This window comes from Mesorhizobium sp. YC-39 (assembly GCF_025753795.1).
GTDB lineage: Bacteria > Pseudomonadota > Alphaproteobacteria > Rhizobiales > Rhizobiaceae > Mesorhizobium.
Genome location: NZ_JAOWPS010000003.1, coordinates 1 through 437512 on the forward strand (window position 1 = coordinate 1; position 437512 = coordinate 437512).

478 protein-coding genes, 8 tRNA genes and 1 pseudogene (1 of these 487 cut by a window edge) are annotated in these 437512 nt (G+C 62.1%); 193 read left to right on the forward strand and 294 right to left on the reverse strand.

Annotated features, from left to right (window positions below; all coding sequences use genetic code 11):
• Nucleotides 1-204: 204 nt before the first annotated feature.
• Nucleotides 205-573, forward strand: coding sequence for a YybH family protein (locus OHD62_RS16500; RefSeq protein ID WP_263783907.1), 369 nt, complete (start codon nt 205-207; stop codon nt 571-573).
• A gap of 136 nt (nt 574-709) precedes the next feature.
• On the opposite strand, the gene OHD62_RS16505 is transcribed toward OHD62_RS16500, so the two are convergent.
• Nucleotides 710-1192, reverse strand: a complete 483-nt coding sequence (locus tag OHD62_RS16505; RefSeq protein WP_263783908.1) for a RidA family protein — start codon at nt 1190-1192, stop codon at nt 710-712.
• 191 nt (nt 1193-1383) lie between these two features.
• Here OHD62_RS16505 and OHD62_RS16510 point away from each other — a divergent pair, with 191 nt between their 5' ends.
• Complete coding sequence (locus OHD62_RS16510) at nt 1384-2067, forward strand: TetR/AcrR family transcriptional regulator (RefSeq protein ID WP_263786695.1); 684 nt, start codon at nt 1384-1386, stop codon at nt 2065-2067.
• 202 nt (nt 2068-2269) lie between these two features.
• Here the strand turns inward: OHD62_RS16510 and OHD62_RS16515 are convergent, their stop codons facing one another.
• The 4 genes from OHD62_RS16515 to OHD62_RS16530 are packed head-to-tail and all read right to left on the reverse strand — an operon-like array spanning nt 2270 to nt 6257.
• Complete coding sequence (locus tag OHD62_RS16515; protein ID WP_263783909.1) at nt 2270-3316, reverse strand: ABC transporter substrate-binding protein; 1047 nt, start codon at nt 3314-3316, stop codon at nt 2270-2272.
• A gap of 28 nt (nt 3317-3344) precedes the next feature.
• The gene (locus OHD62_RS16520; RefSeq protein ID WP_263783910.1) at nt 3345-4067 is read right to left on the reverse strand and encodes an ABC transporter ATP-binding protein; all 723 of its coding nucleotides are present in this window, start codon (nt 4065-4067) and stop codon (nt 3345-3347) included.
• A complete protein-coding gene (locus OHD62_RS16525) occupies nt 4043-4891 on the reverse strand; it encodes an ABC transporter permease (protein WP_263783911.1) in 849 nt (282 codons plus the stop codon). The genes OHD62_RS16520 and OHD62_RS16525 overlap by 25 nt, the downstream gene beginning before the upstream one ends.
• A 19-nt stretch (nt 4892-4910) precedes the next feature.
• Entirely contained in the window at nt 4911-6257 is a 1347-nt protein-coding gene (locus OHD62_RS16530) for an LLM class flavin-dependent oxidoreductase (RefSeq protein ID WP_263786696.1), read from the reverse strand.
• 286 nt (nt 6258-6543) lie between these two features.
• Between OHD62_RS16530 and OHD62_RS16535 the strand changes: the two genes are divergently transcribed.
• The gene (locus tag OHD62_RS16535) at nt 6544-7455 is read left to right on the forward strand and encodes an arginase family protein (RefSeq protein WP_263783912.1); all 912 of its coding nucleotides are present in this window, start codon (nt 6544-6546) and stop codon (nt 7453-7455) included.
• A gap of 82 nt (nt 7456-7537) precedes the next feature.
• Here OHD62_RS16535 and OHD62_RS16540 read toward each other — a convergent pair whose 3' ends face one another.
• From OHD62_RS16540 to OHD62_RS16565, 6 genes are all read right to left on the reverse strand, one after another.
• On the reverse strand, nt 7538-7834 hold the full coding sequence (locus OHD62_RS16540; protein WP_263783913.1) for a hypothetical protein: 297 nt from the start codon (nt 7832-7834) through the stop codon (nt 7538-7540).
• Nucleotides 7835-7972: 138 nt separating this feature from the next.
• Nucleotides 7973-8845, reverse strand: coding sequence for an aldose 1-epimerase family protein (locus OHD62_RS16545; protein ID WP_263783914.1), 873 nt, complete (start codon nt 8843-8845; stop codon nt 7973-7975).
• A 219-nt stretch (nt 8846-9064) separates the two neighbouring features.
• The gene (locus OHD62_RS16550) at nt 9065-9781 is read right to left on the reverse strand and encodes a Bax inhibitor-1/YccA family protein (protein WP_263783915.1); all 717 of its coding nucleotides are present in this window, start codon (nt 9779-9781) and stop codon (nt 9065-9067) included.
• 24 nt (nt 9782-9805) lie between these two features.
• The gene (locus tag OHD62_RS16555; RefSeq protein WP_263783916.1) at nt 9806-10579 is read right to left on the reverse strand and encodes an anti-sigma factor family protein; all 774 of its coding nucleotides are present in this window, start codon (nt 10577-10579) and stop codon (nt 9806-9808) included.
• A complete protein-coding gene (locus tag OHD62_RS16560; RefSeq protein WP_263783917.1) occupies nt 10576-11097 on the reverse strand; it encodes a sigma-70 family RNA polymerase sigma factor in 522 nt (173 codons plus the stop codon). The genes OHD62_RS16555 and OHD62_RS16560 overlap by 4 nt, the downstream gene beginning before the upstream one ends.
• 84 nt (nt 11098-11181) lie before the next feature.
• Nucleotides 11182-11781: a TetR/AcrR family transcriptional regulator gene (locus tag OHD62_RS16565; RefSeq protein WP_263783918.1), complete on the reverse strand. Its 600-nt coding sequence runs from the start codon at nt 11779-11781 to the stop codon at nt 11182-11184.
• Nucleotides 11782-11873: 92 nt separating this feature from the next.
• Here OHD62_RS16565 and OHD62_RS16570 point away from each other — a divergent pair, with 92 nt between their 5' ends.
• Nucleotides 11874-12389, forward strand: a complete 516-nt coding sequence (locus tag OHD62_RS16570) for a DUF1772 domain-containing protein (protein WP_263783919.1) — start codon at nt 11874-11876, stop codon at nt 12387-12389.
• 48 nt (nt 12390-12437) lie between these two features.
• On the opposite strand, the gene phnX is transcribed toward OHD62_RS16570, so the two are convergent.
• Together phnX and OHD62_RS16580 are read right to left on the reverse strand one after the other, a co-directional pair.
• A complete protein-coding gene (phnX, locus tag OHD62_RS16575; RefSeq protein WP_263783920.1) occupies nt 12438-13253 on the reverse strand; it encodes a phosphonoacetaldehyde hydrolase in 816 nt (271 codons plus the stop codon).
• Complete coding sequence (locus OHD62_RS16580) at nt 13250-14410, reverse strand: TIGR03364 family FAD-dependent oxidoreductase (protein WP_263783923.1); 1161 nt, start codon at nt 14408-14410, stop codon at nt 13250-13252. The genes phnX and OHD62_RS16580 overlap by 4 nt, the downstream gene beginning before the upstream one ends.
• A gap of 185 nt (nt 14411-14595) precedes the next feature.
• Between OHD62_RS16580 and OHD62_RS16585 the strand changes: the two genes are divergently transcribed.
• Entirely contained in the window at nt 14596-15780 is a 1185-nt protein-coding gene (locus OHD62_RS16585) for an aromatic amino acid transaminase (RefSeq protein WP_263783924.1), read from the forward strand.
• Between the two features lie 133 nt (nt 15781-15913).
• Nucleotides 15914-16738, forward strand: coding sequence for a nucleoside triphosphate pyrophosphohydrolase (mazG, locus tag OHD62_RS16590; protein WP_263783926.1), 825 nt, complete (start codon nt 15914-15916; stop codon nt 16736-16738).
• A 6-nt stretch (nt 16739-16744) separates the two neighbouring features.
• Here the strand turns inward: mazG and hflX are convergent, their stop codons facing one another.
• The 8 genes from hflX to dusB form a co-directional block, all read right to left on the reverse strand.
• On the reverse strand, nt 16745-18136 hold the full coding sequence (gene hflX, locus OHD62_RS16595; protein WP_263783927.1) for a GTPase HflX: 1392 nt from the start codon (nt 18134-18136) through the stop codon (nt 16745-16747).
• Nucleotides 18137-18382, reverse strand: coding sequence for an RNA chaperone Hfq (gene hfq, locus OHD62_RS16600; RefSeq protein ID WP_006202172.1), 246 nt, complete (start codon nt 18380-18382; stop codon nt 18137-18139). It lies immediately after the preceding gene.
• Between the two features lie 145 nt (nt 18383-18527).
• Entirely contained in the window at nt 18528-19391 is an 864-nt protein-coding gene (locus tag OHD62_RS16605; RefSeq protein WP_263783945.1) for a D-amino-acid transaminase, read from the reverse strand.
• Between the two features lie 200 nt (nt 19392-19591).
• Entirely contained in the window at nt 19592-20953 is a 1362-nt protein-coding gene (locus tag OHD62_RS16610) for a sigma-54-dependent transcriptional regulator (protein ID WP_263783946.1), read from the reverse strand.
• Nucleotides 20943-23231: a sensor histidine kinase NtrY-like gene (locus OHD62_RS16615; protein WP_263783947.1), complete on the reverse strand. Its 2289-nt coding sequence runs from the start codon at nt 23229-23231 to the stop codon at nt 20943-20945. The genes OHD62_RS16610 and OHD62_RS16615 overlap by 11 nt, the downstream gene beginning before the upstream one ends.
• A 118-nt stretch (nt 23232-23349) precedes the next feature.
• Nucleotides 23350-24810 (reverse strand): nitrogen regulation protein NR(I), encoded by a 1461-nt coding sequence (ntrC, locus tag OHD62_RS16620; protein ID WP_263783948.1) that lies wholly within the window; start codon nt 24808-24810, stop codon nt 23350-23352.
• The gene (locus tag OHD62_RS16625; RefSeq protein WP_263783949.1) at nt 24807-25949 is read right to left on the reverse strand and encodes a two-component system sensor histidine kinase NtrB; all 1143 of its coding nucleotides are present in this window, start codon (nt 25947-25949) and stop codon (nt 24807-24809) included. The genes ntrC and OHD62_RS16625 overlap by 4 nt, the downstream gene beginning before the upstream one ends.
• Complete coding sequence (gene dusB, locus OHD62_RS16630; RefSeq protein WP_263783950.1) at nt 25946-26989, reverse strand: tRNA dihydrouridine synthase DusB; 1044 nt, start codon at nt 26987-26989, stop codon at nt 25946-25948. Before dusB ends, OHD62_RS16625 begins: the two co-directional genes overlap by 4 nt.
• Nucleotides 26990-27184: 195 nt before the next feature.
• Here dusB and OHD62_RS16635 point away from each other — a divergent pair, with 195 nt between their 5' ends.
• Both OHD62_RS16635 and OHD62_RS16640 read left to right on the forward strand, forming a co-directional pair.
• Complete coding sequence (locus OHD62_RS16635) at nt 27185-28414, forward strand: bifunctional 2-C-methyl-D-erythritol 4-phosphate cytidylyltransferase/2-C-methyl-D-erythritol 2,4-cyclodiphosphate synthase (RefSeq protein WP_263783951.1); 1230 nt, start codon at nt 27185-27187, stop codon at nt 28412-28414.
• The gene (locus tag OHD62_RS16640) at nt 28411-28893 is read left to right on the forward strand and encodes a CinA family protein (protein WP_263783952.1); all 483 of its coding nucleotides are present in this window, start codon (nt 28411-28413) and stop codon (nt 28891-28893) included. The genes OHD62_RS16635 and OHD62_RS16640 overlap by 4 nt, the downstream gene beginning before the upstream one ends.
• Before the next feature lie 3 nt (nt 28894-28896).
• On the opposite strand, the gene OHD62_RS16645 is transcribed toward OHD62_RS16640, so the two are convergent.
• The 17 genes from OHD62_RS16645 to OHD62_RS16725 form a co-directional block, all read right to left on the reverse strand.
• The gene (locus OHD62_RS16645; RefSeq protein ID WP_263783953.1) at nt 28897-29352 is read right to left on the reverse strand and encodes a type II toxin-antitoxin system RatA family toxin; all 456 of its coding nucleotides are present in this window, start codon (nt 29350-29352) and stop codon (nt 28897-28899) included.
• Nucleotides 29353-29364: 12 nt separating this feature from the next.
• Complete coding sequence (lipA, locus tag OHD62_RS16650) at nt 29365-30330, reverse strand: lipoyl synthase (RefSeq protein ID WP_263783954.1); 966 nt, start codon at nt 30328-30330, stop codon at nt 29365-29367.
• A gap of 137 nt (nt 30331-30467) precedes the next feature.
• Nucleotides 30468-30725 carry a GlsB/YeaQ/YmgE family stress response membrane protein gene (locus OHD62_RS16655; RefSeq protein ID WP_263783955.1) on the reverse strand — a complete coding sequence of 86 codons (258 nt, stop codon included), beginning with the start codon at nt 30723-30725 and terminating at the stop codon, nt 30468-30470.
• A gap of 102 nt (nt 30726-30827) precedes the next feature.
• Nucleotides 30828-32273: a dihydrolipoyl dehydrogenase gene (lpdA, locus tag OHD62_RS16660; protein ID WP_263783956.1), complete on the reverse strand. Its 1446-nt coding sequence runs from the start codon at nt 32271-32273 to the stop codon at nt 30828-30830.
• Nucleotides 32274-32292: 19 nt separating this feature from the next.
• Nucleotides 32293-32931, reverse strand: coding sequence for an SGNH/GDSL hydrolase family protein (locus OHD62_RS16665; RefSeq protein WP_263783957.1), 639 nt, complete (start codon nt 32929-32931; stop codon nt 32293-32295).
• Entirely contained in the window at nt 32928-33353 is a 426-nt protein-coding gene (locus OHD62_RS16670; RefSeq protein WP_263783958.1) for a hypothetical protein, read from the reverse strand. Before OHD62_RS16670 ends, OHD62_RS16665 begins: the two co-directional genes overlap by 4 nt.
• Before the next feature lie 15 nt (nt 33354-33368).
• A complete protein-coding gene (locus OHD62_RS16675; protein ID WP_263783959.1) occupies nt 33369-34757 on the reverse strand; it encodes a pyruvate dehydrogenase complex dihydrolipoamide acetyltransferase in 1389 nt (462 codons plus the stop codon).
• Between the two features lie 18 nt (nt 34758-34775).
• Nucleotides 34776-36161, reverse strand: coding sequence for a pyruvate dehydrogenase complex E1 component subunit beta (locus OHD62_RS16680; RefSeq protein WP_263783960.1), 1386 nt, complete (start codon nt 36159-36161; stop codon nt 34776-34778).
• Nucleotides 36162-36176: 15 nt separating this feature from the next.
• On the reverse strand, nt 36177-37217 hold the full coding sequence (gene pdhA / locus OHD62_RS16685; protein WP_263783961.1) for a pyruvate dehydrogenase (acetyl-transferring) E1 component subunit alpha: 1041 nt from the start codon (nt 37215-37217) through the stop codon (nt 36177-36179).
• Between the two features lie 194 nt (nt 37218-37411).
• The gene (locus OHD62_RS16690) at nt 37412-37735 is read right to left on the reverse strand and encodes an FtsB family cell division protein (protein WP_263783962.1); all 324 of its coding nucleotides are present in this window, start codon (nt 37733-37735) and stop codon (nt 37412-37414) included.
• A 133-nt stretch (nt 37736-37868) separates the two neighbouring features.
• Entirely contained in the window at nt 37869-39143 is a 1275-nt protein-coding gene (gene eno / locus OHD62_RS16695; RefSeq protein WP_263783963.1) for a phosphopyruvate hydratase, read from the reverse strand.
• A gap of 398 nt (nt 39144-39541) precedes the next feature.
• Complete coding sequence (locus tag OHD62_RS16700) at nt 39542-39907, reverse strand: PRC-barrel domain-containing protein (RefSeq protein WP_263783964.1); 366 nt, start codon at nt 39905-39907, stop codon at nt 39542-39544.
• Between the two features lie 87 nt (nt 39908-39994).
• On the reverse strand, nt 39995-40198 hold the full coding sequence (locus OHD62_RS16705) for a dodecin family protein (protein ID WP_263783965.1): 204 nt from the start codon (nt 40196-40198) through the stop codon (nt 39995-39997).
• Between the two features lie 75 nt (nt 40199-40273).
• Nucleotides 40274-41113 (reverse strand): 3-deoxy-8-phosphooctulonate synthase, encoded by an 840-nt coding sequence (gene kdsA, locus OHD62_RS16710; RefSeq protein WP_263783966.1) that lies wholly within the window; start codon nt 41111-41113, stop codon nt 40274-40276.
• Nucleotides 41110-41982, reverse strand: coding sequence for a VOC family protein (locus OHD62_RS16715; protein WP_263783967.1), 873 nt, complete (start codon nt 41980-41982; stop codon nt 41110-41112). Before OHD62_RS16715 ends, kdsA begins: the two co-directional genes overlap by 4 nt.
• Nucleotides 41983-42024: 42 nt before the next feature.
• The gene (locus OHD62_RS16720) at nt 42025-42321 is read right to left on the reverse strand and encodes a Dabb family protein (RefSeq protein ID WP_006333509.1); all 297 of its coding nucleotides are present in this window, start codon (nt 42319-42321) and stop codon (nt 42025-42027) included.
• Between the two features lie 101 nt (nt 42322-42422).
• Entirely contained in the window at nt 42423-42557 is a 135-nt protein-coding gene (locus OHD62_RS16725; protein WP_263783968.1) for a hypothetical protein, read from the reverse strand.
• Between the two features lie 242 nt (nt 42558-42799).
• Between OHD62_RS16725 and OHD62_RS16730 the strand changes: the two genes are divergently transcribed.
• Both OHD62_RS16730 and OHD62_RS16735 read left to right on the forward strand, forming a co-directional pair.
• Nucleotides 42800-44056: an SAM-dependent methyltransferase gene (locus OHD62_RS16730; RefSeq protein WP_263783969.1), complete on the forward strand. Its 1257-nt coding sequence runs from the start codon at nt 42800-42802 to the stop codon at nt 44054-44056.
• Nucleotides 44057-44240: 184 nt separating this feature from the next.
• Nucleotides 44241-45233, forward strand: coding sequence for a glycerophosphodiester phosphodiesterase family protein (locus OHD62_RS16735; RefSeq protein ID WP_412177398.1), 993 nt, complete (start codon nt 44241-44243; stop codon nt 45231-45233).
• Nucleotides 45234-45281: 48 nt separating this feature from the next.
• Here the strand turns inward: OHD62_RS16735 and OHD62_RS16740 are convergent, their stop codons facing one another.
• From OHD62_RS16740 to OHD62_RS16750, 3 genes are all read right to left on the reverse strand, one after another.
• Complete coding sequence (locus OHD62_RS16740) at nt 45282-47261, reverse strand: bifunctional 2',3'-cyclic-nucleotide 2'-phosphodiesterase/3'-nucleotidase (protein ID WP_263783971.1); 1980 nt, start codon at nt 47259-47261, stop codon at nt 45282-45284.
• A 155-nt stretch (nt 47262-47416) separates the two neighbouring features.
• The gene (locus OHD62_RS16745; protein WP_263783972.1) at nt 47417-48682 is read right to left on the reverse strand and encodes an NAD(P)/FAD-dependent oxidoreductase; all 1266 of its coding nucleotides are present in this window, start codon (nt 48680-48682) and stop codon (nt 47417-47419) included.
• Nucleotides 48679-48801, reverse strand: coding sequence for a hypothetical protein (locus tag OHD62_RS16750; RefSeq protein WP_263783973.1), 123 nt, complete (start codon nt 48799-48801; stop codon nt 48679-48681). The genes OHD62_RS16745 and OHD62_RS16750 overlap by 4 nt, the downstream gene beginning before the upstream one ends.
• A 55-nt stretch (nt 48802-48856) precedes the next feature.
• Between OHD62_RS16750 and OHD62_RS16755 the strand changes: the two genes are divergently transcribed.
• On the forward strand, nt 48857-49516 hold the full coding sequence (locus tag OHD62_RS16755) for a 5-formyltetrahydrofolate cyclo-ligase (RefSeq protein ID WP_263783974.1): 660 nt from the start codon (nt 48857-48859) through the stop codon (nt 49514-49516).
• A 5-nt stretch (nt 49517-49521) separates the two neighbouring features.
• Here the strand turns inward: OHD62_RS16755 and OHD62_RS16760 are convergent, their stop codons facing one another.
• Complete coding sequence (locus OHD62_RS16760) at nt 49522-49995, reverse strand: Lrp/AsnC family transcriptional regulator (protein ID WP_006333495.1); 474 nt, start codon at nt 49993-49995, stop codon at nt 49522-49524.
• A 158-nt stretch (nt 49996-50153) separates the two neighbouring features.
• Between OHD62_RS16760 and ald the strand changes: the two genes are divergently transcribed.
• The gene (ald, locus tag OHD62_RS16765; protein ID WP_263783975.1) at nt 50154-51269 is read left to right on the forward strand and encodes an alanine dehydrogenase; all 1116 of its coding nucleotides are present in this window, start codon (nt 50154-50156) and stop codon (nt 51267-51269) included.
• 196 nt (nt 51270-51465) lie between these two features.
• Complete coding sequence (locus tag OHD62_RS16770; protein WP_263783976.1) at nt 51466-52764, forward strand: outer membrane protein; 1299 nt, start codon at nt 51466-51468, stop codon at nt 52762-52764.
• A gap of 447 nt (nt 52765-53211) precedes the next feature.
• Here the strand turns inward: OHD62_RS16770 and OHD62_RS16775 are convergent, their stop codons facing one another.
• The 3 genes from OHD62_RS16775 to OHD62_RS16785 all read right to left on the reverse strand — a co-directional run bounded on the left by OHD62_RS16775 (nt 53212) and on the right by OHD62_RS16785 (nt 56163).
• Nucleotides 53212-53679, reverse strand: a complete 468-nt coding sequence (locus OHD62_RS16775) for a DUF1203 domain-containing protein (RefSeq protein WP_263783977.1) — start codon at nt 53677-53679, stop codon at nt 53212-53214.
• Nucleotides 53680-53773: 94 nt separating this feature from the next.
• On the reverse strand, nt 53774-55225 hold the full coding sequence (locus OHD62_RS16780; protein WP_263783978.1) for an ROK family protein: 1452 nt from the start codon (nt 55223-55225) through the stop codon (nt 53774-53776).
• Nucleotides 55226-55254: 29 nt separating this feature from the next.
• Complete coding sequence (locus OHD62_RS16785; RefSeq protein ID WP_263783979.1) at nt 55255-56163, reverse strand: tagatose-bisphosphate aldolase; 909 nt, start codon at nt 56161-56163, stop codon at nt 55255-55257.
• A gap of 284 nt (nt 56164-56447) precedes the next feature.
• Here OHD62_RS16785 and OHD62_RS16790 point away from each other — a divergent pair, with 284 nt between their 5' ends.
• The 4 genes from OHD62_RS16790 to OHD62_RS16805 all read left to right on the forward strand — a co-directional run bounded on the left by OHD62_RS16790 (nt 56448) and on the right by OHD62_RS16805 (nt 60700).
• Nucleotides 56448-57353 (forward strand): sugar-binding transcriptional regulator, encoded by a 906-nt coding sequence (locus OHD62_RS16790; protein ID WP_263783980.1) that lies wholly within the window; start codon nt 56448-56450, stop codon nt 57351-57353.
• A gap of 452 nt (nt 57354-57805) precedes the next feature.
• A complete protein-coding gene (locus OHD62_RS16795; protein WP_263783981.1) occupies nt 57806-58786 on the forward strand; it encodes an ABC transporter substrate-binding protein in 981 nt (326 codons plus the stop codon).
• Between the two features lie 104 nt (nt 58787-58890).
• Nucleotides 58891-59952 (forward strand): ABC transporter permease subunit, encoded by a 1062-nt coding sequence (locus tag OHD62_RS16800; RefSeq protein ID WP_263783982.1) that lies wholly within the window; start codon nt 58891-58893, stop codon nt 59950-59952.
• Nucleotides 59945-60700, forward strand: a complete 756-nt coding sequence (locus OHD62_RS16805) for an ATP-binding cassette domain-containing protein (RefSeq protein ID WP_263783984.1) — start codon at nt 59945-59947, stop codon at nt 60698-60700. The genes OHD62_RS16800 and OHD62_RS16805 overlap by 8 nt, the downstream gene beginning before the upstream one ends.
• Nucleotides 60701-60732: 32 nt before the next feature.
• On the opposite strand, the gene dapB is transcribed toward OHD62_RS16805, so the two are convergent.
• The 6 genes from dapB to OHD62_RS16835 all read right to left on the reverse strand — a co-directional run bounded on the left by dapB (nt 60733) and on the right by OHD62_RS16835 (nt 65567).
• Complete coding sequence (gene dapB, locus OHD62_RS16810) at nt 60733-61539, reverse strand: 4-hydroxy-tetrahydrodipicolinate reductase (protein WP_263783985.1); 807 nt, start codon at nt 61537-61539, stop codon at nt 60733-60735.
• Between the two features lie 129 nt (nt 61540-61668).
• Entirely contained in the window at nt 61669-62226 is a 558-nt protein-coding gene (locus tag OHD62_RS16815; protein ID WP_263783986.1) for an OmpA family protein, read from the reverse strand.
• A gap of 96 nt (nt 62227-62322) precedes the next feature.
• Nucleotides 62323-62886 (reverse strand): GNAT family N-acetyltransferase, encoded by a 564-nt coding sequence (locus OHD62_RS16820; RefSeq protein ID WP_263783987.1) that lies wholly within the window; start codon nt 62884-62886, stop codon nt 62323-62325.
• A 5-nt stretch (nt 62887-62891) separates the two neighbouring features.
• Nucleotides 62892-63758, reverse strand: coding sequence for a 3-mercaptopyruvate sulfurtransferase (sseA, locus tag OHD62_RS16825; protein ID WP_263783988.1), 867 nt, complete (start codon nt 63756-63758; stop codon nt 62892-62894).
• 31 nt (nt 63759-63789) lie between these two features.
• Nucleotides 63790-64533, reverse strand: coding sequence for an alanyl-tRNA editing protein (locus tag OHD62_RS16830; RefSeq protein WP_263786699.1), 744 nt, complete (start codon nt 64531-64533; stop codon nt 63790-63792).
• Nucleotides 64533-65567 (reverse strand): cysteine synthase A, encoded by a 1035-nt coding sequence (locus OHD62_RS16835; protein WP_263783989.1) that lies wholly within the window; start codon nt 65565-65567, stop codon nt 64533-64535. The genes OHD62_RS16830 and OHD62_RS16835 overlap by 1 nt, the downstream gene beginning before the upstream one ends.
• A gap of 209 nt (nt 65568-65776) precedes the next feature.
• Here OHD62_RS16835 and OHD62_RS16840 point away from each other — a divergent pair, with 209 nt between their 5' ends.
• Complete coding sequence (locus OHD62_RS16840) at nt 65777-66598, forward strand: SDR family oxidoreductase (RefSeq protein WP_263783990.1); 822 nt, start codon at nt 65777-65779, stop codon at nt 66596-66598.
• A gap of 72 nt (nt 66599-66670) precedes the next feature.
• Nucleotides 66671-67645: an alpha/beta hydrolase gene (locus OHD62_RS16845; protein WP_263783991.1), complete on the forward strand. Its 975-nt coding sequence runs from the start codon at nt 66671-66673 to the stop codon at nt 67643-67645.
• An 87-nt stretch (nt 67646-67732) separates the two neighbouring features.
• Here the strand turns inward: OHD62_RS16845 and OHD62_RS16850 are convergent, their stop codons facing one another.
• Entirely contained in the window at nt 67733-69160 is a 1428-nt protein-coding gene (locus tag OHD62_RS16850; protein ID WP_263783992.1) for a DEAD/DEAH box helicase, read from the reverse strand.
• 392 nt (nt 69161-69552) lie between these two features.
• Here OHD62_RS16850 and OHD62_RS16855 point away from each other — a divergent pair, with 392 nt between their 5' ends.
• Nucleotides 69553-71085, forward strand: a complete 1533-nt coding sequence (locus tag OHD62_RS16855; RefSeq protein ID WP_263783993.1) for an acyl-CoA carboxylase subunit beta — start codon at nt 69553-69555, stop codon at nt 71083-71085.
• 39 nt (nt 71086-71124) lie between these two features.
• Here OHD62_RS16855 and OHD62_RS16860 read toward each other — a convergent pair whose 3' ends face one another.
• Entirely contained in the window at nt 71125-73131 is a 2007-nt protein-coding gene (locus OHD62_RS16860) for a hypothetical protein (protein ID WP_263783995.1), read from the reverse strand.
• Nucleotides 73128-74666, reverse strand: a complete 1539-nt coding sequence (locus OHD62_RS16865; protein ID WP_263783996.1) for an NAD(P)H-hydrate dehydratase — start codon at nt 74664-74666, stop codon at nt 73128-73130. Before OHD62_RS16865 ends, OHD62_RS16860 begins: the two co-directional genes overlap by 4 nt.
• A gap of 357 nt (nt 74667-75023) precedes the next feature.
• On the opposite strand from OHD62_RS16865, the gene OHD62_RS16870 reads away from it, so the two are divergent.
• Nucleotides 75024-75362 carry a P-II family nitrogen regulator gene (locus OHD62_RS16870; RefSeq protein ID WP_006205430.1) on the forward strand — a complete coding sequence of 113 codons (339 nt, stop codon included), beginning with the start codon at nt 75024-75026 and terminating at the stop codon, nt 75360-75362.
• Nucleotides 75363-75420: 58 nt separating this feature from the next.
• The gene (gene glnA / locus OHD62_RS16875; RefSeq protein WP_263784001.1) at nt 75421-76830 is read left to right on the forward strand and encodes a type I glutamate--ammonia ligase; all 1410 of its coding nucleotides are present in this window, start codon (nt 75421-75423) and stop codon (nt 76828-76830) included.
• A 193-nt stretch (nt 76831-77023) separates the two neighbouring features.
• On the opposite strand, the gene OHD62_RS35750 is transcribed toward glnA, so the two are convergent.
• From OHD62_RS35750 to OHD62_RS16885, 3 genes are all read right to left on the reverse strand, one after another.
• Nucleotides 77024-77197 carry a hypothetical protein gene (locus OHD62_RS35750; protein ID WP_412177390.1) on the reverse strand — a complete coding sequence of 58 codons (174 nt, stop codon included), beginning with the start codon at nt 77195-77197 and terminating at the stop codon, nt 77024-77026.
• Entirely contained in the window at nt 77124-78053 is a 930-nt protein-coding gene (locus OHD62_RS16880) for a YaaC family protein (protein ID WP_263784002.1), read from the reverse strand. The genes OHD62_RS35750 and OHD62_RS16880 overlap by 74 nt, the downstream gene beginning before the upstream one ends.
• 377 nt (nt 78054-78430) lie before the next feature.
• Nucleotides 78431-79468, reverse strand: coding sequence for a glutamine synthetase beta-grasp domain-containing protein (locus OHD62_RS16885; protein WP_263784003.1), 1038 nt, complete (start codon nt 79466-79468; stop codon nt 78431-78433).
• A 12-nt stretch (nt 79469-79480) separates the two neighbouring features.
• Here OHD62_RS16885 and OHD62_RS16890 point away from each other — a divergent pair, with 12 nt between their 5' ends.
• Complete coding sequence (locus OHD62_RS16890; RefSeq protein WP_263784004.1) at nt 79481-79753, forward strand: hypothetical protein; 273 nt, start codon at nt 79481-79483, stop codon at nt 79751-79753.
• 35 nt (nt 79754-79788) lie between these two features.
• Complete coding sequence (locus OHD62_RS16895) at nt 79789-79986, forward strand: DUF2735 domain-containing protein (protein ID WP_263784005.1); 198 nt, start codon at nt 79789-79791, stop codon at nt 79984-79986.
• Between the two features lie 91 nt (nt 79987-80077).
• Here OHD62_RS16895 and OHD62_RS16900 read toward each other — a convergent pair whose 3' ends face one another.
• The 9 genes from OHD62_RS16900 to OHD62_RS16940 form a co-directional block, all read right to left on the reverse strand.
• Nucleotides 80078-81967 carry an MFS transporter gene (locus OHD62_RS16900; protein ID WP_263784006.1) on the reverse strand — a complete coding sequence of 630 codons (1890 nt, stop codon included), beginning with the start codon at nt 81965-81967 and terminating at the stop codon, nt 80078-80080.
• A 195-nt stretch (nt 81968-82162) separates the two neighbouring features.
• Nucleotides 82163-82954 carry an ATP12 family chaperone protein gene (locus OHD62_RS16905; protein ID WP_263784007.1) on the reverse strand — a complete coding sequence of 264 codons (792 nt, stop codon included), beginning with the start codon at nt 82952-82954 and terminating at the stop codon, nt 82163-82165.
• Nucleotides 82955-82966: 12 nt separating this feature from the next.
• Nucleotides 82967-83842 (reverse strand): DMT family transporter, encoded by an 876-nt coding sequence (locus tag OHD62_RS16910; RefSeq protein ID WP_263786701.1) that lies wholly within the window; start codon nt 83840-83842, stop codon nt 82967-82969.
• Between the two features lie 49 nt (nt 83843-83891).
• On the reverse strand, nt 83892-84872 hold the full coding sequence (locus OHD62_RS16915; RefSeq protein WP_263784008.1) for an RluA family pseudouridine synthase: 981 nt from the start codon (nt 84870-84872) through the stop codon (nt 83892-83894).
• Between the two features lie 39 nt (nt 84873-84911).
• The gene (gene crcB, locus OHD62_RS16920; protein WP_263784009.1) at nt 84912-85286 is read right to left on the reverse strand and encodes a fluoride efflux transporter CrcB; all 375 of its coding nucleotides are present in this window, start codon (nt 85284-85286) and stop codon (nt 84912-84914) included.
• A gap of 26 nt (nt 85287-85312) precedes the next feature.
• Complete coding sequence (locus OHD62_RS16925; protein WP_263784010.1) at nt 85313-86143, reverse strand: aspartyl/asparaginyl beta-hydroxylase domain-containing protein; 831 nt, start codon at nt 86141-86143, stop codon at nt 85313-85315.
• 179 nt (nt 86144-86322) lie between these two features.
• Nucleotides 86323-87009, reverse strand: a complete 687-nt coding sequence (locus OHD62_RS16930) for a DUF930 domain-containing protein (protein ID WP_263784011.1) — start codon at nt 87007-87009, stop codon at nt 86323-86325.
• A 2-nt stretch (nt 87010-87011) separates the two neighbouring features.
• Complete coding sequence (locus OHD62_RS16935; protein ID WP_263784012.1) at nt 87012-88322, reverse strand: replication-associated recombination protein A; 1311 nt, start codon at nt 88320-88322, stop codon at nt 87012-87014.
• A gap of 51 nt (nt 88323-88373) precedes the next feature.
• A complete protein-coding gene (locus tag OHD62_RS16940; RefSeq protein ID WP_263784013.1) occupies nt 88374-89861 on the reverse strand; it encodes a DegQ family serine endoprotease in 1488 nt (495 codons plus the stop codon).
• A gap of 141 nt (nt 89862-90002) precedes the next feature.
• On the opposite strand from OHD62_RS16940, the gene OHD62_RS16945 reads away from it, so the two are divergent.
• Nucleotides 90003-90446 carry a hypothetical protein gene (locus tag OHD62_RS16945; protein WP_263784014.1) on the forward strand — a complete coding sequence of 148 codons (444 nt, stop codon included), beginning with the start codon at nt 90003-90005 and terminating at the stop codon, nt 90444-90446.
• A 249-nt stretch (nt 90447-90695) separates the two neighbouring features.
• Here OHD62_RS16945 and rplQ read toward each other — a convergent pair whose 3' ends face one another.
• The 31 genes from rplQ to rpsL form a co-directional block, all read right to left on the reverse strand.
• Nucleotides 90696-91127, reverse strand: a complete 432-nt coding sequence (rplQ, locus tag OHD62_RS16950) for a 50S ribosomal protein L17 (protein ID WP_023682598.1) — start codon at nt 91125-91127, stop codon at nt 90696-90698.
• A gap of 104 nt (nt 91128-91231) precedes the next feature.
• On the reverse strand, nt 91232-92242 hold the full coding sequence (locus tag OHD62_RS16955) for a DNA-directed RNA polymerase subunit alpha (RefSeq protein ID WP_008875677.1): 1011 nt from the start codon (nt 92240-92242) through the stop codon (nt 91232-91234).
• 102 nt (nt 92243-92344) lie between these two features.
• Nucleotides 92345-92734 (reverse strand): 30S ribosomal protein S11, encoded by a 390-nt coding sequence (rpsK, locus tag OHD62_RS16960; protein ID WP_006205444.1) that lies wholly within the window; start codon nt 92732-92734, stop codon nt 92345-92347.
• A gap of 127 nt (nt 92735-92861) precedes the next feature.
• Nucleotides 92862-93230 carry a 30S ribosomal protein S13 gene (gene rpsM, locus OHD62_RS16965; protein WP_006205445.1) on the reverse strand — a complete coding sequence of 123 codons (369 nt, stop codon included), beginning with the start codon at nt 93228-93230 and terminating at the stop codon, nt 92862-92864.
• A 201-nt stretch (nt 93231-93431) separates the two neighbouring features.
• Nucleotides 93432-94031 carry an adenylate kinase gene (locus OHD62_RS16970; protein ID WP_263784022.1) on the reverse strand — a complete coding sequence of 200 codons (600 nt, stop codon included), beginning with the start codon at nt 94029-94031 and terminating at the stop codon, nt 93432-93434.
• The gene (gene secY / locus OHD62_RS16975) at nt 94028-95368 is read right to left on the reverse strand and encodes a preprotein translocase subunit SecY (RefSeq protein ID WP_107648177.1); all 1341 of its coding nucleotides are present in this window, start codon (nt 95366-95368) and stop codon (nt 94028-94030) included. Before secY ends, OHD62_RS16970 begins: the two co-directional genes overlap by 4 nt.
• A gap of 192 nt (nt 95369-95560) precedes the next feature.
• Complete coding sequence (rplO, locus tag OHD62_RS16980; protein ID WP_263784023.1) at nt 95561-96034, reverse strand: 50S ribosomal protein L15; 474 nt, start codon at nt 96032-96034, stop codon at nt 95561-95563.
• A gap of 22 nt (nt 96035-96056) precedes the next feature.
• A complete protein-coding gene (gene rpmD / locus OHD62_RS16985; RefSeq protein ID WP_006205449.1) occupies nt 96057-96254 on the reverse strand; it encodes a 50S ribosomal protein L30 in 198 nt (65 codons plus the stop codon).
• A gap of 25 nt (nt 96255-96279) precedes the next feature.
• Nucleotides 96280-96843 carry a 30S ribosomal protein S5 gene (gene rpsE / locus OHD62_RS16990; protein ID WP_006333394.1) on the reverse strand — a complete coding sequence of 188 codons (564 nt, stop codon included), beginning with the start codon at nt 96841-96843 and terminating at the stop codon, nt 96280-96282.
• 76 nt (nt 96844-96919) lie between these two features.
• Nucleotides 96920-97279, reverse strand: a complete 360-nt coding sequence (gene rplR, locus OHD62_RS16995; protein WP_097577173.1) for a 50S ribosomal protein L18 — start codon at nt 97277-97279, stop codon at nt 96920-96922.
• 138 nt (nt 97280-97417) lie between these two features.
• Nucleotides 97418-97951 carry a 50S ribosomal protein L6 gene (gene rplF / locus OHD62_RS17000; protein WP_263784026.1) on the reverse strand — a complete coding sequence of 178 codons (534 nt, stop codon included), beginning with the start codon at nt 97949-97951 and terminating at the stop codon, nt 97418-97420.
• 47 nt (nt 97952-97998) lie between these two features.
• Entirely contained in the window at nt 97999-98397 is a 399-nt protein-coding gene (gene rpsH / locus OHD62_RS17005; RefSeq protein WP_006205453.1) for a 30S ribosomal protein S8, read from the reverse strand.
• Nucleotides 98398-98409: 12 nt separating this feature from the next.
• Nucleotides 98410-98715 (reverse strand): 30S ribosomal protein S14, encoded by a 306-nt coding sequence (rpsN, locus tag OHD62_RS17010; RefSeq protein WP_008875671.1) that lies wholly within the window; start codon nt 98713-98715, stop codon nt 98410-98412.
• Between the two features lie 27 nt (nt 98716-98742).
• Nucleotides 98743-99342, reverse strand: a complete 600-nt coding sequence (gene rplE / locus OHD62_RS17015) for a 50S ribosomal protein L5 (protein ID WP_263784029.1) — start codon at nt 99340-99342, stop codon at nt 98743-98745.
• Nucleotides 99335-99649: a 50S ribosomal protein L24 gene (rplX, locus tag OHD62_RS17020; protein ID WP_013531428.1), complete on the reverse strand. Its 315-nt coding sequence runs from the start codon at nt 99647-99649 to the stop codon at nt 99335-99337. Before rplX ends, rplE begins: the two co-directional genes overlap by 8 nt.
• A gap of 12 nt (nt 99650-99661) precedes the next feature.
• Complete coding sequence (gene rplN / locus OHD62_RS17025; RefSeq protein WP_006205457.1) at nt 99662-100030, reverse strand: 50S ribosomal protein L14; 369 nt, start codon at nt 100028-100030, stop codon at nt 99662-99664.
• A gap of 72 nt (nt 100031-100102) precedes the next feature.
• Nucleotides 100103-100342: a 30S ribosomal protein S17 gene (gene rpsQ / locus OHD62_RS17030; RefSeq protein ID WP_006205458.1), complete on the reverse strand. Its 240-nt coding sequence runs from the start codon at nt 100340-100342 to the stop codon at nt 100103-100105.
• An 11-nt stretch (nt 100343-100353) separates the two neighbouring features.
• Nucleotides 100354-100554 carry a 50S ribosomal protein L29 gene (gene rpmC, locus OHD62_RS17035; RefSeq protein WP_263784033.1) on the reverse strand — a complete coding sequence of 67 codons (201 nt, stop codon included), beginning with the start codon at nt 100552-100554 and terminating at the stop codon, nt 100354-100356.
• A gap of 13 nt (nt 100555-100567) precedes the next feature.
• Nucleotides 100568-100981, reverse strand: coding sequence for a 50S ribosomal protein L16 (gene rplP / locus OHD62_RS17040; protein ID WP_006205460.1), 414 nt, complete (start codon nt 100979-100981; stop codon nt 100568-100570).
• 27 nt (nt 100982-101008) lie between these two features.
• Nucleotides 101009-101731, reverse strand: a complete 723-nt coding sequence (gene rpsC, locus OHD62_RS17045) for a 30S ribosomal protein S3 (RefSeq protein WP_107648179.1) — start codon at nt 101729-101731, stop codon at nt 101009-101011.
• Complete coding sequence (gene rplV / locus OHD62_RS17050) at nt 101731-102120, reverse strand: 50S ribosomal protein L22 (RefSeq protein WP_006205462.1); 390 nt, start codon at nt 102118-102120, stop codon at nt 101731-101733. Before rplV ends, rpsC begins: the two co-directional genes overlap by 1 nt.
• A gap of 2 nt (nt 102121-102122) precedes the next feature.
• Nucleotides 102123-102401: a 30S ribosomal protein S19 gene (gene rpsS / locus OHD62_RS17055; protein WP_006205463.1), complete on the reverse strand. Its 279-nt coding sequence runs from the start codon at nt 102399-102401 to the stop codon at nt 102123-102125.
• A gap of 16 nt (nt 102402-102417) precedes the next feature.
• On the reverse strand, nt 102418-103251 hold the full coding sequence (rplB, locus tag OHD62_RS17060) for a 50S ribosomal protein L2 (protein ID WP_195174889.1): 834 nt from the start codon (nt 103249-103251) through the stop codon (nt 102418-102420).
• 22 nt (nt 103252-103273) lie between these two features.
• Complete coding sequence (locus OHD62_RS17065; protein ID WP_263784036.1) at nt 103274-103567, reverse strand: 50S ribosomal protein L23; 294 nt, start codon at nt 103565-103567, stop codon at nt 103274-103276.
• Entirely contained in the window at nt 103564-104184 is a 621-nt protein-coding gene (gene rplD / locus OHD62_RS17070; protein ID WP_263784037.1) for a 50S ribosomal protein L4, read from the reverse strand. Before rplD ends, OHD62_RS17065 begins: the two co-directional genes overlap by 4 nt.
• Nucleotides 104184-104933: a 50S ribosomal protein L3 gene (gene rplC / locus OHD62_RS17075; RefSeq protein ID WP_097577176.1), complete on the reverse strand. Its 750-nt coding sequence runs from the start codon at nt 104931-104933 to the stop codon at nt 104184-104186. The genes rplD and rplC overlap by 1 nt, the downstream gene beginning before the upstream one ends.
• A 59-nt stretch (nt 104934-104992) precedes the next feature.
• The gene (rpsJ, locus tag OHD62_RS17080; protein ID WP_006205468.1) at nt 104993-105301 is read right to left on the reverse strand and encodes a 30S ribosomal protein S10; all 309 of its coding nucleotides are present in this window, start codon (nt 105299-105301) and stop codon (nt 104993-104995) included.
• 66 nt (nt 105302-105367) lie between these two features.
• The gene (tuf, locus tag OHD62_RS17085; protein WP_263784038.1) at nt 105368-106543 is read right to left on the reverse strand and encodes an elongation factor Tu; all 1176 of its coding nucleotides are present in this window, start codon (nt 106541-106543) and stop codon (nt 105368-105370) included.
• A 67-nt stretch (nt 106544-106610) separates the two neighbouring features.
• Nucleotides 106611-108701: an elongation factor G gene (fusA, locus tag OHD62_RS17090; RefSeq protein WP_263784040.1), complete on the reverse strand. Its 2091-nt coding sequence runs from the start codon at nt 108699-108701 to the stop codon at nt 106611-106613.
• A gap of 29 nt (nt 108702-108730) precedes the next feature.
• Nucleotides 108731-109201, reverse strand: coding sequence for a 30S ribosomal protein S7 (gene rpsG / locus OHD62_RS17095; RefSeq protein ID WP_008875664.1), 471 nt, complete (start codon nt 109199-109201; stop codon nt 108731-108733).
• A 63-nt stretch (nt 109202-109264) separates the two neighbouring features.
• Nucleotides 109265-109636: a 30S ribosomal protein S12 gene (gene rpsL, locus OHD62_RS17100; RefSeq protein ID WP_006333356.1), complete on the reverse strand. Its 372-nt coding sequence runs from the start codon at nt 109634-109636 to the stop codon at nt 109265-109267.
• A gap of 473 nt (nt 109637-110109) precedes the next feature.
• On the opposite strand from rpsL, the gene OHD62_RS17105 reads away from it, so the two are divergent.
• Together OHD62_RS17105 and OHD62_RS17110 are read left to right on the forward strand one after the other, a co-directional pair.
• Nucleotides 110110-110391 carry a transcriptional regulator gene (locus tag OHD62_RS17105; protein WP_097577466.1) on the forward strand — a complete coding sequence of 94 codons (282 nt, stop codon included), beginning with the start codon at nt 110110-110112 and terminating at the stop codon, nt 110389-110391.
• A 133-nt stretch (nt 110392-110524) separates the two neighbouring features.
• On the forward strand, nt 110525-111460 hold the full coding sequence (locus OHD62_RS17110; RefSeq protein WP_263784045.1) for a Gfo/Idh/MocA family protein: 936 nt from the start codon (nt 110525-110527) through the stop codon (nt 111458-111460).
• Nucleotides 111461-111508: 48 nt separating this feature from the next.
• Here the strand turns inward: OHD62_RS17110 and OHD62_RS17115 are convergent, their stop codons facing one another.
• The 13 genes from OHD62_RS17115 to tuf (OHD62_RS17175) form a co-directional block, all read right to left on the reverse strand.
• Nucleotides 111509-112174 carry an O-methyltransferase gene (locus tag OHD62_RS17115; RefSeq protein WP_263784047.1) on the reverse strand — a complete coding sequence of 222 codons (666 nt, stop codon included), beginning with the start codon at nt 112172-112174 and terminating at the stop codon, nt 111509-111511.
• Between the two features lie 80 nt (nt 112175-112254).
• Entirely contained in the window at nt 112255-116451 is a 4197-nt protein-coding gene (gene rpoC / locus OHD62_RS17120) for a DNA-directed RNA polymerase subunit beta' (RefSeq protein WP_263784048.1), read from the reverse strand.
• Nucleotides 116452-116587: 136 nt separating this feature from the next.
• Complete coding sequence (gene rpoB / locus OHD62_RS17125) at nt 116588-120724, reverse strand: DNA-directed RNA polymerase subunit beta (protein ID WP_263784049.1); 4137 nt, start codon at nt 120722-120724, stop codon at nt 116588-116590.
• A 256-nt stretch (nt 120725-120980) separates the two neighbouring features.
• Nucleotides 120981-121358 carry a 50S ribosomal protein L7/L12 gene (gene rplL, locus OHD62_RS17130; RefSeq protein WP_008875658.1) on the reverse strand — a complete coding sequence of 126 codons (378 nt, stop codon included), beginning with the start codon at nt 121356-121358 and terminating at the stop codon, nt 120981-120983.
• Between the two features lie 54 nt (nt 121359-121412).
• Nucleotides 121413-121931, reverse strand: a complete 519-nt coding sequence (rplJ, locus tag OHD62_RS17135) for a 50S ribosomal protein L10 (protein WP_263784050.1) — start codon at nt 121929-121931, stop codon at nt 121413-121415.
• 377 nt (nt 121932-122308) lie between these two features.
• Entirely contained in the window at nt 122309-123007 is a 699-nt protein-coding gene (gene rplA / locus OHD62_RS17140) for a 50S ribosomal protein L1 (protein ID WP_263784051.1), read from the reverse strand.
• A gap of 4 nt (nt 123008-123011) precedes the next feature.
• Nucleotides 123012-123440: a 50S ribosomal protein L11 gene (gene rplK / locus OHD62_RS17145; RefSeq protein ID WP_006202140.1), complete on the reverse strand. Its 429-nt coding sequence runs from the start codon at nt 123438-123440 to the stop codon at nt 123012-123014.
• Nucleotides 123441-123612: 172 nt separating this feature from the next.
• Complete coding sequence (nusG, locus tag OHD62_RS17150; RefSeq protein WP_006333333.1) at nt 123613-124140, reverse strand: transcription termination/antitermination protein NusG; 528 nt, start codon at nt 124138-124140, stop codon at nt 123613-123615.
• Between the two features lie 27 nt (nt 124141-124167).
• Nucleotides 124168-124371 carry a preprotein translocase subunit SecE gene (gene secE / locus OHD62_RS17155; protein ID WP_107653084.1) on the reverse strand — a complete coding sequence of 68 codons (204 nt, stop codon included), beginning with the start codon at nt 124369-124371 and terminating at the stop codon, nt 124168-124170.
• Nucleotides 124372-124744: 373 nt separating this feature from the next.
• Nucleotides 124745-124820: transfer RNA gene (locus OHD62_RS17160), tRNA-Trp, on the reverse strand.
• Between the two features lie 113 nt (nt 124821-124933).
• A complete protein-coding gene (locus tag OHD62_RS17165) occupies nt 124934-125413 on the reverse strand; it encodes a group II truncated hemoglobin (RefSeq protein ID WP_263784052.1) in 480 nt (159 codons plus the stop codon).
• A 92-nt stretch (nt 125414-125505) separates the two neighbouring features.
• Nucleotides 125506-127218 carry a hypothetical protein gene (locus OHD62_RS17170; RefSeq protein ID WP_263784053.1) on the reverse strand — a complete coding sequence of 571 codons (1713 nt, stop codon included), beginning with the start codon at nt 127216-127218 and terminating at the stop codon, nt 125506-125508.
• A 160-nt stretch (nt 127219-127378) separates the two neighbouring features.
• Nucleotides 127379-128554: an elongation factor Tu gene (gene tuf / locus OHD62_RS17175; protein ID WP_263784038.1), complete on the reverse strand. Its 1176-nt coding sequence runs from the start codon at nt 128552-128554 to the stop codon at nt 127379-127381.
• A gap of 287 nt (nt 128555-128841) precedes the next feature.
• Between tuf (OHD62_RS17175) and OHD62_RS17180 the strand changes: the two genes are divergently transcribed.
• The 3 genes from OHD62_RS17180 (at nt 128842) to OHD62_RS17190 (ending at nt 131035) form a co-directional block, all read left to right on the forward strand.
• Nucleotides 128842-129729, forward strand: a complete 888-nt coding sequence (locus OHD62_RS17180) for a DMT family transporter (RefSeq protein WP_263784054.1) — start codon at nt 128842-128844, stop codon at nt 129727-129729.
• 32 nt (nt 129730-129761) lie between these two features.
• On the forward strand, nt 129762-130202 hold the full coding sequence (locus OHD62_RS17185) for a GFA family protein (protein ID WP_263784055.1): 441 nt from the start codon (nt 129762-129764) through the stop codon (nt 130200-130202).
• A 161-nt stretch (nt 130203-130363) separates the two neighbouring features.
• Nucleotides 130364-131035, forward strand: coding sequence for an N-acetylmuramoyl-L-alanine amidase (locus OHD62_RS17190; protein ID WP_263784056.1), 672 nt, complete (start codon nt 130364-130366; stop codon nt 131033-131035).
• A gap of 45 nt (nt 131036-131080) precedes the next feature.
• Here the strand turns inward: OHD62_RS17190 and OHD62_RS17195 are convergent, their stop codons facing one another.
• Entirely contained in the window at nt 131081-131338 is a 258-nt protein-coding gene (locus OHD62_RS17195) for a GlsB/YeaQ/YmgE family stress response membrane protein (RefSeq protein WP_263784057.1), read from the reverse strand.
• 160 nt (nt 131339-131498) lie between these two features.
• On the opposite strand from OHD62_RS17195, the gene OHD62_RS17200 reads away from it, so the two are divergent.
• On the forward strand, nt 131499-131957 hold the full coding sequence (locus OHD62_RS17200) for a YidB family protein (RefSeq protein WP_263784058.1): 459 nt from the start codon (nt 131499-131501) through the stop codon (nt 131955-131957).
• A gap of 415 nt (nt 131958-132372) precedes the next feature.
• Here OHD62_RS17200 and OHD62_RS17205 read toward each other — a convergent pair whose 3' ends face one another.
• Nucleotides 132373-132747, reverse strand: coding sequence for a hypothetical protein (locus OHD62_RS17205; protein WP_263784059.1), 375 nt, complete (start codon nt 132745-132747; stop codon nt 132373-132375).
• Complete coding sequence (locus OHD62_RS17210; RefSeq protein ID WP_263784060.1) at nt 132744-133037, reverse strand: hypothetical protein; 294 nt, start codon at nt 133035-133037, stop codon at nt 132744-132746. The genes OHD62_RS17205 and OHD62_RS17210 overlap by 4 nt, the downstream gene beginning before the upstream one ends.
• A gap of 93 nt (nt 133038-133130) precedes the next feature.
• On the opposite strand from OHD62_RS17210, the gene OHD62_RS17215 reads away from it, so the two are divergent.
• From OHD62_RS17215 to OHD62_RS17230, 4 genes are all read left to right on the forward strand, one after another.
• Nucleotides 133131-133403, forward strand: a complete 273-nt coding sequence (locus tag OHD62_RS17215) for a hypothetical protein (RefSeq protein WP_263784061.1) — start codon at nt 133131-133133, stop codon at nt 133401-133403.
• Nucleotides 133403-133780 carry a hypothetical protein gene (locus OHD62_RS17220; RefSeq protein WP_263784062.1) on the forward strand — a complete coding sequence of 126 codons (378 nt, stop codon included), beginning with the start codon at nt 133403-133405 and terminating at the stop codon, nt 133778-133780. The genes OHD62_RS17215 and OHD62_RS17220 overlap by 1 nt, the downstream gene beginning before the upstream one ends.
• Nucleotides 133781-133789: 9 nt before the next feature.
• Nucleotides 133790-134482 carry an SOS response-associated peptidase gene (locus OHD62_RS17225; protein WP_263784063.1) on the forward strand — a complete coding sequence of 231 codons (693 nt, stop codon included), beginning with the start codon at nt 133790-133792 and terminating at the stop codon, nt 134480-134482.
• 877 nt (nt 134483-135359) lie between these two features.
• Nucleotides 135360-136184, forward strand: a complete 825-nt coding sequence (locus OHD62_RS17230) for an NYN domain-containing protein (RefSeq protein WP_263784064.1) — start codon at nt 135360-135362, stop codon at nt 136182-136184.
• 25 nt (nt 136185-136209) lie between these two features.
• Here the strand turns inward: OHD62_RS17230 and OHD62_RS17235 are convergent, their stop codons facing one another.
• Entirely contained in the window at nt 136210-137082 is an 873-nt protein-coding gene (locus tag OHD62_RS17235) for an ATP-dependent DNA ligase (RefSeq protein WP_263784065.1), read from the reverse strand.
• Between the two features lie 84 nt (nt 137083-137166).
• Here OHD62_RS17235 and OHD62_RS17240 point away from each other — a divergent pair, with 84 nt between their 5' ends.
• A complete protein-coding gene (locus tag OHD62_RS17240) occupies nt 137167-137361 on the forward strand; it encodes a hypothetical protein (protein ID WP_263784066.1) in 195 nt (64 codons plus the stop codon).
• 52 nt (nt 137362-137413) lie between these two features.
• Here OHD62_RS17240 and OHD62_RS17245 read toward each other — a convergent pair whose 3' ends face one another.
• From OHD62_RS17245 to OHD62_RS17265, 5 genes are all read right to left on the reverse strand, one after another.
• A complete protein-coding gene (locus OHD62_RS17245; protein ID WP_263784067.1) occupies nt 137414-138088 on the reverse strand; it encodes a hypothetical protein in 675 nt (224 codons plus the stop codon).
• Between the two features lie 126 nt (nt 138089-138214).
• Nucleotides 138215-138514 carry a hypothetical protein gene (locus tag OHD62_RS17250; RefSeq protein WP_263784068.1) on the reverse strand — a complete coding sequence of 100 codons (300 nt, stop codon included), beginning with the start codon at nt 138512-138514 and terminating at the stop codon, nt 138215-138217.
• A 115-nt stretch (nt 138515-138629) separates the two neighbouring features.
• On the reverse strand, nt 138630-139844 hold the full coding sequence (locus OHD62_RS17255) for an N-acetylmuramidase family protein (RefSeq protein WP_263784069.1): 1215 nt from the start codon (nt 139842-139844) through the stop codon (nt 138630-138632).
• A 351-nt stretch (nt 139845-140195) separates the two neighbouring features.
• On the reverse strand, nt 140196-140321 hold the full coding sequence (locus OHD62_RS17260; protein WP_263784070.1) for a hypothetical protein: 126 nt from the start codon (nt 140319-140321) through the stop codon (nt 140196-140198).
• A 12-nt stretch (nt 140322-140333) separates the two neighbouring features.
• A complete protein-coding gene (locus OHD62_RS17265) occupies nt 140334-141098 on the reverse strand; it encodes a class I SAM-dependent methyltransferase (protein WP_263784071.1) in 765 nt (254 codons plus the stop codon).
• 107 nt (nt 141099-141205) lie between these two features.
• Here OHD62_RS17265 and OHD62_RS17270 point away from each other — a divergent pair, with 107 nt between their 5' ends.
• Nucleotides 141206-141934, forward strand: a complete 729-nt coding sequence (locus OHD62_RS17270; protein ID WP_263784072.1) for a hypothetical protein — start codon at nt 141206-141208, stop codon at nt 141932-141934.
• Here OHD62_RS17270 and OHD62_RS17275 read toward each other — a convergent pair.
• The 29 genes from OHD62_RS17275 to OHD62_RS17415 form a co-directional block, all read right to left on the reverse strand.
• On the reverse strand, nt 141906-142556 hold the full coding sequence (locus tag OHD62_RS17275; protein ID WP_263784073.1) for an SGNH/GDSL hydrolase family protein: 651 nt from the start codon (nt 142554-142556) through the stop codon (nt 141906-141908). The two genes, OHD62_RS17270 and OHD62_RS17275, sit on opposite strands and share 29 nt — an antisense overlap.
• A gap of 101 nt (nt 142557-142657) precedes the next feature.
• Nucleotides 142658-145015, reverse strand: a complete 2358-nt coding sequence (locus tag OHD62_RS17280) for an SGNH/GDSL hydrolase family protein (protein ID WP_263784074.1) — start codon at nt 145013-145015, stop codon at nt 142658-142660.
• A gap of 31 nt (nt 145016-145046) precedes the next feature.
• The gene (locus OHD62_RS17285; RefSeq protein ID WP_263784075.1) at nt 145047-147092 is read right to left on the reverse strand and encodes a hypothetical protein; all 2046 of its coding nucleotides are present in this window, start codon (nt 147090-147092) and stop codon (nt 145047-145049) included.
• Complete coding sequence (locus OHD62_RS17290) at nt 147092-147499, reverse strand: DUF6950 family protein (RefSeq protein ID WP_263784076.1); 408 nt, start codon at nt 147497-147499, stop codon at nt 147092-147094. The genes OHD62_RS17285 and OHD62_RS17290 overlap by 1 nt, the downstream gene beginning before the upstream one ends.
• Nucleotides 147481-148050 carry a hypothetical protein gene (locus OHD62_RS17295; RefSeq protein ID WP_263784077.1) on the reverse strand — a complete coding sequence of 190 codons (570 nt, stop codon included), beginning with the start codon at nt 148048-148050 and terminating at the stop codon, nt 147481-147483. Before OHD62_RS17295 ends, OHD62_RS17290 begins: the two co-directional genes overlap by 19 nt.
• Nucleotides 148047-148754, reverse strand: a complete 708-nt coding sequence (locus OHD62_RS17300) for a hypothetical protein (protein ID WP_263784078.1) — start codon at nt 148752-148754, stop codon at nt 148047-148049. The genes OHD62_RS17295 and OHD62_RS17300 overlap by 4 nt, the downstream gene beginning before the upstream one ends.
• A gap of 6 nt (nt 148755-148760) precedes the next feature.
• Nucleotides 148761-151040, reverse strand: a complete 2280-nt coding sequence (locus tag OHD62_RS17305) for a phage tail tape measure protein (RefSeq protein ID WP_263784079.1) — start codon at nt 151038-151040, stop codon at nt 148761-148763.
• Between the two features lie 4 nt (nt 151041-151044).
• Nucleotides 151045-151302, reverse strand: coding sequence for a hypothetical protein (locus OHD62_RS17310; RefSeq protein WP_263784080.1), 258 nt, complete (start codon nt 151300-151302; stop codon nt 151045-151047).
• Nucleotides 151303-151349: 47 nt separating this feature from the next.
• Nucleotides 151350-151715, reverse strand: a complete 366-nt coding sequence (locus OHD62_RS17315) for a gene transfer agent family protein (RefSeq protein ID WP_263784081.1) — start codon at nt 151713-151715, stop codon at nt 151350-151352.
• Nucleotides 151716-151725: 10 nt separating this feature from the next.
• The gene (locus tag OHD62_RS17320) at nt 151726-152418 is read right to left on the reverse strand and encodes a phage tail tube protein (protein ID WP_263784082.1); all 693 of its coding nucleotides are present in this window, start codon (nt 152416-152418) and stop codon (nt 151726-151728) included.
• 9 nt (nt 152419-152427) lie between these two features.
• Nucleotides 152428-152814: a DUF3168 domain-containing protein gene (locus tag OHD62_RS17325; protein WP_263784083.1), complete on the reverse strand. Its 387-nt coding sequence runs from the start codon at nt 152812-152814 to the stop codon at nt 152428-152430.
• The gene (locus OHD62_RS17330; protein ID WP_263784084.1) at nt 152814-153263 is read right to left on the reverse strand and encodes an HK97-gp10 family putative phage morphogenesis protein; all 450 of its coding nucleotides are present in this window, start codon (nt 153261-153263) and stop codon (nt 152814-152816) included. The genes OHD62_RS17325 and OHD62_RS17330 overlap by 1 nt, the downstream gene beginning before the upstream one ends.
• Nucleotides 153263-153625 (reverse strand): head-tail adaptor protein, encoded by a 363-nt coding sequence (locus OHD62_RS17335; RefSeq protein WP_263784085.1) that lies wholly within the window; start codon nt 153623-153625, stop codon nt 153263-153265. The genes OHD62_RS17330 and OHD62_RS17335 overlap by 1 nt, the downstream gene beginning before the upstream one ends.
• The gene (locus OHD62_RS17340) at nt 153625-154254 is read right to left on the reverse strand and encodes a head-tail connector protein (protein ID WP_263784086.1); all 630 of its coding nucleotides are present in this window, start codon (nt 154252-154254) and stop codon (nt 153625-153627) included. Before OHD62_RS17340 ends, OHD62_RS17335 begins: the two co-directional genes overlap by 1 nt.
• A 6-nt stretch (nt 154255-154260) precedes the next feature.
• Nucleotides 154261-154587 (reverse strand): hypothetical protein, encoded by a 327-nt coding sequence (locus tag OHD62_RS17345; RefSeq protein ID WP_263784087.1) that lies wholly within the window; start codon nt 154585-154587, stop codon nt 154261-154263.
• 62 nt (nt 154588-154649) lie between these two features.
• The gene (locus OHD62_RS17350) at nt 154650-155111 is read right to left on the reverse strand and encodes a hypothetical protein (RefSeq protein WP_263784088.1); all 462 of its coding nucleotides are present in this window, start codon (nt 155109-155111) and stop codon (nt 154650-154652) included.
• 68 nt (nt 155112-155179) lie between these two features.
• Nucleotides 155180-156463: a phage major capsid protein gene (locus tag OHD62_RS17355; protein WP_263784089.1), complete on the reverse strand. Its 1284-nt coding sequence runs from the start codon at nt 156461-156463 to the stop codon at nt 155180-155182.
• Between the two features lie 20 nt (nt 156464-156483).
• Complete coding sequence (locus tag OHD62_RS17360; protein ID WP_263784090.1) at nt 156484-157341, reverse strand: head maturation protease, ClpP-related; 858 nt, start codon at nt 157339-157341, stop codon at nt 156484-156486.
• Nucleotides 157319-158602, reverse strand: coding sequence for a phage portal protein (locus OHD62_RS17365; RefSeq protein ID WP_263784091.1), 1284 nt, complete (start codon nt 158600-158602; stop codon nt 157319-157321). The genes OHD62_RS17360 and OHD62_RS17365 overlap by 23 nt, the downstream gene beginning before the upstream one ends.
• Before the next feature lie 9 nt (nt 158603-158611).
• Nucleotides 158612-160360 (reverse strand): terminase large subunit, encoded by a 1749-nt coding sequence (locus tag OHD62_RS17370; RefSeq protein ID WP_263784092.1) that lies wholly within the window; start codon nt 160358-160360, stop codon nt 158612-158614.
• Nucleotides 160361-160363: 3 nt separating this feature from the next.
• Nucleotides 160364-160936 carry a phage terminase small subunit P27 family gene (locus tag OHD62_RS17375; protein WP_263784093.1) on the reverse strand — a complete coding sequence of 191 codons (573 nt, stop codon included), beginning with the start codon at nt 160934-160936 and terminating at the stop codon, nt 160364-160366.
• A 79-nt stretch (nt 160937-161015) separates the two neighbouring features.
• Nucleotides 161016-161855 carry an ATP-binding protein gene (locus OHD62_RS17380; protein WP_263784094.1) on the reverse strand — a complete coding sequence of 280 codons (840 nt, stop codon included), beginning with the start codon at nt 161853-161855 and terminating at the stop codon, nt 161016-161018.
• Between the two features lie 127 nt (nt 161856-161982).
• Nucleotides 161983-162639, reverse strand: coding sequence for a transcription termination/antitermination protein NusG (gene nusG, locus OHD62_RS17385; RefSeq protein ID WP_263784095.1), 657 nt, complete (start codon nt 162637-162639; stop codon nt 161983-161985).
• Nucleotides 162608-163786, reverse strand: a complete 1179-nt coding sequence (locus tag OHD62_RS17390) for a helix-turn-helix domain-containing protein (protein WP_263784096.1) — start codon at nt 163784-163786, stop codon at nt 162608-162610. The genes nusG (OHD62_RS17385) and OHD62_RS17390 overlap by 32 nt, the downstream gene beginning before the upstream one ends.
• Entirely contained in the window at nt 163783-164559 is a 777-nt protein-coding gene (locus OHD62_RS17395) for a hypothetical protein (RefSeq protein ID WP_263784097.1), read from the reverse strand. The genes OHD62_RS17390 and OHD62_RS17395 overlap by 4 nt, the downstream gene beginning before the upstream one ends.
• Before the next feature lie 118 nt (nt 164560-164677).
• Nucleotides 164678-165238: a hypothetical protein gene (locus OHD62_RS17400; RefSeq protein WP_263784098.1), complete on the reverse strand. Its 561-nt coding sequence runs from the start codon at nt 165236-165238 to the stop codon at nt 164678-164680.
• The gene (locus tag OHD62_RS17405) at nt 165235-165762 is read right to left on the reverse strand and encodes a hypothetical protein (protein WP_263784099.1); all 528 of its coding nucleotides are present in this window, start codon (nt 165760-165762) and stop codon (nt 165235-165237) included. The genes OHD62_RS17400 and OHD62_RS17405 overlap by 4 nt, the downstream gene beginning before the upstream one ends.
• Complete coding sequence (locus OHD62_RS17410) at nt 165759-166055, reverse strand: hypothetical protein (RefSeq protein ID WP_263784100.1); 297 nt, start codon at nt 166053-166055, stop codon at nt 165759-165761. Before OHD62_RS17410 ends, OHD62_RS17405 begins: the two co-directional genes overlap by 4 nt.
• Complete coding sequence (locus tag OHD62_RS17415; RefSeq protein WP_263784101.1) at nt 166052-166489, reverse strand: hypothetical protein; 438 nt, start codon at nt 166487-166489, stop codon at nt 166052-166054. The genes OHD62_RS17410 and OHD62_RS17415 overlap by 4 nt, the downstream gene beginning before the upstream one ends.
• A gap of 71 nt (nt 166490-166560) precedes the next feature.
• Between OHD62_RS17415 and OHD62_RS17420 the strand changes: the two genes are divergently transcribed.
• Nucleotides 166561-167550, forward strand: coding sequence for a hypothetical protein (locus OHD62_RS17420; RefSeq protein WP_263784102.1), 990 nt, complete (start codon nt 166561-166563; stop codon nt 167548-167550).
• A gap of 5 nt (nt 167551-167555) precedes the next feature.
• Here the strand turns inward: OHD62_RS17420 and OHD62_RS17425 are convergent, their stop codons facing one another.
• The 7 genes from OHD62_RS17425 to OHD62_RS17455 all read right to left on the reverse strand — a co-directional run bounded on the left by OHD62_RS17425 (nt 167556) and on the right by OHD62_RS17455 (nt 171236).
• Nucleotides 167556-168797: an MT-A70 family methyltransferase gene (locus OHD62_RS17425; protein WP_412177399.1), complete on the reverse strand. Its 1242-nt coding sequence runs from the start codon at nt 168795-168797 to the stop codon at nt 167556-167558.
• 38 nt (nt 168798-168835) lie between these two features.
• The gene (locus OHD62_RS17430; protein WP_263786703.1) at nt 168836-169195 is read right to left on the reverse strand and encodes an HNH endonuclease signature motif containing protein; all 360 of its coding nucleotides are present in this window, start codon (nt 169193-169195) and stop codon (nt 168836-168838) included.
• 8 nt (nt 169196-169203) lie between these two features.
• Entirely contained in the window at nt 169204-169467 is a 264-nt protein-coding gene (locus OHD62_RS17435; protein ID WP_263784104.1) for a hypothetical protein, read from the reverse strand.
• Nucleotides 169464-170027 (reverse strand): GcrA family cell cycle regulator, encoded by a 564-nt coding sequence (locus OHD62_RS17440; RefSeq protein WP_263784105.1) that lies wholly within the window; start codon nt 170025-170027, stop codon nt 169464-169466. Before OHD62_RS17440 ends, OHD62_RS17435 begins: the two co-directional genes overlap by 4 nt.
• Complete coding sequence (locus tag OHD62_RS17445) at nt 170027-170509, reverse strand: hypothetical protein (protein ID WP_263784106.1); 483 nt, start codon at nt 170507-170509, stop codon at nt 170027-170029. The genes OHD62_RS17440 and OHD62_RS17445 overlap by 1 nt, the downstream gene beginning before the upstream one ends.
• Nucleotides 170510-170637: 128 nt before the next feature.
• Nucleotides 170638-171048, reverse strand: a complete 411-nt coding sequence (locus OHD62_RS17450; protein WP_263784107.1) for a hypothetical protein — start codon at nt 171046-171048, stop codon at nt 170638-170640.
• On the reverse strand, nt 171045-171236 hold the full coding sequence (locus tag OHD62_RS17455; RefSeq protein ID WP_263784108.1) for a helix-turn-helix domain-containing protein: 192 nt from the start codon (nt 171234-171236) through the stop codon (nt 171045-171047). Before OHD62_RS17455 ends, OHD62_RS17450 begins: the two co-directional genes overlap by 4 nt.
• Nucleotides 171237-171312: 76 nt before the next feature.
• Here OHD62_RS17455 and OHD62_RS17460 point away from each other — a divergent pair, with 76 nt between their 5' ends.
• The 16 genes from OHD62_RS17460 (at nt 171313) to OHD62_RS17535 (ending at nt 177261) form a co-directional block, all read left to right on the forward strand.
• The gene (locus OHD62_RS17460) at nt 171313-171762 is read left to right on the forward strand and encodes a helix-turn-helix domain-containing protein (protein WP_263784109.1); all 450 of its coding nucleotides are present in this window, start codon (nt 171313-171315) and stop codon (nt 171760-171762) included.
• Nucleotides 171763-172123: 361 nt separating this feature from the next.
• On the forward strand, nt 172124-172390 hold the full coding sequence (locus OHD62_RS17465) for a hypothetical protein (RefSeq protein ID WP_263784110.1): 267 nt from the start codon (nt 172124-172126) through the stop codon (nt 172388-172390).
• 105 nt (nt 172391-172495) lie between these two features.
• Complete coding sequence (locus OHD62_RS17470; protein ID WP_263784111.1) at nt 172496-172729, forward strand: hypothetical protein; 234 nt, start codon at nt 172496-172498, stop codon at nt 172727-172729.
• A gap of 5 nt (nt 172730-172734) precedes the next feature.
• On the forward strand, nt 172735-172866 hold the full coding sequence (locus tag OHD62_RS17475) for a hypothetical protein (RefSeq protein ID WP_263784112.1): 132 nt from the start codon (nt 172735-172737) through the stop codon (nt 172864-172866).
• Nucleotides 172866-173087 (forward strand): hypothetical protein, encoded by a 222-nt coding sequence (locus OHD62_RS17480; protein WP_263784113.1) that lies wholly within the window; start codon nt 172866-172868, stop codon nt 173085-173087. Before OHD62_RS17475 ends, OHD62_RS17480 begins: the two co-directional genes overlap by 1 nt.
• Nucleotides 173084-173248: a hypothetical protein gene (locus OHD62_RS17485; RefSeq protein WP_263784114.1), complete on the forward strand. Its 165-nt coding sequence runs from the start codon at nt 173084-173086 to the stop codon at nt 173246-173248. The genes OHD62_RS17480 and OHD62_RS17485 overlap by 4 nt, the downstream gene beginning before the upstream one ends.
• Nucleotides 173248-173583, forward strand: a complete 336-nt coding sequence (locus tag OHD62_RS17490) for a hypothetical protein (RefSeq protein ID WP_263784115.1) — start codon at nt 173248-173250, stop codon at nt 173581-173583. Before OHD62_RS17485 ends, OHD62_RS17490 begins: the two co-directional genes overlap by 1 nt.
• Complete coding sequence (locus OHD62_RS17495; protein ID WP_263784116.1) at nt 173580-173837, forward strand: hypothetical protein; 258 nt, start codon at nt 173580-173582, stop codon at nt 173835-173837. The genes OHD62_RS17490 and OHD62_RS17495 overlap by 4 nt, the downstream gene beginning before the upstream one ends.
• Nucleotides 173830-174159, forward strand: a complete 330-nt coding sequence (locus tag OHD62_RS17500) for a hypothetical protein (RefSeq protein ID WP_263784117.1) — start codon at nt 173830-173832, stop codon at nt 174157-174159. The genes OHD62_RS17495 and OHD62_RS17500 overlap by 8 nt, the downstream gene beginning before the upstream one ends.
• Nucleotides 174159-174461 (forward strand): hypothetical protein, encoded by a 303-nt coding sequence (locus OHD62_RS17505; RefSeq protein WP_263784118.1) that lies wholly within the window; start codon nt 174159-174161, stop codon nt 174459-174461. The genes OHD62_RS17500 and OHD62_RS17505 overlap by 1 nt, the downstream gene beginning before the upstream one ends.
• Nucleotides 174454-174834 (forward strand): hypothetical protein, encoded by a 381-nt coding sequence (locus OHD62_RS17510; protein WP_263784119.1) that lies wholly within the window; start codon nt 174454-174456, stop codon nt 174832-174834. The genes OHD62_RS17505 and OHD62_RS17510 overlap by 8 nt, the downstream gene beginning before the upstream one ends.
• Nucleotides 174831-175220: a hypothetical protein gene (locus tag OHD62_RS17515; protein ID WP_263784120.1), complete on the forward strand. Its 390-nt coding sequence runs from the start codon at nt 174831-174833 to the stop codon at nt 175218-175220. Before OHD62_RS17510 ends, OHD62_RS17515 begins: the two co-directional genes overlap by 4 nt.
• Nucleotides 175217-175420, forward strand: coding sequence for a hypothetical protein (locus OHD62_RS17520; RefSeq protein WP_263784121.1), 204 nt, complete (start codon nt 175217-175219; stop codon nt 175418-175420). Before OHD62_RS17515 ends, OHD62_RS17520 begins: the two co-directional genes overlap by 4 nt.
• Entirely contained in the window at nt 175360-175806 is a 447-nt protein-coding gene (locus OHD62_RS17525; protein ID WP_263784122.1) for a DUF4326 domain-containing protein, read from the forward strand. Before OHD62_RS17520 ends, OHD62_RS17525 begins: the two co-directional genes overlap by 61 nt.
• Nucleotides 175803-176054: a hypothetical protein gene (locus OHD62_RS17530; RefSeq protein WP_263784123.1), complete on the forward strand. Its 252-nt coding sequence runs from the start codon at nt 175803-175805 to the stop codon at nt 176052-176054. Before OHD62_RS17525 ends, OHD62_RS17530 begins: the two co-directional genes overlap by 4 nt.
• Complete coding sequence (locus tag OHD62_RS17535; RefSeq protein ID WP_263784124.1) at nt 176047-177261, forward strand: integrase; 1215 nt, start codon at nt 176047-176049, stop codon at nt 177259-177261. Before OHD62_RS17530 ends, OHD62_RS17535 begins: the two co-directional genes overlap by 8 nt.
• A 72-nt stretch (nt 177262-177333) precedes the next feature.
• Here the strand turns inward: OHD62_RS17535 and OHD62_RS17540 are convergent.
• Together OHD62_RS17540 and OHD62_RS17545 are read right to left on the reverse strand one after the other, a co-directional pair.
• A tRNA-Gly gene (locus tag OHD62_RS17540) sits at nt 177334-177407 on the reverse strand.
• Between the two features lie 27 nt (nt 177408-177434).
• A tRNA-Tyr gene (locus OHD62_RS17545) sits at nt 177435-177519 on the reverse strand.
• A 200-nt stretch (nt 177520-177719) separates the two neighbouring features.
• Between OHD62_RS17545 and OHD62_RS17550 the strand changes: the two genes are divergently transcribed.
• Nucleotides 177720-178562: a TrmH family RNA methyltransferase gene (locus OHD62_RS17550; protein ID WP_263784125.1), complete on the forward strand. Its 843-nt coding sequence runs from the start codon at nt 177720-177722 to the stop codon at nt 178560-178562.
• 49 nt (nt 178563-178611) lie between these two features.
• Here OHD62_RS17550 and OHD62_RS17555 read toward each other — a convergent pair whose 3' ends face one another.
• From OHD62_RS17555 to gcl, 3 genes are read right to left on the reverse strand one after another with little or no spacing between them, the layout of a single operon-like run.
• Nucleotides 178612-179505, reverse strand: coding sequence for a 2-hydroxy-3-oxopropionate reductase (locus OHD62_RS17555; RefSeq protein WP_263784126.1), 894 nt, complete (start codon nt 179503-179505; stop codon nt 178612-178614).
• A gap of 40 nt (nt 179506-179545) precedes the next feature.
• The gene (gene otnI, locus OHD62_RS17560) at nt 179546-180343 is read right to left on the reverse strand and encodes a 2-oxo-tetronate isomerase (protein WP_263784127.1); all 798 of its coding nucleotides are present in this window, start codon (nt 180341-180343) and stop codon (nt 179546-179548) included.
• A gap of 26 nt (nt 180344-180369) precedes the next feature.
• A complete protein-coding gene (gene gcl / locus OHD62_RS17565; RefSeq protein ID WP_263784128.1) occupies nt 180370-182151 on the reverse strand; it encodes a glyoxylate carboligase in 1782 nt (593 codons plus the stop codon).
• 203 nt (nt 182152-182354) lie between these two features.
• On the opposite strand from gcl, the gene bhcR reads away from it, so the two are divergent.
• The gene (bhcR, locus tag OHD62_RS17570) at nt 182355-183239 is read left to right on the forward strand and encodes an HTH-type transcriptional regulator BhcR (protein ID WP_263784129.1); all 885 of its coding nucleotides are present in this window, start codon (nt 182355-182357) and stop codon (nt 183237-183239) included.
• 55 nt (nt 183240-183294) lie between these two features.
• Nucleotides 183295-183765 (forward strand): YbaK/EbsC family protein, encoded by a 471-nt coding sequence (locus OHD62_RS17575; protein ID WP_263784130.1) that lies wholly within the window; start codon nt 183295-183297, stop codon nt 183763-183765.
• Between the two features lie 102 nt (nt 183766-183867).
• Here the strand turns inward: OHD62_RS17575 and OHD62_RS17580 are convergent, their stop codons facing one another.
• The 4 genes from OHD62_RS17580 to OHD62_RS17595 form a co-directional block, all read right to left on the reverse strand.
• The gene (locus tag OHD62_RS17580) at nt 183868-184224 is read right to left on the reverse strand and encodes a hypothetical protein (RefSeq protein WP_263784131.1); all 357 of its coding nucleotides are present in this window, start codon (nt 184222-184224) and stop codon (nt 183868-183870) included.
• Nucleotides 184225-184392: 168 nt separating this feature from the next.
• Entirely contained in the window at nt 184393-184695 is a 303-nt protein-coding gene (locus tag OHD62_RS17585; RefSeq protein ID WP_263784132.1) for a BA14K family protein, read from the reverse strand.
• 210 nt (nt 184696-184905) lie between these two features.
• Entirely contained in the window at nt 184906-185115 is a 210-nt protein-coding gene (locus OHD62_RS17590; RefSeq protein WP_263784133.1) for a hypothetical protein, read from the reverse strand.
• A gap of 179 nt (nt 185116-185294) precedes the next feature.
• Entirely contained in the window at nt 185295-185462 is a 168-nt protein-coding gene (locus OHD62_RS17595; protein WP_263784135.1) for a hypothetical protein, read from the reverse strand.
• Between the two features lie 157 nt (nt 185463-185619).
• Here OHD62_RS17595 and OHD62_RS17600 point away from each other — a divergent pair.
• The 3 genes from OHD62_RS17600 (at nt 185620) to OHD62_RS17610 (ending at nt 186914) form a co-directional block, all read left to right on the forward strand.
• A tRNA-Thr gene (locus OHD62_RS17600) sits at nt 185620-185695 on the forward strand.
• A gap of 210 nt (nt 185696-185905) precedes the next feature.
• Nucleotides 185906-186115: a hypothetical protein gene (locus OHD62_RS17605; protein WP_318528635.1), complete on the forward strand. Its 210-nt coding sequence runs from the start codon at nt 185906-185908 to the stop codon at nt 186113-186115.
• Nucleotides 186116-186275: 160 nt separating this feature from the next.
• On the forward strand, nt 186276-186914 hold the full coding sequence (locus OHD62_RS17610; protein ID WP_263784136.1) for a cupin domain-containing protein: 639 nt from the start codon (nt 186276-186278) through the stop codon (nt 186912-186914).
• A gap of 73 nt (nt 186915-186987) precedes the next feature.
• On the opposite strand, the gene OHD62_RS17615 is transcribed toward OHD62_RS17610, so the two are convergent.
• Both OHD62_RS17615 and OHD62_RS17620 read right to left on the reverse strand, forming a co-directional pair.
• On the reverse strand, nt 186988-188856 hold the full coding sequence (locus OHD62_RS17615; protein WP_263784137.1) for a diguanylate cyclase domain-containing protein: 1869 nt from the start codon (nt 188854-188856) through the stop codon (nt 186988-186990).
• 116 nt (nt 188857-188972) lie between these two features.
• Entirely contained in the window at nt 188973-189587 is a 615-nt protein-coding gene (locus OHD62_RS17620; RefSeq protein ID WP_263784138.1) for a TetR/AcrR family transcriptional regulator, read from the reverse strand.
• A 91-nt stretch (nt 189588-189678) separates the two neighbouring features.
• Between OHD62_RS17620 and OHD62_RS17625 the strand changes: the two genes are divergently transcribed.
• Genes OHD62_RS17625 through OHD62_RS17645 form a run of 5 tightly spaced genes read left to right on the forward strand, consistent with a single transcriptional unit; the run spans nt 189679 to nt 194248 of the window.
• Nucleotides 189679-190749: a spermidine/putrescine ABC transporter substrate-binding protein gene (locus tag OHD62_RS17625; RefSeq protein WP_263784139.1), complete on the forward strand. Its 1071-nt coding sequence runs from the start codon at nt 189679-189681 to the stop codon at nt 190747-190749.
• Between the two features lie 7 nt (nt 190750-190756).
• Complete coding sequence (locus OHD62_RS17630) at nt 190757-191638, forward strand: ABC transporter permease (RefSeq protein ID WP_263784140.1); 882 nt, start codon at nt 190757-190759, stop codon at nt 191636-191638.
• A gap of 1 nt (nt 191639) precedes the next feature.
• A complete protein-coding gene (locus OHD62_RS17635) occupies nt 191640-192422 on the forward strand; it encodes an ABC transporter permease (RefSeq protein WP_263784141.1) in 783 nt (260 codons plus the stop codon).
• On the forward strand, nt 192419-193483 hold the full coding sequence (locus OHD62_RS17640; protein WP_263784142.1) for an ABC transporter ATP-binding protein: 1065 nt from the start codon (nt 192419-192421) through the stop codon (nt 193481-193483). Before OHD62_RS17635 ends, OHD62_RS17640 begins: the two co-directional genes overlap by 4 nt.
• Before the next feature lie 3 nt (nt 193484-193486).
• Complete coding sequence (locus tag OHD62_RS17645) at nt 193487-194248, forward strand: MBL fold metallo-hydrolase (protein ID WP_263784143.1); 762 nt, start codon at nt 193487-193489, stop codon at nt 194246-194248.
• A 30-nt stretch (nt 194249-194278) separates the two neighbouring features.
• Here the strand turns inward: OHD62_RS17645 and OHD62_RS17650 are convergent, their stop codons facing one another.
• Complete coding sequence (locus OHD62_RS17650) at nt 194279-195250, reverse strand: NAD-dependent epimerase/dehydratase family protein (protein ID WP_263784144.1); 972 nt, start codon at nt 195248-195250, stop codon at nt 194279-194281.
• 588 nt (nt 195251-195838) lie between these two features.
• On the opposite strand from OHD62_RS17650, the gene OHD62_RS17655 reads away from it, so the two are divergent.
• Together OHD62_RS17655 and OHD62_RS17660 are read left to right on the forward strand one after the other, a co-directional pair.
• Nucleotides 195839-196612 carry an NAD kinase gene (locus OHD62_RS17655; protein ID WP_263784145.1) on the forward strand — a complete coding sequence of 258 codons (774 nt, stop codon included), beginning with the start codon at nt 195839-195841 and terminating at the stop codon, nt 196610-196612.
• 188 nt (nt 196613-196800) lie between these two features.
• Nucleotides 196801-198414, forward strand: coding sequence for a DEAD/DEAH box helicase (locus OHD62_RS17660; RefSeq protein ID WP_263784146.1), 1614 nt, complete (start codon nt 196801-196803; stop codon nt 198412-198414).
• A gap of 62 nt (nt 198415-198476) precedes the next feature.
• On the opposite strand, the gene OHD62_RS17665 is transcribed toward OHD62_RS17660, so the two are convergent.
• The 7 genes from OHD62_RS17665 to OHD62_RS17695 form a co-directional block, all read right to left on the reverse strand.
• Entirely contained in the window at nt 198477-199085 is a 609-nt protein-coding gene (locus OHD62_RS17665) for a hypothetical protein (protein ID WP_263784147.1), read from the reverse strand.
• Between the two features lie 329 nt (nt 199086-199414).
• Nucleotides 199415-200065: an OmpA family protein gene (locus tag OHD62_RS17670; RefSeq protein ID WP_263784148.1), complete on the reverse strand. Its 651-nt coding sequence runs from the start codon at nt 200063-200065 to the stop codon at nt 199415-199417.
• A gap of 159 nt (nt 200066-200224) precedes the next feature.
• Entirely contained in the window at nt 200225-200593 is a 369-nt protein-coding gene (locus tag OHD62_RS17675) for a GFA family protein (protein ID WP_263784149.1), read from the reverse strand.
• Nucleotides 200594-200830: 237 nt separating this feature from the next.
• Nucleotides 200831-201208, reverse strand: a complete 378-nt coding sequence (locus tag OHD62_RS17680) for a hypothetical protein (RefSeq protein ID WP_263784150.1) — start codon at nt 201206-201208, stop codon at nt 200831-200833.
• Nucleotides 201209-201563: 355 nt separating this feature from the next.
• Nucleotides 201564-202695 (reverse strand): peptide chain release factor 2 gene (gene prfB, locus OHD62_RS17685; protein ID WP_263784151.1). Its coding sequence is split into 2 segments (ribosomal slippage): nt 201564-202628 and nt 202630-202695, totalling 1131 coding nucleotides; the frame shifts between segments, so codons are not numbered across the junction.
• Nucleotides 202696-202806: 111 nt separating this feature from the next.
• Nucleotides 202807-205263, reverse strand: coding sequence for a penicillin-binding protein 1A (locus OHD62_RS17690; protein ID WP_263784152.1), 2457 nt, complete (start codon nt 205261-205263; stop codon nt 202807-202809).
• 213 nt (nt 205264-205476) lie between these two features.
• Complete coding sequence (locus OHD62_RS17695) at nt 205477-206739, reverse strand: N-acetylmuramoyl-L-alanine amidase (protein WP_263784153.1); 1263 nt, start codon at nt 206737-206739, stop codon at nt 205477-205479.
• A gap of 651 nt (nt 206740-207390) precedes the next feature.
• On the opposite strand from OHD62_RS17695, the gene OHD62_RS17700 reads away from it, so the two are divergent.
• Nucleotides 207391-210366 carry a ribonuclease E/G gene (locus tag OHD62_RS17700; protein ID WP_263784154.1) on the forward strand — a complete coding sequence of 992 codons (2976 nt, stop codon included), beginning with the start codon at nt 207391-207393 and terminating at the stop codon, nt 210364-210366.
• A 97-nt stretch (nt 210367-210463) separates the two neighbouring features.
• On the opposite strand, the gene OHD62_RS17705 is transcribed toward OHD62_RS17700, so the two are convergent.
• Together OHD62_RS17705 and OHD62_RS17710 are read right to left on the reverse strand one after the other, a co-directional pair.
• On the reverse strand, nt 210464-211393 hold the full coding sequence (locus OHD62_RS17705) for a glutaminase (RefSeq protein WP_263784155.1): 930 nt from the start codon (nt 211391-211393) through the stop codon (nt 210464-210466).
• 11 nt (nt 211394-211404) lie between these two features.
• Nucleotides 211405-212553 (reverse strand): pyridoxal phosphate-dependent aminotransferase, encoded by a 1149-nt coding sequence (locus OHD62_RS17710; RefSeq protein WP_263784156.1) that lies wholly within the window; start codon nt 212551-212553, stop codon nt 211405-211407.
• 144 nt (nt 212554-212697) lie between these two features.
• On the opposite strand from OHD62_RS17710, the gene OHD62_RS17715 reads away from it, so the two are divergent.
• The 6 genes from OHD62_RS17715 (at nt 212698) to aat (ending at nt 218040) form a co-directional block, all read left to right on the forward strand.
• Nucleotides 212698-214092 carry a M48 family metalloprotease gene (locus OHD62_RS17715; protein WP_263784157.1) on the forward strand — a complete coding sequence of 465 codons (1395 nt, stop codon included), beginning with the start codon at nt 212698-212700 and terminating at the stop codon, nt 214090-214092.
• Between the two features lie 87 nt (nt 214093-214179).
• A complete protein-coding gene (locus OHD62_RS17720) occupies nt 214180-214983 on the forward strand; it encodes a DsbA family protein (protein WP_263784158.1) in 804 nt (267 codons plus the stop codon).
• Between the two features lie 142 nt (nt 214984-215125).
• Complete coding sequence (gene aroQ / locus OHD62_RS17725; RefSeq protein ID WP_263784159.1) at nt 215126-215560, forward strand: type II 3-dehydroquinate dehydratase; 435 nt, start codon at nt 215126-215128, stop codon at nt 215558-215560.
• A gap of 26 nt (nt 215561-215586) precedes the next feature.
• The gene (accB, locus tag OHD62_RS17730) at nt 215587-216045 is read left to right on the forward strand and encodes an acetyl-CoA carboxylase biotin carboxyl carrier protein (RefSeq protein ID WP_263784160.1); all 459 of its coding nucleotides are present in this window, start codon (nt 215587-215589) and stop codon (nt 216043-216045) included.
• Between the two features lie 16 nt (nt 216046-216061).
• Nucleotides 216062-217405, forward strand: a complete 1344-nt coding sequence (accC, locus tag OHD62_RS17735) for an acetyl-CoA carboxylase biotin carboxylase subunit (protein ID WP_263784161.1) — start codon at nt 216062-216064, stop codon at nt 217403-217405.
• A 17-nt stretch (nt 217406-217422) separates the two neighbouring features.
• A complete protein-coding gene (gene aat / locus OHD62_RS17740; RefSeq protein ID WP_263784162.1) occupies nt 217423-218040 on the forward strand; it encodes a leucyl/phenylalanyl-tRNA--protein transferase in 618 nt (205 codons plus the stop codon).
• A gap of 12 nt (nt 218041-218052) precedes the next feature.
• Here aat and OHD62_RS17745 read toward each other — a convergent pair whose 3' ends face one another.
• The 3 genes from OHD62_RS17745 to OHD62_RS17755 form a co-directional block, all read right to left on the reverse strand.
• Nucleotides 218053-218439 carry a hypothetical protein gene (locus OHD62_RS17745; protein ID WP_263784163.1) on the reverse strand — a complete coding sequence of 129 codons (387 nt, stop codon included), beginning with the start codon at nt 218437-218439 and terminating at the stop codon, nt 218053-218055.
• A gap of 72 nt (nt 218440-218511) precedes the next feature.
• Entirely contained in the window at nt 218512-219054 is a 543-nt protein-coding gene (locus OHD62_RS17750; RefSeq protein WP_263784164.1) for a DUF2155 domain-containing protein, read from the reverse strand.
• A gap of 126 nt (nt 219055-219180) precedes the next feature.
• On the reverse strand, nt 219181-219579 hold the full coding sequence (locus OHD62_RS17755; protein WP_263784165.1) for an NADH:ubiquinone oxidoreductase subunit NDUFA12: 399 nt from the start codon (nt 219577-219579) through the stop codon (nt 219181-219183).
• Between the two features lie 211 nt (nt 219580-219790).
• Between OHD62_RS17755 and panB the strand changes: the two genes are divergently transcribed.
• From panB to OHD62_RS17770, 3 genes are all read left to right on the forward strand, one after another.
• The gene (gene panB / locus OHD62_RS17760; RefSeq protein WP_263784166.1) at nt 219791-220645 is read left to right on the forward strand and encodes a 3-methyl-2-oxobutanoate hydroxymethyltransferase; all 855 of its coding nucleotides are present in this window, start codon (nt 219791-219793) and stop codon (nt 220643-220645) included.
• Nucleotides 220642-221493, forward strand: coding sequence for a pantoate--beta-alanine ligase (gene panC / locus OHD62_RS17765; RefSeq protein WP_263784167.1), 852 nt, complete (start codon nt 220642-220644; stop codon nt 221491-221493). Before panB ends, panC begins: the two co-directional genes overlap by 4 nt.
• 262 nt (nt 221494-221755) lie before the next feature.
• On the forward strand, nt 221756-223156 hold the full coding sequence (locus OHD62_RS17770) for an ArnT family glycosyltransferase (RefSeq protein ID WP_263784168.1): 1401 nt from the start codon (nt 221756-221758) through the stop codon (nt 223154-223156).
• A gap of 61 nt (nt 223157-223217) precedes the next feature.
• Here the strand turns inward: OHD62_RS17770 and OHD62_RS17775 are convergent, their stop codons facing one another.
• Both OHD62_RS17775 and gatB read right to left on the reverse strand, forming a co-directional pair.
• Complete coding sequence (locus OHD62_RS17775; RefSeq protein WP_263784169.1) at nt 223218-223706, reverse strand: GNAT family N-acetyltransferase; 489 nt, start codon at nt 223704-223706, stop codon at nt 223218-223220.
• A gap of 4 nt (nt 223707-223710) precedes the next feature.
• On the reverse strand, nt 223711-225210 hold the full coding sequence (gene gatB / locus OHD62_RS17780; RefSeq protein WP_263784170.1) for an Asp-tRNA(Asn)/Glu-tRNA(Gln) amidotransferase subunit GatB: 1500 nt from the start codon (nt 225208-225210) through the stop codon (nt 223711-223713).
• Between the two features lie 289 nt (nt 225211-225499).
• On the opposite strand from gatB, the gene OHD62_RS17785 reads away from it, so the two are divergent.
• On the forward strand, nt 225500-225757 hold the full coding sequence (locus tag OHD62_RS17785) for a YjhX family toxin (protein WP_263784171.1): 258 nt from the start codon (nt 225500-225502) through the stop codon (nt 225755-225757).
• A 48-nt stretch (nt 225758-225805) separates the two neighbouring features.
• Here the strand turns inward: OHD62_RS17785 and OHD62_RS17790 are convergent, their stop codons facing one another.
• Both OHD62_RS17790 and OHD62_RS17795 read right to left on the reverse strand, forming a co-directional pair.
• A complete protein-coding gene (locus OHD62_RS17790; protein WP_263784172.1) occupies nt 225806-226237 on the reverse strand; it encodes a CBS domain-containing protein in 432 nt (143 codons plus the stop codon).
• 104 nt (nt 226238-226341) lie between these two features.
• Nucleotides 226342-227088 carry a rhomboid family intramembrane serine protease gene (locus OHD62_RS17795; protein WP_263784173.1) on the reverse strand — a complete coding sequence of 249 codons (747 nt, stop codon included), beginning with the start codon at nt 227086-227088 and terminating at the stop codon, nt 226342-226344.
• 418 nt (nt 227089-227506) lie between these two features.
• On the opposite strand from OHD62_RS17795, the gene OHD62_RS17800 reads away from it, so the two are divergent.
• The 3 genes from OHD62_RS17800 (at nt 227507) to OHD62_RS17810 (ending at nt 229787) form a co-directional block, all read left to right on the forward strand.
• Nucleotides 227507-228145, forward strand: a complete 639-nt coding sequence (locus tag OHD62_RS17800) for a PAS domain-containing protein (RefSeq protein ID WP_263784174.1) — start codon at nt 227507-227509, stop codon at nt 228143-228145.
• A 107-nt stretch (nt 228146-228252) separates the two neighbouring features.
• Nucleotides 228253-228870 (forward strand): PilZ domain-containing protein, encoded by a 618-nt coding sequence (locus OHD62_RS17805; RefSeq protein ID WP_263784175.1) that lies wholly within the window; start codon nt 228253-228255, stop codon nt 228868-228870.
• Nucleotides 228871-229178: 308 nt separating this feature from the next.
• A complete protein-coding gene (locus OHD62_RS17810; protein WP_263784176.1) occupies nt 229179-229787 on the forward strand; it encodes a transglutaminase-like cysteine peptidase in 609 nt (202 codons plus the stop codon).
• A 120-nt stretch (nt 229788-229907) separates the two neighbouring features.
• Here the strand turns inward: OHD62_RS17810 and OHD62_RS17815 are convergent, their stop codons facing one another.
• Nucleotides 229908-230435 (reverse strand): gamma carbonic anhydrase family protein, encoded by a 528-nt coding sequence (locus OHD62_RS17815; RefSeq protein WP_263784177.1) that lies wholly within the window; start codon nt 230433-230435, stop codon nt 229908-229910.
• Between the two features lie 105 nt (nt 230436-230540).
• The gene (locus OHD62_RS17820) at nt 230541-230942 is read right to left on the reverse strand and encodes a DUF6949 family protein (protein ID WP_412177391.1); all 402 of its coding nucleotides are present in this window, start codon (nt 230940-230942) and stop codon (nt 230541-230543) included.
• A gap of 73 nt (nt 230943-231015) precedes the next feature.
• On the opposite strand from OHD62_RS17820, the gene OHD62_RS17825 reads away from it, so the two are divergent.
• A complete protein-coding gene (locus OHD62_RS17825) occupies nt 231016-231747 on the forward strand; it encodes a hypothetical protein (RefSeq protein WP_263784178.1) in 732 nt (243 codons plus the stop codon).
• A 52-nt stretch (nt 231748-231799) separates the two neighbouring features.
• Here the strand turns inward: OHD62_RS17825 and OHD62_RS17830 are convergent, their stop codons facing one another.
• Together OHD62_RS17830 and cysE are read right to left on the reverse strand one after the other, a co-directional pair.
• Nucleotides 231800-232003 (reverse strand): DUF3126 family protein, encoded by a 204-nt coding sequence (locus OHD62_RS17830; RefSeq protein WP_263784179.1) that lies wholly within the window; start codon nt 232001-232003, stop codon nt 231800-231802.
• A gap of 239 nt (nt 232004-232242) precedes the next feature.
• Nucleotides 232243-233091: a serine O-acetyltransferase gene (gene cysE / locus OHD62_RS17835; RefSeq protein WP_263784180.1), complete on the reverse strand. Its 849-nt coding sequence runs from the start codon at nt 233089-233091 to the stop codon at nt 232243-232245.
• A 128-nt stretch (nt 233092-233219) separates the two neighbouring features.
• On the opposite strand from cysE, the gene OHD62_RS17840 reads away from it, so the two are divergent.
• Nucleotides 233220-233834, forward strand: coding sequence for a hypothetical protein (locus OHD62_RS17840; protein ID WP_263784182.1), 615 nt, complete (start codon nt 233220-233222; stop codon nt 233832-233834).
• Nucleotides 233835-233933: 99 nt separating this feature from the next.
• On the opposite strand, the gene OHD62_RS17845 is transcribed toward OHD62_RS17840, so the two are convergent.
• The 4 genes from OHD62_RS17845 to OHD62_RS17860 form a co-directional block, all read right to left on the reverse strand.
• Nucleotides 233934-234434: a GNAT family N-acetyltransferase gene (locus OHD62_RS17845; RefSeq protein ID WP_263784183.1), complete on the reverse strand. Its 501-nt coding sequence runs from the start codon at nt 234432-234434 to the stop codon at nt 233934-233936.
• Nucleotides 234435-234510: 76 nt separating this feature from the next.
• Complete coding sequence (locus tag OHD62_RS17850; protein WP_263784184.1) at nt 234511-235278, reverse strand: alpha/beta fold hydrolase; 768 nt, start codon at nt 235276-235278, stop codon at nt 234511-234513.
• Between the two features lie 11 nt (nt 235279-235289).
• Nucleotides 235290-235853 (reverse strand): DUF192 domain-containing protein, encoded by a 564-nt coding sequence (locus tag OHD62_RS17855; protein ID WP_263784185.1) that lies wholly within the window; start codon nt 235851-235853, stop codon nt 235290-235292.
• A gap of 25 nt (nt 235854-235878) precedes the next feature.
• On the reverse strand, nt 235879-236475 hold the full coding sequence (locus OHD62_RS17860; RefSeq protein ID WP_412177392.1) for a cold-shock protein: 597 nt from the start codon (nt 236473-236475) through the stop codon (nt 235879-235881).
• A 195-nt stretch (nt 236476-236670) separates the two neighbouring features.
• Between OHD62_RS17860 and gloA the strand changes: the two genes are divergently transcribed.
• Together gloA and OHD62_RS17870 are read left to right on the forward strand one after the other, a co-directional pair.
• Entirely contained in the window at nt 236671-237111 is a 441-nt protein-coding gene (gene gloA, locus OHD62_RS17865) for a lactoylglutathione lyase (protein WP_263784187.1), read from the forward strand.
• A 126-nt stretch (nt 237112-237237) separates the two neighbouring features.
• Nucleotides 237238-237531, forward strand: a complete 294-nt coding sequence (locus tag OHD62_RS17870) for a DUF2218 domain-containing protein (RefSeq protein ID WP_263784188.1) — start codon at nt 237238-237240, stop codon at nt 237529-237531.
• 10 nt (nt 237532-237541) lie between these two features.
• On the opposite strand, the gene OHD62_RS17875 is transcribed toward OHD62_RS17870, so the two are convergent.
• Together OHD62_RS17875 and ilvA are read right to left on the reverse strand one after the other, a co-directional pair.
• The gene (locus OHD62_RS17875) at nt 237542-238102 is read right to left on the reverse strand and encodes a DUF1697 domain-containing protein (RefSeq protein ID WP_263784189.1); all 561 of its coding nucleotides are present in this window, start codon (nt 238100-238102) and stop codon (nt 237542-237544) included.
• Nucleotides 238099-239355 carry a threonine ammonia-lyase IlvA gene (gene ilvA, locus OHD62_RS17880; RefSeq protein WP_263784190.1) on the reverse strand — a complete coding sequence of 419 codons (1257 nt, stop codon included), beginning with the start codon at nt 239353-239355 and terminating at the stop codon, nt 238099-238101. The genes OHD62_RS17875 and ilvA overlap by 4 nt, the downstream gene beginning before the upstream one ends.
• 403 nt (nt 239356-239758) lie before the next feature.
• On the opposite strand from ilvA, the gene OHD62_RS17885 reads away from it, so the two are divergent.
• The 3 genes from OHD62_RS17885 (at nt 239759) to OHD62_RS17895 (ending at nt 242510) form a co-directional block, all read left to right on the forward strand.
• Nucleotides 239759-240832 carry an alpha/beta hydrolase gene (locus tag OHD62_RS17885; protein WP_263784191.1) on the forward strand — a complete coding sequence of 358 codons (1074 nt, stop codon included), beginning with the start codon at nt 239759-239761 and terminating at the stop codon, nt 240830-240832.
• A 126-nt stretch (nt 240833-240958) separates the two neighbouring features.
• Nucleotides 240959-242122 carry an alpha/beta hydrolase gene (locus OHD62_RS17890; RefSeq protein WP_263786709.1) on the forward strand — a complete coding sequence of 388 codons (1164 nt, stop codon included), beginning with the start codon at nt 240959-240961 and terminating at the stop codon, nt 242120-242122.
• Between the two features lie 16 nt (nt 242123-242138).
• On the forward strand, nt 242139-242510 hold the full coding sequence (locus OHD62_RS17895; protein WP_263784192.1) for a bleomycin resistance family protein: 372 nt from the start codon (nt 242139-242141) through the stop codon (nt 242508-242510).
• 18 nt (nt 242511-242528) lie between these two features.
• Here the strand turns inward: OHD62_RS17895 and ade are convergent, their stop codons facing one another.
• Nucleotides 242529-244346 carry an adenine deaminase gene (gene ade / locus OHD62_RS17900; protein WP_263784193.1) on the reverse strand — a complete coding sequence of 606 codons (1818 nt, stop codon included), beginning with the start codon at nt 244344-244346 and terminating at the stop codon, nt 242529-242531.
• A 234-nt stretch (nt 244347-244580) separates the two neighbouring features.
• Here ade and OHD62_RS17905 point away from each other — a divergent pair, with 234 nt between their 5' ends.
• Together OHD62_RS17905 and OHD62_RS17910 are read left to right on the forward strand one after the other, a co-directional pair.
• Nucleotides 244581-245432 (forward strand): alpha/beta fold hydrolase, encoded by an 852-nt coding sequence (locus OHD62_RS17905; RefSeq protein ID WP_263784194.1) that lies wholly within the window; start codon nt 244581-244583, stop codon nt 245430-245432.
• A gap of 126 nt (nt 245433-245558) precedes the next feature.
• Complete coding sequence (locus OHD62_RS17910) at nt 245559-246224, forward strand: outer membrane protein (protein WP_263784195.1); 666 nt, start codon at nt 245559-245561, stop codon at nt 246222-246224.
• Nucleotides 246225-246280: 56 nt separating this feature from the next.
• On the opposite strand, the gene OHD62_RS17915 is transcribed toward OHD62_RS17910, so the two are convergent.
• Complete coding sequence (locus tag OHD62_RS17915; protein ID WP_263784196.1) at nt 246281-246601, reverse strand: hypothetical protein; 321 nt, start codon at nt 246599-246601, stop codon at nt 246281-246283.
• Between the two features lie 473 nt (nt 246602-247074).
• Here OHD62_RS17915 and OHD62_RS17920 point away from each other — a divergent pair.
• Nucleotides 247075-247160: transfer RNA gene (locus OHD62_RS17920), tRNA-Leu, on the forward strand.
• A 145-nt stretch (nt 247161-247305) separates the two neighbouring features.
• On the opposite strand, the gene OHD62_RS17925 is transcribed toward OHD62_RS17920, so the two are convergent.
• The 3 genes from OHD62_RS17925 to OHD62_RS17935 form a co-directional block, all read right to left on the reverse strand.
• Nucleotides 247306-247560 (reverse strand): hypothetical protein, encoded by a 255-nt coding sequence (locus OHD62_RS17925; RefSeq protein ID WP_263784197.1) that lies wholly within the window; start codon nt 247558-247560, stop codon nt 247306-247308.
• 158 nt (nt 247561-247718) lie between these two features.
• Nucleotides 247719-248708, reverse strand: a complete 990-nt coding sequence (locus tag OHD62_RS17930; RefSeq protein ID WP_263784198.1) for an ATP-grasp fold amidoligase family protein — start codon at nt 248706-248708, stop codon at nt 247719-247721.
• Nucleotides 248709-248711: 3 nt separating this feature from the next.
• A complete protein-coding gene (locus tag OHD62_RS17935; RefSeq protein ID WP_263784199.1) occupies nt 248712-249290 on the reverse strand; it encodes an NUDIX domain-containing protein in 579 nt (192 codons plus the stop codon).
• A gap of 239 nt (nt 249291-249529) precedes the next feature.
• Here OHD62_RS17935 and OHD62_RS17940 point away from each other — a divergent pair, with 239 nt between their 5' ends.
• The 8 genes from OHD62_RS17940 to OHD62_RS17975 all read left to right on the forward strand — a co-directional run bounded on the left by OHD62_RS17940 (nt 249530) and on the right by OHD62_RS17975 (nt 256483).
• Nucleotides 249530-250633 (forward strand): NADH:flavin oxidoreductase/NADH oxidase, encoded by a 1104-nt coding sequence (locus OHD62_RS17940; protein ID WP_263784200.1) that lies wholly within the window; start codon nt 249530-249532, stop codon nt 250631-250633.
• 144 nt (nt 250634-250777) lie between these two features.
• Nucleotides 250778-251092, forward strand: a complete 315-nt coding sequence (locus tag OHD62_RS17945) for an SH3 domain-containing protein (protein WP_263784201.1) — start codon at nt 250778-250780, stop codon at nt 251090-251092.
• A gap of 74 nt (nt 251093-251166) precedes the next feature.
• Nucleotides 251167-251445 (forward strand): DUF982 domain-containing protein, encoded by a 279-nt coding sequence (locus tag OHD62_RS17950; protein ID WP_263784202.1) that lies wholly within the window; start codon nt 251167-251169, stop codon nt 251443-251445.
• A gap of 30 nt (nt 251446-251475) precedes the next feature.
• Entirely contained in the window at nt 251476-251715 is a 240-nt protein-coding gene (locus OHD62_RS17955; RefSeq protein ID WP_263784203.1) for a hypothetical protein, read from the forward strand.
• A 283-nt stretch (nt 251716-251998) separates the two neighbouring features.
• Nucleotides 251999-253084, forward strand: coding sequence for an ABC transporter ATP-binding protein (locus tag OHD62_RS17960; RefSeq protein WP_263784204.1), 1086 nt, complete (start codon nt 251999-252001; stop codon nt 253082-253084).
• Nucleotides 253085-253120: 36 nt separating this feature from the next.
• Complete coding sequence (locus OHD62_RS17965; protein ID WP_263784205.1) at nt 253121-254446, forward strand: ABC transporter substrate-binding protein; 1326 nt, start codon at nt 253121-253123, stop codon at nt 254444-254446.
• Between the two features lie 242 nt (nt 254447-254688).
• Entirely contained in the window at nt 254689-255588 is a 900-nt protein-coding gene (locus tag OHD62_RS17970) for a carbohydrate ABC transporter permease (RefSeq protein WP_412177400.1), read from the forward strand.
• 1 nt (nt 255589) lies between these two features.
• On the forward strand, nt 255590-256483 hold the full coding sequence (locus OHD62_RS17975) for a carbohydrate ABC transporter permease (RefSeq protein WP_263784207.1): 894 nt from the start codon (nt 255590-255592) through the stop codon (nt 256481-256483).
• 102 nt (nt 256484-256585) lie between these two features.
• Here the strand turns inward: OHD62_RS17975 and OHD62_RS17980 are convergent, their stop codons facing one another.
• The gene (locus tag OHD62_RS17980) at nt 256586-256864 is read right to left on the reverse strand and encodes a hypothetical protein (protein ID WP_263784208.1); all 279 of its coding nucleotides are present in this window, start codon (nt 256862-256864) and stop codon (nt 256586-256588) included.
• 299 nt (nt 256865-257163) lie between these two features.
• Between OHD62_RS17980 and OHD62_RS17985 the strand changes: the two genes are divergently transcribed.
• Nucleotides 257164-257907, forward strand: a complete 744-nt coding sequence (locus OHD62_RS17985) for a competence/damage-inducible protein A (RefSeq protein ID WP_263784209.1) — start codon at nt 257164-257166, stop codon at nt 257905-257907.
• 81 nt (nt 257908-257988) lie between these two features.
• Nucleotides 257989-258822, forward strand: a complete 834-nt coding sequence (locus OHD62_RS17990) for a universal stress protein (RefSeq protein ID WP_263784210.1) — start codon at nt 257989-257991, stop codon at nt 258820-258822.
• 10 nt (nt 258823-258832) lie between these two features.
• Here OHD62_RS17990 and OHD62_RS17995 read toward each other — a convergent pair whose 3' ends face one another.
• Entirely contained in the window at nt 258833-259744 is a 912-nt protein-coding gene (locus OHD62_RS17995) for a LysR family transcriptional regulator (protein ID WP_263784211.1), read from the reverse strand.
• Nucleotides 259745-259912: 168 nt separating this feature from the next.
• On the opposite strand from OHD62_RS17995, the gene OHD62_RS18000 reads away from it, so the two are divergent.
• From OHD62_RS18000 to OHD62_RS18020, 5 genes are all read left to right on the forward strand, one after another.
• Nucleotides 259913-261316 (forward strand): pyridoxal phosphate-dependent decarboxylase family protein, encoded by a 1404-nt coding sequence (locus tag OHD62_RS18000; protein WP_263784212.1) that lies wholly within the window; start codon nt 259913-259915, stop codon nt 261314-261316.
• Nucleotides 261317-261420: 104 nt separating this feature from the next.
• The gene (gene gpt / locus OHD62_RS18005) at nt 261421-261921 is read left to right on the forward strand and encodes a xanthine phosphoribosyltransferase (protein WP_263784213.1); all 501 of its coding nucleotides are present in this window, start codon (nt 261421-261423) and stop codon (nt 261919-261921) included.
• 196 nt (nt 261922-262117) lie between these two features.
• Nucleotides 262118-262606 (forward strand): NUDIX hydrolase, encoded by a 489-nt coding sequence (locus tag OHD62_RS18010; protein ID WP_263784214.1) that lies wholly within the window; start codon nt 262118-262120, stop codon nt 262604-262606.
• Between the two features lie 625 nt (nt 262607-263231).
• On the forward strand, nt 263232-266999 hold the full coding sequence (locus OHD62_RS18015; protein ID WP_263784215.1) for a vitamin B12-dependent ribonucleotide reductase: 3768 nt from the start codon (nt 263232-263234) through the stop codon (nt 266997-266999).
• Nucleotides 267000-267068: 69 nt separating this feature from the next.
• A complete protein-coding gene (locus OHD62_RS18020) occupies nt 267069-268388 on the forward strand; it encodes an SIR2 family protein (RefSeq protein ID WP_263784216.1) in 1320 nt (439 codons plus the stop codon).
• A 145-nt stretch (nt 268389-268533) separates the two neighbouring features.
• Here OHD62_RS18020 and OHD62_RS18025 read toward each other — a convergent pair whose 3' ends face one another.
• From OHD62_RS18025 to OHD62_RS18035, 3 genes are all read right to left on the reverse strand, one after another.
• Nucleotides 268534-269595 (reverse strand): glycoside hydrolase family 25 protein, encoded by a 1062-nt coding sequence (locus OHD62_RS18025; protein ID WP_263784217.1) that lies wholly within the window; start codon nt 269593-269595, stop codon nt 268534-268536.
• Nucleotides 269596-269764: 169 nt separating this feature from the next.
• On the reverse strand, nt 269765-269977 hold the full coding sequence (locus tag OHD62_RS18030) for a hypothetical protein (protein WP_263784218.1): 213 nt from the start codon (nt 269975-269977) through the stop codon (nt 269765-269767).
• 109 nt (nt 269978-270086) lie between these two features.
• On the reverse strand, nt 270087-270485 hold the full coding sequence (locus tag OHD62_RS18035) for a GFA family protein (RefSeq protein ID WP_263784220.1): 399 nt from the start codon (nt 270483-270485) through the stop codon (nt 270087-270089).
• Nucleotides 270486-270672: 187 nt separating this feature from the next.
• Here OHD62_RS18035 and OHD62_RS18040 point away from each other — a divergent pair, with 187 nt between their 5' ends.
• On the forward strand, nt 270673-271707 hold the full coding sequence (locus tag OHD62_RS18040) for an isopenicillin N synthase family dioxygenase (RefSeq protein ID WP_263784221.1): 1035 nt from the start codon (nt 270673-270675) through the stop codon (nt 271705-271707).
• A gap of 51 nt (nt 271708-271758) precedes the next feature.
• Here OHD62_RS18040 and OHD62_RS18045 read toward each other — a convergent pair whose 3' ends face one another.
• Nucleotides 271759-272709, reverse strand: a complete 951-nt coding sequence (locus tag OHD62_RS18045; RefSeq protein WP_263784223.1) for an alpha/beta fold hydrolase — start codon at nt 272707-272709, stop codon at nt 271759-271761.
• 130 nt (nt 272710-272839) lie between these two features.
• Complete coding sequence (locus tag OHD62_RS18050) at nt 272840-273088, reverse strand: ParB N-terminal domain-containing protein (RefSeq protein ID WP_127320334.1); 249 nt, start codon at nt 273086-273088, stop codon at nt 272840-272842.
• Nucleotides 273089-273243: 155 nt separating this feature from the next.
• Between OHD62_RS18050 and OHD62_RS18055 the strand changes: the two genes are divergently transcribed.
• The 4 genes from OHD62_RS18055 to OHD62_RS18070 are packed head-to-tail and all read left to right on the forward strand — an operon-like array spanning nt 273244 to nt 277815.
• Nucleotides 273244-274884 (forward strand): N,N-dimethylformamidase beta subunit family domain-containing protein, encoded by a 1641-nt coding sequence (locus OHD62_RS18055; protein ID WP_263784231.1) that lies wholly within the window; start codon nt 273244-273246, stop codon nt 274882-274884.
• A gap of 1 nt (nt 274885) precedes the next feature.
• Nucleotides 274886-276265, forward strand: coding sequence for an aspartate aminotransferase family protein (locus OHD62_RS18060; protein ID WP_263784232.1), 1380 nt, complete (start codon nt 274886-274888; stop codon nt 276263-276265).
• 9 nt (nt 276266-276274) lie between these two features.
• Entirely contained in the window at nt 276275-276796 is a 522-nt protein-coding gene (locus OHD62_RS18065; protein WP_263784233.1) for a GNAT family N-acetyltransferase, read from the forward strand.
• On the forward strand, nt 276793-277815 hold the full coding sequence (locus OHD62_RS18070) for a histone deacetylase family protein (RefSeq protein WP_263784234.1): 1023 nt from the start codon (nt 276793-276795) through the stop codon (nt 277813-277815). Before OHD62_RS18065 ends, OHD62_RS18070 begins: the two co-directional genes overlap by 4 nt.
• A 12-nt stretch (nt 277816-277827) precedes the next feature.
• On the opposite strand, the gene OHD62_RS18075 is transcribed toward OHD62_RS18070, so the two are convergent.
• Nucleotides 277828-279093: a cysteine desulfurase-like protein gene (locus tag OHD62_RS18075; protein WP_263784235.1), complete on the reverse strand. Its 1266-nt coding sequence runs from the start codon at nt 279091-279093 to the stop codon at nt 277828-277830.
• A gap of 49 nt (nt 279094-279142) precedes the next feature.
• On the reverse strand, nt 279143-280210 hold the full coding sequence (locus OHD62_RS18080) for an aldo/keto reductase (RefSeq protein WP_263784236.1): 1068 nt from the start codon (nt 280208-280210) through the stop codon (nt 279143-279145).
• Between the two features lie 351 nt (nt 280211-280561).
• On the opposite strand from OHD62_RS18080, the gene OHD62_RS18085 reads away from it, so the two are divergent.
• Nucleotides 280562-280726, forward strand: coding sequence for a hypothetical protein (locus OHD62_RS18085; RefSeq protein ID WP_006332943.1), 165 nt, complete (start codon nt 280562-280564; stop codon nt 280724-280726).
• A gap of 49 nt (nt 280727-280775) precedes the next feature.
• Here the strand turns inward: OHD62_RS18085 and OHD62_RS18090 are convergent, their stop codons facing one another.
• Nucleotides 280776-281282: a DUF1993 family protein gene (locus OHD62_RS18090; RefSeq protein WP_263784237.1), complete on the reverse strand. Its 507-nt coding sequence runs from the start codon at nt 281280-281282 to the stop codon at nt 280776-280778.
• Nucleotides 281283-281407: 125 nt separating this feature from the next.
• On the opposite strand from OHD62_RS18090, the gene OHD62_RS18095 reads away from it, so the two are divergent.
• Entirely contained in the window at nt 281408-282457 is a 1050-nt protein-coding gene (locus tag OHD62_RS18095) for a DUF1176 domain-containing protein (protein ID WP_263784238.1), read from the forward strand.
• A 4-nt stretch (nt 282458-282461) separates the two neighbouring features.
• Here OHD62_RS18095 and OHD62_RS18100 read toward each other — a convergent pair whose 3' ends face one another.
• Genes OHD62_RS18100 through OHD62_RS18130 form a run of 7 tightly spaced genes read right to left on the reverse strand, consistent with a single transcriptional unit; the run spans nt 282462 to nt 288809 of the window.
• Nucleotides 282462-283349, reverse strand: coding sequence for an alpha/beta hydrolase (locus tag OHD62_RS18100; protein ID WP_263784239.1), 888 nt, complete (start codon nt 283347-283349; stop codon nt 282462-282464).
• Between the two features lie 32 nt (nt 283350-283381).
• Nucleotides 283382-285004 carry a molybdopterin-binding/glycosyltransferase family 2 protein gene (locus OHD62_RS18105; protein WP_263784240.1) on the reverse strand — a complete coding sequence of 541 codons (1623 nt, stop codon included), beginning with the start codon at nt 285002-285004 and terminating at the stop codon, nt 283382-283384.
• Entirely contained in the window at nt 285001-285705 is a 705-nt protein-coding gene (locus OHD62_RS18110) for an XdhC family protein (RefSeq protein WP_263784241.1), read from the reverse strand. The genes OHD62_RS18105 and OHD62_RS18110 overlap by 4 nt, the downstream gene beginning before the upstream one ends.
• 6 nt (nt 285706-285711) lie before the next feature.
• Nucleotides 285712-286050, reverse strand: coding sequence for an XdhC family protein (locus tag OHD62_RS18115; protein ID WP_263786710.1), 339 nt, complete (start codon nt 286048-286050; stop codon nt 285712-285714).
• Nucleotides 286051-286105: 55 nt separating this feature from the next.
• Nucleotides 286106-287353 (reverse strand): vWA domain-containing protein, encoded by a 1248-nt coding sequence (locus OHD62_RS18120; protein WP_263784242.1) that lies wholly within the window; start codon nt 287351-287353, stop codon nt 286106-286108.
• Nucleotides 287354-287357: 4 nt separating this feature from the next.
• The gene (locus tag OHD62_RS18125; RefSeq protein ID WP_263784243.1) at nt 287358-288287 is read right to left on the reverse strand and encodes an AAA family ATPase; all 930 of its coding nucleotides are present in this window, start codon (nt 288285-288287) and stop codon (nt 287358-287360) included.
• 27 nt (nt 288288-288314) lie between these two features.
• Nucleotides 288315-288809: a flavin reductase gene (locus tag OHD62_RS18130; protein WP_263784244.1), complete on the reverse strand. Its 495-nt coding sequence runs from the start codon at nt 288807-288809 to the stop codon at nt 288315-288317.
• A 177-nt stretch (nt 288810-288986) separates the two neighbouring features.
• On the opposite strand from OHD62_RS18130, the gene OHD62_RS18135 reads away from it, so the two are divergent.
• On the forward strand, nt 288987-290060 hold the full coding sequence (locus OHD62_RS18135) for a branched-chain amino acid ABC transporter substrate-binding protein (protein WP_263784245.1): 1074 nt from the start codon (nt 288987-288989) through the stop codon (nt 290058-290060).
• Complete coding sequence (locus tag OHD62_RS18140) at nt 290060-291067, forward strand: P1 family peptidase (RefSeq protein ID WP_263784246.1); 1008 nt, start codon at nt 290060-290062, stop codon at nt 291065-291067. The genes OHD62_RS18135 and OHD62_RS18140 overlap by 1 nt, the downstream gene beginning before the upstream one ends.
• Nucleotides 291068-291097: 30 nt before the next feature.
• On the opposite strand, the gene OHD62_RS18145 is transcribed toward OHD62_RS18140, so the two are convergent.
• Complete coding sequence (locus OHD62_RS18145) at nt 291098-291352, reverse strand: DUF2171 domain-containing protein (RefSeq protein WP_263784247.1); 255 nt, start codon at nt 291350-291352, stop codon at nt 291098-291100.
• Nucleotides 291353-291488: 136 nt separating this feature from the next.
• On the opposite strand from OHD62_RS18145, the gene OHD62_RS18150 reads away from it, so the two are divergent.
• From OHD62_RS18150 to OHD62_RS18165, 4 genes are read left to right on the forward strand one after another with little or no spacing between them, the layout of a single operon-like run.
• Nucleotides 291489-292214, forward strand: coding sequence for a DUF2259 domain-containing protein (locus OHD62_RS18150; RefSeq protein WP_263784248.1), 726 nt, complete (start codon nt 291489-291491; stop codon nt 292212-292214).
• Nucleotides 292211-292729 (forward strand): hypothetical protein, encoded by a 519-nt coding sequence (locus OHD62_RS18155; RefSeq protein ID WP_263784249.1) that lies wholly within the window; start codon nt 292211-292213, stop codon nt 292727-292729. Before OHD62_RS18150 ends, OHD62_RS18155 begins: the two co-directional genes overlap by 4 nt.
• A 59-nt stretch (nt 292730-292788) precedes the next feature.
• A complete protein-coding gene (gene purB, locus OHD62_RS18160; RefSeq protein ID WP_263784250.1) occupies nt 292789-294096 on the forward strand; it encodes an adenylosuccinate lyase in 1308 nt (435 codons plus the stop codon).
• On the forward strand, nt 294096-294668 hold the full coding sequence (locus OHD62_RS18165; RefSeq protein WP_263784251.1) for an RBBP9/YdeN family alpha/beta hydrolase: 573 nt from the start codon (nt 294096-294098) through the stop codon (nt 294666-294668). Before purB ends, OHD62_RS18165 begins: the two co-directional genes overlap by 1 nt.
• 11 nt (nt 294669-294679) lie before the next feature.
• Here OHD62_RS18165 and OHD62_RS18170 read toward each other — a convergent pair whose 3' ends face one another.
• The gene (locus tag OHD62_RS18170) at nt 294680-295492 is read right to left on the reverse strand and encodes a VOC family protein (RefSeq protein ID WP_263784252.1); all 813 of its coding nucleotides are present in this window, start codon (nt 295490-295492) and stop codon (nt 294680-294682) included.
• Between the two features lie 299 nt (nt 295493-295791).
• Between OHD62_RS18170 and OHD62_RS18175 the strand changes: the two genes are divergently transcribed.
• Nucleotides 295792-296340 carry an RBBP9/YdeN family alpha/beta hydrolase gene (locus OHD62_RS18175; protein WP_263786714.1) on the forward strand — a complete coding sequence of 183 codons (549 nt, stop codon included), beginning with the start codon at nt 295792-295794 and terminating at the stop codon, nt 296338-296340.
• Here the strand turns inward: OHD62_RS18175 and OHD62_RS18180 are convergent.
• Together OHD62_RS18180 and OHD62_RS18185 are read right to left on the reverse strand one after the other, a co-directional pair.
• Nucleotides 296337-297110, reverse strand: coding sequence for an HpcH/HpaI aldolase family protein (locus tag OHD62_RS18180; protein ID WP_263784253.1), 774 nt, complete (start codon nt 297108-297110; stop codon nt 296337-296339). The two genes, OHD62_RS18175 and OHD62_RS18180, sit on opposite strands and share 4 nt — an antisense overlap.
• 123 nt (nt 297111-297233) lie before the next feature.
• Nucleotides 297234-297554 (reverse strand): DUF1476 domain-containing protein, encoded by a 321-nt coding sequence (locus tag OHD62_RS18185; RefSeq protein WP_263784254.1) that lies wholly within the window; start codon nt 297552-297554, stop codon nt 297234-297236.
• 275 nt (nt 297555-297829) lie between these two features.
• Between OHD62_RS18185 and purC the strand changes: the two genes are divergently transcribed.
• Entirely contained in the window at nt 297830-298624 is a 795-nt protein-coding gene (purC, locus tag OHD62_RS18190) for a phosphoribosylaminoimidazolesuccinocarboxamide synthase (protein WP_263784255.1), read from the forward strand.
• 41 nt (nt 298625-298665) lie between these two features.
• Nucleotides 298666-298908 carry a phosphoribosylformylglycinamidine synthase subunit PurS gene (gene purS / locus OHD62_RS18195; RefSeq protein WP_263786716.1) on the forward strand — a complete coding sequence of 81 codons (243 nt, stop codon included), beginning with the start codon at nt 298666-298668 and terminating at the stop codon, nt 298906-298908.
• Nucleotides 298909-298970: 62 nt separating this feature from the next.
• On the opposite strand, the gene OHD62_RS18200 is transcribed toward purS, so the two are convergent.
• On the reverse strand, nt 298971-300140 hold the full coding sequence (locus OHD62_RS18200; RefSeq protein ID WP_263784256.1) for a hypothetical protein: 1170 nt from the start codon (nt 300138-300140) through the stop codon (nt 298971-298973).
• A 393-nt stretch (nt 300141-300533) separates the two neighbouring features.
• Between OHD62_RS18200 and purQ the strand changes: the two genes are divergently transcribed.
• Genes purQ through OHD62_RS18215 form a run of 3 tightly spaced genes read left to right on the forward strand, consistent with a single transcriptional unit; the run spans nt 300534 to nt 302305 of the window.
• On the forward strand, nt 300534-301202 hold the full coding sequence (purQ, locus tag OHD62_RS18205; protein WP_263784257.1) for a phosphoribosylformylglycinamidine synthase subunit PurQ: 669 nt from the start codon (nt 300534-300536) through the stop codon (nt 301200-301202).
• Nucleotides 301203-301248: 46 nt separating this feature from the next.
• Nucleotides 301249-301659 carry a hypothetical protein gene (locus OHD62_RS18210; RefSeq protein ID WP_263784258.1) on the forward strand — a complete coding sequence of 137 codons (411 nt, stop codon included), beginning with the start codon at nt 301249-301251 and terminating at the stop codon, nt 301657-301659.
• Between the two features lie 4 nt (nt 301660-301663).
• A complete protein-coding gene (locus OHD62_RS18215; RefSeq protein ID WP_263784277.1) occupies nt 301664-302305 on the forward strand; it encodes a Pr6Pr family membrane protein in 642 nt (213 codons plus the stop codon).
• 32 nt (nt 302306-302337) lie between these two features.
• Here OHD62_RS18215 and OHD62_RS18220 read toward each other — a convergent pair whose 3' ends face one another.
• On the reverse strand, nt 302338-302508 hold the full coding sequence (locus OHD62_RS18220) for a DUF1127 domain-containing protein (protein ID WP_412177393.1): 171 nt from the start codon (nt 302506-302508) through the stop codon (nt 302338-302340).
• 173 nt (nt 302509-302681) lie between these two features.
• On the opposite strand from OHD62_RS18220, the gene OHD62_RS18225 reads away from it, so the two are divergent.
• The 4 genes from OHD62_RS18225 (at nt 302682) to OHD62_RS18240 (ending at nt 307335) form a co-directional block, all read left to right on the forward strand.
• Complete coding sequence (locus OHD62_RS18225) at nt 302682-304088, forward strand: PLP-dependent aminotransferase family protein (RefSeq protein WP_263784281.1); 1407 nt, start codon at nt 302682-302684, stop codon at nt 304086-304088.
• A gap of 143 nt (nt 304089-304231) precedes the next feature.
• Nucleotides 304232-306463, forward strand: a complete 2232-nt coding sequence (gene purL / locus OHD62_RS18230; RefSeq protein WP_263784282.1) for a phosphoribosylformylglycinamidine synthase subunit PurL — start codon at nt 304232-304234, stop codon at nt 306461-306463.
• Nucleotides 306460-306984, forward strand: coding sequence for a hypothetical protein (locus OHD62_RS18235; protein ID WP_263784284.1), 525 nt, complete (start codon nt 306460-306462; stop codon nt 306982-306984). The genes purL and OHD62_RS18235 overlap by 4 nt, the downstream gene beginning before the upstream one ends.
• A 117-nt stretch (nt 306985-307101) precedes the next feature.
• A complete protein-coding gene (locus OHD62_RS18240) occupies nt 307102-307335 on the forward strand; it encodes a BolA/IbaG family iron-sulfur metabolism protein (RefSeq protein WP_006206026.1) in 234 nt (77 codons plus the stop codon).
• 19 nt (nt 307336-307354) lie between these two features.
• Here the strand turns inward: OHD62_RS18240 and OHD62_RS18245 are convergent, their stop codons facing one another.
• The 3 genes from OHD62_RS18245 to OHD62_RS18255 all read right to left on the reverse strand — a co-directional run bounded on the left by OHD62_RS18245 (nt 307355) and on the right by OHD62_RS18255 (nt 310605).
• Entirely contained in the window at nt 307355-308554 is a 1200-nt protein-coding gene (locus OHD62_RS18245) for a ZIP family metal transporter (protein WP_263784350.1), read from the reverse strand.
• On the reverse strand, nt 308551-309681 hold the full coding sequence (locus tag OHD62_RS18250) for a multicopper oxidase domain-containing protein (protein ID WP_263784352.1): 1131 nt from the start codon (nt 309679-309681) through the stop codon (nt 308551-308553). Before OHD62_RS18250 ends, OHD62_RS18245 begins: the two co-directional genes overlap by 4 nt.
• A 117-nt stretch (nt 309682-309798) precedes the next feature.
• Nucleotides 309799-310605: a phosphodiester glycosidase family protein gene (locus OHD62_RS18255; RefSeq protein WP_263784354.1), complete on the reverse strand. Its 807-nt coding sequence runs from the start codon at nt 310603-310605 to the stop codon at nt 309799-309801.
• 161 nt (nt 310606-310766) lie between these two features.
• Here OHD62_RS18255 and grxD point away from each other — a divergent pair, with 161 nt between their 5' ends.
• Nucleotides 310767-311102 (forward strand): Grx4 family monothiol glutaredoxin, encoded by a 336-nt coding sequence (grxD, locus tag OHD62_RS18260; protein ID WP_263784355.1) that lies wholly within the window; start codon nt 310767-310769, stop codon nt 311100-311102.
• 174 nt (nt 311103-311276) lie between these two features.
• On the forward strand, nt 311277-312521 hold the full coding sequence (locus OHD62_RS18265) for a multidrug effflux MFS transporter (protein ID WP_263784357.1): 1245 nt from the start codon (nt 311277-311279) through the stop codon (nt 312519-312521).
• 11 nt (nt 312522-312532) lie between these two features.
• Here OHD62_RS18265 and OHD62_RS18270 read toward each other — a convergent pair whose 3' ends face one another.
• The 4 genes from OHD62_RS18270 to rpsD all read right to left on the reverse strand — a co-directional run bounded on the left by OHD62_RS18270 (nt 312533) and on the right by rpsD (nt 315457).
• Nucleotides 312533-312940 (reverse strand): TonB C-terminal domain-containing protein, encoded by a 408-nt coding sequence (locus OHD62_RS18270; RefSeq protein WP_263784359.1) that lies wholly within the window; start codon nt 312938-312940, stop codon nt 312533-312535.
• Nucleotides 312941-313019: 79 nt separating this feature from the next.
• Nucleotides 313020-313847: an inositol monophosphatase family protein gene (locus tag OHD62_RS18275; protein WP_263784361.1), complete on the reverse strand. Its 828-nt coding sequence runs from the start codon at nt 313845-313847 to the stop codon at nt 313020-313022.
• Nucleotides 313837-314730, reverse strand: a complete 894-nt coding sequence (ttcA, locus tag OHD62_RS18280) for a tRNA 2-thiocytidine(32) synthetase TtcA (protein ID WP_263784363.1) — start codon at nt 314728-314730, stop codon at nt 313837-313839. Before ttcA ends, OHD62_RS18275 begins: the two co-directional genes overlap by 11 nt.
• Before the next feature lie 109 nt (nt 314731-314839).
• Nucleotides 314840-315457 (reverse strand): 30S ribosomal protein S4, encoded by a 618-nt coding sequence (gene rpsD, locus OHD62_RS18285; protein ID WP_097575658.1) that lies wholly within the window; start codon nt 315455-315457, stop codon nt 314840-314842.
• Between the two features lie 366 nt (nt 315458-315823).
• Here rpsD and OHD62_RS18290 point away from each other — a divergent pair, with 366 nt between their 5' ends.
• Nucleotides 315824-316030: a hypothetical protein gene (locus OHD62_RS18290; protein WP_263784370.1), complete on the forward strand. Its 207-nt coding sequence runs from the start codon at nt 315824-315826 to the stop codon at nt 316028-316030.
• A gap of 121 nt (nt 316031-316151) precedes the next feature.
• On the opposite strand, the gene OHD62_RS18295 is transcribed toward OHD62_RS18290, so the two are convergent.
• From OHD62_RS18295 to OHD62_RS18305, 3 genes are all read right to left on the reverse strand, one after another.
• Nucleotides 316152-316337 carry a DUF3008 family protein gene (locus tag OHD62_RS18295; protein ID WP_263784372.1) on the reverse strand — a complete coding sequence of 62 codons (186 nt, stop codon included), beginning with the start codon at nt 316335-316337 and terminating at the stop codon, nt 316152-316154.
• Nucleotides 316338-316471: 134 nt separating this feature from the next.
• Nucleotides 316472-317284, reverse strand: a complete 813-nt coding sequence (gene murI, locus OHD62_RS18300) for a glutamate racemase (protein ID WP_263784374.1) — start codon at nt 317282-317284, stop codon at nt 316472-316474.
• Nucleotides 317285-317458: 174 nt separating this feature from the next.
• Nucleotides 317459-318307: an RNA methyltransferase gene (locus OHD62_RS18305; protein ID WP_263784376.1), complete on the reverse strand. Its 849-nt coding sequence runs from the start codon at nt 318305-318307 to the stop codon at nt 317459-317461.
• Nucleotides 318308-318667: 360 nt separating this feature from the next.
• On the opposite strand from OHD62_RS18305, the gene OHD62_RS18310 reads away from it, so the two are divergent.
• From OHD62_RS18310 to OHD62_RS18330, 5 genes are all read left to right on the forward strand, one after another.
• Entirely contained in the window at nt 318668-319687 is a 1020-nt protein-coding gene (locus OHD62_RS18310; RefSeq protein ID WP_263784379.1) for a hypothetical protein, read from the forward strand.
• Nucleotides 319647-319979, forward strand: coding sequence for a hypothetical protein (locus tag OHD62_RS18315; RefSeq protein ID WP_263784381.1), 333 nt, complete (start codon nt 319647-319649; stop codon nt 319977-319979). Before OHD62_RS18310 ends, OHD62_RS18315 begins: the two co-directional genes overlap by 41 nt.
• Nucleotides 319976-320506 carry a hypothetical protein gene (locus tag OHD62_RS18320; RefSeq protein WP_263784383.1) on the forward strand — a complete coding sequence of 177 codons (531 nt, stop codon included), beginning with the start codon at nt 319976-319978 and terminating at the stop codon, nt 320504-320506. Before OHD62_RS18315 ends, OHD62_RS18320 begins: the two co-directional genes overlap by 4 nt.
• 207 nt (nt 320507-320713) lie before the next feature.
• The gene (locus OHD62_RS18325) at nt 320714-321925 is read left to right on the forward strand and encodes an NADP-dependent isocitrate dehydrogenase (protein ID WP_263784385.1); all 1212 of its coding nucleotides are present in this window, start codon (nt 320714-320716) and stop codon (nt 321923-321925) included.
• A 13-nt stretch (nt 321926-321938) separates the two neighbouring features.
• The gene (locus OHD62_RS18330) at nt 321939-322565 is read left to right on the forward strand and encodes a glutathione S-transferase family protein (protein WP_263784387.1); all 627 of its coding nucleotides are present in this window, start codon (nt 321939-321941) and stop codon (nt 322563-322565) included.
• A gap of 93 nt (nt 322566-322658) precedes the next feature.
• Here OHD62_RS18330 and alaS read toward each other — a convergent pair whose 3' ends face one another.
• Nucleotides 322659-325325 (reverse strand): alanine--tRNA ligase, encoded by a 2667-nt coding sequence (alaS, locus tag OHD62_RS18335; RefSeq protein ID WP_263784388.1) that lies wholly within the window; start codon nt 325323-325325, stop codon nt 322659-322661.
• 259 nt (nt 325326-325584) lie between these two features.
• Nucleotides 325585-326682 carry a recombinase RecA gene (gene recA, locus OHD62_RS18340; protein ID WP_008875470.1) on the reverse strand — a complete coding sequence of 366 codons (1098 nt, stop codon included), beginning with the start codon at nt 326680-326682 and terminating at the stop codon, nt 325585-325587.
• Between the two features lie 280 nt (nt 326683-326962).
• Between recA and OHD62_RS18345 the strand changes: the two genes are divergently transcribed.
• Nucleotides 326963-327898, forward strand: a complete 936-nt coding sequence (locus OHD62_RS18345; RefSeq protein ID WP_263784449.1) for a carbohydrate kinase family protein — start codon at nt 326963-326965, stop codon at nt 327896-327898.
• 60 nt (nt 327899-327958) lie between these two features.
• On the opposite strand, the gene OHD62_RS18350 is transcribed toward OHD62_RS18345, so the two are convergent.
• Nucleotides 327959-328282 (reverse strand): TfoX/Sxy family protein, encoded by a 324-nt coding sequence (locus OHD62_RS18350; RefSeq protein ID WP_263784451.1) that lies wholly within the window; start codon nt 328280-328282, stop codon nt 327959-327961.
• 90 nt (nt 328283-328372) lie between these two features.
• Between OHD62_RS18350 and OHD62_RS18355 the strand changes: the two genes are divergently transcribed.
• Nucleotides 328373-328870 (forward strand): GFA family protein, encoded by a 498-nt coding sequence (locus OHD62_RS18355; RefSeq protein ID WP_263784453.1) that lies wholly within the window; start codon nt 328373-328375, stop codon nt 328868-328870.
• Nucleotides 328871-328904: 34 nt separating this feature from the next.
• Here OHD62_RS18355 and sufA read toward each other — a convergent pair whose 3' ends face one another.
• From sufA to OHD62_RS18390, 7 genes are all read right to left on the reverse strand, one after another.
• Complete coding sequence (gene sufA, locus OHD62_RS18360; RefSeq protein WP_006206001.1) at nt 328905-329285, reverse strand: Fe-S cluster assembly scaffold SufA; 381 nt, start codon at nt 329283-329285, stop codon at nt 328905-328907.
• Nucleotides 329286-329377: 92 nt separating this feature from the next.
• Nucleotides 329378-329770: an SUF system Fe-S cluster assembly protein gene (locus OHD62_RS18365; protein WP_263784516.1), complete on the reverse strand. Its 393-nt coding sequence runs from the start codon at nt 329768-329770 to the stop codon at nt 329378-329380.
• A gap of 5 nt (nt 329771-329775) precedes the next feature.
• Nucleotides 329776-331017 (reverse strand): cysteine desulfurase, encoded by a 1242-nt coding sequence (locus OHD62_RS18370; RefSeq protein WP_263786718.1) that lies wholly within the window; start codon nt 331015-331017, stop codon nt 329776-329778.
• Nucleotides 331018-331156: 139 nt separating this feature from the next.
• Nucleotides 331157-332425 carry a Fe-S cluster assembly protein SufD gene (gene sufD / locus OHD62_RS18375; RefSeq protein WP_263784518.1) on the reverse strand — a complete coding sequence of 423 codons (1269 nt, stop codon included), beginning with the start codon at nt 332423-332425 and terminating at the stop codon, nt 331157-331159.
• Nucleotides 332426-332459: 34 nt separating this feature from the next.
• A complete protein-coding gene (sufC, locus tag OHD62_RS18380; RefSeq protein ID WP_263784520.1) occupies nt 332460-333215 on the reverse strand; it encodes a Fe-S cluster assembly ATPase SufC in 756 nt (251 codons plus the stop codon).
• A gap of 27 nt (nt 333216-333242) precedes the next feature.
• Complete coding sequence (gene sufB, locus OHD62_RS18385; RefSeq protein WP_263784522.1) at nt 333243-334760, reverse strand: Fe-S cluster assembly protein SufB; 1518 nt, start codon at nt 334758-334760, stop codon at nt 333243-333245.
• 242 nt (nt 334761-335002) lie between these two features.
• Nucleotides 335003-336166, reverse strand: coding sequence for a cysteine desulfurase family protein (locus tag OHD62_RS18390; RefSeq protein WP_263784524.1), 1164 nt, complete (start codon nt 336164-336166; stop codon nt 335003-335005).
• A gap of 257 nt (nt 336167-336423) precedes the next feature.
• Between OHD62_RS18390 and OHD62_RS18395 the strand changes: the two genes are divergently transcribed.
• Both OHD62_RS18395 and OHD62_RS18400 read left to right on the forward strand, forming a co-directional pair.
• Complete coding sequence (locus OHD62_RS18395) at nt 336424-337098, forward strand: alpha/beta hydrolase (RefSeq protein WP_263784526.1); 675 nt, start codon at nt 336424-336426, stop codon at nt 337096-337098.
• Between the two features lie 11 nt (nt 337099-337109).
• The gene (locus OHD62_RS18400; RefSeq protein WP_263784529.1) at nt 337110-337796 is read left to right on the forward strand and encodes an FMN-binding negative transcriptional regulator; all 687 of its coding nucleotides are present in this window, start codon (nt 337110-337112) and stop codon (nt 337794-337796) included.
• A 6-nt stretch (nt 337797-337802) separates the two neighbouring features.
• Here the strand turns inward: OHD62_RS18400 and OHD62_RS18405 are convergent, their stop codons facing one another.
• The 5 genes from OHD62_RS18405 to OHD62_RS18425 all read right to left on the reverse strand — a co-directional run bounded on the left by OHD62_RS18405 (nt 337803) and on the right by OHD62_RS18425 (nt 342360).
• The gene (locus OHD62_RS18405; RefSeq protein ID WP_263784531.1) at nt 337803-338519 is read right to left on the reverse strand and encodes a phosphatase PAP2 family protein; all 717 of its coding nucleotides are present in this window, start codon (nt 338517-338519) and stop codon (nt 337803-337805) included.
• Between the two features lie 214 nt (nt 338520-338733).
• Nucleotides 338734-339600: a phosphatase PAP2 family protein gene (locus OHD62_RS18410; RefSeq protein WP_263784533.1), complete on the reverse strand. Its 867-nt coding sequence runs from the start codon at nt 339598-339600 to the stop codon at nt 338734-338736.
• Between the two features lie 30 nt (nt 339601-339630).
• A complete protein-coding gene (locus OHD62_RS18415; RefSeq protein WP_263784534.1) occupies nt 339631-341268 on the reverse strand; it encodes an ArnT family glycosyltransferase in 1638 nt (545 codons plus the stop codon).
• Nucleotides 341269-341306: 38 nt separating this feature from the next.
• On the reverse strand, nt 341307-341639 hold the full coding sequence (locus tag OHD62_RS18420) for a lipid-A-disaccharide synthase N-terminal domain-containing protein (RefSeq protein WP_263784536.1): 333 nt from the start codon (nt 341637-341639) through the stop codon (nt 341307-341309).
• Nucleotides 341632-342360: a glycosyltransferase family 2 protein gene (locus OHD62_RS18425; protein WP_263784538.1), complete on the reverse strand. Its 729-nt coding sequence runs from the start codon at nt 342358-342360 to the stop codon at nt 341632-341634. Before OHD62_RS18425 ends, OHD62_RS18420 begins: the two co-directional genes overlap by 8 nt.
• 337 nt (nt 342361-342697) lie before the next feature.
• Here OHD62_RS18425 and tyrS point away from each other — a divergent pair, with 337 nt between their 5' ends.
• Nucleotides 342698-343951, forward strand: coding sequence for a tyrosine--tRNA ligase (gene tyrS / locus OHD62_RS18430; RefSeq protein WP_263784540.1), 1254 nt, complete (start codon nt 342698-342700; stop codon nt 343949-343951).
• Between the two features lie 77 nt (nt 343952-344028).
• Here the strand turns inward: tyrS and OHD62_RS18435 are convergent, their stop codons facing one another.
• Entirely contained in the window at nt 344029-344907 is an 879-nt protein-coding gene (locus tag OHD62_RS18435) for an SDR family oxidoreductase (RefSeq protein WP_263784542.1), read from the reverse strand.
• Nucleotides 344908-345141: 234 nt separating this feature from the next.
• Between OHD62_RS18435 and OHD62_RS18440 the strand changes: the two genes are divergently transcribed.
• The 5 genes from OHD62_RS18440 (at nt 345142) to OHD62_RS18460 (ending at nt 349973) form a co-directional block, all read left to right on the forward strand.
• The gene (locus OHD62_RS18440) at nt 345142-345717 is read left to right on the forward strand and encodes a TetR/AcrR family transcriptional regulator (protein ID WP_263784544.1); all 576 of its coding nucleotides are present in this window, start codon (nt 345142-345144) and stop codon (nt 345715-345717) included.
• 231 nt (nt 345718-345948) lie between these two features.
• Nucleotides 345949-346503, forward strand: coding sequence for a winged helix-turn-helix transcriptional regulator (locus tag OHD62_RS18445; RefSeq protein ID WP_263786720.1), 555 nt, complete (start codon nt 345949-345951; stop codon nt 346501-346503).
• The gene (locus OHD62_RS18450) at nt 346500-347594 is read left to right on the forward strand and encodes an HlyD family secretion protein (protein ID WP_263784546.1); all 1095 of its coding nucleotides are present in this window, start codon (nt 346500-346502) and stop codon (nt 347592-347594) included. The genes OHD62_RS18445 and OHD62_RS18450 overlap by 4 nt, the downstream gene beginning before the upstream one ends.
• Before the next feature lie 7 nt (nt 347595-347601).
• Nucleotides 347602-349164, forward strand: coding sequence for a DHA2 family efflux MFS transporter permease subunit (locus OHD62_RS18455; RefSeq protein ID WP_263784548.1), 1563 nt, complete (start codon nt 347602-347604; stop codon nt 349162-349164).
• 149 nt (nt 349165-349313) lie between these two features.
• Entirely contained in the window at nt 349314-349973 is a 660-nt protein-coding gene (locus OHD62_RS18460; protein ID WP_263784550.1) for a GNAT family N-acetyltransferase, read from the forward strand.
• Here OHD62_RS18460 and OHD62_RS18465 read toward each other — a convergent pair.
• The gene (locus OHD62_RS18465; RefSeq protein ID WP_263784553.1) at nt 349874-353257 is read right to left on the reverse strand and encodes a DUF3971 domain-containing protein; all 3384 of its coding nucleotides are present in this window, start codon (nt 353255-353257) and stop codon (nt 349874-349876) included. The genes OHD62_RS18460 and OHD62_RS18465 overlap by 100 nt on opposite strands.
• A gap of 95 nt (nt 353258-353352) precedes the next feature.
• Between OHD62_RS18465 and OHD62_RS18470 the strand changes: the two genes are divergently transcribed.
• The 16 genes from OHD62_RS18470 (at nt 353353) to OHD62_RS18545 (ending at nt 368060) form a co-directional block, all read left to right on the forward strand.
• Nucleotides 353353-353820: a peroxiredoxin gene (locus tag OHD62_RS18470; protein WP_263784555.1), complete on the forward strand. Its 468-nt coding sequence runs from the start codon at nt 353353-353355 to the stop codon at nt 353818-353820.
• A gap of 190 nt (nt 353821-354010) precedes the next feature.
• Nucleotides 354011-355288: a M23 family metallopeptidase gene (locus OHD62_RS18475; RefSeq protein WP_263784557.1), complete on the forward strand. Its 1278-nt coding sequence runs from the start codon at nt 354011-354013 to the stop codon at nt 355286-355288.
• 323 nt (nt 355289-355611) lie between these two features.
• A complete protein-coding gene (locus tag OHD62_RS18480) occupies nt 355612-357048 on the forward strand; it encodes an FAD-binding oxidoreductase (protein WP_263784559.1) in 1437 nt (478 codons plus the stop codon).
• A complete protein-coding gene (locus OHD62_RS18485) occupies nt 357045-357785 on the forward strand; it encodes a FadR/GntR family transcriptional regulator (RefSeq protein ID WP_263784560.1) in 741 nt (246 codons plus the stop codon). Before OHD62_RS18480 ends, OHD62_RS18485 begins: the two co-directional genes overlap by 4 nt.
• Nucleotides 357786-357787: 2 nt before the next feature.
• Nucleotides 357788-358225, forward strand: coding sequence for a VOC family protein (locus OHD62_RS18490; protein ID WP_263784562.1), 438 nt, complete (start codon nt 357788-357790; stop codon nt 358223-358225).
• Nucleotides 358226-358318: 93 nt separating this feature from the next.
• Complete coding sequence (locus tag OHD62_RS18495; RefSeq protein ID WP_263786721.1) at nt 358319-359347, forward strand: ABC transporter substrate-binding protein; 1029 nt, start codon at nt 358319-358321, stop codon at nt 359345-359347.
• Nucleotides 359347-360120, forward strand: coding sequence for an ABC transporter ATP-binding protein (locus tag OHD62_RS18500; RefSeq protein ID WP_263784564.1), 774 nt, complete (start codon nt 359347-359349; stop codon nt 360118-360120). The genes OHD62_RS18495 and OHD62_RS18500 overlap by 1 nt, the downstream gene beginning before the upstream one ends.
• Nucleotides 360117-360872 (forward strand): ABC transporter permease, encoded by a 756-nt coding sequence (locus OHD62_RS18505; RefSeq protein ID WP_263784566.1) that lies wholly within the window; start codon nt 360117-360119, stop codon nt 360870-360872. The genes OHD62_RS18500 and OHD62_RS18505 overlap by 4 nt, the downstream gene beginning before the upstream one ends.
• A 121-nt stretch (nt 360873-360993) precedes the next feature.
• Nucleotides 360994-362160: an ROK family transcriptional regulator gene (locus OHD62_RS18510; RefSeq protein ID WP_263784568.1), complete on the forward strand. Its 1167-nt coding sequence runs from the start codon at nt 360994-360996 to the stop codon at nt 362158-362160.
• Entirely contained in the window at nt 362157-362921 is a 765-nt protein-coding gene (locus OHD62_RS18515) for an ATP-binding cassette domain-containing protein (RefSeq protein WP_263784570.1), read from the forward strand. The genes OHD62_RS18510 and OHD62_RS18515 overlap by 4 nt, the downstream gene beginning before the upstream one ends.
• Nucleotides 362922-362960: 39 nt before the next feature.
• Entirely contained in the window at nt 362961-364001 is a 1041-nt protein-coding gene (locus OHD62_RS18520; RefSeq protein WP_263784572.1) for a sugar ABC transporter substrate-binding protein, read from the forward strand.
• Nucleotides 364002-364119: 118 nt separating this feature from the next.
• Nucleotides 364120-365115, forward strand: coding sequence for an ABC transporter permease (locus tag OHD62_RS18525; protein ID WP_263784574.1), 996 nt, complete (start codon nt 364120-364122; stop codon nt 365113-365115).
• Nucleotides 365116-365128: 13 nt separating this feature from the next.
• The gene (locus tag OHD62_RS18530) at nt 365129-365899 is read left to right on the forward strand and encodes an SDR family oxidoreductase (protein ID WP_263784576.1); all 771 of its coding nucleotides are present in this window, start codon (nt 365129-365131) and stop codon (nt 365897-365899) included.
• Nucleotides 365896-366078: a hypothetical protein gene (locus OHD62_RS18535; protein ID WP_263784578.1), complete on the forward strand. Its 183-nt coding sequence runs from the start codon at nt 365896-365898 to the stop codon at nt 366076-366078. Before OHD62_RS18530 ends, OHD62_RS18535 begins: the two co-directional genes overlap by 4 nt.
• A complete protein-coding gene (locus OHD62_RS18540; RefSeq protein WP_263784580.1) occupies nt 366071-366298 on the forward strand; it encodes a hypothetical protein in 228 nt (75 codons plus the stop codon). The genes OHD62_RS18535 and OHD62_RS18540 overlap by 8 nt, the downstream gene beginning before the upstream one ends.
• Nucleotides 366299-366662: 364 nt before the next feature.
• Nucleotides 366663-368060, forward strand: a complete 1398-nt coding sequence (locus OHD62_RS18545; RefSeq protein ID WP_263784582.1) for a carbohydrate porin — start codon at nt 366663-366665, stop codon at nt 368058-368060.
• Between the two features lie 216 nt (nt 368061-368276).
• On the opposite strand, the gene OHD62_RS18550 is transcribed toward OHD62_RS18545, so the two are convergent.
• A tRNA-Val gene (locus OHD62_RS18550) sits at nt 368277-368352 on the reverse strand.
• A gap of 217 nt (nt 368353-368569) precedes the next feature.
• Here OHD62_RS18550 and OHD62_RS18555 point away from each other — a divergent pair.
• Together OHD62_RS18555 and OHD62_RS18560 are read left to right on the forward strand one after the other, a co-directional pair.
• Nucleotides 368570-368646 (forward strand) — tRNA-Asp (locus tag OHD62_RS18555).
• A gap of 239 nt (nt 368647-368885) precedes the next feature.
• The gene (locus OHD62_RS18560; protein WP_263784584.1) at nt 368886-369671 is read left to right on the forward strand and encodes an ion transporter; all 786 of its coding nucleotides are present in this window, start codon (nt 368886-368888) and stop codon (nt 369669-369671) included.
• 14 nt (nt 369672-369685) lie between these two features.
• Here the strand turns inward: OHD62_RS18560 and rbsK are convergent, their stop codons facing one another.
• Genes rbsK through OHD62_RS18575 form a run of 3 tightly spaced genes read right to left on the reverse strand, consistent with a single transcriptional unit; the run spans nt 369686 to nt 372159 of the window.
• Nucleotides 369686-370609, reverse strand: coding sequence for a ribokinase (rbsK, locus tag OHD62_RS18565; protein ID WP_263784586.1), 924 nt, complete (start codon nt 370607-370609; stop codon nt 369686-369688).
• 4 nt (nt 370610-370613) lie between these two features.
• Nucleotides 370614-371066, reverse strand: coding sequence for an RbsD/FucU family protein (locus tag OHD62_RS18570; protein ID WP_263784588.1), 453 nt, complete (start codon nt 371064-371066; stop codon nt 370614-370616).
• A gap of 34 nt (nt 371067-371100) precedes the next feature.
• Nucleotides 371101-372159 (reverse strand): ABC transporter ATP-binding protein, encoded by a 1059-nt coding sequence (locus OHD62_RS18575; protein ID WP_263784589.1) that lies wholly within the window; start codon nt 372157-372159, stop codon nt 371101-371103.
• Nucleotides 372160-372473: 314 nt separating this feature from the next.
• Between OHD62_RS18575 and OHD62_RS18580 the strand changes: the two genes are divergently transcribed.
• The 4 genes from OHD62_RS18580 (at nt 372474) to OHD62_RS18595 (ending at nt 376609) form a co-directional block, all read left to right on the forward strand.
• A complete protein-coding gene (locus tag OHD62_RS18580) occupies nt 372474-374138 on the forward strand; it encodes an ABC transporter substrate-binding protein (protein ID WP_263784591.1) in 1665 nt (554 codons plus the stop codon).
• A 97-nt stretch (nt 374139-374235) separates the two neighbouring features.
• On the forward strand, nt 374236-375357 hold the full coding sequence (locus tag OHD62_RS18585) for a carbohydrate ABC transporter permease (RefSeq protein WP_263784593.1): 1122 nt from the start codon (nt 374236-374238) through the stop codon (nt 375355-375357).
• A gap of 9 nt (nt 375358-375366) precedes the next feature.
• The gene (locus OHD62_RS18590) at nt 375367-376284 is read left to right on the forward strand and encodes a carbohydrate ABC transporter permease (protein ID WP_263784595.1); all 918 of its coding nucleotides are present in this window, start codon (nt 375367-375369) and stop codon (nt 376282-376284) included.
• A gap of 1 nt (nt 376285) precedes the next feature.
• On the forward strand, nt 376286-376609 hold the full coding sequence (locus OHD62_RS18595) for a hypothetical protein (RefSeq protein WP_263784597.1): 324 nt from the start codon (nt 376286-376288) through the stop codon (nt 376607-376609).
• Nucleotides 376610-376615: 6 nt separating this feature from the next.
• Here OHD62_RS18595 and OHD62_RS18600 read toward each other — a convergent pair whose 3' ends face one another.
• Complete coding sequence (locus tag OHD62_RS18600; RefSeq protein WP_263784599.1) at nt 376616-377359, reverse strand: creatininase family protein; 744 nt, start codon at nt 377357-377359, stop codon at nt 376616-376618.
• 6 nt (nt 377360-377365) lie between these two features.
• Complete coding sequence (gene hxlB, locus OHD62_RS18605) at nt 377366-377932, reverse strand: 6-phospho-3-hexuloisomerase (RefSeq protein WP_263786723.1); 567 nt, start codon at nt 377930-377932, stop codon at nt 377366-377368.
• Between the two features lie 188 nt (nt 377933-378120).
• On the opposite strand from hxlB, the gene OHD62_RS18610 reads away from it, so the two are divergent.
• Nucleotides 378121-379143: an aldo/keto reductase gene (locus OHD62_RS18610; protein WP_263784601.1), complete on the forward strand. Its 1023-nt coding sequence runs from the start codon at nt 378121-378123 to the stop codon at nt 379141-379143.
• A gap of 79 nt (nt 379144-379222) precedes the next feature.
• On the opposite strand, the gene OHD62_RS18615 is transcribed toward OHD62_RS18610, so the two are convergent.
• From OHD62_RS18615 to OHD62_RS18630, 4 genes are all read right to left on the reverse strand, one after another.
• Entirely contained in the window at nt 379223-379495 is a 273-nt protein-coding gene (locus OHD62_RS18615) for an HU family DNA-binding protein (RefSeq protein WP_006201846.1), read from the reverse strand.
• Between the two features lie 217 nt (nt 379496-379712).
• Nucleotides 379713-382124 carry an endopeptidase La gene (gene lon, locus OHD62_RS18620; RefSeq protein WP_263784603.1) on the reverse strand — a complete coding sequence of 804 codons (2412 nt, stop codon included), beginning with the start codon at nt 382122-382124 and terminating at the stop codon, nt 379713-379715.
• Between the two features lie 260 nt (nt 382125-382384).
• Complete coding sequence (gene clpX / locus OHD62_RS18625) at nt 382385-383659, reverse strand: ATP-dependent Clp protease ATP-binding subunit ClpX (RefSeq protein WP_006332719.1); 1275 nt, start codon at nt 383657-383659, stop codon at nt 382385-382387.
• Between the two features lie 295 nt (nt 383660-383954).
• The gene (locus OHD62_RS18630; RefSeq protein ID WP_008875424.1) at nt 383955-384584 is read right to left on the reverse strand and encodes an ATP-dependent Clp protease proteolytic subunit; all 630 of its coding nucleotides are present in this window, start codon (nt 384582-384584) and stop codon (nt 383955-383957) included.
• Between the two features lie 377 nt (nt 384585-384961).
• Between OHD62_RS18630 and OHD62_RS18635 the strand changes: the two genes are divergently transcribed.
• From OHD62_RS18635 to OHD62_RS18650, 4 genes are all read left to right on the forward strand, one after another.
• Nucleotides 384962-385510 (forward strand): hypothetical protein, encoded by a 549-nt coding sequence (locus OHD62_RS18635; RefSeq protein WP_412177401.1) that lies wholly within the window; start codon nt 384962-384964, stop codon nt 385508-385510.
• 93 nt (nt 385511-385603) lie between these two features.
• Nucleotides 385604-386983: a pyridoxal phosphate-dependent decarboxylase family protein gene (locus tag OHD62_RS18640; RefSeq protein ID WP_263784609.1), complete on the forward strand. Its 1380-nt coding sequence runs from the start codon at nt 385604-385606 to the stop codon at nt 386981-386983.
• Between the two features lie 93 nt (nt 386984-387076).
• A complete protein-coding gene (locus OHD62_RS18645) occupies nt 387077-388315 on the forward strand; it encodes a cytochrome P450 (RefSeq protein ID WP_263786797.1) in 1239 nt (412 codons plus the stop codon).
• 25 nt (nt 388316-388340) lie between these two features.
• The gene (locus OHD62_RS18650; RefSeq protein WP_263784611.1) at nt 388341-389060 is read left to right on the forward strand and encodes a transporter substrate-binding domain-containing protein; all 720 of its coding nucleotides are present in this window, start codon (nt 388341-388343) and stop codon (nt 389058-389060) included.
• Nucleotides 389061-389083: 23 nt separating this feature from the next.
• Here OHD62_RS18650 and OHD62_RS18655 read toward each other — a convergent pair whose 3' ends face one another.
• The 7 genes from OHD62_RS18655 to OHD62_RS18685 form a co-directional block, all read right to left on the reverse strand.
• Entirely contained in the window at nt 389084-389431 is a 348-nt protein-coding gene (locus OHD62_RS18655) for a cupin domain-containing protein (protein ID WP_263784614.1), read from the reverse strand.
• A 4-nt stretch (nt 389432-389435) separates the two neighbouring features.
• The gene (locus OHD62_RS18660; protein WP_263784616.1) at nt 389436-390716 is read right to left on the reverse strand and encodes an O-acetylhomoserine aminocarboxypropyltransferase; all 1281 of its coding nucleotides are present in this window, start codon (nt 390714-390716) and stop codon (nt 389436-389438) included.
• 147 nt (nt 390717-390863) lie between these two features.
• Complete coding sequence (locus tag OHD62_RS18665; RefSeq protein WP_263784617.1) at nt 390864-391385, reverse strand: CoA-binding protein; 522 nt, start codon at nt 391383-391385, stop codon at nt 390864-390866.
• Nucleotides 391382-392143: a GNAT family N-acetyltransferase gene (locus OHD62_RS18670; RefSeq protein WP_263784619.1), complete on the reverse strand. Its 762-nt coding sequence runs from the start codon at nt 392141-392143 to the stop codon at nt 391382-391384. The genes OHD62_RS18665 and OHD62_RS18670 overlap by 4 nt, the downstream gene beginning before the upstream one ends.
• On the reverse strand, nt 392140-392916 hold the full coding sequence (locus OHD62_RS18675) for an AAA family ATPase (RefSeq protein ID WP_263784620.1): 777 nt from the start codon (nt 392914-392916) through the stop codon (nt 392140-392142). Before OHD62_RS18675 ends, OHD62_RS18670 begins: the two co-directional genes overlap by 4 nt.
• 10 nt (nt 392917-392926) lie before the next feature.
• Complete coding sequence (locus OHD62_RS18680) at nt 392927-393349, reverse strand: VOC family protein (RefSeq protein WP_263784622.1); 423 nt, start codon at nt 393347-393349, stop codon at nt 392927-392929.
• Between the two features lie 2 nt (nt 393350-393351).
• Nucleotides 393352-394167 (reverse strand): enoyl-CoA hydratase, encoded by an 816-nt coding sequence (locus OHD62_RS18685; RefSeq protein ID WP_263784623.1) that lies wholly within the window; start codon nt 394165-394167, stop codon nt 393352-393354.
• Nucleotides 394168-394336: 169 nt separating this feature from the next.
• Between OHD62_RS18685 and OHD62_RS18690 the strand changes: the two genes are divergently transcribed.
• The 3 genes from OHD62_RS18690 to rpsI all read left to right on the forward strand — a co-directional run bounded on the left by OHD62_RS18690 (nt 394337) and on the right by rpsI (nt 395976).
• Nucleotides 394337-394801 carry a PaaI family thioesterase gene (locus OHD62_RS18690; protein WP_263784625.1) on the forward strand — a complete coding sequence of 155 codons (465 nt, stop codon included), beginning with the start codon at nt 394337-394339 and terminating at the stop codon, nt 394799-394801.
• Nucleotides 394802-395027: 226 nt separating this feature from the next.
• On the forward strand, nt 395028-395492 hold the full coding sequence (rplM, locus tag OHD62_RS18695) for a 50S ribosomal protein L13 (RefSeq protein ID WP_008875407.1): 465 nt from the start codon (nt 395028-395030) through the stop codon (nt 395490-395492).
• Nucleotide 395493: 1 nt separating this feature from the next.
• Entirely contained in the window at nt 395494-395976 is a 483-nt protein-coding gene (rpsI, locus tag OHD62_RS18700) for a 30S ribosomal protein S9 (RefSeq protein ID WP_263784628.1), read from the forward strand.
• A 63-nt stretch (nt 395977-396039) separates the two neighbouring features.
• On the opposite strand, the gene OHD62_RS18705 is transcribed toward rpsI, so the two are convergent.
• Entirely contained in the window at nt 396040-396948 is a 909-nt protein-coding gene (locus OHD62_RS18705; RefSeq protein WP_263784630.1) for a LysR family transcriptional regulator, read from the reverse strand.
• 95 nt (nt 396949-397043) lie between these two features.
• On the opposite strand from OHD62_RS18705, the gene OHD62_RS18710 reads away from it, so the two are divergent.
• Nucleotides 397044-397916: an aldo/keto reductase family oxidoreductase gene (locus OHD62_RS18710; protein WP_263784632.1), complete on the forward strand. Its 873-nt coding sequence runs from the start codon at nt 397044-397046 to the stop codon at nt 397914-397916.
• Nucleotides 397917-397970: 54 nt separating this feature from the next.
• On the opposite strand, the gene OHD62_RS18715 is transcribed toward OHD62_RS18710, so the two are convergent.
• Nucleotides 397971-399029: a glycerophosphodiester phosphodiesterase family protein gene (locus tag OHD62_RS18715; RefSeq protein WP_263784634.1), complete on the reverse strand. Its 1059-nt coding sequence runs from the start codon at nt 399027-399029 to the stop codon at nt 397971-397973.
• A 356-nt stretch (nt 399030-399385) separates the two neighbouring features.
• Here OHD62_RS18715 and speB point away from each other — a divergent pair, with 356 nt between their 5' ends.
• The 3 genes and pseudogenes from speB to OHD62_RS18730 all read left to right on the forward strand — a co-directional run bounded on the left by speB (nt 399386) and on the right by OHD62_RS18730 (nt 402237).
• Nucleotides 399386-400393: an agmatinase gene (gene speB, locus OHD62_RS18720; protein ID WP_263784635.1), complete on the forward strand. Its 1008-nt coding sequence runs from the start codon at nt 399386-399388 to the stop codon at nt 400391-400393.
• A 38-nt stretch (nt 400394-400431) separates the two neighbouring features.
• A complete protein-coding gene (gene argC, locus OHD62_RS18725) occupies nt 400432-401364 on the forward strand; it encodes an N-acetyl-gamma-glutamyl-phosphate reductase (protein ID WP_263784637.1) in 933 nt (310 codons plus the stop codon).
• A 35-nt stretch (nt 401365-401399) separates the two neighbouring features.
• Nucleotides 401400-402237 (forward strand): annotated as a pseudogene (locus OHD62_RS18730) (aminoglycoside phosphotransferase family protein).
• Here the strand turns inward: OHD62_RS18730 and OHD62_RS18735 are convergent.
• Nucleotides 402227-403318 (reverse strand): COX15/CtaA family protein, encoded by a 1092-nt coding sequence (locus tag OHD62_RS18735; RefSeq protein WP_263784639.1) that lies wholly within the window; start codon nt 403316-403318, stop codon nt 402227-402229. The pseudogene OHD62_RS18730 and the gene OHD62_RS18735 sit on opposite strands and share 11 nt — an antisense overlap.
• A 153-nt stretch (nt 403319-403471) precedes the next feature.
• Here OHD62_RS18735 and OHD62_RS18740 point away from each other — a divergent pair, with 153 nt between their 5' ends.
• The gene (locus OHD62_RS18740) at nt 403472-403687 is read left to right on the forward strand and encodes a DUF2842 domain-containing protein (RefSeq protein WP_263784641.1); all 216 of its coding nucleotides are present in this window, start codon (nt 403472-403474) and stop codon (nt 403685-403687) included.
• 106 nt (nt 403688-403793) lie between these two features.
• On the opposite strand, the gene OHD62_RS18745 is transcribed toward OHD62_RS18740, so the two are convergent.
• Nucleotides 403794-404852 (reverse strand): polysaccharide deacetylase family protein, encoded by a 1059-nt coding sequence (locus OHD62_RS18745; RefSeq protein WP_263784643.1) that lies wholly within the window; start codon nt 404850-404852, stop codon nt 403794-403796.
• Between the two features lie 90 nt (nt 404853-404942).
• Here OHD62_RS18745 and OHD62_RS18750 point away from each other — a divergent pair, with 90 nt between their 5' ends.
• Entirely contained in the window at nt 404943-406172 is a 1230-nt protein-coding gene (locus OHD62_RS18750) for a GNAT family N-acetyltransferase (protein ID WP_263784644.1), read from the forward strand.
• A gap of 218 nt (nt 406173-406390) precedes the next feature.
• Here the strand turns inward: OHD62_RS18750 and OHD62_RS18755 are convergent, their stop codons facing one another.
• Nucleotides 406391-408625, reverse strand: coding sequence for a GumC family protein (locus tag OHD62_RS18755; protein WP_263784646.1), 2235 nt, complete (start codon nt 408623-408625; stop codon nt 406391-406393).
• Between the two features lie 254 nt (nt 408626-408879).
• Here OHD62_RS18755 and OHD62_RS18760 point away from each other — a divergent pair, with 254 nt between their 5' ends.
• The 4 genes from OHD62_RS18760 (at nt 408880) to OHD62_RS18775 (ending at nt 413529) form a co-directional block, all read left to right on the forward strand.
• Nucleotides 408880-409443, forward strand: coding sequence for a polysaccharide biosynthesis/export family protein (locus OHD62_RS18760; RefSeq protein ID WP_006332663.1), 564 nt, complete (start codon nt 408880-408882; stop codon nt 409441-409443).
• Nucleotides 409444-409453: 10 nt separating this feature from the next.
• Entirely contained in the window at nt 409454-410596 is a 1143-nt protein-coding gene (locus OHD62_RS18765; RefSeq protein ID WP_263784649.1) for a glycosyltransferase family 4 protein, read from the forward strand.
• Between the two features lie 138 nt (nt 410597-410734).
• On the forward strand, nt 410735-412270 hold the full coding sequence (locus OHD62_RS18770) for an undecaprenyl-phosphate glucose phosphotransferase (protein ID WP_263784651.1): 1536 nt from the start codon (nt 410735-410737) through the stop codon (nt 412268-412270).
• On the forward strand, nt 412267-413529 hold the full coding sequence (locus OHD62_RS18775) for an O-antigen ligase family protein (RefSeq protein ID WP_263784653.1): 1263 nt from the start codon (nt 412267-412269) through the stop codon (nt 413527-413529). Before OHD62_RS18770 ends, OHD62_RS18775 begins: the two co-directional genes overlap by 4 nt.
• A gap of 32 nt (nt 413530-413561) precedes the next feature.
• Here the strand turns inward: OHD62_RS18775 and OHD62_RS18780 are convergent.
• Nucleotides 413562-413638, reverse strand: a tRNA-Pro gene (locus tag OHD62_RS18780).
• Between the two features lie 153 nt (nt 413639-413791).
• Nucleotides 413792-414073, reverse strand: coding sequence for a helix-turn-helix domain-containing protein (locus OHD62_RS18785; RefSeq protein WP_263784654.1), 282 nt, complete (start codon nt 414071-414073; stop codon nt 413792-413794).
• Nucleotides 414074-414406: 333 nt separating this feature from the next.
• Between OHD62_RS18785 and OHD62_RS18790 the strand changes: the two genes are divergently transcribed.
• From OHD62_RS18790 to OHD62_RS18800, 3 genes are all read left to right on the forward strand, one after another.
• Nucleotides 414407-415021: a hypothetical protein gene (locus OHD62_RS18790; protein ID WP_263784656.1), complete on the forward strand. Its 615-nt coding sequence runs from the start codon at nt 414407-414409 to the stop codon at nt 415019-415021.
• 254 nt (nt 415022-415275) lie between these two features.
• Entirely contained in the window at nt 415276-415500 is a 225-nt protein-coding gene (locus OHD62_RS18795; RefSeq protein WP_263784657.1) for a hypothetical protein, read from the forward strand.
• A 166-nt stretch (nt 415501-415666) separates the two neighbouring features.
• Entirely contained in the window at nt 415667-415942 is a 276-nt protein-coding gene (locus OHD62_RS18800; RefSeq protein WP_263784658.1) for a hypothetical protein, read from the forward strand.
• 91 nt (nt 415943-416033) lie between these two features.
• Here OHD62_RS18800 and OHD62_RS18805 read toward each other — a convergent pair whose 3' ends face one another.
• Both OHD62_RS18805 and OHD62_RS18810 read right to left on the reverse strand, forming a co-directional pair.
• The gene (locus tag OHD62_RS18805) at nt 416034-416336 is read right to left on the reverse strand and encodes a hypothetical protein (RefSeq protein WP_263784659.1); all 303 of its coding nucleotides are present in this window, start codon (nt 416334-416336) and stop codon (nt 416034-416036) included.
• Between the two features lie 265 nt (nt 416337-416601).
• Nucleotides 416602-417144: a MerR family transcriptional regulator gene (locus tag OHD62_RS18810; RefSeq protein WP_263784660.1), complete on the reverse strand. Its 543-nt coding sequence runs from the start codon at nt 417142-417144 to the stop codon at nt 416602-416604.
• On the opposite strand from OHD62_RS18810, the gene OHD62_RS18815 reads away from it, so the two are divergent.
• Nucleotides 417143-417271, forward strand: a complete 129-nt coding sequence (locus OHD62_RS18815) for a hypothetical protein (protein WP_263784661.1) — start codon at nt 417143-417145, stop codon at nt 417269-417271. The two genes, OHD62_RS18810 and OHD62_RS18815, sit on opposite strands and share 2 nt — an antisense overlap.
• 11 nt (nt 417272-417282) lie before the next feature.
• Here the strand turns inward: OHD62_RS18815 and OHD62_RS18820 are convergent, their stop codons facing one another.
• The 5 genes from OHD62_RS18820 to OHD62_RS18840 form a co-directional block, all read right to left on the reverse strand.
• Entirely contained in the window at nt 417283-417606 is a 324-nt protein-coding gene (locus OHD62_RS18820) for an integration host factor subunit alpha (protein ID WP_008875382.1), read from the reverse strand.
• Between the two features lie 102 nt (nt 417607-417708).
• The gene (locus OHD62_RS18825; protein WP_263784662.1) at nt 417709-418680 is read right to left on the reverse strand and encodes a beta-ketoacyl-ACP synthase III; all 972 of its coding nucleotides are present in this window, start codon (nt 418678-418680) and stop codon (nt 417709-417711) included.
• 9 nt (nt 418681-418689) lie between these two features.
• Nucleotides 418690-419760, reverse strand: a complete 1071-nt coding sequence (gene plsX / locus OHD62_RS18830; RefSeq protein WP_263784663.1) for a phosphate acyltransferase PlsX — start codon at nt 419758-419760, stop codon at nt 418690-418692.
• A gap of 130 nt (nt 419761-419890) precedes the next feature.
• Nucleotides 419891-420439 (reverse strand): YceD family protein, encoded by a 549-nt coding sequence (locus tag OHD62_RS18835; RefSeq protein WP_263784664.1) that lies wholly within the window; start codon nt 420437-420439, stop codon nt 419891-419893.
• Nucleotides 420440-420479: 40 nt separating this feature from the next.
• Nucleotides 420480-421022 (reverse strand): ubiquinol-cytochrome C chaperone family protein, encoded by a 543-nt coding sequence (locus tag OHD62_RS18840; RefSeq protein WP_263784667.1) that lies wholly within the window; start codon nt 421020-421022, stop codon nt 420480-420482.
• A gap of 115 nt (nt 421023-421137) precedes the next feature.
• On the opposite strand from OHD62_RS18840, the gene OHD62_RS18845 reads away from it, so the two are divergent.
• A complete protein-coding gene (locus OHD62_RS18845; protein WP_263784668.1) occupies nt 421138-421662 on the forward strand; it encodes an outer membrane protein assembly factor BamE in 525 nt (174 codons plus the stop codon).
• A gap of 90 nt (nt 421663-421752) precedes the next feature.
• On the opposite strand, the gene OHD62_RS18850 is transcribed toward OHD62_RS18845, so the two are convergent.
• Both OHD62_RS18850 and OHD62_RS18855 read right to left on the reverse strand, forming a co-directional pair.
• Entirely contained in the window at nt 421753-423894 is a 2142-nt protein-coding gene (locus tag OHD62_RS18850) for a sodium-translocating pyrophosphatase (RefSeq protein ID WP_263784670.1), read from the reverse strand.
• 237 nt (nt 423895-424131) lie between these two features.
• Nucleotides 424132-424632: a DUF2165 family protein gene (locus OHD62_RS18855; RefSeq protein WP_263784673.1), complete on the reverse strand. Its 501-nt coding sequence runs from the start codon at nt 424630-424632 to the stop codon at nt 424132-424134.
• Nucleotides 424633-424720: 88 nt separating this feature from the next.
• Here OHD62_RS18855 and OHD62_RS18860 point away from each other — a divergent pair, with 88 nt between their 5' ends.
• Nucleotides 424721-424945, forward strand: coding sequence for a hypothetical protein (locus OHD62_RS18860; protein ID WP_263784675.1), 225 nt, complete (start codon nt 424721-424723; stop codon nt 424943-424945).
• Between the two features lie 24 nt (nt 424946-424969).
• Here OHD62_RS18860 and OHD62_RS18865 read toward each other — a convergent pair whose 3' ends face one another.
• The 13 genes from OHD62_RS18865 to OHD62_RS18925 all read right to left on the reverse strand — a co-directional run.
• Nucleotides 424970-425719 carry an ABC transporter permease gene (locus OHD62_RS18865; protein ID WP_263784677.1) on the reverse strand — a complete coding sequence of 250 codons (750 nt, stop codon included), beginning with the start codon at nt 425717-425719 and terminating at the stop codon, nt 424970-424972.
• Nucleotides 425716-426654 (reverse strand): ABC transporter ATP-binding protein, encoded by a 939-nt coding sequence (locus OHD62_RS18870; RefSeq protein ID WP_263784679.1) that lies wholly within the window; start codon nt 426652-426654, stop codon nt 425716-425718. The genes OHD62_RS18865 and OHD62_RS18870 overlap by 4 nt, the downstream gene beginning before the upstream one ends.
• Nucleotides 426651-427817, reverse strand: coding sequence for an ABC transporter permease (locus OHD62_RS18875; RefSeq protein ID WP_263784681.1), 1167 nt, complete (start codon nt 427815-427817; stop codon nt 426651-426653). The genes OHD62_RS18870 and OHD62_RS18875 overlap by 4 nt, the downstream gene beginning before the upstream one ends.
• 249 nt (nt 427818-428066) lie before the next feature.
• Nucleotides 428067-428978, reverse strand: coding sequence for an ABC transporter substrate-binding protein (locus tag OHD62_RS18880; RefSeq protein ID WP_263784683.1), 912 nt, complete (start codon nt 428976-428978; stop codon nt 428067-428069).
• Between the two features lie 157 nt (nt 428979-429135).
• The gene (locus OHD62_RS18885) at nt 429136-430356 is read right to left on the reverse strand and encodes an MFS transporter (RefSeq protein WP_263784685.1); all 1221 of its coding nucleotides are present in this window, start codon (nt 430354-430356) and stop codon (nt 429136-429138) included.
• A complete protein-coding gene (gene nusB, locus OHD62_RS18890) occupies nt 430353-430853 on the reverse strand; it encodes a transcription antitermination factor NusB (protein ID WP_008875369.1) in 501 nt (166 codons plus the stop codon). The genes OHD62_RS18885 and nusB overlap by 4 nt, the downstream gene beginning before the upstream one ends.
• On the reverse strand, nt 430850-431344 hold the full coding sequence (gene ribH / locus OHD62_RS18895) for a 6,7-dimethyl-8-ribityllumazine synthase (RefSeq protein WP_263784689.1): 495 nt from the start codon (nt 431342-431344) through the stop codon (nt 430850-430852). Before ribH ends, nusB begins: the two co-directional genes overlap by 4 nt.
• A gap of 95 nt (nt 431345-431439) precedes the next feature.
• The gene (locus tag OHD62_RS18900; protein ID WP_263784691.1) at nt 431440-432057 is read right to left on the reverse strand and encodes a riboflavin synthase; all 618 of its coding nucleotides are present in this window, start codon (nt 432055-432057) and stop codon (nt 431440-431442) included.
• 13 nt (nt 432058-432070) lie between these two features.
• The gene (gene ribD, locus OHD62_RS18905) at nt 432071-433201 is read right to left on the reverse strand and encodes a bifunctional diaminohydroxyphosphoribosylaminopyrimidine deaminase/5-amino-6-(5-phosphoribosylamino)uracil reductase RibD (protein ID WP_263784693.1); all 1131 of its coding nucleotides are present in this window, start codon (nt 433199-433201) and stop codon (nt 432071-432073) included.
• Between the two features lie 2 nt (nt 433202-433203).
• Entirely contained in the window at nt 433204-433683 is a 480-nt protein-coding gene (gene nrdR / locus OHD62_RS18910; protein ID WP_006332602.1) for a transcriptional regulator NrdR, read from the reverse strand.
• 127 nt (nt 433684-433810) lie between these two features.
• Nucleotides 433811-434398, reverse strand: a complete 588-nt coding sequence (locus OHD62_RS18915; protein ID WP_412177402.1) for a hypothetical protein — start codon at nt 434396-434398, stop codon at nt 433811-433813.
• 67 nt (nt 434399-434465) lie between these two features.
• A complete protein-coding gene (gene glyA, locus OHD62_RS18920) occupies nt 434466-435779 on the reverse strand; it encodes a serine hydroxymethyltransferase (RefSeq protein WP_263784698.1) in 1314 nt (437 codons plus the stop codon).
• Nucleotides 435780-435897: 118 nt separating this feature from the next.
• Nucleotides 435898-437512, reverse strand: the 3' portion of a protein-coding gene (locus OHD62_RS18925; protein ID WP_263784700.1) for a Na+/H+ antiporter. Its footprint extends 26 nt past the window's final position; the window shows 1615 of its 1641 coding nt (coding positions 27-1641); its start codon lies off the right edge, out of view; it ends in the stop codon at nt 435898-435900.

A 437512-nucleotide genomic window follows, 5' to 3' on the forward strand; every position in this document is an offset into this window, starting at 1 on the left:
CGCAAACATCGCACATTTAGGGGTCAGTTCACAAACATGGGACAATATCTATGTCGCCAAGCCTTTGCGCGGACTCAGTCTCCGCTGCGCGCCGATTCACGAAACTCGTCGCACCGACAATGCGACAGCGTTCGAGTCTCCTGACATGATTTTCGCACTATCCTGCTAAACCGATGCCTTGGAGGGAACGCTTGCAGAGGCACAATGACAGAAGTCGCCGAAAGACCAGAAGATTTATCACGGCTCTTGGTCGAACGTCTGATCGCTGGAGACGCGGACGGTCTCGCCTTGCTCTATGAGGAAAATGCCGTCATGGCCTTGCCTGGTGGCAATGTCGCCGTGGGCAGAACCGCCATCGGTGAAGCGTTTCGGGTCTTCCTCGCATCGAAGCCTCCCATAGAGCCAGGATCGCAAGCTCGAGTCCTGAGGAGCGGAGAACTTGCGATCACGTCTGCCCGACTTCCAGATGGCACCATTGCCGTTGAAGTCGCCCGCCAACAAACCGATGGATCATGGCTCTGGGTGATTGATCATCCGGCACTCTATCCGGGAACAGCCTTGGCGGAATCCTGAACCGATTGAGCGGCAAGGCTGAACTCAAAAGGTGCTCTCGAAGCTAAAGCCGAGCAATTGGCCGCAGCGTAAAGAGAGCGCGCAGAACAACTGACCAGTACCGAGGCGATGCCGATAATTCCGACGCGCCACCCTCCTAGTCAAGTATAACCACGGCTTCCACCTCGAAAAGCATGGGGTCAATAGCAAGCTTGGGCACGGAAATCAGAGTCTGAGCCGGCAGCGCCTCGCCGAACATTTCCTTGACGTTCTTGGTCAACACCTCAAGCTTGGACATATCGTGATCGACCACGAAGACCGTGAGCTTGGCGACCTGACTGGGCTTCGCACCGATACCCTCAAGCGCGGTGCGCAGATTCGCATATGCCTGTTTCACCTGGACAGCGAAGTCGGGCGACAAGGCTCCCGTGCTGTCTTGGCCGCCCTGCCCGGAGATGTATGCCACCCGGGCATTGCGGGGCGCGATCACCGCCGTGCTGTAGCCATTCGGCGACGGGTCGTAGAGGTTTTGCGGATTGACGATGGTCAGCTTGAGATCATGCTCATTCGCTGTCGTCGCAGTGGGAATGGTCATGATGATTAGCCCTCCGATAAGCAGATGCTTGATTGCGCGTGACATGATTTTCTCTTGGCTCTGCGGGCTGCGAGCAACCTGCCCTCGCGGCCCGGTATGACTGATCCATATCGCCCATACGTATGACTCGTATGGTGTACGATTCATACGGATGGTACGCCATACGAGTCAATCGTCCAGGATCGACATTCGTCGCGTTGCCGGTCAAAATCGACGTTCTGAACAGCGAGGAAGATATGGCAGCCAAGCATAGCGGCGCCCGGATCAAACGGTCTCAACGGATAAGTGTGGTGCAGGAGCCGCGCAGTGAACCGCCTCTCTCCCGGGAGCGCATCGTGGCGACCGCGGTGGAATTGCTGGACGCGCAAGGGCTCGACGGATTGACGATGCGTCGGCTGGCCGATCGCCTCGGCTCGGGCGTGATGAGCCTGTATTGGCACGTCAACAACAAAGAGGATGTCTTTGATCTGGCGCTCGATTCGGTGCTCGAATATCGCGGACCGCCGCAAATGGTTGAGTCTCAAGACTGGCGCGGAGAAGTCGTTCATATGCTCGAAGACTGGCGCGCCAGCATGCTGCGCCATCCTTGGTCGGCATCGCTGTTGCCGCGCCGGGCGCTCGGCCCGAACATCCTCAGTCGCCTGGAACTGCTGAGCAAGACCTTGTCCGGAGCCGGTGTAGCGGACACAGATTTGAACGTCACGATATGGTCGCTCTGGAACTATGTGATGGGCGCCACCATCACCCGGGCGAGCTTCGACCTCTCGGACGACGACAGGGCCGCCGCGCAGCAGCGCCTGACACGTCTCAGCGAACGCTACCCGACAATCGAGCGCTCTCGTCTGCTGTTGGATAGCGATTGGGACGGCGCTTTCCGGAAAGGCCTCGACTTCCTGCTCGACGGCCTCGCTCCAAGATAAGTTCCGGTTCGCGATGATGTCGCAGGTCGGTACCAAGACCTGCGCCACTGTCGCGTTTCTAACTTGTTGCGCCCTGCCCTCGAAAACGTCCAACGCGACATTTCTACGCTGTCGACATATCTGAGCCTGAGCCCACGCTTCGAAGCCATTCGAAAGTGCCGCGGAACGGCGAAGTCGCCGTCCCTGTTTTCTGACCGTTGCTTTACTGGACGACGGATGCAGCCTTCTCGTCGTTCACGGCGGGCGACTTGTCGTTCAATCCGTCGAAGCGCGGATCGAACTCGTCGGCGGCCTTCAGCGTCTTGCCCTGGAACTGTCCGGCGGATTGGAGAAGATCGATCGTATCCTGCTGGGTGACCAACACCTCACTCCAAGCCGGGATCCGAGTCGCTGAACCGTCGCTGTCGGCCACAACCTTGGCGTCCTCCTCGCTTAGGCGCTGGTCTTTCACGAGGTACTCCGCAATCCAAAGGTCCTTGTTGTGGTTTTTCCACAGATGAGCCCGGTACCAGTGCACCACGAGGTCGCGGATCGCCGCGGCCTGCGCCGGATCGGCGAGCGCCGTCTTGCTGGCATAGAGGTATTTGAGGTTCGAGCTCGCACCGGGAGCGTCGGGAATCTCGCGTGCCCCGGTTCCGGCAACCGAGGCAAGGTAGCGCGCGCGGTCGGGTTGCTTGAGGACCGCGGCGTCGATCTGCCCGGCCCGCAGCGCGTCGGCGAATTCGGCGAGGCCGAGATTGACCGGCTCGATGTCGGCGATGGCGAGGCCAGCAGCCCGCAGGTTGCGCAGCGCTGTCGCCTGTTGCGACGTGCCGACGTTGATGCCGACCTTCTTGCCCTTGAGGCCGGCATGGGACTCGATGCCTGAATCAGGGGCCGTCACGAAGATGGTGCTGGCTCCCGAGGTGATGACGGCGCCGACGATGACCACGTCGGCGCCGGAGAACTGGGCAAGGATCGGCGGCACGTCGCCCACGGCGCCGACCTGCGCCGCGCCGGCCCTGATTGCCTCCAGCCGGAGCGGGCCGCTGGAGAAGTTCGCGAAGGAGACGTCGGATGCAAGCCGCGCGCCCTCTCCGGAGAGTTTGAGGAGATTGGCGACATTGTTCGCGTCGTCGGCAAGGACGATTTTCACGTCCTTCGGCACTTCGACCGGAAGCGGTCCTTCGGCCCGTGCCGTGGCGTTGAGAGCGAGCGAAGAAATGAGCGCGAACGCGGCTGCGCGGATTGTAAGGAAGGTCTTGGACATGATCGGTGTGCCTTTTTTGTTGGGAGGTTCAGTCCTTGGACACACCCAGGCGGTCCAGGATGTCGTTGCGCAAGGCTTCGACCCGCAACGGCGATCCGCGGGCGGTGGCTACGGGCTGGTCGTAGGTGATCCGCCCATTCGCGGTAATGACGACACGGTCCGCGAGACGAAGCGCCTCCTCGACATCGTGCGTCACGAACAGCACGGCTGGGGCGTGGCGCTGGCAGAGCTCCTGAAGAAGGCGCTGCATGCGGATTCGCGTCAGCGCATCCAGCGCGCTGAAGGGTTCGTCCGCGAGAAGGAGTTCGGGATCCCGGACCAGGGATCGGGCGAGAGCCACGCGCTGCTGCTCGCCGCCGGAAAGCGTCTTGGGCCAGCTCTTCTCCTTGGCGCCGAGCCCGACCTCGCGAAGGGCCGCCTTGGCCCGCTCCCGGGTGCCGGGACCGTAGGAACCGAGCGTCACGTTGTCGACGACGCTCATCCAGGGAAGCAAGCGGGAGTCCTGGAAGAGGACCGAGCGACGCTCGGGAACCTCGATCGAACCATCGACAACCGCATCAAGTCCTGCGACGGCGCGCAGGATCGTGCTCTTGCCGGAGCCGCTGCGTCCGAGAAGCGCGACGAACTCGCCGCGCGCGATGTTGAGGTCGAGACCGTCAAGGATGGTCCGGCCATCGAAGACACGGCGGAGGTTGGAGACGCGTACGACGGGGGTGTCCGGCCGATCTACTGGTCGAGCGACTGACGCCATGACAGTGTCCTCCGCTCGAGAGCGCGCACGAGGCCATCCGAGCCGAAGCCGAGGACGCCATAGAGCAGCAGACCGACGAGCACGACGTCGGTCTGCCCGTAGATCCGGGCCTGCGTGATCATGAAGCCGATGCCGCTGGTAGCGTTGATGGTCTCGACCACCACAAGTGCCGTCCAGGAGTGGGTCACCGCCATGCGCAGCCCGGTGAAGAAGCCGGGCAGCGAGGCCGGGAACACGATGTGGCGCAGGAAGCGGGCGCGCGAGAGCGAGACGGTTTGGCCGAGCTCGACGAAGCGACGGTCGATTCCGCGGAGCGCTGCGTGCGTGTTGATGTAGATCGGGACCATTGTGCCGAGGGCGATGATCGCGACCTTCATCGTCTCGCCGATGCCGAGCCAGATGATGAAGAGCGGGATCAAGGCCAGGCTCGGGATGGACCGCTTCACTTGCACATTGCCGTCGATGAGTGCGTCTCCGAGCCGCGTCAGCCCGGCGACGACGGCCAGGATGAAGCCAGAGACGACCCCGATCGAGAGACCTAGGGCAGCGCGCTGGAGCGAGGCCGCGACATCGATCGCGAGCGTTCCGTCCACGACCATCTTGGCGAGGGAAGCAATGACGGCATCCGGGCCTGGCATCTTCGCGGGCGAGATCCACCCGGCACCCGAGGCGACGTACCAGAGCGCGAGGATCAGGACGGGTCCGAGCAGCCGTTGCGCCGGAAACGGCGCTTTCGGCAGCAACGCCCTTGCCTGTGCCTGACCGCGAGGCTTGGCGCGGCGCTGGAGGAACCCGGACGGAGTCGTGAAGCTGATCAAGCTCATCGCCATTCTCCGATGCCGCTCATTCGGCCGCCGCCGCGAAGCGATTGCGTTCTCCGACGGCTGGGCGGTCGAGTCCGAGATGCTCGCGAAGCGTCGTGCCTTCGTAGTCTTCGCGGAAAAGGCGTTTGGCCCGCAGAATCGGCAGAACCTCGTCGACGAACGTTTGGAGCGAGGTCGGCAGCGACGGAGGTATGAGGTTGAAGCCGTCCGCCGCGCCCTGCTCGAACCACTCGACGATCGTCGCCGCGACCTGGTCGGGCGTTCCGGTGGCAATTCGGTGTCCGCGACCGGCGCTGAGGCGGCGCAGGAGCTGGCGGAGCGTCAGCGTCTCGGTCGAGGTCAGGCGATGGACGAGATCATGGCGGCTCTTATGGTCGCCGGCCACTTCGGCCCGGGCAGGGATTCGAACGGGGTCGTCAAGGTCGTGATCGGTGAAGTCGATCCCGGTAACGCGTCTGAGCTGGGCGAGGCCGTAGGTGGGGAGCGTCAGGTTCTCGAAAGTCTCCTGACGGGCATTCGCCTCCTCCTCTGTTCCGCCGATGAAGAAGGACAGGCCCGGAAGAATCACGATCTTGTCCGGATCCCTGCCGAAGGAACGTGCCCGGCCTTTCACGTCGGCGTAGAAGACCTGCGCATCCTTGAGGACAGGCTGGGCCGTGAAGATGGCCTCGGCATACCGCGCGGCGAGTTCCTTTCCGGGTTCCGACGATCCGGCCTGGAAGATGACGGGACGCCCCTGAGGCGAGCGCGGGATTTCCAGGGGCCCTGCCACCTTGAAATGGCGGCCGACATGGTCGAGGCGGTTGATGCCATCGGGATCAACGAAGACCCCGCCCTCCTTGTCGCCGACGATGGCGTCGTCTTCCCAGCTGTCCCAAAGGCCATAGGCGACGTCCAGAAATTCGGCGGCACGGGCATAGCGTTCCGCAGGATCGGGGTGATGCTCGAATCCAAAATTGGCCGCGGCCTCGGCGTTCGCGGTCGTTACCACGTTCCACCCTGCCCTTCCCCGGCTGACATGGTCGAGCGTCGCGAACCGCCGCGCGATGCCGTATGGATCGTTATAGGTGGTCGACGCCGTCGCGACGAGACCGATATGGCTTGTGACGCCAGAGAGCGCGGCGATCAGCGTGAAGGGGTCGAGCGCATCCCATGGACGGTCCTGGGAACGCTCCTTGAGTACCGGGTGATCGGCAAAGAAGATGGCGTCGAGCTTGCCGGATTCGGCGATGCGCGCGAGATTGCGGTAATGTTCAATGTCGGTGACGGCGGCGACGTCGGTCTCCGGGAGCCTCCACGCCGCTTCGTGCTGGCCGACATTACGGAGAAAGGCGTTGAGGTGAAGCTGACGCGGGTTCGCAGACATGTCGTCGTTCTCCGTTGGCAAGGCCCCTGTGGTCGCCGGGGACATCCGGATCACGGTCGGAAGTTCCAGCGTGCGATGAGGACAGGCTAGGCACCGAAGGAGCCAACGGGAAAACATAAAATACTAAATTGATAGATTTAATGGGAAATTTGATCTCGGCCACGCTCGTGTAGAGAGGCCCAAGAAGAGGTTCAGGAGAATAGACCCGTCCCTGCCCTGCCAGTGTCGCATTTCCAACTTGCACCGGCGTCGCATCTGTATCTTGCCTTCAACAAGGATCTCCGACATGTCCCCGCGTCCCGGCTTTCTCGATTTTCCCACACATCTGCCGGGCGGCGTGCAACCGCGCATCGTGCTGTTCGGCGCGCCGCATGGCAGCACCTATCCCGGCGCCGATGCTTCGGGCTTCGCCGGCGCGGCGGCCGCCATCCGCGCCGCCAGCCAGGACGATGCGCAGTTCCTCGACAGCTGGGACTTCGACCTTGGCGGCCCCCTTTTCGACGGCCGTGCGCCCTGCTGTGTCGATGCCGGCGACCTGCCGACGTCGGTCCTTCACAATGCGGGAAACCGCAAGCTGATCGAAGACAAGACGCGCGCCATCCTCGCCGCCGGTGCCGCGCCATTGATGATCGGGGGCGATGATTCCGTGCCCATCCCCTTCATCGCCGCCTTTGCCGATCATGGCCCAATCTGGATTCTGCAGATCGATGCCCATATCGACTGGCGCGACGAGCGTTATGGCGAGCCCTTAGGCTATTCCAGCACCATGCGCCGGGCGAGCGAGATGCCACATGTCGCCGGCATCGTCCAGGCGGGTATCCGGGGTGTTGGCAGTGCCCGGCCCTTGGAGGTCGAGACCGCCAGGCGCTGGGGTGCGCACCTCGTCACGGCGCGGGAAATCCACACCGAGGGCATTGAAGCCGCCCTCAGGCACATCCCAGCGGGCGCGCGTGTAGTCGTGACCCTCGACTGCGACGGGCTCGATCCCAGCGTGATGCCGGGCGTCGCCGGCCGCACGCCCGGCGGGCTGACCTATCAGCAGGCGATCGGACTGATCGAGGGGGTGAGCCAGCGCGGACACCTTGCCGGCTTCGACCTCATTGAATTCCAAACGCCCGCTGATATCGACGGCATCACCGCGCTCACCGCCGCGCGCCTTCTTGTCAATGTGATCGGACGCATCGTCCGGCAGGTTTGAGGTAATCGGCACGTGCAACCTGCTGACGCCGATCGGCCTGCGCAACTGGTGGACGTTAGAAAGCCAGATTGGAGCTGTTGCGCTAAAAGAATCCGCCGAGGAACGCCGCCGCTTCATCCGAGATGCCGACGATCTTGTTTGTTGCCTGCCGATAGAATTTGAAATTGAGCTCGGTCTCGGGCCGGCGGTCTTTCCAGATGGTGAAATGTTTGAGTTCAGGCCGCCCCAGCGGTCGCTTGGCGAGCGCTGTACGTTCGATCGAGAGGCTCACACGCGGCGTTTGGCGGGCGATGCCCTGCTTTTTCGCGATCGCTTCGACGGACGTGACGACACCGCGCGCGACGAGGCCCTGCCCGCCCTCGTTCTCGCTTGCGAGCACGAAACCGCGTCGCCCTCGGCGATATGCTTGCCGCCATACATGGTTTTCTGCGCGATGAACGCGAAAATCTTGGCCTGCGGATCGCGGATCTCTGCCTTAATCGCATAAGCCATGCTTTTCGCTGCGTTCAAACCGCTGTCATCCCAGGTGAATCTGGTAGGTCAGGACGCGCGTTGCCGCAGGCTCGATCAACATCACGCCCGGCTTGTCCGTGAATTCGCCGTCGAAGTCCACGGGGCTCGCAATGCCGTGCCAGGGTTCGATGCACAGGAATGGCGCACCGCCTGGCTTGGACCAGATGCCCAACTCCCGAAATCCCTGCCACGACATCTCGATCGCCGGCCCACGGTCGGCGGCATAACGCACGCTGCCGCCGGCGGTACGATCGAGAATGACGGCATCGTCGTCAAACAGCCGTTCGGAGAGCGCAAGAATTTTGCCCTCCACAGGCGTCGGCTGTGGCGTTGCCAGCAGCAGGCCGTCCTTAAGCCGACGGATCGGCGCCCGCTCGTCATCGGCAAAGGTCAGCCGATAGTCCGTCTTCGCCAGATCCGGCAGCAACGGCCAATTAAACGCCGGATGCGCTCCGATCGATGCCGGAAGCGGCTCGCCGCCGGTGTTGGTGATGTCAAAGGTCACGCCAAGTTGCCGGAGGTCCAGCCTGTAGGTCACCGCCAGGCGAAAGGCGAACGGGTAGTGCGCCCGGGTATCGGCATCGTCGGTGAGAACCAGCGTGCAGGATCGAGGCCCCCTCTCCGCCCAGGCAAACGGCTTGTCGCGCGCGAATCCGTGCTGCGTCATCGGGTAGATGCGGCCGCGGTGGCGCAATTGATCGCCCTTCAGCCGGCCGACGATCGGAAACAGTACCGGCGAATGCCGCCGCCAGGCCGGCCCGGCCTGCCACAGAAGCTCGGTCCCCTCCGCGTCACGCAGGGAGACCAGTTCGGCGCCCTGACCTATGATGGTCGCCGAGATGCCGTTACCGTGAAGTGTCAGACGATCCTGTTCCATATGTCCTCACGGGTGGCTGGCTTGACCGGCAAGCTAGCAAATGGCCCCGCGTGAACTCAAGAGCGGCAGGCTACGCCGCACCTCACACAGCCACGACGAACGCATTCACGCGACAGCAGAGATGGCGTGTTCGCGCGCTGCCTCAAATGAAAACCGTGGCCGGAGGTTTCCCTTCGGCCACGGCAAGGTTCGAAGTGTTGCCTGCTACGGTCGGTCCTACTATTCGCGCTCGCCGGTGAAATTCAGTAGCAGCTGGAAGATGTTGATGAAGTTCAGATAGAGCGAGAAGGCGCCGAAGACGGCGAGCTTCTGCTGTGATTCCGCGCCGAAATTCTCGGCATACTGTTCCTTGATCGTCTGCGTATCCCAGGCGGTAAGGCCGATGAACACGGCGATGCCAATCACCGAGATTGCGAATTGCAGCGCTGTAGAGCCGAGGAAGATGTTCACCAGGCTGGCGATCACCACGCCGATCAGGCCCATGATCAGGAAGGACGAGAACTGCGTCAGGTCGCGCTTGGTCGTGTAGCCGTAAAGGCTGGTGGCGCCGAACATGGTGGCAGCGATGAAAAAGGTGCGCGCGATGCTGGTGCCGGTGAAGACCAGGAACACGGAAGCCAGCGACAGGCCCATGACCGCGCAGAATGCCCAGAACATGGCCTGGGCGCCGGCCGCGGACATCGTCTGCATCCGGAACGAGAACAAGAGCACGAAGGCGAGCGGCGCCAGCATCACCACCCACTTCAGCGGGCTGGAAAAGATCGGCACGTAGAGCGCGGGCGTCGAAGCCACCGCATAGGCGATGATACCGGTGACGACGAGGCCGAGCCCCATGTAGTTGTAGACGCGCAGCATATGCTGACGCAGGCCCTGGTCATAGTCGGCTCCGGCTCGGGTGCCAGCACTAGCGCCGTATCTTAGATTAGGGATGTTCATGCGAATTCTCCTGGTAAGGCGGGATCAGTAAAGCGTACTGGCAAGCGTTTCGGCGGCGTGATCGAGGTCGCGCACACCGCTTCGAGCAACGACTGCGTAGGCGACTTCGCCGACCTGGAAGTAAGCCGAGGAGATGTCGCCCGAAGGCGAGACGGTCGGCTTGACCACGTCGAACGTTCCGGGTCTGATCGCGAAGAGCGAGACCAACCCCATATCCTTTGTTTCGACAGCCATTTCGACGCTCGGGCCGAACCGCGATGGATAGATCTGCACGTCGCGGACCCTCCAGTCCGTCGGCAGCGACGGCATGACGATCGCCGTGGCGGCGCGGATCTCGTCCGCGTTGTAGTCCGGAGCTTCCAACTGCGACGACATGCTCTCGCGCACGATCGTCGTCCTGTGCGCCTGGATCGCTTCCTGCAGATAGACAGGCGGCTGGGTCGAGGCGACGACCTTAGTCACCGATATCGGTCCAAGCATGCTGTGCGCCAGCCAGCCGGCAGCAACAAAGACAGCAACCGCCGCCGCCCGTTGCAACACGGCGAAGACGCGGCGCTGGGCAAGACCCCGCTCCAGCCGGCGCGCTGCATCGGCCGTCGCCAGGCTCGACATGTTCTCGGATCCGGCAAGCGCCATGCGCAGTTCGTCGCGCATCCTGAGGTCTGACATCACCCGTGCCGCCGCCTCCGGACGGGTCGAAAGAAATGCCCCAACCTCAACGCGGCGCGCAACGTCCAACTGGTCGTCGACATAGGCATCAAGGTCGGCATCGATTACCGGATCGCGCAGTTCGTTCATGACTGATCTCCTACGATCCTGAGGTGGCTTTTTGCACGCGCCGGCGACGTGTCTTCCATCTCGCGCAGCGCCGCCCGCGCACGACCGATGCGTGACATCAACGTTCCAAGCGGCACGCCGCTGACCTCGGCCGCCTGGCTGTAGGTCAGTCCCTCGATGGCGACGAGATGCAGCGCCGAACGCTGCTCTTCAGGCAATTTGAAAAAGGCTTCACGCACCTGCGCCAGTCGAACCGAATGCTCCTGGGGGGCGTCCATATTGGCGTCGGCAAGGTATTCGGCCTGCTCGATGCGCGCTGCTTCGGATTTGCGAGACCGCAAGCCGTCAATGAAGGCATTGTGGACAATCGACAGCAGCCATGCGCGCAGGTTTCCGCCGGAGCGGAAGGTGCCGCGCCTCTCATAGGCCCGCACCAACGCATCCTGCACCAGATCCTCCGCATCGGCGCTATCGCGCGTCAAGGAGCGCGCGTAGCGGCGCAGCGAACCGAGCTGTCCGGTGATATCGAAGCGTGGCATCGACGGTTTCATGCCCTGTTTACGGAGCGCATAAGGATTTTAATCCCGTCAACGCGAATTTTTTTTACGATATCAATCCCGCCTTCACGTGCCGCAAAGCTTTCTGAATGCGCTGGACGCAGCGATCGCCCTGGAATGGACATCCGTGTCTGAAGGAACGGGCAGAGTGCGAATGACCCGCCTGATCTGCTGATCGCCAATCAACAGGTTCAAAAACCAGTTGGCAGCCACGCGGGCGGAGGGCGCGGACAGCGCGCCGGTCTCCAGGCCACGCTCGATCAACTTCTCGATCAATGGCAACACTGAATCGCGCCCTCCAGCGGCGATCGCTGCACCCAATTCGCCGCTTTCATCAGAAGCAGCTGCGCGGTTGAGGGCGACGGCTCTCTCGCCAAGCAACATCGAAAGGAGGATCGGAGCCACCACTTCGAGACTCGCCAGAGGATCTGCATCATCCCTGATTGCCGCGGCCAGCACCGCTTTCGTAGCCCTCGCATTGCTTTCGACCATCGCCTTGAACAGGCCTGTCTTGTCGCCATACCAGCGATAGAGCGTTTCGTTGGACGCCCTCGCCTCTTTGGCGATGCTAAGCATTGAAGCGCCGCCGTAGCCTCTTGCTTTCAGAAGCTTGTAGGCTGCCTCCTCGATCTGCGCTTGACGCTCGGCTTTGGTGTCTTCGCGCATTCCAATCTCCGAAATCTCTTGACCAATATCGTACACTTGTGTACGCATATGTAAAGGCGTACATGACGATACGGCTCTTGGCGGAGGTCGCGATGCCCAGGATGATTGCGGGACTGTCGGTCACATCGATCGTCTTTTGCGGGGCGATTTTCGGATTTTTCTATGCCTGGGTCTGCTCGACAATGTGGGGGCTCGACCAGGCTGATCCGCGAACGGCAATCAAGGCCATGCAGGCGATGAATGCATCGGTTCGCAATGCCGTTTTCTTTCCCGCATTCTTTCTGACGCCGGTTGTTCTGGGTGTCACGGCTGGCTTTATGCGTTTCAACGGTCACAAGCCGCCTGCGTTCTGGTTCGCTGCTGCAGGGGCCGTCTATCTTGCCTTTGGTCTTATTCTCACGCTGACAGTGAATGTGCCGATGAACGAGGCACTAGCCGCAACTGTCATCCCCAACGATGCCGAGGCCGCCCGAAAGGTCTGGCAGGACTATTCAGGCCGATGGCAGTTCTGGAACCACGTGCGAACCATTGCCTCAGGCATCGCCTTGGCCCTCGCCGGCTACGGTCTGGTAGGGCTGCAGTGGTATGGAGCGTTTAAGCCCAAATAATCGCAAATAGCTCGCCGTGCCCTTCCCAGCCCAGCCGCCATCAAACGCTCAAGGCCTTTCGCCGCGCTGAAGCCTTCCCTCGATCGCCGCGATGACCGGCATCAGGTCGGCGACGCCGCTGACGACGTAGTGAGCGCCGGCGGCGGTGAGTTTGGCGGAGGCTGCCGCGCGCTTCCTCCTGAAGACATCCGGCGCGAGCGCCTGCGTCTCGGCCAGCGTCAGGCCGAAGACGTTGCCGGTCACCGACACGCCGATCGTCCAGGCGCCGGCATTGGTGCCCTCGGCAATGCCGACCTCGGTGTCGTCGACCTTTACGCTCAGCCATGGCGGGTAGACGCCAAGCTCGGTCAACGCCTTCCACAGCATGAACGGCGTCGGCCGCCCGTCGGGCGTGTCGCCGGTGCATACCAGGCAATCCGGCGAGAATCCCTGCCCGGCGGCCACCGGCAAGATTTCGACCATGATGTCGCGCGTGTAGCCGGTCGTCGAGCCGATCTTGAGGCCACGCGCACGCAGCGCCGTGACGACTTCGGCAACACCGGGGATGACATCCGAGTAGTGCGCCGCCACCGCACGGTTCTTCGGCACGAAGACATTGTAGACGGCATCGATGTCGGTGTCGGTCGGTGCATGACCATGCTGTTTTGTCCAGGCCGCCGCGATCCTCGGCAGCGCCAGCAGCGCCGCAATGTGCGGGCGCTTGGCCATTCCCATCGGACCCCTGGCCTCGTCCACGCTGATCGCCACGCCGAAATCGGCGAACGCCTCGACGAATACGCCCATCGGCGCCAGCGAACCGTGATCGACGACAGTACCGGCCCAATCGAACACAACGGCGCGGAGCAAACCCTGGGTGGCCATCATGCGATCTTCCTGGCATCTGCCGCGGTGGAACCAAAAAGCTCGTCGATCACCTCTTCGGCGATCGCGAAGGAGGTGCTGGCGCCGGTGCCGCTGGTGATCATGACGAGGCGTACATTCTCCTGCGGCGTGTCGGCGAACATGGTGCGGTCGGACGCCGAGGCGTAGATCCCGGTCCAGCGTTCCAGGACGCGTGGCGCCGGTTCGCCAAAGACGGCGCTGAATTCATCGAGAATGATTTCGTCGACCCGCTCGGAAGCGAACGGGTCGGGCGTCGTTGCGTAGTGATGGGAATCGCCGACCACCAGCGTGCCGTCGGCGCTCTGCACGACGATCAGATGCACGCCATTGTTGAGCGCGTCGCGCTGATCGGCTTCCAGCTTGCGCCGCAGGGCCGCGGCTTCCGGCAAGGCGGCGTAGCCGGCATAGCGAGCGAGCCCGAGATCGGACATTACCGATACTGGCAGCCGGAAGCCGGGATCGGCAAGACGCATCATCTGCAGCTTGCAGCGGGTGACGTTATGCAACGCAATGCGGTCTGGGTAAAGCGTAGCCAGATCGTCGCCCGGACAGACGATAACCTTGCCGGCATGAACAACGCCACGGCTGGTCGCGATAGCGGGCGGCTCGACCCCGCGCACCGCCGTTTCGCGGCGGAATTCGACGCCGTGCCGTTCCGCGAGCCAGGCCGCAAGCCGTGGGATCGCTTCGCGCGATTCGACACGCACCTCGTGCGGACTCCACAGGCCGCCGGCGAAATCCCGTCCGGCAAGCTGGGGATGCTGGCTGCGAAGCGCGTCGGGTTCGAGCAACAGACAGCCCTCGCCCATTTCGGTCCGCAAGAACGCTTCGGCCACCGCGCGCGCCTCCGGGCGGCGAGCGACGACGACCGCGCCGCGCTGGACGACCTCGATTCCGGCAGGCTCAGCCACCTCCAGCCAGATGTCGCGGGAGCGCATCGCTCGGCGCCATACCTGGCCGCGTTCCTGGCCACTGACCGTGATGAAGCCGAAATTGCGCACCGAAGCGCCATTGGCCTGCGCGTCGCGATCGATGACGACCACGGAAAGGCCACGCCGGACGGCGGCGAGCGCATGAGCCAGACCGACAATGCCGGCGCCGACAATCGCAAGGTCGAACTGTTCTTGCCGGCTTATCATTCTCTCACGCCGTCATTCTCGCGCTTGTCCCGGAAATGCTTATTCAAACTACGCCGATGTGACAGGAACGTGTAAGGCTCGCTTCCGTCTTGCCGATCGCACAGCATTCGGTCTGGCGCATATGAAAGCGCTGGCACAAGGGCGCCGATTTGCGTATCACTCCGCCGCCATTTGGGACCATATCGATGTTCGAAGACCTGCAGCCCGCCCCCGCCGACAAGATTATTGCCCTGATCGGCCTCTATCGCGCCGATCCGCGTACCGACAAGGTCGACCTCGGCGTCGGCGTCTACAAAGACCGCGACGGCAAGACGCCGGTGATGCGTGCCGTGCGCGAAGCCGAAAAGCGCCTGCTGCAGAGCCAGGATACCAAGACCTATCTCGGTCTTGCCGGCGACACCGGCTTCAATGCCGCGATGGCGAAGCTCACCTTCGGCCCTGCAGCCGACATGACGCGCATCCGTGCGGCGCAGGCGCCCGGCGGCTCCGGCGCGCTGCGGCTGGTGGCCGAGCTGCTCAAGCGGACCCGCTCCGATGCGACGATCTGGCTGTCCGACCCGACATGGCCGAACCACCCACCTGTGATGCGTGCCGCCGGCCTGCAGATCCGCGAATATCCCTATTTCGACGCTGCTTCCGGTGCGGTGCGCTTCCCTGACATGCTGGCGGCGCTACGCGCGGCAAAGAGCGGCGATGTGGTGCTGCTGCATGGCTGCTGCCATAACCCGACCGGCGCCAACCTCGATATCGAGCAATGGGCCGAGATCACCGATCTTGTCGTCGAACGCGGCCTGCTGCCCTTTGTCGACATCGCTTATCAGGGCTTTGGCGAAGGCCTGGACGCGGATGCCGCAGGCTTGCGTCTGCTGGCCGAAAAGGTCCCGGAAATGGTCGTTGCCTCGAGCTGCTCGAAGAACTTTGCCGTCTATCGCGACCGCGTCGGAGCGGCGATGATCCTGGCCAAGGACGGCGCCCAGGCGGATGTGGCGATGGGCCAGATGCTGTCGGCGGCGCGCGCCATGTATTCGATGCCGCCGGACCACGGCGCTGCTGCCGTGCGCATCGTGCTGGAAGATGCAGCGCTCCGCGCCGACTGGGAAGCAGAGCTCGAGGAGATGCGGCTGCGCATGCTCAGGCTTCGCGTCCAGTTCGCCGAGGCGCTGCGGCGGCAGTCCAATTCCGACCGCTTCGATTTCGTCGCCAGCCATCGCGGCATGTTTTCCCGCCTTGGCCTGTCCGAAGCGCAGGTCGAGCGGCTGCGTGCCGAGCATGGCGTCTACATGGTTGGCGACAGCCGCATCAACGTCGCGGGCCTGCCCGAGGATGGGATGGACGAGCTTGCCAAGGCGATCGTCTCCGTCCTCGATTGAGGCCCTCTTTGCTCCACCTTCGTCTTTCCGAACCGAAGGTTCGGGATCATGGTCGCCGCGCAGCTGTGGACAAGGCGCGCTCGCCGGCTGACAGCGTTGGCCGCGCGGCCGGGCGCACGATAGCATCCGCCCGATGAAACCTTCGAAAGATATTTCTCGGCTGATCGAGATCATGGCAGCGCTGCGGGCGCCAAAAACCGGCTGCCCCTGGGACATCGAGCAGGATTTCTCGACCATCGCGCCTTACACGATTGAGGAAGCCTACGAGGTGGCGGACGCGATTGCGCGCGGCGATCTCGATGATCTGCGCGACGAACTCGGCGATCTCCTGCTGCAGGTCGTCTATCATGCGCAGATGGCCGAGGAAGCAGGCGAATTTGCCTTCGGCGACGTGGTCCAGGCCATCACCACGAAAATGATCCGCCGTCACCCGCATGTCTTCGGCGACGAGACGGCGCGCGGCGCCGGCATGGCCAAGGGTATGTGGGAAAAGATCAAGGCCAAGGAGAAGGCCGAGAAACGCAGCGCCCGCCTCGCCCGCGGACTCGACCCTGAGGACAACGGCAAGGGCTTTCTCGATAGCGTGCCGGTCGCCCTGCCCGCTTTGACGCGTGCGTTGAAACTTCAGGAGAGGGCCGCCCGTGTCGGCTTCGACTGGAGCGAGGCGGCGCCGATCCTCGACAAGATCGAGGAGGAGATCGGCGAATTGCGCGAGGCGCTGGCCAAGGGCGATAGCGCGCCGATCAAGGACGAGTTCGGCGACATGTTGTTTGCCATCGTCAATCTCGGCCGCCATCTCAAGCTCGACGCCGAAGCAGCGCTCAGCGGCACCAATGAGAAATTCCGCTCGCGCTTCCACTACGTCGAGCAGGCGCTGGAGGCGTCCGGGAACACGCTTGAAAAAGCGACACTCGACGAGATGGAAGTGCTCTGGCAGCGAGCCAAAAACGCGAAATAACCCGATTTACCCGTTGTTTTTACGGTGCAATCGGCTTTCTATCTCGTCGCGTGCGCTTTGGGTCGCCTTGAGCGAGACGGTCACGCTGCCATCCTCATTATCGGCCCGCGAAACGATGTCTCCATTGCGGTAGAGCCAGTCGACGAGGCCAAATTGAGCCGGCGTGAGCGTGATTGTCAGCGTTGCCAGTTCGCCCGACACCCTGGTCTCGATGATCGCCTTCAGCGCATCGATGCCTTCGTCGGTGGCGGCCGATATGGCGATCGGCGGCGCCTTGTTGCCGTCGACCCCGTCGGCAAGCAACCGCGCCCGGTTGCCCTCGTCGAGCCGGTCGATCTTGTTCCACACTTCGATGACACGCTTGGTATCGCCGGCATCGACGCCGAGGTCGGCGAGGATGCGCTCGACATCCTCGGCCTGTGCGGCCGTGTCGGGGTCCGAAATATCGCGCAAATGAATGACGAGGTCCGCTTCGACCACCTCTTCCAGCGTCGCCCGGAAGGCCGCGATCAGATGTGTCGGCAGGTCCGAAATGAAGCCGACCGTATCCGACAGGATGACCGGCGTGCCGTGCGGCAGGCGCAGGCGGCGCAGCGTCGGATCGAGCGTGGCGAACAGCATGTCCTCGGCCAGAACCCCTGCTCCGGTCAGCCTGTTGAACAGCGTCGATTTGCCGGCATTGGTGTAGCCGACGATCGCCACCACCGGGAACGGCACCTTCTTGCGCTTGGCGCGATGGAGATCGCGGGTGCGCCGCACGGTTTCCAGCTCGTGCTTCAGCTTGATGATCTTGTCCTGCAGGCCACGCCGGTCCGATTCGATCTGCGTTTCGCCGGGACCGCCGAGAAAGCCGGCGCCGCCGCGCTGGCGCTCAAGGTGGGTCCAGCTGCGGACGAGCCGGCCCTTCTGATAGTTGAGATGAGCAAGCTCGACTTGCAGCGTGCCTTCCTTGGTCCGCGCCCGCTCGCCGAAGATCTCCAGGATCAGCCCGGTGCGATCCAGCACCTTGGCGTTCAATTCCTTCTCGAGATTGCGCTGCTGTACCGGCGTCAGCGGATGATCGACGATGACCAACTCCGCATCGCGCTCTTTGACGATCTCAGCGAATTCCGCGACCTTGCCGCTGCCGAGCAAGGTCGCCGGGCGCGGATCGTTGACGGTCACGACTGCCGTGTGGATCGGATCCAGGTCGATGGCGCGGGCGAGGCCGACCGCCTCGTCGTGCCGGGCCTCGGCCGAACGCGTGAGGCGTGGACGGTTCGTGTCGTCGTCACCACGTGGCTGGCGGGCAAGCACAGGTACGATGACGACAGCCCGGGTCGGGCCCTTGGCTTCCGTCCCGGGATGATAGGCTGGTTTTCCACGAACGCTGCGGTCCGCGTCTTTCTCACGTGCCAATCAGGCGCCCTGGCTTTCCTCGCCATCGAACATCTGAACCGGCTGGCTCGGCATGATCGTGGAAATGGCGTGCTTGTAGACGAGCTGGGAATGTCCGTCACGACGCAGCAGAACACAGAAATTGTCGAACGAAGTGACCACACCGGTCAGCTTCACGCCGTTGATGAGGAAGATGGTGAGTGGGTTCTTGCTCTTGCGAACTGAGTTCAGGAACAGGTCCTGAAGGTTTTGCGATCGTTCCGCCATTGTTCTTGTCTTTCGCCGATCCCCTTCGGTTTGCAGGCCAATGCGCCAAATTAACCGGCGCATGTCAAGCGTACAAACACCCTCTTGCCGTCAGTAACGACAAGCAGAACGAGATATATTGATGTTCATTCCACCTGTGCGGTTATCAGGCCGGACTTTTTTCCGCAACGTCAAAAAAGGCTTGGCGCAAGGAAAGTGTTATTGAGCCGGGGTGGCCGTTGGCCACGGGAACGTCATCGATGGCCACGATCGGCATGGCAATCGTCGTCGCGGAACTGATAAAAGCCTCGCGCGCGGCCTTGGCTTCGGCGACCGAAAAGCCCCGCTCCTCGATCGTCAGCCCCAGCTTGGCGGCCACTTCGAACAGCGTGGTACGGGTGATGCCGCGCAGGATGCCGTGCTCGGCCGGCCGCGTCACCAGCACGCCATCCTTGGTGATGATCCAGGCATTCGACGAACCACCTTCCTTGACGGTGCCGTCGGCATCGACGAACCAGGCTTCCTGGGCGCCCGCTTCCCTGGCCTTCTGCTTGGCAAGCACATTGGGCAGCAGGCCGACGGATTTGATATCGACCCGGTCCCAGCGATTCTCCGGCACGGTGATGACCTTGATCCCGCTCTCGGCCCGCTTGGCGGCTATGGCGGGGTCGGCTTTCCTGGCCGTCACCACCAGCGATGGTTTCGTGCTGGCCGCCGGGAAGACAAAGTCGCGGCTGGCAACGCCGCGCGTCACCTGGAGATAGACCAGGCCGTTGGCGACATGGTTGCGGCGCACCACTTCGCGCAGGATGAGCGGCAGCACGCGCTGCGTCACCGGCCATCCGATCGAAAGCTCGCGCAACGAACGGTCCAGCCGGGCGAGATGGCGTGGCATGTCGACAATGAAGCCGCGCGCCACCTCGCAGACCTCATAGACACCATCGGCAAACTGGTAGCCGCGATCCTCGATGTGCACACAGGCGTCGGCGTGAGCGACATAGCGCCCGTTCACATAGGCAATGCGCGGCATGGGTAACCCCTGAAGAAAGTCAGCGCATGACCCCGAAAATCGGAATCGATTTTCGGAAAGGATCATGCGCAAAATCAAAATGCTACAGCGTCCTTTGCGCGTCCAAAAGGACGCGCGGCGCTGTAGGGCTTTCTTATGCGATTCCGCTGCCGCCGTAACCGAAAATTGCGTGAGCCACGACCACTGGATCGAACCGCCGGTCAGACGCCCAGCGACTTCAGCTTGCGATGCAGCGCCGAGCGCTCCATGCCGATGAATTCGGCGGTCTTCGAGATGTTGCCGCCAAAACGGTTGATCTGGGCGATCAGGTAATCCTTCTCGAACTGTTCGCGCGCTTCACGCAAGGGCAGCGCCATGATGTGCTGGTCGGACTGGTTTGGCGTGCGCGGCATGACGTCGCCGATCTCGGCGGGCAGAAGGTCGGCGGTGATCGGCGCATCGACATCGTCGCCGCGCGCCAGGATCATCAACCGCTCGACATTGTTGCGCAACTGGCGAACGTTGCCCGGCCAGTTGTGGGCCTGCAGCACGGCCAGAGCGTCGTCGCCGATGCGCCGCGGCCGGATACCGGCCTGACGGGCGATCTGCTTCATGAAATTGTCGACCAGATAGGGAATGTCCTCCCGCCGCTCGGCCAGGCCCGGAACCATGACCGGAACCACCGCCAGGCGGTGATAGAGATCCTCGCGGAAACGGCCGTCGGCGATCATCGCCTCCAGGTTTTGCGAGGTCGACGAGATGATGCGAACATCGACCTTGACCCGCTTGGTGCCCCCTACCCGTTCGAACTGCTGTTCGACCAGCACGCGCAGGATCTTGTTCTGCGTCTCGCGCGGCATGTCGGCCACTTCATCGATGTAGAGAATGCCGCGATGGGCTTCCTCCAGCGCGCCGACCTTGCGTTCGACGCCGTTCGATTCAGTGCCGAACAGTTCGATCTCCATGCGTTCGGGCGTGATGTTGGCGGCGCTCAGCGTGACGAACGGCGCGCCCTTGCGCGCCGAAAGCGTGTGGATGGCGCGGGCCGCGAGCTCCTTGCCAGAGCCTGATGGGCCGATGATCATGACGCGGCTGTTGGTCGGCGCGACGCGCTCGATGGTCTGGCGCAACTGGCTCATCGCCGACGACATGCCGATCAGGTCGAAGGTCTCGCCACTGCGCTGCTTGAGATCGGATACCTCCCGCCTCAGCTTCGATGTCTCCAGCGCACGCTCGGCGATCAGGATCAGCCTGTCGGCCTTGAACGGCTTTTCGATGAAGTCGTAGGCGCCGCGGCGGATGGCGGAGACCGCCGTTTCGATATTGCCGTGGCCGGAGATCATCACCACCGGCAGGTTGGGATGCATCGTCTTGATTTCGTCGAGCAGCGCCAGCCCGTCCAGCCGCGAACCCTGCAGCCAGATGTCGAGGAAAATCAGCCTCGGTGCCCGATCGGCAATTGCCGCCAGCGCGCTGTCGGCATCGAATGCCGTGCGGGTTTCGTGACCTTCGTCGCTCAAAATACCGGCGACAAGTTCGCGGATGTCTTCCTCGTCATCGACGATGAGAATGTCAGACGCCATTACCGACCTTTTCAGTTTCTCTCTCGTTTTCCGTCCTGCCCTCGCCGCGCGATGGTGCGGTAACGGCGGCTGGTGGCAGGATGATGCTGATCATCGCGCCGCGCCCGCCGTGGAAGTCCGCCGGCGCGTCATGCAGTTCGAGCCGGCCGCCATGGTCCTCCACGATCTTCTTGACGATAGCGAGGCCGAGCCCTGTGCCCTTCTCGCGCGTCGTCATATAGGGCTCGAGCAGCCGCTGACGATTCTCGCGCGGCAAGCCTTTGCCATTGTCGATGACATCGATGCGAATCGCGCCATTCTGGCGCCCGGCCTGAATCCGGATTATGCCGTCCGAACGATCCTTTTGATCAAGTCCGTCAATGGCCTCGGCTGCGTTCTTGATGACATTGCCGAAAGCCTGCGCCATCAGCCGGCTGTCGAAGGTGCCTTTCAGCGGTTCGTTGCCGAACACGCGCTCGAAAGTGATGTCGGCGCGGCTCACTTCGACGAGGAACGAGGCCTCGCGCAGTGATTCGCGCAAATCGAGGGACTTCATTTCAGGCTTGGGCATGCGTGCAAAGGCGGAGAACTCGTCGACCATGCGGCCGATATCCTCGACCTGCCGGATGATGGTGTCGGTGCACTGATCGAAAACCTCGCGGTCCTCGGTGATGACCTTGCCGTAGCGTCGCTTGATGCGCTCAGCGGAAAGCTGGATCGGCGTCAGCGGGTTCTTGATCTCGTGGGCAATGCGCCGCGCCACGTCGGCCCAGGCCGACGAGCGCTGTGCCTGGACCAGATCGGTGATGTCGTCGACCGTCACGACGTAGGATTTTTCCTCCGAACCGTCATCGCCAGCCTCGATCGTGATCTGCACGTTGAAGGTTCGCTCCGTGCCGGCGCGGTAGAAGGTTACCTGCTCGCGATAAACCGGTTTTCCCGACTTGCGGCCGATCTCGAAGACGCGGCCGACATGCGGCAGCACCGCGGAAAGATTCTGCCCCAGTGCGGCGGTGGCCGAAATGGCCAGCATCGTCTCGGCCGAGCGGTTGACGATGGTGATGATGCCATAGGGATCGACGCCGATGACGCCGGCGGTGACGCCAGCAAGCACCGCTTCCGAAAACCGCCGCCGCTCGTCGATCAGATCCTTGGCGGACAGGATCTCGTTGCGCTGAGATTTCAGCTCCAGCAACATCTTGTTGAAGGTATCGCCAAGCGAGGCGACATCGCCGTCGGAGGGCCGAACGGGCACGGCAACGTCGAGATTGCCGGTCGCGACCTCGTCGGCCGCGCCGATAAGCTGGCGGATGGGCCGTACCAGGCGGTCGGCGACGGCAATGCCGGTCCAGATGGCGGACAGGATGATGATCAGCGTCAGCGACAAATAGGGAAGCGCGAAGGCCACTTGCGAGGTGCGGCGATTGTCCTCGAGGCCGCGGTACTCGTCGGTGTTGGACCTGACGATCTGCCGCGCCTTGATCACTTCAGGGTCGACGAGGCGGATGGTGTAGAGGTAGAGACCTTCGATCTCGCGCAGCTTGACGATGGCGCCCATGATGTTGCGGGTCTTCGGCTCGATCAGCACCGGCTTGCCATCGGCGGCACTGGCGACGGCGCCTTCCGGCGGCTCCGGCATGGCAAAGTCCGTATCGGTCTTGGCGCTCATGACGAAGGAGCCGTCGGGCTTGATGAGTGCGGCATGGGCCAGCGAACGGCCAACGGCTTCCTTGTTCATGAGATCGAGGAAACCGGTCCGGTCGAGGCCGTAGAGCGTGCGCGACGCATCGAGGTCATAGGCCATCGACAGCGTCGTCCCCTGGAGATTGCGGGCGTTTTCCTGCACATAGGCGTCCGCAATCGACAGCGACGAATTGACGATCGTCTTGGTGCGGATTTCGAACCAGCGGTCGAGGCCGATGTCGAGGGTGATCGAGGCGATGATCGCCACCATGATCGCGGGAATTGCGGCGACCAGCGCAAACATCGCCACGATACGCACATGCAGCCGCGACGCCGCCTTGCCGTGCCGGCGCGCCATCAGAATGCGGTGCACTTCGCGGCCGACCAGCGCGATCAGGAACAGGACGAACGCGGCATTGAGCGCGATGAGCGCCAGCGTCGTCTTCTCGTTTGGGACGATTGGCGTGGCGCCGACGAGAATGGCGAAGGAGATCGCCGCCGTAATCAGCGCCCCGGCAATCGCCACCACGCCGGGCAAGGCAAGCAGCCGCCGCCCGTCCCTTGGGCCGGGTTTGCTGAAAAGCGGTTCGCTCAGTGTCGGTGCCTGTGAAGCCATGTCGCCGTCTGGAGCCAATGATTGCGTAGGATCTATGCAACGCATTGTGGCGATTATGCAACAACTGTGACCTGGACGGAAATCTTTCGGCGATTGATCCCCGGAAAAACGGGGGGCTCTACACTTGCTTGGACGATTTGTAGACGTTGACACCGAGTTCGCGGATCTTCTTGCGCAGCGTGTTGCGGTTCAGGCCCAGCAGTTCCGCGGCCTTGATCTGGTTGCCACGGGTCGCCGTCATCGAGGCCAGGACCAGCGGATATTCGACCTCGGAGAGAATGCGCTGATAGAGGCCGGCGGGCGGCAAGTCGCCGGCAAAGGAAGCAAAATAGCGCTGCAGGAAATGTTCGACCGCCTGGCCGATGGACAGATCATCGGGAATAAGGTTGCCGCCGCCGGGAACGACCGGCCGCTCGCCGGTCTTCAGTTCGGCCTCGATGATCTCGGCGGAGATCTCGTCCTGCGAGTAAAGCGCCGCCAGCCTGCGGACGAGATTTTCGAGCTCGCGCACATTGCCTGGCCAGGGATAGCGCTTCATCAGCTCGATGCCGCCGGTGGAAATGCGCTTGGTCTGCAGGCCTTCGCTGGCGCCGATCTTGAAGAAGTGCCGGACGAGGTCGGGAATATCCTCGGAGCGCTCGCGCAGCGCCGGCAGCCTAAGCGGCACGACATTCAGCCGATAGAACAGATCCTCGCGGAAAAGCCCCTGGTTGATCAGCGTACGCAGATCCTTGTTGGTGGCTGCGACGATGCGCACGTCGGTCTTGATCGGCGTGCGGCCGCCGACGGTGGTGTATTCGCCCTGCTGCAGCACGCGCAGCAGGCGCGTCTGCGCTTCCATCGGCATGTCGCCGATCTCGTCGAGGAACAGCGTGCCGCCCTCGGCCTGCTCGAAGCGGCCGGTGGAGCGGTTCTGTGCGCCGGTGAAGGCGCCCTTCTCGTGCCCGAACAGTTCCGATTCGATCAGGTCGCGCGGGATCGCCGCCATGTTAATCGCGACGAAGGGGCCACCGCGACGGCGGCCATATTCGTGCAGCGCGCGTGCCACCAGTTCCTTGCCGGTGCCCGACTCGCCTGAAATCATCACCGTGAGGTCGGTCTGCATCATGCGCGCCAGCATGCGGTAGATGTCCTGCATGGCCGCCGAGCGGCCGACCAGCGGCATTGTTTCCGGCGGCTCGTCCGCCCGCGCATCGATCTTCGGCCGCCTGGGCTCCGACAGCGCCCGGTTGACGATGTTGAGAAGCTCGGTCAGGTCGAACGGCTTCGGCAGATATTCATAGGCGCCGGTTTCGGACGCGCGAATGGCGGTCATGAACGTGTTCTGGGCACTCATGACGATGACGGGCAGCTCAGGCCGCGCCTTCTTGATGCGCGGCAGCATGTCGAAAGCATTTTCGTCGGGCATCACCACATCGGTGATGACGAGATCGCCCTCGCCGGCCGCCACCCAGCGCCACAACGTGGACGCGTTGGAGGTCACACGCACCTCATGGCCGACGCGCGAAAGCGCCTGATTGAGGACTGTGCGGATGGCCGCATCGTCGTCGGCGACCAGAATATTGCCGCGAACCGTCATTTGCGGTCTCCTTCGCCATCATCGTCGGTGCCGAGCGACGTTTCCTTCCAGGCCGGCATCAGAATGCGGAACGTCGTGCCGCGCGGCGTCGAATCGCATTCGATGATGCCGCCATGCTCACCAACGATTTTCGCAACCAGCGCCAGGCCAAGTCCCGACCCGTTCGGCTTGGTGGTGATGAAGGGGTCGAACAGGATCGGCAGGATATCTTCCGAAACCCCTGAGCCATTGTCGCGCACGCAAAATTCCAGCGGCAGCGATACACGGTCCTGCGTTCCCGGCACGGAAACACGAATGCCGGGCCGGAACGCCGTCGACAGCATAATTTCCCCTTGTGGGTCGCTGCCTATGGCCTCCGCGGCATTCTTGACCAGGTTGAGGAACACCTGGATGAGCTGGTCGCGATTGGCGAAGACCGGAGGCAAGGAAGGATCATAATCCTCCAATATCTTGATTTTCTTGGCAAAACCGTTTTTGGCAATAGCCTTCACATGGTCGAGCACGACATGGATGTTGACGGGATAACGGTCGATCGGTCGCTCGTCGGAAAACACTTCCATGCGATCGACCAGCGAGACGATCCGATCGGTCTCGTCGGTGATCAGCCGAGTCAGCGCGCGATCCTCGTCGGAAGCCGACAGTTCAAGCAGTTGGGCAGCGCCCCTGATGCCGGAAAGCGGGTTCTTGATCTCGTGGGCGAGCATGGCGGCAAGCCCGGTCACCGAACGCGCGGCGCCGCGATGCGTCATCTGCCGGTCGATCTTATCTGCCATCGACCGTTCCTGGAACATGACAACGACTGAGCCCGGAAATTCCGGCACCGGCGCGACATAGAGGTCGACGACCTTCTCGATGCCGAGGCGCGGTGACGACACATCGACCCGGTATTCGTTGACCGGTGCCCGGCGCTCGCGCACCTGGTCGACGAGCGTCAGCAACGGGCTGCCGAAGGGAACGAGCTTGGACAATGTGTTGCGGGCGAGCATGGTCGCGCTCGAGCGGAAGAAATCCTCGGCATCGGCATTGGCGAAGATGATGAAGCCTTCGGGATCGACCATGATCACGGGACGGCGGATGGTGTTGAGCACGATGTGGGCGGCGTCCGCCATGTCCGTATTCCGTGCCGCGGGCGCGCTCATGCCGCGCTCCGCAGCTTGACCGGTTCCGCAATGCTTCGGAACACGTCGCGCAACTGAGCAATGACCTGTGCCGGCTCGAAAGACGTAAGGATCACCTTGCGCTGGTCGGGGGCGGCACTAGGGGCGTGGCGGTCGAGATACCAGCCAAAATGCTTGCGCGCCTGGCGCAAGCCGCTTTCCACGCCGTAGAGCGCCAGCATGTCCTCGTAATGGGCAATGACGTAGTCGGCGAGCGCTTGCGGGCTTGCGGGAATGCCGGATGCCGTTTCACCAGCTGCCGTCGCCGCTATGCTGCCAGCCATCCAGGGCGCGCCGTAGTGCGCGCGGCCGATCATCACCGCATCGGCGCCGGACTGCTCGATGATTATGGCTGCCTCTGCCGGCGAGCCGACATCGCCATTGGCGACGACTGGGATCGACACAGCCTGCTTGATGCGGGCGATAGCGCGCCAGTCGGCCTTGCCCTGGTAGAACTGGCAGCGGGTGCGGCCATGCACCGTTACCATGCTGACGCCTGTTTGCTCGGCGCGGCGCGCCAGAACCGGTGCGTTGAGCGCGCTTTCATCCCAGCCGAGCCGCATCTTGACCGTGACCGGCACCTCGACGGCGCCGACCACCGCCTCGATCAGCGACAGCGCATGGTCGAGATCGCGCATCAGCGCCGAGCCGGCATAGCCCCCCGTCACCTTCTTGGCCGGGCAGCCCATGTTGATGTCAATGATGTCAGCGCCCTCGCCGGCAGCGATTCGCGCGCCCTCGGCCATGTGCGCGGCCTCGCGGCCGGCAAGCTGGACCATGTGGACCGGCAATCCGGAATGGCGGATGCGCAGACCACAACCGGCTCTGCCCCTGGTCAGTTCGCCGCTCGCCACCATTTCGGACACGACCAGCCCCGCGCCATGCGCGTGGGCGCGTTGCCGGAACGGCTCGTCTGATATGCCCGACATCGGCGCGAGAAAGACGCGATTGCGGATCGTCACGCCGCCGACGTCGAGCGGGGAAGCCAATTTGGTCAAGTCAAGTTTGGTCACGTCAGGCATGCACAAAAACCAAGCATGTTCGATTACTGCACATTCTCTAGCCATAATGGCGGCAATGTGCAACGCGGAATGACGCCACATTAAGGCGCATTTGGGAAAATGCTGGCCTTCGCTACAAGCAGCCTTTGGAACTGACGCACGATCTTTTCCGAAAACCGATTACACTTTTCGGGATCGTGCGCTAAGCCTCTCGCCATGACAGACGCAAGTGAAAAACCAGCCGACGCGGCAAACGACAAGGTGGGTGTGGTCATCGTCGCCGCCGGACGCGGCGCGCGCGCTGGACAGGCCGACGGACCGAAGCAGTATCAGCGCATCGGTGGCCGCGCCGTCATCGCGCGCACGCTGGAGACGTTTCTGGCGCACCCGAAAACAGGCCCCGTCGCCGTCGCCATTCATGCCGACGACCGCGACCTCTTTCGTCAGGCGGCGGGCGCCGATGCCGACCGGGTCATCGCCGTGATCGGCGGCGTGTCGCGCCAGGCCTCGGTCCGGCTTGGGCTGCTGGCGCTGCGGGACTATGCGCCGGGCCGGGTTCTGGTCCACGATGCCGTGCGCCCCTTCGTAGACGCGCCCCTTATTGACCGCACCATCGAAGCCATCGGCGAGCGCCAGGGCTCGCTGCCCGCTTTGCCAGTCGCCGATACGCTGAAACGCGAGTCGGCTGCCGGTATGATCGAAGAGACCGTCTCCAGGACCGGACTTCATGCCGCGCAGACACCGCAAGGTTTTCCGTTCTGGCCGCTTCTGGCTGCCCATGAGAAGGCCCATCATCTGGGCAAGGCGGACTTCACCGACGATGCCGCGATCGCCGAATGGGCGCATATTCCGGTGAAGATCGTTGCGGGCTCGCCGGACAATGTCAAACTCACCTGGGCAAGGGATATTGCGATGGCCGATCAGCGGCTCTCTGGCGAACAGCCGCGTTTTCCGGATATCCGTACCGGCAATGGCTACGATGTTCACGCGTTCGAACCCGGCGACCACGTCACGCTCTGCGGCGTCGCCATCCCGCATGACAAGAAACTGTCCGGCCATTCGGATGCCGATGTCGGCCTGCACGCACTGACCGATGCCTTGCTCGCCACTTGCGGCGCCGGCGACATCGGCACGCATTTCCCGCCGTCGGATCCGCAATGGAAAGGTGCTGCCTCGCGGATATTCGTTGAACATGCGGCGAAACTGGTACGCGAGCGTGGCGGGCGCATCGCCAATGCCGATATCACGCTGATTTGTGAGGCGCCGCGCGTCGGCCCGCATCGCACGGCGATGACCGCGACGCTTTCGGCAATGCTGGGAATCTCGCCGGACCGGATCTCGATCAAGGCGACAACCAACGAAAAGCTTGGCTTTGTCGGACGCGAGGAAGGCATAGCGGCCATCGCAACCGCCAGCGTCGTGTTTCCCGGCGATGTCCCCGCATGAGCAACACCGATCTCGCAAACGCTTTGCTCCAGGCCTGCCAGCGGCACAGTATCATGTTGGCGACAGCCGAAAGCTGCACCGGCGGCATGATCATCGCCGCGCTTACCGACATCGCCGGCTCTTCCGCCGTGGTCGACCGCGGTTTCATCACCTATTCCAATGAAGCCAAGATGGACATGCTCGGCGTTGCCGCCGGCACGCTTGAAGCGCACGGCGCTGTCTCGCGCGAAACGGCGCTCGAGATGGCGACGGGTGCATTGGCCCGCTCGAGCGCCGGGCTCGCCCTCGCCGTCACCGGCATTGCCGGCCCGGGCGGCGGCTCGGCGGAAAAGCCCGTCGGGCTTATCTGGTTCGGCGTCGCCGTGGCGGGCCAACCTGTTGTCGCCGAACGCCAGCTGTTTGCCGACAACGGCCGCGATTTCATCCGCCGCGAGACCGTCAGGCACGCGCTGGAATTGGGCCTGCGCGCGCTCGCCTGAAACTCAGGCCGATGTCGCGCCATAGATGACATCGGCACGCTTCTCGAAGGCCTCGGAGAACATGCGAAAGGCACGGTCGAACATCGTCCCCATCAGCGCCCCGAGAATGCGGCTCTTGAACTCATAGTCGATGAAGAAATGGACCTCGCAGCCATTATCGGCCGGGTCGAAGCGCCAGACATTGCTGAGATATTTGAACGGGCCGTCGATGTATTTGACGTCGATGGTGTTCTCGTCGGGCTTCAACAGCACCTGCGTGGTGAAGGTCTCGCGGATCGCCTTATAGCCGATGCTCATATCGGCAAGGAGAACCGTCCGGCCATCGCGCTCCTTGCGTGAGCGCACCGTCAGCGCCTCGCACAGCGGCAGGAATTGCGGATAGGTCTCGACATCGGCGACCAGTGCGAACATTTGCTCCGGCGAATGAGAAACCCGGCGGGTGGCTTCGAATTTCGGCATGAAACCAGCGCGTTAGGCTGATTTCTTGAGGAACGCTTCGCGCGCCGCGCGCAGCCTGGCGAAATCGTCGCCGGCATGATGCGACGAGCGTGTCAGCGGGCTCGACGCCACCAGCAGGAAACCCTTGGTCTTGCCGATCGTCTCGAAGGACTTGAATTCCTCCGGCGTGACGAAACGGATCACCGGGTGGTGTTTCTTCGACGGCTGCAGATATTGGCCGATGGTCATGAAGTCGACATTGGCCGACCGCAGATCGTCCATCAGTTGCAGGATCTCGTTCCGCTCCTCGCCGAGCCCAACCATGATGCCGGATTTGGTGAAGATCGACGGATCGAGCTCCTTGACCCGCTGCAACAGCCGGATCGAGTGGAAGTAGCGCGCACCCGGTCGCACCGTCAGATAGTTCGAGGGCACGGTTTCGAGATTGTGATTGAACACGTCGGGCTTGGCCGCCACCACGATCTCCAGCGCGCCTTCCTTGCGCAGGAAGTCTGGCGTCAGGATCTCGATCGTCGTCGAAGGCGTCGCCGCGCGGATGGCGTGGATAACCTCGGCGAAATGCCGTGCACCGCCATCGGCAAGGTCATCACGGTCGACAGAAGTGATGACCACGTGGCTCAGACCCATCTGCTTGACCGCATGCGCGACACGCGCCGGCTCGTCGGGATCAAGTGCGGTCGGTATACCGGTAGCCACATTGCAGAAGGCGCAAGCGCGCGTGCAGATCTCGCCCATGATCATGAAGGTGGCGTGCTTCTTTTCCCAGCACTCGCCGATATTGGGACAGCCGGCCTCTTCGCACACCGTCACCAATTTGTGCGATTTCACGATTTCGCGCGTTTCGGCATAGCCTTTCGACATCGGTGCCTTGACGCGGATCCAGTCGGGTTTGCGCAGCACGTCCTGATCAGGCTTGTGCGCCTTTTCGGGGTGCCGCAGGCGCGGCGCGTTGGCAATCGTGTCGAGGACGGTGACCATCTGAAACCCGGTTCATTTGCGACCACCGCTCCGGCGTTCGCTTTCCACAAGTCATCTAGGACTTTTTAGCGCAAAGAAAAAGGCTGCGGCGGCGCATGCCGCCACAGCCGTTTTCGCATGGCAAGAGTTGAAATCAACTAGCGGCGCACCAGACGTCCTACCCAGATCAGCAGGCAGGCGCCGATGAAGCCGGTGATCAGATAGGCGATCCAGCCCGCGCCGAAGGCACCGATATTGAGCGCCTGCAGGATGGCATTCAGCACGATGGCGCCAACGATGCCGAGAACGATGTTCATGAAGATTCCGGTGTTGCTCTTCATGAACATCTCGGCGAACCAGCCTGCCAGCCCTCCGATGATGATGGCTGCGATCCAGCCCACGCCATTCACGTCCATATGCCCACTCCTCTGCTGACGGGTGAAAATGCATTCGGAAACGAACTACCTTGCGTTGAGTTCCCCGGGCGCTTGCCTGTCGAGTCTCACCTGGCCAATTTATCATGCGTTCAGCGCGCGGCCATAGGCGTCGAGCACGCTTTCCTTCATCATCTCGGACAGCGTCGGATGCGGGAAAATGGTGTGCATCAGCTCTTCCTCGGTGGTCTCCAGATTCATCGCGACGACAAAGCCCTGGATCAGCTCGGTCACCTCGGCGCCGACCATATGCGCGCCGAGCAACTGGCCGGTCTTCTTGTCGAAGATGGTCTTGACGAAGCCCTGGTCCTCGCCGAGCGCGATGGCCTTGCCGTTGGCGGCGAACTGGAAGCGGCCGACACGGATGTCCTTGCCCTCGGCCTTGGCCTTTGCTTCGGTCAGGCCGACGGAGGCGACCTGCGGATTGCAGTAGGTGCAGCCGGGGATCTTCAGCTTGTCCGTGGCATGCACGCCGGGGAAATTGGCGATCTTTTCGACGCAGACCACGCCCTCGTGCTCGGCCTTGTGGGCGAGCATAGGCGGGCCGGCGACATCGCCGATGGCATAGATGCCGGGGACATTGGTCTTGCCATAGCCGTCGACGACGATGCAGCCACGTTCGGTCTTCACACCGAGCGCTTCAAGGCCGAGATTTTCGATGTTGCCCTGCACGCCGATGGCCGAGATCATCCGCTCGGCGATGATCTTCTCGACCTTGCCGTCCTTCATCTCGACATGGGCGGTGATCGAGTTGGCGCCCTTCTCGACCTTGGTCACCTTGGCCTCGAGGATGATCTTCATGCCTTGCTTCTCGAACTGCTTCTGCGCGAATTTCGAGACCTCGGCGTCCTCGACCGGCATCACCGCCGGCAACAGCTCGACCACGGTCACCTCGGCGCCCATGGTGCGGTAGAAGGAGGCGAATTCAATGCCGATGGCGCCGGAGCCCATCACCAGCAGCGATTTCGGTATCTCTTTCGGCACCATCGCCTCGAAATAGGTCCAGATCAGCTTTCCGTCCGGCTCGATGCCGGGCAGAGCGCGCGGTCTGGCGCCAGTGGCCAGGATGATGTGCTTGGCCGTGTAGGTGCCCTCGCCCTTGACGCCCTTCGGCGCCGGTGGCTGCGGCTCCATCGGCTTCTTGGCCGTCTTGGAAACGACGATCTCGCCGGGTTTTGTCAGCTTGGCCTCGCCCCAGATGACGTCGACCTTGTTCTTCTTCATCAGGAAGGCAACGCCGCCATTGAGCCTGAGCGAAACCTTGCGCGAGCGGTCGACCACGGCTGACGTGTCGACGCTGACCTTGCCGTCGAGCTTCAGGCCATAGTCCTTCAGATGATCCGAATAATGCATGATCTCGGCCGAGCGCAGCAGCGCCTTGGTCGGGATGCAGCCCCAGTTGAGGCAGATACCGCCGAGATGCTCGCGCTCGACGATCGCCGTCTTGAAGCCGAGCTGGGCGGAACGCACCGCCGTGACATAGCCGCCGGGGCCGGAGCCGATGATGATGACGTCGTAGTTCTCAGCCACGGATTTTCTCCTTGATTCCCTAGAGTTCCAGCATGACGCGCACGAGCGGCGCCAGCGCTGCGCCTATTTTTCGAGTGTTCTCGGCGTCGAGATGGACGCCGTCGAGCGGCGTGGTCTCGGCCACCGAGCCCGCGTCGAAGAAGCCGCAGCCGGCTTCATCGGCAAGGGCGGAATATTGCACTGCCAGCCGCTTCGAAGCCTCATCGCCGCCGGCGAACATCTCCTTGAATTCGGCATTGTCGGTGCGGCTGACCGCGGGCGGCGCAACAATCAGGATCTGCGGCGCCGGCCAATCGAAGGGGTAATCGTGGCCGCGCACAATATCGATCAAGCGCTGGATGCCTTGCTTGGCCGCGACCGGATTGCCGTGGATCCACGGCTTCATGTCGTTGGCGCCGAGCATGATGACGATGAGGTCGATCGGCGCATGGCTCGTCAGGATCGTCGGCAGAACTCTCGCGCCGTTGCGGTCGGCTCCGGCCAGATGGTCGTCAAAGGCCGTGGTGCGGCCGTTCAGGCCCTCGGCGATGACTTCCACACCGCCGCCCAGCGCCTTCCCCAGCACGCTCGGCCAGCGGTCTTCGAGCGGGTGGCGGTCGAGACTTGCCGCGTCATAGCCCCAGGTCAGCGAATCGCCATAGCAGAGAACTGTTTTCACGCGCTTGCCCCGCTCCTGCCAAAACCTGCCTGCGAGCGCCTTGCGCGCCAGCCCACGAACAACCACTGGACCAGCACAGTGGCGATGCCGGGCAGAACGAGACCGGCGACAACCCTGAGATCGCTCGACCACTGGCTCCTGCCCGGCGGCTGGGAGAAAGTCCAGGCGATCAGGCCAAGCCCGACAAGCACGAAAAGCGCGATTGCGCACAGGGCCGTCAGACCTATGGCCCTTTGCGCATCCGACATGAACTGCGCAATGAAAAACGCGACCGTCACCAGGATGGTGACGAGAGCCGAGATCATGAAGACAAGGATGTACTCGACATCAGCGTCGGTGGCGACGGCGAGCCCTTGCGCCACCAGCCCGCCGGCCAAACCGGAAAGGACGAAGGCAAAAAGGCTGGTGAAGAATCTCCGCACCGCCTTCTTCCCTCTCTAGACCAGCATGCCCATCGGGTTTTCGATCATGCGCTTGAAGGCGACGAGCAGTTCGGCGCCAAGCGCACCGTCGACGGCGCGGTGATCGGTCGACAGCGTCACCGACATGATGGTGGCTATTTTGATCTCGCCATTCTTGACCACAGCGCGCTCCTCGCCGGCACCGACAGCCAGGATCGTCGCATGCGGCGGGTTGATGACGGCGGCAAAGTCCTTGATGCCGAACATGCCGAGATTGGACACTGCCGTGGTGCCGCCCTGGTACTCTTCCGGCTTCAGCTTGCGGCTGCGGGCACGACTGGCAAGGTCCTTCATCTCATTCGAAATGACGGACAGCGTCTTTTCGTCGGCGCGCCGGATGATCGGCGTGATCAGTCCGCCCGGGATCGATACGGCAACGCCGACATCGGCATGCTTGTGCTTGACCATGGCACTGTCGGTCCAGGACGCGTTGGCGTCCGGCACCGCCATCAGCGCCATCGCCATCGCCTTGATGACCATGTCGTTGACCGAGAGTTTGTAGGCGGGCGCCTCACCCTTGTCGGTCTTCTTCATCGGGGCTGCAGCGTTGATCTGCGTGCGCAGCGCCAGCAGCGCGTCGAGCTCGCAGTCGAGCGTTAGGTAAAAATGCGGGATCGTGCTCTTGGCCTCGACCAGGCGGCGCGCGATCGTCTTGCGCATATTGTCGTGCGGGACAAGGTCATAGGAGCCTTCGGCGAACAGTTTCAGCACCTGCTCGTCGGACATGGCTTTTGGCGCGGCAGCAGGAGCCGCCGGAGTACCAGCGGGCGCGGCTTTCGCGGCTGGCGCCGCCTTGGCGCCGCCGGAAGAAATCGCCGCGTCGACATCGGCTTTGACCACGCGGCCATGCGGGCCGGAGCCCGTCACCGCCGAGACGTCGACGCCCGCTTCCCTGGCGATGCGGCGGGCAAGGGGCGAGGCAAAGGTGCGTTCGCCGCTTGCATGGCCATTGCCAACCGGAGCCGTCTTGGGCGCCGGTGCGGCGGCAGGTTCTGCCTTTGGCGCCTCCGGCTTCGGTGCTTCCGCCTTCGGTGCTTCAGCTTTCGCGGCGTCTGTTTTTGGCGCCTCGGCCTTTGCCGGCGCGGCATTGCCGCCACTCTTGGCGGCGGCACTTGCATCCTCGCCCTCGGCCGCGAGCACGGCGATCAGCGCGTTGACCTTGACGCCTTCGGTGCCGGCCGGAACGACCAGTTTGGCAACGGTACCCTCATCGACCGCTTCGACTTCCATCGTCGCCTTGTCGGTCTCGATCTCGGCGATCACGTCACCCGGCGAGACCTTGTCGCCTTCTTTGACCAACCACTTGGAAAGATTGCCCTCTTCCATCGTGGGCGAGAGCGCCGGCATGGTGATGTTGATTGGCATATCTTCCTCCCGCCTTGCTCAGCGATATGTGACGGCTTTGACCGCCTCGACGACCTCGCCGACATTGGGCAATGCCAGTTTTTCGAGGTTCGCGGCATAGGGCATCGGCACGTCCTTGCCGGCAATGGTGATGACCGGCGCGTCGAGAAAATCGAAGGCGCGCTGCGACACCTGATTGGCGATATGGTCGCCGACAGAGTTCTGCGGGAAACCCTCCTCCACCACCACCAGACGATTGGTCTTCTTGACCGAAGCGATGATGGTGTCGAAATCGAGCGGCCGGACGGTCCTGAGGTCGATGATTTCGGCATCGATGCCCATGCCGCGCAATTCGGCCTCGGCTTTGACCGCATAAGTCATGCCGATGCCGAAGGAGACGATGGTGACGTCCTTGCCCGGTTTGTGGATGCGCGCCTTGCCGATCGGCAGCACGAAATCGTCCAGCTTCGGAACTTCGAAGGAGTGACCATAGAGGATTTCGTTTTCAAGGAAGATGACCGGGTTCGGGTCGCGGATCGCGGCCTTCAGCAAGCCTTTGGCGTCGGCGGCCGTATAAGGCATCACCACTTTCAGGCCGGGGATGTGGCTGTACCAGGCGGCGTAGCATTGCGAATGCTGGGCGGCGACGCGGGCGGCCGCACCGTTGGGTCCACGAAAGACGATCGGGGCGCCCATCTGGCCACCGGACATATAAAGCGTCTTGGCGGCGGAGTTGATGATCTGGTCGATCGCCTGCATGGCGAAGTTGAAGGTCATGAACTCGACGATCGGCTTCAGGCCGGCCATCGCCGCGCCGACGCCGACGCCGGCAAAGCCATGCTCGGTGATCGGCGTGTCGACGACGCGCCGATCACCGAATTCCTGCAGCAGCCCTTGCGTGATCTTGTAGGCGCCCTGGTATTCGGCGACCTCCTCGCCCATCACGAAGACGTCTTCGTCGCGACGCATTTCCTCGGCCATCGCATCGCGCAACGCCTCGCGTACCGTAGTCGAGACCATTTCGGTGCCGGCCGGGATGTCCGGATCGGCGGCGATTTCGGTCTTTGGAGCAGCAGCAACAGGTGCCGCCGCCTCGCTCTTGGCCGCAGCAGGCGCCGGCGCTGCTTTTTCAGCTTCGGGAGGCTCTTCGCCGATGCCTTCGCCAGCCTCGTCGATGTCCTCGCCATCAACCGCCAGCACGGCGATCACTGCGTTGACCTTGACGCCTTCGGTGCCAGCGGGAACCACGATCTTGGCCAGCGTGCCTTCGTCAACGGCCTCGACTTCCATCGTTGCCTTGTCGGTCTCGATCTCGGCGATCACGTCACCGGCGACAATCTTATCGCCTTCGTTCTTCAACCATTTGGAAACATTGCCCTCTTCCATGGTCGGCGAGAGAGCGGGCATGAGAATTTCGATCGGCATGTCCTTGCCCTCCCGTTACAATACGATGTCGGTCCAGAGCTCGGACGGATCCGGCTCCGCGTCGTTCTGGGCAAATTCGGCGGCGTCGGCAACGATGTCGCGGACCTCCTTGTCGACGGTCTTGAGCTCGTCCTCGGTAGCCCATTTCTTGTCGAGCAGCCGCGCCTTTACCTGCTCGATCGGGTCATGCTCGGAGCGCATCTTCTGCACTTCTTCCTTGGAGCGGTACTTTGCCGGATCCGACATCGAGTGGCCGCGATAGCGGTAGGTCTGCATTTCGAGGATCAGCGGCCCGTTGCCGGCGCGGCACCATTCGGTGGCGAGGTCGCCGGCGGATTTGACCGCACGCACATCCATGCCGTCGACCTGGATGCCGGGAATCTTGAAGGAGGCGCCACGGTGCGAAAAGTCGGTTTCGGCCGAGGACCGCGAGACGGAAGTGCCCATGGCGTAGCGGTTGTTCTCGATGATGTAGATCACCGGCAGCTTCCACAGCGAGGCCATGTTGAAGCTTTCATAGACCTGGCCCTGATTGGCGGCGCCGTCGCCGAAATAGGTCAGCGAGACATTGTTGTTGCCGCGATAGCGGTTGGCGAAGGCCAGGCCCGTGCCGAGCGACACCTGCGCGCCGACAATGCCGTGACCGCCGTAAAAATGCTTCTCCTTGGAGAACATGTGCATGGAGCCGCCCTTGCCCCTGGACAGGCCGCCACGGCGACCGGTCAGCTCGGCCATGACGCCGCGCGGCGACAATTCCATCGCCAGCATGTGGCCGTGGTCGCGGTAGGCGGTGATCATCTGGTCGCCATCGACCAGCGCCATCTTCATGCCGGTGACAACAGCTTCCTGGCCGATATAGAGATGGCAGAAGCCGCCGATAAAGCCCATGCCGTAGAGCTGGCCGGCCTTTTCCTCGAAGCGGCGGATGAGCAGCATGTGCCGGTAGGCGGCAAGCTCCTCGTCCTTGGTGAAGTCAGCGGGCTTCGGGGCTGAAAGTCCTGACGATTTGCCGTCGGATCTCGATTTGGCAGGCGCTTTTCTGGCGGCGGTGGCCATGCATCACTCCCTGTTGCGTCTCTTTGTGGACATTTGAGCAAGATGAAATCTGCTCTGAGGGAGATCAGTCCTCCCCACCGATTTGAAGGAAGCTAACACGCGAGAATAGGTTTCGCCATGCTGAAAAACGCATGGCTGGCATGCATCTAAGCGATTAAAATCGTTGAAAATATCGGCGATTAACTGGAATCTAGTTATCTAGTCGACGACGGCAGCATGATGGTGATTTCGTCGGTATGGGACAGATTGAGCGCCTTGCGCGCCTGCTCGTCGAGCATGTCCTTTTCCAGCGTGCCTTCGTGCATGAGCTGGACACGGCGTTGCAGATCGATCCGACGTGCCTTGACGGCATCGAGCTTGCCCTGCAGGTCAACGGTTTGGGCTTCGAGCCGGTACTTGGAATAGATGCCGAATTCGCCGTGATAGGCGTGGAAACCGAAATAGGCCAGGAACGCCACACAGAGCGAGGGAATGATCAGCCGACCGGTGTTTCTCTGCTTGTGCTGGCGTGTCCACATGTCCAAATCCTCTGCCCTCCTTTCTCGCTCCATTGTGCTTAATGGACGGTTACGGACGACAGAATTTGGCGGTCTTGAAAACAAAAAGGGCGGGAATGTCCCCGCCCTCGTCGTTTACTGATCGTTTCCAGAATCAGCTTTTCACAATCGACTTGCCGGCATAGAGCGCCTGCTTGCCGAGCTCTTCCTCGATGCGGATGAGCTGGTTGTATTTGGCCATGCGATCCGAGCGCGACAGCGAACCCGTCTTGATCTGTCCGCAATTGGTGGCGACGGCAAGATCGGCGATGGTCGAATCCTCGGTTTCGCCAGAACGATGCGACATGACGGCGGTGTAGCCGGCCTTGTGCGCGGTCTCGACGGCGTCGAGCGTTTCGGTCAGCGACCCGATCTGGTTGACCTTGACCAGGATCGAATTGGCGACGCCCATGCGGATGCCATCGCGCAGCCGCGCGGTGTTGGTGACGAACAGATCGTCGCCGACGAGCTGGGTCTTCTTGCCGATGAGGTCGGTCAGCATTTTCCAGCCGTCCCAGTCGTCCTCGGCCAGTCCGTCCTCGATCGAGATGATCGGATAGTCGGCGGCGAGCTTGGCCAGATATTTGGCCTGGGCCTTCGGATCGCGGGTCTTCTTTTCGCCCTCATAGACGTAGTTGCCGTCCTTGAAGAATTCGGTCGCCGCGCAATCGAGGCCGAGCGCGACCTCCTCGCCCGGCTTGAAGCCGGCCTTTTCGATCGACTCCATGATGAAATCGAGCGCAGCGGGCGCGCTTTTCAGGTTGGGAGCGAAGCCGCCTTCGTCGCCGACATTGGTGTTGTGACCGGCATCCTTCAGCTTCTTCCTCAGTGTGTGGAAGATCTCCGAGCCCCAGCGCACGCCATCGCGCAGCGTCGGCGCGCCGATCGGCAGGATCATGAATTCCTGAAAATCGATCGGATTGTCGGCATGCGCGCCGCCATTGATGATGTTCATCATCGGCACTGGAAGCACATGCGCCTTGGTGCCGCCGACATAGCGGTAGAGCGGCAGGCCGGCCGCTTCCGCCGCGGCCTTGGCCACAGCCAGCGACACGCCAAGGATGGCATTGGCGCCAAGCCGGCTCTTGTTGGGCGTGCCGTCGAGCTCGATCATCGTCTGGTCGATATGGATCTGGTTCTCGGCTTCCATGCCGCCGATCGCCTCGAACAACTCGCCGTTCACGGCCTCGACGGCCCTCAGCACGCCTTTGCCGAGATAGCGGGCGCCGCCGTCGCGCAGCTCGACCGCCTCATGCGCCCCGGTTGAGGCGCCGGACGGCACCGCGGCGCGGCCCATCGAACCGTCTTCAAGCACGACATCGACCTCGACGGTCGGGTTTCCGCGGCTGTCCAGGATTTCACGCCCGACAATGTCGATGATGGCGGTCATTGCAATGTCCCCGATTGATCTGACGAAGCGTCGCGCACCTCTTAGCCAAAGTGCCGCAAAAGGCAATCGGGGCGCTTGCAAATATTGGCACTGCCTCGATTCACGAAGCGCAAATTCCTGTCATCATAAGTCATGCGCGCCGCTCCGGCTTCTGGTTTATGATTCCGACGCGCGGGGCGAAACAGGAGGAGTTTCGCCATGTCCCAGTTGAGCGGTATCGTGAGTTTATTCCTGATTGCAGCTGCGTTCCTGACGTCATGCGACAATCAGCAGCCCCAGCAGGGATCATCACCGTTGCCGGCCCTGCAAATTGCGCAATAGTTTTGTCGCATCTCGAAAGGCCCCCGGTTGACGGGGGCCTTTCTGATTCAACTATACTTATCCGGACATGCGCCAGGTCAGTGCCAGTAGGGTTCGACCTTGTAGTAGTTGTACGAAGCGTCACGTGCCGCCTCGCCGTCGGCGCCTGTCAGTTCGTTGATCGAATAGGCAGGTGCGGCTGTTAGCTGTTCCTTGGTGAAGGGCACGACGTAGCCACCCTTGTCCTCATCATAGTCGAGGCTCGCCCAGGGAACGGCGTGGTACTTCTCGCCGATGCCAAGAAATCCGCCAAAGCCGATCACAGCGAACATGATGCCGTTCGACGTCTTGTCGAGCATGACGTCCTCAATGTCGCCGATGTGCGTGCCTTCGGTGTTGTAGACCGACGTGCCGATGACGCGCGAAGCGGCAATGGCCTCGGTGTGCCCAGTCTGGGTTGTCATGATGTGCTCCTCTCTGGTTGTTGACGCTATGCGTTGACAATGAGGGAGGCGGACGAAGGTTCCAGACTTTCTTTGGTATCCGGCCAGCTACTCCGCGAGGATGAAGGTGACTTTCATGTTGACGCGGTAGGCGGAGATAGTGCCGTTCTCAACGACGATCTTCTGATCCTGAATCCATGCGCCTTCGACATTCTTCAGGGTCTTTGAGGCGCGCGCAATTCCCTTCTCGATAGCGTCCTGAAAGCTCTTCTTCGACGATGATGTGATCTCGGTGACGCGGGCGACAGACATGGCTTCCTCCTGCCAAGGTGCTCATTTGCCGGGCAAGCGTACAGCCGGCTCTTGCCTACCACAAGCACGCGCGTCTCAGCCCTTGGCGATTCGATCGAACGCCATCAGCCTTTCGAGCAGGGCCGGGAGATCCTTCAGCGGCACCATGTTGGGACCGTCGGAAGGCGCGTTGTCGGGATCCTGATGCGTCTCGATGAAGACGCCGGCGACGCCGACCGCGACCGCGGCGCGCGCCAGCGTTTCGACGAAGCGACGCTCGCCGCCGCTGGAGCCGCCCTGCCCGCCCGGCTGCTGCACGGAATGGGTGGCGTCGAAAATCACCGGCGCACCGATCTCGGCCATGATCGGCAGCGAACGCATGTCGGACACCAGCGTGTTGTAACCGAAGGACGCGCCGCGCTCGGTGACCAGCACATTGGCGTTGCCGGAACCGGTGATCTTGGCGACGACGTTCTTCATGTCCCAGGGAGCAAGGAACTGGCCCTTCTTCACATTGACCACCTTGCCGGTTCTTGCCGCCGCGATCAGCAGGTCGGTCTGGCGGCTGAGAAAGGCTGGGATCTGCAGGATATCGACATGCGGCGCGACGAGCTCACACTGCTCCTCGGTGTGGATGTCGGTAAGGATCGGCAGCGAGAATTCCTTGCGGAGATCGTCGAACACCGGCAGTGCGGCATCGAGCCCCGCGCCGCGCGTTCCGCCGAGCGAGGTGCGGTTGGCCTTATCGTAGCTGGTCTTGTAGACGAGGCCCAAGCCAAGCCTCTCCGTCAGTTCCTTCAAGGCGCCCGCCATGTCGAAGGCGTGCTGGCGCGATTCAAGCTGGCAAGGGCCGGCGATCAGCGACAGCGGCGCGCTGTTGCCGAAGACGACCTTGCCGACGGCTACAGACGAATTGGGGGCCAAGGGCTTGCTCATGGGATCTCCCGGAAAATGAAAACCGCACCCTGTCCGGGCGCCGGCCGCACGACAATATCATTGCCGTCTATGTCGTGTTCGATGCAATTGGCCGCAAGGAGCCTTGCGACCGTGTCGGCGCGACGAACCGAAAAGACGATCCCGGCGAAGCGAAGTTCTGATGGGGCATCGGCCGGCAAGCCGAAACGTGTTTCGAACGCGGCAGGCTCAAGCAGGGTCAAACCGGCGTTGGGCAAGCGAAGCGCCGCGCCCTCTTCCGTAGCCGCCGCGATGGCAAACAATCGGCGCTGGCTGGATGGCTTGTCGCTGACCGCCACGACTTCGATGATGCCGGTTGCGCCGTTGGCATGGGTTTGCAAGGCTGTGCGGTCCACCTTGGGCGCGTTGATCCGCTCGCACGCAAACAGGAACGCGTCCGTCGCCCCGGTTCCAGAGGCAAAAGCCAGTTTGAACGACGCCATGTCGCTCTTTCCCGCAGCGTCGGCAAAGGCGCGCGAAAAGCTCAGCATGCTGCCCGCCGACAGGCCGGCTTCGAAATAGCGCGCATGGTCTGCATCGGCATTGCCGGTGCTGAGCCCGATGGCCGAGAATCCCTCATCACCGCATCGGTCGCGATAGGCACGATCGCCCGCGACGAAGACGTTGCCCGCCGCGATCGCCTTCGCCGCCGCTTGCGCGTCGCCTACCGCCAGCGGCTCGAGATAGGTGCCGTCCTCAAGGAAGACACAGCAGTTTTCCGTTCCGAATGGGTGAATGCCGGTCGGCGCCACGACAAAGCCAAGCGAAGTGAGCCGCGCCCGCGCCGTGTCGAGATTCGCGGTCGGCAGCACAAGATGGTCAAGCGGATGAGCGGGCGTCGTCTCGGTCATGCCGGCGCGGTGTGCATCATTCCGGGAGACGGTTCAAGCGTTTCAGCCGCTTGCCGCCGCCACGACGTCGGCCGAATAACGCAATTCGCGCAACGGCCTGACCTGGCTGGTCGTCTCGGCATAGAGAGGATGCGCCTTGTAGGCGGCAAGTGCTGCTTCATCCTCGAACTCGGCATAGACGACCACATCGATTTCGTCCGAGAGCGGGTCGACCTTGGTGTTCAGCGTTACCTCGAAAAAGCGGGAATGAGGGATTTTGCCCAGCGCCAGCAAGCCGGTGCGCACAGCCTCCACATCCTCTTTATCGCGCGCGCTGAAGAAAACGATATGCCGGATCAAACCAGCCTCCTCGATCGATATGCAGGCGTGTTTTGTGCGTGCAAAACGATCGCGTCAACCGGCAACGATGTCGCGCCAGCAGCATGTCGAGGGGGAAGCCCCTAGACCAGACTGGTGGCGTAGTTCACGACTCGCGCTATCTCCCTGACGGTGTAGTCGAGATAGCGGCCCTGATTGTAAAGCCCGTCCCAAATGAGGAAGAAGGTGACGGCGGCGATGACGATGACATAACGCATGACTAAAACTATCGCATGAGAGTGGCTGTTGCAGCCAGAGTGATTCCGACGCTGGTCGGCGCCCTTCCCCAACATCTTTCTAATATACGTCCGCTTTGCCTTGCCTCTTGAAGTTCCCGTTGATGACGTGAAAGATTGCTGCGGGGATTCATCGGGAGAGGCATTCGAACCTGGCGAATGAACTGCGAGAGGGTGCGAAAACCTGTCTTTGTGACGGTTGCGCAGAAGTCCGGGGGCGTGACATGGCATACAAGGAACAAAAGAGCGTTGCTTTGGGCGACGCGATCAGGCTGGACGAATTCAATTTCGCCGAAATCGTCAAAGGCCTGCCGGCCAAGGCACGCATGGTGCTGTCGGCGGCGATGAACCTGCCGCGCGGTTCACTCAAGGTTAGAATGCCGGACGGCCGCGCCGTCCTCGTCGGCGGCAAGGGCCCTGGTCCGGACGCCGAGCTGGTGCTGAAGAACTGGCGCTTGCCTTCCCGTGCCTTCACCGGCGGCACTATCGGTGTTGCCGAATCCTACATGGATGGCGATTGGGAAAGCCCAGACGTCACCAGTTTCCTTGAATTGTTCGTGGTCAACTCGGCAATCGGCGAGCGTGTCGCGGGCGGCGCCAGCTGGCTCATCAACACCGTCCAGCGCATCCGCCATTGGTTCAACGAGAACACCCGCGCCGGCTCGAAGCGCAATATCTCGGCGCATTACGACCTCGGCAATGCGTTCTACCGGGAATGGCTGGATCCGAGCATGACCTATTCGTCGGCGCTCTACGCGACCGGCGCCAATGATCTGGAAAGCGCGCAGGCCGCCAAATACCGCGCGCTGGCCAAGGATACCGGAATTGGCAGGAAGGACCATGTGCTGGAGATCGGCTGCGGCTGGGGCGGCTTTGCCGAATTCGCCGCGCGCGAGATCGGCTGTCGCGTCACCGGCCTGACGATCAGCCGCGAGCAGCACGATTTCGCCAAGGCGCGCATCCAGAAAGCCGGGCTTGCCGACAAAGTCGACATCAAGCTGCAGGATTATCGCGACGAGACCGGCACCTATGACCGTATCGCCTCAATCGAGATGTTCGAGGCGGTCGGCGAAAAATACTGGCCGGTGTTTTTCGGCAAGATGAAGACTTGCCTGAAGCCCGGCGGCACGGCCGGTCTGCAGATCATCACCATCAACGAGGCGGCTTACGACACCTATCGCGCCCGTCCGGATTTCATCCAGCGCTACGTCTTCCCAGGCGGCATGCTGCCGACGCCGTCGATCCTGAAAGCGCTCGGCAAAGACCACGGCCTTGCGCATCTGCGCGAGCGCGTCTTCCCGGACGACTATGCCCGCACGCTCGCCGAATGGCGCCACCGCTTCCGGGCGTCATGGGAAAAGATCGTCCCGCTCGGTTTTGACGATCGCTTCAAGAAGCTCTGGGAGTTTTACCTGCATTATTGCGAGGCCGGCTTCCGCGCCAGCTACATCGATGTCCGCCAGGTGGTTTACAAGGCTTGAGAGCGTTGCGGCGGCTCACGCCATTTCATTGCGCAGCAGAGCCTGCACCCATATGTCGACGTATCCAGTCCGAGGCCCGGCGGCCTCGAGCGCCTTTTTCCCATAATCTCGACAATGCCCTGCGATCGCCGTCAAAAAGTCAGATCACGCCGCAGGATGCACCCGGCCTGCCATCGGGAATCACATCATGCGCAAACGCACCATCTGCCTCCTCGTCGGGATCGCCGCCGCGGGTGGCATCTGGCTCAACAACACATCGCTGCTGTCGAGCCGACCGGCCGGCATCCCTTCCGTGCTCGCCCATCGCGGCCTGGCCCAGGATTTCGACCGCACGGATCTTGACGCCGACACATGCACGGCCGATCGCATGCTGCCGCCACGTCATGCGTTCCTGGAAAACACTATTCCCTCGATGGAGGCCGCCTTTGCGCTCGGCGCGGACGCGCTGGAGCTGGATATTCACCCGACTACCGACGGTAAGTTCGCCGTCTTCCACGATTGGACGCTGGATTGCCGCACCGAAGGCAAGGGGGAGACGCGCGCCCATGCGATGTCCGAGCTGAAGACACTCGATGTCGGCTATGGTTATACGGCGGATGGCGGCAAGACCTTTCCGTTTCGCGGCAAGGGCGTCGGCATGATGCCGTCGCTGGACGAAGTGCTGCAGCATTTCCCCAATCGCCGTTTCAACATCAACATCAAGAGCAACGACCCTGGGGAAGGCGAAGCCCTGGCTGCCTGGCTTGCGGCGCTGGCACCCGCCGAACGCGCCCATCTATCGGTCTATGGTGGCGACAAGCCGATCGCGGCGGTCAAGGCGGCGCTGCCGGACATGCATACGCTGAGCCGCGCGTCGCTGACCCGGTGCATCCTGCGCTATGCGGCGCTTGGCTGGGCCGGTTATGTTCCGGAGGCGTGTCGGCAAGGGATACTGCTCATTCCGATCAACGTCGCCAAATGGCTATGGGGCTGGCCAGACCGTTTTCTGGACCGCATGGATGCCGTCGACACCCGCATCTATCTGCTCGGCCCTTATGCCGGCGGCGGCTTTTCGCAGGGATTCGACGATCCCCAACTGATCAACCAGTTGCCGGACGGCTATTCCGGCGGGATTTCCACCGACGCGCTAGACCAGGTCATGCCTGTGGTCAAGCGGCGTTTCGCGCCGCCGGCGTGAAACGACAAGCCCACGCCGCTTGGGGGCGGCGTGGGAGCCAGGCGGCTTTCAGAGAAGGATACGGTATCTGGCAAACCCTGCTTCGCCCTCGCCCGCCGGTTCGATCTTCAGTGACTTCACCTCGGCGATAAAATCCTTCGCCCTGGCGCCGGTCTCGAACACGACGCTGGTTCCGGGCAGCGGCGCAAACGACCAGTTGCCATCCGCCGACGGGTTGATCGTGCCTTCGCTGACGACGTAGCGCACGATCACGTCGCGATTGGTGTCCGGCGCCTCATAGATGATCTTCGAGGCGTCGATATCGGGGAAATTGCCACCGCCGCCGGCGCGGTAATTGTTGGTGGCGACGACGAATTTCCCTGCTGGATCAATCGGTTTTCCGTCGAACATCAAGTCGACGATGCGGTTCGACCCGGCATTGGCCAGCCCGCCCTTGGCGTCGTATTTCGGCGGCTGCGACAGGTCGATCCGGTAGGTGACGCCATCGATGACGTCGAAATTGTAGGACGGGAAGTCGGTGTTGATCAGCGCCTGGTCGGCTTTATCAGGCTCAATCCTGTTGAAGATGCCGGCCGACATCTCCAGCCATTCCTTCACTTGCGCCCCGGTGATTTCGACGGCGCGCACGGTGTTCGGGTAGAGATAGAGGTCGGCGACGTTCTTGATGGCGATGTCGCCCACAGGCACGTCGGTGTAGTAGTCGGCGCCGTTGCGGCCGCCGGCCTTGAAGGGCGCCGCCGCCGACAGCAGCGGCACGTCTTTCCATCGCGTGTTCTTGAGAATGTCTTTCAAATACCAGGTCTGCGCCTGGCTGACGATCTGCACCGACGGATCGTCGGCGACCAGCGCGAAGTAGGAATAAAGTGGCGCGGAGGTTTTGCCGACGGGACGGCGCACATAGGCAAGCGTCGCCTCGTGGTCTTCCTTGAGCGCGTCGACGATGCGCTGGTCGTCCGCGACCGTCGGCTTGTTCGCCTTGTCGACCCGTTCATAGATCGGCCGCGCCTCGGAGGTCGCCGAGACGACACGCCACTTCGACCCGTCGCGCTCCAGGAGCAGGTCGATCAGCCCCATATGTGAGCCCCAGAAACCGCCCATGACGGCAGGCTTGCCCTGCAGCGTGCCCTTTTCGGTATCGACGGCGTCGAGCGCCTGAAAATCCTTCTTGCCGGGGAAGACCAGATGCTGGTGGCCGGTGAACACCGCGTCGATACCGTCGACGCCGGCGAGAAAGAAGGAGGCGTTCTCCATCATGTCGCCCTGCTTCACGTCGATGCCGGAATGGGAGAGCGCAATGACGATATCGGCGCCCGCCTCCTTGATCTCCGGCACCCAGGCCTTCGCCGCCTCGACGATGTCGCGCGTCTTGACGTTGCCTTCCAGATTCTTCAGGTCCCAGACCATGATCTGCGGCGGCACGAAGCCGATGATGCCGATCCTGATCGGCTGCTCTGCACCCGAGCCGTCTTTGATCGTCTTGTCGAGGATGACATAGGGCTTGAGATAGAGCTTGTCGTCGCGCGGGTTCGCGGCCAGCTCGGTGCCGCGGATGAGGTTGGCGCAGACGAAGGGGAAATTGGCGCCGGCAAGCACCTTGTCCATGAAGGACAGGCCATAATTGAATTCGTGGTTGCCGAGCGTCGAGCATTCATAGCCGAGCAGGTTCATGCCCTTCATGATCGGATGGAGATCACCATCCTTCATGCCCTTCTCATAGGCGATGTAGTCGCCCATCGGATTGCCCTGCAGCAGGTCGCCATTGTCGATCAGCATGGCGTTGGTGGCTTGCTTGCGCACGGCATCGATGAGCGCGGCCGTCCGCGACAGGCCCATCGTGTCGTTTGCTTTGTCGGCATAGTAATCATAAGGCAGCACGTTCACATGGATGTCGGTCGTCTCCATGATCCTGAGATGCGCCTGGTTGGCCTGCGCACGGGCGGAGAACGGGTGAAGCATGATCAGCGCCCCGGTGGCGGCGGCACCCGCAAGCAGCGAGCGGCGGGATATGGGATGGGGCAGCTGCGACATTGTTTTCTTCCTTCTTCGACAATGACAAGTCCTGCCCTCCGGGCAGCAAAAGCTTCGCGCCGAAATCTTCCTGAGTCCATCGGGAAGTCCGGTTCGGCAGGCTGTGCAATCGATCAAGAAGAAGTGACGGGCGGATGACCACCCGTTGAAGACCGTCAGCTTTTGTCGTCGTCGCCCTGGGTGATCAGCCGGGCGCTGCGCTGACCGGTGAGGTATATCCATAGCCAGCTAAGCGAAACCGCAAGCCGGTTACGGAAGCCGATCAGGAAATAGATGTGCGCGAAGCCCCATAGCCACCAGGCGAGCCGGCCGGTGAGCTTGATCCAGCCGAAATCGATGGCGGCGGCACGTTTGCCGATCGTCGCCAGGTCGCCGTCATGCCGGTAGCGGAAAGGCCGCGGGGCGGTGTCGCCGGCAAGCCGCGCCTTGATCGTCGCCGCGACATGCTTGCCCTGCTGCTTGGCGGCGGGGGCGACGCCGGGCACCATACGGCCATCCGGCCGCAGGACATGCGCGGCGTCGCCGATGACGAAAATCTCCTGATACCCCGGCACGGTGAGGTCGGGCTCGACCAGCACCCTGCCCGCGCGGTCCGCCGCCACGCCCAGCCATTCGGCGGCCGGCGAAGCGGCGACGCCTGCCGCCCACAGGATTGTCCGGGCCGGCAGATGCGTTTCGCCGAACACGACACCCTCGGCATCGCAGCGCGTAACGGCCCGGCCGAGTTCGACCGTCACGCCGAGCCGCTCGAGCGCCTTCCTGGCATAGTCGGAAAGTTCAGGCGCGAAATTGGGCAGGATGCGCTCGCCGGCCTCGATCAGCACCACGCGCGTCTGCCGTGTATCGATGTTGCGGAATTCGCCGCGCAGCGTATCATGCGCCAATTCGACAATCGTGCCGGCCAGTTCCACGCCAGTCGGTCCGCCGCCGACGATCGCCAGCGTCAGCAACGCCTGGCGCTTGGCCGGATCGGTTTCACGCTCGGCCTGTTCGAAGGCCAGAAGCATGCGCCGCCGAATTGTGGTGGCGTCCTCCAGCGTCTTCAGCCCGGGTGCGAAAGGCTCCCATTCGTCATGGCCGAAATAGGCGTGCCGGGCGCCCGTGGCCAGCACCAGCGTGTCGTAGTCGACCGCGCCGCCATCATCGAGCAGCACGCGCTTGCCGGCGCGGTCGACGCCGCTGACATTGGCCAGCAGCGTCGTCACGTCCTTGCGCTTGCGCAGGAGATGGCGGATCGGCCAGGCGACTTCCGAGGTTGCCAGCGCTGTGGTCGCCACCTGGTAAAGCAGCGGCTGGAAGAGATGGTGATTGCGCTTGTCGATCATGGTTATGCGCACCGGCGCACCGGCAAGCGCGCGGGTGAATTCGAGGCCGCCGAAACCCGCGCCGACAACGACGACATGATGGTTGGCCTGCTTCATCTCATTTCACCCATGGCGAGCAATTCACCGTGGTTGATATAGGCATTTTTGTGCAGCGCAACAACGCCAGACCACGGACGATTGCCCGGGACTCGCCGCTTCATGTCGTCAATGCGCATGCCGCAGCTCGCACTCCTGATGTAGCGTCGTCGAAGCAGCACGCCGAGGTTAAGCATGGCTGATGATCGCGACGATGAAGGTCCGGCGCAATACGCCTCCCCGCCTTGCTTCATGCATGAACTCGACCCGGAATTCCGCGCGCCTCTGTCGGACTGGACTGACGTGAGACGCTGGCGCAAGGCCGAGCGCGAGCGCCTGATCGCAGCCCGTCTTGCCGTCCCCGCTGACTCGCGAACGGCAATGTCACAGCGCATCGCCGAAGGGCTCGACGCGGTGATCGGCGAGATTGCCGGCCGCATGGTCAGCCTCTACTGGCCGTTCCGCGGCGAGCCGGACCTGCGTCCGTGGATGGCGTCCATCAACGCGCGTGGCGGCCGCACCGCTCTGCCTGTCGTTGTCGAGAAAGGCCGGCCGCTTATCTTTCGCGCCTACGTTCCGGGCGACCGGCTGGAAAAAGGTGTCTGGAACATACCGATCCCGGCCGAAGGCGACCCGGTGCTGCCCGACATCGTCATTTCGCCGATCGTCGGCATCGATCCCGGTTGCTATCGCCTGGGCTATGGCGGCGGCTTCTTCGACCGCACGCTGGCGGCGATGCCGTTCAAGCCATTGGCCATCGGCGTCGGCTACGAGTTGCAGCGCATCGCCACCATCTACCCGCAGCCGCACGACATTCCGATGAGTGTAGTGGTTACAGAGGCGCCTGGAATTTAGCGAGCCTAAGCCATCTCCGGCTTCAGCCCCATCGCGGTCCGGTCGACGATCTCGCGCAACGCAAAAGACGAATTGATCTTCGTCACATGCGGCATGGCCGACAGCCACTCCTTATGGATGCGCTCGTAGTCGACGAGATCCTTGGCGGCGATGCGCAAGATGTAGTCGTACTCCCCCGACATCAGGTGGCAAGACAGCACGTTCGGGCAGCGCTTTATCGCCGCCTCGAAATCCGACAGCGTCTTCTCGAACTGCCCTGACAACGATATGTGCACGATCGCCGTCATCTGGTGGCCGAGGGCGGCATTGGAGAGCCGGGCGTGGTAGCCGCGAATGGTTCCCGATTTCTCCAGATTATCCAGCCGCCGCGAGCAAGCCGATTGCGACAGCCCGACCTTCTCGGCAAGTGCTGCATTGGGTATCCGCCCATCCTTCTGCAATGTCTCGAGAATGGCGATATCAATCCTGTCCAGCGGCATTTTTCGTGATTCCTGCGAAAAACCTGACGTTTTGCGCAACGATTATCGAAGCGTGCACTTTAGCGCAAGCGCATTCGCAAACACCTGCGCAACGATTCGTGTTTCACTAGGTTCATACAGGGAACATGCCCAAAAGGGCTGGATCAGGAGATAAGAAAATGCGCGTCGGCTGCCCCCGGGAAATCAAGAACCACGAATACCGCGTCGGCCTGACGCCGGGCTCGGTCCGCGAATATGTCGCGCATGGCCATGAGGTGCTGGTCGAGACCGGCGCCGGCGCCGGCATCGGCGCCGACGACAACGCCTATCGCGCCGCCGGCGCAACCATCGCCAAGACCGCGGTCGACGTGTTCGCCAAGTCGGACATGATCGTCAAGGTCAAGGAACCGCAGCCCAACGAATGGGTACAGCTCCGCGACGGCCAGATCCTCTACACCTATCTCCATCTCGCTCCGGATCCGGAGCAGACCAAGGGCCTGCTGGCCTCCGGCGTCACGGCCATCGCCTACGAAACGGTCACCGACGACCGCGGCGGGCTGCCGCTCTTAGCGCCAATGTCGGAAGTTGCCGGCCGCCTGTCGATCCAGGCCGGGGCAACCGCGCTGCAGAAGGCCAATGGCGGCCGCGGCGTGCTGCTCGGTGGTGTGCCCGGCGTGCTGCCCGGCAAGGTCACTGTGCTCGGCGGCGGCGTCGTCGGCCTGCATGCGGCGCGGATGGCGGCCGGGCTCGGCGCCGATGTCACCATCATCGACCGCTCGATCCCGCGCCTGCGCCAGCTCGACGATCTCTTTGCCGGCCGCGTCCATACCCGCTATTCGACTGTTGAGGCGCTGGAAGAAGAATGTTTCTCCGCCGACATCGTCGTCGGCGCCGTGCTGATCCCGGGCGCGGCAGCGCCGAAACTCGTTTCGCGCGAAATGCTGTCCGGCATGAAGAAGGGTTCGGTGCTGGTCGATGTCGCCATCGACCAGGGCGGCTGCTTCGAGACCTCGCACGCCACCACCCATGCCGAGCCGACCTACGAGGTCGATGGCGTCATCCACTATTGCGTCGCCAACATGCCGGGCGCGGTGCCGGTCACCTCGGCCCACGCCCTGAACAATGCGACGCTGCATTACGGCCTGCAGCTCGCCGACAAGGGCCTGAAGGCGCTGGTCGACGATCATCATTTGCGCAACGGCCTCAATGTCCACAAGGGCAAAATCACCAACCGTGCGGTCGCCGAAGCGCTCGGCTACGAGCTGGTCGAGCCAAAGGTCGTTCTCGCCGCCTGAACGCCACAATTTCTTCGATAGGGCCGCCGATTATCTCGGCGGCTCATCTTTTTCCACAAGCAAATTTAAGGGCTTACAGCCAGCCGAGCCAGATTTCCCGTTTTACGTGTATTCCGGCTTTTCTGTGTCTTTTTTGTTACAGCGGTCCTTGCGAGCCGATGCTAGGTAGCTCCCGGGTTTCATCGGGGCAAGGGCAATGATCAGCAGAAAATCCGCAAAATCTCTTCTTCTCGGCGCAGCGTCTATTCTGGCGCTCGGCTCAGTCGCTCATGCCGCCGACGTGGTCGCGCCGGTCGAGACGTCTGGCTTCAACTGGAGCGGCATCTATGTCGGCTTTGGCGTTGGCGCCGGCGCCAATGTTCACGAGCTCAGCAGCGACTTCATTCCCGGCCTGTCGTTGAACGGCATTGGCGGCGAAGGCGTGTACGGCGAGCTCACCGCTGGCTATGACTATATGGTATCGCCGCGCTTCCTGATCGGTGGCCTTGTCGACGCCCATGTCGGCAACATTGAAACCTCGCTCGACGTCGCCGGGTTCGATGCTTCGGTCAAGGAGACCTACGGTTTCGACGCTGGTCTGCGCGCGGGTTACCTCTTCACGCCAAACACGTTAGGCTATGTGCTCGGCGGTTATTCCTGGCAGAAATACAAGCTCGACACGAACGCCGCTTTTGATTTCGATTGGGACCAGAGCGGATATTTCGTTGGAGCCGGCGTCGAGACCGCCATCAACAGCAATTGGACGATCAAAACCGAATATCGCTATACGCGCTTCGGCACCAAGGATAATCTTCTTGCCGATCTCGGTGCGCCGGACGGCGCTCTCAATCTCGACACGTCGCGGCATACATTCCAGGTTGCGGCCAATTATCGCTTTGGCGCCCAGAACGGAGGCGTCGCGTCTTTTGAGGCTCCCGCCTACAACTGGACCGGCTTCTACATCGGTGGCGCGGCTGGCGCGGGCGCATCGGTGCATCAGATCAACGTTCCGCCGCTCGGCGACCTGGAATTCAACGGGCTCGGCGGCGAAGGCGTCTTCGGCGAGCTGAACGCCGGCTACGACCACGATTTCGGCAGCTGGGTGGCAGGCGTCATGGTCGATGCCCGCTACTCCGGCATGACTTCGGAGTTGAAGGTCCCGGGTGGATCGATCAACCTCGACACCGATTACGGGTTCGACGTGCTCGGCCGGGTCGGTATGAAGGTCAACGAATCGACTCTCGCCTATGTGCTCGGTGGTTATTCCTGGCAGCATTTCGATCTGAATGCGTCTTCGCCCATCGGCGATATCATCGACTGGGGCTCCAGCGGCTTCTCGGTGGGCGGCGGTGTCGAAACGGCTCTGTCCAGCAACATGACCGTCGGGCTCGAATATCGCTATTCGCAGTTCTCCGAGAAGGATTTCTCGTCGGATATCGGGCTACCGGATGACACCCTCACCTCCAAGCCTTCCTTCCACACCGTCCGTATCGGCGCGAAGTACAAGTTCAACTAAAGCCGACGCGCTTTGGTTCTTTGACTTTATGCATGTCGCTATCCCGGTGACATGCAATAGGACCGTCCAGGCAGCGGTCGAAGCCCGTCGGTCATTCCGGCGGGCTTTTTCTTTGCTCGAATTGCGGAGCGCGGAACAATGCGGGCAACAAAAAAGCGGGGTTTTGCCCCGCTTCCTCTGCTGTCGAGATTTCCCGCCGGTTCATCCGCGGTCGGCAAATCGATCAACGATAGCCTTTTAGCGCGGTAATAAGACGGGAGTACGACAGTCTTGACCAAAATCCGGCCGGCCGCGAACCGATACGCGCGCTGTGTGAAGCGCTTCACATTAGGCGGTCGAGAAACATGCCCATACACATCCGCCTGCTGGCGACTTCGCCAACAGCTTCTGTCGCAGGCTTTTTCCCCACTGCCCGCCAGACCATCGGCGGGCATTTTTTTAGGCCCCTCACGCCCGCTCGATCCGGCATTGATAGCAATTGTTGCGCGCCGAGCGGACATGGACATAGGCGATGTCGTCGCGCTCGAACAGGGCCTCCGCCCGTGCTGCGATAGCGCCTGTCGGGATGACGCCGCCGCTGCCATAGACGATGCGGTCGTCCCTGCCGTAACCGCGCACGATGTAGTCGGTGCTTTCGAGCATTTCAGGAAGCGCATCAGCCTCGGCGGCGCGCTCGCATTCCTGCGCATGCAGGAAGATCGGTCCAGTTTCGGCGTAGGGCTGGAGCTCCGGAAACGGTCGGAAGGCGAGGATGAGATAGGGATCGCCGGCCGCCACGTTCTTCAGGCAGTGGCGGCAAGGCACGCCGTCGCCGTCGGAAATGACCCGCTCTGGCGTCCTGCCATAGGCATCCGGTCCGCCGCGCTGCAAGGCTCTCACATCTTCCGTAAGCAAGGCTTTGAACTGGATGGTCATGGTGAAATCTCCGGTGTCGTTGACCGGAAATTATGCTTGCGCGACAGCACTTCCCACCCGATTCATGCCAAACCAATCGAGATTTTCGCTGCGCTCAATTGCTGGCTCCAATGACGGTTCTCAGCCATTGCGTGATCGCATCAAAGTCGATCGGCCTGGTCGTATCGACGTCGAAAAGCGGTCCGCGCCGCAGCGGTTCGGCACGGCTGGCCAGCTCGATCAGCTCGGGGATATAGGCCGCACCCGGATGGCCGGCCGGTCGCTGGTCGAGCCGGGCGCGGTAGCGGTCGGCAAGAACCTCGCCTGGCGCGTGGCACCAGATTTCGGCGGTCTGTTCGACGCCCGCCTTTCGCAGATAGTCCTCGATAAACTGGCGCGGCTGAAAGCCAAACCAGGCGTCTACGATCACGGTTGTCCCAGCGGGCGCCTCGCCGACGACCGACCAGATCGCCTGGTAGCTGGCGCGGCCGAGCGTGCGGTTGAACTCGCGGTCGCCGCCGCCGAGCACTTCAAGGAATGGGTTCTTGACCGTATCGAGCGCAAGCAGTGGCCATCCCATGCGGTCGGCGATGCCGCGCGAAACGGTGCTCTTGCCGCTGGCCGGGACGCCGTTGACGAGCACGGCGCGCCTGGCGCGGCCGGGTTGGGTAAGCGGCGAAAACAATGCCGGCGTCATGCTCGCCTCCCCCGCCAATGCCTGCAGGCCGGCGCCGATCACGCCGGCGTCGTCGCCGAGTTGTGCCGCTTCCACCTTGCATTGATACCAGGGCGCCAGTGCCGGCGCGCAGGCAAGCGCCTTGTGCGCCGCACGGCCAAGGCCGCCACCAATCAGAACCAGATCAGGGTCGAGCACGGCAACGGTCGTATCGATTGCGGCACGCAACGGCCTGGCCCAGGCTTCCAGTATGCCGCGCGCCTGGATGTCGCCGGCTGCGTCACGGGCAAAAAGCTGATCGACGGAAACGTCAGGACCTAAGCCTGCCCGCGCGATATGGCGGCCGAGCGCCGTGCCTGAGCTGGTGGTTTCAACGCAACCGCGCCGGCCGCAGGCGCAGATTTCGCCGTTCACATCGACAGTGATATGGCCGAGCTGGCCTGCCGTTGCCCTGCCACGCATGATCTGCCGGTTCTGGGTAACGGCGCCGCCAATGCCGGTGCCGATCGTGAACATGACGATATTGCCATGGCCCCGGCCGGCGCCGAGTGCCATTTCGGCGACCAGCGCCATGTTGCAGTCATTGTCGACGACGACGGACTTGCCGGCGATGTCTTCAAGCCGCTCAGCCAACGACACCGAGGCGAGGTTGACATAGCCGCCGGACAGGACCGTGCGGCGGCGCGCATCGACGCGTCCGGGCACGCCGATGCCGATGGCTGCCACCTCTGCGGAATCGAGCCGGCGCACCATATCGGCGATGCGGGAGAGAACCAGCTCCGGGTCCGGTGCGCTCTTCTCGGCAATTCGGTCGAGGATTTCACCCGGGCCGGAAATACGGGCGGCACGCAGATTGGTGCCGCCAATGTCAATTCCGATGCTGAGAGGCATGACGTCCTGCCAGTGATCAAACGCGGATATCAGGCGGCTTTTTTCTGCCGGTAGTGTCCGATCACAGCCTGGATTTCGCGCAATCGCGGCACTGCGATTGTCTTAAGCCTTTCGCGCTGAATGTCACGATCGAGCGAGATGCAGTCTTTCCACAGCGAACGGCCGGCGATGACGCCCGACGCACCGTTTTGCATGGCGATCTCGACCTGGCCGAGGAAGGTCGCGTGGTTGACGCCGGCGGAAAGCACTGCCCACGGAACTTCGCCGGCCATTCTGGTGATGTTGGCGCAAGCTTCAGGCGTTCCAGGGTAAGGAAGCTTCAGCACCTTTGCGCCGCACTCCAATGAAATCCGGGTGCCCTCTTCGACAAGCCAGGGCGTTTTGGCCGCATAGTCCTCGGGGCTTTCCCCTTCGAGCTGGTAGGTCAGGAACTCGACGACGAGCAGCAGATCCTCCCGCCCGAAGTCGGCTATGCATTGGCGCAAGATGGCGATGTTACGCGCGTTGGCTTCAGGCTTGTCGGCCCTGAGATAAACCATGATCTTGCCGCCGGTGCCGCCCAGTTCGCGAACGCGGCGCGCGTCGATGCCGGGAACCAGGCGCGACAAGCGATAGCCCTCGGGCGAGACGTCAAAGCCGGAAGCGTCGAGGCCGATGAGCAGCGCCGTATCCCGGTTCAGCACGCCCTCGTCGACCACCCTCGGCACCGCGCACAGCGGGTCGAGCAAGACACAGGACGCGGCGCTGGCGAGGTAGCGCGTGATGTCCGATTTGGTGTCGCCGAGCATATCGTTGGTGATCCTGGCCTGTTCGGCCGGATCCGATGCCAGCAAGCTCCGCATGCCGCCGCGCTGATCGCAGGCGATGGCCACCATGGCCCCATCCTTGCCGCATATCTGCTGGTAGCCGCGCAACTCCGCGGTGGTCATCTTTGCCATGGTCTTCTGTCCGATGTTGGCGCCCATTCGCGAGGCGCGGATTCCGTGGAAACAAGATTGTCAGTTTTTCCCGCTTGCCGGCGGGAAGATCTTTGCCGCTTTGATACGCTATCGATTCGCAAGAGAAGCGGCCTCGCCGACACTGCCGTCCGCAATGACCTCAAGTTGCGAGTTTGCCGAATTTGCGCGATAACTCCCGTCGGTCTATGCTCCTGTAACACGTTGCTGAAAGGAATTGCAAGCTGTCTGTCCCTCCGATTCAGGACGCGACCGCATCGCGCACGATGCTGCATACGGTCGCCAAGCTGCACTACGAGGCTGAGATGTCGCAGGTCGACATCGCACGGCAGCTCGGCGTCTCCACGGCGACGATTTCGCGTCTGCTGCAGCGGGCGCGGGCCGAGGGGATCGTCCGGATTGAAGTTCTCGATCTGGCAACGCCCGAGGACATCACCAGGCAGTTGATCGATGGGCTGGGGCTTACCGATGCGGCGGTGATCGAGACGCCGGCGGCGGGCGCGCTGACGGCGCTTGCCGCGCCGCTTGGCGCGTTGCTCAAGCAAGCACATCTGGTGGCCGGCTCCGTGGTCGCCATCGGCTGGGGACGCGCCGTCCGCGAGGTGATCCGGACAGGCCTGCCGCGTATTCCTGGCGTCCACACCGTCGCTGCCACCGGCGGCATGCAGCAGCATGCGCCGCATTTTCAGATCAACGAATTCGTGCGGCTCGCCGCCGAGGAATTCGGTGGGACGCCGCATTTCATCCATGCGCCCTATCTGCCATCCACCGAGTTGCGCGAGGTTTTCCTTGGCGACGCGGCCATCCGCGATGCCGTAGCGCTGTGGGACCGGACCGACGTCGCTATCGTCGGCATCGGCCTGCCGCACGCCATCAATCCGCGCGAGGCGAGCGCGGCCACATTGAGCGAGCAGGCCCTGGTTCATGCGGCTGGAGACGTCATCCGGCATTACTTCGATGCCGAAGGAGCGCTGATCCCCTGGGAAGGAGAAAGCCGGATGATCGCGATGTCGCCGGCACAACTTCGCGCTGTGCCGCTGGTGATCGGGGTTGCCGCGTCGCCGGAGAAAGCGACGGCAATCATCGGCGCCGCTCGCGCCAGGCTCATCAATGCCCTGATTACGGATACGAAGACGGCGCAGGCCATCCTCGGGGCTCTCGCACCTCGATAGAGGCAGATCCTCAGCGATGCCGCGGCCGGTCCCGGACGATCCGTTGCCACGAAATCAGTTGTGTCGCGGAGTGGTCGGGGCAATAGTTCGCTTTCGGGGGCTCTGCGGAGCGGTCAGATGTTGTCCGGTGTGAAAAAACACAACGCGGCAGCTCGGAAAAACCGAGTTGCAATTTATTTCTGCAAAGTGTTACAACCTGAACGATCCGGCATGCAGGAATGCCGGGCGACGCAGTTTTCGGAGCCTCGCGGAGGCGAGCAAAGGGGACTGCGGCTTTTGTTCCGGTCGGGTTCGACCGGCTGACATATCGACCGGAGGGCGCTTGGGAGGAAAGCTGCCCGCGACCGCAAACAGGCGTTTCCCGGCCGTCGGGCACCTTGTGCCTGAACGATTGACGGCCATTCCAATGTCACTTGCAACGGCAAATCTGCCAATACAATGAGGAGGATGTCATGAAGAAGATTGTTGCCGCGCTCGCGGCTCTCGCCATCTGCGCGACGGCGCTGGTCACGCCAGCTCTGGCGCAGGACAAGAAGTTCACCATTGCGCTCATTCCGGGCCTCACAACCGACGGTTTCTACATCACAATGCGCAAGGGCGCCCAGGCGGCGGCCGACGCGCTTGGCGTGGATCTGGTTTTCCAGGGCGCCCCGGATTTCAATCCGGTCACCCAGGTCCCGGTGCTTGACGCGGTCATCGCCAAGAAGCCGGACGCCATCCTGATCGCGCCGACCGACAAGGTCCAATTGGTCGAGCCGCTGCGCAAGGCCAATGACGCCGGCATCCCGGTGATCACAGTCGACACTTTCATTGGCAGCGGCGTTTACCAGACCGGCGCCGGCGAGGCGGATTTCCCGCTGTCCTATATCGCTTCGGACAACATTCTGGGCGGCGAGATCGCCGCGCGGGCATTGGCCAAGGCCATAGGCGACAAGGGCAAGGTCTACGTTTCGAACGTCAAGCCTGGCATTTCGACCACCGATCAGCGTGAAGAGGGCTTCAAGAAGGAGATGGCGGCCAACCATCCTGGCATCACCGTTCTCGAAACCCAGTTCAACGACAACGACGCCAACAAGGCAGCCTCCCAGCTACAGGCCGTGTTCGCGCGCAATCCCGATCTCGTTGGCGTGTTCGGCGCGAACCTGTTCTCCGCGCTCGGTGCGGCGAATGGCGTCCAGCAAGCTGGGCAGACCGGCACCGTCAAGGTCGTGGCGTTCGACGCGCCGACCAGCATCGTCGACAACATCAACACCGGCCTGGTCGACGTTGCGATTGCCCAGCATCCCGCCGAGATCGGCTATTTTGGCGTCGTTTCGGCCTATGCCCATCTGACCGGGCAATCGATCCCGGTCTCGATCGGCACTGGCTTCACGATCATGGACAAGTCCAACATCGCGGATCCGAACATCTCCAAGTACCTCTATTCCGAATAAATCCAGGCGAGCCTGGTCTCCTTCCGGTCTGCCGGGAGGAGACCAGCGCCTGACACCCTTGGGGCCTTGTTTGACGGAGGCCGCGCCGCGGATCGGAACCATTCATGACTTCAACATCACCAACCCAGAAAAGCGAAGCGCATGTCGCTCCTCAGGCGGACCACGGTGATCCGGCCAGGACCTGGCTCGGGCGCATCGCCGAAGGGCGCGCCTGGCTGTTCCTCGCCGGTCTGATCATCTGCTTCGAGGTCTGGTCGAGGCTCTCCTTCGGCGCGACCTTCGTGCTCAACCCGTTCAACGTGCAGTCCATCGCGATATTTGCTGTGGCGCCGTTACTGCTTGCGACCGGACAGACCTTCGTCATCATTTCGGGAGGCATCGACCTCTCGCTGGGTTTCATCATGGGTCTCGCGGCCGTCGTTGCCGCCCACGCCACGAACATGGCGGGAGCCGCAATCCCGCTGCCACTGGCCATGCTGGCAGGTATTCTGGCTGCCGTGCTTGTCGCCGGCGTGCCGGGTATCATCAACGGCCTGCTGATCTCGCGGCTGAGAATTCCGCCCTTCATCGGCACGCTCGGCATGTTCGGCGTGGCGCGCGGTGCTGCCTATCTCCTTGCCGGCGGCACGACGGTGCCGGTCCAGAATTCATGGTTCGCGCTGCTCGGCAACGGCAAGTTCCACGGCGTGCCCTATCTTGTCATGATCACCGCAATCTTTGTCGTCGTGATGCACTACATCCTGAGCCAGACCCGGTTCGGCCAGCACAATTACGCCATTGGCGCCAATGTGCAGGCAGCACGTCGTGCCGGCATCGACATCAGGGGACACATACTGCGTCTCTATGTGCTTTCGGCGATGTGCGCCGGCCTCGGCGGCGCCCTCTACGCGGCGCGCTTCACCGCCGGTGCTGCCCAGGCCGGCGAACCCTTGCTGCTCGATAGCGTGGCTGCCGTGGTGATCGGCGGCGCCAGCCTGTTCGGCGGATCCGGCACCATCTTCGGGACGGTTGCCGGCGCATTGGTGATCGCGGTGATCCAGTACGGGCTGGTTTTCGTCAATGTCGAGCCGTTCTGGCAGTTCATCGCCGTCGGCCTCGTCATCATTATCTCCGTCCTTATCGACCAGGCGCAGCGCCGGTTCAGTGGAGCTCGCCAGGATGAATAGTTCCGACCAAACCACCCCCCTTCTCGAAGTCCGACACCTTTCGAAGCATTTTGGTGCCGTCCAGGCGCTCAACGATTTCTCCATGGCCGTAAGGCCGGGCGAAGTGGTGGCCTTGGCGGGCGACAACGGCGCCGGCAAGACCACGCTGATCAAGGCGATATCGGGTGTCTTTCAACCGACGGCCGGCGAGATCCTGCTGAGGGGGCAGCCGGTGACCTTCGCGACGCCGCAGGAGGCGCGCGAAAAAGGCATTGAGACCATCTACCAGGACCTGGCGCTGGCCGACAATTTGTCCATCGGCGCCAATATTTTCCTGGGGCGTGAACCCACGCGCAAAGCCTTCGGCTTCCTGCCGGTGCTCGATCGCAAGGCCATGGCCGTCGCCGCCAAGCAGACCATGGGGCGGCTGGACTTCCATGTCAGCCGGCTCGATGCCCCGGTCAGCAATTTCTCCGGCGGCCAGCGCCAGGCCGTCGCCATCGGCCGCGCCGTCTATTGGGACGCGCAGATCCTGATCATGGACGAACCGACTGCCGCTCTCGGCGTGCCCGAACAGCGCAAGGTCATTTCGCTGATCCACCAGCTCAAGGCGCAAGGGCGTGGCGTGATCTTCATCTCGCACAATCTGCAGGACATATTCGCCGTTTCCGACCGCATCGTCGTGCTGCGACGCGGCGTCCAGGCCGGCGAGCGCAAAATCTCGGAAACCAACCATGACGAAGTCGTCAAGCTGATGGTCGGCGGATAGCGGAGGCCACCGACCGCTCGCCGCGCTCGATGTTAATCCATCAGCGCATCGAGACCGCGCACCAGCCCGGTGAACTCCCGCACGCGCCGAATGGCAAGCAGCGTGCCGGCCACGTAGGGTGCAGCGGACGAGCCGGCGTCGTGGCGAATGGTCAGCCGTTCATCGGGCAGGCCGAATAGCGCCTCGCAAGACAGGATGTAGGACGGCAGGCGAAGCGCATGCACCTGCACCCCCTCACCTTTGCCGACCGCGGCGCCGCGTGTTCCTGGCACGCCCGATACTTCCGAGACCGGCCTTGCCGTCGAAGCCTTGCGCACATCCGCCAGCGCCTCGGCAAGCTCGCGCGCGGTGCCTGACGGCGCATCCGGTTTTTTGGCACTGGCATAGTCGATGACCTCGACATCCGGCACGTATTTTGCCGCCATCAGGGCAAAACGCTTCATCAGCGTGGCGGTGATCGAAAAGTTGCCGGCGGCAATCACGCCGACCCGGTTGGCGCGCGCCGCGGCATCGATCTCGGCATAGTCGGCGGCGCCCAGCCCCGATGTGCCGATCACCACATGCCGACCCTTTTCGATGGCCAGCAGCGCATGATCCTTCACCACATGCGGCTTGGTATAATCGACCAGCACGTCGGATGGCACCTCCAGCGCCTCGGCGAGCGAAGCGGAAACAGTGACGCCATTGGCAGGCAGGCCGACCAGCAGGCCGGAATCCTGCCCCGCGCCACTGCGCGACACGGCACCTGCCAGCGTCATGTCGGCCTGCGCCCCGATCGCCGGCACCAGCGCCTTGCCGACCCAGCCGGTCGCCCCAGCCATCACCACTCGTATCGTCATCGCCTGATCCTCCAATAGCCTTGAAACGACCAGCGATATGGAAAGAGCCCGGCTCATTCAAGCCAGGCTCTTTTTTGAGTGTTGATCCAGATACCGCGTAAGCGGTCAGACAGCCGGTTTCAAACAAGCCTATCTTATGAAATCGTCGAAGCGGCGCAGCGTTACCCGGCGATTGCGCCAGTTCTCGTTCTGCGTCTGGACGAGCAGGAACTCCTCGCCGTAGCCGACGGTTTCGAGCGCATAGCCCGGCACGCCAAATTCGCGCACCAACGTGCGTTTCAGCGAGGCGGCGCGCTGCTCCGACAGGATCTGGTTCGACTGGAAGGAACCGACGGCGTCGGTATGGCCCTCGATCAGAATGCGGGCGCCGGGATCACGCCGCAGGATGCGCTGCAGCGCGTCGGCGATGTTTTCGATCTTGCCGTACTGGGACTCGGAAATGGCCGCCGAACCGAAGGCGAAATTGATCGACTGGATGTCAATCGAGCGGGCCATGCGCCTGAGATCCGGCCGCCGCTTGAATTCGCGAATGGTGACGCGCTGGTTCGGGCGCAGCTTTACCCTGGGCGCCGCTTCGAGTTGCCGCTCGATCGTAGCGGCCGAAGGCGTCGTCGCCTGGGCGGCGGCAAGCGTCGGCATGGCAAGCGCGGCAATCAGCACGGCGGCAAAGGTGCGTCTGGTCAGCATGTCTTTCTCCTTCGGCCCTGCTCTGGTGGCCGCATTGATGGTGCCGACAACATGCCAGAGACAGTCTGAAGCCTGGATGAACGAAAGATTCAGTTTTCAGGGCCGCATGACGCTGGCCGAGCGCTCGGCGAAAGCCATCGGATGCACGATCTCCTTCTTCTGCGCCACCGGCGCGAAACCGAGCTTCTGGTAGAGCGGCAACGCCGCAGGATGGTCGAGCGTGCAGGTCTGCACCGTCACCCGCTTCGGCCCGTGCGACCAGGCGGCGGCGATCGCCGCACCCAGGAACCAACGGCCGATGCCTTGCCCGGTCGCGTGTTCCATCATGCCGAAATAGGCAAGCTCCACTTCTTCCGGCAGATGCGGCTTGAGGTCGAAGAAGCCAGCCGGCGCGCCATCGAGATAAAGCACCCTGATGTCACGGTCCTCGCGGTGGATGCCTGCCGAAAGCTCCTCGTCGTTCAGCCTGAGAACATTGACCCAGTGCCATTTGCGCCCCACCCGATCCATCAGATAGCGATAGAAGTGCAGCGGAATGTCCTTGGTCTTCAGCAGCGCTATCTGGCGGTTGTACGGCAGTGGCGGCGAATAGGCCGGGGGCACATGCATTTCGAGAAACGTCACCGTGACGTCGATGTCTTCCAGCACTCCGTTTTCCATGGCCGTCATTCCTTGCCCGTCAAGGCGGGGCCTGTCACGACAGGCGTGTCGGAAAGCCCGCCCCACTCCGTCCACGAGCCGTCGTAAAGCCTGTTGTCGGTGTGGCCAAGCGTCTCCAATGCCAGCGTGATCGCAGCCGCCGTGACACCTGAACCGCAAGAGGTGACGACCGGCTTCGACAGATCGATGCCGGCGTCCTCGATCACCTTGCGCAAGCGATCTTTGGACAGCAACTCGCCGTTCTCGGCAAGTGAGGCAATCGGAACGTTGCGTGCGCCGGGCATATGGCCGGAGCGGATGCCAGCGCGAGGTTCGGGCTCGGCGCCGGCAAACCGGCCGGCGGACCTTGCATCGGCGATCTGGCTCTCCTTCGTCTCGACGATGCGGCGCATATCGGCAAGACTGGCGACACGCGCGGCGTCGAAGTCGGCGTGAAACACGCAAGGCGCTGTCTTCGTCGGCTCCGCCGTCACTGGCCGCCCCGCCGCCTTCCAATGGTCGAAGCCGCCACCCAGAATGTAGACCTGGAACACACCCATGGTGCGGAACATCCACCAGGCGCGCGGCGCTGAAAAGAAGCCCGGACCGTCATAGACGACGATGGTGTCGTCGGCCGAAATACCCATCGCGCCGACATATTGGGCGAAATGCTGCGGCGAAGGCAGCGTATGCGGCAAGGCTGAATCGGGGTCCGATACCGCATCCTGATCGAGGAAGCGGGCGCCCGGAATATGCGCCGCCTCATATTCGGCGCGCGCATCCCTGCCCTGCGCAGGCAGATACCAGGACGCATCGACAATAGTCAGGCCCGGTTCGCCGAGGCGCGCCTGCAACCAGTCCGCATCGACTGTGAAAGGGCTATCTTCGGCCATTCTTCTTCTCCTGCCTTTGGCAATCTATATATCAAGCCGCGGGCATCGGGCCAAAGCGTATGCGGAAGCGCCGGTTCTCGCGGCCCTTCTTCTCGATCTTGCCGATATGGATCTCGCCGACTTCACCAGTGCTCTTCACATGGGTGCCGCCGCAGGGCTGGCTGTCGATCGAGGCATTGTCGCCGATGCAGACCAGGCGTATCTTACCAGTGCCGGCGGGCGGTCGCACGTTCTTGGATTTGACCAGCCCAGGATTGGCCGCCAGTTCCTCGTCCGATATCAATCTGACGAAGATCGGATGGTCGGCCCGCACCAGTTCCATCACCCTTGCCGTCACATCTTCCCTGGTGAATCCGGCATCCGGGATGTCGAAATCGACGCGGCTGTCGTCCTCGGAAACCGCGGCACCCGTGATCGGGAACGGGCAGACAACAGTGAGCAAGTGGCAGGCCGCGTGCATACGCATCAGAAGATGCCGCCGCTGCCAGTCGATGGCGAGCTTGACCCGTTCGCCGACGGCCAAAGCCAGCTGTTCGGGCGCCGGCACATGGATGATCTCATCCTTGGTCTCGCCGGTAATGGTGGCGGCAATCCCGATCACACTACCGTCGGCGCGCTCGAGCGCGCCCGTGTCGCCAGGCTGCCCGCCTGAGGTGGCATAGAAGATCGTGCGGTCGAGAATGATGCCGCCGCGATCGTTGATGGCGACTATGGTGGCGTCGGCGGTGCGGAGATAGGCGTCGTCGCGAAACAGCGCCTGCGTCTTATAGCCCATCACGCGACCTTTTCGAACGGCACAGGAATCTCGGCTTTCTCATCCATCCAGCCAGGTACCGGCAGCTTCTTTTCGCGCAGGAACTCTGGATTGAACAGCTTCGACTGATAACGCGTGCCGTAGTCGCAAAGCATGGTCACGATGGTATGGCCAGGACCCAGTTCACGCGCCAGCCGGATGGCGCCGGCAATGTTGATGCCGGTCGAGCCGCCGACGCAGAGCCCCTCCTCCTGGATCAGGTCGAAGACGATCGGCAAAGCTTCCTCGTCCGGAATCTGGAAAGAAAAATCCGGTGTAAACCCTTCGAGGTTGGCGGTGATGCGCCCCTGCCCGATGCCTTCGGTGATCGAGCTGCCCTCGGATTTCAATTCGCCGCTGGTGTAGAAGCTGTAGAGCGCGGCGCCCAGCGGATCGGCGAGCGCGACCTTGACTTGTCTGCTTTTGGCCTTCAGTCCGAAGGCGACGCCGGCCAGCGTTCCGCCAGAGCCGACCGCCGAGACGAACCCATCGACCTTGCCGTCGGTCTGGTTCCAGATTTCTTGCGCAGTGGTACGGATATGGCCGTCGCGGTTGGCAACATTGTCGAACTGGTTGGCCCAGATCGCACCGTTCGGCTCGGAGCGCGCCATCTGCTCGGCCAGGCGGCCCGACAGCTTCACATAATTGTTGGGGTTCTTGTAGGGAACCGCGGGCACCTCGATCAGCTCGGCGCCGAGCAGTTTGATCGTGTCCTTCTTCTCCTGGCTCTGTGTATCGGGGATGACGATGACGGTCCGATAGCCGAGCGCCTTGGCGACCAGTGTCAAACCGATGCCGGTGTTGCCGGCCGTCCCCTCGACGATGACGCCGCCCGGCCTCAAAAGCCCACGCTGCTCGGCGTCGCGGATGATGAACAGGCCGGCGCGATCCTTGACCGACTGGCCCGGATTCATGAATTCGGCCTTGCCCAGAATCTCGCAGCCGGTTGCTTCCGAGGCCTTGTTGAGGCGGATCAGGGGCGTGTTGCCGATCGCGTCGATCACTGAACGGGACATATGGGTTCCTTTATGCGTGCGGCGAGACCCTAGAAACCCGCAGCTTCGGTTTCAAGGCAAGAATTTGCCTGGTCGCATTTCGAGCGCTGCGATTGTCTGGAGACGGATACGGCGCCCGGCGTCCATTTAAACCTTGTCGCGAAAAGCGCTCTTTCCATTCGATTTCTTCATCGTTAGAGCACAAGCTAAGAAAAGTCGCAGGACACCGCATGACACTCTATCGGGCCAACCCGAAGCACGGCGTCGCCTGGATCACCGGCGGCAGCAGCGGCATCGGCCGCTCACTGGCCAAGGATCTCGCAGCCCAGGGCTATGCCGTCGCCGTGACCGCGCTCGACGACGATCCGATCGACACGCTTCTTGTCGAGACTGCACAAATGCCGGGCCGCGTCACGGCCTATCCCTGCGACGTCACAGACGAGAAGCGCATGGCAAGGACGGTCGCGGCGATAGAGAAGGATCTCGGCCCGATCGTGCTCGCCGTCTTCAATGCCGGAAACTATATCGCGACACCGGGCGAGGATCTCACCGTGCGTGGGTTTCGCCAGTCCTTCGAAGTCAACTATTTCGGCATCATCAACGGCCTGGTGCCGGTCATCGAGCGCATGCGCATGCGCGGGCGCGGCCACATCGTGCTCGTCGGTTCCGTCACCGCCTATTTCGGCTGGCCGACCACGGCCGCCTATGGCGGCACCAAGGCAGCGATCAACATACTGGCGGAGTCGCTCAAATATGACTTCGACAAGATGAACGTCCGCGTCCAGGTGATGAATCCGGGCTTTGTCGACACGCCGCTGACCGAGAAGAACCTGCTGCCGATGCCTGGGCTGATGCCCGTCAACCGCGCCTCGCGGCGCATGGCGCGCGGCATCAAGTCCGGCGGCTTCGAAGTCACTTTCCCGCGCCGCCTGAGCTGGGGGCTGAAGCTGCTCAGCATCCTGCCGAGACCGGTCTGCCGGTGGGTCATCAGCACCGCGACGCGCTGGAAGTCACGACCGCTGAATTTCGATCGCAAGCCGCCAAGCGAATAAACTGTCCACAGGGTACAAGTTGCCTGGTTGCAATCGCGGCCATAGGTTGAGTGTTGTTGTTTGGAGTCTGCGATGGGGCGACGGATCGTGCTCGCGGTACTGGGTCTCGTCGTCATCATTGTCCTGGCCTTCGTGCTTGGCCCGCGCGTGCCTGTCGACACCACGATCCGTTTCGATCCTTCCGTGATCGACGATGATCCACAGGCCTATCTGGCGCGCGAGGAAGCCGGCGTGCCTGATATCCGCGACGGGCTGGAGAAGGAAATCATCTGGGCGAACCCGATGGTTCACGCCAGGACGAAGCTGTCGATCGTCTATATCCACGGATTTTCGGCATCGAAGGGCGAGATCCGGCCGCTGCCTGATGAAGTGGCCGACCAGCTCGACGCCAATCTCTTCTATACCCGCCTCACCGGCCACGGGCAGAACGGCGCCGCGATGGCTGAAGGCAGCGTCAACGCCTGGGTCAACGATTATGAGGAAGCGCTCGCCATCGGCCGGGCGATCGGCGACAAGGTGATCGTCATCGGCACCTCGACCGGCGGCTCGCTGGCGGCGTGGGCTGCGACACAGCCCGGCGCTTCGGACGGTGTCGCGGCGATCGCGTTCATCTCGCCGAATTTCGGAGTGAAGGCTTCCGGCGCCGAGCTGCTGACCATGCCATGGGGCAAACGGATCGCCGAACTGGTCATCGGCAAGCAACGCAGCTTCGCGCCACGCAACGCCTTGCACGAGAAATTCTGGACTTACCGGTATCCGACGGCGGCGACGCTGCCGATGGCGGCGCTGACGGAACTCGCCTATGGCTCGCCGGTGGAGAAGACGACCATCCCTGCCCTGTTCATATTTTCGGATTCGGACCGCGTGGTGCGGCCCGACCGCACCCGCGAAATCGCTGGGCGCTGGGGTGCAGCACACGAGCTGGTGCCTGTCGACGATACCGGCGACAAGGACAACCATGTCATTGCCGGCGACGCGCTGTCGCCGTCGACCACGGCTTTCCTTGCGCAACGGATCGTGGTGTGGGTGGAGGCCGTGGCGAAGTAGAAACGAAAGGGCGATCGAAGCATCGCTCCGATCGCCCTTTTCATCTATCAGCGATCAAGCCAGGCTCAATCGCCGAGGCGACGTTGATCAGGCAGCCCGCGTCGCTAGCCGCTTGCCGCCGAAGCGGCGCTTGTTGTTGCCCTTGAAAGGCTTTGCGCCTTCCGGCTTGCGCTCGCCGGCAAAAGCCGGCTTGTCGCCGAACCGCTTCTTGCCGAAGCCATTGCCACCACCGGGACGCCTGCCGTCACGACGGCCATTGTGGTCGGGGCGATCGTTTGCCGGCTCGAAGCGTTCGTTCTTTTCGGCAGGATTGCGCTGCGGATCGGGGCTGCCGAGATGGTCGGCAACGATCGGCAGCTTGCTGCGGATGATGCGCTCGACCTGGCGCAACTTGCTGTTCTCGGACGGATCGCAAAGCGTGATGGCGATGCCGTCCATGCCGTTACGGCCAGTGCGGCCGATGCGGTGGACATAGCTCTCCGCCTCGTCAGGCAGGTCGAAATTCACGACATGGCTGATGCCGGGTACGTCGATGCCGCGCGCCGCGATGTCGGTCGCCACGAGAATGCGCACCGAGCCCTCGCGGAAATCATTCAGTGCCTTCTGGCGGGCGTTCTGCGACTTGTTGCCATGGATGACGGCGGCCTTGAAGCCGTCGCGCTCAAGGTCCTTGGTCACCCTGTCGGCGCCATGCTTGGTCCGCGAAAAGATGATCACGGACTTCATCGCCTCGTCGGCGAGCATCGTCGACAACACCTGGCGCTTCTGCTTGGTGCGGGCAAAGACGACGCCTTGCACGATCTCGGCCGCCGCGGTGCTTTGCGGCGCGACTTCGACGCGGATCGGGTTCTTCAGCAGGCCTTTCGCCAACTCGGCGATTTCATTGGGCATGGTGGCCGAGAACAACACCGTCTGGCGGTCGGGCGCGGTCGCCTTGGCGATGCGCTTGACGTCATTGATGAAACCCATGTCGAGCATGCGGTCGCCCTCGTCCAGCACCAGCCATTTGGTGTCGGAGAGGACGAGGTCACCCTCGCGCACCAGGTCGGTCAGGCGGCCGGGCGTGGCGATCAGGATGTCGACGCCGGGAGCAACCTTCTTCACCTGGCTGAAGCGCGAGACGCCGCCAAGCACGAGAGCGGTCGAGACATGCGCGCCCTTGGCAAGGATCTTGATGGTGTCCTCGATCTGCACGGCGAGCTCGCGTGTCGGCGCCAGAATGAGCGCCCGGGTGGTCTTGGCTCGGCGCTTGGTGCCAAGCGCGATGATCTTCGACAGGATCGGCAGCGCGAAGGCCGCTGTCTTGCCGGAGCCGGTCTGGGCGATGCCGAAGATGTCACGGCCTTCCATCTGCGGCGGGATCGCCTGCATCTGGATCGGCTTCGGCTCGGTAAAGCCGGCGCCATGGGTCGCCTTGAGCAGAGCGCCGGTAATTCCAAGGGCTGCGAAACCGGTGAGTTCCGCAGTGTTACCGGTCGAGGTGGTGTTGCCGGCAAAAGTGTTTTCGTTGGTCAAAATAGTCTTCTTTCACGCGGCCTGTGGCCGCAAACATCGATGGCGGCAGGGCGCAACCTGCCGTCGAAAAAATTGATATGAAACGACAAGGCGGGCGGACGTAAACGTCCACTCGGCTGCGCTGTCGTGCCCGCAGGCATCATGCCACGGGGCTTTTTCGCCACCTTGCCGATCAACGGGAAAGAGGGAAAACAGACGCAACCAGTCTCATTCGTCGAGAAGGCCGGAATCTCCCGGCCCAAGCGCCTATGGGCTGCATATGGCTGAGTTCGCCTCGGAATGCAAGGGGCGTCATGTTGCGGTGCAGCAAAAGTCGCGGCGAAAGCGGCGCTTGCGCTCCCCTGCCGGCATGATTACCACGAGACGCAGCTTTCCGTTTTGAGGATCGACCGATGAAGGACGTGCTGAAGGAACTCGAGCGTCGCCGCGACATGGCGCGCATGGGCGGCGGCCAGGCTCGCATCGACGCCCAGCACAAGAAGGGCAAGCTGACCGCGCGCGAGCGCATCGACGTCTTTCTCGACGAGGGCTCGTTCGAGGAGTTCGATATGTATGTCGAGCACCGCTCGACCGACTTCGGCATGGAAAAAACCAAGATTGCCGGCGACGGCGTCGTCACCGGCTGGGGCACCGTCAACGGCCGCCCGGTCTATCTCTTCGCCAAGGATTTCACCGTGTTCGGCGGCTCGCTGTCGGAAGCGCATGCCGAGAAAGTGGTGAAGGTGCAGGAGATGGCGCTGCGCAATCGCGCACCGATCATCGGCCTCTACGACGCCGGTGGCGCCCGCATCCAGGAAGGCGTGGCGGCTCTCGGCGGCTATGCCGAGATTTTTCAGCGCAATGTGCTGGCCTCCGGCGTCATCCCGCAGATATCGGTGATCATGGGCCCCTGCGCCGGCGGCGACGTCTATTCGCCTGCCATGACCGACTTCATCTTCATGGTGCGCGACACCTCCTACATGTTCGTCACCGGGCCGGACGTGGTGAAGACCGTCACCAACGAGACGGTGACCGCCGAGAGCCTCGGCGGCGCCTCCGTCCACACGACAAAATCCTCGATCGCCGACGGCGCCTATGACAATGACGTCGAGGCGCTGTTACAAATGCGTCGGCTGGTCGATCTGTTGCCCGCTTCCAACACGGCCGAGATTCCCGAGATCGAATGCTACCAGTCGGTCACCGATCACGATCCGTCGCTCGACCGGCTGATCCCCGACAACGCCAACAAGCCCTATGACATCAAGGAATTGATCCTCAAGATTGCCGACGAGGGCGACTTCTTCGAGATTCAGCAGAGTTTCGCCAAGAACATTGTCACCGGCTTCGGACGTGTCGAGGGCCGCACGGTCGGCTTCGTCGCCAATCAGCCGATGGTGCTGGCCGGCGTGCTCGATTCCGATGCCAGCCGCAAGGCCGCACGTTTCGTGCGCTTCTGCGATTGCTTTTCCATACCGATCGTGACCTTCGTCGATGTCCCGGGATTCCTGCCTGGCACGGCGCAGGAATATGGCGGTCTGATCAAGCACGGCGCCAAGCTCTTGTTCGCCTATGCAGAGGCGACCGTGCCGAAGATCACCGTCATCACCCGAAAAGCCTATGGCGGCGCCTATGATGTGATGGCGTCGAAGCATCTGCGCGGCGACATGAACTACGCCTGGCCGACGGCGCAGATCGCGGTGATGGGCGCCAGGGGCGCGGTCGAGATCATCTATCGCAAGGACATCGGCGACGCGGAAAAGATCGCAGCGCATACAAAGGCTTACGAGGATCGCTTCCTGTCCCCCTTCGTCGCCGCCGAGCGCGGCTATGTCGACGAGGTGATCATGCCGCATTCGACCCGCCGCCGCATTGCCCGCGCGCTTCGCATGCTGCGCAACAAGGACATGCAGAACCCCTGGAAGAAGCACGACAACATCCCGCTGTGAAGGCGCCCTAGCGTCTATCAGGGATAACCATCGAACAGATCACTCGTCTTCCGCCGCGCCAAATCCGGCGCCCATGGTCGCGCGGGCAGCGCTCGCCCATGGCGTCGCGTGATTGTCGATGCGCATCTGGAAGATGAAGTAGGTCGGGGAGCAGAAGCCGATACCCCTGACCTTGGCAACGCCCGGCGTGTCCGGCGGCAGCGACTGGCACATATAGTCCTCGCGGCAGAAATGATCGGCCGAGCAGGCCGGACGGTTGCCGCGATTGACCGCGCCGCCAAGGCACTGGTCGAAATTGTTGGTCGCCACGCAGGTGTCGAATTTCTTGCCGCCGACCAGCCCGCAGATCTCGTTCGGCATCGGCTTGCCCGGCTTGAAGGCGGCGAAGCTGCGGTCCTTGTCGTCGCAACCGCGATAGGCAATGCCTGCCGGCACGCCGATCTTTGGTGGCCGGCAGGTGTAATTCGTGCGCGAAATGCCGGGCGCGAAGGCGGCGAACTGGCCCGATATGCGGTAGCGGTCATTGAAGGGCTGGGCCGGATTGCTGACGATCTCGCCGGTCAGGCATGGATGGCCGGAGAACATCTTTTCGCTGTCCTTGGGCAACAGGCATTGCGCCAGCTTCGTGCGCACGCCCGATGCGGTGGCCAGCGGCGTGCAGACGGTGCCGCCGCCGCATTGCCAGGTCGGGCCGAAATGCTTTGCATCCTCGGGGATCAGGCACGGCATTGCCATCTCGGCCGGCGCGTAATCGACCTCGCCGGCGTCCTTCCATATGGCAGGTGGTGCGAATGAGAGCGGGCGGAAACGGTTGGGCTCCCAGCCTTCAATCGTCGCGCGCAGCCAGGCATCGCGCCGCGGCAGCTCGGCGTGGAGATGCGGCGAGATGCCAACCTCGATGCGGTTCAGCGGCGACGTCGTCTTGTCGTCGAGACCGATGAAATGGAAACCAGCGGTCGAACCCGCTTGATGACAACCCTGGCAGGCGCCATTGTCCAGCCGCTCGACCAGCGCTTCCGGCGTGCGCACCAGCTTTAGATTCGAATAGTCTAGTCCGGCAAAATCCGCGGGCTCGAACAGCGGCGTGAAGGGATGGTTGGCCTGCCTGGCGCTGCCGAAGGTCGACCATGAGATGATCTTTTTCGCGAGGAATTCTTCGGGGATTTCGTAGACGCCGAGATCGACGGCCGCGACATTGGATCGGACATAGTCGGCGAGTTTTGTCTTTAGAGCGGCGTCTTCCGCGAGCCGCGTGGTGTCAGGCGTATTTTCCAGCGGCTTCTCGCTGACCGCGGCACCGTCAATGCCGAAGATCCGCATGAGATAGGCGGCCTGTCCGCCGAATTCGGTTTCCTGGCCGGAGGGAAAGCGTACCACCTGCGCGTTGAGCTCAAGCTGCTTGAAGGTGAGCCCTGCTCTTTCCAGCGGCCCGCCAGTCAGCCAGCCGGCATCGACACTCTCGTCGAGTTGCGGTGTCCAGCGCCCGGCAACGCCGACACAGCCACCATCGGGATCCGGCGCGACGCCATAGACGGCGTTGAAATTGAACGGCAGGCGAGAGGCCAGAACCTTTCCACCTTTCCTGAAGCTGTAGGCAAGGCGATAGATGAAACGCACCTCGCCGCAACTCCTGTCACCTTTCAGCGAGGCGAAATCGCGCCGGTCGAGCCGGTTGATGACACCGACGAGGCGAAAGCGCGCGGCATCGGTCTTGAGCCAGCGCATGTCCATGATGCGGCCGACATTGCCGTCGGTGACCTCGTAGAGCGGCCGCCCGCCGGCCTTCATCTCGGCCCGCAGCGCGGCAACGTCGCTTGTCACGGTTTCGACGATCTGGTGATAGGCCGGCGCCTTGTCATAGAGCGTCTTCAGGTCGCCCTTGCCATCGACACCGAAAATGCCGGCGAAGCCGAAACCTTTGGCATCGAGCGCAGCGAGAACGGCCGGATCGTCGATAATGGTCACCGGCTGTTCGGCGGCGTTCGCCAGCTGTGTCGCCAATACGGCCATGACAAGCGTGGTGAAAAGGGCAACAAGGCGTCTCATCGAAGGTCCGGTTGGGTTTCGATCAATTCGCGTAGCACTGGCACCAACGCCATAGGCAGATCCTCGGCAATCAAGCCTGGCCCGAAACGGCGGCCGGCTTCAGCGTGAATCCAGACCGCGGCACAAGCCGCCTGGTAGGGCGCCATGCCTTGCGCCAGCAATCCGGCGGCGATACCCGACAGAACATCACCCGACCCAGCCGTAGCGAGCCACGGCGCACCGTTGGTGTTGATCGCCGCCCTGCCGTCAGGCGCCGCAATCACGGTGTCGGCGCCCTTGTAGACGACAACTGCGTTCGCAAGCCTGGCAGCCGCTCGCGCTTTGGTCAGTTTGGAGCTTTTCTTGTCACCGGCAATGTCCGGAAACAATCGGCCAAACTCGCCCTCGTGCGGTGTCATGATCAACGGCGGCGCTCCGACACGGCGTGCCGCCTCGAACAATACCGCAGGATCATCGCGAAACGCCGTGACGCCATCGGCGTCGAGCACAATGCCACCCAGATCGATTCTGCTTTGCATGTCATAGACAGGTTTTTGGGCAAGCAACCGCAACGCAAAATCGCGGGCCTTGTCGCCAATGCCAAATCCGGGGCCGAGCACATATGCCGATGGCTGGCGTTCGCTCACGAACTCGTCGATGTCTGCAATTGTGTCGGCCTTGCGCAACATGATCGACGTCAAATGCGCGGCGTTCACGTGTATGGCATTGCCGGGCGAAAGGACGGTTACCGCCCCCGCCCCGATTCGAGCTGCAGCTAAGGCCGACAATCTGGCGGCCCCGGTCGAGCTTGGCCCACCGGAAAAGACAGCAACATGGCCGCGCTTGTATTTATGGGCATCGACAGCCGTTCTCGGGAAGTACCATCGCAGCCAAAGCTCGGGCGTGTTCTCGAAAGCCTTGATCTTGAGCTGTTCGATAATCCCATCCGGAATTCCGATATCGGCGACAACGATCTCGCCGCACACCCCGCGCCCCGGCATTAGAAGATGGCCGAGCTTTTTTCGCACGAAAGTCACCGTCACAGCGGCGTCGAAATACGCCCTCATCTGTCCAGTCTCGCCCGACACGCCTGACGGCAAATCGATCGATATGACTGGCACTTTCTCCGCTGCGCTAATCCCTGAAGCCGCCTGAGCGTAAGGAGAAAGGTTCTTCGATAGTCCGGCGCCATACAGAGCGTCGACGACCACCTCGCCTGCCGTAGGATGGAAATCATTCAGATGGTTGACCGGCAGATTGCAGGCTTCGGACGCCAGCGCTGCATCGCTTCCCGGCTTCTGCTTGCCTTCGGCCCAGACAGCGACATTGATGCCGGCCTCGGCCAGCAAGCGGGCCACGACATAGCCGTCGCCGCCATTGTTGCCCGGGCCGCACAGGACGTGGACGCGTCTCGCCTGGGGATAGCGCGCCAGCACCACGGCAGCGACCGCCTCGCCGGCGTGCCGCATCAGACCGATGCCGTCGAACGGCCCGGCCGCAATCGCCAGCCGATCGGCCTCGGCCATCTCGGCCGGAGACAAAAGTTCATTGCTCATGGATTGCCGACCCGCATTTGCGCAAGCATTGTCCAGTTTTCGGCACGAAGCAAACATCGAAGAGACGACACGATCCGCCAATGCATCGTTCAATAGCCAGCGCCGTGCGTAAGTGCCTATGAAATGTGCTTCCTGCCCTATTATTGTGCGGACGGAGTGATTGGCAATGTGTAGGTTCTGAGCGTCCATGACGCATCCAATGCAGCGGATGACGCGAATTTGCATCCCGGCGCGTCATGGCGTCGAAATCGTCCTTTGCCCCCTCGAAGCCGCCCGGATTGGCACAGTTCGTGCTTGAAGGAGGCGCAAGCGGGGCTCACAACCCGTCTTTTTTTGGCAGTGGAGGCCACTTTTTACATGAAAAAGATCGAAGCGATCATCAAGCCGTTCAAGCTAGACGAAGTGAAGGAAGCGCTTCAGGAGGCCGGGCTGCAAGGCATCACCGTCACCGAAGCCAAGGGCTTTGGTCGGCAGAAGGGCCATACCGAACTTTATCGCGGCGCCGAATATGTCGTCGATTTTCTGCCCAAGGTGAAGATCGAGGTCGTGCTCGGTGACGACGCGGTCGAAGGCGCCATCGAAGCCATTCGCAAGGCGGCCCAAACCGGCCGTATCGGCGACGGAAAGATCTTCGTCTCCAACATCGAGGAGGTCGTGCGCATCCGTACTGGCGAAACAGGGATGGACGCGGTCTGAGGTTTCTGATTTCAGATTACCGTCTCCTCGAAACGTCATCACACAGGGAAGAAATGACATGACGACAGCCAAAGACATCATGAAGCAGATCAAGGACAACGACGTGAAATTCGTCGACCTGCGCTTCACCGATCCGAAGGGCAAGCTGCAGCACGTGACGATGGATGTCGTCGAGGTGGAGGAAGACATGTTTGCCGATGGCGTCATGTTCGACGGATCCTCGATCGCCGGCTGGAAGGCGATCAACGAGTCCGACATGGTGCTGATGCCTGACCCTGATACGGTGCATATGGACCCGTTCTTCGCGCAGTCGACGATGGTCATCCTGTGCGACATCCTCGACCCGATCTCGGGCGAATCCTACAACCGCGACCCGCGCGGCACCGCCAAAAAGGCCGAGGCCTATATGAAGGCGGAAGGCATCGGCGATCAGATCTTCGTCGGCCCGGAAGCCGAATTCTTCGTGTTCGACGACGTCAAATACAAGGCCGATCCGTACAACACCGGCTTCAAGCTTGATTCGACCGAACTGCCGTCCAATGACGACACCGACTACGAGACCGGCAATCTCGGCCACCGTCCGCGCATCAAGGGCGGCTATTTCCCGGTGCCACCGATCGACTCCGCGCAGGACATGCGCTCGGAAATGCTGACCGTGCTCGCCGAAATGGGCGTGCGCGTCGAAAAGCATCACCACGAAGTCGCCGCTGCCCAGCACGAGCTCGGCATCAAGTTCGACACGCTGGTGCGCAACGCCGACAAGATGCTGATCTACAAGTATGTCGTGCATCAGGTTGCCAATGCCTATGGCAAGACGGCCACCTTCATGCCGAAGCCGGTGTTCGGCGACAACGGCTCGGGCATGCATGTCCACCAGTCGATCTGGAAGGGCGGCAAGCCGACCTTCGCCGGCAATGAATATGCCGGCCTGTCGGAGAGCTGCCTGTTCTATATCGGCGGCATCATCAAGCACGCCAAGGCGATCAACGCCTTCACCAATCCGCTGACCAACTCCTACAAGCGTCTGGTGCCGGGCTATGAAGCGCCGGTGCTGCTCGCCTATTCGGCGCGCAACCGCTCGGCATCCTGCCGCATTCCGTTCGGCTCGTCGCCGAAGTCCAAGCGCGTCGAGGTCCGCTTCCCCGATCCGGGCGCGAACCCCTACCTCGCCTTCGCCGCCATGCTGATGGCCGGCCTCGACGGCATCAAGAACAAGATCCATCCGGGACAGCCGATGGACAAGGATCTCTACGACCTGCCGCCGAAGGAGTTGAAGAAGATCCCGACCGTCTGCGGCTCGCTGCGCGAAGCCCTGCAGAGCCTCGACAAGGACCGCGGCTTCCTGAAGGCCGGCGGGGTGTTCGACGACGACCAGATCGACAGCTATATCGAGCTCAAGATGGCCGAGGTGATGCGCTTCGAAATGACCCCGCATCCGGTCGAATACGACATGTATTATTCGATCTGAGGCTGAAAGCCTTGGAAACGCTGGACCCCTTGCAAATCAAGGGGTCCAGACCTCCCAAGTGGTACGGAAGGTGGTACGAACCCCTTCGGAATTACCGCCATGCGCACCGACTACATCCACGAGCGCCCCGGTTCCGCGAACCGTCGCGGCTGTCACCTTGCCCGATCTGCGGAAAAGTTGCGCACCACGATAACTACGCTCCATTTCGATCGGCCTGCTGTAGGGCGTCCTCAATCAACTTAAGCACCAGTTCGGGAAACGCTGTCTCCACGTAGTGCTGGGCTGCATTGATGCTAGGCCACAAGACATCGCCCTTTTCTCCACCCATTAGGGCCATCCAATGCGTCGGATAGTAGCGCGCCAACATGCCAAGGAAATATCCGAGAACATATGTAATCGCGATTTGGGAGTAGCGTTTCCCAGATGAAAATTGGGACACAACATGCAGGCTGGGTATCGAGCCGAACGCCAACATAGGTATGCAGAAACTGCGGCGTGTTCCTTGAGAAGCAAGTCGCATCACACGTGAGAGTGGCTGTCTTGCCATCGTCTGCAACCGTGTACCCTGCGTCCGTGAATTCCGTCCGAAACTGCAAAATACCTTGGTTGTTGACCTTCAATGAGGCACCCGCTGCTTCCGAGTAGGTCATCTCATTCAGGTAGGTAAAGAGGACTGGACGCCTTACGTGCGCATACTGACTTCGGATGTCAGGCAACCGATCCAGAATATCTGACAGAGTAATCTCATGGCCTAGTTCGGGGACATCATAATCCAGCCTCCAGTCCACCGCCTCTGAGTTGATGTGCATGGCAATCCGATTGTTCGTGTCTTGCACCAAATCAGCCAATAGCCCTCGGCAGGTGCGCGCCCGCAGATTGCCGATGCCAGCGAGTGCCTGTCCTAGTTCACCCGAGAGTTGATCGGACCAAGCGACTATCTCCAGTCCGTGGCCCTTAGCCAACCCTTCCTCGCCGCCGTTCTTTCTACACAACAGGGCAAGCGCGCGGCCCAGGGATGCCACGCCATAAAACGTCAAAAGAGGGCGTACAGCATGACTTGCATCGGATGCGCTCTTGAAGAATTCACGAGCCTGCTTCGCAGACGCGATGATCTCTTTTGCACGCCGGGTATTTAGTTCGTTCCGGTGTAGCTTCTGGAACCATTGAGCGACAACATCCCGGCTCCCCAGTGATAGCAAACGTTGCCAGATTTCGGCATCCATCGAATCTACTCCAGTCGCACGACTACCAATCTGCGATGAGCGGCGCGTTCAGGAAAGATACTTTTGGAGGCGCTAACGCAGAATGAGATGCGCCGCAATTTCCCCGATGGAAAGCAAAGCGAAGTGGTACGGAGTCCGGGAAGGTAGGTGGTTCGAAGAATCCACTAAGTAATTGTCTTTGTTACACTATCTGCGTCTGCCGCAAGTCGACATGTATTATTCGGTTGACCGGACCGGTTCAGAAACAAAAAACCCGGCGTCTCTCTGACGCCGGGGTTTTTCATGTCATTTGTCGTAAGAGCCAGGCCACCAGCGCCACCGACATGACAGGGCTGCGTCACGGCGCAGACGCGGGGCGCCTGCGCCGTGAAGAATGCTCAGGCAGCGGCCTTCTTCTCTGCCGTGGCCACGCTGGCGATCGTCTTCAGGATCTGCGAAGCGATCTGGTAGGGGTCGCCCTGCGAGTTCGGACGGCGATCCTCGAGATAGCCCTTGTAGTCGTTCTTGATGAAAGAGTGCGGAACACGGATCGAGGCGCCGCGGTCGGCGATGCCATAGCTGAACCTGTTCCACGGCGCGGTCTCATGCTTGCCGGTCAAGCGCTTGTCGTTGTCCGGGCCGTAGACGGCGATGTGGTCCATCAGGTTCTTGTCGAAGGCCGCCATCAGCGCCTCGAAATAGGCTTTGCCGCCGACTTCGCGCATATAGGCGGTCGAGAAATTGGCGTGCATGCCGGAACCATTCCAGTCGGTATCGCCGAGCGGCTTGCAGTGATACTCGATGTCGATGCCGTATTTCTCGGTGAGGCGCTGCAAGAGGTAGCGGGCCATCCACATCTGGTCGGCGGCCTTCTTGGAGCCCTTGCCGAAAATCTGGAATTCCCACTGGCCCTTGGCCACTTCGGCGTTGATGCCCTCGTGGTTGATGCCGGCCGCGAGGCACTGGTCGAGATGCTCCTCGACGATCTGACGCGCGACAGAGCCGACATTGGAGTAGCCGACGCCGGTGTAGTAGGGACCCTGCGGCGCGGGATAGCCGCTCTCGGGGAAGCCGAGCGGGCGGCCGTCCTTGTAGAAGAAATATTCCTGCTCGAAGCCGAACCAGGCGCCCTCGTCATCGAGGATGGTGGCGCGCTTGTTGGAGGCATGCGGCGTAACGCCGTCCGGCATCATCACCTCGCACATGACGAGCACGCCGTTGGTGCGCGCCGGATCCGGATAGACGGCGACCGGCTTGAGCACGCAGTCGGAGCTGTGGCCCTCGGCCTGCATAGTCGAAGAGCCGTCGAAGCCCCACAATGGCAGTTGCTCCAGCGTCGGAAACTCGGCGAATTCCTTGATCTGGGTCTTGCCCCGAAGGTTGGGAACCGGGGTGTATCCATCGAGCCAAATGTACTCGAGCTTATACTTCGTCATTCTGACCTCTCGTTGCTTGATAAACCGAACTTCTGGATGACGCCGGCGCGCGCCGAACCACCCAGCAGCCGACCTGCCGGTTCGTTAAAATGCAAATCGTGTGCCATTCTCGGCTCGACGGGTGCGGCAAAAATGACGCGGCATCGGGGCAAACCCGCCAAGCCGTCTAAGCAATGCGCCAAGATCAATCAAAAGCAGAATCTGCATAAATCTTGGGCAAATACTGATCTTTTCATGGGCATATTGCTTAAATGGATTGCAGTACCTATGTTGGTAGAAGGTTGAATCGATATCGTTCGGCAGAAGAAAGGAGACCGGCAATGGAAATCACTCCGACCCGTCCCTCGGCCAAGATCCTGATGTTCCCGGTGGCAGCTCGCGCTTCTGCCTCAAATTTAAGCGGAAAGGCTAAGTTCGCGGCAGAGCTTGCCTCTTTGCGCAATGTCAGCACGGATTTCGGCGACGCGTGGTACCATGAGGTTGCCATCGAGGAAGCGGAGCAGGCTCGCGAGAGCTAAGTTCTTTTTCACAGGTCATTGAAAAACCCGGCGCGATTGCTCGCGCCGGGTTTTCTTTTGAACGCTGGGGCTAATGCCTACTGCCCAATGGCTACTGCTTCGTGTGCAGGTCGGTGCCAAGCGTATCTCTGACGAAGATCATGCCAATGATCAGCGACATCGCCGCGATGATCACCGGGTACCAGAGGCCGTAGTAGATATCGCCCTTGTAGGCACTGAGCGCGAACACCGTCGCCGGCAGCAGGCCGCCGAACCAGCCATTGCCGATGTGGTAAGGCAGCGACATGCCGGTGTAGCGGATGCGGGTCGGGAACATCTCGACCAGGATCGCCGCGATCGGGCCGTAGACCATGGTGACGAACAGGACGAGGATGAACAGGATACCGATCGTCATCGGCCAGTTGACCGCCGCCGGGTCGGCGAACATGGCAAAGGGACCGCCGCCCGGGATATTGTAGACGGTGACCTCGGGCGCACCCGCTGCCTCGTCGGCGGTCAGCAGCTTGTCCTTGATCGCCTGATCGGTCGGAACCGTCGCCTTCTCGCCAGCGCGGATGGCGGCGGCATCGAGCTTCAGTTCCGGATTGGCCGCGACGAAACCGTCAAGCTTCTGGTCCGGCACCTTGATTGCCGCCCGCTTCAGCGGATAGCCACCGTCCTGTAAGGACATGTTGACGGCCTTGACGAAGGCGGCGTCCTTGGCCTTGGCCTGATCGCCGGCGGCGGTGGCATCGTAGGACTCCACCGTCTCGTTGCCGATCTTGACCGAAGCGGCCGTTCCGGGTGCAGCGGTCGCCACGACATCATAAGGCACCGAGTTCTTGGTCAGGAACGAAGTCGCGATATCGCAGGATGTCGTGAACTTCGCCGTGCCGACCGGATTGAACTGGAACCTGCAGTCCCCGGGTGCCGCCGTCACCGTCGCGCGCGTGTTCTGCTGCGCGGTTGCGAGCGCTGGATTGGCGGCCCAGGTTAGTGCCTTGAACAGCGGGAAGGTGCAGACGATTCCCAATGCGAGGCCGGCCATGATGATCGGCTTACGGCCGATCTTGTCGGAGAGCCAGCCGAACACGACGAAGAAGATCGACCCGACCGCCAGCGCTATGGCGATCATGATGTTGACCGACTGCGCATCGACCTTGAGCACGTTGGTCAGGAAGAACAGCGCGTAGAACTGGCCATTGTACCAGATCACGGCCTGACCGGCGGTGAGGCCGAGCAGCGCCAAGAGCGCGATCTTGGCGTTCTTCCATTGGCCGAAGGCTTCCGTCAGCGGCGCCTTGGAGCCCTTGCCCTCGTCCTTCATGCGCTGGAAGGTCGGCGATTCAGCCAGCGACAGCCGGATCCAGATCGAAATGCCAAGAAGCAGGAAGGAAACGATGAACGGAATGCGCCAGCCCCAGGCGGCATAGGTTTCCTTGGCCATCGAACCCTGGACGATCAGGATGACGATCAGCGACAGGAACAGGCCGAGCGTTGCCGTCGTCTGGATCCATGAGGTGTAGAAACCACGGCGGTCGTCGGGCGCATGCTCAGCGACATAGGTTGCTGCACCGCCATACTCGCCGCCGAGCGCCAGGCCCTGCAGCATGCGCAGGATGATCAGGATTATGGGAGCGGCGATGCCCAAAGTCGCATATCCAGGCAGCAAGCCGACCAGGAAGGTCGACAGGCCCATGATCGTCATAGTGACAAGGAAAGTATATTTGCGGCCGACAAGGTCGCCGATGCGGCCGAATAGCAGTGCGCCGAACGGACGCACCAGGAAGCCGGCGGCGAAAGCCAGCAGCGCGAAGATATTGCGCGTTGCTTCCGGAATGGTTGGACTGAAGAAAGTCGAACCAATGAACACTGCCAGCGAGCCATAGAGATAAAAATCGTACCATTCGAAAACGGTGCCGAGCGAGGAAGCGAAGATGACCTTCTTCTCCTCTCGCGTCATGCCGCGGCTTGCGCCGCCGGCGGTCGTTGCCATTGCCATTGATATGTCCTCCCGTGAGATCCCGTCTGTCCTCGATGCCGCGCCCCAATGTCCGTGTTCTCCTCTGAACGCGGACTCAGCGCAGCTAACGGTGCAAAAAATGACAGAAAGTACCGTCCGGCGGCAGACCAACCTTGGGATTATGACTTTGGTCTAATGCATCGGCGCGAAAGCCCCGCGTCGCCGTGGGCGCCTTCAGGTCTTGAGCGCCTCAAGCAGGCTGACGGCGGCCATCATGTCGCACTTGCGGGCCGAGCGGCGCGCGACGGCTTCGGCATCCTGGCCCCAATGCTCGGCCTGCCAGTCTTCGTCGACATGGCCGGCGGTCCAGGCCGCCTCACCGTCGAGTTCGCCGAAGTCGACAGCCAGCGCCAGCAGCGCCGATCCCGTCAGCGAGGTCATGACGTGGATCGACGCCAGCCGCAGCGGATCCTTGCGCTGGGCAAGATGAACGCCCAGCACGGCGATTGTCTCGCGCGGCTGCTCGACATGGATGACCCCTTCGGCGAGATGGAACCGCGCACCGAGCGCTGTTCGCGCCCAGTCGACGACCGGATCCCAATGCTCGTTCTGCCGGTCGACCAGCCCTTGCGGCGCGTCGGCGCGATAGCAGAGCAGGTCGGACGAGGCGAAGCGCAATATGTCTTCCAGCACCGCTTGCGGGTCGCTGGCGACGCCGTCGATGGCCGTGTTGGCGAGGCGCAGGACCGGCATCGTCACCGGGTCGATGGTCTCGCCCTGCGCGGCGAATTCGTCAGCGACCAGGCCGGCAGCCTTTTCGTTTGGCAGCGCCAGCAGCGCCTTGCCCGGCGTGCGCACCGGCTTGCCGTCGAGATGAACAGCAAATCCATCGTCGAGCGGTGCGACCGAGACGGTTTTGTAGAAGCGTTTCGGTAAATGCGTCTTCATCTGGATCTGGGCGCGGCGCACCGGATCCGGGTCGGAAAGCTGCTTTCCTGCTTCGAGGTCGTTGAGAATATCGCGCATGGAAGGTCTCTCTTAAACCGGCGCCAGCTTGCGCGCCGGCCGGTTGACGATGATCAGACCGGCGGCGATGAGGCCGAGCGCCAAGAAAATGCGGACAGTCAGCGGCTCGTTCAGGATGACGGCGCCGCACAGCACGCCGAACACCGGCGACAGGAAGGTGAAGCTTGACAGGCCCGATGCCGGATAGCGCCTGAGCAGCCAGAACCAGAGCACATAGGTGAAGGCGACGACATAGACGGCCTGGAACAGCAGGGCCAGTGTCGGCAAGGCAGCAAAGTCGCGGACCGGCGGCCCGGCGAAAGGCAGCACCAGGACGCCGACCAGGATGGCGCCGGCCAGTTGATAGAGCAACAACTTCTCGGCGCTGGTCTCGGCCAGTTTCGACCGCTTGATGACGATGCTGGTCAGAGCCCAGAGGATGCCGGCGCCAAGACTGAGCAAGTCACCAGTCAATGTCACGCCGTTGCCGGCGCTCACCTTGTCGGAGAACACGGCGACCAGACCGGCGAAAGCCAAGAGAAGACCGAGGAGCTTGCGCGCGGTTATGCGCTCGTCCAGCAGGAAATGACCGCCGACCAGCACCCAGAACGGCATGGTGTTGACCAGGAGCGTGTTGCGGGCAACCGTCGTGTGTTCGAGGCCGACATAGAGAAACAGAAACTCGATGCCGAAGAGCACGCCCACCACAATGCCCGCGACAAGGGTCTTGTCGGGCGTGAACAGCTTAATGCCGCGCCAGCGGCACCAGCCAAAAACGCACAGGCCACCGATGATGGAGCGCGCCACCGACAGGAAAACGGGATCGTAGCCAGCATAGGAGATCTTGGCGGCGACGTAGTTCAGCCCCCAGGACAGCGTCAGCCCGACCATGATGGCTGCGGCGGCCATGTCGACTGCGTCACGCCGGTCGAGCGTATCGGTGGCGACGCCCACTGCCCTAGTCCTCCGCGCTGGCGTCGTCGAAGCCGATCAGGTTCCAGCTCTGGCGCATATGCGGCGGCATCGGCGCGGTCACATCGATGACGCCTTTGTCCGGGTGCGGAATGACGATGCGGCGCGCATGCAGGTGCAGCCGGTTTTGAATGCCGCCTGGAAAATCCCAGTTGGTGTCGGCCTCGAAATATTTGGGGTCGCCGATAATCGGGCAGCCGATATGGGCGGCATGAACACGAAGCTGGTGGGTGCGGCCGGTATAGGGCTCCATTTCCAGCCAGGTCATCGTTTGTGCCGCCTGCTCGACGACGCGATAATAGGACACGGCGTGGTCGGCGCCCTTCTCACCATGCGCGGCAACGCGAACCCGGTCGCCGTCAGGCGTCGGCTCCTTGATCAGCCAGGTCGAGATCTTGTCCTCGCGCTTTGGCGGCACGCCCTTGACCAAGGCCCAGTAGGTCTTCTGGGTCTCGCGCGCCCGGAACGCCTCGGAGAGCTTCATCGCCGCAAGCCTTGTGCGCGCGACGACCAGCACGCCCGACGTGTCGCGGTCGAGCCGGTGCACCAGGCGCGGCTTTTCGCCCTTCTGGTTGCGCCAGGCTTCCAGCATGTCGTCGACATTGCGGGTGACGCCCGAGCCGCCCTGGACGGCGAGGCCCGCCGGCTTGTTGAAGACGAAGACCTTTGGATCTTCATGGATCAACATCTTGGCGAGCACATCGGCGTCGCCCTGGTTGCGGATCGAGTGGCCGGTGAGCGGGCTCTCGCCCTTCTTGTCGACTTCGAGCGGCGGCACGCGAACCATCTGGCCTGGTTCGACGCGGGTGTCGGCCTTCACCCGGCCGCCATCGACGCGGATCTGGCCGGAGCGCAAGAGCTTTTGCAGATGGCCGAAGCCGAGACCCGGGAAATGGGTCTTGAACCAGCGATCGAGCCGCATGCCCGCCTCGCCGGCCTCCACTGTGATCTGTTCAACGCCTGCCATTTTTCTCGCTTTACCCCGTTTGGAACGGGGGCAATAGCATTAAGGCAGGCTTCTTGCGAGCCAAAGACCCAGGAACAGGGCGATAATGGCGCCAATGACGCTGGCAAGCGCATATCCGAACGCCGGCAGTGTTGCGCCGCGCTCCCACAGCGTCGCGAAATCCAGTGAAAAGGCAGAGAACGTGGTGAAGCCGCCGAGGATGCCGGTGGCAACGAACAGCCTGAGCTCGGCTGATCCGCCACGCCGCATCATGGTGGCTATGAACAGGCCCATGACGAAGGAGCCGACGACGTTGATCGCCATCGTGCCCCAGGGATAGTTGGGACCGACAAGGCGCAGCGCGACGAAATTGGCGACGTGGCGAAGCCCGGCACCGATGGCACCGCCCGTGGCGACGAGAAGCAGGTTTAACATTGCCGTCTACTGCTCCTGCATTTCCCTCAGTTCGCCCCGACCTTCTTCGGCTTGCTGGAGCCGATCATCTTCCAGTTCTTGTAGAACATGGAATTGATCCGCTCGACGCTGACCGAGACGATCGCGAGAAGGGCCGAGATCAGGCCGGGAAACGGCGATGGCCGGATGATATCCATAAAGACGCAGTAGCGGCGCCCGTCATATTCGTTCACTGAGCGATGCAGCAGCGTGTCGTCGAAGATGAACAGCGGATTGTCGTGCCAGTAGTTCTTGACGTTGCCGCACTGGACAAAAACCTCGGCCTTCACCGGGATCAGATTGTAGAGGATGCGCAGGCTGAGCCGGAGCGGCCCGAAGTGCCAGGAGGTCGATTCGCGACCGCTAAAAACCGACACGGCGATGGTCTTTATGTATTTGAAATCCTTGTTGAATTCGGCAACATTGTCGATTTTGTGCTTGCCGTACCACTGGTAGACATACATGCCGCGCCGGCCGGTGCCGAAATTGGCGTCGATGTCTGCGATGATCTCATCCTTGCGCGCCTTGAAGACGTCGAGAACCTCATTGACCTCGCGCTGATAGTCCGGCGGAAACTGTTCCAGCTTCCAGACGCCGGGGTTTCTGTAACACAGCAGATCGACCAACAGGTTGAAGGGCGAAAGCAACCAGGTGAAGATGCCGTTGCCGAGGAAATAGCCGCGAAACAGCGACCATTCCTTATTGTCGTTGCGAAGGACATCGATCAGGCCGAGGACGATGAAAAGCGTCGTTAGGATCGGGATGAAGTAGAGGCCGAGCACAAGCAGCGGTACGGCAATAGCAAACTGCCGAAGGGATTTGCGAAGTTTCTTGGTCATTTTCCACGCGCTATGCGCGATCCTTCTTCGAAAAATGTTCTTGCCAAATCTGGCGGCGCCGCCGCCGGCCGCGCGCTGTGATAGAATTTTTTATTCCACGGTACACATCACACTACTGTGACTTGCCGGCGACACTGTACCTGATCGGCTCAGATTCGACACCTGTGTCAGAATAGACATCAGTGCATCGCCGGGAGGCCGAGCTCGTCCCATTTCTTCTTGGGCACGGGGTCGCCGACCAGGAACGCGAAGCCGATGACGCTTTCGCCATCCCGCGCCAGCTCGCATGTGAACTTTAGAGCATACCAATTCCTGCGGCTGCGAAAGGCTGCTCCGTTGGCGATCACGGAGGTTCCGGAGATCTTCTCCTCGGCCATCGCGTAAGGCACCACCCGTTCCGGCTGGAAATCAGCGCGCCATTTGCGGATCTGGTCCATCGCTTCGAGATTGCAAAGCTGCACCATGCGCTCGCCGGAGGTAAATGTCGCAAGATCGGCGCGCGCCTGCCTGCTGCGCGGATCGGCGAGCGTCTTTGCCGACAGCATTTCCGTCGGACGGATCATGGCCGGAGGCGCTGCCGCTGATGATGGTGGCGCCTCGCGCGCAGGCGCCGTAGCGACAGAAGGAACCGGTGCGGCGGGTGCTACCGGCGCGGGCTTCGCATTTCCTAGCGCCTGGAGTTGTTCCGGCGTCAGTATTTCGACCGAAACCGGATCCTCCTGCAGCCGTTTCGGGTGCTTCGGGACTGGCATCAGCGCCAGCGTGGCGGCGAGCATCATGTGCAGGACGACGGAAGCCGAAATGCCCCAAGGCAAGTCTTCGCCCCAAGGTGCGAGAATGGGCGCAAGGACGGCCGTGCGCGCCAAGCCTACTTTTCCCGCTCGCTTCTCAGCTTCGCCCAATAATCGAGGCGCTTTCTGATATCGCGCTCGAAGCCACGTTCGGGCGGATCGTAGAATGTGTGCCGGCCCATCTTTTCGGGGAAATAATCCTGGCCGGAAAAAGCGTCGGGCTCGTCATGGTCATAGCGATACCCCGAGCCGTAGTCCTCCTCCTTCATCAGCTTGGTCGGCGCATTGAGGATGTGCTTGGGCGGCAGCAGCGAGCCGAATTCCTTGGCTGCGCCGGTGGCGGCCTTGAAGGCTGTGTAGACGGCGTTGGATTTGGGAGCGGTGGCGAGATAGACGGTGGCTTCGGCGAAGGCAAGCTCACCCTCAGGCGAGCCCAGATAGTCGTAGGCATCCTTGGCGGCGTTGGCGATGACCAGGGCCTGCGGGTCGGCAAGCCCGATATCCTCCATCGCCATGCGCACCAGCCGGCGGCCGAGATAGAGCGGATCCTCGCCGGCATCGAACATGCGGGCAAGATAGTAGAGCGCCGCATCCGGGTCGGAGCCGCGCACCGATTTATGCAGCGCCGAGATCAGATTGTAGTGGCCGTCCTGGCCCTTGTCGTAGATCGGCGCGCGGCGCTGGACGATGCGCTGCAGGCCGTCGGCGCCGAACACCTCGCCTGATTTGGCCGCCCGCCAGACTTCCTCCGCCAGCGTCAGCGATGCACGGCCGTCGCCGTCGCTCATGCGGATGAGCATCGCCCGCGCCTCGTCATCGAGCGGCAGCGCCCTGCCCTCGGTCTCCTCCGCCCGCGCCAGGAGTTTGGCGATGCTGTCCTCACTGAGCGAATGAAACACCAGCACGCGCGCGCGGGATAGAAGCGCCGCATTCAGCTCGAAAGAGGGGTTTTCAGTCGTCGCGCCAACCAGCACGACGGTGCCGTCTTCCATGACGGGCAGGAAACTGTCCTGCTGGGCGCGGTTGAAACGATGGATCTCGTCGACAAAGAGCAATGTCTGACGGCCATTGGAGCGGCGCAGCTTTGCCGACTCGAATACCTTCTTCAGGTCGGCGACGCCGGAAAACACCGCCGATATCTGCTCGAAGGCAAGACTGGTCTCGCCGGCAAGCAGTCGCGCGACCGTCGTCTTGCCCGTGCCGGGCGGGCCCCAGAAGATCATCGAGCCGAGCGAGCCGGAACCGATCAGCCGCGTCAGCGCACCGTCAGGCCCGGTCAGATGCTCCTGGCCGACAACCTCGCCGAGGTTCTTCGGACGCAAGCGGTCGGCCAGCGGCCGGCCGGGTGGCGCCTTGTCAGGCTCATCGACGCTGAACAGATCGGCCATGCACTTCTTTTGGTTGGAGCGCGACCTCGCACAGAGAGGCGGAGACCGAGCTCAGTAACGCAACACTTGGCGCATTATCTGCCCGCCGCGCTCGACGGTAAAGCGCCACCAGCGCGTATCCTGCTGGGCTATTTGCGCCAGCGTCGCGGCGGTGTCGATGGTCGTGCCATTGACTTCGCGAACGATGTCGCCCGGCTGGAAGCCGAAATCGGCCGCAGGCGAATCGCGGTTGATGTCGACCACGGTGACGCCCTTGACATCCGTGCGAACGCCGAGCCGCTGGGCAAGGCGCGGCGACAGGTCCGCAACCTTGGCGCCCGAAAACGGGCTGCGGCCGCGCAGTGTCACTTCCGAGGATTTTGCACCTTCCGGCGCGCGTTCCAGCGCGATGTCCATCGTCGCCTGCTGTCCCTTGGTCAGGACGGCGAAACTGGCATTGGTGCCGATCGACAGCGTCGCCATCCGGTAGTCCAAGGCCTCGATGCTCTCGATCGGCTTGCCATTCAGCGACAGCACGACATCGCCGGGCTTGAGACCGGCCCTGGCGGCCGGGCCTGCCTCTTCGACCGACGAAACAAGCGCGCCGGTCGGCTTTTCCATGCCAAGCGATTCGGCGATCTGCGGCGTCACGCGCTCGAATTCGGCGCCGACATAAGGCCGCTCGAAGAAGTCGAGCCCGGCCTTGGCGGCGTCGACGAAAGCGCGAACCATGTTCGAAGGTATGGCAAAGCCAATGCCGATCGAGCCGCCGCTGCGGCTGTAGATCGCCGTGTTGATACCGACCAGCTGACCGCCCATGTTGATCAGCGCGCCGCCGGAATTGCCGGGGTTGATCGCGGCGTCGGTCTGGATGAAGAAGCCGGAATCGGAAACGCCGATATGGCTGCGGGCAAGTGCGGAAACGATGCCGCTGGTGGTGGTCTGACCGACACCGAAGGGATTGCCGATGGCCAGCAAAAGGTCGCCGACCTCGAGCGCGTCGGAATCGCCGATGGCGATCACCGGAAACGGCTTGTCGGAGGAAATCTTGAGCACGGCGAGATCGAGCGTCTCGTCCTTGAGCAGCACCTTTGAGTCGAATTCACGCCCGTCCGCGGTCGCGACCTTGACCTGATCGGCGTTCTTGACGACGTGGAAATTGGTGACCACCACCCCTGTCGGATCGACCAGCACGCCGGAGCCGAGCGAGGACTGCGCGCGCGGCTGCGAACGGCCGAAGAATTCCTCGAAGAACGGGTCGCCGTCGAAAGGCGAGGTCACCTTGGCGGTCTGCGAGGCATAGACATTGACCACCGCCGGCGCCGTCTGCTTGACCAGCGGCGCGAAGGACAGTTGCACCTCCTCGCGGCCGAACGGCACGCGCTTGTCGGGACCGGACGTGGCATTTTCGCCTTCGACGCCATGCAGCAGATCGGTCAGCACGTCAGACAGGCCGGGATCGGTCTTGGTCTCCTCGGCCAGCGCCTGCCTGATCACTGGCGCGGCTGCGAATGCCAGCATCGCGCAGAGCAGAACAAGGGACAGCTGTTTGATGCGCATTCCGAATCCTCCGAGGCAAGTTCGGGTGCATTGTCCCGACGATTGTGCAGAATGAAAGGCTAAGGTGCTGAAATCTGATTATTTTCGACAGGCAAAGCGGCTATAGGTCAGTTTGAAAACCGGAAAGCCTCGTCGGCCCTCATGAAAAAACAACTCCTGTCATTCCGTGATTTTTTGAAGACCGGCAAATTAGGCCCGGTCTCTCCCGACATGAAGCTGATTGAGATTGCCGGGGCTCTCGGCTCACCTGAAGGCTGGAATATCGATGAAGATGCTCCTATTCCGCTCTATTGGTTTTTTGGCAAGCTGGAGATTTCCTTCGATAGCATCGCTCCCTACCAGATGAACTGGTTTCAAATCGAAGGAGCAGCACAACTCCGGGGCAAGTTTGAATCACTGACCGAGCAGTTTAAGCTTTCGTTGGATGGATTCGGCGGTGAGACGAAACCCTCGGAATTCCTCGCTGCAGATCTCTGGGATTCTAAGCAAGCGACCGTCTACTACGCTGCGCTGAGCGACGATATTTTGCTGAACATTTGCGCCGGCCGCGTCCAATTGCACTTCAGGTCGACACGGCGTTCATAGGCGGTCGCGAAGCGATCGAATGTCTGGATGAATCGACGTTGTCTCGGTTTGTTCGAGATATCGACTCTCACACCAAGGTCGACAGCATTTATTCATATCCGCAGACTGCCAAGGAAGAGATGCCTGGGGCATTCAATTGGCGGTCGCTGACCGGTCAGGATTATCTCAATCTGCTTCGATAGCCGGTCAAAGAGCGTGAAATAGAAAGGGGCCCGCAGGCCCCTTGAACTCACTCAGGAAAACCGAAGCTTATGCGGCCGCGGCTTCCTCGTCGGTGCCTTCCGCTTCGATACGGGCACGGTCGCCGGCGCCCTTGGCCGAGGTGTCGCGATCGACGAACTCGATGACCGCCATCGCGGCATTGTCACCGTGGCGGAAACCCGCCTTCATGATGCGCAGATAGCCGCCGTTGCGGGTGGCGTAGCGCGGCGCGATGGTGTCGAACAGACGCTTGACGACGCCTTCATTGCCGATCTGGGCAATCACCTGGCGGCGGGCGTGCAGGTCGCCGCGCTTGCCGAGCGTCACCAGCTTCTCGACGATCGGTCTGAGGTCCTTCGCCTTCGGCAGGGTGGTGACGATCTGCTCGTGCTCAAGCAGCGACACGGCGAGGTTGGCGAACATTGACTTGCGGTGGCTAATGCTTCGGGCGAAGCGGCGGCCTTTGAAACCGTGGCGCATGGCTCTTTTCCTTCTTCAGTTGTTCAAGAGGCCACGGCCTCTGATGGTTTTCCGCATGACCGTCGGATCGAGCGGCTCACGCCGCCGATCCTTGGAATTCATGCTCAATATTGATCTTCGTAACGCTTGGCGAGGTCTTCGATGTTTTCCGGCGGCCAGTCCGGCACTTCCATGCCGAGGTGCAGACCCATCGCCGCCAGGACTTCCTTGATCTCGTTCAGCGACTTACGGCCGAAGTTCGGGGTGCGCAGCATCTCGGCTTCGGTCTTCTGGATCAGGTCGCCGATATAGACGATGTTGTCGTTCTTCAGGCAGTTGGCCGAACGAACCGAAAGCTCGAGCTCGTCGACCTTCTTGAGCAGCGCCGGGTTGAAGGCAAGTTCGGTCACCTGTTCGGCGGCGACTTCCTTCTGTGGCTCGTCGAAATTGACGAACAGGCCGAGCTGGTCCTGCAGGATGCGGGCAGCGAAAGCCACCGCGTCCTCACCCGAGATCGAACCGTCGGTCTCGATGGTCATGGTCAGCTTGTCATAGTCGAGAACCTGGCCCTCGCGGGTGTTCTCGACCTTGTAGGAGACCTTCTTGACCGGCGAATAGAGGCTGTCGACCGGGATCAGGCCGATCGGCGCGTCCTCGGCGCGATTGCGCTCGGCCGGCACGTAACCCTTGCCGGTGTCGACGGTGAATTCCATGCGGATCTCAGCGCCTTCGTCCAGCGTGCAGATGACGTGGTCGGGGTTGAGGATCTCGACATCGCCGACCGTCTGGATGTCGCCGGCGAGAACCGCACCTGGGCCCTGCTTGCGCACGACCATGCGCTTGGGCCCGTCGCCTTCCATGCGGATGGCGATTTCCTTGATGTTCAAGACGATGTCGGTCACGTCCTCGCGCACGCCGGCGATGGACGAGAATTCATGCAGAACGCCGTCGATCTGCACGGCGGTCACAGCCGCACCGCGCAGCGAAGACAGAAGCACGCGACGCAGCGCGTTGCCGAGCGTGAGGCCAAAGCCCCGCTCGAGCGGCTCGGCGACCAGCGTGGTCAGCGTCTTCTTCTTCGACGAGAACTCGATCTTGTTCGGTTTGATCAGTTCCTGCCAATTTTTCTGGATCATGATGCTTTCCTTCCGTTGACCCGCCACCATCCAATCGTGGCGGGCGACCTGGAATGCCGTGGAGGAGCGCCGTAGAGGCGCTCGCGCGGCGTTCGGTAATTCTTAAACGCGGCGCTTCTTGCGCGGGCGGCAGCCATTGTGCGGGATCGGCGTCACATCACGGATCGAGGTGATGGTGAAGCCGGCCGCCTGCAGGGCGCGCAGCGCTGATTCACGACCGGAGCCGGGTCCGCAGACCTCGACCTCGAGCATGCGCATGCCGTGTTCCTGGGCCTTCTTGGCGACGTCCTCGGCAGCCATCTGGGCGGCGAACGGGGTCGACTTGCGCGAACCCTTGAAGCCCTGGGCACCGGCCGACGACCAGGCGATCGAATTGCCCTGCGCGTCGGTGATGGTGATCATCGTGTTGTTGAAGGTCGAATTGACGTGGGCAACGCCCGACGAGATGTTCTTGCGTTCGCGACGGCGAACACGGGCGGCTTCCTTGGCCATGGTAGTCCTTTCAGTTGATCTCTACACCGCCGTAATGCCAGCGGCTCCACCTTGAGAGCGAGTAGTGAGTAGGGAATAGCGAATAGGGATCCCCCTACTCGCTAATGGCTACTCGCTATTCGCTCACTTACTTCTTCTTGCCGGCGATCGACTTGGCCGGGCCCTTGCGGGTGCGTGCATTGGTATGCGTGCGCTGGCCGCGAACCGGCAGCGAGCGACGATGGCGCAGGCCGCGGTAGCAGCCGAGGTCCATCAGCCGCTTGATGTTCATCGACACTTCGCGGCGCAGGTCGCCCTCGACCTGGTAGTCGCGATCGATCGTCTCGCGGATCTGCAGGACTTCGGCGTCGGTCAGCTGGTTGACGCGGCGCTCGGCCGGGATGCCAACCTTGTCGACGATCTCCTGGGCGAACTTCTTGCCAATGCCGTGAATGTACTGAAGCGCGATGACAACGCGCTTGTTGGTCGGAATGTTGACGCCGGCTATACGAGCCATGTTCTTCTCTTCTCCATATGGGCCGGACGAACCGGCGCTATCCAAATTGCCCCGCGTCCGGTGGAGGCCGGCCCTTGCGGGAGTTTCCAGTTCAAAGCGGGCTGCCTTGCCCTTGCGGACAAGCAAAGCCCATGCGTGACAGGAAGACGGGCCGCCATACCCCAGCGGACCGTTCCAGTCAAGCGCAATCGTTCGCTTTCTCTAGGCAGCCTCTTGGGTGGCTGATTTGAGCACTGCTTCTATCTGTTCGGTGACGGCATCGATGCCGGCCATTCCGTCGACGCCTCTGAGCTTGCCCTTGGCGTAGTAGTAGCCGATCAGCGGCGACGTTTTCTTGTAGTATTCCCGCAGGCGTTCCTCGAACACCGCTGGATTGTCGTCCTTGCGCACCGGCAGACCGGCGGCCTTGGTCTCTTCGGCGCGCTTGACGATACGACCAACCAGCGCCTTGTCGTCGACGACAAGTTCGATGACGACGTCGAGAGAGAGGCCGCGCTCCCTAAGCATCGATTCAACCGCATCCGCCTGAACGAGAGTTCGCGGATAGCCGTCAAGGATGAAGCCCTTGGCGCAATCGGGCTGGTCGATGCGCTCGGCCACGATGGCGTTGACGATCGCATCGGAAACCAGCTCGCCAGCATCCATTACAGCCTTGGCGCGCTTGCCGACTTCGGTGCCGGCCTGGACGGCCGCACGCAGCATGTCGCCAGTGGAAAGCTGGGGTATGCCGTGCTTTTCTACCAGTCTTTGTGCTTGTGTCCCCTTGCCCGCTCCTGGCGGCCCAAGCAATATCAACCTCATCTGGCCTTCTTCCCCCCGCGCAGCTTCGACTTCTTGATCAGGCCCTCATACTGGTGCGCGATCAGGTGACCCTGAATTTGCGCCACCGTATCGAGCGTTACACTGACCACGATCAGAAGCGATGTGCCACCAAGGTAGAATGGTACGCCAGTCGCCGAAATCAGGAACTCGGGCAGCAGACACACCAGCACCAGATAGACGGCGCCGACGACGGTGATGCGGGTGAGAACGTAGTCGATGTAATCGGCGGTGCGCTCGCCCGGACGGTAGCCCGGAATGAAGCCCGAATGCTTCTTGAGCTGGTCGGCGGTGTCCTTCGGGTTGAAGACGATCGCCGTGTAGAAGAAGGCGAAGAACACGATCATCGCCGCGTAGAAGGCCATATAGAGCGGCTGGCCATGGCCGAGAGCCGCCAGGATGGTGCTGGCCCAGGCAGGCATGTTGGTGGTCTGCGAGAAGCCGGCGACGGTTGCCGGCAGCAACAGCAGCGACGAGGCGAAGATCGGTGGAATGACGCCGGCCGTATTGAGCTTGAGCGGCAGGTGCGAGGTGTCGCCCTGGAACATGCGGTTGCCGACCTGGCGCTTCGGATACTGGATCAGCAGGCGGCGCTGGGCGCGCTCGAAGAACACGATCAGCGCGATGACGACGACGGCGAGAACAATGATCGCCAGGATCAGGCCGGTCGACAACGCGCCGGTACGGCCAAGCTCCAGCGTGCCGGAGATGGCATGCGGCAGGCCGGCGACGATGCCGGCGAAGATGATCAGCGAAATGCCGTTGCCGATGCCGCGCGCGGTGATCTGCTCGCCGAGCCACATCAGGAACATGGTGCCGCCAACCAGCGTGACGACGGTCGAGATGCGGAAGAACATGCCGGGATCGCTGACGATGCCGTTGCCGCCCTCCAGCCCGACCGAAATGCCGTAGGCCTGCACCAGTGCCAGCAGCACTGTGCCATAGCGCGTGTACTGGTTGATGATCTTGCGGCCCTGCTCGCCTTCCTTCTTCAGTGCTTCCAGCGACGGGATGACCGAGGTCATCAACTGCATGATGATGGAGGCGGAGATGTAAGGCATGATGCCCAGCGCAAAGATCGCCATGCGCTGCACGGCGCCGCCGGCGAACATGTTGAACATGCCGAGCACGCCCTTGCTCTGCGACTGAAAGGCCTGGGCGAAAGCGTCGGGATTGATGCCGGGAAGCGGGATATAGGTGCCGAGGCGGTAGACGAGCAGCGCGCCGATAGTGAACCAGATGCGTTTCTTCAGATCCTCCGCCTTGGCGAAGGCCGAAAAATTCAGATTCGAGGCCAGTTGTTCAGCAGCCGAAGCCATGCCTGATTCTCCGCTTGGTCACGCTCAAAGGCCCGCAGGACAGGCGGCGCGTATCACCGAAACTCACGAGATAAGCTCCGGACCGTAAACATGCAAGCGGCCGCGTTGACGCGGCCGCCATATTGATCAAATCAAAGCGCAATCGAAAGCAGAACCGGGTCGCACTTTCGCCGATCGCGCTCCAAATCGCCGTTACTCGGCGGCTGCCTTTTCCGGCAGCTTGACCGAACCGCCGGCCTTTTCGATCTTCTCGATTGCTGCCTTGGAGGCGCCGGCCACGTCGAAGGCGAGCTTGGCCTTGATGTCGCCATCGGAGAGGATTCGCACGCCGTCCTTGACGCGGCGGATGACGCCGGCCGCGACCAGCGCGTCGGCCGTCACGGTCGCCTTCGCGTCGAGCTTCTTGGCATCGAGCGCGGCCTGGATGCGGGCCAGCGACACGACAACAAAGCTCTTGGCGAAGATGTTGTTGAAGCCGCGCTTCGGCAGACGCCGGTAGAGCGGCATCTGGCCACCCTCGAAGCCGTTGACGGCGACGCCGGAGCGCGCCTTCTGGCCCTTGACGCCGCGACCAGCGGTCTTGCCCGAGCCGGAACCAATGCCGCGGCCGAGACGCTTCTTGGAATGCGTGGCGCCGTCCTTGTCACGCAGATCGTTGAGTTTCATCTTGCTTCTCCTGCGCTTTTGCTCAGCCCTCGTCCACGACGCGGACGAGATGCTGGACGGCAGCGATCATGCCGCGCACGGAGGGCGTATCCTCCAGCGTGCGCTGCTTGTGCATCTTGTTGAGGCCGAGGCCGACCAGCGTCGCGCGCTGCTCCTTCGGCCGGCGGATCGGCGAACCGATCTGCTCAACGGTGATGGTCTTGGTTGCTTTCTTGGCCATGGTCAAAATCCCTGGTCAGAGCAGACTATTCTTCGGCCGCAACGGCGGTGCCGCGGCGGGCCTGAAGCGTCGAATACTTGATGCCACGCGCAGCAGCCACATCCTTGGGATGCATCTGGCTCTTCAGCGCGTCGAAGGTGGCGCGAACCATGTTGTAGGGGTTCGACGACCCCATCGACTTGGCGACCACGTCATGCATGCCGAGCGTCTCGAAGACGGCGCGCATCGGGCCGCCGGCGATGATGCCGGTACCCTGCTTGGCGGCGCGCAGCAGCACGCGTCCGGCGCCCCAGCGTCCCTCGACGTCGTGGTGCAGCGTGCGGCCCGAGCGCAGCGGCACGAAGATCATGTCGCGCTTGGCCGATTCGGTTGCCTTGCGGATCGCCTCAGGCACTTCGCGCGCCTTGCCGTGACCAAAGCCGACGCGGCCTTTCTGGTCGCCGACGACGACAAGTGCTGCAAAACCGAAGCGACGGCCGCCCTTGACGACCTTGGCGACGCGGTTGATGTGGACGAGCTTGTCCACCATGCCATCGTCGCGCTCTTCACGATCGCGACCGCGGCCGCCATCCCTACGTTCCTGTGCCATATCCTGTTCCTTGTTTTTTTCCGGAAGCACGGTTGATGATAAGATCCGGCACCTCTGTGGGTTGCCGGGAGCGAAATTAGAAGCTCAAGCCACCTTCACGGGCAGCCTCGGCCAGCGCCTTGACGCGGCCGTGATAGATATACGGGCCGCGGTCGAAAACGACTTCCTTGACGCCGGCCTTCGAGGCGCGCTCGGCGATCAGCTTGCCGATCGCGGCGGCAGCCGCGGTGTCGGCGCCGGTCTTGAGCGAACCCTTGAGGTCCTTCTCCAAGGTCGAGGCGGCGGCGATGGTGTGGCCCTTGGCGTCGTCGATGACCTGAACGTAGATGTTCTTCGACGTGCGGTGGACCGACAGACGCGGACGCTCGCCCGCGACCTTCTTGATCTGGCGGCGGACGCGCTGAGCGCGGCGCTGTGTGGATTCTTTCGAGCCCATGATATCAGTTCCTTGCCTTCAAAAAACGGGGGCAACCATATGCGGTAGGACAGGCCTCCCGCGACCGCTCCCCGCGGCGTTACATTTCTTTGACTTGGTCCTTTCCGAAAAGTCTGCAACTTTTCGGGGCCAAGCCCACTACTTCTTCTTGCCTTCCTTGCGGACGATCTTCTCGCCAGCATAGCGGACGCCCTTGCCCTTGTAGGGCTCGGGACTGCGGTATTCGCGGATCTCGGCGGCAACCTGGCCGACCTGCTGCTTGTCGATGCCGGTCACGGTGATTTCCGTCGGCTTCGGCACCGCAATCGTGATGCCCTGCGGCGTCTCGTAGACGACGTCATGGCTGAAGCCGAGCGCCAGCTGCAGGTTCTTTCCCTGCATGGCGGCACGATAGCCGACGCCGGTGATCTCGAGCTTCTTTTCGAAACCGTCCTTGACGCCCTGCAGGATGTTGACGATCTGCGTGCGCGACATGCCCCATTTGGAGCGGGCGGTCTTGGTCTGGTCGCGCGGCTGGACAGCGATCTCCGAGCCTTCCATCTTGACCAGCACTTCGTCGTTCACCACGAACTTCAGCTCGCCCTTGGGGCCCTTCGCCGTGACGGTCTGGCCATCGACGGTCGCGGTCACGCCCTGCGGCAGCGAAACGGGTTTCTTTCCAATACGAGACATTTTGTTGTCCTCGTCACTTCTCTTGTTTCAGGTCTCTGTTTTCCAGATCAGAAGATCTGGCAGAGGATTTCGCCGCCGACATTCTGTTCGCGCGCTTCGTGATCGGCCATCACGCCCTTCGGTGTCGAAAGGATGGCGATGCCGAGGCCGTTGGCGACGTGCGGGATCGACTTGGCCGAAACGTAGACGCGGCGGCCGGGCTTCGAGACGCGGGCGATTTCGCGCACGACCGGCGCACCGTCGAAATACTTCAGCTCGATCTCGATTTCGGACTTGCCGTTGTCGAAGTCGGTCTGGCTGTAGTCGCGGATATAGCCTTCAGCCTTCAGCACGTCGAGGACGCGGGTACGCAGGCGCGAGGCCGGCGTCGAAACGCTCGACTTCTTGCGGCCATAGGCGTTGCGGATGCGGGTCAGCATATCGCCGAGAGGATCGCTCAATGACATGTTATGTCCTCCTTACCAGCTCGACTTGACCAGGCCCGGGATCTGGCCGTTATTGCCGAGATCACGAAGCGCGATGCGCGATACTTTGAGCTTGCGATAGTAGGCGCGCGGACGTCCCGTGACTTCGCAGCGGTTGCGGATGCGGATCTTGGCCGAGTTGCGCGGCAGGGCAGCAAGCTTGAGCTGGGCGCGGAAGCGCTCTTCCATCGGCTTGGACTGATCCATGATGATCGCCTTGAGCGCCTTGCGCTTGGGACCGTACTGGTCCGCAAGCTTACGGCGCCTGTTGTTCTTCTCGACTGAGCTGGTCTTTGCCATTTCAGATTTTTCCTTTTCTCGCTGCCGTTACTGGCGGAAGGGGAAGTTGAAGGCCTTGAGCAATGCCCTGGCTTCGTCGTCCGTCTTCGCAGTCGTACAAACGATGACGTCCATGCCCCAGATCTGATCAACCTTGTCGTAGTTGATCTCCGGGAACACGATGTGTTCCTTGATGCCCATGGCATAATTGCCGCGGCCATCGAAGCTCTTTGGATTGAGTCCGCGGAAGTCGCGGACGCGCGGCAGCGCAATGTTTACGAGGCGGTCGAGGAACTCGTACATGCGTTCCTTGCGCAGCGTGACCTTGGCGCCGATCGGCATCTTCTCGCGGACCTTGAAGCCGGCGATCGAATTGCGGGCACGGGTGACGACGGCCTTCTGGCCGGCGATCATCGCAAGGTCTTCCGCCGCGATCGAAGGCTTCTTCGAATCGCCGGTCGCTTCGCCGACGCCCATGTTCAGCACGATCTTGTCGATGCGGGGAACCTGCATCTCGTTCTCGTAGCCGAACTGCTCCTGCAGCGCCTTGCGGATGGTCTCGTTGTAGACCTGCTTGAGGCGCGGCGTGTTCTGGGCCTTGGACTGCTTGCTTTCAGCGTTGGGCTTCGTGGTTTGAGCCTTAGCCATTGATGACTTCTCCCGAGCGCTTGGCGACGCGCACCTTCTTGCCGTCCTTCTGGAAGATGAAGCCGACGCGGGTCGGCTTGCCATCCTTGGGGTCGGCCAGCGCGATGTTCGACAGCTGGATCGGCGCTTCCTTGGTGATGATCCCGCCCTCCTGGGACTGGGACTGCTTCTGGTGACGACGGATCATGTTGACGCCGCGCACCAGCGCGGTGTCTTCCTTCGGCTGTACCGAGAGGACTTCGCCCGAACGGCCCTTGTCCTTGCCGGCCAGCACGACGACCTTGTCGCCTTTTCTAATCTTTTGCATTGGTCCGGCTCCTTACAGCACTTCAGGCGCGAGCGAGATGATCTTCATGTGGTTCTTGGCGCGCAGCTCACGCGGAACCGGTCCGAAGATACGGGTGCCGATCGGCTCTTTCTTGTTGTCGACAAGAACGGCCGCGTTCTTGTCGAAACGGATCACGCTGCCGTCCGGGCGGCGGATGTCCTTGGCCGTGCGAACCACGACCGCCTTCATCACATCGCCCTTCTTCACGCGGCCGCGCGGGATGGCTTCCTTGATCGACACCACGATGATGTCGCCCACGGAAGCGTATTTCCGCTTCGAGCCGCCCAGCACCTTGATGCACATGACACGACGGGCGCCGGAATTATCCGCGACGTCGAGGTTTGTTTGCATCTGAATCATGACTGGCCGCCTTCTTCTTTTCTAACGGGATGAGCTCAAAGCCCCTCCCCGGTCTGTCCAAAATTCGTTTGTTTACGCCTGGTCCGAGGCCACGACGATCCAGCGCTTATCCTTGGAAATCGGCTTCGATTCCTGGATGAACACCTGATCGCCAACCTTGTGGGCGTTGTTCTCGTCGTGCGCCTTGTACTTCTTGGTCATGCGCACGGTCTTCTTCATCACGGGATGCGTGAAGCGCCGTTCGACCTTGACGACAACCGTCTTCTCGTTCTTGTCGCTGACGACGGTGCCCTGCAGAATGCGCTTTGGCATGGTTTTCGTCCTTAAGCCTTCTTGGCCGCGGATTTTTCCGCGGCGATGGTCTTGATGCGCGCAATGTCCTTGCGGACCTGCCTCACGCGCGCGGTCTTCTCGAGCTGGCCGGTGGCCTTCTGGAAGCGCAGATTGAACTGCTCCTTCTTCAGGCTGGCCAAATCGTCGGTCAACTGGTCCTGGGTCTTGGCCCGGATGTCTTCGGCTTTCATGATCAGCCCGTCCTTATTCTGCGATGCGCTGTACGAAGCGCGTCCTGACCGAGAGCTTGGCAGCGCCGAGACGCAGCGCCTCACGGGCGGTTTCCTCGTTAACACCGTCGATCTCGAACATGATGCGGCCAGGCTTGACGCGGGCCGCCCAGTAGTCGACCGCGCCCTTGCCCTTGCCCATGCGGACTTCGGTCGGCTTGGAAGTGACCGGCACGTCCGGGAAGATACGGATCCACACACGGCCGGCGCGCTTCATCTCGCGGGTGATCGCGCGGCGGGCCGCTTCGATCTCACGCGCGGTGACGCGGTTCGGCTCAAGCGCCTTCAGCCCGAAACCACCGAAATCCAGGTTGGTGCCGCCCTTGGCGGTACCGTGGATGCGGCCCTTGAACTGCTTGCGGAACTTTGTGCGCTTTGGCTGCAGCATCGTTCTAACTCCAAATTCTCAAATGTCTTACGCGTTTTCGCGACGGCGACCGCGTTCGCGCTCACCACCACCGCCATGCGCGTCGCCCTCGGTCGCGCGGCGCTCCGAAGCCATCGGGTCGTGCTCAAGGATCTCGCCCTTGAACACCCATACCTTGACGCCGCAGATGCCGTAAGCCGTGTGCGCTTCAGCCGTGCCGTAGTCGACATCGGCGCGCAGCGTATGCAGCGGCACGCGGCCTTCGCGGTACCACTCCATGCGCGCGATCTCGGCGCCGCCGAGACGGCCGGCGCAGTTGATGCGGATGCCTTCGGCACCGAGGCGCATCGCCGACTGCACGGCGCGCTTCATGGCGCGACGGAACGCGATGCGGCGCTCGAGCTGCTGGGCGATCGACTGGGCGACCAGGGTCGCGTCGATCTCGGGCTTGCGCACTTCGACGATGTTGAGGTGCGTCTCCGACTTGGTCATCTCCATCAGCTTCTTGCGAAGCTTCTCGATGTCGGCGCCCTTCTTGCCGATGATCAGGCCCGGGCGCGCCGCATGGATGGTGACGCGACACTTCTTGTGCGGACGCTCGATCACGACCTTCGAGATCGCGGCCTGCTTGAGTTCCTTCTCAAGATATTTGCGGATCTTGATGTCCTCGTGCAGCAGCTTGCCGTACTCGCCAGTGTTCGCGAACCAGCGCGAATCCCAGGTGCGGTTGATGCCGAGACGCAGACCGATCGGATTGACTTTCTGGCCCATTATGCGGCCTCCCCTTTTTCTTCGACTTCACGAACGACGATCGTGAGGTGCGAGAACGGCTTCTCGATACGGCTGGCGCGACCACGACCACGGGCATGGAACCGCTTCATGACGATCGACTTGCCGACATAGGCTTCCGCCACGATCAGCGCATCGACGTCGAGGTCGTGGTTGTTTTCCGCGTTGGCGATCGCCGATTCCAGCGTCTTCTTGACCGTGCCGGAAATCCGCTTGGCCGAGAATTCGAGGTCGGAAAGCGCTGTCGCGACCTTCTTGCCGCGGATCAGCGCGGCAACCAGGTTCAGCTTCTGCGGGCTGATACGGATCGTGCGCAGAACGGCGCGCGCTTCGTTGTCAGCAAGCCTGCGCGGAGCTTTGGCCTTGCCCATGATTATTTCCTCTTCGCCTTCTTATCCGCGCCATGACCGTAGTAGGTCCGGGTCGGAGCGAATTCACCGAACTTGTGGCCGACCATGTCCTCGTTCACCGAAACGGGAACATGCTTCTGGCCGTTATAGACACCGAAGGTGAAGCCGACGAACTGCGGCAGGATGGTGGAGCGACGGCTCCACATCTTGATCACCTCATTGCGACCGCCTTCACGAACCTTGTCCACCTTCTTGAGAAGGTAGCCGTCGATGAAGGGGCCTTTCCAAATAGAACGAGTCACTTGGCGTTACCTCTTCTTAGCTCTTGCGCTGATGGCGCGAGCGCAGGATGAACTTGTCGGTCGCCTTGTTGGACCGCGTCTTCTTGCCCTTGGTCGGCTTGCCCCAGGGCGAAACCGGATGGCGGCCGCCCGAGGTGCGGCCTTCGCCGCCGCCATGCGGATGGTCGACCGGGTTCATGGTCACGCCGCGATTGTGCGGACGCTTGCCGCGCCACACCGTGCGGCCTGCCTTGCCGTCATTGATGTTGCCGTGGTCCGGATTGGACACGGCACCGACGGTGGCCATGCAGGAACCGTGCACGACACGCTGCTCACCAGAGTTGAGGCGCAGGATCGCCATGCCCTGGTCGCGACCGACGAGCTGGCCATAGCCACCAGCCGAACGGGCAACCTGAGCGCCCTTGCCCGGCTTCAGCTCGATGTTGTGGACGATGGTGCCGACCGGCATCGAGGCCAGCGGCATCGCATTGCCCGGCTTCACGTCGACCGATTCGCCGGCCACGATCTTATCGCCGGGAGCCAGACGCTGCGGGGCGATGATGTAGGACAGCTCGCCATCGTCATACTTGATCAGCGCGATGAAGGCGGTGCGGTTCGGATCGTATTCAATGCGCTCGACCGTGCCGACGACGTCGAACTTGCGCCGCTTGAAGTCGATGATGCGGTACGAACGCTTGTGACCGCCGCCGATGAAGCGGGCCGTGATGCGGCCGTAATTGTTGCGGCCGCCCGACTTGGTCAGGCCTTCGGTCAGGCCCTTGACGGGCTTGCCCTTGTAGAGGCCCGAGCGGTCGACGATGACCAGCTGGCGGGTGCTCGGCGTTACCGGGTTGAATTTTTTAAGTGCCATTGTCCTGTCCTCGCGGCCTTGCTCAGAGACCCGTCGCGACGTCGATCGACTGGCCGTCGGCCAGCGTCACAACCGCCTTCTTGACGTCGCTCTGGCGGCCGGTCGTGCCGCGGAAGCGCTTGATCTTGCCCTTGCGGACAAGCGTGTTCACGGCCATCACCTTGACGCCGAACAGCGCTTCGACGGCGGCCTTGATTTCCGGCTTCGACGCCTTCTTGGCGACGTTGAAGACGACCTGGTTCTGCTCGGAAGCCATGGTCGACTTTTCGGTGATCGCTGGCGAGACGATCACGTCGTAGTGACGAAGGTCGGTCATTTAAAGCGCTCCTCGAGAGCCTCGACGGCGGCCTTCGAAAGGACCAGCGTGCCGCGGCGCAGAATGTCGTAGACGTTGATGCCCTGGATGGGCAGCACGTCGATGTTGGGGATGTTCGTCGCCGCCAGCTTGAAATTCTTGTCAAGCTCGGCGCCACCGATCACCAGGGCGTTGGTCAGGCCCAACGTCGCGAAATTCGCGATCAGCGCCTTTGTCTTGGCCTCGGTCAGCTTCAGCTCGTCGATGATGATGATCGACGCGCTCTTGGCCTTGGCTGAGAGAGCATGCTTGAGGCCGAGAGCGCGCACCTTCTTCGGCAGGTCGTGCTCGTGGCTGCGAACGACCGGGCCGTGGGCCTTGCCGCCGCCGCGGAACTGGGGAGCGCGTGCCGAATGGTGACGGGCGCGGCCCGTACCCTTCTGCTTGTACATCTTGGCGCCGGTGCGCGCGATTTCGGCGCGACCCTTGGCCTTGTGCGTGCCCTGCTGCTTCTTGGCCAACTGCCAGCGCACGACGCGCTGCAGGATGTCCTCGCGCGGGTCAAGGCCGAAAATCTCCTCGGAGAGTTTCACCTTGCCGGCGTCCTTGCCGCCCAGCGTTGTGATCTTGATGTCCATTATTCCGCTCCCTCTGTGGCCGGGGCATCGTTCACTGCGGCCGGGGCATCGTTCTTGGCGCCATCATTGGTCGCAACGGCGCGGATCGCGGCAGGCTTCGGCGCATTGGCCGGAAGTGCCACCTTGGCCGCGTCGCGGACCAGGATCCAAGCGCCCTTCGAACCGGGAACCGCGCCGCGGATCAGGATCAGGCCGCGATCGGCGTCGGTCGAAACGATCTCGACATTCTGCGTGGTGACGCGGGTGTCGCCCATGTGGCCAGCCATATGCTTGCCCTTGAATACCTTGCCCGGATCCTGGCGCTGACCGGTCGAACCGTGCGTACGGTGCGAGACCGAGTTACCGTGCGTCGCACGGCCGCCACCCATGTGGTGGCGCTTGATGACGCCCTGGAAACCCTTGCCGATCGTCGTGCCCGTCACGTCGACTTTCTGGCCGGCGACGAAGTGCTCGACGGTGATCTCGGCGCCGACATCGATCATGTTGTCGGCGGATACGCGGAACTCGGCAACCTTGGCCTTCGGCTCGACGGAAGCGGTCGCGAAATGGCCGCGCATCGCCTTCGACGTGTTCTTCACCTTGGCAAGGCCAACGCCGAGCTGAACGGCCGTATAGCCATTCTTCTCCTGCGTGCGCTGCGCCACGACCTGGCAGTTCTCCATCTGGAGAACGGTGACGGGAACATGTTCCCCGGCATCGTTATAGATGCGGGTCATTCCCACCTTCTTTGCAATCACACCTGAACGCATCGGTTCAATTCCTTTAGAGTTCCGGGCCGGGGCACCGCCCCTACCGCGCTCTCAATCCCTTAGAGCTTGATCTCGACGTCGACGCCGGCGGCCAGATCGAGCTTCATCAAAGCATCGACCGTCTGCGGGGTCGGATCGACGATGTCGAGCAGCCGCTTGTGCGTGCGCATCTCGAACTGCTCGCGGCTCTTCTTGTCGACATGCGGCGACCGGTTGACCGTAAACTTTTCGATCCGCGTCGGCAGCGGAATGGGGCCGCGGACGTTGGCGCCGGTGCGCTTGGCCGTCGACACGATTTCCCGCGTCGAGGCGTCGAGCACCCGGTGATCAAACGCCTTGAGGCGGATGCGGATATTCTGACCGTTCATTCGTCACTTCCTTGTTCTGGCGCGGCGCGGGCATCCCGCGCCCGCGACAGATCGGTTTAAGTCCAATTACTCTTTGATGGTGACGACGATGCCGGCACCGACGGTGCGGCCGCCTTCACGGATGGCGAAGCGCAGCTTCTCTTCCATGGCGATCGGCACGATCAGCTCGACATCGACCGTGATGTTGTCGCCGGGCATCACCATCTCGGTGCCCGCCGGCAGCGACACGATGCCGGTCACGTCCGTCGTGCGGAAGTAGAACTGCGGACGGTAGTTGGTGAAGAACGGCGTGTGACGGCCACCCTCGTCCTTGGTCAGGATGTAGGCTTCGGCCACGAACTTCTTGTGCGGCTTGACCGTGCCCGGCTTGGCCAGAACCTGGCCGCGCTCGACACCTTCACGGTCGACACCGCGCAGCAGCGCGCCGATGTTGTCGCCAGCCTGGCCCTGGTCGAGCAGCTTGCGGAACATCTCAACACCCGTGCAGGTCGTCTTGGTCGTCGGACGGATGCCGATGATCTCGAGCTCCTCGCCGACCTTGACCACGCCGCGCTCGACGCGGCCGGTCACAACCGTGCCACGGCCCGAGATCGAGAACACGTCCTCGATCGGCATCAGGAACGGCTTGTCGAGCGGACGAACCGGCGTCGGGATGTAGGCGTCGACCTGAGCCATCAGCTCGCGGATCGCGTCCTCGCCGATCTTCTTGTCGGAATCTTCCAAAGCCGCAAGCGCCGAACCCTTGACGATCGGAATGTCGTCGCCGGGGAACTCGTTCTTGGTCAGAAGCTCGCGCACCTCGAGCTCGACAAGCTCCAGAAGCTCGGCGTCGTCGACCTGGTCGACCTTGTTCAAAAACACCACGATCGACGGCACGCCGACCTGACGGGCCAACAGGATGTGCTCGCGGGTCTGCGGCATCGGGCCGTCGGCGGCCGACACGACCAGGATCGCGCCGTCCATCTGCGCGGCACCGGTGATCATGTTCTTGACATAGTCGGCGTGGCCGGGGCAGTCGACATGGGCATAGTGGCGGTTGGCCGTCTCGTATTCGACATGCGCCGTCGAGATGGTGATGCCGCGCGCCTTCTCTTCCGGCGCCGCATCGATCTGGTCATAGCGCTTGTATTCGCCAAAATACTTCGTGATCGCCGCCGTCAGCGACGTCTTGCCATGGTCAACGTGACCAATCGTGCCGATGTTCACATGAGGCTTAGTGCGCTCGAATTTACCTTTTGCCATGTGATGTCTCCATTTCCTGCTCGCCCATGCGGGCTTTGAATTGCGTTACCGCGGCAGCTCTTTCGAGTTACGCGTATTTCTTTTGGACTTCCTGGGCGACCGCGGTCGGCACCGGCTCGTAATGGTCGAACTGCATCGTGTAAGCCGCACGGCCTTGGCTCATCGAGCGCAGGTTGTCGACGTACTTGAACATGTTGGCCAGCGGCACCATCGCGTTGATGACCACGGCCACGCCGCGGGCTTCCTGGCCCTGGATCTGGCCACGACGACCGTTCAGATCGCCAATGACGCTGCCGACATAGTCTTCCGGCGTCACCACCTCGACCTTCATGATCGGCTCGAGCAATTGCACGCCAAGCTTGGGCGCCGCTTCGCGGAAGCAGGCGCGGCCGGCGATTTCGAAGGCGAGCACCGAGGAGTCGACGTCGTGGTAGGCGCCGTCGATGAGCGTCGCCTTGACGCCGATCATCGGGAAGCCCGCGAACGGACCCGAGGTCATGACGCTGTTGATGCCCTTTTCGACGCCAGGGATGTATTCCTTCGGCACGGCACCGCCAACGATCTTCGATTCGAACTCGAATTCGCTGCTTTCCGGATTCGGCTCGAAGAGGAGCTTGACGCGGGCGAACTGACCGGTACCGCCGGTCTGCTTCTTGTGCGTGTAGTCCTGCTCGTGCTTGCGGGTGATCGTCTCGCGATAGGCCACCTGTGGCGCGCCGACATTGGCCTCGACCTTGAACTCGCGACGCATGCGGTCGACGATAATGTCGAGGTGAAGCTCACCCATGCCGGAGATGATGGTCTGGCCCGATTCCTCGTCGGTCTTGACGCGGAAGGACGGATCCTCGGCGGCCAGGCGGTGAAGGGCGAGGCCCATCTTCTCCTGGTCGTTCTTGGTCTTCGGCTCGATCGCGATCTGGATGACCGGGTCTGGGAATTCCATGCGCTCGAGGATGACCGGATGCAGCGGATCGCTGAGCGTGTCGCCGGTGGTCGTGTCCTTAAGACCGGCAAGAGCGACGATGTCGCCGGCAAAAGCCTCTTCGACGTCGGCGCGCGAATTCGCATGCATCTGCAGCATGCGGCCGATGCGCTCCTTCTTGCCCTTGACCGTGTTGTCGAGCGAAATGCCCTTGGTGAGCTTGCCCGAATAGATGCGGGCAAAGGTCAGCGAACCGACGAACGGGTCGTTCATGATCTTGAAGGCGAGCATCGACAGCGGCTCGTTGTCGTCGGCGTGACGCTCGATCTCGGCGTCGGTCTTGGCATCAACGCCCTTGATGGCTGGAACATCGGCCGGCGACGGCAGATATTCGACGACGGCGTCGAGCAGCGGCTGGACGCCCTTGTTCTTGAAGGCCGAGCCACAGAACATCGGATAGAACTTGACCGCGATGGTACCCTTGCGGATCAGCGCGCGGATCTCATCGTTGCTCGGCATCTTGCCTTCGAGGTAATTCTCAAGCGCCGTCTCGTCCATTTCGACGGCGGCCTCGATCATCTTCTCGCGATATTCCTCGGCACGGGCCTTGAGGTCGGCCGGGATCTCTACGACGTCCCAGGCAGCGCCCAGCGTTTCGTCGCGCCAGACCAGCGCGTTCATCTCAACGAGGTCGACGACGCCCTTGAACTCTGTCTCGGCGCCGATCGGCAGCTGCATGACGACGGCATGCGCACCGAGGCGCGAACCGATCATCTCGACCGAGCGGTAGAAGTCGGCGCCGATCTTGTCCATCTTGTTGCAGAAGATCATGCGCGGCACGCGGTACTTGTCGGCTTGGCGCCAGACGGTTTCCGTCTGCGGCTCAACACCGGCATTGGCATCGAGCAGCGCAATGGCGCCGTCGAGCACGCGCAGCGAACGCTCGACCTCAATGGTGAAGTCAACGTGGCCGGGGGTGTCGATAATGTTGAAGCGGTACATCTTGCCGTCACGACCCTTCCAGAAGGTCGTGGTTGCGGCCGACGTGATGGTGATGCCGCGTTCCTGTTCCTGCTCCATCCAGTCCATGGTGGCAGCGCCGTCATGGACTTCGCCGATCTTGTGCGACTTGCCCGTGTAATAGAGGACGCGCTCGGTGGTCGTCGTCTTGCCGGCGTCGATATGCGCCATGATACCGAAATTGCGGTAGTCTTCGATTTTATATTCGCGGGCCATCGTAGCTGCCTCTCAGTCTCGTTCGCGCTTTACCAGCGGTAGTGCGCGAAGGCGCGGTTGGCTTCTGCCATCTTGTGGGTGTCTTCACGCTTCTTGACGGCGGTGCCGCGGTTGTTGGCCGCGTCCATCAGCTCGCCAGAGAGGCGGTCGACCATGGTGGTCTCATTGCGGTTGCGGGCGGCAGCGATCAGCCAGCGGATGGCCAGCGCCTGACGGCGCTCGGGGCGCACGTCGACCGGAACCTGGTAGGTGGCGCCGCCGACGCGACGCGAACGCACTTCCACATGCGGCGCGACATTGTCGAGCGCCTGATGGAAGACGGTGACCGGCTCCTGCTTGGTCTTCGACTGGACCTGGTCGAGCGCGCCATAGACGATGGTCTCAGCAACCGACTTCTTGCCGTCATACATGACGGCGTTCATGAACTTGGTGACGATCAGATCGCCGAACTTCGGGTCCGGATTGATCTCACGCTTTTCTGCACTGTGACGACGGGACATGGCTTTTGTCTCTCAATCTCTCATAGCCCGGCGCAGTCAAAAAAGCGCCGAAGCCGGAAAACCTTACTTCGGACGCTTGGCACCGTATTTCGAACGGCGCTGCTTGCGGTTCTTCACGCCTTGCGTGTCGAGCACGCCGCGAATGATATGGTAGCGCACGCCCGGAAGATCCTTGACGCGGCCGCCGCGGATCATCACCACGGAGTGTTCCTGAAGGTTGTGGCCTTCGCCGGGGATGTAACCGATCACTTCAAAACCATTGGTCAGGCGGATCTTGGCCACCTTGCGCAGCGCCGAGTTCGGCTTCTTCGGCGTCGTGGTGTAGACGCGCGTACAGACGCCCCGCTTCTGCGGGTTCTGCTGCATGGCCGGGACCTTGTTGCGCTTCACCGGCGCAATGCGCGGCTTGCGGATCAGCTGGTTGACGGTAGGCATTAAACCCTCTTGTCTCTCAATTCCGTGTCTCGCCCGGTCAGGGCCGCTCAAAGCGTCATTTCCATACGCAAATTCGGGCCACAAACCGCGCCTCGCGGTCTTGCCCGAACAAATGGCAGAGGAAGCGGAGACCGCTTCATGCACGCCGGAAATGTCTTTTCGCTCGTAAAACGAACCCTGTTTGAGGCAAACTCCAAAGCGTGTCGCTTCGGAAGGGAGAGCCTCACATCGGTTCTGACTGGGCGGCTTCTACTCGCAAGCCTGTTGTCCGTCAACCCCGGAGCGCCAAATATTGCACGCCAACGAAGGCTTGGCAGCCATGCGAAAAACGCATGTAATTTTCTTTCGCCATTTTGCAAGAGCTGGGAAGAAAGTGACCGGGTTTTGGCTGTCATGCGGCCATGCTTCATGCGAAAAAGCGGCATGAACGGCGCAATCCCCTACCCGCCAAACCTATACAGAGGAATCGGTCCGTGAACGACAATGAGGAACGCCCGGTCACCATCATCACCGGCCGGGTGTGGAAAAGAAAAGGCGGCAAGCCGGAAGGCGTGCACGTCATGCTGGTCGCGCCCGACGACGATTCGGCGGTGCGGCGCACCCTCGAATCGCTTGCGGCCGAAGGCTATGCCGAGGCCGAGCTCGACCAGATCGGCGACATGGAGGGCGTCCCCGACGACGAGCCGCATCTGTCGGCCTACCAAGGCGCGCTCGAAGGCGAAGTCTCGATCGTCACCTTCGACGTGCCGCTCTGATGCAGAACCGATCTGGGCGGCAGGCAAGGGGCGAGCCGCTGCAGCAGCCGCCTGCGTCGAGGCTTGCCCGGCATCGGTTCTCTGCTAAGAACCAATCTCTGCTAGCAGCACCTTTCCAATCGCCGGAGCCCCCATGTCCAGGAATAACGACCCCATCAAGATCGGCATCGTCGGCGTGGGCAAGATCGTTCGCGACCAGCACCTTCCAACCCTGGCGAAGGACAAGGACTATCGTCTGACCGCTGCCGCCAGCCGGCACGGCAAGGTCGACGGCATTCCGAATTTTCCGACCGTCGAGGCGATGCTCGAGGCGGTGCCGGAGCTTGAGGCGGTATCGCTCTGCATGCCGCCGCAATTCCGCTACGATGCGGCGCGGACGGCGCTGGCGGCGAAGAAGCATGTCTTCCTGGAAAAGCCGCCGGGCGCCACAGTCAGCGAGGTCGAGGATCTGAAGACGCTGGCGGCGGCGAATGACGTTTCGCTGTTCGCCAGCTGGCACTCGCGCTATGCGCCGGCGGTCGAGGCCGCACGCGCTTTCCTCGGCTCGGCCAAAATCAAATCGGCCGCGATCGTCTGGAAGGAAGACGTCCGCCGCTGGCATCCGAACCAGGAATGGATCTGGGCGCCGGGCGGCTTCGGCGTCTTCGATCCCGGCATCAATGCACTGTCGATCGCGACCCACATCCTGCCGGCGATGTTCATCACGTCGGCGGTTTTGGATTTTCCCGAAAACCGCGCCTCCCCGGTCGCCGCTCACGTCACTTTCCGCACCTCCGATGGGTTGTCGGTGACGATGGAACTCGACTGGCTCCAGACCGGCCCACAGAGCTGGGACATCGTGGCCGAGACCGACAAGGGCCAGATGGTGCTTTCCGGCGGCGGCTCGAAGCTCGCCGTCGACGGCAAGGTCGTTCATGACGAGCCGGAAGCGGAATATCCGATGCTCTACAAGCGCTTTGCCGAGATCGTGCGCGCCGGAACCTCGGACGTCGACCTCGCCCCGCTCCAGCATGTCGCCGACGCCTTCATGCTCGGCAAGCGCAATGTGGTCGAGGCATTCTTCGATTGATCAGCGGGCGACGGCCGGATCGCAGGTCCGGCCGCTCCCCGCAAAAGTTCACTCGACGATCGCGATAGCAAAACCGTCATAGCCCTTGGCGCCGACTGTCTGGATGGCAGTGCCGTCCAGCCTCTTGTCACCGCCGATGAACGAGAACGCCGCGCGTGCGCCTTCGACATAGGCGTCACGGCCATCGTCATTAAGCACCGTGCCGTCGCGGATGACATTGTCACAGACGATGACCGTTCCCGGCCGCGACAGCCGCATGGCCCATGACAGATAGTTCGGGTTGTTCGGCTTATCGGCGTCGATGAAGATCAGGTCGAACGGACCGGCGTTTTCGCTGCCCAGCGCGGCGAGCGACTGAAGCGCCGGACCGGTGCGTAGGTCCACCCGGTCCGAGACCCCTGTCCGCTCGAAGTTCGACCGCGCGACCCTGGCATGATGCGGGTCGAGTTCGAGAGTCACGATCTTGCCGTCGGCGGGCAATCCCCTTGCCATCCAGATGGTCGAGTAGCCGCCAAGCGTGCCGACCTCCAGCACCTTCCTCGCGCCGCCGATGCGCACCAGAAGCGACAACAGCTTGCCTTGCGCGGCCGAGACGTCGATGGCCGGCAGACCCTCGTCGCGGTTTGCCGCGAGCACCGCGTCAAGCACGGGGTCCGCTTCGAAGAGAGAGGAAACGATGTAGTCGTCGACCGCCGTCCAAATCTTCTTGCTCATGTCCTTCTCGATCTGATGAGGAACCAAAATGCGAAAAGGGGCCGCTTGGGCCCCTTTCCTTCTTCTCTTTCATCCCGCGCTTACTGCGCGGCGGTGACCATGTCGGTCAGCATCGGCTCGGCGACCTCGACGCCCGAGGCCTTGCGGCGCTCGTCGATGATGAGCTCGTCGCGCGAGGTGGCGATGCGCCGGATCGCGCTCATCGTGCCGCCGGTGCCGGCCGGGATCAGCCGGCCGACGATGACGTTTTCCTTCAGGCCCTGCAGCATGTCGGTCTTGCCGGCAACCGCAGCTTCGGTGAGCACCCTGGTCGTCTCCTGGAAGGAGGCGGCCGAGATGAAGGACGGCGTCTGCAGCGAGGCCTTGGTGATGCCCAAGAGCACCGGCTGGCCTTCGGCCGGCTTCTTGCCGTCCTCGATCAGGCGCTCGTTGACCTCTTCCAACTCGATCACGTCGACGTGGTCGCCCGGGATGTAGGTCGAATCGCCCTGCGTGGTGATCTCGACCTTCTGCAGCATCTGGCGAACGATCACCTCGATGTGCTTGTCGTTGATCGACACGCCCTGCAGGCGGTAGACCTCCTGGATCTCGTTAACGAGGTAGGAGGCAAGCGCCTCCACGCCCTTGATCGCCAGGATGTCGTGCGGCGCCGGATTGCCGTCGAGGATGTAGTCGCCCTTCTCGATGACGTCGCCGTCCTGGAGATGGAACGGCTTGCCCTTCGGGATCAGGTATTCGACCGGCTCAAGCGTCGAGTCATGCGGCTCGATGATGATGCGGCGCTTGTTCTTGTAGTCGCGGCCGAAGCGGATCGTACCGTCGATCTCGGCGATGATGGCGTGATCCTTCGGACGGCGTGCCTCGAACAGTTCGGCAACACGCGGCAGACCGCCGGTGATGTCCTTAGTCTTGGCGCTTTCCATCGGAATACGCGCCAACACGTCGCCGGGCTTCACATGCGCACCCGGCTCGACCGAAAGAATGGCCTCGACCGAGAGCAGGAAGCGGGCGTCGCCGCCCTTCGACAGCTTGCCGACCTTGCCCTTGGCGTCCTGGACGACGATCGCCGGCTTCAAGTCGTTGCCGCGTGGCGTCGAGCGCCAGTCGATGACCTCGCGCTTGGTGATGCCGGTCGATTCGTCGGCCGTTTCCTGAACGGAAATGCCGTCGACCAGATCCTCGAACGCCACCTTGCCCTCGATTTCGGTGAGGATCGGGCGGGTATAAGGATCCCACTCGGCGATGCGCTGGCCGCGCTTCACCTTGTCGCCATCGTCCACGAAGATGCGCGAACCATAGGTGACGCGGTGCGTGGCGCGCTCCTTGCCGGCTTCGTCGAGGATCAGGACCGCCATGTTGCGACCCATGACCATCTGCTGGCCGTCGGAGTTGCGCACCACGTTGCGGTTACGGATCTCGACCTTGCCCTCATACGAGGCTTCAAGGAACGAGCTATCCACCACCTGCGCCGTGCCGCCCATATGGAAGGTACGCATGGTGAGCTGGGTGCCCGGCTCGCCGATCGACTGCGCCGCGATGACGCCGACGGCTTCGCCCTGGTTGACCGGGGTGCCGCGCGCCAGGTCGCGTCCGTAGCAGACCGCGCAGACGCCGACCCTGACCTCGCAGGTCAGCGCCGAGCGGATGCGGACCGACTGCACGCCGGCCTTTTCGATCTGCTCAACGTCGCGCTCATCCATCAACGTTCCGGCCTTGACCAGAACCTCGCCCGACACCGGATGAGTGATGTCGTCGAGCGACGTACGACCGAGAACGCGCTGGCCGACGGAAGCGACGACCTGGCCGGCATCGACGATCGGCTGCATGGTGAGGCCCTTGTCGGTGCCGCAGTCGAGCGAGTTGACGATGCAGTCCTGCGCCACGTCGACCAGACGACGGGTGAGGTAACCCGAGTTCGCCGTCTTCAAGGCGGTGTCGGCCAGACCCTTGCGGGCGCCGTGGGTCGAGTTGAAGTACTCGAGCACGGTCAGGCCTTCCTTGAAGTTCGAGATGATCGGCGTCTCGATGATTTCACCAGACGGCTTGGCCATCAGGCCGCGCATGCCGGCGAGCTGGCGCATCTGGGTGGGCGAGCCGCGCGCACCGGAGTGCGACATCATGTAGATCGAGTTCATCGGCTTTTGACGGCCATTGTCCTCGAACTCGACCGCCTTGATGCGGGCCATCATCTCGTCGGCGACCTTTTCCGAGCACTTGGCCCAGGCGTCGACGACCTTGTTGTACTTCTCGCCCTGCGTAATCAGGCCGTCATTGTACTGCTGCTCGTATTCCTTGGCCAAGGCCTCGGTGTCGGAGACCAGCTTGATCTTGGCGTCCGGGATCAGCATGTCGTCCTTGCCGAACGAGATGCCGGCGCGGCAAGCGTGGCTGAAGCCGAGGGCCATGATGCGGTCGCAGAAAATGACCGTCTCCTTCTGACCGCAATGGCGGTAGACGGTGTCGATCATCTTGGAGATGTTCTTCTTGGTCATCTCCTGGTTGGCCGTCTCGTAAGGCACGTTGACGTTCTTCGGCAAAAGTTCGCCGATGATCATGCGGCCGGGCGTGGTGTCATGGATCTTCGACACGACATTGCCTTCGGCGTCGACCGTGCGGAAGCGGCCCTTGATCTTGGCGTGCAGCGTGACCGCCTTGGTCTCCAGCGCATGCTGGAGTTCGCCCATGTCGGCAAACACCATGCCTTCGCCCGGCTCGTTCTGATTGACGATCGAGAGATAGTAGAGACCGAGAACCATGTCCTGCGACGGCACGATGATCGGCGCGCCGGAAGCCGGGTGCAGGATGTTGTTGGTCGACATCATCAGCACGCGGGCTTCCAATTGCGCTTCCAGCGACAGCGGCACGTGAACCGCCATCTGGTCGCCATCGAAGTCGGCGTTGAAGGCCGTGCAGACCAGCGGGTGCAGCTGGATCGCCTTGCCTTCGATCAAGATCGGCTCGAACGCCTGGATGCCGAGGCGGTGCAGCGTCGGCGCGCGGTTCAACAGCACCGGATGCTCGCGGATGACCTCGTCGAGGATATCCCAGACCTCCGGACGCTCCTTCTCGACCAGCTTCTTGGCCTGCTTGACGGTCGAGGAATAACCCTTGGCGTCGAGGCGGGCGTAGATGAAGGGCTTGAACAGTTCGAGCGCCATCTTCTTCGGCAGGCCGCACTGGTGCAGCTTGAGCTCCGGACCGGTCACGATGACCGAGCGGCCGGAATAGTCGACGCGCTTGCCGAGCAGGTTCTGGCGGAACCGGCCCTGCTTGCCCTTGAGCATGTCGGACAGCGACTTCAGCGGACGCTTGTTGGCGCCGGTGATGACCCGGCCGCGGCGGCCGTTGTCGAACAGCGCATCGACGGCTTCCTGCAGCATGCGCTTTTCATTGCGCACGATGATGCCGGGGGCGCGCAGCTCGATCAGCCGCTTCAGGCGGTTGTTGCGGTTGATGACGCGGCGATAGAGATCGTTGAGGTCGGACGTGGCGAAGCGGCCGCCGTCCAGCGGGACAAGCGGGCGCAGGTCCGGCGGGATCACCGGAACCACCTTCATGATCATCCATTCCGGACGGTTGCCGGACTCCATGAAGTTCTCGACGACCTTGAGCCGCTTCAGATACTTCTTCTGCTTCAGCTCGGACGTGGTCGAAGCCAGCTCCGAACGCAGGTCGCCGGCGATCTTCTCCAGATCCATGCCGGCCAGAAGGTCGTGAATGGCCTCAGCGCCGATCATGGCGGTGAAGCTATCCTCGCCATATTCGTCGACGGCGAGCATGTACTCTTCCTCGCTGAGGAGCTGGTGCTCCTTCAGCGCGGTGAGGCCGGGCTCGGTGACGATGTAGTTCTCGAAGTAGAGAACGCGCTCGATGTCCTTCAGCGTCATGTCGAGCAGCGTGCCGATGCGCGAGGGCAGCGACTTCAGGAACCAGATATGGGCCACCGGCGCAGCGAGCTCGATATGGCCCATGCGCTCGCGACGGACGCGCGACAGCGTGACTTCGACGCCGCACTTCTCGCAGATGACGCCCTTGTACTTCATGCGCTTGTACTTGCCGCACAGGCACTCATAGTCCTTGATCGGGCCGAAAATGCGCGCGCAGAACAGGCCGTCACGCTCCGGCTTGAAGGTGCGGTAGTTGATGGTCTCCGGCTTCTTGATCTCGCCGAACGACCAGGACAGAATCTTCTCAGGGCTGGCGAGCGAAATCCGGATGGAATCGAACACCTGCGCCGGCGCCTGTGGATTGAAGAGATTCATGACCTCTTGGTTCATGCCGTTCTCCTTTTCGGGGTCCTCGAAAACCCCTTGCATCTAGCGCGGGCCAAACGCCCGCCGACTTGATCGGCCATCGGCCGAAGAATTGGTGCGACCTCTCGCGGGAGCCTTCTCCCGCGAGAGGTCGTCTTGTTTACTCGGCCGCGTCGGGCAGCCGGACAGGGTTGTCGTCGAGCTTGGTGTTCTCCAGTTCGACATTGAGGCCGAGAGACCGCATTTCCTTGACCAGAACGTTGAAGCTCTCGGGAATGCCGGCCTCGAACGTGTCGTCGCCTCTGACGATCGCCTCGTAGACCTTGGTGCGGCCGGCGACGTCGTCCGACTTCACCGTCAGCATCTCCTGCAGCGTGTAGGCGGCACCGTACGCCTCGAGCGCCCAGACCTCCATTTCGCCGAAGCGCTGGCCGCCGAACTGCGCCTTGCCACCCAGCGGCTGCTGGGTAACGAGCGAGTACGGTCCGATCGAACGCGCGTGGATCTTGTCGTCCACAAGATGGTGAAGCTTGAGCATATATATGTAGCCCATCGTCACCTTACGATCGAACGGCTCGCCGGTACGTCCGTCATAGAGCTGCGACTGACCGCTGGTGTGCAGGCCCGCCTGCTCCAGCATGATGTTGATGTCAGCCTCGTGCGCGCCGTCGAACACCGGTGTCGCGATGGAGACACCGCGACGCATCTGCTCGCTGAGGCGAACGATGCTCTCGTCGTCATATTCGCGGATCGGCTCGTTGCGGTCATTGGCCGGCATGAAGCTCTCGAGCGTCTTGCGCAGCGGCTTGATGTCGCCGGCCGTCTTGTACGCGTCGATGAGATCGCCGATCTTCCTGCCCATTCCGGCGCAAGCCCAGCCCAGATGCGTTTCCAGGATCTGGCCGACATTCATGCGGCTCGGCACACCCAGCGGGTTGAGCACGATATCGGCATGCGTGCCATCCTCGAGGAAAGGCATGTCCTCGACCGGAACGATCCGCGACACGACACCCTTGTTGCCGTGCCGGCCAGCCATCTTGTCGCCAGGCTGCATCTTGCGCTTCACGGCCACGAAGACCTTGACCATCTTCATGACGCCCGGAGGCATTTCGTCGCCGCGCTGCACCTTCTCGACCTTGTCCATGAAGCGCTGTTCGAGCGCCTTCTTGGAATCGTCGTACTGGCCACGCAGCGCTTCCAGTTCGCTCTGGAGCTTTTCGTTCTCCACGGCAAACTGCCACCACTGCGAACGCGGATACTCGTCCAGCGTGTCCTTCGACAGCTTCGAGCCCTTCTTGAACCCCTTCGGCCCGGCAATCGCTTCCTTGCCGACGAGAACGTCGGACAGGCGCGAATAGACGTTGCGGTCGAGGATCGCCTGCTCGTCGTCGCGGTCCTTGGCGAGGCGTTCGATCTCCTCGCGCTCGATCGCCATGGCACGCTCGTCCTTCTCGACGCCGTGACGGTTGAAGACGCGTACTTCGACGACGGTGCCGAAAGTGCCCGGAGGCATGCGCATGGAGGTGTCGCGCACGTCAGACGCCTTTTCGCCGAAGATGGCGCGCAGCAGCTTTTCTTCCGGTGTCATCGGGCTTTCGCCCTTCGGCGTGATCTTGCCGACCAGGATGTCGCCCGGCTGCACTTCCGCGCCGATATAGACGATGCCGGCTTCGTCGAGGTTCTTCAGCGCTTCTTCCGACACGTTCGGGATGTCGCGCGTGATTTCCTCCGGGCCGAGCTTGGTATCGCGCGCCATGACCTCGAACTCCTCGATGTGGATCGAGGTGAAGACGTCATCGGCGACGATGCGCTCGGACAAGAGGATGGAGTCCTCGTAGTTGTAGCCGTTCCACGGCATGAACGCGACCAGCACGTTGCGGCCGAGCGCCAGATCGCCAAGCTCGGTCGATGGACCGTCGGCGATGATGTCGCCCTTGTTGACCCGGTCGCCCATACGCACCAGCGGACGTTGGTTGATGCAGGTGTTCTGGTTCGAACGCTGGAACTTCATCAGCCGGTAGATGTCGACGCCGGACTTGCCGGGATCGAGATCTTCCGTGGCGCGAATGACGATACGCGTCGCGTCCACCTGGTCGACGACGCCGCCGCGACGAGCACCGATGGCGGCGCCCGAGTCACGGGCGACGATCGGCTCCATGCCGGTGCCGACGAACGGCGCCTCGGCGCGCACCAGCGGCACGGCTTGACGCTGCATGTTCGAGCCCATCAGCGCACGGTTGGCGTCGTCATTCTCGAGGAACGGGATCAGGGCAGCTGCCACCGACACCATCTGCTTTGGCGAGACGTCCATCAGATCGACGTTTTCGCGCGGCGCCATCATCACTTCGCCGGCGTTACGGCAAATGACGAATTCGTCGACGAAACCACCGTTCTTGTCGAGCTCGGCATTGGCCTGCGCGACGTGGTGCTTGGCCTCTTCCATCGCCGAGAGATAGACGACTTCATTGGTCAGCTTGCCGTTGACGATCTTGCGGTACGGGCTCTCGATGAAGCCGTACTTGTTGACGCGCGCAAACGTGGCCAGCGAGTTGATCAGGCCGATATTCGGGCCTTCCGGCGTCTCGATCGGGCAGATGCGGCCGTAATGCGTCGGGTGCACGTCGCGCACCTCGAAGCCGGCGCGCTCGCGGGTCAGACCGCCCGGTCCAAGCGCCGAAAGGCGGCGCTTGTGGGTGATCTCAGACAGCGGGTTGGTCTGATCCATGAACTGCGACAGCTGCGAGGAACCGAAGAACTCGCGCACGGCGGCGGCCGCCGGCTTGGCGTTGATCAGGTCCTGCGGCATCACCGTGTCGATCTCGATCGAGGACATACGCTCCTTGATCGCGCGCTCCATGCGCAGCAGGCCGACGCGGTACTGGTTTTCCATCAGCTCGCCGACCGAGCGCACGCGGCGATTGCCGAGATTGTCGATGTCGTCGATCTCACCCTTGCCGTCGCGCAGTTCGACCAGCGTCTTGACCACGGCCAGGATGTCGTCCTTGCGCAACACGCGCACGGTATCCTCGGCCTTGAGCTCGAGGCGCATGTTCATCTTGACGCGGCCGACGGCCGACAAATCATAGCGCTCGCTGTCGAAGAACAGCGAGTTGAACATGGCTTCGGCGGTCTCGAGTGTCGGCGGCTCGCCGGGGCGCATGACGCGGTAGATGTCGAACAGCGCGTCCTGGCGGCTCTCGTTCTTGTCGACGTTGAGCGTGTTGCGGATATAGGCGCCGACATTGACGTGGTCGATGTCGAGAACCTTGATCTCGTCCTCGCCGGTGCCGAGCAGCACCTTCAGGGTCTTTTCGTCGATCTCGTCGCCGGCTTCGAGGAAGATCTCGCCGGTGGCGTAGTTGACGATATCCTCGGCAAGATAGTTGCCGAGCAGATCCTCGTCTGTCGCCTTGATCGCCTTCAGACCCTTTTCGCCCAGCGCCCTGGCCTGGCGGGCAGTGATCTTCTTGCCCGCCTCGACGACGACTTCGCCGGTGTCGGCATCGACCAGGTCACCGACGGCCTTGAGGCCGCGGAAACGCTCGACGTTGAAGGGAATGCGCCAGTGGTCGCCGGCGCGCTTGTAGGTGATCTTGTTATAGAAGGTCGACAGGATCTCCTCGCCGTCCATGCCGAGCGCCATCAGCAGCGACGTCACCGGAATCTTGCGGCGGCGATCGATGCGGGCGTGCACGACGTCCTTCGAGTCGAATTCGATGTCGAGCCAGGAGCCGCGATAAGGAATGACGCGCGCGGCAAACAAAAGCTTGCCGGACGAGTGCGACTTGCCCTTATCATGGTCGAAGAAGACGCCCGGCGAACGGTGCATCTGCGAGACGATGACGCGCTCGGTGCCGTTGACGATGAAGGTGCCGTTCAAGGTCATGAGCGGCATGTCGCCCATGTAGACGTCCTGCTCCTTGATGTCCTTGATCGACTTCGCGCCGGTATCCTCGTCGATATCGAACACGATGAGGCGCAGCGTCACCTTCAGCGGCGCGGCATAAGTCAGGTCGCGCTGACGGCATTCGTCAACGTCGAATTTCGGTCCTTCGAACTCGTACTTTACGAACTCCAGCATCGAGGAGCCGGAAAAATCGGAGATCGGGAAGACCGACTTGAAAACGGCCTGCAGTCCCTCGTCAGGACGCCCGCCCTTGGGCTCGTCCACCATCAGGAACTGGTCATAGGATGCCTTCTGAACCTCGATCAGGTTCGGCATCTCCGCAACTTCCGGGATCTTTCCGAAGAACTTGCGTACGCGTCTGCGGCCATTGAAAGTCTGGGTCTGGGCCATCGTCGCTCCTTAGCTCTAAACTCGGGACGAACCTCGCCGCGGTTCGCCTTGCATTCTCGGCCACCTCGGCGGCGGCCTTTCAATCAGCTCTCCGGCCGCCTGTCGGCGGTCGGCTAAAACGGGAGAAAACCCGTTTCCTGAAGGCCGTTTTCCGGCCCTCAGGAAAGAGGTTTTCGTACATCTCGCGTTACGCGGCCTCCCCTCACACGAAGGGAGTGGCGGACGGCGCGAGGCCGCCCGCCTCTTTAGACAACGCTTACTTCAAGTCGACCTTGGCGCCGGCAGCTTCGAGCTGCGCCTTGAACTTGTCGGCGTCGGCCTTGGAAACGCCTTCCTTGACCGGCTTCGGAGCCGCTTCGACCAGGTCCTTGGCTTCCTTGAGGCCAAGACCGGTGATGGCGCGGACTTCCTTGATGACGTTGATCTTCTGGGCGCCCGCCTCGGTGAGGACGACGTCGAATTCCGTCTTTTCCTCGGCCGGAGCAGCAGCGGCCGCAGCACCGCCGGCAGCGGCAACCGCCACCGGAGCAGCGGCGGAAACGCCCCACTTTTCTTCCAGAAGCTTCGACAGCTCGGCCGCCTCGAGGACGGTCAGCTTCGAAAGGTCGTCTACGATCTTTGCCAGATCAGCCATTTGAATATTCCTTCATAAGGTTCGAACGTGTGTTTGTGATAGCGAGGAACGGCCTCATGCCGCCTCGTCCTTCCGGGCGTAAGCGCCGATGACGCGCGCGACCGAAGCCGCAGGCGCATTGACGATCTGGGCGATCCGGGTTGCCGGCGTGGCGATCATGCCAACCAGCCTGGCGCGCAACTCATCGAGCGACGGAAGTGTGGCGAGTGCCTTCACACCGTCGGCGTTGAGCGAGGTGGTGCCCATTGCGCCGCCGAGAATGACGAGCTTGTCATTTCCCTTGGCGAAATCGGACGCGACCTTCGGCGCCGCAATCGGATCCTCCGAATAAGCGATCAGCGTCTGTCCCTTGAACAGATCGATGATCGATGCGGAGTCCGTGCCCTGAAGAGCGATTTTGGCGAGACGGTTCTTCGCGACTTTGACGGTGCCACCGGCGGCGCGCATTTTCGACCTGAGGTCGTTCATTTGCGCGACGGTGATACCGGCGTAGTGGGCCACGACGACTGAACCAGCGCTTGAAAACGCATCATTCAGGCCCGTGACGAGTTCGCGTTTTTCCGCTCTGTCCACTGCCTATCTCCAGTTGACCCCTGCCCTTTTCACGAGGACAGGCGTCGGGTTGCCTTTTGCCGGCCGGGCCATCCAGTAACGGATCTCCCGAACGACGCTCGAGGATCCTGCCCCCTTTCGCCACATCTACGGCCAAGCCGGCGATGCGCAGACAAAAGGCAAACACGGTTCGAACCTTTCATTGGAGCTTGTGGCTCCGTTGTCCGGTCTTCACCCGTCTCATGCAGGCCTACATGAATTAAGGCTTTAGGGCCGCCTGCAATCTCGGACAGGATGTCCGGAAGCCTTCCGACTTCCGGTACCGGGCCGCCGACAGGTCGGAGGCCCGGAATTCTTTTTCGGATCAGTCCTTTAGGGTCCGATCCTGGTAATTCGTATCAGGACGCTGCGAGCGTCGAGACGTCGAGCTTGAGGCCCGGGCCCATCGTCGAGGTGACCGACACCTTCTTGACGTAGTTGCCCTTGGCGCCAGCAGGCTTTGCCTTGTTCACCGCGTCAGTGAAGGCGCGGACGTTTTCTTCCAGCGCCTTGACGTCGAACGAGACCTTGCCGACGCCAGCCTGAACGATGCCGGCCTTCTCGACGCGGAACTCGACGGCGCCGCCCTTCGATGCCTTGACGGCGGCGGCAACGTCGGTGGTGACGGTGCCGACCTTAGGGTTCGGCATCATGCCGCGCGGGCCGAGCACCTTGCCCAGACGGCCGACCAGCGGCATCATGTCCGGCGTAGCGATGCAGCGATCGAAGTCGATCGTGCCCTTCTGGACGATCTCGACCAGATCCTCGGCGCCAACGATATCAGCGCCGGCGGCCTTGGCTTCCTCGGCCTTGTCGCCACGTGCGAACACGGCGACGCGGACCGAGCGGCCGGTGCCGTTCGGCAGGTTGACCACGCCGCGGACCATCTGGTCGGCATGGCGCGGGTCGACGCCGAGGTTCATGGCGACTTCGATGGTCTCGTCGAACTTCACCGAGGAACGATCCTTGAGCAGCTTCAGCGCTTCACTCAGCGCATAAGCCTTGTTGGGATCAATGCCCTCGCGGGTCTTCGATACGCGTTTTGCAATCTTTGCCATGATCTCAGCCCACCACTTCCAGGCCCATCGAACGGGCGGAGCCCTCGACCATGCGCATGGCCGCCTCGACGTCGTTGGCGTTCAAATCCTTCATCTTCTGCTCGGCGATGGCGCGCACCTTGTCGCGGCCGATCGTGCCGGCCTTGACCTTGCCCGGCTCCTTCGAGCCCGACTTCAGGTTCGCGGCCTTCTTCAGGAAGTAGCTCACCGGCGGCGTCTTCATGACGAAGGTGAACGACTTGTCCTGGTAGTAGGTGATGACGACCGGGATCGGCGAGCCCTTTTCCATTTCCTGGGTCTGCGCGTTGAACGCCTTGCAGAACTCCATGATGTTGATGCCGCGCTGACCAAGCGCCGGGCCGATCGGGGGCGACGGCGTAGCCGAGCCCGCGGCAACCTGGAGCTTGAGCTGGCCTGCAACTTTCTTAGCCATCTCTATTCCTGCCTTTTCTCATGCCGGCCCCACTATCGGGGAAACACCGGCGGTTGCAGTCTGGTGGTGCGGTTCGCGCGGCCGGCTAAAGCCACATTCGCCTCCCACCCGTTCCGGCCGCGCGATTTTCCGCGCCGCCTCCCCTGCCGCCAGCGGCGGCAAGGATTTCGGATCAGCCCTTTTCGACCTGTCCGAATTCGAGATCGACGGGCACAGCGCGCCCGAAGATCGAAACTTCCACCTTGAGCCGCGCCCGCTCCTCGTCCACTTCCTGGACGAAACCGTTGAACGAGGCGAACGGACCATCCGAAACACGGATCGCCTCGCCGATCTCGAACGTGACCGAGGGCTTGGGCCGCTCGACGCCTTCCTGCACCTGGTTCAGGATGCGCTGGGCCTCGGCTTCGGTGATCGGCACCGGCTTCGAGTCGCCCAGGAAGCCGGTGACCTTCGGCGTGTTCTTCACCAGCGAGAACACCGCATCGGTCAAATTGGCCTTCAACAGCACATAGCCCGGGAAGAACTTGCGCTCGGCATCGACCTTACGACCGCGGCGGATCTCGACAACCTTCTCGGTCGGCACCACGATCTGCTCGATGTCGGCGGACAGGCCCTTCTGCTTGGCCTTGTTCTCGATATCCTCGGCGACCTTCTTTTCAAAGTTCGAATAGGCGTGGACGATGTACCACCGCGCAGTCATCTCAAGACTTCTCCGTAATCGCCGGACTTAGCGTCCAATGCCCAGAATCTGCTCGACCGCGATGCCCATGAGCTGATCGGCGGTGAAGAAAAAGATCATCGCGATCAGAGCGAACGCCAGGACCATTACCGTCGAGATCATCGTTTCGCGGCGCGACGGCCAAGTCACCTTGGCGGTCTCCGAGCGAACCTGCTGGAGAAAGACGAAAGGATTTGTGGTTTTCGAAGCCATGTGCCGCTCTGTCTTCAAGACCCGTTGACCGGATCTCCTGGATGATCCCGCTGGCCGGGACGTGCCGCCTGAGCGTCATGGCCGCGCCGAATCAGCGCAATCATTTCGCCCATGCAAATCGGACGCGTAAAGCCGGCTTCCCAGCTCCACGCGTCGCGTGTCTGTTCTGTCTACATAAAACCGATTCTTGATCCACGCAAGTGGCAAGTGTCCGCTTTATGACCAAGCGCCGCCTCGGAACCATCCAGTCGTCCCGTCCCGGCTATAGGGCTCTTATGCCCCAACTCTGCCTATATGGCAAGTCGCCAGCCGATTTTCAAAGGCCGGCGCGTTGAAACCAGGCTTTTTCGAGAAAGTTGCCATTTCGCAGAAATGGCACGGGCAGCAGGGCTCGAACCTACGACCTGCGGTTTTGGAGACCGCCGCTCTACCAACTGAGCTATGCCCGTATTCGTGCGCATTTCGGCGCAGCAGGCGCTTCCTAAAAGCTTCCGCGCGCTCTGTAAAGAGCGGCGTACGGGGATAGCCGGTGTAAAAATAGAGTGTTCCCTGGCCTGCCCCGTTATTCGCCACTCGGTCTGTACGGCCCGCCCGGCACGCCCCAGCCCCAGGCCGGCATCGGTTCGGTCTCGGGATCGCAGGTCTCGCCAAGGTTGGAATTCATCTTGGCCAGCCGCGACCCCCACTCGACATAGGCCATGAGAGCCGAGCGGAATTCCGGATCGCCCGGCAGACCGACTTCATCGGCGGCATCGACGAGAAGGTTGATCCAGCGGCGGCGCTGTTCCTCGGTCAGATGCTTGCCGAGATGATGCATCACCATCTCGCGGTGGCCGCCATGGCTTTCGCTGTAGGTCTTCGGCCCGCCAAAGACCTCGCCGATGAAAGCGGCGACATGGGCAGGATGATCGGGCGACATGTTTTTGAACACCGGCCCGACTATGGGGTCCTGAAACACCTTGCCGTAAAAGGTCCGCGTCAGTCGGTTCAGCGCCTCGGTGCCGCCGGCCCATTCGAACAATGTCGGGACGTCCTGGTGCATCACCGGTCCTCGACTGTGATCGACAGGGACGATAGCGGAAGGATCGTGCTTGGCTCAACCTGCCTCGATGGCCAGTTCGGGTCGGCGCAGTGCTATAGCTTCGGTGGCGCCGCGGCCTCGGCATTGGCTGATGGCGTGACCCTGCAATTGTCAGGCTTCGGCACCGACCGACAGATGGTGGCGCCCGTCAGCTCGTCCACCGATTGAGGTCCGGTCGTCAGCCCGAACTTCAGCATCGTGTCGGGTTCGAGTTGGTGCTGGACTGAATGAAGCTGAATTGCGCTGAATAGATCCCGGCCAATCGCCATGTCGTCGAGATAGGCCTCAACCTTCTGCGCTTGCCCCACGGATTGAACGCTGAGGCGCGCACTGGGGCCGACAAGGCGCCTGACACCGCCGGCGAGCATGACCGCACAGGCCGAATTGCATTCGCCACCTGAATCGACGGTAAGCCCGGCATGGATGCCATCCAGCCCGGCATGGATGCTATCCAGCCCGGCATGGACGTCATCCTTGGCCACGCAACCCACTGCGCCTGGATCACAATCGACGAAATCCGTTCGGGCGACGGCAACGTCGAGCTTGTGGTCGCGGATCAGCCGGCCGGCCGCAAGAGCGCCGAGCACGTCACCTCCCGGCGAGCTGATCACCACGGGCAGCCTTCGCCCGCCGACGGTATCGAGCAACTGGCGCAGCCTGTCAGGGGTCCCGGCGGTGATCGTGCCTTCCGCCGAGATCCACTCCGGGCAATCGGGATTGCAGAGCGGGTTGCTGCCGCGAACGAGGGCGAAGCGCATCTCCGCCTCTTGCCTTGGAGGCACGGCCCCAGCCGACTGAGGAACATCGGGCTTGGCTTCGGCCGTCGGCACGTCGGCCGGCTTAGAGCCCTTGTTCGCCGGTATTTCCCGGCAATTCGCCGGCACTGGATCTGCCTTGCATAGGGTCGGCGTGGTCAGCAGGTCGAGAGAATCGAGACTGGTGACGAGCTTCATCTGCAGCATGTCGTACGGCACCAGCTGCTGGATACCGCTGGCCGGGGTGTTCTTCATGGTTTCGAGCACGCCTTGGCCGACGCCCATCTCCTTGAGATAGGCCGCCAGCTTCTTCTCCACCGCCTTGCTCATCTCGTAGGTCTTGTAGCTGCCGGCGCTCTTGCGGCTGATGACCTTCTTGTCGATGATCTTCTTCTTGCCTCTCACCACGCGATAGGTGGTTCGGTACTGCAATTTCGTCCTTATATAGGTCGTGGTGATCTGGTGGACGCCGAGATAGGCCCACTGCCCGGCAACGCGCCTGATGCCGCCGGCAAACATCAATGGACAGGCCGAATTGCAGATGGCGCCGTTGGCATAGGGATTGCCGAAATAGCGGGCGCCCTTGCCGTCGTTTTCCTTGCAACCCTTGGCATCGGGCTGGCAACCGGTAAACCGGGTTTTGCCGACCGCTATATCGAGCTTGTTCTTGCGGATCATCCGGCCAAGCGCCAGCGCCGCCTCGACGTGGCCGCCGGGAGAATCCACGACAACAGGCAGTTTTCGGCCGCGGAGCGCCTTGAGCGTGCGTTTGAGCAGCGCCGGCGTGCCGGCCTCGATCGTGCCTTCCGCCGATATCCATTCCGGGCAGGTAGGCTCGCAACCCGATGCATTGCTGCGGACGATGACGAACCGCATTGTCGGACCAAGATCCGGCGTGGGCTTCTTTGTATTCGCCGCAAAGGCGGCGTGCCCGATGACACAGAACGACACCAGGCAGATCAGCCTGAGCGACCACCATGTCAGGCCATTCAAACGGCGCCACCGAACCATTTGGGCGAGCCCCCCTCGATGCAACCTATACTAGATGCGCTGGCGGCGCTTGCAACAGGTTTTGAAATGACGAGCGCTCGCTTCGACGAGGCTGCAACGCAAAAAGGGCGGCCCGAGGACCGCCCTTTCTGTTTCGAGGTCCGGCGAAGGCCGGCGCCAATTACTCTTTGATGGTGACGACGATGCCGGCACCGACGGTGCGGCCGCCTTCACGGATGGCGAAGCGCAGCTTCTCTTCCATGGCGATCGGCACGATCAGCTCGACATCGACCGTGATGTTGTCGCCGGGCATCACCATCTCGGTGCCCGCCGGCAGCGACACGATGCCGGTCACGTCCGTCGTGCGGAAGTAGAACTGCGGACGGTAGTTGGTGAAGAACGGCGTGTGACGGCCACCCTCGTCCTTGGTCAGGATGTAGGCTTCGGCCACGAACTTCTTGTGCGGCTTGACCGTGCCCGGCTTGGCCAGAACCTGGCCGCGCTCGACACCTTCACGGTCGACACCGCGCAGCAGCGCGCCGATGTTGTCGCCAGCCTGGCCCTGGTCGAGCAGCTTGCGGAACATCTCAACACCCGTGCAGGTCGTCTTGGTCGTCGGACGGATGCCGATGATCTCGAGCTCCTCGCCGACCTTGACCACGCCGCGCTCGACGCGGCCGGTCACAACCGTGCCACGGCCCGAGATCGAGAACACGTCCTCGATCGGCATCAGGAACGGCTTGTCGAGCGGACGAACCGGCGTCGGGATGTAGGCGTCGACCTGAGCCATCAGCTCGCGGATCGCGTCCTCGCCGATCTTCTTGTCGGAATCTTCCAAAGCCGCAAGCGCCGAACCCTTGACGATCGGAATGTCGTCGCCGGGGAACTCGTTCTTGGTCAGAAGCTCGCGCACCTCGAGCTCGACAAGCTCCAGAAGCTCGGCGTCGTCGACCTGGTCGACCTTGTTCAAAAACACCACGATCGACGGCACGCCGACCTGACGGGCCAACAGGATGTGCTCGCGGGTCTGCGGCATCGGGCCGTCGGCGGCCGACACGACCAGGATCGCGCCGTCCATCTGCGCGGCACCGGTGATCATGTTCTTGACATAGTCGGCGTGGCCGGGGCAGTCGACATGGGCATAGTGGCGGTTGGCCGTCTCGTATTCGACATGCGCCGTCGAGATGGTGATGCCGCGCGCCTTCTCTTCCGGCGCCGCATCGATCTGGTCATAGCGCTTGTATTCGCCAAAATACTTCGTGATCGCCGCCGTCAGCGACGTCTTGCCATGGTCAACGTGACCAATCGTGCCGATGTTCACATGAGGCTTAGTGCGCTCGAATTTACCTTTTGCCATAGTCTCTTTCCTTGGACGGCCTGGACCTTCAGTTCAGTCGAATGCGGGGCGATTAGCGACAACGGCCGGAAAACACAAGTGCCTTGTGGCTGAGCGCTTTCCCGCCCGGTCTGAACCCATGATCCGATTTTCGGGGGATATGGCGCGGATATAGGAACGCCGGCCGGGAAATGAAATAGGCAAGCGCCCTGCCCCCGTGGAAGGCCGCATTGCCCTCTGCCCTTGCCGGAATCACAGCCCGAGCCTGGCCCATTGCCGCCGTAGTATCTGTCTGATTTGTTCGACCGATGCAGTTCATTCCCACAGGCATCCGCGGCCCGCTGTTCATGATCGTTTCGACCGGGTCGTATCTGGTCAACGACACGATGATGAAGCTCGCGACCGTTGGCCTGCCGCCCTATGAGGTGCTGTTTCTACGAGGCATGGCGGCCACGCTGTGGGGCATGCCGCTCTTGCTCCTGCTCGGCTACAGCAAGCAGATCCCGCAGATCTTCGACGGAAAGGTCCTGCGCAGGAACCTGCTCGAGCTGGGAGCGATCCTTTGCTACGTGGTGGCACTCGCCAACATGCAGATCGCCGATTCGACCGCGCTCGGGCAGATCACGCCCTTGCTCATGTTGGTCGGCTCCTCGATCCTGTTCGGCGAGCGGATCGGCGGCATGCGCATGGCGCTGATCGGGCTCGGCTTCATCGGCGCGCTCATGGTGGCGCAACCGACGATGCAAGGCATTTCGGTCTATGCAGCGCTGGCGCTCGGCAATGCGGCGCTTGCCGCCGCGCGCGATCTCGCCGGACGCAAGGTCGCCGCAGAGGTGCCTGGCATGATCGTCGCCATTTCGGCCGTCGTGGTGGTGCTGGCCGGCGCGGGCATCGCGCATCTTGCGACCGAGCAGTGGGTCGTGCCCGAGGCACGCCACCTGCTCCTGATCGCCGGCGCCGGGCTGTTCCTGATCTTCGGCCATTTCTTCATCTTCATGGCCTATCGCGTCGGGCCGACGAGCGCGGTGGCGCCGTTCTACTATTGCTTCACCGTCTGGGCGGTCATTTCGGGCCTGGTGGTGTTCGGCCAGTTCCCGAACGCGCTGGCGGTCTGCGGCATCCTGCTGGTGGTGGCCAGCGGGCTGACCATCGTGTCGCTCGACGAGCGCAAACGCCGGCTGGCCGTCGTCGCCTAGTTTGCGGCTATGACCGAAGCACCCGGCTGACAATGGAGAAACCGGTGACCAGTCAGGAGAATACCAGCAATCGCGCCCTCACCGGGAAATGCCTGTGCGGAGCCGTTCACTATGCGGTGGCAGATGAGTTCATCTACGCCGCGAACTGTCATTGCTCGAATTGCCGGCGCGCGACTGGCTCGGCCTTCAAGCCGTTTGCCGGTATCGAGCGGGAGAAGCTGAGTCTGACCAAGGGCGAGGACAAGCTGCTGATCTTCGGCGGCGAAACCAACCATGATGTGCACTGCAAATTATGCGGTTCGTTGCTTTGTTCGGTCGTGCGCGATGGCGCCTTTGTCCACGTCACGATGGGAACCCTCGTCGATGAGCCGACCATCCGCCCGACCGAGCATATCTTTGTCGGCTCCAAGGCAAAGTGGTTCACGATCACCGACGACCTGCCCCAATATGAAGAACATGTTACGGATAGCTAAAATGACATCCACTTGGCCGCCTGGCGGCCAAGGCCTTCCATAGAGTAGCCGCCGAGCGCCAAGTGTTAGAAACGCTCAACCAAATTATCGTTTCGTTTTCGCATTCTCCCGCAAAGAAATTATAGTGATTCCGTTCGCCAGATTTGTTGCGGGGATTTACTGTGGCACTGCCGCCGGACTGGATGCCCAACGTCCCGATGAAGCGGGTCGTTTGCCATTGGACGGCCGGCTCGCATTCGGCAGGCGAAACCGACAAGGATGCCTATCATATACTAGTCGAGGGCAATGGCGGCCTTGTCAGGGGCCGACCTTCCATTGCGCTCAATTCCGGCAGGGTAAAATCGGGATACGCTGCCCACACGCTCAACTGCAACAGCGGCTCGATCGGGGTCTCGCTCTGTTGCATGGCCGGAGCGGAGGAACGGCCGTTCAGTGCCGGCCGCTATCCGATGACAAGAACACAGTGGGATGCGCTGGTCGTCGTCGTCGCCGAGCTCTGCAACTACTATCGGATCAAGGTCACGCCCAGGACGGTGCTCTCCCACGCCGAGGTCGAGAGCACGCTGGGCATCCAGCAGCGCGGAAAATGGGATTTTACCCGCCTGCCCTTCGATGCGTCGGTCGTCGGCCCGAGAGCCTGCGGTGACCGGTTGCGAAAGGACGTGATGGCGGCGATGGGGGCGATGCCCAATCTGCCGGTCAGACCCGGTCGCGACACGGCCCTCGAAACAGCCGTCAGGCGTCTGCTCGATGAATTGTGGCCAATCCTCGCGCGAGGGCTCGCCGCCGGCTTCAACACGCTGGTGCGCGAGATCCTCAAAAGGATGAGGTAGACGGGCGGCAGCCGGGAAGCGACCCGGTTGACGACTATGATCGTTCTAGACTGCTCGTCTGCCGGAGAACTGGTGATAGGCCCACAGAACGACCACCGCTCCGACCACGGCGACGATCAGGCTGTAGATGTTCAGGCCGGTGACGCCTGATGCACCAAAAGCGCTGAAGATCAGGCCGCCGACGATCGCGCCGACGATGCCAAGCACGATATCGAGCACCAAGCCTTGCCCGCTCTTGTTGACGATCTTGCTGCCCAAGAAACCGGCGATGACGCCGAGGATAATCCAGCTTAATATTGACATTTTCCTCTCCATTCCCCGCTCCCGATTACTTCCACACCATTAAGCAAAGCTCAAGCCAACTTGAAATTCATGATTACGGAAGGCTCAAGACAGCTTGAAATCCGGCCCGGATGCGCCATTGTTGAAGATGGGACGGGCAATGTTGAGATGGAGATCCACAATGGGACTGTTTGACAATGCCGTTCCCGGCGGGAACATAGCCAAGCCGCTGTTAATTGCGCTCGGCGCGCTGCTGGTTGGAAAGATGCTGAGCGGCAAAAGCGCCAACCAGACCGAGCAGGATCAAAGCCCCGCACCAGCCCCTTCCGAGACGACCACTACCGCCGATGGCGGCCTGGCCGGCGGACTGGGCGGCCTTCTCGACAAACTGAAAAATGCCGGCCACGGCAATACCGCGGATTCGTGGGTCGGCACTGGGCAAAACCAGCCGATCAACGCCAACGATCTGGGCAATGCGCTGGGTCCACAGATCATTCGCGAGATCGCGCAAAGGTCGGGGATGAGCGAGCAGGATGTGCTCAACCAATTGTCCGCTGCCTTGCCTGGCATCGTCGACAAGCTGACGCCGAACGGACAGGTGCCGCCGCAGCATCAGGTTGCGTCCGCATTCAACAGCTAGAGCACGAGACAAGGGAGTAAGGGAATAGGGCAGTAGGGGAGTATGTGGTCGCGGGCGCCGTGCTGCATATTGCCCTGCTGCCCTATTCCCTACTGCCTTGATTTTGTAGTGGGAAACTGGAGCGGGTAGCGGGAATCGAACCCGCATATTCAGCTTGGAAGGCTCCTAGGAACGCAACGAAATCAATGCGCCGTGTCACGTTACCTCATGTACCGTGTCAACTTTTGGGGCAGAGTTCGAAACGCGTGTCACTTGCGCGTTTTCTCTGCCCCACCACTTCCGACATGTTCGGTGTAAACGAGCGTTCAAACCGCAGAAACCGCGCATTTCCGGGCTTTTTCGTGCTGTTTGTGACCGCCTATTTATACTGAAACTGGGCGCTTAGGCCTTGTATCTGGGCAGTTTCTGGGCGCAATTACTTCGGATAGTCAGCCTTGACCACAATCCGCGTGTAGGCGCGCTCGAGACCGAAGACGGCTTCATCCTTCGTGTCGACAGTGCCCCTCGCGCCACCTGAATAGCACGACCAAAACCAGGTGCCGGCGGACGGACCGTCGGTTGTCTTCATGATCCGGCCAACGCTTTCGGTTTGAAAGCTGGCCGCAAAGTCGTATCGCGCTGTCCGTCCGCCTATGACTGTTCGGCTCCAATCGAGCCAGACGCGCGCGCCGCGATCGACGAGAAATTGAAAGGCGGCTTCCTTCGTCTCGAACGTTTGCAGGACGGCGTTCTCATCGACGACTTGCCAGCCGCGCTGGTAGGCGAAGCGGACTTTCAGCCGATCTGTCATCCCCTGAACCGCTCGGTGTGCCAGACGATCTTGCCATCGATTTTCATGGGCTTGTGGATCATGAGTTTCTTCGGCAGGTGTTCTGGGTGCACCTCGAGGAGCGTGATCTTGATATCAGGCTTGCAACGACTGCAGTCGAATTTGAGCTTCAACGGATCGACGCCACCGCCATAGACCATCATGAGATCCACGGAACGGCAGTAGCGGACGTTCCCACAACTGCATTCCGCCTTGACCAGCATGTTGTGCCGGGTCGCCTTGCCCAAGGTGTCGATCGGATCGTGTGCCATACCTCAAAATGAGGAACATATTCCTTGTCCGTCAAGGCGCTCTTGACAATTTTGTTCTCATTTCGTTCACTGTTGGCAAAATGGAGACACGCCATGAAATCGATCATAGCCACCCCGGACGAACAGCCCGAGATTTACGCCATAGTGAGGCGCGAGCGGGATGCGATACACCGCTCAGCGCTCAAGATGGCAAAGCAGTTGCGCGGCCTGTCCGACGTCAGCCAGAAACAGGCCATCGCCGAACTGACGGCTGCCTGGATACGTGCGATTTATCCTGAGAACCTGGAGCTGGCCTTATCGCTGTCGGATGCGATGCGCGAGCAAACGGACATCTATCTGAAAGAGCAGACGACGGTTCAGCACTGATGCCTAAGCGGATTGGTGGCCTATCAGCGGCGCGGGTAGACGAAGAATTCCCGCATCAGGTCGCGCTACCGGATGATATTTGTGTCGGCCACAACTTCACCCTCATCAGGGATTTCGTCATCGAGCGGCAGGTGCCGTTCAAGACCAGAAGTGTGCAGGCGGTTTGGCAGGACGGCAAATATGAGGCCTGGCGCCTGCATTGCTTTGCTGACGAGAAGGCTGCCGAAGCGTTCCTTCACCACTTCGGTGGCGTGTCGTTCGATCCGAAGCGAGACAGGGCAAATGGCAGGGCTCGCGGATTTTGGCGGCGGAAGGATGATTACAAGCGCATCCTCGATCTTGGTCCGCTCAGCGTACCCGAGATCCTGCGCAACTAGGGGCAAGGTATGTGCGGACGCTTCACCAGATATCTGCCTTGGTCGGAAATCCATCGGCTGTATAGGCTGACGGCGCCGGCGGAGACTGGCCGCAATGACGCCCCTCGCTATAATATCGCGCCGACCGAGGAGGTGCCGTTTATAACGGCCGGCGAAGGCGGCGACCACAAGCTCCGGCAGGGCCGTTGGTGGCTGGTACCGTTCTGGGCGAAGGAACTGCCGAAGTACCCAACCTTCAACGCCAGGTCCGAAGAGGCCGAGACCAAGTCATCATTCCGCGATGCCTTCAAATCGAAGCGCTGCCTCGTCCCGGCCGATGGATTTTACGAATGGACGATCTCGCCGGCCGACAAGAAACGCGACCCCTGGCACATCTTCCTGCCTGGGCATCAGCCGTTTTCCTTTGCGGGCCTGTGGGCTTACAATTCAGCGCTCGACATAACGAGTTGCACGATCCTGACCGCGCCGGCTCAAATGCCGATGCAGCAGCTCCACGATCGGCAGCCGGTCATCCTTGATCCCACGGCATATGACGCCTGGCTTGATCCGACGACGCCGGCGGCCGCTGCAAAACAGTTGCTCGACATCAACCTAGACGGTCAGTTGGAGTTCTACCGGGTGAGCAGGGACGTCAACGCCTCGTCTCGGGAAAACGCACCGAACGATGATGCCCACATGATCGAGCCGATTGCCCTTCTATGAGCGACGAGATCAGGATCCCACTTCCGGAACACGCCACGGCGCCAGGCGTTCAGCACCATGTCTGCGAGCATCCGGGGTGCGGTAAACATGCCGGCTGGGGCTTCGCAAAGCCGAAGCAGGCGCCGCACTGGTTCTGCTTCGAACACCGCAATGATGGTGAGACGTTTTTATAGCTAGTGTGCTACTCACCCCGTGCGGAGGGCCAAACAGTGTCGGGGGAAGTAGTGACAAGCGCGAGTGTTTGGCCGGTTCTGCTGCCGGTAATCATTGGTGGCGGACTAGCTCTTCTTGGAGTCGTGCTCGGACCGGCTTTAACGCAGTGGCTTTCATCTCGGTCGACAGAGCGCGCAGACAGAGCCGAACGTTTTGAAGAATTGCTGTCTCTTTTGCACCAACAAGAGGACTGGTTAAGAGTGGTACGCTTAGTGTACGCTTTTGGCGAGGAACATGACATTGCACCAGAGCCTTTAACAAGGGCGATGGCTATTTCAGCTCTTCACTTCCCACAGTTCCTACCTGGCCTGAAAGCCCTGGCTAAGGTATCACAGGCCCTAGTCTCGTGGTCAACACAAGCGGCTCTAACTCGCCTTGCAGGCAATCTCCCTATGATAAATCAAGGATTCGAGGATGTGTATAGGCCATATTGGCAAGCATTCAACGACCTCCGCGAAGAAATTCTCCAATATGCCGTTGATCGGAAAGGCAAAGTCTAACTGACAACGCTATGGCTCCGAAGAAATGAAGCGGGTCAGAACTGACAACCTTGGGAGCGGCCACAGAGGCAAGCCGCACGCTGGCTCCGTAGAGGACGAATCGAAACATTTCATCCCTGCCGATAGGTCGAATCGAGCAACTCAGAAGGGGAATAAAGGCGGCGATGATATCAAGGGGGGACCGAGAATATCTTTTCATCGACGGTGGTTGCCTGCGGGCAAGCGTCAGGAAGATTTGTCAGGATTTATTTGGCGATGCGAGCGCCTATCAACCCCATGTCCCAGCGTTGGCAACTGGGGGGTACGCTAAAATTTTCTATTACGATGCCGTTCCCGGCAAGGATCATGAAGAAAACCAAGCCGCCTATGAAGCTCGCGTGCAGCCAGACTATGATCGATTTGCGAAAATTCAGGCGCTCGATCGGGTCCACGTTGCCCTCGGGCAAATTGTGGGGGCAGATAAGCGACAAAAGGGCGTCGATGTTCGACTAGCGGTTGATATGATGACCCACGCTTTCCGGGGCAACATATCGAAAGCAACACTGTTTGCGGGCGATTCCGATTTCGTTCCTCTTGTCAAATCCTTGGTCAGTGAGGGATTGCATGTAACTCTCTGGCATCCACCGCAGGCGAACGCTGACTTGAAGGGTGCGGCGGATAGCACGCGCCTGTTCGATTTTAAAACGAACCACAGTTGTTTAACTGCTGATGGTCAGCAGTCAGCATTCCAAATCGGAAGTTCTGGGAGCGGTGGGCATCCTGGGAACGATGGCTTGATCAATTTTGTGACTGTGGGTGGTCATGAGTACGCGGGCCGTTGGCAGGATGGCACTCTGAGAATCTGGCGATGCGGTGATCCTGGAACCGGTTGGTCTTACGTTGATTTTTTTGCACCTGATGCCAGCTTGGTGAGAGCGCTAACCGCGTTCGATTTGATCTACCCTTGGGGTATCGCGGCCGTAGGTGGAGGGTGGATTGTAGCTAACTAGTATTGCATCCCGGTGTAAGGTCTTGTCACTCTTCGCGGAAATCCTGCAGCGATGCATGCCGCAAGTCTTCCTCGCCGCGCAGGTGTTTGACACGGCCGATCAGGCCCGGCTTGACCCATTGCGTGGCCGGCCGCTTCATGCCCTCTGGCGGCTGGCCGGCATGCTCCTGGACGCGTTTCCATAGCCGCTCGCGGATCGCGCGACTGGAGTTGATGAAGGCGGAGCCGACATATTTGCGCGTGCCGATCTCTCCCATCAGGGCGAAGGCCGGCTTGCCCGCCTCGCGCTCGATGCCGAGCAATTCGAACTCGCCGATTGTATAGGCCTTGATCTTGCGCCAGTTGGATGTCGGCCCGCTGCGATATTTGCTGTCTTTGCGCTTCGACACCATGCCTTCGAGTCCGGCCTGGTCGACCAAATGGAAGATCGCCTTGGCCTCACCGGGCAGTGCTTGGCTGAATTGGATGCGGATGTCGGCCGGGATGATCCCGGCAAGGATCTCGCGCCGCTCGTCCAGCGCCATGTCGCGCAGATCGTGGCCATTGAGGTGCAGCACGTCGAAGGCGACAAAATAGAGGTCGTGCTGACGACCAGTGATCGCCTTGCGAAGCTCGCGGAAATCGGAAAGGCCGGCATTGTTGAGCACGATGATCTCGCCGTCGATGATGGCGCTTTCGACATCGAGCGCGCCGGCCGCAGCGGCGAGGTCACGGTACTTCGCCGTCCAGTCCAATCCACGGCGGGTAAAGATGCGCACCCCTCCGGCATCCCTGACGATCTGAGAGCGATAGCCGTCGAACTTGACTTCATGACTCCAGTCGCCGCCTTCTGGCGGCTTGTCGACCAGCTCCGGCATCATGGGCGGGATGAACTTCAAACGACCATCGGCGTTACGCATGCACTCGACACTCCGGACGCGATTCAAGCTGCAGGGCTGCAATCGGTTCCGGGCATTTTAGCAAAATTGTATGTGGGAATGGTAATGGCGACGATGGATGTAACGGCCTGCCGGGCGGCGCTGAGCCTGATCAGGATGGCGATCGAGGAAACCTGCCCCGCCGGCGTCCTGCCCAGCGAGGAAGCCGTGCTGGGCCTCTATGGCCCCAAGCCGATCCATGAGGCGGAGGCGCTGGCCAGGGCGATCATCGCCTCGGTGGAGAAGTTGACCGGGCCGTGAAACGCAAAAGCCAGCCGCACCTTTCGGCACGGCGGGCTCTCCCGGACGGCTTTCACCGCGGCGCGGCGGCCTGCTCTGCAGCCACTTTGGCCGTAAGGGCTGCGATCTGGTCACGAAGGCGGCTCTGTTCTGCCTTCAAATCGATGATGAAGTCGCGACCGTTTCCGAGCGAACTTGAGAAGGCCTGATACCTGGTTTCCTGCTGGTCAATTTGGCGCTGAAGATTGGCGACATCGCGCACAGCGTCGGCACGGATGTTTTCGATGTCATGGTCGCGGGAGAGGTTCCGCTCCATCCACTCGTTGCGGTAAACCATCGTGTCGCGAATAGAGGCAAGCGAAGCTTCGGTCCGGGTCCGGTCTTCGGTACCGCGATCCGTGCGCCACTTCATCTCCTGTTGCGTCACCATCTTATCCACGATGGTACTCAAGGCGCCCTTCACGTCGCTGACATTATCCCGGATTGGTGAAAGAGCCTGGCTTCCGGCCGCGACTAGAATGGTGAACGCCACACCCACTGCCGTCAGGAGCACCGGCCATTGTGTCTTGCTCGATCCACGGAGTTCCGTCGACAGAGCATTCACCGCGCCTTCGATATTTCGAAAGCCGGTGTTCATGTTCGAGCGCAAGTCTACGATATCGCGGCCCTGGTTCTCCACCCGCTCGCTCAGCCGCGCATACGACGCGAGCGGATCGAAGCTCGATCCGTTGTTCATGTCATCCGCCATTCTCTGCCCTGCCCTTCAATGCACTGCTATTTCCAGCACTTGCGGCGCTGGCCATTGCGATCGTTGCCGAGCACGCGCTCATAGCCTGGCCGATCGGCGCCGATCAGCGCCACGGTCCCGGCCGGGCTAAGGCTGTTTTTCAGGAAGCCCGCGCAGCTGCTCGCAGGCGTCGACTGGCATGCCACTCCCGCGCAGGCCAGAAACACACAGATCATAGTCAGACATACCGCTGAGCTTCGCATTGTCGCCCTTCCTTTCGAGTTCAGCCTTGACGTCGGCCGCGGCGACTTCCGCGACGCGCCGGTTGTAGCCTTGCGTGTCGCCTTTCCAGCGCCCCGCCGTGTAGGAGATCGGCACCGCGGCGATGAGCGCGCCAAGCGCGATCAGTTTCCAGTTCTTCAGCGTCAGCGCCAGAATAGCCATCATGATGTGCACCTCCCCAGAATGACGCCGGCGATGAGCACGGCGACCAGGATGCCGCCGATGCGCAGGGAGATCGCAGCGGCGAATCCGCCCCAGAAATCGGGATCGTTGCCGCCCATCAGCGACGCTCCCCGGACTGGAACGCCTCGACGCCCTTCTTCTCGCCATGGCGAGCGACCAGGAACAGGCCGCCGGCAACGCCGGCGATTGCCAGCATCCACACCCAGCCGGGCACGTCGCCGGCGGCATCCTTGACAGGCTGGATGTAGCCGGAGGCCGGTCCGAGATTGCCGATGATGCCGTCGAAGAAACTGCCGATCAGCGCGGCGATCGTCGTGAAGAACGCGCCAACCTTGGCCAGCCAGTTCGTGCGCACTTCCGGCACCTTCTCTCGCACCACTTCCGGCGGTGCATTCGTGCGCGCCGGCGCCAGCACACGCGGCTTGGCCTTCTGCAGCGCCAGCAGCAGCGCGTCGTCGATCTCGTCACCTTCCGGCAGGCCATTCTCGGCACGGAAGGCACGGATCGCGGCCGACGTCATCGTGCCGCCGACACCGCTGACGCCGCCGACCTCGGTATAGCCGAGATCCTTGAGCTGCTGCTGCACGCGCTCGATCGTGGCCTTGTCGACCGCCGGTGGCGCTGTATCGGGTTCTACAGAAGCGCCAGCCGCAAGTTCTGCGGAGAGCTCCTCGGCGGCAACCACAGCAGGAGCCCGAGCCTTCGGCGGCCACGGCGTGTCGCGGATCTTCTGCCATTTGGCGAATGCCGCCGCGAGCTTCGAATCATACCGGTTTTTCTTGTAGCCGGGACCGTTCCATGTCTGGGCAACCACGGGCCAGCGGTGCGCCCGAAGATCGTCGTCGACCTTCCATGCGACAAGCAGCTTCACCGTCGCCTCGAGGTGCGCCGCCTCGTCGGCCATGAAGGCCTGCACCATGGCCTGCACGGACCCACAGCCGGCCGCCTTGAAGTTCTCGCCGAGGATCTGTGTCAGGCCCCACGACGCCGATTTCAGCGCCGCCGTCTCGTCGATCGCCATGGCCGCTACCAGGCGCGGATAGCTGTCCTTCGGATAGGGTTTTGCGCCCCATTTGGAATAGGCAAGGCCTGCCTTGACCGCGGCGGTGCGTTTTGCGCCGGCCAGATTGCGATAGAACACATGCGGTTCGAACAGCAGCTTCGGCCGGCCTTTGGCATCAAAGCCTGACCCTGCCGCCTCGACATCCATGAAAGCATGGATTTCATCTTCGCCGACGCCGACCATCGCGCCGATGCGCGGAATGTCGAGAGCGGTGATGCGCTTCGCAGCGCCCTTGAACGTGGTATCCATGGCAGTTCCTTTCCGCCCTTGCGGGCAGGTTGAGACTATTGGTGGTTGTGGTAGTGTTCGCGCTCAGAAATCGGAGCGATTTGGATGGGCTATGCCTTTTGGAAACTCTGGAACCAATCAGCGCAGTTTACCAAGCTTCCGACAATTCCCCCGCCGCCCATGCCGGCCACGCATGGCCGCCCGCGTATCAGGTCGCCAGAATGCGCGGTAACGAAGTGCTACGGAAGCGGAGAATGATGCGCAGGCACCGGCTGAAGCCCATCGTCGTTTTGGCGATTTGGGCGATCGTTTTCGGTGTTCTGGCGTTGATGTTTATTATTCGGTTGTTCGGCTAGGTGGGGCCGCGCCCGTTTATAGACAGGGCAGCATTGCGATGACCACGAACCAGGGGGAAAACAGCACCACCATCATGATGAAGAACGGCCAAAAACCGGGGCCTGAGAAATAGGCCTCGACCTTGGTGCGCAGTTCTCTCATGGCCATCCGAATCTACGACGAACAGAGCGCGCCGGCCATGTACGCCATGTTGCGCGTTGCGGTTTTCGGCGCGAACCGTAGAAACTCAGTGCGAAGCTTATACTTCACCCAGCCTTTTGACCGACCAGCAAGATGCTGCTCATATGCCAGATCGTGGGCAAACGTCATCAGCTTTTCAACTTTGAGGCCGGAGGTCTTCAGAAGGTTTTCGAAAGTCAAAGGGGTGTAGAAATTGATGTGCCCATACGGTCCCGACATGCGGATTGCTTTGCTGAGATTCCGCGTGTGCTCCAAGGGTATCTCGATATAAAGTTTCTTGCAGACCCTTGCGGCCTCCATCAAGAACATCCGCTCATGCTCGACGTGTTCGACCACATGGATCGCGAGACCGAGATCGAACGACTTGTCCGGGTGCGGGATGTGGTACCCGTCGAAGATATCCAGGTTGGCCAGGTTTGCGATCTTCCGCGCCTTGATTGCCTCGACGCCACTTGTCGATATCTCAACTGCTCCGAGGGTCTTGCCGATACCCTTCTTGTTCAGTTTGTCCAGAACGGCGCCTTCGCCTGCCCCGATGTCGAGTATCGTTTCGAATCGCTGCTGCCCGATGAACGCCTCGACGTGACCCACCGATTGTTTCGACGCGATCTCTCGTTTCGCGGCGACTTTTCCATCGGTGTAGTAGTCGTCATAGATGGCAATGATGCTGTCGGCGTTAGCCATGAAAACCCCATGAAAGATCATCCGGCGACGGCGCTGCGATCCCTTGCGCAGCATTTACCAGATCGACTAACGCGACGAAAGCCTGAGTTTGCCTCCCTTTTAAATCGTCATGGTCTCGTGCTATCGCACCATCAATCCAAACGCCTCCGAAGGGAACACTGATGCTCGCCAGAATGGTCAAGAAATTCACACCTCTCCGGCGCATGTACTATCGGTCATTGATCGCTAAAGGCATCGGCGGCCAGTCAGACGAAGGGCAAATCCTGCTGAGGTTGGCCAAGGAGACCGGGGCGCCGAAAAACTTCATCGAATTTGGCTTTCACCCGATTCAATTCAACTGCGCCGCCCTGATGAACTCTTTTGATGGTTTTCTCATCGACGCCAACAGAGAGCAAGTCGCCGATGCGCGAGCCGTGCTGCCTTCCAACATCCGCATCGAGGAGCGATTCCTCGACCTCGACAATCTGGACTTCATTCGCAAGGCTTTCCCGAAGGTCGGTGTCCTTTCCATCGACATCGACGGCAACGATTATTGGTTCCTTGAGAAACTGTTGAACATCGAGCCCTCGGTGATTTCCATTGAATACAATCCGAGCTTTCTGGACCGTTCGATCTCTGTCGCTTACGACCCGGTTTTCGATCGCCACCAGAAGCATTCGACTGGTTGGTATCACGGCGCCTCGCTTGCTGCGATGGCGAAGCTTTGCGCGACCAAAGGCTATGGGCTGGCAGCGGTGTCCAATGGGGGCGTCAACGCGTTTTTCACGAAGACCGGCAAGCTCGACCCGAAAACGGCCTGGAGGCCTTCCGAGCTGCGGGCGAAATGGTCAGGCACAAAGCCCCAACAACAATGGGAAGCCGTCAAGCATCTGCCGTTTGTCGAGATTTAGCCCGCACCGCGTGAATGCATTCAACCAGTAAAGGCCTCCAGCAGCGATAGCCGCTGTCCGAGATGTGGACGCCATCCGAGAAGCCGGCAGAAACCGGCAGCCCAGCCTCGGCCATTGACGCCCGGAACTTGGCGTCCATGTCGAAGACAATTGCCCGCTGACCGACCGCGCGAATCTCGGCATTCTGCCGCTCGATCAGATCCCGGCTGAACCGATCGACTTGAGTCCCTGTCTTGTCCGGCTCGGTGATCGTCAGGATCGCGACAGGCCGATCGAGGCAGGCCCGAATGAGAGCATCAAGCATGGAGCGAAAGTAGATCGTCCTGGACTGCAGGTCGTCGCCTTCGCGCCATTCGGCGTCGTTTATCCCGACGCTGACAACAAAACCACCGACGCGATCCCAAAGACCATTCGACTTGATGCGACCGACGATTGCGAGGATGTCTGAGATTCGCGACCTTCCGACGGCGGCCATGACAACGTCGGAGCTTCCCCTATTCGCTTGTGATGTTGCAACTAGACTGTCTCCCAGTAAAACGATCGAACTCGCCCGGGATCGCGAAAGCTGGGCAATCAAATCGGCTTCCCGGTCCTCGCGCGACCTACCCAAGACTACTCTCATTGCGCCGATAACCGGCCTAAGTAAGCGACGCACGTTCCTAAATCCCCATTCCGCTGCCGCAGCTTATCTGCCACACGGCAAAGGGGCAGTCTAGGACAGTTTCAATCGAACATGCCGCTGCGTGCGAGCAACAGTCCGCGTTGATAGACGGCTTTCGCCACCTTCGGACCGCCTGTTGCATTGAAGTGCAGGCCATCCGACGTGTTAACCGTGGCGGTAAACTGGTTAATACCAGTCAGTGCGCCGTAATCGAGCCAATCGGCGCCGCAGAATTCGGCGACGCGCCTCATCATGTCTTGAAATTCGTACAGGAAATCGCCGTTCACGTTGGCGACGCCCTGTTCGTGCGTCGGGGTGTGGAAGCGAGAATCCGAAGCATGCGGAATGAGGAGAAGCACTCGTGCCGCAGGCGCTTCCGTCATACCGTCTACGATTGTTCTGTAGACTGCACCGGCAAACGTCGTCAGGGCTGTATCGCCAAGGACTCCGAGGTCCGAACCTCCAGCGAAATCGTTCGTGCCTCCCTGTATGATCAGCCACTTCCTGTCAGAGGATATCAAAGTCACTTGGTTGTAGATGCCTTGACCACCAAGGCTCGACGACGAGGAGAATGATTGACCGCTGACGGCCAAGTTTTCTGCGTCCACACCAGACAAGGCAAGGAATGGAGCCGTCCAAAACAGTCCAATCGTCAGGCTGTCACCGAGAAAAGATGTTTTTAATCCTGAAAGAGTGTCCGAACCTTCAATCGCCGACACACGAGTTTCGAGATCTGCAACCTGTGCCGCCACCGCACCGGAGCCATCGGGCCACCCATTGAGCGAGTATTCTTGCAGGACGGTGTCTGACAGTCGCTCAGGGACCATGACGAACTTTGCGAGGGCGCCATAAAGCGCACTGCCGCCAGAAACAGCCCCTCCAAAACGAAGCGTTGTAACACTCGGCAAGATCACCGCTGTGTCGAGCGCGCCAAGCGCGCCGTCAAAGGCGGCATTCAGGCTGTTCGACTGCCATGCCATGGCCATACGCTGCCGCGCCATAGGCACGACAGCGCCGACGGAAACCGACGCCTGCGTGACGCCGCCTGAATTCGCAAAGGCCGTTGCCTGCGTCACCGAAAGCGCGCCAAAGAAGCGGTTGTTGTTGGTTCCATCATCGATCTGAAAAAGCACGCGAGATGTGATACCATTCGGAAGGTCACTCATGCCCTCGGCATACACGGCGGCTTTCGTCGCATCCCACGGCAGGGCGGAGAGATCGATCGAGAACAGATCAACATTGCGAGTAACCGACGCCGTGGTCGTGACTATAGGGGTCGTGGCGGCACTGGCGTTATTTTCGTTCTGGACGAGGTCAACGGCGATACTGTCGCCGCTCGTCGCGATCCTGAAACCGACGCTTGGATTCGCCAAGGTCTGAACCGGGATCTTGAAGCGGGACCATTTCGAGGTGGTGGCAATAGCGGTCCATGTCGACCCGCCATCGGTGGTCATCTCGATTGCGCCGGTCCCGACGAGGCGCTTCACGTACGCTGACTGGAATCGGGTCGAGTTCGCCAGCGTGATCGCCTGCAAGACCGTGCCGTTCGTTGCGGTCGCGGTTATGGAAGAAGCCGAATTGGCGATGCCATCGAGGCCGACCTGATTCTTAGCAGGGGTGATATTGGCCTTGGTCCAGGCCGCATTAGTCAGATCACGGTTCCACAGGACGATGTTGGTTGCGGCGGGCTCGTCGATCAGGCCAGGCGAGCCGTGCCGATCGACGTCGGTGAAGCCGAATCTTGGCACGCCGGCCGCCGCGGAAACCAGAAGGCCGTTTTCATCGAAGAACCAGGCGGCGGTGGCGCGCGTCGTGCTGATCTTGGATGCTGCCGGACCGAGATAATTGTTCGTGAGCGTGCCAAGATCCTTGACCAGGATTGCCGGCGTCCCGTTATCGAGAATGCAGGCGATGCCTTGAGCATGGCCATTGAGCATCGTCTTCAGCGTTTCATAGGTGGCGCGATACTTGTTGGCGATGGCGATCGCGATCTCGGTCTCGTTGGCGTCCAGCCGATCACCAAGCGAAGGGTAGCCAGTCGAAGCCGCGTCGACGTCCGCCTGGAGCGCCGCCACGGCGACATCGTCGACCAGATCGCCAACGCGTTTCCATCCGGCCGGCGCCGTCGACCAGCGATAATTGCCTTTATTGTTCACCGTGCCACCGACAACCGGATCGGTATGTGTCCCCGCATCGGGTCCGGTGACGCGGCCTGCCTGGCCTACAGCTGTTCCGGGAGCCGCATTGAGCAGCGCCCATGTCTCGAACTGTCGGAAGCCGTTGTTCGCGGCATCGATACGCTCTTCGATGTCGGTGCCCCACGCCTGCATGTCGCTCTTCTTGGTGACATGCGGGTCCGATGAAGGAACGCCATCCGTCTCATAGTAGCGCCACACTTCCTTGGCGGTGATACCAGCCATGCGAAAAGCTCCAAGGTTGGATTTTTTGAAATCAGGTGACGGTTATCGCGCCGGTGGCGACCGGGGCAGCGGGCGTTCCCGAGGCGTTGATCGCCTCGATCCAGCCGAAATAGCCGCCGGCGGACACGCTGCTCACGATCCGACTTTCGACGTCGTTCGCCGTGCCATATTCGGCGCCGACAAGCGTCGCCGTGCCGAAATCGCTGACTGTGTTGAGATAGAGCCTGGCGGCGCGATAGTTGGCGCTGTTCGGCGCGGTCCAGTTGAAGGTGACGTCGCCGACCCCGCCGGTGGCCGAAACGCCGGTCGCCACGCCTGGCGGAACCGGGTCTGACGTCGCCGTCCGGATCTCATAGTCCGTCCATTCCGACTGTACGCCGCCCGACCAGTTGCTGGCTCTGAAACGATATTCCTCACCGTCGGCGAGGTAGGAGGTGCGCAGGTCGACATCGCCCGACTTGGTCTGGATCGAGCGGATCGTGCCGCCCACAGTCGGCTGCCATTCCACTTCAACGGTCAGCTCTTCGTCCTGCGCGGTCCATGTCGCAAGACCGTAGGCGGCGGTCGAGCCACCGGAGATCACTTCGGTCTGGATGGCAACGTCGAAGCCGGCGGGAACCGGGATATCGTCTTTCTCGACCTCGACGATGTCAGCCGGCGGCTCGCCTTCTTCCGTCAAGCCATCGAAATCATAGAGCGTACCGGAAACCACGATGCCCTCGACCGAATAGGTGAGGTTGCGCAGCGAAAGCTGCGGCCGTCCGGTGATCTCGATCACCGCCTCGGTCAGCTTCGGCGGATAGTGCACCCTGATGAAACGCCGGTACGGCACTTGCTTGGCCGGCTCGTAATGGCAAAGCACCTGCACACGCGGCGCATTGGCCCGCTGGAAAGCAATTTTCTGCAGCCGCTGCATGTGGTTGTGGCTCTGCACCGCCACGTTTTCCACCGTCTTCGAGCGCTCGCTGGAATCGCCGACATAGGGATTGCCATAGATCGCCGCATCGACGGTGTTATAGAGCTTGTTCGGATCGGTGAAGCGGCCGCGCACCGCCAGCACATTGGCATTCTTGCGGCGGTTGGCATCGAACGTCACCGAAAGGATGTCGGCTTCGGTCAGGCGGATGTCCGGCTCGACGAAGCGACCGGCATGCACGCCGACCTTGCCCTGATCGGTTTCGTAAAGCACCAGCTCGGCGGCCTGGTCCATCACGCGCCCGACCTCGACCGGGTCGTTTTCGTAGCGATACCACATGCCGCCGTGGTAGCGATTTTCGCTTTCGCCAGCGCGGTTCGTTACCCCCTCGTCGCAGACATTCGCCGCGGCGATCCAGTCGGGCAAATGCATGTCATCGAAAGTCATCTTGCCGCCTGACGGATGGGTCAGGTGGAAGAGCCGCAGCAGCGCCAGATTGGTCGAGAACGTCCAGCTGTCGGGATCGTCCGGATCCTGGGCGATTTCGCGCGGATCGTAGACCAGCGCGCCTTCGATCTCGGAGGAGTGCGACGGCATCTGCTGGGTGTAGGTCTTCTGGTACTTGTCCGCCGCCACCGACTTGCATGACATCAGCACACTGGCCAGGCCGTCGCCGCGATGGTCGGCCGTCCAGATGGTCGGCAGAGCCGTGATCAAACTGGCATAGGCCGTCTCAGCGTTGAGGCCGAGCCGCGTCTGGATGGTGACCTTTTCGTTGAAATGGTCAGGCGTCACCACGATGCCGGCGCCGTCGAGGGTCGCCTCCTCGTCGTGCAAATAGTGCTTGACGAATCCGGCGATGCGATGCGCCGCCGGCACCAGAACATGATAGGCAATGCCGGCCTTCTCCTCGAGCAGATCGTAGTCGGAGGCCTTTTTGACCCGGCCGAGGATCACCACCAGCGAGGGCACATTCTGGCGCAGGTTATAGCGGCCATCCTCCGGTTTCGGCGCCGACGGCACTTTCGGCTTGAACGCCAGTTGCACCGCCAGGCTGATGCCGAGCCCGATCGCCACCTGGCTGACCGCGACCAGCGTGCCGAACGAAAAGATGCCGCCGAGCGGGCCAGCAAACAGCAGGAAGCCAAGCGCGGTCGGCATCAGCGGCAGCTCCACACAAAAAACGGTTTGGCAGTGAACGACACGAAGCCATCGGCCATGCGCACCAGCCAGTGCCGGCCGTCCCAGATCGCGCCCCACTGGCGGTTGACGATCGCCGGCGAGCCGATGACGCCGACCACGCCAATCGCCTGCTCTTCGGCCTCCAGCCAGCCCGCACGGGCCGCGCAGCCCGCTACCAGCGGCAGCAGGCCGCCGGCGGCACTGACGACCGCCCGGCATCCCTCCTCGCTGTCGTAGCTGCCGCGCAGATCGGCGGCAGGGTCGTCATTTCCGAGCCAAACCGCCCAGTCGGCCAGCACCAGGCAGCAATCGACCTGGCCCCACACCTGCGGCAGGGCGCCATGATGAGCCAGGAAGGCTTGCAGCGTCAGTTGAAGCGCGGCCATTGCACGGTCTTGTCGGCGAGGCTTGGGATGCGCTCGCAGAAGCGGTCGGGATTGGCGCCGGGGTTGATGCGGGCCGAGCGCGCCTTCTGGTCGACGTCGGACAGCACCGAACCGCTGATCAGGTTGCGCATGGAAAAGCGGTTGATGCACTCGATCGTCACCGTCGATGTCGGATTGTCGCCCGACACCGCGTCGTCGAAAACGATGTTGTCGATGATGCCGGTAAAGCGGATATCTGGACTGCCTATGGGCTGGTCGAGCTCGTCGCAGTCCTGGATCATCAGCAGCATGCGGGCGCCGATGACGTCGCCGTCCTCGGCTTCCTGGTAGGCGACGTCGGCAATGTCGGTCGGCACGCCGGAAAGCCCGAGCGCCAGCGTATAGGCCTCGCCGTTCAGCGCCGATTCGATGACGTCGAGGCTGTCGCGCAACACCATGCCTTGCCAGATGTGCCCGCCGGCATCGAGATATGGCCCGGCCCCGTCCCAGAGCCGCACCGTCTTCGACGGGAAGTCGAGCTGGCACAGGATCCTGATCGATTGCACGCTCATGGCGCCACCGCCAGGTCGGACCAGTAGTCGACCGCCTCGACGAACGACACGCTGCCTTGGGCGAATTCCGAAACGTCGAAGTCGATGTCCATCGCCTTGTCGTCCGCCAGGTGCACCAGGCATGTCGGCATGTCGCATTCGAGCTCGGCGCCGAGCGGAATCGCGGCGCGGATTTGCGGCACGATAGGAACCGTCCAGACGTCGCCGGTCACGTCGCTTGCCGGCCCCGTTTCGTAGAGCGCATGGTTGTAGCTGAAGCGGATGCCGACCAGGTCCGGCATGGCATTGACGATGCGCAGCTTCACAACCGTGGCGCCGATTGCCACCGCCTCGGCCATGGTGATCGAGATCGCGCCCTGCTCGTAGCCGGTGCCGTCGTCCAACAGCGTGTCGTCGTCATGCGGCGTCACGATGATCGGCTCGCGTTCACCGGAGACGTAAGGCGCGCTGCCATACGACCACACCGGAATGGCGATCAGGCCGGCGGCGCCGCCGAGCGCGGTGCGGATGGCGCTCCAGGTGCGGCGCTGTTCCTTGCTGGCCACCGGGATGTTGGTCAACTGGATGTTCCAGAAGCCGCGGTCGGTTCGCACCTTGCGCTCGATGCCGCCGAGCGACCGGCCGCCGCCGCGCGAAAAGGCGGAAGGGTTTGGCGCGACGGCATAGGCCGGCAGCGTTTGATAGGGCCAGTAGACGATGCTCATTGCCGATCAGCCCAGCCGGTAGTCACTGTTGGCCCGCTCTTTCTGGTGCCTCGCCATGGTCGGCACGACATTGCTGTTGGCCTGGTTGACGGCGGTGCCGACGATGCGCGGTGCGGCGCGGCCGACGACATTGCCGGCCTCGTCGGTGATCACCGCGCGCAGCAATTCATTGTCGAGCGTGACATGCACATTCATGCCGCTGCCGACCGTCTGCCCCGGCTTGGAGATGTCGACGCGTTCGTTCGGCGATTTGCGGAAGGCGACCAGCTGGCTGTCGATGCCGCCGGTGCCGCCCGGCATGATCGTGCCGCCCGAGGCGAAGCCGAACAACCCACCGAACAGGCCGGACAGAAGCCCACCAATGCCACCACCGCCGCCACCGCCGAACAGCGCTTGCAGGCCTTGCTGCAGCAGGCTTGATCCGAGCTGCGACAGCACGTCCTTGAGCGCGTCCGACAGCGACTTGGTGCCCTTGATGACCTCGGCGATCGTCGATCCGATCCCGGAAAAGAAATTGTCGAACGCGCCGGCGGTCTGCTTGGTGACATCGCGCATGCCGGCCCAGGCATCCTTGGTCTTGGCGACAGTGTCGGCCGTGACGCCGACGACATAGGCCTGCTTCTCCTCCATGCCGAGGCCGAGGCCTTCCATGATGTTGTTGCCGATCTCGGCCATCACCTTGGACGGGGAATGGATGCCCAGCGTGTTCTTGACGCTGTCGACCATATCGGAAGCGAAGCCGGTCAGGCTGTCGCGCACCGCTGCCATCTTGCTTTTCAGGCCATCCCACAGGCCTTGAATGATCTGCGCACCGATCGCGACCATCTTGGACGCCAGCGCCGAGAAGATGCCGGGGATCGACGCGGCGAACTCGACGAGGCTGGCCTTGACCGACGCTACTTTGGCGATCATGCCGTCCCACGCCGCCTGCATCGCATTCAGCGCGCCGATCAGCGAATTGTTGATGGCATTGCCGACGTTCTGGATTTCCGGCCAGAAGGCGATGATGGCAGCCGTCAGCGCCGCGATGCCAGCGACGGCCGCCGCGACCGGCACGCCGATCGCCGCGATGCCGGTGGCGAGCAGTCCGACGGACAGAACGACCGGGCCGAGCACCGCAGCCAGGCCGGCGATGATGACGCCCCAGTTCAGCAGTTGCGGGTTGGTCTGCGACAGCGCGGTGATCCATTCGGCCAGTTTGCTGACGAACGCCGTCACCGAGGCCAGCAGGCCGCTGTCGGCGATGGCGATCTGCAACGTCTCGAAGGCGCCCTTCAGCTGCTCCAGCTCGCCGTTGAAGCCTTTCAGCCGCGCCGCCGCCTGTTCTTCCGCCGAAGCGTCGCCGATCTTGGCCTTGAAGGCGTCGATGCCCTCGCCGCCCTGTTTCATCAGCATGATGGCGGTGCGCATGGCGTCGGTGCCGAAGATCGTCTTCATGTCTTCGTTCAGCTGCTCGTCGGAAAGACCAGACATCTTGCTCTGCAGCTGCTCGGCGATTTCCGACATCGACTTCATCGAGCCGTTGGCGTTGAAGAACTCCAGCCCGAGCCGGTTCATCGCCTCTGTCGCCTGCTTCGATTGTGGCACCAGATTGACCAGGAACGTCTTGAACGACGTGCCGGCGTCCGAGCCGCTGCCGAAGGCCGACGAGGTGGCGGCGATCGCCGCGTTGAAATCGTCGAAGGACACGCCGACATTGCCGGCAACGCCGCCCGCCTGGGCGATGGCCAGACGATAGTCGTCGAAGCCGAACTTCGATTGCAGCAGCACGCCGGTGATGCCGTCGACGACCGGGCCGAGATCCTTGGCCTGCTTGCCGAAGTTCATCATCACCGCGGTGGCGACGTCGGCGGCCGACGACAGGTCGGACCCGCTGGCGGCGGCAAGCTTCATCGACGACGACACCGCGCCGTCGAGGATCTGGCCAGCGCTCAAGCCGTTCTTGGCCAGCATCTCCATGGCGTCGGCGGATTCCGATGCCGAGAAGGTGGTGTCGGCGCCGAGCTTGATCGCCATCTTGCGCATTGCGTCGAACTCGGAAGCCGTCGCCCCGCTGGCGGCATCGACGCGGTTCATCGCCGCTTCGAAGTCGCCTGCGGTCTTGATGGTGAGCGCGCCGAAACCGGCGATCGGCGCCGTGACGAAGGTCGACATCGACTTGCCGACCGACTGCATCGACTTGCCGATGCCCTTCAGGCTCTTCATCGAATCGGCAAGGCCCTTGTCGAACAGGGCGGTGTCGAGGCCGAGCACGACGCGAAGGGCGCCGATCAGCGCATTGCTCACTTGCTCACCCTTTCTTGAAAGAGGCCGCCCAGGCCGAGAAGGCCGCGAATTTCGTTTCCCAGTCAGGCGCCTTGGCCGGCCCGGATGGCTTGCGCTCGCGCTTCGGCATCAACTCGGCCAGGCGCGGCATTTTCTTCAGCCGGCCGAGCGCCGCGGTGTGCCAGGCGGTCCACGCCGCCAGCTCGTGCTCGCGCAGAACGCGGGAATTGACGCCGGCCAGCACGGTCTCGACCTCGCGCGGCGTCAGCCGCCAGAACAGCACCGGATCCTGGCCGCCTTCGACCCAGGCCGACAGAAGCGACGACCAGTCTAGGCGGTCGTCGCCTTCTGAGGGTTTTTGGCGGCTTTCGCCGCGCCTCCCTGCTTGCCGATTGCCCGCGAGGTGTTGAAGGCCTCGCTCACCAGCCGTCCGGCCTCGGCCACGCCGATGGCGTCGATCAGGTCGCCGGCGGTCTTGACCGTCATGCCCTCGTGATGATCGGTCAGCGCCGCCCAGAACACCAGGCGAAGCGTCTTGAGCTTGGCGGCATTGGGATCGGCCAGCATGGAACCGACCTTCTCGATTCCGGTGCCGAGCGCTTCCTCAAGCTCGATCAGCGCATTGGTGGAGAACTTGAGCGTGTAGGCGGCACCGTCCGCCTCGAAGGTGACGGTGCCGCGATGCGGGTTCGACATGCCTCACCTGCTACGCGGCAATGACGGCGGCAGTGCCGGCCGTTTCAAGCATGGTGCTGAACGTAGCGTTGGCCGCAGTCACCTCGCAGGTGATCACGTCGCCAAGATTGCCCACGAGCGGCACGAAGCTTTCGCCGGTGGCGCCGCCAACGTTCACACCGTCGGCTTGCCACTGGAAGGTCAGCCCGGTGGCGCCTGCCCACTGGCCCGGATCGACGGTCAGCGCGACGCCGACCTGGGCGACGCCGACGATCACCGGCGCGACCAGGTTGCGCGGCGCGGTCGGTGTGGTCATGTAGGGCTCGCCGGATACTTTCAGCGTCAGCGTCGCCGTCATCTTGTCGTCGTTCGGAACCGCCGTCTCGTAACCCTGACGGCTGCAGTTGAAGATGATCTGCACGCCATTGGCGAAGGTCAGGCGGCCAATCAGCGCCTTGCCCTTGATCGAGCGCAGGAAAATGTCGATGGCCGAACCCGGCACATAGTTCATCTCGAAAGACGCTTCGCCGGAATCGGTCAGGCCGGGGATATACTCCCGGCGACGGTTCGGCGACTGCATGTTCGTCGCCTCGACATTGTCGTCGCTGTCGGCCGGCGGCGTCGCGTCGAACATTTCCCTCACATAGGTGAAGGCGGTCGGCGCGCTCTTCAGCGCAAGTTCAAGCACCGTGCCGTAGCCGATGCTGGCGGCGGTATCAGTCATGATCAGCTCCTATTCGCTGTGATGGATGATGAGGTCGATCGAGGTGCGGAAGAGATTTGTCACCTCGCCCGGATCCGCAGCCGGAAGGTCGCGTTCGGCATCGATGGTGATGCCCTGGAAGATGCCGACCTTGCGGCCGGACGTGGCCTTGATGATCGCCCGTGCGGCTTTCTTGGTCGTGGTGTAGGTCGTCGAGTAGACATCGACCTGGACGCGGCTGCGGACATAGCCGCTGGCCCGCTGCATGGTGTAGTCACGCTCGCCATCGATGCGCTGCAGCACCGCATAGGCCGCGTTGCCGCCACTCTGAGGCGCGCGGCCCCAGTTCAGCCTGGTGCCGAGCAGCGCCTTGACGGCCGGTTCGGCAAGCAGCAATGCAACCAGTGTCTCTTCCATCACCGCCCTGCCCTGGCGGCCTTGCGCGCGGCCCTGGCCGCCGCCTTTTCGATGCGCGCCCAAAGCTGTTTCTGGATCTCGGCCAGCGCCCAGAGCTTGCCGCCGTCCCACATCGGCCGCATGAACGGTTGCGCCGACACGTCCTTGGTGCCGAATTCCATCAACTGCGCATGGCGCGAGCGTGGTCCGATCAGCACTTCAACCGGCGATTCCTTGCGGTGCTTGGCGCCACGCGTCGCCTTGCGGCCGGCGCGCACGGTGGTGTGAAGGTCGAACCCGCCCGTCGCCGGATCGTCCGGCGCCAAGATGGCCGCATCGGCCGCAAGCGGCTCGGCGACTTCCATCAGCACCTGGCCGACAATGCGCTTGGAGGTCGCGCGCGACAGTTCGCCGAGCGCAGCCTCGAGCTCTTTAAGCCCTTCGATCTTTACGGAAAAGCCGCCCGCCATCAGGGTGTCCCCTCCGGCGTCGCATCGCTGTCGATGACAGCGGTGATCTCGATGAAGCGGTTGCGCCCTTCGGACGTTTCCTTGACCGCCTTGATGCTCCAGGTGCCGCGATAGACCAGCCGGTCGACCGGCGTGATAGTCTTGGCAAGCGTCGAAGAGCGGATGGCGAAATGCGACAGCAGGAACGACCCGACCTGGCCGCCCGACAGGATCTCGGTGCGCACCACGTCCGACGCATCTTCCTTGCGCGCCCAAACCGTGGCGAGGTCCGCCCATGTCGGCACGTCTTCGTTGAATTCGTTCCGCACGGTGGTGAACCGCTGGACCGTGACGCGGCGATCGAGCTTGCCGATGGCAGGCATCAGACACCGATCCGCCGGTGTTTTTCGACAAGACTGTCGTATCCCAAGGGCAGCAGCGTCGAGAGGTTGCCAATATTGACCGCCTCGCGGTTCTCGTAGAGATGGCCGACGTGGAACATGATCGCGCCCTTCAGATCGTCGGGCACGGTGCTTTGCGCCGGCACGGCCGGTGTGTCGCCATCCGCCGGCACTTCCGGAATGGTCGGATAGCCGGCGGTGTAGAGGACCGACACAGCGCCGGTTTCGGCAAGATCGCTGGGATAGGCGAAGGCATCGACGAAGCGGACATGTGAGCGACCGCCGGCATCGACGCGCAGCGCATAGTTCAGCATGGCGATCGTCGTTTCAACGCCGGCGGTATTGCGCCATTTGATGCTGTCGATGCTGATGACAGGGCCAAGCGGTAGGCGCATCCGCGAGCCGAAACAATCGAAGTCCTGCCGCCATTGCTGTTCGACCAGGCATTGGCCCAGGATGCCGCCCCATCCATCGAGATGCGCCACCGCCGTGCGCAGCATGCGCAAGATCAGCGCGTCATCGTCCTCGACATCGACACGCAGTTGTTCCTTCGCCTCGGCGAGCGAGACGGGGAGGATTTCCGGCGGCGAGACGAGGACGGGACGATACATCGATGCTTACTCGCCCTGCTGACGCTTGGCGCGGATGATGGCCGTGACAGCTGCACGATCAGCATCCTGAGGGATGTCCGCCGGCACCAGCTCGGCATGCACGACCTTGACGAAATCAGCATCGCTGAGGTCGTCGAGTTCGTCGGCAGTCGCCGAATTCTTGCCGCGCTTCGCTTTCGACGACGGTTCGGCGCCTTTGACTTCCTTCGCCCAGTTTTCGTCAATGGCGACGCGGGCAAGATCGCCCTCGATGATCTCGCCGACTTCGATCTGGCGGGGATGGATCGCCCCGTCTGGGGCGCCTCGAAAGGCTTTGGTCACCTTGGCACGCATGATCTCGATCTCCTGTTGTAGGGAATGACGGGCGGCGTTTAGCGCCGCCCGAACGATGGCCGTCAGGCCTGGTTGGCTTGCGGGTTGTCGACGCCGTTGCCCTTGATCACGAACAACGCTAGCGGCGTCGCCGTGCCATGCGTGCCGGAGAAATCGGCCAGCACCTTGATCCAGCGTTTGCCGCCGACATAGCCGAATCGATAGGCCGCGGCGGCGGGGTGCGCGGCCACAAGCGACTTGATGATACCGCCCGTTCCGACAGCTGCGACGCCAAGCACGTCGTCGATGTCGACTGCCGTAAAGTCGCCGGGATCGGGCGCGGTACCGTCGGCCTTGTCATCTGCGTGGGTCAGCTTGAACTCGACCTTGTTGGTCGCATCGAATGTGATCCCGCCGATGCCGACACCGAGAAGCAGCTCCGCCGATTTGTAGTTCTGCAGGTCGATGGCTACCGGCGTGTTGTCGGCAGAAAGAGCGGCAAGCGCGATCACGCTGACGCTCAGTTTGGAATGCAGGTCTTTCATAAGACCGTTCCTTTCCTGTTGCGATGAAGGGGAAGGAGCCGGGCATCATTGCCCGGCCGTGAGGGCGATCAGGCCGTGGCGACCTTCAGCAGCTTGATGGCTTCGAAGTTTACGACACCGCCGCCGACGCGCTTGGTCGTGTAGAACTGCACGTAAGGCTTCTTGGTGTAGGGGTCCCGCAGCACGCGGATGCCGAAGCGATCGGCGATCAGATAGCCGCGATTGAAGTTGCCGAAGGCCACCGGGAAGGTGTTGGCAGCGACGCCCGGCATGTTGTCGTCCGTGTAGACCGGCTTCTGCAGGATCGTGGCGACGTCGGCCGACGCGGCCGGAGGCGACCAGATGAAGGCGCCGTCAGCATCCTTCCACTTGCGCACCGTGCCCATGACCGCATCGGACATCAGCCAGGACGCGCCGTTGCGGTATCCGGACTTGAGCGCATAATAGAGGTCGATCATGCAGTCGGCCGGGCTGACGGTGGCCGATGCCGCTGCGAAAGCTGCAGCCTGGCCGGTCGCGATATAGCCGATCTTGCCCCACGCATAATTGGCGTTGGCGACATTCTCGTAGGTGAGGATGCCGCGCGGTTTCTTCACGCCGTTGCCGGAAATGAAGGCAGCACCTTCCTGTTCGGCAAACTCGATCGACACTTCGTCGCCAAGCCAGGCGGCGATATCGATGCGGCCATCGTCGAGCATGGTCTGCGTGGCATAGGGGTTGGCGTAGATTTCGCCGACATTGATGACGATCTCGCGCAAAGTCGGCGTGTCGGTGTTCGGGCGATCGTCTTCCTCGCCGACCCAGCCGGACGAAGCGCCGCCCATGCTGACCAGTTTCTTGTAGGTGTCGGTAGAGATGGAAATGACGCGCGACAGGCTGCGTAGCACCGACACAGTGCCGAGGATGCGGTCGATCGTCGTCTCGGTCTCCTCAGGCACCAGATAGCCGCCATCCGGATCCGACTGCGTTGTGAGCTTGGCCTTCACCTCGAGGTCGGCAAGGCCATTGTCGACACCCTTGCGGAACCACTTGTTGAACGCGGTCGCGTGTTCCAGCACGTCAGGGTCGTGGTTGATGCCGCCGGCCGCCCCGATCACCGCTGCCGCGATGGCCTGGTTGGCTTCGTTCAGCGCCTTGTTCAGCAGCGCGATGTCGGCATTGATGCGGTCGACTTTTTCGGTCGTGACAACATCGTTGAACTTCGCGTTGATGCCGGCAAGTTCTTCCTCGCGGGCAGCCTTGAACTGCTCGAAGGTCGTCTTGAGCTCATTGAGGATCGCGGCGGTGTTGGCGCTCTCGGAGCGCACAGCCGTGATACCGCGCGCACGCGGATTCAGCAGGACATGCTGCATGGTCGTTCCTTTCGGGGTTTCTATGAACGGAGGGTGTTGATCAGCTGCTGGATGGCAGCATCGTCGACGCCTGCATCGCGCGGGGCGGGTTTCCGGCCTGCATCGCGCGGGGCCGGGGAATTGGAGATCATCTCGGAAATCATTTCCGAGCGAACGGATCGCGAGAAGCCGGCTTTAGCCAAGGCAGCTTCCGTTTGGCGGCGCGCCATGAGACCACGATCGGAATTCTTGGCCTCGCCTTCGTCAGACGACAGGCCTTCATCGATCGAATCGGCGAAGCCATTCTTGACGGCATCGGACGGGCCCATGAACGTCTCGGCGTCCATCAGCTTTTCGATCGGTTTGCGATCTTGCCCGGTGCGGGCCATGTAGATGTCGACGATGGCGCTGTCGAAACCGTCGAACAGTGTGGCGGCCTCGCGCATGTCGTGCCGGTTGCCGACGACGACTCCCCAGGCGTTGTGCACCATCATGAAGGTGCCAAGCCCCATGCGGATGTCATCACCGGCCATGGCGATGATCGAGGCGGCCGATGCCGCCCATCCCATCACTTGCACGGTGACCTTGGCCGGGTGCTCGCGCAGCAGGTTGTAGATGGCGATGCCTTCAAACATATCGCCGCCAGGCGAATTGATCTGCACCGTCACGTCATTCTTGCCGATCGACCGTAGCGCAGCCGACATCCGTTTCGCCGTGAAGCCGCCACCGGTCCACCAATCCTCACCGATCACGTCGAAGATGGTGATGGTGTTCGGGTCATCGGCAGCGGCGGCGAGCGGATGTTCGGCCCACTTTGCCAGCACGTCGGATGGCGCGTCCCACTGGAAATTCTGCGGGCGCTGGAAGTTGCGCGCCTCAGGAAGGCTTCGCAGGCTCATCGGGATCATCCTTTTCGTCGGGAGGCGTGGTGTTGCCGGCAGTATTGGGCGGCGGGTAATAGATATCGCCGTCATCGCGGGGATTGCGGTCTTCGAGTTCCCGCACTTCGTTTGGGCTCAACCAGCCCCACTGCAGGCCGGTCGCATAGGCTGCGGTGCGGGTTTTGATGTCGCCTTTCACCAAGGCCGAGCGGTTGAATTTGGCGTAGAGATTGCTGTCTTCTGGCGTGAGATCGGCGGTGATGCCCTCCTCCCACATGGTCAGGTCGTCTTCGAGCGTGAAGGCGACAAAGCCCTGCGTCTGCTGCTCGATGCCCGTTCCCCAACTGGTCGATTTCTCGGTGTCGCCAATCATGTGCGGCGGTACGCCGAAGAACATGGCGATGTCGGAGCGCGAGAACTTCCGGCTTTCTATCCACTGCGCATCGACGGACGTCATCGCCATGCGCGTGACGTCCATGCCCTCTTCGAGGATCAGATCCTTGCCTTCGCTTTCGCCGCCGGAGCGGTATTCCTCGAGGCTGGATCGGAGGTTCGCTTGGCCTTCCTTGCCGAGCTTGTTCGGGTGCCGCAGCACATGGCCGATGATAGCGCCGTTCTTGAACGTCTTGGCGCCGTGGCGCTCCATCGCCAGCGAGACGCCCAGGGTTTCCCGTGCATAAGTGATCGGCGTGACACCGGTAAAGCCGTCGAGCGTTAGGCAATACAGGTGAAAAACCTGATCCTGTTGCAGCACGACGCGGCGGCCGTCCTTGCGGGTCCAGGTATATTCGAGCGAAAGATCGTCCTTCTGCTTCGTCTCGACACGATCCGGATGCATCGGAATCAGCGCCTGGGGTTCCTTCTTGACCGCGGTGCGCACGATCATGGCGTAGCCGTTGCCGCGCAGCATGACGTGAGCCTGCAACATGCGGCGGAACTGCGCCGGCTTCTGCCACTTGTTCGGTCGACGGCAGATCACCTTCCAAAGTTCGGTGTCTGAAGCGTCTTCCCGCGTGCGAGGATCTATGCGGCGCTTGATGTGCAGCGGCATCGTCGCCACGGCGCCAGAGCGGATGCGAACGCAGGCATAGACCGCCGCCACCTTCATGGCGCTGTTGGCGTTGACGCGCTCGCCGCTCAGTGACATGGAGCCGCCAGCGACCGCCTCTTCGAGCTGCTGCGTCGTCGTGATCAGCACGCCGCCGTCAGGCGCCGATGCCTTGGGCGATTGTGTGGGTGCGGCCGATTTCCCGCCGAAGAAGCGGTCCCAAAATCCCATGTGTTTTCCTTACAGGATCAGCGCGCCGCGCGTTGCATAGACTGAAGGGCCGGGCTCGCCTTGATCGTTGATGGCGATGCCGATCGCGTTGACCGCGGCAGCGATGCCGTCGATGCGTTTGGTCGACTGCCTGTCCGGCTTCACCGGCTTGATGGCGCCGGCAGGGTCGGACACCACCGTCACCACCTCGGCATGCTTGCGCAGCACCGGGTGGTTGCCGTGGTGGAAGCCGTTGCAGAGCACCAGGCGTTCCAGTTCCGCCGAGGGCGCGCCGAGCGAGGCGAATCCCTGGCCGAAGCGCACGACGGGCAGGCCTTCCTGCTCAAGCTCGACGATGATCTGTGTCGCGTTCCAGCGGTCGACGGCGAGACCGCCCTGGCCGGTCTCAAGCTTGGCGTCGCCCGCATGGGCGATCTGGAATGTCTCGGCGTCGTCGAAAACTTGCTTCTTGATGAAGGCGTAGTCGACGACGTTGCCGGGCGTGGCGATGATCGCGCCTTCGTCGACCCACTTTTCGTAGGGCAGTTTGTCCCGCGTCGAGTGCGCCTTGAGCAGTGCCTTCGGCTTGAAGAACCGCGACAGCAGTGCCGGCTTTTCGAGCCCCGGCTGGATCGGGAACCACCACGCCAGCGCCGACAGATCCTGCACCGCCGATAGATCGAGGCCGCCGAAGCAGCGCTTGCCCTTCAGCTTCGCCTCGAGGTCTTTCCATCCGACCGGGCCGATGCAGTGTTCCCAGCCGAACGGATTGCCTTCGTCGTCGACGGCATCGATCGGAAGCCAGAGGGTTTCCTGATCGGTCCACATGTTGAGCTGGTATCGCTTGAAGTTGTTGACCAGGCGCGGCAATTGCCGGGCGCGCTTGGCCTCGATCTCCATGGCTTCCAGCTTTTTTGAAATGCCGAGGTTCGGGTTTGCCTTCGCCCACACCTTCGGGTCGGTCCAGTCGTCGGCGGCATCGGCCGCGTAGATGACGACGAGGGTTTCAGGATCGTCGAGGATGCCGGAACGGATCTTCTGGCATTCGTCCCAGACCTCCTCGCCGTAGCCGCCTTTGTTGCCGGCCGTCGAGATCAGGAATTCAAGCGGTTGTCGGCGCGCCGATTCCGAATCGTGGATGAACTGGTAGAGGTCGCCCGAGTCCCATTCATGCAGTTCGTCGCCGATCAGGCCGGAGCATGACAGGCCGTGCTTGCCACCTGCCTTGCCCGAGAGCGGCTTGAACGATGCGTTCAGAGCCGGGCAGTAGACTGACGTCTTGTAGGTCTCCAGCGTGCCGCCCGACCCGCCGAGCGTCGGCGACCGCTGCACCATGGAGATCGCCTTGTTGAAGACGAGCTCCGCCTGTTCCTTGTTGGTGGCGATCGAGAAGACCTGGCCGGCCTCCTCGGCGTCGCCAACCAGCACCAGGATGGCAATCCCGGCCGCCAGTTCCGTCTTGCCGTTCTTGCGAGCGACCCAGACATAAACCCGGCGATATCGCCGCGTGCCGTCCGGCCGCTTCCAGCCGAACGTCGGCCGCACGATGTCATGCTCTTGCCAGTCCGAAAGCACGAAGGGCCGGCCGGCCCATTCGCCTTCGGTGAGCACCAGGTGCTCGGGGAAGAACCTGGCGGCGGCATCGGCCGCGCGCTCGTCGAACCAGTATTCGCCATCGCGCCAGACAAGCGCGCGATCGTCCCAGACCGCATCCGCCGGCACCGCACGCGGCCGGGACCGCGGACGCTTTGGCCGCGCTGGCCCGGCCTTGACCAGCATGGCCTACTGCAGGAAGCCGATCGGCGACGAAGAGCCCGCGGGTGCCGGCGCCTGCTTGCGCGTTTTGCCCTTTGCCCGCGGTGCCGGCGTCCGGTTGCCGAACAGGTCGGCGTCGCCGGCGCCACTTCCCGCCGCGGCGCGTGCCGCGAAGATGCGCTGGCGCTCGGCCGGGTTGAGGCCGAACACAGCTTCGGCCGTGACAAGCTGGCGCTCCAGCCGATCGCCGATCAGGAATGCAGGATCCGCCCGGCGCACTTTGCCGCTGGCGGTTTCGATTTCGTAGATCTCGCCGATGTCGTCGAGCCGCTTTTGCATCTTCATCCAGCGGGCGAAGTTGCGGCAGTAGCGGCCGAACGTCTCGGCGTCGGTCTGCGAAAGCAACTTGAGCGAAGCGAGCCGCGGCGCCAGGCGCTGCCAGACCTTGAGCCCGTCGGCCTTCAGCCAGGTGGGCGCCGCCACGACGACAGTCTTCGCTGACGCTTCAGCCGTGGAATCCGAGCCGATCGCGCGCCGCCCAGGATTGCCCTTGGCTTCCTTTACCGCCGCCGGTTCTGGTTTAGGTCCACGCCTTGCCATCGATTCGAAGCCCTACCGGCCCTCCAAGAAAAAAGTTTTCGGAAACTCGCGCCCACACAAATTGCGGGACAGCGGCGGTCTAGCCGGCGAGCGGCCCAGACTTTTGACCCACCCCCCCACCGGCCCGGCTGCCATGCCGTCTGGCGAAGTAGGCATCCACCTGTTGAAGCAGGTGGTCGATCGCGCCTTCGCGCGTCGGATCGTTGATGATGCGGTCCTTGCACTCATGGGCATCTGTCAGCATGTCATGCACAGTGACCTTGCCCAGTGCCTTGACCCATGCCGCTCGCTCGGCATCGGTCGGTGCCATGGCGATCAGCCAGGCCACACCCTTGCGCCGATGCTCAAGCGTTGCGATCAATCGGTCGCGCTCGGCGAGCGCACGCTTCAGCGCATCGGGCCGACTGTCATAGCGGGCAAGACCAAGTCTCTGCCTGATGTCGTCAAGATCGATGACCAGGTCATCAGGCCCAGCCTCCCCATGCACGAAGGTACTCTTGCCCGAGCCTGGCGCACCGCACACCAGATGCACCATCACACCCGACCTGCCTATGCCCTTGGGGATGGACCAGACAGGGGCAAGGCCATGCTCGATGCGTTGCTTCTCGCTGTCGTGATAGGCCTTCGATACCGTCTGGACGTTCTCTTCATCCCAGAACAGCACGGGATCACCCTCATGCTTGACGATGTGGTCAGCGACCGGACTGTTCGGCGCCGGGAACTTGCCCGTGAGCAGCACGCCAGTCTTGCGGCAGGTGAACAGGTCGCGGATATGGACCCGCATCTTCAGCTTCTGCCAGCGCGCCGTCTTGTACCAGCCGCGCCACTCTTCCTCGTCGCGCTTGCGGTCGCGTTCCCGACGCTGCTCGATCCGCGTCGGCAGATGCGCAGGCCGAAACATCTTCGGCATATCGGGCATGTCTTGGAATCTTATCCATTGCGGGGAAGCATGCCGGGCCGCGCCCTTCGCTTCACCTGGGTCCTGCTGGCGCTGCCACCGTGATCGGCGTGCGACTCTGTCAGGTCATCCTGGGACGGACTCGCTACTATCCTTTGTCGATTTCATCAAGTCCCAGCGTGATCGGCACTGCCCGACCGAACAGCATCACTTCGACGCGCGCGCGGCCATCCTCGCACAGTTCACTGACGATGCCGTTGTGGGTAGCGAATGGACCCTGGTTGACCCTGACCGTCTCGCCTACCTTCAGCTGCTTGGCGATCTCACCAATGGCAATCACGCTGCCTTCGAGAAAGACCTGCAATTGCAAGACTTTCTCGTGCTTTACGGGAAACGGCTTCTCTCCAGCGCCAAGTATGCCGACGATGCCTTTGACCGTCCGCAAGCCGGCCCATGCCTCGGGAGAAGGGTCCACGCGAACGAACATGTATCCTGGCCATGCGAGCATCCTGACGGGCTCGCGGCCCTCTTTCTTGCGCCCGCCGCGACGCCGATCGGTCACCTTCATGAACGGCAGCCAGTGCTCGACGTTCGCTTCGCCGAGCAGGTTATCCACATCAATTTCAGCGTGAGCATCGGTTCTGATCACATACCAGTGCAGGGCTGATTCGCTTTGACCAGCAGCGGCGAGCAGTGCTTGCGAGCGTCTTGACATGGCGCGAACCTTGTCGATCGCAGCCGTCTGCCTGTCGGTCGGGCCGATGATCTCCGCCTCACTCAGCCGCTTCACGTCCGCCCGCATCATCCTTGCCTCCTCGTACCGCCAGTTCGAATGCTTTCAATCCGTCCGGCCCGCCAGCCGGGAAGTAGACCCATTCCTGACGCCCGGGATCGGGCAGCCAGGGCCAGCCGCGCTCGTCGTGCAGCGCCTTCCAGGCCCAGTATTCGTCCGATCCGACGCGGCATTGCGCCATCAGCGCCAGCACCGCTTCGCCGGGCTCGATCTCCGGCCGCAACGTCCATCCCTTGGCGTCGGCGGCGAGCTGGTGCATGCGGCTGACCTCGGGATAGCCATAGGTCGCCTGCCGTGACAGTTCCTCGCGCTGGCCGAGCTTGCCGCCCTCCTCGATCAGCTTCGCCGAGAAGCCCTTGGGCGGCGGCAGTGGACCACTGCCGGCGAGCAGCACCGCCATGCGCCGCGCGCCCCAAGCCTTGCCGAACGGTGCTGCCAGTACCGGTGCCGGTGGCGCGTCGGCGGGGTCCGCCACGGCCTGCCACAGCTTTTCGGTCAGATAGGTCGATGGCGCCGGGACATGCGACTTGCGCTGCGCCTTGAGCAGCGTCAGCCAGGGCAGGAAGCGCCGACGCGCCGTTGCCCGCTCCTCGGCATCCAGCGTGCGCCAGATCTTCATCGCCGGTTCCTTCGGCATGCCGTCGAAGCCAGGCCAGTTCTTGAGCAGCGCCCAGCCCTCGGCCTCGATCTTCTTTTCGTCCTCGTCTCGCGCGCGCTCTCTCAGATTCGTTCTAAGAGGGTCGTTCTTAGGTGCCGGTCCAGGACCGGCAGGGGGTGCCGATATACCGGCAGGGGGTGCCGACTGGTCGGCAAGGTCCGAGCCTTCGGAATCGCCCTCTTCCGGCTCGGGCCGAAGCGAGGAAAGCGACGGGTGAACCGGGTCGAGAATGATGCGATATAGGTGCGGCGCATCGCGCCCATTGCTCTGCTCGACGACGTGCCGTTCCAGATAGCCGGCAGCCATCAGCCGCTCGATCGCCTCGAACACTGTTGAGCGGGCACAGCCCATTTCTCCCGCCATCTTCACCTGGCTTTTGGTGCACCAGCCGAGATCGTCGGTATGGCGCCCAAGCACGCATAGCACCTGCAGGTCACGCGGCTTCAGAGCCGGGTCCGTTGCGGCGCGTGCCGGGATGATGGAAAGGCGAGGGCCTGTCATGCTGGCACCTCTTTGAGCGAGGCCACCGGCGGGCTCATTCGAGTGGTGATAGCGCCCAATTTAACGCGGAACTGGCGGCTGACATTTCTCCTCTGGAACCGCGACGCTAGCCGTCCTCTCGTCAGCCCCCTACGAAACGTGGTATTTCCAGCACCATGAGGGGTCCTGAAACAACCTATATTGCTGCGGTATCCATCGCCGCCTTTTTGGGCGGCTTCGCGTTCCTGTACGGAACGCATTTCGCACTTCTCGATGCCTCTTGGTGCGTCGCTGGTGAAAAGAATTGCATCAGAGAGTGGGTTGGTGCGCTCAGTGGCTGGGCAGCCTTTGTTGGTGCACTTCTCGCCCTGCCATATGTTGCTTCGCAGGTTCGTGAAGCACGCCGCCAAACTCAATTCGCTGTAGGCGATGCTGACCCCGAGTTCTTCATTTTGAGGAACCGTCGCTCCCGCCGCACCGTTCTGACGGTCCGAAATTGGAACAGACGCCGTATCATGGTCGACAGTGTCACCATCATCAGGAATAGCCAGGGTCTCGCCATCCTCGATGTGGCTGATGCTGACGATCTGACTGTTCCGACTTGGAACGACCAGCGCGAGCTTGGTGAGCGACCAAGCTTCGGCGTCGATGGTTGGTTTGATCGGAACAAAAAACCACCCAACCGTCGACTGAAGATACTCTTGTCTAAGGACGGACAGATTGTCGAAGACCGAGAAATGATCGGTTCTAGGATGGATCTGGAGGTTGCATATCGCGTAGTGGGACAGTCGCATCAACAACGCCGAGCGTTGGTCACGACACTCGGAATTGCAGACGAGTGACGTAAACCCCCAGATCTAATTCTATTTGGTGAAAGATGGGGATTGCCACCATCTGCGCGGCTCAGCACTCTCATCGTCCCGCCCTACGCCATGCGGAAAAGCTCGCGCGCAGCGCTTTCCACGCCTCGCTGGCCCGTCCGCCATCGTTCAGTTCTTTTCGCGATTGCACGCCGAGCAGCGAGCGCACCTTTTGCGCGGCGCGCTCGTCGGTCAGCGGCTTTTCCAGCCCGTGCGCCTCTGCCAAGAACAGCTTGAACGCCGGCTCGTGGCACTTCATGGCGCATTCGGCGGCAAAGTTCTTGAAGTCGGTCGCCGCCGGCTCGCCCGCCGCCTGATTGTGCTGGCGCGGCTCAGGGAGGCCCTTCAACTGGCGGATCGTGAAGCATGCGGCATCGAACAGCCGCAGCATGAACCGCATCGTGTCCGGCGCGTTGCAGATGAAGTCGATCTCGTCGACCGTCGCCTCATCGAAGCGCGCCAGAACGAACAGTTCGCCCATCTCGCCGCGCGATTCCACGAAGGCGCCATCGCTCCCATGCACGCGCGACCACACCGCCGGCTCGATCGCCGCCAGGGCTTCGCGCACGGCCTTCAGCCGCACGGCATCGGGCGAGAGGGCGGCGGCGTTCATTCGCGCTCTTCCGTCAGTTGGCGAAACACCGATTGCCCGCGCCAGGTCAGCTTCCAGTGGCGCACCGTCGGCCCGCCCAGCACGACGTCCTTACGGCCGCCGACGCATTCGACGAGCTCGCGCGCCTCAAGCACCGGCAGGATCGTGGCGACATGCTTTTCGGAGCTTTTGCCAAGGATCATCCCGATCTTGGTTGCCGGCATCCGGAACACGCCATCCTGCTCGGCATGGAAGCCAAGCACATAGATCACGCCGCATTGCAGCTCGGTCAGCGTGCCGGGCACGTTCTGGAAGGTCATGCGGCCCTGCCCGACAGGCTCCGGCTCCGGCGCATCGGCCAGTGGCGCCAGCAGGCTGTCGATCATCTCGCCGTCGATCAGCCGCCGCATCAGCGCGGCAACCATCGCCGGCGCGTGGTCGCCGCGCCGCTCGGCAAGATCGCGCACTTCTTCGGCCAGCGCCCCCGGCAAGGCGATATGCAAGGCCGGCGGCGTGACGGTGCGACGGGAAACGGCAACGGTCATGATCCACCTCCCCCGTCGAGCACGTTCAGCAGCGTCGAATGCGCGCCCGCCATCGGCATGGTGCCGGTGAGGTTGCCGCGATGACGCGGTTTTGAGAGCGTTTCGGCCAGCGCCGCCAGATAGTCGGCTCCTTCGCCGAACGCGGCGCGGCGGCAGTGCAGGTCGAACACCTGGCGCCAGCGCATCAGCGTGAACACCGGAGCTTCCAGCAGCACCGCCGCGCGTGCGGCATCGCTTTCCGCATCGCGCATGCGGCGCACGAAAGGGTCGAGCGCATCGTTCGAATGCGTCATGCCCGAACCCCTGTTTCAGTGCTTTTCCCGTGAAACACGCGCGGCGACCGCCCCGTCTGGCGAGGGCGCTTACGCGGTGGCGGCGCGCCGAGCGGCGGCCGATAGAAGGCGCGGGCATCGAGCCCAGCCCAGTCGCAGATGGCGAACACCTTGCCCGCCGCGATGTCCTGCCCGGCCATGACACGCGACAGGTCCGGCGAGGTCACGCCGATCTCGTCGGCCAGAGCGCGCCAGCCGCGCCCGTCGAACTCCAGCATCGGCCGCAGCTTCCGGCCGAGCAGCGCGGTGTCATACGCGGCCAGAGTGCCGGAACGGATCGGCCGTCCGCCTTCGCGCCGCTCTAGCTCTTCGGCGCGATCGTCCATGCGCATGCGCTTTTCCAGCGCCTTGCGCAGGCGCGCCATGGCGCCGAGGATGGAGGGATCGGAGGTCATGCGGCCTCCGCAGAATAAAGGCCTTGGCAATTCCCGAGCGAACTACTTATGTTTCGGCTGGGGAGGGCATAATGAATAAGTTCGATGAAATGTTGCGCCGCGACGATCTTTGGTTTCAGATCGCGGTCATCGTCGCTGTTCTGGTCTTTTTCAGCGTGGCTATCGGGACGCTGATCGCATTGTTTGCGGGGGACACCGCCGCAATCGGTATCCGCATCGATATAGTATACAAACTTGGACTGATAGGCGCCGGCTTGATAACATTTTGCACGGTTGTCTGGCGCGGTCTGTTGGCAACGCAGCAGGTTGATGCCCAGCGCAAACAACTGGACAAACTCTCCGCGCAAATCGCCGTAACCGAGGAGAATAATCTCGCAACACTTCTTCAAAAAGGCGCAGAATTGCTGGCTGATGCCAAGCCGGGCTATGCAAACGCTGGCATAGCGACACTCCAAGCCGTTATCACATCGCCCAATCCAAAATTCTCGATCGAGGCCATGAACCTCGTGGCGGACTTCATCCAGTCCGAGTTTCCTGAAAGCCACAGATCTGCGGTGTTTCAAGCGGCTTCGGGTGCCCTGTACGCCGGTGCCAAATTGGGCCGCCGTGCCGGAAGATCGCTTACTTTTTCGTATCCGGAGGACGATGTGGCTACCCTGAGTGATGCTTGGTTGCCGGTCTTCGGTGTTCGCCGGGTAGTGTATCAGCGCGGTAGAATCGACCCGGATACTTTCTGGAGCCAAGAAAAAGATTCTAAGACAAAGTGGATGTTCAACGACCTCAATGTGTCGTTCGGAAAGGTAGGCGTTCTCGACAATAGCTTTTCGCGATGTACCTTTGTCGCGTGCGAGATAAAGCGTGTGTACAAAAAACTTTTTACCTCGCACACCTTCGAGAACTGCAATTTTTCGAACTCTGTTTTTGAGGGCAAGTATGAGCTTGGAGACCTCAGAGAGTCGGGCAATTACTTCATCAAAGGCGAAGAGCCCCGCGCGGAAAACGAGGTTGATTGGCTCTCTGTTTTCTTGGAAACCGAACTCGAGGATGAAATTCCGTTCTAGCGTGCTCATGCCGGCACCGCCTTGCGCGGTCGGCCGCGCTTCAACCTGGCAAGGCTCTTTTCAGCAGCCTCCAGGGCATCCCATGCCTCTTTCGGAACCTGCTGCTCAGCCTCACCCGTCTCAAACCCCCACGCATCCCAGCCGGGGCGCGGCGAGCGGCAGAACATCTCCAGCCGCGGCACGCCGGGCCAAAGCCTCTCGATCTGCTCGGCGAAGAAGTCCGGCTTTGCGCTGTGCTCGGCGACGGGATGCGCGGTCAGCTTCTGCGGTTGCGTGCCGGGCAGCGGCGCCGGAAAGTCGCCGCGCGTGCCGATCAGCAGCAGTTCCAGATTGTCGAACGACCAGTAGCCGGTCCCGAGTTGTCGGCCGGGATATTGCTTCTCCCAGCCCCAGAACGATTTGAACGCAAAGCCCCATGCCTGCATGCACGCCAGGCCGTTGGCGAGGTCGGTCACCCACAGGAACAGCGCGGCGTTCTTCGCCGCCGGGCTGCCGAGCTCGAGGATCGCCGGCAGGTCCATCGTCGGATAATGATTTTCCGCGCTCTTCTCACGCCCGGTCACTTCCGAATGGACAAGGAACTTCCACGGCGGATCGGCATAAATGATCGGATAGGTCGGTCCGCTCTGGCCCGCCTTCCACCACACCGGCGCCGTCGCCTGTCCGCGCGTGGCAACCATGTCGAGATGCGCGACGCGCACCGTGTGGCGCAACCGCTGCCGTTCGGCGCGGATCTCTTTCGCCCGTGCCACGATCTGCTTTTCTTCACGCGCCAGCACCTCGCGCTGCGCTTCCAGCGCTAGGTCGGACAGCGCCTCGCCGGCATGCACAGAGACCCGGCCGTCGCGGATCGCCTGCACCAGTTCGACAGCGCCATGGTCGCGGATGCGCTTGGCCGCCTTCACCGCCCGCTCGGAAATCGACAGCCTTTCGGCCGCCTTGTGGGCGGGCAAATTTGCACCCCCGGAATGCTGGTTGAAGCCGACTTCCCAGTCGACGATCTGCGCCGCCACCATGGCCCGCTGGCTTTCGGTCAGGTGTCGGCGCCGCAGGTTTTCTGACAGCACGAAGCCGAGCGGATCATCGCCTGCATAGTCGACGAAGGACGGCTCAAGCTGGCCGAACTCGCAGGCGGCAAGCCGGTTGCGACCGTCGAGGATCTTGCCCTCGTAAAGCACGATCGGATGGTTAAGCCCGTTGGTGCAGATGTCGTCGGCCAGCAGCGCGATCTCTGCCTCCGGCAGCATCGGAAACAGTTCGGCCAGCGGATGCGGCAACAAGTCGCTCACTTCGCCACCGCCTTCCGCCGGCGTTTGCGCTTGGCAACGACGCCGCGCGCCTGGTCGCGGCGCTTCTGGTTTTGCTTATGGGTCACCATCTCCAGATGATCGTCGCGCACGCAGCGGCGCGTGCGGCACTTGTGATCGAGCTGCTTCTTTCCGGGGATGTAACCGTGTTCGTTGGTGAAGCTGACGCGGTGAACGGCGACCGTCTGCCCGTCCAGTGTCATGCGCGGATAATCGCCGCCACGGCCTGCGCCGGAATCCGGCCCGACCCAGAGATGGCAGGGTGTCTCATACCCGGTGTCGACGATCTGGATGTTCGCGGCGATCTTGGCGCGGATGATCTCGCGGCGCGTGAGCAGCAGGGTCATCAGTCGACCCTCGCCATGCTGTCGCTCGGCTTGCCGCCGGCTGCTATGTGAGCGTCGTAGATTTCGCGCCGGCGATCGGCCGACAGCGGGCTTTCATCGTCCAGGTTGACGAAGCCACATGGCTCAGTTTCTTCCAAAAGCATTGCGTAGGTTGGCGCGCATTCCGCGCAGAGAGTTCCCGACACGTCAGGATAGGTCGGCGTGCCTTCGGGGATCGACTTGGCGCACGCCAGGCATGAAAGTCCGTCGTGCCGCTGGTTCATGCCGCCTCCGCGATGAAGACAGGCCGCACGCCGGCACGGCGCGCATGGTGCGGGCAGTAGGAGCCGAAGCCGGCAGCCTTGCCGCAGAACAGATGCTGTTCGCCGAGAGCGGCATCATTTACCGCGAAGCGGCACTCGCCATTGCGGAGGTCGACAAGCGGAACGTGCCGCGCGGTCGCGTCATAGACGTGTGGGCTGATGCCGTCGTCGACAGGCTTCGGTGCGGGCGCAGAGAACACAGGATCGTGTGCCCTGCCCTCTTTCTTGCCGCGGATGTTGCCGGCGCGCAGATGCTGGACAGGCTTCTGCATCCGAGGCACCGAGGGCGCGCGCGGCCCTGTCGAGCCCTTCACCGGCTGGCCGGATCCTCCGCTCAATCCGATCGCGGCAAGCCGCTTGTTGCGATGGACAACGCCGATGATGGCATTGCGCGAGACGGGCGCCTTTCGCTGCTTGGACAGGCGGTTGGCGATAGCGGCAGCCGATTGGCCGTCGCGCAGCCATAAGGCAATCGCGTCGATCTCTTCTGGCGTGTAGCCGCTGGAAAGGTTCGACGCCATCACTCGCCGACCACCTTCAGCCCGCCGGATGCCTTCGCGCCGGCAAGGATCTTGCGATAGTCGCCGATGCCGGCCTCGACTTTGGACAGCGCGCGATCGATCCGGGAGCTTTCGGCCGGCGTCAGTTGCCCGTCGGCGAAGGCGAGCGCGCCTTCGGTCATCAGTTCGCCCATGCGCACCACCGTCTCGGCATGCGCGGACATCACCGATCCATTGGCGGCGACAGCCTCGACGTCGGCAAAGCGCCGGCCGCGAGCCGATCCGATCGCCTCGCTCATGTCGAAGCGCCCGGTCTCCTCCTCGAGCGCGAAGATCGCGTCGAGCGGCATCAGTTCCGGGCTGTCGGTGTTGGCCCAGCGGCCGACCGTCGACTTGCCGTAGGAGCAGACATCGGCGGCGCGTTCGATTCCGCCGGCAGCGGCGATCAGGTCGCGCTGCTTGGCCTTGAGCAGGAAATGGCGGGCATTCGCATTCGGAACCATGATGTCGGCCTCCTCGGCACAAAAGGTTTCCCGCGCCGGGAAATCCCGGCGTCGTTTCCCATGGCGGGAAAGAGAATTCGGATTCAGTGTGCGAGCGTCACTTCACGGAGGCCCGCAGCAAGATGTTCTCATGGTCCGCCCTCATCGCTGAGATCGAAAATCGCACGCGCCAGCGGACCTGCGCCGATGCTTTTGCCATAGCTGGCGAGCGCCAGCATCACGGCGTGTTCGTTGCTGCAGTTCTCATAGGCGGAGATCGCCCGCACCAGCACCATGGCGTGGTCGGGCAAATGAATCGCGTCGCTGATGCGAGAGACGCTGACCGCGCCGGCACATTCCTTGGCGGGGGGAGCCGGCGCGGTCAGATCCTGTCCGTCAACGGGGGGCGAAACCGGACAGGATTCGGTGAAATGAGAAAATGCCGCCGAAGCCGGGAGAGTTTCAGCTTCGGCGGCAGGCCGCGTCTCCTGGGAGGGAGCGGTGGGATAACGGGGGACCAGGCGGTCGGTGAAATCGCCGGCGGCGAGGAGATGTGTCATGCGGCGACCCCGAAGATGTCAGGGCGCAGCTGGTCGCGAGGGATACCTGTGAAGTCTTCGATTTTGCCGAGGTGGTCGGTCGGGACACGGGTCCACATCGAAATCGCTGAAGGCGAAATACCAAGATGAGCAGCCAGCGCGATGCGCCGCCCGCGTTCTTCATCGAGGAATGTTAGCAACTTCTCCATGCGGCGTAACTTAAGCCACACTGAATTTCAGTCAAGCTTATTTTTTCAGCATGGCCGAATGGAGCCATTTTAGCAGATGCGCAATAATTTCAGCATGGCACAGAACCCATCAGATGAAGCGCCGCCGACCTATTTCTTCCGCGAATGGCGAAAGTATCGCGGCTTCAATCAGGAAACCCTCGCCGAGAAGGTCAACCTGACGGCCTCGTCGATTTCTCAGCTTGAGAACGGAAAACAGGGATTTAGCGATTCGACCCTGGTGGCGCTTGCGCGGGCGCTGGATTGCCGGCCGGGCGATCTTCTCTTGTGGGAACCTGGCAAGGTCGACGCCTTGCCGATACGCGGCGCCGACGAGGTGCGCAAAGTGCTTGGGCGGATCGAAGGTTTGAAGCCGGAAAACATCACCGCGCTTCTTTCAGTCATCGAGGGATTCCAGCAGGCTAATGCCGCACAATCACAACAAGCCCTGCGAGATGATCGATCTGAACCCGCCACGTCCCGCCATGTATCGACGCCATCGCAGTAGCGATTGACGCGGCGTCGCGTTCGATCCGCTTTGCCGGGTCCATGGGCCAGACGCCGGAAATCAGATCCCGTAACTTCCCGACGGTCTCTTCGTTACGCAGCCTTTCGCGCGGCGAGTACGTGATCATGGCTTCCTTCCCGTCCCGAGCGGCAGGGAAATAGGAACCATTTCCTGTTCGCCTGTCAACGTCATTTTTTGGATCGGCTTGTGTCTCAATTTGGTACGAGTACAACCCTTCGCGACGCATTAACAGAATATTTCAACCTGTAACAATCGCCTGTGAATAGCGGGGATGAATAGTGCCGCTTTCGTCCAAACTGGAACGATTTCAGTACCATCCTGTTTCGGCCATAAGTCGGGCATGTCACAGCCCGATCCGCCCAGCTTCCATCTTAGATTGCCGCCAGAGTTGAAGGCGCAGTTGCAAGCCGCGCGAGGGCGCAACAGTCTCAATCGCGAAATCATCGAAAGGCTGGAGCGAACATTCGATTCCGACCTGCTGCAGCTTGCCGGACTCCTCCAGCCCTTCCTGGTCAAGCTCAATGCCGAGGAACGCGCGAAGCTGCTTGGCCTTGCCGCGGAGGCCGTGGACATCGTAGCCAGGCGCTCGACCAAGAAACGCCCCTAGCGCGGCCGAGCCAGGATTTTCAGTGTCACTGATTTTCAGCTTGACTTAAAATTAAGCCACACTTAAGTTTGCCACCATTCGCAATCTCGCGATGGAGGCCGACCAATGATCAATTATCAGCCGCATCCGCCCATCGGCGCGTTGACCACGCCGCCGCCCGTCGAACGTCAAGTTGTCGAGCGCATGGCCGACAAGATGCTCGAAATGGGCATGAACGGCACCGCCGTCACCAAGGAATCGCTGTTCGAGCATTCCGACTTCACCCTTGAACAGATCGACCAGCACGGCCCGGAGGCGTCCAACCTCGCCCGCTCCCGCGCCGTCCGCCAGCAGGGCTGACTGCCATGCGGTCGGTCGCTGAACGCCTCATCACTTTGGCCGAGGCCGACCCCAAGGTGTTCAACTGGGTCGCCTTGCAACTCAAGGCCGGCCGCAAGCCGTCGCAAATCCTCGCTGAACTTCAGGAGCAACGCTGATGCCGACGTTCCGCATTCACTATGCCGACGGGACCAAGGTCCAAGTCGACGCCGAAACCGCAATCGAGGCCAGAAAGATCGCCGAGCGCCGGCGCATCGGCATCATCACCAAGGTGAAGCTCGCCGGCGACGACAAATATCCGCCGACCACGCTCGCCTTCGCCGTCAGCCTGATGTTCGGCCTGACCTTCTGCACCTGTTGGATGGGGATACCGTCATGAACACACACCATCGCCTCGACCGCATCGAGCAAATGTTCGACAGTCCCGCCGACCAGCATCTGCTTTGTCCGACGAGGCCGCAGTGGGATTTTCCCGCGCGACTGCTGATCGCCTTCATCGTGCTCGCCGCGATCGTCGGCGCCATCAATATCTTGCGCTGATGAACGCGCGGCTCAACCGATCGGCGACGCGCGAGGTGGCCGACCGTGCCCCGCTCGACCACCTCGAGCACACGTTCGACCTTGAGCCGATGAGCGTGCCGCCGGACGGCAGCATGCGTCTCGTCTGCCACCGCTTTCCCGAATGCATGTGCGGCGACGACTGCGCCGAGGCCGGCCAGGAGCGCGAGCGCGCCCATGGCGTGCTGATCGCCCTGATGGTCGCCACCCTGACTATCGGCGCACTGCTACTCGCCGCATGCGTGACACGGCAGAACGACTTCACCGCCGACCAGCTCGGGGCGCTCGGCCCGGTGCTGAAAGGCGAACGGCCATGAGCAGGGCGAGTGAACTCCACGATCTCCTGTCCGGTCGATTCGTCCGCGACGTCATCGGCCCCGCCATCAAAGGCGGCGCGACCTATTCCGAACTGATGGTGCTCTTCGAGAGCTGCCAGTTCGGGATGATGGAAGTTCTACACCGCCACTACGAACTGGCGCCGGCCGTCGCATCCGGCCTGTGCGAGGCAAGCATTCACCGCGCCATCGAACGCTTCGCCGCCGAAAGGAACAAGGATCAGAACAATGGCTGACACCCCGCGCAAGACGCTGACCGATGGGTCGCCGGTCACGCCCGACCATCGCGAGATCAATCCCGCGACCGGCCAGCAGAAAGCCTATGTCGTGCTCGCCGAGGAAGAACGCGCCAAGGGCTTCGTCCGGCCGGTGCGGCGCACCTATACACACCTCAAATGCGGCAGCGACACCACCATGGGGCAGTCCCTGGCGGAGACCTATGCCCGCGACCCGCACTTCTACAGTGGCACGTTCTGTTGCGCCTGCCGGGTGCACTTTCCCGTCGGCCAGGATGGCGAGTTCGTCTGGCAGGGCACCCAAGAGAAAGTAGGCAGCTGATGGGAAACCTCGAAGAGAAGCTGGTCTTTGCAGTGTCCCCGACCGGCCAGGGTGACGGCGTTCCGATATTGCTCGTCGGCGTTCCGTCCGGCGCATGGGAGTACATGAAGGACGGCAAGACGCACCATTTCGACCTGACCAGGGTCGGCGTGCCGGTGAAGATGATGTTCTTCGGTGCCGAAAACCACGCCGCGGCGATGAAGGTCATCGACGACGCCATGAAGGAGAGCGGCACCGCCTATCTCGACGAGCGCCGCACCGACTTCTCGATCAAGCCGAAGCGGGGTGACGGCAATGGCTGACCATTTCAACGGCCACATCGATCGCGACGCCTTCGAGAAGCGGTTGCGCGAAACCTTTGGCGCCATCTGCGCTGATCAGGCCACTGCGCATCCTGTTCTGGCCTGTCAGGCCCGAGCCAGCGAAGTCCTTATCCGGTTCGCTCTCTTCGTTGCCGATGAGATGAATGCCGGAACCAGCGCCGACATCCTGCTGGATGGCGGCTGTCGGGTGATCGGCAACATGGTCGAGAACCTGGCACGCGGTTTCTCGGGCGACGAGGGCGAGGACATCCTTGGCAGCATCATCGATCGCGTTCGCTGGGCGGCCAGCGAGGATAACGACGACGTTGCAGTGGAGGTCACGCGCCCGCAAACGCTTGGCGGGAGCGCTTGATGCCGAAGATGCCAAAGCAGCGCTCACTCAGCGATGTGCTCGAACCGGGCTTTGCGCGCGGCTATGAGCAATTCAAGGAAGTGGTCGACTGGAGTCAGGACCAGTCTTTTCTGACCGTTGAACAGAAGGTGTGGGCATTCTGTTTCGAGCGCGTATCGGTCGGCATGATCGAGGCTGCGAACACCGCCGAAACCCGCTTCGAGATGCCACCAAATCAGGTTGTCATCGAGCTATGGAGCGCCATCGGTTCGGCGCTGGCCACCGTCAACGCCCAGGCTTTCACAGCAAAGGGCATGCCCGAGGTCCGCCGCCAGATGCTCAACCATATGAAGGTTGGCTACGACCGGACGATGAAGGGCATCCTGGATGATGCGGTGCAGCCATGATCGAGAAGCACGCCGGCCGCCAGCAGATCGTCTGCGAATGCGGCGCATCGCAGACCCGAACCTATCAGGCCGACGAGTTCGACGTGATGGTGTCCGACGCGCGCCGCGAAGGCTTCGTCATCACCAAGGTCGCCGGCGAATGGCATCACACCTGCGAGGATTGCTCCCGCCCTGCCCGATCGCAAAGGAAGCTGCTTTGAGCCCGAAGCGCATCCAGCTTTCGCGCCGCAAGGGCTGGCGCATGCCGCAGAACACGGTGAAGGTTGATCGCAGCACGAAATGGGGAAATCCATTCGTCGCCGACAGCGAAGGCGTAGCGATGGAATGTGTCCCGCTTGGGCTTGACGGCGAAGACCGGATTGACCGAGCTACAGCCTCAGTTGACCTCTTCCGCCGGTGGCTGACGGGCGGCAAGGTCAACGAACTTATAGCAGCGTTTCTACCGAGGCCAAAAGGGCCTCCACCTGCCTTTCGCCTTATCCAGCGTGATCTGCGCGGCAAGAACCTCGCATGCTGGTGCAAGCTGGATGCGCCATGCCACGCCGACGTGCTGCTCGAAATCGCCAATCGCGGGGACAAGCCGTGATCGACGACGGCCGAATCGTGCCTCGCTTCATGACCGACCAGGAGCTGCGGCAATGGTTCGGCCTGTCCGAGCGGGCGCTCGATCGCCTTCGCGCCACCCGGTTTTTTCCGCCGCGCGACGCGCTGGTCAACAAGACCGATCGCCGTTCGGTCGAAGTTTTCTTTGACCGGCGCGCCGGTTTGGACTCTCATCCGCGCATCGGCGGCACTCCCGCCGCCGTGGATGGAGAGGAAAACTTCGGTGACTGAACAGAGAAAGGACCGGCCGGGCTACAAATACCGGCCAAGGGCGGACGGCAGCCGCGCCCATTACTGGGTGCCGCAGCGCGCCTGCAAAAGCGCGCCTGGTGCGCTCGAACCGCGCCCGATCACGGACGAAGCCATCGCCGGCGCCATGATCGCGCATCCCGAACTCGCCACACCTGACGACGCGGTGGCGAAGCTTTGCCGCACATGGACCGACGAGCTGCTGGCGGACCTCGACCACCGGGGCAAGAGTGCCGAATATGACGGCTCGGTCGCCTCGGCCGTCATGGTCTACCGGACGCACCCGCAATCGCCCTACAAGGCGCTGAAGCACGCGACCAGGATCCGCGACTATGATCCGTCGCTGAAGCTCATCCGCGACACGGTCGGCAAGCGGCGGATAGCCAACCTGGTCGGTTCCGACTTCCGCCGCTGGTTCGAGCAATGGGGCAGCAAGGGCCGCGCGCGCCGGGCGCACGGCGCCATCCGCAAGCTGCGCTCGGTGCTGTCCTTCGGCACCACCGAACGCCTGGCCGGCTGCGCCCAGGCACGCGAGATACTGTCGCTGATGGAGTTCGCGACGCCGGAGCCGCGCCGCGTCAAGATGGAATACCGGCATGCACTGCTGGTCTGCGCCATGGCGATCAGGAAGAACCGGCCGTCGATCGCGCTGACGCAGGCCCTGCAGTGGGACACGGCGCTGCGCCGCATCCACATTATCGGCGAATGGCTTCCGCTCGCTGACGGCGACGCCGGCGGCATCGTGCGCGGCAACACCAAGTGGCGCGGCCTGACGGTGGCCGACATCTCCGCCGATCACGTCCTGACGGTGCCGATCACGGCCAAGAACAAGGCGGCGACCGAGCACGATCTCAGCAAATGCCCTTTGGTGCAGATGGTGCTGAAGCGCATAAAACTGCCGGCCTTCGGCCCGCTGGTCGTCTCGGAAGTCACCAGCCTGCCCTATCGGGAAAACTATTACGCCACCGACTGGCGCGAGATCGCCACCGCGGCGAAGGTGCCCGAAAGCATCTGGTCGATGGACACAAGAGCCGGCGCGATTTCAGAAGCCGAGATCGCCACCGACCTCGAATCGGCGCGCAAGATGGCCGGGCACACGACGGCCAAGACCACGCAAGGCTATGTGCGAAACGGCGATCTCGACAACAACCGCAAGGTCGCCGACGCCAGGGCCAAACTGCGGTCGTGACACGGCAGTGACACGCAGTGACACGGCGCATTTTCAGGAAAGCGATTTTGTTAGCGATTTCAAAGAGATATTTGGAGCGGGTAGCGGGAATCGAACCCGCATATTCAGCTTGGAAGGCTGCTGCTCTACCACTGAGCTATACCCGCATCATTTCAAGGCCTACGGGCTGGCAGTGGTGGAGAGGGTTGGATTCGAACCAACGTAGGCTAAGCCAACGGATTTACAGTCCGTCCCCTTTAACCACTCGGGCACCTCTCCAGCCTGCCGTCGAAGCCTTGCAACGAGGCATTCTCGCCGATCAGGGAGGAAATCTCTGGTTTTCTCCGAAATCAGCGAAGCGCCTTATGGCGGCAAGGCCATTGGGTGTCAACCGCGCAGCCAGGCTTTTTCGCTGTTGTCCAGCATCCGAGGCGACGTGCCATATCCTTAGCCGAAAGAGGCGGTTATAGAAGCCAGCCATGAGCAACAAGACCGGCACCCCGAAAGACACCCACTACGCCAAGCTGCGCCGCGCCCATCGCGACGAGAAGGCCGGCGCCCCGGCGTTCCGGCCGCGTCAACCGGTGCCGCCGGGCGAGAGCGTTGGCGACGGGCTGGTGCGGCTCTACGGCCTGCACACGGTGCGGGCGGCGCTCGACAATCCGCGCCGCAAGATCAGAAGCATGCTGGTGACGCGCAACGCGGCCGAGCGGCTGGCGATCGCCGACCTTGCCGCCTTGCCCTTCAAGGCCGAGCTGGTCGAGCCCAGGGATATCGACAGGATCACCGGTTCGGATGCCGTGCATCAGGGCGTGCTGGTCGAGGCCGAGCCGCTGAAGCCGAAGCGCCTGGATGCGCTCGGCGACACCCGCCTGGTGCTGGTGCTCGACCAGGTCACCGATCCGCACAATGTCGGCGCGATCCTGCGCTCGGCTGTGGCTTTCGGCGCCGGCGCGCTGATCACTACGGCACGCCACAGCCCGCAGGAATCCGGCGTGCTGGCGAAATCGGCCTCTGGCGCGCTGGAGCATATCGATCAGATCGAGGTGAAGAACCTCGCCGATGCGCTTGGCCAGTTGCACGAAGCCGGCTTCCAGACCATCGGGCTCGATTCGGACGGACCGGCGGAACTCGAAAAGAGCTTTTCCGGCGACAAGATCGCACTGGTGCTAGGCGCGGAAGGCAAGGGCCTGCGCCAGAAGACTCGCGAAACGGTGACGACACTCGCCCGCCTCGACATGCCCGGCGCCATCCGCTCGCTCAACGTGTCGAATGCGGCAGCGGTGAGCCTGTATGCGGCAAGGAAGTTTTTGAAAGAGTGAATGGTGAATAGTCAATGGTGAATGGTTAGGACGCCTTCCTATTCACTATTCACCCACATTCACCCACTTCATGCCCCGCCATCCGCTCCAGCGCCCTCACCAGTGCCGAATGATCCTCCTTGGCGCCACCTTTGGCCGCACAGGAGTTGAACAGTTGCTGCGTCGTCGAGGTGTTGGGTAGTGCTACGCCAAGCGCCTTTGCCCCTTCCAGCGCGAGATTAAGATCCTTCTGGTGCAGCTCGATGCGGAAGCCGGGCGCGAATGTGCGCTTGACCATGCGCTCACCATGCACTTCAAGGATGCGCGAGGCCGCCAATCCGCCCATCAGTGCCTGACGCACCTTGGCCGGGTCTGCACCGGCTTTTGACGCAAAAACAAGGGCTTCGGCGACGGCCTCGATGGTCAGCGCGACGACGATCTGGTTGGCGACCTTGGTGGTCTGCCCGACGCCGTTCGGGCCAACCAAGGTGATGTTCTTGCCCATCTTTTCGAAGACGGGCTTGGCGCGTTCGAAGGCCTTCTCCTCGCCGCCGACCATGATGGTTAGCGAGGCAGCCTTGGCGCCGACCTCGCCGCCCGACACCGGCGCATCGAGATAGTCGCAGCCCAGATCGTTGATCTTCTTGGCAAAAACCTTGGTCTCGATCGGCGAGATCGAGCTCATGTCGATCACCAGCTTGCCCTTGGTCAGCCCGGACGCAACGCCGTTGTCACCGAACAGCACTTCGGCCACCTGCGGCGTATCGGGAACCATGGTGATGATGATGTCGGCGGCTTTGGCCACGGCATCATGGCCGGTGACGGTCCTGAGGCCCTTGGCAATGAGATCGGCCGGCGGCTTCGAGCGATGGCCGCTGGCGACGATGGGATAGCCGGCATCCAGCAAGTGCCCCGCCATCGGCGCGCCCATGATGCCGAAGCCGATGAAGCCGATGGTTTCCATTGTTGTTTCTCCAAGTAACTGTGTGAAGGGGCCTGGGGTGCTATGCCGCCGCGCTCCCCTGCCCGGCCAACTCCCTGAACCACCCAAGCCCTGCCTCGGTGCCCGCCTTCGGCTTGTATTCCGCGCCGATCCAGCCGGAATAGCCGATGCGGTCGATATGCTCGTAGAGGAAGGGATAGTTGATCTCGCCCGTCCCCGGCTCGTGGCGGCCGGGATTGTCCGCAAGCTGGATATGGGCGATGCGGCCGAGGTTTGCTTCGATGGTACGGGCGAGATCCCCCTCCATGATCTGCATGTGATAGATGTCGTATTGCAGGAACAGGTTTTTCGATCCGATGCGGTCGATCAGTGCCAATGCCTGGTCCGAGTGGTTGAGAAAAAAGCCCGGAATGTCGCGCGTGTTGACCGGCTCGATCAACAGCCTGATGCCGGCCTGTTCCAGCTTCTCGGCCGCGAAAGCGAGGTTCTCCGCAAAGACGTTTTCCAGCACCATACGGTCGGCGCCCTGCGGTGCGATGCCGGCGAGGCAGTTGACCTGCTCGCAGCCCAGTGCATGTGCGTAAGTAATCGCCTTGGCGACGCCTTGCCGGAATTCCGGCACACGATCCGGCAGCAGGGCGATGCCGCGCTCACCCTTGCCCCAGTCGCCAAGCGGCAGGTTGAACAGCACTTGGCTGAGGCCGTTCTTCTTAAGCCGGGCGGCAACAACCTCGGGTGCATGGTCATAAGGGCCGATATATTCGACGCCCTTGAAACCGGCGCGGGCGGCCGCCTCGAAGCGATCGAGGAAATCGTGCTCGCCAAAGAGCATCGAAAGATTGGCTGAAAAACGCGGCATTCTTTTTCTCCCTGTTCTCGCCGAGCTTAATCCAAGAGAACGATCGCTGTCGGCGCATCCTCGTGGCTTTCGGCAAGTTCCTCGAACTCGGTGATCTTGTCGATTTCCGTGCCCATCGAAATGTTGGTGACGCGTTCGAGGATGAATTCCAGCACGACCGGAACCTGATATTCCTTCATCAGCCGCTGCGCCTGCTTGAAGGCGCCGGCGAACTCTTCCGGCTTGCGCACCCTGACCGCCTTGCAGCCCATCGCCTCGGCGACGGCGATATGGTCAACGCCATAGCCGGCCTCGGGATCGTCCTTACGGTTGACATTCTCGAAGGCAAGGCTGACCTCGAAATCCATCGAAAAGCCACGCTGCGCCTGGCGGATCAGGCCGAGATAGGCATTGTTCACGACGACGTGGATGTAAGGCAGTTTGTGCTGCGCGCCGGCGGCCAGTTCCTCGATCATGAACTGGAAATCATAGTCGCCGGACAGCGCCACGATGGTACGGTCCGGGTCGGCGGCGCGGACACCGAGCGCCGCCGGCAGCGTCCAGCCGAGAGGGCCGGCCTGGCCGCAATTGATCCAGTTGCGCGGCTTGTAAACATGCAGGAATTGCGCGCCGGCGATCTGCGAGAGGCCGATCGTGGTGACATAGGTGGTGTCGCGACCGAACGCCTTGTTCATCTCCTCATAGACGCGCTGCGGCTTCAGCGGCACCTGGTCGAAATGCGTCTTGCGTTTCATCGTCCTCTTGCGGCCCTGGCATTCCTTCGCCCAGCCCGACCAGTCGCGCAGCTTGCCCGCCGTCTTCCATTCGGTGGCAACGTCGAGCAGCATCTTCAGTGCAGCGCCCGCATCCGAGACGACGCCGAGATCCGGCGCGAAGACACGGCCTATTTGCGTGGGCTCGATGTCGACATGGATGAATTTCTTCCCCTTGGTGTAGACGTCGACCGAACCGGTGTGACGGTTGGCCCAGCGGTTGCCGATGCCGAAGACGAAATCGGCTTCGAGCATTGTCGCATTGCCGTAGCGGTGCGAGGTCTGCAATCCGCACATGCCGGCCATCAGCCGGTGGTCGTCGGGAATCGCGCCCCAGCCCATCAGCGTCGGAATAACCGGCACGCCGGTAATCTCGGCGAATTCGATCAAGAGATCGGACGCGTCGGCATTGATGATACCGCCACCGGCGACGATCAGCGGCTTTTCGGCCGCGTTGAGCATCGTCAGCGCCTTTTCGGCCTGGGCACGCGTCATTGCTGGCTTGAACGGCGCCAACGGCTCATAGGCATCGATGTCGAACTCGATCTCGGCGAGTTGCACGTCGACCGGCAGATCGACGAGGACCGGTCCCGGGCGCGATGAGCGCATCAGGTGGAACGCCTTCTGCAGCGCCATCGGCACCAGATAGGGCTCCATGACGGTAACGGCCCATTTGGCGACGGGTGCTGCGATCGCGGCGATGTCGACGGCCTGGAAATCCTCCTTGTTCAGCCGCGCCCGCGGCGCCTGGCCGGTGATGCAGAGGATGGGAATCGAATCCGCCGCGGCCGAATAGAGCCCGGTGATCATGTCGGTGCCGGCCGGTCCGGAGGTGCCGATGCACAGGCCGATATTGCCTGCTTTGGCCCGCGTATAGCCTTCGGCCATATGCGAAGCGGCCTCGACATGACGGGCGAGGATATGGCGGATCGAGCCCCTTGCCTTCAGCGCCGAATAAAGCGGGTTTATCGCCGCACCGGGCACACCAAAGGCACAGGAAATGCCTTCCTTTTCGAGAACGAGAACCGCAGCGTCGACAGCGCGCATCCTGGCCATAGCAAGCCTCCGCAAATGTGTTGATGGCAAAGAATGGCAGCATTCCCGCCATTTTTCAATTTTTTCAGAATATTTTTTCATTTCTAGAAAAATGACGCTATATGCTGATTTTATTGCGCTTTTCGTTTTCCAGAAGTCGACCTCTCTGGCTAATGAAAAACTTTTTCATTGCGTGTTTCGCGGGATTTGGCGACAATGGCACCATGGAAACGAGCGAAAAACGTCAGCGTGGCCGGCCGCGCTCCTTCAATGGCCCCGCCGAGGCCACCTCCGTGCAGTCGCTTGACCGGGCGCTGCGCATCCTTGCCATCGTCGCCGAAGGCAGCGGCCTGTCGCTGAGCGAGATCGCCGCCAGTTCCGGCCTGGCGGCGTCCACCGCCTATCGCATGCTGACGACGCTGGAAAACCACGGCATGGTCGAATTCGACGGCACCGACCAGCTCTGGTCGATCGGAGTCGAGACCTACCGCATGGGCGCGGCGTTCCTGCGCCGCCGCAAGCTGGTCGATCGCGCCCGCATCGTCATGCAGGAACTGATGGAGAAGACCGGCGAGACCGCCAATCTCGGCGTCGCCGAGGACGATTGCGTCGTCTTCGTCAGCCAGGTCGAGACGCATCAGGCGATCCGCGCCTTCTTCCGGCCGGGCACGCGCAGTTCCTTCCATGCGTCGGGTATCGGCAAGGCGGTGCTGGCGCATCTCGACCCCGAACGTGTCGCCACCATCCTGCGCAAGGCCGGGCTGGAGCGCTTCACCGAAAACACGCTTTCCGACATCTCGGCGCTGGCGCACGACCTGGTGAGGATCAAGCTGCGCGGCTGGTCGGTCGACGATGAGGAGCGGCACCCGGGCATGCGCTGCGTGGCCGCCGTCATCTTCAACGAGTTCGGCGAGCCGATCGGCGGCGTTTCAGTCTCGGGGCCGACGGTGCGGGTGACGCCGGAGCGATTGGCCGAGATCGGCCCGCTGGTGCGCGAAGCCGCAACGGAAATAACCAGGATGATCGGCGGCCAGCCGCCCCCTTCATCACAAAGCCGCGCTGGCGGACCGGGCTCACTCTTCGAGATCGGCGCTGCGCGCTCACCTTGACACGCGTCCAGCAACAGCCAAGTCTGCGTCCATCTTCCGCAAGCCGAAAAGACGCATGAGCCTCCAGTCCGTCAAAGCCTTCTTCGCCGAACATGCCCCCGATATCGAGGTGATCGAAACGCCGACAAGCTCGGCGACCGTGGCGCTTGCTGCCGAGGCGCATGGCGTCGAGCCGGGGCAGATCGCCAAGACCATCTGCCTGCGCGTTGGTGACAGGGTCATGCTGGTCGTCGCCCGTGGCGATGCGCGCATCGACAACCGCAAATCGCGCGATGCATTCGGCGGCAAGCCGCGCATGCTCGATGCCGAGCAGGTGACTGAGATCACCGGCCATCCGGTTGGCGGCGTCTGCCCCTTCGGCCTCGCCTCGCCATTGCCGGTCTATTGCGACGTATCGCTGCGCACCTATGATCAGGTCGTGCCGGCGGCCGGCGCAACCAATGCAGCGGTAAAGATCGGCGTCGAGCGCATGGCAGCGCTGACCGGCGCCGAATGGTGCGACATCTGTCAGGATGGTCGGAGCTAAATGCATGTCGCGCAAAAGTGTGCAGCGGTTTTGCGATAACGATATGCATAAAAAACAACAACCTAAAGCGCGGCGCATGAGTCCGGTCAAATGCGACGCGCTTTAGGCCCCGGGCACCGCGCTCTTGGTCGATAGGTCGTAGAAATCAAGCAGCATCGCCAGCCCAACTCCGCAGGCGGTGAAGATGAGGCCGGTGATGAAGATGCGGTTGGCGCGTTCATAGACGCGTCGCTGTAGAGACGTTAAGTCGAGCAGCAACCGCAGCGCTCGTATCTGCAAGGCAATGCCGATCAAAATCGGCACGACGGCTGCCAGGTGATAGATTTCCCAAGGGATCGGGTTGGCGGCCCAATGCGTGATGAAGCCCAGCGAGAAGGCCAGCAGGATGCCGACGGTGGTGACCGTGCCGTTGCGGAAAAGCGTCTCGATCCGCTCTTCCTTGGGTTCGTGCTCGTCCAAGCGTCCCTCCCCCTTGGTGGCTTCACCGCCAGACTAAGCTGTCGAAAAATCCCTGTACAGCCCCCGCTGGAACCGGTCGCGGTGCCGGGTTCAACTTTGCAACCCAGACAGCCGAAAAAGGGGCAGTGGGTGCCCCTTCTTCCCTTGCCTGAAACGATCCACCTCCTCTCAGAGCCGGCAATAGCGGCGATAGCCGTCGTAGCCGACATAGGTGTCGGTGTAGGGATCGTAGCTCTGGTAGCGATCGAGGCAGCGGCGGACATGCCAGGAACCGCCCTCCTCCTCGATATAGACGGTGCGCGGCTGGGCGAGCGCCGTGCCGAGCAGGAAGCCGCCGACGCCGGCGGCGATGCCGATGCCAAGGTGTCTCCTGTGATGATGACTGCCATGGGCTGCCGAAGGCTGGACGGTGCCGGCCAGCATGGCGGCGACGACGGAGGTGGCGATGAGGCCTGAAATGAAAGTGCGCATGATGATCTCCTTGCTTCGTTGCGAGAGGCGATCCATCCGCCCCTTGACCATCAGTCGTTTCGGCAAGGAAAAAGGTTCGAAGGTTTTTTCGGTTTTTCTCAGCCGGACGAAATCAAGTCGCCAGAGTTGCCGCTGACCGCTCGCGGCAAGCGCCACCCCGGAAGCAAAAAGGGCGGCCGAAGCCGCCCTTTCTCGGACCGGGCCACCTGATCAAAGGAAGATGATCACCTTGCCGTGCTTGTGGTGCTGATGCCACCACCAGTAGTGCTTGCCGTGATGCTTCTTGTGATGATGCTTGTGGTGATGGTGCTTGTGATGATGATGGTTGCCGTGGGCCGACGAGGACTGGACGGTGCCGGCGAGCGCGCCGGTGGCAACGAAGATGGCGACGAGGCCTGACGTAAGAGTGCGCTTGAGCATGATGATCTCCTTTTTGATCGAGGCGACCATTCGCCTCCGGAGATCAGTCGTCGCGGCGCGGCAAAAGGTTCGGGGTACTGGAGATTTTTCGCGGCAAGGTTTTTGAATGAGCAGCGAATAGTGAGAGCCGTGCCATGACGCATTGCGATTCACTACTGACTACTCACTCTTTCACCGCTTCAGCCCATGCCGGTGATGTGGCGCAGCCAGAAGGCGAGCGCGATGAAGCCGACGATGGTGGTAACCCCGGTCCAGTCGATATTGGCGTTCTTCACGTCCTTGATGAGCTTGACCAGGAGAAGCCAGGCCACCACGACGAGCGGCAGAATGATGATGAGTCTGATCATGCGACACCCTCGCGCAAGCGATTGCACCTTCCGCTGATATAGGAAGCGAATGGGCCGTTTTCAGGATGCCCTCTCCGGCAGCCGATGCACCGGGGCCGATAACCGAAAATGGAGTTTTGTCTTTACTGGCGCAGCAAATATGCTACCGGAGCGCCGTGCCCTTGTAGCTCAGCTGGTAGAGCAGCGGTTTTGTAAACCGAAGGTCGGCGGTTCGATCCCGTCCGGGGGCACCACCCTTCGCTCTTCGAGCTTCGGGTGGCAGGCCACCCGGGGCTTGCTAGACGAAGGAGTGTCCTCCGAAGCCTTGGCGAAGGAGGACTGCTGACGGTTCGATTCAGCGCCATTCAATGCCATTCGATTAAACTTCTCCTGTGTATATTAGCAATCGCTCAATTTAGCGCGCGGACAATATCCATGCGGCGGCCAAACCAATGGGAGAACCAATGGGTGTTGTCATGCGAAGCGACTTCGCTGCAGCGCGCGAGCTGTTGGAGTGCGCGCAAAACCGTCTCTGCGGCATCGACGAAACAAGCCAGCGCGTCAGCCTGGCACTGGATGTCCTGATCGAGGAAATAGCCATCGCCGAATTCCGGAAGGCGCCAGTGACGATCGTGCCGTTTCCCCATGCACGACCGCCCAAGCACGTTCGCTGAAGTCGGAACTGCGCGGGGGATGGAAGAAACCAGAACAGGCGGTTTAGCGATCGCCTCCTTGAGCGGTCGTTGAAATACCAGCCCGTTTGGCCGTATGGTGCGAGTTAGCACCGAGGTGCTTGCCTTTGACGGCTGGTGCTCCGAAACGACTGGCTGATCCATGTCACGCTGTGGGGATGTCTACGAGAACAAGGTGACCGGCGAATTTGCCGTGGTCCTGCGTGGCACCGAGGACCGTGGCCAGGGGCCAGGCATCGCTCATTTGACCGCTCAGCCGGGGGCCGCGGTGGTCGGCGAGCACTTCCACCCGAACATGATCGAACGGTTCACCGTCTTCAGCGGCCGGCTCGACGCGCGCATCGCCGGCAAGACCTTCTCTCTGGGGCCTGGCCAATCCGCCACGGTGGAGCCAGGCGTCGCACATGATTGGTGGAACAGCAGCAAGACCGAAGAAGCGCAGGTCCTGGTCGAAGTCGACCGGGCGCACGGCGCCGACCACATTGACCCGAACCGTTTCGAGCTGCTGATCGGCATGCTCTTCGGACTGGCCAATGCTGGCAAGGTGGACAGCAAAGGCAGACCGTCGCCGCTTCAGGCGGCAATCATCGCCAGGGAATTTGCCGACGTGATCGTCTTCACCCGGCCGCCGCCCGCGATCCAGCGAGTGGCGCTGGGAATCCTGGCGCCGCTCGCCAATCTGCTTGGCTATCGGGCAATCGACCCAAGCTACTGCAAACCGCACGGACATATCACGCCGGCCCCAGAAATACTCGCGCGGGCTGGTCTTCCGGCTGGCTGATTTCGATCGGATGCAGTAGTCGCTTCGGAGTTGCTGATGCAACTGATGATCGCCGCGCCCTTATAGCGCGTCGCTACCCACGTCGAGCGGCGTTCACCGCAACGGCACCCGGTTCATAGGCCTTCCAGGTGCCTCGGCCTCTTGCCTTGGCCTGATAGAGCGCTTTGTCGGCATTCCTGAGCAGCCCTTCCGAGTCAGCCTGATCCCTCGGAAAGACGGTATAACCGATGGTTCCGCCGGGAAGCAGGGTAACATCGTCCATCTTCAGCGGCTGCGCCAGGTTCTTCATGATCCGCGTCGCCAGGCTGATGTCGCCGGTCCCATCCGTGGGACCATACATCAGCACGGCGAATTCATCGCCACCCAGTCTCGCAACCAGGTCACCGCGCCTGATTGCTTTCTCGAGACGTCGTGCAATCTCGACCAGAAGAATGTCTCCCACCGCATGTCCGAAATTATCGTTGACTTCCTTGAAGCGGTCGAGGTCGAGAAGCATGACGACAAGCTCGCCGCCCTCCGCTCGCGCTTTGTCGACCAACCTGTCGAGTTCGCGGTTGAATAATGCGCGGTTTGGCAAGCCGGTGAGAGGATCATGCAGCGCCTGGTGCTCGAGACTCTTCTCGAAACTCCGTCGCTCCGTTACATCCGAGATTGTCTGCACCGTGCAGCCATTGGCCATGACCTTGGTGCGCAAGGCAAGTGTTCTGCCATCACCAAGTTCGATCAGCTTCTCACCGTCATGGCGGAGCGTTGCAAGTTTTTCAGCAAGATGATCCTCCAGGCTTTTGCGAGGACCAAGCGGCTCCTCGCCAAGTTTGACCGACGCTCGAATGATATCGGCGAAGCTGACACCCGGCACCCTGAGATCGGCCGTGAGAGGAAACAATTCCCGGTAGCGGTTGTTGCAGAACAGAATGATGCCATCTGGATCGTACATGGCCAGGCCATCATTCATGTTCTCAAGCGCCTGATCCAAATAGGCCTGGGTCTCTTCGAGCTTTGTCTGCAACGTCTTTCGCAACGTGACGTCGCGATTGTGCGTGATCAGCCCGATGACATCGCCCAGATCGTTCGTCATCGGCGCCTTCAAAGTCGACAGCCAACCTGTCGAGCCATCGGGAAAAATGCCTGGCTGCTCGATGGTGGCATGCCTCCCCTCCCCAAGCACCGCCAGTTCGTCATCACGAAACCGTTTTGCGAGGTCTGGCGGAAAGAAATCGAAATCGGTCTTGCCGAGGAGATCGTCCGCGCTCGCCGCTCCCATCAGTTTTGCGGTGGCCGGATTTGCTGCCAGAAACCGGCCGTCGACATCCTTGATGTTCAGACAATCCGGCAAGGCGTCGACCATGGACCGAAAAAGCTGGTTGGCGACGGACAGCTCGCGACGCTTCATTTCCTGGAAAAGCAGAACGCCCAGAAGAAGAGTGGCGACAAACGCCAGCAAAACACGCTGCCAAAGCTGCGATAGCAAAACAGCCTGCTTTTCCACGGGCAGCGTTAGCACAATCAAGGAACTGAAGGACGCCACCACGGCAGCCAGGAGTATGAGGTCCAGGTATCGGATGCGCCGGGATCCACGCAGAGCATAACCAACCAACCCAATGGTCGTCGCAAGCATGATGCTCAGAACGCCCGAAAAGACTGCTCCGCCGAGATAGAGGCGATATATCAAAGCCGCCCCGGCCGCCACGACGGCGGCGGGCACGCCGCCGAAAAAGCCTGTCACGGCGATGAATGGCCCACGAAAATCATTGTAGACGCCGGGGGACGCCTCGAAGGCCATCATCATCGAGCCGATGGTGCCTGCGGTCATGACAGCGCCAAACAGCAGCCGTTGGCGTGTCTGGTTCAACCGTGCCACGAAGTCGCCGACAGAACTCCAGGCGACCAGCATGACTGCGGAGGCGGCAAGATTTGCAAAAAGAGGTTGCCAGATAGCCACCAAGGAACCTTTCGGCATAAAGACCAGCAGGTATTGTCTATGACGGCGAATTTCTGATTGGTTACTTCGACTTATTTATTTGACTTAATGGTGAATTTATCCGCTGTGGCAGATCTTCAAACCGCGATCGCCGCCACCAGAATGCGGTTCTGCCTCCGTATCGCAGCGCGCAACTCCGCGATCCTGGCCTCGTCGCGTTTCACGAACTCGATGAACATCATGTTCATGTTGTTGAAGATCAATTCGCCGAGCGCCGGCCCGTCGATGTCGCCGCGCGCCAGGCCGATCTCTTGCAGCCGGGCGATCAGCGCGCTGATCTGCTCGGTCAGCGCCCGGTCGAGCCCGGTGTAGGCCTGGCCGAACGGGCTATCCGGCAGTTGCGTCGAGATCGCCATCGCCTGGCGCCACATTTCCTTGCTCAAATAATGCAGCGAGTGCTCGATATAGATGCCGAGCAGCGTATCCAGTGCATCGCCGACATTGGCCGGCGGGTTGGCGACGACGCCACGCCCGGCATTCAGCACTTCGTTGACCTCCATCGAGACGATGGCGCCGAGGATGTCGCCCTTATTCTCATAATAATTGTAGATCGTGCCGATCGACACTTCCGCCTGAGCGGCGATCGTCTCGATCTTGGCGCCTTCATAGCCGGCCTCGCGGAAAAGGTCCGCCGCCGCCTCGATGATGCGGCGGTGCCGATCCGCCTTTTGCCTTGCGCGCAATCCACTCATATCGGCTGTTTGCCACAAAAACAGAATTGACTCAATTTTAGAATTGGTTCAATTTTTTGCAACAAGCCACAAAGGCAAGGGAGAACACTCGATGTCCAGCAATCTAACTTCTATCCTAAAAGCCCATCTGCGCGCGGCAACCGCGGCCGTGGCCCTGTTGCTTTCGAGCGGCGCACAGGCTGCGGATCTCAACGCCCTGATCTGGTGCGATCACGCCGATCCGGCCCTGCTGCAGCCTTTCGAGGAGGCCAATGGCGTCAAGGTCAATGTCAAGGAATTCGAAGGCACCGGCGCCGGGCTGGCGATCGTCGACCAGTCGCAGCCCGGCGACTGGGACGTGATGGTGATCGACAGCATCGACATTCCGCGCGGCGTCGAAAAAGGCCTGTTCGAGCCGCTGCCGGAAGACAAACTGCCGCTCGCCGACCTCTTTGCGCAAGTGAAGATGGACGGCTCCACCGTCGTCGACGGCAAGCGCTACGGCATCACCGAAAAGTTCGGCTACAACACCATCGGCTACAACAAGACCAAGGTCGATCCGGCCGACATGCAGTCGATGGCGGCCCTCACCGGCGACAAATACAAGGGCAAAATCGCCATCTACGACTATTATCTGCCGGTCATCGGCATGGCAGCATTGGCGATCGGCAAGAAGACGGCGGAGCTGACCGAAGCCGACCTTCCCGCAATCAAGGCCGAACTTTTGAAGATGAAGGCCAACGCCAAGCTGGTCGGCGAAGTGACCGCCAGCCAGACGGCGCTCGCCACCGGCGAGGTCGACATTCTGGTCGGCGGCGGCGAATGGGTGACGGCGGGGCTGGCCAAGGAAAACCCGGCGCTGGACTTCTCGATCCCGAAAGAGGGTGCGGTGCTCTGGTCGCAGTCGCTGGCCATGTTCAAGGATTCCAAAAATAAGGACATGGCGCTGAAGTTCATCCAGTACATTATGAGCCCGGAAGGCCAGGCGCGGCTTGCCACCTCGTCGTGCTATTGGGGCATGCCGGCAAACAGCAAGGCGGCGCTCACCGACGAGCAGAAGAAGATCCTGCGCTTCGATGAGCAGCCTAGCTTCCTTGCGCGAGCCCAGTCCTACCCGGCGCCGAATGCCGATCTCGACAAGAAGATGCAGGACGTCTGGACCGAAATGCTGCAGGCGCAATGAGCCGCCCGTGAGCAACGCTGCAAACAGCGGGCGCGCCCTGCCCCGGGCGGGCTGTGCCCTGCCCAGGGCGCCCCTACCCTGGGCGCTTGTCACGCCAGCGCTCGGCTGGACGCTGCTGTTCTTCGTGCTGCCCTTCCTCGCCATGGGGCTTTCCAGCCTCACGGCGCACGAAGGCGGCGGCTTCACGCTTGCCAACTACAGCCAGTTCTTCACCGATCCGTCCTATTGGCGGGCGATGGTGAACTCGCTCGAGGTGACAGCCATCGTCACCGTGATCTCGGTGCTGCTCGCCTACCCCTTCGCCTGGATCCTCGCCGAACAGGTGCCGGAACGCTGGCAACGGCTGGCGCTGATGCTGGCCGTGCTGCCGTTCTGGACTTCTTACGTCGTGCGCTCCTATTCCTGGCTGCTGGTGCTGGCGCAGAACGGCGTCATCAACCGGGCGCTGACCAGCCTCGGCCTGGTTGCCGAGCCGCTGCAGCTCGCCAATACGCGCTTCGCCACCGTCACTGGCTTCGTGCATTTCTTCGTCATGCTGTTGACGCTGACGATCTTTGCCAATCTGAAACAGCTCAGCCCAAGCTATCGCAAGGCCGCCGCCGATCTCGGCGCCGGGCCGGTGCGGACGTTCCTGCATGTCGTGCTGCCGCTGACACTGCCGGGGATCATGGTCGGTGCCTTCCTCACCTTCGTGCTGTGCATCGGCGACTACATCACGCCGCAGATCCTGGGCGGCAACAACGAGCTTCTGATGCCACAGCTGGTGATGATGCAGATCGGCCGGCGCGGCGACTTTCCGCTGGCGTCGGCGCTGTCGATCATCCTGATGGCGGTCGTCACCGTCGCCTATCTCGCCTGCGCCCGCTGGCTGAAGATCGAGCGAGCCTGAGATGCGCGCTCTTGTCCGCATCGCTTCCTGGCTCTATGCGCTTGCCGTCTACGGCTTCATATTCCTGCCGGTGGTCGTGCTGGTGCTGTTTTCGCTGCAGGCGACATCGTTCCCGATCCCGCCCTTCACCGGCCCGTCGCTGCGCTGGTACGGAGCGGTGCTTTCCGACACGCGGCTGACCTCGGCATTGGTGAATTCGCTGCTCGTCGCCGTCCTCTCTTCGCTTGCCGCCGTCACGCTCGGCTTCCTTTCCGCCTGGGGATTTGCGCGGTTTACTTTGCCCAGCTCGGCGCTGCTGCGCGGGCTGATCACGCTGCCGCTGACCGTCAGCTATCTCATCATCGGCATGGGGCTCTTGGTGCTGTTCAACTGGGCCGGCGTGCCGAAGTCGCTGCTGGCCGCCGGTATCGGCCATGTCGTGATCAACCTGCCGCTCTGCTTTGCCATCATCTACAGCCAGATGGGCGACCACCAGATCAATATCGAGCGCGCCGCGCGCGACCTCGGCGCGCCCGAATGGAAGGTGTTACTGCTGATCACCGTGCCAGTCATGGCGCCGGCGATCTTTGCCGGTTTCTTCCTGTCGATGACCTTCTCCTGGGACGAATTCGTGATCTCCTTCCTCTTGACCCGCTTCGATACCACGCTGCCAGTCGAGATCTGGAACCTGCTGCGCTCCGGCCTCAATCCCAAGACCAATGCCATCGGTTCGCTGGTCTTTGCCGTCTCCATCGTCCTGGTGGTGCTGTTCGAACTGACGCTGTTGCGGAGAAAGCCGGCATGACCGCGCCTCTGGTCGACATAAGCTCTGTCTCGCACCGCTTCGGCCAGCAGACGGTTCTGAAGAATGTCTCCCTGCAGATCGAGCCGGGCAGTTACACCGTCCTGCTCGGCCCCTCGGGTTCCGGCAAGACGACGCTGCTCTCCATTCTCGGCGGCTTCGTCAACCCGAGCGAAGGCAAGGTGTTCATACGTGGCGAGGACTGCACGTCCGTGCCGCCGGCCAAACGCCCGACGACGACCGTGTTCCAGGACTATGCGCTGTTCCCGCATATGAGCGTCGGCGCCAATGTCGGCTTCGGCCTGCGCATGCAAGGCGTCGATGCCGCGACACGCGCCGCCAAGGCGCGCGAGGCGCTGGGGCTTGTCGGTCTGGCGGCCGCCTTCGACAAGAAACCGCACCAGCTTTCCGGCGGCCAGCGGCAGCGCGTGGCGCTGGCCCGCGCGCTGGTCATCGAACCGGCGGTGCTCTTGCTCGACGAGCCGCTCGGCGCGCTCGACCTCAAATTGCGCAGGCAGATGCAGGACGAGTTGAAAGCGATCCAGAAGCGCGTCGGCACCGCCTTCATCCATGTCACCCACGACCAGGAAGAAGCGATGGCGCTGGCCGACCACTGCGTGGTGATGAATGACGGGCGCATCGAGGACGAAGGCCCGCCCGAGCGTGTCTATGCGCGGCCGGCGACGCGCTTTTCCGCGACCTTCATGGGTGAAAGCACGATCCTCCAGGGAAACGTGACGGAGACGACGAAAGGGACGATCTCGGTCGCGACGCCGGCCGGCGCGATCTTGTTGCCCGGTACCTTGCAGCCAGGCGCGAAAGTCGCCCTCGCCGTCCGGCCGGAGCACCTTGTCCTTGGCGCGGCTGGGGGCGCGATAGCGCTCGGTACGGCTGAGGTAAGCGACGTTGTCTTCCAGGGCAGCTTCAAGCGCGTGCTGGCCGCCTCGACCTTAGATCCTGCATTGCAGTTCATCGCCAGGGCTCCGGCGTCGGCCACCGTCCAGACCGGCGACACAACAGCGGTTTCGTGCAACGCTGACGATATCATCCTGCTGACGGACTGAGCGATGGGCATGCTTCCGGTCATCGACGCCCCCAACTGGTACGAAACCATCCGCATGGGCGAAGGTGTAACGCTGATACATGAGCCATGGATAAAACCGTTCTTCCGCTGCAACATCTGGCATGTGCGTGGCCGCGACCGCGATCTCCTGTTCGATACTGGCCTCGGCCATTTCAGCCTCAGGCGCCATGTGCCGTTGGTGAGCGAGCGAAAGCTCTTATGCGTGGCCAGCCACACGCATTTCGACCATATCGGCTGCCATCACGAATTTCCCGACCGCTGCGTGCATCGAGCGGAAGCCGAAATCCTCGCCGACCCGCGCAACGAATGGACGGTCGCCGACCGCTATGCGACCGACGAGATGTTCGATGGCATGCCTGAGGGATGGGCCACGGCGCGCTACCATATCCTGCCGGCGCCTGCCGGCCGTCTGCTCGAACAGGGCGACGTCGTCGATCTCGGCGACCGTGCCTTCGAGGTGATCCATACGCCAGGCCACTCGCCCGGCGGCATCGCGCTCTACGAAAACAGGACGGGCATCCTGTTATCCGGCGACATCATCTATGACGGCCCGCTGATCGACGATGTCTACCATTCGCTGGTCGATGACTATGTCGCAACGCTGCTTCGCATGCGCGATCTCGATGTCACGGTCGTGCATGGCGGCCATTTCCCGAGCTTTGGCAAGGTGCGCTACCGCCAGCTTGTCGACGAATATCTCGCGCAAAAGCGCCGGGCCGGCTGCCATCTGCCGCGGAGCCAATAGGCAGCAGCTTGCGGGTCGCCGGACCGGGCGTCAGTGGGCAAGCGGACCGGCGGCGAGAGCCGCAAGCTCTTTCCGAACCCATTCCAGAGTGCGCTCGATGCCGTCCTGATAGCCGGTCTTCGCTTCCCAGCCCGGCAGAACACGCCTGGCCAAGGTCAGGTCCGGACGCCTATTCGTCGGATCCTGAGGCAGTGGCGCATGGTGCTCGATGGAACAGCCGGGAACGAGCGAGCAAACGAATTTTGCGATCTGCAGCACGGACACCTCGCAATCGTTACCGATGTTCAGCGGGCCTTGGTATGAGAGGTCGTCGCGCCAGAAAAGCCGCTCCAGTCCGTCCACAATGTCGTCGACATAGCCCCAGCTTCGCGATTGGGATCCGTCGCCATAGACGGTCAGGATACCGGTCGTCAGGGCCTGGTTTATGAAGTTCGAAATCGCGCGGCCGTCGTCAGTCCGGGTTCGCGGTCCATAGGTGTTGAAGAGCCTCGCCACGCGAACATCGAGGCCTTCGACACGTTGCGTCTCGAACAGCAGTGCTTCGGTACAGCGCTTGCTCTCGTCGTATGACGATCTGGGTCCGGTGCAATCCACGGAGCCCCTGTAGCTCTCGGGCTGTGGCGAAATCAGCGGATCGCCATAGACTTCCGAAGTCGAGGTGAAGCAGAAGCGGCCGCCCGGCTTGAGCAGCGGCAGAAGATTGATGGTCCCGCCGACATTGGCCTTGATGGTGCGGGCAGGCTCGCGCATGTACCAGGTCGGCGACGCAGGTGAGGCAAGGTGAATGATCTCGTCGAAGCGCCGATCGGACCGAAAGCTCTCGACGTCCTGGATTTCCAGGCTCAGGCGCGGGTCGGTGATATGCGCAATGTTTTGCCGCGAGCCGGTCCACAGATTGTCGACGACAACCAAGGTCTCCAGATCGGCGCGCAGGAGCAGGCGGTCGATCAAATGCGAGCCGATGAAGCCGCAGCCTCCGGAAACCAACACACTGCGCGCCATGGAAACTTCAAGCCCTCTACGCCAGGCCATCCAAGGCCATGCGTCTATTCCGCCAAAGCGTGCATCTAGATCGCGACCGGCTGCAATTGCAATGAGCGACCGTGGCGTAGGCCGTGGGTCCACAGCGGAGAACCGCTAAAGCCTGTCCTGTCTGAAAGAATTCGTGCAGCGCGCTGCGGAGACTGGCAAACTCACAGTGCCCTTTGCGGGCATGGCGTGCCGGCGGCGTCGCCGCAGCGTGAAGCCGTGGGCTGGGGTCGGAAACTCATTTCTTCGGACTGGCGCACCAGTTGGGCAAAGGCCAGGGCGAAACCTCCCAGCATCAGGAAGACGATAATTAGGCGTGCCAGTGGCAATAGATTGGCCTCGACTGGTTAGCCCCCACGCCGCCCGTCCACTGTCGGCTAACATGATCGATCCGGCTTTACGAGAGCTTAAGCCTGGCCTTAACCATCACATTCGCTTGTTGCCGCGACACGATGCGCGAACAATCGCCGCCAGCGCTTCAGCGCCTCCCTTTGCAGAAATGCCGGCCCATGCTACCCCGGCGCTGGCGCAGCCCCAGCAACCGGCCGCCATTCGGGAGCCATGAGCAAAGCCGCCAGCCCTTTCGCCTTCGTCTCCTCCGGCACCCCCGACGCCAATGCGGCGCTGGAGAGCCTTTCGGCGCGCTATGGCCAGGCATCCGTCGAGGAGGCCGGGATCGTCGTTGCGCTGGGCGGCGACGGTTTTCTGCTGCAGACTTTGCGTGACACGATGAGCACGGGAAAGCAGGTCTACGGCATGAACCGTGGCACGATCGGCTTCCTGATGAATGAATACCGCGCCGGCGGCCTGGCGGAGCGCATTGCCGCAGCCGTCGCCGAAACAATCCGTCCGCTGGAGATGTTGGCGGTAACGCATCAGGGTGAGACCGTCTCGGCGCTGGCGATCAACGAGGTCGCGCTGTGGCGCCAATCCTACCAGACGGCCAAGATCCGCATTACCGTGGACGAGCAGGAACGGCTGGAGGAGTTGAACTGCGATGGCGTGATGATCGCGACGCCGGCCGGTTCGACCGCCTATAATCTGTCAGCTCACGGGCCGATCCTGCCACTCGACGCGCCGCTGCTGGCGCTGACTCCGGTCAGCCCGTTTCGTCCGCGCCGCTGGCGCGGCGCGCTGCTGTCCAACAAGGCAACTGTGCGCTTCGACATCCTGGAGCCGGAAAAGCGGCCGGTGAACGCCGCCGCCGACCACACCGAAGTCAAGGCGGTGACCTCGGTCACGGTCAGGGAATCACCGAACGCGACGGCGACGCTGCTGTTCGATCCCAACCATTCGTGGAACGAACGCATCCTTGCCGAGCAGTTCCGCTATTGAAGCGGCGCATGTCCATCACCAATTAAGCGTCGCGATTAAGGTTACGACTTCACAATCGTGCCGCTCCCGGCTGTTTCTGTTGACAAATCGCGGGCTTCCGCCTATCGCAATGCACAATATCGCAGGCGCGTGGCGCTTGCCGCGACGGCTACCGTTGCGCCCCCGAACCAGCCAAAGACAGCCAACACTTGTCCTCAGACACCCAGATCGCTCAAGAAGCGTTGACTTTCACAGACCTTGGCCTGTCGCCAAAGGTCCTTTCCGCAGTCACCGATGCCGGCTACACCCAGCCGACGCCAATCCAGGCTGGTGCCATCCCGCACGCTTTGCTCGGCAAGGATATTTTAGGCATCGCCCAAACCGGAACCGGCAAGACGGCATCCTTTGTGCTGCCGATGCTGACGCGCCTCGAAAAAGGCCGGGCACGCGCCCGAATGCCGCGCACGCTGATCTTGGAACCGACGCGCGAACTCGCCGCGCAGGTCGAAGAGAATTTCATCAGATACGGCAAGAACCACAAGCTCAACATCGCGCTTTTGATCGGCGGCGTGTCCTTCGACGAGCAGGACAAGAAGCTGGAGCGCGGCGCCGACGTGCTGATCGCGACGCCCGGCCGTCTGCTCGACCATCGCGAGCGCGGCAAGCTGTTGCTCAACGGCGTCGAGATTCTCGTTATCGACGAGGCCGACCGCATGCTCGACATGGGCTTCATCCCCGATATCGAGCGCATCTGCGAGATGATCCCGTTCACGCGCCAGACTTTGTTCTTCTCGGCGACGATGCCGCCGGAGATCACCAAGCTCACCGAAAAATTCCTGCATGCGCCGGTGCGCGTCGAGGTCTCGAAAGCCGCATCCGCCGCCACCAACATCATCCAGCGGCTGGTGAAGTCCGGCTCGAAGCCTTGGGACAAGCGCGAGACGCTGCGCAACCTGATCAAGGCCGAGGATGCGGAGTTGAAGAACGCCATCATCTTCTGCAACCGCAAGGTCGAGGTCTCGGAACTTTTCCGTTCGTTGCTCAAGTATGATTTTGACGCCGGCGCACTGCATGGCGACATGGATCAGCGTGCGCGCATGCAGATGCTGGCCAATTTCCGCGACGGCAAATTGCGCTATCTAGTCGCCTCGGACGTCGCGGCGCGCGGTCTCGACATTCCCGATGTCAGCCATGTCTTCAACTATGACGTACCGATCCACGCCGAAGATTATGTCCATCGCATCGGCCGCACCGGCCGTGCCGGACGCTCAGGGAAATCCTTCACCATCACCACCAAGTCGGACACCAAATATGTCGACGCCATCGAACGGCTGATCGGCAACAAGATCGAGTGGCATGACGGCGATTTGTCGACCGTCGTCGCCAGCGAAGGAGAGGACGAAGCACCGCGTCGTGGCCGCGGCGCGCCGCGCCGCGCCGGCCGCAAGGACGACGACCGCAAGGACAGGGGCGAGCGCAAGCCGCGTGAGCGCCACGCCAAGCCCGGCGAAGAAGCGGTACCGGAAACCGTGCGTGAGGAATTGCCCGATGTGGCCGAGGCGGCGGTCGCCGATATCGGCGAGCGGCGTGCACGCAAGGAAGCGATCCGTTCGGAAAACAGCGAACGCCAAGCTGCACCTGAACGCCAAGCTTCATCCGAACGGAAGGCTTCATCCGACCGCAGCGCACAGCGCACGCCGGAACGTGGCGATACCAAGCCGCAGCGCGACCGCCCTGCCCGCCACCGCCAGGAAGACAATGACGCGACCGTCGGCTTTGGCGACGACATGCCGGCCTTCATGCGGATCGTCGCCAAGGTCTGATTTCTGTTTCGCAAGGCAAGCCGACCACCCGGCTTGCCTCCTCTGGTGACCTCGTGGCGCCGTCACATCGGTCCCGGCATCATCTTGGTCGGTTTCTCCAGCATCGGAAACTCGGCCCTGTTGCATTTCACGTTCGGGTTCGTCGGGCTGAACATGCCGTTCGGGTTATCTCTGAACAGCCAGGCGTGAAGATCGTAGTGGACGAACTCCTTCGGGATAAGGGGATAGTGCCCCTCCATCGGTCCCTGGAAGGTCTGGCCAAAGAGTTTTGGAGGTTCCTTGGTGTCTGGCGTCAAAGGTACCAGCCATTCGACCGCGACCAGGCGAAGGCCTTTCTTGGTCGGTTCGTAGATCAGCACATTTGGGCGCATCGGGTCGAGTTTCTGGCCGACGCTGGGGACATTGACGAAATGGATGCCCATGGCGCCCTTCGGGTAATCCATCGCGCCGGGTATCTTTTCTCCGCTGTAGTAGACGCAGCCAACGGTCGACAGATAGAGGTCGCGAACGGCGGCCGTGTAATCCTCATATTTGGCCAGCGATTTTTTCAAGGCTTCGATATCGGCCTTGTTCGCGTCTTCGGCCTGGGCCGTGGCCATGCCAAGCCATGCGCCAATGACACCTGTCAAAACGAGGACGCCGCAACGCCCAAGGCGAGTTTTTCTTGTCATGCATTCCTCCCAGATTTTTCTGATCTGGCCGTGCAAGACCGAGGCGTCAAAGATGTTGATTGCGCGGCCGATTTTTACCGCCTCATCCCCTCCGGAACAGCGTCGATGCTAATCCTTTCCACGGCTGCGGGAAAGCGGTTCGTTAGAACTAACTAATGCTCTTTGTTTTAGCATGTCGTTGCGCCAAAACCGCTGCACACCCTCGGGTCAAGCCCGAGGGCATGCTTTTGGGCGCATGCATTAAGGGCGGTTGGGCTGAAGAGCGCAAACGTTCATCCGAACAAAAACGGCCCCGCAGGGGGCCGTTTTCGCATTTGGTGCTGAATTGCTCAGGTGAGCGGCGAAAGCTGGATCTCGACGCGGCGGTTCTGCGCGCGGCCCTCGGCTGTGGCATTTGAGGCGATCGGGCGCGTCTTGCCGAAGCCGGTGACGGCGAAGCGGCGGGAATCGACGCCCTGCCCTGACAGATAGTTGGCCACCGCCAAAGCGCGACGCTGCGAGAGGTCAAAATTGTGCTCGGCGCTACCAGTCGAATCAGTGTGGCCGAATACGTCGACAGTGGTCTGCTTGAACTTCTTCAGCACAAGCGCCACCGAATTCAGGACGGGATAGAAACCGGGCTTCACTGCATCCTGGTCGACATTGAAGGTGATGTCGGACGGCATGTTGAGGATGATCTGGTCGCCGGTGCGGGTGACGCTGACGCCGGTGCCTTCGAGTTGCCGGCGCAGTTCGGCCTCGTTCTGGTCCATGGTGGCGCCGATGGCGCCGCCGGCAAGCGCCCCGATACCCGCGCCGATCAGCGCGTTGCGGCGATCATTGCCGCCGGCAAGCAGGCCAACGCCCGCGCCGGCAAGCGCGCCGAGACCGACGCCGGCCGCGGTGTTGGAGATCTTCTGATCTCCCGTATACGGATCGGTGGTGGTGCAGGCGCTCACGAGTACAGCCGTCGCCACAACGACGAGCACAGTCTTTTTCATTTGGGTAGTCCCTCTCCAAACCGCGGTCGCGCCAAAGGCGCGCCAAATCAGCCCTTCCTGTCTCGTTGTAACATGAAATGCGGCGAAAAGCGGAACGGGAAAAGCGGCTGGCCATGGCTTTTCCCGGCTCAATCCGCGGCCGCTGCGTGAGGCGATCGGCTACCAGAGATTCTTGCCGTCGATGACGACGACTTCGACCTTGTCGAGGTCGAAATCGTCGAACAAGCGCGAATTCACGCTGACCTTGGGATTGTCGAAATCCGGCTGGCCGGTCGACCAGTCCGGCGTTTCGGTGAAGGTGCCGCAGCCACAGGTGGCGCAGAAACCGTGCTTTACGGTTTTCGATCCCCACCGATAGAAGGAGACATTATCGAGCGGGCTGGTGAGCTTGAACTGGGAAGGGGTGTAGTAGGCCCACAACGAACCGCGCTTCGAGCAGAAGGAACAGGTGCATTGCGTTACGGTTTGCGGTGCCTGCGAAACCTCGAATGTCGTCGCCTTGCAGTGGCAACTTGCCTTGATGACCATGAAAAAGTCCCTCGCGCTTGTCCGCCGCACCCGAAGGCGACAAGGCACCATAGACGAGCCGTCCTGACAACCCTGCGTCAACAGCCCGTGGCCGAGGGCATCCGCCTGTCGCATCGGCCCGAAAATCGAAATCGATTTTTGCTGCGCTGACCTTCGGTTCGGAAAGCACGATGCGTAGATTCAAAGTGTTAGAGCGCACTTCGTGCGTCCAAGTGGACGCACGTCGCTCTAATGCGCTCAGTAGGAGCGCGGCGGCACGAACAGGCAGATGGTCTTGCCGGCGTCGAGGCCAGCCTGATGAGCGCACCAGTGGAACTCGCCATCCGGGCTGTCCTTGACCCGCTTGTCGGTCATGGGAACAACCTCGCCCGTGCCGGCAATCACATAGCCCTCAGGTTTTTCCAGGACTTCGCCCGTATGGGTCGTGCGGCAATCATAATTCGCACAGCAGGCGAATGGATAGCTCCAGCCTTGCGGCATCGCCGCGGTCGGCGTGGCATCGTGTGCAAACGCAGGCGCCGTCAGCACCGCGATCGCCCCGGTTGTGAACAAGGAGAACAAGAGTCGGCCCGCCGTTTGTACGGCTGAAGCCGATCGGGTCATTGAAGCAGGCATGGGCGCAGTCCTATCACACGAGTTATCAAGCGTTTCGCTTGCCCCGCCCAGAACGTGTCTTCCCAGTAGCCGGATCGTCAGGTCGCAGATATGCCGCGTCCGGCCATAAATGCTTTTACTCCCAAGCCCTGGATGCTGGGCTGATTCCTTGGTTGGCGCAAGAAATTGCTGATACTTCAGCCCAACAACCGACTGCGCATCAATTCCGGAAACCGCAAACGGTTCCGGAGAGGATCACGCGAACGATCAAATATTAGAACATACTGTTATGAGCCGTTTTCGGCACTCGGCTTTAAATCCGAAACCGAGCCGGCTTGCTCGACGACATGGCGGTCGAGAGGCCGCAAACCGGCCGTCAGTCGATGTCAGCCACCGCTTCGCCAGCGCCGCCCTCGATGCGCTGCGACAGCGAGGCTTCCATGAAATCGTCGAGGTCGCCATCCAGCACGCTCGACGGGCTTGTGCTCTCGACGCCGGTGCGCAGATCCTTCACCAACTGATAGGGCTGCAGCACGTAGGAGCGGATCTGGTGGCCCCAGCCGATATCGCTCTTCGACGCTTCGGTGGCATTGGCCACCGCCTCGCGCTTCTTCAACTCTTCCTCGTAGAGTCGCGAGCGCAGCATCTCCCAGGCTTTCGCCTTGTTCTTGTGCTGGGAGCGTTCAGCCTGGCAGGCGACCGCGATGCCGGTGGCGAGATGGGTGATGCGGACCGCCGAATCGGTGGTGTTGACGTGCTGGCCGCCCGATCCGGACGACCGATAGGTGTCGATGCGGACATCGGATTCGGAAACGTCGATCTCGATCGTGTCGTCGATGACGGGATAGACCCAGACGCTGGCGAAAGACGTGTGGCGGCGCGCGTTGCTGTCATAGGGGGAAATGCGCACGAGACGGTGGACACCGGATTCCGTCTTCAGCCATCCATAGGCGTTGTGGCCCTTGATCAGCAGCGTGGCGGACTTGATGCCGGCTTCTTCGCCGTCATGCACTTCCAGCACCTCCACCTTGAAGCGCCGCCGCTCGGCCCAGCGCGTGTACATGCGCAGAAGCATCGAAGCCCAGTCCTGGCTCTCGGTGCCGCCGGCGCCGGCATGGATTTCGAGATAGCTGTCGTTGGCGTCCGCCTCGCCCGAAAGCAGCGTTTCGATCTGGCGAGCCTTTGCTTCGCCGCGCATCGAGCGGATCGAAGCTTCAGCCTCGGCGACGACGCTCTCGTCGCCCTCTTCCTCGCCAAGCTGAATCAGGCCAACATTGTCGTCCAGCGCCTGGGTGAGGCCTTTGACCGCCGCGATGCCTTCCTCCAGACCTTGGCGTTCGCGCATTAGCTTCTGCGCTTCCAAAGGTTCGTTCCAGAGACTCGAATCCTCGGCGCGCACATTCAGGTATTCAAGCCGCTTTATGGCCTGATCCCAGTCAAAGATGCCTCCTCAGCAGGGTTATCGCCTGCCTGATTTCGTCGACGATGTTTTGCGTTTCCGCGCGCATGGCTGGTCGTTCTGTCCTGTTGGTGAGTCGGCGCGATACATAGGGACGACGCTGTCGCCTGTAAAGCGAAATGGCCGGCTCGAAAGCCGGCCCCACGCCATGTCACTGATATCAGTAGAGGCCGCCGCCGCCCGACTGGATGGCCTGATTAGCCTGCGGCGACAGCGACCCGCCAGAGGCGTTGGATCCATCCGCGCCCATGCCGATCACCCAATAGCTGTCGGCAGGACCGGTGCCCGGCTTGAAGGCTTCGATAATGGTGCCTGCGGCGCCCTCGCTGGCGCGCATGCCGGTCTTGCGATTGATGGCGATCAGTTTCATGCCTTCGGGGACCTGGAAATCGACATTGGGCGTGCCGTCCAGCGCCACGCGCATGAAGTCCTTGAAGATCGGCGCGGCAAGGCCGCCACCGGTCGCGCCTTTGCCGAGACCTTTCGGCTGGTCGTAACCCATATAAAGGCCAACGACGAGATTGGGCGTGTAGCCGATGAACCAGGCATCCTTCTCGTCATTCGTCGTTCCGGTCTTGCCGGCGATGTGGCGGCCGAGTTCGGCGATGGTGGCGCCGGTACCGCGCTGCACGACGCCTTCCATCATCGAGGTGATCTGATAGGCGGTCATCGGATCGAGCACCTGCTCGGAATTGTCGACGAGTTCCGGCTCGGGCTGGTTCTGCCATTCGGCAGCATTGCAATTTTCGCAACCGCGTTCGTCCTGCTTGAACACCGTCTTGCCGTAACGGTCCTGGATGCGGTCGATCAGCGACGGCTTGATCGACTTGCCGCCATTGGCCATGATCGAATAGGCCGACACCATGCGCATCACGGTCGTCTCGCCCGAACCCAGCGCCATCGGCAGATACGGCGCCAGATGATCATAGACGCCGAAGCGTTCGGCATATTCCACGACCAGCTTCATGCCCATGTCGTTGGCGAGGCGCACCGTCATCAGATTGCGCGACTTCTCGATGCCGGACCGCAAGGTCGCCGGTCCGGCCACCGTTCCGTCGTAGTTCTTCGGCGTCCAGGTCGTGTTGCCGCTTTGGATGGTGATTGGCCCGTCCATGATCACCGAAGCCGGCGTATAGCCATTGTCGAGGGCGGCCGAATAGACGATCGGCTTGAACGATGAACCCGGCTGGCGCATGGCCTGCGTCGCACGGTTGAATTCGGATTGCGCGTAGGAGAAGCCGCCGACCATGGCCAGAACGCGGCCGGTATGCGGATCCATGGCGATCAAGCCGCCTTCCACTTCGGGAACCTGGCGCACGCTGTAGGCGTTGTCCGAACCTTCGTTCTTCTGCACAAAGATGACGTCGCCGGGCTTCAACACATCAGCCGGGGACTTGGCCTTAACCGTCCTGCCATCGACCACATGACGCATGGCGAAGCTCATGTCCTCGCGGCTCACCGTGCCCTCGACGCGCTCCTTCACAAGGTCGCCCGAGATTTGCCGCGTCGGCTGAAGGCCTATGGACAGGCCGCTTGCCGAACTGTCGAGAACGACGGCGAGCGACCATTCGGGCACGTCCTCCAGCCCCTTGACGTTACCCAAAGGCACGCCCCAGTCGCCGGAAACGTCGATATGCGTCACCGGTCCGCGATAGCCGCGCAGCGTATCGTATTTGAGCAATCCGTTCTGCATCGCCTTGCGAGCGATGAGCTGCATCTTCGGATCGAGCGTCGTGCGCACTGACAGACCGCCCTCATAGAGCGCGTTCTCGCCATAGCGCGCGATGATCTGGCGGCGCACTTCCTCGGTGAAATACTCGCCGGCGAACAGATAGGTGCCGGTTCGGCGCGGCGTGACGCCGAGCGGCTCGGCCTTGGCTTTCTCGCCCTCTTCATGCGTGACGTAGCCATTTTCGACCATCTGGTCGATGACCCAGTTGCGGCGCTCCAGCGCACGGTCGGCATGCTTGAAGGGATGGTAGTTGTTGGGGCCTTTCGGCAAGGACGCCAGATAGGCTGCTTCCGCCACGGTGAGCTCGTTCACCGACTTGTCGAAATAGGTGAGCGCGGCGCCGGCGACGCCATAGGCGCCGAACCCGAAGAAGATCTCGTTCAGATAAAGCTCGAGGATCCGGTCCTTCGAATAGGCCTGCTCGATGCGGAAGGCGAGGATCATCTCCTTGATCTTGCGCTCGTAGGTCTGGTCCGAGGTCAACAGGAAATTCTTCGCCACCTGCTGGGTGATGGTCGAGGCGCCAACCTGTCGCTTGCCCGATCCGAAATTCTGCAGATTGACCAGGACCGCGCGGCCAAGGCCGGTCATGTCGATGCCGGGGTGGTTGTAGAAATTCTTGTCCTCGGCCGACAGGAATGCCGCTTTGACACGGTCCGGCACCGCCTGGATCGGTAAATACAGGCGCCGTTCGCGCGCATATTCGGCCATTAGCGCGCCGTCCGACGCATGGATGCGGGTCGTAACCGGCGGCTCATACTTGGCCAGGACCTCGTAGTCGGGCAGATCCTTCGACAAATGGCTGATATAGATCGCCACGCCCGCCGCGACCAAAAGGGCCAGCGCCGTGCCGATGCCGAAGAAATAGCCAATGAGACGAATCATGCCCGCTCCAGTCCTTGGTCCGGGAATCTCCTAAACGAAGCCGCCTTTCACGCAAGCTTTCGAGACGATCCCGATCCGCATTCGAAAACCCATGTCGCCACCATGTGGGTAAAATACGGCAGGCCAGGATTTCGGTTTCGAATACGTGATATAAAAGCACAGGGTGTTGTCACCGTGCAACGCTGCCCCTGGTTGTGGGCGACGGCCGACATATCAGCCTCCGGTTCCTGTTCCGGTCTTGGCTGAAGCAAACAGCGCGACGGCGTTGGTTATGCTCTGGGCTGCCTTGCCGCGCCAGTCGGCGCTGAGCAATTGCGCCTCGTCCTTGGCATTGGAGAGATAGCCAAGCTCTACAAGCACGGACGGGACGTCCGGCGCCTTCAGCACCTTGAAGCCGGCCGAACGCTGTGGATTGTTGATGAGACCGACGCTGCTGGAAAGCTGGCCGACCAGAGTATGGGCGAAACTCATCGAAAAACTGTGCGTTTCGCGGCGGATCAGGTCGATCAGAATATCGGTCACTTCCTTGTTGTCGTCCTTGATCTCCATGCCGGCGAACTGGTCGGAGAGGTTTTCACGGTCGGCAAGCGCCTGGGCTTGCGGGTCGGAAGCCTTGTCGGAGACGGTGTAAACGGTTGCGCCGCGGATGCCCTTGACGCTGATCGTGTCGGCATGGATCGAGATGAGCAGGTCGGCCTCGTGCTGGCGGGCAATGCGCACGCGGTCGTCCAGCCGCAGGAACTGGTCGCTCTCGCGCGTCATGAACACGTCGTATTTGCCGACCGCGGCAAGCTTGTCGCGCAATTCTGCGGCGAAGGCGAGCGTGACGTTCTTTTCGATCGTGCCGTTCAGACCTTCGGCACCGCCGTCGATGCCGCCATGGCCAGGATCGATGACCACGGTAAAGCGATGGCCGGGATTGGAGACCGGCCCGGTGCCGACCCGGCCACCCTTGTCGGCGGAGACCGTCGAACCGGTGGTCAGCGCCTGGTTGGCAAGTGCGGCGTCGAATTCCCGCGCCGACGCCGCCGACATGTCAATGGCGATGCGGTAGCCGTTGCCGTCCTCGTTCTTGAGCACGTCGAGCCTGTCTATGGCGAATGGACCCTTGCCGGTGAGGATCAGCCGCGAGACCCCCTCACCCAGATCGCCGTAGCGCACATTCCTGACCAGGCCACGCGACTTCACGTCCTTGGCATTGATGGCGAATTGCGTGCTTGGCAGATCGATGACCAGGCGGTTGGGACCGCGCAGGAGGAACCATTTGATGTCGGGTTCGCGATCGAAATTGACGACGATGCGCATCTTGGTGGCGTCGCCGGCCATCTTGTAACTGGTCGCGCGGAGCGGCGTCTCGACGGCAAACGAAACCGGCGGGAAAGCCAGACAAACGGCAAGCAGCAACAGCAGGCAGGCAGGCAGGCAGAAAATGCCTCCGACACGCCTGCCCTTGTCTGTGAAGCCTGCCAGTCCCATTTTCTTTCCAGTCGCTCCGGTTTGGCGCCAGACGGCGGTCGTCTTGTCGAAGTGCCGGTTAAGCCGCGAACTCGATTAACGATTGGTATCCAGAGAAGGTTAACCAAGCCTTTTCATGCAAGGCGGAAACCCTGTACTTGCCGTAACGGAACTGCTTTTTGCCGGCATCGGAAATCGGGGTTGCCTTCCAACCCGCCAAATCATAAAAGCGATGGTGGATCACTGCAATCCTGGAACCGTCCTCTTCCGCAGCTTCCTGCTATCAGGTTAGACGAAAGGCGGCTCCTTCGCTTCAGGCGAAAAGGCATCAGGTGATCGCGACGAATTTCGCAGGTGTGCGCCCGTGGCGGGGGAATCGCCTGCGTGAGGAAAACGGCCGGGATTGTTCCGCGCCGGCTCTGTACGAGCAAACAAGCTGGTCCGGATTTTCCGGGCTTTGGTTCAAAAAGGATCCGCTGGTTACGATGGCTTCAAGCGCAATCATGGAAAGGTCCGCAGCAAACCGCGCCATTGTGGCAGCGGGCGGCACCGTCATGGCGCTCAAGCGGCGGCCGGCGGATGTTCAAATGTCCGGCACCCATGTTCATCCGCAGCGGCGGGCCTTGCCCCGCGACCTGCGACCGATGACGGCTGCCGGCGGGAAACGAAATAATGCCCAACAAGATGCTGATAGACGCCTCCCACCCGGAGGAAACACGTGTTGTCGTCGTTCGCGGTAACCGTATCGAAGAATTCGACTTTGAATCGCAGGACAAGAAGCAGCTCAAAGGAAACATCTACCTCGCCCGCGTAACCCGCGTCGAACCCTCCCTTCAGGCAGCCTTTGTCGAATATGGCGGCAACCGTCACGGTTTTCTCGCCTTCAGTGAAATTCACCCCGACTATTACCAGATTCCGGTCGCCGACCGTCAGGCGCTGCTGCGCGCGGAAGCGCAGGAAGCCTTGGACGAAGAAGACGAGGACGGCGAAGGCGACGACCGCCAGAGCCGCGATCGCGGCCGGCGGGGTCGCCGCCGTGGCGGCAAGGGCCGCGAGCGCGGCGAACACAAGCGCGATGCAGGTGCCGCCGATTCCAGCGAAAGTGACGAAAGCAGCGACACTGGCGAGGATGCCGTCGCCGAAAGCACCGGCGCGGTTTCGCAAAATGCGGACGATTCGTCCGAAGCGGCCGAGCACGTCACTGAGTACGAGGTCGCCGACAATGACACCACGGAATCGGGCGAGGCCGAGCCTTCCGAAGGCGGACCGACGTCGATTGCGGCAATCGTCGAAGCCGATGTGATTTCCGAATCAGTACCGCAGGCGGAGCCCAACGTCGAAGCCACATCCGCCGACCCAAGTGGCGAAGCCACGTCCTCCGACAATGACCGCGGCATGCTGGAAGAGGTGCAATCCTCGCATCTGGACGACCATGAGGTCGAATCGGTCGGCGCCGAGGATGCACTGGAGGAAGTGCGCAACCGCCGCAAGCCGGTGCGCCGCCAGTACAAGATCCAGGAAGTGATCAAGCGCCGGCAGATCCTGCTGGTGCAGGTCGTCAAGGAAGAGCGCGGCAACAAGGGTGCGGCGCTCACCACTTATCTCTCGCTTGCCGGCCGCTATTCGGTGTTGATGCCGAACACGGCGCGCGGCGGCGGCATTTCGCGCAAGATCACCAACGCACAGGACCGCAAGCGACTGAAGGAGGTCGTCGCCGATCTCGAAGTGCCGCAAGGCATGGGCGTCATCCTGCGCACCGCCGGCGAAAGCCGCACCAAGGCCGAAATCAAGCGCGACTACGAATATCTGATGCGGCTTTGGGAAAACGTCCGCAATCTGACGCTGCAGTCCACGGCGCCTGCCCTGGTCTATGAGGAAGGCAGCCTGATCAAGCGCTCGGTGCGCGATCTCTACAACAAGGACATCGACGAGATCCTGGTTTCCGGCGACGAAGGCTACCGCGAGGCCAAGGACTTCATGCGCATGCTGATGCCGAGCCACGCCAAGGTCGTGCAGCCGTTCCGCGACACGACGCCGATCTTCGTGCGCAATGGCATCGAGGCTCAGCTCGACCGCATGCTGCAGCCGCAGGTGACGCTGAAGAGCGGCGGCTACATCATCATCAACCAGACCGAAGCGCTGGTCGCCATCGACGTCAATTCGGGCCGCTCCACCAAGGAGCACTCGATCGAGGACACGGCACTCCACACTAATCTGGAAGCGGCCGAGGAAGTCGCGCGGCAGCTTCGGTTGCGCGATCTTGCCGGCCTGATCGTCATCGACTTCATCGACATGGAGGAGAACCGCAACAACCGCTCCGTCGAGAAGCGGCTGAAGGATCACCTCAAGAACGATCGCGCCCGCATCCAGGTCGGCCGCATCTCGCATTTCGGCCTGATGGAGATGTCGCGCCAGCGCATCCGCGCCAGCGTGCTGGAATCGACGATGAAGCCCTGTCCGCATTGCGGCGGCACCGGCCATGTGCGCTCCGATTCATCCGTCGCGCTGATGGTGGTGCGGGCGATCGAGGAATTCCTGCTCAAGGATTCACGTAGCCACATCACGGTGCGGACGCCGGCGGCGACCGCGCTCTACGTACTCAACCACAAGCGCGGCACGCTGGTCGAACTCGAAAGCCGCTTTGGCCTGACCATCACCATGGAGGCCGACGACACGGTCGGCGCCCAGCATTACGCGATCTTCCGCGGCGCGCTGGCGGAAAAGCCGGAGGGCTTCGTCGAGGCGCGCAGCCTGCCCAGCTATGTTGAGCCGGAAGAGCCCGAGGACGAAATCGTCATCGAGGATGAGGACGAGGCTCCCGTGCAAGCGGAGCAGCCGCGCCATGGCCAGCAGCCGCAGCAGCCAAGGCCCAGTGAGGATGGCGAAGGCCGCGATCGCAAGCGCCGCAAGCGCCGCAGACGGCGTGGCGGCAAGGATCGCGACCGCGAGCATGGCGCGCCGGTGGTGGAAGGTGCTTCCGTCTCGATGCCGGCGGCTGGCGCCGCCACAGCGACAAATGATGAAAATACCGGCGCTGAACATGCCGGCGATGAAAATGCCAAAACCGACCAGGAAGCACCGGTCGGCGTCATCGATGCGGCGGAAGCTTCGGATGACGGCCAAGGCAAGAAGCGACGGCGCGGCAAGCGCGGCGGCAAGCGCAATCGCCGCGAAGACGGCGAAGACGCGACCGAAGCGGTAGCCGGCGAGACCGTCGAAAGCGCCGAAGCCGATGCGCCGGCAAGCGAAGCCGTGGCAATCGAGTCCGTGGCCGAGACGGTGGCGGCGGTATCGGCGGAAGAGCTTCCCTCTGCCGCCAACGACGACGTGCCGAGCGCCGAAAAGCCGAAAAAGAAGCGCGCATCAAGGTCGAAGAAGGCCGCGGTGGAAGTTGCCGCCGAGACGGTAGCCGAGGCGGCCCCTGTCGAGGATGCCGCACCAGCCGAGGCGACGACGCCTGTGCCTGCTCCGGCCGCCCCGGCGGTCGAGGAGGAGGAGGCGCCCGCCAATGCCCGCCCGACCCGGCGCAAGCCTGTGGCAATCGATGCCCCGGTCGTGCCGGTGGTCTCGTCGACCGTCGCCGAAGAGGCCAAGACCGAGGAAAAGCCGAAGCGTGCAGGCTGGTGGCAGAGGAAGGGCTTTTTCTAATATTTTCAGCTGTTTGTAATGATTTTCTGATCAAATAATCCCGCACGTTCCGAAAGGAGGTGCGGGATTTTTCCTGTCTGGGTGCTGCCTTCCGACGCTACGGCGCGAAGATCGACCAGTTCATCATCCTGGCCAACTTTTCCAGCGCGATCGAGCCCAGCTTGGAGTTGCCATTGGCGTTGAGGCCGGGTGACCACACGGCAAGCGAGGCGACGCCCGGCACAATCCCCAATATGCCGCCGCCGACGCCGCTCTTACCCGGGATGCCGACGCGGAAGGCAAAGTCGCCCGAGCCGTCATAGTGACCGCAGGTCAGCATCATCGCGCCGATGCGGCGGGCGCGTTCGGCCGACACGACGGAATGGCCGGTTGCCGGATTCTTGCCGCCATTGGCAAGGAAGCGGCCGGCCAGCGCCAGTTGCCGGCAGCTCATGGCAATGGCGCAGTGATGGAAATAGACGCCGAGCGCCAGCTCCGGCGCATGATGGAGATTGCCGAAGGATTTCATGTAGTTGGCAAGCGCGAAATTGCGATAGCCGGTGGCGCGCTCGGAGGCAGCGACCTCGCGGTCGATGACAACAGTGTCGTCATCGGCCAGGAACTGGATGAAGCGCAGGATCTCGCCGATCGCCTCGCGCGGCTGGTGGCCGGCGAGCAGAATATCGGAAATGACGATAGCGCCGGCATTGATGAACGGATTGCGCGGAATGCCGTTCTCATGCTCGAGCTGGACGATCGAGTTGAACGGGTTGCCCGAAGGCTCGCGCCCGACACGCTGCCACAGCGCATCACCGACATTGCCGAGCGCCAGCGTCAGCGTGAAAACCTTCGAAATGCTCTGGATGGAAAATGGTTCATCGGCGTCGCCCGCCATCAGCACGCGACCATCATTGGTCACGGCGGCGATGCCGAACTTCTTCGGATCGACCTTGCCGAGTTGCGGAATGTAGGTGGCGACCTCGCCACGATCCGCCCTTTCCGCCATTTCGGCGGCGACTTCGGCCAAAGCCTGTTCGAGTTCCGGCATTCGCGTCCTCGCTACTTCAGCCAGCGCTCGATGCGCGCCAACGCCTCGACCATGTCGTCGTGACTGCCGGCATAGGAAAAGCGCATATATCGATGGCCCTGGAGCGGGTCGAAATCGCGGCCGGGCGTCGCCGCGACATGCGCCTCGGCCAGCATTCTGCGCGCGAAACCCATGCTGTCGTTGGTATGCCTGGTGACATCGCAAAAGGCGTAGAAGGCGCCGTCCATCGGTGCCGCCAGCGCAAAGCCGAGTTCCGGCAGACGCTTCATCAACAGCTCGCGATTGCCCGCATAGCGCGCCTTCACCACCTCCAGCTCCCCGGTCGCCTTGAACGCCTCTATCGCCGCGATCTGGGAAAGCTCGGGCGGCGAGATGTAAAGGCTCTGGGCGATGCGCTCCACCGGCCGCACCAATTCTTCCGGCAGCACCATCCAGCCGATGCGCCAACCGGTCATGCAATAGTATTTCGAAAAGGAATTGATCACCGTCACATCAGGGCCATGGGCAAGCGCCGTCGTGTCGGGCGCGGTATAGGCCAGCCGATGATAGATCTCGTCGGAGATCACGGCGATGCCCAGCTCTTGCGCGGTCTTGACCAGTGCCGACAGCTCATCGGCAGGGATAACGGCACCGGTGGGGTTGGCCGGACTGGCGAACAGGACGCCCTTCAGCGGCTTCTTGCGGTGCGCGGCCTTCAGATGCCCGGCATGAAGATAGGCAGCGCCTTCAAGCTCGATCTCGACGATCTCGATGCCGAGCGCCGCCATGATGTTGCGATAGGCTGGATAGCCAGGTGCTGCAATGGCGACGCGATCGCCCGAATCAAACATTGCCAGGAAGGCGAGGTTGAAGGCCGCCGACGATCCGGTGGTGACGGCGATCCGGCTGGGCGGGACATCGAGCCCGTAGTGGTCTGCATAGTGCTCGGCGATTGCCCGGCGCAGGCCGGCCAAGCCCAGTGCATCGGTATAGCCGATGAGCCCCATCTTCAAGGCGTGAGCCGCCGCTTGCCTCACTCCGGTCGGCGCGGGATCGGACGGCTGACCAACAGCCATGGAAACGACCGAAACGCCCGACGCCTTCAGCCGATTCGCCTCCGCCAGAATGTCCATGGCGTGGAACGGCTCGACCTCACCGCGGCGTGAAAGTGAAACAACCATCTGACCTCACATCCTGCCGCCCGAAGCCGCTGGCCCCGGCAGCCGCGCCGCACAAATGCCCGATTGATGTGAGGATCACAAGTTCAGTAAGTTTTCGGTGCCGACTTTTCATCCTTCGCCCGCTCGTCTACCAGTGGACCTGCCATGTTGAGCCGACCCAGATCGACGATTGCCGGGACAGCGCGCGTCTTCGCGACGCTTTGGCTTGCCGTGATGCTGGCCGTGGCCGGCTCGGTCAATGCCTTCGCGCAAAACGTGCCGGTCGTGCGCGATGCCGAGATCGAAGCCCTGGTTCGCGATTACGCGCGGCCGATCTTCAAAGCGGCGGGCCTGTCAAACGATGCCATCGACATCGTCCTGGTCAACGACCAGAGTTTCAACGCCTTTGTTACCGGGCGCCGTCTGTTCATCAACACCGGCGCCTTGATGGAAGCGGAAACGCCCAATGAAATCATTGGCGTCATCGCCCATGAAGCCGGCCACATCGCCGGTGGTCACCAGCAGAAATTGCGCGAGCAGCTCGAACGCGCCAAGACGATGGCCATCATCGCGACGCTGCTTGGCGCCGGTGCCATCGTCGCCGGCGCCACGACCAACAGCCGCGGCCTCGCCGGCGCCGGCATGGGCGTTGCGGCAGGCGGCGGCGAGATGGCGCAACGCAGCATCCTTGCCTATCAGCGCACCGAAGAGATGACCGCCGACCGCTCGGCAATCACCTATCTCAACGCCACCGGCCAGTCCGGCATGGGCATGCTGAAGACGTTCGGCCGCTTCCAGAGCGCCCTGTCCCTGTCGGGCGCGCAGGTCGATCCCTACCGGATCAGCCATCCGATGCCGCGGGAGCGTATCGCCAATCTTGAAGTCCTGGTGAAGCAGAGCCCCTACGTCGACAAGGTCGACCCGCCAGCGCTGCAGCAGCGGCACGACATGATGCGCATCAAGATCGCCGCTTATATGGGTGGCCAGGCCGCCGCGTCGCGGCTGATGCGCAAGAATCCCGCCAGCCTCGCTTCGCAATATGGCCTTGCGCAGACGACCTATCTCTACGGCAATCTCAATGCCGCGCTCAGTAAGACCAATGCGCTGATCAAGGCGCAGCCGAAAAACCCCTATTTCCAGGAATTGCGCGGCGACATACTGATGAAGGCGAACAAACCGAAGGATGCCTCGGAAGCTTATGCCAAGGCAGCCAGCCTCGATCCCGCGCGATCCGGACTGCTGCCAGTCTCCTACGGCCAGGCGCTGATGGCCATCGGCACGCCGGATTCGCTGGAGAAGGCGGTGGTGCAAATCAACAAGGGGCTCGGGCGCGACCGGGAAAATGTTGCCGGCTACCGCTATCTGGCGCAGGCCTATGGCGAGCTCGGTAAGATCCCGGCCGCCGATCTTGCCACCGCGGAAGGCCATTTCTATTCCGGCGACTACAGGAATGCGAAGATCTTCGCCATGCGCGCGCAACAAAAGTTGAAGCGCGGCGAGCCGGGCTGGCTTCGCGCGCAGGACATCATAAACTACGCGCCATCGGGCAAGAAAAAGTGAACCTTCCGGCAATTGCGGCGACATATAGTCAGGCCAATCGGTAGTCAGACCAATCGGGCCGGAAACCAGGCAAGAGGATTACGGATGATGAAAAAGGCAATTCTGCTCGGCACTACGGGAGTGGCGGTTGCTCTCGCCATGCTGGCTTTCGGATTCGTGGCCGGAAATCCGCAGACGGCAAAGGCCGATACGGCTCAACTCGCCCAAGCGATGCCTGGGGATACCAAGATCGACCGCGCGGAAGTCGAGGGCATCATCCGCGACTATCTCCTGAAGAACCCGGAAGTGCTGCTGGAGGTCCAGGACGCGCTCGAGGCCAAGCAGAAGGAAGAGCAGCGGATCGCCAGCCTCGGCGTCATCAAAAATGCCAAGGACCAGATCTTCAACTCGGCCTTCGACGGCGTCGTCGGCAATCCGAACGGCAAGGTCACCATCGTCGAGTTCTACGATTACAATTGCGGCTTCTGCAAACGCGCCATCGAGGACATGCAGGCGCTGACGAAAGCCGATCCGGATCTGCGTTTCGTGCTCAAGGAATTCCCGATCCTCGGCCCGGATTCGCAAAAGGCAAGCGTCGTCTCGATGGCTTTCCATCTGATGCACCCGGAGAAATATGGCGAGTTCCACAACGCGCTGCTCGGCGGCCAGGGGCGCGCCACCGAGGCCACGGCCATCAAGGTGGCGCTGTCGCTCGGCGCCGACGAAGCAGCGTTGCGCGAGAAGATGAAGGACCCTTCGATCACCGAAGCCTTCTCCAAGACCTTTGACCTTGCCAACAAGCTGGCCATCACCGGAACGCCCTCCTATGTGGTCGGCAACGAGGTAGTGTTCGGAGCGCTCGGCCAGGAAGTGCTGGCGGAGAAGATCGAGGCGGCCAAGGCCGCGCTCTGATCGGCACTGGTTTTCGCCGCGGGCCATTTCCCGCCTGTTGTGGACAGCGAAAGAACGCACTTGCGCTCTTTTCGCAGGCGTCTAAGCCCATTATAGAGGCCCAGTGCGCCGGCTTGAGGCCGGTGCCGGGAAAGGTCGGCATTTGAAAACGGTTTTCGTCCTGAATGGTCCCAACCTCAACGCGCTCGGCAAGCGCGAGCCGGGCATCTATGGCGGCAAGACGCTTGCCGCGATCGCCGAAGATTGCAAGCAAGCGGGTGCGGCGCTGGGGCTCGAGATCGATTTCCGCCAGTCGAACCATGAGGGCGATCTCGTCGACTGGATCCAGGAGGCTGGCGACAAGGCTGCCGGCATCGTCATCAATCCGGGCGCCTACAGCCACACCTCGATTGCCATTCACGACGCCATCCGCGCCGTAGCGCCATTGCCCGTCGCCGAAGTTCATCTTTCCAACATCCATGCGCGGGAACCATTCCGCCACGTATCCATGGTCTCGCCTGTCGCCGTCGGCATGATCTGCGGGTTCGGGCCGCTCGGCTACACGCTGGCGCTGCAGGCGCTGGCCGCACGCCTATGACCGGCCAACAAACAGAAGGCTCGAAAATGTCGATAAAGAAGACCGGTGTTGACCAGCAGCTTATCCGCGATCTGGCGGGCATACTGAACGACACCAACCTCACCGAGATCGAGGTCGAGCTGGGCGACCTGAAGGTGCGCGTGTCGCGACAGGCGCCGGCCGTGCATGCGGTTGCCGCGCCGCAGCCCGCCTACGCGCCGGCGGCGCAGCCCGCGGCTGCCGCGGCCGGACCGGCGGCAGCCGAAATGTCCAAGAACGCGGTGGCTTCACCCATGGTCGGCACCGCCTATCTGGCGCCGTCGCCCGACGCCAAGCCGTTCATCGAGGTCGGCCAGAAGGTCAAGGAAGGCCAGACGCTGCTGATCATCGAGGCGATGAAGACGATGAACCAGATCCCCTCGCCTCGCGGCGGCACGGTGACGGCGATCCTGTTCGAGGATGCGCAGCCGGTCGAATATGGCATGCCGCTCGTCGTGATCGAGTAGAGCCGGGAACAGCCAAATGTTCCAGAAAATCCTCATCGCCAATCGCGGCGAAATTGCTCTGAGGGTGCTGCGCGCCTGCAAGGAGCTCGGCATCCAGACGGTGGTGGTGCATTCGACCGCCGACGCCGACGCAATGCATGTCAGGCTCGCCGACGAGAGCGTCTGCATCGGCCCGCCACCGTCGCGCGACAGCTACCTCAACATCCACCAGATCGTCGCGGCCTGCGAGATCACCGGCGCCGACGCCGTGCATCCGGGCTATGGCTTCCTGTCGGAAAATGCCAAGTTCGCCGACATCCTCGCCGCGCACAACATCACCTTCATCGGCCCGTCCGGCGACCATATCCGCATCATGGGCGACAAGATCGAGGCCAAGCGCACGGCAAAACGCCTTGGCATTCCGGTCGTGCCCGGCTCCGACGGCGCGGTCACCGAGGAAAAAGAGGCCAGGCGCATCGCCGCCGAGATTGGCTATCCCGTGATCATCAAGGCTTCGGCCGGCGGCGGCGGACGCGGCATGAAGGTGGCGCGCAGTGAGGCCGAGCTTGAAATCGCGTTGCAGACGGCGCGTTCGGAAGCGGGTGCGGCCTTCGGCGATGACGCCGTCTATATCGAGAAATACCTGGAAAAACCGCGCCACATCGAGGTCCAGGTGTTCGGCGACGGCGCTGGCCGCGGAGTGCATTTCGGCGAGCGTGACTGCTCGCTGCAACGCCGCCACCAGAAGGTTTGGGAAGAGGCGCCCTCGCCGGCACTCAACGCCGAGGAGCGCGCGCATATTGGCGGCGTCTGCGCCAAGGCCATCGCCGATCTCGGCTATTCGGGCGCCGGTACCATCGAATTCCTCTACGAGAATGGCGAGTTCTATTTCATCGAGATGAACACCCGCCTGCAGGTCGAGCATCCGGTGACGGAGGCGATCACCGGCATCGACCTCGTGCACGAGCAGATCCGCGTCGCCTCGGGTGGCGGGCTTTCGGTGAGGCAGGAGGACATCAAGTTCAACGGCCACGCCATCGAATGCCGCATCAATGCCGAGGATCCGCGCACCTTCACCCCCTCGCCCGGCACGATCACGCATTTCCATACGCCGGGCGGGCTCGGCATTCGCGTCGATTCCGGCGTTTATTCCGGCTACAAGATCCCACCCTACTATGACAGCCTGATCGGCAAGCTGATCGTGCACGGCCGCAACCGCGTCGAATGCATGATGCGGCTGCGCCGCGCGCTCGACGAATTCGTCGTCGACGGCATCAAGACGACGCTGCCGCTATTTCGTGACCTTGTCGGCAACGCCGATATCGCCAATGGCGACTATGACATCCACTGGCTGGAAAAATATCTGGCCAAAGAGGAATAGCCATCAATAATGCCGCGATGACCCGTCCCTACGCGCCAGGCTATCGCATCCCGACAGATCTTCTGCTCAAGGCCTATGCCTCGGGCGTCTTCCCGATGGCCGAAAGTGCCAGCGACCCGGAAGTGTTCTGGGTGCGGCCGGAGACACGCGGCATCATCCCGCTCGACGGGTTCCATACGCCGAAGAGCCTGAGGAAGACGCTGCGGAGGAATCTGTTCGACATCCGTTTCGACTTCGATTTCGAGGCGACGATCGACGGCTGCGCCGAAAAGCGCGAGGAGCGCCGATCGACCTGGATCAATGCGCCGATCCGCGAAGCCTATGTCGAGCTGCATCGGATGGGTCATTGCCATTCGGTCGAAGCCTGGCGCGAGGACCGCCTGGTCGGCGGCCTCTACGGCGTCTCGCTCGGCCGGGTATTCTTTGGCGAAAGCATGTTCGCCAGGGAAACAGACGCCTCGAAGGCCTGCCTCGTGCGCCTGGTCGAGCGGTTGAAGGCGCGCGGTTTCGTGCTGCTTGATACGCAGTTCACCACCGAGCACCTCAAGCGCTTCGGCGCCGTCGATGTGCCGCGCGGCAGATATGAGAAGATGCTGGCCGAGGCGTTGAAGGGCGAAGCGGTGTTTTTCCCCTGACGAGCCGCTCAGTCAATTTTTCGCAGCAGGCTCCATTGGCGTTTGCGAATGGAACATCATTTTCCAGCCGTTGACGCGATGGACATAGCCGGTGCTGACCAGCGCCGCATAAGGTTCGCCATTCTCCCGCGTTGCATGCGCCTCGTAGGTCAGCATGACGATATCGCTGCCCGGCTCGATTATTCCCTTGAGCTCGATGTCGAGGTTGCGCCAACGATGTGGATTGGTTGCGGTCTTGGCGAGATCCGCATTGTCCATCGCCTGTGCCATCTCTGGAAATGCCACCAGGCATTCGGTGTCGGCATTGGCCGCATAGTAGGCCGAGTCGCCCGTCCAGAATCCCTTCTCGAGTTCCAGCAGCTCTTTCTTGCTGGCCGTGATCCGCTTGCTGTCTGACATCGGAGAGCCTCCCTGCGCATCGATGCGCGGTCGTCCGTCCTAACGCATGGCGCGTATAGCGGTTCCGGGGGATCAGTTGGTCTTGCTGGTGTCCGGCTCGGCGGTATCGGGGTTGGCCTTGGGTTTCCCGGTATCGACCTTGGCCGAATCGGGCGCCGGCACCTCCGACTTCTGCTTGCAGCCCTTGAGCCAGACGTCGTAGACGGCGTGCTCGACGGCATTGAGGCCGGGGCTTTCGGCAAACATCCAGCCGGTGAAGATGCGGCGGATCTTTCGGTCGAGCGTGATCTCGTCGACCTCGACGAAGGAATCAGTCTTTGGCTGGTCGTCTTGCGGCCGCGAATAGCAGACGCGCGGCGTCACCTGCAAAGCGCCGAACTGCACCGTCTCGTCGATATAGACATCGAAGGTGATGATGCGGCCGGTGATCTTGTCGATGCCGGCGAACTCGGCGACAGGATTGGTGATGCGATCCGACGCCGCCGGCGCGGCCGGCGCAGCCGGAGCCGCCGGATCCGGAGCTGCCGGAGTCTGCGCGGCGGCCACGCCAAAAGCGCCAAAAGCGACAGTGATCGCCGTCAGTGCGCCCATCGAAGTTCGGCCGAAAATGCTCATGCGGGGATACCGGTGGTTGCGCCCGGGGTGATTCTGTCGATCGCCAAGGCTAGTCGCTGCTGGAAGATCAGCAAGCAGCTAAACGCCAATTGTGGCGATAAAGGATCGATCCGCGTTGACGAGCGGCTATGACCCGGGCGTCCAGGCGTCGTAGTCGCCTGTCACCTGCGGGCGGTGCTGATTGGTCAGCACGGAACCCTTGGGGCGATAGGCGGCGGCACTGCCGGTGAGGTTCGGCTGATGCGATTTCTGCCAATCGCGTGGCTTGTAGCTTTCGCTTGGCGGCGCGACGTCGACGCGATGATGGATCCAGCCATGCCAGCCTGGCGGGATCTCCGAAGCTTCCGAATAGTTGCGATAGATGACCCAACGGCGCGTGCGGCCTTCTGAATCGACACCGCCCTCGTAGTAGACGTTGCCAGTCTCGTCCTGCCCGACTTCCTTGCCGTACCGCCAGGTGTGGAAGCGCGTTCCCAGCGTCTGGCCGTTCCACCAGGTGAAAAACTGCAGAAGGAAAGTTTTCATCCAAATCCTCGCGGCGGGCGCCCGTTGCCTGCTTATGGCGTCAGGTCATCGCGAAGGCAAGACTTTTGCCTGAGGTGCCGTACAAATGGTCGTTAGCAGGTAGATACCGGCCTTCGGTTCGCGGGGCGCATGCTTGCCAAGCTTGCCTCGTCTTCCTAAAGCTCCGCGCGCCCGATATGGCGTATGGCTGATTGGTTAAGGGAGATGAAGATTGGCCCCAGACGCATCCGACGCGGATCCGCGGATCAGCGCCAGCTCCGTTCGCCGGCGCAAGGGCGGCATACCGATCGTCTGCCTTACCGCCTACACCTATCCTGTCGCCCGCCTGCTCGACGACCATGTCGACCTGCTTCTGGTCGGCGACAGTGTCGCCATGGTCCTGCATGGCCACAAGACCACGCTCGGCGCCTCGCTGGAGATGATGATCGCGCACGGGCAGGCGGTGATGCGGGGTTCGGCCAGGGCCTGTGTGGTGGTCGACATGCCGGCCGGCAGCTATGAGGGCTCGGCGCGCCAAGCCGTCGCCTCGGCGCGGCGAATCGTCAAGGAGACCGGTTGCCAGGCGGTCAAGCTGGAGGGCGGCGTCGCCGTTGCCGGGCAGATCGCGGCGATCGTTGCGGCCGGCATTCCGGTCATGGGGCATATCGGCTTGCTGCCGCAATCGGTGGAAAGCGACGGCGGCTACAAGATCAAGGGCCGCAGCGAGGAGAATATAGCGGCGCTTTTTCGTGATGCGGACGCTGTCGAAAGGGCCGGCGCGTTTTCGGTGGTCATCGAAGGCACCGTCGAGACCGTCGCAGCCGACCTCACCCGGCACATCTCCATCCCTACCATCGGTATCGGCGCCAGCGGCGACTGCGACGGCCAGATCCTGGTCATCGACGATATGGTGGGCTTGACCGTCGACCGCGTGCCGAAATTCGTCAAGCAATATGCCGATCTGCGCAGCGTCATCTCTGGTGCCGCCGCCAGCTATGCCGCGGAGGTGCGAAACCGGACGTTTCCCGGTCCGGGCCATGTCTTTCCCGCCGCTACCAACAAGAACGATACGTTGGACAAGGCATGAGCCGTCCCCTCGTCGTCGACAGCGTGACCGCCCTTCGCGCGCAAATCCGCGACTGGCGTCGCGATGGCCTCAGCGTTGCGATGGTGCCAACCATGGGCGCGTTGCATGACGGCCACATCTCGCTGGTCGAGATCGCCCTCGAAAAGGCCGATCGCTGCGTGGTTTCGATCTTCATCAATCCGACGCAGTTCGCGCCGAGCGAAGACCTCGATAAATACCCGCGCCAGCTCGCCCGCGATCTCGAGCGGCTACGGCAAGTCGGCGCGCAGCTCGCCTTCACGCCCGATGTGACGCAGATGTACCCGGCCGGTTTCGCCACGAAAATCTCGGTCGGCGGGCCTACCGCTGGACTGGAGTCGGATTTCCGGCCGACCTTCTTCGACGGCGTCGCGACTGTCGTGGCAAAGCTCTTCCTTCAGGCGTCGCCCAACTGCGCGGTCTTCGGCGAAAAGGACTACCAGCAGCTTTGCGTCGTCCGGCAACTCTGCCGCGATCTCGACCTGCCGGTGGAAATCATCGGCGCACCGACGGTGCGCGATGCGCATGGCCTCGCAATGTCGTCGCGCAACGCCTATCTCAGCGAAGCCGAGCTGGATGTGGCGCGCCAGCTCAACGCTATATTGCGCCGGGCGGCGGTGACGCTTGCGGCCGGCAGCGATGAAGACAGTGCAATTGCCGAGGCCAGCCGCGCACTGGTCAAGGCCGGCTTCGACAAGGTCGACTATGTCGCGGCGCGCGAGAGCCTGACGCTTGCCCCCTGGCGGCATGGCCGCGACGGCCGGCTGCTCGCTGCGGCCTGGCTCGGCAAGACCAGGCTGATCGACAATGTAGAAGTTCCCTCGATCTAGTGCGAAGGCCCGCATCGGCATCTGGCGGAAGGCTACGGATGCGTGAACTGTCGCCACCACTGCGCTTGAACTGATCTTCCACCGGCAACCGGGTCCCAGACCGCATGTTTCGCGGCCCTTGCGGACCTCATTGTCAAAATCCGCAATGCTAAGCCGGCTTTGTTACAATTCGGCCAAAATCATGGTGCCGTCCTGCGCGCTCCAGAAGCGCAGCATCATGCCTGGCTGGAAAGAGACGATTTTCTGGCGCGGATCCTCAATCTTGATACCGGCACAAGTCGAGCGGCTGCTCCCCTATCTGTTCCTGCTTGCACTGATCTGCTTTGCGGTCGCTTTCCGGCCCCTGCTGCCTGTCGATGAAACGCGATATCTCAGCGTCACCTGGGAGATGTACCGAAGCGGACAGATCTTCGTTCCGACGATGAATTTCGCGCCCTATCTGCAGAAACCGCCGCTGCTGTTCTGGCTCGTCGACCTGGTCTGGACCATTTTCGGCGCCAGCAGGATCGCCGCGATGCTCGTCATCTTCGCCGCATCGTCGCTCGTTATCTGGCTGACGACATTGCTTGCAAGGGCGCTGTTTCCCGGTCGCGACGACATCGCAACCCGCCTCCCCTGGCTGGTCGCCGGAAGCACGGTCTTCGTCATTTACTCGACGCTGATCCTGTTCGACATGCTGCTGACGGCCTGCGTGCTCGCAGCGCTGTTGTCGCTTCTGGCTTTTGCCAGGAGCGGCAACCGCTGGCAGGCGGTTTTGGCGGGATTGTTCATCGGACTGGGCGTTCTGGCGAAAGGCCCTGTCGTGCTCATCCATGTCGGCACGCCCGTTCTGCTCTATCCATTCTGGCGTGATCGCCAGGGCGGACTGACGACGCCGAAATTCCTGGCGGGAGCAGGCCTAGCCATTCTCGTCGCATTGATTCCGGTGGCGATCTGGCTGGTGCCGGCGACCATCCTGACGAAAGGTAACTTCGTCTACGACCTCGTCTGGAACCAGTCGGCGGGGCGCGTCACTGGCAAGCTGCATGATTCCCATAGCCGGCCGTTCTATTTCTACATCCTGCTGATGCCGCTTCTGTTCATTCCATGGATTTTCGTGCCGCATGTCTGGCGATTGCAACTGCCGACGCGAATACGTGGTCTGATAGAGACCCGGTCAAAGGACTTGCCGGCACTGCGACTGTTGACGATGTCATTCGTGGCCATCGTGCTGATCTTCAGCGCGATATCCGGCAAGCAGCCGCACTACTTGGTTCCGGTCCTGCCTCTGGCAACGATCGTGTTCGGATATTTCATGGCGGAAGTGCCGCTCGCCAGTATCAAGGGGGCGGCCCTTTGCATGCTCGCCATATTCGGCGTCGGGCATGCAATCGCATCCGCCACCGCCTTCAAACGTTACGATCTCATGCCGCTGGCGAATTTCATCGACCAGCGAAAGGACGCGGACTGGGCCGTCGACTTCGACTACCAGGCCGAGATAGGCTTCCTTGCCCGGATTGAGAGGCCGTTCGAACGTATCGACAATCCTCAGGAATGGCTTCGCTCCCATCCGGGCGGCTATGTCATCGAGCAATCCCGCAAAGATCCCGGCACATCGGAGCAGATCGCATTCCGCCTTCGCGTGGACCGTGACTATTTTGTCGTCCTCAAGGGACAGCATTGAGAGAATGGCGAGAACCGTTCCAGCCTACTGGTGAGACGTGCCAGATGATCGACCGAACGACCTATCCGAGTGGTCTTTCGAAGATCAACGCCGGTAGCCCCGAGCCGCCGCCGCAATCGGCAGTGTTGCCGGCGGTCAGAAACCCTTGCGCACGGTAGAAAGCGATGGCTGGCGCATTTGCTTCTTCCACCTCGACACGCAGCGTTCTCGCTTCCGGAAAGCTGGCCTCGATCTCTTCCAGCAGCATGCGGCCGATCCCTCGCCTCTGATAGTCCGGATGCACGTAGAGCTGGTTCAACAGAACGATCTTCTGGTCGGTGGTGGCGGCGGCGAACACCATGCCACCGATGCGCTTGCCATCGTCCGCCACCAGGAATTCGGAGTTCGGCCGGGTCAACCGCGCCTTGAGAGAGGCGATCGAATGCCACTCGTCCGTGATCTCGGTGACCTTGGCGGCACCGTAGATGGCGTCATAGGTGGCGTGCCATGTCTCGACCAGCAGCGCCCGGATGGCCACCAGATCGCGTTCGCTGGCAGTACGGACGAACATTGCCCTACTCGATGCCGAGCTTGGCCTTGACGAGGTCGTTGACCGCCTGGGGATTGGCTTTGCCGCCCGTCGCCTTCATCACCTGGCCGACGAACCAGCCGGCCATGGTCGGCTTGGCGCGCGCCTGCTCGACCTTGTCCGGGTTGGCGGCAATCACCTCGTCCACCGCCTTCTCGATGGCGCCGGTGTCGGTGACCTGCTTCATGCCACGGCTCTCGACGAGCTGGCGCGGGTCGCCGCCCTCGTTCCAGACGATCTCGAACAGATCCTTGGCGATCTTGCCTGAGATGGTGCCTTCTTTGATCAGGTCGATGACGGCGCCGAGCTGGTCGGGCGAAACCGGTGCGTTTTCAATGTCTTCTCCAGCCTTGTTCAGAGCACCCAGAAAATCATTGATGACCCAGTTGGCGGCGAGCTTGCCATCGCGACCGGCGGCCACCTTCTCGAAATAGTCGGCGATCGCCTTTTCCGACACCAGGATCGAGGCGTCATAGGTCGAGAGCCCCAGCGAGGCGATCAACCGTGCCTTCTTGTCGTCCGGGAGCTCCGGCAGGTCTTTCGCCAGTGCGTCGACATAGGCCTGGTCGAACTCCAGCGGCAAAAGATCCGGATCCGGGAAATAGCGATAGTCATGCGCCTCTTCCTTGGTGCGCATGGAGCGCGTCTCGCCCTTGTTGGGGTCGAACAGCCGCGTTTCCTGGTCGATCTTGCCGCCATCCTCGAGAATGGCGATTTGCCGGCGCGCCTCATAGTCGATGGCCTGGCCGATGAAGCGGATCGAGTTGACGTTCTTGATCTCGCAGCGCGTGCCGAATTCGCCGCCGGGCTTGCGCACCGAGACGTTGACGTCGGCGCGCAGTGAGCCTTCGTCCATATTGCCATCGCAAGTGCCGAGATAGCGCACGATGGTGCGCAGCTTGGTGACATAGGCCTTGGCCTCGTCGGCGGAGCGCATGTCCGGTTTGGAGACGATCTCCATCAGCGCCACGCCGGAACGGTTCAGATCGACATAGGACATGGTCGGGTGCTGGTCGTGCATCGACTTGCCGGCATCCTGCTCCAGATGCAGCCGCTCAATGCCGACCTCAATGTCCTCGAACTCACCCTGCCGGTCGGGGCCGACCGAGACGATCACCTTGCCCTCGCCGACGATCGGCTGCTTGAACTGCGAGATCTGATAGCCCTGCGGCAAATCGGGATAGAAATAGTTCTTCCGGTCGAAGACCGATTTATGGTTGATCTCCGCTCTAAGCCCCAGCCCGGTGCGGATTGCCTGCTTGATGCATTCCTCGTTGATCACCGGCAGCATGCCCGGCATCGCCGCGTCGACCAGGCTGACATTGGCGTTGGGCGCCGCGCCGAAAGTCGTCGAGGCGCCGGAAAACAGCTTTGCCTCCGAGGTCACCTGCGCGTGCACCTCGAGGCCGATGATGATTTCCCAGTCACCAGTGGCGCCAGGAATCAGGCGTTTGGCGTCGGGCGTGCGGGTATCGATGAGGGTCATGGGAACTCGGCTGCGTATCGATTGGGTGCCTTTGTTTGCAGAATGCAAACGACAACATCTCGACTTTCGCTAGTGCAAACCGTTCCGCGAGACAAGCGTAAAGCCGCAGGCTGGCGTTTTCCGCCGCTTTCGCCTATATGCCGCTCATCCCAATGGAGAGTGGATGTCCACTTACGCACAGTCCCGGTAAGGCCCTGACCTCTTAGCGAGGCAGGGCAGAAAACCTGAAACCCCGTGCCGCGAAGCTTCGCGGCGGCGGCTTTTGTTGTTTTCCCGGGAATTCTATCACATGGACATTTCGCGCAGCGAACAGCGCATCCTGCACCTGCTTGCGCAGGGCGGGCGCATCGAAATCGAAAAGAACGAGAAGAAGCGGATCAATTCCGTCCAATGCCTGACCCGCGATGGCTGGCGCTATCCGGGCGTCGATCTCAATCTGTTCAGGAAACTCAGGCGCAAAAAGGCGGTTTCCTCGTCAGGCGGCGGACCTTACCGCATCACCCGGCGCGGGCTCGAACTGGTCCGCGCCGAACTCGACAATAAGTAAAGGCAACTCCGCCGGCCGACATCCGGTCGGCGGGTTTCTTTCGCAGCTTTACGCCGTGGCGATATAGGCCCTGATCTCCTCGGCCTCACGCTCGACATCCTCGATGCGCCGCTTCACCACGTCGCCGATCGAGATGATGCCGTCGAGCAGGCCGTCCTTTTCCACCGGCAGATGGCGGAAACGGCCCCTGGTCATGATCTCCATGACCTCGTTGACGGTGTGGTTCTCATTGCAGATCTTCACCTTGGGCGTCATCGCCGAACGCACAGCGATTTCGAGTGCGGCCGCACCTTCCTTGGCAAGCACCCGCACGACGTCCCGCTCGGAAAGGATGCCGACGATCTTGTGATCGCCATTGGTGATGACCAGCGCGCCGATCCTGTGTTCGGTCAGAATGCGAATGGCCTCGCTCAGCTTTTCGTTTGGCCCGCACGTCAACACGTCATGGCCTTTTTTCTCGAGAATTGCCTTAACAGTCATGGCGTCCTCCTCAGCTTTACTTGCCGGCTCCTGCCCTGGCCGGCTTTCACATTGTAGTGGACATCGTGCGCCGTGATCCGTTGCATTTCAAGTGCGCGCGGGCCTCAGACCGTGAACTCGTCCGCCTGCTGACGCCGATCAAAAAACCGCAGGCCGAAGAAGCCGGCGACGAAGCCGCCAATATGGGCCTCCCAGGCAATCTGGCCATCGACTCCGGGTGCGCCGATAAGGCCGGTGACGAGGTTGATCACCATCCAGACCGCGAGGAAGGTTACAACCCCGCGCGAGCGGAACACCTCGGCCATCGGCAGCGGCGCTCCGGCGAAGGCGGCCTTGCCTGACGATCGGTCGATGCGGAAGCCAAAGCGGGCGGCCGCCCCCATCATGCCCGATATCGCGCCCGACGCGCCGACCAGCGGCGCCTGGCCGAGCGGATGCACGGCCCAGAACAGCACCACCGCCGCCAATCCCGTCGCGGCGAAGAACAGGCTGAAGCGAAGGGCGCCGAAGCGGTTTGCCAGGGGCGAGCCGAAAGCGGCCAGCCACACCATGTTGATGGCGAGATGGGCAAAGCCGCCATGCAGGAAGGCATAGGTGAACGGGCTCGAAAATGCATAGAAATCAAGGTCGAAGCGACCGGAATAGCGGATCGGAATGAAGGCAGCCCGGATCAGCAGCGACAGGTCCTGCTCGTCGGTCAGTACATAGGCCTGGATCAGGTAAACGATAACGCAGATGACGATCACCGCCAGCACAATAGGCGGCAGATTGAACACCGGTTCACGGCGCTGCTCCTCCGGCTCGCGCGGTTCGCCCTGCTCGATGTCCGATGGGCTTACTGGTTCACTCATTTGCACTCGGTCCCAGGATTCGACTTCGCGAGCATCTAGGCCACGGCCGGCCAAATCACAAACGGCGAATCGTCCCCGCGACCCCAATGGGGGTGCGAATCAAAAACGGGCGCGAATCAAAAAGAAGCCGTCCAAGGTTTCCCTTGAACGGCTGGTCGAGTCCCCCGACCCCCAAAACTCTTGACTGAAGTTGCTGCCGATCGTCGCGAAACGACCGCTTCTGGAGTGGTTTTGGTGTGCCACAGGCCCCGTCCGGACGCAACGTAAACCACTTGTTAACCTTAACGGCCCCGACCCGTGAACAAGTGTTAACGACGCTGGCACGCATCCTGCTCGGCAACGCATGTAGGTCATCGGAGGGCGCCCCTTCTGTTCACCGATGGGACATCAGACGACAGAATGCGCGGAGCTGCATAGCATGAACCAGAACGGATCGATCACGCTGTTCCATTATTGGAACCGACTGCGTGACGGACGCCCTGCCCCGAAACGCTCGGAAGTCGAGCCCGCCGACATCAAGTCGCTGCTGGCCGACACGTTCATCCTGGAAAAGGATACGCGTGGCGAAGCGGTATTCCGGCTCGCCGGCACCCGGCTTTGCGCGGTCTATGGCCGTGAGCTGAAAGGGTTTTCCTTTCCCTCACTATGGCGTGATAAGGACCGGCGGCTCGTCGCAAGGCTGATCGATGGCGTCTTCGATCAGAAATCCGTGGTGCTCGTCACCTATGTGGGGTTCAGCCGCAACGGCCGCTCCAACAAGTTCGAACTGCTCGCCCTGCCGCTCGACGGCGGCATCGAAAATCCGCGCTGCCTTGGCGTGATAAGTGCTGCGGAAAAGCCCTTCTGGTTGGGTGCCGATCCGATCGCCGACGCCTTGATCGATTCGATCCGCGTCGTCGATCCGGAGAAGGAACCGGCGTTCCTAAACAACAGGCCGGCTATCGACGTACCCTCGCTCGCTCCCCTGGAGCTCGATCCGCCAGAGACGATTTCGGCGCTGGGTCACGCGCGCCGCATCCGTCATCTCGTCGTTTTCGACGGCGGGCGCGAGGAATAATCTTAAAGTAACGGGGGCAGGCTTTCCCCTTTGTTAACTTGCTTTGCTGTAGTTTTCCATGAAATTCCCGCATCACGCGCGGAATGCCAAACGGGGTGCAGGCAGTCATGAGGTCAGCGGCGGTCGAATCCGCGCCGTCCCAAGCCGAAAGGCGTAACTTTCAGCGCGTCCGCGTGAAGATCTACGGACGCTTCATGCTGGAGGATCGCACCGAATATCCGTGCCAGGTGGTCGACATGTCGCCTGGCAATGTATCGTTTCGCTGCGAGCGCATCGGCATGCCGGGCGAGAAAGTCATCGCCTATATCGACCATATCGGCCGCATAGAGGGCGTCGTCACCCGCACCCTGCAGGATGGCTTCGCGATGACCGTCATCGCGTCGGAGCGCAAGAAGGACAAGCTCGCCGCGCAATTGACCTGGCTCGCCAACAAGCACGAGCTCGACCTGCCGGAAGACCGTCGTCATGAACGCGTGGCGCCGCGCAATCCGACAAGCGTGCTTCAGCTTACCGACGGGCGCCAGTACCAGTGCCGCATCATCGACCTGTCGCTTTCTGGCGCAGCGATCGAAATCGACGTCAAGCCGGCGATCGGCGTCCAGGTGACGCTGGGCACGATGCGCGGCCAGATAGTGCGGCACTTCGAGGACGGCGTGGCCATCGAGTTCGCGGTCATCCAGCGGCCGGAAACACTCGATTCCGAGTTCAACGCACCCGGCATCTGAAGGACAGCAACACTTGCGCGAACCGAACCGGCCCATTTCGGCCGGTTTTTTGTTGGCCGGCGCCGGCCGAAGCGGTCTGCTTGCCGGCGCTCTGTCCTTTTGTTCGCCTTCGGGACTTTCCCAAAAACCGGAGCGAATTCGGTCGAGGCAGCGAATACGACCCGGCCAGGAATGCCTGATAATATCATTACTCAAATGATTCAAATTTTATGTTTATTCTACTGGCGTTTTACTTAATATCTACTCCGCTCTTTTGCGTCGAATAAATCCAGCCGTGTCATTGTCTCCTCAAACGGGGAGACTAAACAATGATAAAGACGAGGGGCAAGCTGTTGCTCTTGGCAATGGCGCTGCAGCTTTCCGCCTGGGGGACAGCAGAGGCAGCGGGACCTGCCTTCATGCATACCGGCGGCCGCACCACACAGCCGGTCGGTCATTACGAGTTCTGCCAGAAGCTGCCGCGGGAATGCAGCCAGAGGACGCCGAAGCAGGCGCCGATCGAGCTGACCCGCAAGCTGTGGGCGAAGATCGTGAGCATCAACAATTCGGTCAACACCAGGATCGAGCCGCGCACCGACATGGAACTGTGGGGCAAGGAAGAAGTCTGGTCCTTCCCCGACAGCGGGTTCGGCGATTGCGAGGACTATGCGCTGGAGAAGCGCCGCGAGCTGATGGCTATCGGCGTCCCGGCCGGCGATCTGTTGATGACGGTGGCGCGCCAGCAGAATGGCGACGGCCACGCGGTGCTGACCGTGCGCACCAGCCTCGGCGAGTTCATCCTCGACAATCTGAAGTCCAAGGTGCTGCCCTGGACCGCCACCGACTACACCTACCTCAAGCGCCAATCGAGCCAGAATTCGGGCGTTTGGGTAACGATCAACGACGGCCGCTCCGACGCGGTCGCCAGCGTCCGCTAGAAGGACGCGACGCAAAAACCCGGTCGAGTCCCCACCCTCCCCGTCCCCAACGACCGGGTTAGGAGCCGGCCCCGTCCCCGGGCCGGCTCCGCTGTTTTGTGGAACGGCATTGGATCTAGCCTACGCCTTCTTCAACCCCGCCTTGAAGCGCTTGGCGTTGGCGACGTAGTGCGCGGCCGAGCCGCGCAGCCTGGCAACCGCGGCATCGTCCAGGTCCCGCACCACGCGCGCGGGCGAGCCGACGATCAGCGAATTGTCAGGGAATTCCTTGCCTTCGGTGACCAGCGCGCCGGCGCCGACGAGCGAATTCTTGCCGATCTTCGCGCCGTTGAGCACAATGGCGCCCATGCCGATCAGACTGTTGTCACCAATCGTGCAGCCATGCAGCAGCGCGCGGTGGCCGATCGTGCAGCCTTGCCCGACGGTCAGGGGGTAGCCTGGATCGGTGTGCATGACCGTGTGTTCCTGTACGTTGGTGTCGGCGCCGATGACGATCGGCTCGTTGTCGCCGCGAATGACGACGCCGAACCAGAAGCCTGCATTGCGGCCGACCCTGATATCGCCGATCAGCGTCGCATCGGGCGCGATCCAATTGCTGTCCGCGTCCTCAAAACCGGGCGCCTTTCCGTCGATCGCATAGAGCGGCATTTTTCGCCTCCGAATCGTCTCTCACTAAGCTTATGCATGTCGTTATCGCAAAACCGGTGCACACCCTCGGGTCAAGCCCAGGGGGATGCTTTTGCGCGACATGCACTAAGTGTTCGCAGAGACTAGAAGCGTGCCGGCCCGGGACGCAATGTCGATCAGCGCGATGCCCAAGGCCAAGGCCCAGATCGTCGCGGTGCAGCCACAGGAAATCAGCGACATTGCCGAAATGCGGCCTTCCCGCCATGCGTCCAGGGCGTCGTTGGTAAACATCAGGGGACCGGCGCAGGCCGTCGCGACCAGCGAGCGCAGCATATGCTTCGGCGATACATAGGGTTCGGCAAAGGCAAGCCGGCGGCCCGCCATCAGCTCCATTGCCGATCCGACCAGGCCGCACGCCGTCAGCCCAAACATAAAAGCGAAGAGTGTGTGTTCGACCGGACTCATCTTTACCTTCCATTTACCATGAAATCGCACAGTCGCGTTCGACAGGCGCGTTGCAAGAGCCATGCCGCGCCTGATGTGCCGTCCTAGGACACCCAAAGGGGGACCTTGGGGCAGATGGCCGATGTCGGGGATCGTGATGAAGCAAGCAGCCGCCACTGAGGGCCCGCAATTCACTGTTGTCGATTCCACACTGATGAAGCGGGTGTTCTACGCATTCGCGACGCTGGCATTGCTTTCGGTGGCGATCAGCCTTGGCGGCAAATGGTTTGGCCGCTCTATCGCCATGGCCGGTTATACGGACGACACCACGATCCATGAGGTCGTTATCGGCAACAATGTCATCGCCGTGTCCGCCAATTTCATCCGCTTCGACCAGGCCCGACGCGACGGCATCGCCTCGCGCCTCGACCTCTATCTGCGCTATCCCGAGATGGACGGCTACAGCACTGCCGCGCGCGACGATTTCAACCATACCGGGCCCGGCGGGGACATCATCTTCCTGTCGTTCGAGCAGCAGATGATGTCGCGCGACATGAGCGGCCGTTTCGCGCCGATCTACAGTGCATTGATCGCGCAGCCCGGCACACCTGGCCCGGGCGGCACCACGCTCCACGGTTTCACCGAAAAATCAGGTTATCTCAACGAGGTGCTGGCGGTCGCCAACCGCCCTGGCAAGGATCCGTTCGTGGCGCGTTGCCTGAGCGGACCGAGTGCGGCGGAATCGCTGGCGCCTTGCGAACGCGACATCCAGGTCGGCGACAATCTCAGCCTCACCTACCGCTTTCCCAAGGAATTTCTGGGCGACTGGCAGGCGCTCGATAAGGCGATCGTCGCCGAGGCCACGCGTATCCTGAAGACCGGGCATTAGCGCGGCGCATTAGGGCAAGTCGGCGGAAGGGTCCGGCCGCCTGCAGCCGGGCTCAACCCAAATCGATGTCGAGGATCGCCATCGAGAAATTGTAGTCGCCGTCGTCCTCGTCCTTGAAGACGATGCCGAGGAATTCGTCGCCGACATAAACCTCGGCCGAATCGTCCTTGCGCGGCCGCGCCTTCACCTCGAGCTTGGGATTCTGGAAGACGCGCTTGAAATAGGCATCCAGCTTTCTGATTTCGTCCGGCTTCAACAGTTCTCTCCGATCGTCGGGCTTGCTAAAGCGCGCCGCGTCTCAAGAGACCCGTGCGGCGCGCTTTAAATCTTGTTTTTGTGCGTGTCGTTGTCCCAAAACCGCTGCGCACTTTGGGCGACATGCATTAGAGACGCGCTTCTGGCACGCCGACAATGGCGATGTAAAGGCAAGCCGGCGAGAGAAGCTGACGCCCCCAGCGCGGACAACCGGGTTCAGCCGCAGGTCTGCGCCCGACGTCAGATGTCGAAGCTGACGACATGCTCCATCGACTGCGACGGCAAAAGCTGGTCCATCTGCCGCGAAGGCTGGTCGCAGCCAGTCTCGCCAACGACGCGGGCCGGCACGCCGGCAACCGTTTTGTTGTGCGGCACGGGCGACAGCACGACCGAGCCCGCCGCGACTTTCGAGCAATGACCGATCTCGATGTTGCCGAGGATCTTGGCGCCGGCGCCGATCAGCACGCCGCGACGGATCTTGGGATGACGGTCGCCGCCTGCCTTGCCGGTACCGCCCAGCGTCACGCCGTGCAGGATCGACACGTCGTCCTCGATGACAGCGGTTTCGCCGACCACAAAGCCGGTGGCGTGGTCGAGGAAAATGCCCTTGCCGATGCGGGCAGCCGGGTTGATGTCGGTCTGGAAGACCGAGGACGACCGGCTCTGCAGATAGAGCGCGAAATCCTTGCGGCCCTGGTTCCACAGCCAATGCGCCAGACGATGGGTCTGGATGGCGTGAAAGCCCTTGAAATAGAGCACCGGCATGATGAAGCGGTCGCAGGCCGGATCGCGATCGTAATAGGCCTGGATGTCGACGCGCACGGTCGTCGACCAGTCCTTGTCGTCGGCCGCCATCGCCTTGAATGTCTGACGGATGAGATCGGAACCGATGTCCTGATGGTCGAGCCGCTCGGCCAGCCGATGGATGACCGCTTCCTCCAGGCTTTCCTGGTTGAGGATGGTCGAATAGAGGAACGCCGCCAGCAGCGGATCGCGGCTGACCGCTTCCATTGCTTCATCACGGATCGAGCGCCAGATCGGATCGATCGGCTGCACCATGCTGGGGCGGGCAATGGTAATGCTGTTCATCGAAACTCTCCGGACTGCCGGCTTGCCTATTCTCCGGCCGCACCTATAAGCCAGATCATAGCACGGGTGAACTCAATTTTCCTTAGTGCTTTGTCAAATGGATTTGGTTCACGGAAAATCAAGCGGCCATGGAAAACGAACCCTTGATCGACGAACCGCTGAAACGCGAGCTTTCCGCGCTCTATCGGGCAAAGGACCGTCACTATCACAACCTCGCCCATATCCAGGCAATGCTGGCGCTGGCCGGGGACTATCGGGCGTCGCTGCACGACCCTGAAGCGGTCGAAACGGCAATCTGGTTCCACGATGCCATCTACGACAGCCGGGCCAAGGACAACGAGACCAGGAGTGCGGCGCTTGCCGAGACAAAACTCGCCGGCCGCGCCAATGCGGAGCGCATGAAACGCATCGCGGCGATGATATCGGCCACCGCCACGCATGAGCTGCGCAGCCTTCAAAGCCGTGGAGACGAGAATTTCGTCCGCGACGCAGCGTTTTTCCTCGATATGGACCTGGCGGTCCTGGGTGCGGCGCCGGATGCCTTTGACGCCTATGAACAAGCGGTCCGTCAGGAGTATGGCTGGGTCGAGGAACCGATGTGGCGCGCCGGCCGCGGCGCGGTCCTGAAGACTTTCCTCGCCCGCCCGCATATTTTCCACACAGAGGAATTCCGGCAGCGGTTCGAGCCGCAGGCCAGGCAAAATATGGCACGGTCGCTCAGGGCACTCGGGCTGGACTCCTAAAGCGCGTCGCGTTTGACCGGCCGCATTCGACGCGCTTCAGGTTATTGTTTTTATGCATGTCGTCATCGCAAACCGCTGCACACTTTTGCGCGACATGCATTAATCCGGAAAAGTCTCCATGCGTTGCGCATAGGCCTTGAACCCGGCGCGCCTGTAGACCGATTGCGCGACCGGATGGTCGTGGGTGTCGGTGTGAAGCCAGATTTTCTCCGGCGCATATGACCAGACGGCACGGAGAGACCGATACAGCAGATACGGCCCGAGCTTGCGGCCCTGGAAAGCGGGAACCAGTCCGAAATGGGCGAGTTCGACGACCGGCTGGCCAACGCCGGTGAATTCGCACAGACCAGCAGCCTCGCCGTCGACGCGCAGGACATGGACATGCGTCGACGGGCTGGCGAGAAGGCGCTCGAGCTCCTCAGATGGCAGGCGCAGCCGCTGATCCCATTGCACAGGTTCGCCAACCGCGCGGTAGAGACCGATATAATCGGCTACATCAAGCATTTCGCGGGCAACGGCGGCGTCCTGTGCGGGGGCGAGAAGACCGTCACCAGAAGGCGGCTCGGTCATCTCCATGTAGGTGACGAGAAGATCGACCATGCAAGTTGAATGTCTCAGGCGTGGGGATTTTGCGGCTTGTGGCACTTCGACCAGCACTGCTTCATGCAATCACTCGTCAGAGCGGATTTTCGGCATAGAACTCCAGCACCCGCTGCTTGAAGCTCTTGTCGCCGACGGCCAGCATGTGGTCGCGGCCCTCGATGTGGAAAGCCCTAGCGTTCGGCATCAAGGCGGCCAGTTCGTCAGGCGAGCCGGCGATGTCGTCCCTGGTCCCCACGGCAATCAGGGTCGGCTGGGCAATGCGCGCGACGTCGTCCTCGCTCATCGATGCCCGGGAACCGACGATGCAGACGGCGAGCGCCTGCCGGTCGCTTCGGGTCTGGTCGGCAAAGGCGCGGAACGAGCGGCCGCGCGCATGGCTGATCGTGCTCGGATCCTCGGCCAGCAGCGCATCGGCGATCGGATCCCAGTCGCCGACGCCATCGACCAGGCCGATGCCAAGGCCGCCGAACACCAGCGTCGCCACTTTGTCCGGGTTGGAAAGCGCCATGAACGCCGACACCCGCGCGCCCATCGAATAGCCCATGACATGGGCGCGTTCGACGCCGAGATGGTCAAGCAGGGCCGCGGCGTCCGACGCCATCCGGTCCGGCGTATAGGCTGCTTCGTCATAACTTTTCGACGAGGCGCCGTGGCCGCGATTGTCGAAGGCGATGGCGCGGTAGCCTGCATCGTTCAGGGTCTTGAACCAGCCGGGCGACACCCAGTTGACGTAGTGGCTCGAAGCAAAGCCGTGGATCATCAACACCGGATCGCCTTGGCCCGATGCCGGCTGTCGGTCGAGGAAGGCGAGATCGAACCCGTCATGAGAGAAAAACTGCATTGGAGTCCGTATCAGTTGGCGCCGACATTGGGCGCGTCGCCCTTGTTCGAAGGCGGCATGCCGTCACCCGGCGCCCGGCCGATTGCCGGGTGGCGCAGCAGGTCGCCATATTCGATGCCCTCCCTGGCGGCGGTGCCCGCCTTGAGCTCGAGCACGAAGCGCACCGGCACGCCGGACGAGATGATCGCCTCGGACTGCGGCTCACCCTGCTTGATCGAGCGGATCTTGCCGTTCTGGCCGACAAAGATCAGGTCGAGCGGCAGCGGCGTGTTCTTCATCCAGAAATTCACCTCCCTCGGCGCCTCGAACACGAACAACATGCCGTGATCGTCGGCCATCTGTTCGCGAAACATCAGGCCGGCCTCGCGTTCGGCGGAGGTGTCGGCGACCTCGATGGAGAAGGAGCGTTCGCCGCCTTTCGTCACCGCGATCAGCGGCTGCGGATCGACGGGAAGGACCATCGCCCGGCCGTCCGCCGACGTCGGCTGCTGCGAATAGAAGAAAGCACCGGTGGCGACGATGACGGCAATCGCGGCGCAGAATGCGCCCGCCGTCAGCCAGTTCCTGTGAGCCATTCAAAGTCCTCGGCCGGAAATCGTCCTAATGCGAGACCGGCAAGGTACCCATATCCGGGTGAATTTCGGCAGCCATAAGGCCTTTGTCGCCACGCCCGAAACGGACCAGCACCACCTGACCGGGCCTCAGCTCGGTGATGCCGTAGCGACGCAGCGTCTCCATATGGACAAAAATATCCTCGGTGCCCTCGCCCCGGGTCAGGAAGCCGAACCCCTTGGTCCGGTTGAACCATTTGACCAGCGCCCGTTCGAGACCGCTTTCCGGCGTGACCGAGACATGCGTGCGCTGATCCTGCATTTCAGCGGGATGGATCGCCGTGCTGACATCCATGGAGAGCACGCGGAACGCTTGCAAGCCTCGCTCGCCCTGCTTGACGAGGCAGACGACGCGCGCGCCTTCCAGCGCCGTCTGGAAGCCGTCCTTGCGAAGACAGGTCACGTGAAGGAGGATATCGCCTGAAATGCCGTCATCCGGGAGAATGAACCCGTAGCCCTTGGCCACGTCGAACCATTTGATGGCGCCCGCAATTTCAACGAGATCGGCCGCGTCGCCCCTCTCGTCCCGATTCAAGGCGTCGCTACCAGTTCCGTCTCGCCCCATGAAAGAGGCCTTTTCCCCCATAAGAACGCCCCCTTTTGCCAAGAACACCACAACTGATTCTTGACATGAGATTAACACTGCGGCTTCCCAGGAGTGCAAGACCTGACGTGCCTTTTTTCACGGTTCAATACAGGAATACCCGATTTGTTGCGGCGATTGCCCTTTGGCCGGACCGCCCCTATGTTCCGCCGCAACGCAACAATTCGAGGAAATCACATGCGCTACCTCCACACCATGGTCCGCGTCGCCGACATCGATGCATCACTCGATTTTTACTGCAACAAGCTCGGCCTCAAGGAAGTGCGCCGCCACGAAAACGAACAAGGGCGCTACACGCTGATCTTCCTTGCCGCGTCCGAAGACGAGCAAAGCGGCATTGCCGACAAGGCGCCGCTGATCGAGCTGACCTACAATTGGGATCCGGAAGACTACAAGGGCGGCCGCAATTTCGGCCACCTCGCCTATGAGGTAGACGACATCTACGCCACCTGCCAGCGACTGATGGACAAGGGCGTCACCATCAACCGGCCGCCGCGCGACGGCAACATGGCCTTCGTCAGGTCGCCTGACGGCATCTCGATCGAGCTGCTGCAAAAAGGCCCGCCAAAGGCCAAGGCAGAGCCCTGGGCCTCGATGGCCAACACCGGAGCCTGGTAGGCGATCACCTCATCGGGAGCAGCTATGGCGTTTGCCGGAGCGATTCCTATCTCTCCGGCACGGCGCCTGCTTCTCAAAGTTGGCGCCATAGCGCGTAACGGGCCTGCCGCGCCCAGGAGATCCATCGTGCCGACCAGCCATGCCGATGTCGCCACCGAACATGCCAGCCGCTACCTGCAGCAGCTCTGCAAACATTGGGCGCACAAATTTCCCGTCGAGTTCGACCCGAACCATGGGACTATCGAACTCTCGCTCGGCCGCATGGTTCTGGACGCCGACGCAAGTGCCCTGCATATCGCGGTGACATCGGATGAAGCCGGCTCGATCGAGCGCCTGGAAACGGTCGTCGCCGACCACATCAAACGCTTTGCCTTTCGCGAAGAACTGACCTTCGACTGGAAACGCGCTCAGGCAGCGTAAGCGGCCTGATTCAATTGCTGCCGGCCTGGCCGGCCATTTCCAGCAGCGTCAGGACCGTGCGCCAGTTGCGGGCGGTGCCCGGCACCTTCAGTGTGCGTGGGATGAGATTGGCGAAAACCGATTTGCCGAGTCCGTCCGGCGCGTGCAGGTAAAGCACGTCGCCTTTGATCTCGAAGCTCTCGGGACCGGTGCATTTCTCAGCGAGCCGCGCGATCTCTTCCTTGGTCGGCTCTCGCTCCAGCACATAGGCGTGTAGCTTTGTCGGATTCCCCGCCACGTCCGGGTAGGGATTTTCGGCCACCAGCCGCTCGAACCAGTCGAGGTCGCGCACCATGATGCGCGAGTGGAACCCCCACTTCTTCTCGAAGGCGGCTTCCAGCTGTTTGGTCAGACTGGCGGCGCCGCCCTTTCGCGCCCGGAAAACGGCGTTGCCGCTCTGCACATAGGTGGCGACATCGGCAAAGCCGAGTTCTCCAAAGAACGATCTGAGTTCCGCCATTTTGACGATGCGATTGCCGCCGACATTGATGCCGGAAAACAGCGCCACAAAGACTTTTCCCCGGCTGCTCATATGATGAACCCGGCCAGCGTCTCGTTGTCGGTGATGTCCTGATACTGAACGCCCTCGGCGTCGAAATTCGCCTTGAGCAGATCGAAATTGCGGCGGTCCTTGGTTTCGATGCCGATCAGCACCGAGCCGAAATTGCGCGCCGATTTCTTCAGATATTCGAAGCGGGCGATATCGTCGTCGGGTCCCAGCATTTCGAGGAAGTCGCGCAACGCGCCCGGCCGCTGCGGAAAACGGATGATGAAGTATTTCTTCAACCCTTCGAAGCGCAGCGCCCTTTCCTTGACGTCCGGCAGCCGCTCGAAATCGAAATTGCCGCCCGAAACCACCGCCACGATGGTCTTGCCCCTGATTTCCTTCTTCGAAAAATCCTTCAGCGCGTCGATCGCCAATGCACCGGCCGGCTCAAGCACCACGCCTTCGACGTTGAGCATCTCGATCATGGTCGCGCAGAGCCGGTTTTCCGGGATAAGCCGCACCGCCTCGGCAGGAAATTCCTTGAGATGGCGCAGCGGCTCGCGGCCGATCTCGGCCACCGCCGCGCCATCGACGAAATTGTCGACCTTGGCGAGCCTGACACGCTTTCCGGTGGCGAGGCTTTCGTTCAGGCTTGGCGCGCCGGCCGGCTCGCAGAACACGAAGCGCGTGTCGCGGCGCTGGTCAGCGAAATAATGCGTCACGCCCGCGGCCAGACCGCCACCGCCGACCGGCAGCATGATGATATCAGGCATGCGCGCGCCAGGCATCTGGTCTGATATCTCGTAGGCGACGGTCGCCTGTCCCTCGATGATATCCTTGTGGTCGAAGGGCGGCACCATATGCGCGCCGGCGCTTTCGGTGAATTCGAAGGCGGCACGGTAGCAGTCATCGAAGAAATCGCCGACCAGCCTGATCTCGACGAATTCGCCGCCGAACAGCCGCGTCTTGTCGATCTTTTGCTGCGGCGTCGTCACCGGCATGAAGACCACGCCTCGTCTGCCGAAATGGCGGCAGACGAAGGCAAAGCCCTGCGCATGGTTGCCGGCTGAGGCGCAGACGAACAGCTCGGCATCGTTGCCGGCGGCGAGCGTCTTGCGGAAGAAATTGAAAGCACCCCTGATCTTGTAGGAGCGGACCGGCGACAGGTCCTCGCGCTTCAACAGTATGCGCGCGCCAGTCTTCTTCGACAGATAGTCGTTTTCCTGTAGCGGCGTCTCCGGGAAAATCTGCCGGATCGCGGCAGCGGCGACAGCGACGCGGGAGGAGAAACTATTCATGGCAAGATCATCCCGGATCGCATTCCGACTGTAGGCAACGCAGCGAGCAATTGGCTTGCCACGACGCTGTGGCCGCAAAACCTGGCACAAATTGCCCGCGTTTGATCCCTGCCTATGGCATATCCAGGCTTCCTACGCCATCGCCCCGACGATCCACGCATGCCCGCCACGGGACATTCGCGGAATCCTTGCAAGCACTTGGAGGCGTTTGTTCATGCCTGTCGCATCGGCATCGAGGCAGACCGCGGTTTCCTGCCGCCGTTCTGGCTTTCGCGCAACACCGCGATGGCCGTCGCCAGACGCTGATCAGATTTCCGCTGGACACGACTTACTTCTGCCGCACTTCGGCTGTCCGGGAGATGTCGCGGAGGTGGGTGGCCCTCTGGCGGAGTTGGAATTTTAAGTGCCTTTGAAGACGATTTGCATTTTTGCGCTGGCCTTGCTGGTAGCAGGCTGTGGTGGCCGACAAACCGAGGAATTGCTCGGCAGCGCCATCGTGTCCGCACCGGTGACCGAAATCGCCGGCAACCACTCAATCTTCATCGCCACGACGCGCAAGCGCTCCGACGACCCCAACACGGTTTTCGACGGCGAGCGCTCGGCCACGCTGAACTACGCCCGTGTCAACGTCACCGTACCAGGAATCCACCAGACCGGCCAGATCGAACGGCGCTCACGCGGCAAGTCGAACGACCCGGCGAAGTATTTCATGGCCTCCGAGGTCGTCGGCTACGATACCCAGCCGCAATTCTCCAGCGCGCTCAACGCCGACATCGCGGCGCGCGGCGGCCGCGTCATGGTCTTCGTCCATGGCTACAACACCGGCTTCGACAGTGCCGTCTACCGCCTCACCCAGATCGTCCACGATTCCGGCTACCCCGGCACGCCGGTGCTGTTTTCCTGGGCTTCGGGCGCCAAGACCACCGACTATGTCTATGACAAGGAAAGTGCCAGTGCTGCCCGCGATCAACTGGAGGTGACACTGAGGATGCTCGCGCAGACCGGCGCACGGCGCATCGACATCGTGGCGCATTCGCTGGGAACCTGGGTCACCATGGAAGCGCTGCGCCAGCTCGCCATCACCGGCGACCGCGATCTCAGCGGCAAGCTCGGCGACGTGGTGCTGGCCTCGCCCGACATCGACGTCGACGTGTTCAAGAGCCAGATGCGCCGCTACGGCAAGCCGGACAAGCCGTTCATCCTGTTGCTGTCCGACGACGACCGGGCGTTGAGGCTCTCCGGCTTGATCGCCGGCTCGCGGCCGCGCGTCGGCGACTACAAGGATGCCGCTGATCTTGCCTCCTACGGCGTGACCGTCGTCGACCTTTCCAGCGTCAAGGGATCGGATCGCTTCAACCACAACAAGTTCGCCGACAATCCGGAGCTGGTAAAAATGATCGGGCAGCGGCTGCGCCAGGATGACGGATTTGCCAGCGACCGGGAAGTGACCGACCGCATCAACCTGCTCACGCAGTAAGGCTTGCGCCCTGAGCGTTCACGATTGCCGCACTATCGGATCACTTTCAACTGGACCGGGCTGGCCGCTGCCTTTATCGAAACAGCCAAAGACGTCACGCCGTTGACGTCCTTTCGCGGAGCCAGCGTGACCGTGCGTTCGAAGATTTTCATCGTCGTTGCGTTCGCGCTCGCTGTCACCGGCTGCGCCGGCCGGAATACACACGATCTTCTCAACAAGACGACAATCGCGGCGCCGGCCTCCGACATCGCGGCCACGCATGAGATTTTCGTAGCCACCACCCGCCAGAAGGCGACCAAGGACCCGCGACAGGTATTCGACGGCGATCGCTCGCTGACCACCAGCTATGCCAGCGTCGATGTGACCGTTCCCAAGATTCATCAGGTCGGCGCCATCGAGCGCGCCAAGGGCTCCGCCAACAGCAACCCGGCGAAGGATTTCACCGCCACCGCCGTCACCTACTACGAGGGCGCTCCGCAATTCGCCAAGGCAGTCGGCGCCAACATCGCCACGAGCGGCGACCGCGCGCTGATTTTCGTGCATGGTTTCAACAATGGCTTCGACGACGGCATCTACCGGCTGACGCAGATCGCGCACGACACCAAATATCCCGGCACGCCGGTGCTGTTCTCCTGGGCGTCGAGCGCCAAGACCACCGGCTATATCTACGACAAGGAAAGCGCCAACGCCGCGCGCGACGACCTCGAGGCGACGCTGAGGATGCTGGCCAAGACGCGGGTCAAGAGCATCGACATCATCGCCCATTCGATGGGAACCTGGGTGACGATGGAGGCGCTGCGCCAGCTTGCCATCACCGGCGACCGCGACCTTGGCGGCAAGCTCGGCTATGTCATCCTGGCCTCGCCCGACATCGATGTCGACGTGTTCAAGAAGCAGATGATCCGTTACGGCAAGCCCGACAAGCCGTTCGCCATCCTGCTTTCGGGGGACGACCGGGCGCTCAAGCTGTCCAGCTTGATTTCGGGCGACAAGCCGCGCGTCGGCGACTACGGCGATGCGGCCGACCTTGCCAGCTACGGCGTATCGGTGGTCGACCTGACTCAGGCAAAGGGTGGCGACCGTTTGAACCATGCCAAGTTCGCGGACAACCCGATCCTGGTGCAATTGCTCGGCGACCGCCTGCGCGCTCCGGCCGGCCTGGCCTCGGACGAACCCGACCCGACACAGCTCAACAATCTCGGCCAGGGCCTCGGCAAGGCCGTTGGTTCCGTTGCCGAGATCGTCATCACTACGCCGTTCAAGGTGCTGACCATAGCGACCGGCGGATAGCAACGGGAGCCATGCCATGGCCCTTCTCCATACGAGTTTTGTGCTGGCGGTGCCGGACGCCGACGCCACGGCAAAGTGGTGGGTGGACGTCATGGGCTTTGCCAGGATCCTCGAACCCGAAGGCTGGGTCTTCGTTCAGCGCGACGGATGCCTGATCCGCCTGGGCAGTTGCCCGGACGCTATCCCGCCCCGCGATCTCGGCGACCACCAGTATTTTGGCTATATCGAGGTCGACGCCATCGATCTGTTCCACCGGGACATCAGCGAGCGTGGCGCCGACATTCTTTTTCCGCCGACAACGCAGCCCTGGGACATGCGCGAGATGGGGGTGCGGACACCGGACGGCCATCGCGTGATGTTTGCTCAGAATGTCTCGCGCCCCGGCTGATCTTCGAGGGTACTGATTTCAGACGAACAGGTCGACTTTCTGGAAGGTCGTCACGTCGATCAGGCCGACATCGGAAATCCTCAGTTCCGGGATGACGACCAGGGCCAGCAGCGAATGCTGCATGTAAGCGTTATTGAGTGAGCAACCCATCTTGCGCATCGCGTCGGTGAGTTTCTCCGCCTTGGCCGCGACGATTTCCGCGCGCTCGTCCGACATCAGCCCGGCGATCGGCATTTCGACCAGCGCCAGTTCCTTGCCCTTGGAGAACAGCACCACGCCGCCGCCGACCTCGCCCAACCGATTGACCGCCAGCGCCATGTCCTGCTTGTTGGTGCCGACGACGATGATGTGATGCGCATCATGCGCCACGCTGGAGGCCATGGCGCAGTCACCCATATAGCCGAAGCCGGAGACGAACGCGTTGGTAACGCCGCCCGTGCCCCTGTGGCGCTCGACCAGCGCAATCTGGCAGACATCGTTGCGGCGATCCATGGCGACCAGTCCGTCTTCCACCGGCAGATCGGCCTCCAGCGCCCGCGTCGGCGCCTGGTTCTCGATCACGCCGATGACGCGCGCCCGCACCTCGTTGGCGCCCTTGGGGGCAGCGATGTCGAAATCCTCGGCCTTGAGCTTCTTGCCGAGCTTGACGGTGTTCTTGGCCGTTCTGGGATAATCATAGGCCGGAATGTCGACTTCGAGCTTGCCGCCCTTGGCCAGCCTGACGCCGCGAGCATAGACCTCGTCGATGGTCATTGCAGCCAGATCGGAGACGATCAACAGGTCGGCGAGCCGGCCCGGCGCGATCGAACCGATCTCGCGCTCCAGCCTAAAATGCTGGGCGGTGTTGAGCGTCGCCATCTGGATCGCCGTGACCGGCTTCAGGCCTTGTTGAATGGCGTGGCGGACCACCCGGTCCATGTGGCCTTCGTGGACAAGCGTGCCGGAATGGCTGTCGTCGGTGCACAGGATGAAGTTTCGCGGATCAATGCCACCTTCCGTCACCGCCTTGATCTGCGAGGCGACATCATACCAGGCCGAGCCCAGCCGCAGCATCGCCTTCATACCCTGGCGCACCCGAGCTATGGCGTCCTCGGCGCGCGTGCCTTCATGATCATCCTCGGGTCCGCCGGCGACATAGCCATGGAACGGCGGGCCGAGATCGCGCGAGGCGTAGTGACCGCCGACCGTCTTGCCCGCCCTCACCGTCGCGGCGATCTCGCCGGACATGACAGGATCGTTGGCCACGACACCGGGAAAATTCATCACTTCGCCAAGCCCGATGATGTTTTCCCAGGTCATCGCCTCGGCGACGTCGGCGACCGTCAGTTCGGCGCCGGCATGTTCCAGTCCCGGCGCCGAAGGCACGCAGGACGGCATCTGCACATGCACGTTGACCGGCATGGCGACGGCCTCGTCATGCATCAGCCGCACACCCGGCAAGCCCAGCACATTGGCGATCTCATGCGGATCGATGAACATCGAGGTGGTGCCGTGCGGTATGACGGCGCGGCAGAACTCCGTGACCGTCACCATGCCGCTCTCGACATGCATATGCGCGTCGCAAAGGCCGGGCACCAGATAGCGCCCGCCGGCATCGACCACCTTCGTGCCCTGGCCGATGGCATGGCCGGCATTCGGCCCGCAATAGGCGAAGCGGCCGCCGGCAATGGCAATGTCGGTGCCGGCAATGATCTCGCCGGAATGGACGTTCACCCAGCGCCCGTTGCGGATAACGAGGTCGGCGGGCTTGCGCCCCATCGCGACATCGACCAGATGCGTCGCCATCTCGGGCCAGGGCCTGGGTTTCGTCGCGGTCGCGGACGGCTTCTTTGCCATGAAGGACTCCTGTTTGCCCGACTGTGCCAAGCCAATGTGGTTTTGACCAGTGTGGAACGGCGGATTGCTTGCGGCCTTCACTTTGACTTCGCGCCTCCGGACGAAATCCTTTCGGCGGGCACCATGGCGCGAACTGAATTTTCGTTCCAAGCCGCCGGAGAGAAACCGTCGTTCGTTGACTCGCTGATCGAGAACGATGTTAGATCGACCTGCGAAATCTCCTGGGGGAAAGCCATGACCCGGTTCCTGAAAGCGCTCGGCTTCGTTACCCTGTTCCTGATCTCTGCCGGCCATGCATCCGCCGAGGAACGTTGGCTGACACTGCCCGAGCCCACGACCATGCCCAAGCCCGAGCAAAGCGGTTACGCACCGGTGAACGGCATCCAGATGTATTATGCCGTGTTTGGCACCGGCGACCCGGTCCTGCTCATTCATGGTGGCCTCGGCCATGCCGACATCTGGGCGAGCCAGGTGGCTGCCCTGTCCAAAACCCACAAGGTGATCGTCGCCGACAGCCGCGGCCACGGCCGTTCGACCCGCACCGAGCAGCCTTTTGGCTACGATTTGATGGCATCGGACTATCTGGCTCTGCTGGACTATCTGAAGATCGACAAGACGACGCTGGTCGGCTGGAGCGACGGCGGCATTATCGGCATCGACATCGCGCTCCATCATCCCGAGCGGCTGACCAAGCTGTATGCGCAAGCGGCCAACGTCACCACCGACGGTCTCGATCCCGGCGTGATGACGAACAAGACGTTCGGCGCCTATATCGAGCGTTCCGGCAAGGATTATGCCCGGCTTTCCAAGACACCCGGCGAATATGACGCCTTCGTCGCCCAGATCAGCCATATGTGGGAGACGCAACCGGCCTGGACCAAGGAACAACTCGGCAAGATCACGACGCCGACGGCCATAGTCGCCGGCGACCATGACGAAGCGATCAAGCGCACCCACACCGACTACATGGCCTCGGCCATCCCTGGCGCCAAGGAGATCATCCTGCCCAATGCCAGCCATTTCGCCATGCTGCAGGCGCCGGACGAATACAGCCAGTCGGTGCTCGATTTCATCGACGCCAAATAAGGGTGCGCCTTTTTCAAGCCCGGCGAAGCGTCGCTATCGGTCCTGGAACAAATGCGATTCCGTTTTGCGGCAAATCACGCTACTTTCAATTGAAGGATTGTTCTGGATCGACGTTCGGGGAGCTCGATGCGCCGCCTAACGCTCGCAAGTGCCGGGTTTCTGATCGCTCTGGCCGGGCCGGCATTCGCCGCCGACCCGATGACCGACCTGCCTATGACCGCGCCCGGCTTCGACTGGACAGGCTATTATGCCGGTCTGCAGGCCGGATATGGATGGGGCAGCTCCAAAATAAGGGGAATGGAAGGCGAGCCATTTTCTGCGGCGCCGGACCTCGACGGCGGCTTCATCGGCGGCCATGTCGCCGGCCTCTGGCAGTTCGATCAGGCGGTGATCGGCGCTGTGGCCGAACTCAACTATTCCGCGATTGACGGCAGCTCCGAGGCAGAGCCGGGAAATTCATTCGGCACTGACATCAAGTGGTTCGGGTCCGTCAACGCCAAGGCCGGCTATGCCATGGACCGTGTGCTGGTCTACGGTATTGGCGGCCTCGCCTTTGCCGGCATCGAAACGTCACAAAATGCCGGCACAGCTTTTGCCAAAACGGAAACGAATGTTGGCTGGACGATCGGCGCCGGCGTCGACTTTGCCCTGACCGACAAGTTCGTCGTCGGCGCCCAGTACCGCTACTACGATTTCGGCAAGGAACATTACGATGCGCCGGACGATTTTCTCGACCGTGACCAGGACGTCAAGCTGCATAGGATGGGTGTAAACCTGAGCTACAAGTTCTGATCGTTCCCTCGCGATGATCGCTGGGATCACAAGGGCGTCGCTCTACGCGAGATGCATTAATGCAGCGTTGGCGAATGGCCAGGACGGAAACCCTTCAACGCGGCGACTATGCCACGCATCAAAACGCGATCGGGAAGGACGAGGATGGGGTCTTCGTCCGCGACCCCGCAGATCGGCAGGACTTTGTAGTCGCCTTCGAAAGGCAAACCGTCGCCATTGGCGTAGAAATCGAGCTTCGGGAAGCATCCCTTCAGGAACGACTCGACCTCGCGCAAGGCGGCCTGGGAGCGGAATTCCGTACCAGACGGCGCCAGGACAACGAAGCTGCTGACTTCGGCGCTGGCGAGCGATGCGGATGTATCGAAGGTAGAATGCATGAGACCTGTCCGATTGGAGCCCTCATTCTTTTCGGCACGGGGTGAGAGTCAATCGTTGTGCAGTATGATATCCACAACACAAAAAGCCCGCACCTCGGGAAGAGGCGCGGGCAGATTTAGCCCCCTGCCCGATCTACAGCGCTTGAAAGGCGCGCCAGCGGGGGACAGCTAGCGAGCTGGGTCTGTTGGGGTCGGTAGGGACCAGCGTTCAATCTATGTCTCTTCCACGCTCCGGCGCATCAGCCGAACAGATGAAAAAGCCTGCGTCGTCGCCGAAATGCTGCCCGATCGGAGCCATCCAACCTTGGATCGAGGCCTTCTTTGGGACCAATTCCTGGTAGCGCGCATGGATGGCAAAGAACGGTCGAAAGGCCACTGGCGAATGAAAAGACAGAGCTTTTTTGCACAACACTTTTCCGGGCCTGCACAACGGCAATTGACGAAATCGCCTAAGTAGTTGAAACGAAAGGCCTGCGGACGTGGCGGAATTGGTAGACGCAAGGGACTTAAAATCCCTCGATCTCTGATCGTACGGGTTCGATTCCCGTCGTCCGCACCACTCCAAGCTGCGGCACTTCCAAGCAATGAAGAACCTCCAGGGAACGTCCCTGTTGCGGCGGCCGGCGTGCGATATCTCGCGAGCACCGGCTGCTGTAAGGCTTTTCACGTCCTCGCCCTGACGGCCTCTCAGAGACCCAGCGCGCTTACTTGATGTAAACGAGCACGTAGCGGTTGTTATAGGGCTGGTAGTATTTCGTACCGCATTTCCAAACGACGATACCGCCGCTGTAAGTGGTCTTTACGCACCCTTTGGGCAGGGTGTTGATGTAGACGGTTGTCCTCTGGATGACGACTGTCTTTGCTGCCGCCACACCGACCACGCCGTTGCCGGCAACCGACGAGAGCGCGAGCATGCCGCAAACAGCGACCGCGCGAGCGAACAGACTGCGATTGATCATGGACTTTCCCCTCCTTTTCCCCTTTTTCCTTTCCTGTGCTGCCCCAGCGTCAGCCTATCAGCAATCCCTAATGGGCTCAACGAACCTGAAAACAGTCCCTCTCTGATCGTGCGGGTTCGATTTCCGTCCGCACCAGCAACAATGGCGGTCGTTCGTGGTTAGATGTGGCCGGCAGCGGCAAGTGCGGCCCTGTGCCAGCGTGCAAACCTGCCCGGCGGGCACTTCAGATAGCGGGATGCGGCAATGTCCCATCGCGCGCCCAGCTCACGATCGAATGCCGGCGGGTCGAATTGCTGCAGGCCGCTGCGGGGATAGATCGTGAATTCTCCAAAGACCGGTTCGCCTGCGTCTTCGTAGAAATCGACCCGTATCATGTCGAATTCGCCGCCCAGGGTTTCGGCGGCCTCGACCATGCGCGAAAAGCTTTCCGGCCTGGCAATTTCCAGCGTTGCGTCGATGCCGGCCTGGGCGACTGCCAGCCGCCGCCAATCGCGATCGAAAAGTGCCGTTTTGCGGACGCTCGAGCGGAAGGCGGTGACCACGACAAGAGCGACACGGCCGGCGACCACATTGAACTTGTAGTCGATGGGCTGATAGCCCTGATCCTTGCCGACCAGCGCCTCGATGAAAACCTTGCGCTTGATATGAGCGTAGCTGCGTTCCAGCTTGCGGTCGCCATAGGTCTCGCCGAGATGCCGGGTCATGTCGGCAATGATGGCGTCGCCGTCGACCTGGGCAGGATCCGCAACGACGGCATTCATGGCGCAGCCGTGATTGCATTTGACGATGTAGGGGACCTGCAATTCATTGAAGGGGATGTCGCGCGGGTTGTCGCCTTGCCACAGCACCGCTGGGACATGCAGCCAGGGGAGCCGATCCCTGACGAACTCCTTGGCTTTCAGCTTGTCGAGCACGACCGCAAATCGCGGGTCGTCATCGAAAATCTTGCGCCAATGTATCTTCTCCGTGAAGGCCGCCGGGGCGGCGAAGTTCGGCAGATGCCGCATCCTTTCGAAGAAGCGCTGAGTCAGGCGCCGGTAACGGACCAGCAGCGCGACATTCAAGACCAGAAGAAACGCCTTCGCGCCAACGCGTTTCAGCCGGCCCGGCTGCTGGCGCGCTCCCTCGCGATGTCCAGGCCCATGCATGGATCAAGCCCGGATCGGGTTCAGCTTCAGGTGCTGGATCAGGATGATCGTCTTGGCATCGACGATGCGGCCGTCGGCGATGCCGGCCAGAGCTTCGTCGAGCGGCATCTCAAGCACTTCGATGTCCTCGCCTTCTTCCGCCGCACCGCCACCGGCCGAAATGCGGTCGGCGGGCGAATAACGCGCGATGAAGAACCAAAGCCGCTCGGTCACGCTGCCGGGGCTCATGTAAGGCGCAAACAGCCGCTCCACGTCCTTCAGCCGATAGCCGAGTTCCTCCTCGGCCTCCTTGCGGATGCAGGTTTCCGGATCGTTTTCGTCGAGCAGTCCGGCGCAGGCCTCGATCAGCGGCTCGCGGTGGCCGGTGACATAGGCCGGGTAGCGGAACTGCCGCACCAGAAGCACCGTCGAGCGCTGCGGATCGTAAGGCAGGATCACCGCACCGTCGCCACGATCGTAGGTCTGGCGGATCTGCGTCTCCCACTGCCCGTCGCGCCGGCGATAATCGAGGATGGTCTTTTTCAGGACCGCCCAGTCGTCGGAGAGAATTTCCTCTGAGCGGATGCGTATGCGATCTTCCATGAACGGACTCCTGCTGCCGGCAGCGCGAGGACTGCGGCGCCGCGCGTCTTTCCGGACGCTCAAAGGATGCTGCGGCACCGACGATTTTCGGTCATGCGTTAGCCTCGAACCGGTTTTTGCGCAATCCTGATAGCGATTGGCCTGACAGTGATTGGTCCAGAGCGCGTTTCACCGCCTCGTGTCTGGCGCAGGCGCAATCCATTGCCTAAATAGCGACGACCCTCCCGGAGCTGATTTTGATGACCACATCCCTTTTCCAGCCGATCACGCTTGACGGCCTCACCTTCCCGAACCGCATAGCGGTCGCGCCGATGTGCCAGTATTCCGCCGATGACGGTTCGGCCAGCGACTGGCACCTGTATCACTGGATGAATCTCGCCATGTCCGGCGCCGGCATGGTCACGGTCGAGATGACCGACGTCGAGCGCCGCGGCCGCATCTCGCATGGCTGCCTCGGTCTTTATTCCGAAGACAACGAGGCTGCCGCCCGGCGCACGCTGGACGCCGCCAAGCGCGTCGCCGCCCCCGGCACGAAATTCGGCACCCAGCTTGCTCATGCCGGCCGCAAGGCTTCCAACCAGAAACCGTGGGAAGGCGGCGGACCGCTGAAGCCGGATCAGGACCCGTGGCCGATCGTGTCTGCATCGGCAATTGCCTACGACACGGGCTGGCAGGTGCCGCGGGCGCTGGAGGACGACGAGATCCTGCACATCATCGAACGCTTCGCCGACGCGGCCCGGCGTGCCGAACGCGCCGGCTTCGACTTCATCGAACTGCACGCCGCACACGGCTATCTGATCTTCCAGTTCCTGTCGCCGCTTTCCAACCAGCGCACCGACCGCTGGGGCGGCTCCCTGGAGAACCGCATGCGGTTTGCTGTCGAGATTGCCAAGGCGGTGAGAAAGGCCGTCCCGAAGCTGATGCTCGGCGCACGCCTGTCGGTGAAAGAATGGGTCGATGGCGGCTTCGACGTCGAGGACGCGATCGAGGTGGCCAAGGCGCTGAAGGCAGCGGGTGTGGCCTATCTCTGCTGCTCGAGCGGCGGCAATTCGCCCTTGCAGAAGCTACCGACGGGTCCGGGCTATCAGGTGCATCTGGCGGAGGCGGTGCGCAAGGGCGCCGGCATCCCGACGCGAGCCGTCGGGCTGATAGACGATCCCAAGCAGGCCGAGGCGATCATCGCCGACGGCCGCGCCGACATGGTGGCGCTGGCCCGCGCCTTCCTCGCCGATCCACGCTGGGCGTGGCGCGCCGCGGCGACCTTCGGCGAGAAAATCCACCCGGCGCCACAGCTTGCCCGCTCGGTTACGACCATGCAGCACTGGATGAAGGCGGCGGGCTGATCGGCCCGCTTGTTGTGACCTGCCATACGGCACGCGTCGCTGGACAGCGTGCCACAGCTTCGCTTTAATCGGCCCACACATTGGCCCCTGGGGTTGGGACCTTTGGGTAGGCCGCGATTGGAGCGGCCAGGGGGGAGCAAAATCATGTTGTTCAGGGCAAGCTATCCAGCCGCCGCAATGGTTGCGGCCGGGCTGTCGTTCAATGTCTCGACGCCTGCCGGCGCGCAATATTGCGAAGGCACGGTGCACGGCCTTTCCCGTCACTACAATCTGGCAACAGGCAGCGGTTTTCTCGCTGTGCGGGCGCGGCCGAATTCGTCGTCGCGGATGATCGGCCAATTGTTCAATGGTGATCATACCGAGATCTTCGACCGGCGCGGCAACTGGTACAAGGTCGAAATCGGTGGCACGACCGGTTGGGCGAACGCACGCTGGATGCGCAACGACTGCGGCTATTGAGACTTTTACTGGGACTTTTGCGCGCAGGCTGAAGATGCGCTTGCAACCAAATCGGCTGCTCCGCGTTGGCGGCGATGGTGGACAACAAACCGTTTGAAAAGCCTGTCGTGGTCGAACTTGGCCATGTCGGCAAATATCGCGAGATCCGCAGCACCCAGGAGGCGGCCGAGTGCCTGATGACGACCTGGCCGCTCAATCGCGGCCCTCGGCATCGTGATGCCCTCGACACTTGCCTCAAAGTGCTGGAAGGTTATCGTTCGACCGCAGACGCGCGTCGGGCACTGATCGAAGCGGCGAAGGAATCGGATGTACTGGTTCCCGACGAGAGATTGCCCGACGGAAGGCTGCATTGAGCAGATGAGGCTTTTCAACCGGAGGACTTCATGGCCAAGCTGACTTACAAGATCGTCGAGCATGATGGGGGCTGGGCCTACAAGGTCGGCTCGACATTCTCTGAGACGTTCCCCAATCACCAGGACGCGCTGCGCGCCGCCGAGATCGCCTCGGCCGAGCAGCAGGTCGCCGGCACCACGGACGGTATCCAGTACGAGGACGCCGAAGGCAAATGGCACGACGAACTGGCAGACGGCCGTGACCGGCCGCAAACGGAAGTTTCCGACTAAAGCGCGTCGCGTGCAATCGGATACATGCGACACGCTTTAGGTTGTTTGTTTTATGCATGTCGTTATCGCAAAACCGCTGCACACTTTTTGCGCGACATGCATTAGACGGTGCCGTCCACGACCAGGAACGACGAAGAAAGGCGCGTGCCGCCGCTGCTTTACAGGCCGGCTTGGTAGCGCTACCGTCGTCATTGTCGCGTGACCAGGGAGGAGTTTGGGATCGCGGGCCTGACAGGAGCGGTTTCCTTCGAAGACGTCGCAGGAAGCATTCGGGAGGAAATCGATGGCGTCTGTCGCAATTGGCGATGTCTACAAATCATTTGGGACCGTCGAGATTCTGCACGGCGTCAGCGTGGATATAGACGACGGCGAGTTCGTCACGCTGGTCGGGCCGTCGGGTTGTGGAAAATCGACCCTTCTCAGGATGATCGCCGGCCTGGAAAAGATTTCGCGCGGCCAGATCGCGATTGGCGAGCGTATCGTCAACAACGTTGCGCCAAAGGAACGCGACGTCGCCATGGTCTTCCAGAACTACGCGCTCTACCCGCATATGACGGTCGCCGAGAACATGGCGTTCTCGCTGATGCTCAAGGGTGTTGCGAAAGCGGAGAGCGATGCCGGCGTCCGGCGCGCTGCCGAAATCCTGGGGCTGGTGCCGCTGCTGGAACGCTATCCGCGCCAGCTTTCGGGCGGTCAGCGCCAGCGTGTCGCCATGGGCCGGGCGATCGTGCGCGATCCCGCGGTTTTCCTGTTCGACGAACCCCTCAGCAATCTCGACGCCAAGTTGAGGGTGCAGATGCGCGCCGAGATAAAAGAACTGCACCAGCGCCTCAAGACCACGACGGTCTATGTCACCCACGACCAGATCGAGGCCATGACCATGGCCGACAAGATCGTCGTCATGCACGACGGCCTCGTCGAGCAGATCGGGCCGCCGCTGGAGCTCTATGACAGGCCGGATAATCTCTTCGTCGCCAGTTTCATCGGCTCTCCCGCCATGAACATGCTCAGGGGCGAAGTCACAACCGATGGTGGCGCACCGTCGTTTCGCGGCTCCGGTGGGGTTTCAGTCCCGTTGGCCACAGCACTTTCCATCAACAGTGGCGAGCCGGTAGTGCTGGGAATACGGCCCGAGCATTTACGATTGTCCGACCAAGGGATTCCGGTCACCGTCGTGGTGGTCGAGCCAAGCGGATCGGAAGTGCAGGTCATCGGCCGGACAGCCGGCGGCGAAGAGATCGTCGCGAATTTCCGGGAACGTCATTCCTTCACGCCGGGCGAGACCATACGGCTCACGGCCGAGCCCGGCCTCATCCATCTCTTCCACAGCGAAACCGGAAAGCGATTCAAGACGCACAGCGAACAGTAAGAACCATACGGCAACGAATAACAGGAGGAAACGAGCATGAAATTCACCAGACGCGACGTGATCCGCACGACCGCCGGCGTCGCCGCGGGAGCCTTGGGAAGCCGGTTCGTCGGCTCTTCCGCCTTTGCCCAGGAGGGATTGAAATACAAGCCCGAGGACGGCGCGAAGCTCAGGCTGCTGCGCTGGTCGCCCTTCGTGCAGGGCGATGAGGACCAATGGCTGGCCAACACCAAGCGATTCACCGAAGCGACAGGTGTCGAAGTCCGCGTCGACAAGGAAAGCTGGGAAGACATTCGCCCCAAGGCGGCGGTCGCCGCCAATGTCGGTTCCGGTCCGGATCTCATGTTCGTCTGGTTCGACGACCCGCATCAGTATCCCGACAAGCTGCACGACGTCACGGAACTGGGCGAGTATCTCGGCACGAAATATGGCGGCTGGTATGACGGACCAAAGCAATATGCGACCCGGGAAGGCAAATTCCTCGGCCTGCCTTTGGCCACCATCGGCAATGCCATCGTCTATCGGGAAAGCTGGGTGAAGGAGGCCGGCTTCTCGGAGTTTCCGAAGGATACAGCCGGCTTCCTCGAACTTTGCAAGGCACTGCAGGCGAAGGGGCATCCGGCCGGCTTCACGCACGGCCATGGCGTCGGCGACGGCAACAACTATGCTCACTGGCTGCTTTGGAGCCACGGTGGCCAGATGGTCGACGAGAGCGGCAAGGTGACGATCAACAGCCCGGAGACGGCGAAGGCGATCGAATATGCGCAGGAGCTCTACAATACCTTCATTCCCGGGACTGAGAGCTGGCTCGACGTGAACAACAACCGCGCCTTCCTGGCAGGCGAACTCAGCGTGATCGCCAACGGCATTTCCGCCTACAACACGGCCAAGATCAACAAGGACAAAGATCCGAAACTGACTGAGATCGCCAAGGACATACGCACCACCAACCTGCCGATCGGTCCTGTCGGGAAGTCCGTCGAGCTGTTCCAGGTGACCACGGCCGTGATCTTCGACTACACACCCTACCCCAACGCGGCGAAGGCCTACCTGCAGTTCATGTTCGAGGATCCGCAAATGGCGGACTGGATCACCTCCTCGGCGGGCTACTGCTGCCAGACCCTGAAGGCCTTCGCCAACAATCCGGTATGGACGGCCGACCCGAACAATGCCGCTTACGCGAAGGCCTCGGAGACACTGCGTCCCAACGGTTATGCGGGGCCGCTCGGTTACGCATCGGCGGCGACCATGGCCGACTATGTGCTGGTGGACATGTTCGCGAAGGCCGTGACAGGTCAGGCAACGCCGCAGGAGGCAATGGAAGAGGCGGAAAAGCGTGCCAACCGCTACTACCGCGTTTGAGCACAGCCGGATCGGGTAGCCGCGACCGCGGCGCGCCCGGTCCAATTCCTGAAATCGCTTGCCGGCCGCTCGGGCCGCTCAACGAGACCTCCTGGAGCGGTTCAGCTTAACAGAATCGCTGCCCCGCTCTAAGTATTTGTTTTTACGCAATTCCAGGAAAACCGCTATGCACTTTTCCTGGAATTGCTCTGAGGAGCTGTCCCATGGCCGTGCCGTCCGTTGCCGTCCAGTCGCGCCCGTCGATGCTGTCGCGCCTGTCTGAAAGCCGCAATGCGCTCGGCCTCGGCTTCATGCTGCCGGCGGCAGCGCTGCTGCTGGTTTTCCTGACCTATCCGCTTGGACTTGGCGTCTGGCTTGGCTTTACCGATGCCCGCATCGGCCGCCCCGGGATTTTCATCGGCATCGAGAACTACGAGTATTTGTGGAGTGACGCCGTCTTCTGGCTCTCCGTCTTCAACACCTTGCTCTACACGATCAGCGCCTCGATCCTGAAGTTCGTCCTCGGTCTCTGGCTGGCGCTCATCCTCAACCAAAACCTGCCGTTCAAATCGTTCTTCCGCGCGATCGTCCTGCTGCCGTGGGTGGTGCCGACCGTGCTTTCGGCCATCGCCTTCTGGTGGATCTACGATTCGCAGTTCTCCATTCTGTCCTGGGCACTTATGGAAATGGGCCTGATCGAACACCGCATCAATTTTCTCGGCGACCCCGAGAACGCGCGTGCCTCAGTCATCGCCGCCAATGTCTGGCGCGGCATTCCTTTCGTCGCCATCACGCTGCTTGCCGGCCTGCAGACGATCCCCCAGTCGCTCTACGAGGCTGCCACGCTCGACGGCGCCAGCCGCTGGCAGTTGTTCCGCTATGTGACGCTGCCGCTGCTGACGCCGATCATCGCCATCACCATGACGTTTTCGGTGCTGTTCACCTTCACCGATTTCCAGCTGATCTATGTGCTGACGCGTGGCGGGCCGGTGAACGCGACGCATCTGATGGCGACACTGTCATTCCAGCGCGGCATTTCCGGCGGCCAGCTTGGCGAGGGCGCGGCAATCGCGGTCGCGATGATCCCGTTCCTGCTGGCGGCGATCCTGTTCAGCTATTTCGGCTTGCAGCGCCGTAAATGGCAGCAAGGTGGCGGAGACTGACATGGCCGCGATCACAAAAACGAAACGTCAGGAACTCGACGAAGGCGGCATGGGCTACCTTCAGAGCCTGCCGCGCCGCGTGGTGACGGTCTATCTGCCGTTGCTCGTCTTCGTCATCGTGCTGTTGTTCCCGTTTTACTGGATGACGATCACGGCGGTTAAGCCCAATCTCGAAATGACCGACTATGCCAATTTCAACCCGTTCTGGGTCGTGCATCCGACATTGGAGCACATTCGCTATCTTCTCTTCGAGACATCCTATCCTGGCTGGCTGCTCAACACGATCATCATCTCGACCGCCGCCACTTTCCTGTCGCTGCTGGCGTCGGTCTTTGCGGCCTATGCGATCGAACGGCTGCGGTTCTCCGGATCGCGGCAGGTCGGCCTCGCGATTTTCCTCGCCTATCTCGTGCCGCCGTCGATCCTGTTCATTCCGCTGTCGGTGATGGTGTTCAACCTTGGGCTCTACGACACGCCCTTCGCGCTGATCCTCACCTATCCGACCTTCCTCGTCCCGTTCTGTACGTGGCTGTTGATGGGTTACTTCCGTTCCATCCCGTTCGAGTTGGAAGAATGCGCGCTGATAGACGGGGCGAGCCGGTGGCAGATCCTCAGCAAGATCGTGCTGCCGCTGTCGGTGCCCGGCCTGATTTCCGCCGGCATATTCGCATTCACCCTGTCATGGAACGAGTTCATCTATGCCTTGACGTTCATCCAGTCGTCCGAAAACAAGACGGTGCCGGTCGGGGTGCTCACGGAGCTCGTCCGCTCCGACGTCTATGAATGGGGTGCGCTGATGGCGGGGGCGCTGATCGGCTCGCTGCCGGTGGTGGTTCTCTACTCGTTCTTTGTCGAGCACTACGTGTCCTCGATGACCGGCGCGGTGAAGGAATAGTGCGCTGTCGCGGGTCACGTTGCCTCCCAGCCCTAAGGTATTTCCCGGCCGCCGCGGATGCCGATTGAACGGCATCCGCCGGCCGGTCCGGTCGTGGACTGATTACTTGCCGCAATATTGATCGTTGACGTTCAGGCCGGCATTGGCGTCGGGTCCTGGCGTATTCGAGGCGCAAGGCCCGACCGGCCCGGGATTGCCGCGGCTGTTGAGCCCTGACGCGTCGCCATTGATGCTGCCGGTGGTGCTGGGATCAACGGTCATCATCTGTTCGTTGCTGGAGACCGGGCGATGGCGGATGTGGTGGGCGCCAGACGATTGCGCCATTGCCGATGCGGCAAGGCCAAGCGTGAGGACCGAAGCTGCGAGAATTTTCGTAAGCATAAAGATTACTCCATGGAGTTCAGATATCGGGGGATTCCAGATATCGCCGACTTGGTTCGACGAAGGAGAACCCATTGGCGGGTTTTGGGTTCGATGAAAAAATCGTGAAGGCGCGCCGGTTTCGACACCTTTTTGTGAGCGATGCGTGAAGGCGCCGCTGATGCTTGGCAGCAGGCAATGCGTGCTCGCTCGGTCGTTTGGTGGCATTGCGGACGGCCGGTCGCCGCGCTATCTCAGGCGACCCTGTCTGCCCAAGGCGACCGTATCTGCCTAAGGCAAGCCGTTTGCCGGAGCCTCTCATGCCTGAAATCGTCACTGCCGCCATGCTCGTCATCGGCGACGAGATTCTGTCTGGCCGCACCAAGGACAGGAATATCGGCCACCTCGCCGACATCATGACGGCGGTCGGTGTCGACCTGAAGGAAGTGCGCATCGTACCCGACGAGGAAGACGAGATCATCGCCGCGGTGAATGCCGTGCGTGTCCGCTACACCTATGTCTTCACGACCGGCGGCATCGGCCCCACACATGACGACATCACGGCGGATTCGATTGCCAAGGCCTTCGGCGTGCCATGCGAATACGACGCCAAGGCCTATGCCATGCTGGAAGCGAGCTATGCCGCGCGCGGCATCGAATACACAGAGGCGCGCAGGCGCATGGCGCGCATGCCGCGCGGCGCCGACCATATCGACAATCCTGTCTCCATAGCGCCGGGGTTTCGCATCGGCAATGTCCATGTCATGGCCGGCGTGCCGGCGATTTTCCAGGCGATGCTCGACAATGTAGTTCCGACGCTGAAGGCCGGCACGAAAATGCTGTCCGCCACCGTGCATTGTCCGTTCGGCGAAGGCCTGATCGGCGGACCGCTGGCCGATATCCAGAAGGCTCATCCGGATACGATCATCGGCTCCTATCCAAAATATGGTGACGGCAAGTTCTGGACGGAACTGGTCGTTCGCGCCCGCAGCCAGGAGGCCTTGGACACTGCCCGCGCCGATGTCGAGGCAATGGTCGCAGGCTTTGCCAGCACCGCCACGTGAGCTAGTCCAGCTCGGAACCAAGCATAGTGCTATAACGTTTCCCGCAGGCGAGTTCCAATCGCCGTAAAATGAGGGATTACCATGCGATTCAAGACCATCGTCGCGATATTGCAGAACGAGCAGGATGCGGAACGCGTGCTCGACTGCGCCATTCCGCTCTCAGCCAAGTTCCAGAGCCATCTTATCGGCATTCATGCCGAAGCGCTTCCCGTCCCCTACACATCGGCCACCGGCTTCCCCGATACGGAGTTCCTGCAGGTTTCAGCCGACATGAGCCGGGAGCGCGCCGACAAGCTGCAGGCGCTGTTCCTCAAACGCATCGAGGATTCCGGCCTGTCGTTCGAATGGCGCAGTCTCGAAAGTTTTTCAGGCGACAGTGCGCTGACCGGGATTTCCAACGTACGGACCGCAGATCTGGTCATTGCCGCGCAACGCGAGTCGGGCGGCGATGCCAGCGCCGATGTCGATACGCTGGTCTACGACGCCGGACGGCCGGTGCTGGTCGTGCCGCATTCAGGCCCGCTCGTCACCAGCTTCAAGCATGTGCTTCTAGCCTGGAACGGCAGCAAGGAAGCCGCGCGCGCCGCCTTCGACGCCTTGCCCTTCATCATCGAAGCCGAGAAGACGGACATCGTCGTCATCGATCCGCCGGACACGCTTGACGAAAACCCGGAGGCCGCCGGTGCCGAAATCGCCGCCGCCCTGTCCAGGCACGGCGCTACCGTCAGCGTCTCGGTGCTGCAGTCGGGCGGCACCTCGGTCGATGACGTCATCCAGACCAGGATTGCCGAAACCGGGGCCGACCTGCTCGTTCTCGGCGCCTACAGCCACTCCTGGCTGCGCCAGCTTCTGTTCGGCGGCGTCACGCGCACGGTGCTGCGTTCAGTGCAGGTGGCCGCCTTCCTGTCGCGGTAGGATGCGTCGGTCAAGAACTCTGGCGCGCTGCGAAGTACGCCCCGATATGATCGATGACGGCGGAAGTCAGGTCGTGGGCCGCGTGAGGGCTGCGCCGCAGCGCCACGTCATAGTAACCAACCGACGGAAGGCCTTGATCGGGCCCAAATGGCGTCAGTTCGCCCGACAAGGCTGCAATCGGCAACGGCGCAACTGCCAGCCCCGCCACCACCAGCGCGAGCTGGCCTGCAAGATTCTCACTTGTACAAACGATGTGATAAGAGATGCCAGCTGCGTCGAGCGCATCGATGGCTGACTTCCGCCAAATGCAACTCGCCGGACCTGCGGCGACCGCCAGCGGACGACGGAGATGGGCGGTTCCATGTGCAAGGCCTGCCCACACAAGCCGATCTCTATGGATGGCCGCGTCGGGCGATCCGGCTCGATCTGTCGCACCCGCTGTCACCAGTGCCACATCCAGTTCGCCCTCATCCAGCATCCGCGTCATCGCGCTGCTCGTGCGGCACGTCACGCTGATCTCCGCCAGAGGATAGGCCGCTGTATAGCTGGCGAGAACCGAGGGAAGGAAGGCAACGGCATATTCGTCCGTCATTCCCAACCGCACGGCGCGTCCGTGCGACAGGCGATTGAACCGCACTATCGCCTCTTCGGCTATTCCTAGTGCGCGCCGCGCATAGGTCAGAAGCGCTTCACCTGCTGGCGTCAACATTGTGGAGCGCCCTTGATGCGCAAAGATCGGCTGTCCGATTTGCGTTTCGAGCCGCTTCATCTGCATGCTTACAGCAGACGGCGTCCGATGCACTGTTCGGGCTGCACCAACGAAGCTGCCAGTGTCGACAACCGCCATCAGAGTCCGCAGGAGCGAATTGTCCAGCCCCAACAGAACACCCGAATCCGGCCGCAAGCGTGCGTGGTTCGACATGCGTGGCAAATCCCAATTCGCCAATTTCGCTGATGTCCAGTGTAAATCCTTTTCGTTTGTCGGAGCAATCAGCACTGGCCAAACTGGTAGAAACCAACTGCACAACCGGCATGGTGACCGGCTGCGTCCCGGCATGTGCAAATGCCACCGTTTTGAGGAACCCACTCAATGAACACGGCGCTCGATCTCGCCTATCATGCAGCACGAGCATGGATCGACGGACTGGATAAACGTTCGGTGGCGGCAACGGCCAGTCTGTTGGATCTCAAGCGGTCTTTTGCCGGCCCGTTGCCGCCCGAGGGCAGCGGTGCAGAGGAAGTGGTTCAAGCACTTGCCAGGGATGCCGGCCCAGGCATGCATGGCAGCGCAGGCGGACGCTTCTTTGCCTGGGTGATTGGCGGCGGCCTGGAATCCGCCCTGGCAGCCGACTGGCTCGTTGCCACCTGGGATCAGAACGCGACGGTGTACGCCTCCAGTCCCGCCTCCGCCGTGATCGAGGAAGCAGCCGGCGAATGGATCAAGGAACTGCTCGACCTGCCGCGCGGCGCCTCTTTCGCCTTCACCAGCGGTTGCCAGATGGCGCACATGACCAGCCTTGCGGCCGCACGCGCGGCGCTGCTCAAACGCGTCGGCTGGAATGTGGAAGAAGGGGGGCTGTTTGGTGCGCCCGGGATCAGGGTGCTGACGAGCGACCAGCGGCACGTCACCATAGATCGCGCGGTGCGCTTTCTGGGGATAGGCCGCAATGCCATTGAACAGATGAAAACGGACAGGGATGGGCGCATCTCTCCGGCGGTTCTCAAGGGCGCGCTTTCCGGCAATTCCAAACCGACCATGCTGGTGCTGAATGCCGCCGACTTGAACATCGGCGCCTGTGACGCGTTCAGGGAGTTGATCCCGATGGCGCATTCAGCCGGCGCCTGGGTTCACATCGACGGTGCCTTTGGCCTGTTCGCACGTGCCAGCCGAACGCACCGCCACCTGCTCGACGGCGTGGAACTGGCGGATAGCTGGGCGACCGACGGCCACAAATGGCTGAATGTTCCCTTCGATTGCGGCATCGCCATCATCGCGGACCGGGAGGCGCACCGCACTGCAATGACGTCGAGCGCATCCTATGTCGCGCCCACGACAATCGCGCGGGACCAGGCGGACTGGAACCCTGAATACTCTCGCCGGGCGCGTGGCGTGCCCGTCTATGCCGCGCTCAAGCAACTCGGCCGCAGCGGCATGGAGGCTTTGGTGGATCGCTGTTGCGCGCATTGCACCAGCATCGTCGAGGGCATCGGCGAACTGCCGGGCGCTGAGATCCTTGCAAGGCCAACACTCAATCAAGGCCTGCTCAGCTTCTCTCGGCCAGGCGCGTCGCCTGGAGAAAATGACGCTTTTACCGACGAAACGATTCAAAAAATCAATGCCACAGGCGAAGCCTTCTTTTCCGGCACGACATGGCGCAACCGCCGCGCCATGCGTGTCAGCGTGGTCAACTGGCGCACCAGCGAGCAGGATGTGCAGCGGGCGATCGCGGCAGCGACTTCCGTGCTGACGCCGGAAGTGGCCATACCGATCTGACTGAAGGTTCCGCTACTTGCCAAGACCAAGGCTTTCCAGTTAATTCCGCGCGCATTCCATTGTTTCTTGCGCGCGGCCCGCGCGCCTTGCGGAGTGCGCGAAAAATGTCCCTTCCCGAAAAGGCCTTCCCTGTCTCCTGGGATCAGTTCCACCGCGACGCCCGCGCCCTTGCCTGGCGGCTTGCCGGGGCCAACAAAGGCCAATGGAAGGCGATCGTCTGCATCACGCGCGGCGGACTGGTTCCGGCGGCCATCATCTCGCGCGAACTCGGCATTCGGGTCATCGAGACGGTCTGCGTCGCCTCTTATCACGACTACACCAGCCAAGGGCAGTTGCAGGTGCTGAAGGAGATCACTCCGGCGCTGCTCGCCGATGATGGCGTCGGCGTGCTGATCATCGACGACCTCACCGACACCGGCAAGACGGCCGGCATCGTGCGCGCCATGATGCCCAAGGCCCACTTCGCCACCGTCTACGCCAAGCCGAAAGGCAGGCCGCTGGTCGACACCTTTGTCACCGAGGTCAGCCAGGATACCTGGATCTATTTTCCCTGGGACATGGGCTTCACCTACCAGAAGCCTATCGCCGACGACCACGCCGGCTGATCCCCGCAATACTGCTTACCCAGTTGGACCGTATTTATGCGTCCAGGGCGGACGCACATCGCTCTTAATGTGTGAAATCGGTGCTTATTGTCGCATTTTAGTCAGTCTGTATGAAGTTTTTTACTCTTGCTGCTTATATTGGCTGTAGAATTCGTGAGGCGACAAATGATTCTGGAGGCTGGGGCAAGCTTCTCTGATGTTGACAAGGCCAACGACGCATAACCACCTGGCCACACGGGTCCGGCAGCTTTTTGGTACGGCACCGTGCCGCCTGCAGGTTGCGGCGTTGCCGTGGCGCGATACCGGACATGGCGTCGAGATCATGCTGATCACCAGCCGCGACACTGGCCGCTGGGTGTTGCCCAAGGGCTGGCCGGAGGCCAAGGAGCCGCTTTGCGAGGCCGCGGCGCGCGAGGCCGGCGAGGAAGCTGGACTGCGCGGCAAAGTCTCCCACATCGAGGCCGGGCGCTATTTCTATGCCAAGGCTTTGGCCTCCGGCGAGGAAGTGCCTTGCGAAGTCCTGGTGTTTCCGCTGCAGGTCGACAAGATCGCCGACCGGTGGAAGGAAAAACGCGCGCGCACCCGCAAATGGGTCACCTCCACGGAGGCCGTGCGCATGGTCAACGAGCCGGACCTTTGTGAGATCATCGCCGGTTTCTGCGCCGACCCGCGCAAATTCTCCTGAGCGGGACAGCGTCTCGCAGGCCGAAGCCGCAGCGCCCTTAAGAGGGCAAATCACAATCCTCGGTGGCCCTTTCTATCCCCGTTATCCACATGTGTGACACACAAGATGTTGGGGTCACAAAAGCTACGCAAACGAATCCTTGACGGCGCAAAACGAGTCGCCTTTTATAGGCCATGCGTTCCTGTTGAGAGCGCGACCGGAAAGTTCTGAGCCCGGTCTTTTTTCCCGGATTTTGTGCGTTTTGCCCGCATTTCCGCCCGTTTACGAGGCCGGCGGAAGCGTTGGGGTGGTGGGGCTTGGGGAGACGAAAGGGAGAATTGTCGGACTGGAATAAATTGTCTGTTAACACTATATTTAGTGTTTGCAGGTAGGTTCGACGCTAGATAGTGTGGACTTCCCCTCGATTGAGGGAGTCGAAAAAAGTTTCAGTTTTGAGGGACCCGCAGGGTTCGCCGGCGCGTTGGATCAGGGACTTCGCAAGGAGTTTGACCAGCAGAGCGGTGGAGGCTGTGAAGAAGGGGCCGGCCGTTTTCGAACGCCGGCAGACGGCGGACATGCGCGTTTCGCATTGGGGGCAGAAATCCCCGGGGAAAAGCGCTATATATAGACAAAAGGAAAAGGGCCAATGCGCATCGAGCGTCGTTTCACCAAGCAGGGTCAATCGGCTTACGCGGAGATCGAATTCCGCAAGGCGCTTTCGGAGATCAAGAATCCGGATGGCTCGGTGGTGTTTCGCTTGGACAATATCGATGTGCCGGCGCAGTTCAGCCAGGTTGCCGCCGACATCCTGGCGCAGAAATATTTCCGCAAGGCCGGCGTGCCCACGCGTCTGAAGAAGGTCGAGGAGAACGACGTCCCCTCCTTCCTGTGGCGCTCCGTCGCCGACGAGGCGGAAATGGCCAAGCTGCCGGAGGCCGAGCGCTATGGTTCCGAGATCGACGCCCGCCAGGTCTTCGACCGGCTTGCCGGCACCTGGACCTATTGGGGCTGGAAGGGCGGCTACTTCAAGTCGGAGGAAGACGCGCGGGCCTTCCGCGACGAACTCGCCTATATGCTGGCCACCCAGCGCGTGGCGCCAAACTCGCCGCAATGGTTCAACACCGGCCTGCACTGGGCCTATGGTATCGACGGCCCGAGCCAGGGCCACTTCTATGTCGACCCCTTCACCGGCAAGCTGACCAAGTCGAAGTCGTCCTACGAGCATCCGCAGCCGCATGCCTGCTTCATCCAGGGCGTGCAGGACGATCTCGTCAATGAAGGCGGCATCATGGACCTGTGGGTGCGCGAGGCGCGCCTGTTCAAATACGGCTCGGGCACCGGCTCCAACTTCTCGTTCCTGCGCGGCGAAGGCGAAAAACTGTCCGGCGGCGGCCGTTCGTCCGGTCTGATGAGCTTTCTCAAGATCGGCGACCGCGCCGCGGGCGCCATCAAGTCGGGCGGCACGACGCGCCGCGCGGCGAAGATGGTCATTGTCGACGTCGACCATCCCGATATCGAGGAATTCATCGACTGGAAGGTCAATGAGGAGCAGAAGGTAGCCTCGCTGGTCACCGGCTCCAAGATCGTCAAGAAGCATCTCGAAGCGATCATGAAGGCCTGCATCAACTGCGAAGGCCAGGACGACGATTGCTTCGACCCTGCGATCAACACCGCGCTGAAGCGTGAGATCAAGCTGGCCAAGAAGGACGCGGTGCCGGAGAACTACATCTACCGGGTCATCCAGTTCGCCAGGCAGGGCTACACTTCGATGTCGTTCAAGACCTACGACACCGACTGGGATTCCGATGCCTACCTGACCGTTTCGGGCCAGAACTCCAACAATTCGGTGTCGCTGAAGGACAATTTCCTGCGCGCCGTCGAACAGGACGCCGACTGGCATCTCACCGCCCGCAAGGATGGCAAGGTGCTGAAGACGCTGAAGGCCAGGGATCTCTGGGAAAAGATCGGCTACGCCGCCTGGGCTTCCGCCGACCCGGGCCTGCATTTCAACACGACGATGAACGACTGGCACACCTGCGCTTCGGCCGGTGCGATCCGGGCGTCCAACCCGTGCTCGGAATACATGTTCCTCGACGACACGGCCTGCAACCTCGCCTCGATCAACCTTCTCCCCTACCGCAATGCCGACGGCACGATCGACATATCAGCCTATGAGCATACGGTCAGGCTGTGGACCATCGTGCTGGAAATCTCTGTCATGATGGCGCAGTTCCCGTCGAAGGAGATCGCCAAGCTTTCCTACGAATACCGCACGCTCGGCCTCGGCTACGCCAATATTGGCGGCCTGCTGATGACCTCGGGCATTCCCTATGACTCGGACGAGGGCCGCGCCATCTGCGCCGCACTCACCGCCATCATGACCGGCACGGCCTATGCCACTTCGGCCGAGATGGCATCCGAACTCGGCGCCTTCCCCGACTATGACCGCAACGCGCAGAACATGCTGCGCGTCATGCGCAACCATCGCCGCGCTGCTTACGGAGACAGAGACGGCTACGAGAAGCTCGCCGTCAATCCGGTGCCGCTGGTCGCCTCCGACCTCAAGCAGCAAGCGCTTGCCGAGCATGCCAAGGCTGCCTGGGACCGCGCCATCGAGCTTGGCGAAGAGCATGGCTACCGCAATGCGCAGGCAACCGTGATCGCGCCGACCGGCACGATCGGCCTGGTCATGGATTGCGACACCACCGGCATCGAGCCCGATTTCGCGCTGGTGAAGTTCAAGAAGCTCGCCGGCGGCGGCTATTTCAAGATCATCAACCGCGCCGTACCGGAAGCGCTGCGCACGCTGGGCTATTCCGAGAGCCAGATCGCCGAGATCGAGGCCTATGCGGTTGGCCACGGCAACCTCAACCAGGCGCCCGGCATCAACCCCGGCTCGCTCAAGGCGAAGGGTTTCACCGACGACAAGATCGCGGCGCTCAACGCAGCCTTGAAGTCGGCCTTCGACATCAAGTTCGTCTTCAACCAGTGGACGCTGGGCGCCGACTGGGTGAAGGAAACGTTTGGCTTCACGGACGAGCAGCTCAACGATTTCTCGTTCGAGATCCTGCCGGCGCTGGGCTTCGCCAAGAAGGACATCGAGGCCGCCAACATCCATGTCTGCGGGGCGATGACGCTGGAAGGCGCGCCGTTCCTCAAGGCTGAACACCTGGCGGTGTTCGACTGCGCCAGCCCGTGCGGCAAGATCGGCAAGCGCTCGCTGTCGATCAACAGCCACATCATGATGATGGCGGCGGCGCAGCCCTTTATCTCTGGGGCCATCTCCAAGACCATCAACATGCCCAACGACGCGACGGTGGAAGACGCCAAGGGCGCCTACATGCTGTCGTGGAAACTGGCGCTGAAGGCCAACGCGCTCTATCGCGACGGCTCGAAGCTGTCGCAGCCGCTCAACGCCTCGCTGCTCGCCGACGGCGAGGAGGACGAGGACGACGCGGTTGAGCAGCTGATCGCCGCCCCGGCGGCACAGCGCGCCGTGCAGGTGACGGAGAAGATCGTCGAGCGCGTGGTGGAACGGCTCTACCGCGACCGCGAAAAACTGCCGAACCGCCGCAAGGGCTACACCCAGAAGGCGGTCGTCGGTGGCCACAAGGTCTATCTCAGGACCGGCGAATTCGATGACGGCCGTATCGGCGAGATCTTCATCGATATGCACAAGGAAGGTGCTGCCTTTCGCGCGATGATGAACAACTTCGCCATCGCCATTTCGCTTGGCCTGCAATATGGCGTGCCGCTCGACGAATATGTCGAGGCCTTCACCTTCACCAAGTTCGAGCCGGCCGGCATGGTGCAGGGCAACGACGCGATCAAGAACGCGACGTCGATCCTCGACTATGTGTTCCGCGAGCTTGCCGTGTCCTATCTCGGCCGTCACGACCTCGCCCATGTCGACCAGTCGGATTTCGACAAGACCGCACTTGGGCGTGGCATCACCGAAGGCAAGACGACGCCCTTCTCCAAGGGGCTCTACCGCGGCGCTTCGCCGGTGAAGCTGGTATCGGGCACCGAGCAGCCCAAGGGCTTTGCCTCAGGCGGCTCCGGAACCCCTGCCCGCGCGGCACCGACCGCCTTCTCCGGCTCCAACGTGCTGGCGCTGAAGCCGGCCAGCGACGAGGCCATCGCCTACAAGCGCGACTATGAGGAGCGGGCGAAGGAGCTGGTCGAGGACATCGTCTACGAGGAGCAGGCCGAAGAGGCTTCCGGGGAGCTGTTCACCGATGCCGCCGCACAGGAGGCGGCCGAGGCGAAGGCGCTTGCCGCGACCAGGCGTCAGCAATCGCTGATGCAGGGCTACACCGGCAACGAATGCTCGGAATGCCACAACTTCACCATGGTGCGGAACGGCACCTGCGAGAAGTGCGATACGTGTGGTTCGACGAGTGGGTGCAGCTGAGCTTTGATTATGTGATTAGCGAAGCCGAAACCCGCGCGCACTGGGCGGGTTTCTATATGGCAGGATGTGATGAGCAATTGCGAATGCTCTTTTTGCAAAAATGAAAAAGAGTTTGTGTTCCCTCGTGAGCTTCTAGATCGAATATCGGAGGGGAAAGTAGCGATATTTGCAGGCGCTGGAATTAGCACGGAAAACCGAGATCATTGTAGGGGTACATTCTACGATCAAATACAAGTTGAAATCGGCGCAAGTGGAGACCTGGATTTCCCGTCGTTGATGTCACTTTATTGTAGCCGACCAGACGGTAGAATTAAGCTTGTTCAAAAAATTCGAGACCGCCTAAATTATTTCAGCTCGTTTAGGGGATTTTATGTGCCAATGACGCGATTTCATCGCGCCATTCGCCCGCTATTTATGATCAAAGATGTGATCACAACAAACTGGGATGACTTCTTCGAGGCCGAAGCTGGATTAGAGCCATTTGTATATGATCAGGACTTGGCGCTTGTCGACAGCTCAAAGCGGCGAGTGATAAAAATACATGGCTCAATTACGAATTATGGATCAATAGTAGCCACCTCAGAAGACTATGCCCATTCTCTCAAAAAGCTAAGAAACGGTGCGATAGGAGCATACTTAAAAAACATAATAGCGTCTAAAACAATTATATACACTGGTTATTCTTTAAAAGACCCAAACTATTTGAAGCTGGTTCAATCGATGACGAAGATAATGGGACCGTTTGTCCGGTCATCATACTACGTGTCACCCTATATAGATCATGAGTATCTACGAAAAACCGGGCTGAACTTGATACCGGTGGAAACAGACGGCTCCTTCTTTTTAGAACAATTTCGCACCCACTACAATTCCCTAGCCGGTGCTGATAAAATCATTCCCGAAGCAGCGTTTGATACCTGCGCCGAATTTCTTATAGGCGTTAATTCGTACCATTCTTTTACTGCAGATAAATTCTTGGAGACGAAGAACAAACTTCTCATACTTGCGCTGTCTTACCAAGACGGCCTTCAAGACGCCCTCATGCGCATAAAGGACACGCGCGCTAGCGGTGAGTATTACAATTTCGACCACGTTCACGCTCTTATTCATGGCTATGAGAATAAGGTCAACGAATACGTGTCGGCAGATAATCTATGGGACGCCTGCTATTGTCGCGGATATCAGAATGGCTTGCTGTTTTTGCTTTCCAATGGTGATGCGGCACCTCCCATTGTTGATCTTATTTTCGACGAGACAATAGACTCGGCTCCTAAGGTATTGCGTTTTCCGCGGAAGAAGATTCCTAAAACGATTTTAGATGAAATCGATAAGTTATTTTCTAGAATCGGACAAGGCGATTTAATTCCAGAACATATGCCATACGTATAGGTCGGTATCTCGGCGCACTGCCTGAGTTACTGGATTTCATTTTCGATTTCCACATCATGCATGGATCCTAGGGCCTGAGTAACCGTCGCTTCGCTCCTGCTCCGCCTCTAGAATGGCGAACGTAGGTTTATGGTCCCTCCCATTCCTACTCCGCCTCGGCCACCATCTGCCGTCCACCCGCCCACGCTCGCCATGCCCTCTCATCGCCATGGAACACGTTGAGGTCGATGCGGCCTCTCACGCCGTGCGACAGGCCGGAGCCGGAATATTGCCAGAACAGCCATTTGCGGCCGGGATAGACCTTTGACGGGTGCTGCGCCACGGCGCGCAGCCAGAATGGGTAATCGGGGAAGGCGCCGCGCAGATTGTCGCGGTAGAAGTCGGGGGCGGTGTAGATGATGGGCCGCTGGCCGTAATGGCGCTCGAGCTTGTCCATGAACACCTGCATCTTCTCCAGCACCGTTGCGCGCGACGGCCGGCGCTTGCAGGAGGAGTCGCCGTTCCACTCGACGTCGATCACCGGCGGCAGCGCACCCTCGACCCTCGGCACGTTGCGGATGAACCAGTCGGCCTGCTCGCCTGCCGTGCGGCACCAGTAGAAAAAGTGATAGGCGCCGCGCTTCAGCCCGGCGGCATCGGCATTGCGCCAGTTCTTCATGAACAAGGGATCGAGATGATCGCCGCCATCGGTCGCCTTGATGTAGGCGAAGTTGGCACCCTGGGCGCGCAGCTTGTTCCAGTTGACGTTGCCCTGCCAGCGCGAGACGTCGACGCCATGGACGGCAAGATGCCGGGGCGAGGATCTGCCGAAATTGATCGGCTTGGCGTCGCGAAAGCCATAGCGCGTGACCGGAGAGGCAAGCATGGCGGGTGCCGCGCGTGACAGGCGCTTCGGCGGCGACATCAGCGCTGCCGGCTCGACCGGTGGGTCGACACTGTCGGGGAGGTCCGGCGCCGGGAACGCCACCGTTTCCTCCTCCGCCAGGCCAAAGGGCCGATCGCTCTCGGCAACCTCTTCGGATTTCATGGGCGCGAGGCCGGCGGTCGGCGCAACAGCCGGCGCGGAAGCGACGGGGGCGCTCGGCCGTGGCACCGAGCTCGTCGTCTCGTTGGACGGCATTTGCAGGGCATCGACGCCCGCCGTCGACGAACAGCCGGCGAGCCAAAGCGATGCGAGCGATAAAATGACGACGCCTGGTAACCGCATCTGGACCTGTACGCAAAACACAACAGACCGAGAGCAAGCACACGCCCCGGCAGTCCAGATTACTAACGAGAAATTACCAACAAAGTTTGAATCAAATTTTTACGACGTTTTGCCGTGGCGGGGCTGAGCGGGGGTGAAACGATATCGCAAAGCTGGAGCGACAAAAGTCTTACCGGCACAGCCACAGCTTCTGGCAGGTCCTGGCCACCATATGTGCCGGCGGCAACTGAGGCCCGATGGCAGGCGATTCCCCGGCCACCGGGCCGCGGACGCGTTCGAGCAATATGCGCACCTGTTCCGGTCGCACGCGATCACGCTCCATCACGAGCTGGACCATCGGGTCGCTCAAAAGCTCGTCCAGTGTGTTGATTCTGTCGTTCATCAATCGCCTCCTCGACTACCGGCCCGCAAGCGATAGATAAGCAGGCAATGATGGCCCGCCAATGACGCTTTGCCGGCTATGTCGTGGCTTCAGATGAAAAATTTGGCCTTCAGTTGGGCGGCGGCGCGCCTTCATATTGCGGCAAGCCGTCATCGAGCCGTACCCAGGGCTGCTTCGAGGCGGTCCACATATGCATCTGCGGCTTGAACACGGAGGGGTCATCGAGCGAGCCCGTCGTGATGCCGATGATGCCGGCGCTATCGCGGCGGGAAAACATCGTCGTGCCGCAGCTTGAACAGAAGCCGCGCTTGAGATCGGGCGAGGAATTCACTGTCGCCACCGGCCCGTCGATTGTCACGTGGTCAATGCGGAACAGCACGCGCGCGTTGAACGCCGCGCCAATCGCCTTCTGGCAGCGCTTGCAGTGGCAGACACGTTCATTGATCGGCGCGACTTCTGCGTGGTAGCGCACCGCGCCGCACAGGCACCCGCCCCGATATCTTGCCATCACCCCGATCCATCGCTTGGAAACTGGCGGCAAGGGTAGCGGCGGGAATGGCCCGGTCAATTGAAAAGCCCTGATGGCTCCATTTATCGCCGTGATGCAGCCGCGATCCGTTTGGCCCAACAACACGCGATTGACAGGACGCAGGCCATTGCGCCTGCTTGGCGAAGGGCAGATTGGGAGAGACGCCATGGCGCAGGACATCGAGACCATCGGGATTGCGGATCTGTTCGGACCGCCCTCGCCCGCCCGCAACCGTACCGACGCCAGGATCCTGGCCGCTGCCTCGGGCATCGGCTTTATGGCGATCAAGGGTTTTCCCGGCGATGCATGGCTGACGCCCGAAAAGCGGGCGCAGCTGCTGCGCATCTTCACCCTGCCCGACGCCGAGAAGCAGAAACTGCTGCGCTGGAATTTCGATCGCACCAAAAAGAATGTCTATCGCGGCTGGTTCCCGCTGCAGCCCACCGCCGTGTCTTACAAGGAAGGCATCGACATGGGGCCGGACCTGGCGCATGGGCAAGCCTCCAAAGGCGCCCAATCGGACGATCCGTTGCGCGAGCCGACGCCCCTGCCCGCCGAGGCGACATTGCCCGGCTGGCGCGAGGCCACCGCGAGCTATTACCGGGCAATGGAGACGGTGGGCAACGCGCTGATGCGCTCTATTGCGCGCGGGCTCGGCCTGCCGGAAACGATCTTCGACGCGGATTTTCAAGGCGGCATCTCGACGTTGCGTCTCATCCGCTATCCCTTGCGCGACGCAAGTGCCGGCATCGACACCAGCGGGCCGGAGTTCTCGGTGGTCCACAAGGGCGAGACGCGCAGCATCATCGGGCGCGAACATGCCGATTCCGGGTTCGTTACGCTGCTGGCGCAGGACGGCGTCGAGGGATTGCAGGCAAAGAACCTGTCGGGCGAATGGATCGACGTGCCGCCGGCAGACAACACACTGGCGGTCAATTTCGGCCAGCTTTTGGAGCGCTGGACCGGCGGCCGGGTCAGGGCGACCCGGCACCGGGTGATTGCGCCGAAAACGGCGCGTTACTCGATCCCGTTTTTCTACGAGCCACGCGTCGACGCCGAAATCGCGCCGCTGCCGCTCGCAGGTGCACAACCTTTCGAGCCGTTTCTCTATGGCGATTATCTCTGGGAGTCGGCGACGAATTTCGTCGAGATGGCAGGGATCAAGCATCTGAGAGAGCCGCGCCGCGCCAAGGCGTCATAGGCGTAAAAAACTGCCGGCCATCTCGAAGACGGCCGGCAGCAATTTTATACATTATTCGCTGACGACCTCGTCCCAGCTCTTCACCTTGGTCTCGCCGTTGAGGAAGGGCAGTGCGGCGGCGGTCAGTTCCGGGGCGAAGAAGACGTCATAGTGGGTACGGTTGGGCAGGATGGCCAGCCGGTTCTGCGACAGGTTCTCGCGCATCCAGCCTGCGTCCCTCATTCCGCCGCCGAGCATCTGATAGAATTTGATCTCGTGCTCGGGCCGGTACATGTCGCCGTCGCCATAGGCCAGCATCACCGGCATCTTCAGCTTGGCGACGTCGGCCGAATAATCATAGTCGTTGCGCATGAAGTTGCCGAGCGTGTCGAGCAGTTTTGGAAAATCCTGCGGGCGCGGCGCCACCGCCACATAGGATTTGTACATCGGCGTGTCCTTCATGAAATCGGCCGCCGCCGCGCTGACCTGCGCCTGCTGGCCGCGCATCTCGGCATAGAAACCGTCGGCGGCATAGCCGGTCGACACAAGAACCAGCCGACGCACCGCTTCGGGATGCTGGACGGCCATGCGGAAGGCGACGCCGCCGCCCAAAGAATAACCCATGACATCGACCTGGTCGTAACCGAGCGCCTTGACGATCGCGGCCATGTCGTCGCCTATCGCCTCAAGGGTGAATGGACGTTCGCCCAGCGCGGTGCGGCCATGCCCCTGCAGGTCGACAACGATAATAGTGCGGTTCTCGGCGAGCTTGGGCAGGATCGGCGCGAACATGTCCGACGTGCCGAGGCCACCATGCAAGAGAAGCAGCGGCTCGCCCTTGCCGTAGATGGCGTAATAATAGTCCAGGCCGTCGACCGGCAGCAGGCCGGACTTTTCCGGTTTCGGCATTGCGTTCGTCTCGGTGGTCATGGCGGGTTTTGTCTCCTCTGCGATGGTGGCGCCCGGCGCGGCCAGCAATGCGGCAGCCGAAGCGAGAATGGCGAAAAACATCGATCTGGACATGGCAGTCTCCTCGGTGACGGCGGTTCAGGGCCGCTTGCTTTCGGTTCCGTTTGAAAGACGGACGGGCAAGGCGCTGGCCGACACGGTTCGCGAAAAAATTTCATGGGGAGGATGGGACGACCGATCGCCCTTAGTGGCGCTTGGCCTGGACGAGATACGCGTCGATCTCGGTCTCGCCGAGCCACTTCGCCGCTTCCAGCCGGTGCAGCCCCTCTACCAAGACGTGGCGCTTGCCGTCATGGCGGACCTGGATCGGCGTTTTCATGCCGTTTTCCAGAATATCCTCGGCCAGATGCCGCACGGTCTCGGGATGCAGCGTCTTGCGGCGCGCCGTCGGCACATAGATGTCGTCGACTTTGACCTTTTGCACTCTGAGCATAACGACTCCCGCAGCAGACATTGCCGCTCCCCTCTGAGATAGTCGGTTTGGCGAGAGCGGCCAAGGGTGGCTGAGCAATCGCTGGCCCGATCGTTTCCATTTGACGCTTGGCCGGCCTATGGCCGAAATGGCGGCATGCCACTTCTACGGTGTCCATGATCCACCTGCCGACCGAATTTCCCGATTTCGGACTGACGCCGGAGCAGCGCCGGCAAGCGGTGCGCACTCATTATTACGAACGGCCGGGGATGGACGGCGAGCGCGGCGAGATCTGGTGCTACACAGACCGGTTTTCGTATCGTCCGGGCGAGACGGTGACGCTGTATGTCAGCGCGACCGCCGCCAGCTTCAACATGGTGATTGTTCGGGATGGCGGCGCCGAGACGAAAGTGTTCGAGCAGAAAGCCATCGCGGCGCGCTGGCAGGACACGCCCGACCAGTGTTCGGTCGAAGGTTGCGGCTGGGAAGCATCCTTCGAATTCCGCATCGGCGACGAGTGGCCGTCCGGCGCCTATCGGGTGACGCTTGAAGCCGACGGCCGTGACGGCCAGCCGATCCGCTGCCACCATCTTTTCATCGTTGCTCCGCAGCCTGGCCAAAAACCCGGCCGTGTGTTGCAGGTCGCGGCGACAGGCACATGGCTCGCCTACAACACCTGGGGCGGCTCCAACCATTATGAAGGCATCACCGGCCCGAACCGCGACCAGTATGCGACGGTGGTGTCGACGCAGCGGCCATGGTGCCGCGGCTTCGCCGTACTGCCCAAGGGCGCGCCGCGCGTGCCGCTGGAGGTTGCGGTGCCGCGCAAGACCGTGCCGCGCTATCCCCACATGGAATGGGCCTTCGCCACCGGCCACTCGAAGAAATACGCCTCCTCTGGCTGGGCGAGCTATGACAGCCACTTTTTTCGCTTTGCCGAGCGCTCAGGCTATGCGGTCGATGTCGCCAGCCAGCACGAATTGCATTTTGCGCCTGATATTCTCGATGGCTACGACTGCGTCGTCTTCGTTGGCCATGACGAATACTGGACTTGGGAAATGCGCGACGCGGTCGACGCCTATGTCGAGCGCGGCGGCCATGCGGCGCGCTTTGCCGGCAATTTCATGTGGCAGACCAGGCTCGAGGACGAGGGTCGCCGGCAAGTCTGCTACAAATACCGCGCCCGCGCCGAGGACCCGGCCTATCGCGGCGGCGACGTCACCCGCGCCACCAATTCCTGGGAAGCACCGGAGATCGGCCGGCCGGGTTCGGCGACCTTCGGGCTCAATGCGACCAGGGGTGTCTATGCCGGCTGGGGCGGCTGTGCACCGCGCGGCGTGCGCGGCTTTCCGGTCTACCGGCCGGAGCACTGGGCCTTCGCCGGCACCGGCATCTATTATGGCGACCTGCTCGGCGCCGACAGCCATGTCTATGGTTACGAGGTTGACGGGCTGGACTTCGAGATTCGCGGCGGCCTGCCTTATCCGACGGCCACGAGTGGCGCGCCGGACGGGCTGCAGGTGCTGGCGGTCGGCATGGCGAGCCAGGTCGAGGAAAGTGCCGATATCCCGATCGAGGACCAGTTTCTCGGTGACGAGGATGGCCGCTTCACCGCCGAGACGCTGTTCGGCGAGGCGAGCGACGCCAATCTCGACAAGGTCAAGCGCGGCAATGGCATGATCGTCAATTTCCCGCGCGGCAAAGGCGGGATCTTCCACGCCGGAAGCTGCGAATGGGTCGCCGGCCTGCTAAGGCAGGATGCGATGGTCGAACGCGTGACGAAAAATGTTCTCGACCGCTATCTCGGAAAGACCTGACATGCTCAAGTCCAAGTCCCCTGCCCCGGAAGCCGAAGCCCGGTCGCCATCGCATCTGTTCTATTTGTCCAGCCTGCGCCGGCCGCTGGTCGACCGCGCCGAGGGCATCTACATCTGGACGCAGGACGGCCGCCGCTTCATCGACGGCTCCAGCGGGCCGATGGTCGCCAATATCGGCCATTCCAACCGCAATGTGCTCGACGCCATGAAGCGGCAGATGGATCGCGCCACCTTCGCCTACCGGCTGCATTTCGAGAATGAGCCGGCCGAGGATCTGGCAAGAGAGCTGGCGAGAAAGCTGCCCGAAGGCATGGACCGGATCTTCTTCGTCTCCGGCGGCTCGGAGGCTACGGAATCCTGCATCAAGTTGGCGCGGCAGTGGGCGGTCGCAACCGGCCAACCCAAGCGCTGGAAGGTGATCACCCGCTTTCCGTCCTATCACGGCGGCACTTTAGGATCGCTCGCCATTACCGGTGACGACGCCCTGGCCGAAACTTTCACGCCGATGATGCGGGTGATGCCGACCGTGCCGGCGCCCACTGCCTGGCGCGACCGCGACAATCTCTCGATGGAACAGCGCGGCATCCGTTATGCCGACATGCTGGAGGAAAAAATCCTCTCCGAAGGGCCGGAAAGCGTGCTCGCTTTCATCATGGAGCCGGTCGGCGGTGCCGCGACCGCCGCCCTGGTGGCGCCCGACAGCTACTATCCGCGCATCCGCGAGATCTGCGACCGCTACGGCATCCTGCTCATCCATGACGAAGTGATGAGCGGCGCCGGCCGCACCGGCAAATTCCTCGGCGGCGACCACTGGAACTGCAAGCCCGACATCGTCGCGCTGTCGAAGGGGCTGGGTTCCGGCTATGCGCCGCTCGGTGCGCTGGCCGCACCGATGCGGCTGGTCGAGCCGCTGCTCGCCTCCGGCGGCTTCCAGCACGGCCACACCTATGCCGGCAATCCGCTGGCCTGCGCCGCCGGGCTTGCCGTGCTCGGTGAGATGGACCGCCTCAATCTGATCGCCAATGCGGCCGCCATGGGCGAGTTGCTGATCAGCGAGTTGAAGGGCCTGGCCAAGCGCTTCCCCTTCATCGCCGATGTGCGCGGCAAGGGCCTGCTTTTGGGCGCCGAAATGGTCGCCGATCCCGACACGCTTCGGCCGATCGCGCCGGCGAAGAAGGCGACCCAGCGGCTGCTCGACCTCGCCTATGAGCGCGGCCTGATCATCTATGGCAGGCGGGTCAAGGGCGGCGTCGACGGCGACAATTTCATGGTGGCGCCGCCGATGATCGTCAGCGCCGAGCAGATCGGTGAGATCGTTGCCATCATTGGCGACTCGCTGCAGGTGCTGGCAAGCGAGCTTGATTTGCCGGTCGACGGTTGAGTGCGGACCATGGCGTCGAAGCCAGCGTCAAAGGACGTCACTATCCGGCCCGGCCGGATCGACGACGTCGATACGATCCATGCAGCCATCCTGCGGCTCGGCCACCATATCGGCGCGCCTGAGGAAATTACCTCGACGGCCGAGGATTTGCGCACCTACGGCTTTGGCGAAAAACCCGCCTTCTCCACCCTCATTGCGGAAGTGGGCGGCGAATTCGCCGGCCTCTGCCTATATTTCCCGATCTTCTCGACCTGGATGGGGCGGCCCGGCGTCTATGTGCAGGATCTCTATGTCGACGACCGTTTTCGCGGCCGCAGGATAGGCGAACGCTTGCTGCGCCAGGTCGCGCGCGAATGCCGGAAGGACAGCGGCGTTTACCTCAGGCTGTCCGTCGATACGGACAATGAAACCGCCAAGGCTTTTTATGAAAGGCTGGGCATCGCCTGGTCGAGCTACGAGCAGGTGCAGAAGATCGTCGGCGAGGCCTTCTTCGCTTTCGCCGATGCGCGGGAGGATGGGGAGAGCAAATGAAAGCCTTTTACGCCGAGGAACAGAAGCGCCACGATCCAAAGGCCTTCCTCTCCAGCGGTGCGCAGCAACCCAATCCGGAAAAGCCGGAACGGGTCGAGCGATTGCTGGTTGGAGCCAGGGCCGCCGGCTGCACGATCGAGCGACCGAGGGATCATGGGCTTGGCCCGATCGCTTCGGTGCATACGCCCGAATATCTCGACTTCCTCGAGCACATCTTTGCGCGCTGGCAGCGCATCGAGGGCGCCTCGGCTGAAGTCATCCCCAATATCCATCCGATAGCGCGCGGTGGCTCCTATCCGGCCTCGGCCGTCGGCCAGGCCGGCTACCACATGGCCGATACCGCTTGCCCGATCTCCGGCGAGACATGGCAAAGCGCGCTATGGAGCGCCTGGAGCGCGGTCGAGGCCGCCGAGGCAGTGATGTCGGGCGCGCCTTCAGCCTATGCGCTCTGTCGTCCGCCCGGCCATCACGCTTTTGCCGATGTCGCGGGCGGCTTCTGCTTCATCAACAATTCGGCGGTGGCGGCGCAGGTCTTGCGCCGACAAGCAGCCCGTGTGGCGATCCTCGATGTCGACCTGCATCACGGCAATGGCACGCAAGGCGTTTTCTATGCGCGATCGGACGTGCTCACGGTCTCGCTGCATGCCGACCCGGTGCGCTTTTATCCGTTCTTCTGGGGTTATGCCGACGAGCGCGGCGAAGGCGCCGGCCTCGGCTACAATTTCAACCTGCCGTTACAGCGCAAGTCTGGCGATGCCGCGTTCCTCGACGCGCTGGACGTGGCTTTGCAGCGCATCCGCGCCTTTGCGCCGGAAGCGCTGGTCGTGGCGCTCGGGCTCGACGCCTTCGAAGGCGATCCGTTCGGTGGCTTATCCGTGACCACGCCAGGCTTCTCACGCATCGGCGAGGCTATTGCACGGCTCGGCCTGCCGACGGTCATCGTCCAGGAAGGCGGCTATCTCTGCGACGCGCTCGCCGACAATCTTACCGCCCTCCTCACCGGATTCGGCGGCAAGTAGTCTTCGTGGCGCTCAGGATCGTTGTTGCCTGAGCATGGCAATCACCCGGTGCACGCTCTCCAGCGTCTCGTCGATTTCGGCTGCGGTGTTGTAGTGCGCAATGCCGATACGCACGACGCCCTGTTCGGCTGGAATGCCGAGCTGGTGGACGATCTCCCAGGCATAGTTGTGGCCGGACCAGAGGAAGATGTTTTCCGCATTCATCTGCCGCACGATCGTCTCCGGCACGATGCCGTCGACGGTGAACGAGACTGTCGGCACGCGTTCGCTGAGGCGCGCCGGATCGGTGATGCCATGGATGGTCAGGCTTGAAATGTCGGACAGACCGTCGATCAGCCTTTGCGCCAGCGGATTCTCGTAGGCGATGGACAGCTCGAATGCCCTGGCAATCTTGCGCCGCCGCGACCCGCCCTCGCCCGCCGCAGCGCCCAGTTCCGCAAAATAATCGACAGCGGCCGACAGGCCGGCCATCAGCTCGATCTGCGGCGTGCCGAGTTCGAACCGTTCCGGCAGGCCGTTGGACGAGCAGCGGCATTTGTACGGTTGCAGCGCATCGATCACCGCGTGGCGGCCCCACAAAATGCCCATATGCGGGCCGAAGAATTTATAGGCCGAACAGATCAGGAAATCGCAACCGAGATCCCTGACGTCGATCAGCCCGTGAGGCGCGAACTGCACGGCATCGACATAAACCAGCGCGCCGGCGCTCTTGGCGATGCCAGTCAGCGCCTTCACGCGGTTGATCGAGCCGGTGAGGTTGGAGGCGTAATTCAGCGCGACAAGCCGTGTCTTCTCCGAAAGCAGCGCCTGCAAGGCGGCCTCCTCGACCTGCCAGCTCTGCTCGTCGAAAGACAGCCAGCGCACAACGAGGCCAAGATCTTCGGCCAGTTGCAGCCAGGGCGAGACATTGCCCTCATGGTCCATGCGGGTGAGGATGATCTCGTCACCCGGCCTGAACCCACGCCCGAGCGTGCGCGACATGTGATAGGTCAGCGTCGTCATGTTGGCGCCGATGATGATTTCCTCAGGGCTCGCGGCGCCGAGGAAATCGGCCATCGCCGCATGGGCGGCGCCGACGACTTCTTGCGCCGCGACAGTGGTTTCGAAAAAGCCGCCGAGATTGGCGTTGGTGGTCAAAAGGCAACGCGACACCGCATCGGCGACGGTCTGCGGCACCTGTGTGCCGGCGGGATTGTCGAGATAGATGCGGCGGCGGCCTTTGTCGGTCAGGGAGAGCGCCGGAAATTGTTCCCGCACGGCCTCGATCGAAAAATTCATTTCTGCCCCCTTCCCCTTGTCATTGCTGGATATTTTCATTCCCGACGCGTTACGGGCACGGGTTGCCGACGCGCTGGTGGATGGCATCGACCGCCTTCTGCATCTCCTCGGTCCAGGTCACGTCGACCGAAGACAGCGCCATTTCGAGCTGCCAGATCGCTGTGGCGCCAACGATGTTCGAGGTAACGAAGGGCCGGCTTGCGACATAGGCATTGGCAAACAACGCCGGCTCCATGCCAAAGGAGCGCGCCAGCTCGTTGTATTCGAGCAGCACGGCCGCGGCATTCGGGGTCTCATAGCGCTGGCCACGGTTGAAAAGCTGCGAGCGCGAGCCCTGCGGCCGCGCCCCATGGTCGTATTTGCCGGTCAGATAACCTTGCGCCAGCGGTGAGTATGGAAGAAGCGAAACCTGTTCGCGCTCGCAGACTTCGGCCAGGTTCACCTCGAAGCCGCGGTTGACGAGATTATAGGCGTTTTGCAGCGAGACGACGCGCGGCCCGACGCCTTTGTCGGCCTCGGCGATGAAGCGCATGACGCCCCAGGAACTCTCGTTCGACAGGCCGAAATGGCGGATTTTTCCCGTCTTCACCAGCTCGTCGAAGACGGCGAGCGTCTCGGCGATCGGCGTCTCGCCGGCCGGCGCGCCAACAGCGTCGGCCCGCCGCGGCACGGCGCCGATGCGGTTCGGGTTGGCGCCCCAGGGTATATCGCGTTCCGGCCAATGGATCTGGTAGAGATCGATATAGTCGGTGCCGAGCTTGGCCAGCGACTTTTCGATGGCGTCGAATATGTCGGCGCGCACCAGCTTCGACGGGCGGTTGCCGCGAAACCATGCGTTGGCGGTGCGGCCGACCACCTTCGAGGCCAGGATCACCCGATCGCGGTTACCTCTGGCCTTCATCCAGCTGCCGATGATCTTCTCGGTCCGGCCTTGCGTCTCGGCCTTGGGTGGGATCGGATAGAGCTCGGCAGTATCGATGAAATTGACGCCGCGCGAAAAGGCCAGATCCATCTGGGCGTGGCCGTCAGCCTCGGTATTCTGCTGGCCCCAGGTCATCGATCCCAGGCAAATCTGCGATACAAGAAGATCGGTCCGACCGAGGCGGCGTTTGTCCATGGAATTTTCTCCGGCGGGAAAGCATTGCGCGGCTGCGCGGGGATGAAGCTGCAGCATACAGTAAGGCACCGCTCGTCTCCAAGCCCGGCTGCCGTTTGGTCTCGTTGCGCTGATACAAAAAGCCGGACTGCATCTTCATGCAGTCCGGAAGTGCGCCAGGAATGGCGAGGAAAAGCCGGCCCAAGCCGGCATTATACGTACGTTCGACCGCGCCAGAAGTTTCACCCGACACGTCGAATATGGTCAAAAAAGTATCGATGCGGCATGGCTGCCATGCAAATGTTGCACTGCACAATTGTCATGATTTGCCTATATTGAGGGCCGTGGAGGATCAACACGGGGGCCTGATTCATGGGGTTCTTCACTGAAATGTTTGCCCGTCCGCGTCCGCAGGAGCATCTGCGCTATCGCGCGGCACTTGCCCTGCTTCACTCGATGAGCAATGCCGACCGCGCCGACATCGGCGTCAAGCCGGCCGATTTCCCGCGCATTGCCCGCGAGATGTCTCTGCGCTGAATATTTAGTGGTGTGAGGTTTCCTGGCGGGACCGGGAAACCTCGAAGTCTCAGCGTGATCCCAGGAAGATCGCCTTGCTCAGCGGCACGCCATTGTGTCGCAGAATGTCGTAGGCGGTGGTCACGTGGAAGTAGAAGTTGGGCATGGCCAGATGCAGCAGATATTGCATGCCGGCCATCGAGATTTCGCGCTGGCCAAGCTTCAGCTCGATCATCCGGTCATCCGAGCCTTCGAAATCGGCAGCAGAGAACGTCGCCAAAAGGTCCAGGGTCTTGGCGATGCGTGCCTGCAGGTCGGCAAAGCTCGCCTCATTGTCCTCGTATTTGGGTACTTCGCGGCCGGCAAGCCGTGACGGCGCGCCCTTGGCGTGGTCGGTGGCGATCTGTACCTGCCTGGCTAATGCGAACATGTCGGGCGCCAGTCGCGCCGTCAGAAACACCTGCGGGTCGATCTTGCGGTCGGTCGCATTCTGTTCAGCGGTCGAGAGCACATTAGAAAGCGCTTTCAGCCTGGCCGTAAACACCGGCACGGATGCCTCGTACATAGATATGGTCACGTGAGTTTCTCCTGTCCGGCCGGAACGCCGACGACGGGACGTAGCGCCTTCCCCGCCGATTCTTCAAGCGTCACCACGCCGCCGCAATCGGTATGATAGAATTTCCCATCAGGTGGAGATTCCCGATGAGAAGCGCCTTTGTTGCAGCAACCGCTTTTTTCTCCCTTGCCCTAGCAGGCCAGCCAGTGCTCGCCGCCGAAGCTCCCTATATCGACGACCGATCGGACGCCGAAGCGGTCATCCGCTCGCTTTATAGCGCCATCAGCCGGCATGAATTCGCGCGCGCCTGGGGCTATTTCGGCGACACCAAGCCGGCCAAGGATTTCGAGACATTCGTCAAGGGCTATGACGGCACCGAAAAGGTCGACGTCAAGACCGGCGCCGTGTCCGATGAAGGTGCGGCCGGCAGCATTTACTACAACGTTCCCGTCGCCATCCAGGCGACCGACAAGAAGGGCGAGGCAAAGGTCTTCGCCGGCTGCTACACGCTGCGCCAGGTGAATGCCTCGATCCAGGAACCGCCGTTCCAGCCGATCTTCATCGACAAGGGCGCGCTGAAGCCCGCGACAGTCGATTTCGAGGACGCGGTGCCGGAAAGCTGCGGCGACGGCCCGCCGCCACCGAAGAAAGACGCGGCATTGGAGCAAGCCAAGAAGGCCTTCGCCGCCACCTATGGCGACCAGTGCGACAAGGAAACGCCGGAGGGCAAGCCAGTAGGCGAGCCGGCGACCCATACCCTCCATTACAAGGATGCAAGCGCGGCTGCCGACGAACCCGAACGCGAGATGCGGCTGTTCCGCTTCTTCTGCTCGATGGCGGCCTACAATGAGAGTGCCGTCTACTACATCTCCGACGACGTATCGGGTGTGCGGCAGTTGCAGTTCGCCTCGCCGGAACTCGATATCCGCTATGAGAACAACAACAGCGAAGGCAAGGTCGAGGCGATCAACATCATCGGCTTCCAGACCGACGACCAGCTGGTCAATTCCGACTATGACGATGCCACCAAGACGATCTCGTCCATGAACAAATGGCGCGGCGTCGGCGACGCCTCATCGGCGGGCACCTATCTGTTTCGCAACGGCAATTTTTCGCTGGTGCAATACGATGTCGATGCATCCTATGACGGCGAGATCAACCCGCAAACCGTGCTCGACTACAACACCCCGCCTTGAGGCTTCAAGGCGCTTTCGACAGCATCCAGTTGAGCGTGCCGCGCCAGTCGGTCATGCGGATTGGCGTGCCATGGGTGCCGGTCTCGAAGCGGACGAAGCGGGTGGGGTAGCTCTTCGATTTGGCCAGGATCGAACGGAAGAAGGTTTCCTGCTTTTCCACGGGAAACACAGGATCCTTGCTGCCCTGGCCGAAGAAGACCGGCACGCGGCGCTTATAGGCAGGGCTTGCGAAAAAGCTCTCGTCCCACAGCGAGCCGAGCAGCAGCAGCCCGTCGATGCGACCGCCGGTATCCTTGCGGGCAGCCAGCTTCCAGCACAGCGCGCCGCCCATCGAGCCGCAGGCAACGAATATCTTCGCGCCTGGCGACTGTTCGGCATAGTGATCGATCAGCGCGGCGATCTGGGCAGCACCTGTATCGCCGAAATCGGTAAAATCCGGAGAGAGATAGAGGCCGCCATTGCCGGCCATCAGGTTCTTGATGCGGTTGAAATTGCCGCCGAAGGTGAAGTCGTCGACGCCCTGCTTGCGGCTGCCGCCCTGCCCATGCAGGTAGAGCACGATGATGCCGGCGCCCTCAGTCTTGCCGACGGCGACGTGGCGGACATCGCCGGCATCGGTCTTCAGCAACAGATCCTGCTGCACCTTGCGCACGCTGGTGTCGACATATTGGACGTGCACCCGGCGCTCCGGCACCTGGTCGCGGGCGTTGATATCGCGCAGCTCACGATAGTCGATGACCGTATAGGCGCCGTTGTTCGCGGACGAGAGCGTGGCCGGATAGGCGAAGAGATCGTCCTTGAAGGGTCTTAGCGCGTCGGCGTGAGCGACAACGGCAACAGGAAGCAGGAAAAGCACTGAGGCCAAAAGGGTGTAACGGAATCTGAAAGCCATGCCTCAGGCATGCGTTCTTCGGCTTTGGTTTGTCAATCCTGCAGCACGCCGCCAGCGCCTTCCAGCGCCTCGCGGGTGTCGACATCGACGGCTGCCCCTTCGCCGATCTCGACATCGACTACATCGAGGCCCTCGGCCTCGACCAGATGGCGCGCGCCGGTATCGCCTTCCAGATGCGCGATCGCTGGAAACAGCGAGCGCGGCAGAAGAACCGGATTGCCGCGCCTTCCCTGATGCGAGGCGCGTACGACCGCCCTGCTCCCGGATTTGCGGAACGCCTCGATCAGCCGGTCGAGATCGGTCGCCGAGATACCCGGCATATCGCCAAGAACAATCATCGCGCCTGCGGCATTGCCGGCAACCCGTGCGACGCCGGCCTTCAGCGACGAAGACAGGCCCTCGGCGAAATCCGCGTTATCGGCGAAGGTCACGTCGAGTCCCGAAAGTGCCGTCCGCACCCGCTCGCGCTGATGCCCGGTGACGACGATCGTGCCCGAGGCTTTCGACGCCAGCGCGCGCTCGGCGGTGCGGCGTATCAGCGGCTTGCCGTCAAACAGAGCCAGCAGCTTGTTCGGGCCGCCCATGCGGCTGGAGCGGCCGGCGGCCAGGAGCACGATATCGACCTTCGGCTCAGATCGCGCTGGCCTTGGGGCCGGTAGCGACTCACGCGGCTGCGGCCGTGTCGGGATTTCCATCAGCAGCCCGCCGACGCCCATACCGGCGATGTCCTTTGCCGTTACATCGAGCCCAGCAATCAGCCTGTCGAGCACCCAGTCGAAGCCGTTTTCCTTGGGACTGCGGGCGCAGCCAGGCGCGCCGATGACGCGCTTGCCATCAAGCATGCCGAGCACCAGCAGATTGCCGGGATCGACCGGCATGCCGGCACGGATGACGATACCACCGGCTTTCTTGATCGCGGCTGGAATAACGTCGCCGAAATCGCTCATCGCCGAAGCGCCGAAGATCACCACCATGTCGTTATCACGCGCCAACGAAGCCGCAGCTTCCGCCACCGGGGCGACGTCGTGCGGTGTGCGGCGCTCCGCCGTCAATCGGCCGCCTGAACGCGTCAGCCGCGCTTCGGTGACACGCAACGTCTTGTCGAGCACGCTGGTTTTGATGCCGGGCAGGACCGTCTGGATGACGCCGATGCGCACCGGCTGGTAGGCGTTGACGGCAAAGATCTCGCCGCCAGTGCAGATTTTTGCCACGGCATCGACCAGGACTGAGGCGACGGCAAACGGAATGATCTTCACCGTCGCCACCATCTGCCCCTTCTCGACCGGCGCATGCTGCGCCAGCGTGGCGATGGTGATGGCCGGGTCGACGGCGTTGATGGCGTCAATCATCGCCGCATCGACGGTGAAGATGCCGGCGGCCTCGGCGTGGAGGTTGACCCGGCCGGTCGCGGCAGGCTTCGCCTCGATGTTGCGATGGACCATGCTTTGCGCGATTTTCTCGGCCGCTGCGTCCTCGCTGAGATCGTCCAGCGCAAGGACAGCGGCGACTATTTGGGTTATCCCAGCCGCCTTCAGCACCGACAGATCATCGGCGCTCAGCCGGTGCGCCTTGCGGAAGCGCCGTTCGCCGGCTGTGGTGGCGTGCGCCAGCACTGCACCTTCGGCCTGATCGATGGGAACCGGGCCAAATTTCACGCCACCGCGCCTTTGCTTTCCAGGCCGCGCGAGCGGAAGGCGTGGATTGCCTGCGCCAGCACCGCGACGGCGATCTCGGCCGGGCTTGCGGCACCGATATCGAGGCCGATCGGCGCGTGGATGCGGGCGATCTGGTCGGCCGTAGCGCCCAAGGCCAGCAAGCGCTCGACGCGCTTGGCGTGTGTCTTGCGGCTGCCGAGCGCGCCGATATAGAAACAGTTGGCGTCGAGCGCTGCCTTCAGTGCGAAATCATCGATCTTCGGATCATGGGTGACAGCGGCCAGCGCCGTGTAGCCATCCAGCGGCTGGCGCGAAAGCACATCCTGAGGCCACTCGGCATGCAGTGCGACATCGGGAAAACGGTCCGGCGTGGCGAAGGCCGTGCGCGGATCGATGATCTCGACGGGATAGCCGGCGATTTTCGCCATCGGTGCCAGTGCCTGGCTGATGTGGACGGCGCCGATCACCACCAGGCGCGGCTGCGGCAGATGCGCGTTGAGGAAGAAGGTTCGTCCCTCGGCTTCGACCGAGCCGGAATTGCCAGTGCGAAACGCCTTGGCAATCGCGGCTCCAAGATCGCCGGCGACCTGATCGCCTTCGCGCACGATGCGGTCGCGACCGTCACCAAGGTCGGTGACCAGGATCGCCGCGCGGCGGGCGCGGCGTTCGGCGTTCAACGTTTTCAGGGCGTACGGATCCATTGGAGGTCAGCCAAGCCGCTCGACATAGACTTTTATGCGGCCGCCACAGGACAGGCCGACCTGCCAGGCGGTCTCGTCAGCGACGCCGAACTCCAGCATCTTCGCCTTGCCTGAATCGATGACGTCGATCGCCTCAGTCACCACCGCGCCCTCGACGCAGCCGCCCGAGACTGAGCCGTGGAAATTGCCGTCTGCATCGATGACCAGATGGCTGCCGACTGGCCGCGGCGCCGACCCCCAGGTTTCGACCACGGTTGCGATGGCGACATCCTTGCCGTCCTTCATCCAGCCTTCCGCGATGATCAGGGGATCGCGGGCCTCATCGAGATAGATGCTGTTTTCCATGATCGCTTCTCTCAGGGTCTGTTTTTCCAAGGGCTATTTCCCCGGGGACATATGGCTATGCGGCGCGCCTCTCGCCAGCTTGCAGCCATCGGCGCGGATCGACCGACAGCGCCGATTTCTTGTCCAAGGAGGCGCAGAGATCGGCCAGTGCATCGAGATTGTGCACTGAGCGGAATTCGTCGACATGCGGCAGCATCGCCTTGACGCCGCGGGCGCGGGCTTCGAAACCGTCGAAACGCAGCAACGGGTTCAGCCAGATCAGACGACGGCAGGATTTGCGCAGGCGTTCCATCTCTTCCGACAGGCCGGCAACCTCGTCGCGCTCGAGCCCGTCGGTGATCAAAAGCACCACCGCGCCCTGCCCCAAAACGCGTCGCGACCACAGCCGGTTGAATTCGCAGAGCGTGTCGCCGATGCGGGTGCCGCCCGACCAGTCCTTCACCGCCGCCGAACAATCGGCGAGTGCCGCGTCGGGGTCGCGATGGCGCATCTGCCGTGTCAGATTGGTGAGCCTGGTGCCGAACACGAAGGCATGTACACGCCGGCGCTTTTCCGTCAGCGCATGCAGGAAATGCAGGAAGATGCGCGTATACTGGCTCATCGAGCCGGAAATGTCGGCCAGCACGACCAGCGGCGGGTGAACTTTGCGGGCCGAGCGGAATTTCGGCAGGATCAATTCGCCACCGGTACGCGCGGCCGACCGCATCATGGCGCGCGGATCGATGCGGCGGCCATGCGCGTCGGCCTTGAAGCGCCGTGTCCTGACCATGTCGAAGGGCAGCCGCAACTGGGCAATCGCCTTCTTGGCCTCAGCCATTTCGGCGGCGTTCATCTGAGCAAAATCCTTGTCTCTCAGCACTTCGTTGCCGGAGAAGGTGAAGCGGGCGTCGACCTCGATCTCAGGGATCTCCTGTGGCGGCTGGTTCTTGCTGTGACCCTCGAACATCGCCTGGCTGACGCGGTTCTCGGCCGTGCGGGGTTTTTGCTTCTCTCTGTTATCGGGCGCCACCGGCGAAAACATCGCCAGCATCTTTTCGATCAGCTCGTGCGACTTCCAGAACAGCCGGAATGCCTCGTCGAAGGTGGGATGGTCCTCGTGCCGCGACACCAGCACGGCGTGCAGCGTCCAATAGAAATCGTCTCGGGAACCGATGCCCGCGGCCAGCACCGCCTCGATGGAATCCTTCACCGAGGCCGGCCCGACCCGCATGCCCGCCTTGCGCAAGGTCCGGGCGAAATAGACGATGTTGTCGGCGATGCGTCCGTCCGCTGTCGCCTCTTTCGGTTCGGGACGCGGCGCCATGCCCTTACTCCGCCGCCGAAAGCTCGGCTTTCACCTCGTTGAGGATGCGCCGGCTTTCGCCTTGTTCAATGCGGGCAATGTCGTCCTGATATTTCAAGAGCACGCCGATCGTGTCGGAAACGGTCTCCGGATCGAGCGCCACCTTGTCGAGTTCGGTCAGCGCGCCGGCCCAGTCGATGGTCTCGGCGACACCCGGCACCTTGAACAGCTCGATCTGGCGCAGCTTCTGGATGAAGGAAACCACCTCTGCCGAGAGCCTGCGGTTGGCCTGCGGCACCTTTCGGCGCACGATCTCCAGTTCGCGCTCGGCATTGGGGTAGTCGACCCAGTGATAGAGGCAGCGCCGCTTCAGTGCGTCATGGATCTCGCGGGTGCGGTTTGTGGTTATGATGACGATCGGCGGTTCTTCCGCCTTGATCGTGCCGAGCTCGGGCACCGTCACCTGGAAGTCCGACAGGATTTCGAGCAGGAATGCCTCGAAGGCTTCGTCGGTGCGGTCGAGCTCATCGATCAGGAAGACCGGGGCGGCGCCGGCCTTGCCGGTCAGCGCATCGAGCACCGGGCGGCGGATCAGGTATTTTTCGGAGAAGACATTGCGCTCCATGTCGGAGCGGTCGACCTTGCCAGCCGCCTCCTCCATGCGGATTTCGATCATCTGGGCGGCGTAGTTCCACTCGTAGACGGCGGACGAAACATCGAGGCCTTCATAGCATTGCAGGCGGATCAGCCGGCGGCCGAGCGCCTGCGCCAGCACCTTGGCGATCTCCGTCTTGCCGACGCCGGCCTCGCCTTCGAGGAAAAGCGGCCGCTGCATGCGCAGCGATAAAAACAGCACGGTCGCCAGGGACCGGTCCGCCACGTAGTCCGCACCGGTCAGCAGAGCGAGCGTCTCGTCGATCGTCCGCGGCGCCGGGCGCGGTTTCAACTCGGTCATTCTCTCTCCGTGGGTGCAACCATGGCGCTACAAAGCGTGGTAGCCGCGGTCGTGATAGATCAGCGGCCGCAAATTATCGCCGATGCGCAGGCCTGTCACCTTGCCAAAAAGCACACGATGGGTAGCCAGATCCTTGGTGTCGATGAGTTCGCAGTCGAACACGGCCAGCGCACCCTTCAGCGTTGGCGCGCCGGTCGAGATGACATCCCATTCGCCCAGCGCGAAACGCTCCGCAACCGGTAAGCCGGTGAGGCCGGAGAAGCCGATCGACAGCGCCTCCTGATGCGAAGCTAATGTGTTCAAGGCGAATTTGCCATTTTTCACGAATGGCTCGTTCTTGGGATTTTCGCGATTGAGGCAGACCAGAATGGTCGGCGGCGTGTCCGACACCGAACAGGCCGCAATGACCGTCGCGCCACGCTTGCCAGCAGGACCATCAGTGGCGACCACATGGACGTGGCCAGCAAAGTGGCTCATCGCGTCGCGATAGGCCTGCGGCCCAATGTCGTTCTTCTTCAGCACCGATGATTTTCCCTTGGAACCCAGCCGTTATATATGGCCACATAGTGCCTGCCACAAGCGAAGTGCTTGACTCGCATCCTGAAATTCGCGTGTTGCACCGTGGTTAGGCAGCCTTTAGGTCTTTGTGGGCATAGTGCCGGGAGATGCTTGGCCGGCACGGAGGAATTCTTCGCACGCATGCGATTCGAGATAACGACAATAGCGCTGCTGGCCTGGCTGTCGCTCTGCGGCAATGCGAACGCCGAGACGCTGCTCGTCGGCGTCGCGGCACCCCTGTCCGGACCGTCGGCAATTCTCGGCAAACAGATCGTGGTAGGCGCCGGCCTGGCGGCGGAGGCGATCGGGGCCGAGCTCAAGACGGTCGACGACGCCTGTACGGCCGATGGCGGCGCCGCCGCAGCCAGGGAATTCGCGGCGGCGAAGGTCAGCGTGGTTGTCGGCTTTCTCTGCACCGACGCGATCGAGGCGGCGCTGCCCATCCTGAAAGGTGCCAACATACCGGTCATTACCGTCGGCGTGCGCACAGAAAGCCTGACCGACCGGCGCGCCAAGACCGGCTGGCCGGTGTTTCGTCTCGGACCGCGCGGCGACGACGAGCGCAACGCCGTCGCCACCATCCTCACCCGGCTCTGGCGGAACGACCTGTTCGCGATTATCGACGACGGCACGATCTATGGCCGCGAAATCGCCGAGACGTTTCGCGCAGCCGCCGAGCAGGCAGCGCTGAAACCGGTGTTCGTCGACACGTTCCGGCCGCAGCTCGACAACCAGATCGGCCTGATCGGACGGCTGAAGAAAGCCGGTGCGACGCACATCTTTGCCGGCGGCGACGGCGACGATATCGCTATCATGGGCCGCGACGCCGGCCAGCTCGATGCCGGCATGACTTTTGCCGGCGGCGAAACGCTGCGCACGCCGCCCGGCGACGTATCCTACGCCACCGGCACGCTGATGATCGCGCAACCCGAATGGTCCGATGTCGCCGACCCCAAGGTGCTGGCGGCGTTTGCTGCACAAGAGATCGTGCCGGAAGGCTACGCGTTGCCGGCCTATGCGGCGGTGGAGACCGCCAAGGTGGCAGCGACCCTGGCGGCAACCTCCGGCAAGCCGCTTGCTGAAGCGCTCACAGCGCATGATTTCACCACCGTGATCGGGCCGGTCCGTTTTGACGAAAAGGGCGATCTCAGCCAGAACCCCTACCGCGCCTTCCGTTTCGACGGTGCGCGTTTCGTGCCTTTCGAGGTGAAGTGATGTTTCGCACCGGGCCGCGCAATTTGATCACCGATGTCGCCGGCCTGCGCGTCGGCAACGCCGCCGACGCCAAGCTGAAGTCGGGCGTGACTGCGCTGCTTTGCGATGAACCGGCGGTGGCGGGAGTCCAAGTGCTGGGCGGCGCGCCCGGCACGCGCGAAACAGATTTGCTGGAACCGCAGAATTCCATTGAAGCGATCCATGCCATTGTGCTTTCGGGCGGTTCGGCCTTTGGCCTCGACGCCGCCTCCGGCGTGCAGGCGGCCTTGCGCGAGAGGAACATCGGCGTCGAGGTCGGTGGCTTTCGCGTACCGATCGTGCCGGCGGTGATCCTGTTCGACCTGCGCAACGGCGGCGACAAGGATTGGGGCCGCTATCCGCCCTACCGCGATCTCGGCTATGAGGCCGCGCAAGCAGCCGGCATCGACTTTCCACTCGGCACGGTCGGCGCGGGCACAGGCGCGCTGAGTGCAGGCTTGAAGGGCGGCCTCGGCTCAGCCTCGACGGTGCTCGACAGTGGCGTCACCATCGGCGCGCTGGCCGCAGTCAACCCGACCGGCTCGGTGACGATCGCCAGAAGCCGCTACTTCTGGGCGGCACCCTTCGAAATCGGCGACGAGTTTGGCGGGCTCGGCTATCCGTCCCCAATGCCTGCCGACGCCAGAAAGATCCTGCTGAAATTCCGCGACAAGAACATAGAGCCCGGCGGCAACACCACCATCGCCGTCATCGCCACCGACGCCGTTCTCACCAAGGCAGCGGCAAAACGCCTTGCCGTATCAGCGCATGACGGCTTCGTGCGCGCCATTTGGCCGACGCATACGCCAGCCGACGGCGATCTGGTGTTCGCACTGGCGACGGGCAAGAGCGGCATCGAGCTCGCGCTCAACGATGCGATCGACCTTTACGCCGCAGCCGGCGCCACCATGGCGCGTGCTATTAGCCGCGGCGTTTTTGCCGCGACGCCGGCCGAGGGCGATCTTTTCCCGGTGTGGTCGTCGCGCTGAACGCGCAACGTTGCGATCAAATGGGGGTGATCAAGTGGGATCGGATTTTTCTTCCTCGAAGGTGACCGCGACATCCGAGTTTGCCGACAGCCAGACTTTCTTGCTGTCGACTTCGGCGACGAGGCTGAGCGGGATATAGTGGTGATGGCCCTTGTGCGAGCCCATGCCACTGTCGGCCTTGGTCAGCTTGATCCGCTGTCCCTCGACTTTGTCGACGGTGCCGACATGAACGCCATCGGCGCCGATCACTTCCATATGCTCACGAATTTTGCTGGCGTCGGTCATGGTGGGGTCTCCCGTTGAAGCTGCCGACAATAACATTCGATGGCTGAATTGGATGCATGGTTGCCAGATAGCACGACGTTTTGACCATCTCGTGATAGGGAATCGTTGAACCCTGGCAGCCGAAGTGAAGAAACCAATGCGAATTCTCGTCCTTTCTGCCTTTCTCCTGCTCGCCCAATTGGCAGGGCCCCTTGCGGCCCAAGCCGGCGATGTCGCCGAGCTTGAAATCCTCGGCTTCAGCCAGGATGGAAGCGTGTTCGCCTTCGAGGAATATGGTGTCCAGGACGGCTCGGGATTTCCCTATGCCAACCGCTATTACATCAACACTGCCGACGACAGTTTTCTCCAGGGCACGCCGATCAAGGTCCGGCTTGACGACGAGAACGCCACGCTCGAAGCGACGCGCCTTCAGGCCCGGCAGAAAGGCGAAGCCATCATCAAGCAGGACGAGTTGACCGCCAACCGCGGCATCACCGCCGGGTTCAACCCGGTGACCGAGCTTTCGGCCGATCCGTTTCGCATGGTGGTGAACCCACGCCCGATCTTTTTTCCGGTCGACGATCCGCTCGAGTTCCGGCTCGACGAGATCGGCTTGAACAACACCGAAGGCTGCGAGAGCCTGGGCGAGATCAACGGCTTTCGCCTGCTGCATATCGAGGCGAAAGCCGGCGGCAAGACGGAGCTTCTGCACGAGGACAAGTCGATCCCAAAAAGCAGGGGCTGTCCGAATGGCTATCGGATCGGCGCGGTGCAAACGTTCTCGCTGCAAGGCCTCAGCGCCTATGCCGTACTGATCGCGGTACGCCAATACGGCTTCGAGGGGCCGGACTATCGCTGGATCGCGGTAGCCGGCCGCCTGTGACGCCGTTCCCCGTCATCCGCAACCGCGTCCTGGGTCTTGTCCGGCGCGCCTTGCCGTCGCCGGGCACTGCTCTTTGCGGCGCGCTGCTGTGGGCCATGGCAATGGGCGCCAGCGTACTCTTCAATCTGTTGCTGGGTAACTGGGAGACACCGGCCAAAATTCGCTACGTCTCGCTGCTCTATGCCGCCGGCGGAGCGCTCGCTTTTCCGGTTGGCCTGTTCCTGGCGCGGCTGATTTCGCTTGGCCGGCACTGGGAAGTTGCCTTTGCCGCCGCCTTTATCTGCCTTCTTGCCGCGACGATCGCCTTGACCGGCGGGCTCTTTGCGCTGCAATACCGCTCCTACTATGTCCAGTGGCATGCACCGGCCCTGACCATCGCCTGGTCCATCCAGTTCGTGTTCACGATGGCGACGGCGCTTTACCAGTTTATTGTTCTGGGCATCCGGCTTTATTTTCCACTCGGTTTCATCGCGCTGTTTGCCGCCAGCATCTGGTTTGCGCGGCAGCAGCGTTGAGCATTTTGTCGGCCTCTGTTAGGACGCGGGCGAACGCTCTCACAAGTCAGGACTAACCGATGATCCCTCGCTACTCCCGGCCGGAAATGGTGGCCATCTGGTCGGCCGAAACCCGCTTCCGCATCTGGTTCGAGATCGAGGCTTACGCTTGCGACGCACTGGCCGAACTTGGCGTGATCCCGAAAGAGGCCGCCAAAACCATCTGGGAAAAGGGCGGCGCGGCGAAATTCGACGTCGAGGCCATCGACGAGATCGAGCGCGTCACCAAGCACGATGTCATCGCCTTCCTGACCCATCTTGGTGAATTTGTCGGACCTGACGCCCGCTTCATTCACCAGGGCATGACCTCCTCGGACGTTCTCGACACTTGCTTTGCCGTGCAGTTGACCCGCGCCAGCGACATTCTTCTCGCCGACATCGACGGCCTGCTTGCAGCGCTCAAGCGCCGCGCGTTCGAGCACAAGGACACCGTCACCATTGGCCGCAGCCATGGCATCCATGCCGAGCCGACCACCTTCGGTGTCAAGCTGGCGCAGGCCTATGCCGAATTTTCGCGCTGCCGCGAGCGCCTGGTGCACGCGCGTGAGGACATAGCCACCTGTGCCATCTCGGGTGCGGTCGGCACTTTCGCCAACATCGACCCCTATGTCGAAAAGCATGTGGCGAAGAAACTGGGGCTGAAGCCGGAACCGGTGTCGACGCAGGTGATCCCGCGCGACCGCCACGCCATGTTCTTCGCCACGCTCGGCGTCATCGCCTCCTCTATCGAGCGGCTGGCGATCGAAATCCGCCATCTGCAGCGCACCGAAGTGCTGGAAGCAGAGGAGTATTTTTCGCCTGGACAAAAGGGCTCGTCGGCAATGCCGCACAAGCGCAACCCGGTGCTGACCGAAAATCTCACCGGCCTGGCCCGCATGGTGCGCTCCTTCGCACTGCCGGCGATGGAGAACGTCGCGCTCTGGCATGAGCGCGACATTTCGCATTCTTCGGTCGAACGCATGATCGGGCCGGACGCCACGGTGACGCTTGATTTCGCGCTGTCGCGGCTGACAAGCGTCGTCGACAAATTGCTCGTCTACCCCGATAACATGCTGAAGAACATGAACAAGTTCCGCGGCCTGGTGCATTCACAGCGCGTGCTGCTGGCGCTGACGCAGGCTGGCGTCAGCCGTGAAGACGCCTACCGGCTGGTGCAGCGCAACGCCATGAAAGTGTGGGAGCAAGGCGCTGATTTCCTTGAAGAACTTCTCGCCGACAAGGAAGTCACTGCAGCCCTGCCAGAGGCCGAGATCCGCGAGAAATTCGACCTTGGCTATCACACCAAGCATGTCGACACGATCTTCAAGCGGGTATTCGGAGAAGCGTGATGATTTCCGCGGCTGGAGACTTCGATTTTCTCGCCCTGCCGGGGCGCGGCAATTCCGGGCCGGATCACTGGATGTCGCATTGGTGCCAGGCGTTCCCCAATTCGAGCCGCGTGCTGCAGGCCGAATGGGACAGGCCCAGCCCTGAGGACTGGATCGGCCGGGTGGACGCCGCGGTTGCCGCGGCACCTCGGCGTGTGGTGCTACTGGCGCACTCGCTGGCGGTAGCGACGGCAGTGAAATGGGCGGCCAACGCCAGCGAAAGCCAACTCCGGAAAGTTGCAGGCGCACTGCTGGTTGCCCCGACCAATGTCGAGGATCCCGATCCGTCTTTCGACCTCGTTCGTCCCTTCGCGCCAATGCCGCTAAAGCGCCTGCCCTTTCCGACGCTGGTGGTGGCGAGCCGCACCGATCCGCGCGTCACCTTCGACAAGGCGACCGCCTTTGCCGCCGCCTGGGGCGCGGAACTCGCCGATGCCGGCGACCTCGGCCATATGGGAAACGAGCTTCGCCTCGGCATTTGGCCGGCGGGCCTGCTCATGCTTGGTCGGCTGCTGGGAAAGGCGGACCTCTAATCAGCTGACGATCAGGCCTTGCCGGGAACGGTCCTGATCACCGTTCCCCACGGATCCTCACGGATCGTGCCGTCAGTTGCATTGTCCGAACGCATCTCGACCCAGGCCAAGCCAGAGCGGGCGGGGTCGCGACGACCGGCGCCGGCACTTTGCCAGGCATTGGCGCCGATGTGATGATGGTAGCCGCCTGACGACAGGAACACCGCCTGGCCGCCATACTTCGCCACCGTATCGAAGCCGAATTCCTGATGCCACCAGGCCTCAGCCTCCTCCGGCCGGCCCACTCGCAGGTGGACGTGGCCGATGATGCTGTTGTCCGGCGCGCCCTGCCAGCCGGCATCTCCGGCCGGAACTTCGGCGACGACCGATGGAATATTCAGCCGCTCGGTCGCCATGGCGATCTTGTCGCCGTTCCACTTCCAGTCCTGCGGACGGCGGTCGGCATAAATCTCGATGCCGTTGCCCTCGGGGTCGGTCAGATAGAGGGCCTCGCTGACCAGATGGTCGGATGCGCCCTCGATGCCGATCTTGTTGGCTATGGCATGGTTTATCCAGCGGCCGAGATCGGCACGGCTGGGCAGCAAAAAGGCGGTGTGGAACAGGCCGGCACTGCGTGGGTCGTCAGGCTTCGCCGCAGCATCCGCCTCGATGACGAACAGCGGACGATTGGCGGCGCCCAGCGTGATCGCGCCATCGGCGCGGCTCAATTCCTGCAGTCCGACCACCTTGCGATAATAGGCGGCCAGGCTTTCGGCATCCCGCGCCCGCAGCCCGACGCGGGCAACGCTCACCGGTGTCGTGGCGGCAAAAGGCAATTCGCTCATCGAACTCTCCGTTTGGGCGGCGCTTGACGAAGCTCCAAAGGCCAGGAGCCCGGCACCACCGATCATCGTACGTCGTGTCAGCGCCAAAACCTCGGTCTTTCACGGCTGTCTCTTCCCAGTGACAGATCGTTGATCACGATCGTTCACACAAGACGGCAGGAAGCGAACAAGGTGTTCACTATTGTGATCAAATGCGTCGAACGGCTTTGGCTTAGCGCATGATCCTATCCAAAAACCGTTCCCACTTTTTGGGATCATGCGCGGTTGCATGCGGCGACGCCGCTCGCTACATGCGCGCCATGAAAGTCAGGGATGCAGATATTCTCATCGTGCCGGGCTATACCAATTCCGGCCCGGACCATTGGCAAAGCCGCTGGCAAGCGAAATTGTCGACGGCACGCCGCGTCGAACAGGCGGAATGGTCGAAGCCGGTGCGCGACGACTGGACGGCGCGCGTAGCGAAGGCAGTCAACGAGGCCGAAAGGCCGGTGGTCATCGTCGCGCATTCGCTTGGCGTCGCGACGGCTGTCCAGGCCATGCCGCAGTTCCAGCGACCGGTGGCCGGCGCCTTCTTCGTGGCGCCGCCCGACGTCGCCAACCCCAAGATAAAACCGAAGCACCTGATGACCTTCGGCCCCTACCCGCGCGAGCCGCTCAACTTTCCCTCAGTGGTGATCGCCAGCCGCAACGACCCGTTCTGTGCCTTCGACGTCGCCGAAGACATTGCCGGCGCCTGGGGCTCGCTGTTCATCGACGCCGGCGATGCCGGCCATCTCAATGCGGATTCCGGATTCGGCCCTTGGCCCGAAGGCTCGATGACATTCGCCAAATTCCTGACGGACCTTTAGGATCCGATCGAATCCCTGACGTTCTTCAGCAGGGTTTTTGCCCCGAGCGCAATGAGCGAATGCTCGGAGCCCATGGCCAGCAGCCGGTAGCCCATGGCCACTACACGGCCGGCGACGGCTGGCTCCATGACATAGATCGCGGCGTGCTTGCCGGCCTTGCGCGTGCGCTCCGCGATCGAGGCGACCGTTTCCATCATGCTTTCCAGCGTCGAATTGACGGTGGTGCCTTTCGACCAGGCAATCGAGAAGTCCGACGGGCCGAGGAAGATGCCGTCGATGCCCGGCGTGTCGAGGATGCCGTCGAGCGCATCGAGCGCCGCGCGCGTTTCGACCATGGCGAAGGCCATGGTGCGCTGGTTGCTATCGCGCAGCCAGTCGGCATGGTCGCCCTTGCCGTGGCGCGGAAAGGCGTAGGTCGGGCCCCAGGAGCGCTCGCCGAGCGGCGGGTATTTCATGGCGGCGGCGAACAGCCTGGCGTCCGCAACCGAGTTCACCATCGGCGCGATCACCGCCTCGGCGCCGAAATCGAGCGCGCGGCTCGCCATATCGAAGCGGCCGACGGGAATACGCACCAGCGCCGGCTTGCTGGCGGCCAGGACCGGCGCGATACCGCGCAGCACACTGTCCTCATTGTGGCCGCCATGCTGCATGTCGAGCGTGACGGCATCGAATCCCTGTTTGGCCAGGATTTCCACCGTCAAGGCATCCGGCACACCGGACCACGCGGTGCACAGCGTTTCATCCGCCGCCAGGCGTGACTTCAGGGACATTGGCGCTTTCCTTGTTGGGTAAAGGCCTGCGGACAGGCTCTGGCGTAGTTTCAGCCGGAAACGACGGCAAAGGCAAAGAAAAACCGCCCGGCTGGGACGGGCGGTCTATTGGTCCAGAATCTATCAGGTATTTTTGATCTGTTCGATGGCCTGCGCCATCAATTCATCCATGGTGCGACGGATCTGATGATCCGACTGATCGACGCCCCCCTCATCGAAATCCTTGCGGATCTTGCGAAAAACGTCGTGATCGCCGGCTTCCTCGATATCGGCGACGACCACCTGCTTGGCGTAGGCTTCGGCATCGGCGCCAGACTTGCCCAGTTTTTCCGCTGCCCACATGCCGAGCGCCCTGTTGCGGCGGGCCGAGGCTTTGAACCGAAGCTCCTCGTCGAATGCGAATTTGCGCTCGAAGCCCTCTTCGCGGTCTTTCATGCTGCTCATGGCATCCCTCCGATGAAATCCGATTCGTTGATGGTGAATATGTGTGCTGGGCGAGCACAAATCAAAAGGCCGCGGGGCGGTCAATATGCTACATCACTTGCTGTGCTGCGGCATTTCATTCCGGAAAGCGGTGATTGAAAGGATTTGCCGATTGAGCAAACACCGCGATTGAGATAGACACCGGCATTGAACCCTAGCCGTCGCCTCACTAATTTAGGCTGACGGACAGGAACTGGTCGCTTGCCGCCTGCCCGGAAATCCAGAGAAAAAATCAGATGAAAAATCGCCGCCGCATTTATGAAGGCAAGGCCAAGATCCTCTATGAAGGACCTGAGCCGGGTACACTGATCCAGTTCTTTAAGGACGACGCCACCGCCTTCAACAAGAAAAAACATGAAGTCGTCGATGGCAAGGGCGTGCTCAACAACCGTATTTCCGAGCATATCTTCAACCATCTCAACCGGATGGGCATTCCGACCCACTTCATCCGCCGGCTCAACATGCGCGAGCAGTTGATCAAGGAAGTCGAGATCATCCCGCTCGAGGTGGTCGTGCGCAACATCGCCGCCGGCTCGCTGGCCAAGCGCCTCGGCATCGAGGAAGGCACCGTGCTGCCACGCTCGATCATCGAATTCTACTACAAGGCCGATGCGCTTGATGATCCGATGGTGTCGGAAGAGCACATCACCGCGTTCGGCTGGGCAAGCCCGCAGGAGATCGACGACGTCATGGCGCTGGCCATTCGCGTCAATGACTTTCTGTCCGGCCTGTTCATGGGCGTCGGCATCCAGCTCGTCGACTTCAAGATCGAGTGCGGCCGCCTGTTCGAGGGCGACATGATGCGCATCGTCGTCGCCGACGAGATCTCGCCCGATTCCTGCCGGCTGTGGGACGTGGCGACGCAGGACAAGCTCGACAAGGACCGTTTCCGCCGCGACATGGGCGGTCTGGTCGAAGCCTACCAGGAAGTTGCCCGCCGCCTCGGCATCATGAACGAGAACGAGCCGCCGCGCCCGACCGGGCCGGTGCTCGTCGCCTCCACCGAGCCGCCCAAGGGCATGAAGCACTAATATTTCTTGCCGCTCATTTTTTGAACAGGAGCATGTCCAGCGTGATCAAGGCCCGCGTCACCGTAACCCTCAAGAACGGCGTGCTCGACCCGCAAGGCAAGGCGATCGAACACGCGCTGTCGGGACTGGGTTTTGGCGGCGTCGGCCAAGTACGCCAGGGCAAGGTCTTCGACGTCGAGCTCGCGGAGACCGACAAGGCCAAGGCCGAGGCTGATCTCAAAGCCATGTGCGACAAGCTTCTGGCGAATACGGTGATTGAGAATTATAGTGTAACGCTTGGATAGGGTTGCGTCTTCGCAGGTGATTGTGCGACGGCGTCTCCCAGCCGGCGAGGTAATGATCCGGTCTAGACCGGGATCGGTTTCTGCCGCCCGCGAATCCACAAATAGTAGACCGCGACCGCGCCAGCGACGATCATGAGCAGTCTATAAAACATTCGCTTGACATCGCCGCCGTCGAAAATCTTGTCAATCGCTTCAGGGCTGGCCGGATTTCGCAGCACCTCGACCTCAGTGCCGATCGAAGTCGGCATCTTCATAAAGAAATCTCCGAATACACCGAACGAATATTCACCTTCAGGAGTGCGATAGGTGAGCTTTGCGGTTGGAATTTTCGTTATGCGCCAGGCGCCAGCGCCCAGCGCCGGGGTTGAAGGAACTGTCGCAGCGTCGGAAGAGCAATCCGCACGGGAGCGCTCCGACCAGCCACGCCTGACTTTCACTTCCAGCACACATTGCATGCCGGTCTCGACCACCTTTGCCTTTTGCCGCTCCCAGGTGAACGTGTGAATGAAGCGGGCGGTGGCGGGCTTCATCGATGATGCGCCGAGATAGAACAGCGCCGCTGCCAACCCCGTCAGTACGACCTTTGCCACGAAACGGCCGGACGCCAGGCTCCATTTCGTCCGCTCCATTGCGGCCAATTGGATAGCCCTGACGCGCGGATCATCGGAGAGCTGGTTTGGATCACGACCCTCAGCGATCATCCACCGCAAATTCAGCATCACAAGGATGTTCACCCACCCCAGCAGCATCACGATCAGGAGGTGGCCATGCAACCGATAGAAGGTTGTGTGAAAGCTTGCAGCGCAGGCGGTGGCAAGATCGACCCGCGCAACGCCGCGACGCCCACCATCATACCACGCCCCATGTCCAAACATGAGCGGCAGTAGCAGCAGCAGGCTGAGACATGTCCCGACCAGCAGTTGTTTTCGGTAGAGTTGAAAGCTTCTCTTGTAGCTGTAGACATCGAGCGCGTTCGAAAGAATCAAGCCGAACGGAATGATGCCCAAGCTCACCGAGAGGGTCGTCGCGACCATTAGCAGATATGCAAATGACTCTTCGCAGCGATTCAAATCAGTGCTGAGAGAGAACCAATTGGCGAAGAACGCCCGCGTGGCAGGAGAAGCTCCCCAGAAAAACACGCAAATGAAAGCAGCTAGAACCGCCACGACGGCGATTGAAGATCCCAGGGCGCGCAGTCTATGGTCTCGGTCCTTATTCTTATTGGTATCCACGCAGATCCCCGGTCTTTCGCAAGGAACATTCTTGCCGCAAACTAGGTGCCAGCAATATCCTGTTCTTGCTGAATGATTTTCAAACACTGCGAACTTAGAAGCGACCTGACGTGACCATATAGCTAACCAATCGATAAGCTGCCGGGAGATGGCACTAGGTCTTGCCGCGACCGTTTGACTACGGTTGATCGCTTAGATACAGACGCCAGATGCGGGCAGCGTCACCGAATGCGCAACACCTGGAAATGCCTCGTCGCAAGATGTTATCCTGTGTGTCGACTCGGTAGCCATGGCTGGGGATGGAGTGCCATTCTTTCTCTCCAACAACGGCGTCTGGTTGACCAACCACGTTCCGCCCCGGTATCTGCTAGAAATCTGCGAACGGGAACTGCCATGAAATCAGCCGTCGTTCTTCTCCCCGGCCTCAATCGCGACCGTGACATGATCGCGGCGCTGACCAAGATTTCCGGCAAGGCGCCGGCGACCGTCTGGCAGACCGACACCGAAATCCCTGATGTCGACCTGATCGCCATTCCCGGCGGCTTTTCCTTCGGCGACTATCTGCGCTGCGGCGCGATTGCCGCGCGCATGCCGGTCATGCGGGCGGTTGCCGAAAAAGCGGCCAAGGGTGTGATGGTGATCGGCGTCTGCAACGGTTTCCAGATCCTGGTCGAAGCCGGAATGCTGCCCGGGGCATTGATGCGCAACAGCTCGCTCAAATTCGTCTGCCGGCAGGTGAAGCTGCAAATCGCCAACGCCAACACTATGTTCACCCGCCGCTACCAGCCGGGCCAGATCATCCGCTCGCCGGTGGCACATCACGACGGCAATTATTTCGCCGATGCCGACACGCTTGCCCGCCTCGAAGGCGAAGGCCAGGTGGTGTTCCGCTATGCCGAAGGCACCAATCCCAACGGCTCGATCAACGACATTGCCGGTATCATCAACAGCCAGGGCAATGTGCTGGGCTTGATGCCGCATCCCGAAAACCTGATCGAAGCGGCGCATGGCGGCAATGACGGCCGGGCGCTTTTCGAAGGCGCGCTCGGCATCGCCGCCTGATATCTTTTTCGGAAATTCCTTTCATAAACGCGGGGGCGGACTGACCATGAGACTGACGAGCACCCGCCTTGTTCTCCTGGCCGCCGCCGGGCTTGGCCTTGCGTCCTGCCAGTCGAGCCCGAAGAGCGCACCGGTCCCGTCGGGCAAGAGCGCCTCGTTGCTGGCCATGGAGCAAGTCGCTATCGCCGCCCACAAATGCTGGATCGCCAGCAAGGATCCCGCCTTCAAATCCTACCAGATGGCCAATGAGCTGAATTCGTTCAGCGGCACGCCGCGCTTCCTGCTGGTGCCGGCCAAGCACTATGGGGGCAAGCCGCTGCTGGTGGTTCAGGCGAAGGGCAATTCCAGCCGCGTCGACGTGTTCGGTCCGCTAATGGCTGAGCCACTTGGCGCTCGGATCGGCTCGGACATTGCCCGCTGGCAGGCAGGCAATCCTTCCTGCACCGCCGCCGCATAGGGCGATGGGCCGGTTTCTGCAGATATCGGGTCTGGTCATTGGCCTTGCCGGGCTTATCCTGCAAATCTGCATCACCATCCCGGCGTCGATGGAAGCAGGCCGCAGTTTCCTCGGCTCGCTGATCTTCTATTTCAGCTTCTTCACCATCCTGACCAATATCGGCGCGGTGCTCGTTCACGTCTCGCTGCTGTCATCCAGCGGCTATGCCTGGTTTCCCGTCTTTGCCGGACCGCGGGTGCGGGCAGGCGTGGCGGCGGCCATCGCGCTGGTCTTCATCATTTACGCAACCGTTCTGACGCGGCTTTGGCAGCCGCAAGGGCTGTTCCTGGTCTGCGACGTGCTGCTGCACTATGTGACGCCGGTGCTGTTCGTGCTGTGGTGGCTGGTGGCGGGCGCCGATGGTTCGACCCGGTGGCGCGACATCTCCTGGTGGATGGTCTATCCCATCGCCTATCTGATCTATGTGCTGGCGCGGGCACCGATCGCCGGAGAGGTGCCCTACCCATTCCTCGATGTCGCCAAGAACGGCGCGGCCAGCGTCGCCATCTCAGCGCTGGCCGTCACGGGGCTGTTTCTGGTGCTATGCGTCATTGCGGTGCTTCTGGATCAGGGCGTCTCACGCCTGAGGGCTTCGAAAACCCGCTAGACTTGGCGTCCAGAACATGCGCCGGCAAAGGTTCAGTCCCAGAACGGCCTGAGACCTTCGTTATGGGCGTCGCAGCGTGAGATGCCGATATCCTTTAGCTGGTCGTCCGTCATTTCCAGCAAGGCCAGTCGGCTGCGACGGCGTTCCAGCATCCGGCTGAGCCAGCGCATCAGCGAGCCGAACATCAGGACCAATCGGTTCACGAAGCCACCTCGCCCCGACGGGCGAAGCGCCTTCCCGTGTAATCCGGCGTCGGTGTAATGAATTGTCTCGATTGTAGCCATTGTCTTCCACCAGAATTTAGCATTGCACCCTTTTTGGCGCGCGATTGATATGTATTGACTCTCGAAATGGTGCAATATACAAAATTGTCACCATGACAAATTGGCTTCCCGACCTCAATGCCGGTTCCGGCCCTCTCTATCAGCGCCTTGCTGACAGCATTGAGTCAGATATCGACAAGGGCGTCATCGCAGCCGGGGCAAAGCTGCCGCCGCAGCGCGATCTCGCCTATGATATTGGCACCACCGTCGGCACGATCGGCCGCGCCTATCAGCTGCTGCGCGAACGCGGGCTGGTGAGCGGCGAGGTCGGACGCGGCACTTATGTGCTCGCCCAACGCGTTTTGGATGCGAAGCCAGATCTGGAGCCTGCCATACAGGGCACGCGCCCTATCGATGCGCCGACTGGCAAGATGCGCTTCGACAGCACCGCCGCGCCCGATATCGGCCAGGGCGCCATCATCGCCGAGGTGCTGTCGCGTACGACACAGGACCATCCGCACGACATTTCGAGCTACACTAGGGATTTTCCCCAGCGCTGGTATGAAGCGGGCAGTCGCTGGCTGGCGCGCAATTCCTTCCGCCCCTCACCCGATTCGATCGTGCCAACGCTTGGCACCCATGCCGCTGTGATGGCGGCGATCGCCGCGCTGACCATGCCCGGCGATTATGTCGTGTTCGAGCACCTCACCTATTCGCAGATCTCACGCAGCGCCGGGCTGATCGGACGCCGCACCGCGCTGGTGACATCGGACAATGAAGGTGTCGACCCCGATGATTTCGAACGTGTCTGCGCGCAAAAACATCCCAAGATGATGTTCCTGATGCCGACGGCCCAGAATCCGACTCTGGTGACAATGCCGGCGGCGCGCCGGGAGGCGATTGCGCGCGTGGCGCGCGAATACAATGTCATCCTGATCGAGGACGACCTTTATGGCCACCTGACCGACGACCCGCAGCCGCTGCTGGCCGAATATGCGCCTGAGCGGACCATCGTTGCCGGCGGCCTGTCGAAATCGGTCGCCGCGGGCGTTCGCGGAGGCTGGCTGTCTTGCCCGCCCGCCTATCGCCACCGCATCCGGGTGGCGCACAAGATGATGACCGGCGGCCTGCCCTTCCTGCTGGCCGAGGTCGGCTCGAGGCTGGTGCTGTCCGGCGAGGCAGCGGAAATCCGCAAGCGCTGTATCGCCGAAATCCAGACCCGCACTGCCACAGTACGCGAGATGCTCGCCGGGTTCGATTTCAGGGCAAGGGATAATGTGCCCTTCGTTTGGCTGACCTTGCCCGACCCCTGGCTCTCCGGCACATTCAAGAATGCCTGCCTGGCGCAGGGCGTGCTGATCGATGACGAGGACGAATTCAAGGCCGGCCGTTCCGAGCAAGTCTTCCACGGCGTCCGCTTCGGTGTCTCGCAGCCACGGGAGAAGGATGTCGTCAACGGCATCGCGGTCATCCGCCGCCTGCTCGAGGAAGGCCGCGCCGGCTACGACAGTTTTTCCTAACCCCCCGGCGCGCCGGCGATCACGCATTGGCCGACGCAACGGTTTTCCGGCGTTTTTCGTCATCCAATGGGGTGTATCGCGCGAAAGCTTGCGATAAGAGGAGAGTCAAAAATCCCCTCTCCCACGGATACAAATCGCCGCTCATGACCATTTCCAATTCCGTGCCGATCACTCCGGAACTCATTGCCGCGCACGGGCTGAAGCCCGATGAATACCAGCGCATCCTCGACCTGGTCGGGCGCGAACCAAGCTTCACCGAACTCGGCATCTTCTCGGCGATGTGGAACGAGCACTGCTCCTACAAATCCTCGAAGAAGTGGCTGCGCACGCTGCCGACGACCGGCCCGCGGGTCATCCAGGGGCCTGGCGAGAATGCCGGCGTGGTCGACATCGGCGACGGCGATTGCGTCGTCTTCAAGATGGAGAGCCACAACCACCCCTCCTACATCGAACCCTACCAGGGTGCCGCGACCGGCGTCGGCGGCATATTGCGCGATGTCTTCACCATGGGCGCGCGGCCGATCGCGGCGATGAACGCACTGCGCTTCGGGGCGCCCGACCATCCCAAGACAAAACATCTCGTCGCCGGCGTTGTTTCCGGCGTCGGCGGCTACGGCAATTCCTTCGGCGTGCCGACGGTCGGTGGCGAGGTCAATTTCGACGCCCGCTATAACGGCAACATTCTGGTCAACGCCTTTGCGGCGGGCCTCGCCAAAACCGACGCGATCTTCCTGTCGGAGGCCAAGGGCGTCGGCCTGCCGGTCGTCTATCTCGGCGCCAAGACCGGCCGCGACGGCGTCGGCGGCGCCACCATGGCCTCGGCTGAATTCGACGACAAGATCGAGGAGAAGCGTCCGACGGTGCAGGTCGGCGACCCCTTCACCGAGAAATGCCTGTTGGAGGCCTGCCTCGAGCTGATGGCATCCGGCGCGGTCATTGCCATCCAGGATATGGGCGCGGCCGGCCTGACCTGCTCGGCGGTCGAAATGGGCGCCAAGGGCGACCTCGGCATCGAGCTCGACCTCGACAAAGTGCCGGTGCGCGAGGAGCGCATGAGCGCCTATGAGATGATGCTGTCGGAGAGCCAGGAGCGCATGCTGATGGTGCTGCGCCCCGAAAAGGAAAAGGAAGCCGAGGCGATCTTCCACAAATGGGGGCTCGACTTCGCCATCGTCGGCAAGACCACCGACGATCTGCGCTTTCGTGTACTGCATCAGGGCGACGAAGTCGCCAATTTGCCGATCAAGGATCTTGGCGACCAGGCGCCGGAATATGACCGCCCCTGGACCGAGGCGAAGAAGCCGGCGCCGCTGGCGGCCAGCGATGCACCGCAGGCGGATGTCGCCGACGCGCTGCTGAAGCTGCTCGGCGGACCGGATCTGTCCTCACGCCGCTGGGTCTGGGAGCAGTATGACACGCTGATCCAGGGCAACTCGCTGCAGCTTCCGGGCGGCGATGCCGGCGTGGTGCGTGTCGAGGGTCATCCGACCAAGGCGCTGGCCTTTTCCTCCGACGTGACGCCGCGCTATTGCGAGGCCGACCCTTATGAAGGCGGCAAGCAGGCGGTGGCCGAATGCTGGCGCAATCTTACCGCCACCGGCGCCTTGCCGCTGGCGGCCACCGACAACCTCAATTTCGGCAACCCCGAACGGCCGGAGATCATGGGTCAGCTGGTCGGCGCGGTGAAAGGCATTGGCGATGCCTGCCGGGCGCTCGGCTTTCCGATCGTCTCGGGCAATGTCTCGCTCTACAACGAGACCAACGGGCGCGGCATCCTGCCGACGCCGACCATTGGCGGCGTCGGGCTGATCGCCGACTGGTCGAAGATGGTGCGGATCGGCTTTGCCGCCGAAGACCAGATGATCCTGCTGGTCGGCGCGCCGCCAATGTGGGGAACGCATCTCGGCCAGTCCGTCTATTTCAGAGACATCCACAGCCGCATTGATGGTCCGCCGCCGCCAGTCGATCTCGACCATGAAAAGCGCGTCGGCGACCATGTGCGCGCGCTGATCGCCTCCGGCGTGGTGACCGCGGCGCATGATGTTTCCGACGGCGGCATCGCGGTTGCGCTGGCCGAGATGGCGATGGCCTCCGGCATCGGCGCAACCATTCCCGGCCTGGTCGGGACCGATCCGATCCCGGTCTGGTTCGGCGAGGACCAGGGCCGGTACCTCCTGACGCTGTCGATCGATCCGCAGAGCGAGCAATGGGACGCCATTCGCGATGAGCAGGGCAAGCTCGGCATCTTTGCGCCATGGATCGGCTCAACGGGAGGGAGCGAACTGAAACTTGGCGAGGCGCGTGCGATCCCGGTCAGCGAATTGAGCGGCGCCCACGAATCCTGGTTTCCCCGCTTCATGGATCAGGCCATTTGACGAGGCTGGCTGCCCGGGCACTGCTTGCAGTCGTTTTCTGGCCGTCGCTGTTCTTCTTCTGGTTTCTCGGGCCGTTCGTCTTTTTCCTGCTGTCGACGACCTCAAGCGAGGTTTGTCCCCGGCTGGAAACCCGTGCCGAGTTCCTGGCCGCAGCCAACGGCACGCTCCTGATGTTGGCCGTTCAGAGTCTTTTCTATGCGGTTCCGATCCTGTGCCTAGTCCTTTGGGGCCGGCTTTCGCCGGAGCCGGCGCGGGCACGACAAATCGTCACCTGCGTCAAGCTGTTTGGCGCGGCCATCGTCACGGGAGCGCTCTGGGAGTATGGCTCTTCGCTGGTCTGCGACGGTTACGGCCAGCCCTTCTTCTCGCCGCTCTGGCAGATGACGAGCTACCTTCCGATCGTCAGCATCGTGATCAACATTCCGCTCTATGTGCTGGCTTTCGGCCTTGGCCGTGCCTTCTCGACACGCGAGGATGTTCCCGCGGACGATGCGGTCCATCCGGAGCAGAATGGCTTGTGAGTCGCCAATCATCCTGGCACAGGAGAGAACCGCTTCAATACGGACCAGAAAGGCTTTAGGCTTACCCCGAGTCACATCGCACGGGCCGCACCTGCCCGCCCGAAACAGGAATTTGCCATGGCAATGGACGCCCACGACATCGAGAAACTGATCAAGGAAGGCATTCCAGACGCCAAGGTGACGATTCGCGACCTAGCCGGCGACGGCGACCACTATGCGGCCGAGGTGGTGGCGGAAAGCTTTCGCGGCAAAAGCCGCGTCCAGCAGCATCAGATGGTCTATGACGCGCTGAAGGGCAATATGGGCGGCGTGCTGCATGCGCTCGCCCTGCAGACCAGCGTACCGGACTGAAACTTCCAGCCGGCGCTGCTCAGATCTTCACCAGCATCGCCGTCAGGTACATGAAGCCAACCCCGGCCGCTAATCCAGCCATCGCGCCCGGTGCGAACAAGGCGCGCGTGCCGTCCGATCGCTGACGAAGCTGCATCGACACCAGCTCGACGATCACCTGCAGGATTGCTCCCGCGCCGACCGCCAGCGCCAGTGCCGACCACTGCGGAGCATAGGCGAGGCTGCCGATCCACAGGCCGACGACCGCGGGGCCGCCTGCAAGCAGCGTCAGCGCGGCGAAGGCCCGCAGTGAGGGGCGCTGCTTCAGGATCGGGGCGGCGATGCCGATGCCCTCGGTGATATTGTGCAATGTGAAGCCGAGCACCAGGAAGGTACCGAGCCCCGCCGCACCCGAGGCGAAGGCGGCGCCGATAGCCAGCCCTTCGCCGAGATTGTGCAGGCCGATGCCGAGCGCGATGAAGGTGGCGAGCGCCAGACCGGTCGGCGTCCCGCTGCGCCGCCCTGCCGCCATCAGCAGGAGAAAACTGGCCGCAGCGGCGAGCACGATCATCGTCGGCCCCTGGAATAGGGCGGCGGCTTCGCTGGCCAGTTCGAACGCATCCTCCAGCGCATCGACGAAGAGGAAGGCGAGCAGCCCGACGGTTAGCGACAGAAGAAAGTCCATGCCTGCCTGTCCGACGCCGCGAAGCGCGGGATAGAACATAAGGCCGATCGCCACGGGCAGGATGCCGACGAAGGCGCCAAGCACCGCCTGCGCGACGAAGCTCAGCGAATCGCGCGTCGGGGTGGTTACGGCCACGGCGATCTCGTGTGTGAACGTGGCTCCTGTATTGGTCACGACATTGATCTCGTGCGCCTCCCCCAGCACCCAGGGATACGGCAGGGCAATCCATGCCGTCGCGCCGCGCGCGATCGGGCCCGGCGGATCCTGCGTGAACTGCCAGTAGGCATCGTCGACCTGCACCTGCGCGACGGTCATCGGCTCCGATCCGCCGGCCCTGACGAGAACGCGGATGCCGTCCGCGCTCAGAATCGTCCGCTCGAAGGTGAGGTTCTCGACCGGCGGCGCGCCATTGCGGAAGCTTGACAGCGGGTCCGAGGAGATCAGCCAGGCGATGGCCAGCCCGAGCACGGCGAGCGGCAGCGCGATCCAGAACAGATAGGCCCACCTTGGTCGGCCGGCACGTGTATCGGCGGAAGGCTGGCTCAGATCCGTCACGATACGGCCTCCACGACGTCGAACATGCCGGACCAGCCGAGTTCGGTGAATTCCGACTGGTGAGGATGGAACATGTAGAGGCCCGGTTCATGCTCCTTGAAATGGAACTCGAGGATGCCGCGCTCAGCCTGACACTGGGTGATCAGGTCGACAGTCCTAAGCGTCGGGGTCAGCGTCGTGCCCTGGTTGTAATAGTCGAAGAAATTGGCGTGCAAATGGAAGGAATTGATCGGATCGAACTCGATGACGTTGACGAGATAGATGCGGACGGGTTTGTCCTTCAGCACCCGGATCGGCTTTTTCGCATAGGCGTGGGCAACCGTGTTGACGGCGTAGACCTCGTTCTCGCCGTCGAAGTTGGTGTCGAAGGCATTCATGACCATGACGAATTCCTGCCAGCCGGCATTCTCGGGCGTGCCGAAGAGGCGTGAGCGGGCGACCGCCTCGTGTTCGGGATGGCGGGCCGGATCGGGATCGATCACGAATGCGCCGTACATCCCCTTCTGAATGTGCCGCTTCAGCGGCAGCGCGTGGCAGTGATAGAGATGACAGCCGAACGGCCTGGCATCGAACTCGTAGACGAACTCCTCGCCCGGTCCGATCAGGCCGGCGCCCGGGACGCCGTCCATGCGCGCGGCATGAATGCCGTGGAAATGCATGGAGTGCGGATGCGAGCCGCCGTTACGGAAGACGATCCTCAGCCGATCGCCCTCGGTCGCGCGCAGGGACGGCCCCGGCACACGGCCATTGTAGGTCCAGGCGGGGAACATAATGCCGGGCGCGATCTCGATCTCCTTGTCCTCGGCCGTCACTTCGAAGGTGCGCAGCGTCCGACCGTCCGGCAGTGTTGACACCGTCCCGGTGTCCCAGTCGCTCAGCAGCTTCGACGGATCGAAGCCGTTGCGCGCGTCGTCGACCTCGCCGACCGTGATCATCGAGCCATGGGCTGAGAGATGCGCCGGCGGCTCTTCAGCGGCCGCCGCTGCTGGCATCTCGTGACCGGCGTGGCTTGTCTGCCCGCGAGCACCACTCGCCGCGACCGCCGTGCCACCGGCAGCGGCAAGGCCACCGGCCAGAAGCAGCCTTCGATCGAGCTTTCGCTCCAGCAAGGATTTCATCTCGTGCATGCCTGCGTCCTCCAAATCACATCTAGCATAGTGCATGCTTCAAGATTTAGCTATAGCTATATTCCAGGCGACGACCGATTGATGCCGGACAAGGCAGGCAGAGGCGTTCCTTTGGGGCTACCCGGACACCGGCTTCTTCGCTGACACGGCGACGATCGGCCCGGCCGGATATTTGCCGCCGACGAGCATCCTGTCGCCATTCGACAGCGCCGAGACCACACCGTCGAAGAAGAGCGCGTTGGGACAGTGGAGAGCATCGCGAAACAACCGCGCGAAGCTGCCGAGGCTGACCTCGGAGCGTGAGATCGCCAACACGACCGTGTCACCATCGCGCACGCCGACGCCATTGCGGATATAGCGAGAGACACCATTTTCCTCGAAGCGAGGATGAAGCCGGCCATCGATCACCAATATCGGGCCTGACTGCGTCGCGAATGCCACCTCCGGCCGGGCGGAGGCATAGGCGCCGGTCTCCATGATCGCTGCCTTGCCATCCTTGCGGACCAGAAACACGCCGTTCGGTTTCAGGAAGAAATTGCCTTCGCAATCGGCAAGGTTGAGTGGTGCCTTCTCACGTCCATCTTCGACGAGAAGCCCGACCGGCGACAAATCCTCGTGATACATGCCGGCATTCATGGCGAGCAGGACCGGCCTGCCCTCGCCCGCCATCGCCTTGTCGAATTTTTCCAGCGAACCGAAGGCCTTGCCGTCCGCGCCAGCGTGGAAGACGCCGATGTCATAGCTGCGAAGGTCGATCTCGCAGACGACATAGGGGACCGCCTCGAAGCTGAAGTCCTTGCATGGCGCAGGCAGTTCGCCGCTAACGATGACTGCTGGAGGCGCTGACGGCCTGAACCACCAGATCAGGGCCAACGCGACAGCGAGAGCGCCAATCAGTATCGCCGCGATATGCCGCCTTTTCATCATTTCCCGGGAAAACAGTGACCGCACCTCTTGGCCCAAGTCAGGCCATCCTTTGCGCCATTTGCAAGGCGATGCGGCAAACGTCTTGTTTCGAGCAACCTATGGGTTTATTTGAAGAGTATGCTTCGAGCCTGCCTCCCACAGGCGTGAAAGGATTTTCTATGAGCGGAATCAACGACTACATCGACAGCGAAGTTAAGGGCAACGACGTCGTTCTCTTCATGAAGGGCACACCCGGTTTCCCGCAATGCGGATTTTCCGGCCAGGTCGTCCAGATCCTCGACTATATCGGCGCCGACTACAAAGGCGTGAACGTGTTGGACTCGGCGGAACTGCGGCAGGGCATCAAGGAATATTCCAACTGGCCGACGATCCCCCAGCTCTACGTCAAGGGCGAGTTCGTCGGCGGCTGCGACATCGTACGCGAGATGTTCCAGGCGGGCGAGTTGCAGACATTCCTCGTCGAAAAAGGCGTGAGCGTCAAAGGCGCCGCCTGACCTTTGGTTTGTGCATGTCGTTGTCCCAAAACCGCTGCGCACTTTTGGGCGACATGCACTAACGCACCGGGGTAGCCCCACCTCGGCATTTTTAGATCCTGAACGTCGGGAGCAAGACGAACCTTTGCGCCGACCCCGTCGGCGCATGTTCGTTTTTAAAGATCGGACTTTGCCGTGGATCAGCATGCACAAGCGCCGCAGCAGGCAAGCACCTTGCCTATTCCGCGCTGGGAATTCATCGCGCTGTGCGCGGCGCTGATGGCACTCAACTCGCTGGCCATCGACATCATGCTGCCGGCGCTGCAGCAGATCGGCGCGTCGCTGGGCGTGGCCAATGAAAACCACCGCCAATATGTGATCACCGCCTATATTCTCGGCTTCGGCGGCGGACAGCTTTTCTTCGGGCCGATTTCGGATCGTTTCGGGCGGCGTGCGCCACTGGTCGCCGGACTGGTGATCTATGTCGCGGCGGCAGCGGCGGCGGCCATTGCGCCATCCTTCGCCACGCTTCTGATCTGCAGGGCGGTCCAAGGCATTGGTGCGGCCGCCACACGCGTCATCGCCGTCTCGATCGTGCGCGACACGTTCGACGGGAGGCGCATGGCCGAGGTGATGTCGCTGATCTTCATGGTGTTCATGGCCATCCCGGTCATCGCCCCCGGCATCGGCCAGTTCATCATGCTGTTCGCGACATGGCATGTGATCTTCATCGTCATGGCGGCCGGCGCGCTGATCGTCTCGGCCTGGTCACTGTTGCGCCTGCCCGAGACGTTGCATCCGGAATATCGTAGGCCGCTGACGGCCGAATCCATCATCGGCGGCTTCCGCATCGTGCTGACCAACCGCATCGCGCTTTGCTATGCCTTCGCCAGCACCTTCATCTTCGGCGCCATGTTCGGCTTCATCAACTCGGCGCAGCAGATCTATCTCAACGTGTTCAATGTCGGCGAGATGTTTCCCGTCATCTTCGCAGGCATTGCAGGCGTGCTCGCCTTCTCCAACTATCTGAATTCCCGCCTCGTCGGCAGCATCGGCATGCGCCGCCTGTCGCAAAGCGCGCTGCTGTTGTTCCTGGCCATCAGCCTTGCCTGGCTGGTGGTGTCGCTGGAAATGAAGATGCCGCTCTGGCTGTTCATCACCTTCTTTGCCTGCGCGATGCTTCCGTTCGGCGCGCTCGGCGCCAATTTCAACGCGCTCGCCATGGAGCCACTCGGGCAATTGGCCGGCACGGCGTCGTCCATACTGGGTTTCATGCAGACCTTTCTCGGCGGCATTCTCGGCACGCTGATCGGCCAGGCCTTCAACGGCACGGTGACGCCGCTGGCCGCCGGTTTCTGCAGCGTTTCGGTGGGCGCGTTGCTGATGATCCTGATCGCCGAGCGTGGCAGGCTGTTCCAGCCGCACAATCCGCCGGTTTAATGCCGCGCGCTTTAGGACTTGCCTTCAGCGGCTGCAGTGAAACGAGGAAACAGCGCACGCCCCGCGATTGCTCCACCCATGCTATCCGAAAGGGGCAGCGGCAGAGCCTTGTCGAGAGCCTTGAGGACGGAAGCCACGAAGAGCCGGTTCAACTGGGCATCGTTGCCCAGATGGGAATAGGTGGCGCGAGGCTTGCCAATAAGCGTGCCGTTTCGACGAAGTGAGAACTGCAGCGTCAGGGTCATGCCTGCGCTTCCCTGCGGCGGCTCCCAACAAGCAAAGATCGCGGAGAACATCTCGTCAATGGTGTCGATGGGCTCGGGACTGCGACACGCGCGCACTTGTGCCCCTGCCTGGGTAGCGCCGGCAACCACAGCGAGGGCAAGGGCTGCTGCGCCAATTGTGGACCGCGTCTTCATTCGCGTCTCCCCATCTGGACGAGCTTGCGTCAATCTTACAGCCGTACACCCGCCGTTAAACTCTGGCTGGGAATCGAGCCTATTCCGCCCAGAGTTCGCGCCGCAGCTCGTGCCAGCTTTCCCTGTCCGGCGCGACAATGATGCCGCCGCCGAGATGCGAAGGCAGATAGGCGCTGCCGTCGAAACGCGCCGTATAGCCGCCGGCCTCGGCGTGGATCAGCACGCCGGGCAAATGATCCCACGGCATCAGCTTGTTGTAGACGACGAAATGGCCGTGGCCGCTCGCCAGCAAACGGTATTCGTGGGCGGCGCAACGATAGTTGAATTGAGACAGCGTCTTGGTCTGATTGCGCGCCAGCCGCGACCGTTCCGGTTCCGGCAGATATTGCCAGGACACGGCGCCGGTCATCTGCGACATGGCCGCAGGCTTGGCGACATGCACCTTCTCTAGGTTGCCATGCGCGTGACGGATGTGGCTGCCGGCGCCTTTGGCGCCGATCAGCCAGTCCTTGCCAACAGGATCGTAGATGATGCCGGCGACGGTCTCGCCCTTGACCACGACGCCGAGCATGACACCGAACAGCGGCACGCCAGAGGCGAAGTTGAAGGTGCCGTCGACCGGATCGATGACGAAGGCGAGATCGGCATCGCCCAAGCCCTGAAGCAGCGCCGGATTGTCGGAGCAGGCCTCCTCGCCGACGATCATCGCCTGGGGGTAACGTTCACGCAGCTTGACAGTGATCAGCCGCTCGGCGTTGACGTCGGCCTCCGTCACCAGATCGGCGGCCGAAGTCTTCTGGCGGATGTCGCCCTCGTTCAGCCGGCGAAAGCGCGGCATGATCTCGGCCTTGGCGACGTCGGACAGAAGCTCTGCCAGCCAATCGATTGCGGTATCGTCAAATGTCATCGGGAATGTCTTGCCTTGCGGTGAGGGTGTCGTTGAGGGCAGTAAAATCGAAGAGTTTGCGGTCGAGCAAATGCGAGGGCCGCACATTGGCCATGGCGCGGATCATCGTGTCCTTGCGGCCCGGCATGCGCTTTTCCAGATCGTCCAGCATCGCCTTCATGGCGTTGCGCTGCAGGCCTTCCTGGCTGCCGCAGAGGTCGCAGGGAATGATCGGGAATTGCATGGCGGCGGCGAATTTTTCGAGATCGGCCTCGGCGCAGTAGGCGAGCGGCCTGAGCACCATGACGTCGCCTTCGTCATTGAGCAGCTTCGCCGGCATGGCGGCGAGCCGGCCGCCATGGAACAGGTTCATGAAGAAGGTTTCGAGGATATCCTCGCGGTGGTGGCCGAGCACCAGGGCCGAACAGCCCTCCTCCCGCGCGATGCGGTAGAGATGGCCGCGCCTCAGCCGCGAGCAGAGCGAACAATAAGTGCTGCCTTCGGGGAGCTTGTCGGTGACCACCGAATAGGTGTCCTGATATTCGATACGGTGCGGGATGCCGTGGTTACCGAGGTAGTCGGGCAGGATGTGTTTGGGGAAGTTCGGCTGGCCCTGGTCGAGATTGCAGGCCAGGAGTTCAACCGGCAGCAGGCCGCGCCATTTGAGGTCGAGCAGCAAGGCGAGCAGGCCGTAGGAATCCTTGCCGCCCGACAAGGCGACCAGCCAGCGATCACCGGGCCTCACCATCGAAAACTCGTCGATCGCCTGACGGGTGAGCCGCAACAGCCGCTTGCGCAGCTTGTTGAATTCGACGGAAGACGGCACATCGGCAAACAGCGGATGAAAGCCGCCTTCGGCATCGGCAACCGGTTCGAGTGTTTCGGCGTCTGGCAGCATGTTCATGGCGCGTCGGCCCCAGGATCTTTGTTGGGCTTGGGATTAGCGGACATGACGGGCAAAGAAAAGGCCGCCTCGACGGGCGGCCTTCGGTGGTGTGGCTGAATGTGTCCGATCAGCGCGAATAGAATTCGACGACCAGGTTCGGTTCCATCTGCACGGCGAAGGGAACGTCGGCCAGGCCAGGGATACGCGTGAAGCTCGCGGTCATCTTGTTGTGGTCGGCCTCGATGTAATCGGGCACGTCGCGCTCGGCGAGCCCAACCGATTCGAGCACGATCACCAGCTGCTTCGACTTCTCGCGCACTTCAATGACGTCGCCCGGCTTGCAACGGTAGGAGCCGATGTTGACGCGCTTGCCGTTGACGTTGACGTGGCCGTGGTTGACGAACTGACGGGCGGCAAAGATCGTCGGCACGAACTTGGCGCGGTAGACGACCGCGTCGAGACGCGATTCGAGCAGGCCGATCAGGTTCTCCGAGGTGTCGCCCTTGCGGCGATCGGCCTCTTCATAGACCTTGCGGAACTGCTTTTCCGAAACGTCGCCATAGTGGCCCTTCAGCTTCTGCTTGGCGCGCAGCTGCAGGCCGAAATCGGAAAGCTTGCCCTTGCGGCGCTGGCCATGCTGGCCGGGGCCGTATTCACGCTTGTTGACCGGGGACTTCGGGCGGCCCCAGATGTTTTCGCCGAGACGGCGGTCGATCTTGTACTTCGCGGATTCGCGCTTGCTCATCGCATTCCCTTTTCAAAACAATACACCCGAACCTCATGGTCCGGGTGAAGGAAACGCGCCCTCCTCTGGCCTCCGTTTTCGAGACCTGACAGGGTTTCCCACGCAACGCGACGGAAAACCCACGGGACACGTCATTTCAAACAAGACTTTGGGTACGTATAGAACGGCTTCCCGAGTGTCTTGAGCACATAAAGAAACCACCGGGCATTGCGGCCCGGTGTTGGCGCGCTGATTAAACGGAGATTTAACCGGTGTCAAGCTTGTGACTGGCGCGGCCCAGGCCAAGCCTATAACGCTTCCGGTGTTAGATGCGGTGCTGGTGATCAAGCCAACGGCATCAGGACGCCAGAGGAGCCGGAAATTCACATGAAGAAGTTCTTCCTTACATTGGTGGGTGCAGCGGTAATGGCAGGGTCGATGGCAATCGCGCCCGAGCCGGCACAGGCCAGGCATTGGCACGGGCATTACCACAATCAGGTGTGCCGCACCGTGGTCAAAAAGAAGGTTGTATGGCGGCATGGCCATCGCAAGGTCATCCGCTACAAGGTACGGCGCTGTCATTCCCGCTGGTAATTCTGGCTTCGGTCTAGGAACTCCCCAACATATCAATGTCAAAGCCCGCGGTTTCGACCGCGGGCTTTCGGCTTTGTCGGTTAATCCGTCGATGGACGGGCAAACCCGATCGGCGTTGACATCAGCCTTTTTTCTTCTCCGGCAGTCCCTTGCGCTTGGTCTCGGCGAATTCCTCGAGCTGCTTTTCGCTCATGGACTCATACATTCCCTTCGAGGCGCCCCGGAGTTCGCTCTTCTTCGTCTCGCCACGCTTGGCGGACAGGGCTGCGCCGGCGGCCTTTTGCTGGGCTTTCGAGGTGGCTGGCATGATCGTTTCTCCCGTTTGCGATTGAGGGAAAAACGCACCGGTCCGGGTGATGTTCCCAATGCATGTCGCCAAAAAGTGCGCAGCGGTTTTGGGACACGACATGCATAACCGGGGGACCTGCATAAGACAGGATATCAGGAAATCGCCAGCCCAAATCCCTGCATCAGGCGGCGCGTCGGAAAATCGGCCCGTTTCGAGGTGAAGACGGCAAGGTCGGCGCCTTCCGGCAGCATTTCGGCATGACTGCTGGCCTCGGTATCGTCGAGAAGAGAGAGTGCGCGCCGCGCGATCGCCTCGGCGGGATCGAGCCAGTCGACCGGCCAAGGTGCCGTCTTGCGCATGCGGTTGGCCAGAAAAGGATAGTGCGTGCATGCCAGCACGACGATGTCGGTCCTGAGTTCGTCATGTTCGACGAAGCACGGCGCGATCTCGGCGCGCACGGCCTCTTCATCGACGAAGCCCTCGCGCATGTAGATCTCGGCCAGCCCGGCCAGATTGTCGCTGCCGACCAGGCGGACATGGCATTTCTGCGCCCATTTGCTGATCAGGTCGCGCGTGTACTGGCGCTTGACCGTGCCGGGCGTCGCCAACACCGAAACCAGTCCCGAGCGCGTGCGTTCGGCCGCCGGCTTGATCGCCGGCACCGTGCCGACAAAAGGATGGTCGGGAAATCTCTCGCGCAGCGCATCGATGACCAGCGTCGAGGCGGTGTTGCAGGCGATGACCGAAATGGCCGGCGAAAACCGGTCGAGCAGTTTGGCGAACAGCTCCAGTATGTGCACCCTCAGCGCCGGTTCCTCCCAGGCGCCGAAGGGAAAAGCCGCATCGTCGGCGACATAGACGAAACGGCGATCAGGCATCAGCACGCGCGCCTCGCGCAGCACCGTCAGGCCGCCGATACCGGAATCGAACATCAGGATCGGGCGGGCGTTTGAAGGATCGGTCATTGTCATCGCTTACGAGAGAAGGCTGGTGGCCACGAGAGGAGGCTGGCGAATGCTTTGGCCATTGATGCTTATCCGTGGCGCTTCTATCCGGAGCCATCATGGTCTTGAAGCGACAAGATGGTCACCCATCCGAAATAACATTCGGTTACCGTGACCAGGCTCGACGATTTGTTGCTAGTCTCCGTCTTTCGGCTTGCTGGCGCGTGCAGCGGCGGCGGGAAGCCGTCTTGGGTCATCGCCCGGCGAGCCGTCGCCGCGCGGCATGGCCGGCGAAAACCTGTCGAGCGATGAGATGATGCCGCGCAGCACCTTGAGCTCCGGCTCGGCGAAGCCGGCGCGTGTCAGCACCGCGCGCAGATTATCGACCATCTTCGGCTTCTTCGGCGCCGGGCGGAAATAGCCACGTGCCTCGAGCGCGCCCTCCAGATAGGCGAACAGGCCGTGCAACTGCTCCTTCGTCGCCGGCAGCATTTCAGGGCTGGTGAAATTGGTCTTGGTCTCGTCTTCCAGGCCGGACTTCATCCATTCATAGGACATCAGCAGGGCCGCCTGGGCGATGTTGAGCGAGGAGAAGGCCGGATCGACCGGAAAGGTGACGATCTCGTCGGCCAGGCCCACCTCGTCATTATAGAGACCGAAGCGCTCTCGACCGAACAGGATGCCGGTGCGCTGGCCGGCCATATGACGTGCCCGCAGCGCCCTGCCCGCCTCGACCGGACCGCGCACCGGCTTGAAATTATCGCGCGCGCGCGCCGTGGTGGCCAAGACGAAGTTCAGATCCGCGACCGCCGCGGCCAGATCGCTAAACACCGTGACCGCGTCGATGACATGGTCGGCGCGGCTTGCGGCAGCGCGCGCCTTTTCACTCGGCCAGCCATCGCGCGGATTGACGAGCCGCAATTCGGCAAGGCCAAAATTCGCCATGGCGCGCGCGACCATGCCGATATTCTCGCCAAGCTGCGGTTCGACCAGGATGATCGCCGGGCCTGCGGCGGTTTTGGCTGGGTCTTCTGTGGCTGGCATGGCGGTCAATGAACGGATGTTTGCAGCATTTCAGTGTCCCTGCCACATCCGGCCGGGAAAATGAAGCATTCACATAGGAGCGACACCGGGCCTCTTATTCCTGAAGAATTGCCGTTTCCTAACGGCATTGCGTGACAAGCCAAGTAGTGGGATTTTGAGATCTCCTCACGAGCGAAGTTGCCCATGCCTTCGACACTGGAAGAGCGCTACGAAAAAGTGCTCAGGAGCTTGCCAGACGGGCCAGCGCTCCTTGCGCAGGCGCTCGCTCTTGAAGACGAATATCAGCGACTCACAGCCAAGTTGATGCGGGACAATGGAGCGCCCAACCAGGTTCTGCGTGACTATGCCTCGGCGCCAGCCTTGTCGGGCAACGGCAAGGCCGCCATGGAGGCGCTCGCCGCATTGTCCAACCAGCTTTGCGGTGCAAATCCCGACTTGCCGCAGGTCCTGGTGCGATGGTGGCCGGAAAGATTGCCAAGCGCCAGTTGCGCGATGGGGGAGAGCGGCGCTCTCATCCGCGTAAACCTGGGCATGCTTACGCATCTTCGCTTGCTGATCCACCTCCTTTGCTCTTGCCTCGGGAGCATTACCGGCGACGAAGCGCGCTGGGGCGAGGATCGCCTGACCGTCGACCAAGCGCGAGGCGAATATCTGGCGATGATCGATGAGTTTGTCGGCGGCGAACCCGTTCCGCTTTACAAAACCGTGCTTGTCCATTGGGGCAAGCGTGAGCGCTTCCGGCGCGTGGCTACACTCGCAGGTCTCGCCTACGTAATCGCGCACGAATTAGGCCATGCGGACCTGTTGCAGGCCGCCAGCGCCACACCGGGACCGTTCGAAGTCTCGGCCGCTGAGCCAGAAATGATCAGCCACGAGGCCGAAACGTCGGCGGATAAGGCAGCCTTCCGCCTGCTGCGCGCATTGGCGCCGCTCGACCAGGATGAGGATCTGGCGTTTGCCTACGCCGCCGGTGCGGCCTCGGCGCTGGCAATCCAGGCCTGCCTTTTCTGGTTCAAGGCAAGCCACTCGGACGAGACGCTCGCATGGACGCATCCCGTGCCCGACCTGCGCCTCGGCATGGCATGCCTCGCTCTGGGCGACCCCGAGGAAGCCGATCGCCTGGCATCTCCCACCCCACGCGGAGCCTCGTCGTCGACGACAAACAAACGGCAGGCCCGCATTGCTGCGTTAAAACTATGGCTGGACACGGTCACAGGTGTTTCTTTGTTCAGGGAAGCGGCACTCGCCCGCGACCTGCGAGGGCGAGGGTTGTCGCCCGCGCAATTGATGACGCTTTACGTCGCTTATGGTATTCCTGTGCCAGACAAGGGGGTGTCGCATGTCGAGGAAAGGCAAGCAGGAGAAGCCCGTTCCCTATGAGGAAGGCACCCCGCCTGATTGGGATACTGCTGTCGGCAGCTTCACCATCACCAAGCGGCGCGAAGGCAGCTTGGAAAAGTCAATGCTGACCGGCGCGTGTCCGCGATGCCGTCATGCCTTCCTCAAAGATATTTCAGATGTTGTCGTGCAGGCCTTCGCGCCCGAGACCATAAGATACGCGTGGCGGTGCGGTTGTGGCTTGCTCCATGCGGGAGCGCCTGCCGGCACAACCGGCTGCGGCGCGAGCGGCGTCCTTGAAATTACGCCGGTTCTGAAGGTCGCGCCGAAATGAACGAGGAGCAGGACGATGCGGCAGGTTACAAGATTGAAACCGGCAACCCTCTGTCGGAAAAGGAGCGCTTGGCCAATAAGTGGGCGGATGACGCCATAGCCAACCAATTGCCTACTTTGCGGACAACCGCTCAGCATTGGCAAACCACCATATCCGCGATCATCGGTCTGTTCGGCGCCGCGACCATAATCAGTTCGGACGAGTCTGTAGCCGCGCTAAAAGCCTATTGGAACTACGGCTATGGGCTGTTGGTCCTTCTGTCGCTAGGCGCTGCCGGGTTTGCGCTGAACAGCGCGGCCCGTGCCGGCGAGGCATCGACGGTAACCATCAGGCCGGATGTCGGCGAAAGAGTCACAGAATACAATCAGCTTGTCAGCACGTCGGCCGGCCGCCTGAAATGTTCGCGGACCCTTACTTGGATCTCCATCTGCCTGCTTGTGACCGCGACCGGCATTCGCTGGTACGCACCAAAGAATCCTCCGCCTCCTCCAACGGTTGTCTCAGCCCCAGCGCAGACGCATATGTGAGGTCGGCCCGCCTATCGCATCTCAAAATCTCCTCGGGAAACTGCCAGACATATCGCGCACTGCATAAGCCGATCTGCCGTGTGCTACCCGCATCGTGACGGATCGCCGTTTGCGCGCTCAAAAAGGCTTTGATATACGCTGCGCATCCCCGGCCGAAAGCCATGCGGGCAAGGCCGTTCCGATCCCCAACAACGAGGCATTCTTTCCATGGCGAAGATCAAGGTGGCGAACCCGGTCGTCGAACTCGACGGCGACGAGATGACCCGCATCATCTGGCAGTTCATCAAGGACAAGCTGATCCACCCTTATCTCGACCTGAAGCTCGAATATTATGACCTCGGCGTCGAGCACCGCGACGCCACCGGCGACCAGGTGACCATCGACGCGGCCAACGCCATCAAGAAATACGGCGTCGGCGTGAAATGCGCGACGATCACGCCCGACGAGCAGCGCGTCGAGGAGTTCAAGCTGAAGAAGATGTGGAAGTCGCCGAACGGCACTATCCGCAATATCCTCGGCGGCACCATCTTTCGCGAACCCATCATCATGAAGAACGTGCCGCGCCTGGTGCCCGGCTGGACCAAGCCGATCATCGTCGGCCGCCACGCCTTCGGCGACCAGTACCGCGCCACCGACTTCCGCTTTTCCGGCAAGGGCAAGCTGACGATCAAGTTCGTCGGGGAGGACGGCAAGGTGATCGAGCACGACGTGTTCGACGCGCCAGCCGCCGGCGTTGCCATGGCCATGTACAATCTCGACGAGTCGATCCGCGAATTCGCCCGCGCCTCGCTGAATTACGGCCTGCTGCGCAACTATCCGGTCTATCTCTCGACCAAGAACACCATCCTCAAGGCCTATGACGGCCGCTTCAAGGACATCTTCCAGGAGGTTTACGAGGCGGAGTTCGAGGCTGAATTCAAGGCCAAGAAGCTCTGGTACGAGCACCGGCTGATCGACGACATGGTGGCCTCCAGCCTGAAATGGTCGGGCGGCTATGTCTGGGCCTGTAAGAACTATGACGGCGACGTGCAGTCCGACACGGTGGCGCAAGGCTTCGGTTCGCTCGGCCTGATGACCTCGGTGCTGATGACACCGGACGGCAAGACGGTGGAGGCTGAGGCCGCGCACGGCACCGTCACCCGCCACTATCGCCAGCATCAGAAGGGCGAGGAGACCTCGACCAATTCGATCGCCTCGATCTTCGCCTGGACACGCGGCCTCGCTCATCGCGCCAAGCTCGACGACAATGCCGAACTGAAGCGCTTTGCCGAGACGCTGGAAAAGGTCTGCATCAACACTGTCGAGGCCGGCTTCATGACCAAGGACCTGTCGCTGCTGATCGGCCCCGACCAGCCCTGGCTTTCGACCACCGGCTTCCTCGACAAGATCGACGAGAATTTGCAGAAGGCGATGGCTTGATCGGACAGGCGGCATGAGCAAGCCCGTCGTCTACGGGGCGGACTACAGCGTCTATGTGCGCATTGTCCGCCTCGCGCTCGAGGAAAAGGGCATCGACTACGAGCTCGTGCCGGTCGATGTCTTTGCCGAGGACGGCATTCCCGGCTGGTATTTCGAGCATCATCCGTTCGGCCGCATTCCGGCCTTCGAGCATGAAGGGTTTCGCCTGCATGAGAGCGGGGCAATCGCCCGCTATGTCGATGAGGCGTTTGATGGGCCGGCACTGCAACCGGTGGAGGCACGTGCCCGCGCCAGGACGAACCAGATCGCTGGCATGCTCGACGCCTATGGCTATCGGGCAATGGTCTGGGATGTCGCCGTCGAACGGCTGGAGAAGACGACACCGGACGAGGCGCTGATCGCCGCCGGACTTGGCCAGGCGGCCACGGTGCTTCGCGTGCTCACCTCGCTGAAAGCCACCGGGCCGTGGCTGCTGGGAGAGCAACTGACGCTGGCCGACCTGCATGCCGCGCCGATCATCGGCTATTTCGTGAAGGTCGACGAAGGGCGGAAGCTGTTGGCCGAGTTCGCGGATATCCAGGAGTGGTACGCGCGCTTCGCAGCCCGCCCGAGCTTTGCGCGAACCGAAAAGGCTGATTGAAAAATGTGCGAGAGGCCGAGGGACAGCCCCTCTGTCCTGCAGGACAGAGGGGGGTGCTGTCCCTCCGGGCCTTGCGATAATTCTCCTACCCGATCAAGCCGCTTCCAGCGCCGCCCTCACCGCGGCGATCGCATCGCCGGCCTTCGAGGCATCGGGGCCGCCGGCCTGGGCCATGTCGGGGCGGCCGCCGCCGCCCTGCCCGCCAAGCGCGGCGGACGCCACGCGAACCAGGTCGACGGCGCTGAAGCGGCCGATGAGGTCATCGGTGACGGCGACCACGACGCTTGCCTTATTATCCTCGCCAGCGCCGACGAAGACGACGACGCCGGAGCCGAGCGACGTTTTGCCGGCATCGGCCAGCGGCTTCAGGTCCTTCGGCGCGACGCCGGAGACCGCCTTGCCGAGGAAACCGACACCGGCGACCGTCTCGTTTTCGGCCGGTGCTCCTGCCGCCGCGCCACCGCCCAACGCCAGCTTCTTGCGCGCTTCGGTCAGCTCCTTCTCGAGCTTCTTGCGCTCGTCGAGCAGCGCTTCGACGCGCGCCGGTACGTCGGCCGGCGATATCTTCAGCGTCGCCGCCGCCGCCTTCAGTCGTCTGTCCTGCTCGTCGAGATGCCTGCGCGCGGCCTCGCCGGTCAAAGCCTCGATGCGGCGCACGCCGGCGGCGACCGCACCGTCCGACACGATGCGCACCAGACCGATATCGCCGGTCGCCCTGACATGGGTGCCGCCGCAGAGCTCGACCGAATAGGGCCGGTTGGCCTTGGCGCCATGCAGGCCCGTGCCCATCGAGACGACGCGCACTTCATCGCCATATTTCTCGCCAAACAGCGCCATGGCGCCTTCGGCAATGGCGTCGTCGACCGACATCAGCCGCGTGCTCACTGGGCTGTTCTGCACGACGATCTCGTTCGCCATGCGCTCGACCTCTTCGAGTTCGTCGGGCGAGATCGGCTTGTTGTGCGAGATGTCGAAGCGCAGGCGCTCGGGCGCCACCAGCGAGCCCTTCTGCGCGACATGGGTGCCCAGCACCTCGCGCAGCGCCTCATGGATCAAATGCGTGGCGGAATGGTTCGCGCGCAGCCTGGAGCGGCGCGCATGATCGACCTTCAGCTCGACGGTCGCGCCCGTCTTGACCGTGCCGCTGACCACCTTGCCGAGATGCACGAACAGCCCATCGGCCTTCTTCTGCGTATCGGCGATCTCGATCGAAAACCCTTCGCCCGAAATGGTGCCGGTATCGCCCATCTGGCCACCGGACTCGCCGTAGAACGGCGTCTGGTTGACGACCACGGCGACAGTGTCGCCCTTGGCGGCGCTGTCGACGGTCTTGCCGTCCCTGACCAGCGCCTGGATGAGGCCTTCCGCCTGCTCGGTCTCATAGCCGAGGAACTCGGTGGCACCGGTCTTCTCGCGCACCGGGAACCACACCGTTTCGGTCGCGGCCTCGCCGGAACCAGCCCAGCTCTTGCGCGCCTCGGCCCGCTGCCGCTCCATCGCATCGGTGAAACCGGCAAGGTCGACCGAGATGTTGCGCTGGCGCAGCGCGTCCTGCGTCAGATCGAGCGGAAAGCCATAGGTGTCGTAGAGCTTGAAGGCCGTCTCGCCATCCAGCATGTCGCCGGCGCCGAGCTTTTCCGTCGCCTCCGAAAGCAGGCCCAGGCCGCGCACCAGCGTCTTGCGGAAACGGGTTTCCTCAAGCTTCAGCGTCTCGGTGATCATCTGTTCGCCGCGCACGAGTTCCGGGTAGGCCTGGCCCATCTCGCGCACCAGCGCCGGCACCAGGCGCCACATCAGGGGATCGCGGGCGCCGAGCAACTGCGCATGGCGCATGGCGCGACGCATGATGCGACGAAGCACATAGCCGCGGCCTTCATTGGACGGCAGCACGCCGTCGGCGACCAGGAAGCAGGACGAACGCAGATGGTCGGCGATGACGCGGAACGATGCGACAGTGTCGGCATCCGGACCGCGGCCGAGCGCCGACGACGCAGCGTCGATCAGGTGACGGAACAGGTCGGTCTCGAAGACGCTTTCCACCCCTTGCAAGATCGAGGCCATGCGCTCCAGGCCCATGCCGGTGTCGATCGATGGGCGCGGCAGGTCGATGCGCTCGTCCTTCGTCACCTGTTCATACTGCATGAACACCAGGTTCCAGAATTCGAGGAAACGGTCGCCATCCTCCTCGGGGCTGCCGGGAGGGCCGCCCCAGATATGCTCGCCACGGTCGATAAAAATCTCCGAGCACGGCCCGCACGGTCCGGTGTCGCCCATCGCCCAGAAATTGTCCGAGGTCGGGATGCGGATGATGCGGTCGTCGGAAAAACCGGCGATCTTCTTCCAGAAGCCGGCTGCCTCGTCGTCGGTGTGATAGACGGTGACCAGCAGCTTGTCCCTCTTAAGCCCGAACTCCCTGGTGATCAGGTTCCAGGCGAGCTCGATGGCGCGCTCCTTGAAATAATCGCCGAACGAGAAATTGCCGAGCATCTCGAAGAAGGTCAGGTGGCGTGCTGTGTAGCCGACATTGTCGAGGTCGTTGTGCTTGCCGCCGGCGCGAACACTCTTCTGAGCGGTCGTGGCACGCGAATAGGGCCGCTTTTCCAGACCGGTGAAGACGTTCTTGAACTGCACCATGCCGGCATTGGTGAACATCAGCGTCGGGTCGTTGCGCGGCACCAGCGGGCTCGACGCGACGACCTCGTGACCCTCCTTGCGGAAATAGTCGAGGAATGTCGACCGGATCTCGTTCACGCCACTCATGAATAATACTGCCTTTTTGAGAGAACCGCCGGCTCGGCCGACGGCAATGGACATGGCCTTTTAGCCGCCGCGTTGCACCCTGTCCAGAAACACGGAATGGGCCAATTCACGCGGCTTGCCGGTCGTCTCCGCACTACGGCTGAAACGCAAACCGCCGGCGCTAGGCCGGCGGTTTGAAACGCAAAGATACAGAACTCGATTACATAAGCTGGAGGTGATGAGCCGAGATTATGGCCAAACTCCGACCACCACTGAGGCCTTACATAGCACCGGCTTCGTCCTCGAAACCATCGTCTCCGCCTTCGGAACCACCATTTTCGAGGAATTTCTCGGCGATCAGTCCAGCATTCTGCCGTAGCGCCAATTCGATCTCGCGCGCCGTATCGGGATTGTCACGCAGGAACAATTTGGCATTCTCGCGACCCTGGCCGAGACGCTGCGAATTGTAGGAGAACCAGGCGCCCGACTTCTCGACCACGCCGGCCTTGACGCCAAGGTCGACCAGCTCGCCGGTCTTGGACACGCCCTCGCCATACATGATGTCGAACTCGACCACCTTGAAGGGCGGTGCCAGCTTGTTCTTGACCACCTTGACGCGGGTCTGGTTGCCGACGACCTCGTCGCGATCCTTGACCGAACCGATGCGACGGATGTCGAGGCGCACCGAAGCATAGAATTTCAGCGCATTGCCGCCGGTCGTGGTCTCGGGCGAACCGAACATGACGCCGATCTTCATGCGGATCTGGTTGATGAAGATGACCATGGTATTGGAGCGCGAGATCGAGGCGGTCAGCTTGCGCAGCGCCTGGCTCATCAGGCGGGCCTGCAGGCCGGGCAGCGAATCGCCCATCTCGCCCTCGATTTCGGCGCGCGGCGTCAGTGCCGCAACCGAATCGACCACCAGCACGTCGATGGCGCCGGAGCGCACCAGCGTGTCGCAGATCTCCAGCGCCTGCTCACCGGTGTCGGGCTGCGAGATCAGGAGGTTTTCCAGATCAACGCCGAGCTTGCGGGCATAGACCGGGTCAAGCGCGTGTTCGGCATCGACAAAGGCGCAGATGCCGCCCTTCTTCTGAGCTTCGGCCACTGTGTGCAGCGCCAGCGTCGTCTTGCCCGAGCTTTCCGGCCCGTAGATTTCGACGATACGGCCGCGCGGCAGGCCACCGACGCCAAGCGCGATGTCAAGACCAAGCGAGCCGGTCGGCACGGTTTCGATCTCGACGACCTGCTCGTTCGCGCCGAGCCGCATGATCGAGCCCTTGCCGAAAGCACGCTCGATTTGCGACAGCGCCGCGTCCAGAGCCTTTGATTTGTCCACCGCTTTGTCCTCTACAAGCCGCAAAGAATTCTGAGCCATGATACATCACCCCTTGGTCGTCAATGAAGGCCGGACAATCCGTAATCCTTGCTAATTTGTACCTTTTTTGTTCTCGTTTGGCAAGAGGCATCAAATATCTGAAAAACAATAAATATCCGGATTTGTTCTTTTTTTGTTTCACGAATTCAGGTTCGGATGTATCCCGCATAGTCAAGGATTCGTCGTCGAGCCGGTCTTCCGAATCGCTGCCTCGATTGCAGCCAATTCTTGGTCAGCCTAGTGTCGGCGCCGGACAGATAACAAGGCGCATAACCGCAGCATGACGAAATCTCCGACAATCCTGGCCGTAGGCGCCGCCCATATCGACCGGCGCGGCCGGGTTTCGGGGAACTATGTGCCAGCCGCGTCGAACCCCGGTACCATGCGTGAGGATGTCGGCGGCAATGCGTTCAACGCGCTTTGCTGCGCCATGCGACGCGGCGCCTCCGGCTCGCTGCTTTCGGTGCGCGGCGGCGATGCGCTGGCCGACACGGTTTCAAGGGCCATCGCCGCGGCAGGCATTGCCGATTTGTCGGCGGTGTTCCTCGACCGCGCGACGCCCAGCCACACTGTGCTGCTCGACCGCGACGGCGCGCCGATCGCCGGCATTGCCGACATGGCGCTCTACGACCTGGCGCTGCCCAAGCAGATCCGCCGCGCCAAGGTGCGCGAGGCGATCACCGCCGCGGATGCAATCCTATGCGATGCGAACCTGCCGTCCGCAGCACTTGAGCGGCTGGTGGGTCTCGCCGCCGGCAAGCCCATCTTCGCCATCGCCGTTTCGCCGGACAAGGCGCTGCGGTTGGCACCGGTGCTCGGCAGCCTGGCGCTGGCCGTCATGGATCGGCGCGAGGCCATCGCGTTGGCCGGCGCCGACGCCACGGATCAAGACCTCGTCGGCGGGTTGAGGCGCGCCGGCCTCAGAAGCGGCGTGGTGATGGCGGGCGATGGTTTGGTGCTAGGCTTCGATGAGGCCGGCGCTTTCTCGATCCTGCCCCCGACGCGAAAAATCGTGGATGCCGCCGGTGCCAGCGACGCGCTCGCCGGTGCCACCGTAGCTGCCCTGCTCCACGGCCAGACACTGCGTGCGGCGCTGCGCGAAGGCGCTGCCGCAGCGATGCTTGCCAGCGAAAGCGCCGAGCTTGCGCCGGCCTTCACGGCGGTGGCCTTTGCCGAAGCGCTGGCCCTTGTGCCCAAAGCGCAAGAAGTGACTTGAGCGCTGGGACAAGGGTGAGGATTCAAATCCGAATTTTTTGCCTGTGGCCGGCGGCGCAAATCACTTTCCGGCCCGCCGTCCCGCGTCGTAGGCCCGGCGCGCCCAGACCGCCATCTCGTCCGGGTCGTCGAAAGCGCTGTCGGGAATGCTCCAATAGGGCATCGAGACCAGCTTGCCGTGCCGCGAGCCGGTATAAGTCCATTGCCGGCAGCCGGCGGCTTCAAAATCGGGCGCGCTTTCGGCATCAGCCTTCAGCAACAGTTCGCCGCGCAGAACGATCGCGACGATGACGCCGTCGAAATAGATCCCCTTGCCGCCGAACAGCTTGCGTATGCTGACCGGGCCGAGCCCCTCGAAAAGCTCGGCGATGCGTTCATTGTCCATATCGTGATCATGTCATCGGGATTTGGTCTTGTCATCGCCGCAACCAAAACCATGCTGACAGGTTGAGAGCCAATTCGTCGGAGTTTTGCCATGCCGCTACTGCTCAAAGGGTCCTGCCGGTGCAATGCCGTCCGCTTCGAGGTGGAAAGCCACACGCCGGTGCCGTTCATGCTGTGCTACTGCTCGATCTGCCGCAAGCAGCAGGGCGGTGGCGGCTTCGCCATCAATCTCGGCGCCGACTACGAGACGCTGAAGATAATCGGCAAACGCAATCTCGGCGTCTACCGGGCCGAGATCGAGGATGACGAGCATCCGCAATGCGAGATCTCGTCAGGCGAGCGTAATTTCTGCAGGAAATGTGGGTCCGCACTCTGGCTCTACGATCCGACCTGGCCGGAGCTGGTGCATCCCTTCGCCTCGGCGATCGACAGCGAGTTGCCGAAGCCGCCGGAGAAGGTGCATCTGATGCTGAAATACAAGGCAAACTGGGTCGAGCCCGACATCGGCAAAGGCGACAAGGTTTTCGAAGTCTATCCTGAGGAGTCGATCGCTGACTGGCACAAGCGAACGGGGATGTGGGTGGACTAAGTCCCTTCTCCCCGTAAACGGGGCGAAGAAAAGCTCAGGCCGAAGCGCGCGCCTCGGCCAAGGCCTTCAGGTCGGCCGGCTTCAGTTCGACGGATTCGCCACAGCCACAGGCCGAGCTCTGGTTCGGGTTCCTGAAGGTGAAGCCGGTGCGCAGCGTCGTCTGCTCGAAATCCATCTCGGTGCCGAACAGGAAAAGTGCCGCCTCCGGCGCGACATAGACATGGGCGCCGTCGCGCTCGATATGGTCGTCCTTGGTGTTGGGCTCGGTCACCAGGTCGACCGTATATTCCATGCCGGCGCAGCCGCCCTTCTTGATACCGAGGCGAATGCCATGCGCGTTTTCACGCGTGGCCACGATCTCGCGCACCCGGTCGGCGGCCTTTTCGGTCATCGTGATGACGGCGAAGCGTCCCATATTTTCCTTCTCCATTCTGTGCAGGTTCAAGGCCTGCCGAATGATTCCTCACCTAAAATGGTGAAGTTTTCTACCTGGCGCAAGTGCGCCCTCTAATACCAGCCAACCGCCACCTGCGCCTCTTCCGACATGCGGTCGGGCGACCAGGGCGGGTCGAAGGTCATGTTGACCTCGACGCCGGACACGCCTTCGACGGCGCCGACGGCATTTTCCACCCAGCCGGGCATTTCGCCGGCCACCGGGCAGCCGGGCGCGGTCAGTGTCATGTCGATCTTGACCGAGCGGTCGTCCTCGATGTCGATCTTGTAGACGAGGCCGAGTTCGTAGATGTCAGCGGGAATTTCCGGGTCATAGACCGTCTTCAGCGCCGAGACGATGTCGTCGGTCAGCCGCGCCAGTTCATCGGCGGGAATAGCGGAGGCGGAGACCACGGCATTGGTGGCCGTTTCCGAAGTGGTCTCAGCGGTATGGCGTGCATCGTCCATGATCGTCACCCGAAGAACTTTCGCGCTTTTTCGAGCGCATCCGCCAAAGCATCGACTTCGGCCCTGGTATTATACATGCCAAACGATGCCCTGCATGTGGAGGTTACGCCAAAGCGTTTCAACAGCGGCTGGGCGCAATGGGTGCCCGCGCGCACCGCAACGCCCTGCCGATCGATCACCATCGACACGTCATGGGCATGGATGCCCTGCAGTTCGAAGGAAATGATGGCGCCCTTGCCCGGCGCATCGCCGAAGATGCGCAGCGAATTGATGCTTCTCAGCCGCTCATGCGCATAGTCCTTCAGGTCGGCCTCGTGGGCGGCGATGCGCTCGCGGCCGATCTTTTCCATGTAGTCGAGCGCTGCGCCCAGGCCGATCGCCTGCACGATCGGCGGCGTGCCGGCCTCGAAACGGTGCGGCGGCTCGTTGTAGGTGACGATGTCCTCCGTCACTTCCTCGATCATCTCGCCGCCGCCCATGAACGGGCGCATGCCCGCGAGAATGTCCTTCTTGCCGTAGAGCACGCCGATGCCCGAGGGGCCGTAGACCTTGTGGCCGGTGAAGACGAAGAAATCGCAGTCAAGATCCTGCACGTCGATCGGCAAATGGACAGCACTCTGGCTGCCGTCGACCAGCACCGGAATGCCGCGCGCATGCGCGATGCGCACGATCTCCTTGATCGGTGTCACCGTGCCCAGCGCATTTGACATCTGGGTGATGGCGACCAGCTTGGTGCGGTCGGTCAGCCGCTTTTCGAACTCCTCGATGTGGAAGACGCCGAGATCGTCGACCGGCACCCAGACCAGCCTGGCGCCCTGCCGCTCGCGGATGAAATGCCAGGGCACGATGTTGGAATGGTGCTCCATGATCGACAGGACGATTTCGTCGCCCTCGCCGATATTGGGCATGCCGTAGCCATAGGCGACCGTGTTGATCGCCGAAGTGGTGTTGGAGGTGAAGACGATGTTGTCTGTGCTGGGGGCATTGAGGAAACGGCGCACCGTCTCGCGCGCCTTTTCATAGGCATCCGTCGCCGCATTGGACAGGAAATGCAGGCCGCGATGGACGTTGGCGTATTCCTGGGAATAGGCGTGCTGGATGGCGTCGAGCACGGCCTGCGGCTTCTGTGCCGAAGCGCCATTGTCGAGATAGACCAGCGGCTTGCCGTAGACTTCACGCGACAGGATCGGGAAGTCGCGGCGGATTGCCTCGACGTCATAGGGGATGTTTTCGACTTTCTGGTCCATTTCGAAGTCCTTGTCGGCCAAGGCCGCGATCCTTCCAACACCCTTGTCCGTCTCGGCGCTGAGCGCCGATCCACTGCCCCGGGGGCGAGCCACTTGCCTCGCCCGTCCTTCGGACCCACAAGGGGAGAAGGTCAGGCGCTTACCCGTGCGTCAAAAACCAATCGTCGAGCCGCGCTTCCAGCGCCTCGACGATGGCCTCGTCGTCCAGCTCCTCGATCACCTCGGCGACGAAGGCTTTCACCAGCAGTCCCCGCGCGGTCTTCTCGTCGATGCCGCGCGCCATCAGGTAGAAGAGATGGTTGTGGTCGATCTCGGTGACGGTCGCGCCGTGACCGCAGACGACATCGTCGGCGAAGATCTCCAGCTCCGGCTTGGTCGAGAACTCGCCATCGTCCGACAGCAGCAGCGTGTTGCAGGCCATCTTGGCGTTGGTCTTCTGCGCATATTGGTGGACGTTGATGCGTCCCTGGAAGACGCCGCGCGCCTTGCCTGTCACCACGTTGCGGATCACTTCCGTTGAAGTCGTATGCGGCACGGCGTGGTCAAGCACCATGGTGACGTCGGTATGCGTGTCGCCGGCGAGCAGGTTGATGCCGCGCAGCGTGAAATCAGCGCCCTCGCCTGTCGTCCTGACGACGACCTCCTGGCGCACAAGCTTGCCGCCGGCGTTCATGACGAACAATGTCAGTTTCGAGTTCTTGCCGAGATGCGCCTTGAACTGGGCAAGATGCGTTGCCGTGTCCGGCTGCTCCTGGACGATCAGCCATGTCACCTCGGCGCCTTCGCCAAGCACGAGCTGGCTGACCGAACTGACCAGTGCCGCGCCCTCGCCCGTCTGACGCTCGACAATGACAGCCTTGGCGCCGACGCCGACGCGCGTCAGCAGACGCACATGGGTCTGGCCGCCAGCCTGCAAATTCTGCAGTTCGAGCGGCTTTTCCAGCTCGGCGCCGTCGGCGATGTCGACGAAATAACCGTCGGCGACGAAGGCGGTGTTCAGCGCGCCGATGGCGTCATCGGTTCCATACGGATCGAGCCCGGGGGCTACGCTGCCGTCGGTGAGCTTCTCCGACAGGCGCTGGACAGTCACGCCTTCGATAACGGGAGGCTTCGCGCTCGACACGCCGTTCAGCACCGGCAGAATGGCGGAACCCTCAACGATCGGCGAAATGGCTTTCGCGGCGGCAGCCAGATCGAAGTCCGGCACCACGTTCAGCAGCCGGCGCAAATCGGTGTAGTGCCAGGATTCGATGCGCCGCGTCGGCAGGCCGTGCTTGATCGCCTCGATGGCGTCGTCGCGCTTCAGCATCACCGCGCCGTCGCCGGGCAGCAGCGACAGCCGCTCGCCGAAGGCGTCGATCAGCGCCGTCTCCGCCGGGGTCCGCTGGGGTTGAGTGTGCATATTCATCAGTATCGCCTTGCTTGCCTGGCCTTCTGGCATCTCACGCGGCTTCGCCGATCACGCCGGCATAGCCATTGGCTTCGAGGTCGAGCGCCAGCGACTTGTCGCCGGACTTGATCACCTGACCCCTGTAAAGCACGTGCACCGAGTCCGGTACGATGTGTTCGAGCAGTCGCTGGTAATGGGTGATGACGACGATGGCGCGGTCTGGCGAGCGCAGGGCGTTGACACCGTCCGAGACGATCTTCAGCGCATCGATGTCGAGACCTGAATCGGTCTCGTCGAGCACGCAGAGCTTCGGCTCCAGGAGCTTCATCTGCAGGATCTCGGCGCGCTTCTTCTCGCCGCCGGAGAAGCCGACGTTGAGCGGCCGCTTCAGCATCGCCATGTCCATGTTGAGCGACGCGGCCGCCTCCTTCACGCGCTTCAGGAATTCCGGGATCTTCAAAGGGTCTTCGCCGCGCGCCTTGCGCTGCTCGTTCATCGCCACTTTCAGGAATTCCATCGTCGCGACGCCCGGTATCTCCATCGGATACTGGAACGCCAGGAAGATGCCCGCTGTCGCGCGCTCGGCCGGATCCATTTCAAGGATCGACTGGCCGTTGTAGAGGATATCGCCTTCGGTCACCTCATAGTCCTCGCGCCCGGCAAGGATATAGGACAGCGTCGACTTGCCCGAGCCGTTCGGGCCCATGATCGCGGCAACCTCGCCGGCTTTCACCGTCAGGTTCAGGCCGCGGATGATCTCGGTGCCGTCATCGACGATGCGGGCATGCAGGTTTCTGATTTCAAGCATTTTTTCTTTCCTGAATATCTTGTCCGGTCAGCCGACCGAGCCCTCGAGGCTGATGCCGATCAGCTTCTGCGCCTCGACCGCGAATTCCATCGGCAGCTGCTGGATGACGTCCTTGACGAAGCCGTTGACGATCAGCGCGATCGCCTCTTCCTCGGGGATGCCACGCTGCATGACGTAGAACTTCTGGTCCTCGGAAATTTTCGACGTCGTCGCTTCGTGTTCGAACTGCGCCGTCGAGTTCTTGGCTTCCATGTAAGGTACGGTGTGTGCGCCGCACTGGTCGCCGATCAGCAAAGAATCGCAGTTGGTGAAGTTGCGGGCGTTGGCCGCCTTGCGGTGCGCCGAGACCTGGCCGCGATAGGTGTTCTGCGAGAAGCCGGCGGCGATGCCCTTGGAGATGATGCGGCTCGACGTGTTCTTGCCGAGATGGATCATCTTGGTCCCCGAGTCGACCTGCTGGTAGCCGTTCGATACGGCGATCGAATAGAACTCGCCGCTGGAATCGTCGCCGCGCAGGATGCAGCTCGGATATTTCCAGGTGATGGCCGAGCCGGTCTCGACCTGTGTCCACGAAATCTTCGAACGGTCGCCACGGCAGTCGCCACGCTTGGTGACGAAATTGTAGATGCCGCCCTTGCCCTCGGCGTCGCCGGGGTACCAGTTCTGCACGGTCGAATATTTGATCTCGGCATCGTCGAGCGCGACCAGTTCGACCACCGCTGCGTGAAGCTGGTTCTCGTCGCGCTGCGGCGCCGTGCAGCCTTCGAGATAGGAGACGTAAGCCCCCTCCTCGGCGATGATCAGCGTGCGCTCGAACTGGCCGGTATTCTTCTCGTTCATGCGGAAATAGGTCGACAGTTCCATCGGGCAGCGCACGCCCTTGGGCACGAAGACGAAGGAGCCGTCGGTGAACACGGCCGAATTCAACGTGGCGTAGAAATTGTCGGAGGTCGGCACGACCGAGCCGAGATATTTCTGCACCAGTTCAGGATGCTCGCGGATCGCTTCCGAGATCGAGCAGAAGATGACGCCGGCCTGCGCCAGTTCCTTCTTGAAGGTGGTGACGACGGAGACGGAATCGAACACCGCGTCGACAGCGACGCGGCCCGACTTGTAGACGTTGTCGCTGGCCTCCTCGAATTCCGACACGTCGGTCTTCTGCACGCCGGCGAGGATTTCCTGTTCCTTCAGCGGAATGCCGAGCTTTTCATAGACCTTCAAGAGTTCGGGATCGACATCGCTGAGCGAGGTCGGGCCGGGCGTACTCTTGGGCGCCGCGTAATAATAGATGTCCTGGAAATCGATCTTCGGATAGTGGACGCGCGCCCAGGTCGGCTCGTCCAGCGTCAGCCAGCGCCGATAGGCCCCCAGACGCCATTCGAGCATCCAGGACGGTTCGTCCTTCTTGGCCGAAATGAAACGGATGATGTCTTCGCTCAGGCCCTTGGGGGCCTTGTCCATCGCGATTTCGGTCTGGAATCCATATTTATATTGGTCGACGTCGATCTTTCGGACCCGATCGATCGTGTCCTGCACAGCAGGCATATGCGTTCTCCATCCACGCCGGGGTCAAGGCCCGACAGTTTTCAAACTATGGCACCGCTAACGAGCAGCCATGTGCGCTCCGAGGCGGCGTAAGTTCCATATAGTGCGCCTCCGCCGGAAATTCACCCGGCCAGCATGAAACGCACGGCTCTACCAGGCCTTTGCGGCCCCCGTATTCCTTTTTCTTCGAGCATCGAACCGAAAACCGCTTCACACTTTTCGGTTCGATGCTCCGGCCGCCCTCAAGCAGCTTTTTCCCTGCCCGCCCTGCGCGACGCGATACCCGCCAGCGCGGTCCGGAACAGTTCGATGTCCTCGGCGCCGGTTGCGTGACCGATGGACACGCGCAGGGCGCCAAGGCTGTCACTATGCCCCATAGCCTTCAGCACATGGCTTGGACCAACTTTGCCAGACGAGCAGGCTGAACCGGCCGACAACGCCACACCGGCCAGATCGAAGGCGATCTGCGCCGTCTCGGCCTTGATGCCCGCAATAGCGAAGAATGTCGTATTGGCAAGCCTCGGCGCGCCGGTTCCAAAGATTTCCGCATCCGGCGCCAGCGTTTTCACGATGGCCTCGATCTCGTCGCGGCGCCGACCCACCGCATCGATGCTCTTCAATCCGATCAGGGCTTCCCGCGCGGCCGCGCCAAAACCCGCAATTGCGGCCAGGTTCTCGGTGCCGCCTCGATGGCCTTTTTCCTGGCCACCGCCGGTGATCAAAGGCCGGGGCATCATCAGGTCGGAGGCCGCGACAATGGCGCCAACGCCCTTGGGGCCGCCGATCTTATGCGAGGACAGAATCAAATAATCGGCATAACCCGCTGACATGTCGATCGGAATGCGGCCCGCTGCCTGCACGGCGTCGACGACGAGGATGCCGCCCGCCGCCTTGACGATCTCGGCAATGCGGCCGACTGGCTGGATGACGCCGGTCTCGTTGTTGGCGGCATGGATCGCAACCAGCGGCAAGCCGTCGGTCTTGCCATGACTGCCGAGGGCCGCCGCCAAAGCCGTCAAATCGGCGATGCCGTTGGCGTCAACGCCGATGCGCGTCACTTGGACTGCCGGGAAGTGCCCGCCATTCAGGATGCAGGGATGGTCGGCTTCCGAGACATAGACCTGGCTCATGCGCACGGTGCCGCGGCCCATCTGCCAATCAGCGGTCAGCAGCGTCGAAGCGGCTTCCGTCGCTCCGGATGTGAACACGACATGCTCGGGTCTGGCATTGACCAGGGCGGCGACGTCGCGCCTTGCATTCTCGATCAGCCGCCGTGCGGCGCGGCCCTCGGCATGGACCGACGAGGGATTGGCAGCGACATCAAGCGCGGTAATCATTGCGTCACGCGCCGTGGACAGCAGCGGCGCGCTGGCATTGTAGTCGAGATAGGCGCGTGTTCCTGCCATTTTTAGTTTCGATCGGTCCCTCAAGAGCCATTCCGCGAGGATAGCGCGTTATTTCCTTGAAATTGCAAGGCAAGCCGTCCTATTTACGCGGCTTGCGGCGTGGGTGGCCGAGCCATGATTTTTTGGCCACTCAGTTTTGAACAATTCTAAACTAGCTTCTAAGAAGACGCTCGCCCTGCGTCAAGGCCTGGGAAAGGCTGGGGGCCAGAGGAAGAGTTGTTTCGGCGCCGCGCATTCTTATGCAATTGGAGTATTTTATGCCTGAGGTCATTTTCACCGGTCCGGCCGGCCGCCTGGAGGGTCGCTACCAGCCCTCCAAGGAAAAGAGCGCGCCGATTGCCATTGTGCTGCATCCGCACCCGCAGTTCGGCGGCACGATGAACAACAAGATCGTCTACGACCTCTTCTATATGTTCCAGAAGCGGGATTTCACCACGCTTCGCTTCAATTTCCGCGGCATCGGCCGCAGCCAGGGTGAATTCGACCATGGCACCGGCGAATTGTCGGATGCGGCCGCGGCACTCGACTGGGTGCAGTCGCTGCATCCGGATTCCAAAAGCTGCTGGGTCGCCGGCTATTCGTTCGGTTCATGGATCGGCATGCAGCTTCTGATGCGCCGGCCGGAGATCGAAGGCTTCATCTCGATCGCGCCGCAGCCCAACACCTATGATTTCTCGTTCCTGGCGCCTTGCCCGTCTTCCGGCCTGATCATCCATGGCGATGCCGACAAGGTGGCGCCACCCAAGGATGTGCAGGGGCTGGTCGACAAGCTGCATACGCAAAAGGGCATCACCATCACCCAGAAGACCCTGCCCGGCGCCAACCATTTCTTTTCCAATGACGCTGAGCTTCTGCTCGAGGAATGCGCGGGCTATCTCGATCGGCGGCTCGCCGGCGAATTGTCCGACCCACGGCCGAAGCGGTTGAGATAGAAGCGGATCCGATGTACCAGCCTCCCCATTTCCAGGAGACGCGGCAGGAAATCCTGCACGGGCTGGTACGGGCGCACCCGCTCGGGCTGCTGATCTCCAATGGCGCCGAGGGGCCAATCGCTAATGCGATCCCCTTCCTGCTCGATGCCCCCTCCCTGCCCAACGCAGATGTGCCGCCGAAGGGCAGGCTGCGCGCGCATCTGGCCAAGGCCAATCCGCAGTGGCGCCTGCTGGCCGACAATCCATTCTCACCCGTGCTGGTCGTCTTTCAGGGCACCGATGCCTATGTGACGCCATCCTGGTATGAGACCAAGCGCGAGACCGGCAAGGTCGTGCCGACTTGGAACTACGCCATCGTCCAGGTGCGCGGCATGGTCAAGGTGATCGAGGATGGGGACTGGCTGGCGCAGCAGATTTCCGACCTGACAGTGTTGCAGGAAGGCGCCCGCGAAGCGCCCTGGGCTGTGACCGATGCGCCGCCGGCCTTCATCCAGTCGCAGATCAAGGGCATTGTCGGGCTGGAAATCGAGATCACGGATATCAGCGGCAAGTGGAAGGTCAGCCAGAACCGGCCAACCGCCGACCGCGTCGGTGTCGCCGAGGGGCTGGAGAGTGAAGGTCAGACCGCGAGCGAAGGTTCTACCGCAAGAGATATGGCCCGCATGGTGCGATCCTGGGGTGGACTGGATATCAAGTAGCGCCTCTCAGGAGCCGGCTGCCTCCGGGAAAGGCATCCGCGGCGGGCTTGCCGGCTTCCGCCCTGCCGCGAGCAGCCTGAATGTCTTCTTGCGGACTGGCAGCCCCGCCGCCGTTTGCCGGAAGATGAAACCGAGCCGGGCAAAGATCGTCGCCGTAACGATGGTGCAAGCGATGCCGAGGCCGAAGCCAGCGATCGTATCGCTTGGATAGTGCGCGCCGACCACAATCCGCGTCGCCGCTATCCACATGGTGAGGGGCAGAACAACGTATTTCCCCCATGCCGGGTAAAGAAGGATCACCACAGCCGCAAGCATGCCCACATTCGTTGCATGGCCGGACGGGAAACTGGCGAAATACGGGTCGAACTCGAATGGGCGGAACGAGAACAACCCCAGGTCCAGGACCGGCCGGCCACGGCCGAAAACGTGCTTCAGGACCGTCACCGTCAGCCCTGACAAACCGGCGGCGCTCAGCACGAAGAAGGCGAAGCAGGTCCAGTTGTATGCGACCAAGCGCCAACGTCTTGAAAGAGCCCTCCAGTCCAGCAGATTGGCCGGCACGAACAGCACCAGGGGCGGGATGAGATACCAGCCGCCCAAACCGAAACTGGTGAAATCGTTGGCGACCGCGACAAAGCCGTTCGGCCAGCGGTCCCGCCAACTGACGGCAATACCATCCAGGAAAACCATGCTGGCAGCGGTCAAAAGCAGATAGACGCCCACCAGGACTGGCCAGGGGAATTGTGGATAATTGGCCGGACGTGCGACAAAGCGCCTTCGTATTATCTTGAACGTATCACGAAAATTGCCGAGAGACCGACGGAGCATCACAAGCAGGGCCACAGCCAGAAAAGTGTAATCTTACGAGCATTCGGAGCCCGAATCCATGCCCTGCCAGCAAAGTGCTACGTCACCTGCGTTGCCAGGATGAGCGGCGCTATAGTGTGGCTTGAAGCCCAAAATTTGCTTGTTGCGCGGTGCCGGAACGATCCGGCTTTCGGCTTGGCCATAGCAGCCGAAACGTCCTCTTGCGAACCGGCAATCCGACCGTCGTTCGACGGAAGATAAATCCAAGCCGGGCGAAGACCAGCGCACAAGCCACGGCGATGGCGCAGCCAAGGCCGAAGCCGGCGACGGTGTCGCTCGGATAGTGCGCGCCGACAAAGATCCGCGTCGATGCCACCCACAAAGCGAGCGCCAATGCGATATATTTGCGTTCCGGAAACAAGAGCAGCACGATGGCGAACACAGCCCCCATATTCGTGGCATGGCCGGACGGGAAGCTGGCGAAGCGCGCATCCATGGCGAAAGGATGCAGCGACAAATCGCCGAGGTGGTTGAAATAGACCGGCCTCGCCCGGCCAATGCCATATTTCAACAAATTGACGGTCAGGCCGGAAAGGCCAACGGCGCTCAGCATCAGAAAAGCAAGGCAGGTCCAGTTATAGAGGAGCATCAGCGATCGCCTGGAAAGGCTGCGCCAGTCCGTCAGATTTGCGGCCAGCAGCAGGAGTGCCGACGGAATGAGGTACCAGCCGCCCAGGCCAAAGACAGTAAAAAAGTCGGTGAGATCGATGAAGCCGGCGGACCACCGCCCCCACAACTTCCCCGCCTCATCGTCGAAACGGATCAACACCGCTATGGTCAGCAAAAGCCAGGCCACGGCCCAAATCGACCACAGGATCTGCGGATAATGCGGGGCACGGGTGACAAGGCGCTTTGCGACGATCTGGGCGGTATCACGGAAATTGTCTAGCGATCGACCGAGCACGGCAGCCGCAGGCACCGGAGATCTCACCAGCATGCGAGGCTCGCAACGATCGTCGCAGCGCCGTCATTTCGCCATACGGTAGAGGCCGAGCGACAGTTTTTCTCCCGACGAATAATTGATGCCGTCGATCCGGGCGACACGGCTCGCCGACTGTCCTGCCAGAAGGCCGTCCAGCGTTTTTTCTTCCCCGATCGGCGCCAGCGCCAGCGCGCAGGCAGGATCGGCAAGCAGATGTTGTGCAGCCCCATCGACATCGGTCAGAATCGTGTTCGTGCCTACCAAAAATACCAGGCTTGGTTCGTGATAGTCCGCGGAGGCGAGCACCGTCGTCTCACAGGGACGATTCGCACGAACCGCAGCCTCAATCTGAGGACTCATCCAAATCGGTTTCAATGACGGCGCGATGACACCGAACAGCAAAGCATAGGCAACGCCCGCACAAATCGCGATTGCCCCGATACGGCCGATCGGCACCTGCAGTTGCCGGGAGAAGCCGAGATAGCCGGCCGCGAGTGCCGCGGCGGCAGCCGGAATGCTCCACCACGAGAAGGTGCCGGCAAAGTGGATGGGCGCGGCCACGCAGAGCACGGCAAGGCCCGCCGTGACCAGCACGAAGCCAAAGGCGGTCGCCCACCACAGCCAATTTTGCCAGCGCCTGAGCGGCGCATTCGCCTCTTGCGGCTGCAACGTCAAAAGCCAGCCGACCAGCAGCGCCATGCCGGGATAGGCCGGCAGGACATAATGCGGCAGTTTGGTGGGGATCAGCTCGAACAGAAGCCAGAAGGGGATATACCAGGCAAGGCAGAAGCGAAGGCGCGGATCATCGCGCAGACGATTGAGGGCCTGAAGCCCGGCGCCGACGGCAATCAGGCCGAAGGGCCACATGAACAGCGAATAGGTCAGCATGTAGAAGCCGGGCGGAAGCCCATGCGATTCCTCGCCCTGCGCGACCTTGCCGAGCATATCCTTGCCGACGGCCTGCTGCAGGAAAGCGCCGCCGCTTTTCCAGGTGATGAGGATGAGCCAGGGCAGCACGATCAGCAACACCAGAGCGAGCCCCCGCGCGGCCTTCAACTTCGACAGCCAGCGCCAGTCCCGCTCGAAGGCGAACAGCACGACGACGGTCAGAGTCGAAAGCAGCGGCGCGATCGGCCCCTTGATGAGGATCGCCGCGCCCTGAGCCGCCCAGAATATCCATGGCAGATGGTTGGCGATCGCTTCGTTGCGGCGCGAGGCCACATAGATCTGCGCCAGTGCGCCTTGCGCCAGCACGCAGCAGGCCAGCAGCATTGCATCGGTCTTGGCATCGCGCCCCTCGAAAGCGGTCGCAAAGATCGCAGCCATCACCAGGCCGGCGGCCAAACCGGCGCTGGTTCCGAAAAGATTGGCGCCTGTCCAGGCGATCGCCGCGACAGCGATGGCAATGCCCAGGGCGGAGACCAGGCGATACACCCAGATCGGCGCTTCGGCGCCCTTTCCGCTCAGCGCGACAGCCGCCGATTGCAGCCAGTAGATGCCGATCGGCTTCTGGTAGCGGGAAGCTTGCTGAAAGCGGATGTCGACATAGTCGCCGGTCTCGACCATCTGCTTGGTGGCCTGAACGAAACGCGGTTCGTCGCGATCGAGCGGCGGCATGGTCGCCAGCCCGCAAACCGTCATCAACAGACTGAACAGGAAGAGAAAGAGGATGTTCCTGTTCATTCAGCCACCGGATCACTTGCCCTGATGAGACGGATTTCTCAGTCGACCTTCGTCATCGCCGCCTTGCGCTCATTGGCGATCAGCCAGAGATTGCGGATATAGATGAACATGCCCAAACTCTGGCCGGCGATGAACACCGGATCCTCGCGCTGGATGGCGTAGACCAGCAGCAGGCCGCCGCCGCCTAGCGAAAAGAACCAGAAGGCGATCGGCACGACGCTGCGCTTGGCTCTTTCCGACGCGATCCACTGCACCACGAAGCGCATGGAGAAGAAGAACTGGGCGACAAAGCCGAGCAGAACCCAGGCGTCGAATTGTTTGACGAAAACCTGATGGAACCACGTCGCCAATTCCTGAAGCACGTTAGCCATGCCTGATTTCCTCTGCCTTGGGCATTCTGCGACGCCGGCGGCGCAGCCACCAGACGCCAACGAGATCGAGCGCGCCCTGCAGGCCGCGGTCGAAAATGCCGTAATTCGACTTGCCGTGACGGCGCGAACGGTCGACGACGTCGCAATGAACGACGCGATATCCTTCCTGGATGACCAGCGCCGGAACGAAGCGGTGCGTGCCATCGAAGAACGGCAATTTCCTGAGGATATCCGTATGGATCGCCTTCAGGCCGCAGCCGGTGTCGCGGGTCTCGTCATGCAGGATCGCGTTTCTCAGCCAGTTGGCGAAACGAGAAGCCAGTTGCTTGATCTTGCTGTCGCGGCGCTTCAGGCGCTGTCCCTGCGACGCGCCGAAATCGGGACCGGCTTGCCGCAACGCGTCGACGAGCACCGGAATGTATTGCGGGTCGTTCTGGCCGTCGCCATCGATCGTGGCGACGATAGTGCCGCGCGCCGCCCAGGCGCCGGAGCGCACCGAGAGCGACTGGCCGGCGGATTTCTGGTGCCTGAGGTGACGCAGCGGAAACGGGCGAAGCGCCGCCTCGGCCGCAAGCACCGCTGACGTCTCGTCGGTCGATCCGTCGTCGACGACGATCACCTCGAAGTCGCGCCCAGCCATCGCGGCGCCGATCTCGTCGAGCAGGAGCGGCAGGTTCGCCGCCTCGTTCCTGCAAGGAATGACGATGGATATCTCCGGCATGTCGCGTCGGGGCTCTGTCACAGGATATGGCATTTGGTGGATGCCGTGCGGTGCCGTTCCAGCGGGCGAAGACTGCAAGGACCCGTTGGCGCGGCGCCTCATTACGCCAGCCGAAACGATGACGCAAGCATTCGCGCCGGAAGGCGAGCTCGCGCTGTTTCAACTAATAGGGAGCGCGCTCACAACCGGATTCCACTTTTGCTGATCGCGCCACCCTTCCAACGCACGATCGGACGCAAAACCGGAAACCACTTTTGCTGATCGCGCTTGAGTGCTAAACGCCCGCCTTCATGCATGTCCGAGCCGCATTCGGCCGGGCGCTTTCGGGAAAGAAACAATGTCCGCCTTCAAGTCCGACTTCCTGCGCATCATGAGCGAGCGCGGTTTCATCCACCAGGTTTCGGATGAGGCCGGCCTCGACCAGCTTTTCGCCAAGGAGACGGTGACCGCCTATGTCGGCTATGACGCGACGGCGACCAGCCTGCATATCGGCAATCTGATCTCGGCGACCATGCTCTACTGGCTGCAGGAGACCGGCCACCGGCCGATCGCCCTGATGGGCGGCGGCACCTCGATGATCGGCGATCCTTCCTTCCGCGACGACCAGCGCCAGCTTTTGACGCCCGAGGCGATCGCCGCCAATATCGAGGGCATCAAGCGCATCTTTGGCCGCATCCTGCGTTTCGGCGATGGTCGCAACGAGGCGATCATGGTCAACAACGCGGACTGGCTGATGAAGCTCAACTATGTCGAGTTCCTGCGCGATGTCGGCCGGCATTTTTCGGTCAACCGCATGCTGACCTTCGACAGCGTCAAGCTCAGGCTCGAGCGCGAGCAATCGCTGTCGTTCCTCGAATTCAACTACATGATCCTGCAGGGCTATGATTTTGTCGAGCTCAGCAAGCGCTACGGCTGCCGGCTGCAGATGGGCGGCTCGGACCAGTGGGGCAACATCATCAACGGCGTCGATCTCGGCCACCGCATGGGCACGCCGCAGCTCTACGCCCTGACCACGCCGCTGCTGACGACATCGTCGGGCGCCAAAATGGGCAAATCGGCCAAGGGCGCGGTCTGGCTGAACGGCGATCTCTTCTCGCCCTATGATTTCTGGCAGTACTGGCGCAACACCGAGGACGCCGACGTCGAGCGTTTCCTGAAGATCTTCACCCGCCTGCCGCTGGCCGAGATCGCGCGGCTCGCCGCGCTTGGCGGTTCGGAGATCAATGAGGCGAAGAAGGTTCTGGCCACGGAAACGACAGCCATCGTGCACGGCCGCGAGGCCGCGCAAGAGGCCGAGGAAACCGCGCGCAAAACGTTCGAGGAAGGCGCGCTCGCCGAAACGCTGCCGACCGTCGAGGTGGGCAGCGCCGATCTCGAAAGCGGCATCGGCATCTTGTCGCTGCTCGTCACTGCCGGCCTTGCCGCGTCCAACGGCGAGGCGCGGCGGCATATCCAGGGCGGCGCCGTGCGCCTCAACGACCAGCTTGTGTCCGACGACCGCAAGGTGGTGACGCGTCAGGATATGAGTCCGGAACAGGTCGCAAAGCTGTCGCTCGGCAAGAAAAAACACGTTCTGGTGCGGCCGGTCTGAACAGGTCGCTCCGCATCGACCTTCGCTGTGGTCATATCCCATTGCGGGCCGGCTAGAGACCGGCCCGCAATGTCTGTTCAAGCCGCTGCCGAGACCTTGCTTGGCTCGGCGAGCTGGCCCAGACCGAGACCTTCAATCAACTTGGCCTGGATTGGCGCTGTTTGAGCGTTAATGTCGTCGGCACCAAACGATTGGCCCACGACCATGCGCGCCGGGCGCGAGCCATTGGGCAGCTCTACGATCCGGGCAATGGCCTCAGCCACGTCGTGTGGATCAGGAGCATTTTCACCTCGGAAGAGGTCCATCAACGTCTCTACCATCTTGTTCGGGATCGCTGCGATCTCGCCATAGGCGATGCTGCGCGCTGAATCATCAGGCTGCTGGGCACTCGCGAAGATATTCGTCGGATAGTTGCTCGGCTGGACGAGGACCACGTCAACGCCGAGCTGGGACAGTTCGTAGCGGTAACCTTCAGTCAAAGCCTCGATCGCGAACTTTGATGCGCCGTAGAGACCAAAAAAGGGGAAGGTCAGCCGGCCGAGGATCGAGCCGATATTCACCACCAACCCCTCACCCCGGCGCCGGAACGCCGGCAAGACGGCCCGCAATGTCCGTTGGATGCCAAGTACGTTCACATCGAAGAGCGCGCGTACTTGCTCGGTGGTGAAAGCTTCAGAGATGCCGGCGGACCCGATGCCCGCGTTGTTGATGAGGACGTCGAGGTAACCCGCCTGAGCAAGCACCGAAGCCACGCCGCGCTCGACGGAGCTATCGTCGGTCACATCAATCTCGACGACCTCGATCCCCTTGGCGCGCAGAGCCTCGGCATGGGGCCGGTTACGACCGGCGACGTCGCGCATGGAGGCGAAGACACGGTGCCCGGCATGAGCGAGCGTCTCCGCGGTGTCACCGCCGAAGCCGCTGCTGGCGCCGGTAATAAGGATGATTTTGGACATTATGACAGCCTTTCAAGGGATTGGGATGGGGCACAAAGCCGAGCCATTTAGAAGATACCCGACATCTAATTTAGATGTTATACGAAATCCAAGATGTCAAGCGCCCTTGCGATTTTCGCGCGTCGGCGCGCAAACGCCCCGCGGACACTGGTGCTAGGAGGCTGCCGCCATTAGATTTCGACCAGCATCTATAGTAAGCAGGTGTCTGTTACCGCGCGAGAAGGATTGAACGGCATGAGAAAATCAAAGGAAGAAACCGCGGAAACCCGCAAGCGCATCGTTGCGGCCGCATCCGAAGAGTTCCGTCGCGGTGGCATTGACGGGACCGGCCTGGCCGACCTCATGGGCGCCGCGGGACTGACGCATGGCGGTTTCTACAAGCACTTCGGATCGAAGGAACAGGTGGTCGAGGAATCGCTGGCGCTTGCCATCGGTTCGATGCTGGAGCGGATCAAGGGCACAATGGCAGCTTCGCCCGGCGATGGTGGGCTGCGGGCCGCGATTGCGGACTACCTTTCGGTCGAATACCGCGACAACGTGGCCGGCGGCTGCCCATTTGTGGCGCTGGGGAGCGAGATGGCGCGGGGCGGAGATGCCGTTCGCAACGTGGCGACGACCGGTTTTCTTGAGATGACAGAGACCATTGCCGGTCAGCTTGAAGACCTGTTACCCGAGGATGCCAGGAACGAGGCTCTGGTGATGCTGTCAACGATGATCGGCGCCGCAACCATTGCGCGGTTTGTCAGCGACCCTGACCTTTCGGAGACTGTTCTTCGGCAAGCACGCGAGCATCTGACCAAGTCATCCTGACGTCACGTCGCGGGCATTTTGCCTCCCGACCCGGAGCCGCCATGCATTGGCGGCGCTGCCGCTGTCCCTTCCTAGCGCACCGATGGAGTCTGTCGTCGCCGCGGGAATCGATCTCGATCTATCTCGTTTTCCCAAATCTGGCGACCATTTCCATGATCACTCCCAGGTGACTTGCATAATGCAACTTACTTGGCTATTTGTCACTTTCATTATGAAAGAGACTTTCTGACCATGGTTGCAAAAACAAGCTTCGAAACACGGCCCTGCCCCATCGCACGCAGCCTCGATGACGTCGGCGAGTGGTGGAGCATTCTGCTTTTGCGGGACGCGTTTCAGGGCCTGACGCGCTTCGACCAGTTTCAAAAGAGCCTGGACATTGCGCCCAACATTCTGACGCGGCGGCTGAACAGCCTGGTTGAGCGCGGGCTGTTCGAGAAGTGTGTCTACTGCGACCGGCCAATTCGCCACGAATATGTTCTGACCGCCAAGGCCCGCGATTTTCGCCCGGTTCTTCTTGCCTTGCTCGCCTGGGGTAACAGGCATCTGGCGCCTGAAGGTCCCAGTCTGGTGGTGGTGGACAGGGCAGACGGGCGCTGGGCCGAACCCGTTCTGGTCGACCGCCGGACCGGCAGGGAGCTCGACAGCGAGGATTTCTCCATGGCGACGGGGCCTGCGGCTACCGATCGTATGCGGCAGCGATATCGCTTCAGCAGCGAGGGCTCAGGCCTTCCGCTTGTCGACAACTCGCTGACTCATCGCAGCCAGGAAGAGGCGCGGAACAGATGAACAAGGCTCTCTCCCCGGCCGAGTTGCAGCCGTCGGCCGTCCAGATTCCCTTGCCTGCCAAAAGACGCCGCAAGCCGTTGCTGATGTTGGGAGCCCTGATCGCGATAGGCTTTGCCGGGTGGTACGGTGTCCAGTGGTGGCAGGCCGGCCGCTTTCTCGTGTCGACCGATGATGCCTATGTCGGCGGCAACGTCACGCCGCTGGCGCCAAGGGTTGCCGGGCATATTGACGAGATACTCGTCCAGGACAACCAGCATGTGGCTGCAGGTCAGCTCGTGATCCGCGTCGACGACCGGCCCTTCAAGGCGGCGTTGGAACATGCGGAAGCATCGGTCCAGCAGCAGCAATCGGCACTCGACAACCTTCGCGCTCAGATTTCGCTGCAGAATTCGGTGATCGAGCAAGCCGAGGCCGATCTCGAGGCCAAGAGCGCGGCCGCTGTTTTCACAACCCAGGATGCGAAACGCTATCAGGTGCTCGCCAGCACCAGGGCCGGTTCGCAGCAGGACGCCCAGAGAAGCTTCGCGGCAGATGGTCAGGCCAAGGCATCGGTGGCCGCTTCCCGCGCGGGGCTTGCGGCCGCCAAGCAGCAACTCGACGTACTCAACACCCAGATTGCGGAAGCGACAGCCGCGGTCGCGGCGGCCAAGGCCGATGTCGATACGGCGCAGCTCGACCTGGGCTTCACGGAAATCCGCTCGCCCATCGACGGCATTGTCGGCAACAGGCTGGCGCAGGTCGGCACCTATGTCTCGCCGGGCAGCTATCTCTTGACGATCGTTCCGGCATCGGGACTCTGGGTTGACGCTAACTTCAAGGAAGACCAGCTTCGGAACATGACCGACGGGCAGGCGGCGACGGTCTATACCGACGTTGCGCCCGATGAGCCGCTCAAGGGCCACATCTCCAGCCTGGGGCCAGCAACCGGCGCCATCTTCAGCGTCATCCCGGCGCAGAACGCGACCGGAAATTTCACCAAGATCGTCCAGCGCGTCCCTGTCAGGATCACGATCGACCCGGATCAGGGGCAGAAAGTTGCCCTGCGGCCAGGTCTCTCCACCGTGGTTACGGTCGATACCGGCTCGCATTGAGACCGCCATGTCGGAGCGCGCTGCCCCAAAATCCTTCTTCGTCAGCATCCTGCCGTTCATGGTGATGTGCGTCGGGATGTTCATTGCGCTTCTCGACATCCAGATCGTCGCGTCGTCGCTACAGGACATAGGCGGCGGCCTGTCGGCCGCCCAGGATCAGATCGGATGGGTGCAGACGTCCTACCTGGTGGCGGAAATCATTGTTATCCCGCTATCGGGCTGGCTCACCCGCGTGTTCTCGACAAGATGGCTCTTCACAATCTCGGCTGCCGGCTTCACGCTGGCCAGCATGCTTTGCGGCCTCGCCTGGAGCATCGAAAGCATGATCGCTTTCCGCGCGCTGCAGGGGCTCCTTGGGGCGTCGATGATCCCCACGGTTTTTACCTCGTCGTTCCATTATTTCCAGGGTCCGAGGCGGGTCTATGCAGCGGCGGTGGTTGGCAGCATCGCTTCGATCGCACCGACGCTCGGCCCAGTCATTGGCGGCTGGATCACCGACACCCTGAGTTGGCATTGGCTGTTCTATGTCAACGTCGTTCCCGGCACCATCATCACCATCCTCGTCGCCTTCCTCGTAAAGATCGACGAAGCCGATCTCTCGCTGCTGAGGGGCGCCGACTACATCGGCATCGTGTTGATGGCAGTCAGTCTCGGCACGGCGGAATACGTTCTCGAGGAGGGCTCGCGCTGGAACTGGTTCGATGATGCAACAATCCGCAATGGCGCGGTGGTCGCCGGGATTACTATGGTTCTGTTTGTCATCCGAAGTCTGACCTATTCGCAGCCGGTGGTGGATTTCCGTGCCTTCGGCAACCGCAATTTTGCAATCGGCTGCTTCCTCTCGTTCGTGACCGGTGTCGGCATCTTCGCCACGATCTATCTGACGCCGCTGTTCCTTGGCTATGTGCGTGGCTATGACGCCTTGCAGACCGGGCTGGCCGTATTCTCCACCGGCGTCGCTTCGATGGTTGGTGTCCCGGTTTATATCTTTCTCGCCAAGCGGTTTGATACACGCTGGCTGATGATGTTCGGGCTTGCATCCTTCGGCGCGTCGATGTGGAGCTTCAGCGCCATCACCAGCCAGTGGGGCGCCGCGCAACTGCTCCTGCCGCAAATCTTTCGTGGTTTCCCGCAGGTTTTCGCCGTCGCGCCGAGCGTCAATCTCGGTCTCGGCAGCCTGCCGCCAGAACGGCTGAAATATGCCAGCGGCCTGTTCAACACGATGCGCAATCTCGGCGGTGCGGTCGGCATCGCCATTTGCGGTGCGATCCTGAACTACCGCACCAATTTCCATTTCCTCACGATCGCGTCCCACCTGACGCCACAAAACGAGGCCGCGATGCGCCTCCTCGACAACGTCGCGCAGCGCTATGGACAGCTGCCTGGTGCAGTCGACGACGGTCATGCCGCGTCACTGAAGCAGCTCTGGCAACTGGCCTATCGTGAGGCGTCCACCATGGCTTACGCCGATGCGTTCCTGGTGATCATGGTCGCTTTCATCATTGCGACAGCCCTTGTCCCATTTTTGCGCAATGTCACGCCGAAGGCTCCGCCACCGGACGCCCATTGAGGCGGACCTATCTTGCCGCCGCCGCTTTCGAGACGTTCGACAACCAGCGGAAACATAAGCGCGACCGCAACGACATTTGGTAGAAACACATCTCTTGCTACTTCCTGCCCCCGAAATGCGATCAGATCGCGGTGCAGGAGGCGTATTTCATGGACCAGTTGGTTATTGTCGTTCGTCGTGCGACCGAGCGAGACCATCAGGCAATTCGCGCGCTGGTGCGTTCTGAGCGCCTGAACCCGACCGGCATCAATTGGCCGAACTTCCTGGTTGCGGTAGCAGAAGGCCGCATCATCGGAGCGGTGCAGATGCGTAAACATACTGACGGCTCGCGCGAACTCGGGTCGCTCGTAGTGGCCAAGGAGGCGCGTGGCCATGGGATCGCGTCACGGTTGATCGATACGTTGCTTGCTGAAGATCGGGAGCCCGTTTGGCTGATCACGACCGCGCCCTATGCCGGCGCCTATTCACGATGGGGCTTTGAACAGATCGAGGCGCGGGCGGCGCCTGCGAAGGTAAGACGCAACCATTTAATGGGAAACCTGGCGCGCATCATCTCCTTTGTCATGCGACGACCAATGCGACAACTGGTGATTCTGGAGCGTCGTCCGGCGGAGGGACGGACGACTTCGCGGACGTCCGCATCGGGTTACCGACACGAACGCGGTCGGGGCGGACGAGCAGCCGCCCAGGATCGAATTCGAACGCTGACTCATCGGTACTCGAAGATCGACCTGAAAATCCCGGGCGCGATCACTGACAGCGGATTGACGTCCAGTTTCGGCTTGTTGGCATTGCCCCTGAGCCGGTAGGTCACGCCGATCAGGCCGCGATCCCGGCCATTGCCGAGCAGCGTGCCGAACAGCGGCAACTCGCCGAAAATACGGTTGAGGCCATAGACCGGCATGAAGGTGCCGGTCATGTCCATATTGTTGTTCTGATCATAGAGCGTGCCCTGAAAGGTGGTGCCGATGCGCGGGCCGCGCAGAACGCCATTGGCCAGCTTGAGATAACCGGTGCCCTTTTCGATCTGGGAAAAGCCGCGCTCGAACATCACCCGCGACGTGTCGAGCTTGCCCTTGACCGCTTCGTTGAGGCTGCGGCTGTCGCCAGGTGGCGTGGTCGACACGAGCGAGGCAAGTTTCGGCTCGTTGACCACGAAGAAGTTGCTGGCATCGACCTGGCCTCGCATCGGCCCGTCGCCGGTGCCAGCCAGCGCCAGCGTGATCGAACCACCCTCCATATGTTCATAGATGTTGAGAAAGCGCAGGATCGCGCCGGCATCGGCCGACTTCATGTTGAGCGCGCGTTGGCCCGCGCCGGTCGTGTTGCTGATGGTTATGGCGGCGCCGGAGTCTGCCGTGGCGCTCACCTTGAGCCCGTTCACCCTGGAACCGGCAGCGCTGTAGTCGAGCTTCAGGTTCGACAGTGTCTCGTTGTGGAAGCCGGTCAGGAAATTGACATCGGCACTGACGGAAACCGCGTCGGAACCCGTGGTCTTGGTGGCGGTATCGACATCGGAGGTGAATTGCTTGATCAGCGAGCGGGCGTCCAGCGCATTGCCGCTGATATCGATCGCAAAGCCCTTGCCCGATCGCTTGACCGACACAGCGACGTCGTCGCCCCGGTTCAAGGTGACCTTGCTGAAGCGGGCCGATGACAGTGCGCCTTTGACCAGAACCACGCTGCCGTCGATCGAGAAGCTCTTTCCGTCGAGGTCAAAGTCGGACAGCGTCGTGGTGTCGCCGGACTTGGTCAAGGTGAAGGTGACATTGGCGGGAATGCCAGGCCCCTTGCTCCAGCCGGCCCAGGGAATGTCCAGCCTGGCATTGGTCAGGTCGGCCGAGACGTTCTGGCTGCCGCCGCTGTTCTTGTCGATCGCAACCTTGATGGTCCCCGAAAGCAGCGTCGCCAGGCCGGGCATGGCGGTGGCGCGCATCTTGTCGTCAAGCACCATCGCCACTTTGCGGCTGGGTGGGGGCCCGTCCTTGGCCAGCGGCTCGATCAGGTCAAGCTCGGCTGGAAGGCCATTTAGCAGTGCCTTGGCGGAGATGACGGCCTTATCGGGCTCGACCGTGATCGAGCCGTCGGCATTCGTCACCGTCTGGCCCTCGAACGACTTGCCCAGCGACAGGTCCTTGTAGTCCAGCGCCACCAGCCAATCGAGTTTGGAAGAGTCGACGCCGGACTGCAGCGGAATGTCTGCCTTGACGTGGCCGGTCACCGTGCCGGACAGGTCGTCCGGCAGCAGGCCGACATGGCGCATGGCGTTGATCGGTTCGTAGGACGCCAGTTCGGCGATCGCCGGTGCCTCGCCGGCCACATCCATGTCCAGGGCGCCGATCACCGGCGGGCGGTTGGCCGCCTTGACCGTCATCGTGCCATTGCTTGCCGCCACCGTGCGGCCGCTGGCCATATAGACACTGCCCGAGGATAGCGCGATATCGACATCGTTGCCGTGGAAGCTGACGACGCCGACGGCATCGCGTATCGGCGGAATGCGGCCAGCCGTGTCGAAGCGCGATCCCTCGATCTGGAACCGGCCGAACACTTCATCCGCTGAAAGCGGAACGCCGTTGCCGAGCCGCCCCGGCACGACCTGGAACTGCAGATTGGCGTCGACGACGCGGCCGCCGAACAGGTTCTTCAGCACCCAGAGGCGAGCGTTGCGCGCGGAAAACCATGGCCACAACTGCTTGACATGCGAGACCGGCATGTCGTGGACGTTGAGGGCCACAGATATGCCCGGGGCCTTGCCGTCGACGAATGTCACCGAGGCCGTGCCCAGCACCTCGCTCGTGGACCCGGATCGAATCCCGATCTGCTCGGCGACGAGCTTGTGGCTCTCGGGCTGGTAGACGCCGGCGATGCGGGCAAAGAAATTAAGCGCAGGCTCAGGCGATTCCGAGGGCGCCAGCGTCGAACCGTCGCTGGTCAGGTCGTAGCGGTAGGACGGCTCCTCGCCAGCTTTTCCAGTGGCCGGCTTCGGGCCGATCGAACCGGCAAAATCGAATGTCGAACGGCCGGTCTTCAAAAGCAGTCTGTCGACCTGGATCTTGTTCGAGCCGGCGACAAGTGTCGCATCGAGGTCGACGTCGGCCGGAAGCAAGCCTCGCGGGCCGAGATCGAGCACGGAGCCGGCGAGCGCCAATGAGGCCGTCAGCCGCGATGCATTCTCGCCGCCGCCTTGCGATCCCGTCAGCTTCAAGGCGACCGCGCCCATCTTCCCACCTGCCGCACTTGCCGCGTCGGCGGCAGCCGCCATCTTCATGCTGGCGTCCAGTGCGGTCACACGGCGGGTCGCGATGTCGCGGGTAGCGGAAGCGGCGATCGTCAACATTCTGCTGTCGACTTCGGCGTCGGACGAAAACTCCATGCCGCCCGGCCCTGACTGCGAGACCGAGGCATCAGTGATCCTGATCAGTTTGACCGACCCGGCCTCCGGCAGCACGAGGTCGACATTGCTGAGGTCGATCTGGCGCATCGAATCCTCGCGCACCGCGTCGAGTGCGTGATTGATGTTGGAGAAGACCGCTTCGGACAGTTTTTCCGGATCGACGAGGCCATCTTCATTGCGCAGCGCCGCCGTCCAGTCGCCGCCCGACGGCATTGCCGCCATCACGATATGCGCATCGGAAATCCTGGCGCTGGTGAGCCGCACCTCGCCCGAAAGCAGCGGTATCAGCCTGATGCCGAAGCGGACCCGCCCGGCATCGGCCATCGGCTTGCCGTCGGCGGTCTTGAGGCTGACATCGTTGACCTGAAGCGCAATGAAACTCGACCCGTCAAGCGTGAGGCGAGCCGGCCCAGCCTCAACATTGACGTCGACGCCGGCCAGTTTCTCGATGGCCGTTTCGGCTTCCGTCCGCAACCGTTCGGAGCCGACGCCCGATACGCCGACCATATACACCGCGACGGCGGCCAACAGAACAAGGGCAACAAAGCCAGCGAACAGCCGTGCCAGAATGCGAACGCCACGGCCGATCGACGCCTGGCCGAGCGGCGGCACACGGCACGCGGACGGGAATGCCCCCAGGTCGGTGATCTCATCACGCCTGAATCTGATCTTCTCGTGCTGCGGTTGCTCCTGATCCACGCAATTTTCCGTTCTACGAACTCGATCGTGGACGAATCCCCGCTCGACATTATATCGATGAGGCTTGGCGCGTAACCACAAACAAGGGCATCGATATGGCTGATCTCAAGGTAGGCGATCTTGCGCCGCAGTTCGACCTTCCCCGCGACGGCGGCGGCTCGCTCAGCCTCGCGGCATTGCTGGGCAAGCCGGTCGTACTTTACTTCTATCCGCAGGACGACACCACGAGCTGCACGACCGAGGCAATCGGCTTTTCGCAATTGAAGCCGGACTTCGAGAAGGCCGGCGCCACCGTCATCGGCCTGTCGCCGGACAGCGTCAAGAAGCACGACAAGTTCAAGTCGAAATACGACCTCACCGTCGATCTGGTCGCCGACGAGGAACGCAAGGTGATCGAGGCCTATCATCTGTGGGTCGAGAAGACGATGTATGGCCGCAAATATATGGGTGTCGAGCGCGCCACGTTCCTGATCGGCCGCGATGGGCGGATTGCCGGGATCTGGCGGCAAGTCCGGGTCAAGGGCCATGCCGAGGCGGTGCTGGAAGCCGTGCGCGCGCTTTAACGCCGACTCCGTCGCCCAATCGCCTAAAAGATCGGCGCGGAGCACGACAGTCCACAACAGGCATCTCACCTGCTTATGCCAACGTGACTGCATCCATGAATTGCAAACGGTTGCGCCGAAGCAACCGACCGTTAACCTTAATGATGTGTAATCAGGCTCGTCGTTGGTGTCGTAACGAAAGCTTGGTCCCGTGAACGTAACCGGTCAGTCAGCGGTCTTCGGCAGGCGCAAGGAGCCCCACACGGTCATCATCGCCCGGGGCGACGAGATAAGGCACTTCACCATACGGCCATGGGTCGCCGCATTTTGCGGCTCTGCCCTGGCGGCAATTGTCATAGGTTACCTGCTGGCGACCTCTTACCTTGTGCTGCGCGACGACCTGATCGGCGCCACCACCGCGCGGCAGGCGCGCATGCAGCAGGCTTACGAGGATCGCATTTCGGCGCTGCGCGCCCAGGTCGACCGGATCACCAGCCGCCAGCTTCTCGACCAGCAGCTCATGGAAACCAAAGTGAGCGAGCTCTTGGAACGCCAGAGCCAGCTCAGCCAGCGCCACGGCCGCCTCGGGCCAATCCTCGACCGCGCCGAGAGCGAAGTCGGAACGCCGCCCGCGGCAAGCAGCGCGGCCGCAAAGCCTGATCAACGCGCCGACGCCACCGTTGCTCAGCCACAGGCCTACACGGTTGCCAGCTTGGGCGCCGGTGACAGCAGGCCGTTCTCCCTATGGTCGACCCGCTCCGACCCGCTGCCCAGCGACACCGCTGCCGACCGTGCCGACAAGCTCTTTGTTTCGATCAACGAGTCGCTCAAGGCCATCGAAAACCAGCAGCTCACCCGCATCGCCACGCTCGCCGACAATGCGTACAAGAACGCCGATGCGATTTCGCAGACGCTCGAGGCGGCCGGCCTGCCGGTCGACAGCGACTTTGGCGACGAACGCGACGTCGGCGGCCCGCTGATCCCCGTTGACAGCTCGATGATGTTCGACAGCAAGGTTAGGGAACTCGACGAGGCGTTGGACGCGCTCGACCACCTCAAAAAGGAAGCCCAGCGCCTGCCGCTCGCCAACCCCGCCCCCGGCCATTCCGTCACCAGCCCGTTCGGCGTGCGCACCGATCCGATCCTCGGCACCGCGGCGCTCCATTCGGGCATGGATTTCAGGGCGCCGATCGGCATGCCTGCCAAGGTCACCGCACCGGGCGTTGTCGTCAAGGCTGGCTGGAACGGCGGCTATGGCCGTATGGTCGAGGTCGACCACGGCCAGGGCTTTGCGACGCGCTACGGGCATCTCAGCGAAATCGACGTGAAGGTCGGCCAGAAGCTCGCCGCCGGCGATGTCATCGGCAAGACCGGCAGCAGCGGCCGCTCGACCGGCCCGCATCTGCACTACGAGGTTCGCCACAATGGTGAGGCAATCGATCCCCTGCGCTTCCTGACTGTCGGCAAGAAGGTCGCGCAATACCTCTAATGCATGTCGTGCAAAAGTGCGCAGCGGTTTTGCGATAACGACATGCATAAAAACAAGAACTTAAAGCGCGTCGCATGAATCCGTTCAAACGCGACGCGCTTTAGGAGCCGGCCTGCTCCTCGGCGAACAACCGCAATTGGACGATATCGGCCGGCACAGCCAGGCAAAGGTGGACCGCGCCTGACCTGGCGATCACCCTCCATTCTGTTCTTCTCCAGCCTTGAGGCAATTTGCGCGACTGCTCAGGCAATCGCGTTGACTCCCAGCTAGTTGTAGGATGATATGTATAACCCTATACCCTAGCCACGACCACCAGGCCCGCAATGACCGTTCACGGTATTCCGCCCGAAATTCTGAATGCGCTGGAGGGCGCCGTCGGACGAAGCGGCGTGGCTGCCGACGCTGCCGGCATGGCGAAATACCTTGCAGACTGGTCCGGGGACCACCACGGCGCAGCCCTTGCGGTGCTGAAGCCGGCTTCCGTCAGCGAAGTCCAGGCTGTCGTGCGGCTCTGCGGCACGCTCAGGCTCGGGATCATCCCGCAAGGCGGCAACACCGGGCTGGTGGCGGGCGCGATCGACACGGACACCCGCAGCGCGGTTGTCGTCAGTCTGGAGCGGTTGAACGCCATCCGTCTCGTCGACGCCGACGATTTCATCCTGCAGGCCGACGCCGGCTGCATCCTGCAACACATCAAGGATGCGGCAGACGCGCGGAATTGCTTGTTTCCACTGGCGCTCGGCGCGCAGGGAAGCTGTCAGATCGGCGGCAATGCGGCCAGCAATGCCGGCGGCATCAACGTGGTGCGCTACGGCATGGCGCGCGATCTCATCCTTGGCCTCGAAGTCGTCCTGCCAGACGGCGAGCTGTGGAGCGGCTTTTCCGGCCTGCGCAAGGACAATCGCGGCTATGATCTGAAGCAGCTTTTCATCGGCAGCGAAGGGACGCTCGGCGTCATCACCGGGGTCGAGCTCAAGCTGTTTCCGAAACCGGCCCGGGTCGAGACGGCCTATCTCGGCCTTGCCTCCTTCGAAGCCGCCATAGCGCTGTTCCGGCAGGCCCGCCGGGTCTCATCCGACCTGATTTCGGCCTTCGAGATCATCGGTTCGGAATGTATCGAGCTCGCACGCCTGGTGGACGCCGATATCGTTTCGCCGGTCGAGGCTCCCGTCCACGTGCTGATCGAACTCTCCGCGAGTGCCGCCGTCGATCTGCGCACGCTGCTGGTCGATTTCCTGGCCGGCGCCATGGAGAGCGGCCTCGTCGCAGAAGCCGTGCTTGCCGAAAGCGTCGCGCAGGCCAAGGCCTTCTGGGCGATCCGCGAAGGGCTGGTCGAGGGCCAGGCGAAGCGCGGCTACCATGTGCGCACCGACCTTGCGGTCAGGATATCGGACATCCCTGCCCTGGTCGATCAGGCCCGCCGCTTCGTTGGTCAGGAACATCCCGGCTGGCTGTCGCAGGCCTATGGCCATGCCGGCGACGGCAACATCCATTTCAACGTCCTGCCGCCGCCCGGCCTTGCCGAGGGTGAAGCCCGTGCCCAAGGCGCGGAGATCACCGCCGGGCTTTACCAGATCGTCGGCGCGCTTGGCGGCTCGATCAGCGCCGAGCATGGCATCGGCCGCACCCGTCATCGCACTTTCTGGACCGGGTTGGCGCCTGCCCATCGCCGACTCGTCACTGCGCTCAAAGGAGCGCTCGACCCTCAGGGACTGATGAATCCCGGCTGCCTTCTGCCGCCAACGGAGATTTTTCCATGAAGCAAAGACTGGCTGCCATCGGCACGGTGGAAGCGCTGCCGCATCGCGTCGCCGCCTTCCTCAGCCGCGAGATCGAATCCGGCGAGCTCAATCCGGGCACGCGGCTGCCGACGGAGCAGCAGCTCTCGGAAAAATTCGGTGTCAGCCGCAATGTGGTGCGCGAGGCGATCGCCCAGCTCAGGGCCGACGGCATGATCGAAGCCCGGCAAGGCGTCGGCGCCTTCGTGCTGGCGCCGGAGCAGCGCGCCTCGATCCGCATCGACGGCGAAGCGCTGAAGGCGACCGGGAATATGGAGCGGCTGTTCGAGCTGCGCTGCATCCTCGAAGCCGAGTCAGCCGCGCTCGCCGCCGAGCGGCGCGGGCAAGAACACCTCGACGCGATCAAGGCGGCGCTCGACCGGATGAGCGGCGAGGAGCGCTGGGAAGAAGGCAGCATCGACGCCGACCTTTTGTTCCATCGCGAGATCGCGCGGGCGACCGGCAACAATTACATCCACACCTTCATCTCCTTTGTCTGCGAGCAGATCCGCCGCTCGATCCACTACGCCCGCCTCACCAACCCGCTGCACGACCTGGTCGAGGTCAATGTCGGCGAGCATGTGCGCATCTACGAGGCGCTGGTCGCCGGCGATCCCACGGCCGCCGAGGCGGCGATGCGCGCCCACATCGTCGGCGCCGCGAGCCGTGTCGGCGTCAACCTGCCGGCATCGCGCCCGGCGCGCAGCACGGGGAGGTAGCCATGCCGGTCGGAGGCGCATATGCGATTTCGGACGTTTGCCTGCTCGTCGAAAACATCGAGCGGACGGTTGAATTCTATGTCGAGAAACTCGGCTTCCGCCTGCGACGCCGAGCCGAAGGGTTTGCCGATTTCCATGGCGAGGGCGTCACGCTGGCGGCGTGGGAGATCGATCACATCAACCGGCACACCGGCGTCTCGAAGCTGCGGTCGCCGCGCCAGGCGCACAAGGTCTGCGTGGCGGTCAGGCTCGACGCGCCCGGCGAGATCGACCGGCTCCACGACGAACTCGTGGCCAAAGGCGTGCCCTTCTACGGCCCGCCGCAGGACTATGTCTGGAATGCGCGCTGCGCCTATTTCACCGATCCCGACGACACGCTTTGGGAATTATACGCCTGGCTCGACGGCGGCCCCGGCGACTATCACGACGAACAGCCGTAGACGACGCCGCGCCAGTGGGAACGGCGCGCAAAAAAGAGACTGAGACAAGTCTTGCAACAGGAGCGAAAAATGAGTGGGAACAGACATTACGACATGAACCGCCGCAGCTTCGTGAAAGCCGGCTTCGCCGCCGTAACGGCAGCATCGGCCGGAATGCAGCTCGTGCTGACGCCGGGCGCCAGGGCTGCCGGAAAGGTCGTCATCCAGTATGACTGGCTGATGTCCAACGGACAGATCGGCGACATCGCCGCCGTTGCCAACGGTTATTTCAGGGATGCCGGCCTCGAAGTGGAGTTCAGCCCCGGTGGTCCCAATGCCGCGACGGTGCCGCCGGTGATTTCGGGCGCCGCACAACTCGGCCAGTTTTCCGAAACACCGCAGCTCTATGCGGCGCGCGCCAGCGGCGTGCCGGTGAAGATCATTGCCTGCGGCTTCCGCACCGGTCCCTATGCCTTCACCTCGAAGCCTGCCAAGCCGATCCGCGGCGTGGCCGACCTCAAGGGCAAGAAGATCGGCATCCAGCCGACGGCGCGTTTCGTCATCGACGAGATCCTGGCCAAGAACGGCATCGATCCGTCCGAGGTCACCGTCGTCAATGTCGGCTTCGACAAAGCGCCGCTGGTGCGCGGTGACGTCGACGCCATTGGCGGATGGATCACCAACACGCAAGCGCTGAGCGTCGTTGGCGATGACAGGATCGATCTTCTGGTGCGCGATCTCGGACTAAACTCCTATGCCGACGTCTATTTCGCCACCGACATCGCGATCGAACAGGATCCGGAAACGCTGGCGAAGTTCATCGGCGCTGTCGCCAAGGGCTGGGGCTGGGTGCATGCCAATCCGCAGGACGCGGTCAAGAAGATGGTCGAGGCCTATCCGGAAATGGATCTCGGCTGGGAGCAGAAGACGATCAATCTCGTGCTGAAACTCTCCTTCGACGGTGCAACCGCCAAGGATGGCTGGGGTACTTTCGATCCGGCCTCGATCGAGGAGCAGCTAGCGCTGCTGGATAAGGTCGGCCAGTATCCGAATGGCAGGCCCGCGGCGGCCGATGTCTACACCACAAAAATACTCGAATTGTCGGCGGCCGACCGACCCAAGCTCGACGCGCCCGCCGCCTGATGGCGAACGCAATCGAGGCCCACGGGCTGGATGTCGGCTATGGCGGCCGGCAGCCGGCAGTGAAAGTTCTCTCCGGTCTCGACCTGTCGGTCGCGGCCGGCTCTTTCCTGTCGATCCTCGGACCGTCCGGATGTGGCAAGTCGACCCTGCTGCGTGTGGTCGCGGACCTGCTCGATCCGCTCGGCGGTTCGATCAGCGTGTTGGGCGACACGCCGCATGCGGTCCGTTCGCGACGCGATGTCGGTTTCGTCTTCCAGGATTCGACCCTGCTGCCTTGGCGCACGGTGCGCGACAACGTCCGCCTGCCGCTCGATGTCGGACAGGGACGGCTGACCCGCACAATCGACGACCGTTGCGATGAGCTGCTCGATCTGATGGGACTTGCTGGATTCGGCGAGCGTCTGCCGCACCAACTGTCCGGCGGCCAGCGCCAGCGCGTGGCGATCGCCCGGGCGCTGCTTGGGCAACCAAGGCTGCTCTTGATGGACGAGCCGTTCGGTGCGCTGGACGAGATCACCCGCGACCGCCTCAATGACGAGCTCTTGTCGCTGTGGCGGCGCACCGGCGCGACCATCCTTTTCGTTACCCATTCGATCGCCGAAGCCGCCTATCTCGGCGAACGGGTGCTCGTGCTTGCCGCCAATCCGGGCCGCCTGGCCAAGGATCTCGACATGCGGCCGTTCAAGCAGGACGGCAATCGCTGCTCGCGCGAGGATCCGGCTGTTATCGCAGCGATGGCTGAATTGCGCGGCGCGCTGGAGAAAGCTTCATGAGACAGGCGCCCTTGCCGCCGGCGCTGACCATCGCCCTGCCCGTCCTTGGCGCGGCCTCGATCCTGCTTGCCTGGCAGTTCCTGCTGCCATGGCTCGGCGTACCGGCCTATATCGTGCCGACGCCGACGGCGATAGCAGGCGTGTTCCAGAAGAGTTTTGCCCTGCTGCTCGGCAATCTCTGGCCAACGCTGATCGAGGCGCTGGCCGGATTTGTCATCGGCAATCTTGCCGGCGTGCTGCTCGCGGTGGTCTTCGTGCACAGCCGCGTGCTGCAGGCCGCCTATTTCCCGATCGTGCTGTTCTTCAACACGATCCCCATCCTGGCGCTGTCGCCGATCATCATCCTGATCTTCGGGCTGGGGATGGCGCCGAAGATCGTCATCGCGGCGGTGATCTGTTTCTTCCCGACGCTGGTCAACATGATCCGCGGCCTGGACTCGGCCAGCGACAACGAACACGAACTGTTCCGGGTGCTGTCGGCCACACGCTGGGAGATCTTCTGGAGCCTGCGCCTGCCAAGGGCATTGCCGATGCTGTTCTCCTCGCTGCGGATCGCTTCGGCGACCGCCGTCATCGGCGCGATCGTCGGCGAGTGGATCGGCTCCGACAAGGGCCTCGGCGCGCTGATCATCCAGGCGACCTTCAACTACCAGTCGGACCGGCTCTATGCGGCGATCGTGCTGTCATCGTCCTTGTCGATCGCGCTGTTTGCAATCGTCGTGCTGCTGGAGCGACGTGCCATCCGCTACTGACCAGGCCATTGCGGGGGCGGTCCGCCAGGATCGCCTCCGTATAGCTCTCATTTATTTTTGAATTCCATTTGACTGAATAAATCTTTGGTGCCAACCTGCGCTCTCCCAAGGGACGCAAGGCATGGCACTGCGGGGGACCAATCAGGAATTCGGGCGGCCTTACAACAGGCGCATCGTGCTCGAATCCATCCGCCTTCATGGCCCCATCGCCCGCGGCGACATTGCAGGGCGGGTCGGGCTTACCGTCCAGACGGTTTCAACCATCGTGCGCGAACTGGAGGAGCATGGCTATGTCCTGTCCGTGCGCGAGGAGCCGCGCGGACGCGGCCTGCCTCCGGCAACGCTCAGGATCAACCCGGAAGGTGGCTATGCCGTCGGCATCCACATCACCCCGCTGGGGATCGATGCGGCCCTGACCAACCTCAGCGGCGACGTGATCGAGAGCGCGCATCGTGAAGCGCCGAATGCCACGCCAGATCTTGCCTTCGATTTGATCGGGGCGATGGTCAATGATTTGACTGGACTGCGTCCCGGCGGCCGCGTTCTCGGCATCGGCATGGCGTTGCCCGGCCCGTTCGGGGTGGAATCGATGAGTTTCATCGGGCCGACGACGATGACCGGCTGGAAGGACGTAGCGCTCAGGGAGCGGCTGGCGGCTTCGACGGGATTGCCGGCTTTTTTCGAGACCGACATGGCCGCAGCCGCCATGGGCGAGCGCCTCTATGGCCTCGGGACGGGATACTCCGAATATTATTACCTCTATTTCGGCGTCGGTCTTGGCGGCGTCATGGTGCATGATGGAAGCGCATTGCGCGGCGCCTGGGGCAACGCCGGCGAGATAGGCCACATTCCCGTCGTCCCGGGCGGCGAACTCTGTCCTTGCGGCAATCGAGGCTGCCTCGAACGCTATCTTTCGCTCGAAGCGCGGGGACGCTGGCCCGGCAGTGACGCTGACTGGGTGGCTGAGATCGGTCCGATCTTCCGCAACGCCATCGCCGTCGTCGAGAACCTGTTCGACCCCGAAACCGTCATCCTTGGCGGACTTGCGTCCACGGATTTGCTTGAGCGGTTGGCCAACTCGGCGACGCAGCTTCCCAACTCGGTCTCGGCCCGAAAGGACCGCGCTAGCCCCCGCATCATCGTGGGGCGCGGCGGACAATATGCGGTGTTGCGCGGCGCCGCCGCACTTGCCGTTTCCGGGGTGCTTTCACCGCGCTTCGGCCAGATGTTCACCGCCGAGCGCGAGCGCGGACGGGACCTCCTGCAAGGCAAGGGGATTGCGGCATGAGCGACCCCCTGCTGGTGCTCGACAATGTCACCAAGAACTATGGCGCCATCGAAGCGCTGAAAGGCATCAGTTTCTCGATCGGCAAGGGCGAGGTGGTCGCGCTTCTGGGCGACAACGGCGCCGGCAAGTCGACGCTGGTCAAGATCATAGCCGGCGGCCTGGAGCCGACTTCCGGCCGCATGCTGTTCGAGGGCAAGGAGTTCCTGGCCAGGTCTCCCGCCGAGGCCAAGGCCGCTGGCATCGAGACCGTCTACCAGGACCTGTCGCTTTGCACCAATGTCGACGTGGTGGCCAATTTCTTCATGGGCCGCGAGATCACCAAGAAGGTTCTCGGCGTTCCTGTGCTCGACGAACGCGCCATGGAACAGGTCGTTCAAAAGGCGCTGGCCAGCGCCGGTACCCGCATCCCTTCGCTGCGCACCAATGTCGAGCATCTATCAGGCGGTCAGCGGCAGGCCATCGAACTCAACCGCTTCGTGCATTTTGGTGGCAAGCTCGTGCTTCTCGACGAACCGTTCGCCGCGCTCGGCGTCGAGCAGACGCGGCGCGGCCTCGACATGATCCGCCAGGTGGCGAGCCAAGGCATCGGCGTCGTCATCATCACCCATATCATGCAGCAGGCCTTCCAGGTCGCCGACCGGATCGTGGTGATCCGGCAAGGCGTCGTGGCAGGCGATGTCGCACGCAACAAAACAAGTCCCGACGCGGTGATCAACATGATCACCGGTGAGACGCTTGCCGGTGCCGGACCGGCTGGCTGAGGGACAAATGAGGGGTCCGGCGCAAGAGGAGCGAACGACATGAAGAAAATACTTCTTTCCGTCTTCGGTATCCTGGCACTGGCCTTTGCCACGCTTATGCCGGCATTCGCACAGTCCAAGGGCACCGTCTACTATATGGTGCCGACACTGCTCGATGAATTCCAGACCGGCTCGGTGAGCGCGCTGGAACTCTTCCTGAAGCAGACCGGCTATGAGATGAAAACGCTGAACGCCGACAACAAGACCGACGCCCAGCAATCGCAGATGAACGACGTCATCGCGCTGAAGCCGTCGGCGATCATTCTCGCCGCCGTCGATTTCAATGCGCTAAAGCCGTCGATCGAGGCGGCTCGCGCTGCCGGCATACCGGTGGTCGAATTCGACCGTCAGATCACCTCCACGCCCTCCGACTTCACGTCGGTGGCGGGAACCGTCGAAATCGGCCACGTCGCCGCCGACCAGGCCGAGAAACTCTTGAAGGCGAAGAACGGCTCGGTGAAAGGCAAGATCCTGCAGGTGCTCGGCGATCCCGGCGACCCCTACACGCTCGACATCCAGAAGGGTTTCGAGGAAAAGATGAAGGCGTTCCCTGACGCCAAGATCATCTCGGTTCCCGCCATGCAATGGGAAGCCAGCAATGCCGGCACCATCGTTGCCGACCAAATGCTCGCCAACCCCGACATCGACCTGATCTTCAGCCACGCCGCGCATCTGTCGGTCGCCGCCGTCGCCTCGCTCGAGGCTGCCGGCAAGAAGCCGGGCGACGTCATGCTGATGAGCTCGAACGGCGCGCCGGTCGGCCTCGACCTGATCCGCAAGGGCTGGCTCAACGTCGAAGTCGAGCAGCCGCTCTACGCGCAGGCCGCGGCGGTGGCCATGTTCATGGACAAGATCGTCAATAAGCAGGAGATCAAGCCGGGCGAGTATGAAGTGCTCGGCCTGAAGTCGACCGTGACCAAGGAAGCCTGGGGACCCAACATCAAGATCCCGGGTGCTGCGATCACCAAGGAAAACGTCGACAATCCGGCCTTCTGGGGCAATCTGAAGCCGCCATCGGATACGGTGAAGCCGGTCGAATAACATTGTTGCTGCGCTCCGGGCCGCACGGCCCGGAGCGCGCCCAAGAGCGCCGCGCGTCCGCATGGATGCGCGAGGGACGTCGCATCACCTTGAACCTGCGCGCCAACCGGATCAGCCCATGAATCCCCGCACACGCCAAGTCCTCGAGTTCGTCCTCGACAACCTCGTCTGGTTCATGCTGGTCTTCGTGCTGGTGGTCTTCTCCATCTTCGTCCCGAACTACTTTCAGCTCGGCATATTCGCCAACATCATCGAGGCGTCGAGCGTGCTCGGCGTGATGTCGATCGGCCTGGCGCTGGTCATCATCGCCGGCCACATGGACCTGTCGGTCGAATCGGTGGCGGCGCTCAGCGCCATGGCGGTCGGCATTCTGTTCTGCTCGGCAGGCATCGGCCTTGGCATTCAACTGCATCCCGGATGGCTGATGGTTCCGGTGTCGCTGCTCATCGCTTTGATCGTCGGCGGCATCATCGGCGCCCTCAATGGCTACCTGGTGGTGCGGTTGAAGATGAGCGCCTTCATCATCACGCTGGCGTCCTACATCTGGGTGCGCGGACTGGTGCTGGTCATTTCCGGCGGCCGCTCGGCGCAGGACCTGGCGCCGGCAATCCGCTGGTTCGGCATTCAGCGACTGCTTGGCTTGCCGCTGACCGCGTGGATCGCCATTTCGTGCTTCGTCGTCTTTTCGCTGATCATGGCAAAGACGCCGTTCGGCAGGCATCTCGTCATGATCGGCGGCAACGAGACCGCCACCTTCCGCGCCGGCATCCGCGTGAACCGCAACCTCGTCATTGCCTTCATCCTCGCCGGCGCCATCGCCGGCCTCGCCGGCTGGCTGCTGGCGATCCGCACCTCCGGCGCCACCGCTAACCTTGGCGTCGGCCTGCTGTTCAACGCCTTCGCTGCCGTCGTCATCGGCGGCGTCAGCCTCAAGGGCGGCGTCGGCACCCTGCCCGGCGTCTATGCCGGCGTGCTTTTGTTGTCGGCCATCAATACGGCAATCAACCTGATGGGGCTGCCGGCCAATTTCACCCAGGTGATCCACGGCCTGCTGGTGCTTGCAGCCGTGCTGCTCGACGCTTTCAAGCAAACCATTCGCCAGAGGCTGGCATGAGAGAGGGGCTGGCATGAGCGGGCGGCTCGATGGGAAGGTCGCGCTGGTCATCGGCGCTGCCGGTGGCATCGGCAAGGCAACCGCCCTGCGCTTTGCCGAGGAGGGCGCGAGATTAGTGCTCGCCGACACCGAGATCGAGGCGGGCCAAGCGGCTGCGGACGAGATCGGCGCCGCCTTCATCCGCACCGACATCTCGCAGATGGCCGATGCGGAGGCCGCCGTGGCGCTGGCGCTCGACCATCACGTTCGGCTCGACATACTGGTCCAGAATGCCGGCATCTACCCCTGGCAGCTCATCGAGAACACCAGCCCGGACGACTGGGACCGGGTCATGGCCGTCAATCTGCGCGGCACCTTCAATGCCACCCGTGCCGCGCTCGTGCCGATGAAGGCGCAGCATTTCGGGCGCATGCTCTACACCTCATCCATCACCGGCCCGCACGTCACCAGCCCCGGCCATGGGCACTATTCGGCGACCAAGGCAGGCATCAACGGCTTCATCCGTTCGGCGGCGCTGGAATTCTCCGGCTACGGCATCACCGTCAACGGCGTCGAGCCCGGCAACATCCTCACCGAAGCGATCCAGCTGCATCGCGGCGCGGCCTACATCAAGAACATGCAGGATTCCATACCGCTCGGCCGGCTTGGCAGCCCGCGCGACGTGGCCAATGCCTTCCTGTTCCTGGCCTCGGAGGATGCCAGCTATATCACCGGCACGACCATCGTGGTCGACGGCGGGCAATTGCTGCCCGAGGGCAAGGATTTTCGGCTTGTTCCACCGTGATCCTCGATTTCGGCGACGTTTTTCTCTCCGCCAGCAATGCCGGCCATCATGCCAAGCTTGTCATGATCGGTCTCAGCACCGGCGACGAAATCGTTGCACTCATAGGCTGCATGGAACAGAAATCCCCCTCAAAGGTTGCTATCCGCGCACCAATAGATGGAGGGACTGGAAATGGCTAATGGAATCAGAGCCGATTACATCTATCAACGGGCTCAAGCGTTGGCAGAGAGCGGCGTCCATAGCTGTCCAGCAGAAGTCGTCGCCATGTTGCTGGCAGAGGGCTATCCGGAAGCGGCCGAATTGTTGAACTCCGACAACATCCGGGCCGATCTGCGACGCGTGTGTGAAGCCGCCAGCGACGGGCGACCGGCCACGCCATATCGGGCGCTTCGTCATTGAAGCAGTAATGGGTGGATCGCGTGGCTGAATGTGGGCGATGACGGGCTCGAACCGCCGACATCTTCGGTGCAAACGAAGCTGGCCCGTTCCTTGCTGTGCCTGCAGCTTCAACGTATGTTTTCGCAGCGGGGCCACCTTCCAGTTCCTTGGCGTTCCTGCCTTCCCTGTTGCTATTCTGCAGCCAGTTTCTATAGCCATGCCGATTACCAAGACCGACGCCGATTAAATGGAGCCCGACTCGACGATCTGCGACAGCGGACGCGGCAGCGTTCCCGGCTTCGGCCTCGATGCTCGACATCCTTGGCATGCGGGACGGCGGGATGATGTCGGTTATGGAAGTTCTGTCTTCTGTGGAGGACGCCAAGTGAGGTCCGAGAGCAGCGCGTTGCAAAAGTGGATCTGCTTTGTTTTCGTCCTGGCGGAGATGACCTGGTCGGCGTTTCCAGCCCGCGGCGCCGACGCTTCCGGGCAGGCCAGCAGCTCAATCTGGCAGTGGGATCACCTTACGAACGACTGGAACGGCAACCGAACGGCCCTCGAGAACAAGGGAATCAAGCTAACCCTCAACTACATAAGCGAGGCCATGGATGTAGCCAGTGGCGGGGTCCGTCAGGGCGCTGCGTATGAGGGGCGCCTGGACATAAACCTAGATCTGGATTTCGAGAAAATGGGCGTGTGGCCTGGTGGCTCAGGCCATGTGACTGTCTACCAGATTCACGATCTCAATGACCGAAACATCGCCGATGAGGTCGGAAGCCTGGGGGATCCCAGCAACATCGATGCCCTTCCTACCACAAGGTTGTTCACGGCTTGGTTGCAGCAGACTTTTGCTGGTGGCAGCTTCATCAAATTTGGGCAAGTGTCGGCAGACGAGGATTTCGCAACGAGCAATTCCGCCGGTAAGTTGTTGAACGGGGCGTTTGGATGGCCTGTTCTTTTTGCCTCGGACATGACGAGCGGCGGACCGGCCTATCCGCTTGCAACGCTTGGTGCTGTTTCAGGACTGTATCTCAAGCCGCAACTCGTCGTGCGCGGCGGCCTGTTTAGCGGCAATCCTGCTGGCGGAGGTTGCCAGGATGATCCTCAGGTCTGCGACCGACACGGCACGACGTTCAGTTCGACCGGTGGCGCCTTGCTCATGGCCGAGCTAGCCTATGAACTCAATCCAGATGGCGAGGCGGATGGTCCATCGATATCCTACAAGCTCGGGGGATGGTATCACACCAATAAGTTTGCCGATGAGAGATATGGCCTAAGCGGTTCCGGCAATGTGGTATCGCTAGCGTCATCTGAAGCATTGAGCCCGATCATGCGTGCGGGAAACTGGGGCGTGTACGCACTTGTTGATCGAACGATATATCAGGGTGGCGACAACGAAATTAGCGCCTTCCTGCGGGGCCAGTTCGCTCCGTCTGACCGGAATTTGGTGGCTTGGGGCGTCGACGCAGGACTGGCGTTCACCGGTGTATTGCCATCGCGCAAGGACGATACGCTGACCCTTGGTGTCAGTCACTCGGGCATAAGCCGCGCCGCAGCGGGTTTAGACAAGGATACGGCCGCGGAAACCGGGACAGCTTATCCAGTACGCAGCGGCGAGACCATATTTGAGGTGAGCTACGATTTCGCTCCGGCTCCGTGGTTGAATATTCAGCCGGATATCCAGTACATCATACATCCCGGAGCGGGGGCTGCGGATGACTCGACCGGCAAGGCCACTCCCAATGCATTTATATTTGGAGTGAGAAGTACAATCGACTTCTAAACTGATCGGCCTTTTCTTGGACATCCCAGCGGATTTCACCTTGGCGATACCCTCACTGGCCGCTCTTTGATGAACCGCGTCTCTCCATTTGCGAAACCATTCCCATAACCGGTTGCCGCATTTCGCCGCGCGTCGAGACATGGGGGTCGAGAACGATCAGAACGTCAACGCGCATCGCGGCCGAAAGTGGAAAATGCAATATTTCAATAAGATATATGGTGGGCGATGACGGGCTCGAACCGCCGACATCTTCGGTGTAAACGAAGCGCTCTACCAACTGAGCTAATCGCCCGCTCCGGCGCGGACCTTTAAGCGGTCAGGACTGGCTTCGCAAGGCCAAATGAACGGGCAGCACCCCAACCGCAAGCCGATTTGCGCGACAAAGTTCGCCCTGTCAAAAAACCTTCTCCTGTTTGCTGTTATGCTGTCGCGCTCCGCTTGACACCCGCTGGCTTACCCCTTATCCAGCGGCCCAACGACGAACACGGCTGACACGTGCTCGTCCATGCGCGGGTGTAGCTCAGTTGGTTAGAGTGCCGGCCTGTCACGCCGGAGGTCGCGGGTTCGAGCCCCGTCACTCGCGCCATTCCTTTGAATGGCCTAGGTTTCCTTCATACAAAAAGTTTCGACTTTCAGTTTTCTGAGAGTTTCGACTTTTTGTATTCGTTGCGTCGCACGCCGGCCATATGGATTTCAGAACCTCGAACGTACTAGGGCGGCGGACTTTCAAGTCGGACCGTGCCGCCACGCTATTTTTGTTCGAGCATTGGATTTTTCCAAACCGGTTCCCACTTTTGGGTCCGATGCTCTGCCGGAGAAAAAGCCTTGGATGCCCTGAAATCGCTCATCGAATCGCGCCGTTTCGACCTCGTGATCATGGTCCTGATCCTGATCAACGCCGTCACGCTCGGCCTCGAAACCTCGCCCGACGCGATTGCTGCCTTTGGTCCGCTTCTGACGGCCATCGACCGCGCGATCCTGGGCGTCTTCGTGCTCGAACTCGCAATCCGGCTGGTCGTCTACAGGACGCAATTCTTTCGCGACCCATGGCGCATCTTCGACCTCTTCGTCGTCGGTTTCGCGCTTATTCCCGCGACCGGTTCGCTCTCCGTGCTGAGGGCGCTGCGTATCCTGCGGGTCCTGCGCCTGATCAGCATCGTTCCGTCGCTGCGCCGTGTTGTCACCGGCTTCATCACCGCGCTGCCCGGCATGGGCTCGATCATGCTGTTGCTCGGGCTGGTGTTCTACGTCTTTGCGGTGATGGCGACGAAGCTCTACGGCTCGTCCTTTCCCGAACTGTTCGGCGGCATACCGGAATCGCTCTTCACGCTTTTCCAGGTCATGACCCTCGAAGGCTGGTCGGACGGCGTGGTTCGCCCGGTCATGGAGGTCTATCCGACCGCCTGGCTGTTTTTCATCCCGTTCATTATCGCGACCTCTTTCACCGTGCTCAATCTCTTCATCGGCGTGATCGTTTCGGCGATGGAGGCCGAGCATGAGGCGGTAGAATCGGCCGACAGGGCAACGCTGCATAGCGATCAGGCCACCATCCTCGCGGAGATACAGGCGCTGCGGGCAGAGGTGCGCGAATTGTCCGGCGTTCGCGGCTAGACATACAGCCAGTGCTACCCGGCAAGCAGCGCCTCGACCTCCTGCAGCGTCGGCATCGACGGCGCGGTGCCGGGCCGGGTCACCGAAATGCCGGCGACGGCGCAGGCAAAGCGGACCGCCTGCAACGGCTCCACCCCTTTGGCAAGGGCTGCGGCCAGGCCGCCATTGAAGGCATCGCCCGCGCCCGTGGTCTCGACCACAGGGCCGGCATTGACCACGGGAACATGATCCGAACGGCTGGCCGTCTGCAGCAGCGCGCCTTTTTCGCCAAGCGTGATGATCACCGCGCCGACGCCCTTGCCGAGCAGGCTGTCGGCGGCGCGGCGGGCATCGTCGATGGAGGAGACCTTGATGCCGGTCAGTTCCTCGGCCTCGGTCTCGTTCGGCGTGACATAGTCGCAAAGCGTATAGATGCGCTCGGGCAGGCTTGCGGCCGGCGCCGGGTTGAGGATGGTCGTGACCCCTGCCCCGCGCGCGATCTCCAGCGCCCGCAGTGCTGCCTCGATCGGCTGCTCGAGCTGGGTAACGAAGATTCCAGCCGATCCGATCAGGCCGGCATGGGCCTCGATGTCGGCAGGCGAAATCAGCATGGCGGCACCCGGGCTGACGATGATGGCGTTGTTGCCGCTCGTCTCCTCGACGAAGATATAGGCCGCACCGGTATAGCTCTCCGGCGTGTCGATGACCGCGTTTTTGACACCGGCATGCGCCCAGGTCTGCTTCGCCATATCGGCAAACGGATCGACGCCAAGGCGCGTCAGAAAAGTGATGTCGGCGCCGAGCCGGCCGGCCGCGACCGCCTGGTTCGAGCCCTTGCCGCCGGGGCCTAGTGTGAAGGACGTGCCAAGGATCGTCTCGCCCATGCGCGGCTGCCGGGCAGCGCGATAGGCGGTGTCGGCGACGAAGACGCCCAATATGACGATCGGTTTCGCCGGCATGTCGTTACTCCGCGTCCGGCGGCACGACGCCCTTGCGGAAGGCGAAGCAACCGTAGAAGCGGCGCTCGCCGGTCTGGATCACGCAGTAGGCCTTCTTGGCGCGCTCGTAGAAGGCGTAGCGCTCGACCGAGATCATCGGCCAGGCCTTGCCTTCCGCCGCATCGATCTCTCTTTGCACTTCCTTCTGCACGGGAGGAATCTCGTCCGGCTTGCCGACGATCTCCATGCGGGCGGCCGCGTCGTCGACGAATGTGTCAAGCGGATAGAGCGACAGCACCGCCTTGACCACATCGGCCGCAGGCGCGTCGATGCGCAGCAGCTTGCCGAGCACGGTCTGGCGCGCTGTCGAATCGGACGGGAAATTGGTGTCGACGATGACCAAATCGTCGCCATGTCCCATCGCCCTCAGCGCCTGGAGCACGTCGGCATTGAGCAGCGGATCGATCCCTTTGAGCATGGCATTCCTCCCGAACGGGCTTTTTGATGTGAGGTCAGATACGGCGGCCGGTCTCTGCATCGAAGAGATGGACCTGGTCAAGCCGGGGTTTGAGGTGCAGCGTGTCGCCCGGCTTGAAGTCGTGGCGCTCGCGGAACAGCGCCACCATCTCGCCTTCGCCGAAACGCAGGAAGACCAGCGTTTCGGAACCGGTCGGCTCGACCACCGAAATCTTGGCGGGCACGCCGTCCGGGTGGATTTCGAGATGCTCGGGCCGCACGCCGTAGACGACGTTGCGGCCATCCTCGACACTGCTTTTCGCTGATATCGGGAACGGTGTTCCTGATATCTCGACGACGGGCCTGTCGCCCTTGCGCACAACGCCCTTCAGCAGGTTCATTGACGGCGAGCCGATGAAGCCGGCAACGAACAGATTGGCCGGCCGGTCGAACAATTCCAGCGGCGCACCGACCTGTTCGATGCGACCGTCGCGCATCACCACGATCTTGTCGGCCATGGTCATGGCCTCGATCTGGTCGTGGGTGACATAGATGGTGGTGGTCTTCAGCCGCTGGTGCAGTTCCTTGATCTCGGTGCGCATCTGGACGCGCAGCTTGGCGTCGAGATTGGAGAGCGGTTCGTCGAACAGGAACACCTGCGGGTTGCGCACAATGGCGCGGCCCATGGCAACGCGCTGGCGCTGCCCGCCCGAAAGCTGGCGCGGATAGCGCTTGAGATAGGGATTGAGGTCGAGGATATCGGCGGCGCGCTTGACCCGCTCGGCGACTACGGCCGGATCGGTTTTGCGCAGCTTGAGCGCGAAGGCCATGTTCTGCTCGACCGTCTTGTGCGGATAGAGCGCATAATTCTGGAACACCATGGCGATGTCGCGCTTGGCCGGCGGCAGATGGTTGACGACGCGCTCGCCGATGGCGATCGTGCCGCCGGAAATGGTCTCCAGCCCCGCGACCATCCTGAGCAGGGTGGATTTGCCGCATCCGGAAGGGCCGACCAGCACCACGAACTGTCCGTCAGCGATGTCGACGCTGACGTCGTGCAGGACCTTGACGGTTCCGAACGCCTTGGCCACATTGCTGATCGCGACTTGAGCCATTATCCCCCCTTGGGTCCTTTGGACCCACAGGCCCTATCGTTGCCGTGAAGCTAACCAACGCACACGGCGAGGGCAAGTCGGTCTCTTATAGATAAAAACCCATTCTCGTTGACACGGCACTTGGTTGTGAGAATAGTGACAGCGTCAGGGTCCTGGCACTACCCGAGCGCCGGCACGCCAGTGCGGACAACGGAAGTCGAGGCGTTGCGGGAGAGAAGCCAAGAGCCGCTATTCCGGGAGTCGCGTCGTTGGGGAACATCGTTAGCGCTCCACCATCCGCAACAAACACCGTTTAACGTTCTGGGAGGAATGAGATGAAAGTCGGCCTGTTCAACCAACTCATGCGCGCGGGTGCCACGCGCCGCGATATCCTGAAGGGTGCGGCCTCCATGGCCGCGATCGCCGCGGCATCCGGCGTCGGGCTCGGCGCACTGACGCGCCCGGCTTCCGCGGCCAGTGAATTGCGGGCGCAGATCCTGCAGATTCCCGGCGTAGGCAAGGGCCAACCGACCGATGCGGACTTCCAGAAGGTCGGCGAGCTCTGCCTGGAAGCGACCAAGGCCAACGTCAAGGAAGGCGAATTCGCCGGTGTCGAGCTTACCTTCATGGGCCTCAACAACCAGAACCTGCACAATGTGCTGTTTCGCGGCTTCCTGAAGCCGTGGGAGGCCTATACCGGCGCCAAGATCAGCTGGATCGACCTGGCGCAGGCCGACTACAACGCACGCCTGCAGCAGTCGATCGCGACCGGCACCGTCGATTTTGACATCATCGAGATGGGCGCGCCGTTCGAAGGCGATGTCTGCGGCAAGGGCCTGACCTCCGAAATGCCGGACTGGGTCAAGGAACAGATCGACATGAAGGACGTCGTGGCCTATCTGCAGCCGCCGGTCGGCACCTGGGACGGCAAGCAGTACCGCGTCACCGTCGACGGCGATGCGCACAACTTCAACTACCGCACCGACGTGTTCGCCGATGCCGACCTCGCCAAGGCGTGGAAGGACGGCGGCGGTGAAGGGGAATGGGGCGTGCCGAAGACCTGGCAGCAGGTGCAGGCGGTGACCAAATTCCTCAAGGGCAAGCAGTTCCAGGGCCAGGACGTCTTCGGCTATCTCGACGCGCCCAAGGCCTGGGGCGGTTTCGGCTTCTATTTCCTCGGCAGCCGCGCCAGCGCCTATGCCAAGCATCCCGACGACAAGGCCTGGCTGTTCGACGCCGACACGATGAAGCCGCGCGTCAACAATCCGGCCTGGGTGCGGGCGATCCAGGATGTGATCGACGCGCTGCCTTCGGAGCCGGCCGATCAGATCAATGCGGACCCGAACACCACCGCCTTCCAGCAGTTCCTGGCTGGCACCGGTTCGATGGTCACTTGGTGGGGCGATGTCGGCTCCAACGTCAAGACCAACGATTCCTCGGTCGTCGGCGATGTCACCGGCTTCTCGATCTTGCCCGGCTCGGACGATGTCTACAATTCCAAGACAGGCGCCTGGGACAAGCTCGCCAGCGGCCCGAACTATGCGCCGAACTGCGCCTATCTCGGCTGGGGCGTCTACGTCATGGCCCGCGTCGATAGCGACGAAAAGAAGAAGAAGGCGGCATGGTCGGCCGCCGCCCATCTCGGCGGCAAGGACCTGTCGATCTGGACGGCCATGTATCCGTCCGGCTTCCAGCCCTACCGCAACTCCCACTTCGATATTCCCGAATGGGTGGCGGCCGGCTATGACGAGGCGTTCATCACTTCGTATCTCAAGTCGGAAGCGGACAGCTACAACCATCCGAACGCGGCGATCGAACCGCGCATCCCTGGCATCTTCCAATATTACAGCGCCGCCGAGGACATTCTGGCCAACACTTTCGCCGGCAAGATGAAGGCGCAGGAAGGCGCCGACGCGATTGCCGCCGCCTGGGAGAAGCTGACCGACCAGATCGGCCGCGAAAACCAGGTCAAGCTCTACAAGGCCTCGCTCGGCATGTAGCCAGCGGCTATGATAAGATCGCGGCCCGGCGGCTCTTGTCGCCGGGCCGTATCTTGACCGGCTCCGGCCGGTCATTTGTGCAAAAGAGGCGAGAGGCGTGGCTGACCAGACTTCGACCACGAATGCGTGGCCGGCAAATTCCGTTCCCACCGATCTGATCCCACCCGGCCGCAAGCGCCTCGGCTGGGCCCTGATGGCCGCGGCGACGCTCGGCCTCCTGGCAACGATCCTGGTCCAGATCCTCTACAAGAGCGAGGTCGACACGATCGGTTTCGAGACCTGGCGGCCGGTCGTCTACGCCTACATATTGTGGGGCGTGGCGCTCGGCGTCGGCCAGGTGCTGACGCGCGGCGAGGATGGCCAACGCGCGCTGTTCCTGTTGCCGGCGCTGCTGTTCACCATCGCCATGGTGATCTTCCCGACGCTGTTCGGCTTCTACATCGCGCTGACCGACTGGAACCTCTCTTCCTTCTCCGGTCGCAAGTTCAACGGACTCGACAATTTCTGGCAGATGCTCGGCGATCCCTATTATCGCAACGCGCTGTTCAACATGGTGCTCTATGTGCTCGCCGTGTTCGTCGAATATGTCATCGCCTTCGGTCTCGCTTTGCTACTCAACGCACAGATCCGGGCGCGAAAATTCTTCCGCGTCGTCTTCCTCATGCCCTTGATGCTGTCGCCGGTCGCGGTGTCGTGGATGATTGGCAAATCGCTGATGGAATACCGGTTCGGGCCGGCCGCGACACTGGCGCGCCATCTCGGCTGGGAGAACCCCGCCTTCTTCTCCAACCCGATCACCGCCCGCATCTCGATCATGGTGCTCGATGCCTGGACCTTCATTCCGTTCATGATGATCATGCTGCTCGCCGGCCTGCAGGCGATGTCGCGCGAGGTGCTTGAAGCCGCGCGTGTCGATGGCGCCACTCCATGGCAAACCTTCTGGCAGGTCACCTTCCCGCTGATGCTGCCGGTGTCGGTGACGGCGGTGATCCTGCGCATCATCTTCAAGCTGAAGCTTGCCGACATCATCATCACCGTCACCTCCGGCGGCCCGGGCGGTGCGACCGATTCCGTATCGAGCTTCATCTATCGCGAGTACCGCGACCGCTCGAATGTCGGCTACGGCACGATGCTGGCGATGGCCTATCTCATCATCATCGTCGTGTTCGTGACATGGCTGCTGAAATTCGCCAGCCGCTTCGTGCGCAACGTCAATTAGGGTCCGGCGATGAGCATTCAAACCACCGACTATGCCGCTTCCGAAATCCGCTCGCCGGCGAGCTTCCTCGCCAACCGTGTCTTCATCTATGGCGCGCTGGTCTTCTGGGCCTTCATCTGCCTGTTCCCGATCTACTGGACGATAACCACCTCGTTCAAGACCGCGGTCGACGTCACCCAGGGCCATCTCATTCCCTTTGTCGACTTCAAGCCGGACTGGAAGGGCTGGCGCTCGCTCGGCCTGTCGCCGGATTCGATCTTCCAGACCTCGACGGTGCGCGAGGAATTTCTCAAGCGCTTCATGAATTCGGTGATCACCTCAGTCGGCGCGTCGAGCCTCGCCATCATTATCGGCAGCCTCGCCGCCTACGGGCTCACCCGCTATCGCTATCACTTCGCCTGGTTCAAGAACGAGGACATCTCCTTCTTCTTCCTGTCGCAGCTGATCCTGCCGCCTGTGGTGCTGGCGCTCCCCTTTCTCGTCCTCTACCGGGAGGTCGGCCTGCTCGACACGCGCATCGGACTGATCCTGCTCTACACACTGATGGTGCTGCCGATCGTCATCTGGATCATGCGCGACCAGTTCAACTCGATCCCGGTCGAACTGGAGGAAGCAGCCCTGGTCGACGGCCTGTCGATCTGGGGCGCCTTCTTCCGCATCGTCATGCCGATCGCGCTGCCGGGCATGGTCGCCGCCTTCATCCTGGCAATGGTGCTGTGCTGGAACGAATATTTCTTCGCCGCGCTGCTGACCTCGACCGACGCCAAGACCATTCCCGTCATGGTGGCGAGCCAGACCGGCTCGCAAGGCATCAACTGGTGGTCGATGGCAGCCCTTGCCACCGCCGCCATCACGCCGCTCGCCGTCATCGGCATCGCGCTGGAGCGCTATCTGATCATGGGCATGACGGCGGGTGCGGTGAAGTAACATGGCCAGCAAGTACTGGTTCGCCCGTCACATCCGCCGCAACTACATGGGCCACGACCGATACCGCAAAGGCGCCATGCCGATCAGCTGGGAAGGCAATGCGGTCATTGCCGGCTTTATCGCGGCGCTGGTGATAGGCGGGTTGATCATGCTCTTGATGGCTGTTTACACGACCCTTTTTCCGCTCGGCATTGCACTCTTTGTCGTCCTCGCGGTTGCGGGCGCCGGCACGTTCATCTGGGCGGTGGCGACGAGAAGCGATCCGGACAAGTCGATCGCCGACTACAAGGCCGAGAGGCAGCGCGCTCGCTCGTCCGGCTCGTAAACACCATCAGCTCCCAAGGATCGCCCGTAAATGATCGAGGATCATGGCGACGCCCTTTTGCCCGAGTTCCGCCGAGGCGTCAGGTGCGCTCGCGGTGTACCAGCTCCTGTTGTCGGCGAAATGGGACGCGTCCACCGCTTCAGGGCACAGCGCCAGCATCAGCGACGTCTCGCCGATGCCGGCATGGTCGAAGGGATACTGGCCGTTCATTGTGGCCGGCATCAGCGGATGCACCTGCACCCAGTTGAAGAAATTTTCACCCGCGGCATGCCCGGCATAGTAGTCGGCCATCGCCTCCGAACCCCACCAGCCCTCGCCGCGCTCCTTTTCGAGGAAGCGGAAGATCGCCTGCCGGCCGGCGCTCTTGAAGGCGAGATCGGTCGGCATGCCGGCAACAAAGTTCTCGGTCTGATGGTGGATGATGGCATGGACGTTGCGAAAGCCGACGCGCAGCAGGCTGTAGAACAATTCCTCGGCGAAGGGCGCCAGCGCATTGCCACCGACCTGCACCGAGCCATTGCCTTCAGGGGCCGCCACGGCATAGCTCGCCGCGCCGTAATAAAAGGGCGGCAGGATGACGATGTCGGCTTCCCGCTCGAACAGCTCCAGCGTCTTGACGACGGCAAGCGTGTCCATGCCGACGGCCATGTGCTCGCCGTGGTATTCGAGCACGCCGAGCGGGAGCACGACCGGCCAGTTTTCGGTGATCGCCATGCGGATCTGGTGCGGCAGCATCAACTCGTAGCGCATGGGCGCTTACTCCATGTTGGTGTGACGGGCGCGCATCGCTTCGGACGACATGCCGGTGATTGCCTTGAGCTTCAGCACCATCACCTCGAACAGCAGGAACAACGCGCCTTCGAACACCGAGCCCATCGGCAGGACGGACGTCTTGTCCAGGCCCTGGTCGTCGGCCATCGTCTGCGCCGGGATGAGCAAGGTGAAGTCGGCAAGCGTTGCCGCGCTGCTCCCTGTCTGGGCGGTCAGCAGCAGGACGGTCGCACCTGCCTCGCGGGCGACCCGCATCAGGGTGAGCACGGTCGAGGTCTCGCCCGGACCGGAACTGACGAGGAAGACGTCGCCCGCCGTGAGCGGCGGCGTTGTCATCTCGCCGACCACCGAAACTGGCAAGCCGAGATGGTAGAGCCGCATGGTGAAGCCTTTGACCTGCAAAGCCTCGCGGCCGCAGCCATAAACGACGATCCTTCGCGCGTTGGCAAGCATGGCACAGGCGGCATCGATGCGGCCGTCGTCCACGCGCGCCAGCACATTGCCAAGCTCGCACAGCGCAATTCTGAACAGATCGGTGCCGGCACCGGTCATGACCGTTCCGCCAGTCTGCCCGAAGGCCGAAAAGGGTCTGGATTGTCTGCTCACGTTTTCCCCGAACAGCTTGTTTTTGTTCATGCTATCACCGCGAAAATCCGTGTCCAACGACGCCGCGCGCTTTTGCTGTGCCACGGGCGTGATAGTGTCATGTCAGACAAATCAACCCAGGAAACGGCAGGGACATGAGGACACGGCATTTCGACCGCATCGGCAATGGCGGCATCGACTTCACGGAGCTCGGCTTTGGCACGGCGCCGCTCGGCAATCTCTATCGCGCCGTTTCCGACGAGGACGCCAACGCCACGCTGGAGGCCGCGTGGAAGGTCGGCTGCCGCTACTACGACACCGCGCCGCTCTACGGGCTCGGCCTGTCGGAAACGCGGCTCAATCCGTTCCTGCGCTCAAAAAAGCGCGACGACTACGTGCTGTCGAGCAAGGTCGGGCGCATCATGCGCGCAAGCCCTCCCGAACACCGCACCGGCATCGGTAAATTCTTCGACACGCCGTCGCGCCGGGAGGTCTACGACTACAGCTATGACGGCGTCATGCGTTCCTTCGAAGCCTCGCTGGAACGTCTCGGTGTCGACCGCATCGACATCCTGTTCGTGCATGACGTCGACATCTTCACCCATGGCAGCAAGGAGGCCTCGGACCAGCGCATCGAGGAATTCATGCGCTCGGGCTATTACGGGCTGCTTTCGCTGCGCGATCAGGGCGTCATCAAGGCGTTCGGCGGCGGCATCAACGAATGGCCGGTTGCCCAGACGCTGGCCGAGCGTGGCGACTTCGACCTGTTCCTGCTTGCCGGGCGCTATACGCTGCTCGAGCAAGAGGCGCTGCAATCCTTCCTGCCGCTGTGCCAGAAGCGCGGCATCGGCATCGTTCTCGGCGGACCGTACAATTCAGGCATCCTGGCAACCGGTCCCAAGCCCGGCGCCTTCTACAATTATTCAGAAGCACCGCAGGACATACTCGAGCGTGTCACACGCATCGAGGCCGTCTGCAAACGCCACGGCGTGCGGCTGATCGAGGCAGCGCTGCAATTCCCGCTGCTGCACCCTTCGGTCGTGTCGGTCATCCCCGGCGGTCAGCGGCCGAGCGAGGTCGAAAGCAACCGCTCGCTGCTCGACGCCAAGCTGCCTAAGGCGCTATGGAGCGACCTCAAGCAGGAAGGGTTGATGCGGGCGGACGCGCCGACGAGTTGAAAGCCGCTTCCATCAAAGAGCCCGCATGCAAAAGAAAAGCCGGGCAAGCCCGGCTTTTCTGATCTCTGAAAGAAAAGGCTTAATTGACCGCGTCCTTGAGACCCTTGCCGGCCGAAAACTTCGGCACGGTGCGCGCCGGAATCTTCACTTCCGCGCCGGTCTGAGGATTGCGGCCCGTCGACGCGGCGCGTTTTGACACGGTGAAATTTCCGAAGCCGACAAGCCGGACATCGCCGCCCTTCTTCAGTTCGCCGGTGATCACGGAAAACACCGCATCGACCGCCGACTGCGCGTCACCCTTCGAAATACTCGCGGCATCGGCGACAGCGGACACCAGTTCGTTCTTGTTCATAAAAATTCCCTTCCATGAGAAAACCGGAACCACTCGACTCATCCGGCAGGAAACGGACTTTAGAAAGAAGCGTTCCTGCAACCAAGTCGAAAAGCGCCAAATAAAGCGGAAAAAGCCCGGAAATCCGGGGTTTTTCACATGAAAAAGCCGGGCTCAAGGCCCGGCTCTCTCTTTGTGCACTGCAACTTCAGCAAGTGCGATGCAACTTTAGCTACTTCTAATGAGCCAACGACTTGCTGGCATCATCGCCGGCATCCACCGCAGCCGGCGGATTGACCGGCTCGACCCATTCAATCGGCTCCGGCATGCGCACCAGCGCATGACGCAGCACCTCACCGACCCGCGAGACCGGAATGATCTCCATGCCGTTCTTCACGTTGTCCGGAATCTCCGCCAGATCCTTGGCGTTGTCTTCCGGGATCAGCACCTTCTTGATGCCGCCGCGAAGTGCGGCAAGCAGCTTCTCCTTGAGGCCGCCGATCGGCAGCACCCTACCGCGCAGCGTGATCTCGCCGGTCATCGCCACATCGGCCTTGACCGGAATGCCGGTCAGCACCGAGACGATCGCGGTGGCCATCGCCACACCCGCCGACGGCCCGTCCTTGGGCGTCGCGCCTTCCGGCACGTGGACGTGGATGTCGCGCTTGTCGAAGAGCGGCGGCTCGATACCGAAATCGATGGCCCGCGAGCGGACATAGGAGGCCGCCGCCGAGATCGATTCCTTCATCACGTCGCGCAGATTGCCGGTCACCGTCATGCGGCCCTTGCCGGGCATCATGACGCCTTCGACCGTCAGCAGCTCGCCGCCGACTTCCGTCCAGGCAAGTCCGGTGACGACACCGACCTGATCGTCGGCCTCGACCTGGCCGAAGCGGAAGCGCGGAACACCGAGATAATCGGCGAGATTGTCCGCCGTGATGTTGATCGTCTTCTTCTTCGTCTTCAGGATCTCGGTCACCGCCTTGCGGCCGAGCTTCATCAGCTCGCGCTCCAGGCTCCGCACGCCCGCTTCGCGGGTGTAGGTCTGGATGATGCCGCGGATCGCGTCCTCGCCGACGGAAAACTCCTTCGGCTGCAGCGCGTGATCGCGGATCACCTTCGGCATCAGGTGGCGCTTGGCGATCTCGATCTTCTCGTCCTCGGTGTAGCCGGCGATACGGATGATCTCCATGCGGTCCATCAAGGGCGCAGGGATGTTCAGCGTGTTCGCTGTCGTCACGAACATCACGCTCGACAGGTCGTATTCGACCTCAAGATAGTGGTCCATGAACGTCGAGTTCTGTTCGGGATCGAGCACCTCGAGCAAGGCCGACGATGGATCGCCGCGGAAATCCTGGCCCATCTTGTCGATCTCATCGAGCAGGAAGAGCGGATTGGATTTCTTCGCCTTCTTCATCGACTGGATGACCTTGCCGGGCATCGAGCCGATATAAGTGCGCCGGTGACCACGGATCTCGGCCTCATCGCGCACGCCGCCTAGCGCCATGCGGATGAACTCGCGGCCGGTCGCCTTGGCGATCGACTTGCCGAGCGAGGTCTTGCCGACGCCGGGAGGTCCGACGAGGCACAGGATGGGCCCCTTCAGCTTCTTCTGGCGGCTTTGCACGGCAAGGTACTCGACAATGCGGTCCTTGACCTTATCGAGGCCGAAATGATCGGTATCGAGCACGTTCTGCGCGAATGCCAGATCCTGCTTGACCTTGGAGTTCTTGCCCCACGGTATTGACAGGATCCAGTCGAGATAGTTGCGCACGACGGTCGATTCAGCCGACATCGGCGACATCGTCCTTAGCTTCTTCAATTCGGCTTCCGCCTTTTCGCGGGCCTCCTTGGAGAGTTTGGTCTTCTTGATGCGCGCCTCGATCTCGGCGGCCTCGTCGCGGCCGTCCTCGCCCTCGCCGAGCTCCTTCTGGATCGCCTTCATCTGCTCGTTGAGGTAGTATTCGCGCTGCGTCTTCTCCATCTGGCGCTTGACGCGCGAGCGGATGCGCTTCTCCACCTGCAGGACAGAGATTTCGGCCTCCATGAAGCCCATCGCCTTTTCCAGCCGCTCCTTGACCGAGAGCGTGGCCAGCATCTCCTGCTTCTCGGGGATCTTGATGGCAAGATGCGAGGCAACCGTGTCGGCGAGCTTGGAATAGTCGTCGATCTGGCTGGCGGCGCCCACCACTTCGGGCGATATCTTCTTGTTCAGCTTGACGTAGTTCTCGAAGTCGGTGACGACCGAACGGGCCAGCGCTTCGACCTCGACCTCTTCCTCCTCCGGTTCGACCAGCGCCGAGGCGCGGGCCTCGTGGAAGTCGGGACGGTCGGTGAAGGAGACGATTTTCGCACGCGAAGCACCTTCGACAAGCACCTTGACGGTGCCGTCCGGCAGCTTCAGCAATTGCAGCACGTTGGCGAGCGTGCCGATGTCGAAGATGGCATCAGGCTCGGGGTCGTCATCGGCGGCATTCATCTGGGTCGCAAGCAGGATCTGCTTTTCCTGACCCATCACCTCTTCCAGCGCCTTGATCGACTTTTCACGCCCGACAAAGAGCGGAACGATCATGTGAGGAAACACCACGATGTCGCGCAGTGGGAGGACTGCGAAGACGCCGTCGCTGGGAGCCTTGGATACTTTGGCCATTGTCCAACCTTTCATGTCGCAGCCGCCAATCGGCCAACCGCGAATCTCATATTAACGACCGGGGATCGTTCCGCCTACCACCGTTTGTGACGGGAGTTTTACAGCACAGAATTCGGCACCACGGCCTTCTGCTGTTAGTTGGATGCACGAGAAGCAAAGATCAAGGGTCTTCACCCATCCGGTCCTTCCAAATCCAATGCTGTCACAGCAAAACGGCGCCCCTGCGGCGCCGTTTCAAAGCAATCCATTCCAAGCTCACGTCAGGCGCTGACGTTGCCCTTCTTTTCCTTCTGCTCGGAGTAGATATAGAGCGGCCGGGCGTTGCCGGACACCACCTCTTCCGAAATAACCACTTCGCGCACGCCTTCCAGCGCCGGCAGCTCGAACATGGTGTCGAGCAGGATGGCTTCCATGATCGAGCGCAGGCCGCGCGCGCCGGTCTTGCGCTCGATGGCGCGCTTGGCGATCGCCGACAGGGCGTTCTCGTGGAAGGTCAGATCGACATTCTCCATCTCGAAGAGCCGCTGATACTGCTTGACCAGCGCGTTCTTCGGCTCGGTCAGGATCTGGATCAGCGCCGGTTCGTCGAGATCCTCCAGCGTCGCCAGGACCGGCAGACGACCGACGAATTCCGGGATCAGGCCAAACTTCAACAGATCCTCTGGCTCGACCAGGCGGAAAACATCGCCGGTGCGGCGATCCTCGGGCGAAGCCACGATGGCGCCAAAGCCGATCGAGGTCTTGCGGCCGCGATCCGAGATGATCTTGTCCAGCCCGGCAAAGGCGCCTCCGCAAATGAACAGGATGTTGGCGGTGTCGACCTGCAGGAATTCCTGCTGCGGGTGTTTCCTGCCGCCCTGCGGCGGCACGGAAGCGACCGTGCCTTCCATGATCTTCAACAGCGCCTGCTGCACGCCCTCGCCCGACACGTCGCGGGTGATCGAGGGATTGTCCGACTTGCGCGAGATCTTGTCGATCTCGTCGATGTAGACGATGCCGCGCTGGGCGCGCTCGACATTGTAGTCGGCCGACTGCAAGAGCTTCAGGATAATGTTCTCGACATCCTCGCCGACATAGCCGGCCTCGGTCAGCGTCGTCGCATCCGCCATGGTGAAGGGAACGTCGATGATGCGGGCGAGCGTCTGTGCCAGCAGCGTCTTGCCGCAACCGGTCGGGCCGATCAGTAGGATGTTGGACTTCGCCAGCTCGACGTCGTTGTTCTTGCCGGCGTGCGCAAGGCGCTTATAGTGGTTGTGGACGGCCACCGACAGCACGCGCTTGGCGTAGGGCTGGCCGATCACGTAATCGTCGAGGACCTTGAGGATCTCTTGCGGGGTCGGCACGCCCTCGCGCGACTTCACCATCGAGGTCTTGTTCTCCTCGCGGATGATGTCCATGCAGAGCTCGACGCATTCGTCGCAGATGAAGACCGTCGGGCCGGCAATCAGCTTGCGCACTTCGTGCTGGCTTTTGCCGCAAAACGAGCAATAAAGCGTGTTCTTGGAATCACCGCTGTTGTTGCCGACCTTGCTCATTTTCTTGTCCTTTCATGGCCGCCCGCCGATGGTCTGGCTGAAAGGGCGCATATTCAACCTATCGCGGGAATCCGCCGCCGCCAGTGCCCTAGCTCCCACAACGTATTCCGTACGAAACACAAATCAGAAAACGTGGCAATGATTCGCAACAACCCCACCCAAAGCTAAGCCGTCGAAAATCAACATAGCCTTAACGTAGGCAATCCCACCCGTCGAGGGAACAGCCAATTGTGGCCGAAATGCTGCAAACCGCCCCAAAAGCGCGTTATCCCGCCATTCACCTGCCACTAAAGGCCTATGCGGCAACGCCTTCGACCGGCTCGCGCGACGAAATGACCTTGTCGATGAGGCCGAAATCCCTGGCTTCGTCGGCGGTCATGAAGTGGTCGCGGTCGAGCGTCTTTTCAATCTCGTCGTAGCTTTTGCCGGTGTGCTTGACGTAAACCTCGTTCAGGCGGCGCTTCAGCTTGATGATGTCCTGAGCGTGGCGCTCGATGTCGGACGCCTGGCCCTGGAAGCCGCCGGAAGGCTGGTGAACCATGATGCGGGCATTCGGGGTGGCGAAACGCATGTCCTTGTGGCCAGCAGTCAGGAGCAGCGAGCCCATCGAGGCCGCCTGGCCGATGCACAGCGTCGAAACCGCTGGCTTGATGAACTGCATGGTGTCGTAGATGGCCATGCCCGAGGTGACGACGCCGCCGGGTGAATTGATGTAGAGATTGATCTCCTTCTTCGGGTTCTCCGCCTCGAGGAACAGCAGCTGCGCGCAAACCAGCGTCGCCATGCCGTCCTCGACCGGGCCGGTGATGAAGATGATGCGTTCCTTGAGGAGCCGCGAGAAAATGTCGTAGGCCCGCTCGCCACGATTGGTCTGTTCGACCACCATCGGAACGAGGTTCATGTAGGTTTCGACGGGGTTCTTCATGGACTATCCCTTATTGAAGATGGGATTCCGGCGCCGGAGATGAGCAAGTCGGGCAGAATCGGTTCTGAGCGTTAGGATGTAAATAGGATGCCGGCTCACCCTAGCGCAAGGCCGCCCCTCCTAGCCACCTGGTTAAGTGGAATCAAGGTTTGCGCGCAAGGATTCGCCCGGCGCGAATGCCAGCGGCTCCGTCCAGTTTCAAACGGCTGGGACTGTGTAGCAGTTTCTTAACCGCATCGCTTAACGAAATATGGCAAATCCGCTTTCCCCCGGTACGGCTTCCCCTACAATTCAACGTTGAACCCGCTTCATGCAGTTCAAACAGGGGGAGTGCCGTGACCAGGAAAGCTTCTTCCTTCGCCATTGCCGGCCTGACCATGCTCGGCACAATGGCCGAAACGGCGGCCGGCGGCCGCGCCGTCGAATGCTACGAGCCGGTCAACAGGGCGGCCGTCTATGATACTGTCTATGAGGACGTGATGGTCAGCCCTGGCGGCCAGATCGTCGACTACGATCCGCCGATCTACGGCACGCGCGAGAGCGTCGAGCAGATCGCACCGCCCCGCGTCACCTATGAGGTCGTGCCAGCCATCACCCGCACCGTCTACCACACGGTCAAGGTCGACGATGGCGGCTATGCCTGGGAATGGCGCGTCATCCACGGCCGCAAGGTGCTGTGCAAGGTGTGGCGCAAGGCCCGCTACGCGCGTGTCGCCGAAACAGTCGTCGTTGAACCCGAGCGCACAAGGCGCGTGGTCATCCCTGCCGAGTATGAAAGCGTGGCCCGAGAGGTGCTGGTGCGGCCGGAGCAGCGACGCGTCATCGAGGTTCCCCCCTCCTACCAGAGAGTGGCGCGCCGCGTGCTGGTCCGGGAAGGCTCATCGGACTGGCGGCGGGTGCATATCCCACGGCATTGCCGGTATTAGGTCGCATACCGATAGCATCCAACAATGCGGATTGCTGGACTTCAACCAGGAGAATAGCCTGCTTTGCAGTGGAGCTTCCTTGGGGTTGAAGACATGCGCGAACTGGAAATCTCCAATCAGGACCTGTCAGACCTGGCGGACGACGCGCTCAGTCTCGCCAAAAGCTATTGGACGTCGCTTGAGGACCGTCCGGCGTATCCGTCGACCAGTGCCGGACAGACGAAGGAGCTTTTCTCGCGGCCTTGGCCGGAGGAAGGGCGGGGTCGTGATGTCTTCCAGGACTTCAAGTCGATCACCGAGCATGTGCGACCTGCCACCGGGAGATTCTTCGGCTACGTCGTCGGTTCAGCCGAACCGGTTGGCGCGCTCGGAGAATTGCTCGCCGCGGCGCTCAATCAGAACGTCACGTCGTGGCGATCGGCTCCGGCAGCGACATCGATCGAGCGGGCCGTCATCGGATGGCTGGCGCAAGCGGTCGGCTGTGCCGGATTCACAGGCAGCCTGTGCGGCGGCGGCTCGACGGCCAACCTCATGGCACTGGCGATGGCGCGCGAAGCCAAGCTCCCTGCCAACGAAACGGGGGCACGGCCCGGCGTGATCTACGCCTCGGAGCAAGTGCACATGTCCATTCCGAAGGCTGTCGCGCTGCTAGGCATCGGCAGAAAGAACCTTCGTCTGATCCCGGTCGACGACGAGCTCCGGATGCGGACGGACGCGCTCGATGCCGCCATTGCCGACGACCGAAGGTCAGGAAATACGCCCATCGCCATCGTGGCCACCGTCGGCGCGGTCGCCACCGGAGCGATCGATCCCCTCGTGAACATTGCGGAGATCGCCCGAAGGGAAGCGCTGTGGCTGCATGTCGACGGCGCCTATGGAGGACTGGCGGCTCTGGCGGTGCCGGAAAAATTCCAGGGATTGTCTTTGGCGGACTCGCTGTCGCTCGACGCGCACAAATGGCTGTATCAGCCGCTCGATTGCGGCTGCCTGCTCTATCGCGATCAAAGCATCGCACACGCGGCTTTTTCGCACAGTGGCGACTATGTGAAGATATTCAGCCAGGATCCCGAGGAGGCCTTTGCTTTTTTTGAGGAGTCTATCGAGTTGTCGCGACGGTTCCGCGCCCTGAAGCTCTGGATGTCGCTGCAGTATCACGGACGCCGTGCCTTTCGCGATGCGATCGCGCACGATCTCCACCACGCTCAGATGCTGGCGGAGATGATTTCGTCACATCCCGAGATGGAACTGCTTGCGCCCGTTCCGCTAAGCGCGGTCTGTTTCCGCCACCGCTCGAAAGACAATGAAGCGATTTTGCGACGCGTGATCGCGCGCGGCCGGGTGTACCTGTCGAACGCGACTATCAATGGCCAGTTCGCGCTGCGGGCGTGCTTCGTCAATCACCGGACGACAACAGACGATGTGCGGGCGATTGTGTCCGAAGTCATCGCGGCCGCCGACGAGCTCAATCGCTGAGTCACCGCAAGGACGCTCCAACAATTAGAATCTGCGCATGATCCTTTCCGAAAACCGATTCCGGTTTTCGGGGTCATGCGCTATTGGTCAAGGATGATGCCAGACTATCTCGCTTTCGATCCGGCCAGGCGGCGTTTGCGCCTCGACCCGCACGAGCCGGCCTTCGTCCAAAATCCTTACGAGGCCTATGCTTTCCTGCACGGCGCATCGAGTGCCTTCTTCTGGGAGAACTATGATTTCTGGTGCTTTGGCGGCTTCGACGACGTCAATCGGCTTCTGCGCGACCGCCGCTTCGGGCGCCAGAACCCGACCGGCATCCCCGACAGCCGAGGCTTCGGCGAGGATCGCACGCATCTCACCGCCTTCGACGGCATCGAGGCCAATTCGATGCTTGAGCTGGAGCCGCCCGTACACACGAGGCTGAGGACACTGGTCAACCGCGCCTTCGTCTCGCGCCAGGTCGAGCGCCTCAGGCCGCGTGTCGAGGCGCTGGCCAACGAGCTGATCGACCATTTCGAGCCTGATGGGGTCGACCTGCTACCTGCCTTCGCCTCGCCCTTGCCGATCACCATCATTGCCGAAATGCTCGGCGTTCCCGTGGAGATGGGACCGCAACTGCTCGACTGGTCGCACCGGATGGTGGCCATGTACATGCATGGCCGCACGCGCGAGACGGAAGAGACAGCCAACCGTGCCGCCCGGGATTTTTCCGATTTTCTGCGTGGCTATGTCGGCGAGCGGCGCAAGAAACCCGGCGACGATCTTCTATCCTTGCTGATCGCGGCGCAGGAGGACGGCCAGAAACTGTCGGAGGACGAGCTGGTGTCCTCGGCGATCCTGCTGCTCAATGCCGGCCATGAGGCAACCGTCCACCAGACCGGCAATGCCGTGCGTTCGATCCTTGCGCAAGGTGGCGACCCGCGCCGCTTCTTCACCTCGCCGGAAGCAACGGCGGCAGTCGTCGAGGAATGCCTGCGCTTCGACGCGCCGCTACACATGTTCCTGCGCTATGCCTATGAAGAGATCGAGGCAGCGCCGGGGATTTCCGTGCGGCCGGGCGAAATGATCGGCCTGCTGCTCGGCATGGCCAATCATGACCCCCTGGCCTTTGCCGAACCCGCTGCTTTCCGGCCCGGCCGTGCCGACCAGAAGAACGTGTCGTTCGGCGCCGGTATCCATTTTTGCATCGGCGCGCCGCTGGCGCGGCTTGAATTGCAGGTGTCGCTGAAGACCTTGTTCGAGCGGCAGCCGCGGCTCCATCTTGCCGCGGAGCCGCACTTCCGCGACAGCTATCATTTTCATGGGTTGGAGAGGCTCGCCGTGAGCTTCTGAGAACACGACCCGAGGCTGAAACCGCATGACTGAGAAATTGACATTCGCTTTTCTGCAGGAGCCGCCCTTCTGCTTCACTGACGCTTCCGGGGACGTCGCAGGCTGCGACGCCGAACTCGCACGGAAAGTTTGCCAGGCCTTGGGATTGAAGACCTTTTCGCCTGTCGAAACCGAGTTCGCCAGATTGCTTCCAGGATTGACCAGCGGTGAGTGGAATATGACCACCGGCCTGTTCATTTCGGACGAACGCAAGAGATCTGTCGATTTCACGCGACCGATCTGGGTGTTACAGGACGGGCTGCTGGTCGCGAAAGGCAATCCGCGTGAATTCCGGGGTTATCGATCCGTCGCCAGGGATGGGACAGCCTTGATCGGCGTCATATCAGGCCAGGTCCAACATCAGACGGCCTTGCAAAATGGCGTTGCGCCGGAACGGATAAGGATATTCGCCACGCAAGCGGGCGCGGCAGACGCGGTCGCGGCCGGTGCGGTGCATGCCTATGCAAGTGTCGCCATGGCGCACCGAGGCTACCTGGCCAGGCGGCCCGATGCGCCGCTTGAGGTCATCGACGTTCCGGCCGATGAAAAACAGCCGGCAGCCGGCGCATTTGCTCTCGCCAAGGACGATGCGGTTCTTCGTCAGCGCATCGATTCATGCCTGGGCGATCTGCTCGGCAGCGCCTGGCACAGGGAGATGATGCGCGGCTACGGATTTTCCGACGCCGATATCGATCGGCTTTTGTGAATTCGGCGCGGCGCTGCGCCTGATCAGAGCTTGATCACATACTCCTTGCGAGTCGTTTCAAGCACTTCCCAGCTTCCCCTGAAGCCCGGCCTCAGCACGAAGCTGTCGCCGGCCTTGACGGTGCGCGCCTCGCCGCCTTCCTCCGCTATCACCGAGACGCCCGACAGAATGTGGCAGAACTCCCACTCGTCATACTCGATGCGCCATTTGCCTGATGTCGCCTCCCAGATGCCGGCATAGAGGCCGTCGCGTTCCTCGACATTCCAGGTGCGGAACTTCGGATCGCCCGAAATCAGGCGATCCGGCGCCGGTGCACCGAGTTCCGGTTCGAAGCTCTCGATATCGACGGACAGAAATTTCGGCTCGGTCATGGCATCAGACCTTGGCCAGGGCCTGTTCCAGATCGGCGATGATGTCTTCGACATCCTCGATGCCGACCGACAGCCGGACCGTGTCCGGCCCGGCGCCTGCCTTGACCTTCTGCTCGTCGGACAGCTGGCGGTGCGTGGTCGAGGCCGGGTGGATGACCAGCGACTTGGTGTCGCCGACATTGGCGAGGTGCGAGAACAGTTCGAGCGCCTCGACGAATTTGACGCCGGCTTCATAACCGCCCTTCAGGCCGAAGGTGAACACCGCACCTGCGCCAAGCGGCGAGTACCTTTTCTGCAGCGCATTGTTCTTGTCGCTGGGCAGGCCGGGATAGTTCACCCAGGCAACCTTGGGGTGCTCGGACAGCCAGCCGGCGACCTTCACGGCATTGTCGCAGTGACGCTGCATACGCAGCGGCAGGGTTTCCAGCCCGGTCAGGATGAGGAACGCGTTGAAGGGCGAGATCGCCGGGCCGATATCGCGCAGGCCGAGCACGCGCGCGGCAATGGCGAAAGCGAAATTGCCGAAGGTTTCGTGCAGGATAAGGCCGCCATATTCAGGACGCGGCTCCGACAGCATCGGGTATTTGCCTGATTTCGACCAGTCGAAAGTGCCCCCGTCGACAATGGCGCCGCCGATCGAATTGCCGTGGCCGCCGATGAACTTGGTCAGCGAATGGACGACGATGTCGGCACCATGCTCGATCGGCCGCACCAGATAGGGCGAGGCCAGCGTGTTGTCGACGATCAGCGGCAGGCCGTGCTTGCGGGCGATGTCGCCGATCTTCTCGATGTCGACGAAGATGCCACCTGGATTGGCCAGGCTCTCGATGAAGATGGCCTTGGTCCTGTCGTCGATCTGGCTCTCAAAGGTCGAGAGATCGTCGGTGTCTGCCCAGCGCACCTGCCAGCCATAATTCTTGAAGGCATGGCCGAACTGGTTGATCGAGCCGCCGTAAAGCCTTGTCGCGGCAACGAAATTGTCGCCCGGCTGCATCAGGTTGTGAAACACGAGGATCTGCGCGGCATGACCCGATGCGACCGCCAGCGCCGCCGTGCCGCCCTCAAGCGCTGCGACACGCTCTTCCAGCACCGCCTGCGTCGGGTTCATGATGCGGGTGTAGATGTTGCCGAAGGCCTTGAGCCCGAATAGCGAGGCGGCATGATCGGCATCGTCGAAGACATAGGAGGTGGTCTGGTAGATCGGCGTCGCCCGCGCCCCCGTCGCCGGATCGGGCTTGGCACCGGCATGGACGGCGAGCGTATTGAAACCGGGCGTACGGGTCATCGAAAACCTCCCTTTTGAAACCTTTTGAAAATCGCCGGGCATTCTTGGCGAAGCCCGGTCGCGAATGCAAAGAAGAAAATGCCCTTCGACGCAGGATCTGCGGTCACGGCGCGAGAAAATGCGCTGTTTGTCGGAATATTCTTCCGCCTATTTCTGGCGGACGCCGAAACTCTGGAACCCCGACCGCATGATCGGCTTCTTCGACGACAGCACGCCGGAGTTGACGCCGGTCCAGCCGATCTCGCCAGACAGCTTGCCATATTCGATCTTGGGGCAGCGGTTCATCACCACCTTGATCCCAGCGGCCTCGGCTCGCGCGGCCGCTTCGTCATGGCGCACGCCGAGCTGCATCCAAACGACTTTCGGCAAGGGATCGAGCAGCAAGACCTCGTCGACGACGCCCGGCACGGCCGCCGAGCCGCGAAAGATGTCGACCATGTCGACGGGCTCAGGAAGATCGGCGAGCCTGGCATAGACGGTTCGGCCGAGGATTTCCTTGCCCGCCTGTCCCGGATTGATCGGGAACACGGAAAAACCCTTGGCCAGCAGGTATTTCAATACGAAATAGGACGGCCGCACATCATTGGCCGACGCGCCGACCATGGCGATGGTCTTCACCGAATTGAGGATACCGGCGATGTAGGCGTTGTCGTAGGCTTCGTGGTTCATGCGGCAATCGCCTTCCTGCGATAGTGATAGTGGTAGAGCTCGCGGCTGAAGCCGAGCGAGGCATAGAGTGCGCGGGCCGGCATATTGTCGGCAACGACCTGCAGGCACGCCGCCGACGCCCCTGCCCGCCGCGCCCAGTCGATCAGGCCACCGACCGTCCTGCGGCCCAGCCCTTGCTGCCGAAACCTGCTATCGGTTTCAACCGACTCCACGACAAGCAGCCCATCGCGGATGACACCATAGGCCAGGGCGGCAATTTCGTTGTCGCGCTCGCACGACACGAACGCCTTGTCGCCTGATATCAAGCCGGTCATGTCGCGAAAGACGCGGCGCTCGGTGTCGTCATAAGTACCCGCGCGGAACCGCGCCGCGAACCAGTCCTCGCCTGGTGTCGGTGACACCGCGACCTGGTCGTCGCGGCTTCCCGACAGTTCATCGATCCCGGCATGGAGATGGATCGTCCCGCCTTCCCAATCATAACCGCGACGGTCGAGCGCGGTTTCCAGCTCGGCGGCGATGTCGGGTACCCGAAACAGTGGCGTCTGGCCGTGGCCGACATAGAAGGTCTCCGCGGCGTCGAGCACCGCGTCAGGCGCGCCCCGCTTGCCACGCAAGGGGTTGGCGGAATTCGCACGCCGGATCCTGCCGCCGGAGCGCCTGAGAAGCCAGCCATCGACGACCGTCTCGGCAGCCGCCGGCCAGGCTTCGCGGCAAGCCTCTTCCATCCGCCAGTTGAGATCATCGTCGCGCGCCGTCATTCGTCATCTTCCCTCAGCGCTTCCTCCATAAAGGCCTCAGGGTCGATGCAGAAGTCACGCAGCATACGAAAATGATCGGTATCGCTGAAATCGGTCGGATCGAGGCCGAAGCGGCTGATGCGGAACAGCCGCGCACCGGGACAAGCCATCAGCAACGGCGAATGCGTCGCCATGATCACTTGAGCCGTGCCCGGTTGGTCCATCCGCCTGAGCAACTTGAGCAGCTCGATCTGACGCGTCGGCGAAAGCGCGCTCTCGGGCTCGTCGAGGATATAGATGCCTTGCCTGCGGCAGCGCTCCTCGAAGAAACGGATGAAGCCCTCGCCATGTGACCAGGACAGGAAGTCGGGCGGCGCTTCACCTGCATCCAGCGCGGCCCGGTCCAGGTAACGGGCCACGGAGTAAAAGGATTCGGCGCGAAAGAACCAGCCAGCGGTGACCTTGGGCAGCCAGTGGCCACGCAGCGTTCCGGCAAGGGCCGCGCCGCTCTTGTCGATGGCGGCGGAATGGTCGACCGGCATGTAGCCCTTGCCGCCGCCTGCTTCGTCATAGCCGGCCAGCGCGCCGATCGCCTCAAGCAACGTCGATTTGCCGGTGCCATTCTCGCCGACGATGATGGTGATCGGCGTGGTGAATTCGAGCTGAAATTCCTGGCTGCGGAAGATCGGCAGATTCCAGGGATATTTTTCCCAGTCAGCGACCCGCGACGGCTCGAGCAGGATGCGCTTGAGATAAGGCGCCTTCAGCCGCGTCAGTTGCTTGCGAGGAGCCATGCGGCGGCAATCAGTCCGGCAGCGAGATCGTTCCGTCTTCCGCGATCGGAAAGGCCGGATTGTGCGCGACTTCCCAGACATGCCCGTCGGCATCGGCGAAATAGCCGTACCAGCCGCCCCAGAAGGCGCGGCCGGCCGGCTTGACGATGCGGCCGCCGGCCTTCTCAGCCGCCGCAAGCACCTCGTCGACTTCGGCGTCGGAGCGGGTGTTGTAGGCGAGATAGACCGCTGACGGCGCCCCGGAGAAGGCGACGCCGGAATCCTCTTCGGCGCTTGCGCGCGGAAACAGGCCGAGAATGACGCCACCCATCTGGAAGAAGGCGACGCCGTCGGTAATCCCGGCATGACGTTTCAGCCCCATTCCCTCATAGAAGCGCACGGCGCGGTCGAGATCGTCGGTAGCGATGGTGATGATCGAGATGCGCGGTTCCATGGCTAATCGTCCGACCACTCCGGCTTGCGCTTGCCGATGAACGCGCCGATGCCTTCCTCGGCGTCGCGCGCCAGCATGTTCTCGACCATGACCCGGCCGGTATAGGCATAGGCGTCAGCGAGACCCATCTCGGCCTGCGCATAAAATGCCTCTTTGCCGGTCTTGACCACCAAAGATGATTTGGAAGCAATGGTTTGCGCGTATTTGGTGACAATCTGATTCAGGTATTCGCGTGGCACGACGCGGTTGATCAGGCCGAATTCCTTGGCGGTCGCCGCATCGATCGTCTCGCCGGTCAGAAGCATTTCCATCGCGTGCTTGCGCGAAACGTTGCGCGACAGCGCCACCATTGGCGTCGAGCAGAACAGGCCGATGTTGACGCCCGGCGTGCAGAAGGTCGCCTCGTGCGAAGCGATCGCCAGGTCGCAGCTCGCGACAAGCTGTAGCCCGGCCGCGGTGGCCAGGCCATCGACCTCGGCGATGACAGGCTTGGGGTGGCGCACGATTGCCTGCATCAGTGCCGCGCAGGCGGAAAATGTCTGTTCGAAGAACGCCTTGCCCTTGTCGGCGTCGGCCCGGTGCAAGGTCATTTCCTTGAGGTCGTGCCCGGCGCAGAACACTTTTCCGGCCGCCGCCAGGATGATAACGCGAACCGATTTGTCGGCCTTCGCGCGGTCGAGTTCCGCCATCAACGCCGCCATGACCGAAAGCGACAGAGCATTGGCCGGCGGGCTAGCGAGCGTGAGGCGGAGCACTCCCCTGTCCAGCCTTACGGCAACCGGACCTTCTGGCGGTTTGATGGCGACGATTTCAGCCATGTTCTCCAACCTCTTCATCGGCCGGCGGCATCGGATTCGCGGGCCATGGAACAAAAGAACTAGCACGCTGCCGATTGAAGAACAGTCGTCAGACGTGTTTTCTCGCAAGCATCAATTGGCCCAGGCGTCCCACTCCGGACCCGTACCGGCTCCATATAGGAAACCGCTGATGCCCGCCCAAGACAAGCTGAAACCTCTGCTGACGGCAGCGGAAGTCAATACGCTGATGGCAACCGTCTACCCGCAGCTCAACGACCAGTTCACTTTCTACGAGGCGCTCGACGTGTTTCCGGGAGGCTGCACGGTGCGGCTCAATGCCGACGCGCGACATCTGCGCCCCGGCGGCACTGTATCGGGCCCATCGCTGTTCACGCTGGCCGACATTGGCGGCTATGTCTGCGTGCTTTCGCATGCCGGGCCGGATGCGCTTTCTGTCACCACCAACCTCAACATCAATTTCGTCCGAAAGGCCGAGGCCGGGCCGATCGACGGTCACTGCCGCATCCTGAAGCTTGGCAAGAGCCTTATGGTGTTCGATATCGATATCGTCGCCGGGCCGGACGGACAGACGGTGGCGCATGCCACGGGGACATATTCGATCCCGCCGAAGCGGTTGGAGGATGTGGTAAAATAATACCTTTTACTCAAACAATTGTTTTTATTGCATTTTTCTTATTATATGCCTTTCTAACTGCCTTGACGCGACCCCCGCCCTCCCCTATAAACCCTCGCGAAGCAGCGGCCCGCAAAGGCCGCCGTTTTGTTATTGGCGGCGGGCTAGCGCGCTCATTGCCAATCCAAGCAACAAGAAACGCCTTCTCCTATTGTAATGGGGAAGGTCCGAACCGAAAGCAGAAGACATGACAACCTTTTCGCAGAAGCCTGCGGATGTGGTGAAGAAGTGGGTGCTGATCGACGCCGAGGGTCTCGTCGTCGGCCGTCTCGCCACTGTCATCGCCAACCATCTTCGCGGCAAGCACAAGCCCACCTTCACCCCGCATGTCGACGACGGCGACAACGTCATCGTCATCAATGCCGACAAGGTGGTGTTCACCGGCAAGAAGTTCACCGACAAGGTCTATTACTGGCACACTGGCCACCCCGGCGGCGTCAAGGAGCGCACCGCACGCCAGCTGCTTGAGGGCCGTTTCCCCGAGCGTGTCGTCGAGAAGGCCGTCGAACGCATGATCCCGCGCGGCCCGCTCGGCCGTCGCCAGATGAAAAATCTCCGCGTCTATGCAGGCACGGAACATCCGCATGTCGCCCAGCAGCCCGTCACCCTCGACGTGGCCAAGCTGAACGCCAAGAACAAGAAGGCTTCGTAAGATGGCTGAGCTTTCCTCGCTCGCAGAACTCGGATCCGCAACCGGCAACTCGAACAACCAGCCGGCCGCGCCCGTCCACGTCCAAAAGCTCGACAAGTCGGGCCGCGCCTATGCCACCGGCAAGCGCAAGAACGCCATCGCGCGCGTCTGGGTGAAGCCCGGCTCCGGCAAGATCGTCGTCAACGATAAGGAATTCGCGTCCTACTTCGCGCGTCCGGTGCTGCAGATGATCCTCAACCAGCCGATCATCGCCGCCAACCGCTCGGGCCAGTACGACATCGTCGCCACCGTCATCGGCGGCGGCCTCTCGGGCCAGGCCGGCGCCGTACGCCACGGCATCTCCAAGGCGCTGACCTATTACGAGCCGGCGCTGCGCGCCGTGCTCAAGAAGGGCGGCTTCCTGACCCGCGACAGCCGCGTCGTCGAGCGCAAGAAGTACGGCAAAGCGAAAGCCCGCCGCAGCTTCCAGTTCTCGAAGCGCTAAGCGCTACGCAGCACATGCGAAAAGGCCGCCTCCGGGCGGCCTTTTTGTTTGGCGGCCATCGTTTCAGGATCGATTGGCCGACGCCTTGATGAAGTCGATGAATGCGCGCAGCGGCGCTGGCACGAGACGTCGGCCGGGATAATAGAGGAACGGTCCCGAAAAACTCTGCCACCAGGGTTCGAGGACGGGTTCGAGGGCGCCGCTCTCAAAGTAAGGACGAAGCCAGTCTTCGAAGAGACAGACGATGCCGGTGCCGGCGATGGCTGCATCGACGATGAGATCGGCCGCCCCGCCCAGGGTCACGAGAAGTGGCCCCGTTGGATCGACCCGTACCACCTCGCCGTCGCGCTCGAATTCCCACGGCGGCGGCGTACGGCCGGCGAAGCGGCCGCGCAGACAGGCGTGGTCGAGCAGGTCGCGCGGGTGTTGCGGGCGGCCATGGCGGTTGAGGTAGGCAGTGCTGGCGGCGGCGGCGAAGCGCTGCACGCGCGGTCCGATCGGCACCGCGATCATGTCCTGCTCCAGCCGTTCGTCGTAGCGGATACCGGCGTCGCAGCCGGCCGCCAGGATATCGACAAAGCTCTCCTCGGCGATGACCTCCAGCCGAATGCCGGGATAGGCGGCGAGGAACGGCGGGACAATGGCTGGCAGCACCAGCCTGGCTGCGCTGACCGGCACGTTGAGGCGCAGCGAGCCCGCCGGCCTGTCCCGAAAGCCATTCACCACGTCCAGCGCCACCTCGACCTCGGTCAAGGCTGGACCAAGCCGCGCCAGCAACCCCTCGCCCGCTTCGGTCAGAACGACGCTGCGCGTCGTCCTGTTGAGCAGCCTGACATCAAGTTGCGCCTCCAGGCGACGAACCGCCTCGCTCAAGCCCGACGCACTGCCACCGCTCGCACGCGCTCCATCGCGAAATCCCTTGGCGCGTGCTACCGCCATGAAAGCATGCAGATCTCCGAGGTCGATCTTCATTGTTCGCCATCTCGCACAGCCCGTGCGGATTGTAGCCAATTATCGCGAGATCGGACAGCGCCTATCTCTGCGTCATCTTCAAAAGGAGACAAACCATGTCCAGCATCGACAAGTCAGGCACATTTACTCTCGGCGACCGCTCCGTGAAGCGACTCGGCTATGGCGCCATGCAGCTCGCCGGACCCGGCGTTTTCGGTCCGCCCAAGGATCATGATGCGGCCTTGGCCGTGCTGCGCGAGGCCGTCGCAAGTGGCGTCGACCATATCGACACCAGCGACTTCTACGGCCCGCATGTCACCAACCAGCTCATCCGCGAAGCGCTCGCGCCCTATTCCGACGACCTCACCATCGTCACCAAGATCGGCGCCCGCCGCGACGCCGGTGGCGCGTGGCTTCCGGCCTTCTCTCCCGAGGAGCTGACCCAGGCGGTGCACGACAATCTGCGCAATCTCGGGCTCGACGTGCTGGACGTGGTCAACCTCAGGATCACATTCGATGTGCATGAACCCGCAGAAGGGTCGATCGAAGAACAGATCGCGGCGCTGGCTGGGCTGCAGCAAAAAGGTCTGGTGCGTCACATCGGGCTGAGCAATGCCACCGCCGCGCAGATAAAAGAAGCACGGCGAATGGTCGAAATTGTCTGCGTGCAGAACCAGTACAATCTGGCGCACAGGAGCGACGACGCGCTGATCGACGAACTTGCCCATGACGGCATCGCCTATGTGCCGTTCTTTCCGCTCGGCGGCTTCAGCCCGCTGCAATCGTCGACCTTGTCCAGTGTCGCGGCGCGCCTCGACGCCACGCCGATGCAGGTCGCGCTGGCCTGGCTGTTGCACCGTGCGCCCAACATCCTTTTGATCCCGGGCACCTCATCTGTCGCGCATCTCAGGGAAAACCTCGCCGCAGCCGACCTCGAATTAACGGAGGATGTCGTCCAGGAGCTGGACGGCGTGGCAATGGCGGCTTGAAGCCAGCCGATCTCCCCTCTCTTGGGGGAGATCGCAATTTCCGCCGCGCCGGTCCTAGTTGATGCTCGCCGTGTTCGCCGGCTCGGCCGGCCGCGCTTCGTCGGCGTAGGGTATGCGGTAGCCATTGGCGGCCAACCATTCGATCGCTGCTTTCGGCTCGTCGGTCTGGATGATGGTGGCGCCGCGCTCGGCCCAGAAACCGTAGGTTTCGGCGGGCAGGCTGGCCAGCACCGCCAGCTCGTCGCCGCGGCCACCGGCAAGGAAGCCACCCGGCTTGTTGACGATGGCGTAGGTGTCGGCCCAGATGTGCCAGCCGCCTCGTACCGACACGGCGCGCATCCTGGTGCTGAACAGCGGACCTCCGGTCTCGGTGAGCGTCTCGGCCCCTGCCCGCCAGTTGATCAGCTCGATCGCGCCCGGCGAAAAGACCCGACCCACCTTTTCGGCGAAGGCGGCATCATGCACGGCGTCGTCGGCGATGATCGGCATGAACTGGAAGCCGCCACCAATCGAATCGATCGTCGCCTTGACGGTATCGATCCGCTCACGATTCCAGAGGTTCTCCTTGACGATCACCTGTTCGGCCATGCCGAGCTCGCGGGCGATCGCGATCATGCCTGGCAGAGCCTGGACATCGAGCTTGTTGTCGAGGTTGATGAGGATCCGGTCCTTGGTCGCCATCAGCATCTCGCGCAGCGTCGAGACGGTCTCGTCCGTGACAGCGCCGGTGCCTTCGATGACCAGCCGGCATTTCCTGAGTTCCGCTAGCGTGTAGTCGACCACCTCGCCCTTGCAGGTCGTCGTGCGGTCGAGCCAGCTGTCATGCATGACGACGAATTCGCCGTCCTTCGAGCGCCTGATGTCGACCTCGACGATTTCAGCACCCATGGCGATCGAGCCCTCGACGGCTGCGAGCGAGTTTTCCGGGTAAAGCGTCTTGCCGGCCTGGATGCTGCCGGCGCGATGCGCGGCCACCATCACATGGTCGCGCCACTGGTTGGCGTGCTCGAACCGATCGAGGATCTGCCTGGCGTGGGTTTCGCCGGCCGAGGCGTGGCCAAGGGAGGCGGCCAGCGCGGCGGAAAACAGGAGGCCTTGCCAAATAGCCCGCATCGAGAATCGCTCCGTTCCGGATCGCAACCCGGTTAGGCGATGCGCGTGACAGGCAGGTGAACGAAGCCGGCTATGGGCTTTGCGCGGCTACACAAAAACAGCGGGTGCAACCCGCGTCTGGATGACTGAGCTGCGCGGCATGGGGCCTGTCGCGCCGCTGCAATGGAATCATGCTGAAACACGTCAGCAGCTCACCGAACGAGACATCGACAGGAGAAAAGCGGGATGCCTCATGAGATACAAATCCTGCTTTGCCGGGGCAGTTGCAGAATGCCATTTCGTCTCGCCAAGCTGTGACTGGCGTGTTGCGTGCCGGTTCTGTAGTTGTGGCAGCCCGATGAAACCGAGGATCCGTAATGGCGAACCAAAACATCGACCACGCTTTCACCGCCCGTTCCAAGACGGGCGCATCCTTCGAGCCGACCTATGCCGGCGCGCTGTCGTTCATGCGGCGCAGATACACGAAGGACGTGAAGGGCGCGGACGCGGTGGTCTGGGGCATTCCCTTCGATGCCGCCGTCACCAACCGGCCCGGCGCGCGTTTCGGGCCGCAGGCGATCCGCCGCGCCTCGACCATCCTCGACAATGATCCGCAATATCCGTTTTCGCGCGACCTGTTCGAAAATCTCGCCGTGGTCGATTATGGCGATTGCCTGCTCGACAGCGGCAATCACCAGAAGACGCCCGGCACGATCGAGCGCGAGGCGGCGAAAATCCTGAAATCTGGCGCCTTCCTGCTGTCGCTGGGCGGCGACCATTTCGTCACCTGGCCGCTGCTCAAGGCGCATGCCGCCATCCATGGCCCGCTGGCGCTGGTGCAGTTCGACGCCCATCAGGACACCTGGCCAGACGACGGCAAGCGCATCGATCACGGCTCCTTCGTCGGCCGCGCGGTGAAGGAAGGCATCATCGACCCCGACCGCTCGATCCAGATCGGCATCCGGACGCATGCGCCCGACACGTTCGGCATCAAGATCCTCTACGGCCACGAAGTGGAGGAGATGCGCGCATCCGACATCGCCTATGCGATAGTGGACCGCACTGGCGGCAAGAAGACCTATCTTACCTTCGACATCGATTGCCTCGATCCGGCCTTCGCGCCCGGCACCGGCACGCCGGTCGCCGGCGGTCCGTCCTCGGCCAAGATCCTGTCAACACTGCGCCAGCTCACCCAGGTCGATATTGTCGGCGCCGATGTCGTCGAGGTTGCGCCGGCCTATGATCACGCCGATATAACGGCAATCGCCGGCTCGATGGTGGCCATGCACTATCTCGGGCTCCTGGCGGAACGAAAGGCCCGGCTCGAAGAGATGAATAACGGCAATCACAGCGCTGCCGGATTGAATCACGCAGGCGACATATAATTTTTGAAATTTATGGGAATCAGGTGGAACGACAGGCAATGAAACCGAAAATCTTCATCGACGGCGAGCACGGCACCACCGGTCTCCAGATCAGGGCGCTGCTGGCCGAACGCGGCGACCTGGAGATCATCTCCATTCCAACCGAGCGCCGCAAGGAAACGGCAGCCCGCGCCGAATTTCTCAATGCCGCCGACGTCGCGATCCTGTGCCTGCCGGACGACGCAGCCAAAGAGAGCGTTTCGCTGATCGCCAACGACACCACCAAGGTCATCGATGCCTCGACAGCGCATCGCGTCGCCGACGGCTGGGAGTATGGTTTCGCCGAAATGGACAAGGATCAGGCGAAAAAGATCGCCGAGGCCAAGCGCGTCGCCAATCCGGGCTGCTGGCCGCAAGGACCGATCGCGACGCTGCGGCCGCTGGTGACGGCCGGGCTGCTGCCGCCGGATTTTCCGGTCACCGTCAACGGCATTTCGGGCTATTCGGGCGGTGGCCGCCCGATGATCGAGGATTATGTTGCCAAGGGCGAGGATGCGCCTGAATTCCTGCCCTATGGGCTGACCCTGCAGCACAAGCATGTGCCGGAGCTCAGGACCTACGCGAAGCTCTCGCACGATCCGATCATGCAGCCGGCGGTCGGCAATTTCGCGCAAGGCATGATCACGGTGGTGCCGCTGCAGCTCGGCGGCCTCGACCGTGTGCCGACCGGCGCCGAATTGCATGCGGCAATCGCCGATCATTTCTCGGGCATAGAGGGCGGCGTGGTCGAAGTGGCGCCCTACGCGCATCTGGAACGCGTGCCGGAGATCGATCCGGAAGCCTATAACGGCACCAACCGGATGAAGGTCTATGTCTTCGCCAATGACAAACGCGCGCAGGCGCTGCTACTGGCCGTCTATGACAATCTCGGCAAGGGCGCTTCGGGCGCCGCCGTGCAGAACATGGATCTGATGCTCGGCCTCAAGCATTGAGTTCGAGGGCATCGAGTTCGGGGGCATTGAGTCCAATGCCGGACTTCCCGCGCCGCTGGAAGCTCGCCGGCGGCGCGGAGCTGATCGCCCGAGACCTTTTCCAGCCGCATCTGGAAGGTTGTTCGTGCCGACGGCTCGCCGGCGATCGTCAAGGCGCTGAAACCTTTCGACGACGTCGCCGACGAATTGCGCGGCGAGCATTTTCTCGCCTGGCGGCGTGGCGAAGGCGCGGTGCGGCTGCTCGGTCGCGATGGCCACAGCATGCTGCTCGAATATGCCGGCGACAGGCTCCTGTCGCAGGATCTTGCCGAACAGGGTGACAACGCCACCACCGCAATCGCCGCCGAAGTGATGGCTAGATTGTTTTCGCCGTCAAAGCACCCTTTCCCGCCAGATCTTCAGCCGCTCAGGGAACGGTTCGCCAGCCTGTTCAGCAAGGCCAGGACCGATCGCGAAGACGGCCGGAACAGCCTCTATGTCGAAGCCGCGGCGACCGCCGAACGGCTGCTGGCCGACCCGCACGATGTCAGGCCGCTGCATGGCGACCTGCACCATGACAACATCATGCACGGGCCGCGGGGCTGGCTGGCGATCGATCCGAAGGGCGTGCTCGGCGATCCCGGCTTCGATGCGGCGAACATGTTCTACAATCCGCTCGACCGCGACGATCTCTGTCTTGATCCCCAACGGATTGCCCATATGGCCGAAATCTTCGCGAGGACGCTTGGCCAGGCACCCAACGCCATTCTCGACCACGCCATCGCCTATGGCTGCCTGTCGGCCTCATGGCATCATGAAGATGCCAACGAGGCCGAGGAGAACCGTGAATTGGCTATCGCCACGGCAATCCGAAGCGTTCGGCTCAGTCTCTGACCGTGATCTCGTTGGGCAGCGCGTAAGCGCCCTTGGTGCCTCGCCAATGCGCGGCGGCAAAGCCGAGCAGGATCAGCGCGAAACCCTGATGCGTCAGCGCCATGTGCAGCGGCACATGCATCATCAGCGTGCCGATGCCGATCGACGCCTGGACCAGAACAATCAGGAACAGCAGCGTCGCGCGCCGCGCATGCGTGCTGCCGGGCAGACGCCGGTGTGCCGCGATCATGTGCCACAATGCCACGACGAAGACCGTATAGGCGCCGATCCGGTGGACGAATTGCACGGTCTTGGGGTTCTCGAAAAAGTTGCGCCATGCCGGTTCGAGCAGCAGCAGATCGCCGGGGACGAGCTTGCCGTCCATCAACGGCCAGGTGTTGTAGGAGAGGCCGGCGTCGAGCCCAGCGACCAGACCGCCGAGATAGATCTGGATCAGCGCCAGCAGCACCAGGAAGCCGGCCAGGCGCTGCGTCGAGCGGTCGGCAGCGGGTTCAGAGTGTGGGGCCAATCCACGCGCGACGACCATGGTCGCGGTGAAGATCAGCGCCGCAAGCGTCAAGTGGGTCGCCAGCCGGTACTGGCTGACCGAGACCCGGTCGACCAGCCCGGACGCCACCATCCACCAGCCGATCGCACCCTGCAGTCCACCGAGGAGCAGTATACCGACAAGCTTCGGGCCAAGGCCGCGCTCGATACGGCGCGTCATCCAAAAGAACAGAAGCGGCAGGGCGAACACGACACCCACACTGCGCGCCAGGATGCGGTGCACCCATTCCCACCAGAAGATCGATTTGAATGCTTCGAGGCTCATGCCCTTGTTGAGCTCGGCATATTGCGGGATCTGCTGGTAGCGCTGGAACTCCTCTTGCCATTCGGCATCGTTGAGCGGTGGAATGACGCCATGGATCGGCTGCCATTCGGTGATCGACAGGCCGGACTCGGTGAGCCGGGTGGCGCCGCCGACCAGCACCAGCGCAAACAGTACAAGAAGCACGACATAGAGCCAGCCACGCAGCAGCGCCCGGTTGTGCAGGTCGCGGTCGCGGGCCACGTAAGGTGCGGCAGCTGATATGGCAGCCATGGGCTCGTCCCGAGAAAATTGAAGTTGCGGATTGGTGAACCATGGCAAGCCGGCTGGCAAGACCGGACGGCGCGGCACGCCGTCGCGCCGCTTGTCTCGGGTTGCGTGTCACTGTCTCAAGGCTTATTCGAGGCGCTTGAAAGAGGCTGAGCCATGCCCATTCGCCTGAAAAAACTGATCGGGACCTTCCTGCTGGTGGCGCTGGTCATCGTCTATGCGCTCGTTGCATCGATTGTGGCGGTGGCGCAACTGTCGCAGTCAGGCCCGTGGGTGCATTTCCTGTTCTTCCTTCTCAGCGGCCTGCTCTGGGTGCTGCCGGCGATGGGCATCATCAAATGGCTGATCCTGGAGCCACCGCCGAAAGGCTGAAACGCTAGAGCGACGTGCGTCCCTTGGACGCACAAAGTACGCTCTAGCACTTTGAATCCACGCATCGTGCTTTCCGAAAATCGATGCCGATTTTCGGGCCGATACGTCAGATCGTCACCACCATCTTGCCGGCATTGGCGAGCGGCGTCGTCACGCCCGACAGCATGGTGCGGATATGGGCGAGGCTCTGGTAGCGGCCGTTGACGGAAATGCGCGGCAAGGCATGCAGGAAGGCTGAATGTTCGGCGTGCAGCACGCCGTGGCGTGTCGTCACCGCGGAGGCATAGCCGGCGTCGCGAGCAAAGCCGACTTCACGGCCGCCGACGGCGCTGGCATAGCCATAGGGATAGGCGAGATGTCGCGGCTCTTCGCCAAGTTCGGCCTGCAATATGCGCCTGACGTCGTCGACCTCATGCCGTGCGTCGGCCTCGGAAAGCCGCCTCAGATTGCGATGATGGATGGTGTGTGCGCCGATCGTCACCAGCGGATGGGCGGCGATGGTGCGGATCTCGTCCCAGTTCATCAGCGTGCTCGAGCGCAATCCTTCCAGCGCGATGCCGTTCGAGCGGGCCAGTTCGCGCAGCACCTTGCGCTGATCCTCCTCGCGGACCTCCAGCGTCAGATGGGCGTGCAGACGCGCATTGGCCTGGAGTTTCTTGCCCGGTGTCGAGCAGTCGATCGTCACCTGCCCCGCCGGCGTCGCCAGGGTCAAGCGATCGCGCGCGTTGATGATGTCCTCGATCACTTCCCACCACAGATCGGCGGCACCATCGATCAACCCCGGCGCGACATAGATGGTTATCGGTGCACCATGCTTTTCCAGCACAGGCAGCGCCTCGGTCATGTTGTCGCGATAGGCGTCGTCAGCGGTGATCGCCGCGAACTGGCCACCCTTGCCGCCGGCCTTGATGCGCTCGACCGCCTCGTCCATGGCGACGAAGGTGTAGCCGTTCGCCTTCATGTCAGTGATGACGGCGTCAAGAAATTTGGGCGCAATGTTGAGATGCCGGTTGACGCCGTTCGGCTTTTCCGGCGTGGCGGTTACCCGGTGCAGCATCAAAATGGCGCCGATGCCGCCGACAAAGGGCTTCGCCAACGGGGCAAGCCCACTATAGCGCGCGACGTGGAGCGCCAGTTTCCGTATTGCCTCGCCCCCGTCGATCATTCATTCACCTTTTGCGTCTAGGCTCATCCAAGCACGGAATGCGCCTGCGCGTACCCCAAAACGCGATGAATACGCCCCAAGGATTGAGGTATGGTTGACGCCACTGCGTCATTTGACGGCAATCGGCTTGCGGCAAGCGAGGCGTCGCCACGTGCGGTGCCGGCTGACGCAATCGGCCTGTCTGTTTCGGCTGCCGATGGCGCAGCATTTGCGACCTATGCCAAATTCTGCAGTTCGGCGCTGTTCGCGCCGGCGCAGAGCGCGACCTGGATCCTGAATTGGGCTGCCGAGACCGGGGCGGACGTTCTCGTGGCGACGCTCAATACTGGAGACCAGCCGGTTTTTGCGTTGGCGCTGGAAGTCACCCGCCGCGGCCCGTTCCGGGTCGCCCGCTTCGTGGGAGGTCGCCATGCCAACGGTAATTTTGCCGCTGCCGACCCGCATTGGCTGGCCAATGGGCATGGCGAGGCCATCCGATCGGTGCCGGCGGCGATCGCCAAGGCGCGGCCGGACATCGACCTCGTCGCATTGGAACGCCTGTTGCCCGACCTGGATGGGATTGCCAATCCCCTTGCATCCTTCCCGCATTTTCCGAGCCCAAATCTGTCCCTCGCCGCCGATCTGGCGGGAGGTTTCGATGCCCTGCTGTTACGCGCGAGCGGCAAGCGCAGGCGCAAGAAGCACCGCTCGCAAATGCGCAAGTTCGAGGCCGTCGGCAGCCACCGCCGCATGGAGGCAAAAACGCCGGAAGAGGTAAACAGGCTGCTTGACGCCTTCTTCGAGATGAAGGAATTCCGCTTCCGCAAGATGGGTGTTGTGAACGTCTTCGGCGAGCCTGAGGTTCGGGCTTTCTTCCGCGCGCTGTTCATTGGAGCGCTTGCGGAGAAAAACCCGTCCTTCGTGCTGCATGGGCTCGAAGTCGCCGGCAAGCTTCGTGCCGTCACCGGGTCGAGCCGTTCGGGCAAACGCCTGATCTGCGAATTCGGGGCGATCGCCGAGGACGATCTTGCCCACACCAGCCCCGGCGACTTCCTGTTCTTCGACAATATCGAGGAGGCCTGTGAGAAGGGCTTCGAAATCTACGATTTCTCGGTCGGCGACGAACCATACAAGCGGCTGTGGTGCGATATCGAGACGCAGCATTTCGAGGTGCTGTTCCCCCTGACGCTGAAGGGCCGTGCGCTGGCGCTCGAGCTTCGGCAAGGTGCGCGCCTGAAGGCCTTCATCAAGAACAGCCCGACGATCTGGAAGCTGACCAAGAGGTTGCGCCGCAAGACAGCCGGACAGGCCGCGCCTGTCACCAATGAAGGCGACAGCTGACGCAACCGGAATCTGAGACCTTCGAGATTCGCTCCGGCGAGTCAGCTGGTGTGGTTTTCGAGAACCGGCGCGCAGCGGACGTTGAGTCCGTGAGCCCCCGGCCTACGCCGGCCATAGCCTTAACTACCACCACCGCTCATCAGTGGCTTCGGCCGGCGAAGACCGGAAGCGCAGAAAACCGCGCCAGATGGGCCGCCGGAGTAGAATTGTCGAAAGTCTCAGGCGGCAGAACGCCGTCCCGGCACTGGCGTGCCCGGCGTCACATGGCCGACCGGCGTCACCAGCGTCAGGTCGGGATAACCGCTCTCGATCAACATGACCGCGGCCTGCGTCACCTCGTCGTCCGGCTCCAGCATGGACAGGAAGACTTCGGTGCCCTCGCCCACCAGGCGGCTGATGCCTTGCGCGTCGGCAGGGCCGCATTCGACCACGACCAGATCGTAGGCGGTGGTCAGCGACTGCATGATGATCGGCAGCCGGTCGGCGGCGCGCATGGCGCGGACCGGATCGGCGGTGCCGACGGGGATGACGTGGCAGTCCGAATAAAGATCGGGATGGATCACGTCGCTGAATTGCGCTTCGGAGGCGAGCAGATTGGTGATGCCCGGGAAAAGCCCGCTGTCCAGCATCGGCCGCGAGGCGGCACCCGAAGCGGTCAGATCTAGCAGGAGCACACGCAAGCCGGCATCGGAGACTTCGCGTGCCACCAGCACCGCCGAGGCGGCAGCTTCGTCGCCTTCCGGCGAGACGAATATGGCGCGCGCAGCACCGGTCGAGATCAGTTTCTCCGCAGCCTTGTCGATGTCGACCTCGCCGAGCGTGACGCGCGGCGGTTCGGCAGCCTCGTATTCAGCGGCCTCGTATTCCGCAGCAGCTTCCGCCGCCGAAACCGTATCCGGCTCGGCTTCGGTCTCGGCGGCATAATTCCACGCCTCCTCGATTTCGGCAGCCATGAGCTCTTGCCGCACAGCCATAGGCTCCTGGCGGGCAACCGTTGGCTCCTGCTGAGCAACCGGCATGGCGACCTGCTCGATCTGTTCGAAACGGGCACCGGCGGCCGGCCGCATGGCGCGGCCCGAAAACAACTCTTTGAGAAGCGTTACGATCGCCATGAGCAACAACGAGCCGACGAAGGCCGCGCCGACGATCGGCAGGATCTTCGGGAAATAAGGCTCCGACGGTACCTGAGCCTCGGAAACCACATGCGCATCGACAGGCTGGTAGTTGCGGTCCTTGCGCGACGCCGCCGCCAGGTAGTTGGCCTGGTACGATTCGAGCTGCTGGCGTCGGGCGGTCGCGTCACGCTGCAAGGCATCAAGTTCGACCTGCTCTTCGCCGGCGCGTGCCGATGCGGCCTTCAACGTGTTGACTTCAGCGACGAGCTGGTTTTCGCGGGCCTGCGCGGTCTGCGCCTGTGTCATCAGCCCCTTCATGACCTTTTCCGCCTCGTTGCGGATCTGGCGATCGAGATCGGCAAGCTGCGACTTCAGCGCCCGGATGCGCGGATGATTGTCGAGCAAGGTGGTGGAAAGATCGGCGATATTGGTCTTGAGCTCGACCTGCCGTTCGCGCAGGCGCTGTATCAATTCCGAGGACAATACCTCAGGCACCGCATCCAGCGAACCGCCGCCCTGCAACGCCTTGCGCACGCTTTCGGCCGTCGCCTCCGCCGAGGCGCGATTGGCGCGCACCCGCGTCAGCTCGCTCGACAGTTCGGAAAGCTGCTGTGTGGCCAGAACCGAATTGTTGCCGCCCATCAGAAGGTCGGATTGCGCCCGGTAGGCGGCAACCTTGGCCTCGGCATCCTTCACCTTCTGCTGCAGATCGGCGATTTCCGGTCCCAGAAAGGCGGTGGCGGCGGAGTTCGATTTGATTTTTGCGCTGCCCTGGCTGGCGATGTAAGCTTCGGCGATGGCATTTGGGATGGCTGCGGCAAGCTTGGGATCTTCCGAGGAAAATTCGATGGCGATGATGCGCGTTTTTTCAACGCTGTAGACATTGAGCTTCTCGCGCATCTTTTTCAGCACGCGCTCTTCCACCGGGATCTCTTCCGGATCGCTCATGAGACCGGCAATGACGAGAAATCTGCTCAGCGCCGACATGTTGGCCGCGTCGTCGAATTCAGGCACCCGCGCCAGATTGAGCTTCAAGGCCACCTGGTTGAGGATGTCGCTGGAGGATACGATCTGGACCTCCGTGGCGACCCCTTCCTCGTCGAGAATCGGCTTGTCGTTGTCGTTGGCTACATTTGGCCGGGTGTAAACGGATTCGCCTGTCTCGATCTTGATCTGCGTTTCGGCCTTGTAATGCGGCGTGGCGAGCCAGGCGAGCGCGTAAGCCAGACCGGTTACCAGAAGCGAAACGACAAGAATGCGCAGCCAGTTCCTCGCAAGACTTGCGAAGAGCTGCCTTAGATCGACGTCGACATCTGCGGCCGCGGACTGAACGGACATGCATCCCTACTCCGATACTTAGTCGGAACGCACCGTAAACAACTATGGTAACTCAGCCGTTAAGATCACGGTAAGCACCTGTTAGGCTTTGCTGGCGGGCGGCAACAAAGCCGTGAACCCGATCACACTTTGTCGATTTGCCGCCGTATCGGTCGCGCGCCTTTACCGCCCATTAACCCTAACAGGATGATAACGGACCTCGATCGTTAAGGTTTGCCCCGTAGTCGCGGGCCATTGAAGGTACGTGTCCGGTCATGAAAAGCACTGCTTCCCTCTTCCGTGCGCTGCTTGCCGTGTCGATGCTGGCCGGTTGCTCCAGCTACCGGCCGACGCCAGCGGCTTTCCACAAGATGCTCGACCAGCCCTATCGGCTCGGCGCCGGCGACCGCGTCCGCGTCACGGTGTTCGAGCAGGATGGATTGACCAACACCTATAATGTCGACCAGTCCGGCTACGTATCATTGCCGCTCGTCGGCGCCGTGCCGGCACGCGGCCACACAGCCCAGCAGCTCGAAGGCGCGATCGCCGACAAACTGCGCCAGGGCTATCTGCGCGATCCGGATGTTTCGGTCGAGATCGACCGTTACCGGCCGATCTTCGTCATGGGTGAAGTGGGTGCGGCGGGCCAGTATTCCTATGTTCCAGGTTTGACGGTGCAGAAGGCGGTTGCCATCGCCGGCGGCTTCACACCGCGCGCCAACCAGGAAAGCGTCGATATCACCCGCGACATCAACGGCAAGGTGATAACCGGACGCGTGGTAACCTCCGATCCGCTTCTGCCTGGCGATACAGTCTACGTTCGCGAACGCCTGTTCTAGAACCAACCACGTGGCGGACACACTCAGGATCGTCCACTGCTTTCGCTCACCCGTCGGAGGGATTTTCCGGCATGTGCGTGATCTGACCGAGGCGCAGATCGCGGCCGGTCATTCCGTCGGCATCGTCTGCGATTCGACGACGGGCGGCGATTTCGAGGAACACCTGTTCGAAAACATGAAGGACAGTCTGGCGCTTGGCATCCATCGCACACCGATGCAGCGGCATGTCGGACCGGGCGACCTCGCGTCGGCGTGGCGCACTTTCAGGATCATCAAGGAATTGCGGCCGGACGTACTGCACGGGCACGGCGCCAAGGGTGGCGCCTATACTCGTCTTTTCGGCTCATTGTTGCGGGTATCAAGGTCTCGCGTAGCCCGCCTTTATTCGCCGCATGGCGGCTCTCTCCACTATGACGAGACCACCGGTACGGGGAAACTGTTCTTCGCGCTGGAACGGTTCATGGCGCGCTTTACCGACTGCCTTCTGTTTGTCTCAGACTATGAAAGGCGGACCTACCGCAAGAAGGTCGGCGAGCCGCCCATCCCGAACAGGCTGATCTATAATGGCCTGCGCGCCGCCGAATTCGAGCCGGTGCGGACCGAGCGGAATGGGGCCGACCTCCTCTATATCGGCATGATGCGCGACCTCAAGGGGCCGGATATCTTCATCGACGCCCTGGTTCTTGCCGGAACGCGGCTTGGCCGGCCGTTGAAGGCGGTGATGGTCGGCGACGGCGATGACCTGCCACGCTATCACGCGCAAGTGAAGCGGCTCGGCCTCGACGGCCATGTGCGCTTCCTGCCGCCGATGCCAGCCAGGTCCGCCTTCGCGCTGGCCGAGCTGGTTGTCGTCCCCTCGCGGGCGGAAGCCATGCCCTATATCGTGCTGGAGACGCTCGCGGCCGGCAAATCGATGATCGCCACCGCCGTCGGCGGCATACCGGAGATCTTCGGCGCCGGTTCCCCTGCCCTGATCCAGCCCGATCCGCGCGAACTTGGCGACAGGGTGAGCGAGGCGCTGGCCGACCCCAAGGCCTACCGGCGCCTGATGCCCGATACCGCCGATCTCAAGGCGCGATTCGGCGCCGATGTGATGGCCGCCGAGATCGAGACGGCTTATTTTACCGCGCTGGGGCGCCCGCATCGATCCTGACCAATAATGCCGGTCGCATTTGAACGGGACCGCGACATGCATTGATCGATCCCGCAGACCGCTCCAAAGCCACCTGTTGTTTCAAGGGTTTCTTAGCTCTCTTTTGCTACTCACCTGAGGGAAGCTAGCGGATATCCCATGAACGAGATCGATCCCGCACGACGCTTTTCGATAGACGCGGTGCGCAAACTCGAAAGCCCGGCCGATCGCCATACGCCTGGCGGGATGAATGATGTCGCCCGGCAGGTCGCTTCGCAATACAGGCGCGATACGATGTCGCCGATCATGGTCAGCGGTGTCCTGCGCATGGTCGAATTCGCGCTCCTGTTCCTGTCGGGCCTTTGCGTCTATTTCCACTATGTCGGCTTCTTCACCTATCTGGCCTGGCAATATCCGCTGACGATCGCCGCCGCCTCGCTGCTCGCCGTGGTGCTGTTCGACGTCACCGACTGCTACCAGATCGTCTCACTGATGCGGCCGATCGCCAATTTCGGCCGTCTGCTGCTGGTCTGGGCCGGCACTTTCGCCTTGATGGCGCTGACCGCATTCGTCATGAAGATGTCGGAAGACTATTCGCGCCTGTTTTTCGGCACCTGGTTCGTCGTCGGGTTCGTGCTGATCTTCGGTCTCAGGCTGGTGATGTCGAAGCTGATACGGCGCTGGGCGCGCGACGGGCGCATGGAGCGCCGCGCCGTCATCGTCGGCGGTGGCAAGACGGCGGAAGCCCTGATCCGCTCCGTCGAAAGGCAGCCCTATAACGACATCCGCATCTGCGGCATCTTCGACGACCGCGGCGACAAGCGCTCGCCGCCCATCGTCGCCGGCTACCCCAAGCTCGGCACCATCTCCGAGCTGATCGAGTTCGCCCGCATCGCCCGCATCGACATGCTGATCGTGTCGCTGCCACTCACCGCCGAATCGCGCGTCCTACAATTGCTGAAGAAGCTTTGGGTGCTGCCGGTCGATATCCGGCTCTCAGCGCATTCGAACGCACTGCAGTTTCGCCCGCGCGCCTATTCCTACATCGGCTCCGTGCCGATGCTCGACATTTTCGACAAGCCGATCAACGACTGGGATTCGGTCGCCAAGCGCGCCTTCGACATCGTCTTCTCGATCATCGGCATCGTCGTTTTCTCGCCGGTCATGCTGGCGACCGCGATCGCCATCAAGCTCGACAGCAAGGGGCCGGTGCTGTTCCATCAGAAACGGCATGGTTTCAACAACGAGATCATCGAAGTCTACAAGTTCCGTTCGATGTACACGGACAAGGCGGACCCGACGGCCAAGCAGACGGTGACCAAGAACGATCCGCGCGTGACCCGCGTGGGACGCTTCATCCGCAAGACCTCGATCGACGAGTTGCCGCAGTTCTTCAATTCGCTTTTCGGTTCGCTGTCGCTGGTCGGCCCGCGCCCGCATGCCATTGCCGCCCAGTCGCACAACCTTCTCTACAACGAAGTGGTCGACGGCTATTTCGCCCGCCACAAGGTCAAGCCCGGCGTGACCGGCTGGGCGCAGATCAATGGCTGGCGCGGCGAGATGGACACCAATGAGAAGATCCGCATGCGGACGGAATACGACCTCTATTACATCGAGAACTGGTCACTGCTGTTTGACCTCAGGATCCTGATCCTGACACCCGTGCGGCTGCTCAACACGGAAAACGCCTATTGAGCGCCGTTACCCATGAATTGCCGCCGGCAGCAGTCAACGCCAAGCTGATCGCTCTGATCTCGTCGGGTGCGGTTTTCCTTGGTGTCTTCCTGTCCGGCTTCGTCATCGACGAGCCGGCGCCATACGACCTCTATATGGTCGGGCTGATAATGGTGTGGCCCTTGTTCGGCCTGCGCATATCGCGCGCGGCGGCGCCGCTGCTGGTGTTGCTGGTGATCATGAACATCGGCGGCATGATCTCGATGACGCAGATGTCGGACCTCGCCAGCACGCCGCTCTATCTCGCCGTTTCGCTGTTCCTTGCTTTCACCGCGGTGTTCTTCGCCTCGGTGACCGCGGTCCAGCCCAGCCTGTACCGGCTGATCTTCCTCGCCTATGTCGTCTCCGCGGTGCTGACCGCGCTGCTTGGTATTGCCGGCTATTTCCATGCATTCCCCGGTGCGGAGATCTTCACCAAATACGACCGCGCAGCCGGCGCCTTCCAAGATCCGAATGTGTTCGGGCCGTTCCTGGTGCTGCCCGGCATCTACCTGCTCTATCTCCTGCTGACCGGGCCGGTCATACGCATGCCGCTGCTGGCGGTGCCGCTGCTGATCATCACGGCGGGCATCTTTTTCTCGTTCTCGCGCGGCGCCTGGGGCATGTTCGGCGTTTCGGCGATCCTGCTCACCGGCTCCCTGTTTCTGCAGAGCGCCAGCGGCAAGTTCCGGCTGCGCGTCGTCGTCATGACCATCGCAGCCATTGCGCTGCTGGTCATCGCGATGCTTGTCATCCTGCAGCTTCCGGGCGTTTCGGAAATGTTTTCCAGCCGCGCCCAGTTGGAACAGAGCTACGACACCGCCCGCCTCGGCCGTTTCGCCCGCTACACGATCGGCTTCCAGATGGCGTTGGAACATCCGCTCGGCATTGGTCCGCTTGTCTTCGGCACGATCTTTGGCGAGGACACGCACGACATCTGGCTGAAGATGCTGATGGACTATGGCTGGCTCGGCTTCGTGTCATTCCTGACGCTGACCTTGTGGACCATCGCCGCCGGCTTCCGCATCCTGTTGCGCGACAGGCCGTGGCAACCCTATCTTCTGTGCGCCTATGTCGCCTTCATCGGCAATATCGGCCTTGGCACCTTCATCGACATCGACCACTGGCGCCATGTCTATCTGCTGCTCGGGCTGATCTGGGGCGCGATTGCGCTGGAATACCGCCATCAGCGGCAGTTGCGGCCGGCGGTGCGACCGGCACCGGTGCCGGCCAGGGCATGATGGACCTTTGGGGCAAGTCCAAATCTTGAAAATGGTCGGAGTGGCCGGATTCGAACCGACGACCCCTTGACCCCCAGTCAAGTGCGCTACCGGGCTGCGCTACACTCCGGACCGGTCGCGATGTATCTTGATAACCCGCTTGGGGTCAACCAAATTCGGCGCCTGTCGTGCCAATGTTCAGCGCTGGTTTTGAAGTCCCGGAAAGAACTTCAAAACCAAAGCGCTGCAGGTAGATTTTAAGCGGCCCCCCGGCGTCGCCTTATCAGACGGATCGGTTTTCCGTGGGGTGCGCCAGCACGGGTGCATTGATCAGCGTGCCTTCCGGAAGCCGAAGCGCTGTGGCGATGCGCCGAAGCTTCGACGGGTCGGCATCCCTACCGCTCTCGATGTCCGCGATCTCGTTGATGGACAGGCCGCATGTCAGGGACAGCTCTTCCAGACTGTATCCCCTGGTTTCCCGGATGGCTCTGAGGGCGCTGTGATCGGGCGCAATCTCGGTCGCCGTCAGTTCGGAGAAGGTATCGCGTTTTGCTATGTTGGACATTGGCAACTCCGTGGGCTGAAAGAGTTTGGTCAAATCATGTTGTTGCCTGAGACGGGCGAGAGAATGCCCTCTTGTCGACGGTTTGCCAAGCACCAAAGAAACCGTCACAGCATCGTGATGCCAGCCCGAAAAATCGGCCGGCGCCGAGCTCACGGCGCCGATATGGAATGCCATGCCGATCAAGTTGTTTTGAAGGGCCGAGCGCCGATTGCTCCATGGTTTCGAGCCGCTCGCTCGTTAAGCAATTGTCGCTGGCTTGCCTACCACTTGGCCACCCATTCGGCCAACCCTTTGGTCAATCATTCTGGCCAGCCTTTTGAAAGGATCGGATCCATGGACTTGAAGACAATTGTTGTTGCGCTCGGCACGATTTCCAGCTTTGCCGGGAGCAACATGGCCGCCGCTCAGGCGGCGGATGCCGTGCGGGTGCGCGGCACAGTGGTCAGTTTCGAACCGTCGCTGCTCACCGTGAAGACACGGGAAGGCAGCACCGATGCCATCAAGCTGCCCGCGGACTGGACGATCTCCGGCGTCGCCAAGGCGTCAGCCGAAGACATCAAGCAGGGCGACTTCGTCGGCATCGCTTCGGTTGCGAAGGCGGATGGCGGCAGCGGGGCGCTCGAAGTGGTGATCTTCCCCGCAGCCCTCAAGGGTACCGGCGAAGGCGATCGGCCATGGGACCTTCAGCCCAACAGCCGGATGACCAACGGCACCATCGCCGATGTGACGGAAATCAATGGCCGGACGGTGACCCTGACCTATGACAATGGCCAGAAGAAAGAAATCGCCATACCGCAATCGACACCGATCGTGACCTTCGCCGCGGCGACGCCGGCGGATCTCAAGCCTGGTGCGACCGTCTTCGTCAACGCCGAGCGCGGCAGCGACGGCACGCTGGTCGCCAGCCGGGTCGTGGTCGGAAACAACGGTGTCGTCCCGCCGATGTGAGGCTCGTTTCCATGGTGAAGGGGCTTCAGACACAATCCGGAAACAAAATTCTACAGTCCGGAAAAACTGTCGAAAAACTCCGGAGCGATAGTCCTGCCGCGGCGCTCAGTCACCAGTGACGTTGAAACGCGGTCCGCGTAAAAAAGGAAAGTTAGTCATGAAGAAGTCCCTTCTGTCCGCTCTCGGACTCGCAGTCGCACTTGCCGTCTCGATGCCGATCATCGGCGCCAGCAGCGCCGATGCAGCGCCGCTGCATGCAAAGCATCACCGCCATCATCACCATCACCGTCATCACATTCGCCATCACCACCATCATCACCACCACCACAAGAAGTTGGTGGAGAAGAAGGCTTAAGTCCACCGCCTCCCCCAATGAGAAGGCTGGCTTTAGCCAAGGCAGCCTTCTCGTTGGATTCTCCAAGCACAATTTGATGAAAACAGGGTTTGGGACAGCCAGCCACATATCGGCGGGTGCCTGAAATCCCGCATCTAAGAAGTCCTCGATATCGACCGCGCGATTTTTTGAACCGACGCGTGAACCTTTCCTCTCTGGGCCGCACTAAACCGGCATGGACGCCAAGAAGGCGATCCCCAACCAGAAGGACGCCAGACGGCGATCCTCGATCCAGAGAAGGAAATGCTCAAATGACCAACATCTCGAACTTCAAGCGCCTCTCGTTCGCCGCGGCCATCGTCGTCTCGGCCTTCGGCTCGGTTTCCATGCCGAACTCGGCTTTCGCCGGCACGCACCCCACCGGCGACGGCGGCGCGGTCTGCAAGGGGTCAGGCTCCTGTCTGGTGCTGCAGCTCGACTGCAAGGGCACCTATACCGACGCCACCGACAAGAACGGCACCGTCTACGGCAAGTGCAGCCAGCTCATGAAGGTCGACCCGAAGGGCAAGATCAGGCTCGCTCGCTGATCGACTGTCACTGAAGGAAATGGCGGCCGTCGGCGCGACGGCCGCCATTTTCTTTTGCCCTCGCCCGGATCGAGCTAATGCATGTCGCACTTTAGCGCCGGCTGAGCAGCAGGCTGGCGACCAGCCCGACCACAACCAACCCGACGGCGGCTGCCGTTGCCGGATGATCGCGCGCCGTCTTCTCGATCACCCTACCTTGCTTCCTGATCGCGGGCAGAGCGTCACCAAGGTATCCAGCAAGGTGCGAATAGTAATCCGACGCGGCGTCGCGCCCGTCCTCGTAATAGGCGCCGCCCCGTCTGGACACGGCTTTCCTCAGCGCCGCTAGCTCCCTGGAGAGAGCTGCGACCTGCTTTTCAAGGTCGATGTCGGAGAGGTTTGAAAGCGATGCCATGGCAGGTTTCCTTCATTTGCAGAAGGAATCGTAACGCATGACCTCCAAGACCGTTCCGGTTTGGAAGGTGGCGGCCGGCCCTTAAAGAGCGGTGTGTTTAAACGGATTCATACGTACGCACCCTCGGGTCGAGCCCGAGGACATGCTTTTGCGCGACATGCACTACAGCGCCGCGCGTCCCATTGGACGCGCAAAGGACGCTGTAGCACTTTAATTTTGCGCATGATCCTTTCCGAAAATCGATTCCGATTTTCGGGGTCATGCGCTAGCGCACCTGATCGAGCAGGCGCTTGCATTCCAGAAGGTCGAACAGCGCCTCCTGCAGCAAAGCGCGATTGTCGCGCGAGAGCTTCGACGTATCCGGCTGGACCGGGCCTTCCTCGTCGCCCTTGCCCAGGCCGAAAAAGCGGCGGCTCGGTTTCACCTTGGGTTGGCCGACAAGCATCTCGTCGTCCGCACCGCGCGGCTGGGCGCCTGGCGTCAGCGGCACCGCGTCGGCCTGCCGGCGCTGCGAGATCGCTTCCACGGCCGCCATGTCACCATTGCCGATGGCGACCAGGAAATGGTTGCCATTCTCGCGCAGCAATTTCTGCACGCCCTTGATGGTGTAACCCTGGTCGTAGAGCATATGACGAATGCCCTTGATCAGTTCGACATCCTGCGGCCGGTAGTAGCGGCGGCCGCCGCCGCGCTTCATCGGCTTGATCTGGTTGAAACGCGTTTCCCAGAAACGCAGCACGTGCTGTGGCAGATCGAGATCTTCCGCGACCTCGCTGATGGTGCGGAAAGCATCGGGGCTCTTGTCCATGGGCGAAATCCTCACGCTGGACGATGATCCGGACCATTTCACCGAATCATGCCTTATTTCAGCGGTTTATGAAACAACATTCAAGCCCGGCGTCAAAGAGAGCGGCCGTTTTCAACTGAAGCGTTGAAGCACAGGGCGCTACTTACCGCCCTTGGCCTTGCTGTTCTGGTGGGAGCGCAGGATACGGCTCTTCAGCACATTGGACGACTTGAAGGTCATCACACGGCGCGGCAGGATCGGCACTTCTTCGCCGGTCTTGGGGTTGCGCCCGATACGCTCGTTCTTGGAGCGGACATGGAATGTCGCGAAAGACGACAGCTTCACCGTCTCGCCACGAACGATCGCGTCGCAAATCTCATCCAGAACCGCCTCGACGAGCTCGGCCGATTCAGTACGCGACAAACCAACCTTGCGGTAAACGGCTTCAGCAAGGTCGGCGCGCGTAAGTGTCTTTCCCCCCATGCGAACCGTCCCATCAGCTCAAAACATAAATCGATACAAGCAAAGGCAGAGCCTAAGTAATTGATCCGTCAAGGTCAAGGACCGAACCTGTCAGTTCGGCACTTACCAGCGAACCAGAACCGCGCCCCAGGTGAAGCCCCCGCCCATCGCCTCGAGCAGCACCAGATCGCCCTTCTTGATGCGGCCATCGGCAACGGCCACCGAGAGCGCCAGCGGCACGGATGCCGCTGAGGTATTACCGTGCAAATCGACGGTAACCACGACCTTTTGATCAGCTATCCCGAGCTTCTTGGCGGAAGCGTCAATAATCCGTTTATTGGCCTGATGCGGCACGAACCAATCGAGATCCTCAGCGGTGATCCCGGCCGCCGAGAACGTCGCTTCGATAACGTCGGTGATCATGCCAACGGCATGCTTGAAAACTTCGCGGCCTTCCATCCTGAGATGGCCAACGGTTCCGGTGGTCGACGGTCCGCCGTCGACGTAGAGCTTGTCCTTGTGGATGCCGTCGGAGCGCAGGCTGGCCGCCAGCACGCCGTGATCGGCAATACTGCCCGCTCCCTCTCCTGCTTCCAGAACCATGGCGCCGGCACCATCGCCGAACAGGACGCAGGTCGAGCGGTCGCTCCAGTCGAGGATGCGCGAGAAGGTCTCCGAGCCAATCACCAGGACCCGTTTGGCCAGGCCGCCGCGGATATAGAGGTCGGCGGTCGTCACCGCATAGACGAAGCCCGAGCACACCGCCTGCAGGTCGAAGGCGAAGCCGTGATGCATGCCGAGTCGGTTCTGGATGTCGACAGCAGTCGCCGGAAAGGTGTTGTTGGGCGTCGAGGTCGCCAGCACGATCAGGTCGATATCCGCCGGTGTTAGGCCGGCATCGTCGAGAGCCGCACGCGCCGCCGCTTCGCCCAGCGAAGCCGTCGTCTCGTCATCGGCCGCGATATGGCGCTGACGGATGCCGGTGCGCTGGGCGATCCATTCGTCTGACGTCTCGACCATGCCTTCGAAATCGGCATTCTTCATGATGCGGCGGGGCAGCGCAGCACCTGTGCCGCGCACGACTGATCTGATCAAAGCTCTTTCCTATTCCTTTGCGTCGGCAACGACGTCGGATTTCCTGTTGGTCTGGGCATGCGGATTGCGCGCATGGAACAGGTCGAGATCGGCCTCGATGCGGTCGAGCAGATTGTTGCGCACCATGTCGTAGCCAAGCTCGATCGCCGCCGCGAAGCCATCCGAATCAGCCCCGCCATGACTTTTCACCACAATACCGTTCAACCCCAGGAAGACGCCGCCATTTGAGCGACCGACATCCATCTTTTCACGCAGGCGATCGAAGGCACCCTTGGCAAAGATATAGCCGATCCTGGCCATCAGAGTCCGGTTCATCGCGGCGCGCAAATAACCGGCGATCTGTCTTACCGTGCCTTCCGCCGTCTTCAGCGCGATGTTGCCGGCGAATCCTTCGGTGACGACCACGTCGACGGCGCCCTTGCCAATGTCGTCGCCTTCGACAAAACCGTGATAGTTCATCGAGGCCATGTTGGCCTCGCGCAACATGCGCCCCGCCTCCTTGACCTCTTCCTGGCCCTTGATCTCCTCGACACCGACATTGAGCAGGCCGACGCTCGGCCGTTCGATGCCGAAAACCGAGCGCGCCATGCCGGTGCCCAGAATCGCAAAATCTATCAGTTGATGCGCATCGGCGCCGATGGTGGCGCCGACGTCCAGAACCACGCTTTCGCCGCGCAATGTCGGCCAAAGTGCTGCGATCGCCGGGCGGTCTATGGTCGCCATGGTGCGCAGACAGAATTTCGACATGGCCATCAGGGCGCCGGTGTTGCCGGCCGAGATGCAGGCATCGGCGGTGCCTGACTTGACCGCCTCGACCGCTTTCCACATCGACGACTTCCAGCGGCCATGGCGCAGCGCCTGGCTCGGCTTGTCGTCCATCCTGACCGATATCTCGCAGTGGATGAACTCGCTCACCTGCGCCAGCTTAGGGAATTTAGCGAGTTCGGGGCGCACCACCTCCTCACGACCATAGATGACGAAGCGGATGTCGGGACGCCGGGTCGCGACCGTCATGAGCGCCGGGATGACCACGCTTGGTCCGTGATCGCCGCCCATGGCATCGATGGAAATCCTGATCACGCGGTATTCATCTCACGTTTTGCTTGAGCGAGCGCCTGGCGCTTGCGATGGTTCGGGGCTCGCGAAGGTTTGGCGAAAATAGCGGTTTTGGGCTGCCGCACAACCGACTTTTCTAATATCAGGGCCGCTTTCAGGATTTTCCAAGCAGCGAGCGCAGCTTTTGCTGGAATTCGCTTTCATCGGACCCGGCGTCGCCCGAGACGGTAAGCGAGGCTCCCGGCTTGCGTGGATAAGGATCGATCGCCAGCCCGAAGAACTGTTCGGCAATCGCGCCGACATCGATCGTGTCGCCGGAGAAAATTTCGGGACTGTCCGGCCCTTCGGCATCGAGCAGTATCTCGCCACCGCCCTCGAAACCCTGCCGCCCGAGCTTGGACTCTTGCGGCAGAAACAGCGCCTCGACCGCCTCGTCGATTTGCGCCTCGACTGGCTCGAGAGTAACGATGCAGGCTTGGGTTATATCGGCCTCGACCCGACCGCTGACCTTGACGCCGTTGCGCTTCCATGGCGTCACCAGAAGGTCGGCGCGATAGCTTTCAACCGAAAGCAGATCGTGTTCGCCGGCAAGTGCTGCGCGCTGCTTGGCATCGGCCTCGATCACCACCGGCAGTCCCTTGTGCGGCAGGCGGGTGACGTTTGCCACGAAGGACACGGGGCTTTGGGTGTCAGCATCTTTCATCTTCCTCTCCTTCAGCCTGACTCTCTTCAGCCTGACTTGGTCAGCCCGACTTGGCCACAGGAAAAGTCACCGTGCCGGAAACGATCGATTCGGCAGGCTGTTCCGCGAGATGCCTGTCGGCCTCGACCACATAGTTTGCCAGTCGCAAAGCTTGCGGCCAGGCGCCAGCATCTGGCCTGACATTGCGGGCAAGGGCGGCGGCAAGCGCGTCGTGGTCGTTTCGTTCCAGGGCGTCGTCATAGGCGGCCGTACGGCCATAGAACATCTTCGCCAGTTTCTTCATGCGTTTCGGCACGCCGACATCGCCGACGCCCAGTTCCCGTAGCGAATGCTCGACATCCAGGAAGAATTCGTCGATCAGCACCTGCGCAACCTCTCCCGCAACGCCGCCCTCGCCGCGCAGCCGGTGCTGGAGCAGGAACATGTGCAGCGACAGCATCTCGAAACGGCCGAGCGGCGTGTCCGGTACATTCCAGTCGGAATAAAACCCGGTTTGCCGCGCGGATGCCACGATTTGTGCGTAAAGCGCCTCGGTGATAGCGCGGTTGGCGTGACGTTCGCGACCAAAAAGGCGCTGGAACATTTGAGGGTGGTCTCCCGGGGACCGTTTGTTGAATTGGCCTTGTTGCATCGGCAAGCAAGCTGGTTTACCGGTTTTGCGGCCCAGCGCAAGTTGCGGCAGTTTGAAGGAGTTGTTGTTGCGAGCGCTGAAATTCAAGTCGATTTTTCTGCAAAGTTCCGTCGGCGTGGCTTCGCTGCTGGCGATCGCTTCTGCGCTCTCCGCCTGCAATTCGTCCAAGATGATCGGCGATCTCAATCCGAGCGAGACGTTGACGCAGGGTTATGTGATCGACCAGCAGGCGATCGACTCGGTGCCGGTCGGCTCCAGCCGCGAACAGGTGCTTTTGGCGCTCGGCACGCCGTCGACGACAGCTACGTTCGACAATGAGGCCTTCTATTACATTTCGCAGACGCGAAAGCGTTACGTCGCCTTCGACAAGCCGCGTCTGGTCGACCAGAAAGTGCTGGCGGTGTATTTCGGTGACGATGGACGCGTTACCCAGATCGCCAATTACGGCATGAAGGACGGCAAGGTGTTCGACTTCATCTCGCGCACCACGCCGACCGGCGGCAAGGACCAGAACTTCCTCAGCCAGATCATCAACGGCGCCAGCAAGCTGGCGCCTGGTATCCCCGGCGGATCGTCGCCCGGCGGTACGTGATCGCCATCCGGCGCTTCACCGCCAGCACCAGAAATCAGGCAACAAAAAACCCGCCGGATCGCTCCGGCGGGTTTTTATTTGAGTGATAGCTTATCCGTGCGCGAGCACGGCCAGCAGCAGCAGCGCGACGATGTTGGTGATCTTGATCGCCGGGTTGACCGCCGGGCCGGCGGTGTCCTTGTAGGGGTCGCCGACCGTATCGCCGGTCACCGAGGCCTTGTGCGCCTCGGAACCCTTGAGGTGCTTGACGCCGTTCTTGTCGGTGAAGCCGTCCTCGAACGACTTCTTGGCGTTGTCCCATGCGCCGCCGCCTGAGGTCATCGAGATGGCGACGAACAGGCCGTTGACGATGACGCCAAGCAACGAGGCGCCGAGCGCGGCAAAGGCGGACGCCTTCGAGCCCGAGATCAGCAGCACGCCGAAATAGACGACGAGCGGCGCCAGCACCGGCAGCAGCGACGGGATAATCATCTCCCGGATCGCCGCCTTGGTCAGCAGGTCGACGGCGCGGGCGTAGTTCGGCTTTGATGTTCCGGCCATGATGCCCGGATCCTCGCGGAATTGCTTGCGCACCTCCTCGACGATGGCGCCCGCCGCACGGCCGACGGCCGTCATGGCGATGCCGCCGAACAGATACGGAATCAGGCCGCCGAAGATCAGGCCGGCGACGACGTAAGGGTTGGAAAGATCGAAAGAGATTTCGCCCATGCCCTGGAAGTAGGGATATTTGTCGCCATTGGCGGCAAAGAACTTCAAGTCGTTCGAGTAGGCGGCGAACAGCACCAGAGCGCCGAGACCGGCCGAACCGATGGCGTAGCCCTTGGTCACTGCCTTGGTGGTGTTGCCGACGGCGTCGAGCGCGTCGGTGGAGTGGCGCACTTCCTTGGGCAGGCCGGCCATCTCGGCGATGCCGCCGGCATTGTCGGTGACCGGGCCGAAGGCGTCGAGCGCGACGATCATGCCGGCAAGGCCGAGCATGGTGGTGACCGCGATCGCCGTGCCGTAGAGGCCGGCGAGCTGGTAGGTGGAGATGATGCCGCCGACGATGACGATCGCCGGAAGCGCCGTCGATTCCAATGACACTGCAAGGCCCTGGATGACGTTGGTGCCGTGACCGGTCACCGAGGCCTGGGCGATGGAGTTCACCGGGCGCTTGTTGGTGCCGGTGTAGTATTCGGTGATCACCACGATCAGGCCAGTCACCAACAGGCCGATCAGGCCGCAGATGAACAGGTTCTTCCCGGTGATGGCCATGCCGGCAACGATGCCGATCTCGCCCCAGCCGAGGCATACCGAGGTGGCGACGCCCAGCCCGACGATCGACAGCAGACCTGTAACGATCAGGCCCTTGTAGAGCGCGCCCATGATCGAGCCGTTGGAGCCGAGCTTGACGAAGAAGGTGCCGACGATCGAGGTCAGAATGCAGGCGCCGCAGATGGCGAGCGGATAGAGCATGGCAGCACCCAGAACCGCGGTGCCGCCGAAGAAGATGGCCGCGAGAACCATCGTGGCGACGACGGTCACCGCATAGGTTTCGAACAGGTCGGCGGCCATGCCTGCGCAGTCGCCGACATTGTCGCCGACATTGTCGGCGATGGTGGCCGGGTTGCGTGGATCATCTTCAGGAATGCCGGCCTCGACCTTGCCGACGAGGTCGCCGCCGACGTCGGCGCCCTTGGTGAAGATGCCGCCGCCGAGACGGGCGAAGATCGAGATCAGTGAGGCGCCGAAGCCCAGCGAAACCAGCGAGTCGATGACGATACGGTCGTTGGGCTGGAGACCCATGAAGTGGGTGAGGATCAAATAGTAGATCGAAACGCCGAGCAGCGCGAGGCCCGCGACCAGCATGCCGGTGATGGCGCCTGACTTGAAGGCAATGTCGAGGCCGGCGGCGAGGCTGTTGGAAGCGGCCTGCGCGGTGCGCACATTGGCGCGCACCGAGACGTGCATGCCGATAAAGCCGGCCGCACCCGACAGAACCGCGCCGATCAGGAAGCCGATGGCGGCGGTGGCGGAAAGCAGCCACCAGGCGAGCAGCAGGACGACAACGCCGACAATGGCGATGGTGGTATACTGGCGCGCCAGATAGGCCTGCGCGCCTTCGCGGATGGCCGCGGAGATTTCCTGCATGCGTGCATTGCCTTGGTCGGCCGCAAGGACCGAACGTGTCGCCCAAATGGCGTAAAGGACTGAAAGCAGGCCGCAGGCGATGACGGCGGAAATAATGGTCATTGCCTAATTTTCCTCGATTGATGGCCCAAAAGAACCCCTCCCTGGGCCGTTGAGACGGGAAGCGGATTCCGCCAAGCGGAATCCGCCTCCTTCGCACCGGCTTATGCGAAACAGGGCTGCGAACGTCAAGATATTGTTCGGTTTTTGCCCGGCTTTCGCCCAAAAGGCATGGACGGCAGCGGACCCGCCGGTGCCGCCGCCCTATTAGATCGATTAAAATCGGCCTGACGGCTTCGATCAGCTTTTACGCAGATCACCATCAGGCTGGATGACGAAGATCAGCACCACCAGCATTGTCATGTAGAATTTGAACGCCGCCTCCTGACCGTTCCATGTCGAAGACTGCCACATGGCGAACCACTCGCCGCCAACGACCATGAAGCCGAAATACCAGACAAGGAAACCCATGGTGGCGGCGATCACCACAAATTTCTTGGCGTCATTGAAAGCCTGCCCGCTGGCGTTGCGCGCCTGCCACAAACTCCAGGCGGCGATCAGATAGAGCAGACATGTCAACGCCTCGCCCAGGATGATCAGCCAGTAGCCCGCGGTCCACAGCGACGGGTTGGTGATCGAGCGATACATCAGCGCATTGCCGGGAAAGGTTGTGTCCATGCTCAACACATGCTGGACAAAAGCGAAGTTTGAGCCGTAATCGGTGATGTTGCCGAAGGCGACGAGGAAGGCGAAAACCGCCAGACACACACACATGACGATCTTGGAGAAACGCAAGGTCATGGCAAGAACTCCTGCTGAAAGATCGGGGCACCGGACAGATCAATCGCCGAGTCCCGAAGATTGCGCAACGGGGGGGTCGGCGATCATCGTGCTCACAGCCGTCGCGAGACATTATGCCAGCAAGCAAGGCATCGCCCAGGCTGTCGAAACGCTCGATCTCGGCTGCGATTGCGCTGCGGGTGATCTTGTCTCGTTGATACAAGCCGGCGCGCGACACGATTTCGCGATCATCCGCCGCCGCTGGATCGTCGACGGGGTTGGCACCAGGCTCGAGCTGACGCTCGACCACCCTGCCCGTTCGAGTGGACAATGAACCAGTAAGGCTTGCGCCGAGAGGTTACGCCGTCTCCTGCCCCATCCTGCGCGCGGAATAACGCTCGATCGCCGAGAGCCCGTCATAGATCAGCACGGCAAGCGCCGCGACGATCAGGCCGCCCTGCAGGATAAAGGCGAGATTGTTCGACAGCAGGCCGGCGATGATCACCTCGCCCAAGGTCTTCGCCGCTACCGTCGAACCGATGGTCGCGGTAGCAAGGCTGATGACCACCGACAGCCGGATACCGCCCAGAATGATCGGCGCGCTGAGCGGCAATTCTACCTTGATGAGCCTTTGCCAGCCGGTCATGCCGGCGCCGCGCGCCGCCTCGACGACATTGGCCGGCAGCGTCGTCAGGCCGGTCAACGCGTTCTCGAAGATCGGCAACAACCCGTAGAGAAACAGTGCGATCAAAGTTGGTTTCTCGCCGAAGCCGACGGCCGGCACGGCGAGCGCCAGCACGGCCACCGGTGGAAAGGTCTGGCCGATATTGACCAGGCTGCGCGACAGCGGCAGGAATTCGACGCCGGCCGGCCTGGTGACCAGGATGGCGAGCGCGACCGCGACGATGGTCGCGGCAACGGTCGCGATCAGGACGATTCTGAGATGCAGCAGTGTCAGCGTCAAAAGGCTGCCCTGATTGTAGATCGCCGGCGCGTTGTTCTCGGTCAACGGCTTCAACAAAGGTTCGAACCAGCTGGGGTTGGTCACGAAGGCAACCAGCAGCACAACCAGCGCAAGCCTGAGCAGCGATGGAAGCCAGGCCTTCATGCCGGCCTCGCCGCGCGCTTCACCAGCCCGTCCACGGTGACGCGGCCGAGCGGCTTGCCGTCAGCGCCTTTCACCGGCAGCGCGAGGCGGCCCGACCACAGGAGCTCGGCCAAGGCGTCGCGCTGGCTGGCGTCGCCGGGGATCGCCTCGCCTTCGGCGGTCCCCTTCTCCACCGCGTCGCGCACGCGCCCGAGCGACAGCAGCCGGAACGGCTTTTCGCTGGCGCCGACCAGCGTCTCGACGAAGGCGCTGGCCGGCCTCGCCAGGATCTCGGCCGGCTTGGCATATTGCACCAGCTTGCCCGCATCCATGACCGCGATCTTGTCACCCATATGCACCGCCTCTTCCATGTCGTGGGTGACGAGGATGATGGTGGTGCCGAAGCGCTTCTGGATCGCCAGCAGGTCCTCCTGGGCCTTGTTGCGGATGATCGGGTCGAGCGCACCGAACGGCTCGTCCATCAACAGCACGTTGGGCTCGGCGGCGAGCGCGCGGGCGACACCGACGCGCTGCTGCTGGCCGCCGGAAAGCTCATGCGGATAGCGCGGCCCGAACGCCTCGGGGTCGAGCTGGTAGAGGGTCATCAACTCGTCGACGCGGGCCTTGATGCGAGCCTTGTCCCAACCGAGCAGCACCGGCACGGTGGCGATGTTCTGCGCCACCGTTCGGTGCGGAAACAGGCCATGGCCCTGGATGGCGTAGCCGATGCTGCGGCGCAGCTCGTAGCCGGGCAGCGAACGGTTGTCTGCGCCGTCGAGCTTGATGACGCCCGAAGTCGGCTCGACCAGGCGGTTGATCATGCGCAGCAGCGTCGTCTTGCCGGAACCGGAGGTGCCGACAACGACGGCAATGGTGCGCGGCTCGATCAGCATCGATACGTCATCGACGACGGTCGTCGCGTCATAGCGCTTGGTAATGCCTTCGATCTCGATCATGCGGGTTGTGCCTCGCGTCTCTTGGTGGAGGTCATTTCGATGACCGCGTCGAGAATGATGGCCGCGGTAAAGGCCATCGCCACCGTCGGCACGGCGCCGAGCAGCACCAGGTCCATCGCCGTCTGGCCAACGCCCTGGAAGACGAACACGCCGAAGCCGCCGCCGCCGATCAGCGCTGCAATGGTGGCGAGGCCGATGTTCTGCACCAGCACGATGCGGATGCCGGTGAGGATGACCGGAAAGGCAAGCGGAAACTCGACGCCGAACAGGCGCTGGCGGTCGGTCATGCCCATGCCGCGAGCGGCGTCGTTGGCGGCGCGCGGCACGCCGGCAAGGCCGACCACGGTGTTGGCCACCACCGGCAGCAGCGAATAGAGGAACAGCGCGAGGAAGGCGGGGGCGGTGCCGATGCCGCGAATGCCGAGGGAGGCCGCTCCTGGCACATGCGTGGCGACCCAGCCGAGCGGCGCGATCAGCAGGCCAAACAGCGCGATGGAGGGGATGGTCTGGATGATGTTCAGCACATTCAGCACGCCGGCGCGCAATTTGTCGACGCGGTGGCAGAGGATGCCGAGCGGCAGACCAGCGACCACCGCCGCCGCCAACGAGCCCAGCGCCAGCGTCACATGCTTGGAGCCCTCCGCCCAGAAACTGTCGGCACGGTTGGCGTATTCCTTGAGGATGGATAGGCTGTTCCAGCTTCCCGAAACCAAAAGCAGGCCGATCGCGAGCGCAGCTACGACCAGCACGCCGACGCGCGCCCATGGCGACAGGTTTAGCCTCGTCAGCACATCGGCGAGCAAAAGCGTAAAGGCGAAGATGAGCAGCCAGAAGCCAGAGGCTGGCGAAATGCGCGCGAACGTATTGCCCTCAGGCGTCAGGAAGCTACCGGCGACACCGATCAGGATGGCAAGGGCCGCAAGTGCCGCCACGCTGGCCGCAAGGCGCAGGACGAGTGGGGTTTTCAACAGCGCGATGATTGCCGCGATCACCACGATCGCCAGCAGCAGCGGGCCGACCGTCACCGGCAGAGATTCAAGGATTGAGCGCGCCTCGCCGGGCACGATGCGGTTGGCGCGGAAAGTGGCGAAAGGAGCGAGGAACGCCGCATTGGCTGCGATCGCGGCGATAACCACGCCGAGCTTGTCGAAGCGGATGGTCATGAGACGCCTGCGTGGCGATTGGACGACCTGACGACAGAATCGCCGCGCTCTGTCGCGCCCTTCTTTGTCCTGCCGGACATCTCCACCACAAGGGGGGAGATTGGCAGCTTCGTCGCCGGCGATCTCCTTGCGACGCTGGAGATTGGCGAAAGCCGATGCGACATCCGATCTCCCCCCTTGTGGGGGAGATGTCCGGCAGGACAGAGGGGGGCGCCTCGCACCGATGTCATAATTTCAGCTGCGAGTTGCTTACTTCAAAAACCCGTTCTTCTTCAAAAAATCCTCGGCGACGCCCTTGACCGGCTCACCGCCAACCTGCACGCGGCCATTCAGTTCCTGCAGCGTGACGAGGTCGAGTTTGGCGAAGACCGGCTTCAAGAGCGTCTCGATCTCCGGATGCTCCTTCAGCACCGCCTCGCGGATGATCGGCGCAGGCTGGTAGACCGGCTGCACGCCCTTGTCGTCGTCGAGGACGACCAGGCCGGAGGGCGCGATGCCGCCGTCGGTGCCGTAGACCATGGCGGCGTTGGCGCCATTGGTCTGGTTCGCCGCCGCGGCAATGGTCGCAGCCGTGTCGCCGCCAGACAGCGTGATCAGCTGGTCGGGTTTTAGCGTGAAGCCGTAAGTGGTCTGGAAGGCCGGAAGTGCTGCCGCCGAATTGACGAACTCGGCCGAGGCCGCCAGTACCACCTGGCCACCGCCAGAGACATATTTGCCGAAGTCGGACAGTGTTGCCAGCTTGTTGGTCTCGGCGACCTCCTTGCGCAGCGCGATCGCCCATGTGTTGTTGGCTGGCGACGGCGACAGCCAGACGATCTTGTTGGCGTCGTAGTCGAGTTTCTTCGCTGTCTCATAGGCCTTGGCGGCATCCTTCCAGACGGGATCGTCGGCTTTTTCGAAGAAGAAGGCGGCATTGCCGGTATATTCCGGATAGATGTCGATTTCGCCGGCGGTGATCGCCTTGCGCACCACCGGGGTGCCCCCGAGCTGGATGCGGTCGGTCGTCTGGATGTTGTTGGCGTTCAGCACCAGCTGAATGATGTTGCCGAGCACACCGCCTTCGGTGTCGATCTTCGACGACACCACGACCTGGGCGCTGGCGGAGGCGGCTGTGATGCCGAGCGCCAGTGCTGCGCCGGCCAGAAGCTTGATTGAAAACATTGTGAAATCCCTTGCTGTGAAACCGGAATGCGGTTGCCGCATATGAGCATGGCCTCAACGCCCCGTCGGGGCACACGGTTTCATAACAATGGGTATGCACGCAATAATTTTGTGCGGATTGGCCTAATCCCACGCCGCCCGTCCCGACAGCGTGATGTCAGTTTACTGGACGCAAGGTCGTCATCTTCAACGCACCCAATGCCACGAAGCAAAGTACCGTGACCGGGAAGATGATCCAGTTCAGCATCTCCCAACCCCAGGCATTGTAGACCGCGCCCGACATCAGCGAGGCAAAGGCGACGGAGCCGAACAGGACGAAGTCGTGGAAGCCCTGCACCTTGCCCTTTTCCGATGGCGTGTAGCTGTCAGCGACCATGGCGGTGGCGCCGATGAAGGCGAAGTTCCAGCCAAGGCCGAGCAGGATCAGCGCCATCCAGAACTGCCACAGCGCCAGCCCCGACAGCGCCACCACGGCGCAGCCGATGAGCAAGACAAGACCGATTGCCACGATCCGCTCGGCGCCGAAGCGATGGATCAGCGAGCCGGTGAAGAAGCTCGGCGCGAACATCGCCATCACGTGCCAGGAAATGCCGAGCGTGGCGTCGTCGGTCGACAGGCCGCATCCGACCATGGCCAGCGGAGCGCCGGTCATGACGAAGGTCATCAGCGCATAGCTGCCGACGGCGCAGAAAAGTGCTGCGATGAAACGCGGCCTGGTGACGATCTCGGAGAGCGGCCGGGCATCGCTGTCGGCGATTTCCGCCTTGCCGACGGCTCTCGCCGGAATGCGAAGGAACGAGAGAATGACTGCTCCGACCGCCGCCAGCACGAGGATGGAAGCGAACGAGCCGGCGAACATCACAGGAGCAAAGGATTCACGGGTAAAGATAACGATCTGCGGCCCGAGGATGGCGGTAACGATGCCGCCGGCCAGCACGAAGGAGATGGCACGCGCCTTGAACGCCGGCGGCGCGTTGTCGGCGGCGGCGAAGCGGAACTGCTGGACGAAGGCGCCGCCGACACCGAGCACCAATAGCCCAAAGGCGAACAGCCAGAAGCTGGGATTAAACAGCGCCAGCGTGGCAACAAGCCCGCCAAGCGCGGTGACGATCGTGCCGGTCATGAAGCCGCCGCGCTGGCCGAGCTGGCGGATGATGGCGGCGGCCGGCAGAGCGCCGAGCGCAACACCGATGTTGAATCCGGTGACCGGCGCGGTCGCCAGCGACTTGTCAGGGCCAAGCAGATATTGCCCAGCCAGAGCGCCGAGCGAAATGGCGATGGGTGCGGCCGAACCGATGATCGCCTGCGAGGCGGCCAGAATAAACGCCGTTCGGCGCGCTTCCTTGCCAGCCCCGGCGGCGATGGCCGTGGCGGTCATGAAGCGTCCTTGCCGCGCCCCTCGCCACGCACCCGGCGTGACACGCGATCGAGCACGGCGTTGGTGAGCTTCGGCTCGTCGTCCTCGTAGAAGGCCTTGGCGATGTCGACGTATTCCGAAACGATGACGGCGACAGGCACATCCTCGCGCTTCATCAGCTCATAGACGCCGGCGCGCAGAATGGCGCGCAGGGTCGAATCAAGCCTGGACAGCGGCCAGTCGTCGGTCAGCGCCTGTCGTATGACCGGATCGATGGTCTTCTGGTTCTCGACGACACCGGTAAGGATGGCGCGGAACCATTGCGCGTCGGCCTCGCGATAGAGCGCGCCGTCGACTTCCTTGCCAAGCCTGAACAATTCGTATTCGGCGGTGATCTCGAAGACCCCGCTGCCGGCCACGTCCATCTGGTAGAGCGCCTGCACGGCGGCCAGACGGGCCGCGCCGCGCTTGTTGGCATGGCGCACTGTGGGCTGGCCAGGCGAAGCAGGCTCGCTCACGATGGCGCTCCCAATTGCTGTTTGAGCGCGATCATGGTCAGCGCAGCGCGCGCGGCAAAGCCGCCCTTGTCGCCTTCCGAACGCCTGGCCCGTGTCCAGGCCTGGGCATCGTTCTCGGTGGTCAGGATGCCGTTGCCGATGCAGATCGATTCCTGCACGGACAGATCCATCAGCGCGCGGCTGGATTCATTGGCGACTATGTCGAAATGATAGGTATCGCCACGGATGATGGTGCCGAGGGCAACGAAACCGTCATAGTCCGTCCCACCTTCGGAGGCGCCGTCAAGCGCAAAGGTTATCACCGCCGGGATTTCCAGCGAACCCGGAACCGTGACGACATCATAGGTCGCGCCCGCTTCATCGAGCGCGGTGGTCGCGCCTTCGAGCAGCGCGTCGGCAAGGTCGTCATGGAAGCGTGCCTCGATGACGAGAAGGTGCGCCTTCTTTTTCGGGCGGATAAACGCTTTGCCGTGTTGGGATGTGCCAGCCATAAATGTCTCCGGGGATCGCCGGTGACTTAGGCCGAAGCGGCCACATTCGCAAGCTTTGTCCGACGTTCAGGACCGGTCTAATTTCCGAGGGTGGCTTAAAGCCCCTCTTTCGCCGCCTCAACCAAGCGCGCCGCGTAGCGGGCCATGGTGTCGATCTCGAGGTTGACGCGATCGCCGACCTCGCGATCGCCCCAGGTGGTAACGGTCAGCGAGTGGTGGATCAGCAGCACGTCGAAGCGGGTGCCTTCGATCTTGTTGACGGTGAGCGAGGTGCCGTCGAGAGCGACGGAGCCCTTGGGCGCGATGAATTTCGCCAGATGGCGTGGCGCCTCCAGCGTGAAGCGTACCGCATCGCCCTCCTCCTTGCGCTCGATGATCTCGGCGGTGCCGTCGACATGGCCGGATACAATGTGGCCGCCGAGTTCATCGCCGATCTTCAGTGCCCGCTCCAGATTGATCCTGGTGCCGGATTTCCAGCCCGCAGCCGTCGTCAGCCTCAACGCTTCCTCCCAAGCCTCGACCTCGAACCAGCGCGCGTTCGAGCCGTGCTCGGGCAACGCCGTGACGGTAAGGCAGACTCCGCCGCAGGAAATTGACGCACCCATGGCGATGGTCTTGGGGTCGTAGGCGGTGTCGATGCGCAGGCCGATGCCTTCGCTCAGCGGCTTAACCGCGGCAACGGTGCCGACATCGGTAACAATCCCAGTAAACATCGCGGCCCTGGTCCTAGATATCTCTTACCCATTCGGCGTAGCTGTCCTCGCCGAAACGCATATCACGCAACTTGCGAAACCCCGCAGGGATATGGTCGGCGTCGATGGGCGATGCAATGCCGTCCTTGCCGATCGCTTCCGGCCCCTGGAACAGCACGATGCGATCGACCAGCCCTTCCGCCAGGAAAGTACTCGCCACCTTGGCGCCGCCCTCGACCAGCACGCTCGCCATGCCGAGCGCGGCCAGGTCTTCCAGCAGTTCCGGCAGAGCGACGCCACCTTCATGTGTTTCCGTGCCGATGAAGCGAACGCCGACGCGTTCGAGCGCTGCCCGCCGGTGCGGATCGGCCTCCAGGCAAGCGGCGACATAAAGCGGGACCCGGTCGATGCCTGAGACCAGCTTCGAGGTCTCCGGCAGGCGGATCTGGCGGTCGAGCACGATGCGTGCTGGCGAGCGGTTCTCCAGCCCCGGCAAACGCACGGTCAGCGCCGGATCGTCTTCCAGCGCGGTGCCGATGCCGACCAGAATGGCGTCGGCTTCGGCCCGCATCAGGTAGACTTCGCGCCGCGCGATCTCGCCGGTGATCGCGACCTGCCCCTCGCCTTCCCTGCCGATCTTGCCGTCGCTGGAAAGCGCAAGCTTCAGAATCACTTCCGGGCGCTTCTTGAGAGATCGAATCAGATAGCCAGCCATCTGTTCGGCGGCCTCCGCGGCGAGCACCTTTTCGACCACATCGACTCCGGCGGCGCGCAGGATGGCGTAGCCCTTGCCGGAGACACGCGGGTCGGGGTCGCTCGCAGCACCCACGACGCGCGCGACGCCAGCATTGACCAGCGCATTGGCGCAAGGCGGCGTGCGGCCATGGTGAGCGCAAGGCTCCAGGGTGACATAGGCGGTGGCGCCTCGGGCCAGCTCGCCAGCCTCGGCCAGCGCCTCGGTCTCGGCATGCGGCCGGCCACCGACGGCGGTGACGCCGGTGCCGACGATCATGGGGCCAGCACCATCGTCGCGCACGATCAGCGTACCGACCGAAGGGTTGGTCGAGGTGCGCCCGGCGTTCTTTCGCGACAGCCTGAGCGCCGCCGCCATGAAGCGGCGATCGAGGCTCTCCTGTTCGGCTTTGCTGCGCTCGGGCTTTGCCATGCTCAGCCGGCGTCCTCGTCGCCCTTGAGCTCGTCGCCCTTCAGTTCACCCAGCACGTCATGGAAATCCTTGGCCTCGCGGAAATTGCGATAGACCGAGGCGAAGCGCACATAGGCGACGTCGTCGAGCGATTTCAGCGCCTCCATGACCAGCCGGCCGACCTCGCCGGAGGCGACTTCGGTCTCGCCCGAGCTTTCGAGCTGGCGCACGATGCCGGTCACCGCGCGGTCGATGCGCTCGGGATCGACATTGCGCTTGCGCACCGCGATCTCGACCGAGCGCAGCAGCTTGTCGCGGTCGAACGGCACCTTGCGGCCGGATTTCTTGACCACCACGAGGTCGCGCAACTGCACGCGCTCGAAGGTGGTGAAGCGGCCGCCGCAATCGGGGCAGACGCGGCGCCTGCGGATCGCCGCGCCATCCTCGGCGGGGCGCGAATCCTTCACCTGCGTATCTTCGGACTGGCAGTAGGGACAGCGCATGGAGAGCCTTCGGTTCGCGAATCTCGTGAAGCGAAAGGCTTAGAGCTTTTTGCCGGAATGGCAAACGCAGCCTTCGCGTCTCAGAGATAGCGAGGCGCGGAGAAAATTGCGAGAGCCGCCTGTCGCGTCAAGGCGCAACGTCTTTTGTCGGGAAGCCACAGGACGTGCCGAGATTGCGGTAGGCCTTAGTGAACCCATCCATCGGGATGCTGGCGACCGCCTGCTTGCCGAAAACGACATCGAGCGAGGTGGCCTTGCGCATGGCGCGCAGCAGGGCGAGGCTGGTTTTGGCTTGGTTGTTTACCACCCAACTGGGACGGCCGTTGACGGCGTCGGTGGAATAGACCGTCGCGGAAACCTTGACGCCGGGGTCGCCGAATGTCGCGGCGATGTTCTTGCCGGTCGGCAGATCCTTATTGTCAACGGTGATCATGATGGCGGGATAGGCGTCGGGCGGCAGAGCATCGCCGTTCGAGATCGACAGCGTCAGCGTGCCGGCACTGCCGTTGCCGTCGACGAAGGCGGTCGAAGCGGCGCAGGTCTTGCGGACATCCTCACCGGTGTTGACTTCATCCACGATGGTCGACCACGTGCCGAAGGTTTCCATCTTCGGTGCCGCCGCAGGAGTCGTCTGCGCCCAGGCGACACCAGATGCCGGCAAGGCTGCCAGCAGGGCCAAGGCTCCAAGGACGCAAGAACCGGCATAGCTTCGCATCATCAACACTCCTGCCCGGATCGTTTGCAACGGCGCTTGTCGATAAGCAATGATGGTGAGCGTCAGGTCAACCGAGATAGGGATAGAGCGGAAAACGATCCGTTAATGCGGTCACCTTCGCCTTCACCGCGGCTTCCACCGCCGCATTGCCCTCGTCGGAGTTGGCGACCTTGAGCCCATCCAGCACCTCGGCGATCAGCTTGCCGATCTCGCGGAACTCGGCCTGGCCGAAGCCGCGCGTGGTGCCGGCCGGGGTACCCAGACGCACGCCAGAGGTGACGAAGGGCTTTTCCGGGTCGAAGGGGATGCCGTTCTTGTTGCAGGTGATGTTGGAGCGGCCAAGCGCGGCCTCGGCGCGCTTGCCGGTGGCGTTCTTGGGCCTGAGGTCGACCAGCATCAAATGGTTGTCGGTGCCGCCGGAGACGATGTCGAGACCGGTCTCCTTGAGGCTGGAGGCCAGCGCCTTGGCATTGGCGGCGACGCTCTCGGCATAGAGCTTGAAGCTTGGCTTCAGCGCTTCGCCCAAGGCCACCGCCTTGGCGGCGATGACATGCATCAACGGCCCGCCCTGCAGGCCCGGGAATACCGCCGAATTCATCTTCTTGGCGATGTCCTCGTCGTTGCACAGGATCATGCCGCCGCGCGGGCCGCGCAGTGATTTGTGCGTGGTCGTCGTCACCACATGGGCATAGGGCAGCGGCGACGGGTGCACGCCGCCCGCGACCAGGCCGGCGATATGCGCCATGTCGACCATCAGATAGGCGCCAATCGAGTCGGCGATCTCACGAAACCGCTTCCAGTCCCAGACGCGCGAATAGGCAGTGCCGCCAGCCAGGATCAGCTTCGGCTTGGTCTCATGCGCGATCTTTTCGATCGCATCCATGTCGAGCAGATGGTCTTCCTTGCGCACGCCGTAGGAGACGACCTTGAACCATTTGCCACTCATGTTGACCGGCGAACCGTGGGTCAGGTGGCCGCCTGAATTCAGGTCGAGGCCCATAAAGGTGTCGCCGGGCTGCAAGAGCGCCAGGAACACCGCCTGGTTCATCTGGCTGCCGGAATTGGGCTGGACGTTGGCGAAGTTGCAGCCGAACAGTTTTTTCGCCCGCTCGATCGCCAGGTCCTCGGCCACGTCGACGAACTGGCAGCCGCCATAGTAGCGCTTGCCCGGATAGCCCTCGGCATATTTGTTGGTCATGATCGATCCCTGCGCTTCCAGCACGGCGCGGGAGACGATGTTTTCCGACGCAATCAGCTCGATCTCGTGGCGCTGGCGGCCGAGTTCGTTGCGGATGGCGCCGAAGATCTCCGGATCGGCATCTTCAAGCGTGGTTTCGAAGAAGGATTCGAATTTGTTCGACACTGCCGCTGCTGTTGCCATGGCTTGAAATCCTCGCGCTCCGGGGGTCTGTCGCGCCATTAACACAGTTGCTTTCGCCCCGCCACGTTTGCAGCGCGAAATTTGCTGGTCGGATTGCGTCAGCGCGGGTCCGCAGTGCTTATTTCCTCCCCTGCCGGCCCTTCAGCAAGGCCTCGGTGAGGGTGATTTCGGCAAACAGCGCCTGCATCGTATGGTCGTTGATCTCGCGGCTGCGGAACATGGCGCGCACGGCGGCCCGCTCGGCCTCGATGCCGGCGAGCCTAAGCTCGAGCTCCAGCCGTCCGGCTTCACGGGCCTCGGCGCGGGCTTCATCCGCCTCGTCGGAGGCGGCGATCCGGCGCCGATAACCGGCGACGATGCTGTCGGCTACCGCCAGGCGGGCTCCGGCCTCCTCACCTTCGCTGCCGTCATTGGCGACGCTCTCGATGCGAGCGATGGCCGCATTGGCCGCGCCGACGCGTGCCCGGCGTTCCTCGGCGGCACCAGGATCCTCGCCCGGCTCGACCAGCCCGCGCGCGATCTTCGGCAAGGCAAGGCTGGCGATGACAAGCGAACAGATGATGACGCCGGCGGCGAGGAAAATCACCAGATCGCGGGCCGGAAACGGCGAGCCGTCGGGCATGGCGAGGGGCAGCGACAGGATGCCGGCCAGCGTGATGGCACCGCGCACGCCCGCCACCGAGCCGGCGAGCCGCACGCGCAGGCCGAACGTCTCGGCCTTGCGCTTGCCAAACCGCGCGGCAAGCCGCGCCGCGATGTCACCGACCCAGATCCACAGGAAGCGCAGCGCGATCAGGCATAGAGTGAGGATCAGCACCGTGGCGACCGGCTCGATCAGCCAATGCCGGCTGCTCAGCTCGGGCGGCACGTTGCGGATGATGTCGGGGAGCTGCAGGCCGAGCAGAATGAACAGAGCGCCGTTGAACACAAAGGAAAGCGTCGTCCACAGCGATATGGTCTGCATGCGCGCCGATACGCTGAGATAGCGGAATATGCCGGACCCACTGGTGAGCACGCCAGCAGTGACGGCGGCCAGGATTCCGGACGCGCCGGCATGCTCGGCGCCGAGATAGGCAATGAAGGGGATCAGGATCATCACCAGCACCTGCGCCTCGGCAGGCACACCGCCGATGCGGTTGAGCAATTGCAGTGCCTTGGCGGCGGCGAACACCGCCACCACGCCAGCCAGGATGCCGGCGGCAACGGCGTAGAGGAAACTCAGCGAAGCAGCGGCGAAGGAGAAGCTGCCGGTCAGCACTGCCGCCACCGCGAAACGGAACATGACGAGACCCGACGCGTCGTTGAGCAGCGACTCGCCTTCCAGAATATGCATTAGCCGCGCCGGCACCACGTTCCGGTCGACGATCGAGGAGACGGCCACTGCGTCTGTCGGCGACAGCACTGCCGCAAGCGCGAAGGCTACGACCAGCGGGATGCTCGGCACTAGCCAGTGCAAGGCATAGCCGAAGCCGACGATGGTGAAGAAGACGAGCCCGATGGCAAGGTCGAGGATCGGGCCGCGCAGCGCCAGCAATTCGCGCTTCGGCGCGGCAACGGCGTCGCTGAACAAAAGCGGCGGGATGAACACCAGCAAGAACAGCTCGGGATCGATCTCGATATGGATGCCGCGCACCGGCCAGGCCAGTGCCGCACCCATGGCGATCTGCAATACCGGCAGCGGCACGCGCACGAGCCGGACCAGCGCGCCCGAAAGGGCGACGAAGACGAGCACG

Bases quoted from the DNA above. Each gene is read 5' to 3' on its own strand.
- OHD62_RS16500 (WP_263783907.1), top strand. From the start codon at position 205: ATGACAGAAGTCGCCGAAAGACCAGAAGATTTATCACGGCTCTTGGTC.
- OHD62_RS16505 (WP_263783908.1), bottom strand. From the start codon at position 1,192: ATGTCACGCGCAATCAAGCATCTGCTTATCGGAGGGCTAATCATCATG.
- OHD62_RS16510 (WP_263786695.1), top strand. From the start codon at position 1,384: ATGGCAGCCAAGCATAGCGGCGCCCGGATCAAACGGTCTCAACGGATA.
- OHD62_RS16515 (WP_263783909.1), bottom strand. From the start codon at position 3,316: ATGTCCAAGACCTTCCTTACAATCCGCGCAGCCGCGTTCGCGCTCATT.
- OHD62_RS16520 (WP_263783910.1), bottom strand. From the start codon at position 4,067: ATGGCGTCAGTCGCTCGACCAGTAGATCGGCCGGACACCCCCGTCGTA.
- OHD62_RS16525 (WP_263783911.1), bottom strand. From the start codon at position 4,891: ATGAGCTTGATCAGCTTCACGACTCCGTCCGGGTTCCTCCAGCGCCGC.
- OHD62_RS16530 (WP_263786696.1), bottom strand. From the start codon at position 6,257: ATGTCTGCGAACCCGCGTCAGCTTCACCTCAACGCCTTTCTCCGTAAT.
- OHD62_RS16535 (WP_263783912.1), top strand. From the start codon at position 6,544: ATGTCCCCGCGTCCCGGCTTTCTCGATTTTCCCACACATCTGCCGGGC.
- OHD62_RS16545 (WP_263783914.1), bottom strand. From the start codon at position 8,845: ATGGAACAGGATCGTCTGACACTTCACGGTAACGGCATCTCGGCGACC.
- OHD62_RS16550 (WP_263783915.1), bottom strand. From the start codon at position 9,781: ATGAACATCCCTAATCTAAGATACGGCGCTAGTGCTGGCACCCGAGCC.
- OHD62_RS16555 (WP_263783916.1), bottom strand. From the start codon at position 10,579: ATGAACGAACTGCGCGATCCGGTAATCGATGCCGACCTTGATGCCTAT.
- OHD62_RS16560 (WP_263783917.1), bottom strand. From the start codon at position 11,097: ATGCCACGCTTCGATATCACCGGACAGCTCGGTTCGCTGCGCCGCTAC.
- OHD62_RS16565 (WP_263783918.1), bottom strand. From the start codon at position 11,781: ATGCGCGAAGACACCAAAGCCGAGCGTCAAGCGCAGATCGAGGAGGCA.
- OHD62_RS16570 (WP_263783919.1), top strand. From the start codon at position 11,874: ATGCCCAGGATGATTGCGGGACTGTCGGTCACATCGATCGTCTTTTGC.
- phnX (WP_263783920.1), bottom strand. From the start codon at position 13,253: ATGATGGCCACCCAGGGTTTGCTCCGCGCCGTTGTGTTCGATTGGGCC.
- OHD62_RS16580 (WP_263783923.1), bottom strand. From the start codon at position 14,410: ATGATAAGCCGGCAAGAACAGTTCGACCTTGCGATTGTCGGCGCCGGC.
- OHD62_RS16585 (WP_263783924.1), top strand. From the start codon at position 14,596: ATGTTCGAAGACCTGCAGCCCGCCCCCGCCGACAAGATTATTGCCCTG.
- mazG (WP_263783926.1), top strand. From the start codon at position 15,914: ATGAAACCTTCGAAAGATATTTCTCGGCTGATCGAGATCATGGCAGCG.
- hfq (WP_006202172.1), bottom strand. From the start codon at position 18,382: ATGGCGGAACGATCGCAAAACCTTCAGGACCTGTTCCTGAACTCAGTT.
- OHD62_RS16605 (WP_263783945.1), bottom strand. From the start codon at position 19,391: ATGCCGCGCATTGCCTATGTGAACGGGCGCTATGTCGCTCACGCCGAC.
- OHD62_RS16610 (WP_263783946.1), bottom strand. From the start codon at position 20,953: ATGGCGTCTGACATTCTCATCGTCGATGACGAGGAAGACATCCGCGAA.
- OHD62_RS16615 (WP_263783947.1), bottom strand. From the start codon at position 23,231: ATGGCTTCACAGGCACCGACACTGAGCGAACCGCTTTTCAGCAAACCC.
- ntrC (WP_263783948.1), bottom strand. From the start codon at position 24,810: ATGACGGTTCGCGGCAATATTCTGGTCGCCGACGACGATGCGGCCATC.
- OHD62_RS16625 (WP_263783949.1), bottom strand. From the start codon at position 25,949: ATGAGCGCGCCCGCGGCACGGAATACGGACATGGCGGACGCCGCCCAC.
- dusB (WP_263783950.1), bottom strand. From the start codon at position 26,989: ATGCCTGACGTGACCAAACTTGACTTGACCAAATTGGCTTCCCCGCTC.
- OHD62_RS16635 (WP_263783951.1), top strand. From the start codon at position 27,185: ATGACAGACGCAAGTGAAAAACCAGCCGACGCGGCAAACGACAAGGTG.
- OHD62_RS16640 (WP_263783952.1), top strand. From the start codon at position 28,411: ATGAGCAACACCGATCTCGCAAACGCTTTGCTCCAGGCCTGCCAGCGG.
- OHD62_RS16645 (WP_263783953.1), bottom strand. From the start codon at position 29,352: ATGCCGAAATTCGAAGCCACCCGCCGGGTTTCTCATTCGCCGGAGCAA.
- lipA (WP_263783954.1), bottom strand. From the start codon at position 30,330: ATGGTCACCGTCCTCGACACGATTGCCAACGCGCCGCGCCTGCGGCAC.
- OHD62_RS16655 (WP_263783955.1), bottom strand. From the start codon at position 30,725: ATGGACGTGAATGGCGTGGGCTGGATCGCAGCCATCATCATCGGAGGG.
- OHD62_RS16675 (WP_263783959.1), bottom strand. From the start codon at position 34,757: ATGCCAATCAACATCACCATGCCGGCGCTCTCGCCCACGATGGAAGAG.
- OHD62_RS16680 (WP_263783960.1), bottom strand. From the start codon at position 36,161: ATGCCGATCGAAATTCTCATGCCCGCTCTCTCGCCGACCATGGAAGAG.
- pdhA (WP_263783961.1), bottom strand. From the start codon at position 37,217: ATGGCCACCGCCGCCAGAAAAGCGCCTGCCAAATCGAGATCCGACGGC.
- OHD62_RS16690 (WP_263783962.1), bottom strand. From the start codon at position 37,735: ATGTGGACACGCCAGCACAAGCAGAGAAACACCGGTCGGCTGATCATT.
- eno (WP_263783963.1), bottom strand. From the start codon at position 39,143: ATGACCGCCATCATCGACATTGTCGGGCGTGAAATCCTGGACAGCCGC.
- OHD62_RS16700 (WP_263783964.1), bottom strand. From the start codon at position 39,907: ATGACAACCCAGACTGGGCACACCGAGGCCATTGCCGCTTCGCGCGTC.
- OHD62_RS16705 (WP_263783965.1), bottom strand. From the start codon at position 40,198: ATGTCTGTCGCCCGCGTCACCGAGATCACATCATCGTCGAAGAAGAGC.
- kdsA (WP_263783966.1), bottom strand. From the start codon at position 41,113: ATGAGCAAGCCCTTGGCCCCCAATTCGTCTGTAGCCGTCGGCAAGGTC.
- OHD62_RS16715 (WP_263783967.1), bottom strand. From the start codon at position 41,982: ATGACCGAGACGACGCCCGCTCATCCGCTTGACCATCTTGTGCTGCCG.
- OHD62_RS16725 (WP_263783968.1), bottom strand. From the start codon at position 42,557: ATGCGTTATGTCATCGTCATCGCCGCCGTCACCTTCTTCCTCATTTGG.
- OHD62_RS16730 (WP_263783969.1), top strand. From the start codon at position 42,800: ATGGCATACAAGGAACAAAAGAGCGTTGCTTTGGGCGACGCGATCAGG.
- OHD62_RS16740 (WP_263783971.1), bottom strand. From the start codon at position 47,261: ATGTCGCAGCTGCCCCATCCCATATCCCGCCGCTCGCTGCTTGCGGGT.
- OHD62_RS16745 (WP_263783972.1), bottom strand. From the start codon at position 48,682: ATGAAGCAGGCCAACCATCATGTCGTCGTTGTCGGCGCGGGTTTCGGC.
- OHD62_RS16750 (WP_263783973.1), bottom strand. From the start codon at position 48,801: ATGCGCATTGACGACATGAAGCGGCGAGTCCCGGGCAATCGTCCGTGG.
- OHD62_RS16755 (WP_263783974.1), top strand. From the start codon at position 48,857: ATGGCTGATGATCGCGACGATGAAGGTCCGGCGCAATACGCCTCCCCG.
- OHD62_RS16760 (WP_006333495.1), bottom strand. From the start codon at position 49,995: ATGCCGCTGGACAGGATTGATATCGCCATTCTCGAGACATTGCAGAAG.
- ald (WP_263783975.1), top strand. From the start codon at position 50,154: ATGCGCGTCGGCTGCCCCCGGGAAATCAAGAACCACGAATACCGCGTC.
- OHD62_RS16770 (WP_263783976.1), top strand. From the start codon at position 51,466: ATGATCAGCAGAAAATCCGCAAAATCTCTTCTTCTCGGCGCAGCGTCT.
- OHD62_RS16775 (WP_263783977.1), bottom strand. From the start codon at position 53,679: ATGACCATCCAGTTCAAAGCCTTGCTTACGGAAGATGTGAGAGCCTTG.
- OHD62_RS16780 (WP_263783978.1), bottom strand. From the start codon at position 55,225: ATGCCTCTCAGCATCGGAATTGACATTGGCGGCACCAATCTGCGTGCC.
- OHD62_RS16785 (WP_263783979.1), bottom strand. From the start codon at position 56,163: ATGGCAAAGATGACCACCGCGGAGTTGCGCGGCTACCAGCAGATATGC.
- OHD62_RS16790 (WP_263783980.1), top strand. From the start codon at position 56,448: ATGCTGCATACGGTCGCCAAGCTGCACTACGAGGCTGAGATGTCGCAG.
- OHD62_RS16795 (WP_263783981.1), top strand. From the start codon at position 57,806: ATGAAGAAGATTGTTGCCGCGCTCGCGGCTCTCGCCATCTGCGCGACG.
- OHD62_RS16800 (WP_263783982.1), top strand. From the start codon at position 58,891: ATGACTTCAACATCACCAACCCAGAAAAGCGAAGCGCATGTCGCTCCT.
- OHD62_RS16805 (WP_263783984.1), top strand. From the start codon at position 59,945: ATGAATAGTTCCGACCAAACCACCCCCCTTCTCGAAGTCCGACACCTT.
- dapB (WP_263783985.1), bottom strand. From the start codon at position 61,539: ATGACGATACGAGTGGTGATGGCTGGGGCGACCGGCTGGGTCGGCAAG.
- OHD62_RS16815 (WP_263783986.1), bottom strand. From the start codon at position 62,226: ATGCTGACCAGACGCACCTTTGCCGCCGTGCTGATTGCCGCGCTTGCC.
- OHD62_RS16820 (WP_263783987.1), bottom strand. From the start codon at position 62,886: ATGGAAAACGGAGTGCTGGAAGACATCGACGTCACGGTGACGTTTCTC.
- sseA (WP_263783988.1), bottom strand. From the start codon at position 63,758: ATGGCCGAAGATAGCCCTTTCACAGTCGATGCGGACTGGTTGCAGGCG.
- OHD62_RS16830 (WP_263786699.1), bottom strand. From the start codon at position 64,533: ATGGGCTATAAGACGCAGGCGCTGTTTCGCGACGACGCCTATCTCCGC.
- OHD62_RS16835 (WP_263783989.1), bottom strand. From the start codon at position 65,567: ATGTCCCGTTCAGTGATCGACGCGATCGGCAACACGCCCCTGATCCGC.
- OHD62_RS16840 (WP_263783990.1), top strand. From the start codon at position 65,777: ATGACACTCTATCGGGCCAACCCGAAGCACGGCGTCGCCTGGATCACC.
- OHD62_RS16845 (WP_263783991.1), top strand. From the start codon at position 66,671: ATGGGGCGACGGATCGTGCTCGCGGTACTGGGTCTCGTCGTCATCATT.
- OHD62_RS16855 (WP_263783993.1), top strand. From the start codon at position 69,553: ATGAAGGACGTGCTGAAGGAACTCGAGCGTCGCCGCGACATGGCGCGC.
- OHD62_RS16860 (WP_263783995.1), bottom strand. From the start codon at position 73,131: ATGAGACGCCTTGTTGCCCTTTTCACCACGCTTGTCATGGCCGTATTG.
- OHD62_RS16865 (WP_263783996.1), bottom strand. From the start codon at position 74,666: ATGAGCAATGAACTTTTGTCTCCGGCCGAGATGGCCGAGGCCGATCGG.
- OHD62_RS16870 (WP_006205430.1), top strand. From the start codon at position 75,024: ATGAAAAAGATCGAAGCGATCATCAAGCCGTTCAAGCTAGACGAAGTG.
- glnA (WP_263784001.1), top strand. From the start codon at position 75,421: ATGACGACAGCCAAAGACATCATGAAGCAGATCAAGGACAACGACGTG.
- OHD62_RS35750 (WP_412177390.1), bottom strand. From the start codon at position 77,197: ATGTTGGCGCGCTACTATCCGACGCATTGGATGGCCCTAATGGGTGGA.
- OHD62_RS16880 (WP_263784002.1), bottom strand. From the start codon at position 78,053: ATGGATGCCGAAATCTGGCAACGTTTGCTATCACTGGGGAGCCGGGAT.
- OHD62_RS16885 (WP_263784003.1), bottom strand. From the start codon at position 79,468: ATGACGAAGTATAAGCTCGAGTACATTTGGCTCGATGGATACACCCCG.
- OHD62_RS16895 (WP_263784005.1), top strand. From the start codon at position 79,789: ATGGAAATCACTCCGACCCGTCCCTCGGCCAAGATCCTGATGTTCCCG.
- OHD62_RS16900 (WP_263784006.1), bottom strand. From the start codon at position 81,967: ATGGCAATGGCAACGACCGCCGGCGGCGCAAGCCGCGGCATGACGCGA.
- OHD62_RS16905 (WP_263784007.1), bottom strand. From the start codon at position 82,954: ATGCGCGATATTCTCAACGACCTCGAAGCAGGAAAGCAGCTTTCCGAC.
- OHD62_RS16910 (WP_263786701.1), bottom strand. From the start codon at position 83,842: ATGGCCGCCGCAGCCATCATGGTCGGGCTGACGCTGTCCTGGGGGCTG.
- OHD62_RS16915 (WP_263784008.1), bottom strand. From the start codon at position 84,872: ATGGCAGGCGTTGAACAGATCACAGTGGAGGCCGGCGAGGCGGGCATG.
- crcB (WP_263784009.1), bottom strand. From the start codon at position 85,286: ATGTTAAACCTGCTTCTCGTCGCCACGGGCGGTGCCATCGGTGCCGGG.
- OHD62_RS16925 (WP_263784010.1), bottom strand. From the start codon at position 86,143: ATGACCAAGAAACTTCGCAAATCCCTTCGGCAGTTTGCTATTGCCGTA.
- OHD62_RS16935 (WP_263784012.1), bottom strand. From the start codon at position 88,322: ATGGCCGATCTGTTCAGCGTCGATGAGCCTGACAAGGCGCCACCCGGC.
- OHD62_RS16940 (WP_263784013.1), bottom strand. From the start codon at position 89,861: ATGCGCATCAAACAGCTGTCCCTTGTTCTGCTCTGCGCGATGCTGGCA.
- OHD62_RS16945 (WP_263784014.1), top strand. From the start codon at position 90,003: ATGAAAAAACAACTCCTGTCATTCCGTGATTTTTTGAAGACCGGCAAA.
- rplQ (WP_023682598.1), bottom strand. From the start codon at position 91,127: ATGCGCCACGGTTTCAAAGGCCGCCGCTTCGCCCGAAGCATTAGCCAC.
- OHD62_RS16955 (WP_008875677.1), bottom strand. From the start codon at position 92,242: ATGATCCAGAAAAATTGGCAGGAACTGATCAAACCGAACAAGATCGAG.
- rpsK (WP_006205444.1), bottom strand. From the start codon at position 92,734: ATGGCCAAGGAAGCCGCCCGTGTTCGCCGTCGCGAACGCAAGAACATC.
- rpsM (WP_006205445.1), bottom strand. From the start codon at position 93,230: ATGGCTCGTATAGCCGGCGTCAACATTCCGACCAACAAGCGCGTTGTC.
- OHD62_RS16970 (WP_263784022.1), bottom strand. From the start codon at position 94,031: ATGAGGTTGATATTGCTTGGGCCGCCAGGAGCGGGCAAGGGGACACAA.
- secY (WP_107648177.1), bottom strand. From the start codon at position 95,368: ATGGCTTCGGCTGCTGAACAACTGGCCTCGAATCTGAATTTTTCGGCC.
- rplO (WP_263784023.1), bottom strand. From the start codon at position 96,034: ATGAAACTCAACGATCTGCGTGACAAGGACGGCGCCACGCATTCCAAG.
- rpmD (WP_006205449.1), bottom strand. From the start codon at position 96,254: ATGGCCAAGAAAGCAACCAAGACCATCACCGTTGAGCAGATCGGTTCG.
- rpsE (WP_006333394.1), bottom strand. From the start codon at position 96,843: ATGGCACAGGAACGTAGGGATGGCGGCCGCGGTCGCGATCGTGAAGAG.
- rplR (WP_097577173.1), bottom strand. From the start codon at position 97,279: ATGGGCTCGAAAGAATCCACACAGCGCCGCGCTCAGCGCGTCCGCCGC.
- rplF (WP_263784026.1), bottom strand. From the start codon at position 97,951: ATGTCTCGTATTGGAAAGAAACCCGTTTCGCTGCCGCAGGGCGTGACC.
- rpsH (WP_006205453.1), bottom strand. From the start codon at position 98,397: ATGTCATTGAGCGATCCTCTCGGCGATATGCTGACCCGCATCCGCAAC.
- rpsN (WP_008875671.1), bottom strand. From the start codon at position 98,715: ATGGCAAAGACCAGCTCAGTCGAGAAGAACAACAGGCGCCGTAAGCTT.
- rplE (WP_263784029.1), bottom strand. From the start codon at position 99,342: ATGGCTAAGGCTCAAACCACGAAGCCCAACGCTGAAAGCAAGCAGTCC.
- rplX (WP_013531428.1), bottom strand. From the start codon at position 99,649: ATGCAAAAGATTAGAAAAGGCGACAAGGTCGTCGTGCTGGCCGGCAAG.
- rplN (WP_006205457.1), bottom strand. From the start codon at position 100,030: ATGATTCAGATGCAAACAAACCTCGACGTCGCGGATAATTCCGGCGCC.
- rpsQ (WP_006205458.1), bottom strand. From the start codon at position 100,342: ATGCCAAAGCGCATTCTGCAGGGCACCGTCGTCAGCGACAAGAACGAG.
- rpmC (WP_263784033.1), bottom strand. From the start codon at position 100,554: ATGAAAGCCGAAGACATCCGGGCCAAGACCCAGGACCAGTTGACCGAC.
- rplP (WP_006205460.1), bottom strand. From the start codon at position 100,981: ATGCTGCAGCCAAAGCGCACAAAGTTCCGCAAGCAGTTCAAGGGCCGC.
- rpsC (WP_107648179.1), bottom strand. From the start codon at position 101,731: ATGGGCCAGAAAGTCAATCCGATCGGTCTGCGTCTCGGCATCAACCGC.
- rplV (WP_006205462.1), bottom strand. From the start codon at position 102,120: ATGGGCAAGGCCAAAGCTCCGCGCAGGCTTGCTGACAACGAAGCGCGC.
- rplB (WP_195174889.1), bottom strand. From the start codon at position 103,251: ATGGCACTTAAAAAATTCAACCCGGTAACGCCGAGCACCCGCCAGCTG.
- OHD62_RS17065 (WP_263784036.1), bottom strand. From the start codon at position 103,567: ATGACCGACCTTCGTCACTACGACGTGATCGTCTCGCCAGCGATCACC.
- rplD (WP_263784037.1), bottom strand. From the start codon at position 104,184: ATGGACATCAAGATCACAACGCTGGGCGGCAAGGACGCCGGCAAGGTG.
- rplC (WP_097577176.1), bottom strand. From the start codon at position 104,933: ATGCGTTCAGGTGTGATTGCAAAGAAGGTGGGAATGACCCGCATCTAT.
- rpsJ (WP_006205468.1), bottom strand. From the start codon at position 105,301: ATGAACGGTCAGAATATCCGCATCCGCCTCAAGGCGTTTGATCACCGG.
- tuf (WP_263784038.1), bottom strand. From the start codon at position 106,543: ATGGCAAAAGGTAAATTCGAGCGCACTAAGCCTCATGTGAACATCGGC.
- fusA (WP_263784040.1), bottom strand. From the start codon at position 108,701: ATGGCCCGCGAATATAAAATCGAAGACTACCGCAATTTCGGTATCATG.
- rpsG (WP_008875664.1), bottom strand. From the start codon at position 109,201: ATGTCCCGTCGTCACAGTGCAGAAAAGCGTGAGATCAATCCGGACCCG.
- rpsL (WP_006333356.1), bottom strand. From the start codon at position 109,636: ATGCCTACCGTCAACCAGCTGATCCGCAAGCCGCGCATTGCGCCGGTG.
- OHD62_RS17110 (WP_263784045.1), top strand. From the start codon at position 110,525: ATGTCCAGGAATAACGACCCCATCAAGATCGGCATCGTCGGCGTGGGC.
- OHD62_RS17115 (WP_263784047.1), bottom strand. From the start codon at position 112,174: ATGAGCAAGAAGATTTGGACGGCGGTCGACGACTACATCGTTTCCTCT.
- rpoC (WP_263784048.1), bottom strand. From the start codon at position 116,451: ATGAACCAAGAGGTCATGAATCTCTTCAATCCACAGGCGCCGGCGCAG.
- rpoB (WP_263784049.1), bottom strand. From the start codon at position 120,724: ATGGCCCAGACCCAGACTTTCAATGGCCGCAGACGCGTACGCAAGTTC.
- rplL (WP_008875658.1), bottom strand. From the start codon at position 121,358: ATGGCTGATCTGGCAAAGATCGTAGACGACCTTTCGAAGCTGACCGTC.
- rplA (WP_263784051.1), bottom strand. From the start codon at position 123,007: ATGGCAAAGATTGCAAAACGCGTATCGAAGACCCGCGAGGGCATTGAT.
- rplK (WP_006202140.1), bottom strand. From the start codon at position 123,440: ATGGCTAAGAAAGTTGCAGGCCAGCTCAAGCTCCAGGTTGCCGCGGGC.
- nusG (WP_006333333.1), bottom strand. From the start codon at position 124,140: ATGACTGCGCGGTGGTACATCGTCCACGCCTATTCGAACTTTGAAAAG.
- secE (WP_107653084.1), bottom strand. From the start codon at position 124,371: ATGGCTTCGAAAACCACAAATCCTTTCGTCTTTCTCCAGCAGGTTCGC.
- OHD62_RS17165 (WP_263784052.1), bottom strand. From the start codon at position 125,413: ATGCACCAGGACGTCCCGACATTGTTCGAATGGGCCGGCGGCACCGAG.
- OHD62_RS17170 (WP_263784053.1), bottom strand. From the start codon at position 127,218: ATGGTTCGGTGGCGCCGTTTGAATGGCCTGACATGGTGGTCGCTCAGG.
- tuf (WP_263784038.1), bottom strand. From the start codon at position 128,554: ATGGCAAAAGGTAAATTCGAGCGCACTAAGCCTCATGTGAACATCGGC.
- OHD62_RS17180 (WP_263784054.1), top strand. From the start codon at position 128,842: ATGCAGTTCATTCCCACAGGCATCCGCGGCCCGCTGTTCATGATCGTT.
- OHD62_RS17185 (WP_263784055.1), top strand. From the start codon at position 129,762: ATGGAGAAACCGGTGACCAGTCAGGAGAATACCAGCAATCGCGCCCTC.
- OHD62_RS17195 (WP_263784057.1), bottom strand. From the start codon at position 131,338: ATGTCAATATTAAGCTGGATTATCCTCGGCGTCATCGCCGGTTTCTTG.
- OHD62_RS17200 (WP_263784058.1), top strand. From the start codon at position 131,499: ATGGGACTGTTTGACAATGCCGTTCCCGGCGGGAACATAGCCAAGCCG.
- OHD62_RS17205 (WP_263784059.1), bottom strand. From the start codon at position 132,747: ATGACAGATCGGCTGAAAGTCCGCTTCGCCTACCAGCGCGGCTGGCAA.
- OHD62_RS17210 (WP_263784060.1), bottom strand. From the start codon at position 133,037: ATGGCACACGATCCGATCGACACCTTGGGCAAGGCGACCCGGCACAAC.
- OHD62_RS17215 (WP_263784061.1), top strand. From the start codon at position 133,131: ATGAAATCGATCATAGCCACCCCGGACGAACAGCCCGAGATTTACGCC.
- OHD62_RS17220 (WP_263784062.1), top strand. From the start codon at position 133,403: ATGCCTAAGCGGATTGGTGGCCTATCAGCGGCGCGGGTAGACGAAGAA.
- OHD62_RS17225 (WP_263784063.1), top strand. From the start codon at position 133,790: ATGTGCGGACGCTTCACCAGATATCTGCCTTGGTCGGAAATCCATCGG.
- OHD62_RS17230 (WP_263784064.1), top strand. From the start codon at position 135,360: ATGATATCAAGGGGGGACCGAGAATATCTTTTCATCGACGGTGGTTGC.
- OHD62_RS17235 (WP_263784065.1), bottom strand. From the start codon at position 137,082: ATGCGTAACGCCGATGGTCGTTTGAAGTTCATCCCGCCCATGATGCCG.
- OHD62_RS17240 (WP_263784066.1), top strand. From the start codon at position 137,167: ATGGCGACGATGGATGTAACGGCCTGCCGGGCGGCGCTGAGCCTGATC.
- OHD62_RS17245 (WP_263784067.1), bottom strand. From the start codon at position 138,088: ATGGCGGATGACATGAACAACGGATCGAGCTTCGATCCGCTCGCGTCG.
- OHD62_RS17250 (WP_263784068.1), bottom strand. From the start codon at position 138,514: ATGATGGCTATTCTGGCGCTGACGCTGAAGAACTGGAAACTGATCGCG.
- OHD62_RS17255 (WP_263784069.1), bottom strand. From the start codon at position 139,844: ATGGATACCACGTTCAAGGGCGCTGCGAAGCGCATCACCGCTCTCGAC.
- OHD62_RS17260 (WP_263784070.1), bottom strand. From the start codon at position 140,321: ATGAGAGAACTGCGCACCAAGGTCGAGGCCTATTTCTCAGGCCCCGGT.
- OHD62_RS17265 (WP_263784071.1), bottom strand. From the start codon at position 141,098: ATGCTGCGCAAGGGATCGCAGCGCCGTCGCCGGATGATCTTTCATGGG.
- OHD62_RS17270 (WP_263784072.1), top strand. From the start codon at position 141,206: ATGCTCGCCAGAATGGTCAAGAAATTCACACCTCTCCGGCGCATGTAC.
- OHD62_RS17275 (WP_263784073.1), bottom strand. From the start codon at position 142,556: ATGAGAGTAGTCTTGGGTAGGTCGCGCGAGGACCGGGAAGCCGATTTG.
- OHD62_RS17280 (WP_263784074.1), bottom strand. From the start codon at position 145,015: ATGGCTGGTATCACCGCCAAGGAAGTGTGGCGCTACTATGAGACGGAT.
- OHD62_RS17285 (WP_263784075.1), bottom strand. From the start codon at position 147,092: ATGCCGACCGCGCTTGGCTTCCTGCTGTTTGCTGGCCCGCTCGGCGGC.
- OHD62_RS17290 (WP_263784076.1), bottom strand. From the start codon at position 147,499: ATGGCCGCGCTTCAACTGACGCTGCAAGCCTTCCTGGCTCATCATGGC.
- OHD62_RS17295 (WP_263784077.1), bottom strand. From the start codon at position 148,050: ATGAGCGTGCAATCGATCAGGATCCTGTGCCAGCTCGACTTCCCGTCG.
- OHD62_RS17300 (WP_263784078.1), bottom strand. From the start codon at position 148,754: ATGAGCATCGTCTACTGGCCCTATCAAACGCTGCCGGCCTATGCCGTC.
- OHD62_RS17315 (WP_263784081.1), bottom strand. From the start codon at position 151,715: ATGTCGAACCCGCATCGCGGCACCGTCACCTTCGAGGCGGACGGTGCC.
- OHD62_RS17320 (WP_263784082.1), bottom strand. From the start codon at position 152,418: ATGACTGATACCGCCGCCAGCATCGGCTACGGCACGGTGCTTGAACTT.
- OHD62_RS17325 (WP_263784083.1), bottom strand. From the start codon at position 152,814: ATGGAAGAGACACTGGTTGCATTGCTGCTTGCCGAACCGGCCGTCAAG.
- OHD62_RS17330 (WP_263784084.1), bottom strand. From the start codon at position 153,263: ATGGCGGGCGGCTTTTCCGTAAAGATCGAAGGGCTTAAAGAGCTCGAG.
- OHD62_RS17335 (WP_263784085.1), bottom strand. From the start codon at position 153,625: ATGCCTGCCATCGGCAAGCTCGATCGCCGCGTCACGGTCCAGCGGTTC.
- OHD62_RS17340 (WP_263784086.1), bottom strand. From the start codon at position 154,254: ATGTATCGTCCCGTCCTCGTCTCGCCGCCGGAAATCCTCCCCGTCTCG.
- OHD62_RS17345 (WP_263784087.1), bottom strand. From the start codon at position 154,587: ATGCGTGCCAAGGTGACCAAAGCCTTTCGAGGCGCCCCAGACGGGGCG.
- OHD62_RS17350 (WP_263784088.1), bottom strand. From the start codon at position 155,111: ATGAAAGACCTGCATTCCAAACTGAGCGTCAGCGTGATCGCGCTTGCC.
- OHD62_RS17355 (WP_263784089.1), bottom strand. From the start codon at position 156,463: ATGCAGCATGTCCTGCTGAATCCGCGTGCGCGCGGTATCACGGCTGTG.
- OHD62_RS17360 (WP_263784090.1), bottom strand. From the start codon at position 157,341: ATGAGCCTGCGAAGCCTTCCTGAGGCGCGCAACTTCCAGCGCCCGCAG.
- OHD62_RS17365 (WP_263784091.1), bottom strand. From the start codon at position 158,602: ATGGGATTTTGGGACCGCTTCTTCGGCGGGAAATCGGCCGCACCCACA.
- OHD62_RS17370 (WP_263784092.1), bottom strand. From the start codon at position 160,360: ATGCTGGTCAAGGCCGGGCCAGCGCGGCCAAAGCGTCCGCGGTCCCGG.
- OHD62_RS17375 (WP_263784093.1), bottom strand. From the start codon at position 160,936: ATGGCAAGGCGTGGACCTAAACCAGAACCGGCGGCGGTAAAGGAAGCC.
- OHD62_RS17380 (WP_263784094.1), bottom strand. From the start codon at position 161,855: ATGCCCGATATGCCGAAGATGTTTCGGCCTGCGCATCTGCCGACGCGG.
- nusG (WP_263784095.1), bottom strand. From the start codon at position 162,639: ATGATGCGGGCGGACGTGAAGCGGCTGAGTGAGGCGGAGATCATCGGC.
- OHD62_RS17390 (WP_263784096.1), bottom strand. From the start codon at position 163,786: ATGACAGGCCCTCGCCTTTCCATCATCCCGGCACGCGCCGCAACGGAC.
- OHD62_RS17395 (WP_263784097.1), bottom strand. From the start codon at position 164,559: ATGCGACTGTCCCACTACGCGATATGCAACCTCCAGATCCATCCTAGA.
- OHD62_RS17400 (WP_263784098.1), bottom strand. From the start codon at position 165,238: ATGAACGCCGCCGCCCTCTCGCCCGATGCCGTGCGGCTGAAGGCCGTG.
- OHD62_RS17405 (WP_263784099.1), bottom strand. From the start codon at position 165,762: ATGACCGTTGCCGTTTCCCGTCGCACCGTCACGCCGCCGGCCTTGCAT.
- OHD62_RS17410 (WP_263784100.1), bottom strand. From the start codon at position 166,055: ATGACGCATTCGAACGATGCGCTCGACCCTTTCGTGCGCCGCATGCGC.
- OHD62_RS17415 (WP_263784101.1), bottom strand. From the start codon at position 166,489: ATGACCTCCGATCCCTCCATCCTCGGCGCCATGGCGCGCCTGCGCAAG.
- OHD62_RS17420 (WP_263784102.1), top strand. From the start codon at position 166,561: ATGAATAAGTTCGATGAAATGTTGCGCCGCGACGATCTTTGGTTTCAG.
- OHD62_RS17425 (WP_412177399.1), bottom strand. From the start codon at position 168,797: ATGCTGCCGGAGGCAGAGATCGCGCTGCTGGCCGACGACATCTGCACC.
- OHD62_RS17435 (WP_263784104.1), bottom strand. From the start codon at position 169,467: ATGAACCAGCGGCACGACGGACTTTCATGCCTGGCGTGCGCCAAGTCG.
- OHD62_RS17440 (WP_263784105.1), bottom strand. From the start codon at position 170,027: ATGGCGTCGAACCTTTCCAGCGGCTACACGCCAGAAGAGATCGACGCG.
- OHD62_RS17445 (WP_263784106.1), bottom strand. From the start codon at position 170,509: ATGGTTCCGAATGCGAATGCCCGCCATTTCCTGCTCAAGGCCAAGCAG.
- OHD62_RS17450 (WP_263784107.1), bottom strand. From the start codon at position 171,048: ATGACACATCTCCTCGCCGCCGGCGATTTCACCGACCGCCTGGTCCCC.
- OHD62_RS17455 (WP_263784108.1), bottom strand. From the start codon at position 171,236: ATGGAGAAGTTGCTAACATTCCTCGATGAAGAACGCGGGCGGCGCATC.
- OHD62_RS17460 (WP_263784109.1), top strand. From the start codon at position 171,313: ATGCGCAATAATTTCAGCATGGCACAGAACCCATCAGATGAAGCGCCG.
- OHD62_RS17465 (WP_263784110.1), top strand. From the start codon at position 172,124: ATGTCACAGCCCGATCCGCCCAGCTTCCATCTTAGATTGCCGCCAGAG.
- OHD62_RS17470 (WP_263784111.1), top strand. From the start codon at position 172,496: ATGATCAATTATCAGCCGCATCCGCCCATCGGCGCGTTGACCACGCCG.
- OHD62_RS17475 (WP_263784112.1), top strand. From the start codon at position 172,735: ATGCGGTCGGTCGCTGAACGCCTCATCACTTTGGCCGAGGCCGACCCC.
- OHD62_RS17480 (WP_263784113.1), top strand. From the start codon at position 172,866: ATGCCGACGTTCCGCATTCACTATGCCGACGGGACCAAGGTCCAAGTC.
- OHD62_RS17485 (WP_263784114.1), top strand. From the start codon at position 173,084: ATGAACACACACCATCGCCTCGACCGCATCGAGCAAATGTTCGACAGT.
- OHD62_RS17490 (WP_263784115.1), top strand. From the start codon at position 173,248: ATGAACGCGCGGCTCAACCGATCGGCGACGCGCGAGGTGGCCGACCGT.
- OHD62_RS17495 (WP_263784116.1), top strand. From the start codon at position 173,580: ATGAGCAGGGCGAGTGAACTCCACGATCTCCTGTCCGGTCGATTCGTC.
- OHD62_RS17500 (WP_263784117.1), top strand. From the start codon at position 173,830: ATGGCTGACACCCCGCGCAAGACGCTGACCGATGGGTCGCCGGTCACG.
- OHD62_RS17505 (WP_263784118.1), top strand. From the start codon at position 174,159: ATGGGAAACCTCGAAGAGAAGCTGGTCTTTGCAGTGTCCCCGACCGGC.
- OHD62_RS17510 (WP_263784119.1), top strand. From the start codon at position 174,454: ATGGCTGACCATTTCAACGGCCACATCGATCGCGACGCCTTCGAGAAG.
- OHD62_RS17520 (WP_263784121.1), top strand. From the start codon at position 175,217: ATGATCGAGAAGCACGCCGGCCGCCAGCAGATCGTCTGCGAATGCGGC.
- OHD62_RS17525 (WP_263784122.1), top strand. From the start codon at position 175,360: ATGGCATCACACCTGCGAGGATTGCTCCCGCCCTGCCCGATCGCAAAG.
- OHD62_RS17550 (WP_263784125.1), top strand. From the start codon at position 177,720: ATGAGCAACAAGACCGGCACCCCGAAAGACACCCACTACGCCAAGCTG.
- OHD62_RS17555 (WP_263784126.1), bottom strand. From the start codon at position 179,505: ATGGAAACCATCGGCTTCATCGGCTTCGGCATCATGGGCGCGCCGATG.
- otnI (WP_263784127.1), bottom strand. From the start codon at position 180,343: ATGCCGCGTTTTTCAGCCAATCTTTCGATGCTCTTTGGCGAGCACGAT.
- gcl (WP_263784128.1), bottom strand. From the start codon at position 182,151: ATGGCCAGGATGCGCGCTGTCGACGCTGCGGTTCTCGTTCTCGAAAAG.
- bhcR (WP_263784129.1), top strand. From the start codon at position 182,355: ATGGAAACGAGCGAAAAACGTCAGCGTGGCCGGCCGCGCTCCTTCAAT.
- OHD62_RS17575 (WP_263784130.1), top strand. From the start codon at position 183,295: ATGAGCCTCCAGTCCGTCAAAGCCTTCTTCGCCGAACATGCCCCCGAT.
- OHD62_RS17585 (WP_263784132.1), bottom strand. From the start codon at position 184,695: ATGCGCACTTTCATTTCAGGCCTCATCGCCACCTCCGTCGTCGCCGCC.
- OHD62_RS17590 (WP_263784133.1), bottom strand. From the start codon at position 185,115: ATGCTCAAGCGCACTCTTACGTCAGGCCTCGTCGCCATCTTCGTTGCC.
- OHD62_RS17595 (WP_263784135.1), bottom strand. From the start codon at position 185,462: ATGATCAGACTCATCATCATTCTGCCGCTCGTCGTGGTGGCCTGGCTT.
- OHD62_RS17605 (WP_318528635.1), top strand. From the start codon at position 185,906: ATGGGTGTTGTCATGCGAAGCGACTTCGCTGCAGCGCGCGAGCTGTTG.
- OHD62_RS17610 (WP_263784136.1), top strand. From the start codon at position 186,276: ATGTCACGCTGTGGGGATGTCTACGAGAACAAGGTGACCGGCGAATTT.
- OHD62_RS17620 (WP_263784138.1), bottom strand. From the start codon at position 189,587: ATGAGTGGATTGCGCGCAAGGCAAAAGGCGGATCGGCACCGCCGCATC.
- OHD62_RS17625 (WP_263784139.1), top strand. From the start codon at position 189,679: ATGTCCAGCAATCTAACTTCTATCCTAAAAGCCCATCTGCGCGCGGCA.
- OHD62_RS17635 (WP_263784141.1), top strand. From the start codon at position 191,640: ATGCGCGCTCTTGTCCGCATCGCTTCCTGGCTCTATGCGCTTGCCGTC.
- OHD62_RS17640 (WP_263784142.1), top strand. From the start codon at position 192,419: ATGACCGCGCCTCTGGTCGACATAAGCTCTGTCTCGCACCGCTTCGGC.
- OHD62_RS17645 (WP_263784143.1), top strand. From the start codon at position 193,487: ATGGGCATGCTTCCGGTCATCGACGCCCCCAACTGGTACGAAACCATC.
- OHD62_RS17650 (WP_263784144.1), bottom strand. From the start codon at position 195,250: ATGGCGCGCAGTGTGTTGGTTTCCGGAGGCTGCGGCTTCATCGGCTCG.
- OHD62_RS17655 (WP_263784145.1), top strand. From the start codon at position 195,839: ATGAGCAAAGCCGCCAGCCCTTTCGCCTTCGTCTCCTCCGGCACCCCC.
- OHD62_RS17665 (WP_263784147.1), bottom strand. From the start codon at position 199,085: ATGACAAGAAAAACTCGCCTTGGGCGTTGCGGCGTCCTCGTTTTGACA.
- OHD62_RS17670 (WP_263784148.1), bottom strand. From the start codon at position 200,065: ATGAAAAAGACTGTGCTCGTCGTTGTGGCGACGGCTGTACTCGTGAGC.
- OHD62_RS17675 (WP_263784149.1), bottom strand. From the start codon at position 200,593: ATGGTCATCAAGGCAAGTTGCCACTGCAAGGCGACGACATTCGAGGTT.
- OHD62_RS17680 (WP_263784150.1), bottom strand. From the start codon at position 201,208: ATGCCTGCTTCAATGACCCGATCGGCTTCAGCCGTACAAACGGCGGGC.
- OHD62_RS17690 (WP_263784152.1), bottom strand. From the start codon at position 205,263: ATGATTCGTCTCATTGGCTATTTCTTCGGCATCGGCACGGCGCTGGCC.
- OHD62_RS17695 (WP_263784153.1), bottom strand. From the start codon at position 206,739: ATGGGACTGGCAGGCTTCACAGACAAGGGCAGGCGTGTCGGAGGCATT.
- OHD62_RS17700 (WP_263784154.1), top strand. From the start codon at position 207,391: ATGCCCAACAAGATGCTGATAGACGCCTCCCACCCGGAGGAAACACGT.
- OHD62_RS17705 (WP_263784155.1), bottom strand. From the start codon at position 211,393: ATGCCGGAACTCGAACAGGCTTTGGCCGAAGTCGCCGCCGAAATGGCG.
- OHD62_RS17710 (WP_263784156.1), bottom strand. From the start codon at position 212,553: ATGGTTGTTTCACTTTCACGCCGCGGTGAGGTCGAGCCGTTCCACGCC.
- OHD62_RS17715 (WP_263784157.1), top strand. From the start codon at position 212,698: ATGTTGAGCCGACCCAGATCGACGATTGCCGGGACAGCGCGCGTCTTC.
- OHD62_RS17720 (WP_263784158.1), top strand. From the start codon at position 214,180: ATGAAAAAGGCAATTCTGCTCGGCACTACGGGAGTGGCGGTTGCTCTC.
- accB (WP_263784160.1), top strand. From the start codon at position 215,587: ATGTCGATAAAGAAGACCGGTGTTGACCAGCAGCTTATCCGCGATCTG.
- accC (WP_263784161.1), top strand. From the start codon at position 216,062: ATGTTCCAGAAAATCCTCATCGCCAATCGCGGCGAAATTGCTCTGAGG.
- aat (WP_263784162.1), top strand. From the start codon at position 217,423: ATGACCCGTCCCTACGCGCCAGGCTATCGCATCCCGACAGATCTTCTG.
- OHD62_RS17745 (WP_263784163.1), bottom strand. From the start codon at position 218,439: ATGTCAGACAGCAAGCGGATCACGGCCAGCAAGAAAGAGCTGCTGGAA.
- OHD62_RS17750 (WP_263784164.1), bottom strand. From the start codon at position 219,054: ATGAGCATTTTCGGCCGAACTTCGATGGGCGCACTGACGGCGATCACT.
- OHD62_RS17755 (WP_263784165.1), bottom strand. From the start codon at position 219,579: ATGAAAACTTTCCTTCTGCAGTTTTTCACCTGGTGGAACGGCCAGACG.
- panC (WP_263784167.1), top strand. From the start codon at position 220,642: ATGAGCCGTCCCCTCGTCGTCGACAGCGTGACCGCCCTTCGCGCGCAA.
- OHD62_RS17775 (WP_263784169.1), bottom strand. From the start codon at position 223,706: ATGTTCGTCCGTACTGCCAGCGAACGCGATCTGGTGGCCATCCGGGCG.
- gatB (WP_263784170.1), bottom strand. From the start codon at position 225,210: ATGACCCTCATCGATACCCGCACGCCCGACGCCAAACGCCTGATTCCT.
- OHD62_RS17785 (WP_263784171.1), top strand. From the start codon at position 225,500: ATGGACATTTCGCGCAGCGAACAGCGCATCCTGCACCTGCTTGCGCAG.
- OHD62_RS17790 (WP_263784172.1), bottom strand. From the start codon at position 226,237: ATGACTGTTAAGGCAATTCTCGAGAAAAAAGGCCATGACGTGTTGACG.
- OHD62_RS17795 (WP_263784173.1), bottom strand. From the start codon at position 227,088: ATGAGTGAACCAGTAAGCCCATCGGACATCGAGCAGGGCGAACCGCGC.
- OHD62_RS17800 (WP_263784174.1), top strand. From the start codon at position 227,507: ATGAACCAGAACGGATCGATCACGCTGTTCCATTATTGGAACCGACTG.
- OHD62_RS17805 (WP_263784175.1), top strand. From the start codon at position 228,253: ATGAGGTCAGCGGCGGTCGAATCCGCGCCGTCCCAAGCCGAAAGGCGT.
- OHD62_RS17810 (WP_263784176.1), top strand. From the start codon at position 229,179: ATGATAAAGACGAGGGGCAAGCTGTTGCTCTTGGCAATGGCGCTGCAG.
- OHD62_RS17815 (WP_263784177.1), bottom strand. From the start codon at position 230,435: ATGCCGCTCTATGCGATCGACGGAAAGGCGCCCGGTTTTGAGGACGCG.
- OHD62_RS17820 (WP_412177391.1), bottom strand. From the start codon at position 230,942: ATGGCTCTTGCAACGCGCCTGTCGAACGCGACTGTGCGATTTCATGGT.
- OHD62_RS17825 (WP_263784178.1), top strand. From the start codon at position 231,016: ATGAAGCAAGCAGCCGCCACTGAGGGCCCGCAATTCACTGTTGTCGAT.
- cysE (WP_263784180.1), bottom strand. From the start codon at position 233,091: ATGAACAGCATTACCATTGCCCGCCCCAGCATGGTGCAGCCGATCGAT.
- OHD62_RS17840 (WP_263784182.1), top strand. From the start codon at position 233,220: ATGGAAAACGAACCCTTGATCGACGAACCGCTGAAACGCGAGCTTTCC.
- OHD62_RS17845 (WP_263784183.1), bottom strand. From the start codon at position 234,434: ATGGTCGATCTTCTCGTCACCTACATGGAGATGACCGAGCCGCCTTCT.
- OHD62_RS17850 (WP_263784184.1), bottom strand. From the start codon at position 235,278: ATGCAGTTTTTCTCTCATGACGGGTTCGATCTCGCCTTCCTCGACCGA.
- OHD62_RS17855 (WP_263784185.1), bottom strand. From the start codon at position 235,853: ATGGCTCACAGGAACTGGCTGACGGCGGGCGCATTCTGCGCCGCGATT.
- OHD62_RS17860 (WP_412177392.1), bottom strand. From the start codon at position 236,475: ATGGGGGAAAAGGCCTCTTTCATGGGGCGAGACGGAACTGGTAGCGAC.
- gloA (WP_263784187.1), top strand. From the start codon at position 236,671: ATGCGCTACCTCCACACCATGGTCCGCGTCGCCGACATCGATGCATCA.
- OHD62_RS17875 (WP_263784189.1), bottom strand. From the start codon at position 238,102: ATGAGCAGCCGGGGAAAAGTCTTTGTGGCGCTGTTTTCCGGCATCAAT.
- ilvA (WP_263784190.1), bottom strand. From the start codon at position 239,355: ATGAATAGTTTCTCCTCCCGCGTCGCTGTCGCCGCTGCCGCGATCCGG.
- OHD62_RS17895 (WP_263784192.1), top strand. From the start codon at position 242,139: ATGGCCCTTCTCCATACGAGTTTTGTGCTGGCGGTGCCGGACGCCGAC.
- ade (WP_263784193.1), bottom strand. From the start codon at position 244,346: ATGGCAAAGAAGCCGTCCGCGACCGCGACGAAACCCAGGCCCTGGCCC.
- OHD62_RS17905 (WP_263784194.1), top strand. From the start codon at position 244,581: ATGACCCGGTTCCTGAAAGCGCTCGGCTTCGTTACCCTGTTCCTGATC.
- OHD62_RS17910 (WP_263784195.1), top strand. From the start codon at position 245,559: ATGCGCCGCCTAACGCTCGCAAGTGCCGGGTTTCTGATCGCTCTGGCC.
- OHD62_RS17915 (WP_263784196.1), bottom strand. From the start codon at position 246,601: ATGCATTCTACCTTCGATACATCCGCATCGCTCGCCAGCGCCGAAGTC.
- OHD62_RS17925 (WP_263784197.1), bottom strand. From the start codon at position 247,560: ATGATCAATCGCAGTCTGTTCGCTCGCGCGGTCGCTGTTTGCGGCATG.
- OHD62_RS17930 (WP_263784198.1), bottom strand. From the start codon at position 248,708: ATGCATGGGCCTGGACATCGCGAGGGAGCGCGCCAGCAGCCGGGCCGG.
- OHD62_RS17935 (WP_263784199.1), bottom strand. From the start codon at position 249,290: ATGGAAGATCGCATACGCATCCGCTCAGAGGAAATTCTCTCCGACGAC.
- OHD62_RS17940 (WP_263784200.1), top strand. From the start codon at position 249,530: ATGACCACATCCCTTTTCCAGCCGATCACGCTTGACGGCCTCACCTTC.
- OHD62_RS17945 (WP_263784201.1), top strand. From the start codon at position 250,778: ATGTTGTTCAGGGCAAGCTATCCAGCCGCCGCAATGGTTGCGGCCGGG.
- OHD62_RS17950 (WP_263784202.1), top strand. From the start codon at position 251,167: ATGGTGGACAACAAACCGTTTGAAAAGCCTGTCGTGGTCGAACTTGGC.
- OHD62_RS17955 (WP_263784203.1), top strand. From the start codon at position 251,476: ATGGCCAAGCTGACTTACAAGATCGTCGAGCATGATGGGGGCTGGGCC.
- OHD62_RS17960 (WP_263784204.1), top strand. From the start codon at position 251,999: ATGGCGTCTGTCGCAATTGGCGATGTCTACAAATCATTTGGGACCGTC.
- OHD62_RS17965 (WP_263784205.1), top strand. From the start codon at position 253,121: ATGAAATTCACCAGACGCGACGTGATCCGCACGACCGCCGGCGTCGCC.
- OHD62_RS17970 (WP_412177400.1), top strand. From the start codon at position 254,689: ATGCTGTCGCGCCTGTCTGAAAGCCGCAATGCGCTCGGCCTCGGCTTC.
- OHD62_RS17975 (WP_263784207.1), top strand. From the start codon at position 255,590: ATGGCCGCGATCACAAAAACGAAACGTCAGGAACTCGACGAAGGCGGC.
- OHD62_RS17980 (WP_263784208.1), bottom strand. From the start codon at position 256,864: ATGCTTACGAAAATTCTCGCAGCTTCGGTCCTCACGCTTGGCCTTGCC.
- OHD62_RS17985 (WP_263784209.1), top strand. From the start codon at position 257,164: ATGCCTGAAATCGTCACTGCCGCCATGCTCGTCATCGGCGACGAGATT.
- OHD62_RS17990 (WP_263784210.1), top strand. From the start codon at position 257,989: ATGCGATTCAAGACCATCGTCGCGATATTGCAGAACGAGCAGGATGCG.
- OHD62_RS17995 (WP_263784211.1), bottom strand. From the start codon at position 259,744: ATGTCGAACCACGCACGCTTGCGGCCGGATTCGGGTGTTCTGTTGGGG.
- OHD62_RS18000 (WP_263784212.1), top strand. From the start codon at position 259,913: ATGAACACGGCGCTCGATCTCGCCTATCATGCAGCACGAGCATGGATC.
- gpt (WP_263784213.1), top strand. From the start codon at position 261,421: ATGTCCCTTCCCGAAAAGGCCTTCCCTGTCTCCTGGGATCAGTTCCAC.
- OHD62_RS18010 (WP_263784214.1), top strand. From the start codon at position 262,118: ATGTTGACAAGGCCAACGACGCATAACCACCTGGCCACACGGGTCCGG.
- OHD62_RS18015 (WP_263784215.1), top strand. From the start codon at position 263,232: ATGCGCATCGAGCGTCGTTTCACCAAGCAGGGTCAATCGGCTTACGCG.
- OHD62_RS18020 (WP_263784216.1), top strand. From the start codon at position 267,069: ATGAGCAATTGCGAATGCTCTTTTTGCAAAAATGAAAAAGAGTTTGTG.
- OHD62_RS18025 (WP_263784217.1), bottom strand. From the start codon at position 269,595: ATGCGGTTACCAGGCGTCGTCATTTTATCGCTCGCATCGCTTTGGCTC.
- OHD62_RS18030 (WP_263784218.1), bottom strand. From the start codon at position 269,977: ATGAACGACAGAATCAACACACTGGACGAGCTTTTGAGCGACCCGATG.
- OHD62_RS18035 (WP_263784220.1), bottom strand. From the start codon at position 270,485: ATGGCAAGATATCGGGGCGGGTGCCTGTGCGGCGCGGTGCGCTACCAC.
- OHD62_RS18040 (WP_263784221.1), top strand. From the start codon at position 270,673: ATGGCGCAGGACATCGAGACCATCGGGATTGCGGATCTGTTCGGACCG.
- OHD62_RS18045 (WP_263784223.1), bottom strand. From the start codon at position 272,709: ATGTCCAGATCGATGTTTTTCGCCATTCTCGCTTCGGCTGCCGCATTG.
- OHD62_RS18050 (WP_127320334.1), bottom strand. From the start codon at position 273,088: ATGCTCAGAGTGCAAAAGGTCAAAGTCGACGACATCTATGTGCCGACG.
- OHD62_RS18055 (WP_263784231.1), top strand. From the start codon at position 273,244: ATGATCCACCTGCCGACCGAATTTCCCGATTTCGGACTGACGCCGGAG.
- OHD62_RS18060 (WP_263784232.1), top strand. From the start codon at position 274,886: ATGCTCAAGTCCAAGTCCCCTGCCCCGGAAGCCGAAGCCCGGTCGCCA.
- OHD62_RS18065 (WP_263784233.1), top strand. From the start codon at position 276,275: ATGGCGTCGAAGCCAGCGTCAAAGGACGTCACTATCCGGCCCGGCCGG.
- OHD62_RS18070 (WP_263784234.1), top strand. From the start codon at position 276,793: ATGAAAGCCTTTTACGCCGAGGAACAGAAGCGCCACGATCCAAAGGCC.
- OHD62_RS18075 (WP_263784235.1), bottom strand. From the start codon at position 279,093: ATGAATTTTTCGATCGAGGCCGTGCGGGAACAATTTCCGGCGCTCTCC.
- OHD62_RS18080 (WP_263784236.1), bottom strand. From the start codon at position 280,210: ATGGACAAACGCCGCCTCGGTCGGACCGATCTTCTTGTATCGCAGATT.
- OHD62_RS18085 (WP_006332943.1), top strand. From the start codon at position 280,562: ATGGGGTTCTTCACTGAAATGTTTGCCCGTCCGCGTCCGCAGGAGCAT.
- OHD62_RS18095 (WP_263784238.1), top strand. From the start codon at position 281,408: ATGAGAAGCGCCTTTGTTGCAGCAACCGCTTTTTTCTCCCTTGCCCTA.
- OHD62_RS18100 (WP_263784239.1), bottom strand. From the start codon at position 283,349: ATGGCTTTCAGATTCCGTTACACCCTTTTGGCCTCAGTGCTTTTCCTG.
- OHD62_RS18110 (WP_263784241.1), bottom strand. From the start codon at position 285,705: ATGGATCCGTACGCCCTGAAAACGTTGAACGCCGAACGCCGCGCCCGC.
- OHD62_RS18115 (WP_263786710.1), bottom strand. From the start codon at position 286,050: ATGGAAAACAGCATCTATCTCGATGAGGCCCGCGATCCCCTGATCATC.
- OHD62_RS18120 (WP_263784242.1), bottom strand. From the start codon at position 287,353: ATGGCGCCGCGTCCCGAACCGAAAGAGGCGACAGCGGACGGACGCATC.
- OHD62_RS18125 (WP_263784243.1), bottom strand. From the start codon at position 288,287: ATGACCGAGTTGAAACCGCGCCCGGCGCCGCGGACGATCGACGAGACG.
- OHD62_RS18135 (WP_263784245.1), top strand. From the start codon at position 288,987: ATGCGATTCGAGATAACGACAATAGCGCTGCTGGCCTGGCTGTCGCTC.
- OHD62_RS18140 (WP_263784246.1), top strand. From the start codon at position 290,060: ATGTTTCGCACCGGGCCGCGCAATTTGATCACCGATGTCGCCGGCCTG.
- OHD62_RS18145 (WP_263784247.1), bottom strand. From the start codon at position 291,352: ATGACCGACGCCAGCAAAATTCGTGAGCATATGGAAGTGATCGGCGCC.
- OHD62_RS18150 (WP_263784248.1), top strand. From the start codon at position 291,489: ATGCGAATTCTCGTCCTTTCTGCCTTTCTCCTGCTCGCCCAATTGGCA.
- purB (WP_263784250.1), top strand. From the start codon at position 292,789: ATGATCCCTCGCTACTCCCGGCCGGAAATGGTGGCCATCTGGTCGGCC.
- OHD62_RS18165 (WP_263784251.1), top strand. From the start codon at position 294,096: ATGATTTCCGCGGCTGGAGACTTCGATTTTCTCGCCCTGCCGGGGCGC.
- OHD62_RS18170 (WP_263784252.1), bottom strand. From the start codon at position 295,492: ATGAGCGAATTGCCTTTTGCCGCCACGACACCGGTGAGCGTTGCCCGC.
- OHD62_RS18175 (WP_263786714.1), top strand. From the start codon at position 295,792: ATGAAAGTCAGGGATGCAGATATTCTCATCGTGCCGGGCTATACCAAT.
- OHD62_RS18180 (WP_263784253.1), bottom strand. From the start codon at position 297,110: ATGTCCCTGAAGTCACGCCTGGCGGCGGATGAAACGCTGTGCACCGCG.
- OHD62_RS18185 (WP_263784254.1), bottom strand. From the start codon at position 297,554: ATGAGCAGCATGAAAGACCGCGAAGAGGGCTTCGAGCGCAAATTCGCA.
- purC (WP_263784255.1), top strand. From the start codon at position 297,830: ATGAAAAATCGCCGCCGCATTTATGAAGGCAAGGCCAAGATCCTCTAT.
- purQ (WP_263784257.1), top strand. From the start codon at position 300,534: ATGAAATCAGCCGTCGTTCTTCTCCCCGGCCTCAATCGCGACCGTGAC.
- OHD62_RS18210 (WP_263784258.1), top strand. From the start codon at position 301,249: ATGAGACTGACGAGCACCCGCCTTGTTCTCCTGGCCGCCGCCGGGCTT.
- OHD62_RS18215 (WP_263784277.1), top strand. From the start codon at position 301,664: ATGGGCCGGTTTCTGCAGATATCGGGTCTGGTCATTGGCCTTGCCGGG.
- OHD62_RS18225 (WP_263784281.1), top strand. From the start codon at position 302,682: ATGACAAATTGGCTTCCCGACCTCAATGCCGGTTCCGGCCCTCTCTAT.
- purL (WP_263784282.1), top strand. From the start codon at position 304,232: ATGACCATTTCCAATTCCGTGCCGATCACTCCGGAACTCATTGCCGCG.
- OHD62_RS18240 (WP_006206026.1), top strand. From the start codon at position 307,102: ATGGCAATGGACGCCCACGACATCGAGAAACTGATCAAGGAAGGCATT.
- OHD62_RS18250 (WP_263784352.1), bottom strand. From the start codon at position 309,681: ATGCACGAGATGAAATCCTTGCTGGAGCGAAAGCTCGATCGAAGGCTG.
- OHD62_RS18255 (WP_263784354.1), bottom strand. From the start codon at position 310,605: ATGAAAAGGCGGCATATCGCGGCGATACTGATTGGCGCTCTCGCTGTC.
- grxD (WP_263784355.1), top strand. From the start codon at position 310,767: ATGAGCGGAATCAACGACTACATCGACAGCGAAGTTAAGGGCAACGAC.
- OHD62_RS18270 (WP_263784359.1), bottom strand. From the start codon at position 312,940: ATGAAGACGCGGTCCACAATTGGCGCAGCAGCCCTTGCCCTCGCTGTG.
- OHD62_RS18275 (WP_263784361.1), bottom strand. From the start codon at position 313,847: ATGACATTTGACGATACCGCAATCGATTGGCTGGCAGAGCTTCTGTCC.
- ttcA (WP_263784363.1), bottom strand. From the start codon at position 314,730: ATGAACATGCTGCCAGACGCCGAAACACTCGAACCGGTTGCCGATGCC.
- rpsD (WP_097575658.1), bottom strand. From the start codon at position 315,457: ATGAGCAAGCGCGAATCCGCGAAGTACAAGATCGACCGCCGTCTCGGC.
- OHD62_RS18290 (WP_263784370.1), top strand. From the start codon at position 315,824: ATGAAGAAGTTCTTCCTTACATTGGTGGGTGCAGCGGTAATGGCAGGG.
- OHD62_RS18295 (WP_263784372.1), bottom strand. From the start codon at position 316,337: ATGCCAGCCACCTCGAAAGCCCAGCAAAAGGCCGCCGGCGCAGCCCTG.
- murI (WP_263784374.1), bottom strand. From the start codon at position 317,284: ATGACCGATCCTTCAAACGCCCGCCCGATCCTGATGTTCGATTCCGGT.
- OHD62_RS18305 (WP_263784376.1), bottom strand. From the start codon at position 318,307: ATGCCAGCCACAGAAGACCCAGCCAAAACCGCCGCAGGCCCGGCGATC.
- OHD62_RS18315 (WP_263784381.1), top strand. From the start codon at position 319,647: ATGTCGAGGAAAGGCAAGCAGGAGAAGCCCGTTCCCTATGAGGAAGGC.
- OHD62_RS18320 (WP_263784383.1), top strand. From the start codon at position 319,976: ATGAACGAGGAGCAGGACGATGCGGCAGGTTACAAGATTGAAACCGGC.
- OHD62_RS18325 (WP_263784385.1), top strand. From the start codon at position 320,714: ATGGCGAAGATCAAGGTGGCGAACCCGGTCGTCGAACTCGACGGCGAC.
- OHD62_RS18330 (WP_263784387.1), top strand. From the start codon at position 321,939: ATGAGCAAGCCCGTCGTCTACGGGGCGGACTACAGCGTCTATGTGCGC.
- alaS (WP_263784388.1), bottom strand. From the start codon at position 325,325: ATGAGTGGCGTGAACGAGATCCGGTCGACATTCCTCGACTATTTCCGC.
- recA (WP_008875470.1), bottom strand. From the start codon at position 326,682: ATGGCTCAGAATTCTTTGCGGCTTGTAGAGGACAAAGCGGTGGACAAA.
- OHD62_RS18345 (WP_263784449.1), top strand. From the start codon at position 326,963: ATGACGAAATCTCCGACAATCCTGGCCGTAGGCGCCGCCCATATCGAC.
- OHD62_RS18350 (WP_263784451.1), bottom strand. From the start codon at position 328,282: ATGGACAATGAACGCATCGCCGAGCTTTTCGAGGGGCTCGGCCCGGTC.
- OHD62_RS18355 (WP_263784453.1), top strand. From the start codon at position 328,373: ATGCCGCTACTGCTCAAAGGGTCCTGCCGGTGCAATGCCGTCCGCTTC.
- sufA (WP_006206001.1), bottom strand. From the start codon at position 329,285: ATGGGACGCTTCGCCGTCATCACGATGACCGAAAAGGCCGCCGACCGG.
- OHD62_RS18365 (WP_263784516.1), bottom strand. From the start codon at position 329,770: ATGGACGATGCACGCCATACCGCTGAGACCACTTCGGAAACGGCCACC.
- OHD62_RS18370 (WP_263786718.1), bottom strand. From the start codon at position 331,017: ATGGACCAGAAAGTCGAAAACATCCCCTATGACGTCGAGGCAATCCGC.
- sufD (WP_263784518.1), bottom strand. From the start codon at position 332,425: ATGAATATGCACACTCAACCCCAGCGGACCCCGGCGGAGACGGCGCTG.
- sufC (WP_263784520.1), bottom strand. From the start codon at position 333,215: ATGCTTGAAATCAGAAACCTGCATGCCCGCATCGTCGATGACGGCACC.
- sufB (WP_263784522.1), bottom strand. From the start codon at position 334,760: ATGCCTGCTGTGCAGGACACGATCGATCGGGTCCGAAAGATCGACGTC.
- OHD62_RS18390 (WP_263784524.1), bottom strand. From the start codon at position 336,166: ATGGCAGGAACACGCGCCTATCTCGACTACAATGCCAGCGCGCCGCTG.
- OHD62_RS18395 (WP_263784526.1), top strand. From the start codon at position 336,424: ATGCCTGAGGTCATTTTCACCGGTCCGGCCGGCCGCCTGGAGGGTCGC.
- OHD62_RS18400 (WP_263784529.1), top strand. From the start codon at position 337,110: ATGTACCAGCCTCCCCATTTCCAGGAGACGCGGCAGGAAATCCTGCAC.
- OHD62_RS18410 (WP_263784533.1), bottom strand. From the start codon at position 339,600: ATGCTGGTGAGATCTCCGGTGCCTGCGGCTGCCGTGCTCGGTCGATCG.
- OHD62_RS18415 (WP_263784534.1), bottom strand. From the start codon at position 341,268: ATGAACAGGAACATCCTCTTTCTCTTCCTGTTCAGTCTGTTGATGACG.
- OHD62_RS18420 (WP_263784536.1), bottom strand. From the start codon at position 341,639: ATGGCTAACGTGCTTCAGGAATTGGCGACGTGGTTCCATCAGGTTTTC.
- OHD62_RS18425 (WP_263784538.1), bottom strand. From the start codon at position 342,360: ATGCCGGAGATATCCATCGTCATTCCTTGCAGGAACGAGGCGGCGAAC.
- tyrS (WP_263784540.1), top strand. From the start codon at position 342,698: ATGTCCGCCTTCAAGTCCGACTTCCTGCGCATCATGAGCGAGCGCGGT.
- OHD62_RS18435 (WP_263784542.1), bottom strand. From the start codon at position 344,907: ATGTCCAAAATCATCCTTATTACCGGCGCCAGCAGCGGCTTCGGCGGT.
- OHD62_RS18440 (WP_263784544.1), top strand. From the start codon at position 345,142: ATGAGAAAATCAAAGGAAGAAACCGCGGAAACCCGCAAGCGCATCGTT.
- OHD62_RS18445 (WP_263786720.1), top strand. From the start codon at position 345,949: ATGGTTGCAAAAACAAGCTTCGAAACACGGCCCTGCCCCATCGCACGC.
- OHD62_RS18450 (WP_263784546.1), top strand. From the start codon at position 346,500: ATGAACAAGGCTCTCTCCCCGGCCGAGTTGCAGCCGTCGGCCGTCCAG.
- OHD62_RS18455 (WP_263784548.1), top strand. From the start codon at position 347,602: ATGTCGGAGCGCGCTGCCCCAAAATCCTTCTTCGTCAGCATCCTGCCG.
- OHD62_RS18460 (WP_263784550.1), top strand. From the start codon at position 349,314: ATGGACCAGTTGGTTATTGTCGTTCGTCGTGCGACCGAGCGAGACCAT.
- OHD62_RS18470 (WP_263784555.1), top strand. From the start codon at position 353,353: ATGGCTGATCTCAAGGTAGGCGATCTTGCGCCGCAGTTCGACCTTCCC.
- OHD62_RS18480 (WP_263784559.1), top strand. From the start codon at position 355,612: ATGACCGTTCACGGTATTCCGCCCGAAATTCTGAATGCGCTGGAGGGC.
- OHD62_RS18485 (WP_263784560.1), top strand. From the start codon at position 357,045: ATGAAGCAAAGACTGGCTGCCATCGGCACGGTGGAAGCGCTGCCGCAT.
- OHD62_RS18490 (WP_263784562.1), top strand. From the start codon at position 357,788: ATGCCGGTCGGAGGCGCATATGCGATTTCGGACGTTTGCCTGCTCGTC.
- OHD62_RS18495 (WP_263786721.1), top strand. From the start codon at position 358,319: ATGAACCGCCGCAGCTTCGTGAAAGCCGGCTTCGCCGCCGTAACGGCA.
- OHD62_RS18500 (WP_263784564.1), top strand. From the start codon at position 359,347: ATGGCGAACGCAATCGAGGCCCACGGGCTGGATGTCGGCTATGGCGGC.
- OHD62_RS18505 (WP_263784566.1), top strand. From the start codon at position 360,117: ATGAGACAGGCGCCCTTGCCGCCGGCGCTGACCATCGCCCTGCCCGTC.
- OHD62_RS18510 (WP_263784568.1), top strand. From the start codon at position 360,994: ATGGCACTGCGGGGGACCAATCAGGAATTCGGGCGGCCTTACAACAGG.
- OHD62_RS18515 (WP_263784570.1), top strand. From the start codon at position 362,157: ATGAGCGACCCCCTGCTGGTGCTCGACAATGTCACCAAGAACTATGGC.
- OHD62_RS18520 (WP_263784572.1), top strand. From the start codon at position 362,961: ATGAAGAAAATACTTCTTTCCGTCTTCGGTATCCTGGCACTGGCCTTT.
- OHD62_RS18525 (WP_263784574.1), top strand. From the start codon at position 364,120: ATGAATCCCCGCACACGCCAAGTCCTCGAGTTCGTCCTCGACAACCTC.
- OHD62_RS18530 (WP_263784576.1), top strand. From the start codon at position 365,129: ATGAGCGGGCGGCTCGATGGGAAGGTCGCGCTGGTCATCGGCGCTGCC.
- OHD62_RS18540 (WP_263784580.1), top strand. From the start codon at position 366,071: ATGGCTAATGGAATCAGAGCCGATTACATCTATCAACGGGCTCAAGCG.
- rbsK (WP_263784586.1), bottom strand. From the start codon at position 370,609: ATGCCGGCGAAACCGATCGTCATATTGGGCGTCTTCGTCGCCGACACC.
- OHD62_RS18570 (WP_263784588.1), bottom strand. From the start codon at position 371,066: ATGCTCAAAGGGATCGATCCGCTGCTCAATGCCGACGTGCTCCAGGCG.
- OHD62_RS18575 (WP_263784589.1), bottom strand. From the start codon at position 372,159: ATGGCTCAAGTCGCGATCAGCAATGTGGCCAAGGCGTTCGGAACCGTC.
- OHD62_RS18580 (WP_263784591.1), top strand. From the start codon at position 372,474: ATGAAAGTCGGCCTGTTCAACCAACTCATGCGCGCGGGTGCCACGCGC.
- OHD62_RS18590 (WP_263784595.1), top strand. From the start codon at position 375,367: ATGAGCATTCAAACCACCGACTATGCCGCTTCCGAAATCCGCTCGCCG.
- OHD62_RS18595 (WP_263784597.1), top strand. From the start codon at position 376,286: ATGGCCAGCAAGTACTGGTTCGCCCGTCACATCCGCCGCAACTACATG.
- OHD62_RS18600 (WP_263784599.1), bottom strand. From the start codon at position 377,359: ATGCGCTACGAGTTGATGCTGCCGCACCAGATCCGCATGGCGATCACC.
- hxlB (WP_263786723.1), bottom strand. From the start codon at position 377,932: ATGACCGGTGCCGGCACCGATCTGTTCAGAATTGCGCTGTGCGAGCTT.
- OHD62_RS18610 (WP_263784601.1), top strand. From the start codon at position 378,121: ATGAGGACACGGCATTTCGACCGCATCGGCAATGGCGGCATCGACTTC.
- OHD62_RS18615 (WP_006201846.1), bottom strand. From the start codon at position 379,495: ATGAACAAGAACGAACTGGTGTCCGCTGTCGCCGATGCCGCGAGTATT.
- lon (WP_263784603.1), bottom strand. From the start codon at position 382,124: ATGGCCAAAGTATCCAAGGCTCCCAGCGACGGCGTCTTCGCAGTCCTC.
- clpX (WP_006332719.1), bottom strand. From the start codon at position 383,659: ATGAGCAAGGTCGGCAACAACAGCGGTGATTCCAAGAACACGCTTTAT.
- OHD62_RS18630 (WP_008875424.1), bottom strand. From the start codon at position 384,584: ATGAAGAACCCCGTCGAAACCTACATGAACCTCGTTCCGATGGTGGTC.
- OHD62_RS18635 (WP_412177401.1), top strand. From the start codon at position 384,962: ATGCTCGGCACAATGGCCGAAACGGCGGCCGGCGGCCGCGCCGTCGAA.
- OHD62_RS18640 (WP_263784609.1), top strand. From the start codon at position 385,604: ATGCGCGAACTGGAAATCTCCAATCAGGACCTGTCAGACCTGGCGGAC.
- OHD62_RS18645 (WP_263786797.1), top strand. From the start codon at position 387,077: ATGATGCCAGACTATCTCGCTTTCGATCCGGCCAGGCGGCGTTTGCGC.
- OHD62_RS18650 (WP_263784611.1), top strand. From the start codon at position 388,341: ATGACTGAGAAATTGACATTCGCTTTTCTGCAGGAGCCGCCCTTCTGC.
- OHD62_RS18655 (WP_263784614.1), bottom strand. From the start codon at position 389,431: ATGACCGAGCCGAAATTTCTGTCCGTCGATATCGAGAGCTTCGAACCG.
- OHD62_RS18660 (WP_263784616.1), bottom strand. From the start codon at position 390,716: ATGACCCGTACGCCCGGTTTCAATACGCTCGCCGTCCATGCCGGTGCC.
- OHD62_RS18665 (WP_263784617.1), bottom strand. From the start codon at position 391,385: ATGAACCACGAAGCCTACGACAACGCCTACATCGCCGGTATCCTCAAT.
- OHD62_RS18670 (WP_263784619.1), bottom strand. From the start codon at position 392,143: ATGACGGCGCGCGACGATGATCTCAACTGGCGGATGGAAGAGGCTTGC.
- OHD62_RS18675 (WP_263784620.1), bottom strand. From the start codon at position 392,916: ATGGCTCCTCGCAAGCAACTGACGCGGCTGAAGGCGCCTTATCTCAAG.
- OHD62_RS18680 (WP_263784622.1), bottom strand. From the start codon at position 393,349: ATGGAACCGCGCATCTCGATCATCACCATCGCTACCGACGATCTCGAC.
- OHD62_RS18685 (WP_263784623.1), bottom strand. From the start codon at position 394,167: ATGGCTGAAATCGTCGCCATCAAACCGCCAGAAGGTCCGGTTGCCGTA.
- OHD62_RS18690 (WP_263784625.1), top strand. From the start codon at position 394,337: ATGCCCGCCCAAGACAAGCTGAAACCTCTGCTGACGGCAGCGGAAGTC.
- rplM (WP_008875407.1), top strand. From the start codon at position 395,028: ATGACAACCTTTTCGCAGAAGCCTGCGGATGTGGTGAAGAAGTGGGTG.
- rpsI (WP_263784628.1), top strand. From the start codon at position 395,494: ATGGCTGAGCTTTCCTCGCTCGCAGAACTCGGATCCGCAACCGGCAAC.
- OHD62_RS18705 (WP_263784630.1), bottom strand. From the start codon at position 396,948: ATGAAGATCGACCTCGGAGATCTGCATGCTTTCATGGCGGTAGCACGC.
- OHD62_RS18710 (WP_263784632.1), top strand. From the start codon at position 397,044: ATGTCCAGCATCGACAAGTCAGGCACATTTACTCTCGGCGACCGCTCC.
- OHD62_RS18715 (WP_263784634.1), bottom strand. From the start codon at position 399,029: ATGCGGGCTATTTGGCAAGGCCTCCTGTTTTCCGCCGCGCTGGCCGCC.
- speB (WP_263784635.1), top strand. From the start codon at position 399,386: ATGGCGAACCAAAACATCGACCACGCTTTCACCGCCCGTTCCAAGACG.
- argC (WP_263784637.1), top strand. From the start codon at position 400,432: ATGAAACCGAAAATCTTCATCGACGGCGAGCACGGCACCACCGGTCTC.
- OHD62_RS18735 (WP_263784639.1), bottom strand. From the start codon at position 403,318: ATGGCTGCCATATCAGCTGCCGCACCTTACGTGGCCCGCGACCGCGAC.
- OHD62_RS18740 (WP_263784641.1), top strand. From the start codon at position 403,472: ATGCCCATTCGCCTGAAAAAACTGATCGGGACCTTCCTGCTGGTGGCG.
- OHD62_RS18745 (WP_263784643.1), bottom strand. From the start codon at position 404,852: ATGATCGACGGGGGCGAGGCAATACGGAAACTGGCGCTCCACGTCGCG.
- OHD62_RS18750 (WP_263784644.1), top strand. From the start codon at position 404,943: ATGGTTGACGCCACTGCGTCATTTGACGGCAATCGGCTTGCGGCAAGC.
- OHD62_RS18755 (WP_263784646.1), bottom strand. From the start codon at position 408,625: ATGTCCGTTCAGTCCGCGGCCGCAGATGTCGACGTCGATCTAAGGCAG.
- OHD62_RS18760 (WP_006332663.1), top strand. From the start codon at position 408,880: ATGAAAAGCACTGCTTCCCTCTTCCGTGCGCTGCTTGCCGTGTCGATG.
- OHD62_RS18770 (WP_263784651.1), top strand. From the start codon at position 410,735: ATGAACGAGATCGATCCCGCACGACGCTTTTCGATAGACGCGGTGCGC.
- OHD62_RS18785 (WP_263784654.1), bottom strand. From the start codon at position 414,073: ATGTCCAACATAGCAAAACGCGATACCTTCTCCGAACTGACGGCGACC.
- OHD62_RS18790 (WP_263784656.1), top strand. From the start codon at position 414,407: ATGGACTTGAAGACAATTGTTGTTGCGCTCGGCACGATTTCCAGCTTT.
- OHD62_RS18795 (WP_263784657.1), top strand. From the start codon at position 415,276: ATGCAAAGCATCACCGCCATCATCACCATCACCGTCATCACATTCGCC.
- OHD62_RS18800 (WP_263784658.1), top strand. From the start codon at position 415,667: ATGACCAACATCTCGAACTTCAAGCGCCTCTCGTTCGCCGCGGCCATC.
- OHD62_RS18805 (WP_263784659.1), bottom strand. From the start codon at position 416,336: ATGGCATCGCTTTCAAACCTCTCCGACATCGACCTTGAAAAGCAGGTC.
- OHD62_RS18815 (WP_263784661.1), top strand. From the start codon at position 417,143: ATGGGCGAAATCCTCACGCTGGACGATGATCCGGACCATTTCACCGAA.
- OHD62_RS18810 (WP_263784660.1), bottom strand. From the start codon at position 417,144: ATGGACAAGAGCCCCGATGCTTTCCGCACCATCAGCGAGGTCGCGGAA.
- OHD62_RS18820 (WP_008875382.1), bottom strand. From the start codon at position 417,606: ATGGGGGGAAAGACACTTACGCGCGCCGACCTTGCTGAAGCCGTTTAC.
- OHD62_RS18835 (WP_263784664.1), bottom strand. From the start codon at position 420,439: ATGAAAGATGCTGACACCCAAAGCCCCGTGTCCTTCGTGGCAAACGTC.
- OHD62_RS18840 (WP_263784667.1), bottom strand. From the start codon at position 421,022: ATGTTCCAGCGCCTTTTTGGTCGCGAACGTCACGCCAACCGCGCTATC.
- OHD62_RS18850 (WP_263784670.1), bottom strand. From the start codon at position 423,894: ATGACCATTATTTCCGCCGTCATCGCCTGCGGCCTGCTTTCAGTCCTT.
- OHD62_RS18855 (WP_263784673.1), bottom strand. From the start codon at position 424,632: ATGACCTTGCGTTTCTCCAAGATCGTCATGTGTGTGTGTCTGGCGGTT.
- OHD62_RS18865 (WP_263784677.1), bottom strand. From the start codon at position 425,719: ATGAAGGCCTGGCTTCCATCGCTGCTCAGGCTTGCGCTGGTTGTGCTG.
- OHD62_RS18870 (WP_263784679.1), bottom strand. From the start codon at position 426,654: ATGATCGAGATCGAAGGCATTACCAAGCGCTATGACGCGACGACCGTC.
- OHD62_RS18875 (WP_263784681.1), bottom strand. From the start codon at position 427,817: ATGACCATCCGCTTCGACAAGCTCGGCGTGGTTATCGCCGCGATCGCA.
- OHD62_RS18880 (WP_263784683.1), bottom strand. From the start codon at position 428,978: ATGTTTTCAATCAAGCTTCTGGCCGGCGCAGCACTGGCGCTCGGCATC.
- OHD62_RS18885 (WP_263784685.1), bottom strand. From the start codon at position 430,356: ATGACCGCCACGGCCATCGCCGCCGGGGCTGGCAAGGAAGCGCGCCGA.
- ribH (WP_263784689.1), bottom strand. From the start codon at position 431,344: ATGGCTGGCACATCCCAACACGGCAAAGCGTTTATCCGCCCGAAAAAG.
- OHD62_RS18900 (WP_263784691.1), bottom strand. From the start codon at position 432,057: ATGTTTACTGGGATTGTTACCGATGTCGGCACCGTTGCCGCGGTTAAG.
- ribD (WP_263784693.1), bottom strand. From the start codon at position 433,201: ATGGCAAAGCCCGAGCGCAGCAAAGCCGAACAGGAGAGCCTCGATCGC.
- nrdR (WP_006332602.1), bottom strand. From the start codon at position 433,683: ATGCGCTGTCCCTACTGCCAGTCCGAAGATACGCAGGTGAAGGATTCG.
- OHD62_RS18915 (WP_412177402.1), bottom strand. From the start codon at position 434,398: ATGCGAAGCTATGCCGGTTCTTGCGTCCTTGGAGCCTTGGCCCTGCTG.
- glyA (WP_263784698.1), bottom strand. From the start codon at position 435,779: ATGGCAACAGCAGCGGCAGTGTCGAACAAATTCGAATCCTTCTTCGAA.